The following is a 354551-nucleotide window of genomic DNA, read 5'->3' as shown; positions in this document are numbered from 1 at the left end:
CCGGGGGTGCGCGGCGCGACGATCGGGACCGGGGCCTCGCCGTTGCGGCCGTACATCGCCTGGAGCAGGTCGGCCTGTTCCGTCTTGGTCGGCAGCCCGGTCGACGGCCCGCCGCGCTGGATGTCGATGACCAGCAACGGCAGTTCCAGCGAGACGGCCAGACCGACGGTCTCGGACTTGAGGGTGACGCCGGGGCCCGAGGTCGTGGTGACGGCGAGTGAGCCGCCGAAGGCCGCGCCCAGTGCCGCTCCGACGGCGGAGATCTCGTCCTCGGCCTGGAAGGTGCGGACGCCGAAGTTCTTGTGCCGGCTCAGTTCGTGGAGGATGTCGGAGGCCGGTGTGATCGGGTACGAGCCCAGGAACAGCGGCAGATCGGCCTGCCGGCTCGCCGCGACCAGGCCGTACGACAGCGCCAGGTTCCCGGAGATGTTCCGGTAGGTCCCGGTGGGGAACGTCTCTGCCGCGGGCGCGACCTGGTAGCTGACGGCGAAGTCCTCGGTCGTCTCGCCGAAGTTCCAGCCCGCCCGGAACGCGGCGATGTTGGCGGCCGCGATGTCCGGCTTCTTGGCGAACTTGGCGGCGAGGAACTTCTCCGTGCCCTCGGTCGGCCGATGGTACATCCAGCTCAGCAGGCCCAGCGCGAACAGGTTCTTGCACCGGTCGGCGTCCTTGCGGGCCAGGCCGAAGTCGGCGAGTGCCTCCACCGTCAGCGTGTTCAGAGGGACCGGGTGGACGTGATAGCCGTCCAGCGAGCCGTCCTCCAGCGGCGAGGTCTCGTAACCAACCTTCTGTAGCGCCCGCTTGGTGAACTCGTCAGTGTTGACGATGAGTTCACCGCCACGCGGCACGTCGCCGATGTTCGCCCTGAGCGCGGCCGGGTTCATGGCGACCAGCACGTTCGGCGCGTCCCCGGGCGTGAGGATGTCGTGGTCGGCGAAGTGCAGCTGGAAGGACGAGACGCCCGGCAGCGTGCCTGCGGGGGCGCGGATCTCGGCGGGGAAGTTCGGCAGCGTCGCCAGGTCGTTTCCGAACGACGCCGTCTGAGAGGTGAAGAGATCACCAGTGAGCTGCATACCGTCGCCCGAGTCACCCGAGAAACGGATGATGACCCGGTCGAGCTGATCCGTCTGTTTCGTCACCTGCAAGTGCCTCTCCCTGGGGCGGAATGCGCGTGCGGGCATGCACCCGCAGAGCCGTCGCGCTGACGAGGGTCCGGGCGCCCGCCGTCGAGCCTAGGGGGATCGCAGAGGAATTTCAATGGGCGTTGAATTGTCGTCGGAGGGGGTGCGGTTCGTCGTGAATCGGCAAGTCGGCGGGTGGGTGAGCGGGTGGCTGGTACGGTGCCAAAACCCGTCATCTGTAAGGGAGTTGGCGAACTTGGGTAGTGGCGCGAAAAGCTTTGACCCGAGAAGTCACTGAGTGTAGACTTCTCGGTCAGTTGAATTACCGTGAGGCCTGGCAGCGCCCTGTCGTGCCGCGCGGGCGCCCGTGTCACGACCGGGCGGGAAGCACGTCCTTCGGGGGGACTCGTGATCGAGAGGAAGTGCCGCCGTGGCCGAATCTAGAGGCGCGCCCGGCTCCCGCCGGGCCATCATGCGGTCCGCCGCCGATCTCTTCGCCGAACTGGGCTACCGCAACACCTCGTTGCGGGCCGTCGCCGCGGAAGCCGGCTGCGATCCGGCGTTGATCGCGCACTACTTCGCCTCCAAGGAGGCGCTCTACGACGCGGTCGTCGTGGAGACGGTCAGGCCCGCCGAGGTGTTCCGGGAGGCGATCGGACGACGGGACCCGGAGGCGGCGGAATGGCTGCTGCGTCACGCGGTGACCGACTGGGGCGATCCCGTCCAGCGCCGGCGCATCCTCGGCGTGCTCCGCTCCGCGCTGGACCTGCCCGCGGCCCGGGAGCGGCTGAGCCAGTCGCTGGTGCCGGAGGGTATCGCGCGGGTCGACGAGATCAGACTGGCGCTAATCAGCAGTCTCCTGGTCGGGGTGATGACGTCACGTCATATGGGGTTGATGCCGACCGAGTTGACAGAGAACGACGACTCCACGGAGCTGGTGCGCGCACTCACCCCGGCGGTCGCGGCGTTCCTGACGGCGGACCCGACGAGGGGTCCGCGCTCTTTGCCGGGGTCCGGGCGGGGGTCGGTGGCGGGCGACTGACTGGACGGGTGCCCGTGCCCTCCTCTCCATGGGGCGTGGCCGCAGGCATCATGGGGGCCATGACTCACACCGCCCGTCGCATGTTCGAGCTCCTGGAGCCGATCTGCCTGGTCACCTTCTTCGCCGACGAGTGCAACGAGGAGCTGGCGGCGCTCGGTCACCGCACCTACTGGGACGGCTACTTCGCCAGCCGTGCCGCGCCACTGGGGCGGGTGCCGGCCCAGGTCGTGCACGCGGCCTTCTACAGCTTCGCCGAGGGAGAGGCCGCGCGGCACATCCCGAGCGCGTGGGAGACGATCCCGCCCGAGGCGTCTGTCGCCGCGCGGGAGCGGGGCAGCGCGGCCTCCCTGCGGCGGATCCTCGGCGCCGAGCTGGCCGGCTCCCCGGGCCTGGTGCGCGCCGCCGACCTGACCACCAAGGCCGCGACGAACGCGCCCACAGAAGGCCGGGTGATGTACGCCGGGATGCGCACCCTGCCGGTGCCGAGCGATCCGGTCGCCCGGCTGTGGCATTCCGCGACCATGCTGCGCGAGCACCGCGGTGACGGGCACGTCGCCGCTCTCGTCGGCGCGCGCATCGGCGGCACGGAAGCCCACGTGCTCAGCGCGCTGGACATGGGCATCCACCCGCCGGAGTCGTTCGGGCGCATCCATCACCTGCCGAAGGAGCGGCTGGCCGCGGTCATGGACGGCTTGCGCGAACGCGGGCTCGTCGACACCGACGGCCGGTTCACCGACGCCGGCCGCGAGACCAAGCGACGCGTCGAGGCCCTCACCGACGAGCTCGCCGCCCCGCCGTACGACGCCCTGTCTCCCGCCGAGCTCGACGAGCTGGTCGCCGAACTCGAACCCATCACCGCGACGCTGGTGGCCGCGGGGTCGAAGTGACGAGCCGCGACTGACGGGACGAGGAGTCCGCCGGTGGCCAGCCAGGAAGCGTGGCCCCCTGCCGCTCCCCGAACTCCACGCCGCACGAGGCGAGTTGGGCGGTCACCGGGGTCAGCGCGTCGCCGTCCGGTACGGCGAGATCTGGGCGGCGTCTAGTCGAGCAACACCTCGGTCGAGTCCGCTGGGCCGTCGAACGAGGCATCTCCCCGCTGCTGCGCTTCAAGTTCCTCGGCCTGCGCAACGACCGCACGCAGCAGGCGCTGTGACCACTGCTCACCCTTGCCGGCGTACTGATCGATCCTGGCCGGCTCGTGTCACTCTTGGCCGGCTCGTGCGGAAACAGTTTTGAGACCAGGCCGTACTCATCGTCGCCGGAGCCCGGTCGACTCCCGCCAAAGCCCAGCCCATCCCCGGTCGGAGCCGGGTCGGATCCCGGTCAAAGCCCATCCCCGGTCGGAGCCCGGTCGGATCCTGGCCAAAGCCCAGCCCATCCCCGGTCGGAGCCCGGTCGACTCCCGGCCAAAGCCCGGCGGCCTGCCCGTGCCCGCTCACCGTCAACGCCCCTGAGCGCAGGTCTGCCCGAGCCCCACCCGCAGGCGTCGCATCACAAGTTCCGCCCGCCCGGGCGGCCTCCCGGGCGGCCTCCCGGGCGGCCTCCTGGGTCGCCGCGTCGCCCGGGCACGGACGTGCCGCGTCGCCCGCGCGCCGACGTACCGCATCGCACCCCTGAGCGGCCAACAAGCTGCCACCGTAGGCGGGTTCGGCAGGCGATGGGGACTCTCCCGGCCGACACCCCCGCGGTCCCGGACTCGGCTGACCCCGCGTGATCCGGAACGGCCGGAGTCGTAGCTGCTCCTGACCATCCCGCAGGTGTTGCCGCACGTCAACAGAGCGCGTTCACAGTGCGGTTGGGCCGGGCCGCGGTGTCCGGAACGCGGTCATCGAGCTTGCGGAAAGGAATTCAGTACTCGTAGACTTCATTGGAGAATGAATAACTCGCGGGGTGCTGTCAGCGGACGGCGTACCCAAGGAGGGAACATGGATTCGATCGACACGGGCGTGAAGGCGACAGCCACGCCCGGTAGTTCACCCGGCCCGGGAGGCGCGACCGCGCATCCCGCACGCTGGGTGGTCCTTGCCGTCACGCTGTCCGCCATCTTCATGCAGATGCTGGACACGACAATCACGATGGTCGCGCTGCCCTCGCTGCAGACCGACCTCGGCTCTACGTTCGCCGAGATCCAGCTGGTCGTCGCGGTCTACTCACTCGCTTTCGCGTGTGCTCTGGTGACCGGCGGCCGGCTCGGCGACATCCACGGCCGCCGCAAGGTCTTCCTGATCGGCATGCTCGGCTTCACCATCGCCTCGGCGCTCTGCGGTGCGGCACCCAGCTCGACCTTCCTGATCGGGGCCCGGGTACTGCAGGGCATGTGCTCCGGCCTGATGTTCCCGCAGGTCCTGTCGATCATCCAGGTCACGTTCTCGGCGAAGGAGCGCCCCAAGGCCCTTGCCATGTACGGGGCTTCGGTGGGACTCGGCACGGTCCTCGGGCCGGTGCTCGGCGGCTGGCTGATCGACCTCGACATCCTGGGCACCGACTGGCGGGCGATCTTCTACGTCAACCTGCCGGTCGGCATCATCGCCCTGCTGCTGGGTCTGGCCAAGATTCCCGAGTCCTCGGCGGAGGGCGCGCGCCGGCTCGACGTCACCGGCGCGGTCATCCTCAGCGCGGGGCTCTTCAGTCTGATCCTGCCGCTGGTCATCGGCCGTGAACACGACTGGCCCGGCTGGAGCCTGGTGCTCCTCGGGCTGAGCCCCATCGTGCTGGCCGAGTTCTTCGTCTACGAGAACCGGTTGTCGAAGCTGGCCGACCGGTCACCCCTGGTGCCGTCCGGGCTCTTCAAGGAGCGGTCGTTCACCGTCGGTCTGCTGATCAGCGTGGTGTTCTTCGCCGGCATTCCGTCGTTCTTCATGGTCTTCTTCATGAGCCTGCAGATCGGCTTCGGCTACACCCCGATCTCGGCGGGTCTGGTGAGCCTCGGCTTCGCGCTGCTCATCGCGGTGGGTTCCGCCCGGTCGGCGGCCGTGGTCAAACGGCTCGGCACCAAGACCCTGGCGGTCGGCACCGGCCTCCTGCTCGTCGGCATGACCGGAGTGATCGCGACCCTGCACTGGGCCGGACCGGACCTGCACGGCTACCAGTTGGTCCCCTCGCTGATGGTCGCCGGACTCGGCGGCGGCTTCTTCCTCGCTCCGTGCACGGGGATCATCCTGGCCGGTATCCGCTCGCGTGAGGCGGGCGCGGCCTCCGGCATGCTCGCCACCGTGCAGCAGGTCGGTATCGCCATCGGTATCGCGGTCGCGGGCATCCTGTTCTACGGGCTGCTCGGCTCGAACGCCGACGGCGCCAGTCGTACGGCGCTGCCCGAACTGCGCAGTGACCTCGTCGCGGCCGGCCTCTCCGAGGCACAGCAGGCGCAGATCACCGGCAGCTTCGAGACCTGCTTCCACGACCGGATGAACCAGAAGGACCTCACCGATACGCCCGCGAGCTGCGCGCGCATCGAGAAGGAGATGGCGGACAGTCCGGCACCTGCCGAGACCAAGGCGAAGGTCAAGGCCGCGGTGCTCCAGGAGGCCGTGCCGGAAGCCCGCAAGGCCAACTTCAGCGACAGCTTCGAGCAGGTCGTGTACTGGCAGATCGGCTGCTTCGGCCTGTCCTGCCTGCTCGTCCTCGCCCTGCCGAAGATCCGGCCGGAGGATGTCCAGGACGTCCCCGGCGGCGCTTGAGCAGGCCGGTGTACGAAGGCACCACGCCCGCGGCGGAACGTTGCGCCGCGGGCGTGGTGCCGTCACCAGGGGCCCGGCCAGGCCGGCGGCGCCCCGCGACAGGCCGTCCTGCGGCCCGGCGGCGCCCCACCCCCGTGCGCGACGACAGCGCCAGGAAAGGACGAACCCGTGTGGTCGGTTCTCATGCTCGGCGTGGCCTCGGCCCTGGCGTATGCCGGGGCGGCCGTCGGGCAGCGGGTGGTCGCCTCGCGTGCGGTCGGGGGAGCGGCCGTACTGCGCGGCGCGGTCTGGTGGGGCGCCCTGCTCCTCAATCTGCTGGGCGGAGCGCTGCACACGGCGGCGCTGCGGTTCGGTTCGCTCGTCGCGGTGCAGATGCTCGGCGTACTGACCCTGGTGGCCGCGCCGCTGTTGTCCGCGGCCGCCTTCCGGCGTCGTATGACCGCTGCTCAGTGGTCGGGCACCGCCTGCACCGTGACAGGGGTCGGCGGACTGCTCGTCCTCAGCCGCTCGGCGGGCGCGAGCCGGGTGCTGGACCCGGGGGAGATCGCGGGTGTCGTCGCGCTGACCGCGGGGGCGCTCGGTGTCTTCGTGGTGGCGGCCGCGGCCGGCCGTCGCGTGCTGGTCAGCAGCCTGTGGTACGCGGCCGCCGCCGGGGTCTCCTTCGGCGCCGCGTCGGCGCTGACCCAGACCGCGGTACTGGAGCTGACGGGGGACGGCGCGTTGCGGCTGCCCGTCTCGGCCGTACCGCTCATGGCCGGTGTGATCTGCCTGGCGTCGGCCGGCCTCATGCTGAGCCAACTCGCCTACCGGGGCGGCCTGGAGGCCCCGCTGGCCGTCCTCACCCTGGTGAACCCGCTGTTCGCGGCGGTCGTCGGCGTGGCCGTCCTGGGGGACCGGTATGCCGCCGGAATTCCCGGCGCGCTGGCGGGAGTTGCGGCGGCGGTGGCGGCGGGGCGAGGGGTCTTCGTCCTGGCGCATTCCGAGGCGGCCGCCCCGAAGCGCCCTCCGGGGCCCGTCCGGCGGATCATGCCGGGGAGTACCGGGTCCGGCACGCCCATCTGCGACGGTGCCGTCGGTCGCCACGACTCCGCCCTGACGCCCTCCTCCACCTTGCGGCTGGACGCACCGGACACCGCCTACCCGCGCCTGTCAGGTGCCGTTGCCCGGAGCCGGTCCGATCCGCCGGACAGGGCGTAGGACCTGTCCGGTCGATCACGGCTAGGGCGCGGGGTGTGGCACGCACATCTGCGGCGTTGTCGTCGGTCCCCGACTCCCCCCACGCTCGGCTGCGCTCGCGCGGGGGGACCCCCATCGCGTCGACTCCCTCCTCCGCCTTGCAGCCGCACGCACCACACCCCGCTCACCGGCACCGACAAGGCGCCGCGGCTCCCTCCACCATGATCGACCGGACAGGTCCTAGCCCTGGGCGACCCGGTCGAAGTGCACGTCGATGGAGGGCACGAACCACTCGACGACTTCCTCGAAGTCCAGCGAGGCCAGCGGCTCCATCTGCAGGACGTACCTCAGCATCACCAGGCCGGCGAGCTGCGCGGACACCAGTGAGGCGAAGGCCGGGGTGCGCTCGGTCTCCTCGGGGACGAGCCGTCGGACGCAGGCCGCGAAGCTGTCCTCGATCTGGTCCCGGAAGGACTTGGAGGTCGTCTCGTCCGACAGGCCGGTCCGGTAGATGGCGATCAGGGCGGGCCGGGTCGACTCGTCCTCCCAGAAGGACAGGAACGTCCGCACGACGCGCTCGCCGCGTCGCTCGGGAGGCAGTTCGGCGTCGGCGTCCGTGAGGGAGTCGAAGAGGGCCGCCACATCCAGGCGGGCGGAGACCGCGTCCTGGAACACTCCTTCCTTGTTGCTGAAGAAGTGGTGGATGAGGGCCGGGTCGACCCCTGCCTGCTGCGCGATACCGCGCATCGTGGTCCCCGAGTAGCCCTTGGCCGCGAAGAGTTCGAGCGCGGCCGTGAGGATCTGCTCCTTGGTGCCGCTCTGCCCCGGGCGGCGACCGCCGCCGCGCGCAGCCGACCGGCCGCGGGGGGCGGTGTCGTCCGGTTGCGCGTCCGCCTCCGCCGCCCAGGGGATCCCGTCTCCGGTGCTCACCAGTCCCCCTTCGGGTATTAATTCATGAGTGTAGGAAATTAACGGTATCAGCATCCCACATGGGAAGACTCCCCGGTAGGGAGCATTCCGGCAGTGGGCCGTGGTGTCGAGACGATATCGAGCGCCGGTCCAGGAGCTGGCCGGATACGATCACCGGCCCGCACCGCTGTGCCGCTTCGGCGGCTGCGCGACACACAGCCGCCGCCCCCGGCTCGCCTCGGCGGGCGCACAGGGGGCGGCGGTCTCTGTGACGGATTCCTGTGAACTGACTGTGAGTTGTCCCAGCGTCGCGGGCCTATCGTGCCGTTTACCGCTCGACGTCGGGCAGTACGGTGGCGCCCGGGGTAAGCACCCGCTGGACCATGTACGGCGCCCGGCGCTTGGCCCACAGCAACACCTTGATCCGCTTCAACGGCGTGAAATTGTAGTAGCGGTCGTCCGGATCGCCGAAGGCGAAGAGCGGCGGAATGAACGAAGCCCCGCGGAGCTGGCCGAAAATCCGCTCGGCCGCGACACCCGGTGCCAGCCGGCCGTCCGCGACCTGACGCGTCAGCCGCTCCATGTCGTCGAACAGCGCGACGAATCCGGGATAGACGGGGAACCAGAGGCCCGCACCCGGCCGGCGCTCCAACTCCCGCCACTGGTCCGGGTGTCCGGGCCTGGCCAGTGCGTCGTTGCGGGCCCGCTTGAGGGACAGCGCGGCGAACATCGAGTGCAGCAGCCATACCCGGCAGAAGGCGTTCCACAGCCGGAAGTCGCTGGTCGCCGTCAGCGCCGTCCGCAGCAGCCGGTCCCCGTGCTCGATCAGCGACGCCTGGAAGGACTCCAGCCCCCGGAAGTGCTCCACCGACCAATCCCCGCTGTGCGCGGCGGAGATGAGGTGCGCGGCCGCCTCATGGACCAGCTCCGCGGTCAGCGTGACATCGCGCGAGAGCGTGAAGTCGCAGCGTACGGCGGAGCGTTCCAGGACCACGAAGCCCTCGCCCGCGCCGGCGGTGGCGCCGTACTGCCACGCGTCCGAGCTCGTCCACGGGCGTACCACGGTCGCCTCGCCGAACTGCCACTCCAGATCGGGGAACCGGCGGACCAGCTCCTGGAAGTCGTCCTCGGCCGACGCCGAGCGCTGCGGCCACTGCTTGGCGTCGAGGCTCACCGCCACACTGGTCAGGGAGGCTTCGCCGGACCGCTGGTCGCCGAAGGGGACCAGCTGGATCCATCCGCCGGGGAAGACCACCTGGGTCGTACCGCCCGTCCACGGCGTACCGCCCTTGCCCGGGTCCACCCGTCGCTCCAGCGGCCGCACCCCCCGCAGATGCGCGGTCAGCACCCGCGAGGAGTGGCGCAGCGGCCGCAGGGCCGGATCCGGGCCGAGGCGCCCCAGCATCGGCGCGCCGGGCCCCGACATGTCGACCACGAACGCGGCGCCCACCGTGCTCCCGTCGGCCAGCGCGACAGTGAAGTCGCCCGCCTCGCCCCGTACTTCGGTGAGGACGGGGCGGCCCTGCGGCACCTTGGCTCCGTAGCCCGTGGCCAGCCGGTGCACCCAGGCGTCGACGTCGGGGCGGTACAGATGGGACTCGCCGTGCTCGCTCGGCACGTTGAACTGCACCACCTGGTGCGGTCGTACGCGAGCGCCGGGCCGGGCGTACACGAAGCCGATGCTCGACTTGATCCCGGAGGTGCTGCGGACCTCGTCGGGCAGTTGCCCGAAGTGCCCGAGTGCCGACAGCTCCGGGACGCCGTAGCGGCGCGCGAGCAGTTCGAAGATCTCCGCGGTGTACGGGACCGTGGTCTCGCCCGACGGCGTGCCCGCGTCGTGCGCCGAGTCGACGAGCACCACGTCGATCCCGGCGCGGGCCAGGATCGCGGCGAGCATGCCGCCGCCGAGATGGGCGCCGAGCACGGCGACGGTGTGCCGCGCCGCGTTCCGGGGCACGGCAGGCGCCGGCTCGTCCGCGGGTTCGAAGGGCAGCGCCGACTCGGCGGTCCCGACCGCCTCGGCGCCCTCCGCCCAGCTCTGCCCGGCCGGTTGCCGGGTCGGTCGTTCCGCCTGTGCGTCCTGGGGCATGGGCCCGTCCTTCCTCATGAGCTCTTGCGGAACCGGGAGCGCAGGAAGCCGCCGAGCGCACCGGCCACCACCGGACCGGTGTCCGCGGCCGCCGACCCGCGCTTGGCCCAGTGCATGGTGCGGATCATGCGCGCCGGGTTGGGGTTGTAGAAGCGGTTCGCCGGGTCGTGCAGACCGAACGGCGGGGGCGCGTAACTGTCGTCCTGGAGCAGGTCGAACAGCTCGCCCGTGGCCCGGTCCGTCGTCATCAGCCCGGCCTCGACGTCCCGGCAGGCGGCCCAGGCCGCGTCGGTGATCTTGTTGAAGCCGACACTGGCAGGGAAGAGGGCGCCGGGATGCGGCTGTGCCTCCAACTCCCGCCAGATCAACGGGTCCTTGCTGCGCTGGAAGCGGACGAGGGCGTCCTGCGCGTTGAGCGTGCCGAGCACCGTGCCCAGCGCCCACATGCGAAACGTGCCGTTCCACATCCCGTAGTCCCGGAAGGAGGTGAAGGACGAGGCCACCACCTCGTCGTGGGCGCGGACCAGCCCCTGCTGGAGCGTCTCGATGTGCCCGAAGCGCTCGGCGGAGAAGTCGTCGTCCTTCGCCGCCTCGATGAGCCGCCAGGCCAGCGAGTTCACCACGTCGGTGGTGTTGGTCAGACCGCGCGAGAAGAGCGCGTCCACGAAGCCGGCGGCGTGCGAGGTCAGGCAGAACCGGTCGCCGACGACCTGGTGCGAGGAGTACTGCAGCCGGCCCGTGGACACCCAGGGACGGGCGGCCTTCGCGTGCTTGAACTGCGGGGCGACGTCCGGGAACCGCTCCAGGAACTGCGCGAACTCCTGCTCCGGAGGCAGATCCGTCTTCGGGTGCTTGCGCGGATCCAGGGTCAGACCCACGCTGCACAGCCGGTTGGTGGCACCGCGGTGGTTGTCGAAGGGGATCACCCACACCCAGCCGCCGTCGAAGACGTGGTGCAGGGTGCCCTGGTGCCAGGGGCTCGGGTTGTCGTGCTTGCGGCCGGCCGGGCAGTCGTCGTACGGCCGCACCCCGATCATGTGGGTGAAGAGGGTCCGCGAGTGCGTGCGCTGCTGCGGCACCTCGTCCCGCAGGGCGAACTTCTTGGCCAGCGGCGAGTTGTGACCACCGGCGTCCACCACGTACCGGGCACGGACGGCCGGACCGCCGTCGACCGCGAGGGTGACCCCGGAGCCGTCGACGTCGACGTCCGTGACCCGGGTGTTCAGCCGCGGTACGGCGCCGTAGCGGACCGCCACGTTGAACATGTAGGCGTCGACGTCCTGGCGGAACATGTGGGACTCGGTCGACAGCGCCACCGGGATCACGAACTGGTTGATCTCGCTGGGGACTTGGTCCTCGCCCTCGCGGTGGTAGACGAAGCCGAAGTTGCGCTTCTGTCCTGAGTTCGACGACACCTTGGAGCGCATCGTGGAGAAGTGGCTCAGATGCGCGATCTCCGGCACGCCGTAACGCGCCGCGAGAATGCGCAGCATCACCGACGTGTACGGGATGGTCGACTCGCCCACCGCGAAGCGCGGGTGCGCCCCGGCGTCGATCAGGACCGTCTTCACCCCGTTGCGGCTCAGGATGGCGGCCAGGATGGAACCGGCGATGCCGGCGCCCAGGATGGCGACGTCGTGGACGGCCTTGTCGGTCGAGCCGGACGCGGGCAGCGGTTGCATGATGCTCGTTCCTCCTGAGGTCGGGGCGGAGTGGGGCCGGTGCGCGGTCATGCCGGGTGCACCGGCCGTTCGGGACCGGACGGGCCGGCGGTGGCGGACGTACTGGATGTGCCGGGGGCGGCGGACGTACCGGATGTGCCGGCGGGGCCGGGCCGGTCGGAGGCCGGGTACCTCTCCTCGATCAGCTCGTGGAGGAAGGAGCCCCAGTGGATGCCGGGGCAGGCGAAGAAGTCGCGGCTGTTGATCTCCAGTCGCAGATCGTCCCGGCAGCGGCTGATCAGCTCCATCACCATGAGACTGTCCAGCCCCATGTCGGCGAGCCGGGTGTCCTCGGTGAGGGTGTCCAGCTCGAGACGCAGGATCTCGGAGAGCTGGACGCGGATGTACTCGCTCAGCTCGGCGAGCCGCTCCGCGCGGCCGAGGCCGATCAACCGGGCGGTCAGCGGGCCGAGTTCGGTCTCCTCCGGCCGGCCGGCGGGCGGCGCGCTGCGTATCTCGCTGAGGATGGGCCGCTCCCGGCGGGCCTCCATCAGGTCTCGGAACAGAGCCCAGTCCGCCGAGCACACCGTACGGTTGGCGACCCCGTCGGCCACCGCCTCGCCGAGCAGCTCCAGGGCGTGGTCGGGATTGAGCTGATGCAGCCCGATCGAGCGCAGGAACGCCATCACCGAGTCGTCGGCGAGCCCCGACCTGGCTCCCCACGGACCCCAGCTCACCGTCGTGGCGGCGAGGCCCCGCAGCTGCCGGAAGTGGGCGAAGGAGTCCAGGAAGGCGTTGGCGGCGGAGTAGCCCGCCAGATGCTGCGAGCCCCAGACCGAGGCGATGGAGGAGAAGGAGACGAACAGGTCCAGGTTCTGGTCGGCGGTGGCATTGTGCAGGGCCCAGGTGCCGGCCACCTTCGGATGCAGGCAGCGGTCGTACGTCGCCGGGTCGCTCTCCCGCAGGAACTGCGGCTCCGAGAGGCCCGCCGCGTGCACCACGCCGCGCAACGGCCGTCCGGACAGCACCAGTTGACCGGCGAGGGAACGCAGCGCCGTCTCGTCGGCGGCGTCCAGCGCCACCACCTTCACATCCGCGCCCTGCGCCTCGATCCGCCGGACCCCGGCGATCTTCGCGGCCGTGGCGTCGTCGTGGCCCGGGTCGTCCCAGGCCGCACGCTCCGGCAGACCCGTCCGGCCCGCCAGAACCACCGAGCCCGCGCCGCCTCGCGCGAGCCATTCGCCGAGGAGCAGGCCGAGGCTGCCCAGACCGCCGGTGACGAGATAGCTGCCGAGGTCGCTCAGGTGCGGCAGGCCACGGTGCGTGCCCTCGTCACCGGAGACGGCCGCCACCAGCCGCGGCACCAGTACGGTGCCGCCGCGCACCGCCGTCAGGTCCTCCGCCGTGCGGGTCGCCGGCAGCGCGGCGATCTGCTCCGCCTCGTCGGGGGCGCCCGCCGGATCCAGGTCGAGCAGGCCTCCCCACAGTTCGGGGTGTTCCAGGGCCGCCACCTTGCCCAGGCCCCACAGCGGGGCGGCGGGCAGGCAGATCTCGCGCTGGTCGGGTCCGGTCCACTGGGCGCCGCGGGTGACCACCCACAGCCGGGTCGCGGCCTCCTCGACGGCCAGGTGCCGGGTGGCGGCCAGGAACACGTGCTCGGCCCCGGTCCGGGCCTGGGCCACGGACCACTCGTCGTAGCCCGTCACCGGCAGTTCCAGGCCGCTCAGCAGGACGAGATGGCCGTACGGCTCGCCGTCGCGCAGGGCCCGCAGGACCGCGTCCACGGACGGTTCGGAATGGGTGACCACGGCCCCGCGCAGCGTCAGCTGCTTGGACACGGCCTCCAGGAGATCCGTGTCCCCGCCGGACGTGGCACCGCTCGAACCGACCAGCAGCACCCGTTCGTCGCGCAGCTCCCGCTGCTCGAATGCCGCCGGGGCGGCGGGCCGCCAGACCTGCTCCCACACCGTCTCCTCGCGGGCGCTGCGCGGAACGTCCTGCGGAGCGGGCGTCGACGAGCGCAGATGGACGTCACGCATCCGGATCAGCACGCTGCCGTCCGAGCCCAGGATCTCCAGGCCGCCCCGCAGTTCGCCCGCCTCCTCGGCCGGGTCCAGCCAGCCGTGGATGTAGCGGCGTGTGCCCTCGGGCACCTGGGCGGGCGCCGGAGCCGTACCGCCCTCGGGCGCCTCCTCCGACTGGCGCAGCAGCCCGAGCGTCAGATCGAGCAGTGCGCCCCGGGGCAGCTTCTCGGCGGCCCGGTTGACCTCGGCGAGCACCTCGCCGGCGCCCTGGTAGACCTCGGTGAGCACCGGCTCGGCCCAGCCGGGCACCGTGATGTCGGCCGGGTCGACCGGCACGCACCGGGCTCGTACGGAGTCGAGATCACCGCCGGCCCGCCGGTCGTCCGTCGGACGGCGCACGAGAACGCCGCGGGCGTGCAACCGCCAGCTGCCGCTCTCCGCTGACTCGACGCCCTGCCGGGAGAAGCACAGGAACAGGGATCGCCCGTCGTCGTCCTGGGGCAGCACGTACACGCGTATCTGTGCGGGCCGGTGCTCCGGGTCGAGGAGCAGGGGCTCACCCACCACGAAGCGGTCCACCAGCCGGGGCTGCGCGCCGGGCAGCTTCGCCGCGCCGGCCAGCGCCCAGTTGCAGAAGCCGCCCGCCGACACGAACCGCCGGCCGTCGGGGCCGGTCTGCACGAACACCTCGGACAGGTCGTCGAGCCGGGGCGAGAAGGTGGGGGAGCCGGAGAGCAGATGGCCTTCGAAGAGTGCCCCTGGCGCGTCGTCTGCCGCCAACTCCGGTGCCCCGCTTGCCGCGTCGTCGTTGAACCAGTACCGCTCGCGCTGCCACGGATAGCTCGGCAGCGCGGTGCGGCGCGGCTTCTCGTCGCGGTGCACCGCGCTCCAGTCGACCGGCACACCGCGGTGGTGCAGCGCGCCCAGGGCCTGGCCCACGATGTGCGCGTCCTCACGGTCCCGGCGCAGCGACGGGATCCATGCCACGCCGTCCTCGGGCAGGCAGCGGGCGCCGAGGCCGAGGAGCACCGGCGCCGGGCCGAGCTCCAGGAACGTACGGCAGCCCGTCCGGTACAGCGCGGTGACGCCCTCGTAGAAGCGCACCGGCGCCAGGACGTGCTCGCACCAGTAGGCGGGGCGCAGCTGCTCGTGGCCCCACTCCTGGCCGGTGACATTGGAGATGATCGGATACTTCGGCTGATGGAACGTCAGGGTCTCGGCGACCGCCCGGAATTCGTCGATCATCGGGGCCATCAGCGGCGAGTGGAAGGCGTGCGAGACGGTGAGCCGGCGGTGCTTGACACCGCGCTCGGCCAGCAGGGCGACTGCCTTGGCGACCTCGTCCTCGGGGCCCGAAAGCACCACGTCCGTGGGGCCGTTGACCGCGGCGACCGCCACCTGCGCGGCCACGCCGGCCTGGGCGATCGCCGTGCGCACACTCTCCTCGTCGCAGACCAGCGTCTCCATCACACCGCCCCGGGGCAGTGCCTCCATCAGCCGGGCCCGGGCGGTGACCAGCCGGGCGGTGTCGTCGAGCGAGTGCACCCCGGCGACGCAGGCCGCGGTGATCTCGCCCAGGCTGTGCCCGATCAGCGCGGTGGGACGGATGCCCCACGACTCCCACATCCTGGCGAGCGCGTACTCGACGGCGAAGAGTGCGGGCTGGGTGAAGCCCGTGCGGTTGATGCGCTCGCTGTCCCCGGCGCCCTCCAGGATCGGCCCGAGCGGTTCGTCGAGGTGCCGGTCGAGTGCCTGAACCGCCTCGGCCAGGGCCTGGGCGAAGACCGGCTCGGCGGCCGCGAGCCCGCTCGCCATGCCCGCGTACTGCGAGCCCTGGCCGGTGAACAGCCAGCCGAGCCGGCGCGCCTTGGCACCCGTGGGGCCGTGCGCCGTGACCTGGTCGGCGCGCTCTCCGGCGGCGAACGCGGCCAGTCCCGCGGCGAGTTGGTCGCGGTCACCGGTCACGCTGAGCCCGTGCTTCATCCGCGTCCGCCCGGTGTGCGACGAGTAGCAGATGTCGGAGAGCGTGCGCGGATCGGCCGCCCGCACCGGGGCCTCGTACGTACTCGCCATCGCGCGCAGCGCCTCGGGGCTGTTGGCGCTGAGGGTGAGCAGACCGGTCTCCCGCGGGGTGCCCTCACGGGGAGCGGGCTGCGGCGCCTCGCCCAGCACGGTGTGCGCGTTGGTGCCGCTCGCGCCGAAGCTGCTCACGCCGGCGATCCGGGGACCGTCGGGCCAGCGCGTCTCCTCCTTCGTGATCTTCAAGTTGATGGCGTCCCAGGGGACTTGCGGATTGGGATGGTCGAGGTGGAGATGCCGGGGGAGCGTGTCGTGCTGGAGGGCCAGCACGACCTTCAGCAGACCGGCGGCGCCGGCGGCCGGCTCCAGGTGGCCGATGTTGGTCTTCACCGAGCCGACCAGCAGCGGCCGTTCGGCGGACCGGCCGGTGCTGGTGACGGCGTTCAGCGCCTTCAGCTCGATCGGGTCGCCCAGCTGGGTGCCGGTGCCGTGCGCCTCGACATAGGTGAGGTCGGCGGGGGAGACCCCGGCGTCCTTGAGCGCGGAGCTGATCACGTTCTGCTGTGCGGCCGGGTTCGGGACCGTCAGACCGCTGCTGCGCCCGTCGTGCTCGGTCGCCACACCGCGGACCACGGCGAGGATGCGGTCCCCCGCCGCCTCCGCCTCGTTCAGCCGCTTCAGCACGAACAGCGCGCCGCCCTCGCCGCGGGCGTAACCGTCCGCCGAGGCGTCGAACGTCTTGCAGCGGCCGTCGGGCGACAGCGCCCGCAACTTGCTGACCAGCACGAAGCCGTACGGCGACAGCATCAGGTTCACCCCGCCGACCAGCGCCATGTCGCAGGCACCGGACCGCAGCGACAGCACCGCCTGCTCCAGCGCCACCAGCGACGACGAGCACGCCGTGTCGATGACCATGCTGGGTCCCTGGAACCCGAAGGTGTACGAGATCCGGCCGGCCAGGAAGCTGGGCTCGCCGATGAGCTGATAGGCGTCGACGTCGGCCATCGACCCCTTCTGCTGCCGCATCCGTACGTAGTCACTCGTACTCGCGCCGAGGAAGACACCGACGCGGCTGCCCTCCAGCTCACCGGGCGGCAGGCAGGCGTTCTCCATGGCCTCCCAGGCCAGTTCGAGGACCAGCCGCTGCTGCGGGTCCATGCCCGCCGCCTCGCGGGGCGAGATGCCGAACACGGTCGGGTCGAAGGTGTCCACCGGGCCGTCGAGGAAGTTCCCCGACAGGGTGTAGGCGGTGCCGGGGTGATCCGGGTCCGGGTTGTAGAAGCCGGCGATGGAGTGCCGCTCCTCGGGGAACTGGGACGTCGAGTCGTGGCCGTCGGCCAGGGACTGCCAGAACTCCTCGGGCGTGGCACCGCCCGGGAGCCGGCAGGAGAGACCGATCACCGCCAGTGGCTGTGGCTGCTGCAGCTCCTGGACCCGCGCGCGCAGACTGCGGATGGTGCCGAGGGAGTCCTTCAGCCGGCCGCGGAGGACCTCCTGGCTCGGCTGCTCGGCGTGGCTCTTCGTCATCAGTTCTCCTCAAACCCAAGCGTCCGTGAGTCGGAGATCTCCGCCTCCAACTGGCGTAGCAGTTCGTCGTCGTCCAGGTCGTCCAGGTCGGCCGCGCCCTCGGAGGCCTCGGCCCGCCCCTCGTCGAGGTGGTCGGGGCCGCCGGCGCTGCCCGTCTCGGGGGCGGGATGGCCGAGCAGTTCCAGGAGGTGCGTGCTGAGCGCGAGTGCGGTCGGGTGCTCGAAGGCGACCGTCGAGGACACCTCGGTCTCCAGCTCCCGGGACAGCCGCAGCCGCAGCGTGAGCGACATGACCGAGTCCATGCCGAGCTCGAAGAAGCCCTGGTCGGCCCGGAGATCGTCCTCCGGGAGCGCCAGCACCGCGGCGACCTGCGCGCACACCCAGTCGAGCATCCGGTCCCGCCGCTGCACCGGGTCGAGCCCGCTCAGCCCCGCCACGAACTCGGTGCCGCCGGTGGTCTTCGCCGCCCCCAGCACGGTACGGAACAACTCCCGGTGCGGAGCGTCGGCGAGTGCGCTGCCGAACAGCTCCCAGTCCACGTCGGCCACGCACGCGTGCACCGTGCTGTCCCACGCCAGCAGATCCAGCGCGGTGACCAGGTCGCGCTCCCGCAGCGGGGCGACCCCACTCGACTTGAGCAGTAACGTCGTCCGTTCGTCGAGGAGTTGACTGCCTTCGAGAGGCATCAGCTCCACATGCGCCACCGGCAGCCCGCCGGCCCTGCGCCGCGCGGCCAGCGCCCGCAGTGACCAGTCGGACGGCGCCGCCGCACCCGTGACCGCCCCGCCCCAGGTGCCCGGTACGGAGCCGAGCAGGACGAACAGGCGCACCGGGTCCTTGACCGTCAGCCGGTGCAGGAGTCCGGCCGTCTCGGCCCGGTTCCACTCGGCCCGCAGGGCGGCCTCCGTGGTCTCCTCCAGCGGCGCCGCCAGCTCCGGAGCCGCCGCGCACACCACCCCCGCGATCCCGCTGTCCGCTCGCAACTGCTCGACCAGGGCGGACAGTTCGTCCCGCGACCCGTGAGTCCGTACGGTACGGATCTCGGCGCCCGCGGCACGCCAGGCGGCGATCCGGTCCTCGAGCGGCGGGTGCCCGGCCGGTGCCGGTTCCGTGTCCGCGAGCACGATCCGCCGGGCCCCCGCGCCGACCAGCCAGTCCACCACGGGCGGCGCCAGGGCGCCGCCCGCGCCGGTCACCAGATGCCAGCGCTCGGCCGGCAGCGACCGGTGCGGGGCGCGGGCCGGCGGCTCGGCGCGCACCAGCGAAGCGACCTGGACCGCGGAGTGCTCCACGCGGATGTGCTCGTCGCCCGGTGCGGACAGCAGCCGGGTCACCAGAGTGCGCAGCTCCTCGGCGCTGCCCCGGCTGAGGTCGACATGGCCGCCCCAGGCCTCGGGGCGGGTCATCGCCAGGGTGCGCCCGAGCCCGGCGTGCGCCCCCTGGTTGCCGTCGGGGAAGCCCTCGTGCCCGGTCGGCAGCAGGGCGTGCCGGGTGACCAGCCAGAGCCGCGGCGGGGTGCCCTCGGCGCCGGCCAGCGCGGCCGTGAGCGCGGTGGTGACCCGCCAGCCGTCCGGTTGCGAGTCGAGGTCCTCCAGCGGCCACAGGTCCACGACGCCGGTGGTGCCCTCGTTGGCGTGCACCGCGAGCAGCGTCTCCCACGCCTCCCGGTCACCCGGGTCGAGTACGAGACCGTCCCGGCCCGGAGCGTCCAGGGAGCGCACCCGGCGCACCTCGCAGCCGGCGGCCCGCAGGGCGTCGGCGACGGTGCCCGCCAGATGCTCGGTGTCACCGCACACCAGCCAGCGCGTCGCGGGCGCGGCCTGGACCCCGTCACGGCCGGCCGGCCGCTGGCCCGCGCTGTTCCACACCATCCGGTACAGCAGGTTCGCCAGCCGGTCCCGGTCGGCGTCGCTTCCCACCGGGTCCGGGGCGGCGGCCAGGCGCAGCCCGGCCAGCTCCACCACGGGCCGGCCGGCCGCGTCGAGCACGGTCACGTCCGCCTCGGGCAGCCCGTCGACGCCCGCCCGGACCGGTCCCCGGCACACCCGTACCGTGCCCTCCACCGCCGACCTGACCCGGACCGCCGCGAGGGCGGCGGGCAGCGGCTCGGCGTCGGGCTCGGCGCCCTGCGCGCCGTCCGCGACGAGCCGCAGCGCCAGCCGCAGCAGGTCGGCGGGCAGCCGGTGCCGGGAGGACCCGTCGGGCAGGTCCACGGTGACGTCCACGACCCCCCGGCCACTGCCGGCCGACCGCACCCGCAGACCGGGGAAGCCGTCCGCGAGCAGGGCCCGCAGGGGCTCGTCGTCGGCCGGTGGTTCCAGGCCGACGGGCGCCGAGACGAGGTGTCCCGACGTGTCCACGGTCGCGCTCAGCGCGGGACCGGCCGGCGCCAGCTCGGACAGCGGACGCAGTACGACGGTGCCCTGCCGCGTGTCGACCACGGCCTGGAGTTCGGCCCGGCCCGACTCGTCCGCCCGGGGCGGGACGCCGAACCGTACGGCGTCGAGCCCCGGAGCGGCGGATCCGGTCGCCGCCGCGCTGCCGAGGGCGGCCTCCAGCAGCGCCGCCGCCGACACCGTCGTACGCGCACCGGAGCCGCTGATCTGCCAGGGGCTGCGGGTGCCGTCGACCGTCACCGCCAGCAGTGCCGTCCAGGGCGCGGTCGTCGGCCGCACGGGTGCGCCGACCAGGGTGCCGGACGTGGCGCTGCGGTCGTCGGGCGCGTCCGGCAGCCAGTGCTCCTTGCGCTGCCACGGATAGCCGGGCAGATCCACCACCGAGCGCCCGGGCCCGGTGAACGCGGCCCAGTCGACCGGTACGCCCTGCGCGTGCAGGGTGCCGAGTCCGGTGAGCAGGCTGACCACCTCGTCCTCGTCGCGGACCAGCGAGGGCAGCACCACGGGACGCTCGACCCCGGCCGCCGCCAGCGACTCCTCGGCGCCGGAGACCAGCACCGGATGCGGGGACACCTCCACGAACACCCGCTCCTGCGGGTCCTCGACCGCGGTCACCGCGTCCTGGAAGAACACGGTGTCCCGCAGGTTGCGGCCCCAGTAGGCGGCCGTGAGCGCGGAGCCCGCCACCTCGCCGCCCAGCACGGAGGAGTAGAAGGGGACCCGGCTCTCGGACGGCACCAGGTGCGCGAGCCCGGACACCAGCCGCTCCCGCAGTGGTTCCATCAGCGGCGAGTGCGGCGCCACCGGCACCTTGACCCGGCGCACGAACACATTCGCCTCGGTCAGCTCCTCGGTCAGCTCCTCCAGGGCGTCCACATCACCGGCGACGACCGTGGTGCGCGGCCCGTTGACCGTGGCGACGCCCAACTTGTCCTCGTACAGGACCAGATACGGCGCCAGGTCCTCCCGGCCGAGCCCCACCACGATCGAACCGCCGGTTCCGACCAGCGTGTCGAGCAGCCGTGAGCGCAGGCACAGGATCTCCGCCGCCTGTGCCAGGGTCAGCGCCCCGGCGGCCCACGCGGCGGCGACCTCGCCCATGCTGTGCCCCACGACCGCCTCGGGCACCACACCCCAGCTGCGCCACAGCTCGACCAGGCCGACCTGCACCGCGAAGATCAGTTCCTGCGGGATGCCCTCGTCGAACGGGCGGCTGTCCGGCTCACCGCGCAGCGAGGCGAGCGGCGACCACGCGATCCACTTGCGCATCTCCTCCTCGCACGCCGTCACGGCGTTCCGGAACACCGGCTCGGACTCCAGGAGCCGGCGTCCCATCCCGGCCCACTGGGAGCCGAACCCGGAGAAGACGAAGACACACGACCGCTCGAACTCGGCCGTTCCGGTGAGCACTTGGGGATGCGGCTCGCCCTTGGCCAGGGCGCGCAGGGCGGAGCGGACCGAGACGACGTCCTGGCCGACGACGACGGCCCGGTGGTCGAGATGACTGCGGCGCACGGACGCCGTGTGCGCGAGGTCGGCGAGGGTGCGCGCGTCGCCCGACTCCAGCAGCGTCAGATACTGCTTCGCCGCGGCCGGCAGCGCCGGCTCCTGTGCGGCGGAGAGGGGCAGCGCGAACCGCGCCGCGGGCTCCGCGCCCGGCTCCCGGACGGCAGGCGCCTGCGCGACCAGGACGTGCGCGTTGGTGCCGGTGAAGCCGAAGGAGCTGACGCCCGCGATCCGGCGCCGCCCGTCCTCGGGCCACCGCGCGGAGCGCTCGGCGATCTCCAGCCCCAGCCGCTCCCAGGGGACTTGACGCGTCGGGGTGGTGGTCACGCCGATGTGCGGGGCGATCCGGCCGTGGTGCACCGACAGGACCGCCTTGATCAGCCCGGCCATACCGGCCGAGGCCTCCAGATGGCCGATGTTGGGCTTGGCCGACCCCACCAGGAGCGGGGCACCGTCGGCGCCCCCGGGACGCAGTGCCTGGGCCAGCGCACGCAGTTCGATGGGATCGCCCAGTGGGGTGCCGGTGCCGTGCGCCTCGGCATAGCCGACCTCGGGACCGCTCAACCCGGCCTGCGCCAGGGCCTGTTCGATGAGCGCCTGCTGGGCCGTGCCGTTGGGGACGGTCAGCCCGCTGCTCGCGCCGTCCTGGTTCACCGCGCTGCCGGGCAGCACGGCGTAGATCCGGTCGCCGTCGGCGAGAGCGGTGGACAGCCGCTTGAGGACGACCGCTCCGGAGCCCTCACCACGCAGATAGCCGTCGGCGGCCTCGTCGAAGGTGCGGCAGTGGCCGCTCGGGGAGAGCGCGCCACCGGCCGAGACCGACACCGGGATCACCGGGCTGAGGATCACGTTGACGCCGCCGGCGACCGCGAGGTCGCTCTCGCCCTGGCGCAGACTCTGCATCGCCAGGTGCACCGCGGTCAGGGAGGACGAGCACGCGGTGTCCACCGCCAGGCTGGGTCCGGTCAGGCCGAGGAAGTACGAGAGCCGTCCGGACGCCCCGGCGAAGGAGTTGCCCGTGCCGTAGTAGAGGTCGACGTCCTGGAGGTGGCTGCCCACGTGCTGGGCGTGGTCCGAGCTGTTCATGCCGACGAAGACACCGGTCGCCGAACCGCGCAGCCGGTCCCGGGTCGCGCCCGCGTCCTCCAGTGCCTCGTAGGCGACTTCGAGGAACAGCCGGTGCTGCGGGTCGAGACTGCGCGCCTCGCGCGGCGAGATCCGGAAGAAGGCCGCGTCGAAACCCCGTACGTCGTCGAGATAGCCGCCGCGCAGCGAGGTCATGGTGCCGGGCGTCCACGGTCCGTCGGACAGGAACGCGGTGCCGTCCCAGCGGTCCGCGGGGACGTCCCGGATGACCTCGCGGCCGTCCAGCAGGAGCTGCCAGTAGTCCCGTACGGAGGGGCTGCCGGGGAAGCGGCAGCTCATGCCGACCACGACGATCGGGTCGTCGGCAGAGGCTGGGCCGGGTGTCGCCGGCGGGGCCTCCTCGACGACCGCGGGGGCGGGCGCCTGCGGTGCCTTGCGGGCCAGCACCTGCGGCAGCAGATGGTCCACCAGCTCGTCCAGGCAGGGGCGTTCGAAGGGGGTGGAGAGCGGGATGTCGAGGCCGGCCCGCAGGCCGAGCCGGTCCACGAACTCCACGATGCTCAGCGAGTCGAGGCCGAGGTCGGCGAAACCGCGCCGGGGCGGGATGCGCCGGCTCGGGTCCTGGCCGAGGATCTCCGCCAGCGTCTCGGACGTCAGCCGCATCAGCGACCTGCGCTCCCGGTCGGTGCCGGCCGGGTCGGCGGCAGCCGTGGAGGCCGCGGCGTTCACGGTCCCGTCCGCCGTCGCTCCCGCGGGGGGACGGTGCGGGGCGACGGCGGACGGGACGGCTTCCCGGGGGGTCCCGTCGGGGGTCGGGGCCGTGACCGGGGCGTCACCGGTGGAGTTCGCCCGCTCCACCGGCGTTGTGGGGCCGCCCGAGGGCGTGCCGGTCAGTTCGAGCTGCTGCGCGGGGCCGACTGGCCGGCCGGCGGGGTCCAGCAGCTGCACGGAGAGCCGGGCGGCCGGCGCCTGCGTGTCCGGCGCAGCACCCGGGGCGTACTGCATCCCGGGGGTGACATCGGGCAGCCAGAACGACTCGTGCTGCCAGGGATGCCGGGGCAGCTCGGCCGGCCGGCCGGGCACCAGGTCGGCCCAGCGGATCTCGGCGCCCGCGCAGTGCAACTCGGCGAGCGAGGAGAGCAGGGTGGCGGGGCCGTCGGCGTCCCGGCGCAGGGAGCCCACCGCGACACCTTGCCGCCGCAGCGACTTGAGGGCGTCGTTCAGGGGGCGTACGAGCGTGGGGTGCGGGCCGATCTCGATGAAGTCGGCCCCCATGTCCTGCAGGAGGTTGCGCACCGCGGGCCAGAAGCGGACGGGACGCAGCACGTTCGCCGCCCAGTACGCGGCGTCGAGCGTGGCCGGCGGCTCCTCGGGCCAGACCGTGGAGACGAACGCGTCGGGCCTGTCCACGGCGGCCAAGTCGGCCAGTTCTGCGCGGAGTTCCTCGGCGTACGGCGCCATGGCGGGACTGTGGAAAGCGTAGTCGCCGGGCACGAACCGGGCGGTGACGGACCGCTCCCGCAGCAGCGAGGCGATCGCCGTCAGGTCCTCCTCGGACCCGGCGAGGACGGTGGCGTTCGGTCCGTTGACCGTGGCGACGGTGACGGCCCGTCCGGTACCGGAGGCCGCTTCCACCGCCTCGTCCTCGGGGAGCGCCACCGCGAGCATCCGCCCGGTGCCCGCGGCGGCGCTCATGACGCGCCCGCGGCGGACCGCGAGGTCCAGTGCGGTGCGCAGGTCGAGGGCGCCGGTGAAGCAGGCGGCGGAGATCTCGCCGAGGCTGTGCCCGAGGACCTTGGACGGCTCGACCCCGCGGGCCCGCCAGACCTCCGCGAGCGCCAACTGGAGGGCGACAACGGCTGGTTGGGCGAGCTCGGTGGCGCCGAGGTCGCTCTCCCCGAACAGCTTGCGCAGAGCGGGCAGGCCCGCCTCGCGCAGCACCGCGTCGCTCGCCTCCAGGACGGCGGCGGCGACCGGTTCGCGGTCCCACAGGTCCAGGCCCATGCCGCGCCACTGCGAGCCCTGTCCGGAGAAGACGAACACCGTCCGGTGGCGCCGCCGCGGCTCGGCGGTGCCGGTGACCGTGCGCTCGTCGGGGTTGCCTTCGGCGAGTTCCGCGAGCGAGGCGCGCAACTCCTCGGCGTTCGCGCCGATCACGGTGGCCCGCGCCTCGTGGTGGGTGCGCCGTACCGCCGCGGTGTGCAGGACGTCGCCCAGCGGCCGCGCACCGTCGAGGGTGCCGGCCAGGTCCCGGGCGCGCTCCTGGAGGGCGGCCTCCGTGGAACCGGACAGCAGCAGCACGCGTGGGGTCTCCTGCTCGGGCGCGCTCGCCTCCTGCCCCGGCTCCGGCTCGGGCGGCGCCGACAGCAGCAGATGCGCGTTGGTCCCGCTGAGGCCGAAGGCGCTCACCCCGAAGAGCGTGTCCTCGGTGGCGTCCAGCGGCCTGGCCTCGGCCGAGATGCTCAGCGGACCGTCACTCCAGGCGATGGCGGGGTTGGGCGTGCCGAGATGCAGCTGCGGCGGTACGAGCCGGTGGCGCGCGGTCAGTACGGTCTTGATCAGGGCGGCGACGCCCGCCGCGGCGTCCGTGTGCCCGAAGTTGGCCTTGTGCGAGCCGATGTGGAGCCTGCGCCCGGGGTCACGGCCGGGGCCGAACACCTCCGACAGCGCGAACGCCTCGATCGGGTCGCCGAGCGGCGTACCGGTGCCGTGTGTCTCGACGTACGCGACCTCGTCCGGGCCGGCGCCGGCCCGGGCCAGCGCGTCCTGGATCAGGGAGGCCTGCGCCGAGGCGTTGGGCACCGTCAGGCCCGCGCTGCGGCCGTCGTGGTTGAAGGCGCTGCCGCGGATGACCGCGAGCACCCGGTCGCCGTCGGCGAGCGCGTCGTCGAGCCGCTTGAGTACGACGACTCCGCAGCCCTCACCGCGCACGATGCCGTCCGCGTCGGCGGCGAAGGGCTTGCACCTGCCGGTGGGCGACAGCGCCTGCACCTTGCTCATGAAGATGGACAGCTCGGGGGCGGCCAGCACGTTCACACCGCCTGCGAGCGCCGTGTCGGCCTCACCGCTCGCCAGAGCCCGGCAGGCCAGATGCACCGCCACCAGGGACGAGGAGCACGCGGTGTTCACGGAGAGCGCCGGCCCGTGCAGCCCCAGGGTGTAGGCGAGCCGGCCCGGCGCGAAGCTGAACTCCTTGCCGCTCGCGTAGTACGGGTCGATGCCCTTCACACCGCGCGTCTTGGAGTGCAGCAGCGTGTAGTCCATGCCGAGCATGCCGAAGAAGACGCCCGTGCGGGACCCCGCGAGACCGGGCTTGGTGAGCCCGGCGTGCTCCAGGGCCTCCCAGGAGACCTCGAGCAGGAGCCGCTGTTGCGGGTCCATCTCGCGGGCCTCGCGGAACGAGATGCCGAAGAAGTCGGCGTCGAACTGGTCGAGTCCGGGCAGCACACCGGCCCACCGGCAGTAGCCGGTGCCCGGCGCGGAGCCGTCCTCGCTGATGTACTCAGGTCCCCAGCGTTCCGGGGGGATCTCGCCGATCACGTCGACGCCGTCCCGCAGCACGTGCCAGAACGACTCCGGATCGACGACACCGCCCGGATAACGGCACCCGATGCCGACAAGGGCTATGGCCGGATCGGTGGTGATTCCGTTGCGGGCGGGCATGGATCCCCCTCTGGGAGTGCGACAGGCGGGTGATGAGGACGGACAGAGGTCCGGATTGCGGGAGGCGGGTCCGGGCGGCGGGAGGGGCGTCCACGCCACCCGGACCGGCTGCCGTTGCCGGGAGCCGGCTCGGCCCGCTGGGCGGGCCCTGGGACCGGGACCGGTCTGGCGGCTCAGGCCCTAGAACTTGGCCGCCGCGGAGGGCGCCTTGAGGGTCCCCAGGTACTTGTGCCAGAGATGGTTCGGGTCGGCCTCGACGGCCTCGACGATCTCCCGCATCGCCGAGAGGGCCTTGGGCTCGCCGTCGTACACATCGCCCTGGAGCATCTTGAGGACGTCCAGGCGGTAGCGCGGGTCCTGGACGAACGCGGTGAAGAGGATGTTGAGCCGGTAGTAGATCGAGATGAACTCGTACCAGTTGTTGACCGCCCCGCGGAGTGTGTCGACGTAGCCGTCGAACCGCTCCTTGCGGAAGTCCCCGGCCTTGTGCGCGGCGATGATGTCGGCGGTCGCCAGGCGCGCGCTGTTGAGCGCGACGCTGACACCGCTGGAGAAGATCGGGTCCACGAAGCGGGCCGCGTCACCGATCATGACCAGCGAGTCGTCGGCGACCTTGGTCAGCGCATAGCTGTAGTCGCCCTCGGCCTTGAACTCCTTGACCCGCTTGGCGTTCTTGAGCGCGTCCTGGAGGGCCGGCCGACTGCCGATGGTGTCCCAGAAGAAGGTCTCCAGGTCGTTCTTGGCCTCCTTGAACCGGGCCTTCTGGGTCACGACACCTATGGACGTGATGGTGTCCGTGATCGGGATCTGCCAGACCCAGGTGTCCTCCAGCGGGAGGAAGTGGATGAAGATGTAGTCCGCCTGGTCCTTGTTGACCGCGAGGGCCTTGCGGTCGAAGTCGTCGAACCAGGTGTGCACCGCGTACTGGTTGAAGACCGGGTCCGGCTCCTTGACCTTGAGCTGGCTGCCCATCATGGTGCGCCGGCCGCTGGCGTCGACGACCATGCGGACCGGGACGCCGACGGACTGGTTGCCGACCTTCGCCTGGATGACCGGCCGGTCCCGGTCGGTGAAGTCGACGCGGTTGACGCGGACGCCGTGATAGACCTTGGCGCCCAGGCTCTCCGCGTGCTGGAGCAGAATCTGGTCGAACTTCCCGCGGTCCACGTGGAAGGTGTGGTCGCGGTCGACGCCCGCCTGGTCCCGCTCGCTGAACAGCACCTCGGCGGCGCGGAAGTCGTGGTCCAGACCCTGGAAGCCCATGTGGTCGATGTCCCGGTCCTCGGCGGAGGTCCAGGCGGCGCCGTACTTCTTGGGGAAGCCCGCGGCCTCGACCTTCTCCATGGCGCCGGTCTCGATGAGCACCGGGGTGGTGGCCGGGACCAGGGACTCGCCGACGTGTTCGCGCGGAAAGGTCTCCGATTCGAAGACCACCACGGACAGCCCCTCCTTGGCGAGGTAGGAGGCGGCCGTGGAGCCGGCCGGACCGCCGCCGATGATGCCGATGTCGTAGTCGTAGTTCGCCGATGTCTCGGACAACGTGATCTCCTGTCGCGATTCGGGTGGGTGACGCTGCGCCGTGACTGCTGATCAGTGGGCGGGCGTACGCAGGGACAGCAGCAGGTCGGTGATGCTGTCCAGGCTCTGGAAGTTGGTGCCGGTCAGCTCGGTCGGCGGGATGTTGGTTCCCAGCTCGTCCCGGATGAAGGTGAGCAGCTGAGCGGTGTTGATCGAGGTGAGAATTCCCCACTCGAGCAGCGGGGTGTCCGGGGCGATGCCGTGCGAGTCGGGCTCGGCGAGCAGGCGCTCCTGGATGAACTCGGTGAGCTGGGCGATCAGTTCGTCGCGGTCACTGGCCACGCCGTACCTCCTGGAGATGCGTTGACGGGGCGGGTGTTCCGCCGGGTCCAACGGGGTCAACAGCCGTTGATTTCAACACCTGATGATGTCATTTCCTGATGAACTCTACTAGTGTTGAGTTCATCGTCAAGGGGCCAACCGGCAGTGCTGACCGAGTGGTTGGAGAAACGATGATTCGAGGGACGACGCGGACGACGACGCGGACGACGACGCGGACGACGACACGGGCGGCGGCCCGGGAGGCGAGCCGGTCGGCGGTCCGGGCCCGGCACGGTCCGCCCCCCGGCGAGGTGCACGTCTGGGCGGTGGCCGAGCCCGTTCCCGGCGCCGGACGCGAGGAGGAACTGCGGCGCTGTCTCGGTCTGCTCTCCCCGGACGAGCAGCGGCGCCGGCGGCACGTGGTGCCCTCGCATCGTGCGCTGTACGCCTCCGCGCACGCCGCCCTGCGGGCGGTGACCGCCGCCTACGCCGGTCTCCCGCCGTCCCAAGTCGCCTTCGTGAAGGGCGCCTTCGGCAAGCCCTATGTGGCCGGCGACCCCGGTCTGCGGGTCAGCCTGTCGCACACCCCGGGCCTGTCCCTGGTCGCCGTGAGCCGGGACGGTCCCGTCGGCGTCGACGTCGAACGGGTCGCGCCGCTGACGGATCCGGTGGGGCTGCGCCACCAGGTCCTCTCCGAACCGGAGGCGGCGGCCTGGCCCGAGGACCGCGAAGACGCCCTGCACAGCGGTCTGTTCACCCACTGGACCTGCAAGGAGGCGGTCCTGAAGGCACTCGGCAGCGGACTCGCCGGTGACATCCGGGCGGTACGGGTCGCGCCGGGCGCGCGCCGCGGCGGACCGGTGCGCGTACTGGCCGCGCCGGGCCGGCCCGACCGGACCTGGACGCTCCAGCTCATCGACTGCGGGCCCGGGTTCCGGGCGGCCGTCGCGGTGGCGGGCGGCGCGGAGACAGTACGCGTCTTCCCGCTCACCCCGGGCGCGGAGCCGCCGCCGTGGGGGGACGCAGCCGAATCCAGTGCGGGTCTCGAAGGCCGTTCACGTCCTGCCGGCCCGGTCGCGCCGCCTCCTCCCGTACGCACGCCCCTCACGAAGGAGAATCCGTCATGCAGCTGAGCACTCCCGGGCCGGCCGTCACCACCTCCGTGCCGGCCCAGGCCCGCCAGGACCGTCCCACGCTGCTGTGCCTGCCGCACGCCGGCGGGGCCGCACGTGCCTTCGCCAGTCTGGCGGCCGCGCTGCCGGGGGCCGCGCGGACGACCCTGCTGGAACTGCCGGGGCACGGCAGCAGGATGGCCGAACCGCTTCGCGACGACTTCGCCGCGGTCATGGAGGACCTGGTCCGCGGCTCCGCCGCGCACACCACCGGCCCGTACGTGCTGCTCGGGCACAGCATGGGCGCGGCGTTCGCGTACGAGATCGGCCGCTACTGGAGCGCCCTGGGCCGGCCCCCGGCCGGTGTCGTCGTGGTCGGCCGCAACGGCCCCACCGCCCGCCGGATCCTGCCCGACCTGCACACCCTGGCCGCCCCCGCGTTCCTGGAATCCGTACGTCGGCTGGGCGGCACCCCGCCGCAGCTCTTCGAGCACCCGGAGCTGGTCGAGCTGTTCGTGCCGGTGCTGCGCGCGGACTTCACCATCTCGGAGACGTACACCCCGCTGCCCGGCCCCCCGCTGGCGTGCCCGCTGTGGGTGTGCGCCGGGGTGGACGACCCGATGGTGGACGACGCGGGCCTGCGGAACTGGGAGGACCACGGCGCGGGCGACGTCGCCGTCGAGTGGCTGCCCGGCGACCACTTCCTGCTCGACGACCCGGCGTTCCACGCGTACGTGGCGGGCGTACTGCGGACCCTGCCCGAGCCCGGCGCGACCGGCTGAGCGCTGCTGCTGCCCGGTCCCTCCTCCCCGGCCGCGCGCCGGCGAGGGGGGACCTCGTACGCCCGCTGCCGTCGCCGGGCCGACACCGGCGGGGATCGCCGTCCGCCGCCCGGAGCGCGACGCGCCGCCGGCCCTCGCCCTGGGGGACAGGGGGAAGGCCGGCGGCGCGGGGGAGGGCAGGGACCGTTCAGGCCGCCGGGTGGGCGCGCAGCTCGGAGAACTGGGCCCGCCAATAGGTCAGCGGGGTATGGCCGGCCGACACTTCGCCGTGCACCAGACGGCCGATCAGCACCTGGTGGTCGCCCGCCAGATGGCTGCTGGTCAGGATGCACTCCGCGAACGCCACGGTGTCGTCCAGCAGCGGCGCGGAGGTGCGTTTGCCCGGGGTCCACGGCACGCCCGCGAACCGCTCGGGCACCGGCGAGGCGAAGGTGCGGGCCGTCTCCGTCATACCGGCGGAGAGGAAGTTCACCGCGAAGACCGAGCTCTCGTGGATGGCTTCGAGGGTCGCGCCGGGCTGCTTGACACAGACCAGCAGCTGGGGCGGCGAGGCGGACACACTGCACACGGCGCTGCAGGTGAGACCGCGTGGCTCCCCGTCGGCCGTCAGACTGGTGACGACGCTCACCCCGGTGGGCAGGGAGCCCATCACGGAGCGGAAGGTGGGAAGGTCCACCTGGTCAAGCAGGGGCTCGTGCGTGCTGAGTCGTTCAGGCATGGGCAGGTCCTCGTCTCTGAGGCCGAGGCGGGCCAGGGCCGCGGATGTCATCGGGGTTCACCGGTGGTCTGTCGCAGGGGTTCACCGTGTGTCGACGGCGGTGATCTGCTCCAGCAGGGCCTGACGGTCCGTCTTGCCGTTTCCGGTCAGGGGCAGTTCGGGGACGGCGTGGACCGCGTCGACCACCATGTAGAGGGGCAGCCGGTCGGCGCACTCCCGCTTGAGTTCGAGCAGGCCCGGCCCCTGCGTGTCCTGATGGGGCACCACGACGGCATGGATCTTGGCGTCCAGGCCGCTGCCCACCACGACACAGGCGGCCGCGGCGACCTTGGGGTTGCCGGCGACGACCGTCTCGATGTCGCCGAGCTCGATGCGATGACCGCGCACCTTGACCATGTGGTCACGCCGCCCGACGTACTCCAGCATTCCGTCGGGTCCCATCCGGCCGATGTCTCCGGTGAAGTACGGGCCCTTGAGCGGCTCCTGGCCCCAGTAACCCAGCATCACCGTGGGACCGCTCACCACGATCTCGCCCTCGCGCTCACGCGGCGGGTGCAGCCGGATCCGGTCGCCGCAGACGGCGGTGCCGATCGGCAGGGGGCGGGTGCTGCCCAGATCCCGGTCGGTGACCTCGTAACTGGTGCACACATTGGTCTCGGTCGGCCCGTACCAGTTGAACATCCGTACGTCGGGCCAGGCCTTGCGCAGCTCGTGCAGCTGCTGGATCGGGAACGGCTCACCGGCGAAGACGCACACCCGCAGCTCGGCCGGGGGATCCCCGGCGAGGAGTTCGCCGCGCTGCATCATCAGGATCAGCGCGGACGGCACCGAGTACCAGATGGTGATGCGCTCGCGGTGCAGCAACTCGCCCAGCTGGGCCGGGTCGTAGGCGAGGCCTTCGGGTATCAGGTAGACCGAGGCGCCGGCCAGGAAGGTGGCGTACAGGTCGAAGACGGAGAGGTCGAAGTTGAACGGCGCGTGGTTGGAGAGCCGGTCGCCGGCCGTGACGCCGGCCTCCGCTGCGGCCCACCGGACGAAGGACAGGGCATTGCGGTGGCTGATGCAGACGCCCTTGGGCTCACCGGTGGAGCCCGAGGTGTAGAGGATGTACGCCGGGTCGTCGGGCGCGTTCTCGTACGGCGGCGGCGCGTCCTTGGCCGGTGCCTCCTCGCGGACCTCGGCGAAGGAGGCCAGCGGCAGGGCGTCGTCCCAGCCGGCGTCCGTCGCGGCGCGGCGGACGCCGTCGGCGTCGGCCACCACCAGGGCGGGCGCACAGCCGGCGGCGATCCGCCGGACCCGGGCGGCCGGGTTGTTGGCGCTGACCGGTGCGTAGATCGCGCCGATCCGCAGGGCGCCCTGCATGAGCGCGATGGCGTCGACGGTCTTGTGCGTCCACAGCACGACCCGGTCGCCGGGGCGGACCCCCCGTCGGTGCAGGGCGGCCGCGTACCGGTCGGCGAGGTCGTCCAGCTCCCGGTAGCTGAACACCCCCTGGGACGAGCGGACGGCCGGGGCGTCCGGGGCGCGCCGGGCCGAGTCCTTGACGAGCTGGTGGAGCCTCACAGTCCTATCTCCTTCACTATCAACTGACGCTGGATGTCGGAGGTGCCCGAGAAGATCGTGCTGGGCACGGCGTCCCGCAGTGCCGCCTCGATGCCGTCCTCCCGCAGATATCCGCGCCCTCCGAAGACCCGGACCGCGTCGGCGGCGGAAGCCAGTACGCCCTCGGACACGGCGAGTTTCGACAGGGCGATGGCGAGCACGGAGGGTTCGCCCTGGTCCATCGACCAGCAGGCGCGGTACAGCAGCAGCCTGGCGCTCTCCAGCCGCAGCTTGATGTCGGCGATCCGGTTGGACACGGACTGGAACTCGCCGATCCTGCGCCCGAATTGACGGCGCTCACGGGCGTGCGCGACGCACTGTTCCAGCAACCGGTCGAGGAGGCCGACGTAGAGCGCGAACAGGCAGGCGCGCTCCCAGCCCATGGAGTGCTGGAAGATCGCGGCGCCGCCACCGACACCGCCGAGGACGTTGTCCTCGGGGACGAAGCACTCCTCGAAGGTGACCGCGCCGGCCGGGCAGGAATGCAGGCCCATCTTCTCGTAGGGTTTGCCGACGACGACCCCGGGCGTCTCCCGGTCGACGACCAGGCCCGTGACGCCCAGGAACCCCATCTTGGGATCGACGGTCGCGTACGTCACGTACACATCGGCGGCCGGACCGTTGCTGACGAAGCTCTTCGTGCCGTTGAGGACGAAACCGCCGTCCACCGGGGTCGCGGTCACACCGAGCCGCGACGAGTCCGAGCCCGCCTCCGGTTCCGTCATCGCGTTGCCCGCGATCAGCCGGCCCGCGGCAAGTTCGGGCAGCAGCCGGCGGCGTACGGCGGCACTGCCGAACTCGGCGATCGGCACGGCGCAGGCGAAGGTGTGCGCCGCGGCGCCGAACACCAGGCCGGTGTCGGCGCAGCCGCGGCCCACGGCCTCCACGACGCGCGCGGTGTCGAGCGCGCCGAGGCCCTGACCTCCGTACTCCTTGGGCAGGCAGGACCCGAGCATGCCGATCTCGCCGAGCCGCAGCCAGTCCTTGCGGCCGTAGAAGCCGTGGCCGGCGCCGGGCGGCGCGGGAAAGGCGGCCCGGGCCGCTGCCAACACCTCGTCATAGCGGGCCTGTTGGCCCTCGTTCCAGCCGAACTCCACATCTGCTCCTGGGGTGCGCGGAAGGGGGGCTCCCTCCCTCATCGGATCGCTGGTCAGTTCTGCTCGGGGAAGTGCCGCAGATTGCGCGGGCCGACATAGCGCAGCCGCGGATGGAGGCGTCCCCGCTGGGTCCGCTGCTCCTCGACATGGGCGAGCCAGCCCGGCACGCGGGCCGCCGCGAACATCGGCACGAACAGGTCGGAGGGCATGCCGAGCAGGTGGTAGATCGCGGCGGCATAGCAGTCCACGGTCAGATACGGGCGGGGGCCCTTCGACGGATGGGCGGCGGCTCGTACGGCGTCCAGGACCTGCAGGATGTGATCGCTGCCCGGGCTGCCGTGGAAGCGGCGGGCCGCTTCGCGCAGCGGCCTTACCCGGGGGTCCTCCTGGGCGCGGGGGACCGGCCGGGCGCGCGCGGCGGAGGCCTGGTCGGCCCGGCCGCGCAGATAGGCGGCCGCCGTGCCGGGGTCGTCGCCGCCGCGGGCCAGGTCGATCACCTGGTGGGCGGCGCCGCCGTGCAGCGGACCGGTGAAGGTGGCGAGCGCCACGGTGATGGTGGCGAAGGTGTCGGCACCGGTGCCGGCCGCGACCCGGGCGGCGAACGCCGAGGCGTTGCAGCCGTGTTCGGCCTGCAGGACCAGGCAGAGGTCGACGAGCCGTACGCGCTCCGGGTCCCGGGGCAGGCCCAGCATGTAGAGGATGTTCTCGGCGTGCGACAGCTCGGGCGCGGGGCCCGGCATCCGGCGTCCGGCGCGGGCCGCCTGCTGGGTCGCGAAGATCGTCGGGATCCGGGCCACCAGCCGCTCCCGCAGATCGATGTGGGCGGCCGGATCGGCGTTGGCCTCGGCCGCGACGCCGAGTGCGGGGACCGCGGTGCGCAGCACGGACGACGTACTGGAGTTGGCGTTGAGCACGAGGTTCGTCGAGACCATGGGGGGCAGTTCGCGGGCCGCCGCGAGCCGGGCCTTGAAGGCGCCGAGCTCTTCCCGGTCGGGCAGCCAGCCCCGGATCAGCAGATGGACGACCTCCTCGAAGGTCACCCGGCCGATCAGTTCCTCGATGGGATAGCCCCGGTAGGCGAGACGGCCGCGGACCGGGTCCACCTCGGAGATGCCCGTCTCGCCGACGACCACGTCCGAGATGTTGGTCGGCGGGTCGCTTCGCAGACGTTCCTGCTCGGCGGGTGGGGCCGCGGGCAGGGCGGGCGCGATCGAGGAGGCGTCCGGGGGTGCCTTGACGGGGGAGAGCTCGGCGAGCCGTTCGTCGTAGAAGGCGCGGAGCTGGCCGACGGAGTCGATGTGCTCGATGAGGTGGTCGTCGAGCGTGGTGCCCAGCTCGTGTTCCAGATGGACCTGGAGTTCCACGGCGGTGAGGTTGTCCCAGCTGGCCACGGCGCGGAGCCGCATCTCGTCGCCGATGAACTCCGACGGCATGTCGAAGACGCGGGAAAGAGTGCTGATGACGGGGTGCACCTGGGCCATCTCCTTGTCTGAGCGTCGCTCCCCCTGCTGGTGCGGCCGAGCGACTGAGGGGGTGAGGTGTCGCCGTCGGCCCGGTCCGCCGGAGCGGACCGGGCGGGCAACCGGGCCGTACGCGGCGGCCCCGGTTATCCGGCGAGGTCCGTGGCGTTCTTGCCGGCCGGCTCCGGTATCCGGAGGATGGAACCGGCGTGGCCGGGCGTGGCGACGAGATCCATCCGGGTGCGCGGGAAGAGGTACGGCAGCAGCGGGCCCGTCATGGCCGTGGTGATCAGCGCCATGAGGACCATCTCGGTGAACAGGGCGTCGTCGAGCACCCCCAGACTGAGGCCGACGCCGAGGATGATCAGCTCGGTCAGGCCCCGGGTGTTCATCAGGACGCCCACGCCCGTCGACTCCCGCCAGCTGAGCCCGAAGGACTTGGCCGGCAGCCCGGCGCCGAGGAGCTTGCCGGTGACGGCGGCGGCGAGGATCAGGCCCAGCTCGCCCCAGGCGGTCACCGACATGGCCGCGACGTCGACCGAGAGGCCGGTGACGATGAAGTAGACGGGCAGCATCAGTTCACCCGCGTGCTGCAGCGGGCGCAGCATCTTCTCCTCCAGCAGGGCCTGCGGCTTGCGGGGCATGACCAGACCGAACGCGAAGGCACCGAAGATGGGATGGATACCGATCTTCGACGTGGTGTACGCGGAGAGCAGCAGGCCGGCGGTGACGAGCGTGGCCAGGTACACACCGGTGCCGCGCTTGGACACCCAGGCGACGGACCGGGCCAGCAGCGGGCGCACGACGACGACCATGACGGCGCCGTAACCGGCCGACATCCAGACGGTGTCGGTGAATCCGGAGGGTCCGGACGCCGTCACGATGGCGACCACGCCGGCCAGCAGGCACCAGGCCAGGGCGTCACCGAAGGCCGCGCTGGTGAGCGCGAGGGCGCCGATCTTCGTACGGCTGAGGTTGTTGTCCTTGAGGATGCGGGCGAGCACCGGGAACGCGGTGATCGACATGCTGACACCCAGATACAGGGCGAAGGACGTGAAGGGCACCTTCTCGCCGTTGACCTGCGAGTGGTTGTGGTAGATGACGGCGGCGACGCCGAAGCCCAGTAGCAGCGGGGTGAGGATACTGCCCGCGGTCACCCCGGCGACGGAACGTTTCCTGCGGCGCATCGTCGTCCAGTCGAGCTCCCAGCCGACGGTGAACATGAAGAGGAGTAACCCCAGTTGCGCCACCATGGACAGCAACGGGCGTACCTCGTCGGGAAACAGACGGTGGGTCAGGTCGCCGGGGAACAGGCCCAGCAGACTCGGCCCCAGCAGGATTCCCGCGGTGATCTCGCCGATGACGGCGGGCTGGCGGATCCGTCGCGCGAGATGGGCGAGGACCGTGCCGGCGATCAGAATGCCGGCGATCCCGGCGATGGCAGTGGCCTGAAGGGCTTCGGTCGCGTGCGGATTCGTCACGGCATCTCCTCCGGCATCGGACTTCGTCGGACGTTGAATCTAATTCATTATCCGCTGAACTCAACTGATGATGAGTTTTGCATGCGGAGTAGGGCCCGGACAAGGGGCCTCAGGAGGAAACGCCTCTCCTGGCGGCCCCGGGGCCGTGGCGAGTTGAGGCCCGCCGGGCCCCGGGCCGGGGCTTGCTGGGGTTCCGCGTTCGTGCAAAACTCCTTACTTGTTGAGTTCACTGTTCGTTGAGTTTCTGTCGCGTGAACCGCGGAAGGTGGTGCCTGACCATGCGCGAACTGGTGGAGGTGATCGAGTCCCCGGACTCGGTGCCGGCCGATGTGGCGGCCCTGGGGGTCCCCGAATCCTTCCGGGCGGCCGTCCTCCACAAGGAGGAGGTGGAAATGTTCGAGGGGCTGGCACCGCACGACCGGCACCCCGCCGACGCCATCCACGTCCAGGACGTGCCGACGCCCACGCCCGGCCCCGGCGAAGTGCTGGTGGCGGTGATGGCGAGCGCGGTGAACTACAACACCGTCTGGAGCGCGCTCTTCTCGCCGGTGCCCACCTTCGCCCTCCTGGAGCGCTACGCGCGCCTCGGCGGCCTCGCGGCCCGGCACGACCAGCCGTTCCACGTGATCGGCTCCGACCTGTCGGGTGTGGTCCTCGACTGCGGTCCCGGCGTGCGTCGTTGGGGCGTCGGTGACCGGGTCGTGGCGCACTGCGTCTCGGTCGAGCTGGAGCACGCGGAGGGGCACGGCGACCCGATGCTCGACCCCGATCAGCGCATCTGGGGATACGAGACCAACTACGGCGGACTCGCCGAGCTCGCCCTGGTCAAGGCGACCCAGCTGCTGCCCAAACCCGAGCACCTCACCTGGGAGGAGGCCGCCGCACCCGGTCTGGTCAACTCCACCGCCTACCGCCAGCTCGTCACCCCCAACGGCGCGGGCATGAAGCAGGGTGACAACGTCCTCATCTGGGGCGCCGTCGGCGGCCTCGGCTCGTACGCCACCCAGCTCGCGCTGGCCGGTGGCGCCAACCCCATCTGCGTCGTCTCCTCACCCGAAAAGGCGGCACTGGCACGCGAGTTGGGAGCCGAGCTGATCATCGACCGCAAGGAGGAGGGATACCGCTTCTGGCGGGACCCGCACACCCAGGATCCCAAGGAGTGGCGCCGACTCGGCGCCCGTATAAGGGAGTTGACCGGGGGAGAGGACGTTGACATCGTCTTCGAGCACCCGGGCCGGGAGACCTTCGGCGCCAGCGTGTACGTCGCCCGCAAGGGCGGCACCATCGTCACCTGCGCGTCCACGGCCGGTTACACCCACGAGTACGACAACCGCTACCTCTGGATGAGCCTCAAGCGCATCGTCGGCTCGCACTGCGCCAACTACCGCGAGGCCTGGGAGGCCAACCGCCTGATCGCCAAGGGCCGTATCCATCCCACGCTGTCGCGCACGTACGGCCTCGACGAAGTGGCCCTGGCCGTCCAGTCCATCCACCGCAACGAACACCAGGGCAAGGTCGGCGTCCGCTGCCTCGTCCCGCGCGACGGCCTCGGCATCACCGCGCCCGAGTTCCGCGCGCCCCACGAGGCGGCCATCAACCGCTTCCGTATCCCGCAGGCCCTCGGCACCTCGGCCTCCGACCTGAGCGAGGTCGCGGCATGAGCGGCCGAGAGGACGTTCTCGGCATCGTCGGACTCGGGACCATCGGCGGCGCGCTGGCCCGCCGGGCCGCGGACGCCGGCCACTCCGTCCTGGTGCACGATCCGGACCCGGCGGCGGGGGAGCGGCTGCGGCAGCTCCACGACGCGGCACCGGACGCCCGCGGACGCGTGCGGCTCGTGGACGGCCTGGCGGAACTGGCCGTGGCCGGCACCGTGGTGGAGGCGGTCCCCGAGCGCCGCGACACCAAGGTCGAGGTGGTACGCGCCCTCGACCGGGTCTGCCCGCCCGACACCGTGCTGGCCAGCAGCGCGGCCGCCCTCTCCCTCACCGACCTCGCGGCGGCGTCCGGCCGCCCGGGCCGGCTCGTCGGTCTGCATCTGGCGCTGCCCACGGCCGGCCTCGCGGAGATCGGCCGTACGGTCATGACCGACGAGTCCGCCCTCGACCGGGTCCGTACCCTGGCGGACGGCCTCGGGCTGCGCCGGGTCACCGTGGGCGACCGGCCGGGACTGATCTCCACGTCCCTCCTGTTCGGCTTCCTCAACCAGGCCGTCACCATGTACGACCAACGGCTCGCCGGACGCGACGACATCGACGCCGCGATGCGCTTCGGCTGCGGACTGCCCCTCGGACCGCTCCAGCTCCTCGACCTGATCGGCACGGACACCGCCTGCGACACCCTCGACGTCCTGTCCGAGCGCTGGTCCCAGCCCTCGCTCCAACCCGCCCGCCGGCTACGGCACATGGCGCTCGCGGGCCTCCTCGGCCGGAAATCGGGACGTGGCTTCTACGACTACCGGGAATCCGCCCGCCCGGCCCCCGCCGATGAGCGGCCCGCGCCGTCCGTGCCGTCGGTCCGCACGGTCGGGATCGTCGGGACCGGCACCATGGCCACCGGGATCGCGGAGGTCTTCGCCAAGGGCTCGGTCGCCACCGTGCTGGTCGGCCGCACCGACGAACGCGCCAAGGCCGCCGTCGAGGCGGTGGCCGCGTCGACGGCCCGGGCCGTACGGCGCGGGAAGCTGAGCGAGGCCGGGCGGGACGCCGCACTGGAGCGGCTGACCCCGAGCAGTGACCTGGCCCAGCTGGCCGGCTGCGACCTGGTGATCGAGGCCATCGCGGAGGACCTGGACGTCAAGAAGCGGCTCTTCCGCACCCTGGGCGAACTGTGCGGGCCCGGCGCCCTGCTGGCCACCACCACGTCCAGCCTGCCGGTGATCGAGTGCGGTCTCGCGTCCGGGCGTCCCGAGGACGTGATCGGGCTGCACTTCTTCAACCCGGCTCCGCTGATGCGACTCGTCGAGGTGATCCCCTCGCTGGAGACCGCGCCCCACCATGTCGATGTGGCGCGGGAGTTGTGTCACCGGCTGGGCAAGCACCCGGTGCAGTGCATGGACCGGCCGGGGTTCATCGTCAACGCACTGCTCTTCCCGTACCTCAACGGCGCCGTTCGCCTGACGGAGAGTCACTATGCCACCGCCGACGCGATAGACGACGTGATGAAGCTCGGCTGCGGCTACCCGCTCGGCCCCTTCGAACTGCTCGACATCATCGGCCTCGACATCTCACTCAGCATCCAGCGCGTCCTGCACGACGCCGACCGCGATCCCCGTACGGTGCCGGCGCCCCTGCTGGGACACCTGGTGGCCGCCGGCCGGGCGGGACGCAAGTCCGGCGCCGGATTCCGGGTGTACGGCTGACGGCCCGACCCAGGGAGCAAGGACATGAAGAGCACGGACACCGATGAGGCCGACGCCCTGGCCTGGGCGATGCTGGCCGAACTGACCGGATGCGGCGACGTCGCCCGGGCCCTGGCGACGGGCTTCTCCCGGAGCGCTCCGGCCGACGGTGCGGGTGCGGGTGCGGCGGAGCGTCCGCCCGGCCGCCGGACGTCCGGCGCCGACTCCCCGACGGCGGAAGGAGACGAGCAGTGACTGCCACGGCACGTACAGCGCGGACCGCCTTCGGCACCGGCCCCGAGGGGCGCGATGCGAGTGCGGCCGCAGGCCCCGGTCCCGGCGGGCACGAAGTGAGTCCGGCCGAATCTGCCGATCCCGGTGGACGGGAATCGAGTCCTGCCGAATCCGCGGATCACGGTGGGCACGAGGCGAGTCCGGCCGAATCCGCGGATCACGGTGGGCAGGAAGCGAGTCCGGCCGAACCCGCGGATCACGGTGGGCACGAGGCGAGTCTGGCCGAACCCGCGGATCACGGTGGGCACGATCGGGGCGGGGCCGCCTTCACGGTCCGCGACGCGGCCCTGGCCGCCCGGGCCGCGGCCACCAAGCTCGCCACCACGACCGGCGACGAGCGGAACGCCGCGCTGCGCGCCATCGCGAGCGCGTTGGAGGGGAGTTGGGCCGACGTCCTCGCCGCGAACCGTGAGGACATCGCCGCGGCCAGGGAGGCCGGCCGGTCGCCGACCGTGCTGGACCGGCTCAGCATCTCCCGCCAACAGCTCGACGGGCTCGCGGAGATGGCGCGTGCCCTGGCGGACGAGGCCGACCCGGTCGGCGGGATCGCGAGCGGGTCCGTCATGCCCAACGGTCTCGAGGTACGACGGATCACGGTGCCCCTCGGCGTCGTCGGCCTGATCTACGAAGGACGCCCGAACGTCACCGTCGACGCGGCCGTGCTCTGCCTCAAGAGCGGCAACGCGGCTCTGCTGCGCGGCTCCTCGTCCGCCCGGCGCACCAACGCGGCCCTCGTCCGTGCGATGCGGACGTCCCTCGCGGACACCGCCGTCCCGGTGGACGCCGTCCAGTCGGTGCCCGACGCAGGTCACGGCGCCGTCCGTGAACTCATGTCCCTGCGGGGCCTGGTGGACGTCCTCGTCCCGCGCGGCGGAAGCGGCCTCATCCAGGCCACGGTCCGCGAATCGGCGGTCCCGGTCATCGAGACGGGCGTCGGCAACTGCCACGTCTACGTCGACGAACACGCCGACCTGGACAAGGCGCTGGCCATCCTGCTCAACGCCAAGACGCACCGGCCGTCCGTCTGCAACGCCACCGAGTCGCTGCTCGTCCATGAGGCCGTCGCGTCTGCCTTCCTGCCTCGGGCCCTCACCGCCCTGGCCGGCCACGGCGTGACCGTGCACGGCGACGAACGGGTGCGGTCCTTCCACGACGCGGTGGTGCCCGCCACGGCGGACGACTGGGGACGCGAGTACCTCTCCCTCGAGCTCTCGGCCGCCGTGGTCGGCTCACTGGAGTCGGCCGTCGAACACATCCGCCGGTACGGCAGCGGCCACACCGAGGCGATCGTCACCGACTCGCAGAGCGCCGCGCGCCGGTTCGTCGCCGCCCTGGACACCGCGGTCGTCGCCGTCAACGCCTCCACCCGGTTCGCCGACGGCGGGGAACTCGGCCTCGGCACCGAACTCGGCATCTCCACCCAGAAACTGCACGCGCGCGGCCCCATGGGGCTCACCGCGCTGACCACCACGAAGTACGTCCTCGTGGGCGACGGGCACATCCGGGGCGGAGCCGCCGCCCCGATGCCCTAGAAGGAGGTCCGGTCATGTACGTACGCATCATCACCGCGACGGAGCCTTCCGGCCGGCTCCTGTACGAGGAGAACCCGCGCCGTGAGCGGCAGTCCGCTTCAACTCCCGTACCGCGCCTGAGCCTCGCCGGAGTCGAGGACGACCCCGCCGAGTTCCATATCGTCCGGGGTATCGATTAGGTCGTAGGGGCGGCTAGGGGCGGCTAGGGGCGGCTAGGGGTGGTGCCGGGTGCCGGGTGCCGGGTGCCGGGCGGTGGGTGGTGGCCGGAGGCCGGAGGGTTCGGTGACCGGTGAACCATCCGCTCGGCGCCGTAGCTGTCGTCAACTGAGCTGCGGGACAGCCGAACTGACGGGCCGCCGGGCATCCGGTGTGCTGTGCCGTAGGTTGCGGAAAAGCGCGTCTGCGGAGAAGCGCGTCGATCTGGTGACCGTCAGCAGATGGCACGGCGTCGACCGCGACAACATCCACGTCGACGCCGCCAGCGGAGCGAAAGCCTCCCGACCCGAGCTCGATCTCGTCACGCAACTGATGCGCGAGGGCGACGCGTTGAAGGTCACCCGGCTCGACCGGCTCTCCCGCTCCGTGCTGCACCTGGTGACCCTCGGCGCCGAGCCGCGCGAGCGCGGGACCGGGCTGCACGTCAATCGAGCAGGGCATCGACACCTGCACCATGGAAGTCCGGGCCATGTTCGGCATGCTCAGCGTGCTCGCGGAGCTCCAGAGAGAGCTGATCGTGGCGAACACGAACGACGGGCTCGCCTCCGCGCGGGCCGCCATGGACCGGCTCCTCCGAGGCGAGATCCCGCCCGGCGGAAAGTGCGACATCAAGACCCTCGCCCGCGAAGCAGCCGTCGACCGAACCGCCTTCTACGGCACCCGCCCCTACGCTCACCTCCGCGCCGAGTTCGAGCGACGCCTTCAGTCGCTCCAGCAGGCCGGCGAGATCCCCGACCCCCGCGAAGCCCAGATCACCCGGCTCAAAGCGGAAAACGCCAAGCTCAAGGAACGGCTGGATCAGTCGGAGCAGACGGTCGACGAGCTCACCAACTTCCGCACCCAGGCTCTGGCCCGGCTCGCCGCACAACACGAGGAGATCGTCCACCTTCGCGGGGCTGCTGACGCCTCAAACCGTGTCACCCGCCTCCCTTCACCGCGAACGACCGTCATCGGGTCGTGCAGCTGAGATGCACCGTCACCCCCCTCGTGGCTCGAAGCAAGGGAACCAAGGGCGCGATGACGAACAGGCCGAAGAGCGTGGTGGGCAGCAGTTGGACGGGACGCAGCAGCCACGCCGGATTCTCCTGCAGCTGCGGCCAGCTGACGATCCAGTTCGCGATGACGTCCAGCGCCATCACACCGCTAGCCAGCCGGACACCCGAGGACCGAACGAGTCCCACCAGTACTACGACCATCGGGTCGAGGACCGCCAGGCAGATGGGTATTGAGACATCCACCCCGTTGTGCGAAGCGGCATTTCGTGCCCTCTTCCACAGGTCCATACGGTCGGATTCATGGAGTGGAATTTTCCGACAGCCGAACAACTCGCGGCTGCCTTGCGTGCCGGTGAAGTGACCTCGGCGGAACTGACCGACGAGGCGATCGCCCGTATTGAACGGGACGACGATGCGATCAACGCGATCTGTGTGCCGGACTTCGACCGTGCACGGGCCGCCGCGCGCGGTGCCGACCGGGCGCGTGCCCGCGGTGAGGACCGGCCGCTGCTGGGCATTCCGGTGACGGTCAAGGAGTCGTACGACATTGCGGGGCTGCCCACGACCTGGGGTATGCCGCCGCACCGGAACTTCGTGCCGGCCGAGGACGCGGTGCAGGTGTGGCGGCTCAAGGCCGCAGGCGCGGTGGTGCTCGGCAAGACCAATGTGCCCTTGGGTCTGCAAGATATACAGAGCTTCAACGAGATCTACGGCACCACCAACAACCCGTGGGACCACCGTCGTACGTCGGGCGGATCCTCCGGCGGCTCGGCGGCGGCCCTGGCGTCCGGATTCGGCGCGCTGTCCATCGGCTCCGACCTCGCCGGTTCGTTGCGCACCCCCGCGCATTTCTGCGGCATTTACGCGCACAAGCCGTCACTCGGCCTTGCGGCGATCCGCGGCATGGTCCCGCCGCCCGGGCCGGCCCTGCCGGTCGAGCACGACCTCGCCGTCGTCGGTCCGATGGCGCGCACCGCTCGCGACCTCACGCTCCTGCTCGACGTAATGGCCGGACCGGACCCGCTGACGCTCGGTGTGGCGTACCACCTGACGCTGCCGCCCGCGCGCCACGAACGGCTCCGCGACTTCCGGGTCCTGGTCCTCGACGAGCATCCGCTCATTCCGACCGGGTCCGCCGTGCGGGCGGGCGTGGGCCGGGTGGCCGACGCGCTTGTCGACGGCGGTGCCCGCGTCGAGCGGCACAGTCCGCTGCTGCCCGATCTGACCGAAGCCGCGATGCTCTACAGGCAGTTGCTGTTTTCGGGCGCCGTTGCACGTTTTCCCGTCGAAGCGTACGAGCAGCTGCGGACCCACGCCGCCGCACTGAGGCCAGACGACCAGAGTCTCGATGCGGCGATGCTGCGCGGCATGGTGTTCAGCCACCGCGACTGGATCGAGGCGAACAGCCGTCGCGAACTCCACCGCCACGGCTGGCGGCAGCTCTTCGCCGAGTACGACGCCGTGGTGTGTCCCATCACGCCCACTCCTGCCTTCCCGCACGACCACAATCCCGATCCGAGGGAACGCCGGATCGACATCGACGGCGCCGAGTATCCGTACTTCGACCAGCTCGTATGGGCCGGTCTGGCCACCATGCCCGGTCTGCCCGCCACTGCTATACCAGCGGGCCGGTCGCCCGAGGGTCTGCCGGTGGGAGTGCAGCTGATCGGTCCGATGTTGGAGGACCGCACCCCGCTGCGGCTGGCCGAATTGCTTGAGCAGAAGATCGGCGGCTTCCAGGCACCGAAGTAGGGCGTACTACCTGGGTGTCCGTCGAGGGCGAGGTGCGGATCACGACGAGATCCTCCGAATGCGCGCAGTCGCTCCCCGGAACGCGAATGTCACCCGCCTCCCGCAACACGACAGAAGGTCGTCGGACCATGCTGACACAACACGCGGCAGTGAAGTCGATCACAGATGCCCCGACCTTATCGCCACACAAGCAGCAACCAGCATCACGAACGCCGCACCGGGAGTCGGCCACTTCAAACACAACACGAACCCAGCCGCACACGGCGACTGCGGAGACAAGGCACTCGTTAACGACACCCCTGCACGGGTCTTCCGCGCCCGCGGCGTCACCGGTCCGCCCCGCTCCCACCCCCGGTGGACGCCCTGGCGTACTCCTCCGCCGTACGGATGCGGATCCGGACGGGTGCCGGACCGGGCGTCGGTGCAGGGTCGGCCGAAGGCGGGGCGGTGGACAGGGGGACGAGGTCGTCCTGGTGGACCACCTCGCGGGTGGACCGGCCCTGCAGCCGGGGCAGTTCCTTCGCGTCGACCCCGACGAGCCCGCGGGCCACGACACGGCCGGACTCGTCCTGGAGTTCCACCGGGTCGCCGGCGACGAAGTCGCCCTCGGCGCGCAGGACGCCGGCCGCGAGCAGCGGCCCGCGCCGGGTGACGGTGCGGACGGCCTGGGCGTTGATGCGGACCGCGCCGCGCGGACTGCTGGCGTGCTCCAGCCAGAGCAGATGGTCGGCGGACTGCTCCCCGGTGCGGTGGAAGAACGTGCCGGTCTCGCGACCGGCCAGTGCGTCGGCGGCGTGCCGTGCGGCCGTGAGGACGACCGGGATCCCCGCGTCGGTGGCGAGCCGTGCCGCCTCCACCTTGGTCACCATGCCCCCGGTGCCGACGCCGGAGCTGCCCGTGGAGCCGATCTCCACACCGGCGAGATCCCGGCGGCCGCGAATCTCCCGCAGCCGCCGGGACCCCGGCCTGCGCGGGTCGCCGTCGTACAGGCCGTCCACGTCGGAGAGCAGGACCAGCAGCTCGGCCCGGACCAGATGGGCGACCAGCGCGGCGAGCCGGTCGTTGTCGCCGAACCTGATCTCGGCGGTGGCCACCGTGTCGTTCTCGTTGACCACCGGCACCGCGCCCATCGAGAGGACCTGCTCCAGCGCGCGGTAGGCGTTGCGGTAGTGCGCCCGCCGGCTGATGTCGTCGGCGGTCAGCAGGACCTGGCCGACCCGCAGCCCGTAGCGGGCGAAGGAGGCGGTGTAGCGGGCGACCAGGAGTCCCTGGCCCACACAGGCCGCCGCCTGCTGCCTGGCCAGGTCGCGCGGCCGCTCGGTGAGACCCAGCGGGGCGAGCCCGGCGGCGATCGCTCCCGAGGAGACCAGCACGACCTCGCGGCCCGCGGCCCGGCTCCGCGCGAGCACGTCGACCAACGCGTCCACCCGGTCCGAGTCGAGCCCCCCGGCGGCCGTGGTGAGGGAGGAGGAGCCTACCTTCACCACGATCCGACGAGCCGTCAGGACATCGGCGCGCAAAGGAGGTTCACCGGCTGTCCCGTCGTCCGGGGCCCGGTTCACCGGAGCGCCGGGGCGGACAGGGCGTACTGCGCGGACGGGTCCCGGGGTGACTCGCGCAGCAGCGCGTGCACGGTCTCCACGACGAGGACGGGCCGCTCGTACGGCAGGTCGTGCCCCTGACCGGGCACGGTCTGGAGCTGCGCGCCCGGTATGTCGTCGGCCAGTCGCCGGGCCTGGGCGGGCGGGGTGACGCAGTCCAGGGCGCCGACGAGGATCCGGGTGGGCACCCGGGCGAGGGCGCCGAGGCGGCCCGCGCAGTCATGGGTGGTCAGGGCGGCGTAGAACTCGGCGATGGCCGGCGCGGGAATGGCCCGGAGGGCGCGCGTGCCCTCGCGGACCGAGTCGGTGTGCGGACCCGCCCCGAACACCGCGCGCCACAGCGGGGCGGTGGTGGGGTGCGAGAGCGGCCCGGTCACCAGCCGGTGCACGGTCCGGGCGGAGCGCGGCGAGCGCAACAGCCCCTCGGCCACCCGCCGCCGGGCCCGGCCGAGCCGCCGTACGGCCGCCTCACTGCGCCGGTCGTACGGCACGGAAAGGCCCTCGGCGACCTCCTTGAGGCAGGTCGCGATCAGGCCGACACCGGTCACCCGCGACCCGAACAGGGCGGGCTGCCGCGCGGCCAGCTGCTGGATGGCCATACCGCCCATGGAGTGGCCGATCACGACCACGGGCCCGTCGGCCGGCGCCGCCTCGGCGAGCACCCGGGCCAGGTCGCGGCCGAGCAGCGCCATGTCGAGCGCGGCGCTGCCACGGGTGGACCGGCCGTGGCCGCGCTGGTCGTAGCTGACGGTCCGGACCGCGGGGAAGCCCCGGCGCGGACGGGTGAGCGCGTCGATGTGCGGGCGCCAGTCCCGCGCGGACATGGTCCAGCCGTGGCACAGCAGCACGGTGGCCACGGCATCGGGCTCTCCGCGCGTGTAGACGGCGATCTCGGCGCCGTCCTCCGTGGTCACCGGGCGCACCGAATGCCGGGCTTCCGTGGGTGCGAGCCCAGTCATGAGGCCCGGCCGAGATCGGTGGCACGTGCCTGGGTCCGGGGCGTACGGCCCCTGCGCGCACGGGACTTGGGCGAGCGCGCCGAGGGGGCGGGAATGTACGGGGACGCGGACTCGGCCGTACGCCAGGCCTGTTGGACCTGGCCGAAGGTCAGTCCCAGCGCACCGGCGATCCGGCCCGAGTTCCAGCCGTGCCGGCGCAGGAACCAGACGTACGCCGGACGCTGTCGTGGATGGGGGTCGATCCGCCGGCCGCCGTTCGCGAGGAACGCGGCCAGGTCGGAGCTGATCGTGCCGAGCGTGCCCGCGACGCGGAGCAGCTCCCGGCGCTCCCGGACGTTGAGCCCGCCCCAGATGCCGGTGCTCTCCTGGCTGGACAGCGCCTCGCGCAGGCACGGTTCGACGACCGGACAGCCGGCGCACAGCCGTTTCGCGGTCGCCTCTCGCTCGTCGTCGGTGCCGCCCGCGGGCGGGAAGAAGGTCTCGGGATCGGCGGTACGGCAGGCCGCGTCCTCCACCCAGGAGTCGGTGTCCGTGCGGCGTTGCGCCGGTGCATACATGACGGTCTGCCCTTCCTCGGCGTGGGCGGGGGAGGTTCACACGGTCCGAGAATAAACTCAACGGCCGTTGATTTCAATGGGTGTTGATATCTACGGCAGGGGTGCTTTTCCGGATGATGGATGGGGGCAAAAGTTGAAGACGGTACGGACTTCCTGTGGATTCCACGCTTGTTGAAATAGGGGCTTGCTGGAGCCAACTCCGCTGGCGTACGGTCACGTTGGCTTCACCCGACGGACCTTTGTACGGGTCCCGGGCAGCGCCGACGGACGTGCCCAGGGCTCTGCCCGGACACCCCCACCGTTCGAAGCGCGCCCGCAAGGCGGGGAGCCCGGAACCACTCTTGATCGTCACGCGCCATCGAGCTCGACGTCTCCATCCGAGGCTGTAAGGCGCTCCCAACGGGGGGAGCACGTTCAGGCACCTGGAGGGTGTTTTGCGTGCGTGGATTTCCTTGACGAGAGCTGTCGAACGGACCTGCGGCCGTTGCCGCACTCAGGTGATCCGGGCGGCGTCGCGCCGCCCGCAACGGGCTCGTTCCCACTTCGCAACCGTCCGAGAGCTCTTGGAGGTCGTATGTCCGTCGTCAGCGCCCCAGTCGTGTCACTGCCTCGCTTCCAGGTGACCACCGATGAACTGCTCGACCGGATCACCGAGTTGTACCCGGACGACCCCGGCCTCGCCGTCGCCCGGCGGGTCATCAGGGCCACCACGGTCCGTACGCGCTGGTACTCACGGCCGTTGGAGCAGCAGTTCGCCCCTGCTCCCTCGCTCGCGGAGGGGACGCGCACCCATCTGATGGACAGCCTGGAACTGGCGGAGAAGGCCGCTCGCGGAGCGCTCTTCGAAGCGGGGCTGGCCGCCGCCGACATCGACGGCCTCGTCGTCCTCAGCGCCACGGGCCACACGATGCCGGGACTCGATGTGCTGCTGATGGAGAAGCTCGGACTGCCTCCCGCGGTCCGCCGCATACCGGTGAGCCAAGTGGGCTGCACGGGAGGGGTGTTCGCGCTGGCCCGCGCCATGGAGATGGTGACCGCGCACCCGGGGGACAAGGTCCTCGTGGTCTGTTCCGATGTGTTCAGCCACTATCTGCACCGGGGTGACGCCGGCTTGGACGGCATGATCCTGAAGGGGCTGTTCGGTGATGCGGCCGGCGCCTGCGTGGTGCGCGCCGATACGCAGGGGCCCCACATGGAGCTCACCGACTCCTGGGAGTACGTCCACCCCAACAGCCATGACATCGTGGGCAGTCGGCTGGACTGCGACGGCCTGCACGCCTTCAATTCGCCGCGGCTGCGGCACGTGGTCGAGAGTGCGATACCGCGACTGATGGAGTGGCTGGAGCGCACCGCGCCGCCCGGTACGGATCCCGCGCCGCGGTTCGTGGTCTCGCACACCGGAGGCCCCAGAATCCTGGACGCCGTCGTCGCGGGGCTGGGCTGCGACCCCGCGATGGTGGACCTCGCCCGCGATTCGTTGCGGGAGCTGGGCAACGTGGGTTCGGTCTCCGTCCTCGACGTCCTGGAACGGACCTTCGTCAAGGCGCCCGACGAAGGCGATCACGGTCTGCTGATCGCGGCCGGTCCGGGTGTCTCCCTGATCGCCGTGCGTGCCGTCTGGCGTCCGTGGGGGTGACGCGGGACATCGCATGATTCCGCACAACCGCCCGTGGGGGTGTCGCGGAACATCGCATGATTCCGCACAACCGCCCGTGCGGGTGACGCGGAACATCGCATGATTCCGCACAACGGCCTTGCCTGCGTGCATGGTTGAGCCGACGGCTCCGATGGGGGAGCCGTCGGCTCTTGCCCGCCCTGCGGACGCCGGGGACGGGCGAGGGGTCAGGCCTTCGGGGCGCTGCGGGGCTCCAGTTCAGTGGACAGGCGCAGCTCCAGGGCCGGTACGACCCACGCGAGGAACTCCTCGAAGTCCATCTCGGCCAGCGGGTGGACCTTGAGCACATAGCGCATGAGGGCGAGTCCGACGAGGTGGCCCGAGGCCAGGGCCGCGCGGGTGTCGGCGTCCGGATGGTCCTTGTACCCGGAATTCGCCGCCCAGCCCTTGGTGCTTGCCTCCACGCGGGCGCGGAGCCGTTCCGAGGTGGCGCTGTCGGCGAGACCGGCCCGGTAGATGGCCGTCATGCCGTAGCGGGTTTCCTCGCTCTCCCAGAACGACAGATACGTGCGGGCCAGCCAGGCGGCCTCCGCCGTACCCGCGTCCGCCATGTCCGAAGGCAACTCGTCGAACATGGAGGAGACGCTGAGCGGCGAGTTGACCGCGGCCTCGAACACCCCCTCCTTGTTGTCGAAGAAGTGGTGTACCAGCGCCGGATCCACCTGGGCGTCCTCCGCGATCGCGCGGATGGTCGTCCTGGCGTAACCGTGTTCGGCGAAGAGATGGAGCGCCGACTCGAGGATCTGTTCCTTCGTGCCGCTGTCCCCCGGCCGGCGTCCGCTGCGTGCGCGCAGCGGACGTGGCTTCTTCGCCGCCGGGGAGGCAGCCCGCCGAGGGGAACCGGACTTTGGGGCGGGGGTGGGCGGACCGTCTGTACGCCTTGATGTCATGGGATCACTGCACTTCGGGGGTTGCGTGAGCGGTTAATTCACTGCAGGGTGAAAACCATGGTAGCAGCAGCTTTGCCTGGTTTCCATCCGCGGGTCGCGCTCATAAATACACAATGATCCCCAGGCGTTGGGCCGGTTGTCGACTCCCGGTGGGGTGCACGTCACCGTCGCGCTGCCGGCCGCGGGGTCGGTTGCCGTCACCGGGATTCGTGCGCGCTGAGCAGAGTTTGCCGTAGTCCGGGTGTGGCGACCGTATCGCCCGGTTGGCGGCTCCGGTGGGGTGCACGTCCCCGCACGTGCGGACGGCCGCGGGGTCGGTTGCCGTCACCGGGATGCGTGCGTTCCGGGCGGAGTTTGCCGTAGTCCGGGTGTGACCGCATCGCCCGGTTGTCGGCTTCCGGCGGGGCGCACATCACCGCCGTGCGGACGGCCGCGGGGTCGGTTGCCGTCACCGGGTTGCGTGCGCGCTGAGCGGAGTTTGCCGTAGTCCGGGTGTGGCGACCGTATCGATCCGCGCGGTCGGGACATGTCACCGGGATCCGTGCGTCCCGAGCAGAGTGTGTCGCAGCCCGGGTGTGACCGTATCGATCACCGATTCGACGTCCGCCGACGCGAGTGCGTCCACCCCCAGCAGATGCCGCAGGATGGCGATCCCGCCCAGCTGGGCGCCGAAGAGGGCGGTGCGAACCTCCGCGTCCGCGCCGGGCAGCTCGTGGTCGACCTGGGAGTTCAGGGAGTGGGTGACGCGCTCGCGCAGGACCCGCGAGGCCTCGCTGTCGGCGAGCGCGATGCGGTAGACCTCGATGAGCGGGGACTCCTCCTCGCCGGGCTCCCACAGGGCGAGGTAGGTGCGGACGAGGCGGGCCGGCAGATCCTCGTCGACCCCTTCGGCCACCGCGGGGCCGAGCAACCCGGCCACCTTGACGGTCCGTTCGATCAACGCCCCGAAGACCGCCGCCTTGTCCGGCAGCAGCTCCTGGGCGAACTCCGGCGTCAGGCCCGCCGTTTCGGCCAGCTCGGCGTAGTCGGTCTGCCGGTAGCCGCGCTGGGTGAAGAGCGTGCGGCCCGCCGATATCAAGGCCTGGGTGGCCTCGATGCGGGCCTCGGTAGCAGTGGCTGTGATGGTGGTCATGGTGTGCAACTCCCGTTGGTGTAGAGGTGGTTCGAGGTCCTTGTGGTGTGCGGTCCCGGGGACGGCGGGGTCCGGAACGCGGGCGCTCGCCGTCTTCCGGGCTGAGCCTCCGAGGTGTCCCGTCACTCGGCTCGCCCGAAGGTCCGCCCTCTCGCGGTGCCGGGCTCCGTCGCCGCTCCCTTCGGTCGTGAGTGCGCCCGGAGAACTCAACTCCGGTCGTGCGGAGACGTGTTGGGTCGACACTCGCCTCCGCGGCGAGGGTGGCAGGCGCCAGGCCCGACGCCGTGTCCTCCCTGTCCGGCGGCAGTGGGGCCGGTCCGCTGTGCTCCGTGTCCGGCGGCAGTGGGGCCGGTCCGTTGTGCTCCGTATCCGCTGCCGGTGGTGGGCGTCCTGCCTCCGCGTCCGCCACAAGTGGGGCGGATCCGTTGTCCTCCCTGTCCGCTGCCGGTGACGGGTGTGCCGTCCTCCTTGCCTGCTGTCATTGGGGTGGGCTCGACACCCCCGTGCCCCCGCTGTCATTGGGGTGGGCTCGACATCCCCGTGCCCCCGCTACCAGCGCGGTGAGTTCGACACCCCCGTGCCCCCTCTGCCGGTGAGCTGAACCCCGCGCCGATCTCAAAGGGGGCGTGACCCCGCTTGATTATTTCACGCTCCAGTGAACTCTCTCCCTGTTGAATTAGTCAAGTTCCTCTGGGATGATTTCAACGCCTGGTGAGTTAGTCGTGGCTCGCCGCGAGGAGGAATCGTGCAGTCCATCGGCATCATCGGAGTGGGCTCCTACCTGCCCGAGGCCATCATCAGCAACGCGGAGATCGGACGCGGCGCCGGCGTGACCGACGAGTGGATCGTCCGCAAGACCGGGATCCATGAGCGGCGCCGCGCCGCCCCGCACGAGGCCACCTCGGACCTGGCCGTCGCCGCGGCCCAACGCGCCCTGGACCGAGCAGGAGTGACGGCCGATCAACTCGCCTACTTGGTCGTCGCCACGTCGACCCCCGACCACCCGCAACCCGCCACGGCCGCCCTTGTGCAGCACCGCATCGGTGCCCGCCGGGCGGCCGCCTTCGACGTCAACGCCGTGTGCAGCGGCTTCGTCTACGCCCTGAAGACGGTGGAGGGACTGCTGAGCGGCGCGGCCGACGGCGAACCCCGTCACGGTCTGGTGATCGGCGCCGACATCTACTCCCGCATCCTCGACTACGGCGACCGCAGAACGGCCGCGCTGTTCGGGGACGGTGCGGGGGCGACGGTCCTCGGCCCGGTCGCCCCGGGACTCGGTCTGCGGCAGATCTCCCTGGTCTCCCGGGGCGACGCCCACCACCTGATCGAGGTCACCGCGGGAGGCAGCCGCCGGCCGGCCTCACCGGGAACCCTGACCGCCGGCGATCACTACTTCCGCATGGACGGGCGGGGCGTGCGCGACTTCGTCACCCGTACCCTCCCGTACGAGACGGACCGGCTGCTGCGCCGCGCCGGCGTCTCCGCCGACGCCGTACAGCACTTCGTGCCGCACCAGGCCAACGGCATCATGCTCGCCGAGCTCTGGCCCGACCTCGGCCTGCACCGCGCCGCCCTCCATCTGACGCTCGAGCGCTACGCCAACACCGGAGCCGCCTCCGTGCCGGTCACCCTCGCCGAACTGGACCGCAAGGGGGCCGCCGAGCCGGGCGAGCTGGTCATGCTCGCCGCGTTCGGCGGTGGCATGAGCCTCGGTCTCGCGCTGCTGAACTGGTCCATGGAGGCCCGCGAGGAGACGCCCGCACCCGGCGCGTACCCTGCCGTCTCCCCGCTGCTCACGGCCGGCGAACCCGTCTCGCCGCTCGCTCCATGACCGCCGACACCTCCGCCGGGGCGCCGCCCGCCGCGCCCGCGTCGGACACCAGGGGCCGGGTCGCCCGGCTGCACGCGATCCGGGAAGAGGCCGAGCGGGGCCCGGGCGAGAAGGCGACCGCCGCACAGCACGCGAAGGGCAAGCTCACGGCCCGGGAACGCATCCAACTCCTGCTGGACGAAGGGTCGTTCAGCGAGGTGGAGCCCCTGCGCCGGCACCGCGCCACGGGGTTCGGCCTGGAGGACCGCAGGCCCTACACCGACGGTGTGATCACCGGCTGGGGCACCGTGCACGGCCGGACCGTCTTCGTCTACGCCCATGACTTCCGTATCTTCGGCGGGGCCCTCGGCGAGGCCCACGCGGAGAAGATCCACCGCATCATGGACCGCGCGGTGGCCGCCGGTGCGCCCCTCGTCTCGCTCAACGACGGCGCGGGCGCCCGGATCCAGGAGGGCGTCACCGCGCTGTCGGGGTACGGCGGCATCTTCAGCCGCAACGCCCGGGCCTCCGGTGTCATCCCGCAGATCAGCGTGATGCTCGGACCGTGCGCCGGCGGTGCCGCCTACTCCCCGGCCCTCACCGACTTCGTGTTCATGGTCCGCGAGACCTCGCAGATGTTCATCACCGGACCCGACGTCGTCGAGACGGTCACCGGCGAGAAGGTGACGCTGGGCGGTCTGGGCGGCGCGGACGTCCATGCCGAGGTGTCGGGCGTCGCGCACTTCGCGTACGACGACGAGGAGACGTGTCTGGAAGAGGTCCGCTATCTCCTCTCCCTGCTTCCGCAGAACAACCGGGAGACCGCGCCCGGGGCTCCTCCCGAGGACCCGGTGGACCGGCGCTGTGAGGCGCTGCTCGACCTGGTGCCGGCCGGTGGCCACCGCCCGTACGACATGCGACGGGTGATCGAGGAGATCGTGGACGACGGCGAGTACCTGGAGGTCCACGAGCGGTGGGCGGCCAACGTCATCGTCGCGCTCGCCCGGCTCGGCGGGCAGGTGGTGGGCGTCGTCGCCAACCAGCCGATGGTGCTCGCGGGCGTCCTCGACATAGACGCCAGCGAAAAGGCGGCCCGCTTCGTGCAGATGTGCGACGCCTTCAACATCCCGCTCGTCACCCTCGTCGACGTGCCCGGCTTCCTGCCCGGCGTCGACCAGGAGCACAACGGCATCATCCGGCGCGGGGCGAAACTGCTGTACGCGTACTGCAACGCGACCGTGCCGCGGATATCCCTGATCCTGCGCAAGGCGTACGGCGGTGCGTACATCGTCATGGACTCGCGTTCCGTGGGCGCCGACCTCTCGTACGCCTGGCCCTCCAACGAGATCGCGGTGATGGGCGCGGAGGGTGCCGCCAACGTGATCTTCCGGCGCCGGATCCAGACCGCCGACGACCCCGAGGCGACTCGCCGGCAGCTCGTCAAGGAGTACCAGGCCGAGCTGATGCACCCGTACTACGCCGCCGAACGCGGCCTGCTCGACGACGTCGTCGACCCGGCGGACACCCGCCGGATCCTGATCGACTCCCTGCGCATGCTGCGGACCAAGCACGCGGACCTGGCGGCGCGCAAACACGGCAACCCACCCCAGTGACCCGAGCACCGAGCGAAGGAGCGTCATGACCACAGCTGCCGAGGAGTTGCCCGTCGTCCGGGTGGTCCGGGGAGGCGAGCTGCCCGAGGAGGGGCTTGCCGCCCTGACCGCGGTCCTGCTCGCCCGTGCCGCCGCTGTCGCGGCGGAGGCGGAGAGCGTCGACGTGGTCCCGCTCTGGGAGCGGCCCACGCCCGTCGTCCCGTACCGGTCACCGCACAGCTGGCGCAACTGACATACGTACGGCGCCCGTTGCCGCGTCGGCGGCACCGGGCGCCGTATGCGCCGTGCGCGGTGGGGCAGGGTACGTCACCCCCGGGCCCCGGTGACGTCCGCGGCCTTCGCGCTGTCGGCCGCGCTCACCGGTTGCCGGGCCCCGGTGACGTCCGCGGCCCTCGCGCTGCCGGCCGCGCTCACCGGTTCCTGGGCCCCGGTGACGTCCGCGGCCCTCGCGCTGCCGGCCGCGCTCACCGGTTCCTGGGCCCCGGCGACGACCGCAGCCCCCGCGCTGCCGGCCGCTCGCCGGGTTCCGCCGGCCTCATCTCCCGCCCTGAACCACCCAGCGTTTCAGGGCTGTTCGACGGGTGCCTGCTCCTGTTCGGGGAGCGGCGCCGGGGACGAGGCCGGGATCGCCTCGACCGTGGTCCCGGACGGCCGGCGCGGGGCCGGGCCCTCCACGCCGCACCAGTGATGCAGCGCCTGCCGCAGCCGCTCCTCGCGTCCGGCCGGATCCGACGTGTCGTCCACCCAGGCCGCGTAGCCGTCCGGCCGTACCAACAGGGTGCTGACGCCCGGGAGTTCGGGCAGCGCGGCGCCGACCTGGACCGGACTCACCCGGGAGCCCCAGGCCTCGGTGAGCGCGGTGCAGCCGTCGTCCTCGCCGAGGTCGAGCAGCACGAAGCGGCCGTCCCGCATCAGCGAGTACAGCCGTACGGGGGCGCCACCGAGCCGGGGGACCGTCAGATCCGGCACCCGCCGGCCGGCCCGTATCGCGAGCCTGCCAGGGGCCCCGCGCCGGGAGTAGTCCGCGCGCAGACCCGAGATCGTCTCGCCGGCGAACCGCCGGATCCGGCGGTTCGAGAGGGCCTTCGACAGGGCGGTGCGGCGCAACGTGGTCAGCGCCGCCGAGTGGGTGGTGGCCATGCGGGTGGCCCGGTCGGTGGCGCGCAGGACGCGCTCCGCCTGCGGCCTGCGCTCGGCCTCGTACGAGTCGAGCAGTCCAGCGGGGGCCCAGCCCTGCACCTCGGCGGCGAGCTTCCAGCCCAGATTGACCGAGTCCTGGATCCCGAGGTTGAGGCCCTGTCCGCCCAGCGGCGAATGCAGATGCGCCGCGTCCCCGGCCAGCAGCACCCGCCCGGTCCGGTACTGGTCGGCGAGCCGCTGGTGGATCTTGAAGCGGGCGAGCCACTCGGGGGCGTACGGGCCGGGGTCGAAGCCGAGGGCCCGGGTGAGGACCTCGCCGAGTTCCTCCAGGGTCACCGGATCGCGCGTCCACGGCCGGTCCCGGCGCGCCGCCGCGATGCGGTACAGGCCGTCGCCGTACGGCACCGAGACCAGCACCCCGCCGTGCCCGGAGATCATCAGCACCTCGTCCGGCGGCGGCTTGCGGAGCCGGACGTCGGCGAGGATCGGGGCGATGCCGTACGTGCGCCCGCGGAAGGCGATGCCGGAGAGTTCCCGTACGACGCTGTGGGCGCCGTCGCAGCCGACGACGAAGTCGGCGCTCTCCTCCCACTCCCCGTCGCCCGCCCGCACCTGGAGCGTGACGCCCGAGGCGTCCTGCGCGAGGCCGAACACCTCGGCGCCGCGCTCGATGGTGACTCCGAGGTCGAGGGCACGCTGCTGCAGCACCTCCTCGGTGCGGCTCTGCGGGATGACGTTGAGGTAGGGGAACCGGCTGTCCAGTTCGGCGAAGTCCACCCGCGCGCCGCGTGCGGGCACCATCCGGCTGACCGGCTTGCCGAGGGCCACCAGGGCGTCGGCGTGGCCGCGCAGATCGAGCACCTCCATCGTCCTGCTGTACAGGCCCATGGCGCGGGACTGGGAGGAGGGTGCGAGCCGTCGTTCGAGCATCGTGCAGGACACGCCTGCGGCGGCCAGTTCACAGGCGAGGGCGAGGCCGGTGGGCCCGGCCCCGACGACGATGACGGACTGCTCAGGGGCGTTGGCCACGAGTTTCTCCTTGGATGGTGGGCACGGACGACGACAAGTGGGCGGCCGGTGCGGCGGGTTCGGGGACCGGCCGGCTGGACCGGGCAGCCCAGGCACCGGCGCCGAGCACGAGCGCGCCGAGCAACAGCCAGCCTGGTGCGCCCTGTTGCACGACGAGGAAGGTGATGGCCAGTGGCCCGTAGGTGTTCCGCGCGGCGTTGCCCAGGCCGAAGAACGCCAGATAGACCTGGCGGCGGTCCTCGGGCGCCAGGTCGTACGAGATCGCCCAGGCGCCGGCCTGCTGGTACATCTCCGCGAACGCCTGGAACACGACCGCGCCGAGGACCAGAGCCACAGCGGCCGGCGTGGGCACCGCTCCGGTGACGGCGAGCGTGCCGCAGCAGACGGCGAGCAGCAGTCCGCTGCGGCGCAGCGCCCGCCCGCCGTCCGCCGCGCTCTCGGTGTCCCGGGTGGCCCTGACCTGCAGCAGCACCACGACCACCGTGTTGAGCACCAGGGTCCACGCGATGGCCGCGCGCGGAATGCGGTCATGGGCGAGGATCCACAGGGGGATCCCCGCTGTCAGGACCGTCACATGCAGGCTCACCAGCGAGTTCAGCCCGGTGAGCGCGGCGAACCTGCGGTCCCCGAACACGCTGAGCCGGTCCCGCCACGGCAGCGGGCGGCCGGTGCCGGACGCGGGGCCGGCCGCCCGCAACCGGACCACCAGGGCCGCGGCGATCAGGAACGAGAGGGCGTTGGCGTACACCATGCCGGCATACACACGGTCGCTGTCCGGCAGCAGCGCCGCACCGGCCGCGAGTCCGCCCAGGGCGAGCCCCAGGTTCTGCAGCGACCGTGCACGTCCCATGGCGCGCACCCGCTGCTCCTTGCCGACCGCCGTGCCGAACAGGCCCTGCACCAGCGGCGAGGCCCCGCGATCGGCCACCGCGAGCAGCGAGATCACGAGCAGGAAGGGCGCGAAGCCCTGGACGAACGGATAGCAGGTGAGCAGGGCGGCCCGGGCCAGATGGGCGGCGATCAGCATGCGGCGCGGGCCGACCCGGTCCGCCAGCATGCCGATCGGCACCAGTAAGAGGAACGACAGCGCGCCGGCCACCGAGAGCCCGACGCCCACCTGGCCGCTGCCGAGGTGGAGATACCGGGTGAAGAAGATGACGGAGACGGACATGTAGAGCCCGCTGCCGAGGGCGTCGACGAACACCGCGACGAGCAGCACGGCCGCCGCTCCGGACGGCGCTCCTCGCTGCTCCTGCTCCGCCGGCTGTGTCATGTCGCCCCCCTTCGGCCGGAGTTCAGTAGTAGTGCCGCATCAGGTCGTCCACCCAGGCGGGCTGGACGACCTCCTCGCGCGGGCCGAACTGCCGCAGATACGGCTTGATGTCGAGGACCGGTGTGCCGTCGACGGCGTCGAGCCCGACCACGTGCACATCGAGGCCTTCGGTCTTCACCAGCCGGCAGCGGGAGACCCCGATGCGGTTGGGGCGGTTCTTGCCGCGCTGGGCGAAGATCCCGGCCCGCGGCCAGTCCGGGTTGTTGCGCGGGTGGCGCGCCCCCTCCTGCACCTTGTGCGGCGGGACCAGGTGGAAGTGGAAGACGACCTCGAGGTGGGAGAAGGAGTCGAGGGCCAGGAGCGCCTCCGGGGTGAAACGGCCGGCGTCCAGCCGGATGACGGAGGCCACCTCGCCCCAGTTGTCGTCGAGGATCTCCCGGCGGTCGTTGTGCACCCGGGCGATCGGCACCAGGTCCGTGAGGGCGCCATCGGTCATGTCGGTCCTTCCGTCGTCACCGGCCAGGTCGCCTCCCGCGCCGGCCCCGTCCGCGGACCACACCTGGTCCCGTACGAGCACCTCGCCCGCGGTGGCGCGCTGCACCGTCAGATAGATCTCCTCGCGCGGCACCCCGAGCAGGTCGCCGAGGCGTTGCTGGAGCAGGCGCAGCAGCTCGCCCACCTGGCTCGTGGAGTAGGTCTCTTTGCACACGACGAAGCCGACCGGGGCCGGTGTGCCGTCCGGGTCGCGCCACTCGGGCCGGTGGAAGGTGCCGGGAGGCAGCTGCTGCCACCACAGCCAGCAGTGGCCCCGGGGAATGCCGAGCAGCCCGGTCACGTCGTCGGCGAGCTGTTCCAGTACGGCCGCACCGGGACCGGGCGCCGGCGAGAACAGCCTGATCACCGGCATGTCAGCGCACCCCGCCGAGCGGCTTGACCCCGATCACCATGCAGGTGCGCACGGGGATGAAGAACTCGTCGCCCTCCCGGCGGATCCCCAGGGCCTCCCGGTGCGCCGCGGGCGCCTCGGCGAGCCGCTGCCGGATCGCGCGCTCGGCCTCGGCGCCGGACGAGGCGATCTCGCACCACCGGGCTATGGGGACCCCGGTACGGCTCTCCGCCTGCGCGCCGCGCGCGACCGGGACGTTGAGCCCGGCGTCCTGCAGGAAACCGATCCACTCCGCGAGGGTGTAACTGCGGTGGTGGGTCGGATCGTGCAGCACCTCCAGCTCATGGTTGAGCGCGTCGACGCGGGGGTCCTCGTGGCCTTCGAGATCGATGACGGCCAGACGCCCGCCGGGACGCAGCAGCCGGGTCATCTCGCCCACCGCCGCCGGCATGTCACGGAAGTGGTGCGGGGCCAGCCGGGACACCACGAGATCGAAGGAGGCGTCGGGGAAGGGGAGTTCCTCGGCGTACGCCCGCGCCGTCTCGACGGCGACGCCGCGCTCGGCCGCGAGCCTGCGGACGGACGCCAGCATGTTGGGCGCGGGGTCCACCGCCACGACCCGGGCCGGCAGATCACCTGCGAACGACAGCGCCAAGTGGCCGGCGCCGCAGGCGACATCGCAGATGGCACTGCCCGTCTGCGGGCCGAGCGTCTCGTGCAGGGCCTCCATCGTGGGACTGGAGCGGTGCACCTCGCTGGTCGCGAAATTTTCGGCGATCTTGTCGAATCGCTGGCTGGAGAGCATGTCCTGCGCCGCCTTCTTCGTGGGTTCCGCTGCCGTTGCCGGGTCCGTGCCGGCCAAGTGCTGACGGATCGTCATAGGACCGTGCCCGTCAGGGAGGTGAGCGCGGCGACCGGATCCCTGGAGGGGCCCGAACCGCACGGATGGAGGGTGTGTCCGAGCCCTTCGAGCAGATGCACCCGGACGGCGAGAGAACTCCGGCCGACCAGCCGGCCGGCCGACCAGGGGCCGTACATGTCGGGCCCGAACACGGCCGGCGGGACGCCCGCGTCGTCCGAGTCGCCCACGTACCCGACGAGGTCGAAGCTGCCGTACACCAGGTCGAGCGAGGCGATGCGGGAGCTCAGGAAGACGTCCTCCTCGACCACCGTGCCCACCAGCACCACCCGTTCCGCGTGCTGGGGCCGCCCGGACCGCAGGAGGCGCAGCAGGGCCTGGCCGCCCAGGGAGAAGCCGAGCAGGACGAGTGGACGGGCCGTCATATGACCGTGCGCGGCGAGGAGTTGGGCGAGGCGCGCGGCGCGTACGTCCTGGTCGGCCTCGGTCGACGGCGCGTTCGGGTCGCGCGCCGGCATGTCGCAGCTGAGCACCTGCGCGCCCCCGGCCACGAGATGCCGGGTCAGCTCGCCGAGCAGCAGGTCGTCACGGCCCTCGCCGTCCAGTGCGGAGACCGTGCCCGGTCCGGCGAGCAGCACGGTGGCGCTCGCCGGACCGGCCGGGAAGGAGCGCCGTGTGCGGTACGGCGTCCCGCCCGGATCCTTGCGCCACAGGGTGCGCCGGTGGACGTTCACCGGCTCACCGGTGGCAGACGGCCTCGGCGAAGCCGCCGATGCGCTGGTGGAAGTAGACACTGATGATCTCCTCGTGGAGCGCCTCGCCGTCCAGGGTGGGGATCACGCTCTCCCGGCTTCCGGGCATGGGCTCGACAAGCCCCCGTTCGGCCAGCTCGGCGAAGACCTCGGCGAACGGCTCGTCACGGAAGAGCTCCACCCCGAACCGCCGCCTGAACCGCCCGGCGTCGATGGGCTGGTTCGCCTTGAACGCGAAGCCGAGCACCATGCCGATCGCCTCGTATCCCGCCAGCCGGCGCCCGGAGGCGAGCGGCAGGTCCGGGCCCTTCTTGAGCAGACGCGCGTAGCCGGAGATGTCGGCGATGTTGTGGGTCTGGACCACGGTGTCGTCGTCCCCGGTCAGCCATCCGTACGCGCCCGGACCGTACGCGATCATGGAGTCGTGGCGCTGCCACTTGTTGCGGGAGACGCGGGGGATGTTCCCGTCCGGGTAGACGCCGGGCCGGTTCCACCAGCCGCAGGGACTCGGGTGGTAGCCCCCGTCGAGCAGCAGCTCGACGATGGCCTCGCGCATCGCGTAGGTCGCGCCCAGGGTCGGGAAGAGGTGCTCGTCCCGGAGCCGGGTCCTGACGGCCTCGACGTTCCACAGCGCCCGGTTGCCGATGCCCATCTTGGCCCGGTCGGCGTTGCGCAGCCGGTAGATGGTGATGGTGGGGACGTCGAGGGCGATCAGACGCCGGATGTCGTCGGCGACCCTGGCGGTGGTCTGATGCGGCAGCCCGAACATCATGTCGACGTTGAACGGCCTTCCGGTGGCGCGCAGTTTGGCGATGGCCGTCAGCGACATGGCGGCGTCGTGGCCGCGCCCCGCGAACGCGTTGACCTCGCTCTGCAGGGACTGCACACCGACGCTGAACCGGTTGAAGCCGAGCGCGCAGGCCTCGGCCAGCTCGTCGTGCTGGAAGTTGTCGGGGTTGCCCTCGAGGGATATCTCGCAGTCGTCGGCGAGCGTGTACCGGGCGCGCATGTGGTCGGTCAGCCGCCGCAGTTGCTCCGTGCCGAGCAGTGAGGCGGTGCCGCCGCCGAGGTACACGGACTCGATCGAGGCGTGGGCGAGCCAGGGCGCGTGCGCGAGGCGGCGCTCCGACTCCTCGATCAGCAGATCGGTCCAGATCCGCGGCGCGGCCGCACCCTCAGGACCGTCCGCGACCTTGCGCTTGACGTAGTTGCAGAAGTGACAGATGTACGCGCACAGCGGCACATGGAAGTAGAGATGGGCGGGCCGGCCGGCTCCCGGATGGACCCGCAGCGCCTCGGTGACCTCCGAACGGTCCAGCTGCCGACCGTAGTTGGCCGTCACGTTGATGTTGTAGTCGTCCTGGCCGATCCGCAGCGCGGGGTTCTCCCGGAGCAGCCGCGCCAGTCCCGTACCGGGGCGCAGGGTGGTGGTGCCGGCCGAAGCAGCCGTCTTGCTCATCGCGACCTCGTCTCCTCAACCGGCTCCTTGACCGGAGCTGGGCATGGGCCCCCGCCCGGCCGGGGCCGGGCGTTCAGGGGCGGAACGGATGTCGAGCGAGCCTTTGTCGCCGGCGGGCCTTCCCGGCCCGCCCCTCAACGGGCCGGGAAGGGGTGCACCGCTTCGTCACCTGCCGGCAAAGGCGTGGGGTCAGATCTCGACCTCGATGACCGTGGCCTCGGTGATGTTGGTGCTCTCCACCAGCGTCTCGGCGGGCGCGGTGGCCGAGGCGGCGCCGACGGCGCTCAGGGTCACGCCCTCCTGCCCCGGCTCCAGGTGGATGCGGATGACTTTCTTCTCTTCCGGCATGACGGTCTTCCCTTCGGTGGAGGCGGCGACTCTCGCGCCGCCGTGGGACAGGGACCCGCTCACTTCGTCGGGAGCGGGAGTCGGGGGGAGCCCGGCGACCCGGCGGGACCCGGCCGCCGCGGCGTCAGGGTCAGGCGTACGTTGCGCTGCTTGCGGGCGCGCCAGTAGCGGCCGGCGCGCAGCGTGAACTCCTGGAGGTACTCGGTGGCGCCGCAGCCCCGCGGGTCGCCGGTGATGTTCCGGGCCAGCGGCGGGCAGCGGAACTGGCACCAGATGTCCTCCTGGGCCACCGGGCACGAGCCGCACACTGCGTGGTCGTCGAAGCGGATGTCACGGAACGCGTCGAAGCCGTTCTCCCAGATCTCGGCGAACGGCTTCCGGGCGGTGTTGCCGGCCTGGTAGAGCTGTCCCGACATGCAGTTGCTGCACGGGTAGACATCGCCGCGGCTGTTGACGTAGACCACCGAGCGGCCGCACTTCTCCTGGCCCACGGCGCGCTCCAGGCGCTGGCAGAACTGGATGGTGTCCACCCCGCGGATCTCGTCCGCCGCGCGCCGGGCGGGCCCGCTGGGCGCCTCGGCCGGCTCCTGCTCGGGCTCGGTGGAATACCGCTCCATGCACCTCTGGTAGACCTCGAAGACCTCGTCGACGTCCTCGGGGCGCAGCAGCATGCCGGGGTGGAGCAGCGCCCGGCCGACCGGGTGCGTCTCCAGCCACTGGGGCCTCGGATACCCGCGCGCGGCGCACCACTCGAAGATCTCCTCCGCGTCCTGGATGTTGTCGCGGTGGACGGAGATGGCGGTCCGGAAGACGTGGCCGTGCTTGCGCATCATCTCGAACGCGTGCTGGAGCTTGGGGAAGTCCATCCGGCCGCGCACGGTGCGCTCCGGGTCGGCGGTGTCGAAGCTGATGAAGAACGACTGGCCGGGCGGGATCGCGGCGAGCCGTTCCTCGGTGACCAGCAGACCGTTGGTGAAGATCTGGGTACTGAACGGCTTGCTGCGGGCGTGCCGGATGATCTCGACCGCGTCCCGGTGCGAGAAGATCTCACCACCCGTCAGAAAGACCTGCAGCACTCCCATGTCGGCGAATTCGTCAAGGAGTTGCTTGATGCGCTCGGTGGAGATCTCGTCCGGCCGCTTGAGCGCGGAGTCCGCGTAACAGTGCCGGCAGCGCAGATTGCAGAGGTTCGTCGTCTCCACGAAGGCAATGGCGGGCGCGGACAGATGGAACCGGTCCAGCGTCACCAGCGGATCGGTGATCGCGTGGGTCATCAACTCGCCGGCGCTCACCGCCCGGCCGGAGTTGTGCCGCTCGATCAACTCCCGTGCCGAGGAGGCGAGGAACTCGACATGCCCGTTCGGCAGCAGAGCGACGAGTCCGCCCTCGTTCACCTGGAAGGGAATCTTCTGCACGGGCCCTGCCTCTCCTGGTCACGGGATGGCGGAACAGAGAAGTCAACGAATGTTGAACTCATGACTCGATGAACTCTACGGACGACGAATACCGTTGGCAAGATGTGCCGCGCGCACCATCTGCCGCCGCGCTCACGGGTACCGGGGTGTCGTGACGCCGGAAGTCGTCGCTCTCTCCGGGCGATGGCACCGGAACGCCGTCGCCCCCATCCGCCGCGTCGGGAGGTGGTGCCGTGGTTGCCGCGGGCGGCGCGGTGGGCCGACGGGGCGCGGGGGATCGCGGCACCGGGTTGTGTGGATCCGCGGGAGCGGCGATGTGGATGATTCCGTGATCAACTGCCCCGGGATACATTCGCGGGCATGTCGGGAAAGTGGAATCGACGCAAACGCGGGGCCATCGGGAACGCGGACTCGTCGGCGATCGTTTCCCTCGTGGAGAGGCCGGTCATGAACATCCCCTTTTTGGACAAGTGGCGCAGGCGGCACCCCGCGGAGCAGAGCCATGTGCTCGCCGCGGCCTTCGAGGACGACCCGGAGGGCGTGGCCGATCTGCTCTCGGAGTGCGAGCTGCTGCGCTCCCAGGCATCGATGGCCGGGCTCGAACTGGACGACTCCCCGGCGTCATTGGCCGCCCTCGACCAGCTCCTGCCCCGCTGGCGCGACGACGCGGAAGCCCTCCCCTGGCTCGGCAACGACGCGGGTCTCTACCTCGGCACGGTCGTGGTCCGCACCGTCACCGGCGCCGCCTGGCACGTATGGCCCGGCGGCAGTCCGGTGGTGCGGCTCGCGTCCGGCCGTGAGGTCCCGGTCGTGGAGGCGGGCCTGGACTGGGCCGTGCAGGGCGTCCCCCAGCTGTCGCAGGTGTACGCGGAAGCCGCCGAGGCGTAGGGCCCGTACGGCGGATCGTGCCGACGTGCGCGGTCGGGCACGCCCGACCGCGGTGGTGCCCCGACGTACCGACCTCACGCCGGTTGTCGTAAATACGGCTAATGCCCGAAAAGTGCGTGTCGTGCGCTAAGTCACTTCTCGTCTGGATAGTTTGCGGCAACTGCGACACAGCTGAGAGTGAGTAGGGCTGGGGATGGCCGTCGATCCACTGATCGAACTGCATGACGTGAACAAGTACTACGGCGAGCTGCATGTCCTGCAGGACATCAACCTCACCGTCGCCAAGGGGGAGGTGGTCGTCGTCATCGGCCCTTCGGGGTCGGGCAAGTCGACCCTGTGCAGGGCGATCAACCGGCTGGAGACGATCGAGTCCGGGACGATCAAGCTCGACGGCCGCCCGCTGCCGGAGGAGGGCAAGGACCTCGCCAGGCTCCGCGCCGAAGTCGGCATGGTCTTCCAGTCCTTCAACCTCTTCGCCCACAAGACGGTGCTGCAGAACGTCACGCTGGCCCAGATGAAGGTGCGCGGACGCAAGAAGGAAGCCGCAGACAAGCGCTCGCGCGAACTCCTCGACCGGGTCGGCCTCGCCTCGCAGGCGCCGAAGTACCCGGCCCAGCTCTCCGGCGGACAGCAGCAGCGCGTGGCCATCGCCCGCGCCCTCGCCATGGACCCCAAGGCCCTCCTGTTCGACGAGCCGACCTCGGCCCTCGACCCGGAAATGATCAACGAGGTCCTGGAGGTCATGCAGCAACTCGCCCGCGACGGCATGACCATGATCGTCGTCACCCATGAGATGGGCTTCGCGCGCTCCGCCGCCAACCGCGTCGTGTTCATGTCCGACGGCCGCATCGTCGAGGACCGCACCCCCGAGGAGTTCTTCACCAACCCGCGCAGCGACCGCGCCAAGGACTTCCTCTCCAAGATCCTCAAGCACTGAGCGGGGGAGTGCGCCGCATGATCCGTACGACACGTGTGTGCCATGCCCTCGCGGCCCTCGCGGTGCTGACCGCCACCGCCTGCGGCAAGGAGGGCAGCCCCCCGACCAAGGGACCGGCCGCCGGAAAACTCCCCAACTACCAAGTGGCACAAGGCTTTCAGCTCCCCGACTCGGCCACCTGGAGGCGGGCGCACAAACGCGGCTACTTCACCGTCGGCGCCAAGGAGGACCAGCCCTACCTGGGCGAGAAGGACCCGGCGGGCGGCGGCTACTCCGGCTTCGACATCGAGATCGCCAAGATGATGTCGGCCTCGCTCGGCTTCGCCCCGAAGGCCGTCCACTTCAGGACGATCGCCTCCGCCAACCGCGAAACGGCCCTGCAGAACGGGCAGATCGACTACTACGTCGGCACCTACACCATCAACGACATGCGCAAGAAGCTCGTCGGGTTCGCCGGCCCCTACTACCTGGCGGGTCAGGGACTGCTCGTGCGCACCGACGAGCACGACATCACCGGACCCCAGGACCTCGCCGGCAAACGCGTCTGCTCGGCAGCCGGTTCGACCCCGTACCAGCGCATCAAGGCGGACTACCCGAAGGCGAACCTCGTCGCCTACGACACCTACTCGGTCTGCGTCGACAACCTGCTCACCTACCAGGTCGACGCCGTCACCACCGACGACGCGATCCTGATCGGCTACGCGGCGAAGGTGCCCGACGAACTCAAGGTCGTCGGCAAGCCCTTCTCCCAGGAGCCGTACGGCATCGGTGTCCCGCACGGCGACACCGCGCTGCGGTTCGCGCTCGACGACGCATTGGAGGCCCGCGAGAAGAACGGCGACTGGAAGAAGGCCTACGAGGCGACGCTCGGCCTGTCCGGCGTGCCCGCCCCCACCCCGCCCGCGATCGACCGCTACCCGGCGAGCTGAGCGAGGCCGACGTGAACGTACTGACAGACAACTTCTCCACCTTCGGCGACGGATTCCTCGGCACGGTCGAACTCACCGTGTACGCCTCACTGTTGGCGCTCGTGCTCGGATTTCTGATGGCGTCGTTCCGGGTCGCCCCGGTCGGCTCCCTGCGGGTCTTCGGCACGGCATGGGTGACGGTGCTGCGCAACACACCGCTCACCCTGCTGTTCTTCGCGGTGCTGCTCGGTCTTCCGCGCTTCGGACTCGTCCTGCCCTTCGAGGTGTTCGCCGTCCTGGCGCTCGGCTGCTACACCTCGGCCTTCATCTGCGAGGCACTGCGCTCCGGCATCAACACCGTGCCGAAGGGGCAGGGGGAGGCGGCCCGCAGCCTCGGGATGACCTTCAGCCAGACCCTGTCCGTGGTCGTCCTGCCGCAGGCCTTCCGCTCCGTGATCCCGCCGGTCGGCTCCACGCTCATCGCCCTCGCCAAGAACTCGGCGATCGCCGGGGCGTTCAGCGTCACCGAGCTGCTCGGCACCTACAAGACGCTCAGCGAGCTCGGTTACAACATCATCTGGACCTTCGTCTGGATCGCCGTCGGCTATCTGATCGTCACCCTCGCCATCAGCGCGATCTTCAATGTCCTCGAAAAGCGCTGGGGAGTCGCCCGATGACCGCCAGAGCCCTTGTGGCCAACGCCCTCTACGACTTTCCGGGGCCGAAGACCCGGCAACGGCACCGCTTCTACGGCCTGCTGTCCACCGCGCTGATCCTCGCCCTGATCGGCTGGGTCCTCTATCTCCTGTTCGACACCGACCAGTTCACCTACACCAAGTGGATGCCCTTCGAGTACAAGGGCATCCAGGAGCTGTTGCTGCGGGGCCTCGGCAACACGCTCAAGGCCTTCGGTATCGCCGCGGTCCTCTCGCTGGCACTGGGCGGCGTCCTGGCGGCCGGCCGTCTCTCGGACCACCGCCCGGTGCGCTGGCCGGCCACGCTGATCGTCGAGTTCTTCCGAGCCATGCCGGTACTGGTGATGATCTTCTTCGTCTTCGTGGCGCTGAAGGTGCAGCCGCTGCCCGCACTCGTCACGGGGCTCACGCTCTACAACGGCTCGGTGCTCGCCGAGGTCTTCCGCTCGGGGGTAAACTCCGTCGAACGCGGCCAGCGGGAGGCGGCGTTCGCGCTCGGCATGCGCAAGACCCAGGTCATGACGCACGTCCTCGGGCCGCAGGCCGTACGGGCCATGCTGCCCGCCATCATCAGCCAGTTGGTGGTGGCCCTCAAGGACACCTCACTCGGATTCCTGATCACCTACGAGGAGTTCCTCCACGCCGGGAAGCTGATCGCGTCGAACCTCGACTACGATTTGCCGTTCATCCCCGTGGTGATGGTGATCTCGCCGATCTACATCGGGATGTGCATGCTGCTCTCCTGGTTCGCCCAATGGGTGTCCAGGCGTGAGCAGCGCAGTCCCAAGACCGAGGCCGTGGACGTGGCACCGGCCGAACCAGGGACGCTGCTGCCGGGTGTGCAGTAGCTGAGAGGGCCAGGCCCGCCCGGCAGCAGCCGGAGATCACTGCTCGCGCAGGGGCACCGACACATACGAAGGGTCGTGCTCCGGTGAGGAGAAGGTCAGCTGCGCGCCGGACGGGTTGTGCTCGATGTAGAGCGGGTCGACCGTGTCGACGACCAGGGCGAGCCGATGCCCTGCCGGGACGTCGTAGGCCGTGGAGAACAGCTCCAGGTCGACGCCGAACGGCTTGCCGGGCGTCTGCCCGTGGAAGGTGTACGGCGCATGGCTGACCAGCTTGCCGAGGCCGAGCGGGCCCACGTCGTAGAGGTACGCGACGAGGGTGCCGCTCTCCTTGGTACCGGTGACCGTGGTGTGCAACTGGGCGGTACCGCGGACCTGTTGGGTGCTCGCGTATTTCTCCGACTGCCACACGGCCGCCCAGCGGCGCGGCAGTAGCGGGACCGACGCCATCGGGGGCAGCTGGGCCAGCTGGTCGAGAATGCTGGAGAGGAAGATGACCCCGCCGTCCGCGCCTGAGTCCACGTTCGTATGGATCGTGGTGGTGCCCGCCAGGGAGATCTTCTTGCGGGTGGCGGTGACCGACTTCCAGTCCGGATAGCCCTCGTAGCCGCCCGTGGAACGGGACTTGAGCTGCACCGGCTGCTCACGGTCGATGCCGTTGTCCTCGCCCTTGAGGTAGTGGTCGAACCAGCGCTCGGTGTCCGTCCACACGTCGTTGGGGAGCCCGAACAGACCGGTGATCTCGGCGGTGGCGTGGTCGCCGGGCCGGTACTCAAGTCGCTTCGGCCCGGTCAACTCCTCGTAGAACTTGACGCTTTGGTTGGGCGGGAAGATCGTGTCGCCCCAGCCGTTGGCCAGCATGATGGCCGCGTCGTTGGCGTTGATCTGGTCGATGTAGGTCTGGGGGGAACGTTTCTTCCCCCAGGCGATCAGCGCCGGTTCCGCGGCCAGGTTCGACGAGAAGAAGTCCTTGAACACCTGTTGGAGTTCGGCGCTGGGGTGGCCGGTGAGGGTGCCGGCGCCGTCCAGCAGCGCGCCGGCCTGGAAGTGCTGGGTGCGGCCCGAGTAGATCGAGTCGATGAGGTCCGCCCAGCCGCTGAGCGAGGCGACCGCCTTGATCCGCTTGTCGTGGGCGGCGGCGAGCAGGCTGATGCCGGCCCCGTACGACATGCCCGCCATGCCGACCTGCCGCTTGTTCGCGGGGGTGTTGGCGAGCGCCCAGTCGATGACCTTGGACGCGTCGGCCACATCGGGGGGGCCGGCGACTTCTATCTCCCCGCCGGACTGCCAGAAGCCGCGGACGTTGTAACTGACCACGACATAGCCGGAGTCGGCGAGTTTCCGGGCCTGGGCGAGGTACTCGACCTGGGGCAGGCTCCAGCTCGTGGGCAGCACGATGAGCGGATACGTCCGCGAGCCGTCGGCGTTCGCGGGCGTGACGACGTTGGCCTTGAGGACCGTGCCGCCGTCTCCGGCGATGTCGACGAAACGTACGGGGTTCGGCGCCGCCTGGGCGGCGGGGGCGAGCCCGAGGGCGGTGCCGGCGATCAGTGTCGCCGAAACGGCGCCCACCGCGGTGGTACGCAGGGCCTTGCGCGGGTGTCCCACGGGCCACTCCTCACTCGTGTCAGTGGAAAGTGACCCGACGGTAACCGCGGCTCCTTACCCGAAGTAACCCGTCGGTAAGTTACGCGGGAGTAACGATTGTTGAATGGTGATGAAACCTAGGAGGCGCGATGCGAGTTCCGGGTGGAAACGATGGGCGCCGGGGCCTGTGCCGTCCGGGTGACGTCCGCGACCAGTTCGACGACATCGGGGCCGTACGCCTGGGAGTTGACGACCTTCAGCAGCAGCACGAAGGGGTTGCCGCCGTACTTGCGGGCCAGCCGCTCGTGGTTGCGGGCGAGATACCGGGTCGCCGCCTGGTTGGTGATCGCACGCTGGCCGCAGAAGAGGAAGACGGGCCTCGCGCCGCGCCCGAGATCCGCGGTGAGCCGCGCGAGAATCACGTACTCGCCCCGGCCGGACTCCAGCCGGTAGCGCTCGCTGCCGATCTGGAAGGCGCCCCGGTCCGGGCCCGGTTCGGCGTCGGTGTTGACCTGTATGCCCGGCAGCAGCGAGTGGAGGTGCGCGGCCATCCGCCGGTTCGACGACGGGCCCCCGACGCAGAACTCGGTGCGCTCGCCGAATCCCTGCTGGGCCGCGTCGTGCGCGACGACCTGGGCGTGCGCGCCGCAGTCCTTGATCAGGGCCGAGAGCTCCAGGAGCGCGAACACGTCGTGGCGCATGACGGTGAGTTCGGGCCCGCCCGCCTCGCGGTTGACCACGAGCAGGGACTCGGAGTTGTCGGGCAGCCCGAAGAAGGCCTGTTTGCGGCGGAGTCTGCGCTTCCACAGGTAGGTGCGGGCGAGCCAGCCCAGGCAGGCGCTGATACCGGCGGCGACCACGCCGAGGACGATGTTGCGCACGTCGTCATTCATGGGCGCGCATGCTAGCGGTCGTACGGAACAGTGTTCGAGGGTCGGTCCTGACGTGGACCCGGCGAAGAAGTACGCTGCCCGGACTGCCGTTGTCTGGAGGTACGGATGCGTCGCCCTGTCGCACGGAATGTGGCGGTCCTGGCGGTCTCGGCCGCGATGGTGTCGGTCGGAGCGGCGGCGCCCCCGGCCTCCGCCGCGGACAAGACGCCGGTCGCCGTCGGTTACGGCGGCGCGGTGGCGAGCGTGGACGCGGACGCGTCCGCCGCCGGCATCGAGGTGCTGAAGAAGGGCGGCAACGCGGTCGACGCGGCGGTCGCCACGGCGGCGGCCCTGGGCGTCACCGAGCCCTACTCGTCGGGCGTCGGCGGAGGCGGCTACTTCGTCTACTACGACGCCAAGTCCCGTACGGTGCACACGATCGACGGCCGTGAGACGGCGCCACTCAGCGCCGGCTCCGACCTGTTCCTGGAGAACGGCAAACCGCTCGCCTTCGCCGACGCCGTCACCAGCGGACTGAGCGTGGGCACGCCCGGCACCCCGGCCACCTGGCAGACTGCGCTGGACAGCTGGGGCAGCAAGGGGCTCGGTTCCCTGCTGAAGCCCGCCGAGCGGATCGCCCGGGACGGCTTCACCGTCGACGGGACCTTCCGGTCGCAGACCGAGGCCAACCAGGCGCGCTTCAAGGACTTCCCGGCCACGGCCGAGCTGTTCCTCCCGGGCGGCGCACTGCCGGTGGTCGGCTCGACCTTCAAGAACCCCGACCTGGCGCGCACGTACGAGGAACTGGGCCGCAAGGGGGTCGACACCGTCTACGACGGCAAGCTCGGCCGGCAGATCGTCGACACCGTCAACAAGCCGCCCGTGGACCCGGCTTCGGGCCGCGTGGCCCGCCCCGGCAAGCTGTCCATGAAGGACCTGGCGGCGTACGAGGCGAAGAAGCAGGCGCCGACGCACACGTCGTACCGCGGACTCAAGGTCTACTCCATCGCGCCCTCCTCCTCCGGCGGCACCACGGTCGGCGAGGCGCTCAACATCCTGGAGCGGACCGACCTCTCCAAGGCGAGCGAGGCGCAGTATCTGCACCGCTACATCGAGGCCAGCCGGATCGCGTTCGCGGACCGGGGGCGCTGGGTCGGCGACCCCGCCTTCGAGGACGTACCCACGAAGGAACTGCTCTCGCAGCGGTACGCGGACTCGCGGGGATGCCTGATCAAAAACGACGCGGTGCTGACCAGCCCGCTGGCGCCGGGCGACCCGCGGCACCCGGCGGCGTGCTCCGCGTCCGGTACGGCGGCCCCGACGACGTACGAGGGTGAGAACACCACGCATCTGACCGTGGCCGACAAGTGGGGCAACGTCGTCTCGTACACGCTGACCATCGAGCAGACCGGTGGCAGCGGCATCACGGTTCCGGGGCGCGGCTTCATCCTCAACAACGAGCTGACGGACTTCTCCTTCGCGCCCGCCGGCCCGGCCGTGCACGACCCGAACCTCCCCGGCCCCGGCAAGCGTCCGCGCTCGTCCATCTCCCCGACGATCGTGCTCGACCGCCACAACCAGCCTGTCGTGGCCCTCGGTTCGCCCGGCGGCGCGACCATCATCACCACCGTGCTGCAGACCCTGACCGGCTTCCTCGACCGGGGACTCCCGCTCGTCGACGCGATCGCCGCGCCCCGCGCCAGCCAGCGCAACGCGGCGACGACCGAACTCGAACCCGGCCTGTACGACAGCGCGTTGCGCGCTCAACTGGAGTCGATCGGCCACGCCTTCAAGCTGAACCCGGAGATCGGCGCGGCCACGGGCGTGCAGCGGCTGCCGAACGGCAAGTGGCTCGCGGCGGCGGAGACGGTGCGCCGGGGCGGCGGGTCGGCGATGGTGGTGCGGCCGGCGTCGTAGCCGGGACGGACCGTTCTGCTCTTCGGGGCCCGGCCTGAGGCCGGGCCCCGGTGTCGTATCAGCGGGCCGTCAGGATGCGCGGGCCCGCGTCCGTGATCGCCACGGTGTGTTCCGCGTGGGCGGCGCGGGAGCCGTCGTCGGTGCACAGGGTCCAGCCGTCGGGAGCGGGGTGGAAGCCATCGGTGCCGCCGCCGATGAGCATGGGCTCGATGGCGATGACCATGCCGTGGCGCAGCGGGAGTCCGCGACCGGGCCGGCCCTCGTTCGGAACCCCCGGGTCCTCGTGCATCCGGCGGCCGATGCCGTGGCCGCCGAAGCCGTCCGGGATGCCGTACCCCTCGCCGCGGCACACCGAGCCGATGGCGTGCGCGATGTCGCCGATGCGGTTGCCGACGCGGGCAGCGGCGATGCCCGCGGCCAGCGCGCGCTCGGCCGTCTCGACGAGCCGGACGTCGGCGGGACGCGGCTCGCCCACGATGAAGCTGATCGCCGAGTCGCCGACCCAGCCGCCCAGTTCGGCACCGAAGTCGAGGGAGACCAGGTCGCCGTCGCGCAGCCGGTAGCCGGTCGGGATGCCGTGCACGATCGCGTCGTTCACGGACGCGCAGAGCACCGCCGGGAACGGGGTGGGGGCGAAGGAGGGCCGGTAGCCGAGGAACGGGGAGCTCGCGCCCGCGTCCCGCAGCACCTGGTGCGCCACCTCGTCCAGCTCCAGGAGGGAGACACCCACGGCCGCCGCCTCCCGTGCCGCGGTGAGCGCCCGGCCCACCACTTGTCCCGCCTCGTACATCGCGTCGATAGACGTATCCGTCTTCAGTTCCACCATGCCAATTACTATACCGGTCGGTCCCCTATTTTTATAACGGTCCCCGGGACTAGAATGGGCCCCATGGTGCGCACCCCTCTGACCCCCGAAGAGCGTGAACGCGGCGAGCGGCTCGGGCGGTTGCTGCGCGAGGCCCGTGGCCGTCGCAGCATGGCCGACGTCGCCGCGAGCGCCGGGCTCTCCGCCGAGACCCTCCGCAAGATCGAGACCGGCCGTGCTCCGACGCCCGCTTTCTTCACGGTCTCCGCGCTGGCGCGGGTGCTGGGGCTGTCCCTGGACGAGGTCGCCGGGCACTGTGTGCCGGCGGCGGTGTGAGGGGGCGTGTGAGACGTTGCGCACCGATGTGACGTGATCCGTGGGAGGGCACTGCGTCCGGCCTGAAAACTCCTCGTAGTCGTTCCGTAACACGGCTGGTGTTTTCTACCGAGCGGAGTACTCCAGTCTGGCGGGAGTTGGGCGATGGGTGTGGATCAACTCCCGGGACGGGTGCGGGAGTTCGCGACCTACCTGAACGGACTGCTGGCGCGCCTCGACCAGGGCGCCGGCTGGTGCGGGGTGTTCTGGCAGCGCGACCCCGACGGTATGCGGGCGTGTCTGGACGGCTGGGAAGTGCCGCCGTGGGACGTCGTGGAGGCGCTCCTCCAGGACCTGGAGGGCAGGTACGGCCCCAGGGCCGCGGCTCAGGAGACCGAGCGGGCGCGCACCCTGCACGCCGCCTCGCTCGCCGCGTTCGACGGCCGGCCCGGTGGCCTGGACGCTCTCGGCGACCGCCTCGACGTGATGCTCCGCGAACAGCGCTATGCCGCCGAACGCCAGGCCGAGCTCGGCCGCCTGCTGCACGAGGCCGGCTCCCAGGAGGAGGCCGATTCGGTCCGCCTCGACCTGGCCTGGGCGCGCGACGACCACGAACGCGCCACGGCACGCTGCGCGGAGATCCGCCGGCGGATGGCGGACCTCGACCGCCGCGCCCACGCGCGGGAGCCGGGCAACTTCCCGGCCGACGGCACCGGGGGTGCGGGCGCCCTTCAGCAGGACGGTCATGAGGCCCGGCCCGCGTCGGCCGGCCGGCATGCGGGCCCGTCCGCGTCCTCGGCCCGGCAGCCGGAGCCGTATGCATCTTCGGCCCGGCAGCCGGACCCGTACGCACCTTCGGATCGGCAGTCGGACCCGTCCGGTCCGGGCCCGTCCGCTGCTGCCGACCGGCAGGCGCACCCGCACGCTCATGCCGCCCGGGCGCCGGGTACCTCCGCCGGCCGGAGTCCCGCGTGGTCCGCTTTCGCGGAGCGTGCGCCGGCCGACGTCGACCACGCGTCCGGCCGGCCCGACGGGTACGGGACCGGGCGGCCCGACGACGGGTACGCGTCCGGCCGGCCCGACGACGGGTACGGGACCGGGCGGTCCGACGGGTACGAGACCGGGCGGTCCGACGGGTACGAGACCGGGCGGTCCGACGGGTACGAGACCGGGCGGCCCGGCGGTGACCACGCGTCCGGGCGGTCGGACGACGAGTACGGTGCCGGGCGGTCCGGCGGTGACCACGCGGGTGAGCGGCCCGACGACAGGTACGCCCCGGGGGCCGGCTACACCCCGGAGGCCGACGCCCCTCACAGAGAACCCGAAGCCGAGGCCGGCACCCCCGCGCCGGCACCCCCCGTGCCCAAGCAGCGCGCCAAGCGGCGCCCGCGCGGCAGTGCTCGCTTCGCCGGAATGATGGAGACGGAGGAGGAGGCGGCCCCGGCCGCCGCCCCTCCGACGGCGCCGCCCTCCGTGCCGGCCCAGGCCGCCAAGGGCCGCACACCGCGCGGGGCCCGGTTCGCGGGAGCCGCGGCGCAGCCGGCGCGTGCCGACGTGCCCCGCCGGGAACCTCTGGACGACACGGCACGGCAGGAGACGGTGGACACCGTCGAGGCACTGGTGCGGCTGCGCGCCGAGAGCCGTACCGGCGAGGCGCACGCGCTGCTCGTCGAGGCCGCGCACTGGCCCGCGGCCCGCTTCCCGCTGCTCGCCGCCCAGCTGCACCGCGCGGGCCTCGACGCCGACTGGGCGACCCTGCTGTGGGAGGCGGCCTCGCTGCCCGCCGACCGGCTGGTCGCCGCCGCGGACGCCCTCGTCGCGGCGGGCCGCACCGCCGACGGCAGCCAGATGCTGCGCCAGGGCGTCGCCCGGCCCGCCCCGGAGATAGGGGCCGCCGTCCAGGCCCTGGCCGCCGAGGGTCGCCATCGCGAGATCCGTGCGCTCCTCGACGCCTATGTCCGCGTCCGAACCCCCGAGGAGGCCGCGCGGAGCGTCGAGGCGAACCCGGCACACCTCGTCCCGCTCCTTCTCGAGGCCGCCCGGGGCGCCTCCGAGGAGCGGTACTGGGATCTCGTCCACGCCCTGCGGGTCGCAGGGTTCGCCACCTGAGCCGCTGCCGCGCAGACTGGCACTCACCCACAGGAGTGTGAAACAAGATCGACTCCGCGGGTTAACGACGATGGTCTTGGCAAGGCCGTCCCGGAGGCTTACTTTCGAGCCTCTACAGCCTTTGTCTACGGGCGTAGAGGCTCTGACGTCCCGTCGAAGGAGCAGCTCATGGCCAACGTCGTACGCGCCGCTCTGGTCCAGGCCACCTGGACCGGCGACACCGCATCCATGGTCGCCAAGCACGAGGAGTTCGCCCGCGAGGCGGCCCGGCAGGGCGCGCGGGTCATCGGTTTCCAGGAAGTCTTCAACGCTCCCTATTTCTGCCAGGTCCAGGAGCCCGAGCACTACCGCTGGGCCGAGCCCGTCCCGGACGGCCCGACCGTCCGCCGGATGCAGGACCTTGCCCGCGAGACCGGCATGGTGATCGTCGTCCCCGTCTTCGAGGTCGAGCAGTCCGGCTTCTACTACAACACCGCGGCCGTGATCGACGCCGACGGCACCTTCCTCGGCAAGTACCGCAAGCACCACATCCCGCAGGTCAAGGGTTTCTGGGAGAAGTACTACTTCAAACCGGGCAACCTCGGCTGGCCCGTCTTCGACACCGCGGTCGGCAAGGTCGGCGTCTACATCTGCTACGACCGGCACTTCCCGGAGGGCTGGCGCCAGCTGGGCCTGAACGGCGCCCAGCTCGTCTACAACCCGTCCGCCACCTCCCGGGGCCTGTCCGCCCACCTCTGGCAGCTGGAACAGCCCGCGGCGGCCGTCGCCAACGAGTACTTCATCGCGGCGATCAACCGGGTCGGCGAGGAGGAGTACGGGGACAACGACTTCTACGGAACGTCGTACTTCGTCGACCCGCGCGGGCAGTTCGTGGGGGAGACCGCGAGCGACAAGGGCGAAGAACTCGTCGTCCGGGACCTGGACTTCGACCTGATCGAAGAGGTACGGCAGCAGTGGGCGTTCTACCGTGACCGGCGCCCGGACGCCTACGAAGGGCTGGTGCAGCCGTGAGTGACCTGTACGCGCGCCACCAGGCGGTGCTGCCCGACTGGCTCGCGCTCTACTACGCCGACCCCCTGGAGATCACGCACGGCGAGGGCCGCCACGTCTGGGACGCGGACGGCAACAAATACCTCGACTTCTTCGGCGGCATCCTGACGACGATGACGGCACACGCCCTGCCCGAGGTGACCAAGGCGGTCAGTGAGCAGGCCGGGCGGATCATCCACTCCTCGACGCTCTATCTCAACCGGCCGATGGTCGAACTCGCCGAGCGCATCGCCCACTTGTCCGGCATCCCGGACGCGCGGGTCTTCTTCACCACCTCGGGCACGGAGGCCAACGACGCGGCGCTGCTGCTGGCGACCGCGTACCGGCAGAGCAACCAGATCCTGGCGATGCGCAACAGCTACCACGGACGCTCGTTCAGCGCCGTCGGCATCACCGGCAACAAGGGCTGGTCGCCGACCTCGCTCTCGCCCCTCCAGACGCTGTACGTGCACGGCGGCGTCCGCACCCGCGGACCCTACGCGGCGCTGAGCGACGCCGAGTTCATCGCGGCCTGCGTCGCCGACCTGGAGGACCTGCTCGGGCATGTCAGGGCTCCCGCTGCCCTGATCGCCGAGCCGATCCAGGGCGTCGGCGGCTTCACGGCACCGCCCGACGGCCTGTACGCGGCCTTCCGCGAGGTGCTGCAGAAGCACGGCATCCTCTGGATCGCCGACGAGGTGCAGACCGGCTGGGGACGGACGGGCGAGCACTTCTGGGGCTGGCAGGCGCACGCCGCGTCGGGGCCGCCCGACATGCTCACCTTCGCCAAGGGCATCGGCAACGGCATGTCCATCGGGGGAGTCGTCGCCCGCGCCGACCTCATGAACTGCCTGGACGCCAACAGCATTTCGACGTTCGGCGGCTCGCCGGTCACGATGGCGGCGGGACTCGCGAACCTCGCCTACCTCCTCGAACACGACCTCCAGGGCAACGCCCGGCGGGTCGGCGGTCTGCTCATCGAGCGGCTGCGGGCGGTCACCGCTCAGCTGCCGGAGGTACGGGAGGTGCGTGGCCGGGGACTCATGATCGGCATCGAGCTGGTCAAGCCCGGCACGGACGAGGCCAACCCGGACGCCGCCGCCGCGGTGCTCGAAGCGGCGCGCCAGGAAGGGCTGTTGATCGGCAAGGGCGGCGGACACAACACCAGCGTGCTGCGGATCGCGCCGCCGCTCTCGCTCACCGTCGGCGAGGCCGAGGAAGGCGCGGCGATCCTCGACCGCGCGCTCAGGGCCTGTGGCTGAGACCCGGCCGCCGGCCCCTGGCGTACCCGTAGGACCTGAGCAAGGGCGAGTGAGCCGAAGGGGCGCGCCGGTGTCGAGAGGTTGAGCACGGTCGACCTCTCACCACCGGCTCAGGCCCCGGAGGCGAACCGAGCCACAGAAATAGGGGAACGTCGTCATGGCCACCGCTTTGGAACCCGCCCTCTCCGTCCGCCAGGTCCTTCACCTGGACCGGGTGCTCGCCGGAGAGCCCGAGGTGGTGGCCGGCGCCGGCCATCTCGACCGGCCGGTGCGCTGGGTGCACGTCGCCGAGGCGGCCGACGTCGGGGTGATGCTCACCGGCGGCGAGATGGTGCTCACCACGGGCGTGCTGCTCGCCGGTGACCTGGAGGCGCAGGCCGAGTACATCCGCTCGCTGCACCGCGCCGAGGCCGCGGCCGTGGTCCTCGGACTCGGCCGGGCCTTTCCCGCGCCGCCGGACGTGATGCGCCGGGTGGCCGAGCGCTGCGGTCTGCCCATGGTGGTCCTCCACCGGCCGTTCCCCTTCGCCGAGTTGACGGAGGAGGTCCAGTCCCGGCTGGTACGGCAGAAGTTCGCGGCCGTGAGCCTGTCGGAGTCGGTGCGGACGGCACTGACCGGGCTCATCACCGCCGGCGCCCCCTTGCAGCGGATGCTCGACGAGATCGCCGGGCACGCCGCCTGTCCCGTGGTCGTCACCAACCTGGCCCACCGGGTGCTCGCGACCGCGGGGGAGCGCTCGGCGGTCGACGACGTGCTGCGCGACTGGGAGCGCATCGCGCGGCAGGCCGGCGGCAGCGAGGGCGACGGATGGATCCGTGCGGAGCTGGGCGGACGCGGGGAGCGCTGGGGCCGCATCGTGCTGTGCGGGTACCGCGGTGACGGCGCCACGGGGCGGCTGCTCGCCGACCGGGCCGCCGAAGCCCTGGTGCTGCACCGCATGCTCGGCGGCGCCGCGCACTCCTGGGAGGAACAGTCCGCGCAGAGCCTGCTGACGGACCTGGTGAGCGGCGTCGTACCCGCCAGGCAGCTGCTGCCGAGGGCGCGGGCCGCCGGACTTCCCGTCAACCGGCGGACTTTCGTGCCGCTGGTCGTGCGGGATGGTGATCCGGCTCAACTCGACCGGGTGCTGCGGCTGTTGGGGCTGTCCGGACTCGTTGCCGAGCTGGCCGGCGGGATCACCGCCGTACTGCTGAGCCTCGCCCGGGACCAGGACGCTGAGGCGCTCACGACGCACTTCGCCACCCGGCTGCGTACCGAATCGGACGGCTGCCGGACCGTCGTCGCCACCGCCGGTCCGCGGACCGTGTGGGACGACGTGGCCGCCGGACTGCGCGAGGCCCGGCATGTCGCCGACGCCGTCGCCGAGCACCCGGCCGAGCCGGACCTTCCGGTGGTCGTACGCCTGCGGGACGTACATCTGCGGGGTCTGGTACGGCTGTTGCGGGACGATCCGCGCGTGCAGTCCTTCGCCGAGCGGGAGTTGGACGGGCTGCTGTGCGGGGCGGACGCCGAGCAGGAGCTGCTGCCGGTGCTGCGAACCTATCTCGCTACCGGCCGCAACAAGTCGCGGACCGCACAGCTGCACCACGTCAGCAGACCCGCGCTGTACCGCCGGCTGGAGGCCATAGAGGCCCGCCTCGGAGTCGACCTCGACGACTTCGAGCAGGCCGCGTCCGTGCACATCGCGCTCCTCGCGCACGACGCCCAGCAGCGGTGAGAGATGTCAGCACGTGAGAAGGCGGTAGGAGACATGGGCCGACCCCGGAGTGACAGCGTGCAACGCCGGACGCCCGCAGGCGTGACACGGTGCACCTCAAAGCCGCCCCTAGGGCTTCCTAAGCTCGCCGGACACCGAGCGACCGGAGGTCCCGATGAGCAGAGTGATCCGCGCCGCCGTCTTCCAGACTGCCTGGACCGGCGACAAGGAGTCGATGATCCAGGTCCACGAGCAGGCGGTCCGCGACGCGGCCGCGCAGGGCGCCCAAGTCCTGTGCTTCCAGGAGCTGTTCTACGGGCCCTACTTCTGCCAGGTCCAGGACAAGGCGTTCTACGAGTACGCCGAGCAGATCCCCGAGGGCCCGATCGTCCGGCGCTTCCAGGCGCTGGCCGAGGAGTTCAGCATCGTCCTCGTACTGCCGATGTACGAGGAGGAGCAGCCCGGCGTCCTCTACAACACCGCGGCCGTGATCGACGCCGACGGCTCGTACCTCGGCAAGTACCGCAAGACGCACATCCCGCAGGTCGAGGGCTTCTGGGAGAAGTTCTACTTCCGTCCGGGCAACAGCGGCTGGCCCGTCTTCGACACCGCGGTCGGCAAGGTCGGCGTCTACATCTGCTACGACCGGCACTTCCCGGAGGGCTGGCGTGCGCTGGGACTCGCGGGCGCCGAGATCGTCTTCAACCCGTCGGCCACCTCGCGCGGTCTGTCCGGCTACCTCTGGCAGCTGGAGCAGCCGGCGGCCGCGGTCGCCAACGAGTACTTCGTGGGCGCGATCAACCGGGTGGGTGTCGAGGAGTACGGGGACAACGACTTCTACGGGACCTCGTACTTCGTGGACCCGGAGGCGCAGTTCGCCGGCGAGGTGGCGAGCGACAAGGAGAGCGAACTCGTCGTCCGCGACCTGGACATGGCCAAGCTCCGCGAGGTCCGCGACCGCTGGCAGTTCTACCGCGACCGGGCCCCGGGCGCGTACGGGCCGCTGACCGCCCCCTGAGGCGCGTGCACGTGGGCCCGGCCGACGGGGGCCGGGCCCGTGGCATCGGCTTCCCTGCCTGGAAACAGCGTTGACCCCGGCGACCAACAGCAGCGGGATCGCCTCAGTGCACGCGGGCCCACCGGATTCGGCGCACGCGAGCGAACCGGAAGGAGAGGGAACATGAGCCGTACCGTCATCCGCGGTGGCCTCGTCATCACCGCGTCCGACGAGATCCACGCCGACGTCCTGATCGAGGACGGCCGGATCGCCGCGCTCGCGGCGTCGGGCACTGCGGCCGCCGAAGCATGGACGGCGGAGCGGACGATCGACGCCACCGGAAAGTACGTGATTCCGGGCGGTGTCGACGCCCACACGCACATGGAGCTGCCGTTCGGCGGCACGTTCGCCTCCGACACCTTCGAGACCGGCACCCGGGCCGCGGCCTGGGGCGGCACCACCACCATCATCGACTTCGCGGTGCAGAGCGTCGGCCGTTCGCTGCGCGAAGGCCTCGACGCCTGGAACGCCAAGGCCGACGGCCAGTGCGCCATCGACTACGGCTTCCACATGATCGTCTCCGATGTGAACCAGGAGACGCTCAAGGAGATGGACCTGCTGGTCGAGGAGGGCGTCACCTCCTTCAAGCAGTTCATGGCCTACCCGGGCGTCTTCTACAGCGACGACGGCCAGATCCTGCGCGCCATGCAGCGCTCCGCCGAGAACGGCGGGCTGATCATGATGCACGCCGAGAACGGCATCGCGATCGACGTGCTGGTCGAGCAGGCGCTGGCCCGCGGTGAGACCGACCCGCGCTATCACGGGGAGGTCAGGAAGGCCCTGCTGGAGGCCGAGGCCACCCACCGTGCCATCAAGCTCGCGCAGGTCGCGGGCGCTCCGCTGTACGTCGTGCACGTGTCGGCGACGCAGGCGGTCGCCGAGCTGGCGCGGGCGCGCGACGAGGGCCTGAACGTGTTCGGGGAGACCTGTCCGCAGTACCTGTTCCTGTCCACGGACAACCTCGCGGAGCCGGACTTCGAGGGCGCGAAGTACGTGTGCTCCACCCCGCTGCGACCGAAGGAGCACCAGGCCGCGCTCTGGCGCGGACTGCGCACGAACGACCTCCAGGTCGTCTCCACCGACCACTGCCCCTTCTGTTTCGTCGGCCAGAAGGACCTGGGCCGCGGCGACTTCTCGAAGATCCCCAACGGCCTGCCGGGCGTCGAGAACCGGATGGACCTGCTGCACCAGGCCGTCGTCGACGGACACCTCACGCGCCGCCGCTGGATCGAGATCGCCTGCGCGTCCCCGGCCCGGATGTTCGGCCTGTACCCGAAGAAGGGCACCATCGCGCCGGGCGCGGACGCGGACGTCGTCATCTACGACCCGCACGCCGAGCAGATCCTGTCGGTGGAGACCCACCACATGAACGTCGACTACTCGGCGTACGAGGGCAAGCGCGTCACCGGCCGGGTCGAGACGGTGCTCTCGCGCGGCGAACTCGTCATCTCCGAGCGGGAGTTCACCGGGCGCGCGGGTCACGGCGTCTACACCCCCCGCTCCACCTGTCAGTACCTGAACTAGGAGTGGCGCACATGGACTTCGGACTCGTCCTGCAGACCGACCCGCCGGCCTCCCGCGTCATCAGCCTGATGAAGCGGGCCGAACGCAACGGCTTCACCCACGGCTGGACCTTCGACTCGGCCGTGCTGTGGCAGGAACCCTTCGTCATCTACAGCCAGATCCTCGCCAACACCGAGAAGCTGACGATCGGCCCGATGGTCACCAACCCGGGCACCCGCACCTGGGAGGTCACCGCCTCCACCTTCGCCACGCTCAACGACATGTACGGCAACCGCACGGTGTGCGGCATCGGGCGCGGTGACTCGGCGATGCGGGTCGCCGGACGCAAGCCCAACACCCTCGCCCGGATCAGCGAGGCGATGAAGGTCATCCGTGCCCTCGGCCGCGGTGACGAGGCCGACCTCGGCGGCACGGTCATCAGGATCCCCTGGATCAAGCCCGGCGCCGAACTCCCCGTGTGGATGGCCGCGTACGGCCCCAAGGCGCTCAAGATGACCGGCGAGGAGGCCGACGGCTTCATCCTCCAGCTCTCCGATCTCTATCTCACCGAGTACATGGTCAAGGCCGTGAAGGACGCGGCGGCCGGGGCCGGCCGCGATCCCTCCGAGGTCAAGATCTGCGTCGCCGCACCGGCCTACGTCACCGAGGACGACTCGCCCGAGGCACTCGCCCACGCCCGCGAGCAGTGCCGCTGGTTCGGCGGCATGGTCGGCAACCACGTGGCCGACCTCGTCTCCAAGTACGGCGCCCACTCCGCCGCCGTACCCGACGAACTCACCGACTACATCAAGGCCCGCCAGGGCTACGACTACGCGCACCACGGACGCAGCGGCAACCCCGACACCGCGTTCGTGCCCGACGAGATCGTCGACCGGTTCTGTCTGATCGGCCCGGTCGAGCGGCACGTCGAGAAGCTGAACGCGCTGCGCGAGCTGGGCGTCGACCAGTTCGCGCTCTACGACATGCACGACGCACAGGAAGCCGTCATCGACGCCTACGGGACGAAAGTCATCCCGGCCGTCAACGGCAGGCAGTAGAAGGGCGGTTGAGGTCCGGGCCGCCGGTCCGGGCCGCCGCTTTCCCGATCGCCGGGTCCGATCGCCGGTGTCCGGTCACCGGTGTCCGACGGGCCGTCGAGGCCCCCTCCCCGTTCTCCCCTTCCCGCCGTTCCGGGAAGGGGCCCAGGGTGCTCCCGCGCACTCCCCACCCGCACCCGCACGGCCTTTCCCGACACTCCTCACTTGATTGGCCTGCCCATGACCGAGACCGTCCCCGCCGACAGCCCACCGCCCACCCCTCAAGTCACCCTCGCCGACGGCCGGGTGGAGATCGCGCCGGGCGCACCCCGGCCGACCGGTCCGTACGCCAACGAGGACCTGCTGCCGGTCCCGGTCGAGAAGCGCACCTGGACCACGTACAACTTCTCCGCGCTGTGGGTCGGCATGGCCCACAACACCGCTTCCTGGACCCTGGCCTCCGGTCTGATAGCCGTCGGCATGGACTGGAAGCAGGCCGTCTTCACCATCGCCCTGGCCAACCTGATCGTGCTGGTCCCGATGCTGCTCACCGGGCACGCCGGACCCAAGTACGGCATACCCTTCCCGGTCTTCGCCCGCGCCTCCTTCGGCGTCCGCGGCGCCAACCTGCCCGCTGTCGTACGCGCGTTGGTGGCCTGCGGCTGGTTCGGCATCCAGACCTGGATCGGCGGCGAGGCCATCTATTTCCTCGCCGGGAAGCTCATCGGCGACAGCTGGGCCAACGCCTCGCAGGTCGGCGGATACGCATGGACGATGTGGCTGTCCTTCGCGATCTTCTGGGTGATCCAGGTCGCCATCATCTACCGCGGCATGGAGACGATCCGCCGCTTCGAGAACTGGGCCGCGCCCTTCGTGCTCGTCGGCGCGGGCGTGATGCTGTGGTGGATGAGCAGCAAGGCCGGCGGCTTCGGCCCGCTGCTGAACCAGCCTTCCAAGCTCGGCTGGGGCCCGGAGTTCTGGAAGCTGTTCGCGCCCGCCCTCATGGGCATGATCGGCTTCTGGTCCACACTGTCGCTGAACATCCCGGACTTCACCCGGTACGGCAGGAGCCAGCGCGCCCAGACCTGGGGCCAGGCGCTCGGTCTGCCCACGACCATGACGCTCTTCGCTTTCCTCTCCGTCATGGTCACCTCGGGCTCCCAGGAGGTGTACGGCGAGGCGGTCTGGGACCCGGTCCAGCTGGCCGCCAAGACCGACAACGTCTTCGGGCTCCTCTACGCCCTGGTCACCGTGCTGGTCGCGACCCTGTCGGTGAACGTCGCGGCCAACCTGGTCTCCCCGGCCTTCGACTTCTCCAACATCGCGCCCAGGAAGATCAGTTTCCGCAGCGGAGCACTCGTCACCTGTGTGCTCGGCGTGCTGATCTTCCCCTGGCGGCTCTACTCCGACCCACAGGGTTACATCTTCACCTGGCTCGGCCTCGTCGGCGGTCTGCTCGGCACGGTCGCCGGCATCCTCATCGCCGACTACTGGATCCTGCGCCGTACCCGGCTCGATCTCGCCGACCTGTACCGCGCGGGCGGCCGCTACTGGTACGACGGCGGCTGGAACTGGCGGGCCGTCGTCGCGTTCGTCACCGGCGGTGTCCTGGCCATCGGCGGCGCGGACTTCCATCCGCTGATCGACGGGCGGCCGATCCCGGCCCTGGAGTCGCTGGCCGACTACGGCTGGGCGGTCGGCCTCGGCACCTCGATGGTGCTGTACGTCGTGCTGATGGCGCTGCGGGGCAAGGAGCGCGCCGCGGTCTGACGCGGGGGCCCGCTCGCTGCGCTCTGCACGGTGCTTCGGAGAACGCTCAGGTCTTCTGGGCGTTCTCCAGCGCGGCCACCGCTTCCTTGGCGGCCTTGATCGCGCCCTTGTTGATCACGTCCGTGCTGGGCGCCTTCCCCGTCTCGAAATCACTGCCGTTGTACGTGATGGTCACCAGCGCGTTGGAGACGCGGGCCAGCACCACGCCCTCGCGCAGCTGCTGCTTGTCCACGGTGGTGAGATTCACGACGGAGTAGCCCGCGTCGCCGAGCCCGGGGACCGAGCCCCCGCCGCTCTTCTCCTTCGCGCGCTGCTGATAGGTGGTTTCGGCGTCCTGGTCCGTCTTCTTCACTTCGTACGAAATGTCGAGCCAGCGGTAGTCGAAGCCCTTCAGCGCGTTCCAGGAGCAGGTACGGCGCACGGACTTGTCCGTCGAGGGGATCTCCCGCCCGGCCGTCTTGGCGCCCGGGACGAGCGACTTGACCGTCGACACGCTCACGCTCCCGCACGGCGCGGGCGACGCGGTGTACGTCCTGGCCGCCGCCGAAGTCGGGGGAGCGGACGCGTTGTTGCCGTCGGGCTCCTGCGCCGACTTGTGCTCGGCGGTCGGAGTCGCGGCGAACGGACCGGACGTCAGGGCCCAGCCCGCCGAGGCGAGCACGGCGACCGGCAGCAGGCGCGCGGTGAGGGCGAGCGGCAGAGGAAGGGAACGCACAACGCACTTCTCGTGTCGTGGGGGACGGTGCGGAAGGAGTCCGCACTGCGGACGGGACGCCAGTGTCACATGACTGCCTGTGAGGCGAAAGGGCGAACACGTTCCGTGCCTGTGCGGTGACTGCGCTGACTGTCGGCGGACGGCGGTCCGGGGGGCGGTCACGAGCCGAAGGGGGCCTCGAGGCGGGCACCCGCGATCCGTCTCGTAAGGGCGCAGCCTGTTCACTCAATCCTTCGGGGAGTTCCCACACGCAGAAGAGATTTCGCCGGTAAGCGTCCGGACCCTCCCATCGGATGACGGACCAGATGGCCTTCTGCGGCCAGTTGAGTTCGCCGCTGCGGCTGCGAGCTCCCGAGAAGCGGAGTTCGGTGACCGAGGCCGGATGCATTCGGAACGACCCCCTCCTGCGCGGCAACGGACGGGAATCCGCCGCGGCTGATCGTCGTGGTGGCCCTGAGTGATGTCAACCGTGATGTCCGAACGGTGTCACCGGGATGTCTGATCGAGTTCCGGGCCGTCCGGTGATCAAGAAAGGCGGGCGCCAACTCCCCAGGGAATTCGGCACACTGCCCGGCGAGGGACCGGACGAGGGTGACGCCGTGGCGGGTGCTGCTGCCATACGCTCTGGTCTCCCTCCCGGTCGATCGCACCGACTCCGCTGCCGGCACACCGGCCGTGCGTCGCCGCCCACCGTGCGGGCAGGGCAGGTACGTACGATCTCCGAAGCCCGCCCCTCCACTGAGGAGTCCGCCGTGTTCACCACCCGTCCCACACTCCAGGGCACCTTCGGCATGGTGTCCTCGACGCACTGGCTCGCCTCCCAGTCGGCGATGGCCGTCCTGGAGGACGGCGGCAACGCCTTCGACGCCGCGGTCGCCGCCGGCTTCGTCCTGCACGTCGTCGAGCCGCACCTCAACGGGCCCGCGGGCGAGGTGCCGATCATCCTCGCGCCGGCGGGCGGCGAGGTGCGCGTGCTGTGCGGGCAGGGCGTCGCACCGGCCGGGGCGAACATCGCCCACTACAGGGGGCTCGGCCTGGACCTCGTACCCGGTACCGGCCCCCTCGCGGCCGCCGTGCCCGGGGCCTTCGACGCCTGGATGCTGCTCCTGCGCGACCACGGCACGAAGTCCCTCGCCGACGTCCTCAAGTACGCCATCGGATACGCCGAGGACGGGCACGCGCCCGTGGAGCGCGTCGGCGAGACCGTGGAGACGGTGCGCGAACTCTTCGAGACGGAGTGGACCTCGTCGGCCGAGGTGTACCTGCCGGGCGGCAGGGCACCGCGCCCCGGTGAGCTGTTCCGCAACCCCGCCCTGGCCGCGACCTGGCGACGGCTGCTCGCCGAGGTCTCCGGGGGTGCCGGGGCCCGGGGAGTCTCCGCTGTCGCCGGGGAGACGGACCGCGTGGGCCAGATCGAGGCCGCGCGGCAGGTGTGGCGCTCCGGCTTCATCGCCGAGGCCCTGGTCCGCCAGTCCGGGCGGCCCACCACGGACACCAGCGGCGAGCGCCACACCGGCACCCTGACCGCCGCCGACCTCGCCTCCTGGTCCGCGGCCTACGAGGCCCCGGCGACATACGACTGGCGGGGCTGGACCCTGTGCAAGGCGGGCCCCTGGAGCCAGGGTCCGGTGCTGCTCCAGCAGCTCGCCCTGCTGCCGCCGGAGCTGCCCCGCTACGGCTCGGCCGACTACGTGCACCTGCTCATCGAGGGCTGCAAGCTCGCCATGGCCGACCGGGAGGCCTGGTACGGCGACGCCGCGGAGGTGCCTCTCGACGAGCTGCTGTCCGCGCCGTACAACGCCGCCCGGCGCGCGCTCATCGGGGAGAAGGCGTCATACGAGCTGCGGCCCGGCAGCCCGGGAGACCGCACCCCGCGGATGAGCGGGCACGCGCGCGTGGTGGCCTCCGGAGAGCAGGGGTTCGACCCGATGGGCGTGCCGGGAGCCGGTGAGCCCACGGTCGCCAAGAGCCCGCTGTCGCCGGTGCCGGGCGAACCGGACGTCGGGGCGGACGGGGGCACCCGGGGCGACACCTGCCACCTCGACATCGTGGACCGCTGGGGCAACATGGTCGCCGCCACACCGAGCGGGGGCTGGCTGCAGTCCAACCCGGTCGTGCCCGAACTGGGCTTCCCTCTCGGCACCCGGCTCCAGATGGCCTGGCTGGAGGAGGACCTGCCGAACTCCCTGACGCCGGGCCGCCGGCCCCGTACGACCCTCACACCGTCGCTCGCCCTGCGCGACGGCGTGCCCGTGATGGCGTTCGGCACCCCCGGCGGTGATCAGCAGGACCAGTGGCAGACGCACTTCTTCCTGGCCGTGGCCCTGCGCTCCGAGGTGCGCGGCGGCCTCGACCTCCAGGGCGCCATCGACGCCCCGAACTGGCACAACGACAGCTTCCCCGGCTCCTTCTACCCCCGCGGGATGCGCCCCGGCAGCGTCACCGTCGAGTCCCGCACGGACCCGGACGTCATCAAGGAGCTGCGCCACCGCGGCCACGACGTCCTGGTCGGCGAGGCCTGGTCCGAGGGCCGTCTGTGCGCGGTCGCCCGCGACCCGCGTACGGGCGTGCTGTCGGCGGCGGCCAACCCACGGGGGATGCAGGGGTACGCGGTGGGGCGCTGACGGGAGTGGGGCGGCACGGCCCGCGCGTCCGGAACCCCGGGTTTCATGCCGATTCCACCCGGCGTACACCGGCAGGGCAGGGATTGTCAGTGGCCCATGCTGTCATGGAGGCATGATCGAAGAGATCGAAGGATTCCTCGCACAGGGCGTCGCCGACGTCGAAGAGGCGGTCCGCAAGGCCGCCGCCGCAGAGATCATGCCGCGTTTCAGGCAGCTCGCCGAGCACGAGATCGACCAGAAGGCCGGCCCGCACGACCTGGTGACGGACGCCGACCGCAGAGCAGAGAAGTATCTGACCGGCGCACTGACCGCGCTGCTGCCCGGCTCGGTCGTCGTCGGCGAGGAGGCGGTGCACGCCAACCCGGCGACCTACGAGGCGATACGCGGCGGCGCGCCGGTCTGGATCGTCGATCCCGTCGACGGGACACGGCAGTTCGTCCACGGCGACCCGGGTTTCTGCACGCTGGTCGCCCTCGCACTGGACGGCGTCGTGCACGCCTCATGGACGTACGCCGCCGCGCGAGACCAATGCGCCACCGCGGTGCGCGGCCGCGGCGCCCTGCTGGACGGTGTGCCCCTCCGCTCGGGCTCGCCCGACCCCGGCAGCGACCTCCGGGTCGCCACCTCGCATCCGGACTACACGACGGACGAGCAGAAGCGCGCCCTCCTCGGCGTGCGCACCGAGGGTGTGCGGCCGCGTCCCTGCGGATCCGCCGGGCTGGAGTATCTCGCCGTCGCCCGCGGCGAGTTGGACGCCACGGCGTTCTCCTGGGAGAAGGACTGCCTAACGCACTAACCCCTAGGAAGGGGCTGAGCTGCGACTATGTCTCTCCGTGATTGGCTTGACCACTGGCTGTCACAGGCTCCCATGCCGTCCGAGGACGAGTACGAGGACTTGATCCAGCGCCTCAACTCTAGCGAGGCTGACTAGCTAGGGACAGGAAGCAGGCCCGGCCGATGGCCGGGCCTCCCTCGTTTTCGCCCTCGGCGCGAAGCGCCGCGACTCGGCGTTCGTCCCCGCCCTCGGGGACTCCGTGCAGCAGACCGCTTGACTGGACCATGAGCGATCATGCTACGGTCCATCGCAGTTTCAAGAACGTCAGCAAGAGACGACCCCGCGAGGCGGCAACCTCCGGGGTCATGGCACCGAAGAGATAGGTCTTCGAATGCAGGTCAAGCGTACCAAGCATGCGTCTGGCTATGTCCAGATCCCCAACGTCATAGCGAGACACGGCAGCCTCTCTCTTGAGGCCGTGGGTCTGCTGACGCGTCTGCTCTCTCTGCCTGACGGCACCGGGGCGACCGTCGAGAGGATCACCGCGCAGGTCTCAAACGGCCGGCGCTCGGTCTCCAAGGCCATGAACGAACTGATCGAGGCTGGCTACGTCCGCCGTGCCAAGGTGCAGGACCCCGAGACGGGCCGATGGGTCACCATCACCACCGTCACGGATACCCCTGAGACCGCGACCTCTCCGACTGACCGGTTGCCGACGGTCGGTATAGCGACTGGTCGGGCTGTCGGCGGCTCTCCCATAGGGAGAAAGACGGAAGAAGAGAAGAACACCACCCCACCCCCGAGCCCGGCTCAGGAAGCCGCTCCGCTGGTGCCTGAGAGCGCCGAGCAGGGTGGGGAGGGAGAAGCCACATTCCTGAACAAGATCGGCCGCGAGATGGCCCGTGAGGCTCGCCGCATCCTTGAGCGGCTGAGCCTTCACAAGAGCCTGCCCCTCTCCGACCAGGAGATTGCTCGCCTCGCCCCGAAGGTCATGCCGTGGCTGCGTGAGGACTACCGCAGTGACGAGATCCTTCAGTGCCTCACCACCGCTCTCCCCGAGCAGATCGACTCTGTTCCGGGCCTGATCTCTCACCGCCTGAGGAACTTCTCCCCGGTGAGGTCTACCCCTCAGCAGCCCTCGAAGCCCGTCGAGCGGGCCCACTGCGAGGTCTGTGAGGTCATCTTCCCTCTCGGTCACGCGGGCGGCGTCTGCCGCACCTGCAAGGACGAGATGGACCGCGCTGCCGCTCATCTCGCAGCGCTCTAACCAACCCCAAGCACATTCGAGAGGACACTCATGTCTACTGCTGTGCCCTGGTACATCAAGGCCGTGCTCCGCATCGCCCTCCCCGCGGCCTGTCTCGCTGCGCTATACCTCTCCATCCCCGGAGAGGTGGCTCTCGCCAAGACGGCCGGGTGGTCTGAGCACTACGCACCCGCCATGCCGGTCTGTCTCTCGGTCTACGCCCTCGCGGCCGGGGCGATCTCTCAGTACCGCCGCAAAATGAAGCTCCCCGGAGAGAGGACCGCTCTCATCGGTGGCGTGATGGCTCTCCTTCTCGCCATGGGAGCGCAGTCGATCAGTCACTTGATCGAGCAGTCCTACATGGGGACCTCGTGGCGCCTGGTGGTCGCTGTGAGCTGCGTTCCGCCGCTGGTGATCGCTCACCTCATCCACATGGCTGAGACGCCCTCTCAGGTCCGTTCAGCATCCGAGGAGATGGAAGAGCTGCGGGCCGTGGTGCACGCCTTCATGGCCGAGTCCGCTGCTTCTCTCATCGGTCGCTCTCAGTCTCTCGTGAAGCAGTGCGACACCGTGGGGACTGTTGCAGGGGAGCTGGTGAAGGCGGCCGAGCGAGAGAACGGCCGGTGGGAAGAGCTGCTGCACGAGCTTGAGAAGGAGCCTCGCCCGCTCACTCTCACCGAGCGGATCGAGCAGACCCGCAAGTCTCTCGCTGACAAGCACGGTCAGGTGACCGTGGCGAATATCTGCAAGACCCTGGGCATCTCTTCGGCCACCTACTACCGCCACAAGCCCTCTGAGCAGTCGACGGCCGGCATGCTGCCGCTGACTGCCTGACAGGCCGGAAAAGCAGAAGCCCCCCGCAGGTTGAGTGCGGGGGGTTTCTGTGCCCTCGGAACGGCGGGTCCCTGGGGCGAGTCGAGCTTAATTGATTCCTTCAGCCCTCAGGGCCGCTCAGCGATGGTCGTGCTGCTGACTCCGCGGCCTTGTCGGCGGGAGAGGTCCGCCAGGCGGATCGGGGCCCGGCGGCGTTGCTTCTACGTCTACCCTCATGAGGGTGTTCCCTTCATCTGATGGTGGTTGGGAGCCGGACGCCTCGGCCACTTGACCTTTCCCAGGGTGAGGGTGGTCGGGGCGTCATCCCGCGTACTGCGGGTAGTAGGTGAACTTCTCGGTGATCTGCTCGGCGGTGAGGTCCGGCACCGTGAGGTTGCCGGTAACCAACACGTCTTGGTTGGACCAGGACCCCTCAAGCTCCACGAGCCATCCACCAGGCTCCATCTCCCAATCTGCGTCGGAGAGTTTCACGACAACGTCACTGCCGCAGATGAACGCGCGGGACGCCTGCGAGATGATCCACTCGGCCTTTCTGGTCTCCTTGGCTCCATCGTTGTGGCACCTCTCTGCCATCTGCCAGAGCTTGCGCCAACTGACGCCCGGAGTGAGCGGACCGACGTAGGCGACCTGTCGGTCATCTACGAGAGTGCTTGCGTAGCCGAAGACGGGCCCGAACATGGAAAAGACGGTTACCCGCCCCCGGCCCTTGGTTCCTTCGGCAGTTGCCATGAAAACTCCCTATTTGTACTTAGAGTCCCGGACCGTAAGCGCCGGACTCTAGCGGCTGCCACTGACAGCGGCCGGCATCAGCAGCACGGGCCGTCGCCGCAGCACGTCGGCTCGTTGCAGTCGGCCTTGGTCCCCCACAGGGACTCGTCCACTGCGTAGCCGTGGGCGCGGATCTTGGCCACCACGTCCACCATCGTGGCCTTGTCCCTGTAGCGGCTCTTCGGGGCGTGGTGGATGAACCGGCCGTACCGCTCCGTGCAGAACGCGGCGTACTCCTCGGTGTGGAGCATGAACGTGTGCCAGCCGGGGTCAACGACCTGAGAAGGCGACATGCCCTCACCGGTCTTGCCCATGACGTCGATGAACGGCAGGGCCTCGTTCATGATGCGCTCGGCCATCGAGCGCTCGTGCCCGTACTCCTCGGCGCAGAAGTCCACCAGGCGCTCGAACAGCTCGGGCGACACGAGGTCGCGGCCCTGCCGCAGAGCGACCGGCCTTTCAGGTGCCACAGTCATTGGAAGTCCTTCCTTCCGTCGATCTGATGTGCACTTGCTGACCCGCCCCGGTAGGGCGGGAGTCCAGTCAGCCCCCGTACCAGCGCTCTCCCTCGCCGAAAGAACGCTCGTGAAGGTGCTGCGAGACCTGCTCTTGCTTCTCCTTCGGCGTCTTCGCTCCCGCCTCCTCGGAGTCTCGGTCTCGTCGCTCCTTAGCGGCCTTCACCGTCTTCTTGCTGTTGGTACTCACTCGGGGCTGGTCCTTCAGTAGAGGGCTCGTTGCAACCCACCCCCGACCCTGACCTGTGACGTCCAAGGGCCGGGGGCGGGGCCCTGAGCCCCGCCCGCCCACCACGGGGGAGGCAGACGGACGGGGAGTTAACTGGCGGGACGTGCGTCCCACTGCTGGGTGTAGAACCGGATGTAGTCCCTTACGACGTCGCAGCACGGCTCACAGAAGAAGGCCGGCGCGGTCTGGCCGTCGTGTTCAACCGGGCCTATCCACACCACCGTCGTGGTGTTCCCGCACCTCAGGCACCAGCCGGGGACCAACGGCCGGCGTGTCACGACTTCTTGTTCGTCATCTCGTAGGCCGACAACAGGGCCTTGGCGAACACCAAAGTGTCGTGCATGAAGTGAAACGCCTCGAAGGCTGGCGTGCGTGCGGTCGGCCGGTCCATGGGGGCCAAGTGCCGGTCTACGATGCGTAGGAGTCTCAGCCTGTCCGGATTCTCATCCTCGCCGAGAGGCTGGCCGCGAAGCAGGTTGATGTGCCCGATCAGCTCGCCAGTCCTGGCATCGATGTCCTCACGCGTCGACGTGCTGATGTCCATGTGCCAAGCCAGGTCGATGGTCGCGGAGATCGTCTCTACGTCGATGGGCAAGCTGTCGACGCTGGCCTCGTCACGTTCCTCCGTCACGCTTGCCACCACGCTTCTCCCCTCGGTGCCATTGGGTTCGAGGACGACCGTAGGACGGCCGGCTCCCAACCTCCAAGAAGATTGCGCGAGTTTGCAGCACGTAGATTGACGGCCTCGAACTGCCTCGCGAACATCGAGGTGTCGCGCAATCCGGCGCAAGGCACGAGACAGGAGAACGGCCATGAAGCTACGGTTCCTTGGTAAGAACTCCGCTGGTGGAGACTGCCCCACGCTCTACGCCACTGACCGAGACACTTACCTCGTACAGGGGTGGAGGGTCTTGGCGAACGACCTGCTCATGCAACTCGACGTGCCCGAGGGACACACCGTCGTGGAGGTACCGACCGAACTGTTCGAACACCTGGAGAACGACGGGCTTCCGGCGGGGGAGTTCAGGCGCCTGGACGACCCGATCATGATCCTTACGCCTTCGGGTACGTACGTCGTGCAGGGCGCGGAGGTGACCGACGCCGGGGCCCTGGCAGCGATGTCGATCCCGGACTACGAAACCGTGGTCGAGGTCCCGAAGACCGCGATCACTGCCCTACTGGAGGAATCGAGTGGAGCTGATCTCTCCCGCTCAACGCAACCAGCTCTTTGACAGCTACGAACGCGATGCGTTTCACCTGGAACTGAGGGACAACTACGCCGTTCCTGGTGAAGCGTCGCCGTTCGCGAGCTGGCAGCAGGGAGAGCCCGAAGACCTCACGTGGCACGAGCCCTGGCTTGGGCTCGTACGACGGGCGACATCCAACGGGCGGACCATCCGCCGAGTGCGCGTCGTCACGGAGCCTCTGAGTCCCTACATCCAGTGGGAATACTCCGTCACGCCTCAGAACCAGGGAGCTGGGGAGGACATTCGTTGGCTCCCACGGCACCTGTTGCCCAAGGGGATTGTCTTCCCTGCGGACGGGAACGACTGGTGGCTGTTTGACGACCGGCTCTTGGCCGTGGGGCACTTCGATGACCAGTGTCGGGTCCTCGGCTCGGAACTGATCGAGGCGCCGGCCGTCCTGGCAGACTGCATCAGCGTCAGAGACACACTCTGGGACATCGCCATCCCTCACACCGAGTACAAGCCCTGACACACCCGTGAGTACGCAAGCAGAAGAAGCGCTCCAAGCGCTTGGTGCCCGGCTGCGAGGCTTCCGCAAGGACGCCGGATTCGGCAGCGGCCGGGCATTCGCGCGTGCCACCTCGTGGCAGGAATCGAAAGTCTCCCGGATCGAGAACGGGAAGCAACGCCCCAGCGAGGACGACATCAGGGTGTGGTGTGCTGCCACTGGGCAGGGTGACTCACTCGGCGACTTGATCGCGATCGTCCGCCATGTCGATGAGCTGTGGCTGGAGTGGAAGAGGCAGCTCCAGGACGGAGCTGAGAAACGGCAGAGCAAGGCCCTACCGGTCTACGCCAAAACCAAGGTTTTTCGCATCTGGCACCCCACGCTGATATGGGGAACGCTCCAGACGGCGGAGTACGCCGCGGAGACCTTCAAACAAGTCGTCAGCTACTACGAAATTCCGAACGATGCCGAGGCCGCGACGGCTAAGCGGCTTGAGCGGCAACAGTACCTCTACCAAGGCGACCGCATATTCAACGTGCTGCTAGGGGAACAGGCCCTCTACACCAACTTCGGTGGCCCGAACGTCATGCGAGGACAGCTAGACCGGCTCCTGGCGGTCACGAGGCTCCCGCGCCTCAGCCTGGGCGTGGTCCCAAGGTCGGCGCCGGCCTACATCTGGCCTGGTAACAGCTTCTCCATGTTTGATGACCGGCTTGTCCTTGTTGAGACGTACTCCGCGGAGCTTTCCGTGTCACAACCCCGAGAGATCGAACTGTATGCCAAGGCTTTCGCACTCCTGAGGCGCTCAGCGGTCTACGGGCCCGCCGTACGAGACCTAATTCTTGGTGCGATTCAGTACTATGACCAAATGCCCAACGATTAGGAGGTATGGAACTTGACTTCACAGCCGAATTGGCGAACTAGTACCTACACAGGAACCGAGACGTGTGTGGAAGTCGCCGATAATGATCCCTCTCAGGTCCTGGTACGAGACACTAAGAACCGGGAATTCGGTCACCTGACCCTCAATCCGGCTTCTTGGAGCCGCTTCATCGAGACTACGAAGCGAATTCAGCCATAAGAGACACCTACGGCTGGCCCCCTCCTTGGGGAGGGGGCTAGCCAAGTTGCGAGGGCGGTTGGTGGGGCATAAACCCAACCGCCTACATTATAGACGTCGGTGTCATTTCACGCGTTTCGGGACGGAAACCCCTCAAAGTGTGGCTCAGCTCACTCTCTGGGGGGTTCTTTCTTTCCTTCCAGACGGCCCTACGAGGGGGCGACGGAGGGCAGGCCGGCGCCTGCGAGGCCGCTAAAGGGGCTGGAATGGGGTTCGGAGAGGAAAGAAATGCTCCTGGGGGCAATTGTTTAAACCCGTACACGCACGAAGGACAGCACCCCCGGTGGGTCCTTTCTTATTGAAATAAGGTATTACCCCACCTTTGCATTCAGTTGACGAAAGAATGAATTGAATTTCTCGGTAACGGGGCGATAACGCATGCATCACGCTCGAATTAATTCAATCACTTAGGCAGTCTAACTATGTGCTTCGACTGCCTAACCTTTCGCCTACCTAACGTGTCCTATTTTGCACAGGTATGTATGCATAATCTTGTGACCCACATCACAGGGAATATGGGACATTCGGGGACATAAATTCGGGCAATAGTGATGAATTGCAGCACCTCGATTACTTGAAAATGCGATGCGGTGATATTCTTTGGGTGTCGGAAAGGGAAAGGCAAGAACTCCCCGAACGGCCCACCCGCTAAGCGGGGTAAGGGTCCGGGTTGAGTGCCTGACTAGACCGATAGCGATACGACTAGGGCCGTCAAGGCTCTAATAGGTGTGCCCAAAAATGGGTGCACTACCTACATGCAGTGATGGGAGTAAGGCAGTGAACACAGCACGCGGGCCATAGGCCCTTATCTGGCGACGCGGTCCTAGGGCCGTGGACTCTAGATGCCCCCGAAGCACACCGCGCCCGTGAAGGGCAGCGGGCAGGATGGCTACACCCCATAGCCGGAGACTATCCACCTCCGTATGGCGCGCGTCGGCAGATGCGCGGGGTCCAGGCGCCTGCCCGTGGTGTGGGAGAAGAGAAATAGGGGTGTCCGTAGCAAGTAGGCACGCGCGAGGGAACGGCGGTTCCCAAGGCCCGGGAGGCCCGCGCGGGATGAAGCTGAACCCTGCGGACGAAGATCCATCTAATCCACGGTTCCGAAGATTGCAGATAGCACACCCCGGCGTAGTCGCCCCGGGGTAACTAGTCATGCCCGCGCACTTTGGCAGGTGCGCGGGCGACGCGCCTGACACGCTGGCCGTTGTGGTCAGTGGGTCGGGTGCGTGACTGCGTTTCATCTTGATTGATTAATTCCTTATTGATGATTGCTTGAACGTGTGGGAGGTACTGCTATGGGTGCTAGAAGGAACGCCGCTAAGCGCGCTGCTAAGCGTGCTGCTGCCGAAGAACTCCGCATTGCCTCTGACATTCACCGCACGATCCTGGCCACGGACAGAAGGCGTCAAGTGGCCAATCTGCGCGTGCCCGGTGCCTACTACGGCGCCCCTACGCCCGATGAAGTGGAGAAGCGCCAGCTCGCCTACGTCAATGGCAAGGGGGCGGCTGTCGAGATCACGCCTGAGAATGCGGCCAAAGTGTCCCGCTACGCGACCGCACGCCCGGCCAAGAGGCACACTGCACGTCTCTCTGAGGACAGCTCTCCGAGCGTCATCGCGGCCGTGCCCACGGGTGAGGAGTCTCGGCGCATCCGTGACGCCAAGGCCCGTGACGTGTTCGTGCGCAACACCATGACCCCGCCTCGCCAGCCCAAGCCCGCCAGCGGGCCCAAGGTTCGCTCGTGGGCCATCGGCGCATAGCTCTGTGCAAAAACTTGAAACTGCGATACAACTTGAAAGTGCGAAGGAGTCTGATCGTGAACCGTACCCGCCGCGCCATCGGCGCTGCCTGCCTTGCCGTCGTGGCCCTGCTGGGCTGCTCCGTCCACACGTCCGAGTCGGCGTCCAAGCCCACGCCCAAGCGCACGTCCGTCGTGTCCGACTTCAACGACGGGTTCGCCACGAGCAAGCAAGACGACTGCCAACAGGGGTTCAAGCCTGCCTGCAAGTGGCTGTCCGAGAACCGCTGACGCTCTCCGGGTCCCGTCGTGGCCACGCTGTGGCCATAGGTGGAATCCGGTAAGCGTCCATGCAATGCCGGTGGAATGAAAGGGCCGTAATGGCTCAGACGATTGACGCGGTGGCGATCCGCCGCCACCTGTCCCAGAAGACCATTCAGGAACTCTGCGACGACTACGAGCACTTGGTGAGCCAGCGCCACCGTATGGCGTGGGCCGAGGACGCGGTTTCCTCGGAGCTGGCTGACCGTGACGCGAAGTCGTGGCTGCTCTGGACCTTCGACGCAACCGTGTTCGGCCACCCCCGGCCGCATCGGTACTTCGGCCTGGTCTAGCAGCTAACTCCCGCACATGAATGAAAGGCCCGAACAAGTGAAGGTGTTCGGGCCTTTCGTGTTCTCGCGAAAGGCTCACTCATGGAACTGTCGTACTCCGAAATGTCCTGGCACCAGCAGCAGGCTTTCAAGCGGGCTGCTGCTGCGGCCATCAGCGGCCGGGACGTGCCGCACGGCCACCGCTCCTGTGACTGCTGCGGGTCGTTGGAAACCGGCCCGCTGGACGACGAGCCGTTCAAGTGCGACGGCTGCGACAACGACAACTGCAACCCGGCCACCACTGAGCACTGCTTCACCGGCAACTGCGGTGGCTCCGGTTGCTCCTACAGCGGCGAATGCCACCTGCGTTGGGACTGGGAGCCCGAGTTCACGTACAAGCCCGAGGACCGGCCCGGCCTGAAAGTCGAGATCACCACCGTGGGCGGTGGCACGGTCGGCAGGGCGTACGACAACAACACGTGGCAGTACCGCGTGAGCCAGGACGACGAGCCGTTCTACGCGGGCGGTGACCTGTGGTCGGGCGGCATCCCCAAGACGCACGAGGACATCGCGCGGGACCTGGTGGGCTTCCTTGAGTCCTCCCACGTGATCCCCGAGCTGGTGTGAGCGGAGGACACATGTACGTCGCCCACATCGGCCCGGCCTGGCATCGGCGCTTCAGTAACTACACGGAAGCGGTCGAATACGCCGCCTCGTACGGGCTCCCGTCCGTGTTCGTGGAGCTGAACCTCTACAAGCACAAGTACCAGCGCTGAGCACGCCTGGATTGGGTGAGGCACCTCGGCCGGCGCCGAGGTGCAGCTCCCTGTCTGTGTGTCCTCACAGGCCCGTAATTCCTCGGAGAGAACTCATGCCCAAGCATCGGCGTTTCCGCGGATTCCGTCCGCTCCACACCATCACCTCGTCCAAGTCGCTCGCGCGTAAGGCGGAGAGCTGGACCGTCCCCGGTGACAAGAAGGCAATCAAGCTGATCCACCGAATCCTGAAGGGACTCTGACCATGGCGCCGCGAACTGCCACCCGAAGCCGCAGGAAGCCCAAGGAAACCATCGTCATCAAGGGGCAGGGCGACTTGCTCACCGAATGGCGAGAGTCCGGGCTGATCACTGATTCCCAGCTCGCCACCTTCACTCGTGAACACCCCTACCCCGCGAAGAAGGGTTTCTGATCCATGCTCGACCTTCACGACAACCCGATCATTCCGCGTCGCGATGGCTTGGTGGTCGAACGCGAATACCGAGGCCACGGAATCTATTGGGTGACCGTCTACGGCCCGAACACCACGGCCACGCTGAAGCGTGGGACGTACGTGGTGGCGGCCGAGGCCCGAAAGTGGGCCGGTGAGTTGGGCATGTCGGCCGGTGGCTGGTTGTCCGGGGGTGGCGGCTGGAACGGGACGCGCGGCGGCGGAAACCACGCGCACGTCAGCAAGTGCTACGTCTTCACGGAGGCCGGTAAGTGAGTTCCCGCAAGAAGTACGTGGTCCGAATCGAAGAGACGGTTGTCCACGAAATCCCTGTCCGTGCGAAGGATGAGGAGCAGGCCGACCGTAAGGCCGCTGAGATCTTCGCGAACGAAGGCGGAGAGCCCTACTACTTCTCCTCCGACTGGTACATCACGCTCACGCGAAAGGTGAAGGTAAGCAAGTAATGGGATTCCAGATTGCATGGAGCGAGAGCACGCCCGGCGAGAAGCACGTCAGTTTCTCCGGACACAAGACCGCGTGCGGTCTGTCCGTCATCGAGGCCGAGCCCGTGTACGACTCCAAGCCCGAGGACGTGACGTGCTGGCTCTGCGGAGGCGCCCTCACGTTCGACGTGACGGCCGCGCAGAAGAAGGCCGTGGAGTTCGTCAGGGCGTACCCCGGAGCGCAGAAGTGGAGCAACGAGGGCGTGTACGAGTTCGCCCACGGGGTGGCTGACCGCGTGGCCGGCGTCGCCTGGCACGTGAAGAAGGAACATAGGTCCTGGAACACGAACCACGTGTTCAGCGAGTTCATGGCGTATGGCGGCTACATGACGGACGACAGCCCGACTGCCCGAATGATCGGCCTTACGGCTCAGGCCGTGCTGGAAGTCCTCACGGAGTCCAACGAGTAGTCGAGCGCGTTTGTCGAGAGGCCCGGACAGGTTGAGTGTCCGGGCCTTTTCCATGGGTGCTCCCCCAACTCCTCTGACTCCGAGAGAGGTTCACCATGCGCAAAAAGCGCCATACCCCGAAGTTCCTCGCGGCCATCAAGAAGGGTGCACAGATCCGCGAGCGAATTAGCTACCAGCCCGCGACGTACCGGCCCCGTTCGGCCGGTGACCCCTGCCCCTGGGTGATCTATGACGAGGGCCTGGAGCAAGAGTTCCGCCCCTTCGGCCGTGACCTGATGATCGTCTGGCCTGACGGCCGTTGGACGGATTCGCAGGGCGTCACCGTCCCGAAGCGATTCGAGTACGCACCCGCCGCCTGAAAGGAATCAGCATGTCCCGCAAGTTCCCCAAGAAGGTCAAGCGCAGGCTGGAGGCCGCGGAGGCTGATCGTGCGCTTCTGCGAAAGCTCATCAAGGCACATGGGCAGTGGGAGAGGGATCGGGTGGAGTGTTTCCGAGAAAACCTCCCCTCGTACGACCCCGTAGACGGAGACCAGCCCTGCACTGACAAGGAGATGGGCGATTACGACGAGATAGACGCGGATTTCGCGTTCGACGCCCAAGACACGTGGGCCAACTTTGCGGCCGAGGCCCGCACTCTTCTGGAAATGGTGAGCAAGTAATGACCACGTACAAGGTGTGTTTGCACGGGCACGCTTCGGTCTGGGTGACCGTCGAGGCGGAATCGTCACGGGAAGCGAACCGAAAGGCCGTCGAGGCGGCCCCGAGCGTGAAGCACGTGCATAGCTGGACCCCCGTTATGACGTGCGACATGGACCGAGAGGGAAAGTAATGATCAACGAGAAGACGCACAACATTCCCGACGTGGAGAACATCCCGGTGGAGGTTCACCGGACGGGACTCGGCTGGTTCCCGGACGAGCCGGCCGCCACCGTGACGCCCACCAGGACCATGCACGCCCCGTACGTTCGGAGCAAGATCAAGCGGTTCTTGGCGGCCGGTTACTCGGTCACGGGCGGCTTCAGTGGCACGGAGTACGTGAGTGCCGCGCTCCACCTGTCCCGCAACCTGCCGGACGGCTTCGAGCCATGGACGTTCACCGATGTGGAACTCAACATGCTCCACAGGGTCCTGAGGTGGTGCATGGTCCACGACACGGAGCTTCCCGAAAACCTGGCCATGCGCGAAGCCATATTCACCGCCCACCGGATCAGACACGCCCGCTGACCTAATCCAGCGACTTTGACGAGAGGCCCGGACGGTAGCAGTGTCCGGGCCTTTTCCATGGCCGCTAGAGAAAGGAGACGGCGGTGTACCTCACCAATCAGTGGTACGTGGAGGCGGCGGCTGACGCCGTGATTCGCGGAAGTAAGAGCACGGTATTCCTGGACATCCTTACTTCCAGGCTGCACGCCCACATGTCGTATTCGTCTGCCCGTGCATTGGCTGAAGACAAGGTGGAACAGTGCTTGAAGTCGATGAAGAGATAGACCTCGAAGACATGGCCGCCTGGGTCCTCAGGCAGACGTGGCTTGGGATGACCGAGGACAGCGAGTTTTGGCAGCGGCGGGAGTTCTTCCCTCAGCTCATCGAGATGTACCGAAAGGAACGTCCGAAGGAGCTGGAGCGCGAAAGGCGCGAGGCCGAACGACGCGCTCAGCAGGCGGAAATGGACCGTAGGCGCCGAGCGTCCGCCCAAGCGGCAGCACACCAAGCCTGGCTCATGAAGGACATGCGCAAGTGGGGTCCTGAGAACGGCTATTTCGTCGGCACGCGGGGCCGTATCCCGCGAAAAGTGATCGAGGCATACAAGGAGGCAAAGGGCCTGTGAAGCACACGCATATGGCCGTGGGGATGATCCCGAGGGATCTCGCGAACCTGTGTGTGGTCGTGGAGTGGACGCCGGCCGATGACCGGTACGCCGTGACCCTGGTCAATCACGAGGGCCAGGCCCTCGAAGGCCACGACTACGACCGCAAGGCGGACGAGCCGATCGGCTACGACCCCGAGAAGTCCGAGCTGGACATGTTCGTGTACCGGGCCTTGGACCTGGACCTCTCTTTCCCAGCCCGCTTCGCGCGGGGCCTTGCAGGCTTCGCCTACTTCGAGTGGTGGAGCCCTGCCGTGATGAGCCGCAAGGACCGAGCGAAGTTCGGAGCTGACAAGTGAGCCTCATGAAGCGGTTCGGAATGGACCTTGACGAGCTGGCCGAGAAGGCGGCCGGCGCCGCCCGGCTGGAGGACTGGGACGAGCAGTTCGGCGCCCTGACGGTCGTGTTCCAGGAGTGCGGGGAGCGAGCGAACGCCTACTTCGACCCGCGTTTCGCGGCGCGTCAGTTCGTCCGCGAGTGCGTGAAGGAATTCCAGGCCGAGCGTGCCGACATGAAGGGTGAACTGATCAATGCCTAAGCCGACTCAGCAGGACACCTACGACCACATATTCGGTTCCTCCTTCGACATTTACAACTGGTGGGGGCCGGTCCGCCCCGAGTGGGACCAGCGGAAGGAAGCGCCGCACGGCTGGAGCGTCCTGGTCCCTTACGAGGACGGTGACACGGGTGAGTGGAAGAAGGCCCTGATCACCCATTCCGTGATCCTCGGGGCCATGCGGAGGCTTGCCAAGGGTGACGTCAAGTATGCGTCCGATTCCGTTGCGCGAGAGTGCCGGGCCTTCCTGAAGGACCCGGAGGACGCGGACTTTGACGCGAACACGGCCGACGAGGTTATGCAGATAGCCACGCTCGGTGAACTCGTCTACTGCTGAAAGGAAGAAGAAATGTTGATCCGAGGCGAGTACGAGCTTGCTAACCAGCCGCAGATCATCAAGCGAGATCTTCAGTTCGAGGAGATCTCCAAGCACCTGGGCGGATTCGCTCACGCCTACCGGGTCACGGAGAGCCAGGCGGAGGAGCGGAAGCGTAGGGGGATCTACTACCACTACCAGATCTTTTTTCCCGGCAGCTACGGAACCAACTGGACAGCGTTCCGGACGCGCGAGGACATGAACAAGTGGCTCGACGCGTACGGCATGTCACTGGACGTGGACCCTCAGCCTGGTGATCAGTTCCGCGTCCTTTTTCCGGCCTCGGTCAGTGAGATGAAGGATCTCATTGACGACGGGCGAGAGTACGCCTGGCGCTAAGTGATGGTCCCTGGTGAGGCCCGGACAGGTTGAGTGTCCGGGCCTTCGCCACGGGCTCTCACTGAGTTCGAAGGTATGTCCGGAATGTGTCACTATGATTCAAGGGTCAACCAGGGGGTTAGCCATGGCTCGCAAGGTCGTAGAAACGATCACGTGCGACGGATGCAAGAAGAAGGGACTGGACGACGTTCCGGCAACGATCGGATTGAAGATCGCGAACGACGAATACGACCTCTGTGAAGAGCACGGAGGTCGTTTCCGCGAGATGTTCGCTCAGCTGCTGGGTGACGTTGAGGCCGTGGCGCAGAGCGCCTGAGAGTAGGGGAGGAAATAAACATGGCTGACTTCGAGCAGATGGCACACGGCATCCTGGGCGAGGCCGTGAAGGGCATCATGCCGACCAGTGAGGCAGACCCCATCGGGGTGTGGGCGACGAGCCTGTCACTGTTCTCGTCTGCGATCTCCCACGTGGTCCGGACGGACGACAAGAGACCGGTGGTGGTGTGGACCGTGCTTGCCGGCCGGTCGTCCCTCGGTCGTAAGGGATCGGCTCTCACCACGTCCCTGGCTCTCATGAACAAGTCCATCGGCGGCTACATCTACGGCCGCAGGCGCAAGGGTGTGGCCAACGGCCCGGCCCTGCTGGACATGCTGAGCCAGATGGAACAGGAGAACACCACGCCGGACGGTTCCTCGGACGGTCGGTGTGTCCTGATCGAAGACGAGTGGGCGTCCCTGCTCAAGGACCAGAAGAAGTGCTCCAAGTTCTCGGGCTACTTCCGTATGGCCTGGGACGGTGAAGCGATCACCAACCGTACGAAGAAGGAAGGGCTTCAGAGCGTCGCTCAGCCCCTTCTCGGGTTCACGGCCCACATCACGCCCGGCGAGTGGGCGAAGTACATCTCCAGTTCTGACGCACTGGGCGGCACGTACAACCGACTCCTTCCGGTCAGGGTGGAGAAGTCGAAGAACCTCCCGCGTAAGGCTCCGAAGAACGTTGTCCCGGAGGCTGAGGCCCTGGCGCTGCGCGAGGCATACGAGTGGGCCTGTGAGACGAAGCGCGTCCTTTCCTTCTCGGACGATGCGGCGGACCGTTACGACGAGATCCGAGCCATGGCGGAAGATCGGTTGGCCGCCCTGCCTGAGCTGGTGGCCTCGTACATGGAGCGCACTCCGGAGCAGGTTCAGCGAGTGGCCGCGGTGCTGGCTGCCCTGGACATGACCGAAGAAATCACGGTTGAGCACGTCGACAAGGCTTGGGCGTTCGTGGAGCACTCCATGAACAGCGTTGAGCGCCTGGTCCGCGAGGCTGCCGATGGAGTGGGCCCGAGGCCGCTGAAGACGCCTGAGGAACTGATCCGTGAGGTTGTCGAGAAGAACGGTGGCGAGACCAATTCGTCCACGCTGCTGCGTGCCCTCTCGGGTCGAGGTCTGAACGCTGATCTCATCCGGGAGACGGCCGAAGGCATGGATGACATGCAGGTCGAGAAGGTGAAGACCGGGAAGCGCGGAGCCCCGAGCATCGTCTACCGCCTGATCGAGCCCCCGAAGCCCACGTTGACGATCATCCGAGGCGAGCGGCAGGGCCCTGCCCCCGCTCCTGCTCCTGAGCCGCAGCCGGCACCGAAGCCGACCCTCCTCGCGGCCTTTGCAAGCCTTCTGTAAGGACCCATGAGTAAGTACGAAAAGGCGTTGTTCGTTCGCCCCTCCAAGCGAGAGGAAATGATCTCTCGCCAGCCCTCCCATGCTCAAGCGTGGGAGGTTGTTGAGGAGTGGGCGGAGAAGATCGTAGAGCTTGGAATTACTGACCGGTTCGGCGTAAAGGCGTCCCCTCTCCCGCGCGGGTTCTGGGGCGTTTACCTGGTCGACCGGTCCATACCTGAAGACGACGGACGCAAGATCAAGGGGAAGCAGAAGTGACCAAGACGAAGACTCTCCGCGTGCCCGCCCAGCTCCGGAAGCACGTCACGAGGACGGTGAAGCCGAAGACGCAGGGAGAGCGGGAACTCGTAGCGGCCTGCGAGGCCGGCGCGAGGGAGCTGGAGCGCCAGGGACGGAACAACATGAACAGCATCGACCTGGAGCTGACGAACGAGGCCCTGGGCGTGGTCCTCAAGCTGGCCCGTGGCTGGCTGGACAGCGACAACGGGAACAACGTCATGGCGGCCAAGTCGATGCTCAAGTTCGAACTGGAGTACGAGCCCGACGACCCTCGGGAGATCCGGCACCTGGTCAAGCTGCCGAAGAGCCTTGCTGGCGAGATCAAGGCCCCCTACACGCTCGAATTCAAGAAGGACAAGACCATCCCCGCTGATGTGAAGGCGGACATGAAGGGGATGAGCTGGACGAGTACCGGCGCGTCCGGTCGGGTCCGGAACGAGGCCCTGGGCTGGTTCCTGGAGAAGGCGCGCTACTGGACTCGGATTCACCCGACTCCGAGTGTGCAGCGTGCCGCTAAGAAGTTCGTGACCACGTACGCCGAGCCCTACGAGCAGACGGAACGCCTGATCAACGGGTACCTCGGGACCGGTGAGGACGAGGGCCAGGCCCCCGAGCCCGAGAAGGCTGATCCGACCTTCGAGACCTTCAAGGAGCTGATCCACGGGCGAGGCCCGGAACTGGAAGAGGAAGAGCCCGCGGCCATCGAGCCCGAGCGGAAGCGCCTGGTGGTCATCGCTTGCGGCGGTAAGAAGTCGGACCGTCCGGGCAAGATCCCCGCAGATGAGCGCTACACCGGAAACTATTTCCGGGCCTGCCTCATGGCCGCAGAGGTCATGGACGGCCCGACGATGATCCTGAGTGCGAAGTACGGACTCCTCCCTCTCACTGAGGAGATCGAGAACTACGACGTGAAATGGGGCGGCAAGGGCAGTATCCGGCTCGGTGCTGTGAGGGAACAGGTCGAGGCGCTGGGCCTGGAGGACGCGAAGGTGACCGTCCTCGGCGGAGAGCGGTACGTGACAGCGGCCCGGCAGCTCTGGCCGGACGCGGAAGCGCCCCTGAAGGGCGGCATCGGGCAGCAACTCAAGCAGCTCGCGGAGATGTACGAGGGTGAGGCCCTGGACGACGACGAGCCCGAGACGCTGGCCCGGCAGTGGCAGAAGCTCCGCATGAGCGAACTCGTGTCCTGGGGAGACGAGCGGCGGTTCTTCTACTTCGGAGGACTGGCGAAGCAGGACGTGAACGAGAACGGTCCTCTGGTCGGTGTGAAGTGGTCGGAGTCCAACGGTGGCATGAACTACCTGAAGGACCCGGAGACGGGCACCGTGGTGGACTCGGTGCACAGCATGTCCAACGTGTGGGCCGTCCGGGCGGAGGCCCCTGAGGGCTTTGTCGAGTACGAGGACAGGGGGAAGCCTGCGGATGAGCTGTACTGGCCCGAGGAGTACAGCCGAGGGGAGTTCCGCAACATCCCCAATCTCCCCAGTCGGGGGCGCAGCCACGAACCGGTGATCTGGTACGGCGGCAAGGCCGGGGTCAACATCCTCAAGCCGAAGGGGTGGCAGAAGGTCAGGGTTACCTACATCGGAGAGGGCAAGTACGACCTGAGCGACTTCAAGACGCGGGAGTCGGTCAAGACATGCACGCTGCCCAATCAGGTGTTCTGGGCCAGGGTCAACGAGGACCAGGACCAGGAGCCCGCGGCGGTCGAGGAGACCGCCCCGCCGAAGGGCGGATACGAGGTGCCGGCCAACTTCCTGGAACTGGCCGAAGAGGGCAACACTGACGCGGCTAAGCGGTACTGGAAGCGCCGTTGCGAGGAGTACCGGAGGACCGGCAAGTGACCAGACCTTCGGAGATGCCCAAGCATCCGACCCCGAGGCCCGTACAGGGCAGATACACCAGAGTCACGAGCAAGTGGAACCGTCTCGGCAACGATCAGAGCTGGGACGAGCAGAGCAAGTAAATCGAACGGCCCCGGACAGTGAAGGAGTCCGGGGCCGTTCCCTTTCATCGTACAGGACCGTACGGGCGCCTGATACTGGTCTACCAGGCGTCTTCCCCTTGTGGTTTCATACGCAGACCACGGATAACGAAGGCAGGAATTAGAGATGCAGAAGACCGTCATCGTCCTCACCGACGACATCAGCGGCGGCGAGGCGGACGAGACTCTGACGTTCGGAGTCGACGGCAAGACCTACGAGATCGACCTGAACGGCAAGAACGCCGCGAAGCTGCGTGATGCCCTGGCCCCGTACATCGAGAAGGGCCGTAAGACGGGCGGCAGGCCGGGTGCTGTCAGCCGTGGGCGTGGTGCGGCCAAGAGCAGTGGCGAAGACACGGCAGCGATCCGCGAGTGGGCCAAGCAGAACGGCTACGAGGTCAACGACCGCGGCCGTGTGCCCGCGACCATCCGCGAGGCGTACTCGAAGGCCAACGGCTAAGCCTGAGTCCTGAAACAAAGAAAAGCCCCCCGGCCGCAGCCGGGGGGCTTTTCATTTCCATCTCTCAACCCGAGGTAGACCCCTCTACCTCAGCTGTGGGCTGTCAGGCAGTAGGAGCCTGGACAGCAGGGGCCGGCGCCTCGGTCGGCTCGGCGGCAGCCTCTTCGGCGGCCTGCTTCTCGTGCAGCTTCTCAAGCTCAGCAAGTGCGAGCTGGCCCGCCTCAGCGAGAGCCCACGCGGTGGCAGTCTTCGCATCCTGCTTGCGCTGAGCGACCTCACCGAGACCGAGCAGACCAGCGACGACACCAACGAGGGCTTCCCACGGGACGCCAGGCCAACGGGCCGCAAGGACAGGCAGGACGGCCCCGACGAGGCCGATTAGGCGTACAGCGTGCTTCGACAGGAAGGACTTCATATCGACTCCTCAGGGGCTCACATGGAGCCGGTAAGAATGTGAATCAGGAACCACACGGCAAAGCCCGACCACACGCCTGTGAAGAGCGCGCGGCCGGGCGCGGTGTGGACATGGAACCAAGAGCGGACTCGTTCAGAGAGCGTGTCGCCCTGCTGCTTGCTCGCCAGGCCGCGAGCCTCAAGGGCCGCAAATGCGAGGACCCAACCGCCCCACACCCAGTCAGCCGAAGTCACTTGCAGCTCTTAGTGCTTGACGGCTTGGGAGAGGGCTTGGCGGTGGCCTTGTGAGTCGGCTTGGCGGACGCTTTCGGCGTCGCCTTGGGAGTCGCCTTGGCGGTAGCCGAGGGCTTCGCCGGCACGTTGATGGTCTGGCCCGGCTGAATCGAATCCGGGTTCTTCACCTGCGGGTTGGCGGTGAGCAGGGCCGCGAGGGTGACACCAGCCGCCACAGCGATGGACGTGAGGGTCATGCCGCTCTTGACCACGACCTTCTTCAGGCCGGTTGGCGTCTTCGGCTTCGCGGGCGTCGAGGAGACGGGACCGCTCGCCTTCGTGGCGTAGTGGAAGCCCGCCTTGCCCTTGAGAGCCGGGTCCGCGGTGGTCACTCCCTCAGCGAACTTCGGCAGGCCGTAGCCGTAGGTGTTCGCGTCGCGCCGAGCGCGCTTCCGCAGATAAACCCCATCGCCTTCGGGCGAGTTGTTGACGTTGGTATTTCCCTCTACCGTGTAGATGTAGGTCGAGTCATACGCGTAGACGATTCCGGTGTGGGTTCCACCGTTCGGGCCGAAAAAGACCTGAGCGCCGATCGCGGGGTAGTCCGAGTAACGGCCCTTGGATCGGAACCAGTCCAGCGCGGTCGCGCAAGACGCGGTACGCGGGAACAGGTCGGCGTTACCCGACTTGAGTGCAGCCCAGGAAACAAACAGAGCACACCACGGGTAGCCGCCGGCGCTGACCCAAGCCATGCCCGGCACCTGATCGGCGTACTTCTCCTTGTTGTTCCAATGGCCTCCGGAGAATCCTTCCTTGTAACCCTGCTCCGCCTTGGCTACCTTGATTAGCTCTGCGGCACCACTCATGATGTAGACCCCCTTCAGGGCATGAAAAAGGAGGCCGGGCAGAAACCCGACCTCCGATGAAGTCAGTTGTCAGATGCGGAGCGCTCTAAGGCGCTCTGGATCGAGGGCAGTTAGAAGCTCGATCAGTCGAGCGTTCTCCTTCTCGATGCGGGAAAGCCGCTCCTTGATCTCGTCAAGGTCGTCCTCAAGGCGGTCAGCCCGAGCCTTCTGAGCCTCCGCCTCCTCTTTCCAGATGTTTCCCGTGCCCTTGCGCCAGCTCGCATACACGACCACCACAGCGGCGGCGAGAGTGCTGATCAAGGAGACGAGGTCATTGAGATGCATTACGCCTCCCTGTACCAGCCTTGGATGGTGAGAATCGTGTTCGATGCGATGTTCTGACCCTGCATGCTGATGTTGGTGGGGCCGCGAACCGCATCGACGGTCGAGCCGCTGCCGCCTGCGAAAACCACGGCGGTGCCGCTTCCGGAAACGAAACTGTTCGATCCGGCAACAAAGTTGTCTATGTGCACCGTTAGAACCTGTCGCGACGTGTTCGCTCCGTTCCCATCACGGAAAGGAGTGCTCGGAAGCGTGAATGTCAAGTTAGAGGTTCCGGAACCTGCCGCAGAGGCGACGAGATAGACCTCAACGAAGACGATCTTGCCGAACTTCTTGTACCAGCCGAGTACATTGCTCCAGGTTGCCGACCCCGCATTGCCGATGGTCGGCGTGTAAGAGGTCCATGTCGTTGCGGAGACAGTCAGGTCACCACCGACGACGAGAGCGCCATCCGTCTTCAGCGTGTTGGCTGCGGAGCGGTAAAGGGTGGTGTCCTGCGTGTTCGTGCCATCGCCCCACTGATGCTTGCCGTCAGCAGACGTAAAAAAGCGGGCGTTTGTGTCTCCAGTGACACGGATCGAATGTGCGATGGTGCTAGCGCTGGCGCTGTAAACCCTCAGGGCGGCACCGGTCAGCCCGAGGAACCCGGTTCCATCGCGGTACAGGCTCATGTCACGGGCCGCAGTGCCAGGCCCCCAGGAGATCTTGCCGTCACTGGTGACTCTCACCCGGTCAAAGGCGTCGCCAGTCACGTTGATGCCGAAGGCGTCGTTGCCCGCGGTGCTCTGAGAGAACTTCGGAAGGCCGGTGAGCTGAGGGTTACCGGAAAACGTCGGGTTGCCCGAGTGCACCGGGGCGCCGGTGAAGGTGCCCGAGAGGACACCGCCGCTGATCGTCTTGTTCGTGAGGGTCTGGGTGTCCGTCGTGCCGACGACTGCGCCGGTAACGCCGTGGACACCAGTGGTCAGAGCCTTAGCTCCCGAGATCTGGCTGTCCGCGTAACTGCGGTCCCCGTGCGGGTCAATCCCGCTGATGTGAGAGTCCAGACGTTCCCCGACCGTGACGGAGACGAGAGCGACCCTGGTCCCGCCTCCGAAGTCCACCCAGAGACGTTCGTATCCATCGGGGCCGTAAAAGGCTGCGACGTATCCGTGTGCGTCTGCTTGAAGTTGAAGGATCGGGGCGCCGTTGATGTCGGTCAGGTCAGTCAACTGTGCCGCGCCGGCACTCGGGCCGTCCCAGACAGTTCCCACGGCATTAGCGACACGGGCGCCGGTTGCGTCTTCGGCCACTGCATCGGCTGTACCGCCGAAGAGGTTGCGTGCCAAATGGCACCTCCAAGGGCATGAAAAAAGGCCCTGCTGGAGATGCCAGCGGGCCTAACTCGTAAAGTGTCAGTGTTAGTTGCCGAAGGTAGCTGCCTCGTACACTCCGGAGATCTTCAGGTTCGACAGCGGGGGAATAGCTCTTAGGCCGTCCAACCCCTCGGACGTGTTGGTCGAGTTGGGGTAGAGCAGGGTAGCTGTGCTCTGTGCAGCACTGCCCTGACTGATCTCGGCGTGAATGTCGACAACGTTCGGAAGTCCGCCGTTGTAGTTGGGGTTCCGAAGAACACCCTTGACTACCTGCCCCGTAGCGCCACTAGCGGGGGTCGGGAGAGTGAAGCCCACTGAATTCGACCCTGTCCGAGTCGGAGCCCCGTCCTCCCAGTCGTTGACCAGGTACACCGAGAAATAGACGATGCCGGGCGCGATCCAGCGCCACCGTCCAGTTTTGTTGGCATTCGGGAGGTCGACGTTCACGTTGACCAGGCTCGGCGTATAGCCACGGGACTTGGAGAGGTCACGCGAAATCACGTTGCCATCACGGCCGACCCAATATTCAGTCTGGGTGTCCGTGTTGTTCGAGTCCATGTCGATCAGGAAAGATCCGTTAGAGCGGTACGCAGCCGCCTGAATCGCGTTCCACGGCACTGCAACGGTCTCGTGGCCGTCGAACGGCATGATCGGCACCAGGGACAAAGCACCACTGTTGGCCGGCACGGTGACCTGGTGAAGGGGCATCTCCCAGATACCGCCGTAAGTCTTCGTCAGCGCCGGCGCCTTGGGCGTCGCGGCGGGCTGGCCCTGGACCACGGCCAGGTTGACGCTGCTGGTGGACATGTTCGCCCGGAGGACGATCAGGTCTATGCGCCCCGTAGAGCCGGAGTTCGCAGCGATGGTGACCGTGGACGCGGCCGTGAGCTGGTAGTAGAAGCCTCCGACGAGGGCCCTGCCCGGCTGGAGGGTCACCGTAGTGCCGTTGCTCACGCTCGCCTGGAACGGCAGGGAGAAGGCGTCAATGCTCGTCTGGTCGAGCCGGAAGTCCACCCGGTCCTTGCCGAAGATCCGAGCAAGGTACTGCCACTGAGCCTGAGAAACCATCTGTGCTCCGCCGCCCGCACTATCGGCGGCAAAGGGATAACTTACCTCGTTTGCCATTACATCCTCGCCTCAAGTCGACGGAGTTTTTCACGCATCTCGAATACGGTCTTGTAGAGATTCAGAGGGTTACCTGAACCCTGGTCACCGATGGACGGGGAGACGGTTTGCGTCTGTCCGCCTGAGTCCACGGTGATGGACACCTCTCGCACGATGTCTGTGTACTCGGTTCCGTCGACGGAAACCGTCACGATGTCGCCCACGAAGTAATCGCGACCGAATTTGATGTGCGGGGTGTCAAGTGGATAGATCTGGAAGTTGCCGTTCTTGGCGCCCTGCGTCAGGGCGTCGGTGGCAGCCTGCGTTACGGCTTGCTGGGCTGTGGCGAACTGCGCGTCGGTCACGCTGAGATCAGCCTTGATCGGCTGGCCCGTGGTCGGGTCTGCCTTGATGGGGAGGTCCCGGCGGTCTACCCACTGCTCGATCTGCCGACCCCACTCGGCCTCAGTGTCCGTGTCGATCTGCTGGTAGATGTACCGACCCTTGCCGGTGCCCTGGCAGGCCACGAAGACGCGGGTGACGGTCGGTGCCGTCAGCGACCACGTGAACTCTCTGAGGTTGCCCAGCTCCTTCGAGAACCGCACGTCCTTGGACAGGTTCCGCGGGGCGAAGATGTGCAGGTTGATGCACTTGCCGTTGGGGTCCCACACGCAGCGGTAGCCGGCGCCCTGGTTACCGGAGCCGTTGTTGGTGGTCCAGGACTCCAGCTTCGACCCGATGACATCCCACTGGAGATTGTCAGAGACGGTCGTGCCGAACGACACGTCGCCCTCGAAGATCACGTTGCCGATCCGGCGCTCAGCAACAGCACCAGGCCCAAGAGCCTGGTACAGCTCGGACCAGATCAGGTGACCAGCCGGGCCGGAAACTGCTCGGGCGTCGTCTGTGGCCGACCACTGCTGTGTCGCGGACTTGGTGGGGTCAGGGAAGGCGAGGCGGCTGTACGCCAATTTGTTGTCACACGATCCACCGAAGTACAGGGAGCCCAAAGATGTGTGCTGGTCGTTGGTCCAGTAATGCTGGAAGGTTTCGATCTGTCCTGTGAGGATCGGGGTATCCACCTCGTCCTGATAGATCGCGACCCCGCCACCCTTTTGCAGCATGTCAGCCTGAGGGGTGCCAGCCTCCACAAGGATCTGCCACGATCCGGCCGCGCAGTACCTCACCACCACGTCCATGGAAATCCATGTGTCGATGATGCCTATTCGGTTCAGTGCAGCGTCGCGCACCTCCACTCGATAGCCCATTTACACCTCATGTCAGTAAGTTGCATAGCGCGGCACAAGCTCCAGCTTGACCGTGGGAGTTCCGCTTCCGGAGACGAGATCGGCCTGAACGGTCGAAGGGCCGGCGGGCACGGACCAGAGGACGGGGTTGGCGTCCAGGAGAGGGAAATAATTCGTTCCCTGGTCGTCGGTGATGGTCTTCCAGCCGGGCCGACAGTCGACGGTGAGTGTCCGGCCTACGGCAAGGCAGTCAGTCCCGCCCGGCTGTGCTGGGATGCCCCAGGAGGACCCGTCAGGGCCGGTGAAGCTGAAGTGCTTCAGAGGCCCGGTAATCGTCCAGACGGGCCATGCCTCGATATCGCCCGGGTTGTCCACGATCAAGGATCCCGAGGCCGGCGTTCCTGAGTTGAGCTGGAGCGGGAGGAACGGGTTCCCGAGGAACGGGAACGACTGGCCGAAGGACCAGTGGGCCTCGACCTGCACGTCACCGTAGAACCACGGGTCTATCGCGGTGAGTTGGATGCCGTAAGAGATCCAGGTGAAGCCCGCGCTGTCCACGGATTCGCTGCCTTCCATGCCGCTGGCGTAGTAGCACTGGATGCGCCGGGCGGCACCGTCCTGCTCGATGAACGTCAGGACGCAGTAACCGTTTTTGGGGTTCAGCGCGTTGGCGAGCTTGCGCTTGAAGGCAAGAAACGTCTTGCGGTCGATTCCGTAGACGAAGAGAGGCAGGAGGATCGGCCTCGCTGCCGCCCTCGTCCCTCGGTAGATCGAGCCGTCAAGGTTGGGGGAGTCGTCGGTGTGCATCTCGAAGGGAGGCATGTCCAGTCCGGATGCACCGGGCTGAAGCACGATGGTTGGCCATGCCCCATTGGTGAGACCGGTGAGGGGGATTTCCTCCCCCTCACCGTTGGCGCCTCTGATCGACACGTAGGTGTGCTGCCAATCCTCTGGAATCGGGATCAGTGGGTTGTGGTCCCACTCTCCGCTACCCGGGATGTATGGCCCTGCGGGAATCGGCATTCAACACTCCTTGTCGATTACAGTGCCGCCATCGTCTCTGCGTACTTCATCGCCCGGAGAACAGACTGAGTTGTGTTCTCGGCCTTGGCCTCGTGGATGTGAATCTCGTAGCGAGGCCCATTCATGGAAGCCGTGTCCTTGGCGTTGTAGACGCGCTCACCACCTCGGAAATTGATCAGCTCGGGACCCTTCTCGCCAACGAGGGCGACACCGGGAGAAGCGGACCGGGTACCGGTCGCATAGCCCTTGAGCTTGCTGACAGAGGTGGTCTTCGTGGTCTTACCGCCCACGGTTCTTTCGGTAACCGTGGTGGTCGTGCCCTTAGCCGGGTCGGTCGTCGTGGTAGTAACCGTGGTGACCTTCCGGCCCTTCGAATCCGTCGAGTAAGTGGTCCTCACCCGAACCGTCTTCTTCTTGGCGGTAGTCCCTCCACCCTTGACCGCCTGGCCTTCGCCAGTGAGCCAAGTAAGGAGAGTCGCCAGACCGGCGTTGACCGGAGTCTTCGAGTTGAAGTGCAGCTTTTTCTTCAGGGTCTTCGTGATCGTGTCAGCGATACCCTCGATAGCCTTCTTCAGCTTGTTGTCCTTTTCGGTCAGCCCGTTCACAAGCGACTGAGCGGCAGCCTTACCCGCTTTGTAGTACGAGCCAGCCACCGACTTCCCGAGGGAATTCGAGGCGTCACCGATAGCCTTATAGGTCTTGTTGTAGTCAGCCACCTGAGAGGAAGTCGACTGCAACAGGGCCTTGGCCATGGCGTCACCCTGTTCGGGGCCTGCCTGGGCAACCTCGGCAATGATCTCCTTGGAGAAGCCCTTCTTGACGAGCGCGCTCATGTCCTTCTGGAAGGACTTAATCGCGGCCAGACGCTCGTGCAGGCTGTGTAGGCCGGCAGATGCCGACACGCCATCCTGGTTGAAAACGTCCGTCAGCGACCGCAGACCACTGGCCTTGTCCGAGATGGACGACGCCAGAGAGGCTTCGTCCTTCTTGATCTGAGCCAGCTTGGCGTTCGCGTCCTTGAGCTTCGGGGCCAGGTCAGCCCGCTGCTTGACGAGCTTCTGGAGCTTCTTGTTCTCTCCGTCGAGCCACTTGTTCAGGGAGTTCGCCGTACCCGAGCTGATCCGGTTCGAGGTGAACGCGTCCTTGATGATCTGGTACAGCTTGTTCACCGCGGAGTTCAGCGACGAGACGCCCTTTTCGGCGTCCGCAGCCACACCCGTGGTTCGCTTGCTTCCCGTGCCAGTCGCGTATCCCTTCAGCACCTTGACCGCAGCCAACATGCTGTCCTGGTGGTTCAGGACGGTTTCACCGCCACCGAAATTCACCAGCTCCGGGCCCTCTTCGCCAACCCAGGCCCAACCCTTTGCGGCCCCCGCCGTCCCAGTGGCATAGCCCTTGGTCCCGGAGAGAGCCTTTTCCCAGCCCTTTCCATATCGGTGGACGGCATAGTTGAGGCCCGCATAGATGTTGGCAAGCGGGTCATTCATGCCCCGGTTCCGGTAGGGGCCGGCGTACGCGTTGAACGTACTCGGGATGGTCTGCATAAGGCCCTGAGACGGGTGTCCAGCCTTAGCGTTCGAGTCCCAAGTATTGATGATCGACGGGTTACCGCCGGACTCCACTCCGATTCGGTGAAGTACCAGGCTCGTGTCAGAGAGCGGTAGCCCGAGCTGGGCAAGCGCCATCTTGACCTGAGGAGTCCAGCGGGTAACCGCTGAACCCTTGCCGGGAGTGCTGAGTACAGTATTGGCGAGCTTCGTAACATCCGGAGACTTCGCCTTCAGGTGACTTCCGGAGAAATCAAACAGCCCCTTCAAGTTCGGGAGGCTGTCCTTCGCTGTCGACTCGATATCGCCCCAGACCTGGGACGCATAGTCCATCGGGTTCGAGTAGATTTGCTTGATGGTCTTGACCATATCGATCACGCCATCGTATTCGCCCTCTACCAGATCCCAGACGCCCGTTACGGTGTCCTTGATGGCGCCGACCGGATCTGACAGGAAGCTAGCTCCGGAGGAGAAAACGGACTTGACGGTATCCCAAGCACCGCCGAAGAAATCGCCCACGACGGTCTTCAGGGTCTTCCAGGAAAGGAGATCGTTGAGGAATGATTCTCCTCGCTGGAGAATGTTGCCGTTGCCCTTCCAAACGTCCTGCCAGAACAGATCGCCGGCCCGAGGGCCGATCGCGCCACCGACAATGCCGATAGCCTGACTCCAGCCGTCCGGGATAGGGAGCTTCTTGAGCAGCTTCCACGAGTCCCGAGACATGAAGTTCTTCATGCCTTCGAGCCGCTGAGCCAGGTCCGAACCGATGAAGTGAGAGCCCGAGGTGCCGGCGCCGATGACACCGGTCTGAGCGTCACCGCCAAGCCCGCGAGAGGTGCCGTCCATCGTCATGGTGGCGAACGCGCCGAGTGCATCCCCTGAGACGTTGAAGTTCTTCGACGCCTCGATGAGCTTGTCAAGGCCCATCTTGGAGAGGATGCCGCCGCTGGCGAACTTCAGAGCGTGGCGGACTCCGCCGGTGCCCTTCGTCCGGGCAAGGTGGTTCATCTTGTGAATGAATCCGTGCCCAACAGCCTCCGTGAACTCAGGCCGCATAATCGATTCGCCACCCGACAGCTCAAGCACGCCGCCCGTGGGGCTGACGAACTTGTGCACGTCCCTGCCCGGAGTGAATCCAGGAAGGACACCACCAGCGGCCTTCTTAGTCCGCTTGGTCGAGTGGGACCCGCCCCCTTCTCCGGGAGCGTGCTTCGCGATGCGGTTCAGTTCGAGATTGAGGGCGGCAGCAGCGCCGCCCGTTTCTTCGAGCTTCTTCTTGAGCTTCCCTATCTGGTCCGTTACGTCGTTGGTCTTCTTCGAGTTGAGCTGACCAATTCGATGGATTAGCGAAGTCTCACCAACGCCGACCTTCCTAGCGGTGGAGTCGGTCTCGTCCTTCACGGCCCGGACCTCGCCCACCAGGGCCGTGAGAGCAAGCGCGTTGAGCTTGTTCACCTGCTTCTCGGCACCCTTGACCGCACTCGTCAGGCCACCGGTCTTCGTCGTCAGACCCTTGACCTCGCCGGTAACGCCGTTGAGGTTCTGTTCGTCCAGCGCCTTCACCGCGGCCTCGGCGTGCTTGGTGGAGGTCTTGAACTCGTCGTCCTTCTGCGTGGCCTTCTTGAACTCGTCTTCGAGGCCCTGGAGCTGGAGCGACCGGAGGTTCTTCACCGCGGTCTCTGCGTCCCGGACAGCCTTCGCGGCCTGGTCCGCCTTCTCCTTGAGGCTGGTCTCCTTGCCAGCGAACTCCTCGGCAAGGGACTTCAGGTTCTCGGTCTTCAGGTCAGCGATCTTGGTCTTCAGGTCCGCGATCTGGCGATCAAGGGCCTTCACGTTGTCCTGTGCCGCTGTCGTGCTGAGCTGGATGGCGTCAGCCTGACGGCTGGGACTCTGGGCCGTACGTCGAGCCGAGTAGCCACTAGAGAAGCCGTCGCCCCTGGCCATCGATGCGATGCCGCTGCCGACAGCGGTACCGACCCTCACCGTCCCCCTGGTGAGCTTGAAGGCTCCCTTGAGGACGCCGGCCGCAGGAGAGAGGATCTTCGTGACCAGGCCGACGAGCTTGGCCAGCGTGCCGAGCGCGAGAGCGGCGCCACCGATGATGGCGGCGAACTTCCCGACCTTGATCAGCATGTCCTCAAGGGCAGGGTGCTTCTGGACGAACTTGACCGTCGTCTTGACCCAGCCCGTGAAGGTCTGGAGGTCGTTGAAGAACTCCGTGATCAGCTTTCCCGCAGGCTTCTTCAGGCCCTTTCCGATCTCGCCTACTGAGTCGAGGAACCCGCCCTTGCCCATGAGCGCCTTACCGGCGCCCGTGTACTCGTACAGGCCCTTGTTCTTGCCGTGCTTCTGCTGGGTGATGAACATGTCAGCAAGGCCGAACTTGCCCTGCTCCCACATGTTCGACAGCCGGGCGGAAATGGTGGCTGAGCCCTGCGTCTTAGCCGCGCCGGCAACCTTCTTGTCCTGACCGCGCTTCAGCAGCGCATCGACAACGCCCTCACCGGGAACACCGCCCGTGGTTTTGGCGTTGGCCATCCAGTCCATCATCTGAGCCGAAGCGGTGTATTCCTTCGGCAGCTTGATGTGAATGCCGGACTTCTTCTGCTGCGCTAGCTTGCCCTTGATCTCGGACTTGGTGAACGAACGATCCTTGAAGCCGAAGGTGTTCGCCAGTTCCTCAATGGGGATACCGGCATTGTCGGCAAGGGACTTGACGTTTCGGAGAGAGGCACGGTCAGCGTCCTGCATGATGCTGACGGCGTACATCGCACGACCCACCTGGTTGGGGTCGGTGATGCCCGCGAACGCGGAGAGGTTACCGATTGCCTGAACAAGGTCAGTGGCTCGCTTGGACGCCTTCGAGGAAGACATTCCGTGAGACATGCCAGCACGCGCATACTGCGTGCCGTACTTGAACATGTCCTCGACGCTGTAAGGCGTCGCAGTGCCGTAATCCTTCAGGGTGTTGATCTGCTTCGCAGTGTCCTTGTTGGACACGCCCATGCGCTTGAGGGCCGTCTGAGACTGCACCACCGAGTCAGCAGCGGACACACCCAGGTACGACATGGCGCCGGCCGCCGTCATCAGAGGTGTGACGAGGCTTCGGTTTACCGTGCTGCCGAACTCGGACAGGGTGGTGCCGAGCTTGCCAATCTTGCCGCCCATGTTGTAGACGGCTCCAGTCCAGCTCTTGTCAACCTTGGCAGCGTTGGCCCGCAGCGTCCGCATTGTGGCGTTGTTCTGCCGAATCGTCTCTGCGGCGGAAGCCTTGGCGGCCTGTGCCGCCCTGAGAGCAGACTGAGCCGACGCGAGGTTCGCGGACCTCTCGACCTGCAACGTGGCGAGGGCCTGAGCCTTGCGGGAGTTGTACGCCTCCGTGTAGGCAGCCTGAGCCTCCCGAGCGGCGTTCTTCGCCGCGGTGGCCTCCATGGACGCCTGGCGGATGATCAGCTTGGAGAGGGAGGAGATCTGAGCCTCACGAGCCCGCGCCTGGCGGGCGACCTCTGCGGCCTTCTCCTTCTCGGCCGCGATGACGGCCTTAGCTGAAGCCTCGACCTCAGCCTTCTCCGTAGCAGCGATGCGAGCGTTGGACTTCTCGACGTACTTGGCGAAAGCCGCCTGCTGCTTCTCCCGCTCGGCAAGCTCCTTCTCCTGCGCAGCCGTGACCGCAGCCATGGCCTTGAGGTAGCTAGCGGCCTCGGACCGGGTGAGCTTCTTCCGGGCCTCGATGGCGTTCTTCTCGGCCTCGACGCGCTTAGCGGCCTCTTCCCCGTACTGGGCCGTGACCCACGCCTGTAGCTTCGCCTCAAGTCGAGCGACCTGCTTAGCAAGCTCTTCCCGAGTCTTGGAGGACTCGGCTATGGCCTTTTCTGCCCGCTCCAGCTCTGCCTTCAGTGCTACCTGATCCATCTCGGGGGTGATCAGGATGAACGCAGACCCGACCTTGATACTGCCCTTAGCCGACATCGGTCCCCCTTAGAGGTTGCTCATACGGTTGAAGAAATCGATCACCTCGTTCGTGGAGGCGTGCGAATAGTCGGCGGGCTCTGGTTCTTGCTCGACCTGACCCGGTCGCGGAAGGGGTGCCGGCGCAGGGATGTCGTTGCTGTCGTCGCCAGAATTCGCCTGGATGAAGAGCCAGTTGTTCAGCTCAAGAGCGTCAGAGATTCGGGCCAACAGATAGTCGGACTCAGTCCATTCGGCGGCTTCATCGACGGTGGCCGCCAACACCGAACGTCCTGTCTGGCGAAGGAGAGAGTTGATCAGGACGGAGACACGGCGCAAAGAGAGCCGCCCACGCCACAAGTCCAGAAGGTCAACCCCGAAGAACTGAAGCAAGTCAGCCTCAAGTTCCTCGGGGTACTTCCGTATGACGTAGACGGCCCTTGTCAGTTTCCCGTGGCCTTGTTGATCTTCGCGTTGAAGTCCTGGAAGTCACGGATGGTCGGCCGGGTCTTCCGGTACTCCTGCCACTGCTCCTCACCGAGGACAATGCGGACCGCTTCGAAATCATTTTCGGCAAAGACGACATCGACGGGGTAGTCCATCGGGGACGGCAGGGTGTAGGTCTTGCCGTTGTGCTCGACCTCGATCACGTCGGCAGTGGCCTCCGCCTCAGCGGCAACCAGCTCGGCGTCAGCGTCGGGAACCTCGACGGTCTCAACGGTCTCAACGGTCTTGTCGTCAGCCATGGGAACTCCAAAGGAAGCAAAGGGGGTTTGGGGTGAGAGAGGGTGCCGGGGACTACGAGCCCTCCCCGGCAGGGGCGGGAATTAATTCAGAGCGTCACGGGGTGACGGAACCGCTCATGTCCTGGTTCGTGAAGACCGAGCCGAGAACGCCGTTGGAATCCAGCGCCTCAATGGTGAGCTGGTACTCCTGCGCAGCAGTCCGGACGAGCGTGATAGCGCCTCGGTCCTGAACCATCGCCCGAGGAATCACGACGCGGTTGAGGACGGAGCCCTGAGACCAGTCCACGACAATGGAAATCTCCTGAAGGGCCGGCGTGCTGGCCAGGTCGAGCTTGTAGTGGCCGGTGGGAGTGCCGCCGGTACCCGTCACCTCGGTCCACTGCGCACCGAAGAAAAGCTCAGTGGTGTTGATGTTGGACTCGGTGAAAGTCGCCTGGATAGAGAAGGTGGCGGAAGTGACGTTGTAAAGAACCGGGACCGCGCTCTGCCACACATTGACGGGGTCGGTGTTCACCTGAGGGGTAATGGTCACGCCCGCGTCGGTTACGTAGCCGAGAGAGGTGTAACCGGTCGGGGCGGTCGTACCGTCGCCCACATCGGTGGGCAGAGTGGCGCCAACGGCCGGCGCCATGTAGACGTAACCGTTCGGCGCAAACCGAATCTTGCTGGTATCCACGTTGGGCATGCAGGCTCCTTTGGGGGAAACAAAAAACGGCCCCAAAGGGGGCCGTGAGGCAGGGAAGTTGAGCTGTTAGTCGTCGGTGGTCAGGAACACGGAGACCTCGCCCGTGTACGCGGGCTCAAGAGACTGCTCGTCGGGATGCCAGTGAGGCGCAGAGATCTCGTGCACGTCGAGCACCAGGGCCCCATTGAGGGCCAGGCCCGGAAGCTGCTCTAGGAGATACGTGCGGACGACGTAGGCAAGGGAGCCGGCCTCTGCCGCGCTCTGGCCGTACACGTCGTAGAGGATGTCCATGCGGTCCATGCGGTCCCGCGTCAGGCGGTAACCACCGGCCTGGATCAGGTAAACCGTTGTCTCACCGACATTCCGGCCTACGAGGGTTCCTGTCACCGCACCAGCGGGGATCTCGGGGCACGTGCTCAGGTAGTCGATCAGAAGGGGGAGCGGGTCAACTCTCAATCAATACGCTCCTGTTCCAGCACCTTCTTGAAGAAGAACCGTCCGGCATGTCGATGTCCGGCCGGGTCGCGGTAGCCCTCTTCCTGGAGCATCGCGTGTCGTGCTCGCTCGTTCTCTTCGATGACGATGTATCCGACCCACTCATCCCCGACCTCTTCGACGTAGGGAGTTATGTTCTTCTTGATCGAGAACTCGTCGGTATACACGTGAGGGCCGCGAGGGGCGGCCTTGACCATTCGCCCTGCAAGCTCCGAAGTCTTCGCCACGACAAGGGCGTTGACTGGAGCCGAGTGCATGAGCTTGGTTTCGAAGCCTGCGGTGCGCTCGAACGTGAAGCGCTCGTTTCCATACCGGCGCTTCGGCATTACTTGGTCACCATCCTCACGTCGAGCATCGTGTATTGGCGGGAACCGAGCCGCCACTTCCACGCCTCACCCTCGGGATGCCATGTGTTTCCCTGAAACTGAATCCGGTCAGCGGAATCAACATCGACATCGCCGGGGAGGTAGAGGGTGGCCCTGTTGAGGGCGGTCTCGCGGCGGGCCTCGTCTGCCTTCCACGCACGCCGGTACGGGACGCCGGCACCCATGCCGGACCACACGGTGGTCTGGTTGTCCCAGTCCCGATGCTTGCCGTAGTCGTCGGTGACGAGCTGGGCGCGGTAGATGGTTATGTGGTCGTTGAAAAGCGCCATGGGATCTCCGGTTCATTGGTGCGGGAAAGGGAGATCGACGCAGCACGCTGCCGGTACTTCGACAGCATCGACTTAGCGGCCTCGGACAGGCCGGAGTTGTACGCGGTGGCCGCGTACTGGACCTCAAGGTCACCGGTCTTCTCCATGACTGTTCCTGGAGAGACGGAAAGCCACCTGATCACCTCTGAACAGACGGCCGCCCTCACAGCGGCCGGCACAGCAGCCCAACCCCACGACGCCGTGACCGTGATCGCGGTGTACGAGGGAGCACAGCGAACGAAGAGCGTGCGCCCCACGACCCGCCACTCATCAGTGGTGAGAACGCGGTCCTGGTCCTCGTCGTACAGGGTGATGGCCGAGATGGTCAGGCCAGGGAACAGAGAGGGGGCCAGTTGAGCCTGGCCCCCCTCAATCACCAGCTCGAACGTCTCGTTGGTGTGCTGCTGGAAGTCGGTCCGGCAGTAGTCGGACACGAGCCCAGAAGCGTCATCGAGAAAGGCGGTGATCCTGGCGGCCTCCGTGCTGTCCGCGACGGGCCGCCCGAGACGGGCGACCACATCGTCAGTAGTTGCGAAGGCCATCAAGATCAGACGATCTCGGTCTCGGTGACCGTCACAGAGGCGTTGTGCGCGGTGATCGCAGCCTCAACACCGCGAGCCACGACGAGCTGTTCCGGCCGGATGACCTTGGCGTCGTAGATGACGCGGCTCTTGATGGCGTCGGTGAAGGTCGCCTGAGGCTTGTACGCCTCCATCTGCGCGAACGGGATGACCACCGAAGTAGCAGCCGTGCAACCCATGTAGAGGTCAACGGCCTCGAACTTCTGGTTGCCCTTCTTGATCAGCGGGTTGTTCGGACGGGTGTGGCTACCGAGGGCGTTCGCCACGGTGACCGGGACACCGAGGATGGTGCCGATCGCAGAGGCGCCGTTCGGGATGACCGCCTGCCCGCCGTACACCTGCGCCTCGATGAACTTCGGGTCCTGGAGCAGGAGCGAGCGCATACGCGGGGAGATGAACAGGAACCGGTCCGCGGGGGCCGACTTGATGTCAAGGTTCTCCAGCATCGCGACGACGTAGTCATAGACGCTGAGGAAACGATTCGCAGCCTTGCGCGTGGTGTTGTCACCGGTCGGGGCGTCGGTGATCTCGTCAATCTGGCCGTGCAGAGCAGGCAGGCCGGAAACGGTGGAAGCCGGGTCGGCAGCGCCGTTCAGGTCCTTACCGGAAACAGCGGCGAGAAGAGTCTGAGCCACGACTTCATCGAGCTTGACCGCCATAGCGCGAGCACGCTGCGCGATCAGGTTGGACATCAGGTCAATGCCGCCCTTGGTCTGGAGCTGGTGAAGCGCGTCGACCTCGATGTGGAAGGACGAGCCCTTGGCCACTCGCATGTCGATGTACTGGAGCGAAGCGTGGTCGGCGGAACCGACGGAGCCGTACGCCGGCACCAGGCCCTTGTCGGAAACCTGGTCGTTCACGAAGTGCGGGATGTGGACGACATCGCCCTCACGCCGGAACTCGCCCTCGTACTGGCGATTCGTGAACTTCGCGGAGGCGAGAACAAGCTCCTCTTCGAGGTCCTGGAGAAGTTCCGCAGTCCAGATCTCGGGAATGAAGACATTCCCGGACGCTGCCTGAAGGCCGGTACCAGCCTGAGTGTTAAAAGCCATGCATTACCTCACTGGATAGGTCAGATTTCACCCCTGAGAAGCGCGTCAAGACGGCCTTCCTGGCGGGCCTTGTTGATTTCCGCGGGGGTCATGTTGGAGAGATCAGCTCGGGTGAGCTGGTTAGCGCCGGGAGATCCCTGGCGGCCAAGACCGATGTCCTGGCGAAAAGCGGGCGGAGCATCCCGCTTGGGGAGTGACGACACGAACTGAGAAAGCGCGTCGGCGTTCACCTGGCCGTCGTTGCCGACGAACCGAGACATGTTGAGGAAGTCAGCCGGGGGGAGGTCCACGCCGGCAGAAGCGGCTAGAGCACGAAGCTCGGCCTCAGCAAGTCGAGTGCCAACCTCGGACAGAGCGGCGTTTCGGGCCTCAGCCTTTGCGGCCTCGATGGCCTTTTCGGCGTCGGACATACCGGCCTGCTTGAGCGCGTCGCGCTCACTGGACGCGTCCTTCCACCGCTGCTCGTTCGTGCGGGAAAGGGCCTTCCACTTATCCACCTCAGCCGTGAGGCTTTCGATGGTCGGCGTCTGATCCTGGGATGCGTCAGTCGACTGCTGTCCCGGCTCGTTGCCGGTGGAAGTGCTCTGCTGGTTGTCGTCACTCATGGGTCACCCATCCATTTCGGTATGCGGGCATGAAAAAAGGCCGCCATTTCGGCAGCCGTCGTGATGCGTTGTAGGGGTTACTTGGCCGGGTTCTGCTTCCGGGCCTGATTGCCGCTGTTGCCCTGCGGCGGCTTCTTAGCCGTGGCCTGGGCCTTAGCTGACATGCCGGGAGGACCGGCAGCCTTGTCCTTCTCCTTGCCCGGAGGCTCGTCGCCATCGGGCTCCTGTATGGGCATGGGGTACTTCGTCGCGAGTTCCATTGCGGCCTTCGCGTCCTGTTCCCTCATGTCCTGGAAGCGTTCGATCTGTTGCGGCGTATATCCGGCATCGGAAAGAAGTTGGTCTCTGGGAACGCCAATCATCTGGAGCTTCAGAAGAGCATCCATGTGTTGGGCTTCGGTTCTATTCTCCGGGTCCCGCCAAATCGTTTCTGCGGACCACGCTTCTGCTCGGGCATCGCCCTTCACGGCGAAACAGAGCCGCATGACCTGTTCCCAAGCCTCACCGAAGTGGAGCATTCGTTCCCTGGTCTTAGCTATGAGGCCGGCCTCAGCTGCGGTGATGCTTTCACCGCTCGGTATCTGCCCGCCACCGTTGATGAAGTAGTGGAAGGGAATGCGGCTGATCGAAGCCATGTGCTGAACCAGCATCTCGACCAGGACCACATAGTTCGAGAGGTTCGCAGCCTCGAACTGGCCGAACTTGGCGTTGGGGTCCTCGGCCTGGAGCAGCTTGTCCACCGCGACCTTGAACGGCTCGACGGGGTTGCCGTGGTCGTCTTCCACGATTTCCAGGCCGGTGACGTATCGCTGGGGCCAGGCCGCATACTCGGAGGCCACCAGGGCGTCAGCCACGGTCTTGTTCACCGCGTCCTGGATCGGGATGACCACGTGAAGGTCTGAGACCGGATCACGCAAGAGACGGGACCGGTTGGAGATGGGGACGACCGGAATCACGCCGAGGGGGTTCGGGGAGGCGTCGCCAGCCTCCCAGGTGTACGTGCCCTTGGAGAATGTGTAAACGGCGTCAGGGAGCCACAGAGTGACCCACTGACGGCCCCAGTCGTCGTAGTAAAACTTGGCTGCGGCGTCCAGCTCGTGACGGCTGCCCGGCTTGTACTGGACGATGAAGTTCTCTGCCGACTCGATGGTGATAGTCGGGTCGCCCTTCTTGTCCGCCCACACCACGGCGTACGAGACGCCCTGAATCATGGCGTCGAGCATCGCGGCGTTCGACTCGGAGTCCATGAAATTCCGCTGCCAGATGTCCCGAGCGTCCCTGTCGGCGTCGGGTTCGTCCGTCATTCGGAATCCGTCGATGAACAGCCGCTCATTGACTGAGTCCACGATCATGCCGCAGAAGTTGTCTCGCCACGTGTCGAAAGTGCTGTGAAACTGGTCGAAGTGGCGGACCTGCGCGAACATGAGCCGCTGGTGGTAGCCGTCGTAATACTGCCCGTAGATCTGGTATACCGCCTTGCGGCGAGCCAGCTTGGAGTACAGCCAGTCAAGCCACTGTTCCGGTGTGGCCGGCGCCAAGCCAACGGGCACTTCATTGGGAGAAGTGTCAATTCCGAGTACGCTCAAAATCCAACCACCCTAGCTCTACGTCGTTTAAGCCGCCCATCCGCGATGGCGTCAGCCCTCGCCTCGAAAGCGAGGACCGCGCACACAGCAAGGTCGATCTTCTTTTTGGACCTCGGAGAATCCTTGGTTATTAGGAAGCCCTGAGGCACTTCCCGAACCACGGCGTTCAGCACGTGGCGGTTAAGGTCGTCGTTTCCGTCGTGCAGTAGGTCTTGGACCATCGCAGCAGTACGGAATCTTTCAACGGCCTGAACCATGCGCGTAGGCTTATTGGTCCAGAACTCGAAAACGTAGTCGTCGCCCCATTCGAGCGCCCAACGGCCGATGTTCTCCTGCCAGTAAGGCGGGTCGGCGTACATCCACTCAACGCGGTACGTCTCGAAGGCCCGCTTAACAGCGGCCTCTACAGAGAGAACGTCGACTTCCCAGTCAGGCTTATTGGGGTCCCTGGGGTTCTCCCAGAGGCCGAGAACGAACAGCTTGCCGTCTCGGAGCCGACACCCAACGAGGCCGGTCGCGTCACCGCGGATCGAGCCATCGAAGCCAATTGCGATCTGATCGCCGGGCTTGATGGGGTCCTGGTCCTCGAAACACTCGTCCCACTCGGCCTTGCTCATCCAGCCGTCAGAAGATTCCGCAATCCTGTTGCAAAAAAATCTGAGGTAGGTGCTGTCCGGTGTGGTGCGGTCGAAGAGGATCGTGCGAGTCAGGCCGTCGATGTCGGCCCAGGACGCGTCTCCGTACGCCTCCCTGAGGGCTTGGCGGACCTTGGCTTCGTCCCGCAGCTCGTCAGGCTCGATGTCCCCTTCGAGGCAGTCGTAGAGCCAGAGGCCCATCCGAACCATCTCGGACTCGTGGATCTGCTGAGCCACGGAGTCTTCGTTGGGGTTGTAGGCGTTGGTCGTGGTCACCCAGCGGGAGCCCGCGGCGGCCAGCTTCTCGACGTTGCGCTTGAGGGTCTGGAAGAACTCGGGGCCGCCGTTACTGCCCACCCAGTGGTGGACCTCGTCCATCAGGACGAACGTGGGCCGGTTGCCCTCGTTGGTTCGGCCGGCAGTGGCCTTCGGCTTGATCGAGCCAGGCTTGCCGCTCTTGAACTGGATGACGGCCTTACCGATGTCGAGCCCGAACTCCTTCTCAGCGGGAGACTCGGACAGACAGCCACGGATGAACTCCATGGTCTGTTCGGTCTGTTCGTAGGCGGTCGCACCGACCTGCACCGTAGGCAGGGCAACGGACTTGGCTACCGGGAGGCCGAAGGCGTTGAAGTGGGAGAACCTACAAGGCCCGATGAACTCGACAATCGCCAGAGTGGCGAGGAGAGGCGTCTTGCCCCATCCCTTGGCCCGGCGCAGGGTGCCGGCGCTGTACTTCCAGGTGCCATCGGGCTTGATCGCGTAGTACCAGAGGACGAAGCGAAGCTGCTCCCTGGTGAACTGCCAGGGCTCACCGGCCCTGTCGCCGTCCGGCTGGACGATGTACTTGCTGCACCAGCGGATGACCTCGTACCCGAGCGTTTCCTTCGGAGAGGGAACCCCCTCAGGCAGGTTGCCTGTCTGCAAGGGATCACCTCTTCAGTTACTCGGATAGGAGTCGATACAGCTCCTCGTCTAGGTCTGTGGTGGGGTCGGCCGCGGCCGTGCCGTCGGCCTGGTCCTGGCCCTGGGCGTCGTCCTCGATGGACATGCGGAGCCTCGCGCGGTCCTCGACCGTCGCGCCCCACTTGGCAACCCGCTGCCGGATCTCACCGGCAACCTTGGTGTCGCCTTGGTAGAAGGTGTCCACGAGCTTGGTTGTGATCTCCAGCTCGGCCCAGTCGGTCTCGATCCACTTACCGGCCTGCGGCGAAGTCGCCCAGGTGCGCCAGAACCTCTTGGCGCCGGCCGTCTTGATGCCGAGGCCAGGCGGGAGGGCACGGCCCTCGGTGGCTGAACCGGAGAGCGCCTGTGCGTGCTCGTGCTTGTTGCGGCGGACCGCGTTTTCCTTGGGCTTCGGGCCTCTCGTCACAGCCGTACCGCCTCAGGGTCGATCCCGTAGAGGTCACCCAGCTCCTCAAGCTCGAAGAGCGCGTCCTGCTTCCACTCAGACCGCTGTGCCGCCTTCGTCGGGCGCCGTACTGGCGTCTCGGGCACGCAGAAGTCGTAGAGGCAGTCAAGGCAGTGGCCGTTGCATGCGCTCATGCGCTCTCCGTTCTTGAAACAATTAAGAAACCCGGTCAGGGGTTCGGGCCGGGGGGCGGACTGGGTAAGGTGGCACCGCCGCCCTTGTGTGGGCTCGCGATGAAAGGACCAGCTGTGACGGCGAAGGCTGGCAGTCACGGACGCTTTGATGTCACGGTCAAGATCGAGGAATCGACCGCCGTTGTAGCCCTCAGCGGCGAGCTAGACCTGACTCATGCGCCCGTCCTCCGGGACGCATTGGATGCCGCCCTGGAGGGCGAGGTGTCCCGGGTGCTGATCGACTGCGCCAACCTGGGATTCTGTGACTCCACAGGGTTGAATGCGCTGCTTGCCGCTCGGAGTACCAGTGAGCCGAAGAGCATCACTGTTGAACTTGCAGCGATGCAGCCTGCCGTCGCCAGGCTGTTCGAGATCACTGGCGCCATCGCGCTGTTCCGCACATACCCAACGGCTAGCGAGGCGCTGAGGGCGCTCCAATGAGCTAGGCGTGATCCTCGTTGTAGGTCTTTCGTTTGTGGCACGGACGGCACAAAGTCCAGAGGTTGTCTGGCTCCCACGAGCCCCCGCGGGCTACCGGGACGATGTGGTCCACCTCAAGGTGCTCTCTCGCCCCACATTGCTGACAGGTGAAGCGGTCCCTAGCGAGAACCCGAGACTTTCTCTTCGACCAATCATGGGGTCGCGAAGCGTTGCGAGCACTCGTCCTATCCCAACTCTTCCGGAGCTGGTGTTCTCCACAGCGGCCGTCTCTCACGGCCGGGACGAGACAGCCAGGCTTCAGGCAGATGCTCTTGGCCCTTGGCATGTCTCCTCCTGAGGTCTGAGGCCCCGGCCGGCTTCTGGTCTGGCAGCCGGGGCCGACTCCTGGACACGCACCTGGAGCCTGGGCTCAACAGGGGGTCAAACAGGAGAAACTAAGTTGTCTAGTAGTTGATACAGAGACTCGAACGAATGTTCCAAAATTTTCTGTGACCTGTTCGTTCGCTCGTTTCACTCGCTCTCTCACTAATGATGTCGGTGTCACTCAGCCCGGGTTGGGACAGCAGTTGACTCCATTGAGACCGAGGTCACATTCTCTAGGTGTGACGACGCAACTACGCAGGTCACTGTGCGGATGGGACTTGATACTGCGACGCCAGGGCGGTATCTTGACCCAAGATCGGTACCGCCATGCCCAGTGATGAAACTGAACTCACTGACTATTCAGTGACGAAACCACACTGACAGGACCAGAGAGCAAATGACGAAACTGCCTGAGAATCCGGAGCTGCTGAAGCTCTACAGAAACGGCATGTCCGACAAGGAAATTGCCGAGCAGTTCGGTTGCACAGTTCAGGCTGTCAATTTGCGTTTCGTGGCTATGGGGCTTAGGCAGTACAGGCAAAAGGTGACAGCCATTCTCGAAAGTGCATGGCCCACTTCTGAAACACGCCGAGGTGAGTTCGTTCGCTTCAATCGCTATCGGGATTTGACCTGTTTCCTGCGTTGGCGTTTGGGCGACAATGAACTGACCGCCAACCAGATTCGTGGCGCAAAGCGATTTGATCGTGCCATCAGGGAAGGAAACTGTGTTCTCGACTTCCGGCCTGACTCTGACGAGCCATGGACGTTCGAGCCTCGCCACGAGTCAGACGGGCGCATGGTGATTCGCTGGCCTGAGGGCCGGCCGCTCCCCGAGGGAGCCCTTCGGGTCGCGCTCGACCTTCCCCGCGTTCCTGAGATCTAAGGGTTGCCTTAGCTACCGGGGGTAATGGCACTCAACCTCTCGACGACGGCGTCGGGAGGTTTTTTGATGCTCGGCCGCCCCGGTCTTCCCGCGTAGAATTAGGGCACTTTCAACATTTTGTGATCCCTTGAATCTTCACTCTGAGTAGTCAGTAACTGGAACCCATGCCTCCGTAAGGTCCATAGTGTCCGAATCGCCTGGTCCTCGATCGCCGAGCGTCACAGTTTCAAGATCGGCAATCGTGGTTGTATGTGACACGCACCACTCTTGACCCTCTCACCTGCAAAGACGAGGGCTGTTAACCCCTGATTCACCTTGCTACGTTGATTCACAGGGGCTTCACACGGGCTCCTCACTTCAGAACGGACAGGTACCCCGTGCGGGGGGTAGGGCCATGGGAGCGCTCATGACATTTGAGCTGGGAGTCGAGGACTCTGGTGCGATCCCGAAGGTGGTCCTGAGGGGGCATATACCGCACGTCCGAGACAAGGAAGACGTGCCGCATGAACACGCGATCCCGGACCTCTACGGACTCGGCCGCGGGTTCACACTTAGTGAGTTGGGAAATGCCGTACGGGGGGAGCGCCGACTGAAGGCAGAGTTGCTTGAGTTGATCGACCAGTGCACAGAGATGGTGTGCAGGGAGGACGACGAGACGCCCGGCGTCCTGATCATCCGTACTCGGGCGTACTCGAAGCGCCGGCCGAGGGCTGCCGTCGGGTACGTGGACGTGATCATGTCCGACCGGATGGACAACGAGGGGAGGACCCGCGTGCGTTCGCTCCTGGTTGAACTGCATGGCGAACTCATGGTCGAGGTGGAGCGAGTGAGTATCGATCGGCCTCATGCTCAGCTCCCCGGCAGTAATTCATTCAAGATCATCAGATACGCGAAGGCGGTGCTTGCTTGAGCATTGAGACGCAGCCCAGATCTGTCAGTCAGACGGAGCAGTATGAGAAGTGCGCGTGGCGCTTCTACCTTCAACGGGTAGACAGAGTCACACCCACGCCGGCCGCCTGGTCCAACCACGGCACGGCCTTCCACAGCGCTGCTGAAGCCTTCGAGAGGTCCGACCGGACCATGAGCGCAGAAGAGGCCGTACAGGTCTTCTCGGACGAGTACGCGGCCTTGACGAACGCTGCCCTGGACAAGGAGAGCGACACGGACCGGTGGTTGGCCGCGGGCCGGTACACGGGCGGTGAGGACATTGAGCGCCGGTACATCCTGGGCCAGGAGCAGACTGCCTACTACGTCGAGTGGGCGAAGGAGAACGGGCCGGACATCTGGAAGACGCCTGATGGGGAGGTGGCGCTTGAGCTGTACTTCCTGGTGGAGCTAGGCGGGGTCCAAGTCCGCGGGTACATAGACCAGCTCGTCACGGTGAAGGGCGCTGTACGGCCTCGGGACCTCAAGACGGGGAGCACGAAGTCGAAGTTCCAGCTCCAGACCTACGGCATCGCCGTGCGGGAGTTGTACGGCGTGGAGGTCAATGACGCTGACTGGTACCTCGCCAAGGATGGGCGCCTTTCCCGGCCGGTGAAGCTGGACCAGGTGAGCGCTGACGAGCTGGGCGAGCGGTACGCGGCGATGGACGCGGGAGTGAAGGCCGGCGACTTCCCTGCGTCTCCGGGCTATGACTGCAACTTCTGTGACGTGGCGCACGCCTGTTTTTTTCGCTGAAAACTTGAAAATGCGACGCGAGCGGCGTACTTTGAAATTAGGGAAGGGAGCGACATGGCGAAGGTCAGTAATTCAAGCGTCTCGGTCGAGTTGTCCTACGAGGAACTTGCGGTGATCCGCACGGCCCTCGAAGGTGCCGTTGGCAACTGGTACTTCACTGACGACGAGGAACGAAACCTTGCCAGTTCACTTCTCTCGGACTTTGGAGGCTAACGATCTACAGCCTGGCACAATCAGTTCTGGTCAAGGGAGCGGCAGGTGAACCGCTCCCTTCTCCATTTCAGGGCCTGGCGCGTCACGAGGTCGAGTTCCGCCGCGGTGAGTTCAGTCTCGTCGCGGCGGGCCCCGGCACCGGCAAGTCACTTTTCGCTCTGAACCTGGCGTTGTACGGCAACATGCCGGTGCTGTACTACAGCGCCGATAGCAATGCAGCAACTCAGTTGACTCGCGCTACGGCCATCCTGACGGGTGAGAACGTACGGGACATCAAGCGGAAGTTGCTGAACGACGACTTCAGCGAGTACCTGGGCTATCTCTCGAAGAGGTGGTGGATCAGGTTCAACTACGACGCGCGGCCGGCGCTTCACGACCTGGAGCGAGACCTTCGTTCGTACTTCGAGGTCTTCGGAATGTTCCCGCACCTGATCGTGGTGGACAACATCACCAACGTGGCCGGTGAGGTGGCGGCCGGTGACGCCGAGTCGTTCACGTTCGGCCTGGAAGCCATGTGCGAGTACATGTCCGAGATGGCGCGATACACCGGGGCTCACGTCCTGGCCCTGCATCACGTCATCGGCGAGTACAGCGACGGCCTACAGCCGATCCCGCTCTCTGGAGTGAAGGGCAAGATCGGCCGTGTCCCGAACGTGATTCTGACGATCCATAAGGAAATCGACGGCATGGACGGCAGGATTCTGCACGTCTCTCCCGTCAAGAACCGAGAGGGTTTCGAGGACTCCAGCGGTCAGACCTTCTCGTCCTACGTCTTCAACAGCACGAACATGCAGCTCACGGACGTGGCCGATGGCCTCTAAGTGAGCTTAGTCACTGACTCAAATCTTGAAAGTGCGACGCTCTCGATCTATGTTGGTAATAGGAAAGGGGAGGGGAAATGAGCACTTGCGGATACACACTTCAGCGGGAAATCGTTGACGTTCTTCTTCACGACAACCCGCACATCACCGGGAACCAGATTCAGGAAGCTGGTGGTGGCGTTGTGGCCCTGGTCCTCTCGGTCGAGAGTGCTCGGAAGATGCGACTCTACCGACTGGCCAAGGAACTGAAATTCCACTCTCGGTACAGTGCCGCTCGCGTCGTAGCGGTGTCCATGCCGACTGAGCGCGGGACCGCGTGGGAAGTGCTTCCCCTCCCTTACCTTCAGGGCCTTGCCGATGAGGCGGTGTACGCCAAGGACCAGCGCAGGCTTGAGGCGGCCCTGAGGCCGCGTGTCTGACCCTCGCGCCGGCTACCGGCGCTGCACGAAGTGCGAGAAGAACCGAGCGGAAAAGTTCTTCACTCCGAAGGGCCGAGTCTGCTCGACCTGTAGGAAGGAAACGCGGCGGGCCGCTTCCAGGAACGCCCGCCTGCAATCCACCTACGGACTTTCCAACGAGGAGTATCAGCTCCTCTTCGATGCCCAGAGCGGCCGGTGCGCCATCTGCAAGGAAACGCGCAGATCCAACCTGGCCGTGGATCACTGCCACAAGACAGAGGCAATCCGCGGGCTCCTTTGCCAACGCTGCAATGGACAGCTCCTAGCCCGCGGAGCACGCGACAGGCCCGAGGTTCTAAGGGCTGCTGCTGACTACCTAGAGGACTACCCGGCCTGGAAAGTGCTGGGTCCGAGATACACGTTCGACCGGGAGGGGACCCCAGATGGCTGACGAGCGAATCAAGTTCGACTACCGCAAGTGGCGCGGCGAGAAGGAGTTCATGAGTTCCGTGAATCGTCAGTACAACTTCCCCGTCCAAGTGAGGCGGATCGGTGAACCGGCCCCGCAGATCGGTCGTTAAGCCTCCGATCTCCGAGGTGCTGAAGCACTACTACTCAATAGATGTGAAGCAGCGGGCAGGGTGGTCCAAGATCCTCTGCCCGCTTCACGTTGAAGAGAACCCCAGCGCCTCGGTGAGTACGGAGAAGCAGCGATGGAATTGTTTCGTCTGTCAGGTGTCGGAAGACAGCCTTGACGTGATTATGCGGGAGGAGGGCATTGGCTTCCGAGAAGCCCAAGATTGGGCACATGAGCGGTTCGGTGGAAGCCGCCAAGACGTACCACCGGCAGTACAAGGGGAGCCCGGCCGAGGAGTACATCAAGGTTCGCGGCCTGGACGGCGTGGCGGACAGGTTCGGCCTGGGGTACGTCGGTTCGGCGCTGACTGGACATGAGCAGAGAACGGGAAGCCTGGTCCTCCCGTACCTGCGGCCGGCGAAGGGACCGCACGGCGTAGCCACCATCCGGTTCCGCTGCATTGCCGACGAATGCGTACGGGACGAGAGCGGCAACTACCTCGCTCCGACGCAGAAGGAAAGCCACCGCGGACACGGGAAGTACCTGACACTCCCCGGCGATCAGCCCCGACTCTTCAACACCAAGGCACTCATCACCGACAGCCCGTTCATCGTCATCACTGAGGGCGAGTTCGACGCGATGGTGTGGGAGTCGGTGGGGGTGCCGGCCATCGCCTACCAGGGCACGTCATCGTGGCGTGACCACTTCCTTCCCGCGCTTATGGGATTCACGGCGGTCTACATCATCGCTGACGGAGACAAGCCCGGACTTGAGGCCGCGGACAAGTTGGCGGCCTCCCTGCCCAACGCAAAAGTCATCGTCCTTGGCGACGGTCACGACTCCAATTCATTCCTGCATGACTTCGGGGCTGCTGCCCTGCGAGAAAGGATCGGCCTGTGAAGAGCAAGTGGAAGCCCGGTACGCGAGTCCGAGTGCGGGCCACGGTCAAGGACGGCACGGCCGGCCTGACGGGAATCATCGAGGCCGTTGACTACGCGCAGACCGAGGAAGCGACCTCGGTCCTAGTGGACGGCCACCAGCTCGGCGGCGTGGCCGCTGGCGGCTGCTACTTCAAGGATGAGGAGCTGGAGGAGCTGTGAAGTTCACGCCCGGCGAGGTCATAGTCATCGCCAACCCCAGCACCCTCTACACCTCGCAGTTCCAGGGTTACCGGGCAGTGGTTACCGACTACAAGGAAAACGAAATCTTCCCGTACGAGGTGACGTTCGCTAACGGCACCAGCATGGGCTTCGCGGAAGAGGAGCTGTCGTCAGCGGAGCTGACGGATTACCTGGAAGTCATCGATGAACTCACCGCAGCCATGACGGCCGACGCCCAGGACCAGGAGCACGACGAGGTGAACCATCCGTCGCATTACACCTGGCTCCCCAACGGCCTGGAAGTCATCGACGTGACCGAGCACTTCAACTTCACCCTTGGCAACGCGCTGAAGTACATCATGCGCGCTGGCCACAAGCACGACGAGCCGATTACGGACCTGCGTAAGGCGGTCTGGTACATCAACCGTGAGATAGAACGTCTGGAGAATGCGTGAAGCGTGTTGTAGTGGTCTCTGACGTTCAGGCGCCCTTCGAGGACAAGCGGGCTCTCAAGAACGTCATTCGGTTCATCGGTGAATACCAGCCGGACGAGGTTATCCAGATCGGTGATCTCGTGGACTATCCTGCCCCGTCCCGCTGGTCTGCGGGGACCAGGGCGGAGTTCGAGGGCAACGTCATCCGGGATTCTGAGTACACCAAGCGAAACTTCCTCGAACCCCTGCGAGCCGTCTACGACGGCCCGGTGGGAGTCCTTGAGGGGAACCACGACGAGCGGCCTCAGAAGTACCTTGCGAGCCGGGCGCCGGCCCTCGCGGCGGAGGACACTCACTACCGCTTTGAGAACCTGCTCGACTTTGCGGCCTACGACGTGACGAAGCTCCAGCCGTACTACGACTTCGCGCCAGGATGGGTGGCCATCCACGGCCACGAGTCGGCGGGTCTTAATCAGGTTGCAGGCCGTACCGCTGCGGCCAAGGCCCGGAAGGCCGGCGTGAGCGTCGTCATGGGCCACACTCACCGGCTGGCCATCTCCCCGGAGTCCACGGGCTACGGCGGCAAGCTGAAGACCATCTACGGGTTCGAGGTCGGACACCTCATGGACGTTCGAAAGGCCGGATACCTGAAGAACGGTCCAGCGAATTGGCAGAAGGGCTTCGGTCTCTTCTACGTCGGGAAGTACAACGCGGTCCCGCACGCCATCCCCATTGACGACGACGGCAGTTTCGTAGTCGAAGGCGTTCGGTACGGAAAGATTAAGCGTGGTCCGAAGGGCCAGTTCGTTAAGGACAGTGCATGACGGAAATCGACTGGGAGGCCCTTGAGCCACTGGCCGAGAAGATCGCCTACGAGATCGCAGCGAAGTGGTCCATCGTGGAGGCTGACGATGTGAAGCAGGAAATCTTGCTCCACGCTGTTCAGGAACAGCACCACATCGCCAGGTACCAGGGAAACGAGGATCTACTCCGAAAGATCTTCTACAACGCCGGCCGCCGATACGCCGCCAAGGAACGGGCGTATCTCGACCTCATGGACGACCAGTACCACTACACGCCCGACGAGGTTCGAGGCGTCATGCGGTCCTTCGTCTACACCGACGCAGAGGTGGCCGATCAGATCGGCAAGAAGGACGACCTGACGCGGTGCGTCATCACGGACAACATCCTCTCCGCGCGGATGGATGCTGAGAAGGCGACCGGGCGCCTGAACAAGGACTACCAAGAGGCAATCATGCGGCAGTTCGTCTATGGCCTTTCGCCCGTGAACGACGCCGACAAGAAGCGCGGATACCGGGCCATCGATGCCCTCACCGCGGAAATGAACCGAGGCATACGGACGGGAAGGTAAGACCCTGACTAACTGGAAGACTGAAACTGCTAAGACTGTCTACGAGCGCACCTATCGGCGGGAGAAGCCGAACGGTGAGCTGGAGACCTGGCCCGAGACCGTACGCCGAGTGGTGGCCGGCAACGTGGCCCTTGTCGAGCCCCGCTACATCGAGGCGGGTGAGGCTGAGCGCCTGGTCGAGCTGATCGAGTCGTGGAAGGTGATGCCTGCGGGCCGTCACCTGAAGTCGTCCGGCGTGAATGATTACGCGCTCAACAACTGTTGGGCCGCGGGCTGGGAGCCCTCGAAGCCTGAGGAGCACTTCACGTTCACGCTCCTCCGCCTGGCGGAGGGTGGTGGCGTCGGTGCCAACTACAGCAACCACTACCTTCACGAGTTCCCGACCATCGAGAACGCGGTACGGGTGCACGTGGTCTGTGACCCCTCGCACCCTGACTATCTCGACATGGCGGAAGCCGGGTTGCTCTCCACGGAGTACGCCTATACGTGGGCGGGCGCCTACAGCGTCGAGGACTCCCGAGAAGGCTGGGCCGAGGCCCTGGCAGACCTGATCCGCACCGCACACCGCCCGGACGTGAAGCACGAGGACCGCGTATACGACGTGTCCCGTGTCCGGCACAAGGGCGCCCCGCTGCGGAGCTTCGGAGGCACTGCCAGCGGTCCAGCTCCCTTCGCGGAGATGCTGAAGCGAGTGGGCGAGATCCTGACGGACGCGGCCGGGTGGCCGCTCACCGGCATGGACGCTATGGAGATCGACCACGAGATTGCCCGGTGCATCGTCTCTGGGGGTGTCCGTCGCTCGGCTCGCATGTCGATCATGCGGTGGGACGACACGCAGATTGCCGATTTCCTGGCCTGCAAGGCTGACCAGTCGAAGCACTGGACTACGAACATCTCTGTCGAGATCGATGATGCCTTCATCGAGGCCGCCCAGAGTGGTCACATGGGCGCTCATCTCGTGCTCAGCACCCTGGCCGAGGGCGCACTCAGCAACGGTGAGCCGGGCTTCTGGAACAGCTCCCTGAGCGCCGTAGGGGAGGTGGATGGGGTCTACACGACCAACCCGTGTGGAGAGGCCCTGTTGACCCCGTACGAGCCGTGCAACCTGGGCAGTGTGAACCTGTCCGCGTTCGTGGACGAGTACGGCAACGTCGACACTGAGGGCCTGTTGGAGGCTCACCGACTGGTGACGCGGTACCTGATTCGCGCCACGTGTGCGGAGGTCGCTGATCCGAAGAGCAAGGAGGCCATCTCTCGGTACCGGCGCATCGGCGTCGGGCATACCGGGTTCGCTGACTTCCTGGCGAAGAACGGGCTCAAGTACAGCGAGGCGGCCGACAATTGGCAGGTTCAGCGGACGCTTGAGCTGCTGGCCGAAGAGGTGGACGCGGCTGCGGCCGAGTACGCCAACGAGATGCGGATTCCGGTCCCGATCAAGAAGCGGGTGATCGCACCCACGGGCACCATCTCCAAGGTGGCCGGCGTCTCGGGAGAGGCTACCCATGCTCCTTTCAGCGATTACTTCATTCGCCGTATCCGCTTCTCTCTGGTGGAGCCGGAAGAGGCGCGAAAGGTGGAGGAGTACCGAGCGAAGGGTTACCACGTCGAGCCTTGCCTCTACGCGGCGAACACGGCGGTGGTGAGCATCCCGACCCGTGACCCGCTGGTGAGTGAGGTCATGGACCCGTCCGTGATCGAGCACGCAGGCAACCTGTCCCTTGAGGACATGCTGAAGGTGCAGGTGCTCTATCAGACGTTCTGGGCTGACCAGGCGGTGAGTTACACGGCCTCCGTGGACCCTGAGCGGTACACGGTGGAAGACGTGGCGGCGATCCTGCTGGAGTTCATGCCGCGGCTGAAGGGCTCCACGATCTTCCCCGAGCTGTCGCGGGACCAGGCGCCGTATGAGCGCATCACCCGAGACCAGTACATCGAGATGGCCACGGCCCTGGGCATCGAGACCGAGGACACCGGCTTCGATGAGATCTGCGCAAGCGGAGCCTGCCCCATCTAGTAAGTGGGGGCCGTCACAGGCCCTAAAACTTGAAACTGCGACGCTTGCGGCGCACTATGGAAATAGAAGAAGGGATTCCCCCAGTGAGCTATCCGGACCCGTTCGATGAGCGATCCCCCTGGGACGAAGAGCCCGAAACCCCGAAGAAGGAGAACAAGCCTTTGACTGCTGCCCCCGATGGTCCCGCCCCGTTCAAGATCGGCTTCACGCTGAAGGCCGCAAACGGATTCGATGCCGAGTGGCTGACCCCGACCGTCTACGGCCACGACGCCGAGGAGACCGCCCAGCGCGGCGCCGAGCTGCTGGCCGCGATGAAGAGCAAGGGTCTGATCGACCTCACGGCGAAGGCCGCGGAGTACACCCGCAGTCAGTACAAGGGCAGCGGAGCCAACCCCGGTGGCGGTGGCGCCCCGAAGCGCTTCAACGGCGGCAAGGTCGAGCGTCGGGACGGCGGGGGCCAGGCGGCCCCGAAGACGGCCGGCGATGACTGCCCGCACGGCCGGTCGCTCGTCTCGAAGGCCAACTGGACGGCCCTCTTCTGCGACGGGCCGGACGGTGACAAGTGCGAGCCGCTGTGGAAGCAGAAGGACGGTTCGTTCAAGGCCAACAAGTAACGCTGCACTTTTGAATGGGGAGCCGGGTACGGCCTGGCTCCCCTTTTGCATGGGAGAAACATGGAATTCCGGTCCTCAATGACCGTCGATCTGGTCAAGCACGCGGCTGAAGACGCTGATGTCGTCTTCGCCGCTCGGGTGTCGACTCAGGGCGGAGAGACGCGGTTCAACGAGTCCTCGGAGCGGGACGCCGGCCTCATCAACTTCCTCATGCGGGACCGGCACGGATCACCGTTCGAGCACACCTCTTTCACCTTCTACATCGAGGCGCCCATCTTCGTTGTGCGGGAGTTCTTCCGGCACAGGGCCGGGTGGAGCTACAACGAAGAGTCGGGAAGGTATAAGCAGCTTGAGCCGGTCTTCTACCTGCCGGCCGATGGTCGGTCCCTTCGCCAGATCGGCAAGCCTGGCGCCTACGACTTCATTCAGGGCGACTACAAGCAGAAGTCGGCCGTGAGCGGAGACCTGCGGCGAATCAGCACCGAGGCGTACACCACCTATGAGCGCCTTCTCGACATAGGAGTTGCCCGCGAGGTGGCTCGGATGGTCCTCCCCGTGAACATCTACACGTCGTTCTACGCGACCTGTAACGCCCGGAGCCTCATGCATTTCCTTGGCCTCCGGACCGCACGAGAGAACGCGGCCTTCCGATCCTTCCCTCAGCGGGAGATCGAGTTGGTTGCCGAAGGAATGGAAACCGAGTTCGCCCGGACCATGCCTCTGACTTACGCGGCCTTCGAGGCCAACGGAAGGGTGGCCCCATGAAGTTTCTCGTTCCCGTGGTCTTGGTCCTGCTTCTCGTGGCAACCGTTCTCACACGGGCCTATGCCCCCTGCTCCGTCTGGAACCTGTCTCGCGCGGCTGACGTGCCGGCGCGATGCCTCATGCACCGATAGGTAGCCCATGGCTGACTTCTTTTACTTCATCGACGGCATGGCCGCGATGTACTTCATTCTCCTGCTGGCGGCAGTAGCCCGTGGCCGCTAAGCGACTCTTTCCGGATGAGATCTACGTTCTCGGGTGGGAGAACGGCGGAGTTTCCGTCCTGTGTAAGCACTGTGATTTCGAGTTGGGCGGCGGAGGTTGTGACTGCTGCTCTGACAACAACGTGACCTTGGATGATTTGCTGACCGCGGCTGAGGTCAAGCACGAATGCAACGGGAGTGCCGATGAGTAAGGAAAAGGTCCGCGTCACTGTCGTGATCGAGTACGAACCGAATCTCGATCACTACGAGGGCTGTACGACGGTGGCGGAGGCCGCCGCATTCGATGAGCTGGAAAACCCCTTCATCGCTTACCCCGACGCCTACTTGGACGACACCAAGAGCGTCACCTTCGAGGCCGTGACTGTCGAATAGGAGACTGAGTGAAGGTCCTACACTACAAGATCAAGCACCAGACGGTACGGATCAACGTAGCTGAGACCACGTGGGACCTGAACCAGTTCATCGACTTCATCGAGGCCAACCCTGTCCTTGGGTACGACACCGAGACGACCGGACTCGACTGGTGGAACTCTGACCGTGGCTTCCGTATTCGGCTGGCGCAGTTCGGAAACGGGATTGAAAGCTGGGTTCTGCCGGTCGAGATCAACCCGGAATTCAAGGCTGCGGCCATCTGGGCGCTTCGCAAGGCCCGATGGCTGATCGCCCACAACGGGACCTTTGATCGGCACGTCAGTGAACGAACCCTCGGTGTCCCGCTCGAAGAGCTGGCCCCCAAGATGTTCGACACGAAGATTCTCGCCCACCTCGTTGACCCCCGTCAGGTCAAGGAAGGTGGCCCCGGCCTCAAACTCGAAGAGCTGATCAAGTTCTACATCGACCCCGTTGCCGCTGAAGAGGTCAAGGGCTCTATGGCCCAGATCGCCAAGCGGTACAAGGTCAAGAAGGCCGATGTCTGGCCGGTGGTCCGGACGTTCGATCCTCAATACCTGCTCTACGCGGGCACCGACCCCATATGGGCTTACCGGCTGCTGCATATCCTTCTGCCGAAGGTGCCGGCGCGCTCGAAGGCTAAGGGGCTTATCGGCTGGGAACACCGGCTCGCTCACGTCATGGCGAAGACGGAGCGGACCGGCTACTTGGTTGACCGGGAGTACGCAGAGATGCGTATTGCCGAGCTGAAGGCCGAAGAAGAGAAGTGGCTCAAGGTCGCAAGTCAGTGGGTCGAGAACGTCAACTCGGATGCGCAACTGATCGCCGCATTCCAGAGATTCGGGGTCAAGCTCACGAAGAGGACGCCCAAGGGCAACTTCTCCATGGACGCCGAGGTACTGGACTCTATCGATCACCCGTTGGCCGAGGCAGTCAAGAAAGCCACGAAGGCCGCTAAGTGGCGGAAGACGTGGTTCGAGGCTGCTCTCAACGGCATGGACTCTGAAGGTCGCGTACATGCGAGCGTGAATCCTCTCCAGGCCAGGACGGCAAGGATGAGCATTTCCGGGGCTATCGCGGCACAGACGTTCCCGGCCGGTGACGGCTATGTGCGCTCTGCGTTCCTCGCTGAAGAGGGCCACGTGTCGGTATCCATCGACTTCGGCAACATGGAGCTTCGATTCCTCGCGGCTGAGTCGAGAGATCCCGTCATGATCGACGCTTTCTTGAATGACAAGGATCTGCACCAGATCACCGCGGACGCCGCCGAGGTGTCCAGAAAGACCGGTAAGCAAGCGAACTTCCTGACTGTCTTCGGTGGCGGGTGGAAGGCCCTGATGACGAATGCGGGTGTGACCGAGGAAGTTGCCCGCAGGACCATCAAGGCGTTCAACGACACCTATACGTGGGTGGACAAGCTCTCGAAGAAGCTCATGTCCGAGGCCAAGCGGTACGGCTACATCTACACGATTACCGGCCGCCGACTCCCGGTGGACAAGAGCCGCGCTTACGCGGCCCTGAACTACTACATCCAGTCTGGCAGCCGGGACATCACGGCCCGTGCCGTGCTGAACCTCGATAAGGCCGGATTCACGCCCTGGATTCGGCTCGTGATTCACGACGAGATCGTATTCAGCTTCCCGAAGGAACGAGCGAAGGAGCTGACCGAGCAAGCTGCCCGGATCATGGAATTCACGGTCAAGGGCGTTCTGATTCCCGCTGAGGGAGAGATCGGGGACCGCTCATGGGGCTCCATTCTCGACCTCGAAGACAGCAAGCACTAGGAGGGGCACTTGAAGCTGAGTGAATTGGTTGCCGACGCTGAGCGGACTCTCAAGGAGTTCGGAGACATTCCCGTTGTGGTCCGTGACCCCGGATGCGGCTGTTGCTCCAGTAGTGCCTACGAAGAGGCTGCTACGAGCATCGAAAAGGGGTCTGAGGAGGTCTGGACGGGACGTGAGTACGTCAAGGTCTCGACTGTCTACGTCGTGAGCTGAGCCTTTGGAAGAGATCGAAGAGTGTGAATGGTGCCAGAACTACGAGGCTGTAGGGCTTTTCAGCCTTGACGACGTAGAAACCGGCCTGTGTGCCCAGTGTGCTGAAGACAACGATGCGGAGCGAGTGAATGACTGACAAGAACCCCGAGGCCGAGTCCATCATCTCGGACATCGAACACCGGATGGCCCTCGCCAACCTGGAGAAGCGCGGCGAATACGCGGCCGGTATCGCCATCATCTCTGGCGACATTCTGAAGCTCGCTGTCGCGGCTGGCGTCCCGTACGCCCTCGCTCGGGAGATGGCTGCGGACTTCTGGAAGGCGGAAATGCTGGCGGACACCGTTGCCGCCCTGATCCGTAATGCTGACCTTGACCTTGAGCTGGACGACGACGAGGACTGAGACCCTGAGCTGTCAGATTCACTACGCCTGCACCGTCCTGCACGGTGCAAAGCGCCCCTGTTGGGATTGCTACTTCTTGAGCATCGCTGAATCGGCCTCAGAGCGCGGTGACTGCAACCGGAAGCAGGTCGGGGCGGTCCTGGTCCGCCCCGACCACCGGACGGTCATCACGGGCTACAACGGCTCCGCCCCTGGCGGGCCGAGCTGCCTCGAAGGCGACTGCGAGCGGTGCAACAGCGATGTGCCGGCCGGTACCGGCTACGAGAGCTGCATTGAGTACCACGCCGAGACCAACGCCATCATGTGGGCCAGGCCAGAGGACCGGATCGGGACCACGCTCTACGTGACGTTCGAGCCCTGCGGCGACTGCCGGAAGCTCATCCGCGGTGTGGGGATCGCTCACGTGGTGTGGCTCGTGGACAGGACGAAGATCTGTCGTTGGACCGTCTGAAGGAATGAATTGACCGTGGACGAGTGGATCAAGCAGCAGCTTGACCGAGCACCGCAGATCCCGACAGAGCAACTGGCCGACGCCTTGGCCGCCTTCGGCATCCGCATCAAGACTCCCGAGCAGTAGCAGAGTGCCCCCTCCAGTCGGAGGGGGCCTCTTTCTGTTAGTCCTCGCGGAAGACGGGCGTCAGGCGCTCCAAGTCGATGCCGGCCCCTCTCTTGCGGGTGGTGGCCACCAGGACCGAGCGGAGCACGGAGCGGACCACATCTCTCTGTCGTTCTATGGAGAGTTGGCCCCACCCGTCCTTCATGGCGTCGAGCGAGGGCGCCAGACTGGGCCTTGTCGCCTGGAACAAGGCCCGCTCGCCTCTTAGCTTCTCGATCTTCCCCTCAAGGTCATCCAACAGGATGGCGTACGTGGTGGCCTTGATCTTTCCAGCGTTATACATGGCCTTGATGTCGGCTAGCTCTGTCTCAGCCTCCGTAAGCTCAGGCTCCTTCTCCCACTGCTTCTCTTCGGGCTCCTGGGCAAGACTGAGGTTCTTCGCCGCCCGCTCCAGGTACTCGGTCACGAGCTGACGGATAACCTCGTCCGTCTTGTTCCGGATGATCGACACGTTCCCGCAGCCGCCGGCGCCCTCAGCACACCGGTACTTCGGGTACTTGGAAGCGCTGTTGGCCGCCACCATGCGAGTGCCGCACGCGCCACATCGGAGGATGCCGGACAGGAGGGTGCTCGTTCGGTACTCGCGGGACTGCCCGGCGCCCTGGTTCGTCTCCCACTTCGCTCTCAGTGCTTCCCAAGACTGCACGGAGACAAGGGCATCCCAGTCCCCCATGACGTACTGGCCTTCGTCGTCCTTGAGGGGTTCCCCCTGGTAGACGCGGATGCCTGCGTTGCGGGGGTTGAGCAAGATGCGGCGGACGGCTGTCCGGTCGTACGGCTTGCCGGTCCTCCCGACGAAGCCCGCTTCCTTGAAGCGTCGAGTCACCGTGGCCACGGAGTCACCTTGGATGCCGGCCTCGGTCTGCGAGGCAACCATCTCGGCCTCTTTAGGGCGAGCCGTCTTACGGTCTTCCTCCCAGCCGAAGGGCCGGTGCCCTCCAGACACTTCACCCTCTCTCGCCTTCCTCAGCATCTCTCGCTTGAGTCGGCGGGACATGTCCTCAGACGCCTTGTTCGCCACGCTCACCATGATGCGCGCACTGAACCGCCCATCAGGGGTCGATAGGTCAAAGTTCTGCCCTGAGAGGGTGACGAACCCGAGCTTCTGCTTGTTGCCCTCGTAGATGTCGATGACCCGCTCAAGGTCTCGGTTCTGCCGAGTCAGGCGGTCGATGTCCACGGCAAGGATGCCGCCGCGGAGGCCCGGCGCCGCGAGATCGACAAGCATCCGTTCGAAGTCTTTGCGCTTCACGCGGCGCTTGAAGGCGCTGAGGTTGTTGTCCTCGTACCAGGCGACGGGGACCCCCATGTTGGCGGCCAGGGCCGCCAAGTCCTCTCGCTGCTTAAGGACGCCCTTCCGCTCCCTCTCCTTGGCTTCCTCGGGGGTCAGTGCGCCCGCGTTGACCAGGTACCGCAGCTCTGCCAGGTCGGCGTCTGAGATACGGCAGTACGCCGCCCAGGGCCGCGCAGTCTCCACCACCGTTCCCCTCCCCTTGATTTCTTGATAGTGTGACGAGTAAACCACATTAATGCGTTCAGTGGTCGTTCTCCTGGGAGGCCGCCTGGGACCACGCGGCGGGGCTGCTGCTGGTCGAGGAGGCGGGCGGCGCCCACCTGACCCTCGCGGGCGAGCCGTTCCGCATCACGGGAGGTAACGCGCTGCCCTTCACCGCGGCCCGGGACGCGGCCACGGCTCGCCGGGTGGTGGAGCTGTTGTCGGCCGGCGTCTGAGCGACGCGCCGCGGGGTGTCGTTCACTCGGGCAGGGGGCTCGTTCGCCTCGCGTGCCGGGTCTCGTCCACTCCGGCGTGGGGCCTTGTCGACTCCGGCGTGCGTGGTGTCCTGTCGACTCCGGCGTGCGGCGCGCACCGTCCCGGACCGCTCCCCGGACCCGGGGTTGTGCCGGCCCTGACCGCCCGCGCCGCCAAGGCTGTCGGTGGCCCGGCATATCCTGATCCTCAGTGGCCATCGGCTGACAAAGGAGTCCGAAGGTGCCGTCGATGCTCGATGCGGTCGTAGTGGGTGCGGGGCCGAACGGACTGACCGCTGCCGTGGAGCTTGCCCGCCGCGGCTTCTCCGTGGCGGTGTTCGAGGCGCGCGACGGCGTGGGCGGGGGAGCCAGGACCGAGGAGCTCACGCTGCCCGGCTTCCGGCACGACCCCTGCTCCGCGGCGCACCCCCTGGGGATCAACTCGCCCGCCTTCCGTGCGATGCCGCTGGAGCGGTACGGACTGGAGTGGCTGCACGCCGAGCTGCCCATGGCGCATCCCTTCCCGGACGGCACGGCCGCCGTGCTGTCGCGGTCGGTGGCCGAGACGGCCGCCTCGTTCGGCCCACGCGACGCGGGCACGTACCGCCGGCTGATCGCCCCCTTCCTGCCCCGCTGGGACACCCTGGCCCGCGACTTCATGTCCCTGCCGCTGAGCTCGCTGCCCCGGGACCCTGTCACCCTCGCCCGCTTCGGCCTCACCGGGCTGCCCCCGTCGACCTGGCTGATGCGCCGCTTCCGCGACGAGCGGGCCCAGGCACTGTTCGCCGGGCTGGTGGCCCATGTCATCGCTCCGCTCGGCGGCATCGCCACCAGCGCCGTCGGCCTCGTCTTCGCGCTGGCCGCGCACGCCCGCGGCTGGCCCGTCGCGCGCGGCGGCTCCCAGTCGATCTCCGACGCGCTCGCCGCGTACCTCAAGGACCTCGGCGGCGCAGTCCACACCGACTACGAGGTGAAGCACTTCGACGACCTGCCGCCCGCCCGGGCCTACGTCTTCGACACCTCGCCCACCGCCCTGGCCCGCATCGCCGGCTTCGGGCGCTACTACGAGAACTACCGCTATGGAGCGGGCGTCTTCAAGGTCGACTACGCGCTCGACGGCCCCGTGCCGTGGACGGCGAAGGAGGCGCGCACCGCCGGGACCGTGCAGGTCGGCGCGAGCCGCGCGGAGATCGGCGCCGCGCTGCACGCGGCCTCGCGCGAGGGCCGGGCGCCCGACGCCCCCTTCCTGATCACCGTGCAGCCCAGCGTCGTCGACCCCTCCCGGGCCCCCGCCGGCAAACAGGTCTTCTGGGCGTACGGCCATGTCCCGAACGGGTACACCGGAGACCTCACGGACGCCATCGAGCGCCAACTGGAGCGCTTCGCACCCGGGTTCCGAGACCGGGTGCTCGCCCGCGCGACCGCGGGACCGCCCGAGCTCGTCGCTCGCAACGCCAATTACGTGGGCGGTGACATCGCCTGCGGCGCCGCCTCCGGGATCCAGCTCCTGCTGCGGCCCAAGGTCTCCCTCTTCCCGTACAGCACTCCGCACCCGGCCGTGTTCATCTGCTCTTCGGCCACCCCGCCGGGACCCGGCGTGCACGGCATGTCGGGGCACAACGCGGCCAAGGCGGTATGGAGGAGGCTGCGTCAGTCATGACCACGCTCACCCTGGTCCAGGGCGACATCACCCGGCAGACCGTCGACGCCGTCGTCAATGCCGCCAACTCCTCACTGCTCGGCGGGGGAGGGGTCGACGGCGCCATCCACCGGCGCGGCGGCCCCGACATCCTCGCCGAGTGCCGCAAGCTCCGCGCCTCGCACTACGGCAAGGGCCTGCCCACGGGGCAGGCCGTCGCCACGACGGCGGGCAAGCTGGACGCGCGATGGGTTATCCACACCGTCGGCCCGGTCTGGTCCGCCGGCGAGGACCGCGGTGAACTCCTCGCGTCCTGTTACCGGGAGTCCCTGCGGGTCGCCGCCGAGCTGGGGGCGCGAACCGTGGCGTTCCCGGCGATCTCCACCGGCATCTACGGCTGGCCGATGGACGACGGCGCGCGGATCGCCGTACGGACGGTGCGCGAGAGCGCGGATCCGGCCGTGGAAGAGGTGCGGTTCGTGCTTTTCGACGAGCACGCCTACACGGCTTTCGAGGATGCCCTGGGCTGACGGGCGGGGCACCGGCGGCCGAGGTCCCGCGGCCGGGGCGGTCGCAGGCCGGCTGACGTACATGTCGTTTTCTCGCGAGCCCCGCGCCGTCCCGTGCCCGATCCTGGAGGCATGCGGAACGGGATGCACACCGACATCGAGCGCTGCGTGCGCGCCGTCCAGTCGAAGGACGCGCGCTTCGACGGCTGGTTCTTCACGGCGGTTCTGACCACCCGGATCTACTGCCGGCCCAGCTGCCCGGTCGTTCCGCCGAAGCCGCAGAACATGACGTTCTACCCCAGTGCGGCGGCCTGCCAGCAGGCCGGATTCCGGGCCTGCAAGCGGTGCCGGCCGGACACCAGCCCGGGCTCGCCGGAGTGGAATCAGCGCGCCGACCTGGTGGCCCGCGCCATGCGCCTGATCGGCGACGGCGTCGTGGACCGCGAGGGCGTCCCAGGTCTCGCCGCCCGGCTCGGCTACAGCACCCGCCAGATCGAGCGACAGCTCCTCGCCGAGCTGGGCGCGGGACCGCTGGCGCTCGCCCGGGCCCAGCGCGCGCAGACCGCCCGGCTGCTCATCGAGACGACCGCGCTGCCCATGGCCGACGTCGCCTTCGCCGCCGGATTCTCCTCGATCCGCACCTTCAACGACACGGTGCGGGAAGTCTTCGCGCTCTCCCCGAGCGAGCTGCGTACCCGCGTTCCCCGGAAGGCTGAGCCCGCTCCCGGCGCCCTCACCCTCCGCCTCCCTTTCCGTATCCCGCTCAACCCGGACAACCTCTTCGGCCACCTCGCCGCGACCGCCGTGCCCGGGGTCGAGGAGTGGCGCGACGGTGCGTACCGGCGCACGCTTCGCCTGCCCTACGGGCACGGTGTGGTCGCGCTCACCCCCAAGCCCGACCACATCGCCTGCCGCCTCACCCTCAGCGACATGCGCGACCTGCCCGTCGCCATCAGCCGGTGCCGGCGGCTGCTCGACCTGGACGCCGACCCGGTCGCGGTCGACGACCAGCTGCGCGGCGATCCCCTGCTCGCCCCGCTCGTCGACAAGGCGCCCGGCCGCCGGGTCCCCCGCACTGTCGACGAGGCCGAGTTCGCCGTACGGGCCGTACTGGGCCAGCAGGTCTCCACCGCCGCCGCCCGCACCCACGCGGCCCGTCTGGTCACCGCGCACGGTGTACCCGTCGACGACCCCGAGGGCGGCCTCACCCACCTCTTCCCCTCGCCCGAGGCGCTCGCGGCGGTGGACCCCGACTCCCTTGCGATGCCGAGGACGCGGCGGGCGACGTTCACCAATCTGGTCCGCCAACTCGCGGACGGGACACTGCACTTGGGCGTGGAGAGCGACTGGGCGGAGAGCCGGGCCCGGCTCCTCGCGCTGCCCGGCTTCGGGCCCTGGACCGTCGACGTCATCGCGATGCGCGCCCTCGGCGACCCCGACGCCTTCCTCGCCACCGACCTCGGAATCCGCCGCGCCGCCGCGGAGTTGGGCCTTCCGTCCAGTCCGGCCGCGCTCACCGCCCGCGCCGCGGCCTGGCGCCCCTGGCGGGCCTACGCGGTCCAGTACCTGTGGGCGACCGACAGCCACCCGATCAACTTCCTTCCCGTATGAGCGACTTCGCCGCCCCCTCAGTGACTTCGAGGACCCGAACCGTGAAACAGCACACCGTGATCGACAGTCCGTACGGCCCGCTCACCCTGGTCGCCACCGACGGCTCCCTGTCCGGCCTCTACATGGTCGGCCAGCGACACCGCCCGCCGGAGGAACACTTCGGGGAACGCGACGACACCCCCTTCGGTGAGACGACCGACCAGCTGAAGGCCTATTTCGCAGGCGAGTTGACGGAGTTCGACCTGCCCCTGCGCCTGGCCGGAACCCCTTTCCAGCGCACCGTCTGGCAACAGCTCCAGAAGATCCCGTACGGCGAGACCCGCTCCTACGGCGAACTCGCCGACGCCCTCGGCAACCCCAAGGCCTCACGCGCGGTGGGCCTCGCCAACGGCAAGAACCCGGTCGGCATCATCGTCCCCTGCCACCGCGTCGTGGGCGCCGACGGCAGCCTCACCGGTTACGGCGGCGGCCTGGACCGCAAGCAGCGCCTGCTGGACTTCGAACGGGGGGCCGCCCTCTTCTGAGACCGTCGCCGGGACTCCCGGGATGTCCGCTGTGCTGGGGCCGGCCGTCCCGACCATGAGTCGACCGCGCACCTTGTATGGTCACGCGCATGAAGACGAAGGCAGGCCGGCTCGCTCCGGCCCGCCCTCGAAGCATCGGCATTCATTCGGGACGCCTCGAACGCGACGTTGACCACAGGGATGACATGGCGGCAAGTGACGTGCAGGTCTGGACGGGAATCGTCGGGACCTTCGCCACCGTAGGTGTCAGTGTTCTCGGGGTACTGAACTTTCAACGCAAACGAGACCGGTCCGCGTCGGTCGGCACGGCCTTCCGGGATGTAGTGGAATCCCTGGCGTCGGACAACAAGACGCAGCAGATGGCCGCGGCCATCCTGATGCGCCGCTTCTTCGACAACAATTCTGAACAGGGAGCGGGGCGCACTCCCTATGCGAATGAGGCCGTCGCCGTGATCGCCGGACTGCTCCGGGAATCAGACACGGGACAAATCCAGAAGGTACTCGCCGACGGCTTGCGCTATGCGCCGTCGCTGTCCCAGGCCGACCTTCAGGGGTGCAACCTGGCGCGCGCCTATCTGGGATACCGGAAGGGAGACAAGAAGACGGTCGACCTCACGAACGCCGATCTCTTCGAAGCCGACCTCACGGGTGCCTCGTTGAGGGGTGTCACCGCATCGGGTGCGGTCTTCTATCGCGCCACACTGGTGAACGCGGTCCTGGCCGACGCGGTCCTCACCGGCGCCGACTTCCGTGAGGCGCGATTGGCCGGTGCCGACTTCGGCGGGGCCCGTCTCAGCGGCGCACGTTTCTCAGGAGCCTCCGATATCCCCGCGCACATAGCAGGCTTACTGGACTCGGACGGAAAAGTAGTGAGCGAAGCGCCCGCGTGAAAATGAACGATACCGACCTGCCCCGCATATTCCTCGGGGCGCCCTCCATCCTCACCCCGGAACAGCAGACGACGCTGGAGCGCTGGGTGGTCTGCCTCGAACGTCGATCGTTCCAGGTCATCCGCCTGGGGCGGGACAGCCACGGTGACGATCCGTGGCGCACGCTGATCCCGCTCCTCGCGGACGTCGACGGTGTCGTGCTGCTCGGATTCAGGCAACTCGACGCACGCGACGCCGTCTGGCGCCCGGACACCAAGGAAGAGGCTCCCTCGTCCCGTTGGTGGACCTCCCCCTGGCTGCAGTTGGAGGCCGGAATGGCGGCGGCTCTGGCCCTGCCGGTGCTGGTCGCACCCGAGGCCGACGTCAAGGAGGGCGTGTTCAACCCGGAAGTCTGGAACGGCCGGGTGAACGGAACGCAGCTCGGCACGCCGGGGAGGGTGCCCGAGGATTGGCTGCGCGCCGTCCGAGAGCGCCGGGACCGCCGCGTTCCGGGTCCCGGTCTCCCGTAGCCGTCGCGTTCCGGGTCCCGGTCCTCCCCAGCCGCCGCGTGCTAGGTTCCGGTCTCCCGTAGCCGTCGCAACAGCTCGGGCAGTGCCGTCCCGATCGGCTCCCGTACGACCTCGTCGGCCCGGTCGTCGTACGGTGTGGGTTCGGCGTTGACGATGATCAGGCGGGCGCCGTGGTCGGCGGCGACGCCTGCGAGGCCCGCGGCCGGCTGTACCTGAAGGGTGCTGCCGACCGCGATGAGCACCTGGCAGGCCTTGGAGATCGCGACCGCCTCACCGAGCACCACCGGATCGAGCCGCTCACCGAACATCACGGTCGCCGACTTCAGGATCCCGCCGCACTCCAGACACGGCGGGTCGTCCTCGCCGGCCTCGACCCGCGCGATCGCGTCCTCCATCGGCCCGCGCGCATGGCACGTCGTGCACACGAACTCCCGTGCGGAGCCGTGCAGTTCGAGAACCTTGCGGGGCGGCATGCCGCCGAGCTGGTGCAGCCCGTCGACGTTCTGCGTGATGACTCGCACCGGCACCCCGGACCGCGCCAGCTCGGCCACCGCCCGGTGCGCGGCGTTCGGCTCGGCCTTCAGCGTGCGGTTGTTGCGCCGCATCTGCCACGAGCGGCGCCGGATCTCCGGATCGCCCATGTAGTACTCGTACGTCACGAGCTTCTCGGCCTCGGGATCGCGCCGCCACAGCCCGTTGGGACCGCGATAGTCGGGGATCCCGGAGTCCGTGGAGATGCCGGCCCCGCTGAGGATCGCGACGAGTGGCTTGTGCATGCGGCGAGGGTAATTCTCCGGCCCACTCGGGGCGAACGGATATCCGGGCGGGTCCCTTGCAGACTTCCGGTCGGTCGGAGGGGGCTCCTGATACCGCTGAGGAGCGTTCAGGCGTCGGGCTCAGCCCGCCCGCAGTTCAGCCCACCCGGTGCCCGTTCTCCAGTTCCGCCGTGCCCGAGCCCTCCGCGAGTACGTCGAGCGCGGCCAGTACGCGGCGGCCCAGGGCGCCCGGCAGATGCGCGGCGAGATCGTCCCGCGGCACGAGCCGCCAGGACAGCAGCTCCTCCTCCTGCAACCTGATCGCCTTGAGCTGGTCCTCGCCGAGGACTCCGCCGTCGTACAGGTACGCCACCAGCGGGGGCCGCGCCGTGCCCGGCACCCAGTCCACCGCGAGCAGCCGTCCGAGCGCGATGTCGAGCCCGATCTCCTCGGCGGTCTCGCGCCGAGCACCCTGCCGCGGGGTCTCTCCCTCGTCCGACTCGATCGTGCCGCCCGGCAGCGCCCAGCCCTCCCGGTAGTTCGGCTCGACGAGCAGGACGCGCCCGTCGCCGTCGCGGAAGAGCGCGGCGGCTCCGGCGATGACGCGGGGGAGACCCGCGATGTACGTGGCGAAGTCAGAAACGGTCATCCAGAAAGGGTAACGAGCCCGGCCGACACCTAGCGGACACACCCGGCACCCGCCCGCCCCAACGGCCTCGCCAGGCCGCCCCCGGCCGACCAGCCGTAAGCCGCCCCGGCCGCCCGGCCAGGAGCCGCCCCCGCCGACCAGCCGGAAGCCCCGGCCGCCCAGCCGCAAGCCGCCCGCCCGCCCGCCTAACCAGGAGCCGCCCCGGCCAGCCGCACCGTCCGCTCCGCCAGCTCGCTGATCCGTGCCCCGTCGAAGCCGAACACCGCGCTGCGGACCGTGTCCTCCAGGGGATCCCGCCACTGGCCGGGGATGGCCGCGCCCCCGCACAGGACGCCCGCGACGGAGCCCGCGGTGGCGCCGTTCGAGTCGGTGTCGAGGCCGCCGCGGACGGTCAGCGTGATGGTGCGGGTGAAGTCGCCGTCGCCGTACAGGAGCCCGGCCGTGAGGACGGCGGCGTTCGGGACGGTGTGGATCCAGCCGAGGCCCGCGGTCTCCTCGGCCACCGTGGTGAGCGTGTCCTCCCAGGTCATCCGGGTCTCGTGCAGCGTGAGCACCCGGCGGACGGTGCGGGCGAGGCGGCTGCTCGCCGGGATCACCGTGAGCGCCGTGTCCAGCGCGTGCCGCACGGTGGGCGCGGTGAACGCCGCCGAGATCAGCGCCGCCGCCCACATCGCGCCGTACACGCCGTTGCCGGTGTGGGACAGGACGGCGTCGCGGCGGGCCAGGGAGGCCGCGCGGCGCGGCGCGCCGGGAGAGGTCCAGGCGTAGACGTCGGCGCGGATGAGGGCGCCGATCCACTCCTGGTACGGATTGTCGTACGTCGCGGTCAGTGGCGGTTTGATGCCGTTGGCGAGGTTCCGGTAGGTGGCCCGCTCCGCGGTGAAGGTCTGCAGATACGGCAGCCGCAGCAGCCACAGGTCGCCGACCTGCTCCGTGCTGAAGCCGAAGCCGTGCGTCTCCAGGAGGTGCAGTCCGAGGATCGCGTAGTCCACGTCGTCGTCACGGCAGCTGCCGTGGATGCGGCCGCGGACGCACTGCCGCCACTCGGGGCGCAGCACGAACTCGGCGCTCTGGGTGACGGGCGCGGGCAGGTAGTCGGTGAGCGGCAGGGCCGCGGCCTGCCGCAGATAGCGGTCGATGCGTTCCCGCGTCCAGTGGTCGCCCTGCTCGACCGGCTTGCCGAGCATGTTGCCCGCGATCCGGCCCAGCCAGCCCCCGAGGACGCGGTCGCCCAGCTCGGTGCCCACAGGGGTCATGCCTCCGGTGTACCCGATGACGGACCGGGCAGCGCGGGGTTCGGCGCAGGTCGCCCGGTGTTCGGTGCGCGGGACGGGGCATGACGGCGTACCCCTCCTGCGGTTATGGTCGCAGCGGCGCGACTGCCTTGACGTGAGCAAGGCCGAAAGCAAGGGGAATGCAAGGTGGCGGACGCTGCAGTGAATCGGACCAGGCGAGCGGCACGTGTGCTCATCGCCGCGGACAAGTTCAAGGGATCGCTGACAGCCGTGCAGGTCGCGGAGCGGGTGACGGCCGGGCTGCTCCGGGTCGCCCCGCACGCGGAGATCGAGGCGCTGCCCGTCGCCGACGGCGGGGACGGCACCGTGGACGCGGCGGTCGCGGCCGGGTTCGAGCGGCGTGAGGTCCGGGTCGCCGGGCCGCTGGGCGACGAGGTCACGGCGGCGTTCGCGCTGCGCGAGGGCACGGCGGTCGTGGAGATGGCGGAGGCGAGCGGGCTGCAGCGGTTGCCTGCGGGTGTCTTCGCACCGCTCACGTCCTCCACGTACGGCTCCGGTGAACTGCTGCGGGCGGCCCTGGACGCCGGCGCGCGGACCGTCGTCTTCGGCGTCGGGGGCAGCGCGACCACCGACGGGGGCGCGGGGATGCTGTCCGCGCTCGGTGCGCGCTTCCTCGACGCGGACGGGGAGCCGGTGGCTCCCGGCGGGGGTTCGCTGGGCGACCTGGCGAGCGCGGACCTGTCGGGCCTCGACTCCCGTCTCGCCGAGATCGACTTCGTGCTCGCCAGTGACGTGGACAACCCGCTCACCGGCCCCAAGGGCGCGCCCGCGGTGTACGGCCCGCAGAAGGGCGCGAGCCCCGACGACGTGGCCACGCTGGACGCCTCCCTCGCCCACTTCGCTGCGGTGCTGGAGAAGGCCATCGGCGCCAAGGCCGCGGACTACGCCCAGGCGCCGGGAGCGGGCGCGGCGGGCGGCATCGGGTACGGGGCCCTCGTCGTCGGTGCGCGTTTCCGGCCCGGGATCGAGGTCATGCTCGACGTCCTCGGTTTCGCGCCCGCGCTGGCGCGCGCCAACCTGGTGATCACCGGTGAGGGGTCGCTCGACGAACAGACCCTGCACGGCAAGGCGCCGGCCGGGGTCGCGGCGGCCGCCCGTGCGGAGGGCAAGGAGGTCGTCGCGGTCTGCGGCCGGCTGGCCCTGCCGCCGGAGGCGCTGGGCAAGGCCGGGATCCGTCGTGCGTACGCCCTCACCGACGTCGAGCCCGACGTCGCCAAGTGCATCGCGGACGCGGGTCCGATCCTGGAGACGGTCGCCGAGAACATCGCGCGGGACTTCTTCGGCTGACCCCGGGCGGCCCGGCGGCCGGGCGGCCGGGCGCGCGAGGGTGGGTCAGAGCGTCATCCTGCAGCCGGACAAGAGCGCGGTGGGCGGCACGAAGGCCGTACGCCAGACCGCCGCCTCGTCCGTGCCGAGGGCTACGCGCCCGGCTCGTCTGTGCCGAGGGCCACGCGCTCGCCTCGTCCGTGCCGAGGGCTACGCGCCCGGCTCGTCCGTGCCGAGGCCCACGCGCTCGCCTCGTCACACCGCGCGCAACGGCCGAAGGGCCCCGAACCGGTCGGTTCGGGGCCCTTCGGTCAGCTACGACCGCTACGGCAGCTGCGCCGCGCGTGCCTCACGCCGGTTTCCCCGGAAGTTGTTCACCCGGCGGGCCGTGGCGAACAGGGGGATCACCGCGCCCATGACGAGCTGCAGTGCACAGCCGGTCTGCAGGAGGAGCTGTCCGCTCGGCGCGTCGAAGGCCCAGGCGGCCAACAGGCCCATGCTCAGGACGATCCACGAGAGCATCGCGACCGCGAGGCGGCCCCGCGGCTTCGGGTACTCGACCCGGCTCACCATCAGCCAGGCGGTGCCGATGATCGCCATGAGCGTGGCGACGAACGGCAGCTCCAGCAGGACGATCGAGACGACCGTCAGCGCGCCGAACGGCGAGGGCATGCCCTGGAACGTGCCGTCCTTGACCGTGACGCAGGAGAACCGCGCGAGTCTCAGGACGACGGCCAGCAGCACCACGATCGCCCCGACGGCGGCCACCCGCTGGTGCGCGTCGTCCGCGACCATGCCGTAGACCAGCACGAAGTACGCCGGCGCCAGACCGAAGCTGATCAGGTCGGACAGGTTGTCCAGCTCCGCGCCCATGGGGGAGGAGCGCAGCTTGCGGGCCACCAGACCGTCGAAGAGGTCGAAGACCGCCGCGCACAGCATGAGGATGACGGCCGTGGCGGCGCTGTGGCGCGCCATGCCCGTCTCCTGGCTGCCGGTGAGGTGCGGGATCAGGATGCCGGTGGTGGTGAAGTACACCGCCATGAAGCCGCACGTGGCGTTACCGAGGGTGAGCGTGTCCGCTATTGAGAGGCGGAGGGACAGCGGCATTTCCTCCGCGTCGTCGTCCAGCTCTGCCTCCGGCACCCAGCCGGTCTGCGTCTCGGGATCAATCACGGTCAATTCGAGTCACCCCAGCCACGGTCTTCTGACCGACCTCCACGTCGACCTCGACACCCTCGGGGAGGTAGATGTCGACGCGCGAACCGAAGCGGATCAGACCGATCCGGTCGCCCTGCTCCACCTTCGTGCCCTGGGGGATGTAGGGCACGATACGCCGGGCGACCGCGCCGGCGATCTGGATCATCTCGATGTCACCGAGCTCGGTGTCGAAGTGCCAGACGACGCGCTCGTTGTTCTCGCTCTCCTTGTTGAACGCCGGAACGAACCCACCGGGGATGTGCTCGACCGACGTCACCGTGCCGGAGAGGGGCGCGCGGTTGACGTGGACGTTGAGCGGGCTCATGAAGATCGCGACGCGGGTCCGTCCGTCCTTCCACGGCATGATGCTCTGCACCACACCGTCGGCGGGCGAGATGACCCGGCCCTGCGTGATCTCGCGCTCTGGGTCGCGGAAGAACCACAGCATGCCCGCCGCGAGCGCGGTGGCGGGAACGGCCACGGCCTTGGCCACGCCGGAACGGCGGGCGCGGGCCAGGCTGAGTGCTGCGGTGGCAACGGTCGGGAGAAGCCACGGCGATGCTCCGCGCGCGAGGCGTACGCCTGCCAGGCTGTCGCGAGGTGCAGAGGTTTGGCTGTGGGGCATGGATGACCTTCGTAGCGGATGATGCCGCGCAGTGACGGGGGACGGCGGCTTTCCCGGGATCGTACCGGTCGCGGGCCACAACTGGGCAAGCCAGGAAGCTGAGTCGGCGGCTGAAGAGTGTTGACGGGGTGTGACCTTCTTCTCGAAGAAAACACCCCTTATCCGGACATCTAGCCCTGGAGTCGATACTCTTCGAGCAACCTGCGCCCGATGATCATTTTCTGGATCTCGGCGGTACCTTCGCCGATCAGCAGCATCGGTGCTTCCCGGTAGAGACGCTCGATCTCGTACTCCTTGGAGAAGCCGTAGCCGCCATGGATCCGGAACGCGTCCTCGACGACTTCCTTGCAGTATTCGGAGGCGAGGTACTTCGCCATCCCTGCTTCGAGGTCGTTTCGCTCACCGGAGTCCTTTTTGCGTGCTGCGTTGACCATCATCGCATGGGCGGCCTCGACCTTGGTAGCCATCTCCGCGAGCTTGAACTGGATCGCCTGGTGCTGGGCGATCTGCTTGCCGAAAGTGTGACGCTGCTGGGCATAGGAGACGCCCAGCTCAAAGGCACGCTGAGCGACACCGCAGCCACGCGCCGCCACGTTCACGCGGCCGACTTCGACTCCGTCCATCATTTGGTAAAACCCTCGGCCGGTGGCGCCTCCGAGCACGCGATTGGCCGGAATCCGCAGCCCATCCATGATCAGTTCGGTGGTGTCGACGCCCTTGTAGCCCATCTTGTCGATCTTCCCGGGGATGGTGAGGCCGGGGCGGACCTCTCCGAAGCCGGGCTCCTTCTCGACCAGGAAGGTCGTCATCGACTTGTGGGGCGCCGTGCCCTCGGGGTGTCCTTCGTCACTTCGGACGAGAACGGCCACCAGATTCGATGTGCCGCCGTTCGTCAGCCACATCTTCTGACCGTTCAGGACGTATTCCTCGCCGTCCTTGACCGCCTTGGACGTGATCGCCGACACGTCCGAGCCGAGCGCCGGCTCCGACATCGAGAAGGCACCACGGGTCTCGCCGAGCGCCATCTTCGGAAGGAAGTGGTCCTTCTGCTCCTGCGTGCCGTGCTGCTTGAGCATGTACGCCACGATGAAGTGCGTGTTGATGATGCCGGAGACCGACATCCAGCCGCGCGCGATCTCCTCGACGCAGAGCGCGTAGGTCAGCAGGGACTCGCCCAGACCGCCGTACTCCTCGGGGATCATCAGTCCGAAGAGGCCCAACTCCTTGAGGCCGTCGACGATCTGCTGCGGGTACTCGTCGCGGTGCTCCAGCTCGGTGGCGACCGGGATGATCTCCTTGTCCACGAAGTCGCGGACGGTGGAGAGGATCTCCCGCTGGATGTCGGTGAGACCGGCGGTCTGGGCGAGTCGCGCCATGGCTACTTCTCCTGTGACTTCAGCTCCGGGCGGCCGGGCTGCTCGCCGCCGCGCTCCTTGATGTACGTCTCGGTGGGAACCATCACCTTGCGCCGGAACACGCAGACCAGCGTGCCGTCCTGCTTGTAGCCCTTGGTCTCGACGTGGACGATCCCGCGGTCCGACTTGGACCTCGACGGCGTCTTGTCGAGGACCGTCGTCTCGCCGTAGATCGTGTCGCCGTGGAAGGTCGGCGCGACGTGCTTCAGCGACTCGACCTCCAGGTTGGCGATGGCCTTGCCGGACACGTCCGGCACCGACATGCCGAGCAGGAGCGAGTAGATGTAGTTCCCGACGACGACGTTCTTCCCGAAGTCGGTCGTCTTCTCCGCGTAGTTGCTGTCCATGTGGAGCGGGTGGTGGTTCATGGTCAGCAGACAGAAGAGGTGGTCGTCGTACTCGGTGACCGTTTTCCCGGGCCAGTGCTTGTAGACCGCGCCGACCTCGAACTCCTCGTAGGTGCGTCCGAACTGCATGGTGCTCAGGCCTCCGGGGCTTCGAACTTGCTGGTGCGCTGCATGCCGGCGGCCCGGCCCTTGCCCGAGATGACGAGCGCCATCTTGCGGCTGGCCTCGTCGATCATCTCGTCGCCGAGCATCGCGGAACCCTTCTTGCCGCCCGCCTCGGACGTGCAGTACTCGTACGCGTCCAGGATCAGTTCGGCGTGGTCGAAGTCCTCCTGGGAGGGCGAGAAGATCTCGTTCGACGCCTCGACCTGGCCCGGGTGCAGCACCCACTTGCCGTCGAAACCGAGAGCGGCGGCGCGCTGCGCGACCTCGCGGTAGCCGTCCACGTTGCGGATCTGCAGATACGGGCCGTCGATCGCCTGGAGGTCGTACGTACGGGCCGCCATCAGGATCTTCATCAGGATGTAGTGGTAGGCGTCCGCGCCGTAGCCGGGCGGCTGTTCGCCCACGACCAGGGTCTTCATGTTGATGGAGGCCATGAAGTCGGCCGGCCCGAAGATGATCGTCTCGGTGCGCGGCGAGGCGGCCGCGATCTCGTTGACGTTGACCAGACCCTTGGCGTTCTCGATCTGCGCCTCGATGCCGATCCGTCCGACCTCGAAGCCCATCGTCTTCTCGATCTGGGTCAACAGCAGATCGAGGGCGACGACCTGCTGGGCGTCCTGGACCTTCGGCAGCATGATGCAGTCGAGGTTCGGGCCCGCGCCCTCGACGACCGTGACGACATCGCGGTACGTCCACTCGGTCGTCCAGTCGTTGACGCGCACGACCCGCGTCTTGCCCGTCCAGTCGCCCTCGTTCAAGAACTTGACGATGGTGTGCCGCGCCTCGGGCTTGGCGAGCGGCGCGCACGCGTCCTCCAGGTCCAGGAAGACCTGGTCGGCGGGGAGGCCCTGCGCCTTCTCCAGGAAGCGGGGGTTGCTTCCCGGCACCGCGAGGCAGGAGCGTCGCGGGCGAAGCCGGTTCACGGGGGCGGGGCTGGTCATGCGGGGACCTCCAGGGGGTCGAGCTTGTTCGCTTTACGGATCTCGTCGACGATACGGCCGATGATTCCGGTGATGTCGAAGTCCTTCGGGGTGAAGACCGCGGCGACTCCCGCGGCCCGCAGCAGCTCGGCGTCGGCGTTCGGGATGATCCCGCCGGCGATCACCGGGATGTCGCCCGCACCGGCCTCGCGCAGCCGCTCCAGCACGTCCGGCACCAACTGCGCGTGCGAACCGGACAGGATGGACAGACCGACGCCGTGCACGTCCTCGGCGACGGCCGCGTCCACGATCTGTTCGGGCGTGAGCCGGATGCCCTGGTACACCACCTCGAAGCCGGCGTCACGGGCCCGTACGGCGATCTGCTCGGCGCCGTTGGAGTGCCCGTCCAGGCCCGGCTTGCCCACCAGGAAGCGGAGCTTGCCCACGCCCAGGTCCTGCGCGGTCAGTTCCACCTTGCGGCGGACCGCCGCGAGCGCGGTGCCCTCCTCGGCGGTGACCGCGAGGGGCGCTGACGAGACGCCGGTCGGGGCTCGGAACTCGCCGAACACCTCACGCAGCGCCCCGGACCACTCGCCGGTCGTGACGCCGGCGCGGGCGCACTCCAGGGTGGCCTCCATGAGGTTGTCGGTGCCCTTGGCCGCCTCCTTCAGCCGCTCCAGCGCCTTGCACGGGCGCGGGTGGTTGAACGGCGGCTGGTAACGGGTGTCGCGCCAGTGCTCCAGCGCCGTGACCACCCGCGCCTCGACCGCCGGGTCGACCGTCTGGATAGCCGCGTCCAGGTCGGCCGTCAGCGGGTTCGGCTCGGTCGACTCGAAGATGTTGACGCCGACGATCTTCTCGGTGCCGCCCTCGATCCGGGCCCGGCGCTCGGCGTGCGAGGAGACGAGCTGCGACTTCAGATAGCCCGACTCGACGGCGGCCATCGCGCCGCCCATCTCCTCGATCCGGTCCATCTCGGCGAGCGACTCCTCCACCAGGGAGGCCACCTTTGCCTCGATGACGTGCGAGCCCTCGAAGATGTCCGCGTACTCGAGCAGATCGCTCTCGTAGGCGAGCACCTGCTGCATGCGCAGGGACCACTGCTGGTCCCAGGGCCGGGGCAGGCCCAACGCCTCGTTCCAGGCCGGGAGTTGTACGGCACGCGCGCGTGCGTCCTTGGAGAGCGTCACGGCCAGCATCTCGAGCACGATCCGCTGGACGTTGTTCTCCGGCTGCGCCTCGGTGAGGCCGAGGGAGTTGACCTGGACGCCGTAGCGGAACCGACGCTGCTTGGGGTTCTCGATGCCGTACCGCTCCCGCGTGATCCGGTCCCAGATCCGGCCGAACGCCCGCATCTTGCACATCTCCTCGATGAAGCGGACGCCCGCGTTCACGAAGAAGGAGATCCGGGCGACGACGTCACCCATCCGCTCCTGCGGCACCTGACCGGAGTCACGGACCGCGTCGAGGACGGCGATGGCCGTGCTCATGGCGTACGCGATCTCCTGGACCGGGGTGGCCCCGGCCTCCTGGAGGTGGTACGAGCAGATGTTGATCGGGTTCCACTTGGGCATGTGGCTGACCGTGTACGCGATCATGTCCGTCGTCAGCCGCAGTGAAGGCACGGGCGGGAAGACGTGCGTCCCCCGCGACAGGTACTCCTTCACGATGTCGTTCTGGGTCGTCCCCTGGAGCTGGGTGATGTCCGCACCGTGCTCCTCGGCGACGACCTGATAGAGCGCCAGCAGCCACATGGCGGTGGCGTTGATGGTCATCGAGGTGTTCATCTGCTCCAGGGGGATGTCCTGGAACAGCCGGCGCATGTCACCGACGTGCGAGACGGGGACGCCGACCCGGCCGACCTCGCCGCGGGCGAGGATGTGGTCGGGGTCGTAGCCGGTCTGTGTCGGCAGGTCGAACGCGACCGACAGCCCCGTCTGGCCCTTGGCGAGGTTGCGCCGGTACAGCTCGTTGGACGCCTCCGCGGTGGAGTGACCGGCGTAGGTGCGCATGAGCCACGGCCGGTCCTTCTGACGCTGACGCTCAGTCATCTGGAGACCTCAGACGTTCCGGAAGCGGTTGATGGCGTCGATGTGCTGGGCGCGCTTCTCCGCGTCACGCACCCCAAGACCCTCGCTCGGGGCGAGCGCCAGGACTCCGACCTTGCCCTGGTGGAGGTTGCGGTGCACGTCGTACGCGGCCTGCCCGGTCTCTTCGAGGGAGTACACCTTCGACAGCGTCGGGTGGATCTTGCCCTTCGCGATCAGTCGGTTGGCCTCCCAGGCCTCGCGGTAGTTGGCGAAGTGCGAGCCGATGATCCGCTTGAGGCTCATCCAGAGGTAGCGGTTGTCGTACTCGTGGTTGTAGCCCGAGGTCGAGGCGCAGGTGACGATGGTGCCGCCCTTGCGGGTGACGTACACGGAGGCGCCGAAGGTCTCGCGCCCCGGGTGCTCGAAGACGATGTCGACGTCCTCGCCACCGGTCAGCTCACGGATCCGCTTCCCGAAGCGCTTCCACTCCTTCGGGTCCTGGTGGTGCTCGTCCTTCCAGAACCGGTAGTCCTCGGCGCTGCGGTCGATGATCGCGTCGGCGCCCATCGCCCGGCAGATGTCCGCCTTCTGCTCGCTGCTGACGACACAGATCGGGTTGGCGCCGCCGGCCAGCGCGAACTGCGTGGCGTACGAGCCCAGTCCACCGCTCGCGCCCCAGATCAGGACGTTGTCGCCCTGCTTCATCCCGGCGCCGTTGCGGGAGACCAGCTGCCGGTAGGCGGTCGAGTTCACCAGGCCCGGAGCGGCGGCCTCCTCCCAGCTGAGGTGGTCCGGCTTGGGCATCAGCTGGTTGGACTTGACGAGCGCGATCTCGGCGAGCCCGCCGAAGTTGGTCTCGAAGCCCCAGATGCGCTGCTCCGGGTCGAGCATCGTGTCGTTGTGGCCGTCGGACGACTCCAGCTCGACGGACAGGCAGTGCGCGACGACCTCGTCACCCGGCTTCCAGGCGTTGACGCCGGGGCCGGTGCGCAGGACGACGCCCGCGAGGTCGGAACCGATGATGTGGTACGGCAGGTCGTGGCGCTTGGTGAGCTCGCTGAGCCGGCCGTAGCGCTCCAGGAAGCCGAACGTGGAGAGCGGCTCGAAGATCGAGGTCCAGACCGAGTTGTAGTTGACCGAGGAGGCCATCACGGCGACCAGGGCCTCGCCGGGGCCGAGTTCCGGCACGGGCACGTCGTCCAGGTGGATCGACTTGCGGGGGTCCTTGTCGCGGGTTTCGAGCCCGGCGAACATCTCCGTCTCGTCCTTGTGCACGGTGATCGCGCGGTAGGACTCGGGCAGCGGCAGGGCGGCGAAGTCGGCAGACGTGGCGGTCTGCGACTGAATCGCGTCCAGGATTTCCTTCACGGTGTTGCCTCCGGCGAATGGCGTCTTGAGGGAAGACGCTGAGGGGACGTCGGGGTGGTGTGGTGGTGAGGCGTGCCGTCGGTTCGGCGGGGTGGAGCTCGGCAGCGCTTTGTGGCGCGGAAGGGTGCCTGTGACGCAGGCGTCCGGGCGCGCTCGCCAATGGCTTGCGGGGACAGCCGGCGTACGTATGGTCTCTGCACGCCGGCCGCCCGGACACCTTCAACGTATGGCACGCCGTGTCACCTCGCAAGGCACGCAGTGCCAGAAAATGCGCTCAGGTGAAATCTTTACGTAACATGTGAGCGATGATCGATCAGATGGGCCCGGAAAAAGGCACAAAAAGGCCGGACGGGCTCAAATCGAGCCGGTCCGGCGATTGAGGACGAGCGGCGGCGTCGCGGTTCGGTGAGGGATACCGAGGTTCGCCGAGGGAAGGCCCCTACGACCGCTCGCGAAGAGCCTTCTCGATGGTCCGCATGACCTGGTCCAGCGGAGCGTCGACGCGGGCCACGGTCACCAGAACGTCCCCCTCGCTGAAGGAGGAAGCCGGCGCCCCCTGGGGCGCCACCTCGCGCCCGGCGCCGATCCCGGTCCCGAACGTCTTCCTGACGATCGCGAAGGCGTGGTCCAGCTGGGCCTCGACATCACCCTGAGCACCCGCTCGCAGCCAGCGCCGCAGCACGTGGTTGTGGGCGGTGACCACGGCGGACGCGGCGACCTCGGCCAGCAGCGGATCGTCGTTGGCGTCGTCGTCGTGGGCGTGCTCGTCGAAGTGGCCCAGCAGATAGCGGGTGAAGAGGCGTTCGTAGCGGGCCACCGAGGCGATCTCCGCCTCGCGCAGCGTCGGTACCTCGCGGGTGAGCTTGTAGCGCGAGACGGAGATCTCGGGCCGGGCCGCGTACATCTTCATGACTTCCTTGATGCCGCGGCACACCGTGTCCAGCGGATGCTCGTGCGCGGGCGCCGCGTTGAGCACCGCCTCCGCCCGGATCAGGGTGTCGTCGTGGTCCGGGAAGATCGCCTCTTCCTTGGAGCGGAAGTGCCGGAAGAACGTCCGTCGGGCCACCCCGGCCTGCGCGGCGATCTCGTCGACGGTGGTCGCCTCGTAGCCCTTGGTCGCGAACAGCTCCATGGCCGCGGCCGCCAGTTCGCGGCGCATCTTGAGCCGCTGCGCCGCTGCGCGACTGCCCGCGGCACTCTCCGGTGCGTCGGGCGCAGCTGATGTACGTGAGGACCTGGCGGGCTGGGACATGACCCGAACGTACTGCATGTGTGCAGGAGAGTGCGCATGTCCGGGGGTCCCCCCGCCCTCTGCGGGCGGGGGGCCGGCGGCCGGGCCGAGGAGTCCGCCCCAGTCGGCGGACTCCTCGTACCAGTCCTCGCGCGGCTCAGCGCCGGGCATATTCGCGGAAGCCGCGGCCCGTCTTGCGGCCGAGGCAGCCCGCGGCCACCAGGTGCTCCAGGAGCGGCGCCGGGGCCAGGCCCGGATCGCGGAACTCGCGGTGCAGCACCTTCTCGATGGCGAGGGAGACGTCGAGGCCGACGACGTCCAGGAGTTCGAAGGGCCCCATCGGATAGCCGCCGCCGAGCTTCATCGCGGCGTCGATGTCGTCCAGCGTCGCGTAGTGCTCCTGGACCATCTTGATCGCGTTGTTCAGGTACGGGAACAGCAGCGCGTTCACGATGAATCCGGCGCGGTCGCCGCAGTCCACCGGGTGCTTGCGGATCGTCGCGCAGACCTCGCGGACCGTCGCGTGCACGTCGTCCGTGGTCAGGACCGTGCGGACCACCTCGACGAGCTTCATCGCCGGAGCCGGGTTGAAGAAGTGCATGCCGATCACGTCCTGCGGACGCGAGGTGGCCCGGGCGCAGGCGACGACGGGCAGCGAGGAGGTGGTGGTGGCGAGGATCGCCCCCGGCTTGCAGACCTTGTCGAAGGTGGCGAAGAGCTGCTGCTTGATCTCCAGGTCCTCGGCGACGGCCTCCAGGGCGAGATCGACCTCGGCGAAGGCGTCGTACGAGCCCGCCGGGGTGATCCGGTCCAGGGTCTCCGCGGCCGCCTCGGCGGTCAGCCGGCCCTTGTCGACGGAGCGCGAAAGCGACTTGCCGATACGGACCTTGGCGGTCTGTGCCTTCTCCTCGCTGCGCGCGGCGAGGACGACCTCGTATCCGGCCTTGGCGAAGACCTCCGCGATTCCCGAGGCCATGGTGCCGGAGCCCGCGACACCGACCGAGCGCACCGTACGGCCCGTCGCCCGAGCCCCGCCGGCGAGCGGTGTCAGGGCGTCGGCGACGACGGTGGAGCTGCCCGGAGCCTCGTACGAGTAGAAGCCGCGGCCCGTCTTGCGGCCGGTCAGGCCCGCCTCGGTGAGCTGCTTGAGGACGGGAGCCGGCGCGTGCAGACGGTCGTGCGACTCCGCGTACATGGCCTCCAGGACCGTACGGGCGGTGTCGATACCGATCAGGTCCAGCAGCGCGAGCGGACCCATGGGCAGCCCGCAGCCGAGCTTCATCGCCGCGTCGATGTCCTCGCGGGAGGCGTACTTGGCCTCGTACATCGCGGCGGCCTGGTTGAGGTAGCCGAACAGCAGCCCGTCGGCGACGAAACCGGGGCGGTCACCGACCGCGACGGGCTCCTTGCCGAGTTCGATCGCCAGGTCGGTGACCGCGGCGACGGCCTGGGGCGCCGTGAGCACCGAGGAGACCACCTCGACCAGCCGCATCGCGGGCGCCGGATTGAAGAAGTGCAGGCCGAGCACGCGCTCCGGGCGGGCGGAGTCGGCCGCGAGCCGGGTGACCGAGAGGGCGTTGGTGCCGGTCGCGAGGATGGTCTCCGGGCGCACGATGTCGTCGAGCGCCCGGAAGACCTGCTGCTTGATGTCGTACGACTCCGGGGTCACCTCGATGACCAGGTCGGCGTCGGCCGCCGCCCGCAGGTCGGTGAAGGTGCGGAACCGGGCGAGGGCGTCGTCGCGCTCCTGCTCCGTGAGACGGCCGCGCTGCAGGGCACGGGCGGTGGAGGTTTCGAGCGCGGTGACGGCCTGGGCGGCCGCGGCCTCGCTGATGTCGATGCCGACGACCTCGCGGCCGGCCCGGGCGAGGACCTCGGCGATGCCGGTGCCCATCGTGCCGAGGCCGATGACGGCGACGGTCTTCAGCAAGGAGGGAGGGGTGTGGGACAGGGGAGTGGCCATCGCGGGACTCCAGGAAGAGGGTGACGACTGAGGGGCGCAGGCGGGTACGCCAACGGGCGCACACAGTGCGGTGGTTGCGGGTGTTACCGGGCTGACGAGCGCACACGCCCGGTGCCGTCCGAGGAGCGCCGGCGAACGCACGCCCCGCTGAACGGTGAGACCGACCGGCTCTGTCCCGGAGCCGTGTCGTACTGCGATACCTGAGGTACCGAACCGACTGCACTCGCGGCGGCTGCGTCACCAGGCCACCGCAAGCAGAACGCGAGTGGGTAACTCGCTCGTCTGAGCTTAACCCGCCAGTAACGAGCGCGCCAGCCCCTGAGTTTGTGATGTAGGTCCCGGCATCTCAGGGGCCCCTCTAGGCTCGGCGTCATGGACGAGGAGTTGCGATCACTCACGGAGCGTATACGCGGCGAGGCGGGAGGCTCGGCGGTCTGCGACCGGCTCCGGACGACCGAGGACCTCGATGAGCTGGCCGCCACGCTGACCGCTCCCGGACAGCCGCTGTGGGCCCGGGAGTTGGCCGCCTTCCGGCTCGGGACCGCCGGGGACCGGCGGGCCTTCGAGGCACTCGTCCTGCTCCTCAACCACCGCGACCCGCAGCGCTGCGCGTCCGCCGCGTACGCGCTGGCCCGGCTCGGCGATCCGCGCACCGCCCGGGCGGCGGCCGCGCTCGCCACCAACGAACTGCGGGTCGCGTACGCGCTGCATCCGGTCCGGCTCCTGGCGGAGCTGCGCGCACCCGAATCCGTACCCGCCCTCATCACCACGCTGCGGCGCAGGCTGCGCCCCCACGACCCCTACCGCAGGGTCGCGCTCGCGTGCGTCGAGGGACTCGGTGCCCTGGGCGACCCACAAGCAAGGCCCGTACTCACCGATGCCCTGGCCCATCCCACACTCGCGGAGGCGGCGGTCCACGCACTGGCACGTCTGCCGCGGCCGTAGCGGTGGCGGACGGTTCGGCGCGCCCGGACTGCCGCTTCTGTAGCCGAAGCTGAACGGATTCGGCTCCTCCGGCCACGGCGGCCGCGCCTGCCGCAGCCGCGGCGAACGGGTTCTCGCGTCCCGGGGCCGTGCCGCTCAGCCCGGCCCGGAGCCGACCGCTGGGCGTGCATAGCGCACCTCGGGGACCGCGACGCCGTCCACCTCGAAGGGCACCTCCGCGCCGTCCGGCCGGAAGCCCGCCCGCTCGTAGAAGCGGCGGGCCCGGGTGTTCCCCTTGAGGACCCACAGGAGCACGCGCGGACGGCCGGCGGCTGCGCACCGGCCGGCGGACTCCGCGAGCAGCGCCCGGCCCGCCCCGGCTCCGACGTGGTCGGGATGGACGTAGATCGCGTACAACTCGGCGTCGTCCGTGGTCGATTCACCGTCCCGGTACGGCCCGTGGCAGGCCCAGCCGATCACCTCGCCGCCCGCCTCGGCGACGAGGTTCACGACGCCGGCCTCGCTCTGCCGGAAGAACGCGAGCCGCCGCTCCGCGTCCCGCTCCACGCTGAGCGCGTCGAGGTACGGCTGCGGTATCAGTCCCCGGTACGCGGTCTGCCAGCCGCGGATGCGGATCTCGGCCACCCTGGGACAGTCCTCGGAAGTCATCTCCCGGATGCGCGGACCGCTCACTCGCTCACGACCGCGTAGGCCTCGATCTCCATCAGGAACTCGGGGCGGACCAGCGCGGCGACCTGGACCGCTGACGCGGCGGGCAGGCGATCGGGGGAGAGGTGGGCGTCGCGGGCCGCGCGGATCGCGGGCATGTGGGCCATGTCCGTGACGAAGAAGGTGAGCTTGACGACGTCGTCGAACGTCGCGCCGGCCGCGGCCAGGCAGCGGCGCAGGTTCTCGAAGACCTGACGGGCCTGCGCCGCCGGGTCGCCCTCGCCGACGAGCTTGCCGTCCTCGTCCAGGGCGAGTTGGCCGGACACGGCCACGAAGCGGCCCGTGCCCATGACGACGTGGGTGTACGCGGCGGCGGGGGCGACCCCGTCGGGGGCGGGAATGCGGATCAGCTCGCTCATGCGTCCATGGTGGACCACGGGTCCGATAACGCCCCCGACGGGTGAGGCCTGCACCGGCCGTACGGCCGGGAGTTCAGCCCCGGAAGCCGAGCATCCCGTGCAGGAACGAGCCGCGTGAGGCGGTGGACGCCTTGGTGCTCAGCGGCTTCGGCTCGGGCAGCCGCTTGCACACCGCGTCGGTCTCGCCGCCGCCGCGCGGCACCGTGCCGTCGGTCAGATACGCCGCCAGGTACTTGTCCAGGCAGGCGTTCCCGCTCAGGGTGATCCCGTGGTTCCCGCCGCCCTGCTCGACCACCAGGCTGGAGCCGCGCAGTTGGTCGTGGACGGTGACGCCGCCCTGGTAGGGCGTGGCCGCGTCGTTCGTCGCCTGGAAGAGCAGCGTCGGCGGCAGCGCGTCGTTGGCGATGTCCACCGTCCGCAGCGAGTCCGTCGGCCAGAAGGCACAGGGTGCGTTGTACCAGGCGTTGTTCCAGGTCATGAAGGGAGCCTGCTCGTACACCGCCCAGTTGTCCTTGCGCCACTGCTCCCAGTCCCGCGGCCAGGAGGTGTCCCGGCACTGCACCGAGGCGTAGACGCTGTAGCCGTTGTCGGCCGCGGAGTCGACCGCGCCGAGGCTCTTGTACGCCGCGACGAGCGGGCCGTCCTTCTTGCCGTTCACATAGGACGCGAAGGCCTGCGCGAGACGGGGCCAGTATCCGTCGTAGTACCCGCCGGGGATGAAGGTGTCCTCCAGCTCGGAGGCGCCGACCTGCTGCTGCGCGGGCTTCTTGGCGAGGGCCGCGCGCATCTTGTACCACTTGGCCTCGACCCCGGCCGGGTCGGTGCCGAGGCGGTACGTGCTGTGGTGCCGGGCGATCCATGTCATGAAGGCCCGGTGCCGGTCGTTGAAAGCGCGGTCCTGCTGGAGGTTGTCGTCGTACCACACACCCGTGGGGTCGACGATGGAGTCCAGCACCAGGCGGCGGACCCGGTCCGGGTGGAGCTTGGCGTACACGGCGCCCAGATAGGTGCCGTACGAGTACCCGAAGTAGTTGATCCGCGCGGCCCCGAGCGCGAGCCGGATCGCCTCGATGTCCTCGGCCGCGCTGACCGTGTCGATGTACGGCAGCAGCTTCGCGTACTTGGTGCCGCACGCCTCGGCGAAGGCCCGGGCGCGGTTGAGGTTGGCCTTCCAGCCGGCCCGGGTGAGCGGCACGGTGTCCGGGCGGACCGGCGTGAAGTGCCCCGGCCGGCAGTTCAGGGCGGGCCTGCTCGCGCCGACGCCGCGCGGGTCGAAGCCGATGACGTCGTACTGCGCCGCCACCTTCTTCGGCAGCGAGGAGGCCACGAAACCGGCCAGCCGCAGACCGCTGCCACCGGGCCCGCCCGGGTTGACCAGCAGCGGCCCCTGGTAGGTCGTCGCAGTGTGCGGCACCCGGGACAGGGCGAGCGTGATGCGCTCGCTGTACGGGTTCGTGTGGTCCAGGGGCACCTTCAGGGACGCACACTGGAGCGTCGGATAGTCGCTGGTGCCGCACTTCTTCCAGGTGAGGTGCGCCGGGTCGGCGGTGCGGGTGGTGCGCGGTGCGGTCGCGGCACCGGCGCGCGCGTCGGCGGGGGTCGAGGTGACCATCCCGGCCAGCACGGCGGCGGTACCGCACAGAGCGGCTGCGCGTCTCTTCATGGGGCCTCCCAGGCGGAGGACGTGGGCCGTGCACACCACGGCCTTCGCCGCATCGTCCCGGGGAGGACGCCCGGAAGAACTCGTTCTGATCAGACTTGACCCGATTGAGCGGCGCGATGCGCTCGGATGCCGTCAGAGCGGCCTCGGACCTCGTCAGAGCAGCGTCAGCTGAGTCGGTCCCGCCGGAGCCGGTTCCGGCGCGGTGATCCTGCGGGACATGCCCGCGCGCGTGGGGCCGATGCCGTACTCCCGGGCCAGCTCGTGGACCTGACGGGTGATCCGGCGCTGGTACCACTTCGGTGCATACGCGCCCTCCGCGTACAGGCGCTCATAGCGGCGCACCAGATGTGGGTGGTGGTGCCCGAGCCAGGCCATGAACCACTCCCGGGCGCCGGGCCGCAGATGCAGCACGAGCGGGGTCACGGAGGACGCCCCGGAGGCCGCGATCGCCCGCACGGTGGCGCGCAGTTGGTCGGGGTGATCGCCCAGGAAGGGGATCACCGGGGCCATCAGGACCCCGCAGTCGATGCCGTGCTCGCTGAGCGTGCTGACGACGTCCAGGCGGCGCTCCGGCGCGGGTGTGCCCGGCTCGACGGTGCGCCACAGCTCCGTGTCCGTGAAGCCCACGGAGACGGAGATCCCGACGTCGGTGATCTCGGAGGCCTGCTTCAGGAGGTCGAGATCGCGCAGGATCAGCGTGCCCTTCGTCAGGATGGAGAAGGGGTTCGCCTGGTCGCGCAGGGCGGCGATGATGCCGGGCATCAGCCGGTAGCGGCCCTCGGCCCGCTGGTAGCAGTCCACGTTGGTGCCCATCGCGATGTGGTCGCCGTGCCAGCGGCGCGAGGCGAGCTGGCGGCGCAGCACCTCGGGGGCGTTGACCTTGACCACGATCTGGGAGTCGAAGTCGAGCCCCGTGTCGAGGTCCAGATAGCTGTGGGTCTTGCGGGCGAAGCAGTACACGCACGCGTGCGTGCAGCCCCGGTACGGATTGACCGTCCATTCGAAGGGCATCCGTGACGCCCCCGGCACCCGGTTCACGATCGACCGGGCCCGGATCTCGTGGAAGGTGATGCCACGGAACTCAGGGGTGTCGAACGTACGGGTGGTCACCGCGTCCGCGCCGAACAGCGCGGCGTCCCGGGCGCGGTCCCCGGCGGGGTCCACTGTGAGGTTCTCCCAGCGCATGAGGCCTCCTCGATAGCACTGACCACAGAATAGAACACATGTTCCCTTGATCGTGCGAGCCTCTTTTTCCGCACCCGGTACCGACCCCGATTTGGGCGGCTCGGGCGCCGGGTGGTTGGCTGACGGCACACCCCGAAGAACCAAGTGCTGGAGGAAGTCAATGGCGCAGGTCGAGGCCACTACGGAACGGGTCGTCGCGGCGGACGCGGAGGCGGTGTTCGACGCCCTGGCGGACTACAGCGGCACGCGCGCGAAGCTGCTGCCCGAGCACTTCAGCGAGTACGAGGTGCGCGAGGGCGGCGACGGGGAGGGCACCCTCGTCCACTGGAAGCTCCAGGCCACCAGCAAGCGCGTCCGCGACTGCCTCCTGGAGGTCAGCGAGCCGACCGACGGCGAGCTCGTCGAGAAGGACCGCAACTCCTCGATGGTCACCACCTGGCGGGTCACCCCGGCCGGCGAGGGCAAGGCGCGCGTCGTCGTCACCACCGTCTGGAACGGCGCCGGCGGCATCGGCGGGTTCTTCGAGCGCACCTTCGCGCCCAAGGGGCTCGCCCGGATCTACGACGCGGAGCTCGCCAAGCTCGCCGCCGAGGTCGAGAAGTAGCGGTGGTCGCCCAGCTCGCCGCCGGGGTCGAGAAGTAACCGGGCGGTGACTCGGAACTGGTCTTCCGAGGCTCGGAGTTGGCCCTCCGGGCGACTTTCGAACTCACCGTTTCGAGTGGTTTTCAGTGCGGCTCCGTTGTACGCCGTAGGGCTCCGACCGGCGGTTACGTCCGCTCGGCCGGGGTGAGTGGCGACTCGTCGCGCTTGCTCCCAGTTGTCGCGTAATGCGAGAAATGGGCGGCGCAGGCGCGACGAGGGGAGCGGTACGTGGGCGGGACGACGCTGGTGGAGATCGAGCAGGAGGCGGCTCCCGTCGCCGGCCTGCCACCCAGGGACCCCGCACCGGGCGGGCCGGCCCTCAGCCCCCGCCGGATCCGCCTGGTCTTCATCGGGCTCATGCTCGCGCTGCTCCTCGCGGCGCTCGAGCAGATGATCGTGGCCACCGCCCTTCCGAAGATCGTCGGTGAGCTGCACGGCCTGGACAAGATGTCCTGGGCGATCACCGCCTACCTCCTCACCTCCACGGTCGGACTGCCCGTCTACGGCAAGCTCGGCGACCTCTATGGGCGCAAGGGCGTCTTCCAATTCGCGATCGTCGTCTTCGTCATCGGCTCCGCGCTCGCCGGGCGGGCGCAGAGCATGGACCAGCTGATCGCCTTCCGCGCCGTGCAGGGTGTCGGCGCGGGCGGTCTCATGATCGGCGTGCAGGCGATCATGGCGGACATCGTGCCGCCGCGGGAGCGCGGCCGCTTCATGGGCCTCATCGGTGCCGCGTTCGGCCTCGCCTCGGTCGCGGGCCCGCTCCTGGGCGGCTATTTCACCGACCACCTCTCCTGGAGGTGGTGCTTCTACATCAACGTGCCCTTCGGTCTGGTCACGCTGGCCGTCGTCACCGTCGTGCTCAAACTCCCCAAGCCCACCGCCAAGGCGCGCCTCGACGTGCTCGGGGTGCTGCTGCTCGCCGCCGCCTCCACCTGCCTGGTGCTGCTCACCAGCTGGGGCGGCACCGAGTACGCGTGGGGCTCACGCGTCATCCTGGGGCTCGGCGCGGGCGCGGTCGCCGCGGCACTGCTCTTCCTCGTCGCCGAGCGCTTCGCGCCCGAACCCCTCATCCCGCTGCGGCTGTTCAGGGACGGCGTCTTCAACGTCACGGCGCTCGTGGGCCTGGTCATCGGCATCGCCCTGTTCGGGGCCGCCAGTTACCTCCCGACCTTTCTCCAGATGGTCGACGGGGCCTCGGCCACCGAGTCCGGTCTGCTGATGCTGCCCATGATGGGCGGCATCGTCGGCGCCTCGGTGATCTCCGGGCAGCTCATCAGCCACACCGGCCGCTACAAGATCTACCCGGTCCTCGGCAGTGCCCTGGCCGCCCTCGGCATGTGGCTCCTGTCGCGGCTGGAGGCCGACACCCCCCGGCTGCACTACAGCATCTGGATGGCCGTACTCGGCGCCGGCATCGGCATGGTCATGCCGGTCCTGGTGCTCGCCGTGCAGAACTCCGTGCGCCCGGCCGACCTCGGCACCGCGACCAGCGCCAACAACTACTTCCGGCAGATCGGCGGCAGCGTCGGCGCGGCGGTCTTCGGCACCCTCTTCGCGAACCGGCTCGCCGACGCGCTCGAAAAGCGCCTCCCCACGCGCGCGGGTGAGGCGCTTCCGGACCCCGAGTCCATCACCCCGCAGCTCGTCCACACGATGCCCGCCGCGCTGCGCGACGGCTACATCCAGGCATACACCGACGCCATGCCGCGGATCTTCCTCTACCTGGTGCCGGTGCTCGTCCTCGGCCTGCTCATCGCCTTCTTCCTCAAGGAGAAACCGCTGGTGTCCCACAACGCCCCCGCCGAGTCCGCACCCCTCACCCAGGTCCCCCAGGCGCGGTCGTACGCCGCCGGGGTCCCCGTCTGCGGCACGGTGCAGCACCCGGACGGCACCGTCGTACCGCGCGCCGCGCTCACCCTCATCGACGTGGCGGGCCGGCAGATCGGGAGGGGCGCCAGCGCCGAGGACGGGCGGTACGCGCTGTCCACGCCCGGCTCGGGGGCCTACGTCCTGATCGCCGCGGCCGGCGGCCACCAGCCGCAGGCGGTGTCGGTGACCGTCGGGGAACGCCCGGTGGAACTGGACGTGGTGCTCGGTGGCGCCGGGCGCCTGGCCGGCAGCGTGCTGACCGCCGACGGCACCCCCGTACGGGAGGCCATCGTCACCCTCACCAACGTCCACGGCGAGGTCGTGTCCACCACCCGCAGCGGACGCGAAGGGGGCTATGTGATCACCGAGTTGGTCGCGGGCGAGTACACCCTGGCCGCGAGCGCGCCCGCGTTCCGCCCGACCGCGCTGCCCGTCACGGTGCAGGCCGCGCGGGAGACCCGCCAGGACATCGAACTCGCCGGTGGTGCGGTGCTGCGCGGCACGGTACGGGCGGGCGGCGGGCGGCCCGTCGAGGACGCGCGCGTGACGCTCCTCGACGCCGCCGGCAACGTCGTGGACACGCTCACGACCGGCAGTGACGGAACGTTCCGGTTCGTCGACCTCTCGTCGGGCGAGTACACCGTGATCGCCGCCGGATATCCGCCGGTTGCCACTGTGCTGCAAGTGGCCGGAGGGGGCAGGACGGAACGCGATCTCCAACTGGGGCACGAGGACTGACCGTTGCTCCGGGTGCCTGCTCAGGGCGGCCGTCACCCACCGCCGGATCCGCTCCCGTCGGAGGGAATTCGAGCATTGGCGCACATCGCAACCGGCCATCGCCGTACCGTGAGACGACGACGCAGATCTTGCGGATCCGTGGGGAGAGAGGGCCTGAGCCATGGACCGTGGCACCGAAACCGGCGCCCACACCGGCTCCGCGGCCGGAGCGGACACCACGGCGCGGACCGGCGCTGCCGGGCGCATTCCGCTGGCCGTGGTCGTCGTGGACCGCGAGGGCCTGGTGTCCCACTGGAGCACGGGCGCACGGCGCCTGTTCGGTGCCGCCAGGGAGGACGCGCTCGGCCGGCCCGCCGTCGACCTGCTCCCCGTCTCCGGCGCCCTTCCCGGGGACGACGACTCCGCAACACTCCTGGACGCCTACGGCCCCTACGACGTGTTCGACGGACTGGGCCCCGGCCTGGAGTCCTCGCTGGGCGGCCGCGCCTCCTACCCGGCCGCGGGCCGGGCCCGGATCTCCGGTCCCCAGCAGGAGCGGCTGGACATCCTGTGGTGGGCCTACCCGCTGGTCGGCCCCGGACCCGCACGGCTGCTGGTGCTCGCCGCGGACGCGGCCCGCCTCCAGGCCGTTCGCGGCTACGACGACGAGATCGTCGAACGCATCGCCCCCGGCTTCGCCCGCTACACCGAACTGCCCGGTCCTGACGAACTCGCCAAACGGCTGCCCGAGATCCTGCCGAACATGGGACCGGAGCTGAGCAGCCGTATCGTCTCGCAGGTCCTCGAACTCGGTTATCCCGTACTGGAGTTCAGCCAGTACGACCGGGTGCCCGTGACCCCGGACTGGGGAGTGCCGCGCCGTCCGGGCCGGCAACGGTCCACGGCCCGGATCCAGACGTCGGCCCAGCCGGTCGTGCCCCTGGGCGCCGAGCACGACCTGGAGTACGCGGCGGTCCGCGAGCGGCTGGAGTTCCTCAACGAGGTCAGCACCGGCATCGGTTCCTCGCTCGACCTGGGTGAGACCATCCGTGAGGTCACCAGCGCCGCCGTGCCGCGCTTCGCCGACTTCGCGGGTACGCACCTGCGCGCGGCGGTGCTCGCCGGCGAGGGGTTCCCGGACGGCCCGCCGGACGTCACCACCGTCTGGCACCGCGTCTGGGTGGAGCACAACGACGAACCCGGCCGCTGGGACGACACCGTGCCGGTCGGCGAGGCCATCGCCTTCCCCGAACACACGCCGTTCTTCCAGTGCATGAGCACCGGAGAGCCGGTGCTCATCCCGCGGATCAGCGAGGAGCTGGCGAACCGCATCTCCGGAGAGTTCGAGAAGCGCGATCTGCGCCCGCTCATCAGCGACCGCTCGATGCTGATCGTCCCGCTCAAGGCCCGCAACGTGGTACTCGGCTTCATGGTGCTGATGCGCCGCAGTGACCGTGCGGCCTTCGACGGCATGGACCGCACGACGGGCGCCGAACTCGCCGCCCGCGCGGGCCTGGTGCTCGACAACGCCCGCATGTACACCTACCAGGAGAACGTCGCCGAGACCCTCCAGGACAGCATGCTGCCCCAGGTGGCGCCGCGGATGGCCGGCTGCGACATCGCGACGCGCTATCTGCCCGGCGCCCGGCTCGGCCGGGTCGGCGGCGACTGGTTCGACACGATCAAATTGCCCGGCTCGCGCACCGCCTTGGTCGTCGGCGACGTCATGGGTCACGGGCTCAACTCCGCTGCGATGATGGGGCAGTTGCGGACGGCCGTGCAGACCATGGCCACCATGGAGACCCCGCCCGCCCAGCTGCTGCGCAACCTCGACGACCTGGCCCGGCGGCTCGGCGAGAACTACCTCGCGACCTGTCTGTACGCGGTGTACGACCCGATCCGCGCGGAACTGCAGCTGTCCAACGCCGGACACATCCCGCCCGTACTGGTGCGTGCCGAGGACGGCAGCAGCGAGCTGCTGGACCTGCCGACCGGCGCTCCCATCGGCGTCGGTGGGGTTCCCTTCGAGACCGCGGTGGTGCGAGTCGCCCCCGGGGACCGGCTCGTGCTGTGCACCGACGGACTGGTGGAAGTGCGCGGAGCCGACATCGGTGAGGGCCTCGCCGCGCTCTGCGAGTCCGCGGCCCACCCCGCCGCCTCCATGGACGACGCCTGCGACACCATCATCCGCGCCCTCAACCCCAGCGGCGGACGCAAGGACGACGTGGCCCTGCTCATGGCCCGGCTCAACGGCGTCCCGGGCGGGGATGTGGCCGAGTGGCGGCTGCCGCGCGAGGCCGCCGAGGTGGCCCACGCCCGGCGGCTCGTCCGCGGCCGGCTGCGCGCATGGGGCCTGGACGCCGCGGTGGAGACGGCGGAACTGCTGGTCAGCGAGGTCGTCACCAATGCCGTACGGCACGGCTCGGGTGAGAGCGTCGGGCTGCGACTGGTCCGCACCGACGCGCTGCTGTGCGAGGTCACCGACGACGAGCCCGGCCTGCCCGCGCTGCTCGGCGCGGGCGTGTACGACGAGTCGGGCCGCGGACTGCGTGTGGTCAGCCGCCTGGCGCGGGAGTGGGGCGCCAGTGCCTCCGGACACCACAAGACGGTGTGGTTCGAGCAGGCCCTGACACCCGGCGGGCGTCACTCCTGACGCCTCAGGGGGCGTCCGGGGCGCGCGGGGGCGCACCGGCGCGCGCGGGCTCGAATTTCCGGTGAAGGAAGACGATTCCCCCTTGCCGCGCACCCGGCGGTCGCGATATCCCGATCATGACGCCGACCCCCGGGAGCACGCATGAACGTCTCGCAGGATTACCGGAACGCTTGGGAGAGCTACTGGCAGGAGACCTCCGATGCGCCCGGAGAGGCGATCTGGGACTCGGCTCCCGCCCTCGCCTCGGTGCCGCACACCGAGTTACTCCTGCCCCATGCGGACGCCGCGCGCACCATCGTCGACCTCGGCTGCGGCAACGGCACCCAGACGCGCTACCTCGCCACCCGCTTCGCGCACGCCGTCGGCGTCGACCTGTCGCACGCCGCCGTCGACCACGCCCGCCGCGCCGCCGAGGAGGACGGCAGCGCCGCCGAGTTCCAGCAACTGGACCTCACGGACAGCGAGGCGGTACGCGCCCTGCACTCCCGGCTCGGCGACAGCCATGTCTACATGCGGGCCGTCATCCACCAGAGCGAGCCGCACGCCCGGGTCGCGGTGGCAAGCGCGGTCGCCGAGCTCATCGGCGCGCAGGGCCGGGCCTTCGTCGTGGAACTGACCTCGGCCTCACGCCAGGTCCTGCAACGGGCTGCGGAAGGCCCGGCGGGCCCGCCGCCCAAGCTGCGCCGGGTCTTCCACCACGGTCTGAAGCCCGCCGACGCCGCGGACGAAGAGATTCCGCGCCTGCTGCGCGAGGTCGGTCTGACGATCCTCGACAGCGGTGACACGGCCCTGCCGCAGACCGAGTACATGGCGGACGGCACCCGTATCGACCTGCCCGCACGCTGGTTCGTCCTGGCGGGGCGCGACACGACCGGGTGAGGAGTTATCCACAGGTCTGTTCCCCGCTCGACGGATGCGCGTACGGTTTCGAGGCATGAAGATCCTCATCAGCGCCGACATGGAGGGCGCCACGGGTGTGACCTGGCCGGCCGACGTGCTGCCGGGCACACCGCAGTGGGAGCGGTGCCGCTCGATGTTCACCTCCGACGTCAACGCCGCCGTGCTCGGTTTCTTCGACGGCGGCGCCGACGAGGTGCTGATCAACGAGGCGCACTGGTCGATGCGGAATCTCCTCCTGGAGCAGCTGGACGAGAGAGCGGAGATGCTGACCGGCCGGCACAAGTCGCTGTCCATGGTGGAGGGCGTGCAGCACGGAGACGTGGACGCCATCGCCTTCGTCGGCTATCACGCGGGCGCCGGCATGGAGGGCGTCCTCGCGCACACCTACCTCGCCAACTCGATCACCGGCGTGTGGGTCAACGGCGTCCGGGCCAGCGAGGGCCTGCTCAACTCCCATGTCGTCGCGGAGTACGGGGTGCCGGTCGTCCTGGTCACCGGCGACGACGTGGCCTGCGAGGACGCGCTCGGGTACGCGCCCGGGGCACTGAAGGTCGCCGTCAAGGACCACGTGTCGCGCTACGCGGCGGTGTGCCGGACCCCGGGGCGCACCGCCGCCGACATCCGCGCGGCGGCCAAGGAGGCGGCGGCGCTCGCCGTGCGGCACGAGCCGGTCAGGGGCGGCCCGTTCACCGTGGCCCTGGAGTTCGACGCCGAGCATCTCGCCATGGCCGCCACCGTCGTGCCGGGTGTCGCGCGCACCGGCGAGCGGAAGGTGGCGTACACCAGCGAGACCATGTACGAGGGCATCCGCGCCTTCAAAGCGGTCACCACGATCGTCTCGGCCGCGGTGGAGGAGCAGTATGGCTGAGCACACGGCGGGGCAGGCGGCTCCCGGGGCGGCCGACCGGATCGGCGGACAGTCACTCGACGAGGTCGTCCGGTTCACCTCCGACCTCATCCGCATCGACACCACCAACCGGGGCGGCGGGGACTGCCAGGAGCGCCCGGCCGCCGAGTACGCCGCCGAGCGCCTCGCCGAAGCGGGCCTGGAGCCCACGCTCCTGGAGCGCACCCGGGGCCGGACGAACGTCGTCGCACGCATCGAGGGCACCGACCCCTCGGCCGACGCCCTGCTGGTGCACGGTCATCTGGACGTGGTGCCCGCCCGGGCCGAGGACTGGAGCGTGCATCCGTTCTCCGGGGAGATCCGCGACGGAGTGGTCTGGGGCCGCGGCGCGGTCGACATGAAGAACATGGACGCGATGATCCTCGCGGTCGTCCGCCGGTGGGCCAGGGACGGCGTCCGGCCCCGGCGCGACCTGGTGATCGCGTTCACCGCCGACGAGGAGGCCAGCGCCGAGGACGGCTCGGGTTTCCTGGCCGACCGGCACCCCGGGCTCTTCGAGGGCTGCAGCGAAGGCATCAGCGAGTCGGGGGCGTTCACGTTCCACGACGGCGCCGGCAGAGAGCTCTACCCGATCGCGGCGGGCGAGCGCGGCACCGGCTGGCTCAAGCTCACCGCGCGCGGCCGGGCCGGCCACGGCTCCAAGGTGAACCGCAGCAACGCGGTCACCCGGCTGGCCGCCGCCGTCGCCCGCATCGGCGCCCACGAGTGGCCGCTTCGGCTCACCCCCACCGTGCGCGCCGCACTCACCTCACTCGCCGCGGTGTACGGCATCGACGGCGACCTGGAGGACGTCGACGCGCTGCTGACGAAGCTGGGCCCCGCCGCCGCGCTCGTCGAGCCGACCGTCCGCAACAGCGCCAACCCGACCATGCTGGAAGCCGGTTACAAGGTCAATGTCATTCCCGGGGAGGCCGTGGCATACGTGGACGGCCGGTTTCTGCCCGGTGGCGAGGACGAGTTCCGCACGACTCTTGACCGGCTCACCGGTCCCGACGTGGAGTGGGAGTTCCACCACCGCGAGGTGGCACTCCAGGCGCCGGTGGACTCGGCGACGTACGCGAGGATGCGCGCGGCCGTCGAGGAGTTCGCGCCCGAGGGGCATGTGGTGCCGTACTGCATGTCGGGCGGCACGGACGCGAAGCAGTTCTCGCGCCTCGGCATCACCGGATACGGGTTCGCGCCGCTCAGACTTCCGGAGGGCTTCGACTACCAGGCCCTCTTCCACGGGGTCGACGAACGTGTCCCAGTCGAGGCGCTGCACTTCGGCGTCCGTGTCCTCGACCGATTTCTGCGCACGGCCTAGCGAAGTGGGGGACATGGTGCAGACCCTGGCGTACGGTGCGTGGCCTTCGCCCATCGACGCGGCGCTCGCCGCCGCGCACGACGGGCGGCCCGAGTTCGTCGGCTTCGTGGGGGAGGAGGCGTGGTGGACGGAGCCACGCCCCACCGAGAGCGGCCGCCGCACACTCGTCCGCAGACGGGCGGACGGCGCGGAGGAATCACTGCTCCCCGCCCCGTGGAACGTACGCAGCCGGGTCATCGAGTACGGCGGGCAGCCGTGGGCCGGGATCATGCGCCCGGCCGGACCCCTGGTCGTCTTCGTCGACTTCGCCGACCAGCGGCTGTACGGGTACGAACCCGATGCCGCCGACGCGCGGCCACGTCCGCTCACGCCCGTCTCCTCCGTGGGCGGCGGGCTGCGCTGGGTGGACCCTCAGCTGCGGCCCGAGCGCGGCGAAGTGTGGTGCGTCCTGGAGGAGTTCACGGGGGAGGGTTCCACGGACGTGCGGCGGGTCGTCGCCGCGGTGCCGCTGGACGGCTCGGCCGCCGAGGACCGGGACGCGGTCCGTGAACTCACCGGTGACGAGCACCGGTTCGTCACCTGCCCCCGTCTCTCGCCGGACGGGCGGCGCGCCGCCTGGCTCGCCTGGGACCACCCGCGCATGCCGTGGGACGGCACGGAGCTGGTCGTCGCCGAGGTCGCCGAGGACGGCACCCTGCACGAGGCACGCACTGTCGCGGGCGGCCCCGAGGAGTCCATCGCCCAGGTCGACTGGGCGGCCGACGGCAGCCTGCTCTGCGCCGGCGACCGCACCGGCTGGTGGAATCTGTACCGGATCGGGGACGACGGCCGTCGGACCGCCCTGTGCAGCCGTGCGGAGGAGTTCGGCGGACCGCTGTGGCGGATCGGGCAGCGCTGGTTCGCGCCGCTGGACGGCGGCCTGATCGCGGTCGTGCACGGCCGGGGTGCCACCACGCTCGGCATACTCGACCCCGAGACCGGCGAGGTGGTGGACGCGGCCGGACCCTGGACGGAGTTCACCCCGACGCTCGCCACGCACGGCACCCGGGTCCTCGGCATCGGCGCCAGCCCCCGCAGCGCGTACGAGGTCGTCGAGCTGGACGCCCGCACCGGCCGCGCCCGCGTGATCGGCGCCGGGCACGACGACCCGGTGGACCCCGCGTACTACCCCGAACCGCAGATCCGCACCTTCACCGGCCCAGCCGGCCGTGACATCCACGCCCACATCTATCCGCCCCACCACCCGGACCATGTCGCGCCGGGCGACGAGCTCCCGCCGTACGTCGTGTGGGCGCACGGCGGTCCGACGAGCCGCGCGCCGCTGGTCCTCGACCTGGAGATCGCCTACTTCACCTCGCGCGGCATCGGTGTCGCCGAGGTCAACTACGGCGGTTCGACCGGGCACGGCCGGGAGTACCGCAACCGGCTGCGCGAGCAGTGGGGCGTGGTCGACGTGGAGGACTGCGCGGCCGTCGCGCTCGCGCTGGCGGAGGAGGGCACCGCGGACCGCGCCCGGCTCGCCATCCGCGGGGGCAGCGCGGGCGGCTGGACGACGGCCGCCTCTCTCGCGGCCACCGACGTCTACGCCTGCGGCACGATCCTCTATCCCATCCTCGACCTCAGGGCATGGGGTTCGGGAGAGACCCACGACTTCGAGTCGCAGTATCTGGAGACGCTGGTCGGGCCGCTCGCCGAGGTGCCGGGCCGGTACGCCGAGCGTTCGCCCGCCGCGCACGCCGACCGCATCACCGCGCCCTTCCTGCTCCTCCAGGGCCTCGACGACGTCATCTGCCCGCCCGCGCAGTGCGAGCGGTTCCTCGCCGGACTGGAGGGCGAGGGGCGGCGCGTCGCGCACGCCTACATCGCCTTCGAGGGCGAGGGCCACGGCTTCCGCCGGGCCGACACGATGGTGCGGGTGCTGGAGTCCGAACTCTCCTTGTACGCCCAGGTCTTCGGACTGAATCCGCCGGGTATCCCCACTCTGGAGCTGCTGAAGTGAAGCCCCTGACCCGTCCCGCACGCCTCGCACCCGGCGCCCGGGTCGCCGTCGTCGCACCCAGCGGTCCCGTTCCCGAGGAGCGGCTGGAGGCGGGCCTCGACCTGCTGCGGGGCTGGGACCTCGACCCGGTCGTGGCCCCCCATGTCCTGGACCGGCACGCCGAGTTCGACTACCTCGCGGGGACCGACGCCCACCGGGCCGCCGACTTCCAGGCCGCCTGGTGCGACCCGGACGTGGCCGCCGTCTTCTGTGCCCGTGGCGGATACGGCGTGCAGCGCATGGTCGACCTCCTCGACTGGGACGCGATCGCGGCGGCCGGCCCCAAGGTGTTCCTGGGCTTCAGCGACATCACGGCGCTGCACGAGGCATTCGCGGCGCGCGTCGGTCTGGTCACCCTGCACGGGCCGATGGCGGCCGGCATCGACTTCCTCAAGAACGCGCGGGCGCAGGAGCATCTGCGGGCGACGCTCTTCGAGCCGGAGACGGTCCGCACCATCGTCGCGCCCGGCGGCGGCAGCGCGCTCGTGCCGGGGCAGGCCCGGGGCGTCCTGCTCGGCGGCTGTCTTTCGCTGCTCGCCGCGGAGCTGGGCACCCCGTACGCCCGGCCGAGTGCGCGGGGCGGGCTGCTCTGCCTGGAGGACGTGGGCGAGGAGGCGTACCGCCTGGACCGGTATCTCACCCAGCTCCTGCGCGCGGGCTGGTTCGACGGGGTCGCCGGGATCCTGCTCGGCTCCTGGGTGGACTGCTCGCCCTCCGCGCAGGTGCGGGCCCTGCTGGCCGACCGGCTCGGCGGGCTCGGGGTGCCGGTCGTGGAGGAGTTCGGCTTCGGGCACGGCGAGGGGGCGCTGACGATTCCGTTCGGGGTGGCGGCCGAACTGAACGCGGTCGCGGGCACGTTGACGCTGGAGGAGCCCGCGCTGGCCTGAGCCGCAGCACCCGGAAAGGTATAGGGGGCAGCCCGGAACACGACGAGGGCGCCCCGGGGGCGGCCCAAGGGCGAGACAGGGCATGTTCGCTGAGGGTCCGTCAGGAAACCCGCGACACGGAGATTGACCCGCGTCTGGACACGCGTCACAACGCGATTACCATCCGCTACATAACGGTCGGTATCCGGGTGGTCCTCAGTGTGGAGGTCTTCGTGTCCCGTCGCTCTCGTGTGCGCAGATGCCGTGCCCCGCTCGCTCTCTTCCTCGGCGCCGCGCTCACGGCGCCGCTCGCGCTCGCCGCGCCCGCCGCGGCGACCGGGCCGTACAGCGTCACGCCGCTGAAGTTGACGGTCCGGATCGGCGGCCGCGCCTGCACGATCGACGCCGATTTGTACCGCCCGGCCGGCGCGGACCGTACCCACACCGCCCCCGCCGTGCTCACCACCAACGGCTTCGGCGGCAGCAAGTCGGACGGTTCGACGGACGCGACCGCCAAGGCGTTCGCGGCCCGCGGCTATGTCGGGCTCGCCTACTCGGGGCTCGGGTCGGGGCGATCGGGATGTCTGATCTCCCTCGACGACCCGAGGATCGACGGGGCGGCCGCGTCGGGGCTCATCGACTTCCTGGCGGGCCGCCGCGCCGCCGACGACGGCACGAAGGCCGACTTCGTCACCCTGGACGGCACGGGCGACCCCCGGGTCGGGATGATCGGCGGGTCCTACGGCGGTGCCGTGCAGCTGGCGACGGCCGCCGTGGACCACCGGGTCGACGCGCTGGTCCCGCTGATCACCTGGAACGACCTGGCGTACTCGCTGGACCCGAACAGCGCCGCCGGTGCCGGCGCGGTGCCCGGCGCCTTCAAGTGGCAGTGGAGCAACGGCTTCTACCTGCTGGGCGAGGGCCAGCCCCTGCTCGAGCCGAACCTGGACCCCTCCCGGATCAACTCGCTCACCTGCCTCCACTTCGTGAGCGAGGCCTGCGCGACCGTGCGGACGCTCAACTCGGGGAGCTACCCGGCCGACCGCACCGGGCCGCTGCTCGACTACGCGCACAGCGTGTCCCCGGTGTCGTACCTGCCGAACGTGCAGGCGCCGACCCTGCTGGTCCAGGGCCAGGCCGACACCCTCTTCAATCTCAACGAGGCGACGGCGACGTACAAGACGCTCAAGGCGCAGGGCACCACCGCGAAGATGATCTGGCAGTCCTGGGGACACAGCGGCGGGCTCACCGACCCGGCGAGCGGTGAACTCAATCTCAGCCAGGGCAACTTGGAGACGAGCTACGTCGGCAAGCGGATCCTCGCCTGGTTCGACCGCTATCTGCACGGGGACACGGGCGTGGACACCGGGCCCGCGTTCGCGTACTACCGCGACTGGATCACCGACCCGGACAGCACCTACGCCACCGCCTCACAAGTGCCCGCGCTCAGCCGCACGCTGTACCTCTCCGGCGACGGCAAGCTCGTCGACGACCGGAAGAAGGTCTCCACGGGCAGCCGCGGGTACCGCAACCGGCTGGTCCCCACCAGCCACTCCGAGAGCTCCCTCGCCGGGCTGATCGGCCTGCCCGACCCGGCGCCGTACGACACGGCGGGCACGTATCTCGCCTGGACGAGCGAATCGCTGACGGCGCCCGTGGAGGTCGTCGGCGCGCCCGAGGTGACCCTCGAGGTCGGTTCGCGCGCGGCCGAGCGGGTGCAGCACTCCGGGAACGCGGCGGACAAGCTGGTCCTCTTCGCCAAGCTCTACGACGTGGCGCCCGACGGGACGAGGACACTGGTCCACCGGCTGGTGGCACCGGTGCGGGTGCCGGACGTGACGAAGCCGTTCACCGTGTCCCTGCCCGGGATCGTGCACCGGTACGAGGTGGGGCACCGGCTGCGGTTCGTCGTGGCGGCGAGCGACGACGCGTACTTCGGGAACAGGGGAGTGAAGCCGGTGACCGTCAGCAGCACGTCCGAGGACACCGGGGTTCTGCGGCTGCCGGTCGTCGGGTCCTGAGTCCCGAGGCGCCGGGCCGTCGTCCGTCCTCGCGGGCCCTGCGGGTGGGTCGTGCGGGGTGGGTCACCCGTACGGCCCCGGGGCCCACCCGGAGGCACTCCTCGCCGCGCGTGCTCCCGGCCCGGCCACCATGCTGGGCGCATGAGCCCGAAGACCTCCGAAAGCTCCGGCGGTGGCGGGAGCGGCCATGGCGGGGCGCTGACGACCGGCAGGGTCAGTGTCGTCGCGCTGGCCGTCCTCGCCCTGATCTTCGTCTTCGAGAACACCCGAAGCACCAGGATCCGGCTGCTGATCCCGGAGGTGACCATGCCGCTGTGGATGGCACTCCTCGGCACCGGGCTGATCGGCGGGCTCTGCGGGGCGTATCTCGTCAGGCGCCGGAGCTGAGGGTGCGTACGCCTGTTCGCTACTGTGGCGGGATGCCTGAGAAAGCCCCTCACCTCGCCGAAGGCGCCCTCGTGGGCATACGGCACTGCACCCTGGAAGACGGCGCCGAGTTCACCGCGCGGGTACGCGAGAGCAAGGACCTGCACCACCCGTGGCTCTTCCCGCCCACCGGCACCGACGCCTACGCGGCCTACGCCCAGCGGCTCATCGGGGATCCGACGAAGGCCGGATTCCTGGTCTGCGAGCGGGAGAACGGTGCCATCGCCGGGTTCATCAACATCAACAACATCGTCGAGGGCGGCTTCCTCAGCGGGGCCCTGGGCTACGGGGCGTTCGCGCACGCCGCCGGCCGGGGCCTGATGAGCGAGGGGCTCGCTCTCGTCGTCGCGCACGCTTTCGGTCCCATGGGCCTGCACCGGCTGGAGATCAACGTGCAGCCCGGGAACGCCGCGTCCATCGCGCTCGCCCGCCGCTGCGGCTTCCGGCGCGAGGGGTTCTCGCCCGACTTCCTGCACATCGACGGCGCCTGGCGGGACCACGAACGGTGGGCGATCACCGCGGAGATGACCCGGGACGGCGCGGCGGCGGACTCTTCCCGGTGATCCTCGCGTTCGGCGCGGATGCTGCGCATGCGGAAGCGGAACATGCTGACGCCTTCGCGGCCCCTTGACCACGCCGGTGATCAGGCGGGCGGCCGGGGCCACGGCCCGGCCCTTTGCGCAATCCTGACCGGATCCTGACGAGCGGACACCCTGGCCAGCTCCTCCGTCTCGCTGTTCCATGGTCATCGTGACGACGATCCGACGTGAGGTACTGACCCTGCCGGCCGCGGAGTTGGGCCCGAGCAACCCGCTGCCACCGCTGCGCCCGCTCGACGAGGTGCACCGAGTCGACGAGCGCGACCGCGCGGGCCTGCCCCGCGACATGGCCCGGCAGATCGGCTACGAGCCCTTGCACAGCGTCCTGCCCGAGCGCATCCGGGACGGCTACGGCAGAGCGCGGACGCCCCGCGGGATCGACACGATCGTGATCGAGAACGACCGGCTGCGGGCCGTCGTACTGCCCGGTCTCGGCGGCCGGGTCGCCTCGCTCCTCCACAAGCCGTCCCACCGGGAACTCCTGTACCGCAACCCGGTGTTGCAGCCCGCCTGCTTCGCGCTCAACGGCGCCTGGTTCTCCGGCGGCATCGAGTGGAACATCGGGGCGACGGGCCACACGACCCTGTCCTGCTCACCCGTGCACGCCGCCCGGGTCAACGACCCGACGGCGGCGAGATGCTGCGCCTGTGGGAGTGGGAGCGGCTGCGCGACCTGCCCTTCCAGGTCGACCTGTGGCTGCCGGAGGACTCCGACTTCCTGTACGTCGGCGTACGCGTCCGCAATCCGCACGAGAAGCCCGCCCCGGCCTACTGGTGGTCCAACATCGCGGTGCCCGAGGAGCGCCGCGTCCTCGCCCCGGCCGAGGAGGCCTGGCACTTCGGGTACGAGCGTCGACTGCGCCGGGTGCCGGTGCCGGAGTACGACGGCGTCGACCGCACGTACCCGCTCAACAGCACCTACCCTGCCGACTACTTCTACGAGGTGCCCGACGGGCAGCGGCGCTGGATCGCCGCCCTGGACGACGAGGGCCACGGACTCGTGCAGACGTCGACCGATGCCCTGCGCGGGCGCAAGCTCTTCGTCTGGGGCTCCGGTCCCGGCGGGCGCCGCTGGCAGGAGTGGCTGACCGAGCCCGGTACCGGCGGCTACTGCGAGATCCAGGCCGGGCTCGCCCGGACCCAGCTGGAGCACGTACGGCTCGACGCGGAGAGCGAGGTGTCCTGGCTGGAGGCGTACGGCCCGTTGAGCGCCGACGCCGGGACCGTTCACGGGGCGGACTGGGGCGCGGCACGGGCCGAGACGGAGGCGCGTCTGCAGGAGGCCCTGCCGCGCGCCGACGTGGACGCCGCGTACGCGGCCTGGCTGCCGTACGCCGACGCCGAACCGGGCGAGGTGCTGGCCGCCGGCTCCGGCTGGGGAGCGCTCGAAGTGCTGCGTGCCTCCTTCAAGGTGCCCGGCACGCCCTTCGACGAGAGCACGCTGGGGGAAGCGCAGGCCCCCTGGGTGGAACTCCTGCGGTCCGGCACCTTCCCCGAGCGGCGCCGGGTCGGGCCGCCCGGCGAGACACTCGTCGCGCGCCACTGGCGGGACATGCTCGAGACGGCGCCCGCGCAGCCGCTCACCGAATACCACCTCGGGGTGGCCCAGTGGCACGCGGGCGACCGGGCCCAGGCGGTCCGCAGCTGGGAGCGCGCGCTCCAACTCGCCCCGTCGCTGTGGCCGTTGCTGCGCTGTCTCGCCGTCGCGGACCGGGAGTCCGGCCATCACGAACGGGCCGCCGACCGGTACGCCGAGGCGTTCGAGGACCTGTGCCGGGAACGGCGCGACGACGGCGAGGTGTGGACGGCCGTCGTCGCGGCGCTGGGCCACGAGGTACTGGAGGCGCTGCTCGCGGTGCGGCGGGTGCAGGAGGCACGGGCCGTGTGGGAGCGGCTGCTGCCGACCGTCCGCGCGCGGGGGCGCTTTCGGCTGCTCGAGGCGCGGCTGCTCCTGGCCGAGGGGGACGTGGAGGGCGCGCGCGGAGTCTTCGACGCGGGCTTCGAGGTGGCCGATCTGCGGGAGGGCGCGGAGGCGATCGGCGAGTTGTGGGCCCGGGTGACCGATGAGGCGCTGCCGGCCGAGTACGACTTCCGGATGCGGCCGCCGGGTGACTGAGGACGACGAAGCGCACAGGGGCGCCCCCGAGAGCCGAGAGCCGACAGCCGAGAGCCGGGGGCCGTTCCTCAGTCGTCGGAGGTGCCGCCTCTGCGGTCCACGTACTCGTACACCGCGCCGTCCGGGTGCATCGCGATCAGGTTGCGGCCGCCCGGGGTGGCGACCGGGCCCGCCAGCACGTGCGCACCGGAGTCGGTGAGGACCCGGTGGGCCTCGTCGACGTCCTTGACGGCGATGGTGGCGGCGACCTTGCGCAGGACGTCCAGCTCGGCCTCGGGTCCGCTCATCAGCAGGAAGCAGCCGACCGCGGCGACCGAGACACCACCGCGCTCGAAGCGCAGGGCACGGCCGCCCGCCAGCCTTTCGTAGAAGGGGACCGAAGCCTCCAGGTCGTCGACGCAGACACGCAGCGTGGCTCCCAGAATCTCCATGCGGACGAGCCTAGTTGGGACCGGCCCAGGAGGAGATCGTTTCGTACGGAATCCCCTGCCCGGCCCGTTCCGCCGCGAGGTACGTGAGCGCCGCGTGCGTGCCCCGGACGGAGGCGGCCTGTGGTCCGGACGCTCCAACGCGGGCCGGAACGGGGCGGGTTCCGGTGGCCACGGCGTTACCCGGCGCGACGGCCGGGTACCCGGAATGCATGGACCGCATGGAACATCTGGAACATCTGGACAAGGGCCTGGTCGACGAGCTGGCGCAGGTCGCCCGGGAGACCGTGCGCGACGAACTGCGCGAACAGACCCGCAAGCAGCGGCGCACCGCCTCGCTGTACGCGGCATCGGGTGCCATGGCCCTGTACGCGGGCGCCGCGCTGGCACTCGCCCTGGGCCTGGCGCTCGCGCTCGGTCTGCCCGACTGGGCCGCCGCACTGATCACGGCCGGCGTGCTCGGCGCGATCGCCTTCGTGCTGCGGGGCATGGCGCGCCCGTCCTCGTCCCGGCCGACGCCGATCAGCGAGGCCGCTCCGACCGGCCGTGACCGTGTCATCGGCGGCTCCGCCCCCGCCGGGCCCCCGAGCGGCACCGGCATGCCCTACCCGCCCGTGCCGTCCGTCGCACCCGGCGGCCTGACCGGCGTGCCCGGTGCGGGCGACTCGACTCCGGGAGCCGGCGGCAGCCGCGCGCCGCGTCAGGACGACGTGAACCCGGAGGCGCCCCACCCCGGTGAGCGCTGACCGCGACGCTGAGCGGCGACAGCTGTGAGTGGGGCCCCCGCCGACGGCCGGGGCCCCACACGTGTCGTGCAAGCCGGCCCTCACGGGGCGCCCCGCAGAAGCTGCGGCAGCACCTTCGTCCGGTAGAAGTCGAAGAAGCCGCGCTGATCCGGGCCGATCTGGTTGACGTACACATGGTCGAAGCCGGCCTCGGCGAAGGCGCTGAGGGCGGTGACGTGCTCGTCGACGTCGTCCCCGCACACCGTGTTCTCGCCGACCATCTCTTCGGTGATCAGCGGCTCCAGCTGCTCGAAATGGCGCGGGGTCGGCAGGATCTGGCCCATCTCGCCCGGCAGCAGCTGGTTGGACCAGAGCCGGTGGACCGTACGCACCGCCTCGTCCCGGTCCGGGCCGTAACAGACCTTCGTGCCGCCGCTCACCGGCTTGCCGCCCCCGCCGCCCTTGCGGAACTGCTCCACCATCGACTCCTCGGGCGTCATCGTGATGTAGCCGTCGCCGACGCGCGCCGCCAGCGAGGTCGCCGCGGGGCCGAATCCGGAGACGTCGATGGGGACCGGCTCGTCCGGGACCGTGTAGAGGCGGGCGTTCTCCACCGTGTAGTGGGTGCCGTGGTGATTGACCTCCTCGCCGGTGAAGAGGTTCCGCATCACCTGGATCGCCTCCTCCAGCATCTCCAGGCGGATGTTCGCGGGCGGCCAGGCGTCACCGAGGATGTGCTCGTTGAGCGCCTCCCCGCTGCCGAGGCCGAGCCGGAAGCGGCCGTTCGTCATGACGGCGCAGGTCGCCGCGGCCTGTGCCACCACCGCCGGGTGGATCCGGACCGTCGGGCAGGTGACCGCCGTCTGGACCGGCAGGGACACGGCCTCGGAGAGAGCGCCGATCACCGACCACACGAACGGGCTCTGGCCCTGTTCCTCGTTCCACGGGTGGTAGTGGTCCGAGATCCACAGGCGCTGGAAACCCGCCTGCTCGGCCATCCGCGCCTGCTCGACGAGATCCGCGGGACCGAACTCCTCGGTCGACAGGAAATAGCCGTACTCGGCCATAGGGGCACCTCCGCGACAGCGCTGGTCAGGGCAGGGGCCGGGTAACCCTGCCGACAGCGGTGAAACCCGGCCGCCCCGCGGCCCCGGGCGCCGCCCGGCCGCCTCGACGTTTGGCCTCCCTGCCCAGGGGGACGCGGTAAGCCCGTACGAGCGACCATGTCGGAGGCGAACCCGTGGCTCGACCCCGGATCGTGACCGTCGGTGCCGGCTTCGCCGGGTCCCCGCACGCTGTCCCGGCCGATCCGGGACAAGGCGGACATCACGCCGCTCCACCCGGTCGACTACTTTCCGTATCCGCCCCGGCTGCCCCCGGTGGCGGCGGGACTCCTGGAACCGCGCCGGGTCACCGTGTCCCTCACCGGCACCCTGCCGCACGTACGCCTGGCCCCCGGCGAGGAGAAAGCCTCCCCCAGCCCGCCGACGACACCCGCGGCAACCCCGCGGAAGGAGACTCATGAACGCCATGAACACCCGTCAGCTCGCCGAGCTCGGCCAGCAGTTGCGCGTCGACAGCGTGCGCGCGTCCGATGCCGCGGGCTCCGGACACCCCACGTCCTCGATGTCCGCCGCCGACCTGATGGCGGTCCTGCTCGCCCATCACCTGCGCTACGACTTCGACCGCCCCCAGCACCCAGGCAACGACCGCTTCGTGCTCTCCAAGGGACATGCCTCGCCGCTGCTGTACGCCGCGTACAAGGCGGCCGGCGCGATCAGTGACACCGAGCTGCTCACCTTCCGCAAGCTCGGCAGCCGGCTCGAAGGGCACCCCACGCCCCGCAGGCTGCCCTGGGTCGAGACGGCCACCGGGTCCCTCGGACAGGGGCTGCCCGTCGGAGTGGGCATCGCGCTCGCCGGCAAGCGGCTCGACCGCACCGGCTACCGCGTCTGGGTCCTGTGCGGCGACAGCGAACTCGCCGAGGGGTCCGTGTGGGAGGCCGCCGAGCACGCCGGGTACGAGCACCTCGACAACCTGACCGCGATCATCGACGTGAACCGGCTCGGCCAGCGCGGCCCCACCCGGCACGGCCACGACCTGGACGCGTACGCGCGCCGCTTCCAGGCCTTCGGCTGGCACACCGTCGAGGTCGACGGACACGACGTCGACGCCGTCGACCGGGCCTTCGGCGAGGCCGCGTCCACCACCGGGCAGCCGACCGTCATCCTCGCCCGGACCCTCAAGGGCAAGGGCGTCGAGTCCGTCCAGGACCGCGAGGGACTGCACGGCAAGCCGCTGCCGGACGCCGAGGAGGCGATCGCCGAGCTCGGTGGCGTACGCGATCTGCGCGTGGAGGTCCAGCAGCCGCCCGCCGCCCGGATCCTGCACGCCGTACGGGCGGGCCATGTGGAGCTGCCGCGCTACGAGACCGGTGACGAGGTGGCCACCCGCAACGCCTACGGGCAGGCGCTCGCCGCGCTCGGCACGGCACGCGGTCACGTCGTCGCCCTGGACGGCGAGGTGAGCGACTCGACGCGCGCCGAGTTCTTCGCCAAGGAGCACCCGGACCGTTTCTTCGAGTGCTACATCGCCGAGCAGCAGCTGGTCGCGGCCGCGGTCGGCATGGCGGCGCGCGGCTGGGTGCCGTACGTCTCGACGTTCGCCGCGTTCCTCACCCGCGCCCACGACTTCGTGCGCATGGCGTCGGTCAGCGGCGCCGGTATCAACCTCGTCGGCTCGCACGCGGGTGTCTCCATCGGCCAGGACGGGCCCTCGCAGATGGGCCTGGAGGACCTGGCGATGTTCCGGTCGGTGTACGGCTCGACCGTGCTGTACCCGTGCGACGCCAACCAGACGGCGAAGCTCGTCGGTGCCATGGCCGACCTGGAGGGCATCCGCTATCTGCGCACCTCCCGCGGGGAAGCCCCCGTCATCTACAGCCCCACCGAGGAGTTCCCGGTCGGCGGCAGCAAGGTACTGCGCGCCTCCGACGACGACCGGCTGACCGTCGTCGCCGCCGGTGTCACCGTCCACGAGGCGCTGGCCGCCGCGGAGACCCTCGACGCCGAGGGCATCCAGGTACGGGTGATCGACCTCTACTCGGTCAAGCCCGTCGACCGCGACACCCTGCGCGAGGCCGCCGAGCACACCGGCTGTCTGCTCACGGTCGAGGACCACCGGGAGGAGGGCGGCCTCGGTGACGCGGTGCTCGACGCCTTCGTCGACGGCGGCCCCACCCCGCGCCTGGTGCGCCTCGCCGTCCGGTCCATGCCGGGCTCGGCGTCCCCGGAGGAGCAGCTGCACGCCGCGGGCATCGACGCGGAGTCGATCGCGGCGTCGGTGCGGCTGCTGGTGGAACAAGCCGTCGTGCGCTGAACAGCAAGGGCGTGTCCGCGAGTTCCGTCGGTCCGGGGGAGGGCCCTGCGGCGAGAGTGCGTGCCGGGCGCTGCCGGGCAGACGGACCTCTGCGGACACGCCCCAAGGTCCGTCGGCCGTCGGAAGGGGAGCAGGATGAGCAGCGCACGGACGATGCGGGTCGGCCGCCGCAGCGTGGAGGTCCACCGGCCGGAGAAGGTGCTGTTCCCCGGGGAGGGGCGGGCCAAGGAGTACACGAAGGACGACGTCATCGGGTACTACCGGGCCGTCGCGCCCTTCATGATTCCGCATCTGCGGGGGCGGCCGCTGATGCTGGAGCGGCACCCCGACGGGCTCGACGGACCCACGTTCATGCAGAAGAACACCCCGGACCACTACCCCGAGTGGATCCGGCGCGTGGAAGTGCCCAAGGAGGGCGGCACGGTCCTGCACCCCGTCTGCGAGGACGCGGCCACGCTCGTCTACCTCGCCGACCAGGCCTGCCTCACGCTGCACCGCTGGCTGTCCAGGGCGGACCGGATCGACCGGCCCGACCGGCTGGTCTTCGACCTGGACCCGAGTACGGACGACTTCGGCGTGGTGCGGGACGCCGCCGTGTTCCTCGGTGAGCTGCTGGACGAGCTGAAGCTCCCCTCCGCGCTGATGACGACCGGCTCGCGGGGGCTGCACGTCGTGGTGCCCCTCAACGGCCACCACGACTTCGACGAGGTGCGCGCGTTCGCCAAGGACGTCGCCGACGCCGTCGCCGACGCCCACCCCGACCGGTTCACCACCGCTGCCCGCAAGAAGGACCGCGGCGACCGGCTCTACCTCGACATCCAGCGCAACGCCTACGCGCAGACCGCCGTGGCTCCCTTCAGCGTCCGCGCCCTGCCCGGGGCGCCCGTCGCCGTACCCATCTCCTGGGGCCAGCTCGACGACTCGCGCCTGCATGCACGCCGCTGGACGATCGCCGACGCCGTCGACCAGGCCCGCACCAATCCCTGGGCCGGCCTGCTGAGCCACGGCCGCGCACTGGGCCCGGCCAGGCGCCGGCTCGACGCCCTGCGTGGCTGAGAGTCGCGATCCTTAAGGTTTGGCCAACGCGCGAGCGAGCACCCGGTGTTCGAGGTGGCCATGTCGAACACATCGAACACATCCAAATCACAGAATTCACAGAACTCTTCCCGGAGCGGCAGCAACAACAAGCAAGCAGGCGAGTCGGACGGCCAGTTGAGACCCATGGAGGTGCTGCGCCACGCGCGCGCCCAACTGGCCGAGCTCACCGGCGCGGAGGCCGAATCGGTGTCGTCGTTCGAACGCACCGAGGATGGCTGGTCCCTGGAGGTCGAGGTGCTGGAAATGGCCAAGATCCCGGACACGATGAGCCTGCTGGCGACTTACCAGGTGGAACTCGACCAGGACGGCGAGCTCACCGGTTACCGCCGAATCCGCCGCTACGAACGGGGGAGGGCCGAGACACGCAGGCCCGGCGGCCGATAGACCGACCGCACCCCGTGCAGACACCCACAGACAAGGAGGACCCTCGGTATGACCGTAGTCCCGGCACAGCAATCAGGCGGATCGGGCGGAACCAGTGGCCTGTACGACGTCCTGGAGCTCGTCCTCGACCGAGGAATCGTCATCGACGCGTTCGTGCGGGTCTCCCTCGTCGGCATCGAGATCCTGAAGATCGACGTCCGTGTCGTCATCGCCAGCGTCGACACCTATCTGCGTTTCGCCGAGGCGTGCAACCGCCTCGACCTGGAGGCCGGCCCGCACAAGAACCCGGGGCTGCCCGACCTGATGGGCGAGCTCACCGAGTCCGGTGCGCGCGGCAAGTCCAAGGGGGCGCTGTCCGGCGCCGCCGAGACCATCTCCGACGCGTTCAAGCAGGCCCGCGACGATGGCCAGGAGGAGTCCCGGTCCACCTCGCGGCCGCGCACCCGGAAGACCGCGGCTTCGCGCCGTAAGGAGGAGAGCGAGTGAGTACGTACGTCTACGGCATCACCGAGAGCTCGCACACGTCGCTCCCCGAGGGCATGAACGGCGTCGGTGAACCCGCCCGTCCCGTGCGGATCCTCAAGGAGGGCGAACTGGCGGCCATCGTCAGCGACGCCCCCGAGGGGCTGCGCCCCAAGCGCAGGGACCTGCTCGCCCACCAGAACGTACTGGGCGAGGCGGGCGGCGGCGGCTCCGTGCTGCCCATGCGCTTCGGCAGCGTCGCGGCCGACGACGAATCCGTCCTCGGGGTGCTCGCCGAGCGGGCGGAGCACTACCAGGAGCGGCTCAGGGCACTGGCCGGCAAGGTCGAGTACAACATCAAGGCCAGCCACGACGAAGAGGCCGTGCTGCACCGGGTGATGAGCGAGAACCCGGAGATACGGGCCTACACCGAGGCGAACCGGCAGGCCGGCGGCGGCAGCCACGAGGACAAGATGCGCCTCGGTGAGATGGTCGTGGCCGCGCTGCAGGCCCGTGAGGCCGAGGACGCGGCGGGCATCCAGCGCACGCTGGAGCCGGTCGCGGACGCCGTCAGCGCGGGGCCCGAGTCGACCGGCTGGCTGGCCAACCTGTCGTTCCTGGTGGAGCGCAAGTCGGCCGACGTGTTCCTCACCGCCGTCGAGCAGATCCGCACCGGGCAGCCGCACCTCGAGCTGCGCGTCAACGGACCGCTGCCGCCCTACAGCTTCGTCGAGCCCGGCCCCGCCGAGCACGCGGACACCCTGACGGGTGCGGAGACGGGCGGCGAGTAGCCCATGGGCCTGATCGGCGAGGTGCTGATGCTGCCGTTCGCCCCGGTGCGCGGCAGCCTCTGGGCGGTGAGACAGGTGGTGACCGAGGCCGAGCGCCAGTACTACGACCCGGCAGCGATCCGCGCCGAACTCGCCCAGCTGGAGAAGCGGCTGGAGGCGGGAGAGATCGACGACGAGGAGTTCGACCGACTCGAGGACGAACTGCTCGACCGGCTGGAAATCGGCCTGCGCCCACGCGCGGGGACGGACAACGGGACCATACGATGAATCGACTAGGACTGGGCCTCGCGGTAGGGGCCGGGTACTTCCTCGGACGTACCAAGAAAATGAAGCTGGCCTTCGCGGTCGGCACCATGGTGGCCGGGAAGCGGCTGCATCTCAGCCCGCGGGGCCTGGCGGACCTGGTCTCTCAGCAACTGCAGAACAACCCGCAGTTCAAGGAGATCGGGGACCAGCTGCGCCAGGACCTGCGGGGTGTCGGAAAGGCCGCCTCCGGCGCGCTGGTCGAGCGGCAGATCGAGGGTCTCGCCGACCGGCTGCACGGACGGACCGCGGAGGTGCGGGACCAGCTCGCCGGGGTCGTCCCCGACGTACCCGGCCTGGACCAGGACGACGACGAGGGCCACGAGGACGACGCGGAAGCCGCCGAGTACGACGACGGTGACGAGCCGGACGACGAGTACGACGAGCCGGACGACCGCGACGACGACGAGGCCCCCGAGCCGGAGTCCGCCGAGGAGCGGCCCGAGCCGCGCCGGCGGAAGAAGGCTCCCGCGAAGAAGGCCCCGGCCAAGAAGACGGCGCAGAAGCAGGGTTCCGCCAAGAAGGCGGTGGCCCGCAAGGCGCCGGCGAAGAAGACGGCGGCCAAGAAGACGGCGTCGAGTACGGCCAAGAAGGCTCCCGCGAAGAAGACGGCCGCGGCGAAGTCCGCCACGCGCCGTCCGGCGCGGAGCCGCCAGTCGGAGGGAGGCGGCAACGATGACTGACACCCTCGGATCCGCGACGAAGCGTGCGAAGGACAACCCGGTCACCGGCCTCGTGCAGAGCGAGGCGGCCGACCGGCTGAAGTCGGAGGTCCAGGAGTATCTGGCCGCCCAGGCCCAGCGGCTGCTGGTCGGGGTCGGGACAAAGCTCGGCGAGACGACCGGCAAGCTCAACGACATCGCCGAGGGCAACAGTCCCGGCTTCGCCAAGCTCGCCCTCGACGGCGGCCGCAAACTCGCCGAGGGCAAGGGGCCGTTGCGGTCCGCGGTGGAACTGGGCGCGGGCCGGGCCAAGGACGGCGTGGTCGGCGCCTTCAAGAACCTGGTCGGCGGCAAGGGCCGCAAGAAGGGCGGCGCGGGCAAGAAGCCCACGGTCATCATGGAGTTCATCGACGTCGGCGTGCCGCTGCGCACCGCCTACGACCAGTGGACCCAGTACCAGGACTTCAGCACCTTCGCGAAGGGCGTCAAGAGCGCGAACCGCGCCGACGACACCACCTCCGACTGGCAGATGAAGATCTTCTGGTCCAACCGGAGCTGGAAGGCGCACACCACCGAGCAGGTGGCGGACGACCGGATCTCCTGGACGTCGGAGGGCGCCAAGGGCTCCTCGAAGGGCGTCGTCTCCTTCCACGAGCTGGCGGAGAACCTCACGCGCGTCCTGCTGGTCCTCGAGTACTACCCCAAGGGGCTCTTCGAGAAGACCGGCAACATCTGGCGCGCCCAGGGCCGCCGGGCGCGGCTCGACCTGAAGAACTTCGCCCGGTTCATCACGATCAAGGGCGAGGCGGACGACGGCTGGCGCGGCGAGATCCGCGACGGCGAGGTCGTGCGCAGCCACGAGGACGCCCTCGAGGAGGAGCAGGACGAGGCCTCGGCCGAGGACGGCGTCGAGGACGAGTACGAGGAAGAGCCCGACGAGGAGACCGCGGAGGCGGAAGCCGCCGACGAGATCCCGGAGGACGAGCCGGAGGACTCCTACGAGGACGAGGAGGAGGACGGCGAGTACATTGAGGAGGACGAGCCGGCCGCCTACGACGAGGGCGAAGAAGAGTACGAGGACGAGTCCGCCGAGCCGGCCGCGAGCGGGAGTCGCCGATGACGACGCCCGGTCGCATCCCTGAGCCGTACGGACAGGGCGGCGGCGCGAACCTCGCCGACATCCTGGAGCGGGTGCTCGACAAGGGCATCGTGATCGCGGGAGACATCCGGATCAATCTGCTCGACATCGAGCTCCTCACGATCAAGCTGCGGCTCATCGTCGCCTCCGTCGACAAGGCGAAGGAGATGGGGATCGACTGGTGGGAGGACGATCCGGCCTTGTCCTCCCGCGCGCACCGCAATGAACTGGCCCGTGAGAACGCCGAGTTGCGTGCCCATCTCGCGGAACTGGAGCAATCGGGGCGCGGTCGCGCCGGCGAGGAAGAGCTGGAGCGCGGCCGCAGCGAGAAGGAGGCCCCATGACCGGGCTGCGGTACGTCTACGCCGTCTGCCGGCCCTTCGGCGCGGCCCTGCAGACCGATGTGACGGGCGTCGCGGGCGCGCCGCCCGGCCTGTTGGAGCACCACGGGCTGATCGCCGTCGTCAGTACGGTGCCGGAGAGCGACTTCGCCGAGGAGCCGCTGCGGCACCATCTGGAGGACCTGGACTGGCTCAGCGAGACCGCTCGGGCCCACCAGAGTGTGATCGACGCGCTCACCGCGGTCACCACCCCGCTGCCGCTGCGGCTCGCCACCGTGTTCCGGGACGACAGCGGTCTGCGCACCATGATGGAGGAGCGCGAGGACGCGTTCCGGCGCACGCTCGACCGGCTCGACGGCCGGGTCGAGTGGGGTGTCAAGGTCTATGCCGAGACGGAGAGCACGGAGGCGTCCCAGGCGCCGGCGAAAGCCGCGACGGGCCGGGACTATCTGCGCCAGCGCCGAATGAAGGCACGGGCGCACGAGGAAATGTGGGAAAGCGCCGAGAAGTTCGCGCGCCGCTTGCACGGAACTCTTTCCGGACACGCGGAGGACGCCCGGCTCCATGCGCCCCAGAATTCCGCGCTTTCCCGTGAATCGGGCCGCAACGTGCTCAACGCGGCCTATCTGGTGCCGCGTTCCGAGTCGGAGGCTTTTGTGGAACTGGTGGACCGTACGAAGGACGAGGAGGCGGGCCTGCGGGTGGAACTCACCGGGCCGTGGGCCGCGTACTCGTTCGCCGGTCTGGAGGAGGCCGACGCGGACGGCGCGGCGGGGGAGTCGGGGCTGTGACCGTCGTGGAACGCCGGGAGGTGGCCCTCGTCGACCTGCTCGACCGGCTGCTCGCGGGCGGCGTCGTCATCACCGGCGACCTCACGCTGCGGATCGCGGACGTCGACCTCGTACGGATCGATCTGAACGCGCTCATCAGCTCGGTGAACGAGCAAGTCCCCTCGCCCTTTCAGGAGTCGCCGTGACCGGCAAGACCACCGAGTCCGGAAGGACGGCCGGGAAGAACCGGCTGGAGCTCGAACCGGACACCGTCGAGCGCGACCTGGTCAAGCTCGTCCTGACCGTGGTGGAGCTGCTGCGTCAGCTCATGGAGCGGCAGGCCGTGCGGCGCTTCGACACCGGGGAGCTGAGCGAGGACCAGGAGGAGCGCATCGGCCTCACGCTGATGCTGCTCGACGACCGGATGACGGAGCTGCGCGAGCGGTACGGACTGCGGCCCGAGGACCTGAATCTGGACCTCGGGCCGCTGGGACCGCTGCTCCCCAGGGAATGAAGCCCAGGGGATCGCAGCGGTCCGGGACCATCACCGCAACGGGGCTACCAGCGATACCAGCGCCCCCTGCCTCCGCCGGCGTTCGTGCCGCGTACCAGGAATCCCAGTAGCCACAGCACGAGAACGACCAGGGCTATCCACCACAGGATCTTCAGCGCGAATCCGGCACCGAAGAGGATCAGTACCAGAAGCAGTACCAGCAGGATCGGAACCATAGTGAACCTCCTGCTGCGCCGAGTTTCCCGAAATGCGGGAATTAGGCGTTCTTGCGGCAGAGAATTTCTCCGTGCAGAACAGCGAACCAGCCGTCTTCCTGCCGCCCCCACGCGCGCCAGGCGTCGGATACGGCCGCCAGCTGCTCCGTGGTCGCGTGACCACCCTCCGTTGCCCGCTCCGCGTAGGCCGAGGCGAGCGTGCGGTCCGCCCACAGGCCGCTCCACCACTGCCGTTCCTCAGCGGTGGCGAAGGTCCAGGTGCTCGAGGTGGCGGTGATGTCCGTGAGGCCGGCACTGAGGGCCCAGGACTTCAGCCGGCGGCCCGCGTCCGGCTCGCCGCCGTTGGCGCGGGCCACCCGCAGATACAGCTCCTGCCAGTCGTCCATGCCCGCCGAACGCGGATACCAGGTCATCGCCGAGTAGTCCGAGTCCCGGACCGCGATGAACCCACCCGGCCTGGTGACCCGGACCATCTCGCCGAGGGCCCGCACGGGGTCGCCCACGTGCTGGAGCACCTGGTGCGCGTGCACCACGCAGAAGGTGTTGTCCGGGAAGTCCAGCGCGTGGACGTCCGCCACCGCGAAGCCGACGTTCTCCAGGCCCCGGTCGGCGGCGGTGGCGCGGGCCTGATCCAGGATGTCCGGCGCCCGGTCGACGCCGGTGACCTGGCCGTCCGGTACCAGGGCCGCCAGATCCGCGGTGATCGTGCCCGGACCGCAGCCGATGTCCAGGATCTTCATGTGCGGCTTCAGCGAGCCGAGGAGGTAAGCGGCCGAGTTGGCGGCCGTGCGCCAGGTGTGCGAGCGCAGTACGGACTCGTGGTGGCCGTGCGTGTAGACGGCGGTCTCCTGCGGCTTCGGCATGACGCTTTCCCCTTCTCGCGTACGAGGTGACGGCGCACGAGCCCCGCGGAGCCGCTGCTCCGCGGGGCGGTGGCCTCAGGTGCGTCACGGTACGCGCTCATGCCGCATAGTGAGACTAACGTCTCACTATGCGGTCCGGGCGCTGCTCAGTGCGTCCTGCGGGACACCCCGAAGCCCGGCCGGGCGACCGCCGAGCCTCGCCACCTCGGGATCCGCGTCCTCGTGTTCCCGGTCCGGGAACACGGCTTTGACGACGTACGCGGCGCCCACACCCAGGGCCGCGCCCGCGAGGACATCGCTCGGGAAGTGCACACCCGTGTAGACACGGGACAGCGCGACCGCGGCGGCCACCGGCGCCACCGCCGCGCCCCAGCCACGGGACTCCAGTGCCACGCCGGTCGCGAACGCCGCCGCCGACGCCGAGTGGCCCGACGGGAACGACGTGGTGATCGGCTGGCGCTTCAGCTGCCGGATCAGCGGTACGGGGTCCAGGGCCGGACGCGTCCGCCGTACCGACCGTTTGCCGACGGTGTTGATCGTGGCGGACGCCAGGGTGAGCGAGGCGAGGCCGCGGGCGGCTGCTCTGCGGGCCGTGGGGGAACGGGTCGCCGCGAGCGCCGCCGCGGTGGCGAACCACAGCACGCCGTGGTTCGCGCTCCGGGTCAGCCGGGGCAGCAGGCGGTCACCGCCGGGCCAGTGCCGGGCCGCCACCGCCTCGAAGAGTCGGCAGTCCGCGGCCAGGAGCCGGTCTCGCAGGACGTGGGGGCCCGGGGGGCGGACGGTGAGATCGACATCTGGGGTCATGCGGACCGGGTACCCAGGGCGAGGCGATCTTTGCGAGCGAGGGAGCGTTCAGCCCGTCCGGTGCTCGAGGAGGGGTCTGGGGGCGGAGCCCCAGGTACGGGCAGGCTGGGGGCGGCGGAGGCGGCCACCGCTTATGCGTTTGCCCCGCGGCACCGGGTCCCCGGACAATGCCTCCCCATGGGACACCTCGAAGCCGCGCATCTTGAGTACTACCTCCCCGACGGGAGGCCACTGCTCGGCGACGTGTCGTTCCGGGTGGGCGAGGGAGCCGTCGTGGCCCTGGTGGGCCCCAACGGAGCCGGCAAGACCACGCTCCTGCGCATGATCGCGGGAGAGCTCAAGCCGCACGGCGGCACGGTCACCGTGGGCGGCGGCCTCGGCGTGATGCGCCAGTTCGTCGGATCGGTCCGCGACGAGACGACCGTACGAGAGCTGCTCGTGTCCGTCGCCCCACCCCGTATCCGCGAGGCCGCCCGGGCCGTCGACGCGGCCGAGCACGCGATGATGACCGTCGACGACGAGGCCAGCCAGCTCCAGTACGCGCAGGCGCTCTCCGACTGGGCCGAGGTGCACGGCTACGAGTCCGAGACGCTCTGGGACATGTGCACCACGGCCGCACTCGGCGTCCCGTACGAGAAGGCGCAGTGGCGCCAGGTGCGGACCCTGTCCGGCGGTGAACAGAAGCGGCTCGTCCTCGAAGCCCTGCTGCGCGGCACCGACGAGGTGCTGCTCCTCGACGAACCGGACAACTACCTCGACGTCCCGGGCAAGCGCTGGCTGGAGGAGCGGCTCAAGGAGACCCGCAAGACCGTCCTGTTCGTCTCCCACGACCGGGAACTGCTCGCCCGCGCCGCCGAGAAGATCGTGAGCGTCGAGCCCAGCCCCACGGGCGCGGACGCCTGGGTGCACGGGGGCGGCTTCGCGACCTACCACGAGGCACGGCGGGAGCGCTTCGCCCGCTTCGAGGAGCTGCGGCGCCGCTGGGACGAGAAGCACGCCCAGCTGAAGAAGCTCGTGCTGAATCTGCGTCAGGCGGCCTCCATCAGCCATGAGCTGGCGTCCCGCTACCAGGCGGCGCAGACCCGGCTCAGGAAGTTCGAGGAGGCGGGACCGCCGCCGGAGCCGCCGCGCGAGCAGGACATCACGATGCGGCTGCACGGCGGCCGTACCGGCGTCCGGGCCATCACCTGCAAGGGACTTGAGCTCACCGGTCTGATGAAACCCTTCGACCTGGAGGTGTTCTACGGCGAGCGGGTGGCCGTGCTCGGCTCCAACGGCTCGGGCAAGTCGCACTTCCTGCGGCTGCTGGCCGGCGGCGAGGTGGCGCACACGGGGGAGTGGAAGCTCGGCGCCCGCGTCGTGGCCGGACACTTCGCGCAGACGCACGCCCACCCCGAGCTGGAGGGCCGCGCGCTGCTCGACATCCTCTGGAGCGAGCACTCCCAGGACCGTGGCGCCGCCATGTCCCGGCTGCGCCGCTACGAGCTGACGGCCCAGGCCGAGCAGCGCTTCGACCGGCTGTCCGGCGGGCAGCAGGCCCGTTTCCAGATCCTGCTGCTCGAACTGGAGGGGTCGACGGCCCTGCTGCTCGACGAGCCGACCGACAACCTCGACCTGGAGTCGGCGGAGGCTCTCCAGGAGGGGCTGGAGGCGTACGAGGGGACGGTCCTGTCGGTCACCCACGACCGCTGGTTCGCCCGCTCCTTCGACCGCTATCTGGTCTTCGGCTCGGACGGCCGGCTGCGCGAGACCACCGAGCCGGTGTGGGACGAGCGACGGGTGGAGCGCGCCCGGTAGCCCCCGCTCGCCGTTGTCCGGCGTGCGTGGAGGCGCCCGGAGCGCGGGATCTTCGTAGAGTGGAGGGAGAGGCGACATCCTCGGCTTGCTCCCGGAGGCCGCTCGGGGTCAGCGCGTGCCGGGCGGGTGCCCGGTCCGCACGGACGCAGCACCGACGATCGGGGTATCACGATGACCGGAGTCGACCCGGACCGGCTGGACGACCAGCAGCTGATGAAGGAGCTGGAGACGATCCACCGCACCCGCCACGACACGCTTCTGCACGGTTCCAACGACGCCCTGCGGATGCACAACGAACGCATGGCGCAGCTCGAGGGCGAGTTTCTGCGCCGCAACCCGCGCCGCCCGATCGCGGCCGGCCGGACCCGCGAGGGCGCGCGCGAGAGGTGACCTCTCCTCAGGTCCCGAGGGCCCCGGACGGCACGGGTCTCAGGACCTGAGGCGGGACGCTCACGCCGACTTCGGCGCCGCCTTGGCGAACTCGGCCAGCACGGCCTCGTCGAACGCCTTCAGATCGTCCGGCTTGCGACTGGTCACCAGCGTGTTGGGGCCGTTGTCGCAGATCTGCACCTGCTCGTCGACCCAGGTGCCGCCCGCGTTGCGGATGTCCGTGCGCAGACTGGGCCACGAGGTGAGGACCCGGCCCGAGACGACGTCCGCCTCGACGAGCGTCCACGGGGCATGGCAGATCGCGGCCACCGGGCGCCCCGAGTCGAAGAAACCGCGGACGAAGGCCACGGCCTGCTCGTCCGTGCGCAGCATGTCCGGGTTGGCGACACCGCCCGGCAGGATCAGCCCGTCGAACGACTCGGCCCGGACATCACCGACGACCTCGTCCACGGCAAACATGGCCGCCTTGTCCAGGTGGTCGAAGGCCTGGATCCGCCCCGGCTCCGTCGACACGAGCACGGGCTCGTGGCCCGCGTCGGTGACCGCCTGCCAGGGATCGGTGAGTTCGATCTGCTCGACGCCCTCAGGCGCCACGAGGAATGCGATACGCATGCTTGCTCCATCTCTTTTCCCGGCCTGCTCTTGTCCCGGCCTGCCGGCGGCGGCCCTCGTCCGAGGCCCGCCGCCGGCACCGGCCGGCCACCGCCCTAGGCGGCGCGGTGGTTCGCCGGGCGCACCGGACGTACGGGCGTCCAGGTCCCAGCGCCCGCCTCGGAACAGGGACTTGACCTGGTCCTCGGAGCAGGGGCTTGACCTGGCCTGCGTGCGGCCGCAGCCGGCTAGGCGCCGTCCTCGGACGCGTCGGCCGGCGCGGGCGCCGCGGGGTGGACGACCGCTTCGGCCAGCTCTTGCACTGTCGCGTAGCGCGCGGTGCGCGGCAACCGCTCAAGGGGTTCCACGAGGCCGTCCGGCGCGTGCTTCTCGCGCAGCACGCCGATCAGCTCCCGCGGGCCCGCGGGGAACGAGGTCCGGCCCAGGATCCGCGCCAGTTCCAGGCGCACCGCCTCCAGGGAGGCGGACGCGTGACCCGGTGTGACGGGTCCGCCCGCGATCGTCGGGTCGTCGTCGGCGGTCGGCTCCGGGTCGTTCCACTCCTCGGCCCGGGTGGAGTGCCCGGACCTGAGCAGACCCTGCAGTTCGTGCTTCATTTCGTCGTCCCGGTGGACGCTCAGCCGGTCGCTGCCTCGCTGCATTGTGTTCCCTCCAGAGGGTTCGGGAGTGGTCGTCGCGTACCCGAGCACCCGGAGCCAACACGTCGGTCCGCCGGCCGGTGAGAGACCCGGCTACTTCTTGTCGCGTCCCGGCAGGAACTCCTGGACCTTGGCCTTGAGGCCCTGGCGGATCACGGAACCGCGGTCGGCGTCGCCCTTCAGGATCGAGGAGGCGGTGGCCTCCATCTGGTCCCAGGTGGCGTGCGGCGGGATCGGCGGCACGGCCGGGTCGGTGAGGAACTCGATCACCGTCGGACCATCGGCGGCCAGACCCGCGCGCCAGGCCGCCTCGACGTCCTCCGGCTTCTCGACGCGGATGCCGGTCAGCCCGAGGGAGCGGGCGAAGGCGGCGTACTGCACGTCCGGCAGCTCCTGCGAGGGCAGGAACGAGGGGGCGCCGCCCATGGCGCGCAGCTCCCAGGTGACCTGGTTGAGGTCGCGGTTGTTCCACACCCCGACGACCAGTCGCGGGTCCTCCCACTGGTCCCGGTACTTCGCCGCGGTGATCATCTCGGCGAGCCCGTTCATCTGCATCGCACCGTCCCCGACCAGGGCGATCACCGGCCGGTCCGGGTGGGCGAACTTCGCGCCGATCGCGTACGGCACCGCACAGCCCATCGTGGCCAGCGTGCCGGACAGCGACGAGCGCATGCCGGGCCGCATCGTCAGGTGCCGCGCATACCAGTTCGCCGTCGACCCGGAGTCGGACGTGACGATCGCGTTGTCCGGCAGCAGTGGGTCCAGCGCGTGGGCGACGTACTCCGGGTTGATCGGGTCGGCCGACAGCTCCGCCCGCCGTCCCATCACCTCGCGCCAGCGCGTGACGTTCGCGCAGACCGTGTCGTACCACTCGCGCCCGCGGTTCCCGTCGAGCATCGGGATGAGCCGTTCGAGCGTCGCCCGCGCGTCCCCGACCAGATTCACCTCGTACGGATAACGCATCCCGACCATGTGCGGGTCGACGTCGATCTGCACACCCCGGGCCTTGCCGAACTCCGGCAGGAACTGGGCGTACGGGAAGGAGGAGCCGATGGTCAGCAGAGTGTCGCAGTCGCGCATCAGCTCGTACGACGGACGGGTGCCGAGCAGGCCGATCGACCCGGTGACATAGGGCAGCTCGTCGCTCAGCGCGTCCTTGCCGAGCAGCGCCTTGGCGACGCCGGCGCCGAGCAGCTCGGCGATCCGCTCCACCTCGGCCCGCGCCCCGGCCGCCCCCTGGCCGATGAGGATCGCCGTCTTGTCCCCGGAATTGAGGACCTCAGCCGCCCGCTCCAGGGACTCCTGGGAGGGGACCGTGGTCCACGAGCCGCGGTCCAGGCTGGAGGGGACCATCTTGAACTCGTGCGTGGGTGCGGAGTAGTCCAGCTCCTGCACATCGCCCGGGATGATCACGGCGGTGGGGGCGCGGCGGGCGTACGCCGTACGGATCGCCCGGTCCAGCACGTTCGGCAGCTGCTCGGGAACGTTCACCGTCTCCACGAAGTCGGAGGCGACGTCCTTGAAGAGCGAGTGGAGATCGACCTCCTGCTGGTACGAGCCGCCCATCGCGGTGCGGTGCGTCTGGCCGACGATCGCGAGCATCGGGACATGGTCCAGCTTGGCGTCGTACAGGCCGTTGAGGAGATGGATGGCGCCGGGTCCGGACGTGGCCACGCAGACCCCGAGGCGGCCGCTGAACTTGGCGTAGCCGACCGCCTCCAGCGCCGACATCTCCTCGTGCCGGGCCTGGACGAACCTCGGCTGGTTCTCGGCCCGCCCCCACGCGGCCAGCAGCCCGTTGATGCCGTCGCCGGGATAGCCGAAGACCTGCTCCACACCCCACTCGCGCAGGCGCTGCAGGATCTGGTCGGCGACCTTGGTGCTCATAACGGGACCTCCTGAAGGAACGGGCGGCAGGGGGACTGCATCCCCCGAGTGACCCGCGCTCACCTCGGAAAACCTGTGGGTGTTTGGCACAGCGGACTCGGGGCAGGCGCGTGTCAGTGCTTCGGACAGGAGGCACGTCCGTGGGAGCGATGGACCGCGCCCCGGGTGTACCCGTCCGGCGCACGGGTGCGCTCCCACGGTGACTGTCCATTCAAGGCACCCCCCAAGGGAGTTGCGACGCACCATGCGAACCCAAGCGAGCGTGAAGCACCATCCGCACGACGACGCCCCCGACACCGCCGAGTCATTCCGCAAGCTCGCCATGCTCCCCCCGGGTCAGCAGCGTGACGCTCTCCGTGAGGAGATCGTCGAGGCCTGGCTGCCGATGGCCGAACGGCTCGCGGGACGCTTCCGCAGCCGCGGCGAGAGTTTCGAGGACCTGCGCCAGGTCGCGGCCCTCGGGCTGGTCAAGGCCGTCGACCGGTACGACCCCGAGCTCGGGAACGCCTTCGAGAGCTACGCCGTGCCGACCATCACCGGTGAGATCAAGCGTCACTTCCGTGACCACATGTGGACCCTGCACGTGCCCCGCCGGGTCCAGGACCTGCGTAACCGCGTGCGTTTCGCCAGCCAGGACCTGGCTCAGACCATCCCGGGCCGCAGGCCCACCGTCGCCGAGATCGCCGAGCACGCCCGGATGAGCGAGGACGACGTCCGCACCGGCCTGGAGGCACTGGAGAGCTTCACCGCGCTCTCCCTCGACGCCGAGCTGCCGGGCAGCGAGGACGGCTACTCGCTCACTGACGCCCTGGGCTCCGCCGATCCCGCGCTCGACACCGTGATCGACCGGGAGGCCGTGAAACCGCGGCTGCAGGCTCTGCCGGAGCGGGAGCGCGCGATTCTCTACATGCGCTTCTTCGGTGACATGACCCAGAGCAGCATCGCCGATGAGCTCGGCATTTCGCAGATGCATGTGTCCCGGCTGATCAGCCGGTGCTGCGACCGGCTGCGGGACCAGATCATGCGGGACGCCGTGTAGGCGCCCCGCCGGGAGCCGGGCCTCGCCGTTCTGGTTCCGTGCCCGGTCCCGGGTGCGGGAGTTCTCTGGCTGGGCGGGCGGTTCCCCGCGCCCTGGTGGGGCGTTCCTTTGGTGTGCGTGTCACCCGGGCGGCGGTCGGCCGCGGGCGGTGAGGGGCTGGGCGGGCTGTGATGGGGTGGGGGCACGACGGCCGTGCCCCGACGGAGAGCCGGCCGAAGGAGCTCATCCCATGCGCCGTACCGCCCGTGTCCTGTTCGCCACCGCCCTGGCCGGTGCCGTCGTGGGCGGGACCGCCTCGACCGCGTTCGCGGATCCGGCCGCGGAGGTCAGCCCCCGCACCGTCGCCCCGGGCGGCACGGTCACCGTCTCCGTGTCCTGCGACACGGCCGGCGGGACCCCACCCGAGTACATCGACGCCACGTCCCAGGGTTTCGAGGACGGCAAGGTCCGGCTGCACCGGGTCGCCGGCACCGACGACAGTGCGGCCGGCGCCGCCTACAGCGGGACGGCCCGTATCCCGGCCGCCGGCAGCGCCGACCGGTCCGACGGAGCGGGCAACGACAGCAATGACGGCAGGAGTACGGCGGAGACGGGCGCCGGTGACACCGGCGCGAGCGGGGACGGTGCGGCGGTCCCGGGCGCCGTGGAGCCCTCGGACGCCGGCGGTGCCGATTCCGTAGGGCCCGATTCCGTCGGTCCGGATTCCGTAGGGCCCGATTCCGTGGAGACGGACGCGGCCGTCCCGGATTCCCTGGGGGCCGACGGCGGGGGACACGGCGATGTGGGTCCCGACGCGGTAGGAGCCGACGGCGAGTGGGATGTGGACGGGGCCTGCCCCGGCGGGGCGGGGGGCAAGGAGAAGCAGTGGAGCGCGTCGTACTCCGTGTCGCGTGACGGCACCGGATCCCACGAGACGGCGAACCCGGGGCACGACACGGGCGAGCACCCCGTCGTCGGCGCCCAGCGCGGCGTGCACGCGGGAGAGGGCGGCACCTTCACCGACTCCCTCCCCGCCCTGATCACCGGCAGCGTCCTGATCGCGGGTGCGGTCGGCGCCGCCGTCTACCGGCTGCGTCACCGCCGCTCCTCCGTCGACGGCTGACGCTGTGACGGGCGCAACCCAGCGGCCACCCATGGCCCGGCCGGTCCCGGGGTACTGAGAGCTTGGGACACCTCCCTCCCCGCCGGCCACACGGATCACAGACCAAGGACATGCAGGCCATGGACGGGGAGTCGGGGCACGGCACGGGAACAGCACACGGCACCACGGACTGCGCGGAGGTCACGTATGCGGCGGACGCATCCGGAGGGGCACGGTCCCGTTCGCTACGGCCCACCCCTTCCCGACCAGGGACTGCCCGTGCTGCCCGCGCTCTCCGCCGTGCTCGCCGCGTCGGCCGGCCCCGCCGGCGCCGGACTCCCGGCGGCCCAGCCCGCCGGCGGCGGCCCCGCTCTGCTCGACGCCGCCTGCGGCTACTGGGGCCGCCGTGGCCTGGCCGCCACCCCCGACCGGGTGGCCGCCGCGCCCGGCGCCTCCGCGCTGCTCCTCGCGCTGACCGCCGCGCTCGGCGGTGACGTCCTGCTCCCGCGGCCCTGCGCCGCCTGGTGGGCACCGCAGGCCCGGCTGCTGGGCAGATCCGTCTTCCATGTGCCGACGCCCCCCGAATGCGGCGGTGTTCCCGATCCGTACGCCCTCCTGGAGACCGTCCGCAGAGTCCGGGCCGAGGGCGGTGATCCCCGGCTGCTCGTGCTCTCCGTCGCCGACGACCCCACCGCCACCGTCGCGCCGCCCGAACTCGTCCACGAGACGGTCGAGGCCGCCGCCGGCGAGGGCCTGCACCTGGTCAGCGACGAGACCTGGCGCGACACCCTGCACCACCCGCTCGACACCGTGCTCCTCAGCCCCGCCGAGATGCTCCCCGGCCAGGTCACGGTCCTCACGGATCTCTCCGGCCCGTTCCTGCCGCTCGGCTGGCCCGCCGCCGTCGCCCGCTTCCCCGACAACCCGGCGGGCTCCGGGCTGCGCGCCCGCGTCCTCGACGTACTGACCGCGCTCGGTGCCCGGCTCGCCGATCCGGTCGCCGCGGCCGCCGCGTACGCGCTCGAAGAGCCCGACGAGATCACCGAGCGGCTCGTCGCCGCCGCGCGTCTGCACGCGCGCGTGGCCGCCGCCGTGCACGGCGCGGTGGTCGGCGCGGGCGCGCACGCGCTGCCACCGCAGGCCGGCCGGCACCTCTACGTGGACCTCGGCCCCCTGCACACCGGACTGGCCGCGCACGGCGTCGGCGACGCCCAGGAGCTGGAGGACTTCCTCACCGCCCGGCTCGGCAGGCCCACACCGGGCGGCCACCGCTTCGGTGACGACCTCGGCCGGCTGAGGGTGCGCCTGTCCACCGGCCCGCTGCTCGGTACGACGGCCGAGGAGCGGGCGGAATGCCTCGTGTCCCCCTCGCCGTTGGAACTGCCACACGTGCAACGCGCGTTGACCCATTTGGGATCGGCCTTCGACGATCTCCGCGACGACGCTCAGCGATGGGAGTCACCTCGATGACGCAGCAGTCCGAGTCGACCACGACGACTCAGGAGGACATCGCCGCACCGGTGTCCTCGCCGGGTGCCGTGAGCGCCCGCCCTTCTCCGCCCGCCTCTGCCGAATCCCTGGTCGCACCCCCCGAGTCGCCCACGCAGCCTCCGGACGCCGCCGGTCCCCTCGCGCCCCCCGCTCCGCTCGCCCCGCCCCGGCCGCTCGGTGAACGGCGGCTGTGGCCGCGGTCGTTCGTGAACCGGCTGACCGCGCCGCTGCCCGGCCTGCGGTCCTTCGCGCGGTTCGCCCGTGAGGGTGCGGTGCGGCCCGGGCCCGAGGGGCTCGCAGACATCCCGCGGCTGCCGTTCGCGCCGGGTCCGCTGCCGCGGGTCGACGCCCACACGGTCGCCGTCTCCTGGGCGGGACACGCGAGTTGGGTGGTCCGCATCGGCGGGCTCACCGTGCTCACCGACCCGGTCTGGTCCCGCCGGATCATCGGGACGCCGGCCCGGATCACACCCGTGGGAGTGGCCTGGAGCGCGCTGCCGAGGGTGGACGCGGTCGTCATCAGCCACAACCACTACGACCACCTGGACGCCCCGACCCTGCGCCGGCTCCCGCGCGACACACCGGTGTTCGTGCCCGCGGGGCTCGCCCGCTGGTTCCGGCGCCGCCGGTTCACCCGGGTCACCGAGCTCGACTGGTGGGAGGCGGCCGAACTGGACGGCGTCCGCTTCGACTTCGTCCCCGCCCACCACTGGTCCAAGCGCAGCCTCGTCGACACCTGTCGCACGCTGTGGGGCGGCTGGGTCCTGACGGCGCCCGACGGACAGCGCGTGTACTTCGCGGGCGACACGGGATACGGCCACTGGTTCTCCCGTATCGGCGCCCGCCACCCCGGGATCGACCTCGCCCTGCTCCCCATCGGCGCGTACGACCCCCGCTGGTGGCTCAGCGACGTGCACTGCGATCCCGAGGAGGCGGTGCAGGCCGCGGTCGATCTGGGCGCCCGCCGGATGGCCCCCATGCACTGGGGCACGTTCGTCCTCTCGGCCGAACCGGTGCTGGAACCTCTGACGCGGGTGCGGGCGGCCTGGGAGAAGGCGGGCCTGGACCGCGACGACCTGTGGGACCTGCCGGTGGGCGGCTCACGGGTGCTGGCCGTCTGAGGCGACGGAGTCCGGTGCGGGTGACCCGGCCCCGAGCGGTGGCGTTACGCGACCGCCCTGCGGACCCGGCGCCACAGCCCCGGTGCCACGCTGATCAGCAGGGTCAGGGCGACGGCCGCGAGCACGCCCTCCCACGGTTCCCGGAAGAGGGAGCCGCCGAGGATGCCGATGACCTGATAGGTGACGGCCCAGGCGAGACAGGCGGGGATGTCGCCGCGGGCGAAGGTGCGCAGCGGCATCTTCGCCATCAGACAGGCGAGCATCACCGGGATCCGGCCGGCCGGGATCAGCCGGGACAGGACCAGTACGGCGACCCCGTGGTCCTCGAGCTTCTCCTGGGCCTGGGCGAGACGGTCCTCGGGGGCCCGGTCGCGGATCGCGGCCAGCCAGCGCGAGCCGTTCTTGGAGCCCATGCCCCGCTTGCCGAGCCAGTACAGGGCGACATCACCGAGGAACGCGGCGAGCGAGGCCACCGCGAAGAGCAGCGCCAGCGAGAGGGGCGACTCCTGGTGAAAGGCCACCACCGCCGCCGAACTGACCAGCGCACCCGTCGGCACCACCGGCACCAGCGCCCCGATCAGCACCAGCAGGAAGAGTGACGGATAGCCGAACGCCTGCTGCGTGGACGCGGGGGTGACGGCGATGCCCCCGAGGGACAGGACGACGGCGGACCGGGATATCACCGGGCGACCTCCGGCCGTACGCTCTCGCCGTGTCCGAGCCGGTGCACCGCGACCTCGGGCGCGCACTCCGCGGCACGGCGCACGAACTCCTCACCCGGCGTGTGGAATTCATGGGGGCGCACGTGGTCCATTCCGATCGGCCAGTACGTGCCGTAGTGCACCGGGACGGCGCTGCGCGGCGCCAGCCGGGCCAGCGCCTGCGCGGCCCGCCCCGCGTCCAGATGCCCCTCGCCGAGATACGGTCCCCAGCCGCCGACCGGCAGCAGGGCCACGTCGACCGCGCCGACCTCCTCCGCCATCGAGTCGAACAGTCCGGTGTCCCCGGCGAAATACGTCCGCGCCTCACCCTCGATCACGAAGCCGAGCGCGGGGGAGCGGTGCGGTCCCAGGGGCAGCCGCCGACCGTCGTGCGCCGCGCGCACCACCCGGATCCGCAGGTCGCCGACCGGCACCGTCATTCCCGGCTCGACCTCCGTCAGCCGGAGATGACCGAGCCTGCGCAGCCCCGGCACGGCCCGTCGCGCGCCCCGCGGCACCAGCAGCCGGGTGCCCGGTCCGAGGCGGGCCAGCGAGGGAACGTGCAGGTGGTCGGCGTGCAGATGGGAGACGAGCGCGACATCCGCCACAGCCGCCGCGGGCGGGGGCGGCGCACCACGGCGGCGCCGCAGATGCGCGAGCCGCCGCGCGAAGAGCGGGTCCGTGAGCACGCGCGTTCCCGAGTCCTCCACCGTGCAGGTGGCGTGACCCCACCAGGTGATCTCCACCGGCACTCCCTTTGCCTCCTTCGCGCGACTCCCCCCGAGCCTACGGGCAGGAGTAGGGTCGGCGGCGAAACCCGGAGGTGAGGGGGGACACCATGGAAGATCCGCGCAGTAGCCCGGGCCTGTCTCACCCCCGTCTCACGGCTTCGCTCGACCACGGGGGGCCCTCGGTGCGTGTCACGGCGATCGCCAGTCTGATTCCCCTGGAGGAGCTGGACGCCGATCCCTTCCTCGTCGACTCCCGCAGCCAGCACGCGATGTGCGCCCGCTGGGCCGCCGAGCGCGGCTATGTCGTCACCCGCGAACTCCTCGTCGGCGGTCTGCGCTCCGACCACTGCGCGCTGTGGGAGGACGTCGAGGCGGGCCTCGTCGACCTGTTCGTCGCGCCCAGCCGCCGCGTACTGGAGCGCGCCCTCGCCTCCGTCGACGAGTTCACCGCCGAATGCGCCCGGCGCGGGGTGCGCGTCGAGACGGTCGGCCGCGCCGAGCCCTCGTACGACGCCCAGATGAAGGCCCAGGTCCACCGCCGGCTGTCGATGCCGACAGCGGGGTACGACGGCCGCTGACCGGGGACACCGGGAGGGGTCCGCCCGTTGTGACAGGGTGGGAGACGGCTCGCGCACCGGACGGGCCGGGAGGGCTCCCGCAGTGGGGCGGGTCGGGACGCAGAGGTGGGCTGGGCGTGGGCGGCGGGCGTTGGCGGACCGTGCTGAGCGGTGTGTGGCGGAGCATCGCGGTGTGGGCCGTGTCCACGGTCACGATGCTCGTCCTGGCCGGGCTGCTGCCGGACTTCCAGGTGCAGGCGGACGACGGGGACAGCGCGACGCGGATCGCCGCGACGGCGGCGGCCTGTGCCGGCGTCTTCGGTCTGCTGTCCTCGCTCGTCTGGCCGCTGCTCGTCAGGGCGCTGCTCCTGGTGCCCGCCCTCGTGCTCGGACTGCTGGTCTTCTTCCTCAACGGTTCGCTGTTGCTGATCGCCCTGTGGATCAGCCCCTCGGGACGCGCTGAGGCCGCACCCGAGACCGCCGTGGTGGTCGCCGCCGTCATGTCCGCCGTCGCCTCGGCGACCGGCGGCGCCCTCGCCGTACGGGACGACGACGCCTACCGGCGCAGGCTCTACCGCCTCGCGGACCGCCGCCGGCGCGGCTCCGGCGCGGGCCCGTCCAGCCCCGCCACCGTGTTCATCCAGCTGGACGGCGTCGGTCACGACGTACTGCGGGAGGCCATGGACAAGGGCGTCATGCCGACCCTGGCCGGCTGGCTCGGCGCGCGTCCCGGCACCGGACGGTCCGCCACGCGGCGCGCGCCCCGCCCCACCCACCGGCTCACCGCCTGGCGCACCGACTGGTCCAGCCAGACCGGCGCCAGCCAGCTCGGCATCCTGCACGGCACCAACCACGACGTCCCCGCCTTCCGCTGGTACGAGAAGGACAGCCGGGAGGTGATGGTCTGCAACCGCCCGAGCAGTGCCGCCGAACTCCAGCGCCGGGCCGTCGAGCGCACCGGCGACGGCGGGCTCCTCACCTTCGACGGCGCCAGCCGCGGCAACCTGTTCAGCGGCGGCGCCGACCAGCTAGCCCTCGTCCTGTCCATGGCCGCGCGGCGCGGCAGGGAGAACCGCTCCCGGGCGGGCTACGTCGCGTACTTCATCGACCCGGCCAACGCCGTGCGCACGGCCATGTCCTTCGTCGCCGAGGTCTTCCGGGAGATCGGCCAGTCGACCCGCGCCCGGGTCCGCAAGCGGCGTCCGCGGGTCAAGCGCGGCGGGCTCTACCCCATGATCCGTGCCTTCGCGACGGTCGTCGAGCGGGACGTCGTGGTCGCCGCGGTCATCGGGGACATGCTCGCCGGACGTGCCGCCGTCTACGCGGACCTGGTGGCGTACGACGAGGTGGCGCACCACTCCGGACCGCGCAGCCGGGACGCCGAGCAGGTGCTGCAACGGCTCGACCGTTCGCTGGCACTGCTCGCGAACGTCGCCGAACACGCCCCGCGGCCGTACCGGATCGTGGTGCTGTCCGATCACGGCCAGAGCCCGGGGGAGACGTTCCTGACCCGCTACGGACTCACGCTCGGCAATCTCGTCCGGGCCGGCTGCGGGCTGCCCGTGCCGCGCAAGGTGCAGCGCACCCACAGCGGCGCCGAGGCGCGCTCCGCGGTGCGGGCCGCGCTGCGCAGGCCGGTCGAGGAGGGCGGCGAGCAGCACCGGCCGTCGAGCCGCCGTTCCGAGCCCATCGTGCTGGCCTCCGGAAACCTCGGGCTGATCTCGTTCCCCGACGTGCCGCACCGGATGAGCCGGGAGGAGATCGACCGCCGCCATCCTGCCCTGCTGTCCACGCTCGCGAACCATCCGGGCATCGGCTTCGTGCTCGTACGCAGTGAGGAGCACGGCGGGCTCGTCCTCGGGGCGCACGGCGCGCAGGTGCCCGTGGACGAACTCAGCGACGAACACCCGGGCCCGCTGGCCGACTTCGGGCCGGGCGCCGCCGACGCCGTACGGCGCACGCACGCGTTCCCCCACACGGCCGACATCATGGTCAACTCCTGGTACGACCCGGCCGAGGGCGAAGTCCTCGCCTTCGAGGAGCAGATCGGTTCGCACGGCGGTCTCGGCGGGGCTCAGGGCCGGGCCTTCGTGCTGTCGCCGCTGGCGCTGTCGGCCCCGGTCGGCGAGGACGCGGAACTGGTCGGCGCCGAGTGCGTCCACCACGTACTGCGGCGATGGCTGCGGGAGTCCGACGGTCCGCAGGTCCCGCTGACGGCCCGCCGGGAAGACCGGCGGGCCGCCTGAGTCCCTGCCGTGCGCCTACCGGGCCAGCGGGGCCACCACCCAGCGGAGGGTCTTGTACATGCTGCCCTCCTCGCCGATCTCGATGAGCTTGCGGGCCGCCGGGAACGCCTCGTTGCCCTCGATCTCGTAGCCGGTCTGAAGGGTGTCCGGCACGTCCCGGACCTTCAGCCGACGCTGGATGCCGGCCGCCGGGCGCTCCTCGTCCGAACCCACCACGGCGAGGTGCTGCACCAGCCGGAGCTGGGCCGCGGCCAGCGACTCGGCCGGATCCCGCGGTCGCGGTGCCGCCGCGGCCTTGCTGCCCTTCCCGGACGGCGGTGCGACCACCGAACTCGGCGTACGGGCCGCACCTGCCGGCTCCCGCGTGGACAGGTGCGCCTGCACCACGGTGCCGTCGTTGTCCAGCGCCACCCGGAGCTCGCCGCGGCCCGGCGTGATGACGGGCACGCCGTCGAAGGCCTGCCGGAAGGTGACGTGGGTCTGCAGCGACACCGGTTCGCCGAGCTGCGAGCCGTCCTTGGTGCCGGAGTTCTCCCACAGGTCGTGCACCGCGTCGACGATCAACTCGGCGCCGTCCGCGTGCTGTTCGGCGAAGGCGCGGGCCAGCTCGACGGCCCGGTCGGTGTCCAGCTGCCGGGTGTTGCGGTGATTGGCCTCGGCCAGCTTCACCCAGCGTGCGGCGAGGGGTGCCGTCGAGACGTACCGGTCACCGGAGTTGGCGCTGAGCACGCCCTGTCGTTCGACCTGGACCTCCTGGAGTGCCGCGGCCGGGAAGTCCGCCAGCTGCCCGAGCCGGGTCAGTTCGCCACTCGGGTCGCGCGGCGCGAGCTGAACCGTCTGCTCCGGTACGGCGGTCGACGCGTCGCGCAGACTCGCGCGGGCGGAGTACCAGCGCCAGGCGTACCAGGCGTCGGAGACGTGGTCGCGGTAGAAGGTGCGCTCCGCGTTGAGCCGGGTGGTCGCCTCGGCCTGGGTCGGTCCGGTGGCGCACACCGAGGGCGCCTGCCCCTGGTAGATGTCCCACGAAGCGTTGAGCCAGGCGTCGCAGTAGGTCTGCCCGGCCCGCCACTTCTCCCAGAACTTCTTGCCGTAGTCCGGGCTGTCGATGCTCGTCGTCTCGAATCCGAAGATCATCCGGGAGCCGAGGTTGGGACCCGCCCAGGTGCGCACCGGCGAGTGCCCGCCCAGGACGCGCAGTGACTCGCAGGTGGACCAGAAGACGTAGTTCGCGCGCTCGTTGCCGAACGCCATCCGGTTGGACACCGCGTCGGAGCGGCCGTCCCACGCGGCGCCGAGGGGCGCGAAGAACACGCCGTTGCCGTCCATGCCGCCGTGCCCGGAGTGGTAGACGGCGACCACGGCGTCCAGGCCGTAGCGGTCCTGCCAGTTGTCGTACGTCTCCTCGTACGCCCACACCTGGGCGCCGCCGTCCGCGAACCAGAAGTTCCGGTCGTAGAACTGCTGAAGGTAGGCGAGCCAGCCGGTGGCGTCCTCGTGCGTGTGCGAGAGCGGGTTCTGGTTGACGAACTTCTGGATGCTGAACGCGCCCCACCAGCCGAACGTCGAGTCGCGCTCGGGCGCGCCCGGCTTGCCGGAATCGAGCGGTGAGGGACCGCGGTCGGAGTAGATCATGCGCATGGCCAAACCCCCTGAGATGTCCTCGCCGCGCTCCGTCCCGGAGGGGCGAGGGGGCCTCAAGGTGTCACCGCGGAAGGGGTTTGCCCAGCGCGGATACCGGCCATCGCGGCCATGCCCCGGGGGTGCCGCCGCGCCCCACGCTGCCTACGCGGAACAGTGGCGCCGGGGCGCGAGCCGGCCCACGCGCCGCAAAGGTGCCGCGACTTCGGAGCCACCGCAGAAGGTCCTCTTCTGTCGAGTGTTGAAAGAGTGGCGCGAAGGGCTCTGAACGCCCGTACGCCGCCTGCTGATCGAGGCCGTGCAGGGGGAAGGTGTCCTTCAGTCAGCCCGTCTCCGGTCCGTTCGTCCGTTTCCACAGCGCAGGGCACTCCCAGAATCCGGTGCCCGCGGAAAATGAGCTGCGCCCGGGCGCCCCCGCGCAGAGACTGTGCGTATCGGACGCCGCGCACCTGCGCGCCCGCACCCCCTCTCGAACACCTCCTAGGAGTCGCTGCGTGCAGGCAGCCGTCACTGTCACTCCCGCCCGGATACCCGAACTGCTGCTCGGTCTCGCGACCGTGCGGCCGGTCTTCCTCTGGGGCGCCCCCGGCATCGGAAAGTCCTCCCTGGTAAGGGAGTTCGCCCAGGCGCTGGGTCTGGAGTGCGTGAGCCTGCTGGGTACGCAGCTGGCGCCGGAGGACCTGATCGGCGTACCGCAGATCCGCGACGGCCGCTCGGTGTTCTGCCCGCCCGAGGCGATCGCCCGCGACGAGCCGTACTGCCTGTTCCTGGACGAGCTGAACGCGGCGACGCCCGATGTGCAGAAGGCCTTCTACTCGCTGATCCTGGACCGCCGCATCGGCAACTACGAGCTCCCGAAGGGGTCGATCGTGATCGGCGCGGGCAACCGCGCCACGGACAACGCCCTGGCCCGCCCGATCGCCTCCGCACTGGTCAACCGCCTGGCCCATGTGCACCTCGAGGCCTCCCCGAAGGACTGGCTCGTCTGGGCCGCAGGCAACGACATCCACCCGTGGATCCTCGACCACCTCACCGACCGCCCCGACCACCTGTGGTCCAAGCCGCCCAAGACCGAGGAGCCGTTCTCCACGCCCCGGTCGTGGCACATGCTCTCCGACGCGCTGCACTCCTTCGGACCCGGCCTCGACGAGGACACCCTGAAGGTGATCGCCCACGGCACGCTGACGCCGGCGCACGCGGTCGCCTTCTGCGGCTACGTCAAGGTCGTGCGCAGCCGGTTCGGCATCGAGGCGATCATCAAGGGCGACGCCCGCTGGCCCAACCGCCCCGAGGACCGCGACCTCCTGTACTACCTCGCGGAGTCGTTCCGCGGAAGGCTGATCAAGGAGCTCCCCGCCGCCAAGGAGCATGCGAGTGCCCACGGCCGGCAGACCGCGTACCGAGCCAAGTCGCTGCTCGTCCAGCTGGCCGAGATCTCCGTCGAGGTCGCCCAGAGCGTCATCGCCTCCGACGCCGACGGCAACCCCGTACTGCCCGCCTGGTTCCTCGTGGAGGCGGCGCGTGACATGCCGCGCCTGGTGGAGGCGCGGCGGTGAGCCGTAGCCGCAAGCAGGCGGAGCAGGAGAAGAAGTCGGACCCGGCCGCCGAGGCGTTCGCCGCCGGGATGCGGATGGTGTGGGCCAACCCCGCCCTGGCCGCGATCGAGTTCGAGCTGTGCCGCGAGGAGGACTGCGCGAGGGCGCCCCGTGACGGCCTCGTCCGCGTCGACTCCAACGGCCACCTCCACCCGCACCCCACCCGGCGCGCCGCCCCCGCCGAGTGGGCCTGGGCCGTCGCGCACGGCCTCCTCCACCTGGGCTTCGGCCATGTCCCGGGCGCCAACGGCGAGCGCGTGCAGCCCGACCGCTTCGACCTGGCCGCCCGCTGCGTCGTCGTCAACCGCTTCCTGCTCACCTTCCCCGTCGGCCTCACCCCCGAGGACCTGCCCGCGTCCTACCCCGACGGCGACGAGGAGCAGCTCGCCGCCCGCTGGCGCCGCGACGGCGTTCCGGCCGCGTACGAACGCTGCGGTACGGCCGGTGGCGCGCCGGACCAGCTGCTCGTGCCCTGGCAGGGCTGGCCCGGACATCCCGTCGACTGGCAGATCGCCTTCGCGCACGCGCTGACCCGGACGATGTCCACGGCGATGGACATGGCGGGCGGGCGCCGCGCGTCCATGTACGGCGGCCCGACCCGGCTGCGCCCCTGGGAGGAGGCACTGAGCTGGTTCGTCTCCTCGTATCCGCTGCTCGGCGGCATCGCGGCCGGCATCACGATCGTCGCCGACGCCGAACTCGCCCGCGCCCACGGCATTTCCGTCGCCGCCGTCGACACGGAGGCCGCCGAGATCTACATCAATCCACTGCGCCAGTTCGACGACGAGGAATGGCGTTTCGTTCTCGCCCACGAGATGCTGCACGCCGCCCTGCGGCACGGCGACCGCACCGGCGGCCGCGACCCCTACCTCTTCAACATCGCCGCCGACTACGTCATCAACGGCTGGCTGCGTGAGATGGACGTCGGCACGATGCCCGAAGGGCTCCTCCACGACCCGGAGTTGAAGGACCTCTCGGCCGAGGAGGTCTACGACCGCATCGCGGGCGACCTGCGCCGGACGCGCCGGCTCGGCACGCTGCGCGGCAAGGGCGTCGGCGACATCCTCGGCGGTCCCCTCGGCTCACCGCGCGACTACGTCGACCTCGACGAGTTCTACCGCCGCGGTCTCGCCCAGGGGCTCGACCTGCACCAGCAGCAGGAACGCGGGTACCTGCCCGGCGGACTCGTCGAGGAGATCCGTGCCCTCAGCCATCCGCCCCTGTCGTGGGACGCCCAACTGGCGCGCTGGTTCGACGAGTTCGTGCCCCGCCCCGAGCCGCTGCGGACCTACGCCCGGCCGTCGCGCCGGCAGGCCGCGACCCCCGGCATCCCGCGCGCCGGCCGCTACTTCCCGCCCGAGGAGATCGCCCGCTGCACCTTCGGCGTGGTCCTCGACACCTCCGGCTCGATGGGCCACACACTCCTCGGCAAGGCGCTCGGCGCGATCGCCTCGTACGCCGAGGCCCGTGACGTGCCGGCCGCGCGCGTCGTCTTCTGCGACGCGACACCGCACGACGCGGGCTATCTGCCGGTCACCGAGATCGCGGGCCGTGTCCGGGTGCACGGCCGCGGGGGCACCGTGCTGCAACCCGGCATCGACCTCCTGCAGCGCGCCGACGACTTCCCGCCGGGCGCGCCCGTCCTGGTGATCACGGACGGCTGGTGCGACGTCCTGCGGGTCCGGCGCGAACACGCCTACCTGATTCCGCAGGGGGCCCGCCTCCCCTTCACGGCGCGCGGACCGGTCTTCCGGGTGCGCTGAGGCGGGCGGCGGCCCGGCCGGCACCGCCGGGCTGCCGCCCCGTCAGATGGGTGCGCCGGGCCCAGGTGTGATCGGATGGTGGCTACGGACCCCGGGAACGGGACCACACGTGAAAGGACTCACCGTGGCTACCACGCGCTCAGCACACACCGTCTGGGAAGGCAACCTGCTCAAGGGCAACGGCGTCGTCACCTTCGACTCCTCCGGCAGCATCGGCGAGCAGCCGGTGTCGTGGGCGTCGCGCGCCGAGGAGGCGAACGGCAAGACCAGCCCGGAGGAGCTGATCGCCGCCGCTCACTCCAGCTGCTTCTCGATGGCCTTCTCGAACATTCTCGACAAGGCCGGCACCCCGCCGACCAAGCTGGTCACCTCCGCCGACGTGACCTTCCAGCCCGGCGAGGGCATCACCGGCATCCACCTCACGGTCGAGGGCACCGTGCCCGGCATCGACGAGGAGGCCTTCGTCGCCGCGGCCGAGGACGCCAAGGTCAACTGCCCGGTGAGCCAGGCGCTGACCGGCACCACCATCACGCTGTCGGCGAAGCTCGCCTGACCGCGTACGCGACACCCGTACGCCGATGCCGCGCCCCGGCCAAGGGGGCGCGGCATCGTCATGTCCCGGCCCCCGCGGGGCACTCGCCCCATTGACAAGCCCGTACGCGCGTTTTGTGCTGGAGGGCGGGCAGAGCCCTGGCGGAAGGGGACGGACATGGCACGTGCGGTCGGGATCGACCTCGGTACGACGAACTCGGTGGTGGCCGTGCTGGAGGGCGGTGATCCGACCGTGGTCGCCAACGCCGAGGGAGCGCGCACCACACCCTCCGTGGTGGCCTTCGCCAAGAACGGGGAGGTCCTCGTCGGCGAGGTCGCCAAACGGCAGGCCGTGACGAACGTGGACCGCACCGCGCGCTCCGTGAAGCGGCACATGGGCGACACGAGTTGGCGCTTCCCCGACCGGGGCGACGTCGACGGGACCCGCTACCGCGCCCAGGAGCTGTCGGCGCGCGTCCTGCAGAAACTCAAGCGCGACGCCGAGGCGTACCTCGGCGAGGACGTCACGGACGCCGTGATCACGGTGCCCGCCTACTTCGACGACGCCCAGCGCCAGGCCACCAAGGAGGCCGGCGAGATCGCGGGCCTGAAGGTCCTGCGGATCATCAACGAACCGACGGCCGCCGCCCTCGCGTACGGACTCGACCGGGGCGAGGAGCAGACCGTCCTCGTCTTCGACCTGGGCGGCGGCACCTTCGACGTCTCGCTCCTGGAGATCGGCGACGGGGTCATCGAGGTCAAGGCGACCAACGGCGACACCCGCCTCGGCGGCGACGACTGGGACCAGCGGGTCGTCGACCACCTCGTCGCCCGCTTCAAGGGTTCGTACGGCATCGACCTCGGCCAGGACCGGATGGCGCTGCAACGGCTGCGCGAGGGCGCCGAGAAGGCCAAGATCGAGCTGTCCAGCTCCTCCGAGACCACCATCAGCCTGCCCTACATCACCGCCTCCGCCGACGGCCCCCTGCACCTGGACGAGAAGCTGACGCGCGCTCAGTTCCAGGAACTGACCGCCGACTTGCTCGACCGCTGCAAGCCGCCCTTCCACCAGGCCGTGAAGGACGCGGGGGTGAAGCTGTCCGCCGTCGACCACGTCATCCTGGTCGGCGGGTCGACCCGGATGCCCGCCGTGACCGACCTGGTGAAGGAACTCACCGGCAAGGACCCGCACAAGGGCGTCAACCCGGACGAGGTGGTGGCCGTGGGCGCCGCGCTCCAGGCGGGTGTCATCCGCGGCGACGTCAAGGACGTGCTCCTCCTCGACGTCACCCCGCTGTCCCTCGGCATCGAGACCAAGGGCGGCATCATGACCAAGCTCATTGAGCGCAACACGACCATTCCCACCCGGCGTTCGGAGATCTTCACCACCGCCGCCGACAACCAGCCCTCGGTCGGCATCCAGGTCTTCCAGGGCGAGCGCGACATCGCCGCCTACAACAAGAAGCTGGGCGTCTTCGACCTCACCGGGCTGCCGCCCGCGCCGCGCGGGGTGCCGCAGATCGAGGTCGCGTTCGACATCGACGCCAACGGGATCATGCATGTCTCCGCGAAGGACCTCGCCACCGGGCGGGAGCAGAAGATGACCGTCACCGGCGGATCGGCGCTCCCCAAGAACGACATCGACCGCATGATGCGCGAGGCGGAGCAGTACGCGGACGAGGACCGCCGGCACCGCGAGGCGGCGGAGACCCGCAACCAGGCCGAGCAACTCGTTTACCAGACCGAGAAGTTCGTCCGCGAGAACGAGGAGCGCATTCCGTCCGACGTCACGGCGGAGGTCGCGGCCGCGGTCACGGAACTCAAGGCACTGCTGGCGGAGCCGGCCGACACCGGCGAACTCCGTGCCGGCGTCGAGAAGCTGGCCTCGGTCAGCCAGAAGGTCGGCCAGGCCATGTACGCACAGGCCCAGCAGTCACCGCCGCAGGACCCGGCAGGCGAGCCCGCCCCGGGCGACGAGGAGGCCGTGGTGGACGCCGAGATCGTCGACGAGGAGCGAGAGGCTGGTGAGGGCCGGGACAGGTCCTAGACGTCCGTCTTCTCCCAGCCCCGTCGCGCGGGCCGCGGTCCCAGCTGCTCAGGGTCGCGGCTGCGGTACACCACGTACGGCCGGAACAGGTACTGCACCGGCACGCTGAACATATGGACCAGGCGCGTGTACGGGACCAGCGCGATCAGCGCCATGCCGACCACCGCGTGGACCTGGTACAGCACCGGCACGCCCTCCATCAGCTCCGTCCTGGGCCGGAGAGTGAACAGGCTGCGGGCCCAAGGGGCGATGGTGTGCCGGTAGTTGTATCCGTCGCCCGACGCGTGCGTGAGCTTGGCGGTCATGCCCAGCACGATCGCGCCGAGCAGCACCACGTACATCAGTTTGTCGTTGGCCGTCGTCGCACGGAACACCGGCGCCTTCGTCCTGCGGCGGTAGAGCAGCAGCAGGATGCCGAACACCGCGAGCACTCCGGCCGCCGTACCGCCGTACAGCGAGAGCAGGTGGTACAGGCGCTCCTTGACGCCCAGCGCCTCGGTCCACGACTCGGGGACGAACAGACCCACCAGATGCCCGACGAGCACGAACAGGATGCCGTAGTGGAACGCGGGCGAGGCGACGTTCAGCAGTTTCGACTCGTAGACCTGCGAGGAGCGGGTGGTCCAGCCGTACTTGTCGTAGCGGTAGCGCCAGACCAGTCCCGCCACGAGCAGCACGAAGACGACGTACGGCAGGGCGCCCCACAGAAGTGTCGTCATGAGCGCTCTCCGGTGAGGGTGACGGCGAAGGGTTCGAGCCCGACCTCTTCGCGGGGCGGTCCCGATCGGGCCAGCGCGAGTGCCTCGGCGCGGTCCTTGGGGGAGGGGCCGGGGAGCGTGGCGCAGATCGCGTCGAGGACCTGCGCGTAGGGCGTCCCGTGGTCGGTGAGCGCGATCCGCAGCAGCTCCAGACCGCTGCGGTGCTCCCGCAGCAGCACCGTTCCGGCCTGCGCGGAGAACTCCAGCACCGCCGGCAGGAAGTCCGGCAGCTCCGCACCGCTGAACTCCAGACCGTGCTCGCGGTAGACCTCCTTGAAGCGCACCAGGGCCATGCCCCGCCGACGGGTGTCACCGTCGCGCCACCAGCTCAGATAGAGGCTGTGCCGGCTCTTGAAGTCGAAGACCCGGACGTAGTGCGCGGCGAGGTCGCCGGGGGGTGTGGCGGCCGCGTGGTCGAGGAACTCCCGCAGCTCCGGGGCCGCTTGGCGCAGCAGGGGCAGTCGCTCGAAGAACTCCTCGTCCGGATAGGTCAGACAGTAGGCGGCGGCCTGGTACAGCACGGCATGACGTGTCATGTGTCCTCCCGGTCCGCGGTCTGGCGCTTGCGCAGGGCGTGGAAGTTCTCCACCGACACCAGCGGGAGCTGCTTGCGGCCCGAGTCCTGGCCGAAGGGCCCGTCGCCGCCCATGCCGGGGCCGCCGTCGAAGTCGAGGCTGCACTCGTCGGGCAGCGCCGACTCCTCCAGACGCCTGGCGTCACCGACGGCCGCCGTCGGAATCACATAGCGGTCCTCGTACTTGGCGATCGCCAGCAGCCGGTACATCGCCTCGATCTCCTCGGCCCGCATGCCGACGGACGCGGCGACCGACTCGTCGGGCGCCTCGCCGAGGTTGATGGCCCGCATGTGGGAGCGCATCGCGGCGAGTTTCTCCAGGGACGCCCGGACCGGCGCGACATCACCCGCGGTGAAGATCTCCGCCAGGTATTCGAGGGGGATGCGCAGCGTGTCGATCGCGCCGAAGAGGTTGTCCAGGTCCTCGCCGTCGTGTCCGGTCTCGGTCAGCGCGTCCACCACGGGGGAGAGCGGCGGGATGTACCAGACCATCGGCATGGTGCGGTACTCGGGATGCAGCGGAAGCGCCACCTTGTACTTGCTGATCAGCGCGTGCACGGGGGAGCGGCGCGCCGCCTCGATCCAGTCGTGCGCGATCCCGGCCTCCTCGGCCGCCCGGCGCACCGCCGGGTCCTCGGGGTCGAGGAAGACGCCCAACTGGGCCTCGTACAGGGCCTTGTCGTCCTTCGTGGACGCGGCCGCGGTGACCCGGTCCGCGTCGTAGAGGATCACCCCGAGATAGCGCAGCCGCCCCACGCACGTCTCCGAGCAGACCGTCGGCAGTCCGACCTCGATGCGCGGATAGCACATCGTGCACTTCTCCGCTTTGCCGGTGCGGTGGTTGAAGTAGACCTTCTTGTACGGGCATCCGGTCACGCACATCCGCCAGCCCCGGCACTGGTCCTGGTCGACCAGGACGATGCCGTCCTCGGCCCGCTTGTACATCGCACCGGACGGGCAGGACGCCACACACGACGGGTTGAGGCAGTGCTCGCAGATCCGCGGCAGATAGAACATGAAGGTCTGCTCGAAGGCGAACTTGACCTTGTCGGCGGCCTGTTGGCGTACCTTCGCGACCATCGGGTCCAGCTCGCCGTACTCCGGCGCGCCGGCCAGGTTGTCGTCCCAGTTCGAGGACCACTCGATCTTCATCGGCTTGCCGTCGAGCTGCGAGACGGGCCGGGCCACCGGGTAGTCGTCACCGAGCGGGGCATCGGTGAGGTTGCGGTACTCGTACGTCCAGGGCTCGTAGTAGTCCTTGATCTCCGGGAGCCTGGGGTTGGAGAAGATCCCGGCGAGCTTGCTGAAGCGTCCGCCGGCCTTGAGCCGCAGCGCGCCGCGCCGGTTCAGCTCCCAGCCGCCGCGCCACTTCTCCTGGTCCTCGTAGCGCCGCGGGTAGCCCTGTCCCGGCCGGGTCTCGACGTTGTTGAACCAGACGTATTCCATGCCGTCCCGGTTGGTCCATGCCTGCTTGCAGGTGACCGAACACGTATGACAGCCGATGCACTTGTCGAGGTTCATGACCATGGCGATCTGGGCCATCGGGCGCATCAGTACTCCACATCCTGCGAGCGGCGGCGGATGACCGTCACCTCGTCGCGCTGGTTGCCCGTCGGGCCCAGGTAGTTGAAGGCCCATGACAACTGGGCGTAGCCGCCGATGAGATGGGACGGCTTGAGGATCAGCCGGGTCAGGGAGTTGTGGATGCCGCCGCGCTTACCGGTCGTCTCGGTCTTCGGAACGCCCACGGTGCGCTCCTGGGCGTGGTGCATGTACACCGTGCCGGCGGGCATCCGGTGCGAGACGACCGCCCGGGCAACCACCACGCCGTTGCGGTTGACGGCTTCGATCCAGTCGTTGTCCCGCACGCCGATCGCGTCGGCGTCCTGCGGCGACATCCAGATGTTCTGCCCGCCGCGCGAGAGGGACAGCATGAACAGGTTGTCCTGGTACTCCGAGTGGATGGACCACTTGTTGTGCGGGGTGAGGTAACGGACCGTCACTTCCCGCTGTCCGTCGGCCCCCAGCCGCGGCTCGCCGAAGAGCCGGTGCATGTCCAGGGGCGGCCGGTAGACGGGCATCGCCTCACCCAGTTCATGGATCCAGTCGTGGTCCAGGAAGAAGTGCTGGCGTCCGGTGAGAGTGTGCCAGGGCTTGAGGTGCTCGGTGTTGAGGGTGAACGCCGTGTAGCGCCGGCCGCCCGACTCGCTGCCCGACCACTCCGGCGAGGTGATCACCGGGACCGGCGCGGCCTGGGTGTCGGCATACGTGACGCGTCTGCCCTCGTGCTCGGCGGCCAGCTGGGCCATCTCCTGGCCGGTACGCGCCTCCAGGGTGCGGAAGCCCTGTGTGGCCAGCCGTCCGTTGGTCGTCCCGGACAGCGCGAGGATGGTGTTCGCGGCCTTCACGGCGGTGTCGAGGGCGGGCCGCCCGTCGGCGGGTCCGCCGCGCACGGCACCGTTGCGCTCGCGCAGGTCGGCCACCTCCTCGTCCGGCCGGAGCGCGATTCCCTTGGCGGGCAGGCCCAGTTCCTCCACCAGCGGCCCGAGCGCGGCGAACTTGGCGCCGATCGCGGTGTAGTCCCGCTCCACCACCGTCAGGTTCGGCATGGTCTTCCCGGGCACCGGCTCGCACTCGCCGCGTTTCCAGTCCAGGACGACTCCGCCGGGCTGGGCGGTCTCGCCCGGGGTGTCGTGCTGGAGCGCGGTGGCGACCAGGTCCTTGCGGACGCCGAGATGCCCGGCGGCGAGCTCGCTGAGCCGCTCGGCCAGCGCCTTGAACGTGTCGAAGTCGGTCCGCGCCTGCCACGGCGGGTCCACCGCCGGAGTGAAGGAGTGGACGTAGGGATGCATGTCCGTGGTCGACAGATCGTGCTTCTCGTACCAGGTCGCGGCGGGCAGGACCACGTCCGAGAGCAGGGTGGACGAGGTCTGCCGGAAGTCCAGCGACAGCAGCAGGTCGAGCTTGCCCTCGGGTGCCTCGTCCCGCCAGGTCACGTCCCGGGGGCGAACCTCGGGCTCCGCCTCCTCGGCACGCAGCGAGGAATGGGTGCCGAGGAGATGCTTGGTGAAGTACTCGGCGCCCTTGGCGGAGGAGCCCAGCAGATTGGCACGCCACAGGGTCAGCACACGCGGCCAGTTCTCCGGGGCGTCCGGGTCCTCGCAGGCGAACTTCAGGGTTCCGGCGCGCAGTTCGGCCACGGCGTGGGCGACCGGATCACCGAAGGCGTCGCCGAGATCCAGCGGATTGCGGTCGAACGTCGGATACGACGGCATCCATCCCGTACGGGCCGACAGGGCGAGGCAGTCAGCGCCGGTCATGCCCTTGAAGCGGCCCTCGCCCAGCGGTGAGGCGAGCACATCGGCCGCGAACCGGTCGTAGCGCCACTGGTCGGTGTTGAGGAACCAGTAGGCCGCGCCGATCATCTGCCGTGGCGGCCGGCTCCAGTCGGCGCCACCCGCGAGCGTGGCCCAGCCGGTGACCGGCCGGCACTTCTCCTGCCCGACGTAGTGCGCCCAGCCGCCGCCGTTGCGCCCCTGGCAGCCGGTGAGCTGGAGGAGAGCGAGGAAGGCGCGGTAGATCGTCTCGGAGTGGAACCAGTGGTTGGTCCCGGCGCCCATCAGGATCATGCAGCGGCCCTGTGACTTCTCCGCCGTCCGGGCGAACTCCCTTGCGATCTTGACGCACTTGGCCGCGGGAACGGACGTGTGCACCTCCTGCCAGGCCGGCGTCCCGGGTGACTCCGCGTCCTCGTACGAGGCGGGCCAGCTGCCCGGAAGGTCCGGCCGGCCCACCCCGTACTGGGCGAGCAGCAAGTCGAAGACCGTGGTGACGAGCGGTCCTCCGGCCCCGCCGAGACGGGTCGCCGGCACTCCGCGGCGTACGACGTCACCGCGTCCCTGCCCGTGCTCCCCGCCCTCGGTGTCGAAGCGCGGGAGCAGCACCTCCAGACCCTCGGCGAAATCGGTGCCGTACAGGCTCAACGCCGGCTCGATGTCGCCCAGTTCGAGATTCCACTTGCCCTTGCCCGACTCGGTCCAGCGGAAGCCGAGGGAGCCGTTGGGGACGACGGCGCGGCCGGTCACGGAGTCCAGCACGGCCGTCTTCCACTCGGCGCCCTCGCCGTCCTGGCCCAGGTCGGTCGCGCGCAGGAACTTCGACGGCACGTACGCGCCGTCCCGCTCGGTCAGGGTCACCAGGAACGGCAGGTCGGTGAACCTGCGCACGTAGTCCGCGAAGAAGGGGGTCTCGCGGTCGACGAAGAACTCCTTGAGGATCACCTGGCCCATCGCGAGGGCGAGCGCGCCGTCCGTGCCGGGGTGCGGGTGCAGCCACTCGTCGGCGAACTTGGCGTTGTCCGCGTAGTCGGGGGCGACGACCACGACCTTCTGGCCGCGGTAGCGGGCCTCGGCCATCCAGTGGGCGTCGGGGGTCCGGGTCACCGGGACGTTCGAGCCCCACATCATCAGATACGCGGCGTCCCACCAGTCGCCCGATTCCGGCACGTCGGTCTGGTCGCCGAACACCTGCGGGGAGGCGACGGGCAGGTCGGCGTACCAGTCGTAGAAGGAGAGCATCGGGGCGCCGATGAGCGAGTGGAAACGGGCGCCGGCCGCGTGGGACACCATCGACATCGCGGGGATGGGGGAGAAGCCGGCGACGCGGTCCGGGCCGTACGTCTTGATGGTGTGGACGTGGGCCGCGGCGACGATCTCCACGGCCTCGTCCCAGGTGGCGCGGACCAGGCCGCCCTTGCCGCGGGCCTGCTGGTAGCGGCGGCGGCGCGCCGGGTCGCCCTGGATGTCGGCCCAGGCCAGGACCGGATCACCGAGCCGCCGCTTCGCCTCCCGGTACATCTCCAGCAGCACACCGCGGATGTACGGGTAGCGCACCCGGGTCGGCGAGTACGTGTACCAGGAGAAGGCCGCCCCGCGCGGACAGCCGCGGGGTTCGTACTCGGGGCGGTCCGGGCCCACCGACGGGTAGTCCGTCTGCTGGGTCTCCCAGGTGATGATGCCGTCCTTGACGTACACCTTCCAGCGGCAGGAGCCGGTGCAGTTCACGCCGTGCGTGGAGTTCACGACCTTGTCGTGGCTCCAGCGGTCCCGGTAGAAGGCGTCCGCCTCGCGGCCGCCGGTGAGGCCGATGCTGTGCAGGTCGGGCGCGGGGGTGCCGGGCCGGAAGAACCTCCCGGCGCGCAGCAGCGCCGCGCCCGGTTCCGTGGGCGGTCCCTGCGTCTCGGTCACGGTGCGCTCCCTTGCTTGCCCGTAGACCGAACCTAGGGGCGAGCCGGATCACGCACCCGCTCAGAGCATCCGTACGGGTCAGGCCGGGCCGGGCGCCGGGCACGGCTCAGTACACCTCGCGGTACTCGCGCAGCAGCTTCTTGGTCCGTTCGGCGGAGGCGGCGCGGGCCGACATGTGGTCCAGCACCTCCAGATGCTGGGAGACCTCGGCACGCGAATCGAGGTAGAGCGCGCCGGTCAGATACTCGCTGTAGACCATGTCGGGCAGCTCGGGCGCCCCGAACCGGAACAGGGTGAAGGACGTGTACGCCCCCGGGTGCGGGCCGTCCGCGTACTCGGCGACCTGGAGCGTGATGTCGTCGCTCTCGGTCGCGTCGAGGAGCCGGTCGATCTGCTCGCGCATGACCGCGCCGCGGATGCTGACCGGGCGGCGCAGCACGGTCTCGTCCATGATCACCCAGAAGTGCGGCGGGTGTTCGCGGGTGAGCAGCTTCTGGCGGGTCATGCGCAGGGTCACATAACGCTCGAGGGACTCGGAGCCCGCCTGCCCGACCGTGCCGGCCTCGAGCACGGCCCGCGCGTAGTCCTCGGTCTGCAGCAGCCCGGGCACGAAGTGCGGCTCGTAGGACCGGATCAGACGGGCGGCGCCCTCGAGGCTGATGTGCATGCTGAACCAGTCCGGCAGGACGTCGTGGAACCGCTGCCACCAGCCCGGCCGGTTGGCCTCCTCGGTCAGGGCGACGAAGGCGGCCACCTCGCCGTCGGGCACGCCGTACGTCGTCAGCAGCACCTGTACGTACGGGATCTTCAGCGCGACCTCGGCCGTCTCCATCCGCCGTACGGTCGCCGGGGCCACGCGCAGCACGCGCGCGGCCTCCTCCCGCTTCAGCCCGGCGGCCTCCCGCAACTCCTGAAGCCGCCGCCCCAATATCACCTGCCCCACGGTGGGCGCGGCCCGCCGCTCACTCACGCCACGCCTCCCCACGCGCCGAAGTACGCGAGCAGTGTGTCATGTTCCCGGGAAACCCTCATGGGGGCGAACGTAGCGAATGAGCTCAAGCGGAACCGGACGGTCCGTCAGATTCCCTGTGAAATAAGGAACTTGGCGGTGGCGGGATCCGCCGGAAGGAACGTCTCGATGGCCAACTCGGCGACCGTCACATCCATGGGGGTGTTGAAGGTGGAGATGGACGAGATGAAGGAGAGCAGCCGGCCGTCGTGCTCGATCTGCATCGGCAGCGCGAAGTAGGGGACGGGCTCGGCCGGCTCGCCGGAATCGGGGCGGTCGGCGACCGGATAGGCCGCCACCTCCTCGTACAGGGCACGCAACGCGTCCGAGCGGTGCAGGGCGATCTGCCGGTCCATCTGCGCGAGCAGGTGGTCGCGCCACTCCCGGTGGTTGCGGATGCGCGGCGCGAGCCCCTCGGGATGCAGGGTGAGCCGCATCGCGTTCAGCGGGGGTACGAGGAGCTGCTCCGGGACGCCGTCCAGGAGCAGGGCGATGCCCCGGTTGGCGGCCAGGACGGTGTACGTGGCGTCGACCACGAGCGCCGGGTAGGGCTCGTAGCCCTGGATCAAGCGTTCCATGCCCTCGCGCAGGGCGGCCATCGAGGGGTCGTCGAGCGGGGTCTCCGGATAGTGCGGGGCGTAGCCCGCGGCCAGCAGCAGGGCGTTGCGCTCCCGGACCGGCACGTCGAGGTGCCCGGCCAGGCGCAGGACCATCTCCTCGCTGGGCCGGGAGCGGCCGGTCTCGATGAAGCTGATGTGCCGGGCCGACGAATCCGCCCGCAGCGCCAGCTCCAGCTGACTCACCCGCCGCTGCTCCCGCCAGCCCCGCAGCAGCGGGCCGATTCCCTTGTCGGCAGGGGCACTTGGGAGCCGGGCGGGGCCGGCCGCGACATTGCTCATACGAGGACCGTAGTCGAGGAGCACGCTGCGGGGACGGTCCGGGGTGAGGGCGTACGCCCCGTGAGAGCTGCCCGCCGGGGCGTCGGCGCCGAGGCCGGCCCCGGGTGTACGTACGACGCCGGCCCTCGGGGACTGTGTCAGGCTGAGGACCAGCCCCGAGGCAGCCGCACGCAGCCGGACGCAGCCGCACGGGCACCCGCCGCCGGACGAAGGAGCGAGGTCATGGCCGTCGAACCGCTGTCGCAGAAGGAGATCGAGGACCGGCTGGCGGAGTTGCCGGGCTGGTCGCTGGACGGGGACCGGCTCGCCCGCTCCTACCAGCTCGGTTCGCACTTCGCCGCGGCCGCGATGGTCGTGCACATCGCCCAGGTGCAGGACGCACTCGACCACCACTCCGACCTCACGCTCGGCTACCACACGGTCTCCCTCGCCGTGAACACGCACAGTGCCGGCGGTGCCGTCACCGACCTCGACTTCGACCTCGCCCGCAGGGTGGAGGAGCTGGCTCCGGGCCATGGTGCGAGCTGAGGCGCTGGGTGGAGGGGCTGGGCCCGGCCGACGGTGCGGGCTGAGGCGCTGGGTGGAGGGGCTGGGCCCGGCCGACGGTGCGGGCTGAGGCGCTGGGTGGAGGGGCTGGGCCCGGCCGACGGTGCGAGCTGAGGCGCTGGGTGGAGGGCTGGCCCGGCCGACGGTGCGAGCTGAGGCGCTGGGTGGAGGGCTGGCCCGGCCCATGGTGCGAACTGAGGCGCGTGCTGGACCACGCGCCCACGGCGACTTCCTCCCCCTCGGCGCGGACACCGAAGTGCTGGAACCGGCCGAACTGCGCGAGCGCATCACACGGACGGTGACCGCGCCGGCGGAGACCTACGGCGCCTGGCCCGACCCACGGCGGGGACCGACCGGTCAGGACAGCAGGCGGGTCCACGAGCACTCGCTCGGGGGTCGCGGGGATGTGCTGGACGCGGTCGCCGGTGTCCGCTGGATGAGGTCGGGGGATGTCTGGACGCGTCGCGGGGATGTCTGGACGCGTCCCCGGGATTTGCTGTTCGAGCAACACGGCTGGCCGTTTCCGGGAGTGGCGAGGCACGCTGGCGGCATCCCGGACGAGAGGCTCGGACCATGCCGCACGATCACCACGGACACGACCACGACCACGACCACGGCCGCACCCACTCCCACGACCACACGCAGATCGACTTCGCCGAGATGCTCCCCCTGCTGGAGCAGGAGGCCGAGTTGTACTCCCCCCTCTACACGCGAGCGGCGAACTGGCTGCGGGAGCTGCGGCCGGAGCCCGAGCTCATCGTGGACGCGGGCAGTGGTCCCGGCGTCGTCTCCTGCCTCCTCGCCGACACCTTCCCGCAGGCGCGGGTCGTCGCGGTGGACGGCGTGGACCCCCTCTTGGACCGCGCCCGGGAGCGTGCCGAGCGGCTGGGCGTCGCCGATCGCTTCAGCACCCTGAGGGTCGAACTCGCCGATGGAATCGGTGACTTGGAGTACCCGGGCGACCTGCTGTGGGCCAGTAGGTCGCTGCATCACGTCGGTGACCAGCGAGCCGCGCTGGCCGGGTTCGTACGGGGACTCGCGCCCGGCGGCACCCTCGCACTCCTGGAGGGCGGGCTGCCCACCCGCTTCCTCCCGCGCGACATCGGCATCGGCCGCCCGGGCCTCCAGTCCCGGATCGACGCCGTCCACGAGCACTGGTTCACCGAGATGCGGGCTGCGCTGCCCGGCGCGGTGGCCGAGACCGAGGACTGGCCCGCCCTGCTGACCGGCGTCGGCCTGCGGTACACCGCGACCCGCAGCTTCCTGCTCGACCTGCCCGCACCGGTCTCCGACGAGGCCCGCGCCTTCGTCATCACCTCCCTCGCCCGCCGGCGCGAAGGCCTCGCCGAAGACCTCGACGCCGACGACATCGCCACCCTCGACCGACTCCTCGACCCGGACGACAAGGCGAGCCTGCACCACCGGCCCGACGTCTTCGTCCTGACGGCGCAGACCGTGTACGTGGGAGTGAAGCCGGAGTAGGCCCCGGGGCCTGGCGGGCCCCACGCCTGGCGGTGCCCATCCCGCACGCCCCGCATTCAGCCCCAGGCGTCGCAGGTCGGCCTCGCCCCCGCCCGGCCCTGCGGTCAGCATCCGCCCGCCCGGCCCTGCGGTCAGCATTCACCTGGGCGCGCGTACAGCGTGATACGGGCGCCCTGCACCCGGCGGGTGACGCAGCCCTCGAAGAACGTCGCCAGGACGTCCCGCTTGACGGCTTCCTGCGCACCGCGGTCCAGAGGCTCACCGTCGGGGTCGCCTACGGCGACGATCCGGGAGCTGTTCAGCATCCGGGCCCGGATACCGGTGGCGGACACCTCCGTGCCGTACAGGGTCCGGGACGCGACGGGTGTGCGGTCGAGGGCGAGATCGTGGAGCCCGCGGACGGCCGCGGGGTAGGGCAAGGACCAGACGCGGCGCCGCTGCGGCATGTAGAGGACGCCGTCGCCCGGCTCGCCCAGCACCTGAATGGCCCGAGCGACGGCGGTGACATCGTCGGTGCGGCTCGTGGTGTCGCGCAGCTGGAGTGTCGTCGGGACCAGGGTGAGGACGGCCACGGCCGCCGCGGCCCGCATCCACCGGCTGGGGCCGAGGCGGTGCAGCGCGGCGCCCATCAGCAGGGCGAGCCCCGCATTGCCGTAGAGGACATAACGGTCCACGTACAGAGGCTGGACCACGGACAACAGCATCAGCAGGACCGAGGGCACGACGAGGAGGGCGAGGGCGAGGCGCCTCAAGTCCACCGGGCGCGTGGGCCGCCGGGGGAGGGTTCGCGCGCAGACCACGCCCAAGGCGCTCACCACCAGGAAGGAGACGTACGCGCCGGCGTCGACCCCGATCCACGCCACCTGCTGCGACTGGCTCGTGCTCAGCGCGGCGAGTGGCGCGAGCGTGACCACCACGCCGGCCGAGGCGATCGCCCAGCCGCGACGGGCGCCGCGGGGAACGGCCATGGCGTGCACCGCGAGCGCGAGGACCGCGAACTCGTGCAGCAGACACGCGGCACTCATCAGCGTGCCGTAACCGGCCCAGTCCCAGCTGCAGGCCCTCCGCGCGGACACCGTCCGCACCAGTGCGTACGTGGCCCAGACGACCAGCGCACACACCATCGCGTACGAACGGCCCTCCTGCGCGTACCGCTGCACGGCCGGCAGCAGCGCGAAGGCGAAGCCCGCGAGGAGACCAGGTCCCGGGCCGGCGAGCCGACTTCCCAGCAGGACCACGCCCGCCGTGGCCGCGGCCATGGCGAGGACCGAGGGCAGTCGCATGACCAGCAGCGGGTCGGCGTAGGTGAGCACGGCGAACAGACCGTGCATGAGGAGGTAGTACGGCCCGTGTACCGCGTCAACCGTTGCGAGCGTGCTCCACAGATCGGGCAGGCTCCGGTGCGCCATGTCGTACGTGACCGCCTCGTCCCGCCACAACGAGCCGTTCCGGCGGATCCCCCACAGGCCCAGGGCCAGGGAGAGGAGAACGGGCAGCGCGAGACGGGGTCCGGGGTGCCTGCCAACGATGCCTGGGTGTAAGCCCGTTGGGGGTGCCGGGCGCCCGGTGATCGTGGGGGCCGGACTCTTGTCCGTGCGGGCGGGCGGACGGAGGGACGGGGCGGTGACGATGAGAGGCTCCGGGGCGTGAGTGCCGTCCGGCGGGCGGACGGCGAAGGGCGTGGATGCCCCGAGTCCAGCCGTCGGCGTATTGATGCGCAGGCCCCAACCGGGCGCCCATCAAAGGGAATCGGGCGTCCGTGGGGCCGGTTCGGGACCGGTCGGCGCGGGAGCGGCGGGCTACCGTGAGCCGGACGTGACCACGGGATGGGGAGACACCGATGGGACGCCGAGAGAAACCGCTGGACCCGGCCGCCGGTCCCGTACAGCGCTTCGCCCACGAGCTGCGCAAGCTCCGCGCGGAAGTGGGTGGGCCCACCTATCGCGAGATGGCTCGGGGCGCCGGCTACTCGGCACCCACGCTCTCCGCCGCGGCGGCCGGGGAACGGCTGCCCTCGCTGTCCGTGGTCCTCGCCTACGTCACCGCGTGCGGGAGCGACCCGGGGGAGTGGGAGCGGCGGTGGCGCGAGGCACTGACCGAGGAGGCCGACGGCCGGGCACCCCAGGACGGCGCGTCGCCGTACCCGGGGCTCGCGCGGTTCGAAGCGGACGACCGGTACCCGTTCCACGGCCGGGACGACCTGATCACCGAGCTGCTCCAACTGACCTTCCGCCGACGCATCCTGGCCGTCGTGGGAGCATCCGGCAGCGGCAAGTCCTCGCTCCTGAGAGCGGGGCTGATACCGGCGCTCCGCTCTGCCGGCGGCGACCAGGCGTGGTTGCCGGAGACGGGACCCACAGCGTCATCGGAGTTCCGCGGGGTCGTTCCGGGCGAGGGGCCGCCGCCGTCCGGGCAGGGTGGCGCCGAGTCGTCTCGGTGTACGGGCCGGCGGGGCGAGCAGCCTGCGCCCGGCGAGGCGTTGGCACAGCGGGGCGGTGGTTCGGCTCCTCCGAACCAGGGCGGCCGGCCCGCTCTCGCGGCCATCCGCGTCTTCACCCCCGGCGACCGTCCCGACCGCAGTCACGCCTCCCTCTTCGTTCCGCATGGCGGTCATGGGGAAACCCTCCTTGTGGTCGACCAGTTCGAGGAGGTCTTCTCGCTCTGCCGTGACCCGACCGAACGGGACGCGTTCCTCGGCCGGTTGCTCACCGCGCGCGAACCGGACAGCCGACTGCGTGTGGTCCTGGCCGTCCGGGCCGACTTCTACGGCCGCTGCGCCGAACACGGTCCGCTCGCCGACACGTTGCGCGACGCGAGTCTCCTGGTCGGTCCCATGGCACCGGAGCGGCTGCGCGAGGCGATCGTCCGGCCGGCCGGTGCCGCCCGTCTCCTCGTGGAACGCGCCCTGACCGCACGGATCGTGGACGACGTGGCGGGCGAACCGGGCGGCCTTCCGCTCATGGCGCACGCCCTGCGCGAGGTGTGGCGGCGGCGGACCGGCAAGACGCTGACCGAGGCCGCGTACGACGCGATCGGAGGCATGCGCGGCGCGGTCGCGCACACGGCCGAGGAGGTCCACGGCACCTTCACGCCCACCGAAGCCGGCGCCGCGCGCGACCTGCTGCTGCGCATGGTCTCGCCCGGCGAGGGCACCTCCGACACCCGTCGCCCGGTCGACCGCAGCGAACTCGCCACCGACCCAGTCACCCAGGTCGTCATTGAACGACTGGTCAGCGCACGCCTGTTGACGGTCGACGGCTCGGTGGTCGAGCTCGCCCATGAGGCGCTGATCACCGGCTGGCCCCGGCTGCGGGGCTGGGTCGACGAGGACCGGGACCGGCTCAGGACGCACCGGCGCCTGACGGAGTCGGCCCAGGCCTGGGCCGAACTCGCCCGTGACCCGGGTGCGTTGTACCGAGGTACTCGTCTCGTAGCGGCCCGCGAGGCCTTCACCGACCGCGATCTGCCGTCCCTCAGCCCCCTGGAGCACGACTTCCTGGCCGAGAGCATCGAGTCGTACGAGCACGGGGCGCGCGCTGCTGTCCGTGGCGCCCGGCGGCTGCGCACGCTCGTGGCCGCTCTGGCCATGCTGTTGTGTCTCGCCGTGCTGTCAGGAACGGCCGCCTGGCGTCAGAGTGGTACGAACGCCCGGCAGCTCGACGAGGCCGAGGCCCGCCGGATCGCCGCCGTGGCCGAGGAGTTGTGGTCGAGCGACCCGCGTACCGCGATGCGTCTGTCGGTGGCCGCCTGGCGGCTCGCGGACCTGCCGCAGACGCGGGCGGCAGTCCGGTCGGCCGCGGGCCGACGGGAAGTGGCGACGTACACTCCGCCCGACGATCCCGCGCTGAACTCTCCGTCCTGGCTCAGCACGGACGGCCGCGTGCTGACCAGGGTGTCGCACGACCGGGTGACCCAGTGGGACGTGCGCACGGAACGCATGCTGCGGTCCGTGCACCTTCCGGGGGTGTCCAGTGGTGTCGTGGACGTGAGCGGCGACGCACGGTCGGTCGCGTACCACGGGCAACAGGACGTCACGGTGCGGGACTTGATCAGCGACGGGGTGATCGCGCGGCTGCCGACGGGAGAACGGGCGGACGACGACGGGACGTTCTCGCCCAGTGGTCGGCTCTTCGTCGACAAGCGGGCCATGGTCGGGGACGCGGACGGCCGGGCACGGGTCCGAGTGTGGGACGTGCGCAGGCGCAAGCTGCTGTTCAGTGGTGAACGGGCCGAGGACGGCGGTCAGTTGCCGGTGGTGAGCCCCGACGACCGGACCATCGCCTGGTGCATTCCCTCGAAGGCCCGGATGGAGATGTACGACATCCGCACCGGCAGCCGGGTGATGGCCGGCTCGCCGCGCCGGACCGGAGAGCGCCTCTGCGGCCGGCCCGACGAGGGTCCCGCCTTCACACCGGACGGCAAGGCTGTCACCGTCGCGAACAAGGACGGTGTTCACACCTGGGACATCCGCACCGGCCATGAGCGCGGGGTCCTCCCGCTGTCGGGCACCGGGCACACGGCCGTCCGGTTCGACACCACCGGCGACTACGCCGTGACCCGGGCGAACGGCGCCTTCGCCGTCTGGCGCACCGACCGTCCCGACCGGCCGCTCATCACCTTCCCCAACGACAACCGCACCGTCATCGACATGCGGCTCAACACGGCGGAGGGGGTGCTGCGCTACCGGGAGGGCAGCCAGACGAACAGCGTCCGCACCCTCTCGCTCAACGGCCTGGTCGACGCCGCGTCATGGCGCCGGAAGTCGCTGGCTCAGGTGGCGTTCGACGAGGAGGGAAGGGTGATACCCGCCCCGCCGCCGTCCGTGGCCGCCCACACCGTCGGCCCTGACGGCACGGTCTTCACCGCAGTCACCACCGACGACGGCATCGAGGTGCGGCGCACCGGCACACAGCCGCGGACCTGGACGGTGGGGACGCCACAGATGGGGGCGGAGGCGATCTCCGCGACGGGACGCACCCTCCTCACCTCGCTCGGTGAACTGATCGATGTGCCAACAGGCCGACGCAGCAAGGCGGCTCTGGGAGAAGGCACGGTGTCCGCGGCCGCCTTCAGCCCCGAAGGACGTCATCTGGCCGTCGCCGCCGACAACGGGCGGATCTCACTCTGGGACGCCCGCGGGCGGCACCGTATCGCCGTCCTGCTCGACGCCGACGACGCCTTGCGGCCCCCCGTCCTGGCCTTCTCCGCCGACGGCTCGCTGCTCGCGGCGGGCGCGGAGGACGGCTCTGTCCGGGTCTGGGAGATCGCGTCGCCCGGACTGCCGCCCGTCTCCCTGGCGGTGGGCGACGGGCCGGTCCTCGCGGTCGGATTCGCCGCGGCCGCAGGGGAGTTGCGCGTGGCCACACCCCATCTGCTCCGGCGGTCCTATCCACTGGCGCCGGACCGGGCCGCCGACGCGGTGTGCGAACGCGCGGGCGGCGGTGCGACCGCGGAGGAGTGGCGTACCCATCTGCCCGGGCAGGCGTTCCGGCGGACGTGCTGACTGCTGGTGCGGGCGATGCCGCCGTCGGACCTTCAGCCGAGGGGGGTGCAGGCGTGCCGTTCTCGGACCGTCGACCGAAGAGGCGCGGGCGTGCCGTTCTCGGACCGTCGCCCGCGCGGGCGTGCCGCACAGGGCCCTTCAGCCGAAGGGGAGTTGAGGCACTCACGCCGACCGCGGAGCCGGAGAGGCGTTGACATCGAGTGCGCTCGAAGTGATGGACTCCCGCCGTCCCCCGGTAGCGGGTGGACGCACTCAGGAACGTATGGGGGAAATCATGACCGACTCACCGGTCGCGCTCATCACGGGCGGCGGAAGCGGCATCGGGGCCGCTGTCGCGCGGCAGTTGCTGAAGGCGGGACATCGGGTGACCGTCACCGGGCGGGGTGCGGAGCGGCTTCGGGGGTTCGCGGCGGAGCTCGGCGACCCGGAGGGTCTGCTGACGGTCGTCGGCGACGCGGCCGAGTACGCGGACGTACAGGCGGCGGTCGAGGCGACCCTCGAGAAGTTCGGGCGGCTCGACGCGGTGGTCGCCAACGCCGGGTTCGCCACCCATGACACCGTCGCCGAGGGCGATCCCGCGGGCTGGCCGGCGATGGTGCTGACCAATGTGCTGGGACCCGCCCTGCTGATCAGGGCCTCCATCGACGCGCTGAAGGAGACCCGCGGGCGGATCGTGCTGGTGGGCAGTGTGGCCGGCCATGTGAACGGGCCGGGCAACATCTACGGGGCGACGAAGTGGGCGGTGACCGGGCTCGCGGAGAACACGCGGCGGCAGGTCACGGACTTCGGGGTGGGGGTGACCCTGATCTCGCCGGGACGGGTGGAGACCCCGTTCTGGGACACCTACGGGAGCCTGCCGCCCGGGCATCTGCTCACCGCCGACCAGCTCGCCGACTCCATAGTCTGGGCGATCGGGCAGCCGAGCGGTGTGGATGTGAACACCGTGGTGATCCGGCCGATCGGACAGGCCAACTGACCGCCTGAATGCCTGAATGCCTGACCGACTGAACGCCTAGCGCCTGACCACCTGAACGCCTGGCCGACTGAACGCCTGACCGACTGAAGCCTGCCGGCCCGGCATCGCGGTGCCGCGATGCCGGGCCGAACCCCTTCCCCGCTCCGGTCAGTTGTTCGCGATGAACTGCTTGGCCAGCGAGTCGCCGAGGGTCACGGCAGCCCCGTGATTCTCGATGGGGGAGACCTGCGAGTTCTTGAACAGGATGTACGTCACGCCGGAGTCGGTGCCGCCGGTCTCCGGGTTCGGGTTGATGCCGAGGGCGCTCGCGGTGGCGTACGAGGCCTCGCCGATGATCTGTGTGGGGCCGGTGTCGCCGACGACGGCGTACTCGACCTTGTTGTTGTAGATCACGGCGACCACTCCGCCGCCCTTGATGCCGGCGCTCGAGTAGTTCCAGATGCTGCTGCTGCTGGGCACGACGACGTAGGGGAGGGTGTCGGCGCGCAGCGGCTGGCCGTTGGACTGGTGGAAGGCGGTGTCGTCCTGGAACCAGGGGTCGGTGCTGCCGTTGCACTTGGTGGTGACCTGGCCGTCGCAGTCGATGTCCATGTCGCCCTTCCAGAACACGGCGCCGTTCTTGCCGCAGACCGGAATCGTGGCCGAAGTCTCCTCGTCGGTGCGGTACTTGCCGTTCGATATCTGCGAACAGGACGTCACCTTGGCCAGCAGGGAGGCCGCGCTGACCGTGCCTTCCTGAGCGGAGGCCGGACCCTTCGCTCCGGAGGAGGCAGCGGTCGAGGACGAGGGGAGCAGGGCGGTGGAGAGCAGCGCGGCGCCGGCGGCCGCGGCGAGGGTCAGTGTTCGAGTGCGCACTGTGGGGGACCCTTCTATTAGGAAAGTTTCCTTACCGGGTGCGGTACAAGGTGGACCCGTTTACATGAGCGCGTCAAGGCCTTCACTTGAGATCGTCCGTCGCCGTGTCCGCCGTCGCGGAATCGCCGAGGTCGCCTCCGCGTGGGCACACAAAAGGCGCCCCGGTGTGAACCGGGGCGCCTTTCGTGCGATCCGTACGGGGTTTTCCGCGGCCCGTACCGCCCGTGGCCGTGACGTCCGTCAGGCCGTAGGACTCGTCAGGACACGTCGAAGGTGGCCGGGTCGGGACCCAGTCGCCGGTCCTCGTTCAGCGCGCTGATCGCGGAGATGTCCTCGTCGTCCAGGGCGAAGTCGAAGACCTCGATGTTCTCCTTGATCCGGGACGGCGTCACGGACTTGGGGATCACGATGTTGCCCAGCTGGAGGTGCCAGCGCAGTACGACCTGGGCCGGGGTGCGTTCGTGCTTGCGGGCGATGGCCACGATCGCCGGGACCTCCAGGAGGCCCTTGCCGGAGCCGAGCGGCGACCAGGCTTCCGTCGCGATGCCGTGCTCCGCGTGGAACTCCCGGGCGGCCTGCTGCTGGAGGTGCGGGTGCAGCTCGATCTGGTTGACGGCCGGCACGACCGACGTCGCCTTGAGCAGCTGCTCAAGGTGGTCCGGGAGGAAGTTGGAGACGCCGATGGCCTTGGCGCGGCCGTCCGCGTACAGCTTCTCGAAGGCCTTGTACGTGTCCACGTACGCGCCCTTGGAGGGCAGCGGCCAGTGGATCAGATACAGGTCCACGTACTCGAGGCCGAGCTTGTCCAGGGACGCGTCGAACGCGCGCAGGGTGGAGTCGTACCCCTGGTCGCCGTTCCAGAGCTTGGTGGTGACGAAGAGGTCCGCACGGGGGACGCCGGAGGAGGCGATGGCCTTGCCGGTGCCCTCTTCGTTGCCGTAGATCGCGGCGGTGTCGATGCTGCGGTACCCGGCCTCCAGTGCCGTGGCGACGGCCTGCTCCGCCTCGTCGTCCGGGACCTGCCAGACACCGAAGCCCAGCTGCGGCATCTCGACGCCGTTGTTCAGGATGATCGGGGGGACCTTGCTCACGAGCTCTCGATCCTTCAGTCGTCGGGTGGTACTCCCATCGTCAACGATCACGGCTCGTGATGCATTCCTGACCGGCGGATTCTCCGGGGGAATTCGCCGTCCGCCCCGCGGACGGCCGCCGCAACATCGTGCGGGCCGCGGTCGCCGGGGCGGGCCTGCACCTGCCGAGGACTCAGGAACGACCAGAAACGGATCCCGCCTTGTCGGTCCGGACCATTGACCGGTTCCCGTCAATTCCGCGACTCTGTATCGCGACACCGGACGCGTCGATGAACCCGGTGCATGCATGTGAACCAGCACCTGTCTGGGCTCTACCCCCCACCTTTCAGGAGAGCAGGTACGCGCACATGAACGAGACGACCCCTGAGGTTCAGCAGACGGAACGGCGCCACCAGGAGGCAGCGGAGGAACGGGTCTGGGAGGCCCCGGGGTATTCGGTCGTGGAGACCGCCCTGGAGGTCACCGCCTACGCCCTCGGCGAGCGCTGACCGCCCGGTGGTCGCAGCGTGACCACGGCATCCGTGCGCGACGACGGCACCGCACCCTGGGGAGCCCCCGAGTTCACCGAGCGGCTGCGGGCTGTCGCCGAGGAGCACTACCACGACCGGCATCCCTTCAACGTCCGTATGCACCAAGGTGAGTTGACGCCCGGCGAACTGCGCCGCTGGATTGCCAACCGCTTCCACTACCAGCGCCACATCCCGGTCAAGGACGCCCTGATCCTCGCCGGGCTCGACGGGCCCGGCCTGCGCCGGGCCTGGCTGCGGCGGATCCGGGACCACGACGGGGACACGGACGGCGAGGGCGGCATTGAACGCTGGCTGCGGCTCGGCGAGGCGGCCGGCCTGGACCGTTCGGTTCTCTGGGACGCGTCCCGGGTGCTGCCCGGAGTGCGGCTCGCGGTCGACGGTTACGTCAACTTCTGCCGGCAGCGCCCCGTGCTGGACGCCGTCGCCGCCTCGCTCACCGAGCTGTCGGCCCCCGGGCTGATGCGGACCCGTATCGCCGCCTTCGAACGCCACTACCCGTGGATCGAGGCCGACGGGCTCATGTACTTCCGGACCCGTGTCGACCAGGGCCGCCGCGACAGCGAGGAAGCGCTCGCCTTTGTGCTCGACCGGGCCCGCACCCGCGAACAGCAGGAACGCGCGGTGGCGGCGCTGACCTTCAAGTGCCAGGTCCTGTGGGCGCTGCTGGACGCGGTGGACCACGCCGGAAGTGCCGGCACCGCCGGGAGTACGCCACCGGCCGCACCGCACCACACCGTCGGCACCGGAACCGCACCACCGGCGGCACCGCACCACACCGCCGGTACCGGAACCGCACCACCGAACGCACCGCACCACACCGCCGGTACCGGAACCGCACCACCGGCCGCACCGCTCCCTGCCGGGGGCGCGCGGGGCGCGCCCGGTCAGGCGTCTCGGGCACCGAGCCGCCCCGCGGCGCGAACCCACGGAGTGTCATGACCTGGCGTCCCGTCCTCGCCCGCTCGGTGATGCTCCGTCATGACCGGGTACGCGACACCGACTTGCTGCTCATGCCCGAGAGGGTCGTCGTGCTGCACGGCACGGCGGGCAGCGTCCTGCGGCTCTGCGACGGCAGTCGTGAGGTGCCCGAGATCACCGCCGAGCTCGGCGAACGGTTCCCCGGCGCGCCGGTGGCCGACCAAGTCCCCGTGTTTCTCCGGGCATTGCGCAAGGAGGGCTGGCTCCGGTGACCGATCCTCCCTGGGCCCTGCTGGCCGAGCTCACCCACGCCTGTCCGCTGCGGTGCGCATACTGCTCCAACCCGGTCGAACTGGTCGGCCGGTCAGGGGAGTTGTCCACGGAGCACTGGACGGACGTGCTGCGTCAGGCGGCCGGCCTGGGCGTCGTCCAGACCCATCTGTCCGGCGGCGAACCGCTGCTCAGGCGCGATCTGGCTCCGATCGTCGCGGCGGCCGACACCGCCGGCCTCTACACCCAGCTCGTCACCAGCGGAGTGGGCCTGCACGAGCGCCGGCTCGCGGAGCTGCTGGACGCCGGCCTGCGCAGCGTCCAGCTCTCCGTCCAGCACGCCGATCCGGCCGCCGCCGAACGCATCGCCGGCGTCCGCTCGTTCGCCGCGAAGGAGCGCGCGGCACGCCTGGTCCGGGCCGCCGGACTCCCGCTCGGCCTGAACGTCGTGCTGCACCGCGCGAACATCGACGCGCTCGACGACCTGATCACCCTGGGCGTCACCTGGGGCGTGGACCGGATCGAGCTGGCCAACACCCAGTTCTACGGCTGGGCACTGCGCAACCGCGCCGCGCTCCTGCCCACCAGGGACCAGGTCGAACGCGCCCGTACGACAGTGGCCCGGTGGCGTGAACGCCTGCACGGGACAACGGAGTTAGTCTGGGTCGCCCCTGACTATCTCGACGGCACCGCGAAGCCCTGCATGGGCGGCTGGGGTGCCGTCTCCCTCACGGTCGCCCCGGACGGCACGGTCCTGCCGTGCCCGGCGGCGGGGTCCCTCCCCGGGCTCGACCCGCCGAACGTGAAGGACCACCGGCTGGACCGGATCTGGCACGAGTCGAGCGCCTTCACCCGCTACCGCGGCGAGAGCTGGATGCGCGATCCGTGCCGCGACTGCGCCCTGCGCGCCACCGACTTCGGCGGCTGCCGCTGTCAGGCGTACGCCCTCACCGGCGACGCGGCGCGTACTGACCCGGCCTGCCGCCTCTCGCCCGACCACCACCTCGTCCGGGACCCGGTGGACCGGACCGAGCCACACACGGACATCACCTACGCCTATCGGGAGGGCGGCTCGTGAGACGACCTCGCGTGCGGGCCGCCACCGCGCTACCGCTGACGGTGCCCGCGGCCACGCCGTCGCCCTCCGCGGGATTCCGGCTGCCCGACTTCGCCGGCTCTGCGCCGCACACCCAGCGCCAACGGCGCCTGGACCCACCGGTCGGCCCGTACCCCAGGAACCTCGAGAGGACGCACGCATGACACCCACAAGAGCGCTGACCTGGTGCCTTTCGCTGGCCCTCGCCGTGCCGCTCGCCGGACTGACGGCCTCGGGAGCCGCGCAGGCCGCCACCGACCACCAGGCCGAGGACGCCGCCATCTCGCAGGGCACCGTGGCCTCCGACCACGCCGGATACACCGGCACCGGCTTCGTCGACTACACCAACATCACCGGTTCGTACGTGGAGTTCACGGTGAGCGCGGCCGCCGCGGGTCCCTCGTCGCTGGCCCTGCGTTTCGCGAACGGAACGGCCACCGACCGGCCGATGAACATCTCCGTCAACGGCACGGTCGCCGCCGCCGGCGTCTCCTTCCCGGCCACCGCCAACTGGGACACCTGGGTGACCAGGACCCTGGACGTGCCACTGGCCGCGGGCACCAACAAGATCCGCGCGACCGCCACCACCGCCAACGGCGGACCCAACCTCGACCGGATCACCGTCGGCGCGGCGGCCGACACCCAGACCCCCACCCGGCCGGGACAGCCGAGCTGTTCGGCGATCGGCGAGAACGGACTCACCCTCTCCTGGGGCGCCTCCACCGACAACGTGGGCGTGAGCGCCTACGACGTCTACGAGCACGGGAACAAGCTCGGCGAGGCGGCGGGCGACGCGACTTCGAAGGCGCTCACCGGACTGACCGCCAACACCACCTACAACCTGACCGTCATCGCCCGCGACGCGTCCGGCAACGCCTCGCAGGCCAGCCCGGTCGTGGACTGCACGACCGCCCGCAGCTCCGACACCAGTCCGCCGACCGCGCCCGGCACCCTGACGTCGTCCAACGTGACCGCCAACAGCGCCGATCTGAGCTGGGGCGCCTCGACGGACGACAAGGCCGTGACCGGGTACGACCTGCGCAGCGGGACGACCGTCTACAAGAGCGTGACCGGCGGCACCTCGACCACCCTGACCGGGCTCGCCTGCAACAGCCCGTACACGCTGAACGTGGTGGCGCGGGACGCGGCCGGCAATGTCTCACCGCAGAGCAACACCGTCGCCTTCACCACCCGGGCGTGCGCGACGGACGGCGGGGTCCCGTCGTCGATCGGCACGGTCTCCAGCGGCTGGACGGTCCCCTGGGGCACGTACTGGATGCCCGACGGCCAGAGCGCCCTGGTCACCGAGCGGGACGACTTCCGGGTCTGGAAGGTCACCACGGACGGCACGCGGACCCAGGTCGGAACCGTGCCGAACGCGGTGACGACGAACGGCGAGGGCGGTCTGATGGGCGTCGCCGTCGACCCCCAGTGGGCGACCAACCACTACGTCTACTTCATGCACACGGCGGCCGAGGGCAACCGCGTCGCCCGCATGACGTACAACGGCAGTTCCCTGACCGGCTACACGATCCTCCTCCAGGGCATCAAGCAGAATCGCTACCACAACGGCGGCCGGCTCCTCTTCGGCCCGGACGGCTATCTGTACGTCTCCACCGGCGAGGCCCAGACACCCGCCCTGGCGCAGGACAAGAACTCCCTCAACGGCAAGATCCTGCGCATGACCACGGACGGGAAGGCCGCTCCGGGCAATCCGTTCGGGAACTACGTCTACAGCTACGGCCACCGCAATCCGCAGGGTCTGGCCTTCGACCGCAACGGACGGCTGTGGGAAGCGGAGTTCGGCGACGTCTCCAAGGACGAGCTGAACCTCATCAAGCCGGGCGCCAACTACGGCTGGCCGACCTGCGAGGGCACCTGCAGCGTCGCGGGGATGACCAACCCGAAGAAGACCTGGAACACGTCCGAGGCCTCACCCAGCGGGATCGCCATCGTCCGCAACGTCATCTACATGGCCTCCCTGCGCGGCGAGCGGCTGTGGCGCGTCCCGATCACCGGTGACACCGAGGAGGTCGGCACGCCGACGGCGTACTACGTCGGCACGTACGGCCGTCTGCGGACGGTGACCAAGGTGCCCGGCGCGGACCAGCTCTGGCTGTCGACCACCAACTGCGACAACGTCGGAGGGGCGGCGGACGGTTCGGACAAGATCTTCCGGGTGAGCATCAGCTGACCGGACGGGGCGCTGTGCCGGCTCACGCCCGGTACAGCGCCTCGACCTCCGTCGCGTACGCGTTCTCGATCGCCTTGCGCTTCAGCTTCAGCGACGGCGTGAGCAGCCCGTGCTCCTCGGTGAACTGGTGGGCCAGGATCCGGAACGTACGGATCGACTCGGCCTGTGAGACCAGGGTGTTGGCGGCGACCACCGCGCGGCGCACCTCGGTCTCCAGGTCGGCGTCCCGCACCAGCTGGGCCGGGGACAGCTGCGGCTTGCCGCGCATCTGGAGCCAGTGTTCGACCGCCTCGCCGTCCAGGGTGACCAGGGCCGCGATGTAGGGCCGGTCGTTGCCGACGACGATGCACTGGGCGACCAGCGGATGGTCGCGCACCCGCTCCTCCAGGATCCCCGGCGAGACGCTCTTGCCACCGGAGGTCACCAGGATCTCCTTCTTGCGCCCGGTGATCGTGAGGTAGCCGTCCTCGTCGAGGGCGCCGAGGTCGCCGGTGGCCAGCCAGCCGTCGTGGAGGGTCGCGTCCGTCGCCTTGGTGTCGTTGAGATAGCCCTGGAACACGTTGTCACCGCGCAGCCAGATCTCGCCGTCGTCCGCGATGTGCACGGTGGTGCCCGGGATCGCCTGGCCGACCGTGCCGAACCGGGTGCGCTCGGGCGGGTTGGCGGTCGCCGCCGCCGTGGACTCCGTGAGGCCGTACCCCTCGTAGATGATCACGCCCGCGCCCGCGAAGAACAGGCCGAGCCGCCGGTCCATCGCCGAACCGCCCGACATGGCGTGCTTCACCCGGCCGCCCATCGCCGCCCGCACCTTGGCGTAGACGAGCTTGTCGAAGACCTGGTGCTGCATCCGCAGGGCGGCGGACGGGCCGGGACCGATGCCCCACGCCTTCGCCTCCACCGCGTCGGCGTACCGGACGGCCACCTCGACCGCCTTCTCGAAGGGCCCGGAGCGGCCCTCCTTCTCGGCCTTGCGGCGGGCGGCGTTGAAGACCTTCTCGAAGATGTACGGCACCGCGAGGAAGAAGGTCGGCCGGAACGCGGCGAGGTCGGGCAGCAGGGCTGCCGCGTTGAGCTGCGGCTGGTGCCCGAATCTGACCCGGCCGCGGATCGCGGCGACCTGCACCATCCGTCCGAAGACATGCGCGAGGGGCAGGAACAGCAGCGTCGACGCCTCGTCGCCCCGCTTGGAGTGGAACACCGGCTCCCAGCGCTCGATGACCGTGTCCGCCTCGAACATGAAGTTGGCGTGCGAGATCAGGCAGCCCTTGGGGCGTCCGGTGGTGCCCGAGGTGTAGATGATCGTGGCGACCGACTCGGGCGTGACCGCGACCCGGTGCCGGTGCACCACGTCGTCCTCCAGGCCCGCGCCCGCCTCGTACAGCTCCTGCACGGCGCCCGCGTCGAGCTGCCACAGCTTGTGCAGCTGCGGCAGCCGGTCGACGACGGTGGCGATCGTCATCGCGTGGTCCTCGTGCTCCACCATGACGGCCGACACCTGCGCGTCGTGCAGCATCCAGAAGACCTGCTCGGCCGACGAGGTCGGGTACACGGGCACGACCTGGGCGCCGATGGTCCATGACGCGAAGTCGAAGAGCGTCCACTCGTAGCGGGTCCGGCACATGATCGCGACGCGGTCGCCGAAGCGGATGCCGTGCGCGAGCATGCCCTTGGCCAGGGCCAGCACCTCGTCCCGGAACTCGGCGGCCGTCACATCACGCCAGTGCCCCTGGTCGTCCTTGCGGCCGAGGGCGACGCGCAGCGGGTCTTCCAGGGCATGGTCGAACACGACGTCTGCCAGACCGCCCACCGGCGGGGGTGACGCCAACGGAGGGTTGGTGAACTCGCGCAATCCCCGCTCCTAGTGGCTCAGCACAGCGCCGTGAAAGCTACCCCACCCGGCCGCCGGGCGGGAGGGGGGACGGAACGCCCGGGGCGGGATATATGTACTGGTCAGTCCTCGACAATGCGCCCACATCGGGAACGGCCGGACAGAATACTTACGGTTCGGTAAGTTTCGCCACCGTAATCTCCACGGAATCTGTACGACCCGGTGACATAGGGGGCAGGGTCACCTGTCCACGTCCGCGGCCCTGGGCCGGTGCAGCTGGTCCCCGCCGCCCAGGATCGCCGCGGCGAGCGCGTCCGCCGCGCCCTGGGAGGAGGTCCGGCGCCGGCCGTGCACCAGCACGAAATCGACCTCGCCCAGTTCGGGCAGGCCCGCCCGCTCCGGCATCCGGACCAGTCCCGGCGGGACGAGGCCCCGGGAATGGGCCATCACGCCGAGGCCCGCCCGGGCGGCCGCGATCAGCCCGCTCAGGCTGCCGCTCGTGCAGGCGATGCGCCAGGGCCTCCCCTGCCGTTCGAGGGCCTCCAGGGCGAGGGCGCGCGTGATGCCGGGCGGCGGGTAGACGATGAGCGGGACCGGGCGTCCGGGGTCCAGCCGGAACCGCTCCGAGCCGATCCAGACCAGCCGGTCGTGCCACACGAGCTCGCCGCGCGGCTCCTCGGGACGGCGCTTGGCCAGGACCAGATCGAGTTTCCCGGCGGCCAGCTGCTCGTGCAGCGTGCCCGAGAGCTCGACGGTCAGCTCCAGGTCCACCTCGGGGTGGTCGAGGCGGAAGCGCTCCAGGATCTCGGTCAGCCGGGTCAGGACGAAGTCCTCCGACGCGCCGAAGCGCAGCCTGCCGCGCAGCCGCGTCCCCGTGAAGAAGGCCGCCGCCTGCTCGTGCACCTCCAGGAGCCGGCGCGCGAAGCCGAGCATCGCCTCACCGTCCTCCGTGAGCTCCACGGAGTGGGTGTCCCGCGAGAACAGCTGCCGCCCGGTGGCGTCCTCCAGCCGCCGCACATGCTGGCTGACCGTCGACTGCCGCAGCCCCAGCCGGCGCGCGGCCTGCGTGAAACTCAGCGTTTGAGCCACCGCGAGGAAGGTACGCAACTGTGTCGGGTCGTACATATCCGCACGCTATCGCGGAACATGATGACAGTCAGTGCGGTATGACGGTTTCCCGATCGCGGAAGGAGGAGGACGATGGAGAGGGCACGTCCTGACCCGGAACGAACTACGTACAGAACTCAGCAGTGGAGCACCGTGAAACGCCTGCAGTGGCCCAGTTGGATGCCGATCGACCCGTACATCCTGCTGTTGCTCGGGACAGTGGGCCTGGCGGCCCTTCTCCCGGCGCGGGGTGCGGCGGCCGACGTGGCGTCGGGTGCCTCCACGGCCGCGATCGCCTTCCTCTTCTTCCTCTACGGGGCGCGCCTTTCCACCCGTGAGGCGCTGGACGGGCTGAAGCACTGGCGGCTCCACACCACCGTCCTCGCCTGTACGTTCGTCGTCTTCCCGCTGCTCGGCCTCGCCGCGGGCGGGCTCGTGCCGGTGTTCCTGACGGACCCGCTGTACCAAGGCCTGCTCTTCCTCACCCTGGTCCCCTCGACCATCCAGTCCTCGATCGCCTTCACCTCCATCGCGCGCGGCAACGTGCCCGCCGCGATCTGCGCGGGCTCCTTCTCCTCGCTGGCCGGGATCGTCCTCACCCCGCTGCTCGCGGCGGCGCTGCTCGGCAGCAGCGGCGGCGGGTTCTCCGCGGACTCCCTCGTCAAGATCGTGCTCCAGCTGCTCGTCCCGTTCCTCGCCGGACAGCTGCTGCGCCGTTGGATCGGCGCGTTCATCACGCGCCACAAGAAGCTCCTCGGATACGTCGACCGCGGCTCGATCCTGCTGGTCGTCTACACCGCGTTCAGCGAGGGCATGGTGCAGGGCATCTGGCACCAGGTCAGCGCCCTCAGGCTGGCCGGCCTGCTGATCGTCGAGGCGGTCCTGCTCGCCGTGATGCTCGCCGTGAGCTGGTACGGCGCCAAGGCCCTGGGATTCCGGCGCGAGGACCGCATCGCGATCCAGTTCGCCGGCTCGAAGAAGTCCCTCGCGTCCGGACTGCCCATGGCGAGCGTGCTCTTCGGCGCGCACGCCTCCCTCGCCGTGCTGCCGCTGATGCTCTTCCACCAGATGCAGCTGATGGTGTGCGCGGTCATCGCCAAGCGCCGCTCCCGCGACCCCGAGCCCGCCAGGCAGCCTAGGTCAGTCGCAGAGTCACGAATCGCGGTCGGTACAGGGACACGTTCCGGCTGAGGTTCGCCTGCGCGGACACGCCCGTCGCGTCCAGCCAGTTGACGTCGTAGCTCAGCACCAGCCGGCCGTCGCCGCTCAGCGTCGGATGGGTCTGCGGGTTGTACGCGGCCACCTCGCCCGGCGGAAGAGGCGGGCTGAAGCTCCGGGTGGGCCCGTGCCACGGCCCCGTCGGCGAGCACGCCCAGTACGACGTGATCGTGGTCAGGCCCTCGGTGCCGGCCGCCATCGTGAACAGCACATAGGTGCCGCCCTCGCGCACCACCGTGAACGCGCTGCCCACGCCCTCGCGCTGTCCGTCGCCGAGCACCGCCGCCGGACGGGCCCGCGCCGCCCATTCCGAGCCGTCCCAGTACTCCCAGGCACCCGGCTCGGCGAGCCTGCCGCGCGGCACGCGCGCGACATAGGCGTGCGAGGTGGGACGCGAGGCCGCCTGCCCGTCGTCGCCGCCGAAGACGTACGTCCAGTCGCCGTCGTCGACCGCCGTGGTCCCGAACAGCACGCGCCGGGACGCGTCCGCCACCGAACGCTGGTCCAGGACGGTCGTCACGCCTTCCAGCCGCAGACCGGGCAGCGAGAGCGTGGCGACCTCGGTGGCCGTGGGTACGCCGTAGATCCACGGGGCCTGACCCGTCGTACGCGTCCACAGCAGGACCCGGACGACCTGTTCGGCGGAGCCGGGGGAGCGGGGCTCCACCCGTGCGGCCACCGGCCAGCGCCACTGCCCGGAACCCGGGTCCGGGAACAGCGGGGCGGGCAGCGTGCGCTCCAGCCGGCCCGACTTCGACATCAGCACGGCCGAATTGCGCACCAGCGGCGCCGAGGTGTCCCGCCAGGCGTACGACTCGCCGACCGGGTTGGGCGGCCCGTGCACCTGGCCCAGATAGGTGTCCGAGAACAGCCACAGCACCCGGCCGTCCGGCAGCCGCAGCGAGTGCGTACCGTCTCCGCCCGTCCAGTCGTCGGTGCGGGTCGCGTCGTCCCCGTAGCGCGCGAACTCGCCGGTGACCTTCGTGTCAGCCGTCCAGGACTTCACCGTACGGGCCCCGCAGCCGGCGCCGCCCTCCCGGTCGTCGTCCGGGAGGGCGATGAGCAGCACGGCTGCGCAGACCAGGGCGAGCAGGATGCCGAGCCCGGTCCCGTTCCGCCGTCGTGCTCCTGCGTCGTCGGGCACGGACGGGACGTTAGTGGCTGCCGCTCACGCGGTCCATGGGCAGTCGCAGGACGGTGTCCCGTGTCACAGGGGCGTTGCGGGTGCGGATCGCGGTCAGCTCCGCGTCGGTCAACGCCCGGTCGTACACCCGGACTTCGTCGATTCCGCCGCTGAAGAAGGCCCGGCTGTCCATGCGTTGGCCGATGTGCACCCCGAACGGCGAGTTGCGGCTCACCGATCCCGGCACGTCCGCCGTGCTGATCGCCGTCCCGTCGATGAACAGCGTCAGCCGTCCGCCGCCGCGGCGCAGTGCCAGATGGTGCCACTGGCCGTCGTTGTACGCCTCCGTGGTGCGCACGGAGGCCGTGGCCGGGGCCGCCGCGCCGTTTCTCGTGGTGATCAGCCCGGTGATCCGGTGGGAGGCCGGCTCACCGCGCAGCCACACCTGTGGCTGGGAGGTGCCGATCCCGCCCATCCACAGCAGCGGCTGCTCACCGGTCGTGGCCGTGTACCGGAACCACAGGGACGCGGTGAAGTCCTTTGTCCCGAGCGGCAGTCGGTCCTGGTACGGCAGACGTACGGCGTCGTCGGTGCCGTCGAGGGCCAGCGCGCCGCCGAAGGCGCCGTCCGTCTCCTGGGCGCCGCCGAGCACGGTGGCGGGCCGGGCGTGCGGGGCCCGGTCGGCGGTCGTCGGGTCGGGGCCGCGGCGCGGCTTCAGCCAGTCCTCGGTGAACCGCGCGAAGCGGATCTCGTCCCGCGCGTCGACCGCGCCGCCCTCGTACAGCAGGCCCACGGTGTCGCCGCCGACGCGCACCAGATCCGAGTAGCCGGACCAGTCCGTGGTGACGACCGTGCCGCGGTCCACGCTCTCCCAGGTGCGTCCGCCGTCGTACGAGGAGCGGACCATCATCGTGCGCCGGCGGTCCGGATCGCCGGGGCAGGCCAGCAGTATGCGGTCGCCGAGGCGCAGCACGGACCCCTGGACCTGGGGCGTGTAGAGGTCGGGGAGGTCCTCGAAGGGGGCCGCGAAGCTGTCGCCGCCGTCACGGCTGACGGCCTGGGTGCGATGGCCGAGATCGGTGCCGTCCTGCTCCCGCCCGCTGACGAGGACCGAACCGTCGCCGCGTTCCGTGAGTGTCATCTCGGACGGCTTCTGGCGGAACGTGCTGTCGTCCGCGATCGGCCACGAGTCCGTCGCGCCGATCTCCCAGTGGTCGCCCCCGTCGTCGCTGGTGATCAGCGCGGCGTGGTTGGCGGAGACCCGGCTGCCGTTCCAGGTCTCGGTGTTGACGCCGAGGACGAGCCGGCCGGCGTGCCTGCCGCGGGTGAGCTGGATGCCGTGCACCGGTCCGGTGGCGTACCAGGAGTTCCAGTCGGCCGGCAGGATCTCGTCGCTCAGATCGCGCGGCCGTGACCAGCTGAGGCCGTCGTCGTCGCTGTACTGGAGGTGCGGGGTGCGGTCGCAGGGGACGGAGCAACTCCCGCTGTCCGTACGGCCCGTGTTGTACGTCTCGGCCAGGAGGATGCGTCCCGTCTCGCGGTCCACGACGGGCGTCGGGTTGCCGTGTGTGTCGCCACCGCCGTCGTTGACGACCTGGAGCGGACTCCAGGTGCGACCGCCGTCGGTGGAGCGCTTCACGACGATGTCGATGTCGGCCGAGTCGCCGCAGTTCAGGACGCGGCCCTCGGCGAAGGCCAGCAGCGTGCCCTCCGTGGTCTTCACCACCGCCGGGATACGGAAGCAGGCATAGCCCGGATCCTGGGACGCCCTGAAGAGCACCTGCTGCTCGAACTCGCCGTTCGCCGCCGCCTGTTCGGCCCCCGCCGGACTCGGCAACGCGAGCAGAGCGGCGGTGGTGAGAGCGGCCGTGAGCGTGGATCTGAGACGTGCGCGGAGACTTGACGGCATGGTGCGGCCTGCCCTTCATGCGTCTCGACATCTGGACATCTGGACATCCCACGTCCAACGTTCCCGCCTCAGACGCTACTTGGGCGGTCAGGGGGCCCACAAGAAGCGTGCACCGGTCGTGTTCACGCCAGATGTAGCGGCCTCCGGCGGATAGTGACGGAGTGTCAGGGGCGCAGCACCACCTTGCCGAGGTTGCTCCGTGATTCGATCGCCTCGTGCGCCTTGGCCGCGTCCGCCAGGGCGAACTCCCCGTGCACGGCGGGCCGCAGTGCCCCGTCCGTGAACAGCCGCCACAGCTCCTGGCGCCACCGCTCGTACGCCTCGGGCCGGCCGCGGGCGATCCGGGCCATCTGGAAGCCGATCACCGATTTGGCGCCCACCAGCAGGTCGTACGCCTGGACGGTCCCGCCGCCCGAGCTGTACGCGACGAGACGGCCGCCCGGAGCGAGTGCGGCGACGGCCGGGGTGAGCAGGTCGCCGCCGACCGCGTCGAGGACGTAGTCGACGGGCTCGCCCCAGTTGACGGCGCCGTACGCGCCCGACTCGTCGCCACCGGCGCCGTACACGACCACCTCGTCGGCGCCGGTCCCGTACATGCCCGTCTCGTCGCCACCGGTGCCGTACACGACCACCTCGTCGGCGCCGAGGCCGCGCACGAACTCCGTCTTGTCGGGCGCGGAGACGGCGCCCACCACGCGCGACGCCCCGCGCAGCCGGGCGAGCTGGACCGCGAGGTGCCCGACCCCGCTGGCCGCCGCCGTCACCAGCGCCGCCTCGCCGGGTTCGGGCCGCGCCGCCTCCAGGGCGCCGAGCGCGACCAGTCCGCTGCGGACGAGGGCCACCGCGTCCACGTAGCTCGCGCCGTCCGGGACCGGTGAGGCCATGGCCTCACCGAGGAGGGCGTACTCGGCGTATCCGTGCCCGAAGCAGAGGCCGGTGACCCGGTCGCCCACCGCGCACCGGGTGACGCCCGCGCCGACCGCGGCGACCTCTCCGGCGATCTCACCGCCGAGGGGGATCGGCCCGGCCGCCTCGGTCACCTTGCGCACGACGGGCAGCGTCACCCCGACCGCCTCGGTGCGCACGAGGATCTCACCCGGGCCGGGGGCGGGTGCGGCGACCTCTTCGAGGAACAGGGGGCCACCGGGGCGCTCGTACCAAACGCGACGCATCGCACCTCCAGATTTCGGGGCTGAATTCGTTGGGAGCCCCAACGGTATGGGGAACTCATGGGGAAGTCCAACGGTATTTTCGTTAAGCTCCTCCCATGTCCGCCCCCCTGCCCGAGATCCGCGGCCTCCCCAGCTGGCTCCTCGGCCGGGCCGCCGCCCGCGGCCGCGCCCTGGTCGCCGAGGCGCTGGCGGCCGAGGGCCTGAAGATGTGGCATCACGTGGTGCTCTCCGCCGTCTCCGGCCTCGGCCCGGTCGCCCAGGCCGCGCTCGGCCGGAGCATCGGACTCGACCCCAAGGACCTGGTCGGCGTCCTGAACGACCTGCAGTCCGGGGGGTGGGTCGTCCGCGCGCCGGATCCGGGGGACCGCCGCAAGAACGCGGTGTCGATCACCGAGGAGGGCGGCCTGCTGCTGAAGCGCTGCGAGCGGGCGGCCCGGGCGGCGAACGACGCGCTGATGGCCCCGCTCACGGCAGCCGAACGCGAGCAGTTCATGGAGCTGTTGATCCGGATTTCCGGTACGGACGGCTGACGCGGGCTAACGTTCCGTCATGACCGCACCCGAAGCCGAACCCCGTCTGGCCCTCGATCCCGCGCGCACCGCCCTGGTGCTCGTGGATCTGATGGACCGCATCGTCGGACTGCCCCTGGAACCCCGCAAGGGTCCCGAACTCCTCTCCGTGGCCGAGGAGTTGGCCCGGAGCTTCCGGGCGGTCGACGCACCCGTCGTCCTCATCCGGGTCGAACGGTCCGGTGTCCCCGAGCAGCCGCCCGGCAGCGGGCTGGTCGCCGGGCTCGCGGCGGACGGTGACATCGAGATCGTGAAGCGGACCATCGGCGGGTTCCAGGGCACCGGTCTCGACGAGCGCCTGCGCGAACGCGGTGTCCGTACGCTGGTGTTCGGCGGTATCGCCACCAACCTCGGCGTCGAGTCCACCGCCCGCGCCGCCGGTGACCTCGGCTACGACCTCGTCTTCGTCGAGGACGCCATGGCCGCCCTCACCGCCCCCGAGCACGAGGCCGCCGTCGCTCTGAACTTCCCGCGCCTGGGCACGGTCGTGACCTCGCCGGAGGTGCACTTCACCGCCGGATGACGGCAGACCGGCAGCGGGCCGCCGTCGAGGACGGAGATCGCCGTCGAGGTTCGGGACGGCCCGGGAGCCGGGCAGGGCTGAGGCGGGGCCCGTACGGCGCAGGGGGCGCTCCCCGCCGGTCGGGGCCCCGCCGCCGTGACGCGGGGAGCCGGGTCGGGCCTGCGTGGCCTCAGCCCTGAGTGGCCTCGGCCCGCAGAGCGATCCGGTGATCACCCGCGTACACGTTCATGGAGGCCCCCCGCAGGAAGCCGACCAGGGTCAGGCCCGTCTCGGCGGCCAGGTCCACGGCGAGCGAGGACGGGGCGGAGACGGCCGCGAGAACCGGGATGCCGGCCATCACCGCCTTCTGCGCCAGCTCGAAGGAGGCCCGGCCCGAGACCAGCAGGACCGTGCGGGAGAGCGGGAGTGCGCCGTCCTGCAGCGCGCGGCCGACCAGCTTGTCGACCGCGTTGTGCCGGCCCACGTCCTCGCGTATGTCGACGAGCTCACCGTCCTCGGTGAACAGCGCCGCCGCGTGCAGGCCCCCGGTCCGGTCGAAGACCTGCTGCGCCGCCCGCAGCCGGTCGGGGAGAGCGGCGAGCAGCTCGGGCGCGAGCCGGACCGGGTCAGCGGTGTCGCCCGCCGTGTCGTCGATCGCCCAGCGGGCCGTCGTACGGACCGCGTCGAGGCTCGCCTTGCCGCACAGACCGCAGGAGGACGTCGTGTAGACGTTGCGCTCCAGGGTGATGTCGGGGAGGACGAGTCCGGGCGCCGTCCGCACGTCCACGATGTTGTACGTGTTCGAGCCGTCCACCGTCGCGCCGGCGCAGTAGACGATGTTCTGGAGCTCCTCGGCCGTGCCCAGCACCCCCTCGCTGACCAGGAAGCCCGCCGCCAGGGCGAAGTCGTCGCCCGGCGTGCGCATCGTGATCGCGAGGGGTTTGCCGTTGAGGCGGATCTCCAGGGGTTCCTCGGCGACCAGCGTGTCCGGTCGGGTGCTCACGGCCCCGTCCCGGATGCGGATCACCTTGCGGCGTTCTGTGACTCGTCCCATGTCCTGATCAGCCCCGGTTCTGTACGTGCTGGTAGCCGAAGCGGCCCTTGCTGCGGAGATCGCCGCGGGTCACCGGATGGTCGTGCGGTGAAGTGACCTTCACGATCTCATTGTCCTGCACGTGCGGAGTGGGCGTGCAGCCCACTCCGCACGGCGCGCACAGGGTGGCCGCCCCGGTCCGCGCCGGCTCGTCCCGCGCACCCGCCGCCCGCATCGCGGACGCCGGCGCGAACGACGGCGCTCCGGTCCGCTCATGCGGCGGTCCGCAGCGCGAGTCACGCGGCGGTCCGCAGCGCGAGTCATGCGGCGGTCCGCAGGGCGAGCAGGTCCGAGATCGCGTGCACGGTACGGAGCGTGGGCACCGGGACCCCGGTGATCTCCGCCAGTTCCACGACCGCCGCGAGCAGCACGTCGAGTTCGAGCGGTTTGCCGCGCTCCAGGTCCTGGAGCGTGGACGTGCGGTGGTCGCCGACGCGCTCGGCGCCGGCCAGCCGCCGTTCGATGGAGACGCCGACCTCGCAGCCGAGGGCCTCCGCGACCGCGAGCGTCTCGGCCATCATGATCTCGATGACCTTGCGGGTGCCGCCGTGCAGGCACATCTGGCGCATCGTCGCCCGGGCCAGCGCGCTGATGGGGTTGAAGGAGATGTTGCCGAGGAGCTTGAGCCAGATGTCGTTGCGCAGGTCCGGCTCCACGGGACATTTGAGGCCGCCCGCCTGCATGGCCTCGCTGAACGCGCTGCACCGCGGCGAGAGCGAGCGGTCGGGCTCGCCGATGGAGAACCGGGTGCCTTCGAGATGGCGGACGACTCCCGGCCCTTCCAGCTCGGTCGCCGCGTAGACGACACAGCCGATGGCCCGTTCGGGCGCGAGCACCGCACTGACCGCGCCGCCGGGGTCCACGCTCTCCACACGGTGGCCGTCGTGCGGCCCGCCGTGCCGGTGGAAGTACCACCAGGGGATGCCGTTCTGGGCCGCGACGACCGCCGTGGTGTCGTGCAGCAGTGGCTCGATCAGCGGCCCGCACGCCGCGTACGAGTTGGCCTTGAGGCCGAGGAAGACGAAGTCGACCGGGCCGATGTCGGCCGGGTCGTCGGTGGCATGGGCGCGCGCCGTGAAGTCACCGCGCGCGCTGAGGACTCGGACCCCGTGCTGCCTCATGGCCGCCAGATGCGGTCCACGGGCGACGAGATGCACATCGGCGCCTGCGCGGTGCAGCGCGGCGCCGACATAGGCGCCGATCGCACCGGCGCCGAGAACTGCGACTTTCACTGGGAGAGCTCCGTTCGGTCGAGGGTACCGAGGAACTGGCTGAAACTGTCGACGACATATTGTCTACAGGATGGAATTCCGGGCAGCAAGGGTTCGGGCAGGACCCGGGGGATGCCTTTGCACGGCCGAAGCCGTACCGCTCGTCCCACGTCGCCGACCGTTCGCCGTGTCAGCCGGACCGCTCATCGCATACGGTCGACCGTTCGTGTCGCGTGCCTTCCCAACGGGGCAACCGCTTCCTATCGTTCCGGATCATGAGTCCCCCTGTCGCACCTCCCGGCTGGAGCCGCTGGCTCGTTCCCCCAGCCGCGCTCTCGGTCCACCTCGCCATCGGCCAGGCCTACGCCTGGAGTGTTTTCAAGCCGCCGCTGGAGTCCGCGCTCGGTCTGAGCGGCACCCAGAGCGCGCTGCCCTTCCAGCTCGGCATCGTCATGCTGGGCCTGTCCGCCGCGTTCGGCGGCACCCTCGTCGAGCGCAACGGACCGCGCTGGGCGATGACCGTCGCCCTCATCTTTTTCTCGTCCGGCTTCCTGATCGCCGCACTCGGCGCCGCCACCGAGCAGTACTGGCTGATCGTGTTCGGCTACGGCTTCGTCGGCGGCATCGGCCTCGGCATCGGCTACATCTCGCCCGTCTCGACCCTGATCAAGTGGTTCCCGGACCGGCCCGGCATGGCCACCGGCATCGCGATCATGGGCTTCGGCGGCGGCGCGCTCATCGCCTCGCCCTGGTCGGCCCAGATGCTGGAGTCCTTCGGCGCCGACTCCTCCGGGATCGCGCTCGCCTTCCTGGTGCACGGACTGACGTACGCCGTGTTCATGTCGGTCGGAGTCCTGCTGGTGCGGGTGCCGCGCGGCGAGAAGCCGGCCGCCGTCGCCGGTCCGAGCTCCCTCGACGGAGTGCAGGTGTCCGCCCGGAACGCCGTACGCACCCCGCAGTTCTGGTGTCTGTGGGTCGTGCTCTGCATGAACGTGACAGCGGGCATCGGCATCCTCGAGAAGGCCGCCCCGATGATCACGGACTTCTTCGCGGACACGTCCGCGCCGGTGTCGGCGTCCGCGGCCGCCGGCTTCGTCGCACTGCTCTCGGCGGCCAACATGGCGGGCCGTATCGGCTGGTCCTCGACGTCCGACCTGATCGGGCGCAAGAACATCTACCGCGTGTATCTCGGTGTGGGCGCGGTGATGTACGCGCTCATCGCCTGGTTCGGGGACTCGTCCAAGCCGCTGTTCATCCTGTGCGCGCTGGTGATCCTCTCCTTCTACGGCGGCGGCTTCGCGACGATCCCCGCCTATCTGAAGGACCTCTTCGGCACCTTCCAGGTGGGGGCGATCCACGGCCGGCTGCTCACCGCCTGGTCCACGGCGGGCGTCCTCGGCCCGCTGATCGTGAACTGGATCGCCGACCGGCAGGAGGAGGCCGGCAAACACGGCTCCTCGCTCTACGGCACCTCGTTCCTGATCATGATCGGCCTGCTTGTCGTCGGCTTCGTCGCCAACGAGCTCGTACGCCCCGTCCACGCCCGTCACCACATTCCCGCCCAGAGGGAGGCCACCGATGTCGAGCGAGAGCACTCCGAGCCCGAGTCCGCCTAGCCGCCGCGGACTGATCGCGTTCTCCTGGCTGTGGGTGGGGGCGCCCCTCTGCTACGGCCTGTACGAACTCGTCCTGAAGGCCAAGCAGCTGTTCACGGGGTGACGCAGGTCTCCCCCCGCCGGGCCGCGGGCAGGTGTACGGGAAGTGTTCGGGCGTCCGAGGGCCTGACGGAAGCCGACAAGGCCGCGGCCGCTTTCCTGTGGCAACGCCTGCCGCCGTACCCGTGAGTCACTGTTCAGACTGGTGAATCCCGCTACCCAAGGCAACGATGGGACACCCATGAACGGCTCACGCATCGCCGCCGTCGGCCACTACCAGCCCGCCAAGGTGCTCACCAATGAGGAGCTGGCGGGCCTGGTCGACACCAGCGACGAGTGGATCAGGAGCCGGGTGGGCATCCGTACGCGCCACATCGCCGGGCCCGACGAGCCCGTCGACGAGCTGGCCGCGCACGCCGCGGCCAAGGCGCTCGCGGCGGCGGGCCTGGCCCCCGGCGACATCGATCTGGTCCTGGTCGCCACCTCCACGGCCATCGACCGCTCCCCGAACATGGCCGCCCGGGTCGCGGCCCGACTCGGTGTCCCCTCGCCCGCCGCGATGGACGTCAACGTGGTCTGCGCGGGGTTCACGCACGCCCTGGCCACCGCCGACCACACGATCCGGGCCGGTGCGGCGACCCGGGCGCTGGTCATCGGCGCCGACAAGATGTCCGACGTGACGGACTGGAGCGACCGTACGACCTGTGTGCTCGTCGGCGACGGCGCGGGGGCCGCCGTGGTCGAGGCGTGCGCGCCGGGCGAGGAGCCCGGGATCGGGCCCGTGCTGTGGGGCTCGGTGCCCGAGATGGGGCACGCGGTACGCATCGAGGGCACGCCCGCCCGGTTCGCGCAGGAGGGCCAGAGCGTCTACCGCTGGGCCACGACCCAGCTCCCGCCCATCGCCCGCAAGGCCTGCGAGCGCGCGGGACTCGCTCCCGAGGACCTCGCCGGGGTGGTGCTGCACCAGGCGAACCTGCGCATCATCGAGCCGCTCGCCGAGAAGATCGGTGCCGTGAACGCGGTGGTCGCGCGCGACGTCACCGACTCCGGCAACACCTCGGCGGCCAGCATCCCGCTCGCCTTCTCCAAACTCGTGGAGCGCGGTGAGATCTCGACGGGCGACGCGGTGCTGCTGTTCGGCTTCGGTGGGAACCTGTCCTACGCGGGACAGGTGGTGCGCTGCCCCTAGGATCGACGCGGGGTCGGCGAAGGGCCGACGAAGGGTCGACGCGGGGCCCGGTGCGAGGCTGGAGTTCGGCCGTGCCGGAGCCGGTTTCCGGGGGCGTGGGTTCCGCGGGCACGCCCGGGGGTGAGGCCGGGTGTGAGCACCCGGGTGTGACAACCCCAACTCCTGTCCGTTCCGGCCCTTTGTGCGCCGTAGACTGTAGACGAAAGGCAATCCATACTGGCTGTCCGGATGCCATGCTGCCGCCGCTGTGCTCACCGGTGCCGCCGCTGCCTAGGAGGGGGACCGCGATGTTGTCGACCGGACTGCCGCAGGGGGCGGTGCCGAAGCTCGAACGGCCCGGCCCGCTGCGCGACCGTGTCTACGAGGCGCTGCTCGAACTGATCATCACCGGTTCCCTCCAGCCTGGCCAGCACCTGGTCGAGAGCGAACTCGCCGGGCATCTCGGAGTGTCCCGGCAGCCCGTGCGCGAGGCCCTCCAGCGGCTCAACACCGAGGGCTGGGTCGACCTGCGTCCCGCCCAGGGCGCGTTCGTCCACGAGCCCACGGAGGAGGAGGCGGACCAGCTCCTGACGGTGCGTACGCTCCTGGAGGCCGAGGCCGCCCGGCTCGCCGCGGCGAAGGCGGGCAGCGCGGGCATCGCGGCCCTCGAGGAGCTGTGCGCGGAGGGCGAGCGCGCGGTCGCCGCCGACGACGTGGACGGCGCGGTCGCGATGAACGCCCGCTTCCACGCGAAGGTCATGGAGCTCGCCGGCAACACGGTCCTCGCCGAGCTGGCGGCACAAGTGGACCGGCGCGTCCGCTGGTACTACACGCCGGTCGCCCGGCAGCGCGGTCACCAGTCCTGGATCGAGCACCGCGAGCTGATCGCGGCGATCGCGAACCGGGACGAGCAGCAGGCCACGACGGTCTCCCGCGCCCACACGGAGCACACGCGCCAGACGTACCACGAGCGCGAGAAGTAGCCCGGCGTCCCGCCGAGCGCCTGGCGCCCCGCAGGGCCCGAGCTCTGCAACCGACCCGGCCCCGCGTCGAGTTCCGGCCCGGCAGCCGTCCCCAACGGGGGCGACTGGCGGGCCTTTTCGTGTACGCGGCCACCGCGAACCGCAGCTGAGGACATCACCGTCCAGCCGTGCGGGACGGCCGTGCGGGACGGCCGTGCGGGACGGCCGGGACAGCCGGGACAGCCGCGGAAGTCGGACGGGGCAGCCGTGCTGAACAGTCGTACCGGGCAGGCGGACGGGACAGCCGTACGCTGGGCTTTGTCCTGTGAGTGGAGAAAGTTGGCAGTAGTTACTGCTCAACTTCTTCCCAGTCCCGGCACCCGCTGATACGTTCCCCTCGAAAGCCCGACGGATCAGGCCGATTGAGGCGGGGAGGGGCACGTGAGACGCATGACGGCTCGACCCGCGAACGCGCACCAGGCGCGACTGCTGCGCCTGCTGCGGGACGGCGGCCCCAACTCCCGTGCCCAGCTGGGCGATCAGGTCGACCTCTCGCGGTCGAAGCTGGCCGTCGAGGTGGAACGGCTGCTGGAGACCGGCCTCGTGGTGGCCGACGGACTCGCCGCATCCCGCGGTGGCCGGCGTTCCCACAACATCCGGCTCGCCCCGGCCCTGCGCTTCCTCGGTGTCGACATCGGCGCGACCTCGATCGACGTGGCCGTGACCAACGCCGAACTGGAAGTCCTGGGGCACATCAACCAGCCCATGGACGTACGCGAGGGACCGGTCGCGGTCTTCGAGCAAGTCCTGGCCATGGCCGCCAAGTTGAGGGCCTCCGGGCTCGCGGAGGGGTTCGACGGCGCCGGCATCGGCGTCCCGGGACCGGTCCGCTTTCCCGAGGGCATCCCCGTCGCACCGCCGATCATGCCCGGCTGGGACGGCTTCCCGGTCCGCGAGGCGCTCAGCCAGGACCTCGGCTGCCCGGTCATGGTCGACAACGACGTGAACCTGATGGCCATGGGGGAGCAGCACGCGGGCGTCGCGCGTTCCGTGGGCGACTTCCTCTGCGTCAAGATCGGTACCGGTATCGGCTGCGGCATCGTCGTCGGCGGTGAGGTCTACCGCGGTACGACGGGCAGCGCGGGCGACATCGGGCACATCCAGGCCGTCCCCGACGGCAGGCCGTGCGCCTGCGGCAACCGGGGCTGCCTGGAAGCCCACTTCAGCGGGGCGGCACTGGCGCGCGATGCCACGGAGGCCGCCCAGCAGGGGCTTTCGGGGGAGCTCGGCGCACGCCTGGAGGCGGCGGGCAGCCTGAGCGCCGTCGACGTCGCCGCCGCGGCCGCCGCGGGTGACGCCACCGCACTCGATCTGATCCGCGAGGGCGGCAACCGCACCGGCCAGGTCATCGCGGGCCTGGTCAGCTTCTTCAACCCGGGTCTTGTGGTGATCGGCGGCGGAGTGACCGGCCTCGGCCACACCCTGCTCGCCGCGATCCGCACCCAGGTCTACCGCCAGTCGCTGCCGCTGGCGACGGGCAATCTGCCCATCGTGCTGGGGGAGTTGGGCCCCACCGCCGGTGTCATCGGCGCGTCCCGGCTCATCAGCGACCACCTGTTCTCACCCGCGTAAGACCTTCGGGCCCGTGTGGCCCGAAGTGTTGTAAGCCCTCGGGGCCCGTCAGACCCGAGGCCCCGTAAGACCCGAGGCCCGTACGGCGTCCTCAGGACGTCGAGCCGCTCCACCCGTACAGCGCGCCCTGCACCGCGAATCGCCCCACCCGTACCAGCGTCCTGCACCGCGAATCGCCCCACCCGTACAGCGCCTGCACCCCGAATCGCCGCATCCGTACAGCGCCCAGCTTCGCCCTGCCCTGCAACCGGCCCGCACGCCTGCCAAGGGGAACCGCCATGGCATCAGAACCGCCGCTGCTCACCATGTCCGGCATCACCAAGTCGTTCCCCGGAGTCCGGGCCCTCGACGGCGTCGACCTCGACGTCCAGGCCGGCGAGGTGCACTGCCTGCTCGGCCAGAACGGGGCCGGAAAGTCCACGCTCATCAAGGTCCTGGCCGGTGCCCACCAGCCGGACGACGGCACGATCGGCTGGCGCGGCGAGAACGTCACGCTCAAGTCGCCGATCGCCGCCATGCGCCTGGGAATCGCCACCATCTACCAGGAACTCGACCTGGTGGAAGGCCTGTCGGTGGCCGAGAACGTCCATCTCGGACACGAACCCACGGCCGCCGGATTCGTCGTACGGGGAAAGGCGGCGCGGGAGTCCACTGAGGCACTGCTCAAGCGGCTCGGGCACCCGGAGATCGACCCGGCGCGGCTCGTCGGGGAACTCTCGGCGGCCCAGCAGCAGATCGTCTCGATGGCCCGCGCGCTCTCCCACGACGTCCGCCTCATCGTCATGGACGAACCGTCCGCGGCCCTCGACCCCGACGAGGTCGACAACCTCTTCCGCATCGTGGGCGATGTGACCGCCGACGGCGTCGCCGTCGTCTACATCTCCCACCGCCTGGAGGAGATCCGTCGCATCGGCGACCGCGTGACCGTGCTGAAGGACGGGCGTGCGGTGGCGGGCGGGCTGCCCGCGAAGTCCACGCCGACCCGGGACGTCGTGGCGCTGATGACGGGACGCAACGTCGAATACGTCTTCCCCGACCGGCCCACACATGAGCCGTCGGCGGAACCGGTGCTGAAGGTCCAAGGGCTGTCCAGGGCAGGGGAGTTCGCGCCGCTCGACCTCGAACTGCGTCCTGGTGAAATCGTCGGTCTCGCGGGGCTCGTCGGCTCCGGACGCTCCGAGATCCTGGAGACGATCTACGGGGCGCGGAAGGCGACCGCCGGTCAAGTCCTCGTGGACGGTCTTCCGTTGCGGCCCGGCAGCGTACGCGCCGCCGTCCGTGCCGGGCTCGGACTCGCCCCCGAGGAACGCAAGGCGCAGGCCCTGCTGATGCTGGAGTCCGTCACCCGCAATGTGTCGGTCTCCTCCATGTCCCGCTTCTCGCGCGGGGGTTGGATCGACCGGCGTGCCGAGCGGGGCGCGGCGCGGGCGGCGACCCGCGAGCTGTCCCTGCGCCCCGACAACCCCTCCGCACCCGTGCGGACCCTCTCCGGCGGCAACCAGCAGAAGGCCGTCCTCGCGCGCTGGCTGCTGCGCGGCTGCCGTGTCCTGCTGCTCGACGAACCGACCCGCGGGGTCGACGTCGGCGCCCGCGCCGAGCTGTACGCGGTCATCCGCCGGCTCGCCGACGAGGGCCTCGCCGTCCTGCTGGTCTCCAGCGAAGTGCCCGAGGTCCTCGGCCTCGCCGATCGGGTCCTCGTCCTGCGCGAAGGCCAGGTCGTCCACACCGCCCCGGCCCGCGCCCTCGACGAGCACCGCGTACTCGACCTCGTCATGGAAGGAAGCCCGGTGGCCACCGAAGGGAGCCCGGCGTCATGACACAGCCCGTATCTCCGCCCAGGGACGACACCCACAAGGTGCCGCCGGCCAGGGAACACACGTCGTGGCGGACGCTCGCGGCCCGTGCCGACGTCCGCACCCTCTCGCTCCTCGGAGTGCTCGCCGCACTCATCGTCATCGGCGGCATCACCAAACCGGACGAGTTCCTCGACACCCGCAACCTCCAACTCGTCCTCACCCAGGCCTCGGTGATCGGTGTCGTCACCGTCGGCATGACCTTCGTGATCACCTCCGGCGGCATCGACCTCTCGGTCGGCGCGATCGTCGCGCTCAGCTCGGTCTGGGCGACGACCGTCGCGACCCAGGAGTACGGCTTCGCGGGCGTCCTGTTCACCGCGGTCCTCGTCGGTGTCGGCTGCGGCCTGGTGAACGGCCTGCTCATCGCGTACGGCGCGATGGTCCCGTTCATCGCGACGCTCGCCATGCTCGCCTCCGCCCGCGGACTGGCCCTCCAGATCACGGACGGCAAGACGCAGATCGTCAGCATCGACGGGATCCTGAAGCTCGGCGAGCGGGACTCGTACGTGCTCGGGATCCCGCCGCTGGTACTGGTGTTCGCCGTGGTCACCGTCATCGGCTGGCTGATCCTGAACCGCACCACCTTCGGCCGGCGCACGGTCGCCGTCGGCGGCAACGCGGAGGCGGCCCGGCTCGCCGGCATCGACGTACGGCGACAGCGGCTGTACCTCTATCTGCTCTCCGGTCTGTGCTGCGGCATCGCCGCGTTCCTGCTCATCATCCTGTCCGGATCGGGCCAGAACACCAACGGCAACCTGTACGAACTCGACGCCATCGCGGCCGCGATCATCGGCGGCACGCTGCTCAGCGGGGGCCGGGGCACCATCACCGGCTCGGTGCTCGGTGTCCTGATCTTCACCACCATCACCAACATCTTCGCCCTGAACAACCTGCAGAGCGACGTCCAGCAGATCGCCAAGGGCGCGATCATCGTCGCCGCCGTGCTCGTCCAGCGCCGTAGCGCCCAGACCACCTGAGCCGCCCCCTTACGGGAAGGGTCCACCGTCATGCCAGAACCAACGAGCCTCACCAGCCGCAGAGGACTGCTCTTCGGGACCGCCGCCGTCTCGGCCGGCGCCCTGCTCGCCGGCTGCACCAGCAACGACTCCGGCGACGACAACGCGACCGCGAACGAGCAGCCGGCCGCCGACGACAAGCCCGGCAAGCACGTCACCATCGGCTTCGCGGGACCGCAGGCCGACCACGGCTGGCTCAACGCGATCAACGACAACGCCAAGAACCGGGCCAAGAAGTACGACGACGTGACCCTGGAGATCACCGAGGGCTCCAACGACACGGCGGCGCAGATCGGCCAGATCGAGACACTGATCAACAAGAAGGTCGACGTCCTGGTGGTGCTGCCCGCCGACGGCAAGGCGCTCACCCAGGTCGGTCTGAAGGCCATGCGCGCCGGCATCCCCGTCGTCAACCTCGACCGGATCTTCAACTCCCCGCAGGCGTACCGCTGCTGGATCGGCGGCGACAACTACGGCATGGGCCTCAGCGCGGGCCACTACATCGGCGAGAAGCTCAAGGACAGGAAGAACGCGCGGGTCATCGAACTCGCGGGGCTGGACAACCTGGAACTCACCAAGCAGCGCACCCAGGGCTTCGACGCGGCGCTGAAGAACTACCCCAACATCAAGAAGGTGGCCCGCCAGGCAGCCGACTTCACCGTCGAGTCCGGGCAGTCGAAGATGGCCCAACTCCTCCAGGCGCAGTCGAAGTTCGACGCCCTGTGGAACCACGACGACGACCAGGGCGTGGGCGCGCTGCGGGCCATCAAGCAGGCCGGGCGGGACGACTTCCTGATGGTCGGCGGTGCCGGGGCGCTGTCCGCCTTCCAGGCCATCGACGCCGACAACAGCGTCCTGAAGGCCACCGTCCTCTACCCGCCGACCATGGCCGCCTCCGCCATCGACCTCGCCCGCGCGCTCGGCCAGGGCAAGGGGGTGAGCGGTATCGCCGAGTTCGAGATCCCGGCGTCGCTGACGCTCTACTCGGCCGTCGTCGACAAGGACAACGTCGACCGCTACATGTCCACCGGCTTCAAGTGAGCCGCTCCTCCGCACCGAGGGCCTGCCCGCCACCGCACCGGTGGACAGGCCCCACCCCCCACCGCGCCACGACGACGAGGAGGACATCCGCATGGGACAGCCGCACCGGGGCGACGAGGCAGCGAAGCCGCCATTGGGCGTGGGCATGGTCGGATACGCGTTCATGGGCGCCGCCCACTCGCAGGGCTGGCGCACCGCCGGCCGCGTCTACGACCTGCCGCACCGCCCGGTTCTCGCCGCCGTCTGCGGCCGCGACGCACCGGCGGTACGCGCCATGGCCGACCGGCACGGCTGGGCGGCCACGGAGACCGACTGGCGGGCCCTGATCGAGCGCGACGACGTCGACCTCGTCGACATCTGCACCCCCGGCGACAGCCACGCCGAGATCGCCGTCGCCGCGCTGGCCGCCGGCAAGCACGTGCTGTGCGAGAAGCCGCTCGCCAACACGGTCGAGGAGGCCGAGGCCATGACCGAGGCGGCCGAAGCCGCCGCCCTACGTGGGCAGGTGGCCATGGTCGGCTTCAACTACCGCCGTGTGCCCGCCACTTCACTGGCCCGCTCGATGGTCGCCGAAGGGCGCCTGGGCACCCTGCGCCATGTCCGGGTGACGTACCTTCAGGACTGGCTGGTGGACCCGGAGTTCCCGCTGACCTGGCGGCTGCGCAAGGAGGCGGCCGGGTCGGGGGCGCTCGGGGACCTGGGGGCGCACATCGTGGACCTCGCTCAGTATCTGGCGGGGGAGCCCGTCGTCGGCGTCTCGGCGCTCACCGAGACCTTCGTCCGCGAGCGGCCACTGCCCGCCGGGGCGTCCAGCGGTCTGTCGGCGACCGGGGCGGCGAGCGACACCGCGCCGGCCGGAGCGGCGGGCGGCACAGCGGACGGCGCACCGGCGGCAGGGGGACGCGGCACGGTCACCGTCGACGACGCCGCCGTCTTCACCGGCCGCCTCGCCTCCGGTGCCCTCGCCTCCTTCGAGGCCTCCCGGTTCGCGACCGGCCGCAAGAATGCCCTGCGCATCGAACTCAACGGCGAGCGCGGCTCGTTGGCCTTCGATCTGGAGCGCCTCAACGAGCTCTCGTACCACGACCACACCGAGCCCGGCACCTACGCGGGCTTCCGCCGCATCCTCGTCACCGAGCCCGACCACCCCTACCTGGAGGCCTGGTGGCCGCCGGGCCACGCGCTCGGCTACGAGCACACCTTCGTGCACCAGGCACGCGACCTGGTGTGGGCCATCGCGGCGGGCAAGCGGCCCGCACCGTCCTTCGCCGACGGCCTGCAGGTGCAGCGCGTACTGGCCGCGGTCGAGGAGAGCGCCGCGAAGAACTCCGTCTACACGCCCGTCCAGGCCTAAGAGGAGGACCGACGACATGCCCCGCACCTTCACGCTCTTCACCGGCCAGTGGGCTGACCTGCCCCTCGAAGAGGTCTGCCGGCTGGCCCGCGACTTCGGCTACGACGGACTCGAACTCGCTTGCTGGGGCGACCACTTCGAGGTCGACAAGGCCCTCGCGGACCCCGCGTACATCGACTCGCGCCACCAGCTGCTCGACAAGTACGGCCTCAAGTGCTGGGCGATCTCCAACCACCTGGTCGGCCAGGCCGTCTGCGACGCCATCATCGACGAGCGCCACCAGGCCATCCTGCCCGCCCGGATCTGGGGCGACGGCGAGCCCGAGGGCGTCCGGCAGCGGGCCGCCGCCGAAATGGCCGACACCGCGCGCGCGGCGGCCGCCCTCGGCGTCGACACCGTCATCGGATTCACCGGCTCGGCGATCTGGCATCTGGTCGCCATGTTCCCGCCCGCCCCCGAGTCGATGATCGAGCGCGGTTACGAGGACTTCGCGACCCGCTGGAACCCGGTCCTGGACGTCTTCGACGCCCAGGGCGTGCGGTTCGCCCACGAGGTCCACCCCAGCGAGATCGCGTACGACTACTGGACAACTCACCGCGCGCTGGCGGCAGTCGACCACCGCCCCGCCTTCGGCCTGAACTTCGACCCCTCCCACTTCGTGTGGCAGGACCTGGACCCGGTCGGCTTCCTCTACGACTTCCGGGACCGGATCTACCACGTCGACTGCAAAGAGGCCCGCAAACGGCTGGACGGCCGCAACGGCCGCCTCGGCTCGCACCTGCCCTGGGGCGACCCGCGCCGCGGCTGGGACTTCGTCTCCGCGGGCCACGGAGACGTCCCCTGGGAGGACGTCTTCCGGATGCTGCGCTCCATCGACTACACGGGCCCGGTCTCCGTGGAGTGGGAGGACGCCGGCATGGACCGGCTCCAGGGCGCACCCGAGGCACTGACCCGCCTCAAGGCCTATGACTTCGAGCCGCCGACCGCCTCGTTCGACGCGGCGTTCGGCGGCAACGACTGAGCGACGCGGGCCCGGCCGCAACGCCGGGCCCGCGCAGAGGACTTCCGGAGTGACGGCGCACTCCGGCCTACCGCACCCGCCCGTACGACCAGCCCCGTCATGGAGGCATTTCGTGCACCCGAACGGCAGGAACACCCACACCAGGAGCCACACCAGACGTCCAAGACTCCGCGGGGCACTCGCCCTGCTGAGCGGCGCGCTGCTCGCGGCCGCCTCCCTCACCCTCACCGCGCCCCCGGCCGGCGCAGCCGTCGCCGACCCGGGAACTTCGGCGGCCGAGGACTTCCAGCAGGTCACCCTCGCCAAGGGGGAGCCCGAGGTCGGCGAGCCCATGTCGCTCGCCGTGCTCCCCGACCGCTCGGTCCTGCACACCTCGCGCGACGGCGAACTACGCCTGACCGACGCGGCCGGCAACACCAGGCTCGCCGGCAAGCTCGATGTGTACACGCACGACGAGGAGGGCTTGCAGGGCGTCGGCATCGACCCCGGCTTCGCCGCCAACCGCTTCATCTACCTCTACTACGCCCCGCCCCTGAGCACCCCCGCGGGCGACGCCCCCGAGACCGGTACCGCCGCCGACTTCGCGCCCTTCGACGGAGTGAACCGTCTCTCCCGCTTCGTGCTGAAGACGGACGGCACCCTCGACACGGCCAGCGAGAAGAAGATCCTCGACGTCCAGACCTCCCGCGGCATCTGCTGTCACGTCGGCGGCGACATCGACTTCGACGCGGCCGGCAACCTCTATCTGTCGACCGGCGACGACTCCAACCCGTTCCAGTCCGACGGCTTCACCCCCATCGACGAGCGCTCCGACCGCAACCCGGCGTTCGACGCCCAGCGTTCGGCCGGCAACACCAACGACCTGCGCGGCAAGATCCTGCGCATCAAGGTCAACGCGGACGGCTCGTACGCCATCCCGGACGGCAACCTCTTCCCGCCGGGCACCGACAAGGCGCGCCCCGAGATCTACGCGATGGGCTTCCGCAACCCGTTCCGCTTCAGCGTCGACCAGAAGACCGGCATCCTGTACGTCGGTGACTACGGCCCGGACGCCGGCGCCGCCGACCCCGCCCGCGGCCCGGCCGGCCAGGTCGAGTTCGCCCGCGTCACGAAGCCCGGCAACTTCGGCTGGCCGTACTGCACGGGCGACAACGACGCCTATATCGACTACGACTTCGCGACCAAGCAGTCCGGGCCGGCCTTCGACTGTGCCGCTCCCAAGAACAACTCGCCGCACAACACCGGCCTCACGGACCTGCCTCCGGCGCAGGCCGCCTGGATCCCGTACGACGGTCCGTCCGTCCCGGAGTTCGGGGACGGCTCCGAGTCGCCGATGGGCGGCCCGGTCTACCACTACGATGCCTCGCTCGACTCCCCGGTCAAGTTCCCGCAGGCCTACGACGGGAACTTCTTCGCCGGCGAGTTCGGCCGCCGCTGGATCAAGCGGATCGTGTCGGACGGCGACGGGACCGTGCAGTCCATCAACGACGTGCCGTGGACCGGCACTCAGGTGATGGACATGGCGTTCGGGCCCGACGGAGCGCTGTACGTCCTCGACTACGGCACCGCCTGGTTCGGCGGCGACGAGCACTCCGGCCTGTACCGGATCGAGAACGCCACCGACGGTCACTCACCGGTCGCCCAGACCGCGGCCGACCGCACCTCGGGGCAGGCACCACTGAAGGTGAGGTTCTCGTCGGCCGGCACGACGGACGCGGACGGTGACGCCCTCACGTACAGCTGGGACTTCGGCGACGGCGGCAAGTCGACCGCGGCGAACCCCACGCACACGTACAAGAAGAACGGGACGTACACCGCGACCCTGACGGCCAAGGACGCGACCGGGCGGACCGGCAGCGCGAGCGTGCAGGTCGTGGTCGGCAACACCGCACCCCAGGTGGTGCTGCAACTGCCCAAGGACGGCCAGCTGTTCAGCTTCGGTGACGCCGTGCCCTTCAAGGTGAAGGTCACCGACCCGGAGGACGGCCGCGCGATCGACTGCGCCAAGGTGAAGGTCACCTTCGTCCTCGGTCACGACAGCCACGGCCACCCGGTCACCTCGGCCAACGGCTGCTCCGGCACCATCCAGACCAGTGCCGACGGCGGTCATGACGACGACGCCAACATCTTCGGGGTCTTCGACGCCGAGTACACCGACGGCGGTGGCGGCGGCCAGGCCCCGCTGACCACCCACGACCAGAACGTCGTCCAGCCCAGGCACCGCCAGGCCGAGCACTACAGCAAGGCCTCCGGCATCACGGTCCAGTCCAAGGCCACCGCGCACGGCGGCAAGACGGTCGGAGACATCAACAACGGCGACTGGATCTCCTTCACGCCGTACGTGCTCGCCGACGCCAAGAAAATCACCGCGCGCATCGCGTCCGGCGGCACCGGCGGCACCCTCCAGGTCCGGGCGGGCTCCCCGACCGGCCGGCTGCTGGGCACCGCGACCGTGCCGGTGACCGGCGGCTGGGACACCTTCCAGGACGTCAGCGCGGACATCTCGCGCGCACCGGCCGGCACCACCACGCTCTACCTCGTCTTCAAGGGCAGTGGCACCGGCGCGTTGTACGACGTCGACGACTTCACCTTCACCACGGGCTGACGGGGGTGTGACTGACATGCGCGCCTCCTTACGAGTGATGACGTCGGCCGCCACGGCCGCCCTGCTGATCGGGTGCGTCTCGGGACCGGCCGCCTCCAAGGCGCCGGACGGGGCACGGGTCCTGGTCTTCTCGAAGACGGCCGGCTTCCGTCACGACTCGATCCCCGAAGGGATCGCCGCGGTACGGGAGTTGGGCGCCACGAACGGCTTCACGGTGGACGCCACCGAGGACGCCGGCGCCTTCACCGCGAAGAACCTCGCGCGGTACGGGGCCGTGGTGTTCCTCTCGACGACGGGTGACGTCCTCGACGCCGGCCAGCAGACCGCCTTCGAGCGGTACATCAAGCGCGGTGGTGGCTACGTGGGCGTCCACGCGGCCGCCGACACCGAGTACGACTGGGCGTTCTACGGCGGCCTCGCCGGCGCCTACTTCCAGTCGCACCCGGCGATCCAGCCCGCGACGGTCGACGTCGAGGACCGCGGCAACCCGGCGACCGGGCACCTGGATCCGGCCTGGAACCGTACGGACGAGTGGTACAACTACCGCTCCAACCCCCGGGACCACGCCCACGTCCTGGCCTCGCTCGACGAGTCGTCGTACAGCGGCGGCACGATGAGCGGGGACCATCCGATCGCCTGGTGCCAGACCTACCAGGGCGGCCGCGCCTTCTACACCGGCGGCGGTCATACCAAGGAGTCGTACGCCGAACCAGCCTTCCGGCAGCACCTGTTGGGCGGCATCCGGTACGCCGTCGGCGACGCACAGGCCGACTGCCGTCCGGAGAACGGCTACCGGCCGCTCTTCGACGGCACGGCCGAGTCCCTGTCGGCCTGGCGGCAGGCGGGCCCCGGATCCTTCTCCCGTTCGGACGACGGCACGCTGACGTCCAACGGCGGTCTGGGCATGCTCTGGTACGCCGGCTCCGGCTTCGGCGCGTACTCGCTGAAGCTGGACTGGAAGGTGGACGGGGACGACAACTCCGGTGTCTTCGTGGGCTTCCCGGCCTCCGACGACCCCTGGTCGGCCGTGAACAACGGCTACGAGGTCCAGATCGACGCCACGGACGTGCCCGAGAGGACCACGGGATCCGTCTACAGCTTCCAGTCCGCCGACATCGGCAAGCGCGACCGTGCGCTGAACCCGCCGGGGGAGTGGAACACGTACGAGATCCGCGTGGAGGGTGAACGGCTCCGCGTCTGGCTCAACGGCGTGCGGATCAACGATTTCACCAACACCGATCCGGCCCGGAGTCTGCGGGACGGCCAGGTCGGCATCCAGAACCACGGAGCCGACGACCAGGTGTCCTTCCGTGACATCCGGATCAAGGAACTGCCCGTGCGCTCCGCCGTGCCGGGCGACTGAGCGGCGGCGGGCGGGAGACGCCGGACTTCCGCCCGCCGCCTTCGTCCCGCCACTCTCCCGTGGCCGTCGTACGAGGACCGTGCGACGACGTCTGCCGGAGCCGGAGCCGGAGCCGGAGCCGGAGCCTCGGCTTCCGCCGGATTCCGGTCCCGGACTCCGCCGGTTTCCGACGGACTCCGGCGACGTGGGACGCCGTTCGACGAGTTTGACGAGGTTCGACGAGGTTCGACGACGTTCGATGACGTTCGAAAAAGGAGGCTGCCCATGTCCGCGTCCCCTTCCGAATCCCGGGTGGGGGTGTGGCTGATCGGAGCACGCGGCTCCGTTGCCACCACCGCCATCGCCGGCTGCGCGGCCATGACCGCCGGCCTGCATCCCCCGACGGGCATGGTCACCGAGACCGACCTCTTCGCCGGCAGCGGTCTGCCGGCCCTGTCGTCCCTCGTGTTCGGCGGCCACGACACGCTCGACTGCCCCCTCCCCAAGCGGGCGGAGGCGCTGGCCGCCGGGGGAGTGCTGCCACCCGGGCTGCCCGCGGCGATCGGCGCCGAACTGGCCGAGGCCGACCGCGAGATCAGCCCCGGCGGACCCGCCGCCGGGGACACCCGGGCCCCGGACGAACTCATCGAGACGTTCGCCTCGGACATCCGCGATTTCGTACGGCGGCGAGGGCTGGCGCGGGCGGTCGTGGTGAACGTGGCGTCCACCGAGCCGGCGCCTGTGGAGCGGGGCCCGGGAGGGGGCGGGACCGTCGGGCCGGGGGCCGTGCGGCGGGGCGCGCGAGGGGACGCGGCCGCCGAGCCGGGGTCGGTGCGGCGGGGCGCGCGAGGGGACGCGGCCGCCGAACCGGGGTCGGTGCGGCGGGGCGCGCGAGGGGACGCGGCCGCCGAACCGGGGTCGGTGCGGCGGGGCGCGCGGTGGGACGCGGCGGACGAACTCCCGCTCCCCGCAAGCTCGTTGTACGCGGCGGCCGCCCTGCGCGCCGGCTGCCCGTACGTGAACTTCACGCCGTCGACCGGTCTGCACCACCCCGCGCTGGCACACCTGGCCGAGACCTGCGGCCTGCCCCACGCGGGCCGCGACGGCAAGACCGGGCAGACGCTGCTGCGGTCGGTCCTCGGCCCGATGTTCGCGCAGCGCGCGCTGCGGGTCCGCGCCTGGTCCGGCACGAACCTCCTCGGCGGCGGTGACGGCGCCTCCCTCGCCGACCCGGCCGCCGCCGCGGCGAAGAACGCCGGCAAGGAGCGCGTCCTCGCTGACACGCTGGGCGTGGTGCCGGAAGGCGAGGTCCACATCGACGACGTCCCCGCGCTCGGCGACTGGAAGACCGCCTGGGACCACATCGCCTTCGACGGCTTCCTCGGCACGCGCATGGTCCTCCAGACGACCTGGCAGGGCTGCGACTCGGCCCTGGCCGCGCCCCTGGTCCTCGACCTGGCCCGGCTGGTCACGCGCGCCCACGAGGCGGGCCTGACGGGACCGCTGAGCGAACTCGGCTTCTACTTCAAGGACCCCGTCGGGGAGGGACCCGCCGCCCTGGGCGAGCAGTACGCGGCCCTGGCGGCCTTCGCGGAACGGCTCCGCGGGCTCCGGGGGGAGACGGCGTGAGGGGGCCGTGGGGAGGGGGACACGGTTTTCGTGGGGCACGTAGGGCACGTGGGGCACGTGGGGCACGAGGCGTGCTTGGCGCGTTCGGCGTTCTCGGGGCCGGTGCGGCTGCCCTTTCGGTGGGAGTGGTGTGGGCGTCCCGGGCGGGGTCGCCCGGCGTCTCGGGCACGGGGGCGCCGACGGTGACTTCGACACCAGCCTCAGGCCCGGTGCCGACGCTGACTTCGACACCAGCTTCAAGCTCGACGCCGACGTCGGCCTCAATCCGGGTGCCGACGCCGACGTCGGCCTCAATCCGGGTGCCGACGGTGACGTCAGCCTCCACCTCGGTGCCGACGGTGACGTCAGCCTCCACCTCGGCGCCGACGGTGACGTCAGCCTCCAGCTCGGTGCCGGCGCCGACGTCAGCCTCCAGCCCGGTGCCGGCGCCGACGTCAGCCACCAGCCCGGCGCCGACGGTGACATCAGCTTCAAGCTCGGCGCCGACGGTGGCCTCGGCACCAGCTTCAAGCCCGGCGCCGACGGTGGCCTCAGCCGCCACACCCAGGGGGACGGCGCAGGCGAAGACGGAGAAGCCGCCCGGCGTGGCCGCGGCGCGGGCCGACGGTGAGCGTGCGCCTGGGCGTGAGCGGGGGAAAGGGACGGGGCGGGCCTGGGCCGAACTGCTCCGTCTGCCCGCTCTGTTCACCGTCCCCGGTGACGCGCTCGCGGGCGCGGCCGCAGCCGGCGCCAGGCCGAACCCCCGCACCCTGCTCGCGATCGGTTCCTCCCTCTGCCTGTACGAGGCGGGCATGGCCCTCAACGACTGGGCCGACCAGGCCGAGGACGCCGTGGACCGCCCGCACCGCCCGCTGCCCTCGGGCCGTATCCGGCCGGCCGCCGCCCTCGCCGCGGCCGGGGCCCTCACGGCGGCGGGCCTCGCGCTGGCCGCCCGGGCGGGCGGCCGGTCCCTGGCGGTCGCGGTGCCGCTCGCGGTCACGGTCTGGGCGTACGACCTGGGGCTCAAACGGACCCCCGCCGGACCGGCGGCCATGGCTGCCGCCCGGGGCCTCGACCTCCTCCTCGGCGCGGCGGCCACCGGCGGCCGGCCCCGGCCCGCCCTGCCCGCGGCCCTGACCCTGGCCACCCACACCTTCGCGGTGACCAGCGTCTCCCGCGGCGAGACACGGGGCGGCTCGCACACGGCACCGCTGGCCGCGCTGCTCACCACCGGGGCGGTGGTCTGGGGACTCACCCGTAGCCGACCGGCTGCGGACACGGACCGAGGTCCGCAGTCCGCGCACCGTGGAACTCCGGGCTCCGACGCGGGGATCCGACGGTCGCGCCCGGCCTCCGGCCAGGGCTCGCGCATCTCCACGCACCGCGGGACTCCCGACGTCGGCAGTCCGTCGTCGCGCCCCGGCCAGAGCCCGCGCATCCCCGCCCACCTCGGGACTCCGGCCGTACGACGCCTGTCGTCGTCCCCAGGCTCAGGCCCCGGCACCCCGCCCACCCCGGCGGACGCCGTACGCACGGCTCTTACCGTCGCCTACGCCGTGACCTCCGCCCGGCCGCTCTTTCATGCCGCTCTCCATCCCTCGCCCCCGCTCACGCAACGCGCTGTCGGCGGTGGCATTCGCGCCATGATTCCGCTCCAGGCCGCGCTCGCCGCACGCGCGGGAGCCCCGGCCGTCGCCGTTCTCACGGTCCTGCTCGCCCCGGCCGCACGGAAGTTCGCGAGGAAGGTGAGCGTCACATGAGCCAGACCCCCCGTCTCGCGCCGAATCCCGGCTCCCACCCGCTCCGCTTCGGCTACGGCACCAACGGCCTCACCGACCTCCGTCTCGACGACGCCCTCGCGCTCCTCGCCGACCTCGGCTACGACGGCGTCGGCCTGACCCTCGACCACATGCACCTCGACCCGCTGGCCCCTGACCTCGCCGCCCGCACCCGGAAGGTGGCGCGACGGCTCGACGCCCTCGGACTGGGCGTCACCGTGGAGACCGGCGCTCGCTACGTCCTCGACCCGCGGCGTAAGCACGGCCCCTCACTGCTCGACCCGGACCCCGAGGACCGCGCCCGGCGCGTCGATCTGCTCGTCCGTGCCGTGCGGGTGGCCGCCGACCTCGGCGCCCACGCCGTGCACTGCTTCAGCGGAATCACCCCCGACGGCACGGAGGAGGACACCGCCTGGAAACGCCTCGCCGAGGCACTCGACCCCGTCCTGAAAGCCGCCACCGAGGCGGGCGTACCGCTCGCCGTCGAACCCGAACCGGGACATCTTCTCGCCACCCTCGCCGACTTCCACCGGCTCCGCGCGACACTCGGCGACCCGGACGCACTCGGTCTCACCCTCGACATCGGCCACTGCCAGTGCCTCGAACCCCTCTCTCCCGCCGACTGTGTACGCGCCGCCGCTCCCTGGCTGCGCCACGTCCAGATCGAGGACATGCGCCGCGGCGTCCACGAACACCTCCCGTTCGGAGACGGGGAGATCGACTTCCCGCCCGTACTCGAAGCTCTGGCGGCCACCGGCTACCAGGCGCTGACCGTCGTCGAACTACCCCGCCACTCCCACGCGGGCCCCCACTTCGCCGGCCGGTCCCTCCCGTTCCTCCACCGCGCGGCCCGGGCGATCCCCAAGGGCCTCGAAGGGACAGCCCCGTGAACCACCACCCACACCCCACCCGCGACAGCCGGGCGCACCACACCCCCCAGCCGGCCGTCGCCCTCCTGCACTCCCGCCTGAACTCCTGTCTGGGCCCAGCCGCCCGCGCCTGGCTCGACCAGGCCCTCGACGAGGCCGCCGCGCACCCCGGCATCCACGGACCCATCTCCGTATGGGAGTTGCGGATCGCCGAGGCCGGCCGCCGGTGCGGACCCGAGTACGCCGACGCCGCCCGCGTCCTGCTCCTGCACGCCGCCCGCGCCGACCCGGACGCCCTCACCCGCGTCTACCGGCAGGGCACCGCCGCCGAACGCCGGGCCGTCCTGCAGGCCCTGCCCCACCTCGTCACCGGCCCCGACGCGCTGCCCCTCGTCGAGGACGCCCTGCGCACCAACGACACCCGGCTCGTCGCCGCCGCCGTCGGCCCGTACGCCGCCCGGCACCTGGACGCCCACAACTGGCGGCACGCCGTCCTGAAGTGCCTGTTCACCGGCGTCCCCGTAGACGAGGTGAGCGACCTGCGTCGGCGTGCCCACGCCGACGCCGAACTCGCCCGCATGCTCGGCGACTACGCCGAGGAACGCACCGCCGCGGGCCGTCCCGTACCCGAGGACCTGCACCGCGTCCTGGCCCTGACCGACCCCACGGCCGCCGGCCCCGCCACGGCCGGCCGCACCCCCACGAACGGCGCTCCCGGTCCGTCGGCCCCGTCCGGCACCCGCGCCTCGTCCGGCAAGGAGTCCTGATGCGCATCTTCGACCCCCACATCCACATGACGTCACGGACCACCGACGACTACCAGGCCATGTACGCCGCGGGCGTCCGCGCCGTCGTCGAACCGGCCTTCTGGCTCGGCCAGCCCCGCACCTCACCCGCCTCCTTCCTCGACTACTTCGACTCCCTCCTCGGCTGGGAGCCCTTTCGCGCCGCCCAGTACGGCATCGCCCACCACTGCACGCTCGCCCTCAACCCCAAGGAGGCGAACGACCCCCGCTGCGTGCCCGTCCTCGACGAACTGCCCCGGTATCTCGTCAAGGACCAGGTCGTCGCCGTCGGCGAGATCGGCTACGACTCGATGACCCCCGCCGAGGACACCGCTCTCGCGGCCCAGCTCCAGCTCGCCGCCGACCACGGGCTGCCCGCCCTCGTGCACACCCCGCACCGCGACAAGCTCGCCGGGCTGCGCCGCACCCTGGACGTCGTCGGTGAATCGGCGCTGGCCCCGGACCGCGTGCTCGTCGACCACCTCAACGAGACCACCGTCAAGGAGGCCAAGGACAGCGGCTGCTGGCTCGGCTTCTCCGTCTATCCCGACACCAAGATGGACGAGGAACGCATGGTCACCGTCCTCAAGGAGTTCGGCCCCGAGAAGGTGCTCGTCAACTCGGCCGCGGACTGGGGGAAAAGCGATCCCCTCAAGACCCGCAAGGTCGGGGACGCACTGCTGGCGGCCGGATTCACCGACGACGAGGTCGACCTGGTGCTGTGGCGCAACCCGGTCGCCTTCTACGGACTCAGCGGGCGTCTCGATCTCGAACTCGACGACACGGCCACCACCCACGAGGGCAACTCCATCCTCCGCGGCGGGGAGTGAGCGATGCGCTTCCGCCACCCCGACGGTTCCGTCGTCCACCTCGCCTACTGCACCAACGTCCACCCGGCCGAGACCCTCGACGGTGTCCTCGGCCAGCTCCGCGACCACTGCGAACCCGTCCGCCGGCGCCTGGGCCGCGACCGCCTCGGCATCGGCCTGTGGCTCGCCAAGGACGCCGCCCGCGCCCTCGTCACGGATCCGTCGGCCCTGCGCGGACTGCGCACCGAGCTGGACCGGCGCGGCCTCGAAGTCGTCACCCTCAACGGCTTCCCGTACGAGGACTTCGGCGCCGAAGAGGTCAAGTACCGCGTCTACAAGCCGGACTGGGCCGATCCCGAACGCCTCCAGCACACCACCGCCCTGGCCCGCGTCCTCGCCGGGCTGCTCCCGGACGACGTCACCGAGGGCAGCATCTCCACCCTGCCGCTCGCCTGGCGCACCGCGTACGACGAAGAGCGGGCAGCCGCGGCCCGCACGGCGCTCACCACGCTCGCCGAACGCCTCGACGCCCTGGAGGAGCTGACCGGCCGCTCCATCCGGATCGGGCTTGAACCCGAACCGGGCTGTGTCGTGGAGACGACCCGGGACGCCATCGCCCCGCTCACCGCCGTCGCCCACGACCGCATCGGCATCTGCGTCGACACCTGCCACCTCGCCACCTCCTTCGAGGACCCGGACACCGCCCTGGACGCGCTCGCCCAAGCCCGGGTCCCGGTCGTCAAATCCCAGCTCTCCGCCGCCCTGCACGCCGAACACCCCCATCTCCCCGAAGTCCGCAAGGCCCTCGCCGCCTTCGACGAGCCCCGCTTCCTGCACCAGACCCGCACCCGGACCGCCGGCGGACTGCGCGGCACCGACGACCTCGGCGAGGCCCTCGCCGGCGACGCCCTGCCGGACGGCACCCCCTGGCGCGCCCACTTCCACGTCCCGCTGCACGCGGCCCCCGCCGCTCCCCTCACCTCCACGCTCCCCGTCCTCCGGGCCGCGCTGACCCGCCTCGTCGGCGGCCCGCACCCGCTCACCCGTCATCTGGAGGTCGAGACCTACACCTGGCAGGCCCTGCCGCCCGAGCTGCGCCCCCGCGCCCGCGCCCAGCTCGCCGACGGCATCGCCGCCGAACTCACCCTCGCCCGCGACCTCCTGACGGACCTCGGCCTGAAGGAACTCCCATGAGCACCGCACCGGAACACCCCGGCCCGCCCACCCCGCTCCTCGTCCTGGACGTCGTAGGCCTCACCCCCCGTCTCCTCGACCACATGCCGCACCTCAAGGCCCTCGGCCAGTCCGGCTCCCGCGCCCCGCTCGGTACCGTCCTGCCCGCCGTCACCTGCGCCGCCCAGTCCACCTTCCTCACCGGCAGCCACCCCGCCGAGCACGGCATCGTCGGCAACGGCTGGTACTTCCGCGAGCTCGGCGACGTACTCCTGTGGCGCCAGCACAACGGCCTGGTCTCCGGTGACAGGCTGTGGGACGCCGCCCGGCGCGCGCACCCCGGCTACACGGTCGCCAACATCTGCTGGTGGTACGCCATGGGCGCCGACACCGACTTCACCGTCACCCCCCGTCCCGTCTACTACGCCGACGGCCGCAAGGAACCCGACTGCTACACCAGGCCCCCGGCCCTGCACGACGAACTCACCGAGAAATTCGGCACGTTCCCCCTCTTCCACTTCTGGGGACCCGGCGCGGACCTCGTCTCCAGCCAGTGGATCATCGACGCGACCCGCCACATCATGGGCACCCGCCGACCGGACCTGACCCTCTGCTACCTCCCTCACCTCGACTACGACCTGCAACGCTTCGGCCCCGACGACCCGCGCTCCCTCAAGGCGGCGGCCGACCTCGACACGGCACTGGCACCCCTCCTCGACGACGCCAGGGCGCAGGGCCGTACCGTCGTCGCGCTCTCCGAGTACGGCATCACGCGCGTGAACCGGCCCGTCGACATCAACCGCGCCCTGCGCCGCGCCGGCCTGCTCGAAGTGCACACGCAGGACGGCATGGAGTACCTCGACCCGATGGCCTCGCGTGCCTTCGCCGTCGCCGACCACCAGATCGCCCATGTCTACGTGCGCCGCCCCGAGGACCTGGAGGCCACGAAGGAGGCGCTCGCCGGCCTGCCCGGCATCGAGCAACTCCTCGACGACGAGGGCAAGAAGAGCCACCACCTCGACCATCCGCGCTCGGGCGAACTCGTCGCCGTCGCGGAGCCGGACGCCTGGTTCACGTACTACTACTGGCTCGACGACGCCCACGCGCCCGACTTCGCGCAGCTCGTCGAGATCCACCGCAAACCCGGCTACGACCCGGTCGAGCTCTTCATGGACCCCCACGACCCCTACGTCAAGGTCAAGGCCGTGGGCGCGGTGGCCCGCAAGAAGCTCGGCATGCGCTACCGCCTGGCGGTCGTGCCGCTGGACCCCTCACCTATTCGCGGCAGCCACGGCCGCCTTCCCCCGAGCGACGACGAAGGTCCGCTCATCATCTGCTCCACCCCCCACGCAGTCAGGGGCCGCGTCGCGGCCACCGAAGTGAAATCCCTGCTGCTCGCCCTGGCCGGCCTCGCGTGACGAGCGACTACGGCCGCGCCTGACGAGCAACTACGGAAAGTGAAACACGCACCACTGACAACGCGTCCGGCCCGCGGACACCAGGCCGGAGCGTCCGGCACCCGCCGGGGCGAACGTCCCGCACCCGCCCGACCGCACACCGACCCGAAAGAGGAACCGTGACCGTGTTCAACGACGAATCCGGAACCGACGACGCCCTGCGCCGCGCGCTCGGCGTCAACCGCCGCCGTTTCCTGAGCACCTGTACCGCCGCCGCGGCCGCGGCGATCGCCGCTCCCGTCCTCGGCGCCGCACCCGCCCACGCCCAGGCCCCCGCCCGGGACAGAGGCCACGGGCACGACGGGACCACCCTCATACCCGCGGCCAGGCGCGGCATCATCCTCTACACCGTCCGTGACGCGACGGGCCGCGATCCCCTCGCGAGCGACCTGCCCTCCGGATTCCGCGAGGTCTTCAAGGAGCTGTCGCGCCACGGCTACCGGCAGGTGGAGTTCGCGGGCTACGGGCAGCACGCCAACGCCCCGGGCGGAGCCGGCCTGGAGTCCGTGGCCGGTGCCAGGCTGCTGCGTTCGTGGCTCGACGACTACGGGCTGCGGGCGCAGGGCAACCACGGCTTCATCCCGGGCTCCTGGCCGCTCACGACACCCGACCTGGACACCTTCAAGAAGCATCTGGAGATCGCCAACATCCTCGGCATGGACCACATGGGCACCGGTGGCGACCCCACCGGCAGCGACTACCGTGCCGACTGGGACGTGGCGGCCGACAAGTGGAACGCGCTCGGCGCGATCGCCCGCCGCGAGGGCATCAAGCTCTACACCCACAACCACGACGCGGCCTACGGGTTCCTGCTGGACGGCGGTCCGCTCGACGCCCAGGGCCGGCCGACCCGCAGCTCCGGCATCCGCAAGCTGGAGTACTTCCTCAAGATCACTGATCCGAGGACCGTCTGGCTGGAGATGGACATCTTCTGGGCGCATGTCGCCCAGTACAAGTTCCACACCTACACGGCCCACGACGGCTCGGTCCGGGAGAAGGTCTTCGACCCCGCAGGCCTCGTCGTCCGCAACAACAAGCGCTACCCGCTCTTCCACGCGAAGGACGGCACCGTGAACACCACGAACGGGATGGGCTACGACATGGTCCCGTTCGGCACCGGCGTCATCGACTACACGACGTTCTTCTCGCGCGTGGGCGACCGGAACTACCACAACCCGATGGTCGAGCAGGACAACGCACCCAGCTCCACCGACCTCGGACAGTCCCTGCGGTTCGCGAAGATCGGCTACGACCACCTCGCGGCCCTCCGTAAGAAGCGCCACTAGTCCGCCGGTTCACCACTGGCCCTCCGGGCCGCGCCACCGGTTCACGGCCCACCGGTCCGCGGCCCACCGGCCCGCGCGGCCCGACACCGTTCCGGGCCGCGCATGAGGCGGCCCTCCCCGCGTCCGAAGACGTAGGGAGGGCCGCCTCATCCGTGCCGTGTGCGGTGGCCGAAGGGCCTGGTCAGCCCGCCGGTTGTGGCTGCGGGGTACTGGTGGATTCCCTCCTGGTTCCGCCCGGCTGTTTCAGCAGCAGCGCGATCGCCGCCGCCACCATGGAGATGCCGCCGGCCAGCGCGTAGGCGCCGTTGTAGCCCCAGGCGGCCACCACCATCGAGCCGAGCCCGCCGCCGAACAGACCGCTGATCAGCTTTCCGCTGTACACCAGCCCGTAGTTGGTGGCGTTGTAGTTCTCGCCGAAGTAGTCCGGAGTCAGGGCCGCGAACATCGGGTAGAAGGCCCCGCCGCCGAATCCGGAGAGGAACGCGAAGACCAGGAACAGCCATTCGCTCTTGATGTCACCGGCCCAGATCACGCCGAACTGCGCGAGACCCAGTACGAGGATGACGAACACCAGGGTCTGCTTGCGGCCCCAGATGTCGGACAGCCAGCCCACCACGCCCCGGCCGACGCCGTTGATGACGGCCATGACGCCCATCGAGGACGCCGCGACCAGCGGACCGAAGCCCACCTCCTTGGCGAAGTCGACCTGGAAGGAGATACCGAAGATCGACACCCCCGCGGTCATGACCAGAGCGACCCACATCAGGGGGAGCATGCCGGTCCTGATGGCCTCCTTGGGTGTGAACTGCTTCACCGCGGGAGGGTTCTTGGCGAGGCTGGCGGCCCCCTTCTCGGTACCGCCGTACGTCAGCGGATCGATGTCGGCAGGCCACCAGTTCTTCGGCGGGTCCTTGAAGAAGAACGCGGTGGATACCACCACGATCATCACGTAGCAGCCGATGAGGTCCAACACGCGGTGGTAATTGGACGTGTCGAAGGCGTAGTTGAAGATGAAGATGAACGGCAGTGAGCCGTACGCGAATCCGCCGTTGACGAATCCGGTCTTCGCGCCACGACGCTCCGGGAACCACTTGCCGACCATGTTGATGCAGGTCGCGTACACCAGTCCGGATCCGATGCCACCGATGACACCGAAGCCGAGGATCGCCAGCAGGACATTGCTCAGGTGCGAGAGAGCGAGGAAGCCGACCACGCACATGACCGACCCGATGTACATGGCCTTGCGCGCGGTCAGGATCCCCTTCTCCCGCATCCAGCCCGCGGGGAAGGCGATTCCGGCCTGGAAGAACACCCAGACACTCAGGATCCAGAAGGTGTTGCTCTGCGTCCAGCCGTGGGCGTGGGACAGGGTGTCCTCCGCCGAGCCGTACGCGTACTCGAACACGCTGATGGCCATCATGGCCAGCCATGGCAGGTACACCATGAACTTGCGCGAGTGCCCGAGGATGTCCCGGTCCGTCTCACCTATTCGGTAGACACGGCCGCGGGAGTCCGTGACTTCCCGATACGAGCGGTTCTCCGCGCCGGAGTCTCCCGACGCGTCGTTCGCGGCGATGGGTTCCGCCGTCATTAAGCCATCTCCTCACCGATGGGGTGTGGGTTGGGGACAATCTTCCGGGCATGAGGCCTGCCCGGAGCTTTGAGGAAGAGAGCGAGAACGGCCGAGGCCAGTCCTATGGAGCCTGCGATGACGAAGGCGCCTTCGTAGTCCCACACGCGGACCACGACCGCGCCCATGCCGGAGCCCAGCAGCCCGGAGATGAGCTTCGAGCTGTAGACCATTCCGTAGTTGGACGCGTTGTGGTTCTCGCCGAAGTAGTCCGCCGTCATGGCCGCGAACAGCGGGAAGATCGCGCCGCCGCCGAATCCGGAGACCATGGAGCAGAACAGGAAGAACGGCATGCTGCCCATCTGGCCGGAGACCAGAACACCGAACTGGGCGGTACCCAGCACCAGACAGACGATGATCAGTGTCTGGCGCCGGCCGGCGCGGTCGGAGATCCATCCGATGATGCCGCGTCCGGTGCCGTTGACAATGGCCTTCAGGGACATCGCGGTGGCCACGATGCCGCCGGCGAAGCCCATGTCCTTGCCGAACGGCACCTGCATGGCGATACCGAAGATGTTGATCCCGGCCGTGCACAGGAGGCAGAACCACATCATCCACAGGACGGGGGTTCGAGCGGCCTCCCTCGGGGTGTACTGCTTGACCGCCGGCGGGTTCTTCGCCAGCGCCCGCCGGACCCTCGGGTCGTCCGACACCTTCAGCGGGTCCGCGTGCGAAGGCCACCAGCCCTTCGGCGGGTCCTTGAAGAACCAGCCGGCGAAGGCGACGACCGAGCAGCAGATGACGCCGACGGCTATCAGGACGTTCTCGTAGTTGCTGAGGTCCATGTACGAGGTGAACAGGAAGACGAAGGGCACCGAGCCATAGGCGAAACCGCCGTTGACCAGGCCTGTCTTGCCGCCCTTGCGCTCCGGGTACCACTTGCCGACCATGTTCACGCAGGTCGCGTAGACAAGACCGGCTCCGATACCGCTGAACATCCCGAACCCGATGTACGCGACGATCACGTGCGGCGCGAACGCCAGCGAGAGATAGCCCAGAACCGTGCCCAGCGCGCCGAGGAACATGGCGTACCGGGCGGGCAGCCTCCCGCTTTCCCGCAGTTGCCCCGCAGGGAAGGCCACGGCTGCCTGGAAGAAGATCCAGACACCCATCAGCCAGAAGATGTGGCCGCTGCTCCAGAGATGGGCGTCGTGCAGGGTGTCCTCGGCCGAAGTGAATGCGTACTCCGAGGAACTGATGCCCAGCATGCCCATCCATGGGAACAGCACCATGGTCCAGCGTGGTCGACCCATGATGTCGCGATCGGTTTCACCTATGCGGTACTTGCGGCCATTGCCGTCCGTCACCTCCCTGTAGGGAACGGACGTCGAGTAGTCGGTGGTTGTCATATCGCTCAAGCACCCCTTGCGTCGAAAGATCTGGACAGCGCCCCCTGCCAAATGCCTTTCGTGCGCTTGTGGGCTCCGGGGCCGGCCGACGCGCACCGTCTGCCGTCCCCGCCCTCGGTCACCTCATGGAAGGCCCCCCAACAGCCCCGCCGTGCGGGCCCAGCGGTACCTTCCGCCGCCGCGTACGGCCACCGGCTTGCGGGTCGTGTCCGGGTCATCCGCGGCCTCGGAGGGCGCGGCGGAGATCCGGGAGCAGGGGGTCGGGGCCGGTGCGGCCGCCCGGGTCGGGGAGAGTCTGGTGGCGTTCGGAACCGTCACGTCAGATCACCCCGCTCGACCTGAGCAGGCGCAGCTCTTCGTCCCCGAGGCCGAGCTCACCGACGTACACCTCTTCGTTGTGCTCGCCGAGCAGCGGTGAACTGCTGACGTCAACGGGGGAGTCGGAGAGTTTCAGCGGGCTGCCGACGGTCACGAACTCGCCGCGCTGGGGATGCGGCACCTTCACGATCATCTCGTTGGCGGCGAGCGAGGCGTCCTCGATGATTTCCTTGGTGGACAGGATCGGGCCGCACGGGATGTTGTGGCCGTTGAGCCGCTCCAGCACCTCCCATTTGGGGAGGGTGCTGGTCCATTCCTCGATGAGCTGGAACATCTTGCCGAGTTTGGGAAGCCGGGCTTCGGGGGTGGCCCATTCGGGGTCGGCGGCGAGTTCGGGGCGGCCGATGAGTTCGGTGATCGGCTGCCAGCCGACGGGCTGGACGATGACGTACACGTAGTCGTTCGGGCCGCCGGGTGCGCACTTGACCGCCCAGCCGGGCTGACCGCCGCCGGACGCGTTGCCGGAGCGGGGAACCTCCTCGGCGAAGTCCTCGTTGGGATATTCGGCGAGCCGGCCATGGGCCAGGCGCTGTTGATCGCGCAGCTTCACCCGGCAGAGATTGAGCACGGCATGCTGCATGGCCACGTTGACCCGCTGACCGCGACCGGTGTTCTCCCGCTGGAACAGCGCCGCGAGGATGCCGGCGACGGCATGGATGCCGGTGCCGGAGTCGCCGATCTGTGCGCCGGTGGCGAGGGGCGGTCCGTCCTCGAAGCCGGTGGTGGCCATCGACCCGCCCATGGCCTGGGCGACGACCTCGTACGCCTTGAAGTTGGTGTAGGGGCCTTCCCCGAAGCCCTTGATGGAGGCGTAGACGATCCGCGGGTTGATCTCCTGGATGCGGTCCCAGGTGAAGCCCATACGGTCCACCGCCCCCGGTCCGAAGTTCTCGACCATGACGTCGGAGCGGCGGATCAGCTCGGTCAGGATCTGTTTCCCGCGCTCGGTCTTGGTGTTAAGAGTGATGCTTCGCTTGTTGCAGTTGAGCATCGTGAAGTAGAGGGAGTCGACGTCCGGGAGGTCACGGAGCTGCTTCCGGGTGATGTCTCCGGCCGGCGCCTCCAGCTTGACCACGTCCGCGCCCAGCCAGGCAAGGAGCTGGGTCGCCGAGGGACCGGACTGGACATGCGTCATATCGAGGACACGGATGCCTTCGAGAGCCTTGGTCGTCACCAGGTCACCTCACTTGTACGTCGGCCGGGCCGTGGTTCAGGGGCGTACGCGTCCGGGGCTGCCCGGACGTCGTAAAGCGAGGACTCCCTCTGTCGGGCCTGCTGCGATGTGGCCGGACGCCCGCGGGGGATGAGGCCGTGACCGGTGTACTGAGGCATGGCGGAGTCATCTCCCTTCGTGGGGGATCGGGTACGCCGGAACGCTGGTCGAAGCCGTTCCGACGCCACCCGGGGGCGGCTGCGGCACATTGCATACAGTCGACGAATACTGTATGAAGATTGTTATCCCGCATCCGGTGGGTGATGTCCAGGGGGCGGGCGCACTTTTCAGACAGGAGCCGAAAGATGGACCTGTACGAGCACCAGGCAAGGACACTTTTCGCGGAACACGGCATTTTGGTGCCAAGGGCCGAGGTCACCGACTCCCCCAGGGAGGCGCGGCGGATAGCCCGCCGTCTCGGTGGTCGTGTAGTGGTGAAAGCGCAGGTCAAGACCGGTGGCCGCGGCAAGTTGGGCGGGGTCAGGGTGGCTGCGGACCCCGCTTCGGCCGAGCTGATCGCACGCAAGATCCTCGGGATGGACATCAAAGGCCACACCGTCGGCAAGGTGATGTTGGCCGAACCCGTAGACATCGAGAGCGAGTTCTACGTCAGTTACGTCCTCGATCGCGCCGCCGGACGCTTCCTCGCGATCGCCTCGGCCGAGGGCGGCATGGACATCGAGGAGGTGGCCGCGAGCAGGCCGGACGCCGTGGCGCGCATCCACATCGACCCGGCGGAGGGGGTCACCTCCGCTCGCGCCGCGCAGATCGCCGAGGCCGCCGGACTGCCCCCGGAGACCGTCGACGCCCTGGTGCGGCTGTGGGAGGTGCTGACCCGTGAGGACGCCGTCCTCGTCGAGGTGAACCCCCTCGTACGGACCGCGCAGGGGCAGATCCTCGCCCTGGACGGCAAGGTCACCCTCGACGACAACGCCCGCTTCCGGCAGGCGCGTTGGGGTGAGCAGGACACCGCGCACGACGACCCGCTGGAGGCCGCTGCCGCCGCCAAGGGCCTCAACTACGTCAAGTTGGACGGCGAGGTCGGCGTCATCGGCAACGGCGCGGGTCTGGTTATGTCGACACTCGACGTGGTCGCGGGCTGCGGCGCCCGGCCCGCCAACTTCCTCGACATCGGGGGCGGTGCCTCCGCGCAGATCATGGCGGACGGGCTGTCGGTCATCCTCTCCGACCCGGACGTGAAGTCGGTCTTCGTCAACGTCTTCGGCGGCATCACCGCCTGCGATGCCGTCGCCGACGGCATCGTGCAGGCCCTCGACACCGTGCGGCTGACCAAGCCGCTCGTGGTCCGCCTCGACGGCAACAACGCGGTACGCGGCCGGGCCATCCTGGACGGCCACGCCCATCCGCTGGTCCAACAGGCCACCACCATGGACGGCGCCGCACGGCAGGCCGCCGCACTCGCCAACGCCAGCTAAGGGGACGGGACATGGCGATCTACCTCACCAAGGAGAGCAAGGTTCTCGTCCAGGGCATGACCGGTGGCGAGGGCATGAAGCACACCCGGCGGATGCTCGCGGCCGGCACGAACGTCGTCGGCGGTGTCAACCCGCGCAAGGCCGGCCGGAGCGTCGACTTCGACGACCGGGCCGTCCCCGTCTTCGGCTCGGTGCGCGAGGGCATGGCGGCGACCGGCGCGGATGTGAGCGTGGTCTTCGTGCCGCCCGCCTTCGCCAAGGCGGCCGTCGTGGAGGCCGCCGACGCCGGCATCGGACTCGCCGTCGTGATCACGGAGGGCATCCCGGTCCACGACTCGGTCGCCTTCCACGCGTACGCCGCGGCCAAGGGCACCCGGATCATCGGCCCCAACTGTCCGGGGCTGATCACCCCGGGGCAGTCCAACGCCGGCATCATCCCCGCCGACATCACCAAGCCCGGACGTATCGGCCTGGTGTCCAAGTCGGGCACGCTCACCTACCAACTCATGTACGAGCTGCGGGACATCGGCTTCTCCACCTGCGTCGGCATCGGTGGCGACCCGGTCGTCGGCACGACCCACATCGACTGTCTGGCGGCCTTCGAGGCCGACCCCGACACCGAACTCATCGTCCTGATCGGCGAGATCGGCGGCGACGCCGAGGAACGTGCGGCCGCGTACATCGGAGAGCACGTCACCAAACCCGTCGTCGGATACATCGCCGGGTTCACCGCGCCCGAGGGCAAGACCATGGGCCACGCGGGCGCGATCGTCTCCGGCTCGTCGGGCACCGCGCAGGCGAAGAAAGAGGCCCTCGAAGCGGTCGGAGTCCAGGTGGGCGGCACCCCGACCGAGACGGCCCAGCTGGTGCTGGCCCGCCTCGAAGCCGAGTGACGTCACTCATAGTCGACGTGAGGTGACTGTCCCGAGCGACGCCGCCTCACTACCTTCCTCCGTACGTACGCGACCACCGTCCGTACGGACCGCTGAACGCGATACTCCGTGCAGACGACCGTCGGTACGGACCGCTGAACGCGATACTCCGTGCAGACGACCGTCGGTACGGACCGCTGGACGCGATATCCCCGTACAGACCACCGTCCGTACGCAGTGCCGTACTTGACCACCGTCAGGACGGCAGCCGGACCATCTCCCGGCGGCCGGGCCACCACCCGGCAGCCGAGCCATGCATCCCCCGCCCCCGACTGTGCACCGAGAGCGGAGACATCCGAAATGGCATCAACCTCCGAGAACCACACCCCTCGAAACCTCACCCTCAAGTCCGGCACGTCCTGGACGGACGCCTGGCAGCGGTGCCTCACCGTCGCCCCCGAGGCGTTCCAGGACGACCGGGTCCTCAACCTCTGGGGTTCCGCCTGGCAGGCGGACGGCCGGGCGCTGCCCGCCACCAGCCCCGTGGACGGCAGCCCGATCGCGGGCCCGCCGCGGCTGGACGGCGCCGCCGCCCAGCAGGCCGTACGCGCCTCGCTGGACCAGCACCGCGCCTGGCGCCATGTGCCCCTGAACGAACGCCGGGCCCGCGTCGCGGCCACCCTCGACGCCCTGACCCAGCACCGCGAACTGCTCGCGCTGCTGCTGGTGTGGGAGATCGGCAAGCCCTGGCGGCTCGCGCAGGCGGACGTGGACCGGGCGATCGACGGCGTGCGCTGGTACGTCGACGGCATCGACCCCATGGTCGAGGGCCGGACCCCGCTGGACGGGCCCGTGTCCAACATCGCGAGCTGGAATTACCCGATGAGCGTGCTCGTGCACGCCATGCTGGTCCAGGCGCTGGCGGGCAACGCGGTCATCGCCAAGACCCCGACCGACGGCGGCGTCGCCTGTCTCACCCTGGCCTGCGCACTCGCGGCCCGCGAGGGCATCCCCGTGACCCTCGTCAGCGGCAGCGGACGCGAGCTGTCGGAGGCGCTCGTGCGCGCCCCCGAGATCGGCTGCGTCTCCTTCGTCGGCGGCCGGGACACCGGCGCGGCGGTGGCCACCGCCGTCGCCGACCTCGGCAAGCGCCACGTACTGGAACAGGAGGGCCTCAACACCTGGGGCGTCTGGAACTACAGCGACTGGGACGCACTGACGGCCGTCATCCCGAAGCTCTTCGACTACGGGAAGCAGCGCTGCACCGCCTACCCGCGCTTCGTCGTCCAGCGCGCGCTCTTCGACGAGTTCCTCGCCGCCTACCTGCCGGCGGTGCGCACCCTGCGCGTCGGGCATCCGCTCGCGGTCGAGCACCCCGACGACCCGTACCCGCAGCTGGACTTCGGACCGGTCATCAACGCGGCCAAGGCCAAGGAGCTGAATGACCAGGTCGCCGAGGCCATCGACCGTGGTGCCGTCCCGCTGCACCGCGGCAGCCTCGCCGACGCCCGCTTCCTGCCGGGCCAGGACACCTCGGCGTACGTCCAGCCCGTCACGATCCTCAACCCGCCGCCGTCCTCGCCGCTGCACCACGCGGAGCCCTTCGGGCCGGTCGACACCATCGTCCTGGTCGACACCGAGGCCGAGCTGCTCGCCGCGATGAACGCCTCGAACGGCGCGCTGGTCGCCACGCTGTCCACGGACGACAGGACGACGTACGACCGACTGGCGCCGCAGATCCGGGCGTTCAAGGTCGGCCACGGCAAGCCGCGTTCGCGCGGCGACCGCGACGAACTCTTCGGCGGCTTCGGCGCGTCCTGGAGCGGCGCGTTCGTCGGCGGCGAACTGCTCGTGCGCGCGGTGACACAGGGGCCGGCGGGGGAGCGGCTGCCGGGCAACTTCCCGGAGTACCACCTGATGCCGTGAGGTGAGGTCCGGCCGGTTCCTTCACGAGGGACCGGCCGGCAGCCGCGTCCGCGGTCCGGCCCGCGGGGCTATCCGATGCCCTGCCGGTCGGGCCGGAGCGCGAAGGCGCGGTCCGCGGCCTCGGGCACCGCGCGTTGCACGGCCTGGGCCAGCAGCTCGCGGTGCCGCAGCAGGGGCGCCCGCCGCTCCCGAGGTGCCACCAGCAGCAGATCGTCGAACCCGGCCATCAGGCGCCGGGTGACCTGGGGCGAGCCGACGGCACAGCGCCGCACCTCGCTGAACCCGAGATCCACCAGCTCGGTCCAGCCCGGCACCGGTTGCACCAGCCGTACGGTCCCGCGCCGGTCCCGGTGCAGCGACGCGTCGAGCGGCCGGTGGGACAGGGCGGCCAGGAACTGCACGATGCGGTCCACGGCCTGTACGGCGGTGGTGGGATCGTTGATGGCGGCGGACAGTGCGCGCAGCGCGATGTCGGACAACTGCCGCAGTCCGAACGCGAGGTCCTGGTGGAAGGTGCGCTCGACCCCCACGGAGACGGTGTACCGCAGGGACCGCGCGACGGGAGCGGCGCCGCCGTGCACGGCGAGCAGCGGTGTCCCCGGTACGACGAAGTCACCGATCCGCGGGATGAGCCGCAGGACGACGCCGTGCTGCCGTGCCGCCCGGACCAGCCGGGCGATGTTCACATCCCGCAGGACTCCGGCCGACCCCGGATGAAGGACCCGGCCTGTCTCGGGCCCGAGCGCGTCCCCGGCCCCCGCGGTGGCACCCACGGGCATACGCGCGGCCACCCGGAACGCCTCCGAGGTGATCCGGCTGATCACATGGCTGACCCGCATGAGCCGCAGCGTCGAGTTCACGTACAGCACGAACAGCAGCAGGCTCAGCCCGACCATGGCGAGCGTCAGGATCGCCTGCAGGAGGGGGACGGTCTTCACATACCGGGGGTCGGGTTCGCCGTCGTAGCCGGTCAGCACGAGCAGGGAGAGCACGAAGGTCGCGAGGAAGACGGCGAAGGTCACCTTGGTGATCCGGCTGCGTACGAAGAGCCGCACCACGCGGGGGCTGAACTGCCCGCCGGCCATCTGCACGGCGACCAGCGAGATGCTGAACACCACGCCGATGAAGGTCATCATCGCGGAGCTGACCGTGGTGGCCACGGTCCGTGCGTCGTCGGCGATCGAGATCAGCTCGCTGACCCCGTCGTAGTCATGCGCGTCCTGGAACGCCTTCACGATCCTGGCGTCGATCTCCGACGCCACCGCCCACACCGCGAAGACCAGCACCATGGCCGCGGTCGGCGCGAACCAGAATGTGTCCCTAAGATGCTCCCGCCACGGCGACAGCGCCCTCGGCCGCCGGCCTTTCCGCATACCTCTGGTAGTCACCCAGTCACCCATGGTGAGACTCTAGGTGCACCCCCGCCCGCCCCCGTGGACCCGCTCCGCGCCCGCGATATGCAGGTGAAGGCCACTCCGAAACCTTGGTATTGTTGTCCGTGTCGCCGCGGGGAACACCCCCGTCCAGGCGGCAGACACCTGGTCCGGGTGGCGGAATGGCAGACGCGCTAGCTTGAGGTGCTAGTGCCCTTTATCGGGCGTGGGGGTTCAAGTCCCCCCTCGGACACACAGCATGAACACCCCTTGTGCGGGTCGAGCGAAGCCTCGGCCCGCACAAGCTGTTTTCCGGGCTCGCCCCTCCCTCGGAACCTCGCCCGTGCTACCCGTGGTCGGCGCGGTCCCCAGCGCGGCCCTTTGTTGACGCATGCCCCTTTGTCCGGGCGCAGATCGCCTTGTGAATATGTGAGGCGCATACTGGAAGAACCCTACGATTACGGAGGGCGCCATGATCGTTCTCGGCGTCATTCTTCTGGTCATCGGCCTGATTGCAGGCATTTCGATCCTCTGGACCATCGGTGTCGTGCTGGTCGCGATCGGTCTCGTTCTCTGGGTCCTGGGTGCTGTCGGACACGCGGTGGGCGGCCGCCGGCATTACTGGTAGGACGCTTTCCGGCAAGCCGGGGACGCGCGCCTTTGCCGGGCCGGCTTTTGGCGTGCAGCCCCGGCGTGCTCGGTGGTGTGTTCCTTCAATGCACGGGGTCCCCGGGGCCGGTGCGCACTTCGTGTCGGATCGGCCCACCCCCCGACTGCCTCTCTCAAGGTGCGTGGCGATCAATACCGACCAGACTTGAGTGCATGGCAGAAGAACGTCGGCCGCGCGCCGGGAAATCCTCGACGACCGCCGCTCGCCGCACCTCACCCCTGCGGGGAGCGGAACATGCGGCCCGCGCTGCCTGCCGGAGCCTGGAGGGGCTGATCGGCCACCCCACCGAGGGTGTGTCGGCGGTGAGGCGTGTCGATGACGGCTGGGTTGTCGTCGTGGACGTCCTCGAGCTGCCCCGGATTCCGGACACCACGAGTCTGCTCGCCTCGTACGAGGTGCAGCTCGATCAGGACGGCGAACTCATGGAGTACCGCAGGGTCCGCCGTTACCGGCGGGGGGCCGCCGATGAGTGACCCGGGCTTGCCCGCCAACCGGAAGGACCGCCCATGCCTGCGACCACCTACTCCGACGAGGTAGTGGCCTGCCCGCCGCGTGCAGGCACGTTGTACGACGTGCTGGAACTGATCCTCGACAGGGGCATGGTGATCGACGTGTTCGTCCGGGTCTCCCTGGTCGGCATCGAGATCCTCAAGATAGACGCGCGCATTGTCGTGGCGAGCGTGGACACCTACCTGCGGTTCGCGGAGGCGTGCAATCGGCTCGACCTGGAGCGTGACTCCGGCAGCACCACCATTCCCGAACTGCTCAGCGGCGGCGCCGCCAAGTCCATCGGCAAGCGCAAGGTTCGTAAGGCCGCGGAGAGCGTGGGCGACACCGTACGCAAAGCGGTCGGTAGCCGTGACGACGACGTCGAGGAGTCCGATGAGGACGAGGAAGAGCAGCAGGAACGACCGAGGAAGCGGCGTGCTCCGGCCCGCAGTGGTACCAGCCGCCGACGACACGCGGAGGCATGAGTCGTGACAGCCGGCGGTGTGTACGTCTACGCGATCATCCGGGCGGGAAGGCCGCTGCCCGCGGATGCCGGCGGCGTGGGCAACCCGGCCGCGTCACTGCGAACCGTAGGCCGGGGCAGGGTCGCCGCCGTCGTCAGCGAGGCGCCCCCGAAACTCCGGGCCAGACGGCGCGATCTGCTGGCGCACCAGGATCTGTTGCTGCGCCTCTCGGAGGACGGGCCGGTCCTGCCCATGCGGTTCGGGATGGTCGCCCCTGACGAGGAGACAGTGTGCGGTCAGCTGACGGTGGGCGAGGCGGACCACATCGCCGCGCTGGAGCATCTCTCCGACGGCGTCGAGATCAACGTCAAGGCATTCCCGGCGCAGCACGCGCTCGCCGGCCTCGTCGCGGAGGACGCCACGGTCCGGCGGTTGCGGGAGGAAGCACGTCGACGCCCCGGTTACGAGGCCAGCCTCCGCCTGGGCGAAGCCGTGGCGGCTGCCCTGGAGAGCAGGGCAGCCGAAGCCGGCCGACGGCTCCTGCGCGAGCTCACCCCCCTGGCCCGCGCGGTGGCCGCCGGGCCGGAAGTCCAGGGATGCGCGCTCAACGTGTCGTTCCTCGTCGGCCGCGGCGACAGCGACGACTTCCGCGACGTGGTGGAGCGATTCGCCGACGTCCACCACGAACAGGTCGAGCTGCGGCTCGCGGGCCCACTGCCCTGCTACAGCTTCGTCCCCGCCGAGGGGCCTCACCTTCGAGCAGTCGGAGTCTGACATGGGACTCATCACCGGGCTGCTCACGCTCCCCCTCGCACCGGTCCGCGGCGTGGTCTGGGTGGCGGAGAAGATCAACGACGCAGCCGAGCGTGAATTGCACGATCCCGGAGTGCTCCGCGCCCAGCTGGCTGTGCTGAACAGGGAATTCGAGGACGGCGACATCAGCCTGGAGGAGTTCGAACGGGAAGAGGAGCGGCTGCTCGACCGGCTGCACGCAGCACAGGCCGGCGCCGCGCCGAACGATCGAAGGTGACGCACTCATGGATGACCAAGCCAAGGTGACGCTCGCGGCCGCGGTGGTGGGCGGCTATGTGCTGGGCCGGACGAAGAAGGGCCGGCTGGCGCTGTCCGTCGCGACCTATCTGGCGGGCAGACGATTCGGTCTCGAACCTCGTCAACTCGCGGCCGAGGGTATGCGAAGGCTCGGCGAGGTTCCCCAGGTTGCCCAGCTGCAGGAGCAGTTGAGAGGCGAGGTTCTCGAGGCGGGCCGCAAGGCGGTGACTGCCGCCGCCGACCGTGGCATGAGTTCGCTGGCCGACGCCATCGGGGACCGTACGGCCCGGCTCGGCGAGAAGGACGAGGACGAGGACGAGTACGAGGACGAAGAGGAAGAGGAGGAGGAAGAGGAAGAGCCGGGGGCCGAATACGACGAGGACGAGGACGAATACGAGGAGGACGAGGACGAAGAAGGGGAGGACCAACAGCCGGAAGCCGAATACGACGAAGAAGAGGACGAGGACGAGGACGAAGACCTGGATGACGAAGAGGCGGAGCCGGAGGAGCCGCAACCGAGGCGGCACCGTACGTCTCCGCGGTCGGCTCGGTCCTCCAGGGCACCCCGTCCGGCGGCACGCAAGAGGTCCGCCCCCGACCGCGGGGAGAAGTCACGGACGGCAAAGAAGGCGGCTGGGCGGAATGCGGAGCCGGCGACGAAGCCCGCGCCGAGGAAGAGCGTATCGGGGCGGAGCGCACCAGCGAGGAAGTCGGCACCGGCCAAGAAGTCGGCACCGGCCAAGAAGTCGGCGCCGGCCAAGAAGTCGGCGCCTGCCAAGAAGGCCGCAGCCAAGAAGAGCACACCGGCGAAGAAGAGTTCAGCGGCGCACAAGGCGGCTCCGGCGAAGAAGGCGGCACCCGCAAGGAAGTCCGCGGCCAAGAAGACCGCTCCGGCGAAGAAGGCTCCGGCGAAGAAGACGGCGCCCGCAAGGAAGTCCGCGGCCAAGAAGACAACGGCCAAGAAGACGGCCCCGGCCAAGAAGACGACGTCGTCGAAGCGAGCAGCATCCAAGCGCGCCGATCGTCGGAGGTAGCCAGTCATGACCAGGACGGAAAAGGACGAGCCCGCAGCGGCGGCGTCAGGTTCGGACCGGCTTCGCGAGGAGCTGTCCAACTTCCTCACCACACAGATGGGGAGACTCGCCGAGAAAGCGGGCGACAAGCTGACCGACGTCACGGGGCAGCTCACCGACGTGGCCGAGAACGGCGGATCGCTCGGCGCGATCGGCTCGCGCGTCCTCCAGGGCGACTCCCCGCTGAAGGCGTTCGTCTCGGAGAAGGCCAAGGGGGCCAAGGACAACGTCGTGGGCAAGGCCAAGGAGGCGATGGGTGGCGGAAAGGGCAAACGCAAGTCCAGCGGCGGCAAGGTCATGAACATCATCGAGGTCCTCGATGTGGGGGTGCCCCTGCGCGATGCCTACGACTACTGGACGCAGTACGACCAGTTCAGCAGTTTCGCCAAGGGCGTCCGCGACGTTTCGAAGAACGACGAGTTGGCCAGTGACTGGAAGGTCAAGGTCGGTCCCTCCTCGCGCAGTTTCAAGGCGACCGTCCAGGAACAGATTCCCGACGACCGCATTGTCTGGACCTCCGAGGGAGCCAAGGGCACCACGCGCGGCGCGGTCAGTTTCCATGAGCTGGCGCCCACTCTGACGCGCATCGTGTTGGTCGTGGAGTACTACCCGTCCGGATTCTTCGAGAAGACGGGCAACCTGTGGCGGGCCCAAGGGCGCCGTATGCGGCTCGACTTCAAGAACTTCCAGCGATACGTCACCCTCACCCAGGAGGAGCCCGAAGGCTGGCGCGGTGAAATCCGTGACGGTGAGGTCGTGGTGTCCCACGAGGACGCTCTGGAGGAAGAGGAAGCTGAACAGGCGGACTCGGAGGGCTCGGAGGACTCGGAGGACGAGGAGACCGAGGACGAGGCCGAGGGCGCGTACGCGGACGAGGATGACGACGAGGCCGGTGGCCCAGACGAAGACGTAGATGAAGACGAAGACGAGGATGGGGCCGAAGACGAGGTCGACGGCGAATACGAGGACGAGGAGGACGAGGACGAGGAGGACGCGGACGAGGAGGAGGACGAGGACGAGGAAGAGGACGTGACCCCCTCGAGGAAGCGAAGAGGGCAGAGGCGGCGCCGTGACTGAGGTCGACTACCGGCAGGGGTCCTATCCCGTCGCCGGACCGCAGACCGCCAACCTCGCCGACATCCTCGAGCGTGTTCTCGACAAGGGGATCGTGATCGCCGGCGACATCAAGATCGACCTCCTCGACATCGAACTGCTCACCATCCGGCTCCGTCTGTTCGTGGCATCCGTGGACACCGCGAAGAAGGCCGGCATCGACTGGTGGGAGACCGACCCGGCCCTCAGTTCGCGGGCCTCCCGCAATGCCCTGGAGGACGAGAACCGCGCATTGCGTGAGCGTCTGAAGGCGCTCGAATCCGGAACGGACGAGGAATCGCCCGGCAAATGAGCCCCAGGCATGACGTGCCCCAGCCGTGACCGACAGGACCAACATGACCAAGGAGAACCGACGCACATGACGGAGCGCGGCCCTGAGGCCACGGACGCCAACGCCCTCTATGTCTTCGCCGTGTGCCGGAATCCCGACCCGGCTGCCGTCGCCGGCCTGCCGGGTGTCAGCGATGAGACTCCGGTGGACACTCTGCCGTTCGGGACACTGACCGCGATCGCCCAGTCTGTCCGGGCGAGCGATTTCACGGACGAGGCGTGGCAGGCTCGCCTTTCCGACCAGCGGGAACTGGAACGCTACGCACGCGCGCACCACGAGGTGGTGGCCGCGGCCGCTGCCTGCTGCCCGACGATTCCGCTGCCGATGGCGACCCTCTATCACGGTGCGGACAGGGCGCGGGAGGCGCTGGGCAACGAGGCCGACCGGTTCCACGCGGCGCTCAAGCGCGTTGCGCACCATGCCGAGTGGGGCGTCAAGGTGTACACGTCGATCTCTCCGCCCGACGACACGAGCCCCACCCCCGCCCGCCGCACCACGCAGCCGCAGCCGCAGACGCAGACAGCGACGCAGCCGCAGACACCGGCGGCCACCGAGCGGTCCCGCCCGGCCCCGGGCGCCGGCCTCGCCTACCTGAACCGCAAGCGCGGCGTCCAGGAGCGCCGCGAGCGCCGTCAGGCCGAGGCGCTGCGGACTGCTGACCTGGTGGACGCGGAAGTCGGCCGCGTCGCCACCGCCTCCCGCAGGCTGCGACCGCACGGGCCCCAACTCCCCGGCGAGCTACGGGTCCAGATCCTCAACGCCACATATCTGGTGGCGGAGCACCGCGCCGATGAGTTCGCTCTGCTGACACAGACACTGCGGGAACGGACCGGGGCGCAGATCGAGTTGTCCGGGCCGTGGGTGCCCTACTCATTCGTCGGCGAGGTGCAGGCGTGACACGCGAGATGACGCATGACGTGGTGCCCTGGGACAGTGCCGAGCCGCTGACTGGCCCCATCGGGGTACCGCTCGTCGACCTCCTGGACCGCCTCCTCGCCACCGGCGTGGTGATCAGCGGTGATGTCGTCATCGCCATCGCCGACGTTCCGCTGGTGCGGCTGTCGCTGCATGCCCTGCTGTCGTCCGTCAACGAACGCGTCCCCGCGCCCTGGTCGGACGGCGGCCCGCTGTGACGGGCTCCCGGCTCGACCTGGACTCCGAGCAGATGGGACGCGACCTCGTCGCCCTGGTTCTCACCATCGTCGAACTCCTGCGGCAGTTGATGGAGAGCCAGGCGATGCGCCGTATCGACCAGGGCGATCTCAGCGATGAGCAGGCCGACGAGATCGGGACCACGCTCATGCTGCTGGACCAGCGGATGACGGAACTCTGCGAACAGCACGGAGTGCTCCGGGAGGATCTCAACCTCGACCTCGGGCCTCTCGGCACCCTGTTGCCCAGAAGCTGAAGGCGTCGGTCTGGCGGCAGTTTCCGTCCTGCGGGGTCGAGTGTCCACGTAAATGAAGGATCAACGAAACGGTAACGGCGGGCGACTGAGCACGAGTTGTCCCGGTCCAGGCAGACATGAAGATCCGTTCCGCCCGTCCACGCTCGTCCTCGTCCTCGTCCTCGTCACGGAGCCGAAGCCCGCCCGGCCGGCGTCCGGAAAATCCGGTGCCCCCGCGCGGCACCCCCTTGCCTACACTCACCACACAGCGCGCCCCGGCATGGCGGCGCGTCCGTGACGAGTGAGGGGAGCCCGGCCGTGCGTCACCGCATCGCTGTCGTTGTTCCCCGGTCGCGGTACGAGGTGATCCTCGTGTCTGCGGATGTCCGGTGCCGGCTGCGCGGCCGGAACCGGAATTCCGTGACTAACGACTGACCTCTGCGCGCCACGAAGCGCGCCGACCCGCGCCTCCCCGTTCCTGTGAGGCTGCGCGGTGCCTGGGGCTCCACGGGGCCTCGGCAGATGTTGTTCGTCCGGTAATTGCGCCGCCCCGTTCCGGATCACTCCGAAAGGCCCTGGGGTGCTGGGCAAGCGCCGTCTCAAAGAGCAGACACAGAGTTCACCGCCGACCTCGGCGAAGCGCGTAAGGCGGTGGCGCTCACGCCGGCACTCGGCCACAGCCGCGGCCGACGTACCGGGCCGCCCCTCAGCGATAGCGTGCCCGGCCCACCGCCGCAGCCACCGTCAGGGGCACGGTCAGGAGCGCCGCCAGCCAGAACAGGGGCCGGTAGTCGTGCGCCTGAGCGGTGGAGGCCGCCAGCCCGCTGGCCACGGCGCTGCCCACGTACAGGGCGACGCCGAACATGGCCACGCCCGTTGCGCGGGCCGTCGGGGACAGCGCGGTCGCCCACGACTGGATCGTGGAGTGCATGAAGGACCAGCCACCCCCGAGGAGCAGGGCGACGACGACGAGCGCCCCGGTGGACTGGCTGTACCCGGCGAGCAGGTACGCCGCACCCATCTGCACCCCGCCCGCCAAGATCAGGCCCACCGGAGACCACTGCCCGACAAGCCGCTTGACCACCTGCGCCGCCGCCATGGAACCGACCCCGTACAAGGCCGCGACCGCGCCGGCCAGGGTGGTGGGAACTCCACGCGCCTCCAGGGCCGGGGCCAGATAGGTCAGGAAGCCGAGGAGCACCGCACCCTCCAGCATCGCCACCGCCATGACGTACCACTGCCAGGGTGAGGACAGGACCACGCGGAAGGGCGTCAGCAGTGATCCGGAAGGGGCCCGCTCCGGCTCGGGCAGGCGGCGCAGAGCCACCGCCAGGTAGGCGGCGAGGATGCCGGGCAGCGCGAACACCAGCCGCCACGTGACGTAGTGCGCCAGCGCCCCGGCGACGACCGTGGCCACGGCGGTGCCGAGCGCGAACGCGGTCATCAGTTCGCTGAGGGGGCGCTGCCGGATGGCGGCGGGCACCGTGTCGCCCACGTACGTCAAGGACGCGGCGATGGAGGCGGCGAAGAACGCGCCGGCCAGGGCGCGGGTCCCGATCAGCACGGGGGCGTTCGGAGCGAGGGCCGAGGCCAGGGCGGCCAGAGTGGCGCCGGTGAGCGACACCCGCATCACCCACACGCGGCCCCATCGGTCGCTGGCCACCCCCCACACCGGCTGCATCAGCCCGTAGGTGAGGTAGTAGCCGCTTGCGGCCAGCACCACGGTGGGGAGCGGGGCCCCGAGCCGGGGGCCGATGACAACCAGCATGGGCGCGATGCAGAAGCGGTCGAAGTTGCTGACGAAGCCGGCGGCGCGCAACAGCCGCAAGGCGGACGTGGGCAAGGTCGCCACCGGTACCGACGCGGTGGTGGTCACGGGGTGGACGCCCCCTTCCGAGAGGGTTCGACGAGAACGGGTGACAGAGACGACCGATCCTGGGCGGATCCGGTCCGCCACCCAGTCCAGCACCGGGCCCCTCGGGGCGGAGACCGCTGGCTATTACCATCACTCACAGGCTGCCGGTCCGGCATCGCGCCTGGTGACGGCAGCATCACAAGAGGGCGCCTGCGGCCGGGCGGACGCCCGTACGCGGAGGAGAGGCACCATGACGCGCGGCAGGCTGTCGCCCCCGGACACCTGCGCACCGCCCCCTGCGGCCCGGCGCGGCGCGCCGTTCGGCCTCCTCGCGCGGTACGTCGGCCAACCACAGTGCCTGCCGGCCGAGTTGGACGTGCGCCCAGGTCTCGCCGCGCATCACCGATCCGCGCCGGCCACGGCCGACCGCCGGCGCGGTGGCCGGTGAGCGGCGCACCCACACCGCCGGGCGAGTCCCCCCGCCGCGAACTGGGGGCCTTCCTGCGGTCCCGCCGGGAACGGCTGACGCCGAAGGACGTGGGCCTGCCGTACGCCCCGGGCCGCCGGACACCGGGGCTGCGGCGGGCCGAGGTCGCGGAACTCGCCGGTATCAGCGTGTCCTGGTACACGTGGCTGGAGCAGGGCCGGGTGCGCACCTCGGAGCAGGTGCTGCGCGCGGTGTCGAGGGTGCTGCGGCTGGACGCCGCGGAGACCGCGCACGTGCTGTCGTTCGTGGAGGAGAGCAGGCCGCCCGCCGACGCCCCCACCTGGGTGTCACGCAACCTGCTCACTCTCGTGCAGGCCATGACACCGCACCCCGCCGTGGTGCTCGACCCGCACTGGGACCTGCTGGCCTGGAACGCCGGGTACGCCGCGCTGCTGACCGATCCGGCACGGCTGCACCCCAAGCAGCGCAACCTCCTCTGGCTGGTGTTCCGCTGGCCGCCGGCCCGCACCCTGCTCGCCGACTGGGAACACGAGGCCCGCGCCCTGCTGGGCCAGTTCCGGTCCCGGGCGGCTCGCCGGCCGAACGATCCGCGGTTCGCCGAACTCATCGGCGAGCTGCTGTCCGACGACGACGCGGCCCGCTGGTACGAGCGCCGGGAGACAGCCGGATTCCAGCCGTCGGTCCGCCGTTTCCGGCACCCGGCCGTCGGCGAACTGCGCCTGCGCTACGTGAAGCTGGCCGCCGTGGACGAGCCCGGTCACCACTTCCTCGCCTACCTGCCCGACGACCGGGACTCCGAGGACGCCCTGCGCCGCATGCAGGCAGGCGAATGAGCCCCGCGGGCCCGGGTCGTACGGATGGGGACCCGTGGGGCTCACCTCCGCGTGCCGGCGGCGCCTGAAGCACACAGGGGAGACGTGCAATTCGGCGCCCGGTGATTGGGGGCTCTCACCGCACGGCCGGTCAGCCGGTCAGTACGGCCTTCAGGACGGCGCCCGCCGCCACGTCGGCAAGGGCCTCGGCGTGGTTGTCCAACGGGTAGGCCGTCACCATGCTCTCCAGGTCGAATCGGCATACGAGTGGGCGAGCAGCTGCGGCTGGGCTTCAGCTGGGGACTGCCCGACGGCCTGTCCCTGATGGCTGCCTCCTTCGCCGAGGAGGGCGGCGTCCGGGTGGAGTACGTCCGCTGCGACACACCGCTCGCCGGACTGGACACCGGAGCGGCGGACCTCGCAATCCTGCGCGGCGACTCCCTGCCCAAGCATCTGCGCGGTGTCTTCCTCTACGAGGAGAGGCGGGTCGCGGCGGTTCCCGCGCACTGGGCACTGGCCGAGCGGGACGAACTTGCCTGGGAGGAGCTGGCCGAGTTGCCTCTCATCGTCAACACCGTCAGCGGAGTGACGTTTCCTCACATGTGGCCCGCCGACCGACGCCCGGTGGTGGGCGCGGAATGCTCCAACTACGACGAGTGGCTCGAGAAGGTGGCGGCGGGCCTGGGTGTGGGAACCGCGCCGGAGGACTCCACGCGCCGCTACCACCATCCCGCCGTACGGTTCGTCCCCCTGCGCGACGCCCCCACCGTCCGCCTGCACCTCGCTTATCCGTCGCACGGCTCGCATCCGCAGGCGGCCCGGTTCGCCGAGAGCGTGTGGCGCGAGGTGAGCGGTGGCCAACTCCCCCCGGCCGACTCCGCACCTCCCCGTCGTCGCGCCTGGCGCTCGGAAGCCCGTGATCGCGCAGCGCACAGGCCAACCCCCAGCGACCCGGCTCCGAGACTGCGGGACCTTCACAGGCCAAGAACGGTTTGAGAAGCGCCCGTTGCCGGTCGTGCAGGGCGAACCAGCTTCGCCCAGGCCCGGCCGACGGCCGGGGAGTCTTCACCACCCGGCCCACCGGCTACGCACCGGCGCCGAGGCCCGCGTCCGACGGGGCAGCGGCCCGGTAGCCCGCACGACGGTCCCGCCCCCGCCCGGGCGGCACCGTCCCGGCGCGATGTCCCGGTGTGCCCGCAGCGCAGCCCGTCGCGTCGTCCCCGTCAGGACGGGAGCGCGCACGTCGAGGCGCGCCTGGACGCCGTACGACGAAGACCGGAACCGTCGGGCGGCGAACCCGAACAAGGACCGCCTAGGCGGGCGTGCCCCCGAACCACGCCGTCAGCGCCTCGGCCAAGTCGCCCCCCTCCGAGGCCCAGCCGACATAACCGTCGGGCCTGACCAGCAGCGCCTGGCACGGCAGGTCCGCATCGTCCGGCACGCGTACGGTGCGTACGACGTGCGACCACCGGCCGGCGGTGTCGGCCAGATGCCGGTCCGCCCCCGCGGTGAGCAGCAGGAACGGGCGGCCGTCGCGCAGGAGTCCGATGAGATCGGTGGGTCCGTCGTGCTCGGTGCGCAGCGGCCGGTTCTCCAGGAAGCGCCCCTCCCATGGGGACGGCTGCACAGACCGCGACGGGTGGACGGTGTCCTGGGCGCTGATCATGCCGCTGATCAGCGCATGGCCGTCCCGGGTGGCGAGCACGTCGCCGAACAGCGAGCGCAGCGCGTCGACGTCGGATCCCGCGCGCATGAGGGCCAGTTGGGCGAAGGTGTTCTCCACCAGACGGAGTGCGACGGGGCGGCGCTCGGCGTCGTAACTCTCGAGGAGCCCCTTGCCCGCGGTGCCCCGCACGCTGTGCGCGAGCTTCCAGCCGAGGTTCAGGGCGTCCAGCAGGCCCGTGCTCAACCCCTGGCCGCCGATGGGGAAATGGAGGTGGGCCGCGTCACCGACGAGGAAGACCCGGTCCCGGCGGAACGTCCGGGCCAGCCGGGTGAAGTCGCTGAAGCGGGTGAGGCTGGTGGCGTCGGACATCTCCACCTCGTGTCCGGCTATCCGGGAGACCTCGCGCCGGAATTCGTCCGGGCCGACCGGGGCGTGCCGGTCGGGGTGGGCGCTCGCGCAGTCGAGGGTGCGGATGAGCCGGTGCTCGCCGGGCTCGGGCCTGCTGACGATCCAGCCGCGGGGCGTACGGTGCCAGCCTCCCGGCAGCACGTCCGGCGCGGCGACCCGCACGCGGCCCATCAACGCGGAGACCGACGCGGGCCAGGTGTCGGTGGGGAAGCCGGTCCGCTCGCGCACCCTGCTGCGCGCGCCGTCGGCGCCGACGAGGTACGCCGCCCGTACCGTCCGCCGGCCGTCCGGACCCTCCGCCGTGACCTGGACGCCGTGCGCGGTCTGTGCCGCCTCGACGACGAGGTGGCCGCGCAGGATCCGGGCGCCGCGGGCCCGAGCCGTCTCCTCGAATTGCCTTTCGAGTTCGGACTGCGGCCGTTTCAGCAGGGGCACGGGCTCGGTGGCGGGGGACGTGACGGTGAGCTCGGTGATACCGCCGAAGTGGAAAGGGGCGGTGACCGGGGTGGGGTTGTCCGCAGGCCCGGGGCCGTCCAGATAGCCGCGCCTGGCGAGGGACTGGACGGTGCGGGCGTGCAGGGTGTTGGCCTTCGGCTGATCATCGGTCGCCGCTTTGCCTTCGAGTACGACGGTGTCGACGCCGTAGCCGGCGAGTTCCGCGGCGAGCAGCATGCCGACCGGTCCACCGCCCGCGATGACGACGTCGGCCTGCGCGATGGCGCGTTCCATTCGAGCTCTCCCAAGTCGGCCGTCGGACACGGTCGTTGCTCTGTGCGGCACGTTACGGACGGAAGGCCGCTTGGTGGTCGGTGGCCCACTGCCGGTATGTCCGCGCCGGGCGGCCCAGCAGGCGCGGCAGGGTGTCGTCGCGGTGGGCCTTGGCGCCGGACAGCTGGCGGTCCGCGCCCTCCGCGAGGGCGTCGGCGATGGGCCGCGGGTACCGGGTGCACAACTGGCGCAGATGGTCCTCGCGGCTGATCTCCTCGAAGCGCAGGGCGCGTCCCTGCACCTCGGAGAGGATCTCCGTCTGCTGCACGGGCGTCAGCGCCTCGGGGCCGGTGAGCGCGTGGGCACACCTTTCGTGACCCGGCTCGGTGAGGGCGAGCACGGCGGCGTCGGCGACGTCGCGCGGGTCGACGGTGGCGTTGGCGGCCGTTGCGTGCGGGGCGCGGACGACGCCCTCCTCCCGGACGGAGCGTGCCCAGCTCAGGGTGTTGGACATGAAGGACCTCGGGCGCAGGAAGGTCCAGGCAATGCCCGACGCGCGGATCCGTTCCTCGGCCTCGCGCTGCCAGCGGGTGATCAGATCGTCGGCGCCCGGTTCGGTCACGGCGAGGGCGGAGAGCTTCACGAGGTGCCGCACACCCGCGACGCGCGCGCTCTCGACGAGGTGGGCGTCGTGCTCGGGGCGCAAGGGGTCGGCCGTGATCAGCAAGGCCGCGCGGACACCGGCCATGGCCTCGGCGAGGCCGGCCGGATCCGCGAAGTCCCCGACCACCGTCCGCACCCGCGGCCCCGACGCGGACGGCCGCTTCGGGTCGCGGACCAGGACGCGCACGGCGTGGGAGCCGGCGACCAGGCCGGTGACGACATGCCGGCCGACCGTTCCGGTGGCTCCGGTCACCAGGATCATCAGTGGTTCCTCTTCGGGGCGGGATGCTGGGGCGGATCCGTGCGCGCTGCGCCGTGTCCGCAATCGGCCTGGCGTACAAGGCGCTTGACGGAGCGTCAGGCTCCGGACGGGCTGGTGGACAGCAGGCAGCTGAAGACCTGCTCGCCGTCCTGGCGTCCGACGATCCGCACGTGGTCGGGCTGCCCGTCCGGCACCTCGGCCTCGATCCAGCAGGGGGTGTCGAACTCCACGTACCGGTCGAAGGTGTTGTCCATGGAGACCAGGAGCGGCGCCGCACCCGGAGGTGAGAGGGTCGCGGCGGCCTGGCGCGCCGCCTCCAGCAGGACCATGCCCGGGACGTGGTCGTCGGGGTGGTCGAAAAGGATGGGGTGGCTCGTGTCCACGCGCAACTGCCAGCGCCTCGGCGTCCCGCCGGGAGCCAGTACGACATCGCGGGCGGAGTCGCGGCCGACCGAGACCGGGGCAACGGACGGCAGATCCGCCCCCGCCACGACGCCGGCCGTGGTCGACTGGGCGAGCCGCGCCTCCCGCAGCCGTCGGTACACCGCCGGAGAGGTGCAGGTGAAGTGGGCGCCCCCGGTGGCCACGACGCGTCCCGCCGAGCGGATCGTCACCGTGTAGCGGCCGCCGAGTCTGCTGCCCGAACCGCGTATCTCCGTGAAGGCCACGTCGAGTTCGAGCTCTGCAGGGCGGCTGCCGACCGTCAGGTTCTCGGGGTGGACCGCGAAGTGCAGCCCCCACATCAGGAAGCGGTGGCCGAGCGGAACCCCGTGCACCGCGTGGGCCACCAGCACGCCCGCCTGCCGGATGGTCTCGGCGGCGAGCATCGGGTCGTAACGGCCCTCGACAGGCCGGTACAGGCTGTGCGCCCGCGGCCACTGGGCCAGGACGCGGGTCCGCTCGCCGTCGAGAGCGGACCAGCCGGTGAGGAAGACCTCGGCGACGGCGGCGCGGTGCACCAGCTGCCGCGGTACGGTGGCGGTCATTTGAGGGACCTGCGCCTGGTCGTTCTCGGTCGCCGATGCTGCTGTCTTCGGGCAGCCTTCAGCCACGAACGACTCGGTCATGAGCTTCCCCCGGTGACGCGTAGAGCAGTGCGAATGGTCCTGTCCGCCGCGCAGAACGTTACGTACCTGCCGGTTTACTTTGCAAGCGGTTGCCTGTTGCCCGCGCCTGAACAGGCCTTGCCGACATACCTGCTGCGCGGTTTAGGTTTTGCAGGTGACACGAAAGACGACACCGCGGCGGAGCGTGCGATGCCCCCGACCGGTCGGCGTGAAGGGGCGGTACGTCCAGTGGTGAAGCAGGATCGAGCGATTCGCACCCGCCGGTTGATCCTGGAGGCGGCCGCGGCCGTCTTCGACGAGAAGGGATACCAGGCGGCGAAGCTGACGGACATCCTGGAACGGGCCAGCCTGACCAAGGGGGCCCTGTACTTCCACTTCGCCGGCAAGGAGGCCCTGGCCCACGCCGTCCTGGACGCGCAGGTCAGTGACACACCCGTGCCCGCCCCGCAGCGGTACAAGGTCCAGGAGTACGTGGACATGGGCCTGATCTACACGCACCTCCTGGTCAACGACCCGCTGCTGCGTGCCAGTGCCCGGCTCTCGCTGGAGCAGATCCCGGGGCTCAACCGCAGCTCCCCGTACGTCGAGTGGGTGGAGCGCAACACCCGGGTGCTCGCCGAGGCGAAGGAACGCGGCGAGCTGCTGCTGCATGTCGACCCGGCGGAGACCGCGCGGATCACGGTGGGTGCCTACGGGGGCATGAACGCCATGGTGTCGACACTGACCCCGCAACTGGACCTGCAGCACGAAATACTGGCTCTCTACCGGCACTTGCTGGCCGGCATCACCGTCCCCGCGGTACTGCTGGAGCTGGACGTCAGCCCCGGCCGGGGCGCTCATGTGCTGGCGGAAGCCGTCCTGGAACCGGCGGTCGCCGCGTCCTGAGCCGGCGCCACATCCACGGCGGAGGCCGGTCCGTCGGCGCCGGAAGCCACGCCCGGTACGGACGGTGACGCGTTCCCAGCCGTTTACGGCCGGACGCCCGGCGGCCGTCGCCGAAGCCCGTGGACAGCAAGCCGTTCCGCGGCAGGCCGCCTGTCCAGCAGGAGCCTTGCGAAAGCAGTGGAATTCACGCGCCGGAACAAGGCGTGGAGCGTGCACTTATTCATGGACCTGGAAATCGGACCTCCGTTTGTCAGGCTCCTTATTTTCCAATATGGCTTTCCCGTCGCAGTCCGGGCCGCCACACCCGCTCCGGTCTGCGGGCCCTCCGAGTCATCCCATCTTTGATGGGTCGACCTTGGATCAATGCCTGTCTCAGGGGCCCGAACGAGCCTTGACGCGGAAATACGTCCAATGTTAACTGGACATGACAGGCGTGCAACGGGATGTGTGCGCCTGCCTGATGGCGAAGGCGCGGAGCGGAACGCTTTCGGCTGCGCCAGGAAGAAGATGCCTGCACGGCGTCAATCCACTCGCCTGCATGTACGTACGACTTCAATGTGCCCCTATGTCGAATTCGTGCGCCTCTGCCCGCCGCATTCTGCCGTTCTGGCGGAGCCCGCCACCAGAAAAGGGTGTTCATGGTGATAAGACTCCTGCGGTCCTTGCCGCTGCTCGCGCTCGTCGCGGGGATGCTGGCGGGTGGAACCGCCGCCCCGGCAACCGCCTCGACGACGGACGCCGCGTTCAATCAGACGAGCGGCGCGTTGAACGTCGACTACGCCGGCTATCTGGCCAAGCACGACATCGTGTACAACAAGCCCAACACCAACCCCGCGTACGGTCTGCCCGTGGGCAACGGCCGTACGGGCGCGATGGCCTGGAGCCAGAACGGCCTGACGATGCAGACGTCCGGGGTCGACCTCGCCGAGCAATCGGCATACGCGGCGGGGCTGGTGAACCTCTCGACCAGCCCGGCGATGGACACCGGGTACTCCACCTACCAGCAGCGGCTGTCGCTGTACGACGGCACGCAGGTGACCAAGTACGACGCCAACCGGACCGTGACCGTGATGGGTTCGCCCAACTCGGAGGTCATGGGCATCCACGTGAACGACTCCCGCAGCGGAGTGTCCAGCGTCTCCTTCAACCTGAGCATGTGGGACCCGGCGACGGTCACCAACGTCGCCGACGTGCCCGACCTGAACACCTGGAAGACCGTCTCCACCTTCGCCGATGCGAGCGTCGCCGGGCTGAGTCGCGGGCAGGCGGACCCGAACGGCTTCGGCTACACCCTGGCCGCCACGGTGGAGGGCGCCTCCTTCTCCACGAAGGTGGTCGACTCCCGGACCGTTCGGGTGACCATCACCCCGACCTCCAGCTACACGATCTGGTTCACGGCCGCGAGCCGGATCAACGCGCCGAACAAGGACTCGGTCGCCCAGGCCCGCAACCAGCTGAGCTCGGTCAAGTCCACCGGCTACGCCACCACGTTGACCAACTACAAGAACTGGTGGCACGCGTTCTGGGCCAAGTCGTTCGTGCAGTACTCGGGACTGTCCGGTGACGCCGACTACCTGGAGAACGTCTACTACCTCTCCACCTACATGATCGCGGCGGGCGGCTACGGCAGCTACCCGTCCCACTTCATCAACGGCGTCTTCCGCTCCACGCAGGACAAGACCAAGTGGAGCAACGCCTACTGGTACTGGAACCAACGCGACGTCTATTTGTCGTTCTTCGCCTCCAACCACACCGATCTGGTCGACCGGCACAACAACCTCTACAGCCGCAACTACAACGCGCTGAAGTCGTACACACAGACGCGATACGGCGTGGACGGACTGTGGGTGCCGGAGACCATGGGCTGGGACGGCAACGCGCGCGGCACGGTCAACAGCGACTACACCAAGAACATCCTGTCCACCGGCTATGAAGCCGCTTACAGCATGTACACGCGGTACCGGTACACGAACGACGCCGACTACCTGAAGAACGTGGCCTATCCGTTCATGCGGGAGACCGCGAAGTTCTACTCGGCCATGCTGACCCGGGACGCCTCGACCGGCATCTACCACATGACCAACTCCAACTCCCACGAGACGTACTGGAACGTCCGCGACGCGATCACCGACCTGGCCGCGGTGCGCAGCATGTTCCCGCTGGCGATCCAGGTCAGCCAGCAGCTCGGCGTCGACTCAGGGCTGCGCACGACCTGGCAGAACGTGCTCGACCACCTGGCGCCGTACTCGGTCTCGAGCAGTGCCTACCAGCCGCACCAGCCGCCGGTGTCCCAGACCAGGAACAACGAGAACGTCTCCGCCGAGCTGATCTGGCCCTACGACCTGACCGGCATCGGCGCCCCCGACTACCAGACGGCACTCAACACCTGGAACCAGCGGCCCTTCCCCTACGGCAACGTGTGGTCCAACGACGCTGTGCAGGCCGCCCGGCTGGGCCTGGGCAACCAGGCCTACCAGGGCATGAAGACCATGCTGCAGAAGTACCAGAACTACCCCAACGGCATGACCAACAACACCAACGGCGTCTTCGAGTATCTCGGTGTGCACCTCACGGCGCTCAACGAGTCGCTCCTGCAGAGCTACAACGGCAAGATCCGGGTGTTCCCGGCCGTACCCAGCGATTCGTCGTTCGCCGGCAAGTTCACGCTTCTCGCCAAGGACGGCTTCCAGGTCAGCTCCGAGCGTGAGGGCGGCGAGGTCAAGTACGTCGGGCTGAAGAGCCAGTACGGCAAGCAGGCGACGGTCGTCAATCCGTGGAGCGGGCAACAGGTGCGGGTCCGGAGGGCGTCGGACGGCGCGATCATCACCTCGGGTTCCGGTGCCGAGTTCACCTTCGCCACGACGGCCGGCTCGGTCTACGTGGTCGAGCGCACCGCCAAGCCGCTGTCGTCGTACACCTCGACCCGCCTGACCGGCACCGCCAACCAGGGCGTGAAGACCCTCAGCGGCACCGCTTCCACCCTGGGCCTGCCGAGCTGAGCCGCACCGGGCATCGTCCGCCGGCGTTCGCGCGCCCACTACCGGCCAACGCCGGCGGACCGCGCCACTGATCACCCACCGGACCTCGACCGGCGCGGCTCTGGGTACCGACGAGGCGCATTCGTTCGCCGGTCATGCACACCACGTGCCTCCTCGTGCAGGCCTCGGCGGAACACTGACTCCACCCCCACATTTTCAGGAGCAAGCAATGCATGGCATTTTCCGAGCTCTACGTCGCACAGCCGGCGTCCGGCGCAGACTGCCGGTGACCGCCCTCGCCCTCGCCCTGGCGGGAACGGCGTGGATGTCCGCCGCACCAGCAGACGCCGCTCCCCACGCGCACGTCGCCGCGGCGGACACGGTGCACGCGACGAACGCGGCGGCCCCTGCGACGGAGGCCGCCGCAGCGGGAGCCACGACTCCCTTCAGCAGTTATGAGGGCGAGTCCGGCACCCTGGGCGGTGGCGCGACGAAGGTGTCGCTGACCGCGGCACCGACGACGCAGTATTCGAGCGCGGCGCTGGAGGCGTCCGGCCACGCGTACGCCCACCTCAGCGGCGCCGGGCAGTCGGTGCAGTGGACGAACAACACGGGCAAGCCGATCAGTTACATCAATGTGCGCGCCAGCATCCCCGACTCCGCCTCGGGCGGCGGCATCACCGCCACACTGAACCTGTACGTCAACGGCACGTTCCGGCAGACGCTGAACCTCAACTCCAAGCAGACCTGGATATACGAGGGCGCCGCCTACAACAGCAGCGACAACCAGAAGCCGGCGGACGGCCGTCCCCGGGTCTTCTTCGACGAGTCGCACACCTTCGTCACCGGCACCCCCATCCCGGCCGGCAGCACGTTCCAGCTCAAGAAGGACTCAGCCAACTCCGCGGCCTTCTACGACATCGACGTCATCGACGTGGAAAACCCGCCGGCGCCCCTCGCACAGCCCGCCGGCTCGATCTCCATCACCAGCTGCGGCGCGGTCGCCAGTACCGCCCCGACCAACGGTTCGGCCGCCGGCGGGTCGGTGGACAGCCGCGCCGCCATCCAGAACTGCATCAACCAGGCGCAGTCCCAGAAGAAGATCCTCTGGATCCCGCAGGGAACCTTCTACGTGAAGGGCACCTCCGGCCTGACGGCCACCGGGATCACGATCGCCGGGGCGGGGATGTGGTACAGCACCATCTACCGGGATGTGCCGCTGCCCAACAACGTCGGCTTGGCGGCACTGTTCTCGGTGACCTCGTGCACGGTGCAGAACTTCCACATCGACGCCAACGCCATCAGCCGCAACTACCTTCTGGGTGGTGACGGGGGTGCGATGGACACCACGGGCACCAACTGGGTGACGAGTGGCATGTGGGCCCAGCACACCATGTCCGGCATCTGGGCGTCGGGCACCGGGGGCAAGGTGCAGAACAGCCGCTTCACCGACACCTGGGCCGACGGGATCAACCTGAACAACCAGTCGCTCAGCGGCGGCAAGAGCCAGGTCGGGAACAGCCTGACGGCGACCAACAACTTCATCCGCGGCGCCGGTGACGACTCGTTGGCGATCAACTCGACCGCGTACCAGATCAACGGCAGCGGCACCCGGATCGACTTCCCCCCGATGACGAACGCCACGGTCACCAACAACACCGCGATCGCTCCGTGGGGCGGCAAGGGCGTCGGGATCTTCGGCGGCAGCGGTCACGTCGTCAGTGGCAACTACGTCAGTGACACCTCACGGTTCATCGGCCTGGCCGCCGGCCGGTTCGGCACCAACGGCAGCGATCTGACGTCCGCGACGGTGAAGAACAACGTCATCGTGAGGTCCGGTGGCAACGCCTACAACCAGACCCAGCCCACCGTGCACATCGGCAACGCCAGCGACGGCCAACAGGTCGGAACCGTGGACAAGGTCACCGCGACGGGCAACACCATCGCCAACTCGCTTTACGACGCCGTCGGCTTCTCCACGTCGAAGAACACGCTGCTGCAGAACAACACGATCACCTCTCCCGGGCGCAACGGGATCGTGGTCGCTCCGCCGAACTACCCGGCGCCCAGCGGCTCCGCCACGATCACCGGCAACACCCTCACCGGACTGGCCTCCGGACGCTCCGCGTTCGTCAGCAACTCCAGCGGCTTCACCGCGACGGTGACCAACAACAGCTGGCAGACGGTGGCCCCTTAGGGCACGGCGCTCGCCCACCCCACCCGGGGTGGGCGAGCCAACTGCCACACCGGCGCAATTCGTCCCCGTGACCGGACGGTCACGGGGACGAATTCCGCGCGGGCAGACCCTAGACGCCGCGGCGCACCCGGGCGGCCTTGCGGGCCTCGGCCGTCTGGCGTGCCTCGGCGGTCCGGCGGGACTCGCCACCGGCGCGGCCGGGGCGGGTGCCCATGCCGCGGAAGGGGGCACCGCCGCGCTGGGGGCGCTCCGTGACCGGTGCGCCGCCGGCGATCGGAACCCCGGAGGGGGCCTGGGCACCGGTGATGCGGCTCAGCTCTGCCTCGCCGGAGCGGACCTGGGTGATCTGCGGCCTGATGCCCGCGTCGGACATCAGACGGGTCATGTCCCGGCGCTGGTTGGGCAGCACCAGCGTGACGACGCTGCCGGACTCGCCGGCGCGCGCGGTACGGCCGCCCCGGTGCAGGTAGTCCTTGTGGTCGCCCGGCGGATCGACGTTGACGACGAGGTCGAGGTCGTCGACGTGGATGCCGCGGGCCGCGACGTTCGTCGCCACCAGCGCGGTCACGCCGCCGCTCTTGAACTGCGCCAGGGTCCGGGTGCGCTGGGGCTGCGACTTGCCGCCGTGCAGCGCCGCGGCCTTCACACCGCTGTTCAGCAGGTGCTTGGTGAACTGGTCGACGGCGTGCTTGGTGTCCAGGAACATGATCACGCGTCCGTCCCGGGCGGCGATCTCGGTGGCGGTCGCGTACTTGTCGGTGCTGTGCACATGCAGCACGTGGTGCTCCATCGTGGTGACCGCGCCGGCGGACGGGTCGACCGAGTGGACGACCGGGTCGTGGAGGTAGCGCCGGACCAGGAGGTCGATGTTGCGGTCCAGCGTGGCCGAGAACAGCATGCGCTGGCCGTCGGGACGCACCTGGTCGAGCAGCTCGGTGACCTGGGGCATGAAGCCCATGTCGGCCATCTGGTCGGCCTCGTCCAGGACGGTGATGTTCACCCGGTCCAGCCGGCAGTCCTTGCGCTCGATGAGGTCCGCGAGCCGGCCCGGGGTGGCGACGACGACCTCGGCTCCGGAACGCAGTGCGCCGGCCTGCCGGCCGATCGACATGCCGCCGACCACGGTGGCCATCCGAAGCTTCAGAGACCGGGCGTAGGGGGTCAGCGCGTCGGTGACCTGCTGGGCCAGTTCCCGGGTGGGGACGAGGACCAGCGCCAGCGGCTTGCGGGCCTCGGCACGCTGTCCGGCGGTGCGTGCGAGAAGCGCCAGGCCGAAGGCGAGCGTCTTGCCGGAGCCGGTGCGGCCGCGGCCGAGGACGTCACGGCCGGCGAGGGTGTTGGGCAGCGTGGCGGCCTGGATGGGGAACGGCTCGTTCATGCCGAGACCGGCGAGCGTCGTCTGCAGCTCGGCGGGAAGGTCCAGCTCACCGAAGGTGGCCACCGGGGGAAGGGCCGGGGTGAGGGTGACGGGCAGGGCGAATTCACCCTGAAGTGCGGCGGGGCGGCGCCCGGAGCCGTTCGCGCGGGCGCCGGGACGCCCCTGCCCCTGCGGGCGGAAGCGGGCTCCGCGGTCGGATCCGGCGGAGCCGTCCTTGCGGCTCCTGGAAAAACGGTCGTTCGTACGAGCTGAGCGGTTCATGAAGAACCTTCCTCGATATGGCACGTATCGAGGAATTCTCGGCGAACGCGAGCCGAACGAATTGCAAGAACGAGCCGGATGTCAGGCAGACGAAGCCGGTCATGCCGGCGGCGTCATCGACGGCCCTTGGCGGCGGAGTGCCGGGGTTCACCGGAAGAGGTGAGGGGGGCCGGGTGGTGGGCGCGGAACAGGAGCCGCGCGGCGGGGCACACACCCCGCAAACAGCAGCAAGCTGGGGCCCCACCGTACGGTGTGGGCCCCAGCTGCCTCAGCGCTTCAGCGTCAGGCGGGAGTGATGTTCTCCGCCTGCGGGCCCTTCTGGCCCTGCGTGACGTCGAAGTTCACCTTCTGGCCTTCCTGAAGCTCACGGAAGCCCTGCGCGGCAATGTTCGAGTAGTGGGCGAAGACGTCGGGGCCGCCACCGTCCTGCTCAATGAAGCCGAAGCCCTTTTCCGCGTTGAACCACTTAACGGTGCCAGTAGCCATGTCAAAATCTCCTTCAGGGCAGTGCCCAGGGGGCTCACACTGTGTGAACCCCCGCATCGCCGCAAATGACCCCGTCCGGGAAACAGCACCGGAAATACAAAAGTGCCCGACGACAGAAGTCATCAAAGGCACTTGAAGTCAACGGGAACCACAACTGCAACTGCGATCAAGCCTAGCACGCCCCGGCCGGTGGGGCGCGACAAGTGCGACTTTTCGCCCCCAATGTCATGATCGCGCACTGCGTATCGTCCGGAATCGGCAGGTCCTGGGCTCGACGGGGTGCCGTGACCGGCCGAAGCAGACCGCCCGAACGGAGGCCTCCGGTCGTGTCGGGGCGCTGTGCGGGCGCTGCCGTCCGGGCGCGGGCCCCCGTTCGGCGGGCCGGGCCCCGTGTGGCCGCCCGGCCGTAGACTCTCCGCGACCGAGCGGCGCGCACCCGGCGGCGGCCGGCCGAAAGAAGGGCCGACCCATGATGGCGCGCGCCAGACTGATCCAGGAGCTGCGCCGCGACGGCACGGGGCACACCGCCACGGACGCGGCCCACCTCGTCGAGGACTACGCGCACCACCTGGCCACCAGACTGCGGGAGGCCGGCCACCGCGAAGCCGCCGACCTCATCGACCCGCGCGCCGGACAGTGCACCTGCGGCGCCCCCGGCGGGGACGACGAGGACAGCGAGCAGACCCGCCGCTACTGGGAGCACTCCCGCTCGTGCCCGCAGGGGACGTGAGCAGACCCGCAGGGGACGTGAGCGGAAGCGCTCCCACGCGCACCGGGCGCCGGTGAAATCCCCGGCGCCCGGTGCGCCCGGTGCCGTCAGGAGACTCTGACCGTCGCGATCTCCCAGGGCCGCAGGGGCAGCCGGAGAGCGCCGTCCTCGACCGGGACGGACGCCTCCGGGCGGCCGAGCAGATCGAACCGCCGCGCCGAGGTGAACGGGCCACGTACGACCGCCGTCGAGGCGTCGGGCGACTGGGCGACGAGCCGGAGCTCGAGGGCGTCGTCGCGGCGCCGGAGGCTGGTCAGCACCGCCCCCTGGACGGAGATTCCCTCGCCGGACGCGGGAGCCGAGTCGAGCGGACCCGTGCCGAGAGCCGCGTGCAGAGGGTGCCGATAGCGCTCGGCGGCGTCGAGCAGACCGCCGTCGCACCAGTCGCCGGCGTGCGGCAGCACCGCCAGCTGGACCGTCGTGGTCCCCACCATCTGGGCCTCCGGGGTGGGGATCTGCGGCCCCGCCGGCTCCTCGCGGTAGGGGTGGACGTTGCGGCTCAGCTGCCCCGTGCTCCGGAGCACGGTCAGGGCGAGTTCACCCTCGAGCAGCTCGTACTCGCAGGCCTGGGTCAGCAGCAGTCCGGCGCCGCCCGCGTCGGCGAAGCCGTGCGCGGGGAAGGTGGGGATCGGGTACTCGCTGAAGCCGCCCTCGGCCGTCCGGCCGCGCTCCACCACGGCGAACTGCCCCTCGGCGTGCGAGGCCGACGCGGGCCGGGCGAGCGGGACGTGGAAGCGCACCCGGTGGTCGAGTGAGGCGTTCTCCAGCATCAGGTCGAACCGTACGAACGGCTCACCGGCCCGCAGCTCCACGTCCATGAGGACGGTGCCGGTCCGGACGTCGGCCGTGCGCGCGTCGGCCGCCCAGTCCACCGCCGCCGGCCAGTCATACGTGCGTACGACGGTGAGCGTGCCGTAGAGCGGGCCGTCGACCCCGGTGTCGACCTCCACCGACCGCGGGACATCGAGCACGGTGTCCCGGCCGGGCGGAGCGTAGTTGTAGCTGTCGCCACGGTCGCCGCCGTCGACGATCCTGCCCACGCCGTCGAGGACCGTCCCGTCCGCCGAGGCGATCCTCAGGGTGCCGTCGTCGAGCACCGTGACGGTGACCAGGCCATTGGTCAGCGTCCGGCCCTCGGTCCGTACGGCGTGCTCGACCTCGGTGGCTCCGGGTACCGGGCGCAGCGAGGTCCAGCCGAGCGGGGGAGCCTCGACCAGGCTCGTCACCGTGCGGCGCTCGGCCTGGAGCAGCTGGACCGTCCACTCGCCTTCGGCGCCGGTCACCGCCGTACGCACCGCCTCGACGTCGAACGGCGCGTCGCCGCCGTGCCGGGCCAGCGAGAACTCCAGCAGGCGCCGGTCGGGATCGCAGGTCCAGCCGGTGACCTCCAGGCCGAACAGCTCACGGCCGTGGATGCGGGGCAGGAAGGAGGGCAGGGCGGGACCCGCGAGCGTCTCCGAGTGCAGCAGCCGTCCGCTGCGGGCCTCGATCTGGGCGGGCAGCCGCCTGCCGTCGGGCAGTTCGACCGAGACGTCCGTCCAGTCCGCGGGGATCTCCAGGTCCAGGGTGACCAGATCGCGCCGGACGGCGGGCGAGGGATTGACCGCGATCATCGCGTCCCGGGACACGGACCGCGCGAGCCGGCCGACGACCCGGTCCTGCACCGCCTGGCCGAGCTGCCCTGCCTCGCTGACGCGTGCGAACACCTGCGTCGCCGTCTCGTCGACCCCGCAGCCCGTCACCGAGTCGTGCCCTGACGCGTCGACGAGCCGCCACCACGCCATGTCGAGGAACCGCTGCGGCCACTCCGCCGACCAGAGCGCGGCCAGGGGCTCCGCGTACCGCTCGACAAGGCGTTCGGCACGTGCCATCGCCTGCTTGAGGTGGGGGCGCACCGACAGCACGCCCGGCAGGATGTTGGCCGCGGCGTGGCTGCGCAGTTCTCCCTTGATCACCGGCAGCGCCGGGTCGTCCGCGTCGCGCGCGGTGACGTATTCGCCGAGGGTGGTGATGCTGACGTCGACCGACTCCGGGTCGAGTCCGGCGACCAGTTTGACCAGGGAGCCCACCGGTGCCGAGTGGTCGGTGCCGTACATCGCGAGCACCGGGTCGTCGCCGAAGGACGGCTGGAGCCGCCGCCCGAGGTCCGCCATCCGCTCGGCGAACCGCTCCGTGTCGGCGAACACATAGGCGGCGTTGCCGTAGCCGCCCGCCAGGTACTCGACCCGCACCGAGCTGCCGTCCGGGGCCGTCCAGCGGAACGCGTGTCCGTCCACGCCGGACGGCACACCCCGCCACAGACAGGCGTGTTCGAAGCCGGCCGCGGAGAGGATCTGCGGCATCTGCGCGGTGTGGCCGAACATGTCGGGCAGATAGCCGACAGGCATGGCGCCGCCCAGGTCGCCGGCGCGCGCCCACCCCAGTTCGAGGTTGCGGACGATGTTCTCGCCGGACAGCAGGAACTCGTCCAGCAGGATCTGCCAGGGCCCGACGGCCAGTTGGCCGTTCGCCACCAGCGCGGCGATGCGGTCGCGGTTCTCGCCCCGGACTTCGAGGTAGTCGTCGACGGCGGCCATCTGACCGTCGAGGGTGAAGCGGAACCGCGGGTCGGCCTCGGCCCGGTCGAGGACCTCGTCGAGCAGGTCGACCAGCCGGAGCCGGAAGCGCTGGAACGGTTCGTACCATTCGCGGTCCCAGTGGGTGTGCGGGACGAGCCGTACGTGGGGGATGCCGGTCATCGGCCAATGCCTCCATTTCGTGGGGGAGGTTCAGGAAGGCGGTGTTCGTGGGGGCCGGGAGAGCCGCGTCTTTGCGGGGCGGATCAGGAGAGCGGCGTGAAGGTGAGCGTGAGACTCGCCTTCCGCGCCTGGAGCCGGTACGGGGGCAGGACACCGGGGCCGCACGAGGCGGAGCCGAGGCCGTGCTGGGCGAAGTCGAGGTTCAGATGTACCAGTTCGCCCGGGGTGAGGTCGGTCGTGTGGGTGGCCGCGTCCAGTTCCTCGGTCGTCCAGCGGCGCGCGGTGAAGTCGAACACCGGCTCGCCGTCGACCCGGATCCCGGCACCGCCGCCGGACGTCAGCAGCAGACTGCGCACATCCGTGCGGTTGCCGTTCTCCTGCGGATACACGTACGGCGTCTGCAACGCGTCGACCGTCCGCACGAACCGGCCGATCCGCGCCGCCTGCCTGCTGTCGGAGTATGCCTCGCCGGCACCCGCGCCGAACCACTCGGCGGTGCCGAACGCACCCGGCAGGGCCATCCGCAGCCCGAGCCGGGGGAGCGTGCACGGCCAGGTGCCGTCGGGTTCGACCTCGACCCGCAGCCGGAGCCGGCCGGCGTCCGCGGTCCAGTGGTAGGCGGCGAGCATGCCGAAGCCGAGCGCGGGCGGGGCGACCCGGGTGCGGACCACGAGTTCGTCCTCGCGGACGTCGACGCCCGCGACCCGGTGCTGGAGCCGGTGCAGTCCGGCCGCCCGCCATTGCTGTTCCTCGGGCCGGTCCGGGCCCCGGTCGTTGTCGGTGGGCGCCCGCCACAGGTCGAGACGCGGTCCGTCCACGGGGTGAGCGCCGAGTGAGGTCAGCCTGCCGGTCGCGGGGTCGAAGGCGCCCGGGCCGAGCCGCAGCAGGCCTGCGGACGTCGTCGCCCGCGCGCCGCGGGCCGGCGCGGCGGGCTCCGGCGCGGGAGTGATCGGCACCTGCCCCCAGGCCACCACATGACCCGCTGCCGCCCAGCGGGTGCCTGTGGCCAGGACGGCCCGTACGGTGAGCAGGCTTTCCGCCGTGGTCGGGGGCAGTGCGGGCAGCGGCACGTCCACGCTGTGTCCCGGCGGGACCGGGCCCACGTCGAGCGGGCCCTCGGCCCGGGCGACCCCCTCCTCCTCGAGAACCCAGGAGAAGCCGAGCCCGTCGAGCGGGACCGTGTCGTAGTGGTTGGCGATACGGATCCCGCCCGAGCCCGCGCTGATCCGTACCGGCTCGAAGACCTTCGCGAACTCGACGAGCGCGGGGGAGGGAGTGCGGTCCGGGTGGACCACACCGTCGATCACGAAGTTGCCGTCGTGCAGCGGCTCGCCGAAGTCACCGCCGTACGCGAAGAACTCCCGTCCGTGCTCGTCGCGTTGGGCGATCCCGTGGTCCAGCCACTCCCAGATGAAGCCGCCCTGGCAGCGGGGATGGCGCTCGAACAGCTCCCGGTACTCCAGCAGCCCGCCCGGGCCGTTGCCCATCGCGTGCGCGAACTCGCAGAGCAGGAAGGGCAGTTCGCGGCGGCGGGGGTTGTCGTCGTCCACCCGGCGGCCGATCCGGTCGACCTCGTCGTGGTCGGCGTACATCCGGCTGAAGACGTCGACGTATTCGCACTCGAAGTCGCCCTCGTAGTGGACGGGCCGGGAGGGGTCGCGGTCGTGGGTCCACTCGGCCATGGCCGCGAGGTTGCGACCGGTGTGGGCCTCGTTGCCCAGCGACCACAGCACGATCGAGGGGTGGTTCTTGTCGCGCTCGACCATCCGGCGCATCCGGTCGAGGCAGGCGTCGGCCCACTGCGGGTCGTCGCTCGGGTTGCCCGCCCAGTCGAGGGTGCCGAAGCCGTGCGTCTCCAGGTCGCACTCGTCGATCACCCAGAGCCCGTAGAGGTCGCAGAGCTCCAGGAATGCCGGGTCGGGCGGGTAGTGGCTGGTGCGGACGGCGTTGATGTTGTGGCGCTTCATGAGCTGGATGTCGGCCACGGCGAACTCGCGGGGCAGTGCCCTGCCGAACTCCGGGTGGTGCTCGTGCCGGTTGACGCCCCGGAACAGGATCCGGCGGCCGTTCACCCGGAGCTGCCCGTCCTCGATCGTGACGGTGCGGAAGCCGATCCGGACCGGTACGCGCTCCGTCGCCGTGTACACCTCGCCGGCGTAGAGACGGGGGCTCTCCGCGCTCCACGGTTCGATGCCGTCGAGCTCGGCGGACTCCCCGGCGGGCAGGCCTCTCACGCCGAGTTCCGGGACGCTGATCCGCACGTCCGGGCCGGACGCGGAGACCGACAGCGTGCCGCGCCCGGTCCGGTGGTCGTACCCGGCGTGCACCGTGTAGTCGGCGACGCCGCCCGCCGGGCGGGTCAGCAGGGTGACGGACCGGAAGATCCCGGACAGCCACCACATGTCCTGGTCCTCCAGATAGCTGCCGGCCGACCACTGGTGGACGCGTACGGCGAGCACGTTGTCCCGGGGCCGCAGCAGCGCGCCGACGTCGAACTCCGACGGCAGCCTGCTGCCCTTGGTCACGCCCAGCTCGTGGCCGTTGAGCCAGATCCGGGCGCAGGAGTCGATGCCGTCGAACCGCAGCACGGTCGGGGCGTCGGGCCGGTCGGCGGGCAGGTCGAACGTCAGGCGGTAGTCGCCGGTGGGGTTGTCCGAGGGCACCTCTGGCGGATGGACCGGGAAGGGGTACCGCGCGTTGGTGTAGGCGGGTCTGCCGTGTCCCTGGAGCTGCCAGTGCGACGGCACGGGGATCGTGTCCCAGCCGTGGTCGTCGAAGTCATCTGAGTCGATCCCGTCCGGCGCCGCCGCGATCGACGCTGACAGCAGGAACCGCCAGCTGCCGTTCAGGCTCAGCGCCCACGCGTCCGACGCGAACGCCGCGCGGGGCGGCAGCGCGCCGTGGCCGGGGGCGGGATCCTCGACGTACGACGAAGACATGGATTCCCTTCGGAAGACGAGCTGGGGAGGAGGAGGCCCTGGCGGGCGCCGGCCGGGCCGGCGCCCGGTCCTCAGGCCTTGAGAGCGCCGGCGGCGATGTTGGCGATGAAGTGCCGGGCGCCGAAGAGGAACACGTTGATCAGCGGCACGATCGCGACGAGCGTGCCGGCCATGATGACGCTGTAGTCCTGGACATACAGCCATGTCGTGCCGGAAGTAGAGGGCGGCGGGCCCGATGTCGAGGGGGAAGCCCAGCCGGAACCCGTCGGGGCTCTGGCCCGCCTGCCACTTCCAGGGCGGATACTCCTTCGCCACCGCCTCGGCCCCGAGCGTGTTGAGGTCCCGGAAGCGGTCGCTGTCGGAGAAGTACGTCGAGATGTTGTCGCCGAGCATGGTGATGTCGGGCAGACAGGCCTCGCCGGCGAGTGCCGCCGGCAGCCGCTGCTTGAGGTCACCGCTCACCGGCGACGTGACGAGCTTGTCGCGGGCGAAGCGTTTGGTCGCCTCGGCGAGGATCTTGTCGGACAGGCCGTTGGAGGTGTACCAGAGCGTCAGATGCCCTGGGTTCGCAGTGGTGGGACTGGTACATGCACTGGCTCCGAACTCCGCGGCACCTGTAACAGCCGCGCCGGTCAGGAACCTTCGTCGAGTCAGCGCCATCGGGGACCCTTCACGTCCCGTGAACGTTCACGAACTGCCGCGAAGTCTGCGGGGCGCCGGGTTTTCGTGTCAAGACATTCGTACGGTGGGGCTGAACGGCTTCGGGTCCGGGGGAGCGTGCGACGGGCTGCGCGGCCGGACAACTCCCGTTCCGTGACCGTCGACTGGCCGTCGCCTTGCTCCAAAGGGGAGTTCGTCGCGGCCGGGGTTCGTCCGTCACGGGGTCGCGCGGTGGCCCCTCACGCGGACTCCCGCAGCCGCAGCTCCGCCCGTACGGCGAGGTCGTCGCCCGTGAGCGGGTCGCTGCCCGTCAGCAGCCGGGCGACCTGGTCGATGGCGAGGGCGCCCACCTTCCGGGTGTCGAGGGCGACGGTGGAGAGCGCCGGCGCGACCAGCGTGCCGAGCTGCAGGCCGTCGAAGCCGATCACGGCGAGGTCCTCGGGGACGCGCCTGCCCAGCCGTCGCGCCTCGCGCAGGGCGCCGATCGCGATGATGTCGTTGTAGGTGAACACCGCGGTGACGTCCGGATGGAGGGCGAGCAGGGTCTCCAGCGCCTCCCCGCCGCCGTCGGCCGACTGGCTCGCCCCGACCACGGCGTCCGCGTCGATCCCGTGGGCCGCCGCGGCCGCCCCGAACCACCCGCGCCGGACGCTCGGCTCGGCCCGGCCGTCGTGATCGAGCATGCCGATCCGGCGATGCCCCCGCGCGACCAGGTGCGCGACCGCCGCGCGGACGCCGTCCTCGCCGTCTATCCGGATCGAGCTGAACCGTGCCGTGCGGTGCTCACGGCCGACGAGCACCACCGGGATACCGCGGGTGAACAGGTCGATCTCCTGCTCGGGGCGGCTGAAGTAACCGAGGACCGCGTCCACCTGGGAGCCGATCACCTGCAGGGTGCCGAGTTCCTCCTCGGCGCTGTCCGCGGTGTCGTACACGACCACGTGCCAGCCACGGGCCCGGGCCGCCTCCAGGGCGGCCGCCGCGACCTCGGTGAAGTAGGGATTGCACAGATCCGGGATGACCAGGCCGATGGTGGTGGTGTCCTGCCGGACCAGACCGCGGGCGAAGCGGCTCGGCCGGTAGCCGAGTTCCAGAGCGGCGTCGAGCACGCGCTGTTTGGTGGAGCCGTCGATCCCGTCCTGGTCGTTCAGCGCCCGGGACACGGTCTGCCGGGACACGCCCGCGGAACGGGCGACGTCGTGGATCGTCACCCTCCGGGACTTCGCCCCCGACGACACCACCATCGCGTACCTCCCCGGTTCCCGCGGGCGCCGGTGCGGCCCGCGGGCTCCGAGTATGCCTGGGCCGGGCGCGGCGGCGCGAGATGATCCAGGTCGCGGGCCCGGCCCGGCCGCACCGCGGCCAGGGGTTCCGGGCCTGCGACGACGCCGCAGATGTGCGTGCCACAGCCCGCGTCTGCGCCGTGACCGACCGGACAGGTCCTAGCCGGTGACGAGGGTGAACCGCTCGTACGAGCCGATGGCGGTGCGGTCGGCGATCAGCGCGGAGTCCCCGGCGTCCTCGGCGGTGACGTACTTGCCGTTGGCCTTGGCCAGCAGGCTGACCGTCCCGTCGCTGTTCTTCACGACCTGGAAGGACTGCGCGCGTCCCGCCGTGGTGCTGTCCGCGATCAACGGGGAGGAACCCGCCGTGACATAGCGGTTGTTGGCGTGGGAGCGCAGGGCGACGGTGCCGCTGCCCGAGTCGACCATGTCGAACTGCTCCCAGGGGCCGATCGCCGTGCGATTGGCGATCAGCGCGGAGTCGCCTTCCTTCTCGGCGGTGACGTAGCTGTCGTTGATGCCGGCCCGCAGGCTGACCACCTTGTCGGAGAGCACGGGTTCGGTGGGGCGGGTGGCGGTCAGTTCGATCTCGCCCTTGAGCATGCGGCCACCGTCGCCGGTCAGACGCAGGTAGTAGTCCGAGGAGCAGGCGGTGCCGTCCTCGTCGAGGGTCAGGATGCCGGAGTCGGTGGGGACGGAGTCCTGGGACTCGGCGGTCTTGGCGATCTGGTTGCCCTCGTTGTACTCGTCGAACATCGAGATGTAGATGCCCTGCGCGCCGACGCGGACCATGTTGTAGAACTGACGCCACATCAAGTCGCCGTGGGCGCGCTGGCGTTCGGAGACGTCACCGGGCAGCACGCAGGGCTGGTAGTCGATGCCCTTGGCGTCGCACTCGGCCTGGTCGCCCTTGTTGACGTTCTCGTAGTAGTTGTCCGAGTCGGCGGCCGTGCCGATCGCGCCGACCATCCACGGCGAGATCATGTCGAACGCGTGGAAGACGTCGGTGAAGCCGGCCCGGGTGCCCTGGCCGCCGGTCCGCCAGTCGTGCGGGATGCCGCCGATGACGTAACAGCCCTGGTCCTTGAACCAGTTGACGACGTCGAGCGAGGCGGAGGCGGAGAAGTCGCGCTTGTCGTCGTTGAAGCCGAATCCCCAGATGCACACCACCGGTTTGCCGTTCTGCACGGCGTAGGCGGACGAGGAGGTGTACGCCTTCATCTTGTCGGTCCAGTCGGTCTTGATCTCCGACTGCATATCCGTCCAGTCGGTGACGTCGTACATGATGTAGAACTTCACGCCCTGTGCCTCGGCGGCACTGCGCACCTTGGCCGCCATCGCGTCGCGCGTCGGGCCCTCGCCGCCGGTCGGGTTGAAGCGCTGCAGGGCGGCGGTGTCGATGCCGTACTGCTGCATCCAGGCGAAGTGGGTGTCGACGGTCTGCTGGTCGTGGGAGGAGAACAGGTCGGCCGGACTGCCGTTGCCGAGGTCCGCGTAGCCGGTCTTGTAGGTCGTGGTGTACTCGCGCATGTCGGGCCAGGACTTGATGCCCGTGTTCGACGGCGAGGGTGCCTTGCCCATGTCCTTGGCCCAGTGCCACCAGCCGTCGATCGGGGCGTCGTCCCCCTTGGCGGCGAACCAGCCCTGGTAGCCGACGGTGATCTTCCCGACGACATCTCCCGGGGTGCTGCCGGCCGCGGTGGACGAGGACGTGGTGGTTGCCCTGGCGATGCCGAACGCGCCGAGCGCGGCGGCGGCCGTACCCCCGGCGGCCGCGCCCAGGACCTTGCGGCGCGACCAGCGTGTCCTGCGATGCGACAAAGACATGAAGTGCTCCAAAGCGGCGGGGCGCCGCGCCGACGGCGGCCGCTGCCCGCGTATGTGATCTGGGTGGGGGGAGGGGCGTCGCTCACCGAAGGGGGCTTCGGGATGCGCGTATGCCGGCCGGGCGCGCGCGTTCAGCCTGCTGAACCACGGGTTCCGGTTGTGAACTCATTCAACTCGTGGGCGCGCGTCCGCGTCAAGGGTCTAGACCAGGATGCGTGGATGATCCGGAACGGGGCGAACTGCGTCCTTCGACGCGGTCCTTGGCTCCTCGCCCATGGCGTACCCCGAGGCCGGGCGCCGCAGCGGATCCGCGGGCACCCCCGGCACCCGGACGGCGCCGGCCACGAGGGCCGGCGCCGTATGGACGGGTGCCGCTTCGTGCGTCAGCAGCTGAGGTTGCCGCCCGGGTCCACGCCCAGGATCTGGGCGAACTTCTGGTAGTTGTCGATGCGGCTCTGCACCTGTGTCGGATTGCCGCCGTTGCACTCCAGGCTGCCGTTGATGCTGCGAATGGTTTCGCCGAACCCGGCGCTGTTGACCATGGCGTTGTGCGGCGTCATGGTCCCGGGTCCGGTCTGGGTGTTCCAGTACCAGAGCCCGGTCTTCCAGGACACGGCCGCGTCGTTCTGCACCAGGTCGGGGTTGTTGAGCAGGTCGATGCCCAGGGCGTCGCCGGCCGCCTTGTAGTTGAAGTTCCAGCTCAGCTGGATCGGTCCGCGGCCGTAGTACTTGTCGTTGCCCGCCGGGCAGCCGTACGACTGGCTGGTGTCGCAGTAGTGCGGGTAGTTCGCCGTGTTCTGCTCGACGACGTAGACGAGGCCGCCGGTCTCGTGGCCGACGTTCGCCAGGAAGGCCGCGGCCTCCTGCTTGCGCACGGTGTCGCTGCCGGTGCCCGTGAACCCGGGGTAGGCGCTCAGCGCGGCGGTGAGACCGCTGTACGTGTAGAACGAGTTCCGGCTCGGGAACATCTGGTTGAACTGGCTCTCACTGACGACGAAACCGGCCGCCGCTGTGTCCTTCTGCGCCTCGGCCGGGGCGGCCAGGGTCAGGGCGGCGAGCAGGGTGGCTGCACCGGTCGCGGTCAGCAGTCCGAGCGTACGTCGACGCATATGGGGTCACTCCATGGATCGGGGCGCTGGGCAGCGCATGTCCCTCGACGGGGAACGGTGGGGGGAGTCCGTGAGTACGGGAGTGGGGCTGACGGGGCGGGCGGACCGGTGGGAGCCGCCCGCCGGCCGTGAACTGCCGTGTCAGCCACCGACGTTGACGTCGACGCAGGCGTAGAACGCGTTGCTGGTGTCGGCGATGTTCCAGACGGCGAGCACCTTCTGCCGGCCCTTGAGGCTGCCGAAGTCCACCGAGTGGGTGACGGTCGCGCCGGGCTGGGCGCCGTTGTCGTTGAACTCGGCGATCTTCTGCCCGCCGGCGAAGTACTGCCAGGTGCTGGTCGAGTGACGGGCCGTCAGGGTCCACTGGAACTCGGTGGTGCTGCTGACGGGAGTGACCTGCCAGCCCTTGCTGTCGTCGTCGAGCTCGGCGTAGCTGGAATTTCCGCCGCTGCAGCTCGTCAGCCCCTTCGGGCCCTCGACGCTCTGCGGCTCGTAGGTGATGGCGCCGCAGCTGACCGTTCCGGCGGCACACTGCGCCTGCCGGCTGGGCGGGTTGGAGATGTAGCCGTGTGCGCTCGCGGAGGCCGCGGGCAGGCTCACGGCGATCACCGGGGCGAGCGCCGCGCCGATGAGGGCGGCGGTCTTCTTCCTTGCGTGCATGGTTACTCCTTCACTACAGGTCGACCCGCGGGGTACGAGGTGGTGGGGAACCGGGTACGGCGGGTCGGCTTCTCGTGGGTGGGGGGCCAGGAGTGCGAAGGCCGGCAGCATGAACCCCGTGTGCAGACGCGATCAAGTGCGCCTGCCGGGACGGGATTTGCTACTTGGACTAGACCATACCGGCGGACGCGTGCGCGTCAAGGGTGTTGCAACAGGTGGCAGTTGGGAAAAGGGGCATTCGGGGACGAGGAGGAATACGTCGTTCCATCGTGCGCAATAGTGAAGTGTTGAGGTCGTCGTGGCGATCGCGAAGAGTCGCTTCCGGGATTCGGAGCGCTCCCGGGCCGTCGCGCAGCCAGGTTTCCCGGCGCTTCGGCGCGCGGGACGGCACCCGACCGTGTGGATCCGGTGGAGCCGTGCAACCGTTCGCGTGACCTGGCTGTCTAGGCGGTGGGGCGCCCAGGCGGGCCACCCCACCGGGTCATGAGCGAACAAGCTGGAGGACGCATGTACAGCCGTACTGCTGCGGCACTTACCGCAGGCGGACTGGCCGCGGTACTGGCAGGGGCCGGCTGGGGTGCGTACGCGCTCACGGACGACGGGTCCACCTCGCAGGGCGCCGCGGCGTCGAGCGCCGGCACGCGCGCCGAGGGCCAGGGCAAGGCGGTCATCACGCTGCCGGGCGGCCGCAAGGTGGAGGTCCGCTACGTCGACGGGAAGGGCCTCGGCGAGCGGCACTACGACCCCAGGACCAAGAAGTGGTCGAAGACGCAGCTGATCTACACCACGAAGTCGGACGCCTGTCAGGGGATCGAACTGGCGGCCGCCGACGGCACGGTCGCCGCGATCGCCGACTTCGGCCCCTACTGCGATGACGGCGAGCCGCCCCAGGAGTCCATCGCCGCGGTCGGCACGGGGCGGTTCACCGCCTGGGAGACGAACCTGCAGAAGAGCTTCGACGGCTGGGACACGGCGAATGTGGCCAAGGGGGGTGCGAGCGCCTCCTTCGTGCAGACCAGCGAGGAGACGATCGAGACCCTGCGCTGGTCGAAGAAGGGCGGGTTCTCCGGCCCGACCGAGGAGCCGCGACCGGCGAAGAAGCTCTCCGAGAAGTTCTTCGGCAGCTGGAAGTCCGAGGACGGCTCGCAGCGGGTCGCCGTCCAGAAGCTCGGGAACGGAGGGGTGGCGACGTTCTTCACCCAGAGCGGCGAACGCTGTGTGACCCGCGTCGGTCTTTACCCCTACTCCGAGACGGTCGGTGAGTTCACCACCGGCTACCGCGAGGAGGGCGACCGGACCAAGAACTGCCCCGCCTACCCCGACTCGGACTTCATGAAGCTGAACAAGGCGGGCACCGCCCTGAGCTTCGAGTCGGCGCCGGGCACCTTCACCAAGGCCGAGCCCAATCAGGAGGAGCAGAAGCTGCCGAGCCCCCCTGGGCCGGTCTTCAGCGTGGACAAGGACTGGCTGGGCGACTGGCAGCTCGCGGACGGCAGCCGGCGGGTCACCATCGCGGAGCCGAAGGCGGAGGAGCCGATCGCGACCTTCACCAACACGAGCGGCCCGCGCTGCGTGGCCCGCGCCGAGTTGTACGTCCTCACCGTGGACCAGCTGTCCAACATCGCCTCCCGGCCGCCCGAGGTCATCGAGGGCGCACCGGCGGCCGGCTGCCCGCCGCAGAGCGTGGACTTCACCCTGTCCGCTGACGGCCGTTCTTTCGTCCAGAAGGTGGAGGGCGAGCCCGACGTGACCTATGTACGGGTGGCAGGCTCGGAGAAGTGAGGGCGTCCGCGCGGTGATGGGGGCTGACCCGGCACCGTAGAGGGGACCCGGGAGAGGAGCCGTCGACGTGGGCGTTCCGACGGCTCCTCGGTCCGAGTACGGTTCACCGGTTCACCGGTTCACCGGTTCACCGGTTCACCGGTGTGCCGGTGTGCCGGTCCGGGGCTCAGGCCCCGGCGAGGGCGCGGCCCAGAGCACGCACCGTCCACCCCGCCGCCTGCCACCGCTCCGCCGGCAGCGCGTTGCGGGCGTCGACGATCCGCGGGCTGCGCACGGTCGAGGCCAGCGCGGCGGGATCGAGCTCGCGGTACTCCCGCCATTCGGTGAGATGGAGGATCAGGTCGGCCTGCTCGCACGCCTTGTCGATGTCCAGGGCGTAGTCCAGGGTCGGGAACACCGCGCGGGCGTTGTCGATCGCGGCGGGATCGTGGACGCGGACCCGGCCGCCCTGCAGCTGGATCGCGGCCGCCACATTGAGCGCGGGCGAGTCGCGGACGTCGTCGCTGTCGGGCTTGAAGGCCGCGCCGAGCACCGCGACGTTTCGGCCGAGGAACGAGCCGCCGACCAGGTCGCGGGCCACGTCGACGGTACGCCGCCGGCGCCGCATATTGATCTCGTCGACCTCTCTGAGGAAGCCCAGCGAGTCCTGTACGCCCAGTTCCTGGGCGCGGGCGAGGAAGGCGCGGATGTCCTTGGGCAGGCAGCCGCCCCCGAAGCCCAGGCCCGCGGAGAGGAACCGCGGCCCGATGCGGGCGTCGTACCCGATGGCCTTGGCGACGGTGGTCACATCGCCGCCCGCCGCGTCGCAGACGTCCGCGATGGCGTTGATGAAAGAGATCTTGGTGGCCAGGAAGGCGTTGGCGGACACCTTGACCAGCTCGGCCGTGGCGAGGTCGGTGGAGATCCACGGCGTGCTGTCGGAGTCCAGGATGGGCGCGTACACGGCGCGCAGCAGGGTCTCGGCCGTGGGGGAGGTGACGCCGACCACCAGCCGGTCGGGGTGCAGGGTGTCCTGGACGGCGAAGCCCTCGCGGAGGAACTCCGGGTTCCAGGCGAGTGCGGCGGCCGGGCCTACCGGCGCGAGGGTGCGGATCCGCTCGGTGAGACGGGCCGCCGTACCCACGGGGACGGTGGACTTGCCGACGACGAGGGTGTCGCGGTGCAGATGGGGCGCCAGGCCGTCGACGACGGCGTCGATGTAGCGCATGTCGGCGGCGTTGGACCCGGGCTTCTGCGGGGTGCCGACGCAGATGAAGTGGACGTCGCCGAACTCGGCGGCCTCGGTGAGTGACGTGCTGAAGCGGAGCCTGCCCGCGTCGACGTTGCGGGCGAGGATCTCGTCCAGACCCGGCTCGTGGAAGGGCGTCCGGCTGGCGGCCAGGGCCTCGATCTTGGCGGTGTCGACATCGACACCGAGGACCTCATGGCCGATCTCGGCCATGCAGGCGGCGTGGACGGCACCGAGGTATCCGGTGCCTATGACGGTGAGACGCATGGGGGGCCTCCTCGTAAGGCGGGTCAGACGGCGGGGGGACCGCTGGGGTAGCCGCTGGGGTGGAGCCGCTGGAAACGCCAGGCGTCGGCGCACATGGCGGCCAGGTCGCGCGTGGTCCGCCAGCCCCAGGCACGCTCGACGCGTCCGGGGTCGGCGATGAGGGTGGGCACGTCACCGGGACGGCGGCCCAGGATGCGGTACGGGATGGGGGTGCCGACCGCCTTGGTGAACTCGGCGAGCAGCTCCAGGACCGACGCACCGGTGCCGGTGCCCAGGTTGAACACCCGCAGCCCCCGCTCGTCGTCGAGGTGGTCGAGGGCGACACGGTGGCCGTCCGCGACGTCGGAGACGTGGATGTAGTCGCGTACACCCGTCCCGTCGGGAGTGGGGTAGTCGTCGCCGAACACGGGCAGTTCCGTGAGCCGTCCGACGGCGACCTGGGCCATGTACGGCAGCACGTTGTTCGGTATGCCGGTCGGATCCTCGCCGATCCGGCCGCTCGGGTGGGCGCCGATCGGGTTGAAGTAGCGCAGCGCGATCACCGACAGCTCGGGGTAGCGGGTACAGGCGTCGGCGAGCAGTTGTTCACAGAGGTACTTGGTCCGCGCGTACGGGTTGGCGGGGGCGGCGGGGTCGGACTCGTCCAGGGGGACCTTGGGGGTGTCGCCGTAGATCGAGCAGGACGAGGAGAAGACCAGCCTGCGCACCTGGTACCGGGTCATGGCCCGGAGCAGGTTGACGGTGCCGGTGACGTTGATGTCGTAGTACTCGAGCGGCATGCGGGTCGATTCGCCGACGGCCTTCTTGGCGGCGAAGTGGATGACCGAGTCGATCGCGTGGGCGCTGAACACGGCGTCCAGCGCCGTACGGTCGCGCAGGTCGGCCCGGTGCAGGACCAGCGGGCGGCCGGCCAGCTTCTGCACCGCGTCGAGGGCCGCCGGGGAGCTGTTGGAGAAGTCGTCGACGACGACGACCTCGTGACCGTGCTGGAGGAGCTCCACGCAGGTGTGGCTGCCGATGAAGCCGGCGCCGCCGGTGACAAGGACGGTCTGGGGCACGGGATTCTCGCTTTCGTGGGGGCCGCTACCAGCCGAAGACGTCGCTGGCGTAGGCGGGATAGCGGGCGATGGCGACGGCTACCGGCAGGGCCGCCAGCGCGGCCGTCAGCAGCGGGCCCCGCACGGTGCGGTCCACCGCGGTCCGCAGCCGGACACCGGCGCCGCGGGCGGACTCCCCGGCGTGCAGCAGGGGGACGAGGAGTCCGACGACGGCGTACGTCGTCGCTCCCAGCAGGCACAGGAAGACGTAGCCGGCCGCGCGGGTCCAGGTCTCCGCGTACAGGGCCGCCGCGGCCAGCAGCACGTTGGTCGCCAGGTAGGGGAGCGTCAGCCGCAGAGGAAGGGGTTCCAGGCCCCCGGCGGACTTCGGGGTGACCTTGAAGGTGATCTGCCGGGGCCTGATCCGCTGGACGACGGCCGCGGTCACCCCCCAGGCGATCAGCGGCCAGCGCGTCAGGCAGTAGAGGTTGTTCTCCCAGCTGAAGAGGGGCGCCCGGCGGGGGCGCAGCAGGCCGCGGCGCCGCAGCAGCAGGGCCAGGGCGAGCACCCAGACCGAGATCGACCACCAACGCACAAGGAACTCGGGGTAGTTGACGTTGATCCACGGAGTGCCGGTGACCGCCGCGATGGGCGCGAGGGCCAGACCGCCCACCGTGGTCGCGGCCAGCAGCACGTAGTACGACAGGGCGTACAGGAACCGCAGTCGCAGCGTCCACGGCAGCCGGGGCAGATGCCGGGGGACGAGGTCGAGCAGCACGGTGGTCAGACTGCGCGACCACTGGAACTCCTGGACCAGCATCGCCGAGAAGGTCAGCGGGCCGTCACCGTGTGCTTCGGCGTCGATGGCGAACGCGCCGTGCCAGCCTGCGGAGTTGAGCAGGAAGCTGGTGGAGAAGTCCTCCGCCAGTTCGGGCCCTATGCCGCCGATGGACCGCAGCGCCTGGGTGCGTACCGCGTAGTGCGAGCCGATGCACGACGGCGCGAGCCCGGCGCTGTGTCCCAGCTGCGCCGGGCCGTGGAACGTGGCCTCCCGGTGCAGCCGGCCGCGCGCCGCCCAGGACAGCTCCGCGTTGGAGTCGCACACGCTCGGCGCGGCGACGTAACCGATCGCCTCGTCGGCGAACGGCCGGACCATCTCGGCGAGATAGCCGGGCTCCGGGACGTGGTCGCAGTCGAGCTGGGCGACCACGTCGTACTCCCAGTAGCCGACCTGGTCGTAGAAGAAGGCGAGGTTGCCCTCCTTGCAGCGGGTCCGGCGGGGCCAGGTGGTGCGGTGGTAGTCGGCCACCTCGAAGCGGGTGACGAGACCGACGCCGTTCTCCTCGCACCAGGTCCGTATCTCGTCGGTCGGCGACTCGTCGCACAGCCATACGTCGAAGGCGTGGGGATAGTCCTGTGCGCGCATCGCCCGGAGGGTCTTCCTGGCCACGTCCCACGGCTCGGAGGGAGCCCGGGTCACGGCGAAGGCGACCCGCAGCCGCGGTACGCCGATCGCCGGGTCGACCCGCCGCAGCCGGTTGACGCCGGTCATGAAGTAGACCGGCATCACGGACAGATAGAGCAGCACGGTGCCGTTGACCGCGATCCCGAGCCCGCTGGTCCGGTGCGACGGCTGGAGCAGCCACACCCAGAACAGCGCCAGACAGACCAGCCAGCCGGCGCTGAGCACGGCGACCACCGCGCGGTCGGGCCGGCTCAGCACCGGTACGAACGTACGGCGCAGCAGCCGGCGGCGCCGGTTGGCGGACCGGTCGAACACCGGCCCGCTCGCCGGGATGTCGACGACATGGCCGTCGGACAGGGCGAGGAGGGCGTCGGCCAGCTGCCGGCCGTCCTTCGCCGGGGCGACGAGGGAGGCGCCGTCGCGGACGGCGGGGGACAGGGGAGGCGCCGTGGACACGGACGGACCGGCGCCTGGACGCAGAACACTCATCTGCTGGACTCCGAGGAAGTCGCTCCCGCCGGCCGACCGGGACGACGGCCGGCGGGGAGGAGACGGACGAGGGGCGACGCGCGGGTCAGGCGGCCTGGACGACGTCGACCGGCGCGGGCAGTACCGATCCGTCGAGCTGTCCGCCGGCGATCATCTCGCGGGCGGCCTCGACCTCCTCGGGCCGCTCCCGGAAGTACTGCACCGTACGCCCGAGTCCGTCCTCGTCGGAGACGACCGGCTGCCAGCCGAGCACCTGCTGCGCCCGCGTGATCACGGGACGGCGGCGGGCGGGGTCGTCGACCGGCAGCGGGTGGTACTCGACCTTGCTCTCGGCCTGGGTCAACCGCAGGACGAGCTCGGCGAGTTCCCCGACCGTGCGCTCCTGCGGGTTGCCGAGATTGACCGGCCCCGGCTCCGTGGAGTCGATCATCGCGACGAGTCCCCGGACGAGATCGTCGACGTAGCAGAAACTGCGGGTCTGCGAGCCGTCCCCGTAGATGGTGAGCGGATCGCCGTTCAGCGCCTGGGCGATGAAGCTGGTGACCACCCGGCCGTCGTGCGGGCGCATCCGGGGACCGTAGGTGTTGAAGATCCGGACGATGCCCGTGTTGAGCTGGGAGGTGCGCCGGTGCGCGCTGGTCAGCGCCTCCGCGAAGCGCTTCGCCTCGTCGTAGATGCTGCGCGGACCGATGGGGTTCACATGACCCCAGTAGTCCTCGGGCTGCGGATGCACCTGCGGGTCGCCGTAGACCTCGCTGGTGGAGGCCAGGACGAACCGTGCTCCGTGGCGCTCCGCGAGGGCCAGGCACTGTTCGGTTCCGCGGCTGCCGACGGCCAGCGTCTCCAGCGGCATGCGGTGGTAGTCCGGCGGGGAGGCGGGGCTGGCGAGATGGGCCACGGCGTCGACGGGACCCGTGACAGGTATCTCCGTGGACACATCGGCCAGCGTGAATTCGAATTTCGGATGCTCAAGGAGGTGCTCGATGTTGCCGCGGCGTCCCGTTGACAGATTGTCCACGCAGACGACCGAATCACCGCGCTGTATGAGGGCATCGCATAAATGCGACCCCAGGAAGCCGGCGCCTCCAGTGACGACGATACGCACGATTCTCCTCGGAATGTGGGGGCGGAGGGGAGGGGGGCGAGGGCGATTCCCGCTAGCAAAGGGAGCCCTTCGTGCTTCGCAACTATCGCACTCCGGGAAGAGAGAGTTCCGGTATTACTGTGTGATGGTCGTCACATTCTCCGTTATGGACCGGACTGAAATTGCTCGTTTTCAATTCTGGCGTCTTCGGTGTTGCGCTCTGGTTACCGGCTTGGTTCTTTCTGTGTATTCGCTATGAAGGCGGAATGCCGGACCGGTGTGCGGTCACTTTTGTTCGGAATCCGGAATGGTGTGCATTCCCTCGGCAGTACGAGGAAGTGGGACATGGTGCGGTTTCGGTGCCATCGCCAAAGGGGTGGACGATGTTGTAGCGTGAATATGCGGTGAGCGGCTGTCCGGGCATTCCCCGCCGACGGCGCCGGAATTGCCCCGGTGGACCGCTGCCGCATCCCGCACTTTCGGAACTGTCGGCACTCCCGGACCGGAGCGACCTTGCTGTTGAGGAGAAGACTGCTGGCCGCCCTGCCAGGGCTGGCGGCCCCCGCGGTCACCGGCTGCCGAGCGGAGGGCCAGTTGAGCGCGGTCGCCATGAAGTCACCGATCCCGCCCCTGCGCGGCGCCGACCTGTCCAGCGCCCTGCGGGCGGAGTCGGCGGGCCAGACCTACCAGGACCGGGGGCGGCGCGCACCCGTGGAGCGGCTGCTCGCCGCCCGCGGCGCGAACGTCGTCCGCCTCCGGGTCTGGGTCCATCCCTCGCCGGGCGACAACGACCTCGCCTCCGCCCTCGTGCTGGCCCGCCGGGCCCACCGGGCCGGCCTCAGCGTGCTGCTGGACCTGCACTACTCCGACACCTGGGCCGACAACGCCCACCAGGTGACGCCCGCCGCCTGGGCGGACCTGGACACGGCGGCCCTCGCCGCCACCGTCCGTGCCTATACCCGCGACACACTGCGGGCGTTCGCCGCCGAGGGCGTCCCGGTCGACCTGGTCCAGATAGGCAACGAGGTCACCAACGGCATGCTGTGGCCCACCGGCCGGATCCGCGACGCGGACGGAGAGCACTGGGAGGGCTTCCTCGAAGTCCTCCGGGCCGGCCTCCAGGGAGCCACGGAGGGCACGTCCTCCCCGCCGCGCACCCTCGTCCACGTGGACAAGGGCGGCTCCGGGGCGGCAGGCGTCGACATCCGGGCCTTCTACGACCGGCTGGCCGGGGCCCGGATCCCCTTCGACGTCATGGCCCTGTCGTACTACCCCTTCTGGCACGGCTCGCTGGCCGCGCTCCGAGACGATCTGACGGATCTGGCGACGCGCTACCGCAAGGACGTGCTGGTGGTGGAGACGGCCTACCCCTGGAAGCTGCCGGCCGCGGGCGAGAAGGGGCCGTTCCTCGTCACGGACGCCGACCAACTGCCGGACGGTGACCGCTTCCCGCCCACCCCACAGGGGCAGGCCGCGTTCTTCGACGCCCTGCGCGGAGTGATCGCGCGGGTGCCCGGAGGGCGGGGCCTGGGCTTCCTCGCCTGGGAGCCGGGGTGGGTTCCGGGGGTGGGCTGGGACTTCGAGGGCGTGAACCCCTACAGCAACCTCACCATGTTCGACTGGTCGGGAACCGGGCTGCCGTCGCTGTCGGCGTTCGGCGGCTGAGGGCCGTCGTCCCGGCGGCGCGCCGCCGGGATCACGGGCATCCCCGCCGTGCTGCGCCAAGTGGCCGCGTCCCTCATTCGAGGGCGCGGCCACTGGTGATCAGAGGTGCTCGGACCGGGTCAGGCCGGCCCGTCGGTGCCGGACCGGCCGTTGTCGTCGAGGTCCCGGGCGAGCGCCCGCAGTACGGGCCCGTACTCGGGGTGCGCCAGCGCGGACGCGAACTGCGCGACGAGATAGTCCGCCGGGTTGCCGGTGTCGTACCAGCGGCCCTGGATGACCTGCCCGTACACCGCGCGGCTCTTCGCGTAGGCGTTGATGGCGTCGGCCAGATAGACCTCGCCGGTGCGGTGGTCGTACCAGCGCGCGGTCTGCTCCCGCAGCTCGTCGATGATCCCCGGGGTGATCACATAGCCGCCGATCGCGGCGAACGAGGAGGGGGCGTCCGCCGCCTTGGGCTTCTCCACCAGGCCGACGATCCGCAGCAGTCCGTCGTCCAGGTCCTCCTTGACCACGGGCACGCCGTAGCGCTCGGAGTCGCCCGGCGCGATGGGGAGCAGGGCCAGCACCGGGCAGTTGGTCGCCTCGTAGGCGCGGATCAGTTGCTGCGCGCGGGGGACCGGGGCCACGAAGACGTCGTCCGGCCACAGCACGAGCATGGGCTCGTCGCCGAAATTCCGCGCCGCGTTCAGGACGGGCGTCCCATTGCCGTACGGGCCGTGCTGGTCGAGGTAGGTGATGTGGCCCTGGCGGGCCAGTTCGGCGACCTCTTCCACGGCATCCGCGTACGCGGTCTTGCCGTCGGCACGCAGTTGTTCCACCAGTGCGGGGCTGGGCCGGAAATGGTCCTGGATCACGGATTTACCGCCGGAGACCACAATGGTGATGTCCGTGATCCCCGATGCCACGAGTTCACGCACCGTGTGCTCGATCACGGGTTTGTCGCCGACCGGCAGCATTTCCTTGGGGATGGCTTTGGTCAAAGGAAGCAGACGGGAGCCGAGCCCGGCGGCGGGGATCACCGCCCGGCGAATGGTGGGGGGCACGGAATCTCTCTCTGTTGAATGGCAATCGCCACTCCGGACCTGCACGGAATGGCGGGCGAGGGGGAGGGGGGAGGCTTGCCGCAGGTTCGTCCGTGTTTGCCTGACAGATTATTTGCAGGCCCAAAGATCAGCCACGGGCCTGGGTGGCTGCTGAACGCCGTCGTCAGGCTGAACGCGTCCTTGCGTTCATCATCCTGAACGAGCGATTCGGTGGGGATGCTGAATCAACCGAGGTACCAATTCAACTGGCGTCCCTGGGGGCGAGTCAAGGGTCTAGACCAGATGCGTGAATGGTCGGGAGTGGGGTGACTTGCATTCTTCGGTCCGGTTATACGTCATCGCGCGGGCACGGGTCGTCGCGTGTACAGCCCAGGGCGACCCCCGGCGGCCCCCGGTGCGAAATCTTCCCGGCGCCCCCTGGACATCCCTGGCGTCTGCCGCGACCATGAAGGCAACTCCATACGGTATGCAATCTACAATCGAAGGAATCGGGGGCCCGGACGTCGTCGCGGTGCGCCAGGCGTGACCGCGAGCGCGGCGGCGTCCGGCCTCGTGCGTCAAGACGTGGAGTCATCAAGGTGCGCGTCGACCAGGACGCCCACGCCCCGGAACCGTCAACCGGACGACGTACAAAGAGGTGGCGATCATGACGAAGGCTCTAGAAGGTGTGCGCGTCCTCGATATGACGCATGTGCAGTCCGGCCCGTCCGCGACGCAGATCCTCGCGTGGCTCGGAGCCGATGTGGTCAAGGTGGAGGCGCCGACCGGGGACATCACGCGCAAGCAGCTGCGCGACCTCCCGGACGTCGACAGCCTCTACTTCACGATGCTCAACAGCAACAAACGCAGTGTCACCCTGAACACCAAGACCGAGCGCGGCAAGGAGATCCTGACCGAGCTGATCCGCCGCTCCGACGTCATGGTCGAGAACTTCGCGCCGGGGGCGGTGGACCGTATGGGCTTCACCTGGGACCGGATCCAGGAGATCAACCCGCGGATCGTGTACGCCTCCATCAAGGGCTTCGGGGAAGGCCCTTACACCAACTTCAAGGCGTACGAGGTCGTCGCCCAGGCCATGGGCGGGTCGATGGCCACCACCGGCTTCGAGGACGGACCGCCCCTCGCCACCGGCGCACAGATCGGCGACTCCGGCACCGGGATGCACGCCGTCGCCGGCATCCTCGCCGCCCTCTTCCAGCGCACTCACACCGGCCGCGGCCAGCGCGTGAACGTCGCGATGCAGCACGCCGTGCTCAATCTCTGCCGGGTGAAGCTGCGCGACCAGCAGCGACTCGCCCACGGTCCGCTCGCGGAGTTCCCGAACGAGGACTTCGGGGACGAGGTGCCGCGCTCCGGCAACGCGTCCGGCGGCGGTCAGCCCGGCTGGGCGGTCAGGTGCGCACCAGGCGGCCCGAACGACTACGTGTACGTCATCGTCCAGCCCGTCGGCTGGCAGCCGATCACCGAACTCATCGGCCGGCCCGAACTCGCGGCCGACCCCGAATGGGCCACCCCCGAAGCCCGGCTCCCCAAACTCGGCAAGATGTTCCAGCTCATCGAGGAATGGACCAGCACCCTCCCCAAATGGCGGGTGCTGGAGTTGCTCAACGGCCACAACATCCCGTGCGGTCCCGTGCTGTCCACGAAGGAGATCATCGAGGACGCCTCCCTCGCCGCCAACGAGATCGTCGTCAAGGTGGAGCACCCCGAGCGCGGGTCGTACATCACGGTCGGCAACCCGCTGAAGCTCTCCGACTCCCCGGTCGAGGTGACGAGCTCCCCCCTGCTCGGCGAGCACAACGAAGAGATCTACCTCGGTGAGCTCGGCCTCTCCGGCGACGAGCTGCCGCTGCTCAAGGCGCAGGGTGTGATCTGACCGCAGACGCCGCACACCCCACCCACTCCGTCCCGGGCGCGACGCAACCCGTCGCCCCCGGGACGGCTCCATGTCCGGCGCCGTCCGGGGCGCCACGGCTTTGATAGGCGCCGTTTATCACGTGGAAGTTGATCGCTCTTTGACTACGCCCGACGGACTGTCCGAAGCTGATCTCGGAGCGGGAGTTCGTGCCCGCAGGCACGTCTGAGAACAGTGCTGCCTTCCCGGCCGTCGGGGCGGGAGCGGCAGAAAGGCACAGGCCACAGAACATGAGCACCATCGAGGACCCCACAGAGGACCAGCTGGAGGTCACTCCGCCCAAGACCTGGGCGACCGGACTGCCCGCGGTCACCCACGCGATCCAGTACTCCCTGGGCCAGACCACGGTCCGGCGGACGGCACTGACCCTGCTGAACATCAACCAGCCCAAGGGCTTCGACTGCCCCGGCTGTGCCTGGCCGGAGCCCGCCGCGGGCCACCGCGCCAAGAACGAGTACTGCGAGAACGGCGCCAAGCACATCAACGACGAGGCGACCTCGCGCCGGGTCACCGCCGACTTCTTCCGGACGCACTCCATCGCGGAGCTGGGCGAGAAGTCCGACTACTGGCTCAACCAGCAGGGCCGGCTGACCGAGCCCATGGTCAAGCGTCCCGGCTCGGACCACTACGAGCCGCTCGGCTGGGACGAGGCGTTCGGCCTGCTCGCCGAGGAACTGCGCCGGCTCGACTCGCCCGACGAGGCCCTCTTCTACACCTCGGGCCGGCTGAACAACGAGGCCGCGTTCCTCCTCCAGCTCTTCGCCCGGGCCTTCGGCACGAACAACCTGCCCGACTGCAGCAACATGTGCCACGAGTCCAGCGGCTCCGCGCTGATGGAGACGCTCGGCATCGGCAAGGGCAGCGTCAGCCTGGACGACATCCACCACGCCGACCTGATCTTCGTCGTCGGCCAGAACCCGGGGACCAACCACCCGCGGATGCTGTCGGCGCTGGAGGAGACCAAGCGCAACGGCGGCCGGATCGTTGCCGTGAACCCGCTGCCCGAGGCCGGGCTGATCCGGTTCAAGCACCCGCAGAAGGCCCGCGGCATCGTGGGCCGCGGTACGGCCATCGCCGACCAGTTCCTGCAGATCCGCCCCGGTGGCGATCTCGCGCTCTTCCAGGCGCTGAACCTGCTGCTCCTGGAGGCGGAGGACGCCCGCCCGGGCACGGTCCTCGACCACGGGTTCATCGAGGCGCACACGACGGGATTCACCGAGTTCGCCGAGCAGGCCCGGAAGGTGGCCTGGGAGGACGTCCTCACCGCCACCGGGCTGACCCGCGAGGAGATCGAGGCGGTCGCCGAGAAGGTGCTGGGCAGCGAGAAGATCATCGTCTGCTGGGCGATGGGGCTGACGCAGCAGAAGCACGCCGTTCCCACCATCCGCGAGGTCGTCAACTTCCTGATGGTGCGCGGCAACATCGGCAGGCCCGGCGCGGGCGTCTGCCCCGTGCGCGGCCACAGCAATGTGCAGGGCGACCGGACCATGGGCATCTGGGAGCGGATGCCGCAGACCTTCCTGGACGCCCTGGAGCGGGAGTTCGCCTTCACCCCGCCCACCGAGCACGGCCTCGACTCCGTCGACGCCATCCGTGCCATGCGGGACGGCCGGGCCAAGGTCTTCCTCGGGGTCGCCGGCAACTTCGTCCGCGCCACGCCCGACAGCGATGTCACCGAGCGGGCGATGCGACGGTGCCGGCTGACCGCGCACATCTCCACCAAGCTCAACCGCTCCCACACCGTCTGCGGTGAGACCGCACTGATCCTGCCCACGCTGGGCCGCAGCGACCGGGACATCCAGGAGTCGGGCGAGCAGTTCATCACCGTCGAGGACTCGATGAGCGAGGTGCACGCCTCCCGCGGCCGGCTGGAGCCCGCCTCCCCGCACCTGCTCAGCGAGGTGGCGATCATCTCGCGGCTGGCCCGGCGGACGCTGGACGGGAACCCGTCCATCCCGTGGGAGAAGTTCGAGGCGGACTACGGCACGATCCGGGACCGGATCTCCCGCGTCGTACCGGGCTTCGAGGACTTCAGCGTCCGGGTGGACCGGCCGGGCGGTTTCCGGCTGCCCAACCCGGTGAACGAGGGGGTGTTCCCGACGGCGAGCGGCAAGGCCGTCTTCACCTGCAACGACTTCGAGATGCTGAGCGCGCCCGCCGGGCACCTGGTGCTCCAGACCCTGCGCTCCCACGACCAGTGGAACACCATCCCGTACGCCATGAACGACCGCTACCGGGGCATCCACAACGCCCGCCGGGTGGTGCTCGTGAACCCCGTCGACCTCAAGGAGCTCGGGTTCGCCGACCGCGACGAGGTGGACCTGGTGAGTGTGTGGCGCGACGGAGTGGAACGCCGTGCGGAGAAGTTCCGGGTGGTCGCCTATCCCACCACCCCCGGTTCCGCCGCCGCGTACTACCCCGAGACCAACGTCCTGGTCCCGTTGGACAGCGTGGCCGACATCAGCAACACGCCGACGTCGAAGGGCGTGATGGTCCGTCTGGAGCCGGTCGGCGCCGCGGCCTGAGCCGGCGCCCGTGACGTCCTGACCGAGCCGCCCCCGGCAGTCCGCCGGGGGCGGCCGTCGTGCTGCGGGAGTGCGCGGCGGCGTCCGTGGGAAGGGGAAAGCGTCGTACGCGCTCTGGACACGAGACCGGCTCCGCTTCAGAATACTGACTACTCCATACTGTATGCACACCTAGCCGGCGCGCCGGGCGCGAACCGCCTCGGGGCGCGCGGGTCCGATGTCGAACCAGGGCTCGGTCGATTCTCATGCGGCCGACGACAGGCTTTTCTGGATGACCAGTGTCTTTTCGAACTCGACCGGAGTGAGGTAGCCCCAGCATGTCGACATCAGCACACCGCTCTGCGCGGTCCACCGGCGTCACCCTCGGCACGGAGACGGTCATCGACCGCCTCGTGAAGTCCAACCGCGAGTACGCCGCCGGATTCGCCGACCCGGGTATGGGTGCCCGCCCCGTGCTGGGGGTGGCCGTGGTCGCCTGCATGGACGCCCGTATCGACCTGCACGCCGCGCTGGGGCTGGAGTTGGGCGACTGTCACACCATCCGCAACGCGGGGGGTGTGGTCACCGACGACACGATTCGCTCGCTCACGATCAGCCAGCGTGCCCTCAATACCCGCAGCGTCATACTCATCCACCACACCGGCTGCGGCCTGCAGAGCCTCACCGAGGACTTCCGTCACGAGCTGGAACTGGAGGTCGGACAGCGTCCGGCCTGGGCGGTGGAGGCCTTCACCGACGTCGACCAGGACGTACGGCAGTCGATGCAGCGCGTGCGCACGTCCCCCTTCCTGCCGCACACCGATGACGTCCGGGGCTTCGTCTTCGACGTGACGACCGGACTGCTCCGGGAGATCGCCCCGCGGAGCTGAGCGCACTCCGGGCCCCGGGTACGCCGGGCGGCCCGGAGCTGAGCGCACCCCATGCCCCGGGCACGCCGAGCGGCGCCCGGGGCCGAGGGCTGCCCTCATCCGCCACCGCGCACCCGCGAAATCCCCGAATTGCCTCCGCCCATCCTCTGGCGCATTCCGGAAGTCATCTGCATACTGTATGCAATCCCTGGTCGCCCTGCTCCCCGCGGTGTTGAGGCGTCGGACACCGGCAGGACCATCGGCGCGGGGAAAACCGAACCTCCCCGTCCAGGGGAGCGCGAGCACTGCATCCGCTTCAGGCGATCGCCGGCCGACAGCGGACCGGAAACCACTCCCGAGGGGGTCACCCCGTGTCGTACCGCACCGCTCTCTCCGATGTCCTGGACGGCGTCATCTCGCCGGCCGCCGCAACGACCGGCACGGAGGGGAGATTTCCCCGCGGTTCCGTGACGGAACTGGGCCGCGCCGGACTGCTCGGCCTCACCGTCGCCACCGAACTCGGCGGCGGCGGCCTGGGCCTGCCGGACGCGGCCGACGTGGTGACGCAGGTCGCCCGGGTGTGCCCGGCGACCGCTGCCGTACTCCGGTCCCACTACGCGGCGGTCGCCGTCATCGAGTCCCACGGGAACCCGTGGCTCCGGCGTGAGATCGCCGCCGGACGCCATCTCAGCAGCCTCGCGCTGGCCGAGGAGGGCCCCGCCGCGCCGGGCCTGCTGAGCGAACAGGACGCGCAGGCACGGCTCTGGACGTCCCGTGCGGCCGCCGTCCGCTCCGGTGAGGTGGTCGCACTGTGCGCACGTAAGCACCAGGTGACCGCCGCGGGGGAGGCCGACAGCTATGTCTGGTCCTCCCGGCCGCTCGCGGCGCCGGACGGGCTCACGCTCTGGGTGGTGCCCGCCCACGCCCCCGACCTGTTCGTCCCGGCCCGGCCGGACGGCGAGGGGCCGCACGGCAGCGCGACGTCCACGGTCTTCGCCGACCCGGTCCTGATCCCCGCCGACGCGATGCTCGGACCGGACGGCGGAGGGCTCGACATCGTGCTGCGCACCGTACTGCCGTGGCTGCTCGAACTGGGCACCGCCGGTGGGCAGTCCGGGCCGGACGGCACCTCACCCTGGGCCGCCCGTCGGCCCACCGATTCCCTCGCCTCGTCCTGACACCGGCGGGCCGCACATGAGTCGCGGAGACGGGCCGACGGCGGAGGGCGCCCGGCGGCGATGCCGGGGGAAGCGGGCAAGCCGGGGCGTGGGGACGGCGGTTCGCCGTCGGTTCTGCGGCTGTGCCCGGTCAGTCCTGGCCGATGCCGGCGGCGATCTGCTTGCGGTAGAAGTCCGTGGTGTGTTCCGTGTGCGTGCGCATGATCTCGCTGGCACGGTCCGCGTCGCCCTTGGCGATGGCCTTGATCAGCTGGGCGTGTTCGGTCCACGCCTCCTTGCCGCGCGGCTGGGCGATGGGCGTGTAGTACCAGCGCACCTTCTGGCCCACCTGCGAGATCAGCTCGGCCAGGACAGCGTTGTCGGCCACGGCGGTGATGAAGGCGTGCAGCTCGGTGTTGGCCGACACCAGGCGGTCGACGTCGCCCTGGCCGAGCGCGTCGACGCCCGCCTGCTGCAGGACCCAGAGCCGCTCGATGTCCTCGGGCTTCGCGTTCTCGGCGGCGAGCTGGGCCGAGTACGTCTCCAGGACCGCGCGGACGCTGAGCAGTTGGGCCGCTTCCTCCTCGGTGGGGGAGTGGACGAAGGCTCCCTGGGAGGGGCGCAGATCGACCCAGCCGTTGGTCTGGAGCCGCTGCAGCGCTTCACGAACCGGTTGGCGGCTGACGCCCAGGTGCTCGGCGAGCTCGGCCTCGACCAGGTGCTGGCCGGGCTTGAGGGAGCCGCTCACGATCAGCTCGGTCAGGGCGTCGTAGACGGCTTGGCGCAGCGGTGCCGGGCGGGCGACGCGGCGGGTCGCCGCTGCCGTCAGTGCCTCGCGCATGGTTCCCCGATCTGCCGCCGGGCCGGTGGGGCCGACGGCTGTGCCAGTGGTGGCCGCCAAGACGGTCGCCGGCGGCGGGCAGGCTCCAGCATACAGGTTTTCGTATGCAAGACGGCCTGTACTGCGGCGATGTGGCAGGGCTCGGTGGAGCGGCCGGACTGTCCTGACGATCCTCTACAGGCTTCTGTATACAGAAGCCTGTATGGGGTATCGTCGCGTTATCCCGTCGCTGGGAAGGTGAGGCGGCTCCTCTGCGTCGGTCACGGACCCCGCGCATCCGCAGAAGACGGAAGGCGAAGCGATCATGACGACCAGCGGGAGTGATGTGACGGTCGAGAACGTGGTCCGGACGGTCGTGGCTGGTCACCGGGGTCAGCGCGGAGCGCTGCTGCCCGTACTGCACGCCCTTCAGGCCGAGTTGGGGCACGTACCCCAAGAGGCGATTCCGGTGCTCGCCGACGAGTTCAACCTCTCCCGGGCGGACGTCCACGGAGTGGTCACCTTCTACCACGACTTCCGGCGCGAACCGGCGGGGCGCACGACCGTACGGATATGCCGTGCCGAGGCCTGTCAGGCGCTGGGCTCCGAGAGCCTGGTCGGCTACGCCCGCGAGGCCGGACTGACGCTGGGGGAGACGACCCCCGACGGTTCCGTCACCGTCGAGCAGGTCTTCTGCCTCGGCAACTGCGCGCTCGGCCCCTCGGTAGAGGTGAACGGCCGGCTGCACGGACGCGTGGGCACGGCCCGGCTGGGCTCGATCATCAAGGGGGCAGTCTCCTCATGAACGACTTTTCGAACTCCGCGGCGACCATCTACGTACCCCGCGACTCGGCGGCGAGGTCCGTCGGCGCGGACGAGGTCGCGGACGCCCTGCTGCTGGCCGCCACCCGCGGAGAGTTCGAGCTCGACGTGGTGCGCAACGGATCACGCGGCATGCTGTGGCTCGAACCGCTGGTCGAGGTGGCGACCCCGCACGGCCGGGTCGGCTACGGACCGGTCGCCCCCGAGGACATCGAGTCCCTCCTCGCCGCCGGCATGCTCGACGGGGCGGACCATCCACTGCGGCTCGGTGTCGTGGACGAACTGCCCTGGCTGGCGCGCCAGACCCGGGTCACCTTCGCCAGAGTCGGCGTGACCGACCCGCTGTCGCCGGAGGACTACGTGGCGCACGGCGGCCTCGCCGGGCTGCGCGCCGCACTGGAGCTCGCTCCCGCGGACGTGGTCACTGAGGTCACCGAATCCGGACTCCGCGGCCGCGGCGGCGCGGGATTCCCGGCGGGCATCAAGTGGAAGACCGTGCTCGGCTGTCCCGGCGAACTGAAGTTCATCTGCTGCAACGCCGACGAGGGCGACAGCGGGACCTTCGCCGACCGGATGGTCATGGAGGGCGACCCGTTCATGCTCATCGAGGGCATGACGATCGCCGCGCACGCGGTCGGGGCGCGCGAGGGCTACCTCTACATCCGCTCCGAGTATCCGGACGCGGTGGCCACGATGCGTGCCGCGATCGGGATCGCCCGCGAGCAGGGATGGCTCGGCACGGGCATCCTCGGCTCCGCACTCGACTTCGACCTGCATGTACGCGTCGGCGCCGGCGCGTACATCTGCGGCGAGGAGACCTCCATGCTGGAGAGCCTGGAGGGCAAGCGCGGCATGGTCCGCTCGAAGCCGCCGATCCCGGCGATCGAGGGCCTGTTCGGCAAACCGACCGTGGTGAACAACGTGCTCACCCTGGCCACCGTGCCGACGGTACTCGCCCATGGGGCGAAGGCGTACCAGGAGCTGGGCGTCGAGCGTTCGCGGGGCACCCAGGTGTTCCAGCTCGGCGGCAACATCGCACGCGGCGGCATCGTGGAGACGGCGTTCGGCATCACGCTGCGCGAACTCGTCGAGGACTACGGCGGCGGGACCTTCTCCGGCCGCCCGGTGCGCACGGTGCAGGTCGGCGGGCCACTGGGCGCCTACCTCCCGGAGCCGATGTTCGACCTCCCGATGGACTACGAGGCCTTCGCGGCCGCCGGTGCGATGGTCGGCCACGGCGGTCTCGTGGTGTTCGACGACACCGTCGACATGGCCGCACAGGCCCGCTTCGCGATGGAGTTCTGCGCCGAGGAGTCCTGCGGCAAGTGCACGCCGTGCCGCGTCGGTTCGGTGCGCGGCGTCGAAGTGATCGACAAGATCGTGGCCGGTGAGCACCGCGACGAGAACCTCGCCCTGCTCGAAGACCTCTGCGATCTGATGACCGATGGCTCGCTGTGCGCGATGGGCGGTCTGACGCCGATGCCCGTACGCAGTGCCATCACCCACTTTCCCGACGACTTCCTCGGCGGCCGTCGAGACCTGGGGATCCAACCCGTACAGACGACTGGCGCGAGGACGGAGGGCACGGCATGACACTTCTCAAGGAGCCCGACTTCGGTACCCCGGAAAGGCCCGGCGAGGCCACGGTGTCGGTGGAAGTGGACGGGCTGCCGGTAGCCGTCCCCGAAGGTACGTCGGTGATGCGCGCCGCCGCGCTCGCCGGTGTCGACATACCGAAACTGTGCGCCACCGACAGCCTGGAGCCGTTCGGCTCCTGCCGGCTGTGCGTGGTGGAGATCGACGGACGGCGGGGCACCCCGGCGTCCTGCACCACACCGTGCGCCGACGGGATGCAGGTCAGGACGCAGACCCCGAAGGTGGAGAAGCTCCGCCAGGGCGTCATGGAGCTCTACATCTCCGACCATCCGCTGGACTGCCTCACCTGCCCGGCCAACGGCGACTGCGAGCTCCAGGACATGGCCGGCGTGGTGGGGCTGCGGCAGGTCCGCTACGGCTACGAGGGCGAGAACCACCTCGACGCCGAGAAGGACACGTCCAACCCGTACTTCGACTTCGATCCGTCCAAGTGCATCGCCTGCTCCCGCTGCGTGCGGGCCTGCGGCGAGGTGCAGGGCACCTTCGCGCTCACCATCGAGGGGCGCGGCTTCGAGTCCAAGGTCTCGGCGGGCGCCGGCGAGAGCTTCATGGACTCCGAGTGCGTCTCCTGCGGGGCCTGCGTCCAGGCGTGCCCGACGTCGACGCTCCAGGAGAAGTCGGTCGTCGAGCTCGGCATGCCCACCCGGTCGGTGGTCACCACCTGCGCCTACTGCGGTGTCGGCTGCTCCTTCAAGGCCGAGCTGCGCGGCGACGAACTGGTGCGGATGGTGCCGTACAAGGACGGCGGGGCCAACGAGGGCCACTCCTGTGTGAAGGGCCGCTTCGCCTTCGGCTACGCCACGCACCCCGACCGCGTACTCAAGCCCATGGTCCGCGAGAAGATCACCGACCCGTGGCGCGAGGTCGAGTGGGACGAGGCGATCGGCACGGTCGCGCGCAGGATGCGCGAACTCCAGGGCCGGTACGGATCGAGCTCCATCGGCGCGATCACCTCGTCGCGATGCACCAACGAAGAGGTCTACGTCGTACAGAAGATGGTGCGCGCGGCCTTCGGCAACAACAACGTCGACACCTGCGCCCGCGTCTGCCACTCCCCGACGGGATACGGCCTCAAGCAGACCTTCGGCGAGTCGGCCGGCACGCAGGACTTCCGGTCGGTGGCCGAGGCCGACGTGATCATGGTGATCGGCGCGAATCCCACGGACGGACACCCGGTGTTCGCCTCGCGGATGAAGCGCCGGCTGCGCGAGGGCGCGAAGCTCATCGTGGTCGACCCGCGCCGCATCGACCTGGTGCGCTCCCCGCACATCGAGGCCCAGCACCACCTCCAGCTGAGGCCGAGCACCAACGTCGCCGTGGTCAACGCCATGGCGCACGTGGTGGTCACCGAGGGGCTGGTCGACCGGTCCTTCGTGGACCAGCGGTGCGAGGGGTTCGACGACTGGGAGGAGTTCATCGCCCGGCCGGAGAACAGCCCGGAGGCGGTCGAGCCGATCACCGGTGTGCCGGCCGGGGAACTGCGGGCCGCGGCCCGGCTGTACGCCGAGGCACCCAACGGGGCCATCTATTACGGCCTCGGGGTCACCGAGCACAGCCAGGGCTCGACCATGGTCATGGGGATGGCCAACCTCGCGATGGCGTGCGGCAACATCGGCCGTGACGGCGTCGGGGTGAACCCGCTGCGGGGCCAGAACAATGTGCAGGGCTCCTGCGACATGGGCTCGTTCCCGCACGAACTGCCCGGCTACCGGCACGTCTCCGACGACGCCGTGCGCCATGTGTTCGAGAACCTGTGGGGCGGCACCCTCCTCGCCGAGCCCGGACTCCGGATCCCCAACATGTTCGACGCGGCGATCGACGGGACCTTCCGCGGGCTGTTCGTGCACGGCGAGGACATCGCCCAGTCCGACCCCAACCTCAAGCACGTCACCGCGGCGCTGGAGGCCATGGAACTGGTCGTGGTCCAGGACCTGTTCCTGAACGAGACGGCCAAGTTCGCCCATGTCTTCCTGCCCGGCGCCTCCTTCCTGGAGAAGGACGGCACGTTCACCAACGCCGAGCGCCGGATCAACCGGGTGCGCGCGGTGATGAAGCCGAAGACGGGCAAGCACGAGTGGCAGATCGTGAGCGAGATCGCCACCGCCATGGGTTACGCCATGTCGTACGACCACCCGAGCCAGATCATGGACGAGATCGCCTCGGTCACGCCCACCTTCACCGGTGTCTCCTTCGAGGTGCTGGACAAGCTCGGCAGCGTCCAGTGGCCCTGCAACGAGTCGGCTCCGGAGGGGACTCCGGTCATGCACGTGGACGAGTTCGTCCGCGGCAAGGGCAGGTTCGTGGTCACTTCCTTCGTCCCGACGGCCGAGCGCAGCACCCGGCGCTACCCGCTGGTCCTGACCACGGGACGCATCCTCAGCCAGTACAACGTCGGTGCCCAGACCCGCCGCACCGGCAATGTCGCCTGGCACCCCGAGGACATCCTGGAGCTGCACCCGCACGACGCGGAGGTGCGCGGCATCACCGACGGCGCCATGGTGACGCTGGCCAGCCGGGTCGGGCGGACGACGCTGCGCGCGGAGATCTCCGACCGCATGCCGACCGGGGTCGTGTACACGACCTTCCACCACCCCGTCACCGGCGCCAACGTGGTGACCACGGAGAACTCGGACTGGGCGACCAACTGCCCCGAGTACAAGGTGACCGCCGTGCAGGTCGCGCTCGCCCGCCCGGGCCGGCCCGATGACGCGGAGATCACCGAGGACGCCCTGGTCGCGGTGGTGGACCGATGACAGCCACCGTGCCGGCGGAATGCCGGATGGCGAACGACATCGCCAGGAACCTGGCGTACCTGCCCGCCGATCAGGCCGCCGAGGCGATCGCGGGGCACATCCAGCGGTTCTGGGACCCGCGGATGCGCAGCAGGCTGTCCGGCTTCGTGGAGGCCGGAGCGGACGGACTGGACCCCTTGGTGGTCGCCGCGGTCGCCCGTCTGCCCTGACGGCAGCGCAGGTCTTCACCCGGGCCCGGATCCCCATCCGGGCCCGGTACCCGGCTGAAGCCGGCCGTGTGGCCGGCCGCCCGGTCCTTCAGGCCCGTGCCCGTGCGCCGTCACCTCCTTGGCTCGAGGAGGTGACGGCCAACGGGCGCGGGCCTGCGCGCGTCCGGCCTCCTGCGCCGTACTGGACCACTCGTGGACCCGCCGGCCGTGGTGCACCCCTGACCCGGCAAGGCGCCTCGGCGACCCCTGCGCGGCTTCGTATACGACCGCTGCGGTGCAGCTGGGTAGACGTGGGTCCGCCGGCGCGGGTAATGCGCTAGTCAATCTTCCTGACATCCTCTGGACATCTACTTTCCCGACTCCATACCGTATGCAATCTCCAGTATGGGAGCTGGAGGCGTGAGGACTCGGTACCGCCCGCCTCACCGCCTGTGCGTCGTCAGGGTCCGGGTTGCCGCTCTGGACCCCGGCAGCCCGACAAGGCGCACTGCCCACCGCATGAAGAGAAGGGCACAGGGAGCGCACGCCAAACTCTTTTCAGGCAAGGGAAGGCAACATGTCAGCAATACCTGAGGCGACTCCCGTTCCCTATCGGGAAGTCACCGACGCGAACGGCCGCGTGTACCGGGTCGGGGAGAGCGACCGTTCCATCCTGGGCAGGCCCCGGGCCTGGATGGTCTGGCTCCCGTGGTTCGCGATGATGGGTGTCAGTGTCTTCGAGTACGGCTACAGCTCCGCCGAGTCGACGCTGGAGAGCGTCCACGGCTGGACGCTGACGGAGGCGTTCTGGATCGCGAGCATCTGGGCCGTCTTCCAGGCCGGGGTGGCCTTCCCCGCCGGCCGGCTGCGGGAGAAGGGGGTCGTGTCGGCGAAGACCGCCATGCTCACCGGCGCAGTTCTCTCCGGCCTCGGCATGGCGTCCCTCGCCCACTTCGGGAACCCCGCGATCGTGATCATCGGCTACTCGGTGCTGGGCGGCACCGGCGCGGGCCTGGTCTACGCGACCTGTATCAACATGGTCGGCAAGTGGTACCCGGACAACAAGGGAGCCCGTACCGGCTTCGTCAACGGCGGCTTCGCCTACGGCACGCTGCCGTTCATCTTCGTCTTCAGCTACTGGTTCCACCCCGGCAACTTCAAGCTGGTGCTCGACCTGATCGCCCTGTTCATGGTGGCCGTCGTGGCTGTCTGCGGCATGTTCTTCAAGGACCCGCCGAAGAGCTGGTGGCCGGACGACGTCGACCCGCTGAACCGCGGGACGACCGAGGACGCGGCGCGCACCGCCAAGCGCCTGGCCAAAAACCCGCCGGCCGTGCGCCAGTTCACGCCGATGGAGGCGATCAGGACCGGACAGCTGCCGCTGATGTGGTTCGCCCTGGTGTGCATCGGCGGAGTCTCGCTCTTCGGCATCAACTTCCAGGTCCCGTTCGCCAAGAGCCTCGGCTTCGGGCCGCTGGTGGCCGCGTCCTCGGCCGGTGTGCTCGCCGTGGTCAACGGCGTCGGCCGGGCGGCCGTGGGCTGGCTGTCCGACACCCTGGGCCGACGGCAGACGCTGACGCTGGTCCTGCTGGTGGCGGGCGTGGCGCAGTTCGGCGTCCTGTGGTCGGGCAACGCCCACAACGAGCCGCTCTTCCTGTTCTTCGCCTTCCTCAACGGATTCGGCGGCGGCGCCTTCTATCCGCTGTTCGCCGCGCTCGTACCGGACTACTTCGGAGAGAACAACAACGCGCAGAACTACGGCCTGGTCTACAGCGCCAAACTCGTCGGTGGTGTGGGCGGCGGTGGTGTGGCCGCCTCGGTGATCAGCGCCTGGGGCTACACCGGCGGCTACAGCCTGGCCGGAGGCATCGCCTTCCTCTCCGCGCTGATCACGATGTTCCTGCGACAGCCGGGCAGGTCGGGCAGGTCGGGCAAGGCCGGCAAGGCCGGTCCGGAGACCGGCGGCCGGCCCGAGCTGGCCGCGGTCGACGCGACCGGCTGAGCGGTCCGCCCCGGGGCCGCCTGGCCGACGCCCCCTGAACCGTGCGCGGGCGAACGGACTCAGGCTCGGTACAGCGGCAGTTCCGCGCCGGGTCGTCCGCGGCACGGGGCGAGGCCGGCCGGTGGGATGCGCTTCCTGCTCCGGCCGGCCTCGCCCAACTCCTCGTCCATCAAGCCTTCTTGCCGTTCCGGCCGTTGCGGCTGTGCGCGTTTCCCCTTTCGTCCGGTCCGGGTGCCGGCGCTGGCACCCGGACCGGGCCTCGTCGTGTCCGGCCGCGGAGTCAGCCGCCGATCGCGGACATCGGGCGCCGGGGCCGGCGGAAGGACGGGCCGTCGAGCCCGGAACCGGCGCCCTTTCCCCACATCGCGTCCCGCCACAGCTCGGCGATGCGCTCGTCCGGCGCACCGGAGCGCAGGGCCGCGCGCAGATCGGACTCCTCGTGGGCGAAGAGACAGGTGCGGACCTGGCCGTCGGCGGTGAGGCGGGTGCGGTCGCAGGCTCGGCAGAACGGCCGGGTCACCGAGGCGATCACCCCCACCCGGGCCGGTCCGCCGTCGACCAGCCAGCGTTCGGCGGGCGCGGAGCCGCGGGCCGACACGACCTCGGGAGTGAGGGCGAAGCGGGCCGAGAGCCGGTCGAGGATCTCGGCCGCGGTGACCATGTCCTCGCGCTGCCAGCCGTGCTGGGCGTCGAGTGGCATCTGCTCGATGAAGCGCAGCTCGTAGCCGTGCTCGAGGGCCCAGCCGAGGAGGGCGGGGCCCTCGTCGTCGTTGACGCCCCGCATGAGGACCGCGTTGACCTTGACCGGGGTGAGGCCCGCCTCGCGGGCCGCGGTGAGACCGGCGAGGACGTCGTGGTGCCGGTCGCGGCGGGTGAGGGTGCGGAAGACCTCGGGGCGCAGGGTGTCCAGGGAGACATTGACCCGGTCCAGGCCCGCGGCGCGCAGCGCTCCGGCGGTGCGGGCCAGGCCGATGCCGTTGGTGGTGAGGGAGAGCCGGGGGCGGGGGCCGAGGGCCGCGCACCGCTCGACGATGCCCACCAGGCCTGGGCGGAGCAGCGGCTCGCCGCCGGTGAACCGGACCTCGGTGACGCCCAGCCGCGTCACCGCGACCGAGACCAGGCGGACGATCTCGTCGTCGGTGAGCAACTCCGGCTTGGGCAGCCATCGCAGGCCCTCCTCCGGCATGCAGTACGTGCACCGCAGATTGCACCGGTCGGTCAGTGAGACCCGCAGGTCCGTGGCGGTCCGGCCATGGGTGTCGAGCAGCACGGTGTGCCCCTTTCGCGTGGAGCGGCAGCGCTGGGGCGGGGTGGAACAGCAGCTGCTGTTCCACCC

The 354551-nt window shown here is 69.7% G+C and carries 315 protein-coding genes, 1 tRNA gene and 8 pseudogenes; 200 read left to right on the top strand and 124 right to left on the bottom strand.

Translation table 11 applies throughout. The annotated features are described in order from the left end of the window. Positions 1–1139, bottom strand: a 1139-nt coding sequence (locus tag ACFVYF_RS19365; RefSeq protein ID WP_389456777.1) for a 2-oxoacid:acceptor oxidoreductase family protein, incomplete at its 3' end; no start/stop codon positions are given. 412 nt (positions 1140–1551) lie between these two features. Between ACFVYF_RS19365 and ACFVYF_RS19360 the strand changes: the two genes are divergently transcribed. The 5 genes from ACFVYF_RS19360 to ACFVYF_RS19340 all read left to right on the top strand — a co-directional run bounded on the left by ACFVYF_RS19360 (position 1552) and on the right by ACFVYF_RS19340 (position 7037). After that, a complete protein-coding gene (locus tag ACFVYF_RS19360) occupies positions 1552–2163 on the top strand; it encodes a TetR family transcriptional regulator (RefSeq protein WP_389456775.1) in 612 nt (203 codons plus the stop codon). Between the two features lie 59 nt (positions 2164–2222). Further along, entirely contained in the window at positions 2223–3050 is an 828-nt protein-coding gene (locus tag ACFVYF_RS19355) for a MarR family transcriptional regulator (RefSeq protein ID WP_389456773.1), read from the top strand. Between the two features lie 50 nt (positions 3051–3100). Next, positions 3101–3316, top strand: a complete 216-nt coding sequence (locus ACFVYF_RS19350; RefSeq protein WP_389456772.1) for a hypothetical protein — start codon at positions 3101–3103, stop codon at positions 3314–3316. A 772-nt stretch (positions 3317–4088) separates the two neighbouring features. After that, positions 4089–5840 carry an MFS transporter gene (locus ACFVYF_RS19345; protein ID WP_389456771.1) on the top strand — a complete coding sequence of 584 codons (1752 nt, stop codon included), beginning with the start codon at positions 4089–4091 and terminating at the stop codon, positions 5838–5840. A 168-nt stretch (positions 5841–6008) separates the two neighbouring features. Next, a complete protein-coding gene (locus ACFVYF_RS19340) occupies positions 6009–7037 on the top strand; it encodes a hypothetical protein (protein WP_389456770.1) in 1029 nt (342 codons plus the stop codon). Positions 7038–7256: 219 nt separating this feature from the next. Here ACFVYF_RS19340 and ACFVYF_RS19335 read toward each other — a convergent pair whose 3' ends face one another. The 7 genes from ACFVYF_RS19335 to ACFVYF_RS19305 form a co-directional block, all read right to left on the bottom strand. Continuing rightward, the gene (locus tag ACFVYF_RS19335; protein ID WP_389456769.1) at positions 7257–7946 is read right to left on the bottom strand and encodes a TetR family transcriptional regulator; all 690 of its coding nucleotides are present in this window, start codon (positions 7944–7946) and stop codon (positions 7257–7259) included. 307 nt (positions 7947–8253) lie between these two features. Continuing rightward, entirely contained in the window at positions 8254–10014 is a 1761-nt protein-coding gene (locus ACFVYF_RS19330) for an NAD(P)/FAD-dependent oxidoreductase (RefSeq protein ID WP_389456768.1), read from the bottom strand. Positions 10015–10028: 14 nt separating this feature from the next. After that, positions 10029–11696 carry an NAD(P)/FAD-dependent oxidoreductase gene (locus ACFVYF_RS19325; protein WP_389456767.1) on the bottom strand — a complete coding sequence of 556 codons (1668 nt, stop codon included), beginning with the start codon at positions 11694–11696 and terminating at the stop codon, positions 10029–10031. Positions 11697–11743: 47 nt separating this feature from the next. Then, positions 11744–17245, bottom strand: coding sequence for a beta-ketoacyl synthase N-terminal-like domain-containing protein (locus tag ACFVYF_RS19320; RefSeq protein WP_389456766.1), 5502 nt, complete (start codon positions 17243–17245; stop codon positions 11744–11746). Next, complete coding sequence (locus tag ACFVYF_RS19315) at positions 17245–25896, bottom strand: beta-ketoacyl synthase N-terminal-like domain-containing protein (RefSeq protein WP_389456765.1); 8652 nt, start codon at positions 25894–25896, stop codon at positions 17245–17247. Before ACFVYF_RS19315 ends, ACFVYF_RS19320 begins: the two co-directional genes overlap by 1 nt. A 180-nt stretch (positions 25897–26076) precedes the next feature. Further along, positions 26077–27435 (bottom strand): NAD(P)/FAD-dependent oxidoreductase, encoded by a 1359-nt coding sequence (locus ACFVYF_RS19310; RefSeq protein WP_389456764.1) that lies wholly within the window; start codon positions 27433–27435, stop codon positions 26077–26079. A gap of 51 nt (positions 27436–27486) precedes the next feature. Beyond that, complete coding sequence (locus tag ACFVYF_RS19305; RefSeq protein WP_389456763.1) at positions 27487–27756, bottom strand: acyl carrier protein; 270 nt, start codon at positions 27754–27756, stop codon at positions 27487–27489. A 170-nt stretch (positions 27757–27926) separates the two neighbouring features. Here ACFVYF_RS19305 and ACFVYF_RS19300 point away from each other — a divergent pair, with 170 nt between their 5' ends. Next, entirely contained in the window at positions 27927–28868 is a 942-nt protein-coding gene (locus ACFVYF_RS19300; RefSeq protein ID WP_389456762.1) for a 4'-phosphopantetheinyl transferase family protein, read from the top strand. Beyond that, complete coding sequence (locus ACFVYF_RS19295) at positions 28859–29629, top strand: thioesterase II family protein (protein WP_389456761.1); 771 nt, start codon at positions 28859–28861, stop codon at positions 29627–29629. Before ACFVYF_RS19300 ends, ACFVYF_RS19295 begins: the two co-directional genes overlap by 10 nt. A 187-nt stretch (positions 29630–29816) precedes the next feature. Here the strand turns inward: ACFVYF_RS19295 and ACFVYF_RS19290 are convergent, their stop codons facing one another. The 5 genes from ACFVYF_RS19290 to ACFVYF_RS19270 form a co-directional block, all read right to left on the bottom strand. Further along, positions 29817–30347, bottom strand: coding sequence for a flavin reductase family protein (locus ACFVYF_RS19290; RefSeq protein WP_389456760.1), 531 nt, complete (start codon positions 30345–30347; stop codon positions 29817–29819). Positions 30348–30428: 81 nt separating this feature from the next. Continuing rightward, positions 30429–31910 carry an amino acid adenylation domain-containing protein gene (locus ACFVYF_RS19285; protein ID WP_389456759.1) on the bottom strand — a complete coding sequence of 494 codons (1482 nt, stop codon included), beginning with the start codon at positions 31908–31910 and terminating at the stop codon, positions 30429–30431. Continuing rightward, positions 31907–33046 (bottom strand): acyl-CoA dehydrogenase family protein, encoded by a 1140-nt coding sequence (locus ACFVYF_RS19280; protein WP_389456758.1) that lies wholly within the window; start codon positions 33044–33046, stop codon positions 31907–31909. The genes ACFVYF_RS19285 and ACFVYF_RS19280 overlap by 4 nt, the downstream gene beginning before the upstream one ends. Before the next feature lie 53 nt (positions 33047–33099). Next, positions 33100–34527 (bottom strand): citrate/2-methylcitrate synthase, encoded by a 1428-nt coding sequence (locus ACFVYF_RS19275; RefSeq protein WP_389456757.1) that lies wholly within the window; start codon positions 34525–34527, stop codon positions 33100–33102. A gap of 125 nt (positions 34528–34652) precedes the next feature. After that, positions 34653–35987: a cation:proton antiporter gene (locus ACFVYF_RS19270; protein WP_389456756.1), complete on the bottom strand. Its 1335-nt coding sequence runs from the start codon at positions 35985–35987 to the stop codon at positions 34653–34655. 278 nt (positions 35988–36265) lie between these two features. Here ACFVYF_RS19270 and ccrA (ACFVYF_RS19265) point away from each other — a divergent pair, with 278 nt between their 5' ends. From ccrA (ACFVYF_RS19265) to ACFVYF_RS19235, 7 genes and pseudogenes are all read left to right on the top strand, one after another. Further along, the gene (gene ccrA, locus ACFVYF_RS19265; RefSeq protein WP_389456755.1) at positions 36266–37648 is read left to right on the top strand and encodes a crotonyl-CoA carboxylase/reductase; all 1383 of its coding nucleotides are present in this window, start codon (positions 36266–36268) and stop codon (positions 37646–37648) included. Further along, the gene (locus ACFVYF_RS19260; protein ID WP_389456754.1) at positions 37645–39348 is read left to right on the top strand and encodes a 3-hydroxyacyl-CoA dehydrogenase family protein; all 1704 of its coding nucleotides are present in this window, start codon (positions 37645–37647) and stop codon (positions 39346–39348) included. The genes ccrA (ACFVYF_RS19265) and ACFVYF_RS19260 overlap by 4 nt, the downstream gene beginning before the upstream one ends. A gap of 24 nt (positions 39349–39372) precedes the next feature. Continuing rightward, entirely contained in the window at positions 39373–39582 is a 210-nt protein-coding gene (locus tag ACFVYF_RS19255) for a hypothetical protein (RefSeq protein WP_389456752.1), read from the top strand. Between the two features lie 257 nt (positions 39583–39839). Beyond that, positions 39840–41153 (top strand): glutamate-5-semialdehyde dehydrogenase, encoded by a 1314-nt coding sequence (locus tag ACFVYF_RS19250; protein WP_389456807.1) that lies wholly within the window; start codon positions 39840–39842, stop codon positions 41151–41153. A 14-nt stretch (positions 41154–41167) separates the two neighbouring features. After that, positions 41168–41332 (top strand): hypothetical protein, encoded by a 165-nt coding sequence (locus tag ACFVYF_RS19245; RefSeq protein ID WP_389456750.1) that lies wholly within the window; start codon positions 41168–41170, stop codon positions 41330–41332. Between the two features lie 49 nt (positions 41333–41381). Next, a pseudogene (locus tag ACFVYF_RS19240) lies at positions 41382–41744 on the top strand (recombinase family protein); the annotation flags it as partial. 79 nt (positions 41745–41823) lie between these two features. Then, positions 41824–42336: a hypothetical protein gene (locus tag ACFVYF_RS19235; protein ID WP_389456748.1), complete on the top strand. Its 513-nt coding sequence runs from the start codon at positions 41824–41826 to the stop codon at positions 42334–42336. Here ACFVYF_RS19235 and ACFVYF_RS19230 read toward each other — a convergent pair. Continuing rightward, the gene (locus tag ACFVYF_RS19230; protein ID WP_389456746.1) at positions 42317–42607 is read right to left on the bottom strand and encodes a hypothetical protein; all 291 of its coding nucleotides are present in this window, start codon (positions 42605–42607) and stop codon (positions 42317–42319) included. The genes ACFVYF_RS19235 and ACFVYF_RS19230 overlap by 20 nt on opposite strands. Positions 42608–42664: 57 nt before the next feature. On the opposite strand from ACFVYF_RS19230, the gene ACFVYF_RS19225 reads away from it, so the two are divergent. Then, positions 42665–44116: an amidase gene (locus ACFVYF_RS19225; protein WP_389456744.1), complete on the top strand. Its 1452-nt coding sequence runs from the start codon at positions 42665–42667 to the stop codon at positions 44114–44116. A 326-nt stretch (positions 44117–44442) separates the two neighbouring features. On the opposite strand, the gene proB is transcribed toward ACFVYF_RS19225, so the two are convergent. The 3 genes from proB to ACFVYF_RS19210 form a co-directional block, all read right to left on the bottom strand. Next, positions 44443–45603, bottom strand: a complete 1161-nt coding sequence (gene proB / locus ACFVYF_RS19220; protein WP_389456742.1) for a glutamate 5-kinase — start codon at positions 45601–45603, stop codon at positions 44443–44445. Between the two features lie 71 nt (positions 45604–45674). Then, positions 45675–46631: an alpha/beta fold hydrolase gene (locus ACFVYF_RS19215; RefSeq protein WP_389456740.1), complete on the bottom strand. Its 957-nt coding sequence runs from the start codon at positions 46629–46631 to the stop codon at positions 45675–45677. A 41-nt stretch (positions 46632–46672) separates the two neighbouring features. Beyond that, complete coding sequence (locus ACFVYF_RS19210; protein WP_389456738.1) at positions 46673–47233, bottom strand: WhiB family transcriptional regulator; 561 nt, start codon at positions 47231–47233, stop codon at positions 46673–46675. Positions 47234–47807: 574 nt separating this feature from the next. On the opposite strand from ACFVYF_RS19210, the gene ACFVYF_RS19205 reads away from it, so the two are divergent. Then, positions 47808–48869 (top strand): type III polyketide synthase, encoded by a 1062-nt coding sequence (locus ACFVYF_RS19205; RefSeq protein WP_389456737.1) that lies wholly within the window; start codon positions 47808–47810, stop codon positions 48867–48869. 206 nt (positions 48870–49075) lie between these two features. Here the strand turns inward: ACFVYF_RS19205 and ACFVYF_RS19200 are convergent, their stop codons facing one another. Next, positions 49076–49798 carry a TetR family transcriptional regulator gene (locus tag ACFVYF_RS19200; RefSeq protein ID WP_389456735.1) on the bottom strand — a complete coding sequence of 241 codons (723 nt, stop codon included), beginning with the start codon at positions 49796–49798 and terminating at the stop codon, positions 49076–49078. A gap of 529 nt (positions 49799–50327) precedes the next feature. Continuing rightward, positions 50328–50930, bottom strand: a complete 603-nt coding sequence (locus ACFVYF_RS19195; RefSeq protein WP_389456734.1) for a hypothetical protein — start codon at positions 50928–50930, stop codon at positions 50328–50330. A gap of 745 nt (positions 50931–51675) precedes the next feature. Between ACFVYF_RS19195 and ACFVYF_RS19190 the strand changes: the two genes are divergently transcribed. The 3 genes from ACFVYF_RS19190 to ACFVYF_RS19180 are packed head-to-tail and all read left to right on the top strand — an operon-like array spanning position 51676 to position 54585. Beyond that, the gene (locus ACFVYF_RS19190; RefSeq protein ID WP_389456732.1) at positions 51676–52761 is read left to right on the top strand and encodes a 3-oxoacyl-ACP synthase III family protein; all 1086 of its coding nucleotides are present in this window, start codon (positions 51676–51678) and stop codon (positions 52759–52761) included. After that, positions 52758–54353, top strand: coding sequence for an acyl-CoA carboxylase subunit beta (locus ACFVYF_RS19185; protein ID WP_389456730.1), 1596 nt, complete (start codon positions 52758–52760; stop codon positions 54351–54353). The genes ACFVYF_RS19190 and ACFVYF_RS19185 overlap by 4 nt, the downstream gene beginning before the upstream one ends. Before the next feature lie 25 nt (positions 54354–54378). Further along, positions 54379–54585 (top strand): acyl-CoA carboxylase epsilon subunit, encoded by a 207-nt coding sequence (locus tag ACFVYF_RS19180; RefSeq protein ID WP_389456728.1) that lies wholly within the window; start codon positions 54379–54381, stop codon positions 54583–54585. A gap of 332 nt (positions 54586–54917) precedes the next feature. On the opposite strand, the gene ACFVYF_RS19175 is transcribed toward ACFVYF_RS19180, so the two are convergent. The 8 genes from ACFVYF_RS19175 to ACFVYF_RS19140 all read right to left on the bottom strand — a co-directional run bounded on the left by ACFVYF_RS19175 (position 54918) and on the right by ACFVYF_RS19140 (position 63514). Next, complete coding sequence (locus ACFVYF_RS19175; protein ID WP_389456727.1) at positions 54918–56522, bottom strand: FAD-dependent oxidoreductase; 1605 nt, start codon at positions 56520–56522, stop codon at positions 54918–54920. Continuing rightward, a complete protein-coding gene (locus ACFVYF_RS19170; protein WP_389456725.1) occupies positions 56506–57795 on the bottom strand; it encodes an MFS transporter in 1290 nt (429 codons plus the stop codon). The genes ACFVYF_RS19175 and ACFVYF_RS19170 overlap by 17 nt, the downstream gene beginning before the upstream one ends. A gap of 22 nt (positions 57796–57817) precedes the next feature. Then, positions 57818–58702, bottom strand: coding sequence for an SAM-dependent methyltransferase (locus ACFVYF_RS19165; RefSeq protein WP_389456723.1), 885 nt, complete (start codon positions 58700–58702; stop codon positions 57818–57820). Between the two features lies 1 nt (position 58703). After that, on the bottom strand, positions 58704–59561 hold the full coding sequence (locus ACFVYF_RS19160) for a class I SAM-dependent methyltransferase (protein WP_389456721.1): 858 nt from the start codon (positions 59559–59561) through the stop codon (positions 58704–58706). Next, positions 59558–60274, bottom strand: coding sequence for a hypothetical protein (locus ACFVYF_RS19155; protein WP_389456719.1), 717 nt, complete (start codon positions 60272–60274; stop codon positions 59558–59560). The genes ACFVYF_RS19160 and ACFVYF_RS19155 overlap by 4 nt, the downstream gene beginning before the upstream one ends. Before the next feature lie 4 nt (positions 60275–60278). After that, on the bottom strand, positions 60279–61751 hold the full coding sequence (locus ACFVYF_RS19150) for a coproporphyrinogen-III oxidase family protein (RefSeq protein WP_389456717.1): 1473 nt from the start codon (positions 61749–61751) through the stop codon (positions 60279–60281). A 189-nt stretch (positions 61752–61940) separates the two neighbouring features. Next, positions 61941–62099, bottom strand: a complete 159-nt coding sequence (locus tag ACFVYF_RS19145) for a hypothetical protein (protein WP_385162235.1) — start codon at positions 62097–62099, stop codon at positions 61941–61943. Positions 62100–62158: 59 nt separating this feature from the next. Then, positions 62159–63514: a radical SAM/SPASM domain-containing protein gene (locus ACFVYF_RS19140; protein WP_389456715.1), complete on the bottom strand. Its 1356-nt coding sequence runs from the start codon at positions 63512–63514 to the stop codon at positions 62159–62161. A gap of 447 nt (positions 63515–63961) precedes the next feature. Here ACFVYF_RS19140 and ACFVYF_RS19135 point away from each other — a divergent pair, with 447 nt between their 5' ends. The 5 genes from ACFVYF_RS19135 to ACFVYF_RS19115 all read left to right on the top strand — a co-directional run bounded on the left by ACFVYF_RS19135 (position 63962) and on the right by ACFVYF_RS19115 (position 67790). After that, positions 63962–64402 (top strand): DUF6278 family protein, encoded by a 441-nt coding sequence (locus tag ACFVYF_RS19135; protein ID WP_389456713.1) that lies wholly within the window; start codon positions 63962–63964, stop codon positions 64400–64402. 193 nt (positions 64403–64595) lie between these two features. Further along, positions 64596–65339, top strand: coding sequence for an amino acid ABC transporter ATP-binding protein (locus ACFVYF_RS19130; RefSeq protein WP_389456711.1), 744 nt, complete (start codon positions 64596–64598; stop codon positions 65337–65339). 17 nt (positions 65340–65356) lie between these two features. Continuing rightward, positions 65357–66268: a glutamate ABC transporter substrate-binding protein gene (locus ACFVYF_RS19125; protein WP_389456709.1), complete on the top strand. Its 912-nt coding sequence runs from the start codon at positions 65357–65359 to the stop codon at positions 66266–66268. An 11-nt stretch (positions 66269–66279) separates the two neighbouring features. Next, a complete protein-coding gene (locus ACFVYF_RS19120; RefSeq protein WP_389456707.1) occupies positions 66280–66924 on the top strand; it encodes an amino acid ABC transporter permease in 645 nt (214 codons plus the stop codon). After that, positions 66921–67790: an amino acid ABC transporter permease gene (locus ACFVYF_RS19115; RefSeq protein ID WP_389456705.1), complete on the top strand. Its 870-nt coding sequence runs from the start codon at positions 66921–66923 to the stop codon at positions 67788–67790. Before ACFVYF_RS19120 ends, ACFVYF_RS19115 begins: the two co-directional genes overlap by 4 nt. Positions 67791–67826: 36 nt before the next feature. Here ACFVYF_RS19115 and ACFVYF_RS19110 read toward each other — a convergent pair whose 3' ends face one another. After that, on the bottom strand, positions 67827–69395 hold the full coding sequence (locus ACFVYF_RS19110; protein ID WP_389456703.1) for an alpha/beta fold hydrolase: 1569 nt from the start codon (positions 69393–69395) through the stop codon (positions 67827–67829). Positions 69396–69511: 116 nt separating this feature from the next. Then, positions 69512–70267 (bottom strand): hypothetical protein, encoded by a 756-nt coding sequence (locus tag ACFVYF_RS19105; protein WP_389456701.1) that lies wholly within the window; start codon positions 70265–70267, stop codon positions 69512–69514. Between the two features lie 105 nt (positions 70268–70372). Here ACFVYF_RS19105 and ggt point away from each other — a divergent pair, with 105 nt between their 5' ends. Then, the gene (gene ggt / locus ACFVYF_RS19100; RefSeq protein WP_389456699.1) at positions 70373–72163 is read left to right on the top strand and encodes a gamma-glutamyltransferase; all 1791 of its coding nucleotides are present in this window, start codon (positions 70373–70375) and stop codon (positions 72161–72163) included. Between the two features lie 58 nt (positions 72164–72221). Here the strand turns inward: ggt and map are convergent, their stop codons facing one another. Then, a complete protein-coding gene (gene map, locus ACFVYF_RS19095) occupies positions 72222–72989 on the bottom strand; it encodes a type I methionyl aminopeptidase (RefSeq protein WP_389456698.1) in 768 nt (255 codons plus the stop codon). A 63-nt stretch (positions 72990–73052) separates the two neighbouring features. Here map and ACFVYF_RS19090 point away from each other — a divergent pair, with 63 nt between their 5' ends. From ACFVYF_RS19090 to ACFVYF_RS19050, 9 genes are all read left to right on the top strand, one after another. Further along, the gene (locus tag ACFVYF_RS19090) at positions 73053–73304 is read left to right on the top strand and encodes a helix-turn-helix domain-containing protein (protein ID WP_389456697.1); all 252 of its coding nucleotides are present in this window, start codon (positions 73053–73055) and stop codon (positions 73302–73304) included. A gap of 144 nt (positions 73305–73448) precedes the next feature. After that, complete coding sequence (locus ACFVYF_RS19085; RefSeq protein WP_389456695.1) at positions 73449–75392, top strand: hypothetical protein; 1944 nt, start codon at positions 73449–73451, stop codon at positions 75390–75392. A 168-nt stretch (positions 75393–75560) separates the two neighbouring features. Beyond that, positions 75561–76403, top strand: coding sequence for a nitrilase-related carbon-nitrogen hydrolase (locus ACFVYF_RS19080; protein WP_389456693.1), 843 nt, complete (start codon positions 75561–75563; stop codon positions 76401–76403). Then, positions 76400–77683 carry an aspartate aminotransferase family protein gene (locus ACFVYF_RS19075; protein ID WP_389456691.1) on the top strand — a complete coding sequence of 428 codons (1284 nt, stop codon included), beginning with the start codon at positions 76400–76402 and terminating at the stop codon, positions 77681–77683. Before ACFVYF_RS19080 ends, ACFVYF_RS19075 begins: the two co-directional genes overlap by 4 nt. A gap of 157 nt (positions 77684–77840) precedes the next feature. Then, positions 77841–79400, top strand: coding sequence for a PucR family transcriptional regulator (locus ACFVYF_RS19070; RefSeq protein WP_389456690.1), 1560 nt, complete (start codon positions 77841–77843; stop codon positions 79398–79400). A 154-nt stretch (positions 79401–79554) separates the two neighbouring features. Further along, a complete protein-coding gene (locus tag ACFVYF_RS19065; RefSeq protein ID WP_389456688.1) occupies positions 79555–80397 on the top strand; it encodes a nitrilase-related carbon-nitrogen hydrolase in 843 nt (280 codons plus the stop codon). A 162-nt stretch (positions 80398–80559) separates the two neighbouring features. Continuing rightward, positions 80560–81960: a dihydropyrimidinase gene (hydA, locus tag ACFVYF_RS19060; protein ID WP_389456686.1), complete on the top strand. Its 1401-nt coding sequence runs from the start codon at positions 80560–80562 to the stop codon at positions 81958–81960. Between the two features lie 11 nt (positions 81961–81971). After that, positions 81972–82997, top strand: a complete 1026-nt coding sequence (locus ACFVYF_RS19055; protein ID WP_389456684.1) for a TIGR03842 family LLM class F420-dependent oxidoreductase — start codon at positions 81972–81974, stop codon at positions 82995–82997. A gap of 219 nt (positions 82998–83216) precedes the next feature. After that, the gene (locus tag ACFVYF_RS19050; RefSeq protein ID WP_389456683.1) at positions 83217–84746 is read left to right on the top strand and encodes an NCS1 family nucleobase:cation symporter-1; all 1530 of its coding nucleotides are present in this window, start codon (positions 83217–83219) and stop codon (positions 84744–84746) included. Positions 84747–84792: 46 nt separating this feature from the next. On the opposite strand, the gene ACFVYF_RS19045 is transcribed toward ACFVYF_RS19050, so the two are convergent. Next, positions 84793–85461, bottom strand: coding sequence for a hypothetical protein (locus tag ACFVYF_RS19045; protein ID WP_389456681.1), 669 nt, complete (start codon positions 85459–85461; stop codon positions 84793–84795). A gap of 752 nt (positions 85462–86213) precedes the next feature. Here ACFVYF_RS19045 and ACFVYF_RS19040 point away from each other — a divergent pair. The 4 genes and pseudogenes from ACFVYF_RS19040 (at position 86214) to ACFVYF_RS19025 (ending at position 90940) form a co-directional block, all read left to right on the top strand. Then, positions 86214–88085 carry a gamma-glutamyltransferase family protein gene (locus ACFVYF_RS19040; RefSeq protein WP_389456679.1) on the top strand — a complete coding sequence of 624 codons (1872 nt, stop codon included), beginning with the start codon at positions 86214–86216 and terminating at the stop codon, positions 88083–88085. 112 nt (positions 88086–88197) lie between these two features. Further along, positions 88198–88860, top strand: a pseudogene (locus ACFVYF_RS19035) (inositol monophosphatase family protein); the annotation flags it as partial. Positions 88861–89251: 391 nt separating this feature from the next. Continuing rightward, positions 89252–90127: a hypothetical protein gene (locus ACFVYF_RS19030; RefSeq protein ID WP_389456678.1), complete on the top strand. Its 876-nt coding sequence runs from the start codon at positions 89252–89254 to the stop codon at positions 90125–90127. 30 nt (positions 90128–90157) lie between these two features. Beyond that, on the top strand, positions 90158–90940 hold the full coding sequence (locus ACFVYF_RS19025; RefSeq protein WP_389456676.1) for a hypothetical protein: 783 nt from the start codon (positions 90158–90160) through the stop codon (positions 90938–90940). A gap of 300 nt (positions 90941–91240) precedes the next feature. Here ACFVYF_RS19025 and ACFVYF_RS19020 read toward each other — a convergent pair whose 3' ends face one another. From ACFVYF_RS19020 to ACFVYF_RS19005, 4 genes are all read right to left on the bottom strand, one after another. Beyond that, positions 91241–91669, bottom strand: a complete 429-nt coding sequence (locus ACFVYF_RS19020; RefSeq protein ID WP_389456675.1) for a hypothetical protein — start codon at positions 91667–91669, stop codon at positions 91241–91243. 77 nt (positions 91670–91746) lie between these two features. Next, positions 91747–92184 carry a glycine-rich domain-containing protein gene (locus ACFVYF_RS19015; RefSeq protein WP_389456673.1) on the bottom strand — a complete coding sequence of 146 codons (438 nt, stop codon included), beginning with the start codon at positions 92182–92184 and terminating at the stop codon, positions 91747–91749. Between the two features lie 67 nt (positions 92185–92251). Then, complete coding sequence (locus ACFVYF_RS19010) at positions 92252–92413, bottom strand: hypothetical protein (protein WP_389456671.1); 162 nt, start codon at positions 92411–92413, stop codon at positions 92252–92254. A gap of 313 nt (positions 92414–92726) precedes the next feature. Then, a complete protein-coding gene (locus tag ACFVYF_RS19005) occupies positions 92727–93083 on the bottom strand; it encodes a hypothetical protein (RefSeq protein ID WP_389456670.1) in 357 nt (118 codons plus the stop codon). Between the two features lie 181 nt (positions 93084–93264). Between ACFVYF_RS19005 and ACFVYF_RS19000 the strand changes: the two genes are divergently transcribed. The 28 genes from ACFVYF_RS19000 (at position 93265) to ACFVYF_RS18865 (ending at position 107624) form a co-directional block, all read left to right on the top strand. Continuing rightward, positions 93265–93684: a hypothetical protein gene (locus ACFVYF_RS19000; RefSeq protein ID WP_389456668.1), complete on the top strand. Its 420-nt coding sequence runs from the start codon at positions 93265–93267 to the stop codon at positions 93682–93684. Further along, complete coding sequence (locus ACFVYF_RS18995) at positions 93644–94168, top strand: DUF6879 family protein (protein WP_389456666.1); 525 nt, start codon at positions 93644–93646, stop codon at positions 94166–94168. The genes ACFVYF_RS19000 and ACFVYF_RS18995 overlap by 41 nt, the downstream gene beginning before the upstream one ends. A 7-nt stretch (positions 94169–94175) precedes the next feature. Beyond that, complete coding sequence (locus tag ACFVYF_RS18990; RefSeq protein ID WP_389456665.1) at positions 94176–95030, top strand: helix-turn-helix domain-containing protein; 855 nt, start codon at positions 94176–94178, stop codon at positions 95028–95030. A gap of 66 nt (positions 95031–95096) precedes the next feature. After that, positions 95097–95228: a DUF397 domain-containing protein gene (locus ACFVYF_RS18985; RefSeq protein ID WP_389456663.1), complete on the top strand. Its 132-nt coding sequence runs from the start codon at positions 95097–95099 to the stop codon at positions 95226–95228. 1448 nt (positions 95229–96676) lie between these two features. Further along, on the top strand, positions 96677–97027 hold the full coding sequence (locus ACFVYF_RS18980) for a hypothetical protein (protein ID WP_389456661.1): 351 nt from the start codon (positions 96677–96679) through the stop codon (positions 97025–97027). A gap of 56 nt (positions 97028–97083) precedes the next feature. Then, positions 97084–97296, top strand: a complete 213-nt coding sequence (locus ACFVYF_RS18975) for a hypothetical protein (RefSeq protein ID WP_389456659.1) — start codon at positions 97084–97086, stop codon at positions 97294–97296. Between the two features lie 89 nt (positions 97297–97385). Further along, a complete protein-coding gene (locus tag ACFVYF_RS18970) occupies positions 97386–97619 on the top strand; it encodes a hypothetical protein (protein WP_389456657.1) in 234 nt (77 codons plus the stop codon). An 81-nt stretch (positions 97620–97700) separates the two neighbouring features. Next, the gene (locus tag ACFVYF_RS18965; protein WP_389456655.1) at positions 97701–98225 is read left to right on the top strand and encodes a hypothetical protein; all 525 of its coding nucleotides are present in this window, start codon (positions 97701–97703) and stop codon (positions 98223–98225) included. 11 nt (positions 98226–98236) lie between these two features. Beyond that, positions 98237–98374, top strand: a complete 138-nt coding sequence (locus tag ACFVYF_RS18960; RefSeq protein WP_389456653.1) for a hypothetical protein — start codon at positions 98237–98239, stop codon at positions 98372–98374. Positions 98375–98469: 95 nt separating this feature from the next. Then, positions 98470–98616: a hypothetical protein gene (locus ACFVYF_RS18955; protein ID WP_389456651.1), complete on the top strand. Its 147-nt coding sequence runs from the start codon at positions 98470–98472 to the stop codon at positions 98614–98616. A 2-nt stretch (positions 98617–98618) separates the two neighbouring features. Then, entirely contained in the window at positions 98619–98786 is a 168-nt protein-coding gene (locus ACFVYF_RS18950; protein ID WP_389456649.1) for a hypothetical protein, read from the top strand. 3 nt (positions 98787–98789) lie between these two features. Beyond that, positions 98790–99080, top strand: a complete 291-nt coding sequence (locus tag ACFVYF_RS18945) for a hypothetical protein (RefSeq protein WP_389456647.1) — start codon at positions 98790–98792, stop codon at positions 99078–99080. Beyond that, the gene (locus ACFVYF_RS18940) at positions 99077–99268 is read left to right on the top strand and encodes a hypothetical protein (RefSeq protein WP_389456645.1); all 192 of its coding nucleotides are present in this window, start codon (positions 99077–99079) and stop codon (positions 99266–99268) included. The genes ACFVYF_RS18945 and ACFVYF_RS18940 overlap by 4 nt, the downstream gene beginning before the upstream one ends. Beyond that, positions 99268–99717, top strand: a complete 450-nt coding sequence (locus ACFVYF_RS18935; RefSeq protein ID WP_389456644.1) for a hypothetical protein — start codon at positions 99268–99270, stop codon at positions 99715–99717. The genes ACFVYF_RS18940 and ACFVYF_RS18935 overlap by 1 nt, the downstream gene beginning before the upstream one ends. 95 nt (positions 99718–99812) lie before the next feature. Further along, on the top strand, positions 99813–100076 hold the full coding sequence (locus tag ACFVYF_RS18930) for a hypothetical protein (protein WP_389456642.1): 264 nt from the start codon (positions 99813–99815) through the stop codon (positions 100074–100076). 11 nt (positions 100077–100087) lie between these two features. Beyond that, positions 100088–100378 carry a hypothetical protein gene (locus ACFVYF_RS18925; RefSeq protein ID WP_389456640.1) on the top strand — a complete coding sequence of 97 codons (291 nt, stop codon included), beginning with the start codon at positions 100088–100090 and terminating at the stop codon, positions 100376–100378. 169 nt (positions 100379–100547) lie between these two features. Continuing rightward, positions 100548–100943, top strand: coding sequence for a hypothetical protein (locus tag ACFVYF_RS18920; RefSeq protein ID WP_389456638.1), 396 nt, complete (start codon positions 100548–100550; stop codon positions 100941–100943). 238 nt (positions 100944–101181) lie between these two features. Beyond that, entirely contained in the window at positions 101182–101547 is a 366-nt protein-coding gene (locus ACFVYF_RS18915) for a histone-like nucleoid-structuring protein Lsr2 (protein ID WP_389456636.1), read from the top strand. Further along, the gene (locus ACFVYF_RS18910) at positions 101544–101885 is read left to right on the top strand and encodes a hypothetical protein (RefSeq protein WP_389456634.1); all 342 of its coding nucleotides are present in this window, start codon (positions 101544–101546) and stop codon (positions 101883–101885) included. The genes ACFVYF_RS18915 and ACFVYF_RS18910 overlap by 4 nt, the downstream gene beginning before the upstream one ends. A 5-nt stretch (positions 101886–101890) precedes the next feature. Next, positions 101891–102124, top strand: coding sequence for a hypothetical protein (locus ACFVYF_RS18905; protein ID WP_389456633.1), 234 nt, complete (start codon positions 101891–101893; stop codon positions 102122–102124). Beyond that, positions 102117–102479, top strand: coding sequence for a hypothetical protein (locus ACFVYF_RS18900; protein ID WP_389456631.1), 363 nt, complete (start codon positions 102117–102119; stop codon positions 102477–102479). Before ACFVYF_RS18905 ends, ACFVYF_RS18900 begins: the two co-directional genes overlap by 8 nt. A gap of 12 nt (positions 102480–102491) precedes the next feature. After that, on the top strand, positions 102492–102857 hold the full coding sequence (locus ACFVYF_RS18895; RefSeq protein WP_389456629.1) for a hypothetical protein: 366 nt from the start codon (positions 102492–102494) through the stop codon (positions 102855–102857). A 124-nt stretch (positions 102858–102981) separates the two neighbouring features. Then, the gene (locus ACFVYF_RS18890; RefSeq protein ID WP_389456627.1) at positions 102982–103173 is read left to right on the top strand and encodes a hypothetical protein; all 192 of its coding nucleotides are present in this window, start codon (positions 102982–102984) and stop codon (positions 103171–103173) included. A 20-nt stretch (positions 103174–103193) separates the two neighbouring features. Further along, positions 103194–104522 (top strand): DUF3987 domain-containing protein, encoded by a 1329-nt coding sequence (locus ACFVYF_RS18885; protein WP_389456625.1) that lies wholly within the window; start codon positions 103194–103196, stop codon positions 104520–104522. Between the two features lie 6 nt (positions 104523–104528). Next, positions 104529–104777, top strand: coding sequence for a hypothetical protein (locus tag ACFVYF_RS18880; RefSeq protein WP_389456623.1), 249 nt, complete (start codon positions 104529–104531; stop codon positions 104775–104777). Beyond that, positions 104774–106642, top strand: a complete 1869-nt coding sequence (locus tag ACFVYF_RS18875) for a DUF6884 domain-containing protein (protein WP_389456621.1) — start codon at positions 104774–104776, stop codon at positions 106640–106642. The genes ACFVYF_RS18880 and ACFVYF_RS18875 overlap by 4 nt, the downstream gene beginning before the upstream one ends. Before the next feature lie 267 nt (positions 106643–106909). Further along, positions 106910–107242, top strand: coding sequence for an Lsr2 family protein (locus ACFVYF_RS18870; RefSeq protein ID WP_389456619.1), 333 nt, complete (start codon positions 106910–106912; stop codon positions 107240–107242). A gap of 181 nt (positions 107243–107423) precedes the next feature. After that, positions 107424–107624: a hypothetical protein gene (locus ACFVYF_RS18865; RefSeq protein ID WP_389456618.1), complete on the top strand. Its 201-nt coding sequence runs from the start codon at positions 107424–107426 to the stop codon at positions 107622–107624. A gap of 262 nt (positions 107625–107886) precedes the next feature. On the opposite strand, the gene ACFVYF_RS18860 is transcribed toward ACFVYF_RS18865, so the two are convergent. The 20 genes from ACFVYF_RS18860 to ACFVYF_RS18765 form a co-directional block, all read right to left on the bottom strand. Continuing rightward, positions 107887–108735: a LysM peptidoglycan-binding domain-containing protein gene (locus tag ACFVYF_RS18860; RefSeq protein ID WP_389456616.1), complete on the bottom strand. Its 849-nt coding sequence runs from the start codon at positions 108733–108735 to the stop codon at positions 107887–107889. A gap of 69 nt (positions 108736–108804) precedes the next feature. Then, positions 108805–109059: a hypothetical protein gene (locus ACFVYF_RS18855; RefSeq protein WP_389456614.1), complete on the bottom strand. Its 255-nt coding sequence runs from the start codon at positions 109057–109059 to the stop codon at positions 108805–108807. Beyond that, positions 109059–110384 carry a hypothetical protein gene (locus tag ACFVYF_RS18850; RefSeq protein ID WP_389456612.1) on the bottom strand — a complete coding sequence of 442 codons (1326 nt, stop codon included), beginning with the start codon at positions 110382–110384 and terminating at the stop codon, positions 109059–109061. The genes ACFVYF_RS18855 and ACFVYF_RS18850 overlap by 1 nt, the downstream gene beginning before the upstream one ends. A gap of 72 nt (positions 110385–110456) precedes the next feature. Continuing rightward, the gene (locus tag ACFVYF_RS18845) at positions 110457–111536 is read right to left on the bottom strand and encodes a hypothetical protein (RefSeq protein ID WP_389456610.1); all 1080 of its coding nucleotides are present in this window, start codon (positions 111534–111536) and stop codon (positions 110457–110459) included. After that, complete coding sequence (locus ACFVYF_RS18840; protein ID WP_389456608.1) at positions 111536–112783, bottom strand: siphovirus ReqiPepy6 Gp37-like family protein; 1248 nt, start codon at positions 112781–112783, stop codon at positions 111536–111538. Before ACFVYF_RS18840 ends, ACFVYF_RS18845 begins: the two co-directional genes overlap by 1 nt. A 12-nt stretch (positions 112784–112795) precedes the next feature. After that, entirely contained in the window at positions 112796–113785 is a 990-nt protein-coding gene (locus ACFVYF_RS18835) for a phage tail domain-containing protein (protein ID WP_389456607.1), read from the bottom strand. A gap of 17 nt (positions 113786–113802) precedes the next feature. Beyond that, positions 113803–119301 (bottom strand): transglycosylase SLT domain-containing protein, encoded by a 5499-nt coding sequence (locus ACFVYF_RS18830; RefSeq protein WP_389456605.1) that lies wholly within the window; start codon positions 119299–119301, stop codon positions 113803–113805. 9 nt (positions 119302–119310) lie between these two features. Then, complete coding sequence (locus ACFVYF_RS18825) at positions 119311–119673, bottom strand: hypothetical protein (protein ID WP_389456603.1); 363 nt, start codon at positions 119671–119673, stop codon at positions 119311–119313. A gap of 50 nt (positions 119674–119723) precedes the next feature. After that, positions 119724–120026, bottom strand: coding sequence for a hypothetical protein (locus tag ACFVYF_RS18820; protein WP_389456602.1), 303 nt, complete (start codon positions 120024–120026; stop codon positions 119724–119726). 94 nt (positions 120027–120120) lie between these two features. Beyond that, the gene (locus tag ACFVYF_RS18815; RefSeq protein ID WP_389456600.1) at positions 120121–120711 is read right to left on the bottom strand and encodes a hypothetical protein; all 591 of its coding nucleotides are present in this window, start codon (positions 120709–120711) and stop codon (positions 120121–120123) included. Between the two features lie 66 nt (positions 120712–120777). Continuing rightward, positions 120778–121011, bottom strand: a complete 234-nt coding sequence (locus ACFVYF_RS18810; protein ID WP_389456598.1) for a hypothetical protein — start codon at positions 121009–121011, stop codon at positions 120778–120780. A gap of 152 nt (positions 121012–121163) precedes the next feature. After that, a complete protein-coding gene (locus ACFVYF_RS18805; protein ID WP_389456596.1) occupies positions 121164–121532 on the bottom strand; it encodes a hypothetical protein in 369 nt (122 codons plus the stop codon). Further along, on the bottom strand, positions 121532–121861 hold the full coding sequence (locus ACFVYF_RS18800) for a hypothetical protein (RefSeq protein WP_389456595.1): 330 nt from the start codon (positions 121859–121861) through the stop codon (positions 121532–121534). Before ACFVYF_RS18800 ends, ACFVYF_RS18805 begins: the two co-directional genes overlap by 1 nt. After that, entirely contained in the window at positions 121837–122442 is a 606-nt protein-coding gene (locus ACFVYF_RS18795) for a hypothetical protein (protein WP_389456805.1), read from the bottom strand. Before ACFVYF_RS18795 ends, ACFVYF_RS18800 begins: the two co-directional genes overlap by 25 nt. A 5-nt stretch (positions 122443–122447) precedes the next feature. Next, entirely contained in the window at positions 122448–123533 is a 1086-nt protein-coding gene (locus tag ACFVYF_RS18790) for a hypothetical protein (protein WP_389456593.1), read from the bottom strand. Positions 123534–123553: 20 nt separating this feature from the next. Beyond that, complete coding sequence (locus ACFVYF_RS18785) at positions 123554–124138, bottom strand: hypothetical protein (protein ID WP_389456591.1); 585 nt, start codon at positions 124136–124138, stop codon at positions 123554–123556. Between the two features lie 77 nt (positions 124139–124215). Beyond that, the gene (locus ACFVYF_RS18780) at positions 124216–125724 is read right to left on the bottom strand and encodes a phage portal protein (RefSeq protein ID WP_389456590.1); all 1509 of its coding nucleotides are present in this window, start codon (positions 125722–125724) and stop codon (positions 124216–124218) included. Then, entirely contained in the window at positions 125721–127286 is a 1566-nt protein-coding gene (locus ACFVYF_RS18775) for a hypothetical protein (protein WP_389456588.1), read from the bottom strand. The genes ACFVYF_RS18780 and ACFVYF_RS18775 overlap by 4 nt, the downstream gene beginning before the upstream one ends. Positions 127287–127302: 16 nt before the next feature. Beyond that, positions 127303–127731 (bottom strand): hypothetical protein, encoded by a 429-nt coding sequence (locus ACFVYF_RS18770; RefSeq protein WP_389456587.1) that lies wholly within the window; start codon positions 127729–127731, stop codon positions 127303–127305. After that, positions 127728–127904, bottom strand: coding sequence for a hypothetical protein (locus ACFVYF_RS18765; protein WP_389456585.1), 177 nt, complete (start codon positions 127902–127904; stop codon positions 127728–127730). Before ACFVYF_RS18765 ends, ACFVYF_RS18770 begins: the two co-directional genes overlap by 4 nt. A 114-nt stretch (positions 127905–128018) precedes the next feature. On the opposite strand from ACFVYF_RS18765, the gene ACFVYF_RS18760 reads away from it, so the two are divergent. Beyond that, positions 128019–128384: an STAS domain-containing protein gene (locus ACFVYF_RS18760; RefSeq protein ID WP_389456583.1), complete on the top strand. Its 366-nt coding sequence runs from the start codon at positions 128019–128021 to the stop codon at positions 128382–128384. Position 128385: 1 nt separating this feature from the next. Here ACFVYF_RS18760 and ACFVYF_RS18755 read toward each other — a convergent pair whose 3' ends face one another. Continuing rightward, the gene (locus tag ACFVYF_RS18755; RefSeq protein ID WP_389456582.1) at positions 128386–128709 is read right to left on the bottom strand and encodes an HNH endonuclease; all 324 of its coding nucleotides are present in this window, start codon (positions 128707–128709) and stop codon (positions 128386–128388) included. A 435-nt stretch (positions 128710–129144) separates the two neighbouring features. Between ACFVYF_RS18755 and ACFVYF_RS18750 the strand changes: the two genes are divergently transcribed. The 21 genes from ACFVYF_RS18750 to ACFVYF_RS18650 all read left to right on the top strand — a co-directional run bounded on the left by ACFVYF_RS18750 (position 129145) and on the right by ACFVYF_RS18650 (position 143078). Further along, entirely contained in the window at positions 129145–129630 is a 486-nt protein-coding gene (locus ACFVYF_RS18750; RefSeq protein ID WP_389456580.1) for a hypothetical protein, read from the top strand. Positions 129631–130036: 406 nt separating this feature from the next. Beyond that, positions 130037–130540 (top strand): hypothetical protein, encoded by a 504-nt coding sequence (locus tag ACFVYF_RS18745; protein ID WP_389456578.1) that lies wholly within the window; start codon positions 130037–130039, stop codon positions 130538–130540. Beyond that, positions 130537–131310 carry a RecB family exonuclease gene (locus ACFVYF_RS18740; protein ID WP_389456576.1) on the top strand — a complete coding sequence of 258 codons (774 nt, stop codon included), beginning with the start codon at positions 130537–130539 and terminating at the stop codon, positions 131308–131310. The genes ACFVYF_RS18745 and ACFVYF_RS18740 overlap by 4 nt, the downstream gene beginning before the upstream one ends. A gap of 54 nt (positions 131311–131364) precedes the next feature. Beyond that, complete coding sequence (locus tag ACFVYF_RS18735) at positions 131365–131523, top strand: hypothetical protein (protein WP_389456574.1); 159 nt, start codon at positions 131365–131367, stop codon at positions 131521–131523. 2 nt (positions 131524–131525) lie between these two features. Then, a complete protein-coding gene (locus tag ACFVYF_RS18730; RefSeq protein WP_389456804.1) occupies positions 131526–132344 on the top strand; it encodes an AAA family ATPase in 819 nt (272 codons plus the stop codon). 77 nt (positions 132345–132421) lie between these two features. Further along, complete coding sequence (locus tag ACFVYF_RS18725; RefSeq protein WP_389456573.1) at positions 132422–132763, top strand: hypothetical protein; 342 nt, start codon at positions 132422–132424, stop codon at positions 132761–132763. Further along, positions 132756–133193: an endonuclease VII domain-containing protein gene (locus ACFVYF_RS18720; RefSeq protein WP_389456571.1), complete on the top strand. Its 438-nt coding sequence runs from the start codon at positions 132756–132758 to the stop codon at positions 133191–133193. The genes ACFVYF_RS18725 and ACFVYF_RS18720 overlap by 8 nt, the downstream gene beginning before the upstream one ends. Beyond that, a complete protein-coding gene (locus ACFVYF_RS18715; protein ID WP_389456569.1) occupies positions 133186–133323 on the top strand; it encodes a hypothetical protein in 138 nt (45 codons plus the stop codon). The genes ACFVYF_RS18720 and ACFVYF_RS18715 overlap by 8 nt, the downstream gene beginning before the upstream one ends. Beyond that, entirely contained in the window at positions 133295–133696 is a 402-nt protein-coding gene (locus tag ACFVYF_RS18710; RefSeq protein WP_389456567.1) for a CHC2 zinc finger domain-containing protein, read from the top strand. Before ACFVYF_RS18715 ends, ACFVYF_RS18710 begins: the two co-directional genes overlap by 29 nt. Next, positions 133620–134219, top strand: a complete 600-nt coding sequence (locus ACFVYF_RS18705) for a toprim domain-containing protein (RefSeq protein WP_389456802.1) — start codon at positions 133620–133622, stop codon at positions 134217–134219. The genes ACFVYF_RS18710 and ACFVYF_RS18705 overlap by 77 nt, the downstream gene beginning before the upstream one ends. After that, the gene (locus ACFVYF_RS18700; protein ID WP_389456566.1) at positions 134216–134419 is read left to right on the top strand and encodes a hypothetical protein; all 204 of its coding nucleotides are present in this window, start codon (positions 134216–134218) and stop codon (positions 134417–134419) included. Before ACFVYF_RS18705 ends, ACFVYF_RS18700 begins: the two co-directional genes overlap by 4 nt. Next, a complete protein-coding gene (locus ACFVYF_RS18695) occupies positions 134416–134874 on the top strand; it encodes a DUF3310 domain-containing protein (protein ID WP_389456564.1) in 459 nt (152 codons plus the stop codon). The genes ACFVYF_RS18700 and ACFVYF_RS18695 overlap by 4 nt, the downstream gene beginning before the upstream one ends. Beyond that, on the top strand, positions 134871–135677 hold the full coding sequence (locus tag ACFVYF_RS18690) for a metallophosphoesterase (RefSeq protein WP_389456562.1): 807 nt from the start codon (positions 134871–134873) through the stop codon (positions 135675–135677). Before ACFVYF_RS18695 ends, ACFVYF_RS18690 begins: the two co-directional genes overlap by 4 nt. After that, entirely contained in the window at positions 135674–136225 is a 552-nt protein-coding gene (locus ACFVYF_RS18685) for a hypothetical protein (protein ID WP_389456560.1), read from the top strand. Before ACFVYF_RS18690 ends, ACFVYF_RS18685 begins: the two co-directional genes overlap by 4 nt. Positions 136226–136229: 4 nt before the next feature. Beyond that, positions 136230–138239 carry a ribonucleoside-triphosphate reductase, adenosylcobalamin-dependent gene (nrdJ, locus tag ACFVYF_RS18680; protein ID WP_389456800.1) on the top strand — a complete coding sequence of 670 codons (2010 nt, stop codon included), beginning with the start codon at positions 136230–136232 and terminating at the stop codon, positions 138237–138239. A gap of 161 nt (positions 138240–138400) precedes the next feature. Next, on the top strand, positions 138401–138853 hold the full coding sequence (locus ACFVYF_RS18675; RefSeq protein WP_389456558.1) for a hypothetical protein: 453 nt from the start codon (positions 138401–138403) through the stop codon (positions 138851–138853). Positions 138854–138931: 78 nt separating this feature from the next. After that, positions 138932–139618 (top strand): FAD-dependent thymidylate synthase, encoded by a 687-nt coding sequence (gene thyX / locus ACFVYF_RS18670; protein ID WP_389456557.1) that lies wholly within the window; start codon positions 138932–138934, stop codon positions 139616–139618. Positions 139619–140022: 404 nt separating this feature from the next. Beyond that, positions 140023–140211, top strand: a complete 189-nt coding sequence (locus ACFVYF_RS18665; protein WP_389456555.1) for a hypothetical protein — start codon at positions 140023–140025, stop codon at positions 140209–140211. An 8-nt stretch (positions 140212–140219) separates the two neighbouring features. Further along, positions 140220–142013, top strand: coding sequence for a DNA polymerase (locus ACFVYF_RS18660; RefSeq protein WP_389456553.1), 1794 nt, complete (start codon positions 140220–140222; stop codon positions 142011–142013). A 341-nt stretch (positions 142014–142354) separates the two neighbouring features. Continuing rightward, positions 142355–142627 carry a hypothetical protein gene (locus ACFVYF_RS18655; RefSeq protein WP_389456551.1) on the top strand — a complete coding sequence of 91 codons (273 nt, stop codon included), beginning with the start codon at positions 142355–142357 and terminating at the stop codon, positions 142625–142627. After that, complete coding sequence (locus ACFVYF_RS18650; protein ID WP_389456550.1) at positions 142587–143078, top strand: deoxycytidylate deaminase; 492 nt, start codon at positions 142587–142589, stop codon at positions 143076–143078. The genes ACFVYF_RS18655 and ACFVYF_RS18650 overlap by 41 nt, the downstream gene beginning before the upstream one ends. A gap of 163 nt (positions 143079–143241) precedes the next feature. Here ACFVYF_RS18650 and ACFVYF_RS18645 read toward each other — a convergent pair whose 3' ends face one another. Continuing rightward, positions 143242–144723, bottom strand: coding sequence for a recombinase family protein (locus tag ACFVYF_RS18645; RefSeq protein ID WP_389456548.1), 1482 nt, complete (start codon positions 144721–144723; stop codon positions 143242–143244). 62 nt (positions 144724–144785) lie between these two features. Here ACFVYF_RS18645 and ACFVYF_RS18640 point away from each other — a divergent pair. The 7 genes and pseudogenes from ACFVYF_RS18640 to ACFVYF_RS18610 all read left to right on the top strand — a co-directional run. Further along, positions 144786–144974: pseudogene (locus ACFVYF_RS18640) on the top strand (inositol monophosphatase family protein); the annotation flags it as partial. Between the two features lie 268 nt (positions 144975–145242). After that, positions 145243–146652 carry a phytoene desaturase family protein gene (locus tag ACFVYF_RS18635; protein WP_389456547.1) on the top strand — a complete coding sequence of 470 codons (1410 nt, stop codon included), beginning with the start codon at positions 145243–145245 and terminating at the stop codon, positions 146650–146652. Then, positions 146649–147161, top strand: coding sequence for an O-acetyl-ADP-ribose deacetylase (locus ACFVYF_RS18630; RefSeq protein WP_389456545.1), 513 nt, complete (start codon positions 146649–146651; stop codon positions 147159–147161). The genes ACFVYF_RS18635 and ACFVYF_RS18630 overlap by 4 nt, the downstream gene beginning before the upstream one ends. 111 nt (positions 147162–147272) lie before the next feature. Further along, positions 147273–148751, top strand: a complete 1479-nt coding sequence (locus ACFVYF_RS18625) for an AlkA N-terminal domain-containing protein (protein WP_389456543.1) — start codon at positions 147273–147275, stop codon at positions 148749–148751. A gap of 41 nt (positions 148752–148792) precedes the next feature. Next, positions 148793–149275 carry a methylated-DNA--[protein]-cysteine S-methyltransferase gene (locus ACFVYF_RS18620; protein WP_389456541.1) on the top strand — a complete coding sequence of 161 codons (483 nt, stop codon included), beginning with the start codon at positions 148793–148795 and terminating at the stop codon, positions 149273–149275. An 89-nt stretch (positions 149276–149364) separates the two neighbouring features. Beyond that, positions 149365–150165 (top strand): pentapeptide repeat-containing protein, encoded by an 801-nt coding sequence (locus ACFVYF_RS18615; RefSeq protein WP_389456539.1) that lies wholly within the window; start codon positions 149365–149367, stop codon positions 150163–150165. After that, a complete protein-coding gene (locus ACFVYF_RS18610; RefSeq protein ID WP_389456537.1) occupies positions 150162–150674 on the top strand; it encodes a hypothetical protein in 513 nt (170 codons plus the stop codon). Before ACFVYF_RS18615 ends, ACFVYF_RS18610 begins: the two co-directional genes overlap by 4 nt. Before the next feature lie 41 nt (positions 150675–150715). Here the strand turns inward: ACFVYF_RS18610 and ACFVYF_RS18605 are convergent, their stop codons facing one another. The 3 genes from ACFVYF_RS18605 to ACFVYF_RS18595 all read right to left on the bottom strand — a co-directional run bounded on the left by ACFVYF_RS18605 (position 150716) and on the right by ACFVYF_RS18595 (position 153334). Continuing rightward, positions 150716–151450 carry an NAD-dependent deacetylase gene (locus ACFVYF_RS18605; protein WP_389456535.1) on the bottom strand — a complete coding sequence of 245 codons (735 nt, stop codon included), beginning with the start codon at positions 151448–151450 and terminating at the stop codon, positions 150716–150718. Between the two features lie 136 nt (positions 151451–151586). Then, positions 151587–152078, bottom strand: coding sequence for an NUDIX domain-containing protein (locus ACFVYF_RS18600; RefSeq protein ID WP_389456534.1), 492 nt, complete (start codon positions 152076–152078; stop codon positions 151587–151589). Positions 152079–152263: 185 nt separating this feature from the next. After that, the gene (locus tag ACFVYF_RS18595; protein ID WP_389456532.1) at positions 152264–153334 is read right to left on the bottom strand and encodes an ADP-ribosylglycohydrolase family protein; all 1071 of its coding nucleotides are present in this window, start codon (positions 153332–153334) and stop codon (positions 152264–152266) included. Between the two features lie 207 nt (positions 153335–153541). On the opposite strand from ACFVYF_RS18595, the gene ACFVYF_RS18590 reads away from it, so the two are divergent. Next, positions 153542–154660 (top strand): glycerate kinase, encoded by a 1119-nt coding sequence (locus ACFVYF_RS18590; protein WP_389456798.1) that lies wholly within the window; start codon positions 153542–153544, stop codon positions 154658–154660. Between the two features lie 303 nt (positions 154661–154963). Here ACFVYF_RS18590 and pssA read toward each other — a convergent pair whose 3' ends face one another. The 9 genes from pssA to ACFVYF_RS18545 form a co-directional block, all read right to left on the bottom strand. Next, entirely contained in the window at positions 154964–155782 is an 819-nt protein-coding gene (gene pssA, locus ACFVYF_RS18585; RefSeq protein WP_389456796.1) for a CDP-diacylglycerol--serine O-phosphatidyltransferase, read from the bottom strand. Between the two features lie 22 nt (positions 155783–155804). Beyond that, on the bottom strand, positions 155805–156461 hold the full coding sequence (locus ACFVYF_RS18580; RefSeq protein WP_383271520.1) for a phosphatidylserine decarboxylase: 657 nt from the start codon (positions 156459–156461) through the stop codon (positions 155805–155807). A 170-nt stretch (positions 156462–156631) separates the two neighbouring features. Continuing rightward, complete coding sequence (locus ACFVYF_RS18575) at positions 156632–157837, bottom strand: acyl-CoA dehydrogenase family protein (RefSeq protein ID WP_389456529.1); 1206 nt, start codon at positions 157835–157837, stop codon at positions 156632–156634. A gap of 2 nt (positions 157838–157839) precedes the next feature. Then, positions 157840–158352 carry a MaoC family dehydratase gene (locus ACFVYF_RS18570; protein ID WP_383271524.1) on the bottom strand — a complete coding sequence of 171 codons (513 nt, stop codon included), beginning with the start codon at positions 158350–158352 and terminating at the stop codon, positions 157840–157842. 5 nt (positions 158353–158357) lie between these two features. Beyond that, on the bottom strand, positions 158358–159329 hold the full coding sequence (locus ACFVYF_RS18565; protein ID WP_384387076.1) for an HpcH/HpaI aldolase/citrate lyase family protein: 972 nt from the start codon (positions 159327–159329) through the stop codon (positions 158358–158360). Further along, on the bottom strand, positions 159326–161359 hold the full coding sequence (locus ACFVYF_RS18560) for a protein meaA (RefSeq protein WP_389456527.1): 2034 nt from the start codon (positions 161357–161359) through the stop codon (positions 159326–159328). Before ACFVYF_RS18560 ends, ACFVYF_RS18565 begins: the two co-directional genes overlap by 4 nt. A 9-nt stretch (positions 161360–161368) precedes the next feature. Then, complete coding sequence (gene ccrA, locus ACFVYF_RS18555; protein WP_389456525.1) at positions 161369–162706, bottom strand: crotonyl-CoA carboxylase/reductase; 1338 nt, start codon at positions 162704–162706, stop codon at positions 161369–161371. A gap of 439 nt (positions 162707–163145) precedes the next feature. Further along, positions 163146–163958 (bottom strand): TetR family transcriptional regulator, encoded by an 813-nt coding sequence (locus ACFVYF_RS18550; protein WP_389456523.1) that lies wholly within the window; start codon positions 163956–163958, stop codon positions 163146–163148. Between the two features lie 136 nt (positions 163959–164094). After that, the gene (locus ACFVYF_RS18545; protein ID WP_389456522.1) at positions 164095–165900 is read right to left on the bottom strand and encodes a 3-hydroxyacyl-CoA dehydrogenase family protein; all 1806 of its coding nucleotides are present in this window, start codon (positions 165898–165900) and stop codon (positions 164095–164097) included. Positions 165901–166272: 372 nt separating this feature from the next. Between ACFVYF_RS18545 and ACFVYF_RS18540 the strand changes: the two genes are divergently transcribed. Further along, a complete protein-coding gene (locus tag ACFVYF_RS18540; RefSeq protein ID WP_389456520.1) occupies positions 166273–166845 on the top strand; it encodes an adenylosuccinate lyase in 573 nt (190 codons plus the stop codon). Positions 166846–166980: 135 nt separating this feature from the next. Here ACFVYF_RS18540 and ACFVYF_RS18535 read toward each other — a convergent pair whose 3' ends face one another. The 4 genes from ACFVYF_RS18535 to ACFVYF_RS18520 all read right to left on the bottom strand — a co-directional run bounded on the left by ACFVYF_RS18535 (position 166981) and on the right by ACFVYF_RS18520 (position 170760). Beyond that, positions 166981–167493 carry a GNAT family N-acetyltransferase gene (locus ACFVYF_RS18535; RefSeq protein WP_389456518.1) on the bottom strand — a complete coding sequence of 171 codons (513 nt, stop codon included), beginning with the start codon at positions 167491–167493 and terminating at the stop codon, positions 166981–166983. A 20-nt stretch (positions 167494–167513) separates the two neighbouring features. Further along, positions 167514–167912: a RidA family protein gene (locus ACFVYF_RS18530; protein ID WP_389456516.1), complete on the bottom strand. Its 399-nt coding sequence runs from the start codon at positions 167910–167912 to the stop codon at positions 167514–167516. A 73-nt stretch (positions 167913–167985) separates the two neighbouring features. After that, positions 167986–169575: an alpha/beta hydrolase gene (locus ACFVYF_RS18525; RefSeq protein WP_389456514.1), complete on the bottom strand. Its 1590-nt coding sequence runs from the start codon at positions 169573–169575 to the stop codon at positions 167986–167988. Positions 169576–169728: 153 nt separating this feature from the next. Then, positions 169729–170760 (bottom strand): Rv2578c family radical SAM protein, encoded by a 1032-nt coding sequence (locus ACFVYF_RS18520; protein ID WP_389456513.1) that lies wholly within the window; start codon positions 170758–170760, stop codon positions 169729–169731. A gap of 160 nt (positions 170761–170920) precedes the next feature. Between ACFVYF_RS18520 and ACFVYF_RS18515 the strand changes: the two genes are divergently transcribed. From ACFVYF_RS18515 to ACFVYF_RS18460, 12 genes and pseudogenes are all read left to right on the top strand, one after another. Beyond that, a complete protein-coding gene (locus ACFVYF_RS18515; RefSeq protein WP_389456511.1) occupies positions 170921–171364 on the top strand; it encodes an SRPBCC family protein in 444 nt (147 codons plus the stop codon). Between the two features lie 266 nt (positions 171365–171630). Beyond that, positions 171631–174012 (top strand): MFS transporter, encoded by a 2382-nt coding sequence (locus tag ACFVYF_RS18510; protein WP_389456509.1) that lies wholly within the window; start codon positions 171631–171633, stop codon positions 174010–174012. A 160-nt stretch (positions 174013–174172) separates the two neighbouring features. Beyond that, the gene (locus tag ACFVYF_RS18505) at positions 174173–176644 is read left to right on the top strand and encodes a SpoIIE family protein phosphatase (protein ID WP_389456507.1); all 2472 of its coding nucleotides are present in this window, start codon (positions 174173–174175) and stop codon (positions 176642–176644) included. A 141-nt stretch (positions 176645–176785) separates the two neighbouring features. After that, positions 176786–177523, top strand: coding sequence for a class I SAM-dependent methyltransferase (locus ACFVYF_RS18500; protein ID WP_389456505.1), 738 nt, complete (start codon positions 176786–176788; stop codon positions 177521–177523). A gap of 55 nt (positions 177524–177578) precedes the next feature. After that, positions 177579–178412 (top strand): M55 family metallopeptidase, encoded by an 834-nt coding sequence (locus ACFVYF_RS18495; RefSeq protein ID WP_389456504.1) that lies wholly within the window; start codon positions 177579–177581, stop codon positions 178410–178412. Beyond that, positions 178405–179754 carry a M20/M25/M40 family metallo-hydrolase gene (locus ACFVYF_RS18490; protein ID WP_389456502.1) on the top strand — a complete coding sequence of 450 codons (1350 nt, stop codon included), beginning with the start codon at positions 178405–178407 and terminating at the stop codon, positions 179752–179754. The genes ACFVYF_RS18495 and ACFVYF_RS18490 overlap by 8 nt, the downstream gene beginning before the upstream one ends. 13 nt (positions 179755–179767) lie before the next feature. Further along, positions 179768–181753 carry an LpqB family beta-propeller domain-containing protein gene (locus ACFVYF_RS18485; RefSeq protein WP_389456500.1) on the top strand — a complete coding sequence of 662 codons (1986 nt, stop codon included), beginning with the start codon at positions 179768–179770 and terminating at the stop codon, positions 181751–181753. Beyond that, on the top strand, positions 181750–182679 hold the full coding sequence (locus tag ACFVYF_RS18480) for an LD-carboxypeptidase (RefSeq protein ID WP_389456498.1): 930 nt from the start codon (positions 181750–181752) through the stop codon (positions 182677–182679). Before ACFVYF_RS18485 ends, ACFVYF_RS18480 begins: the two co-directional genes overlap by 4 nt. A 200-nt stretch (positions 182680–182879) precedes the next feature. Continuing rightward, positions 182880–184679, top strand: a complete 1800-nt coding sequence (locus ACFVYF_RS18475) for a CocE/NonD family hydrolase (protein WP_389456794.1) — start codon at positions 182880–182882, stop codon at positions 184677–184679. Between the two features lie 141 nt (positions 184680–184820). Continuing rightward, complete coding sequence (locus ACFVYF_RS18470) at positions 184821–185066, top strand: DUF1049 domain-containing protein (RefSeq protein ID WP_389456496.1); 246 nt, start codon at positions 184821–184823, stop codon at positions 185064–185066. 32 nt (positions 185067–185098) lie between these two features. Further along, on the top strand, positions 185099–185668 hold the full coding sequence (locus ACFVYF_RS18465; protein WP_389456494.1) for a GNAT family N-acetyltransferase: 570 nt from the start codon (positions 185099–185101) through the stop codon (positions 185666–185668). A 178-nt stretch (positions 185669–185846) separates the two neighbouring features. After that, positions 185847–187819: pseudogene (locus ACFVYF_RS18460) on the top strand (DUF5107 domain-containing protein). A gap of 68 nt (positions 187820–187887) precedes the next feature. Here the strand turns inward: ACFVYF_RS18460 and ACFVYF_RS18455 are convergent. Then, positions 187888–188250: a VOC family protein gene (locus tag ACFVYF_RS18455; RefSeq protein ID WP_389456492.1), complete on the bottom strand. Its 363-nt coding sequence runs from the start codon at positions 188248–188250 to the stop codon at positions 187888–187890. Positions 188251–188459: 209 nt separating this feature from the next. Here ACFVYF_RS18455 and ACFVYF_RS18450 point away from each other — a divergent pair, with 209 nt between their 5' ends. Next, positions 188460–188993 (top strand): phage holin family protein, encoded by a 534-nt coding sequence (locus ACFVYF_RS18450; RefSeq protein ID WP_389456490.1) that lies wholly within the window; start codon positions 188460–188462, stop codon positions 188991–188993. 80 nt (positions 188994–189073) lie between these two features. Here the strand turns inward: ACFVYF_RS18450 and ACFVYF_RS18445 are convergent, their stop codons facing one another. After that, positions 189074–190039, bottom strand: coding sequence for an LLM class F420-dependent oxidoreductase (locus ACFVYF_RS18445; protein WP_389456488.1), 966 nt, complete (start codon positions 190037–190039; stop codon positions 189074–189076). A 173-nt stretch (positions 190040–190212) separates the two neighbouring features. On the opposite strand from ACFVYF_RS18445, the pseudogene ACFVYF_RS18440 reads away from it, so the two are divergent. The 13 genes and pseudogenes from ACFVYF_RS18440 to ACFVYF_RS18380 all read left to right on the top strand — a co-directional run. Then, positions 190213–190435, top strand: a pseudogene (locus ACFVYF_RS18440) (NAD(P)/FAD-dependent oxidoreductase); the annotation flags it as partial. Between the two features lie 67 nt (positions 190436–190502). Further along, entirely contained in the window at positions 190503–192350 is a 1848-nt protein-coding gene (locus ACFVYF_RS18435; protein ID WP_389456486.1) for a transketolase, read from the top strand. Positions 192351–192485: 135 nt separating this feature from the next. Then, positions 192486–193406 (top strand): non-homologous end-joining DNA ligase, encoded by a 921-nt coding sequence (gene ligD / locus ACFVYF_RS18430; RefSeq protein WP_389456485.1) that lies wholly within the window; start codon positions 192486–192488, stop codon positions 193404–193406. 60 nt (positions 193407–193466) lie between these two features. Then, on the top strand, positions 193467–193832 hold the full coding sequence (locus ACFVYF_RS18425) for a gas vesicle protein (protein WP_389456792.1): 366 nt from the start codon (positions 193467–193469) through the stop codon (positions 193830–193832). Between the two features lie 48 nt (positions 193833–193880). Further along, the gene (locus ACFVYF_RS18420) at positions 193881–194318 is read left to right on the top strand and encodes a gas vesicle structural protein GvpA (protein WP_389456483.1); all 438 of its coding nucleotides are present in this window, start codon (positions 193881–193883) and stop codon (positions 194316–194318) included. Beyond that, the gene (locus tag ACFVYF_RS18415; protein ID WP_389456481.1) at positions 194315–195085 is read left to right on the top strand and encodes a GvpL/GvpF family gas vesicle protein; all 771 of its coding nucleotides are present in this window, start codon (positions 194315–194317) and stop codon (positions 195083–195085) included. The genes ACFVYF_RS18420 and ACFVYF_RS18415 overlap by 4 nt, the downstream gene beginning before the upstream one ends. A gap of 3 nt (positions 195086–195088) precedes the next feature. Next, complete coding sequence (locus ACFVYF_RS18410; RefSeq protein WP_389456479.1) at positions 195089–195352, top strand: gas vesicle protein GvpG; 264 nt, start codon at positions 195089–195091, stop codon at positions 195350–195352. Next, positions 195349–196071, top strand: coding sequence for a DNA primase (locus ACFVYF_RS18405; protein WP_389456477.1), 723 nt, complete (start codon positions 195349–195351; stop codon positions 196069–196071). Before ACFVYF_RS18410 ends, ACFVYF_RS18405 begins: the two co-directional genes overlap by 4 nt. Continuing rightward, on the top strand, positions 196064–197170 hold the full coding sequence (locus tag ACFVYF_RS18400) for an SRPBCC family protein (RefSeq protein WP_389456476.1): 1107 nt from the start codon (positions 196064–196066) through the stop codon (positions 197168–197170). Before ACFVYF_RS18405 ends, ACFVYF_RS18400 begins: the two co-directional genes overlap by 8 nt. Beyond that, positions 197167–197532, top strand: a complete 366-nt coding sequence (locus ACFVYF_RS18395; protein ID WP_389456474.1) for a gas vesicle protein — start codon at positions 197167–197169, stop codon at positions 197530–197532. The genes ACFVYF_RS18400 and ACFVYF_RS18395 overlap by 4 nt, the downstream gene beginning before the upstream one ends. Beyond that, positions 197529–198320, top strand: coding sequence for a GvpL/GvpF family gas vesicle protein (locus ACFVYF_RS18390; RefSeq protein ID WP_389456473.1), 792 nt, complete (start codon positions 197529–197531; stop codon positions 198318–198320). Before ACFVYF_RS18395 ends, ACFVYF_RS18390 begins: the two co-directional genes overlap by 4 nt. After that, entirely contained in the window at positions 198317–198505 is a 189-nt protein-coding gene (locus ACFVYF_RS18385) for a gas vesicle protein (RefSeq protein WP_389456471.1), read from the top strand. The genes ACFVYF_RS18390 and ACFVYF_RS18385 overlap by 4 nt, the downstream gene beginning before the upstream one ends. Then, positions 198502–198813 carry a gas vesicle protein K gene (locus tag ACFVYF_RS18380; RefSeq protein WP_389456469.1) on the top strand — a complete coding sequence of 104 codons (312 nt, stop codon included), beginning with the start codon at positions 198502–198504 and terminating at the stop codon, positions 198811–198813. The genes ACFVYF_RS18385 and ACFVYF_RS18380 overlap by 4 nt, the downstream gene beginning before the upstream one ends. A gap of 44 nt (positions 198814–198857) precedes the next feature. Here ACFVYF_RS18380 and ACFVYF_RS18375 read toward each other — a convergent pair whose 3' ends face one another. From ACFVYF_RS18375 to ACFVYF_RS18365, 3 genes and pseudogenes are all read right to left on the bottom strand, one after another. Next, the gene (locus tag ACFVYF_RS18375; protein WP_389456467.1) at positions 198858–199028 is read right to left on the bottom strand and encodes a hydrophobic protein; all 171 of its coding nucleotides are present in this window, start codon (positions 199026–199028) and stop codon (positions 198858–198860) included. Positions 199029–199069: 41 nt separating this feature from the next. Next, positions 199070–199891 (bottom strand): class I SAM-dependent methyltransferase, encoded by an 822-nt coding sequence (locus ACFVYF_RS18370; RefSeq protein WP_389456466.1) that lies wholly within the window; start codon positions 199889–199891, stop codon positions 199070–199072. Positions 199892–200119: 228 nt separating this feature from the next. Then, positions 200120–200695 (bottom strand): annotated as a pseudogene (locus tag ACFVYF_RS18365) (phosphatase PAP2 family protein); the annotation flags it as partial. A gap of 177 nt (positions 200696–200872) precedes the next feature. Here ACFVYF_RS18365 and ACFVYF_RS18360 point away from each other — a divergent pair. Beyond that, the gene (locus ACFVYF_RS18360; protein WP_389456464.1) at positions 200873–202492 is read left to right on the top strand and encodes an ATP-binding cassette domain-containing protein; all 1620 of its coding nucleotides are present in this window, start codon (positions 200873–200875) and stop codon (positions 202490–202492) included. A 171-nt stretch (positions 202493–202663) separates the two neighbouring features. Further along, complete coding sequence (locus ACFVYF_RS18355) at positions 202664–202882, top strand: DUF6158 family protein (RefSeq protein ID WP_389456462.1); 219 nt, start codon at positions 202664–202666, stop codon at positions 202880–202882. Between the two features lie 60 nt (positions 202883–202942). On the opposite strand, the gene ACFVYF_RS18350 is transcribed toward ACFVYF_RS18355, so the two are convergent. The 3 genes from ACFVYF_RS18350 to ACFVYF_RS18340 all read right to left on the bottom strand — a co-directional run bounded on the left by ACFVYF_RS18350 (position 202943) and on the right by ACFVYF_RS18340 (position 206019). Further along, complete coding sequence (locus tag ACFVYF_RS18350; protein WP_389456460.1) at positions 202943–203494, bottom strand: type 1 glutamine amidotransferase domain-containing protein; 552 nt, start codon at positions 203492–203494, stop codon at positions 202943–202945. 227 nt (positions 203495–203721) lie between these two features. Further along, positions 203722–204135, bottom strand: a complete 414-nt coding sequence (locus ACFVYF_RS18345; RefSeq protein WP_389456458.1) for a DUF2795 domain-containing protein — start codon at positions 204133–204135, stop codon at positions 203722–203724. Between the two features lie 90 nt (positions 204136–204225). Then, a complete protein-coding gene (locus tag ACFVYF_RS18340) occupies positions 204226–206019 on the bottom strand; it encodes a thiamine pyrophosphate-requiring protein (protein WP_389456456.1) in 1794 nt (597 codons plus the stop codon). Positions 206020–206263: 244 nt separating this feature from the next. On the opposite strand from ACFVYF_RS18340, the gene ACFVYF_RS18335 reads away from it, so the two are divergent. The 4 genes from ACFVYF_RS18335 (at position 206264) to ACFVYF_RS18320 (ending at position 210751) form a co-directional block, all read left to right on the top strand. Next, positions 206264–207058 (top strand): RNA polymerase sigma factor SigF, encoded by a 795-nt coding sequence (locus ACFVYF_RS18335; RefSeq protein ID WP_389456455.1) that lies wholly within the window; start codon positions 206264–206266, stop codon positions 207056–207058. 229 nt (positions 207059–207287) lie between these two features. Beyond that, the gene (locus ACFVYF_RS18330; RefSeq protein WP_389456453.1) at positions 207288–208160 is read left to right on the top strand and encodes a hypothetical protein; all 873 of its coding nucleotides are present in this window, start codon (positions 207288–207290) and stop codon (positions 208158–208160) included. A 186-nt stretch (positions 208161–208346) separates the two neighbouring features. Further along, positions 208347–209609: an aminotransferase class I/II-fold pyridoxal phosphate-dependent enzyme gene (locus ACFVYF_RS18325; RefSeq protein ID WP_389456452.1), complete on the top strand. Its 1263-nt coding sequence runs from the start codon at positions 208347–208349 to the stop codon at positions 209607–209609. Further along, a complete protein-coding gene (locus ACFVYF_RS18320) occupies positions 209606–210751 on the top strand; it encodes an MBL fold metallo-hydrolase (protein WP_389456451.1) in 1146 nt (381 codons plus the stop codon). Before ACFVYF_RS18325 ends, ACFVYF_RS18320 begins: the two co-directional genes overlap by 4 nt. A 44-nt stretch (positions 210752–210795) precedes the next feature. Here the strand turns inward: ACFVYF_RS18320 and ACFVYF_RS18315 are convergent, their stop codons facing one another. After that, positions 210796–211434 carry a DedA family protein gene (locus ACFVYF_RS18315; RefSeq protein WP_389456449.1) on the bottom strand — a complete coding sequence of 213 codons (639 nt, stop codon included), beginning with the start codon at positions 211432–211434 and terminating at the stop codon, positions 210796–210798. Then, complete coding sequence (locus tag ACFVYF_RS18310; RefSeq protein WP_389456447.1) at positions 211431–212204, bottom strand: MBL fold metallo-hydrolase; 774 nt, start codon at positions 212202–212204, stop codon at positions 211431–211433. The genes ACFVYF_RS18315 and ACFVYF_RS18310 overlap by 4 nt, the downstream gene beginning before the upstream one ends. Before the next feature lie 161 nt (positions 212205–212365). Here ACFVYF_RS18310 and ACFVYF_RS18305 point away from each other — a divergent pair, with 161 nt between their 5' ends. Next, complete coding sequence (locus tag ACFVYF_RS18305; protein WP_389456446.1) at positions 212366–212761, top strand: hypothetical protein; 396 nt, start codon at positions 212366–212368, stop codon at positions 212759–212761. Positions 212762–212877: 116 nt separating this feature from the next. Beyond that, the gene (locus ACFVYF_RS18300) at positions 212878–214986 is read left to right on the top strand and encodes a phage holin family protein (protein ID WP_389456444.1); all 2109 of its coding nucleotides are present in this window, start codon (positions 212878–212880) and stop codon (positions 214984–214986) included. 15 nt (positions 214987–215001) lie between these two features. Here the strand turns inward: ACFVYF_RS18300 and ACFVYF_RS18295 are convergent, their stop codons facing one another. Beyond that, positions 215002–216624 (bottom strand): DUF6345 domain-containing protein, encoded by a 1623-nt coding sequence (locus tag ACFVYF_RS18295; protein ID WP_389456442.1) that lies wholly within the window; start codon positions 216622–216624, stop codon positions 215002–215004. Between the two features lie 494 nt (positions 216625–217118). On the opposite strand from ACFVYF_RS18295, the gene ACFVYF_RS18290 reads away from it, so the two are divergent. From ACFVYF_RS18290 to dnaK, 4 genes are all read left to right on the top strand, one after another. Beyond that, the gene (locus tag ACFVYF_RS18290; RefSeq protein WP_389456440.1) at positions 217119–218180 is read left to right on the top strand and encodes an ATP-binding protein; all 1062 of its coding nucleotides are present in this window, start codon (positions 217119–217121) and stop codon (positions 218178–218180) included. A gap of 68 nt (positions 218181–218248) precedes the next feature. Then, positions 218249–219982, top strand: coding sequence for a hypothetical protein (locus ACFVYF_RS18285; protein ID WP_389456791.1), 1734 nt, complete (start codon positions 218249–218251; stop codon positions 219980–219982). A 124-nt stretch (positions 219983–220106) separates the two neighbouring features. Further along, positions 220107–220535 (top strand): OsmC family protein, encoded by a 429-nt coding sequence (locus ACFVYF_RS18280; RefSeq protein WP_389456438.1) that lies wholly within the window; start codon positions 220107–220109, stop codon positions 220533–220535. A 156-nt stretch (positions 220536–220691) separates the two neighbouring features. Then, the gene (dnaK, locus tag ACFVYF_RS18275) at positions 220692–222560 is read left to right on the top strand and encodes a molecular chaperone DnaK (protein WP_389456436.1); all 1869 of its coding nucleotides are present in this window, start codon (positions 220692–220694) and stop codon (positions 222558–222560) included. Here the strand turns inward: dnaK and narI are convergent. The 6 genes from narI to ACFVYF_RS18245 all read right to left on the bottom strand — a co-directional run bounded on the left by narI (position 222557) and on the right by ACFVYF_RS18245 (position 231046). Beyond that, the gene (gene narI, locus ACFVYF_RS18270) at positions 222557–223279 is read right to left on the bottom strand and encodes a respiratory nitrate reductase subunit gamma (RefSeq protein WP_389456435.1); all 723 of its coding nucleotides are present in this window, start codon (positions 223277–223279) and stop codon (positions 222557–222559) included. The two genes, dnaK and narI, sit on opposite strands and share 4 nt — an antisense overlap. Then, a complete protein-coding gene (gene narJ / locus ACFVYF_RS18265; protein ID WP_389456433.1) occupies positions 223276–223854 on the bottom strand; it encodes a nitrate reductase molybdenum cofactor assembly chaperone in 579 nt (192 codons plus the stop codon). The genes narI and narJ overlap by 4 nt, the downstream gene beginning before the upstream one ends. Continuing rightward, the gene (gene narH, locus ACFVYF_RS18260; protein WP_389456432.1) at positions 223851–225443 is read right to left on the bottom strand and encodes a nitrate reductase subunit beta; all 1593 of its coding nucleotides are present in this window, start codon (positions 225441–225443) and stop codon (positions 223851–223853) included. Before narH ends, narJ begins: the two co-directional genes overlap by 4 nt. Continuing rightward, complete coding sequence (locus tag ACFVYF_RS18255; protein ID WP_389456430.1) at positions 225443–229138, bottom strand: nitrate reductase subunit alpha; 3696 nt, start codon at positions 229136–229138, stop codon at positions 225443–225445. Before ACFVYF_RS18255 ends, narH begins: the two co-directional genes overlap by 1 nt. Positions 229139–229244: 106 nt before the next feature. After that, positions 229245–230108 carry a helix-turn-helix domain-containing protein gene (locus ACFVYF_RS18250; protein ID WP_389456428.1) on the bottom strand — a complete coding sequence of 288 codons (864 nt, stop codon included), beginning with the start codon at positions 230106–230108 and terminating at the stop codon, positions 229245–229247. A gap of 107 nt (positions 230109–230215) precedes the next feature. After that, positions 230216–231046: a helix-turn-helix domain-containing protein gene (locus ACFVYF_RS18245; protein ID WP_389456426.1), complete on the bottom strand. Its 831-nt coding sequence runs from the start codon at positions 231044–231046 to the stop codon at positions 230216–230218. A gap of 222 nt (positions 231047–231268) precedes the next feature. On the opposite strand from ACFVYF_RS18245, the gene ACFVYF_RS18240 reads away from it, so the two are divergent. Together ACFVYF_RS18240 and ACFVYF_RS18235 are read left to right on the top strand one after the other, a co-directional pair. After that, positions 231269–231574 carry a 4a-hydroxytetrahydrobiopterin dehydratase gene (locus ACFVYF_RS18240; RefSeq protein ID WP_389456425.1) on the top strand — a complete coding sequence of 102 codons (306 nt, stop codon included), beginning with the start codon at positions 231269–231271 and terminating at the stop codon, positions 231572–231574. 591 nt (positions 231575–232165) lie between these two features. Continuing rightward, positions 232166–233074, top strand: coding sequence for a class I SAM-dependent methyltransferase (locus ACFVYF_RS18235; protein ID WP_389456424.1), 909 nt, complete (start codon positions 232166–232168; stop codon positions 233072–233074). A gap of 131 nt (positions 233075–233205) precedes the next feature. Here the strand turns inward: ACFVYF_RS18235 and ACFVYF_RS18230 are convergent, their stop codons facing one another. Further along, positions 233206–234483 (bottom strand): hypothetical protein, encoded by a 1278-nt coding sequence (locus ACFVYF_RS18230; protein WP_389456422.1) that lies wholly within the window; start codon positions 234481–234483, stop codon positions 233206–233208. A 431-nt stretch (positions 234484–234914) separates the two neighbouring features. Between ACFVYF_RS18230 and ACFVYF_RS18225 the strand changes: the two genes are divergently transcribed. Further along, on the top strand, positions 234915–238577 hold the full coding sequence (locus ACFVYF_RS18225; RefSeq protein WP_389456420.1) for a hypothetical protein: 3663 nt from the start codon (positions 234915–234917) through the stop codon (positions 238575–238577). 274 nt (positions 238578–238851) lie between these two features. After that, on the top strand, positions 238852–239553 hold the full coding sequence (locus ACFVYF_RS18220; RefSeq protein WP_389456418.1) for an SDR family oxidoreductase: 702 nt from the start codon (positions 238852–238854) through the stop codon (positions 239551–239553). A 147-nt stretch (positions 239554–239700) separates the two neighbouring features. Here the strand turns inward: ACFVYF_RS18220 and ACFVYF_RS18215 are convergent, their stop codons facing one another. Beyond that, positions 239701–240408 (bottom strand): glycoside hydrolase family 75 protein, encoded by a 708-nt coding sequence (locus tag ACFVYF_RS18215; RefSeq protein ID WP_389456416.1) that lies wholly within the window; start codon positions 240406–240408, stop codon positions 239701–239703. A gap of 257 nt (positions 240409–240665) precedes the next feature. Next, positions 240666–241457 (bottom strand): aldo/keto reductase, encoded by a 792-nt coding sequence (locus ACFVYF_RS18210; protein ID WP_389456789.1) that lies wholly within the window; start codon positions 241455–241457, stop codon positions 240666–240668. Between the two features lie 389 nt (positions 241458–241846). Here ACFVYF_RS18210 and pqqA point away from each other — a divergent pair, with 389 nt between their 5' ends. The 5 genes and pseudogenes from pqqA (at position 241847) to ACFVYF_RS18185 (ending at position 246507) form a co-directional block, all read left to right on the top strand. Beyond that, positions 241847–241987: a pyrroloquinoline quinone precursor peptide PqqA gene (pqqA, locus tag ACFVYF_RS18205; protein ID WP_389456414.1), complete on the top strand. Its 141-nt coding sequence runs from the start codon at positions 241847–241849 to the stop codon at positions 241985–241987. An 18-nt stretch (positions 241988–242005) separates the two neighbouring features. Beyond that, positions 242006–242734 (top strand): annotated as a pseudogene (gene pqqC, locus ACFVYF_RS18200) (pyrroloquinoline-quinone synthase PqqC); the annotation flags it as partial. A gap of 230 nt (positions 242735–242964) precedes the next feature. Beyond that, a complete protein-coding gene (gene pqqD / locus ACFVYF_RS18195) occupies positions 242965–243219 on the top strand; it encodes a pyrroloquinoline quinone biosynthesis peptide chaperone PqqD (RefSeq protein ID WP_389456412.1) in 255 nt (84 codons plus the stop codon). After that, positions 243207–244295 carry a pyrroloquinoline quinone biosynthesis protein PqqE gene (gene pqqE, locus ACFVYF_RS18190; RefSeq protein ID WP_389456787.1) on the top strand — a complete coding sequence of 363 codons (1089 nt, stop codon included), beginning with the start codon at positions 243207–243209 and terminating at the stop codon, positions 244293–244295. The genes pqqD and pqqE overlap by 13 nt, the downstream gene beginning before the upstream one ends. A gap of 178 nt (positions 244296–244473) precedes the next feature. Then, positions 244474–246507: a PQQ-dependent sugar dehydrogenase gene (locus tag ACFVYF_RS18185; protein WP_389456410.1), complete on the top strand. Its 2034-nt coding sequence runs from the start codon at positions 244474–244476 to the stop codon at positions 246505–246507. Between the two features lie 22 nt (positions 246508–246529). Here ACFVYF_RS18185 and ACFVYF_RS18180 read toward each other — a convergent pair whose 3' ends face one another. Next, a complete protein-coding gene (locus ACFVYF_RS18180; RefSeq protein ID WP_389456408.1) occupies positions 246530–248356 on the bottom strand; it encodes an AMP-dependent synthetase/ligase in 1827 nt (608 codons plus the stop codon). A 219-nt stretch (positions 248357–248575) separates the two neighbouring features. After that, on the bottom strand, positions 248576–249460 hold the full coding sequence (locus tag ACFVYF_RS18175) for a LysR substrate-binding domain-containing protein (RefSeq protein WP_389456406.1): 885 nt from the start codon (positions 249458–249460) through the stop codon (positions 248576–248578). 135 nt (positions 249461–249595) lie between these two features. Here ACFVYF_RS18175 and ACFVYF_RS18170 point away from each other — a divergent pair, with 135 nt between their 5' ends. Continuing rightward, positions 249596–250633 (top strand): bile acid:sodium symporter family protein, encoded by a 1038-nt coding sequence (locus tag ACFVYF_RS18170; RefSeq protein WP_389456404.1) that lies wholly within the window; start codon positions 249596–249598, stop codon positions 250631–250633. On the opposite strand, the gene ACFVYF_RS18165 is transcribed toward ACFVYF_RS18170, so the two are convergent. From ACFVYF_RS18165 to ACFVYF_RS18155, 3 genes are all read right to left on the bottom strand, one after another. Beyond that, positions 250578–251804, bottom strand: coding sequence for a DUF4185 domain-containing protein (locus ACFVYF_RS18165; RefSeq protein ID WP_389456403.1), 1227 nt, complete (start codon positions 251802–251804; stop codon positions 250578–250580). The genes ACFVYF_RS18170 and ACFVYF_RS18165 overlap by 56 nt on opposite strands. A gap of 10 nt (positions 251805–251814) precedes the next feature. Further along, a complete protein-coding gene (locus tag ACFVYF_RS18160) occupies positions 251815–253692 on the bottom strand; it encodes an exo-alpha-sialidase (protein ID WP_389456401.1) in 1878 nt (625 codons plus the stop codon). Positions 253693–253856: 164 nt separating this feature from the next. Then, positions 253857–254864, bottom strand: a complete 1008-nt coding sequence (locus ACFVYF_RS18155) for a zinc-binding alcohol dehydrogenase family protein (protein WP_389456399.1) — start codon at positions 254862–254864, stop codon at positions 253857–253859. Between the two features lie 95 nt (positions 254865–254959). Here ACFVYF_RS18155 and ACFVYF_RS18150 point away from each other — a divergent pair, with 95 nt between their 5' ends. Both ACFVYF_RS18150 and ACFVYF_RS18145 read left to right on the top strand, forming a co-directional pair. Then, a complete protein-coding gene (locus ACFVYF_RS18150; RefSeq protein WP_389456397.1) occupies positions 254960–255394 on the top strand; it encodes a MarR family winged helix-turn-helix transcriptional regulator in 435 nt (144 codons plus the stop codon). A 19-nt stretch (positions 255395–255413) separates the two neighbouring features. Next, complete coding sequence (locus ACFVYF_RS18145; protein WP_389456395.1) at positions 255414–255956, top strand: isochorismatase family protein; 543 nt, start codon at positions 255414–255416, stop codon at positions 255954–255956. 169 nt (positions 255957–256125) lie between these two features. On the opposite strand, the gene fdhD is transcribed toward ACFVYF_RS18145, so the two are convergent. From fdhD to ACFVYF_RS18130, 3 genes and pseudogenes are all read right to left on the bottom strand, one after another. Continuing rightward, on the bottom strand, positions 256126–256989 hold the full coding sequence (gene fdhD / locus ACFVYF_RS18140) for a formate dehydrogenase accessory sulfurtransferase FdhD (RefSeq protein WP_389456393.1): 864 nt from the start codon (positions 256987–256989) through the stop codon (positions 256126–256128). A gap of 7 nt (positions 256990–256996) precedes the next feature. Then, positions 256997–257236: pseudogene (locus ACFVYF_RS18135) on the bottom strand (Fe-S-binding domain-containing protein); the annotation flags it as partial. A 52-nt stretch (positions 257237–257288) separates the two neighbouring features. Then, the gene (locus ACFVYF_RS18130; RefSeq protein WP_389456391.1) at positions 257289–258260 is read right to left on the bottom strand and encodes a 2-dehydropantoate 2-reductase; all 972 of its coding nucleotides are present in this window, start codon (positions 258258–258260) and stop codon (positions 257289–257291) included. A 254-nt stretch (positions 258261–258514) separates the two neighbouring features. Between ACFVYF_RS18130 and ACFVYF_RS18125 the strand changes: the two genes are divergently transcribed. The 21 genes from ACFVYF_RS18125 to ACFVYF_RS18025 all read left to right on the top strand — a co-directional run bounded on the left by ACFVYF_RS18125 (position 258515) and on the right by ACFVYF_RS18025 (position 283656). Next, positions 258515–259855: an OFA family MFS transporter gene (locus ACFVYF_RS18125; RefSeq protein ID WP_389456390.1), complete on the top strand. Its 1341-nt coding sequence runs from the start codon at positions 258515–258517 to the stop codon at positions 259853–259855. Further along, positions 259818–259958: a hypothetical protein gene (locus tag ACFVYF_RS18120; protein ID WP_389456388.1), complete on the top strand. Its 141-nt coding sequence runs from the start codon at positions 259818–259820 to the stop codon at positions 259956–259958. Before ACFVYF_RS18125 ends, ACFVYF_RS18120 begins: the two co-directional genes overlap by 38 nt. A gap of 177 nt (positions 259959–260135) precedes the next feature. Continuing rightward, complete coding sequence (locus ACFVYF_RS18115; protein ID WP_389456386.1) at positions 260136–261083, top strand: beta-ketoacyl-ACP synthase III; 948 nt, start codon at positions 260136–260138, stop codon at positions 261081–261083. Positions 261084–261370: 287 nt separating this feature from the next. Next, complete coding sequence (locus ACFVYF_RS18110; protein ID WP_389456384.1) at positions 261371–262045, top strand: GntR family transcriptional regulator; 675 nt, start codon at positions 261371–261373, stop codon at positions 262043–262045. Positions 262046–262474: 429 nt separating this feature from the next. Further along, positions 262475–263656, top strand: a complete 1182-nt coding sequence (locus tag ACFVYF_RS18105; RefSeq protein WP_389456383.1) for an ROK family protein — start codon at positions 262475–262477, stop codon at positions 263654–263656. 278 nt (positions 263657–263934) lie between these two features. Then, complete coding sequence (locus ACFVYF_RS18100) at positions 263935–265473, top strand: sugar ABC transporter ATP-binding protein (protein ID WP_389456381.1); 1539 nt, start codon at positions 263935–263937, stop codon at positions 265471–265473. After that, entirely contained in the window at positions 265470–266489 is a 1020-nt protein-coding gene (locus ACFVYF_RS18095) for an ABC transporter permease (protein ID WP_389456379.1), read from the top strand. The genes ACFVYF_RS18100 and ACFVYF_RS18095 overlap by 4 nt, the downstream gene beginning before the upstream one ends. A 30-nt stretch (positions 266490–266519) precedes the next feature. After that, complete coding sequence (locus ACFVYF_RS18090; protein WP_389456377.1) at positions 266520–267569, top strand: substrate-binding domain-containing protein; 1050 nt, start codon at positions 266520–266522, stop codon at positions 267567–267569. A gap of 91 nt (positions 267570–267660) precedes the next feature. Further along, on the top strand, positions 267661–268923 hold the full coding sequence (locus ACFVYF_RS18085; protein ID WP_389456375.1) for a Gfo/Idh/MocA family protein: 1263 nt from the start codon (positions 267661–267663) through the stop codon (positions 268921–268923). A 16-nt stretch (positions 268924–268939) separates the two neighbouring features. After that, positions 268940–269944, top strand: coding sequence for a sugar phosphate isomerase/epimerase family protein (locus ACFVYF_RS18080; protein ID WP_389456373.1), 1005 nt, complete (start codon positions 268940–268942; stop codon positions 269942–269944). Between the two features lie 112 nt (positions 269945–270056). Continuing rightward, on the top strand, positions 270057–272549 hold the full coding sequence (locus tag ACFVYF_RS18075) for a PQQ-dependent sugar dehydrogenase (protein ID WP_389456371.1): 2493 nt from the start codon (positions 270057–270059) through the stop codon (positions 272547–272549). Between the two features lie 37 nt (positions 272550–272586). Continuing rightward, positions 272587–273912: a ThuA domain-containing protein gene (locus ACFVYF_RS18070; protein WP_389456370.1), complete on the top strand. Its 1326-nt coding sequence runs from the start codon at positions 272587–272589 to the stop codon at positions 273910–273912. A gap of 264 nt (positions 273913–274176) precedes the next feature. Then, positions 274177–275520: an inositol-3-phosphate synthase gene (locus ACFVYF_RS18065; protein ID WP_389456368.1), complete on the top strand. Its 1344-nt coding sequence runs from the start codon at positions 274177–274179 to the stop codon at positions 275518–275520. 130 nt (positions 275521–275650) lie between these two features. Next, on the top strand, positions 275651–276130 hold the full coding sequence (locus ACFVYF_RS18060) for a hypothetical protein (protein WP_389456366.1): 480 nt from the start codon (positions 275651–275653) through the stop codon (positions 276128–276130). Further along, entirely contained in the window at positions 276105–277259 is a 1155-nt protein-coding gene (locus ACFVYF_RS18055) for an SCO3242 family prenyltransferase (protein WP_389456364.1), read from the top strand. The genes ACFVYF_RS18060 and ACFVYF_RS18055 overlap by 26 nt, the downstream gene beginning before the upstream one ends. Then, positions 277256–278167 carry a sugar phosphate isomerase/epimerase family protein gene (locus tag ACFVYF_RS18050; protein ID WP_389456362.1) on the top strand — a complete coding sequence of 304 codons (912 nt, stop codon included), beginning with the start codon at positions 277256–277258 and terminating at the stop codon, positions 278165–278167. The genes ACFVYF_RS18055 and ACFVYF_RS18050 overlap by 4 nt, the downstream gene beginning before the upstream one ends. A gap of 65 nt (positions 278168–278232) precedes the next feature. Then, the gene (locus ACFVYF_RS18045) at positions 278233–278913 is read left to right on the top strand and encodes an EboA domain-containing protein (protein ID WP_389456785.1); all 681 of its coding nucleotides are present in this window, start codon (positions 278233–278235) and stop codon (positions 278911–278913) included. Further along, positions 278913–279761, top strand: a complete 849-nt coding sequence (locus tag ACFVYF_RS18040) for a TatD family hydrolase (protein ID WP_389456361.1) — start codon at positions 278913–278915, stop codon at positions 279759–279761. Before ACFVYF_RS18045 ends, ACFVYF_RS18040 begins: the two co-directional genes overlap by 1 nt. Before the next feature lie 3 nt (positions 279762–279764). Then, on the top strand, positions 279765–280934 hold the full coding sequence (gene eboE / locus ACFVYF_RS18035; protein WP_389456359.1) for a metabolite traffic protein EboE: 1170 nt from the start codon (positions 279765–279767) through the stop codon (positions 280932–280934). Further along, entirely contained in the window at positions 280931–282331 is a 1401-nt protein-coding gene (locus ACFVYF_RS18030; protein ID WP_389456357.1) for an alkaline phosphatase family protein, read from the top strand. Before eboE ends, ACFVYF_RS18030 begins: the two co-directional genes overlap by 4 nt. A gap of 158 nt (positions 282332–282489) precedes the next feature. Next, on the top strand, positions 282490–283656 hold the full coding sequence (locus ACFVYF_RS18025; RefSeq protein WP_389456356.1) for a sugar phosphate isomerase/epimerase family protein: 1167 nt from the start codon (positions 282490–282492) through the stop codon (positions 283654–283656). A 181-nt stretch (positions 283657–283837) separates the two neighbouring features. On the opposite strand, the gene ACFVYF_RS18020 is transcribed toward ACFVYF_RS18025, so the two are convergent. The 3 genes from ACFVYF_RS18020 to frc (ACFVYF_RS18010) form a co-directional block, all read right to left on the bottom strand. Beyond that, positions 283838–285247 carry an OFA family MFS transporter gene (locus ACFVYF_RS18020; RefSeq protein ID WP_389456355.1) on the bottom strand — a complete coding sequence of 470 codons (1410 nt, stop codon included), beginning with the start codon at positions 285245–285247 and terminating at the stop codon, positions 283838–283840. After that, positions 285247–286635 carry an OFA family MFS transporter gene (locus ACFVYF_RS18015; RefSeq protein ID WP_389456353.1) on the bottom strand — a complete coding sequence of 463 codons (1389 nt, stop codon included), beginning with the start codon at positions 286633–286635 and terminating at the stop codon, positions 285247–285249. The genes ACFVYF_RS18020 and ACFVYF_RS18015 overlap by 1 nt, the downstream gene beginning before the upstream one ends. Before the next feature lie 319 nt (positions 286636–286954). After that, positions 286955–288187 (bottom strand): formyl-CoA transferase, encoded by a 1233-nt coding sequence (frc, locus tag ACFVYF_RS18010; protein WP_389456351.1) that lies wholly within the window; start codon positions 288185–288187, stop codon positions 286955–286957. A 344-nt stretch (positions 288188–288531) separates the two neighbouring features. Here frc (ACFVYF_RS18010) and sucC point away from each other — a divergent pair, with 344 nt between their 5' ends. The 3 genes from sucC (at position 288532) to ACFVYF_RS17995 (ending at position 292460) form a co-directional block, all read left to right on the top strand. Then, positions 288532–289662, top strand: coding sequence for an ADP-forming succinate--CoA ligase subunit beta (gene sucC, locus ACFVYF_RS18005; protein WP_389456350.1), 1131 nt, complete (start codon positions 288532–288534; stop codon positions 289660–289662). Between the two features lie 11 nt (positions 289663–289673). Continuing rightward, on the top strand, positions 289674–290555 hold the full coding sequence (sucD, locus tag ACFVYF_RS18000) for a succinate--CoA ligase subunit alpha (RefSeq protein WP_389456348.1): 882 nt from the start codon (positions 289674–289676) through the stop codon (positions 290553–290555). A 339-nt stretch (positions 290556–290894) separates the two neighbouring features. Beyond that, positions 290895–292460 (top strand): aldehyde dehydrogenase family protein, encoded by a 1566-nt coding sequence (locus ACFVYF_RS17995; RefSeq protein WP_389456346.1) that lies wholly within the window; start codon positions 290895–290897, stop codon positions 292458–292460. A gap of 68 nt (positions 292461–292528) precedes the next feature. Here the strand turns inward: ACFVYF_RS17995 and ACFVYF_RS17990 are convergent, their stop codons facing one another. After that, entirely contained in the window at positions 292529–293860 is a 1332-nt protein-coding gene (locus ACFVYF_RS17990; RefSeq protein ID WP_389456344.1) for a DUF2254 domain-containing protein, read from the bottom strand. A gap of 141 nt (positions 293861–294001) precedes the next feature. On the opposite strand from ACFVYF_RS17990, the gene ACFVYF_RS17985 reads away from it, so the two are divergent. From ACFVYF_RS17985 to ACFVYF_RS17930, 12 genes are all read left to right on the top strand, one after another. Continuing rightward, a tRNA-Leu gene (locus ACFVYF_RS17985) sits at positions 294002–294086 on the top strand. 219 nt (positions 294087–294305) lie between these two features. After that, entirely contained in the window at positions 294306–294461 is a 156-nt protein-coding gene (locus tag ACFVYF_RS17980) for a DUF6131 family protein (protein ID WP_389456342.1), read from the top strand. A gap of 194 nt (positions 294462–294655) precedes the next feature. After that, a complete protein-coding gene (gvpO, locus tag ACFVYF_RS17975) occupies positions 294656–294976 on the top strand; it encodes a gas vesicle protein GvpO (RefSeq protein WP_389456340.1) in 321 nt (106 codons plus the stop codon). Between the two features lie 33 nt (positions 294977–295009). After that, the gene (gene gvpJ, locus ACFVYF_RS17970) at positions 295010–295477 is read left to right on the top strand and encodes a gas vesicle protein GvpJ (protein WP_389456338.1); all 468 of its coding nucleotides are present in this window, start codon (positions 295010–295012) and stop codon (positions 295475–295477) included. 3 nt (positions 295478–295480) lie between these two features. Next, positions 295481–296230, top strand: a complete 750-nt coding sequence (locus ACFVYF_RS17965; RefSeq protein WP_389456336.1) for a GvpL/GvpF family gas vesicle protein — start codon at positions 295481–295483, stop codon at positions 296228–296230. A gap of 1 nt (position 296231) precedes the next feature. Further along, the gene (locus ACFVYF_RS17960) at positions 296232–296486 is read left to right on the top strand and encodes a gas vesicle protein GvpG (protein WP_389456334.1); all 255 of its coding nucleotides are present in this window, start codon (positions 296232–296234) and stop codon (positions 296484–296486) included. A 7-nt stretch (positions 296487–296493) separates the two neighbouring features. After that, the gene (locus tag ACFVYF_RS17955; RefSeq protein WP_389456332.1) at positions 296494–297540 is read left to right on the top strand and encodes a histone protein; all 1047 of its coding nucleotides are present in this window, start codon (positions 296494–296496) and stop codon (positions 297538–297540) included. A gap of 6 nt (positions 297541–297546) precedes the next feature. Further along, on the top strand, positions 297547–298656 hold the full coding sequence (locus ACFVYF_RS17950; protein ID WP_389456330.1) for an SRPBCC family protein: 1110 nt from the start codon (positions 297547–297549) through the stop codon (positions 298654–298656). Beyond that, positions 298649–298984, top strand: coding sequence for a gas vesicle protein (locus ACFVYF_RS17945; protein ID WP_389456328.1), 336 nt, complete (start codon positions 298649–298651; stop codon positions 298982–298984). The genes ACFVYF_RS17950 and ACFVYF_RS17945 overlap by 8 nt, the downstream gene beginning before the upstream one ends. A 66-nt stretch (positions 298985–299050) precedes the next feature. Further along, positions 299051–299920 carry a GvpL/GvpF family gas vesicle protein gene (locus ACFVYF_RS17940; protein ID WP_389456327.1) on the top strand — a complete coding sequence of 290 codons (870 nt, stop codon included), beginning with the start codon at positions 299051–299053 and terminating at the stop codon, positions 299918–299920. Positions 299921–299928: 8 nt separating this feature from the next. Then, complete coding sequence (locus tag ACFVYF_RS17935; RefSeq protein WP_389456783.1) at positions 299929–300156, top strand: gas vesicle protein; 228 nt, start codon at positions 299929–299931, stop codon at positions 300154–300156. After that, complete coding sequence (locus ACFVYF_RS17930) at positions 300153–300431, top strand: gas vesicle protein K (RefSeq protein WP_389456325.1); 279 nt, start codon at positions 300153–300155, stop codon at positions 300429–300431. The genes ACFVYF_RS17935 and ACFVYF_RS17930 overlap by 4 nt, the downstream gene beginning before the upstream one ends. 685 nt (positions 300432–301116) lie before the next feature. Here ACFVYF_RS17930 and ACFVYF_RS17925 read toward each other — a convergent pair. After that, complete coding sequence (locus ACFVYF_RS17925) at positions 301117–302286, bottom strand: MFS transporter (RefSeq protein ID WP_389456323.1); 1170 nt, start codon at positions 302284–302286, stop codon at positions 301117–301119. A gap of 423 nt (positions 302287–302709) precedes the next feature. Here ACFVYF_RS17925 and ACFVYF_RS17920 point away from each other — a divergent pair, with 423 nt between their 5' ends. Both ACFVYF_RS17920 and ACFVYF_RS17915 read left to right on the top strand, forming a co-directional pair. After that, positions 302710–303546, top strand: coding sequence for a helix-turn-helix domain-containing protein (locus ACFVYF_RS17920; RefSeq protein ID WP_389456321.1), 837 nt, complete (start codon positions 302710–302712; stop codon positions 303544–303546). 246 nt (positions 303547–303792) lie between these two features. Beyond that, positions 303793–304521, top strand: coding sequence for a LysR family substrate-binding domain-containing protein (locus ACFVYF_RS17915; protein WP_389456319.1), 729 nt, complete (start codon positions 303793–303795; stop codon positions 304519–304521). A gap of 316 nt (positions 304522–304837) precedes the next feature. Here ACFVYF_RS17915 and ACFVYF_RS17910 read toward each other — a convergent pair whose 3' ends face one another. The 3 genes from ACFVYF_RS17910 to ACFVYF_RS17900 form a co-directional block, all read right to left on the bottom strand. Next, positions 304838–306328, bottom strand: coding sequence for an FAD-dependent monooxygenase (locus ACFVYF_RS17910; protein WP_389456317.1), 1491 nt, complete (start codon positions 306326–306328; stop codon positions 304838–304840). 52 nt (positions 306329–306380) lie between these two features. After that, positions 306381–307232 carry an NAD(P)H-binding protein gene (locus ACFVYF_RS17905; protein ID WP_389456315.1) on the bottom strand — a complete coding sequence of 284 codons (852 nt, stop codon included), beginning with the start codon at positions 307230–307232 and terminating at the stop codon, positions 306381–306383. A gap of 95 nt (positions 307233–307327) precedes the next feature. Further along, complete coding sequence (locus tag ACFVYF_RS17900) at positions 307328–308218, bottom strand: ScbA/BarX family gamma-butyrolactone biosynthesis protein (protein ID WP_389456313.1); 891 nt, start codon at positions 308216–308218, stop codon at positions 307328–307330. Between the two features lie 312 nt (positions 308219–308530). On the opposite strand from ACFVYF_RS17900, the gene ACFVYF_RS17895 reads away from it, so the two are divergent. From ACFVYF_RS17895 to ACFVYF_RS17885, 3 genes are all read left to right on the top strand, one after another. Beyond that, positions 308531–309184, top strand: coding sequence for a ScbR family autoregulator-binding transcription factor (locus ACFVYF_RS17895; protein ID WP_389456311.1), 654 nt, complete (start codon positions 308531–308533; stop codon positions 309182–309184). 638 nt (positions 309185–309822) lie between these two features. Next, positions 309823–312183, top strand: a complete 2361-nt coding sequence (locus ACFVYF_RS17890) for a glycoside hydrolase family 95-like protein (RefSeq protein ID WP_389456310.1) — start codon at positions 309823–309825, stop codon at positions 312181–312183. Positions 312184–312448: 265 nt separating this feature from the next. After that, positions 312449–314359: a hypothetical protein gene (locus ACFVYF_RS17885; RefSeq protein ID WP_389456308.1), complete on the top strand. Its 1911-nt coding sequence runs from the start codon at positions 312449–312451 to the stop codon at positions 314357–314359. Between the two features lie 109 nt (positions 314360–314468). Here ACFVYF_RS17885 and ACFVYF_RS17880 read toward each other — a convergent pair whose 3' ends face one another. Then, positions 314469–315998: a DEAD/DEAH box helicase gene (locus ACFVYF_RS17880; protein WP_389456306.1), complete on the bottom strand. Its 1530-nt coding sequence runs from the start codon at positions 315996–315998 to the stop codon at positions 314469–314471. Between the two features lie 282 nt (positions 315999–316280). Beyond that, positions 316281–316484, bottom strand: coding sequence for a cold-shock protein (locus ACFVYF_RS17875; RefSeq protein WP_062705208.1), 204 nt, complete (start codon positions 316482–316484; stop codon positions 316281–316283). Positions 316485–316953: 469 nt separating this feature from the next. On the opposite strand from ACFVYF_RS17875, the gene ACFVYF_RS17870 reads away from it, so the two are divergent. Beyond that, entirely contained in the window at positions 316954–317214 is a 261-nt protein-coding gene (locus tag ACFVYF_RS17870) for a hypothetical protein (RefSeq protein ID WP_389456305.1), read from the top strand. Between the two features lie 86 nt (positions 317215–317300). On the opposite strand, the gene ACFVYF_RS17865 is transcribed toward ACFVYF_RS17870, so the two are convergent. The 6 genes from ACFVYF_RS17865 to ACFVYF_RS17840 all read right to left on the bottom strand — a co-directional run bounded on the left by ACFVYF_RS17865 (position 317301) and on the right by ACFVYF_RS17840 (position 328469). After that, positions 317301–319991 (bottom strand): alpha-mannosidase, encoded by a 2691-nt coding sequence (locus tag ACFVYF_RS17865; RefSeq protein WP_389456303.1) that lies wholly within the window; start codon positions 319989–319991, stop codon positions 317301–317303. A gap of 83 nt (positions 319992–320074) precedes the next feature. After that, on the bottom strand, positions 320075–322930 hold the full coding sequence (locus tag ACFVYF_RS17860) for a glycoside hydrolase family 2 TIM barrel-domain containing protein (RefSeq protein ID WP_389456301.1): 2856 nt from the start codon (positions 322928–322930) through the stop codon (positions 320075–320077). Between the two features lie 899 nt (positions 322931–323829). Beyond that, positions 323830–324834 carry a LacI family DNA-binding transcriptional regulator gene (locus ACFVYF_RS17855; protein ID WP_389456300.1) on the bottom strand — a complete coding sequence of 335 codons (1005 nt, stop codon included), beginning with the start codon at positions 324832–324834 and terminating at the stop codon, positions 323830–323832. 198 nt (positions 324835–325032) lie between these two features. Further along, positions 325033–326700, bottom strand: coding sequence for a xylosidase (locus ACFVYF_RS17850; protein WP_389456298.1), 1668 nt, complete (start codon positions 326698–326700; stop codon positions 325033–325035). Between the two features lie 383 nt (positions 326701–327083). Next, the gene (locus tag ACFVYF_RS17845; RefSeq protein WP_389456297.1) at positions 327084–327809 is read right to left on the bottom strand and encodes a chitinase; all 726 of its coding nucleotides are present in this window, start codon (positions 327807–327809) and stop codon (positions 327084–327086) included. A 141-nt stretch (positions 327810–327950) separates the two neighbouring features. Further along, positions 327951–328469: a lytic polysaccharide monooxygenase auxiliary activity family 9 protein gene (locus ACFVYF_RS17840; protein ID WP_389456295.1), complete on the bottom strand. Its 519-nt coding sequence runs from the start codon at positions 328467–328469 to the stop codon at positions 327951–327953. Between the two features lie 507 nt (positions 328470–328976). Here ACFVYF_RS17840 and ACFVYF_RS17835 point away from each other — a divergent pair. Continuing rightward, positions 328977–330251 carry a hypothetical protein gene (locus ACFVYF_RS17835; RefSeq protein WP_389456293.1) on the top strand — a complete coding sequence of 425 codons (1275 nt, stop codon included), beginning with the start codon at positions 328977–328979 and terminating at the stop codon, positions 330249–330251. A gap of 166 nt (positions 330252–330417) precedes the next feature. Here the strand turns inward: ACFVYF_RS17835 and ACFVYF_RS17830 are convergent, their stop codons facing one another. The 4 genes from ACFVYF_RS17830 to ACFVYF_RS17815 all read right to left on the bottom strand — a co-directional run bounded on the left by ACFVYF_RS17830 (position 330418) and on the right by ACFVYF_RS17815 (position 335809). Further along, entirely contained in the window at positions 330418–331746 is a 1329-nt protein-coding gene (locus ACFVYF_RS17830; RefSeq protein ID WP_389456291.1) for a UDP-glucose dehydrogenase family protein, read from the bottom strand. Between the two features lie 23 nt (positions 331747–331769). Beyond that, a complete protein-coding gene (gene galE, locus ACFVYF_RS17825) occupies positions 331770–332804 on the bottom strand; it encodes a UDP-glucose 4-epimerase GalE (RefSeq protein ID WP_389456289.1) in 1035 nt (344 codons plus the stop codon). A 25-nt stretch (positions 332805–332829) separates the two neighbouring features. After that, positions 332830–334737: a glycosyltransferase family 2 protein gene (locus tag ACFVYF_RS17820; protein ID WP_389456287.1), complete on the bottom strand. Its 1908-nt coding sequence runs from the start codon at positions 334735–334737 to the stop codon at positions 332830–332832. 85 nt (positions 334738–334822) lie between these two features. Then, a complete protein-coding gene (locus ACFVYF_RS17815) occupies positions 334823–335809 on the bottom strand; it encodes a UDP-glucuronic acid decarboxylase family protein (RefSeq protein ID WP_389456781.1) in 987 nt (328 codons plus the stop codon). Positions 335810–336430: 621 nt separating this feature from the next. Between ACFVYF_RS17815 and ACFVYF_RS17810 the strand changes: the two genes are divergently transcribed. Further along, positions 336431–337486: an arabinogalactan endo-beta-1,4-galactanase gene (locus tag ACFVYF_RS17810; protein WP_389456285.1), complete on the top strand. Its 1056-nt coding sequence runs from the start codon at positions 336431–336433 to the stop codon at positions 337484–337486. A gap of 119 nt (positions 337487–337605) precedes the next feature. Here the strand turns inward: ACFVYF_RS17810 and ACFVYF_RS17805 are convergent, their stop codons facing one another. Beyond that, positions 337606–338529: a UTP--glucose-1-phosphate uridylyltransferase gene (locus ACFVYF_RS17805; RefSeq protein ID WP_389456284.1), complete on the bottom strand. Its 924-nt coding sequence runs from the start codon at positions 338527–338529 to the stop codon at positions 337606–337608. Between the two features lie 646 nt (positions 338530–339175). Between ACFVYF_RS17805 and frc (ACFVYF_RS17800) the strand changes: the two genes are divergently transcribed. The 4 genes from frc (ACFVYF_RS17800) (at position 339176) to ACFVYF_RS17785 (ending at position 344995) form a co-directional block, all read left to right on the top strand. Then, complete coding sequence (frc, locus tag ACFVYF_RS17800; protein ID WP_389456282.1) at positions 339176–340405, top strand: formyl-CoA transferase; 1230 nt, start codon at positions 339176–339178, stop codon at positions 340403–340405. 269 nt (positions 340406–340674) lie between these two features. Continuing rightward, entirely contained in the window at positions 340675–342969 is a 2295-nt protein-coding gene (locus tag ACFVYF_RS17795) for an FdhF/YdeP family oxidoreductase (protein ID WP_389456280.1), read from the top strand. A gap of 317 nt (positions 342970–343286) precedes the next feature. Beyond that, positions 343287–343838 (top strand): beta-class carbonic anhydrase, encoded by a 552-nt coding sequence (locus ACFVYF_RS17790; RefSeq protein WP_389456278.1) that lies wholly within the window; start codon positions 343287–343289, stop codon positions 343836–343838. Between the two features lie 350 nt (positions 343839–344188). Further along, positions 344189–344995: an acyl-CoA dehydrogenase family protein gene (locus ACFVYF_RS17785; RefSeq protein WP_389456276.1), complete on the top strand. Its 807-nt coding sequence runs from the start codon at positions 344189–344191 to the stop codon at positions 344993–344995. A gap of 130 nt (positions 344996–345125) precedes the next feature. Here ACFVYF_RS17785 and ACFVYF_RS17780 read toward each other — a convergent pair whose 3' ends face one another. Then, positions 345126–345815 carry a GntR family transcriptional regulator gene (locus ACFVYF_RS17780; RefSeq protein ID WP_389456275.1) on the bottom strand — a complete coding sequence of 230 codons (690 nt, stop codon included), beginning with the start codon at positions 345813–345815 and terminating at the stop codon, positions 345126–345128. A 304-nt stretch (positions 345816–346119) separates the two neighbouring features. Between ACFVYF_RS17780 and ACFVYF_RS17775 the strand changes: the two genes are divergently transcribed. The 5 genes from ACFVYF_RS17775 to ACFVYF_RS17755 all read left to right on the top strand — a co-directional run bounded on the left by ACFVYF_RS17775 (position 346120) and on the right by ACFVYF_RS17755 (position 353215). Beyond that, a complete protein-coding gene (locus ACFVYF_RS17775) occupies positions 346120–346599 on the top strand; it encodes an NAD(P)H-dependent oxidoreductase subunit E (RefSeq protein WP_389456273.1) in 480 nt (159 codons plus the stop codon). Continuing rightward, entirely contained in the window at positions 346596–348209 is a 1614-nt protein-coding gene (locus tag ACFVYF_RS17770) for a formate dehydrogenase beta subunit (RefSeq protein WP_389456271.1), read from the top strand. Before ACFVYF_RS17775 ends, ACFVYF_RS17770 begins: the two co-directional genes overlap by 4 nt. After that, positions 348206–351025 (top strand): formate dehydrogenase subunit alpha, encoded by a 2820-nt coding sequence (gene fdhF, locus ACFVYF_RS17765; protein WP_389456269.1) that lies wholly within the window; start codon positions 348206–348208, stop codon positions 351023–351025. Before ACFVYF_RS17770 ends, fdhF begins: the two co-directional genes overlap by 4 nt. Beyond that, positions 351022–351234, top strand: coding sequence for a formate dehydrogenase subunit delta (locus ACFVYF_RS17760; RefSeq protein ID WP_389456267.1), 213 nt, complete (start codon positions 351022–351024; stop codon positions 351232–351234). The genes fdhF and ACFVYF_RS17760 overlap by 4 nt, the downstream gene beginning before the upstream one ends. Before the next feature lie 556 nt (positions 351235–351790). Further along, a complete protein-coding gene (locus ACFVYF_RS17755) occupies positions 351791–353215 on the top strand; it encodes an OFA family MFS transporter (protein WP_389456265.1) in 1425 nt (474 codons plus the stop codon). A gap of 280 nt (positions 353216–353495) precedes the next feature. Here the strand turns inward: ACFVYF_RS17755 and moaA are convergent, their stop codons facing one another. Beyond that, positions 353496–354485 (bottom strand): GTP 3',8-cyclase MoaA, encoded by a 990-nt coding sequence (gene moaA / locus ACFVYF_RS17750; RefSeq protein WP_389456779.1) that lies wholly within the window; start codon positions 354483–354485, stop codon positions 353496–353498. Positions 354486–354551: the final 66 nt, after the last annotated feature.

The organism is Streptomyces sp. NPDC058274 (assembly GCF_042881375.1).
Lineage (GTDB): Bacteria > Actinomycetota > Actinomycetes > Streptomycetales > Streptomycetaceae > Streptomyces.
Note: the sequence above shows the minus strand (reverse complement) of the source record. Positions and strands in the feature narration are given on the sequence as shown.

What these genes read in the sequence shown, in the direction of transcription:
- ACFVYF_RS19355 (WP_389456773.1), top strand. Translation starts at nt 2,223, where the DNA reads ATGACTCACACCGCCCGTCGCATGTTCGAGCTCCTGGAGCCGATCTGC.
- ACFVYF_RS19345 (WP_389456771.1), top strand. Translation starts at nt 4,089, where the DNA reads ATGGATTCGATCGACACGGGCGTGAAGGCGACAGCCACGCCCGGTAGT.
- ACFVYF_RS19330 (WP_389456768.1), bottom strand. Translation starts at nt 10,014, where the DNA reads ATGCCCCAGGACGCACAGGCGGAACGACCGACCCGGCAACCGGCCGGG.
- ACFVYF_RS19325 (WP_389456767.1), bottom strand. Translation starts at nt 11,696, where the DNA reads ATGCAACCGCTGCCCGCGTCCGGCTCGACCGACAAGGCCGTCCACGAC.
- ACFVYF_RS19320 (WP_389456766.1), bottom strand. Translation starts at nt 17,245, where the DNA reads ATGACGAAGAGCCACGCCGAGCAGCCGAGCCAGGAGGTCCTCCGCGGC.
- ACFVYF_RS19315 (WP_389456765.1), bottom strand. Translation starts at nt 25,896, where the DNA reads ATGCCCGCCCGCAACGGAATCACCACCGATCCGGCCATAGCCCTTGTC.
- ACFVYF_RS19300 (WP_389456762.1), top strand. Translation starts at nt 27,927, where the DNA reads ATGATTCGAGGGACGACGCGGACGACGACGCGGACGACGACGCGGACG.
- ACFVYF_RS19295 (WP_389456761.1), top strand. Translation starts at nt 28,859, where the DNA reads ATGCAGCTGAGCACTCCCGGGCCGGCCGTCACCACCTCCGTGCCGGCC.
- ACFVYF_RS19290 (WP_389456760.1), bottom strand. Translation starts at nt 30,347, where the DNA reads ATGCCTGAACGACTCAGCACGCACGAGCCCCTGCTTGACCAGGTGGAC.
- ACFVYF_RS19275 (WP_389456757.1), bottom strand. Translation starts at nt 34,527, where the DNA reads ATGGCCCAGGTGCACCCCGTCATCAGCACTCTTTCCCGCGTCTTCGAC.
- ccrA (WP_389456755.1), top strand. Translation starts at nt 36,266, where the DNA reads ATGCGCGAACTGGTGGAGGTGATCGAGTCCCCGGACTCGGTGCCGGCC.
- ACFVYF_RS19260 (WP_389456754.1), top strand. Translation starts at nt 37,645, where the DNA reads ATGAGCGGCCGAGAGGACGTTCTCGGCATCGTCGGACTCGGGACCATC.
- ACFVYF_RS19255 (WP_389456752.1), top strand. Translation starts at nt 39,373, where the DNA reads ATGAAGAGCACGGACACCGATGAGGCCGACGCCCTGGCCTGGGCGATG.
- ACFVYF_RS19245 (WP_389456750.1), top strand. Translation starts at nt 41,168, where the DNA reads ATGTACGTACGCATCATCACCGCGACGGAGCCTTCCGGCCGGCTCCTG.
- ACFVYF_RS19235 (WP_389456748.1), top strand. Translation starts at nt 41,824, where the DNA reads ATGGAAGTCCGGGCCATGTTCGGCATGCTCAGCGTGCTCGCGGAGCTC.
- ACFVYF_RS19225 (WP_389456744.1), top strand. Translation starts at nt 42,665, where the DNA reads ATGGAGTGGAATTTTCCGACAGCCGAACAACTCGCGGCTGCCTTGCGT.
- ACFVYF_RS19210 (WP_389456738.1), bottom strand. Translation starts at nt 47,233, where the DNA reads ATGTATGCACCGGCGCAACGCCGCACGGACACCGACTCCTGGGTGGAG.
- ACFVYF_RS19205 (WP_389456737.1), top strand. Translation starts at nt 47,808, where the DNA reads ATGTCCGTCGTCAGCGCCCCAGTCGTGTCACTGCCTCGCTTCCAGGTG.
- ACFVYF_RS19200 (WP_389456735.1), bottom strand. Translation starts at nt 49,798, where the DNA reads ATGACATCAAGGCGTACAGACGGTCCGCCCACCCCCGCCCCAAAGTCC.
- ACFVYF_RS19195 (WP_389456734.1), bottom strand. Translation starts at nt 50,930, where the DNA reads ATGACCACCATCACAGCCACTGCTACCGAGGCCCGCATCGAGGCCACC.
- ACFVYF_RS19185 (WP_389456730.1), top strand. Translation starts at nt 52,758, where the DNA reads ATGACCGCCGACACCTCCGCCGGGGCGCCGCCCGCCGCGCCCGCGTCG.
- ACFVYF_RS19180 (WP_389456728.1), top strand. Translation starts at nt 54,379, where the DNA reads ATGACCACAGCTGCCGAGGAGTTGCCCGTCGTCCGGGTGGTCCGGGGA.
- ACFVYF_RS19170 (WP_389456725.1), bottom strand. Translation starts at nt 57,795, where the DNA reads ATGACACAGCCGGCGGAGCAGGAGCAGCGAGGAGCGCCGTCCGGAGCG.
- ACFVYF_RS19165 (WP_389456723.1), bottom strand. Translation starts at nt 58,702, where the DNA reads ATGCCGGTGATCAGGCTGTTCTCGCCGGCGCCCGGTCCCGGTGCGGCC.
- ACFVYF_RS19160 (WP_389456721.1), bottom strand. Translation starts at nt 59,561, where the DNA reads ATGACGATCCGTCAGCACTTGGCCGGCACGGACCCGGCAACGGCAGCG.
- ACFVYF_RS19150 (WP_389456717.1), bottom strand. Translation starts at nt 61,751, where the DNA reads ATGAGCAAGACGGCTGCTTCGGCCGGCACCACCACCCTGCGCCCCGGT.
- ACFVYF_RS19145 (WP_385162235.1), bottom strand. Translation starts at nt 62,099, where the DNA reads ATGCCGGAAGAGAAGAAAGTCATCCGCATCCACCTGGAGCCGGGGCAG.
- ACFVYF_RS19135 (WP_389456713.1), top strand. Translation starts at nt 63,962, where the DNA reads ATGAACATCCCCTTTTTGGACAAGTGGCGCAGGCGGCACCCCGCGGAG.
- ACFVYF_RS19130 (WP_389456711.1), top strand. Translation starts at nt 64,596, where the DNA reads ATGGCCGTCGATCCACTGATCGAACTGCATGACGTGAACAAGTACTAC.
- ACFVYF_RS19125 (WP_389456709.1), top strand. Translation starts at nt 65,357, where the DNA reads ATGATCCGTACGACACGTGTGTGCCATGCCCTCGCGGCCCTCGCGGTG.
- ACFVYF_RS19115 (WP_389456705.1), top strand. Translation starts at nt 66,921, where the DNA reads ATGACCGCCAGAGCCCTTGTGGCCAACGCCCTCTACGACTTTCCGGGG.
- ACFVYF_RS19105 (WP_389456701.1), bottom strand. Translation starts at nt 70,267, where the DNA reads ATGAATGACGACGTGCGCAACATCGTCCTCGGCGTGGTCGCCGCCGGT.
- ggt (WP_389456699.1), top strand. Translation starts at nt 70,373, where the DNA reads ATGCGTCGCCCTGTCGCACGGAATGTGGCGGTCCTGGCGGTCTCGGCC.
- map (WP_389456698.1), bottom strand. Translation starts at nt 72,989, where the DNA reads ATGGTGGAACTGAAGACGGATACGTCTATCGACGCGATGTACGAGGCG.
- ACFVYF_RS19090 (WP_389456697.1), top strand. Translation starts at nt 73,053, where the DNA reads ATGGTGCGCACCCCTCTGACCCCCGAAGAGCGTGAACGCGGCGAGCGG.
- ACFVYF_RS19085 (WP_389456695.1), top strand. Translation starts at nt 73,449, where the DNA reads ATGGGTGTGGATCAACTCCCGGGACGGGTGCGGGAGTTCGCGACCTAC.
- ACFVYF_RS19080 (WP_389456693.1), top strand. Translation starts at nt 75,561, where the DNA reads ATGGCCAACGTCGTACGCGCCGCTCTGGTCCAGGCCACCTGGACCGGC.
- ACFVYF_RS19070 (WP_389456690.1), top strand. Translation starts at nt 77,841, where the DNA reads ATGGCCACCGCTTTGGAACCCGCCCTCTCCGTCCGCCAGGTCCTTCAC.
- ACFVYF_RS19065 (WP_389456688.1), top strand. Translation starts at nt 79,555, where the DNA reads ATGAGCAGAGTGATCCGCGCCGCCGTCTTCCAGACTGCCTGGACCGGC.
- hydA (WP_389456686.1), top strand. Translation starts at nt 80,560, where the DNA reads ATGAGCCGTACCGTCATCCGCGGTGGCCTCGTCATCACCGCGTCCGAC.
- ACFVYF_RS19055 (WP_389456684.1), top strand. Translation starts at nt 81,972, where the DNA reads ATGGACTTCGGACTCGTCCTGCAGACCGACCCGCCGGCCTCCCGCGTC.
- ACFVYF_RS19050 (WP_389456683.1), top strand. Translation starts at nt 83,217, where the DNA reads ATGACCGAGACCGTCCCCGCCGACAGCCCACCGCCCACCCCTCAAGTC.
- ACFVYF_RS19030 (WP_389456678.1), top strand. Translation starts at nt 89,252, where the DNA reads ATGCAGGTCAAGCGTACCAAGCATGCGTCTGGCTATGTCCAGATCCCC.
- ACFVYF_RS19025 (WP_389456676.1), top strand. Translation starts at nt 90,158, where the DNA reads ATGTCTACTGCTGTGCCCTGGTACATCAAGGCCGTGCTCCGCATCGCC.
- ACFVYF_RS19020 (WP_389456675.1), bottom strand. Translation starts at nt 91,669, where the DNA reads ATGGCAACTGCCGAAGGAACCAAGGGCCGGGGGCGGGTAACCGTCTTT.
- ACFVYF_RS19015 (WP_389456673.1), bottom strand. Translation starts at nt 92,184, where the DNA reads ATGACTGTGGCACCTGAAAGGCCGGTCGCTCTGCGGCAGGGCCGCGAC.
- ACFVYF_RS19000 (WP_389456668.1), top strand. Translation starts at nt 93,265, where the DNA reads ATGAAGCTACGGTTCCTTGGTAAGAACTCCGCTGGTGGAGACTGCCCC.
- ACFVYF_RS18970 (WP_389456657.1), top strand. Translation starts at nt 97,386, where the DNA reads ATGGCTCAGACGATTGACGCGGTGGCGATCCGCCGCCACCTGTCCCAG.
- ACFVYF_RS18965 (WP_389456655.1), top strand. Translation starts at nt 97,701, where the DNA reads ATGGAACTGTCGTACTCCGAAATGTCCTGGCACCAGCAGCAGGCTTTC.
- ACFVYF_RS18960 (WP_389456653.1), top strand. Translation starts at nt 98,237, where the DNA reads ATGTACGTCGCCCACATCGGCCCGGCCTGGCATCGGCGCTTCAGTAAC.
- ACFVYF_RS18955 (WP_389456651.1), top strand. Translation starts at nt 98,470, where the DNA reads ATGCCCAAGCATCGGCGTTTCCGCGGATTCCGTCCGCTCCACACCATC.
- ACFVYF_RS18950 (WP_389456649.1), top strand. Translation starts at nt 98,619, where the DNA reads ATGGCGCCGCGAACTGCCACCCGAAGCCGCAGGAAGCCCAAGGAAACC.
- ACFVYF_RS18945 (WP_389456647.1), top strand. Translation starts at nt 98,790, where the DNA reads ATGCTCGACCTTCACGACAACCCGATCATTCCGCGTCGCGATGGCTTG.
- ACFVYF_RS18935 (WP_389456644.1), top strand. Translation starts at nt 99,268, where the DNA reads ATGGGATTCCAGATTGCATGGAGCGAGAGCACGCCCGGCGAGAAGCAC.
- ACFVYF_RS18930 (WP_389456642.1), top strand. Translation starts at nt 99,813, where the DNA reads ATGCGCAAAAAGCGCCATACCCCGAAGTTCCTCGCGGCCATCAAGAAG.
- ACFVYF_RS18925 (WP_389456640.1), top strand. Translation starts at nt 100,088, where the DNA reads ATGTCCCGCAAGTTCCCCAAGAAGGTCAAGCGCAGGCTGGAGGCCGCG.
- ACFVYF_RS18920 (WP_389456638.1), top strand. Translation starts at nt 100,548, where the DNA reads ATGATCAACGAGAAGACGCACAACATTCCCGACGTGGAGAACATCCCG.
- ACFVYF_RS18905 (WP_389456633.1), top strand. Translation starts at nt 101,891, where the DNA reads ATGAAGCGGTTCGGAATGGACCTTGACGAGCTGGCCGAGAAGGCGGCC.
- ACFVYF_RS18900 (WP_389456631.1), top strand. Translation starts at nt 102,117, where the DNA reads ATGCCTAAGCCGACTCAGCAGGACACCTACGACCACATATTCGGTTCC.
- ACFVYF_RS18895 (WP_389456629.1), top strand. Translation starts at nt 102,492, where the DNA reads ATGTTGATCCGAGGCGAGTACGAGCTTGCTAACCAGCCGCAGATCATC.
- ACFVYF_RS18890 (WP_389456627.1), top strand. Translation starts at nt 102,982, where the DNA reads ATGGCTCGCAAGGTCGTAGAAACGATCACGTGCGACGGATGCAAGAAG.
- ACFVYF_RS18885 (WP_389456625.1), top strand. Translation starts at nt 103,194, where the DNA reads ATGGCTGACTTCGAGCAGATGGCACACGGCATCCTGGGCGAGGCCGTG.
- ACFVYF_RS18880 (WP_389456623.1), top strand. Translation starts at nt 104,529, where the DNA reads ATGAGTAAGTACGAAAAGGCGTTGTTCGTTCGCCCCTCCAAGCGAGAG.
- ACFVYF_RS18870 (WP_389456619.1), top strand. Translation starts at nt 106,910, where the DNA reads ATGCAGAAGACCGTCATCGTCCTCACCGACGACATCAGCGGCGGCGAG.
- ACFVYF_RS18860 (WP_389456616.1), bottom strand. Translation starts at nt 108,735, where the DNA reads ATGAGTGGTGCCGCAGAGCTAATCAAGGTAGCCAAGGCGGAGCAGGGT.
- ACFVYF_RS18855 (WP_389456614.1), bottom strand. Translation starts at nt 109,059, where the DNA reads ATGCATCTCAATGACCTCGTCTCCTTGATCAGCACTCTCGCCGCCGCT.
- ACFVYF_RS18845 (WP_389456610.1), bottom strand. Translation starts at nt 111,536, where the DNA reads ATGGCAAACGAGGTAAGTTATCCCTTTGCCGCCGATAGTGCGGGCGGC.
- ACFVYF_RS18840 (WP_389456608.1), bottom strand. Translation starts at nt 112,783, where the DNA reads ATGGGCTATCGAGTGGAGGTGCGCGACGCTGCACTGAACCGAATAGGC.
- ACFVYF_RS18835 (WP_389456607.1), bottom strand. Translation starts at nt 113,785, where the DNA reads ATGCCGATTCCCGCAGGGCCATACATCCCGGGTAGCGGAGAGTGGGAC.
- ACFVYF_RS18830 (WP_389456605.1), bottom strand. Translation starts at nt 119,301, where the DNA reads ATGTCGGCTAAGGGCAGTATCAAGGTCGGGTCTGCGTTCATCCTGATC.
- ACFVYF_RS18820 (WP_389456602.1), bottom strand. Translation starts at nt 120,026, where the DNA reads ATGGCTGACGACAAGACCGTTGAGACCGTTGAGACCGTCGAGGTTCCC.
- ACFVYF_RS18815 (WP_389456600.1), bottom strand. Translation starts at nt 120,711, where the DNA reads ATGCCCAACGTGGATACCAGCAAGATTCGGTTTGCGCCGAACGGTTAC.
- ACFVYF_RS18810 (WP_389456598.1), bottom strand. Translation starts at nt 121,011, where the DNA reads ATGGACCGCATGGACATCCTCTACGACGTGTACGGCCAGAGCGCGGCA.
- ACFVYF_RS18805 (WP_389456596.1), bottom strand. Translation starts at nt 121,532, where the DNA reads ATGCCGAAGCGCCGGTATGGAAACGAGCGCTTCACGTTCGAGCGCACC.
- ACFVYF_RS18800 (WP_389456595.1), bottom strand. Translation starts at nt 121,861, where the DNA reads ATGGCGCTTTTCAACGACCACATAACCATCTACCGCGCCCAGCTCGTC.
- ACFVYF_RS18795 (WP_389456805.1), bottom strand. Translation starts at nt 122,442, where the DNA reads ATGGCCTTCGCAACTACTGACGATGTGGTCGCCCGTCTCGGGCGGCCC.
- ACFVYF_RS18790 (WP_389456593.1), bottom strand. Translation starts at nt 123,533, where the DNA reads ATGGCTTTTAACACTCAGGCTGGTACCGGCCTTCAGGCAGCGTCCGGG.
- ACFVYF_RS18785 (WP_389456591.1), bottom strand. Translation starts at nt 124,138, where the DNA reads ATGAGTGACGACAACCAGCAGAGCACTTCCACCGGCAACGAGCCGGGA.
- ACFVYF_RS18765 (WP_389456585.1), bottom strand. Translation starts at nt 127,904, where the DNA reads ATGAGCGCATGCAACGGCCACTGCCTTGACTGCCTCTACGACTTCTGC.
- ACFVYF_RS18755 (WP_389456582.1), bottom strand. Translation starts at nt 128,709, where the DNA reads ATGCCAAGGGCCAAGAGCATCTGCCTGAAGCCTGGCTGTCTCGTCCCG.
- ACFVYF_RS18750 (WP_389456580.1), top strand. Translation starts at nt 129,145, where the DNA reads ATGACGAAACTGCCTGAGAATCCGGAGCTGCTGAAGCTCTACAGAAAC.
- ACFVYF_RS18745 (WP_389456578.1), top strand. Translation starts at nt 130,037, where the DNA reads ATGACATTTGAGCTGGGAGTCGAGGACTCTGGTGCGATCCCGAAGGTG.
- ACFVYF_RS18735 (WP_389456574.1), top strand. Translation starts at nt 131,365, where the DNA reads ATGGCGAAGGTCAGTAATTCAAGCGTCTCGGTCGAGTTGTCCTACGAG.
- ACFVYF_RS18725 (WP_389456573.1), top strand. Translation starts at nt 132,422, where the DNA reads ATGAGCACTTGCGGATACACACTTCAGCGGGAAATCGTTGACGTTCTT.
- ACFVYF_RS18715 (WP_389456569.1), top strand. Translation starts at nt 133,186, where the DNA reads ATGGCTGACGAGCGAATCAAGTTCGACTACCGCAAGTGGCGCGGCGAG.
- ACFVYF_RS18685 (WP_389456560.1), top strand. Translation starts at nt 135,674, where the DNA reads ATGACGGAAATCGACTGGGAGGCCCTTGAGCCACTGGCCGAGAAGATC.
- thyX (WP_389456557.1), top strand. Translation starts at nt 138,932, where the DNA reads ATGACCGTCGATCTGGTCAAGCACGCGGCTGAAGACGCTGATGTCGTC.
- ACFVYF_RS18665 (WP_389456555.1), top strand. Translation starts at nt 140,023, where the DNA reads ATGAGTAAGGAAAAGGTCCGCGTCACTGTCGTGATCGAGTACGAACCG.
- ACFVYF_RS18655 (WP_389456551.1), top strand. Translation starts at nt 142,355, where the DNA reads ATGACTGACAAGAACCCCGAGGCCGAGTCCATCATCTCGGACATCGAA.
- ACFVYF_RS18650 (WP_389456550.1), top strand. Translation starts at nt 142,587, where the DNA reads ATGCTGACCTTGACCTTGAGCTGGACGACGACGAGGACTGAGACCCTG.
- ACFVYF_RS18635 (WP_389456547.1), top strand. Translation starts at nt 145,243, where the DNA reads ATGCTCGATGCGGTCGTAGTGGGTGCGGGGCCGAACGGACTGACCGCT.
- ACFVYF_RS18630 (WP_389456545.1), top strand. Translation starts at nt 146,649, where the DNA reads ATGACCACGCTCACCCTGGTCCAGGGCGACATCACCCGGCAGACCGTC.
- ACFVYF_RS18625 (WP_389456543.1), top strand. Translation starts at nt 147,273, where the DNA reads ATGCGGAACGGGATGCACACCGACATCGAGCGCTGCGTGCGCGCCGTC.
- ACFVYF_RS18615 (WP_389456539.1), top strand. Translation starts at nt 149,365, where the DNA reads ATGAAGACGAAGGCAGGCCGGCTCGCTCCGGCCCGCCCTCGAAGCATC.
- ACFVYF_RS18605 (WP_389456535.1), bottom strand. Translation starts at nt 151,450, where the DNA reads ATGCACAAGCCACTCGTCGCGATCCTCAGCGGGGCCGGCATCTCCACG.
- ACFVYF_RS18600 (WP_389456534.1), bottom strand. Translation starts at nt 152,078, where the DNA reads ATGACCGTTTCTGACTTCGCCACGTACATCGCGGGTCTCCCCCGCGTC.
- ACFVYF_RS18595 (WP_389456532.1), bottom strand. Translation starts at nt 153,334, where the DNA reads ATGACCCCTGTGGGCACCGAGCTGGGCGACCGCGTCCTCGGGGGCTGG.
- ACFVYF_RS18580 (WP_383271520.1), bottom strand. Translation starts at nt 156,461, where the DNA reads ATGCCCCACAGCCAAACCTCTGCACCTCGCGACAGCCTGGCAGGCGTA.
- ACFVYF_RS18575 (WP_389456529.1), bottom strand. Translation starts at nt 157,837, where the DNA reads ATGGCGCGACTCGCCCAGACCGCCGGTCTCACCGACATCCAGCGGGAG.
- ACFVYF_RS18570 (WP_383271524.1), bottom strand. Translation starts at nt 158,352, where the DNA reads ATGCAGTTCGGACGCACCTACGAGGAGTTCGAGGTCGGCGCGGTCTAC.
- ACFVYF_RS18565 (WP_384387076.1), bottom strand. Translation starts at nt 159,329, where the DNA reads ATGACCAGCCCCGCCCCCGTGAACCGGCTTCGCCCGCGACGCTCCTGC.
- ACFVYF_RS18560 (WP_389456527.1), bottom strand. Translation starts at nt 161,359, where the DNA reads ATGACTGAGCGTCAGCGTCAGAAGGACCGGCCGTGGCTCATGCGCACC.
- ACFVYF_RS18550 (WP_389456523.1), bottom strand. Translation starts at nt 163,958, where the DNA reads ATGTCCCAGCCCGCCAGGTCCTCACGTACATCAGCTGCGCCCGACGCA.
- ACFVYF_RS18545 (WP_389456522.1), bottom strand. Translation starts at nt 165,900, where the DNA reads ATGGCCACTCCCCTGTCCCACACCCCTCCCTCCTTGCTGAAGACCGTC.
- ACFVYF_RS18540 (WP_389456520.1), top strand. Translation starts at nt 166,273, where the DNA reads ATGGACGAGGAGTTGCGATCACTCACGGAGCGTATACGCGGCGAGGCG.
- ACFVYF_RS18535 (WP_389456518.1), bottom strand. Translation starts at nt 167,493, where the DNA reads ATGACTTCCGAGGACTGTCCCAGGGTGGCCGAGATCCGCATCCGCGGC.
- ACFVYF_RS18530 (WP_389456516.1), bottom strand. Translation starts at nt 167,912, where the DNA reads ATGAGCGAGCTGATCCGCATTCCCGCCCCCGACGGGGTCGCCCCCGCC.
- ACFVYF_RS18525 (WP_389456514.1), bottom strand. Translation starts at nt 169,575, where the DNA reads ATGAAGAGACGCGCAGCCGCTCTGTGCGGTACCGCCGCCGTGCTGGCC.
- ACFVYF_RS18520 (WP_389456513.1), bottom strand. Translation starts at nt 170,760, where the DNA reads ATGCGCTGGGAGAACCTCACAGTGGACCCCGCCGGGGACCGCGCCCGG.
- ACFVYF_RS18515 (WP_389456511.1), top strand. Translation starts at nt 170,921, where the DNA reads ATGGCGCAGGTCGAGGCCACTACGGAACGGGTCGTCGCGGCGGACGCG.
- ACFVYF_RS18505 (WP_389456507.1), top strand. Translation starts at nt 174,173, where the DNA reads ATGGACCGTGGCACCGAAACCGGCGCCCACACCGGCTCCGCGGCCGGA.
- ACFVYF_RS18500 (WP_389456505.1), top strand. Translation starts at nt 176,786, where the DNA reads ATGAACGTCTCGCAGGATTACCGGAACGCTTGGGAGAGCTACTGGCAG.
- ACFVYF_RS18495 (WP_389456504.1), top strand. Translation starts at nt 177,579, where the DNA reads ATGAAGATCCTCATCAGCGCCGACATGGAGGGCGCCACGGGTGTGACC.
- ACFVYF_RS18490 (WP_389456502.1), top strand. Translation starts at nt 178,405, where the DNA reads ATGGCTGAGCACACGGCGGGGCAGGCGGCTCCCGGGGCGGCCGACCGG.
- ACFVYF_RS18485 (WP_389456500.1), top strand. Translation starts at nt 179,768, where the DNA reads ATGGTGCAGACCCTGGCGTACGGTGCGTGGCCTTCGCCCATCGACGCG.
- ACFVYF_RS18470 (WP_389456496.1), top strand. Translation starts at nt 184,821, where the DNA reads ATGAGCCCGAAGACCTCCGAAAGCTCCGGCGGTGGCGGGAGCGGCCAT.
- ACFVYF_RS18465 (WP_389456494.1), top strand. Translation starts at nt 185,099, where the DNA reads ATGCCTGAGAAAGCCCCTCACCTCGCCGAAGGCGCCCTCGTGGGCATA.
- ACFVYF_RS18455 (WP_389456492.1), bottom strand. Translation starts at nt 188,250, where the DNA reads ATGGAGATTCTGGGAGCCACGCTGCGTGTCTGCGTCGACGACCTGGAG.
- ACFVYF_RS18450 (WP_389456490.1), top strand. Translation starts at nt 188,460, where the DNA reads ATGGACCGCATGGAACATCTGGAACATCTGGACAAGGGCCTGGTCGAC.
- ACFVYF_RS18445 (WP_389456488.1), bottom strand. Translation starts at nt 190,039, where the DNA reads ATGGCCGAGTACGGCTATTTCCTGTCGACCGAGGAGTTCGGTCCCGCG.
- ACFVYF_RS18435 (WP_389456486.1), top strand. Translation starts at nt 190,503, where the DNA reads ATGAACACCCGTCAGCTCGCCGAGCTCGGCCAGCAGTTGCGCGTCGAC.
- ligD (WP_389456485.1), top strand. Translation starts at nt 192,486, where the DNA reads ATGAGCAGCGCACGGACGATGCGGGTCGGCCGCCGCAGCGTGGAGGTC.
- ACFVYF_RS18425 (WP_389456792.1), top strand. Translation starts at nt 193,467, where the DNA reads ATGTCGAACACATCGAACACATCCAAATCACAGAATTCACAGAACTCT.
- ACFVYF_RS18420 (WP_389456483.1), top strand. Translation starts at nt 193,881, where the DNA reads ATGACCGTAGTCCCGGCACAGCAATCAGGCGGATCGGGCGGAACCAGT.
- ACFVYF_RS18410 (WP_389456479.1), top strand. Translation starts at nt 195,089, where the DNA reads ATGGGCCTGATCGGCGAGGTGCTGATGCTGCCGTTCGCCCCGGTGCGC.
- ACFVYF_RS18405 (WP_389456477.1), top strand. Translation starts at nt 195,349, where the DNA reads ATGAATCGACTAGGACTGGGCCTCGCGGTAGGGGCCGGGTACTTCCTC.
- ACFVYF_RS18400 (WP_389456476.1), top strand. Translation starts at nt 196,064, where the DNA reads ATGACTGACACCCTCGGATCCGCGACGAAGCGTGCGAAGGACAACCCG.
- ACFVYF_RS18395 (WP_389456474.1), top strand. Translation starts at nt 197,167, where the DNA reads ATGACGACGCCCGGTCGCATCCCTGAGCCGTACGGACAGGGCGGCGGC.
- ACFVYF_RS18390 (WP_389456473.1), top strand. Translation starts at nt 197,529, where the DNA reads ATGACCGGGCTGCGGTACGTCTACGCCGTCTGCCGGCCCTTCGGCGCG.
- ACFVYF_RS18375 (WP_389456467.1), bottom strand. Translation starts at nt 199,028, where the DNA reads ATGGTTCCGATCCTGCTGGTACTGCTTCTGGTACTGATCCTCTTCGGT.
- ACFVYF_RS18370 (WP_389456466.1), bottom strand. Translation starts at nt 199,891, where the DNA reads ATGCCGAAGCCGCAGGAGACCGCCGTCTACACGCACGGCCACCACGAG.
- ACFVYF_RS18360 (WP_389456464.1), top strand. Translation starts at nt 200,873, where the DNA reads ATGGGACACCTCGAAGCCGCGCATCTTGAGTACTACCTCCCCGACGGG.
- ACFVYF_RS18355 (WP_389456462.1), top strand. Translation starts at nt 202,664, where the DNA reads ATGACCGGAGTCGACCCGGACCGGCTGGACGACCAGCAGCTGATGAAG.
- ACFVYF_RS18350 (WP_389456460.1), bottom strand. Translation starts at nt 203,494, where the DNA reads ATGCGTATCGCATTCCTCGTGGCGCCTGAGGGCGTCGAGCAGATCGAA.
- ACFVYF_RS18345 (WP_389456458.1), bottom strand. Translation starts at nt 204,135, where the DNA reads ATGCAGCGAGGCAGCGACCGGCTGAGCGTCCACCGGGACGACGAAATG.
- ACFVYF_RS18340 (WP_389456456.1), bottom strand. Translation starts at nt 206,019, where the DNA reads ATGAGCACCAAGGTCGCCGACCAGATCCTGCAGCGCCTGCGCGAGTGG.
- ACFVYF_RS18335 (WP_389456455.1), top strand. Translation starts at nt 206,264, where the DNA reads ATGCGAACCCAAGCGAGCGTGAAGCACCATCCGCACGACGACGCCCCC.
- ACFVYF_RS18330 (WP_389456453.1), top strand. Translation starts at nt 207,288, where the DNA reads ATGCGCCGTACCGCCCGTGTCCTGTTCGCCACCGCCCTGGCCGGTGCC.
- ACFVYF_RS18325 (WP_389456452.1), top strand. Translation starts at nt 208,347, where the DNA reads ATGCGGCGGACGCATCCGGAGGGGCACGGTCCCGTTCGCTACGGCCCA.
- ACFVYF_RS18320 (WP_389456451.1), top strand. Translation starts at nt 209,606, where the DNA reads ATGACGCAGCAGTCCGAGTCGACCACGACGACTCAGGAGGACATCGCC.
- ACFVYF_RS18295 (WP_389456442.1), bottom strand. Translation starts at nt 216,624, where the DNA reads ATGCGCATGATCTACTCCGACCGCGGTCCCTCACCGCTCGATTCCGGC.
- ACFVYF_RS18285 (WP_389456791.1), top strand. Translation starts at nt 218,249, where the DNA reads ATGCGGATGGTGTGGGCCAACCCCGCCCTGGCCGCGATCGAGTTCGAG.
- dnaK (WP_389456436.1), top strand. Translation starts at nt 220,692, where the DNA reads ATGGCACGTGCGGTCGGGATCGACCTCGGTACGACGAACTCGGTGGTG.
- narI (WP_389456435.1), bottom strand. Translation starts at nt 223,279, where the DNA reads ATGACGACACTTCTGTGGGGCGCCCTGCCGTACGTCGTCTTCGTGCTG.
- narJ (WP_389456433.1), bottom strand. Translation starts at nt 223,854, where the DNA reads ATGACACGTCATGCCGTGCTGTACCAGGCCGCCGCCTACTGTCTGACC.
- narH (WP_389456432.1), bottom strand. Translation starts at nt 225,443, where the DNA reads ATGCGCCCGATGGCCCAGATCGCCATGGTCATGAACCTCGACAAGTGC.
- ACFVYF_RS18245 (WP_389456426.1), bottom strand. Translation starts at nt 231,046, where the DNA reads ATGAGCAATGTCGCGGCCGGCCCCGCCCGGCTCCCAAGTGCCCCTGCC.
- ACFVYF_RS18240 (WP_389456425.1), top strand. Translation starts at nt 231,269, where the DNA reads ATGGCCGTCGAACCGCTGTCGCAGAAGGAGATCGAGGACCGGCTGGCG.
- ACFVYF_RS18235 (WP_389456424.1), top strand. Translation starts at nt 232,166, where the DNA reads ATGCCGCACGATCACCACGGACACGACCACGACCACGACCACGGCCGC.
- ACFVYF_RS18230 (WP_389456422.1), bottom strand. Translation starts at nt 234,483, where the DNA reads ATGGCGCACCGGAGCCTGCCCGATCTGTGGAGCACGCTCGCAACGGTT.
- ACFVYF_RS18225 (WP_389456420.1), top strand. Translation starts at nt 234,915, where the DNA reads ATGGGACGCCGAGAGAAACCGCTGGACCCGGCCGCCGGTCCCGTACAG.
- ACFVYF_RS18220 (WP_389456418.1), top strand. Translation starts at nt 238,852, where the DNA reads ATGACCGACTCACCGGTCGCGCTCATCACGGGCGGCGGAAGCGGCATC.
- ACFVYF_RS18210 (WP_389456789.1), bottom strand. Translation starts at nt 241,457, where the DNA reads ATGCCGCAGCTGGGCTTCGGTGTCTGGCAGGTCCCGGACGACGAGGCG.
- pqqA (WP_389456414.1), top strand. Translation starts at nt 241,847, where the DNA reads ATGAACGAGACGACCCCTGAGGTTCAGCAGACGGAACGGCGCCACCAG.
- pqqD (WP_389456412.1), top strand. Translation starts at nt 242,965, where the DNA reads ATGACCTGGCGTCCCGTCCTCGCCCGCTCGGTGATGCTCCGTCATGAC.
- ACFVYF_RS18185 (WP_389456410.1), top strand. Translation starts at nt 244,474, where the DNA reads ATGACACCCACAAGAGCGCTGACCTGGTGCCTTTCGCTGGCCCTCGCC.
- ACFVYF_RS18175 (WP_389456406.1), bottom strand. Translation starts at nt 249,460, where the DNA reads ATGTACGACCCGACACAGTTGCGTACCTTCCTCGCGGTGGCTCAAACG.
- ACFVYF_RS18160 (WP_389456401.1), bottom strand. Translation starts at nt 253,692, where the DNA reads ATGCCGTCAAGTCTCCGCGCACGTCTCAGATCCACGCTCACGGCCGCT.
- ACFVYF_RS18155 (WP_389456399.1), bottom strand. Translation starts at nt 254,864, where the DNA reads ATGCGTCGCGTTTGGTACGAGCGCCCCGGTGGCCCCCTGTTCCTCGAA.
- ACFVYF_RS18150 (WP_389456397.1), top strand. Translation starts at nt 254,960, where the DNA reads ATGTCCGCCCCCCTGCCCGAGATCCGCGGCCTCCCCAGCTGGCTCCTC.
- ACFVYF_RS18145 (WP_389456395.1), top strand. Translation starts at nt 255,414, where the DNA reads ATGACCGCACCCGAAGCCGAACCCCGTCTGGCCCTCGATCCCGCGCGC.
- fdhD (WP_389456393.1), bottom strand. Translation starts at nt 256,989, where the DNA reads ATGGGACGAGTCACAGAACGCCGCAAGGTGATCCGCATCCGGGACGGG.
- ACFVYF_RS18125 (WP_389456390.1), top strand. Translation starts at nt 258,515, where the DNA reads ATGAGTCCCCCTGTCGCACCTCCCGGCTGGAGCCGCTGGCTCGTTCCC.
- ACFVYF_RS18120 (WP_389456388.1), top strand. Translation starts at nt 259,818, where the DNA reads ATGTCGAGCGAGAGCACTCCGAGCCCGAGTCCGCCTAGCCGCCGCGGA.
- ACFVYF_RS18115 (WP_389456386.1), top strand. Translation starts at nt 260,136, where the DNA reads ATGAACGGCTCACGCATCGCCGCCGTCGGCCACTACCAGCCCGCCAAG.
- ACFVYF_RS18110 (WP_389456384.1), top strand. Translation starts at nt 261,371, where the DNA reads ATGTTGTCGACCGGACTGCCGCAGGGGGCGGTGCCGAAGCTCGAACGG.
- ACFVYF_RS18105 (WP_389456383.1), top strand. Translation starts at nt 262,475, where the DNA reads ATGACGGCTCGACCCGCGAACGCGCACCAGGCGCGACTGCTGCGCCTG.
- ACFVYF_RS18100 (WP_389456381.1), top strand. Translation starts at nt 263,935, where the DNA reads ATGGCATCAGAACCGCCGCTGCTCACCATGTCCGGCATCACCAAGTCG.
- ACFVYF_RS18095 (WP_389456379.1), top strand. Translation starts at nt 265,470, where the DNA reads ATGACACAGCCCGTATCTCCGCCCAGGGACGACACCCACAAGGTGCCG.
- ACFVYF_RS18090 (WP_389456377.1), top strand. Translation starts at nt 266,520, where the DNA reads ATGCCAGAACCAACGAGCCTCACCAGCCGCAGAGGACTGCTCTTCGGG.
- ACFVYF_RS18085 (WP_389456375.1), top strand. Translation starts at nt 267,661, where the DNA reads ATGGGACAGCCGCACCGGGGCGACGAGGCAGCGAAGCCGCCATTGGGC.
- ACFVYF_RS18080 (WP_389456373.1), top strand. Translation starts at nt 268,940, where the DNA reads ATGCCCCGCACCTTCACGCTCTTCACCGGCCAGTGGGCTGACCTGCCC.
- ACFVYF_RS18070 (WP_389456370.1), top strand. Translation starts at nt 272,587, where the DNA reads ATGACGTCGGCCGCCACGGCCGCCCTGCTGATCGGGTGCGTCTCGGGA.
- ACFVYF_RS18065 (WP_389456368.1), top strand. Translation starts at nt 274,177, where the DNA reads ATGTCCGCGTCCCCTTCCGAATCCCGGGTGGGGGTGTGGCTGATCGGA.
- ACFVYF_RS18050 (WP_389456362.1), top strand. Translation starts at nt 277,256, where the DNA reads ATGAGCCAGACCCCCCGTCTCGCGCCGAATCCCGGCTCCCACCCGCTC.
- ACFVYF_RS18040 (WP_389456361.1), top strand. Translation starts at nt 278,913, where the DNA reads ATGCGCATCTTCGACCCCCACATCCACATGACGTCACGGACCACCGAC.
- eboE (WP_389456359.1), top strand. Translation starts at nt 279,765, where the DNA reads ATGCGCTTCCGCCACCCCGACGGTTCCGTCGTCCACCTCGCCTACTGC.
- ACFVYF_RS18030 (WP_389456357.1), top strand. Translation starts at nt 280,931, where the DNA reads ATGAGCACCGCACCGGAACACCCCGGCCCGCCCACCCCGCTCCTCGTC.
- ACFVYF_RS18020 (WP_389456355.1), bottom strand. Translation starts at nt 285,247, where the DNA reads ATGACGGCGGAACCCATCGCCGCGAACGACGCGTCGGGAGACTCCGGC.
- ACFVYF_RS18015 (WP_389456353.1), bottom strand. Translation starts at nt 286,635, where the DNA reads ATGACAACCACCGACTACTCGACGTCCGTTCCCTACAGGGAGGTGACG.
- sucC (WP_389456350.1), top strand. Translation starts at nt 288,532, where the DNA reads ATGGACCTGTACGAGCACCAGGCAAGGACACTTTTCGCGGAACACGGC.
- sucD (WP_389456348.1), top strand. Translation starts at nt 289,674, where the DNA reads ATGGCGATCTACCTCACCAAGGAGAGCAAGGTTCTCGTCCAGGGCATG.
- ACFVYF_RS17995 (WP_389456346.1), top strand. Translation starts at nt 290,895, where the DNA reads ATGGCATCAACCTCCGAGAACCACACCCCTCGAAACCTCACCCTCAAG.
- ACFVYF_RS17990 (WP_389456344.1), bottom strand. Translation starts at nt 293,860, where the DNA reads ATGGGTGACTGGGTGACTACCAGAGGTATGCGGAAAGGCCGGCGGCCG.
- ACFVYF_RS17980 (WP_389456342.1), top strand. Translation starts at nt 294,306, where the DNA reads ATGATCGTTCTCGGCGTCATTCTTCTGGTCATCGGCCTGATTGCAGGC.
- gvpO (WP_389456340.1), top strand. Translation starts at nt 294,656, where the DNA reads ATGGCAGAAGAACGTCGGCCGCGCGCCGGGAAATCCTCGACGACCGCC.
- gvpJ (WP_389456338.1), top strand. Translation starts at nt 295,010, where the DNA reads ATGCCTGCGACCACCTACTCCGACGAGGTAGTGGCCTGCCCGCCGCGT.
- ACFVYF_RS17960 (WP_389456334.1), top strand. Translation starts at nt 296,232, where the DNA reads ATGGGACTCATCACCGGGCTGCTCACGCTCCCCCTCGCACCGGTCCGC.
- ACFVYF_RS17955 (WP_389456332.1), top strand. Translation starts at nt 296,494, where the DNA reads ATGGATGACCAAGCCAAGGTGACGCTCGCGGCCGCGGTGGTGGGCGGC.
- ACFVYF_RS17950 (WP_389456330.1), top strand. Translation starts at nt 297,547, where the DNA reads ATGACCAGGACGGAAAAGGACGAGCCCGCAGCGGCGGCGTCAGGTTCG.
- ACFVYF_RS17940 (WP_389456327.1), top strand. Translation starts at nt 299,051, where the DNA reads ATGACGGAGCGCGGCCCTGAGGCCACGGACGCCAACGCCCTCTATGTC.
- ACFVYF_RS17935 (WP_389456783.1), top strand. Translation starts at nt 299,929, where the DNA reads ATGACGCATGACGTGGTGCCCTGGGACAGTGCCGAGCCGCTGACTGGC.
- ACFVYF_RS17910 (WP_389456317.1), bottom strand. Translation starts at nt 306,328, where the DNA reads ATGGAACGCGCCATCGCGCAGGCCGACGTCGTCATCGCGGGCGGTGGA.
- ACFVYF_RS17905 (WP_389456315.1), bottom strand. Translation starts at nt 307,232, where the DNA reads ATGATCCTGGTGACCGGAGCCACCGGAACGGTCGGCCGGCATGTCGTC.
- ACFVYF_RS17900 (WP_389456313.1), bottom strand. Translation starts at nt 308,218, where the DNA reads ATGACCGCCACCGTACCGCGGCAGCTGGTGCACCGCGCCGCCGTCGCC.
- ACFVYF_RS17890 (WP_389456310.1), top strand. Translation starts at nt 309,823, where the DNA reads ATGGTGATAAGACTCCTGCGGTCCTTGCCGCTGCTCGCGCTCGTCGCG.
- ACFVYF_RS17880 (WP_389456306.1), bottom strand. Translation starts at nt 315,998, where the DNA reads ATGAACCGCTCAGCTCGTACGAACGACCGTTTTTCCAGGAGCCGCAAG.
- ACFVYF_RS17875 (WP_062705208.1), bottom strand. Translation starts at nt 316,484, where the DNA reads ATGGCTACTGGCACCGTTAAGTGGTTCAACGCGGAAAAGGGCTTCGGC.
- ACFVYF_RS17870 (WP_389456305.1), top strand. Translation starts at nt 316,954, where the DNA reads ATGATGGCGCGCGCCAGACTGATCCAGGAGCTGCGCCGCGACGGCACG.
- ACFVYF_RS17865 (WP_389456303.1), bottom strand. Translation starts at nt 319,991, where the DNA reads ATGACCGGCATCCCCCACGTACGGCTCGTCCCGCACACCCACTGGGAC.
- ACFVYF_RS17860 (WP_389456301.1), bottom strand. Translation starts at nt 322,930, where the DNA reads ATGTCTTCGTCGTACGTCGAGGATCCCGCCCCCGGCCACGGCGCGCTG.
- ACFVYF_RS17855 (WP_389456300.1), bottom strand. Translation starts at nt 324,834, where the DNA reads ATGGTGGTGTCGTCGGGGGCGAAGTCCCGGAGGGTGACGATCCACGAC.
- ACFVYF_RS17850 (WP_389456298.1), bottom strand. Translation starts at nt 326,700, where the DNA reads ATGTCTTTGTCGCATCGCAGGACACGCTGGTCGCGCCGCAAGGTCCTG.
- ACFVYF_RS17845 (WP_389456297.1), bottom strand. Translation starts at nt 327,809, where the DNA reads ATGCGTCGACGTACGCTCGGACTGCTGACCGCGACCGGTGCAGCCACC.
- ACFVYF_RS17840 (WP_389456295.1), bottom strand. Translation starts at nt 328,469, where the DNA reads ATGCACGCAAGGAAGAAGACCGCCGCCCTCATCGGCGCGGCGCTCGCC.
- ACFVYF_RS17835 (WP_389456293.1), top strand. Translation starts at nt 328,977, where the DNA reads ATGTACAGCCGTACTGCTGCGGCACTTACCGCAGGCGGACTGGCCGCG.
- ACFVYF_RS17830 (WP_389456291.1), bottom strand. Translation starts at nt 331,746, where the DNA reads ATGCGTCTCACCGTCATAGGCACCGGATACCTCGGTGCCGTCCACGCC.
- ACFVYF_RS17820 (WP_389456287.1), bottom strand. Translation starts at nt 334,737, where the DNA reads ATGAGTGTTCTGCGTCCAGGCGCCGGTCCGTCCGTGTCCACGGCGCCT.
- ACFVYF_RS17810 (WP_389456285.1), top strand. Translation starts at nt 336,431, where the DNA reads ATGAAGTCACCGATCCCGCCCCTGCGCGGCGCCGACCTGTCCAGCGCC.
- frc (WP_389456282.1), top strand. Translation starts at nt 339,176, where the DNA reads ATGACGAAGGCTCTAGAAGGTGTGCGCGTCCTCGATATGACGCATGTG.
- ACFVYF_RS17795 (WP_389456280.1), top strand. Translation starts at nt 340,675, where the DNA reads ATGAGCACCATCGAGGACCCCACAGAGGACCAGCTGGAGGTCACTCCG.
- ACFVYF_RS17790 (WP_389456278.1), top strand. Translation starts at nt 343,287, where the DNA reads ATGTCGACATCAGCACACCGCTCTGCGCGGTCCACCGGCGTCACCCTC.
- ACFVYF_RS17780 (WP_389456275.1), bottom strand. Translation starts at nt 345,815, where the DNA reads ATGCGCGAGGCACTGACGGCAGCGGCGACCCGCCGCGTCGCCCGCCCG.
- ACFVYF_RS17775 (WP_389456273.1), top strand. Translation starts at nt 346,120, where the DNA reads ATGACGACCAGCGGGAGTGATGTGACGGTCGAGAACGTGGTCCGGACG.
- ACFVYF_RS17770 (WP_389456271.1), top strand. Translation starts at nt 346,596, where the DNA reads ATGAACGACTTTTCGAACTCCGCGGCGACCATCTACGTACCCCGCGAC.
- fdhF (WP_389456269.1), top strand. Translation starts at nt 348,206, where the DNA reads ATGACACTTCTCAAGGAGCCCGACTTCGGTACCCCGGAAAGGCCCGGC.
- ACFVYF_RS17760 (WP_389456267.1), top strand. Translation starts at nt 351,022, where the DNA reads ATGACAGCCACCGTGCCGGCGGAATGCCGGATGGCGAACGACATCGCC.
- ACFVYF_RS17755 (WP_389456265.1), top strand. Translation starts at nt 351,791, where the DNA reads ATGTCAGCAATACCTGAGGCGACTCCCGTTCCCTATCGGGAAGTCACC.